Raw genomic sequence first — 458,662 nt, 5'->3', positions numbered from 1 at the left:
TGGTCGCTGTGCCGCACCCAGACCGGGACGTGGTCGACGATCGGCTCGCTGGACATGATCACGCCGGCCGCGTGCACGCCCATCTGCCGCACCAGGCCCTCGACGCCCCGCGCGGTGTCGATGACCTTCTTCACGTCCGGCTCGTTCTCGTACAGCCCGCGGACCTCGCCCGCCTCCGAGTACCGGGGGTGGTCGGGGTCGGTGATGCCGGAGAGCGGGATGCCCTTGCCGAGCACGTCGGCGGGCATGGCCTTGGTGATGCGGTCGCCCATCGCATACGGATACCCGAGCACCCGCGCGGAGTCCTTGATCGCGTTCTTCGCCTTGATCGTCCCGTACGTGCCGATCATCGCGACCTTGTCGGCACCGTACTTCTCCGTGACGTAGCGGATCACCTCCGCCCGCCTGCGCTCGTCGAAGTCGATGTCCACATCCGGCATCGACACCCGCTCCGGATTCAGGAACCGCTCGAAGATCAGCCCGTGCTCGATCGGATCCAGGTCCGTGATCCCCATCGCGTACGACACGATCGAACCCGCCGCCGAGCCACGGCCGGGACCGACCGCGATCCCCGCGTTCTTCGCCCACATGATGAAGTCCGCGACCACCAGGAAGTACCCCGGGAACCCCATCTGGATGATGACGTCCATCTCGTACTCAGACTGCCGCTGGCGGTCCTCCGGGACGCCGCCCGGGTAGCGGCGGGCCATGCCGCGGCGGACCTCCTCCTGGAACCAGGTGACCTCGCTGTAGCCGTCGGGCACCTCGAACCGGGGCATCAGGTCGCGCTTCTCGAACCACCCCGCGGTATCGATCTGCTCCGCCACCAGCAGCGTGTTCGCACACCCCTCCTGCCAGGCATCCGAGGAATCGACCGCATACATCTCCTCGGTCGACTTCAGGTAATAACCCGTCCCGTCGAACCTGAACCGGTCCGGATCAGAAAGATTCTTCCCCGTCTGAATACACAACAACGCATCATGCGCCCCCGCCTCCTGCGCATACGTGTAATGCGAGTCATTCGTCACCAGCGGGGGAATCCCCAGCTTCCGCCCGATCTCCAGCAGCCCGTCCCGCACCCGCCGCTCGATCTCGATCCCGTGATCCATCAGCTCCAGGAAATACCGCTGCTTCCCGAACACCTCCTGATACCACGCCGCCGCCGCCAGCGCCTCGTCGAACTGCCCCAGCCGCAACCGCGTCTGCACCTCACCCGAAGGACACCCCGTAGAAGCGATCAACCCCTCCGCATGCTCGGCGATCACCTCCTTGTCCATCCGCGGCCACTTCTGCAGCCACCCCTCCTTGTACGCATCAGACGACAACCGGAACAAATTATGCAAACCCGTACGGGAAGACGCCCAGATCGTCTTGTGCGTATACCCACCGGAACCCGACACGTCATCACGCTTCTGATGCGGCTGCCCCCACTGCACCTTCCGCTTGTTCCGCCGCGACTCCGGCGCCACATACGCCTCGATACCGATGATCGGCGTCACCCCAGCCGCCGACGCCTGCGCAAAAAAGTCATACGCACCATGAAGATTCCCATGATCCGTCATCGCGATATGCGACATCCCCATCTCACGGCACGCCGCGAACATATCCTTCAACCGCGCCGCCCCATCCAGCAGCGAATACTGCGTGTGCACATGCAGATGCGTAAAAGGCGGCTTGGCCACGACGGAGGACCTCCAGCAGACGGTGGGCGCGAGGGCTCGGGCAGGACGCTGGGAAGTCTAGGACGCGGCACTGACACCGCGGTCCCCCGGCCGTACTGAAGCCGGGCCTCCCCTTTAGCACCGGTTTACGGTCCGCCGTGGCAGAATCACGCACGATGGAACACGCAGCCGTAACGATCAGGGTGATGCGCGCGGCGGTCTTCACCGCGCTGTGCATCAGCCTGTCCGCGGGCGCCCACGTGCTGCTGTCCGCCAACCCTCTGCCCCTCGGCATGCTGGCCGCGCTCTCCGCCGGCGTCTTCGTCGTCGCCTTTCTGCTCGCCGGCCGCCGCGAGCGCGGCTACTGGAGCATCGCGGCCCTGCTCGTGCCGCTGGAGCTGGCGGCGGACACCGTCTTCACCACCGGCCAGCACACCTGCTACGGCCAGTCCGGCGGCCCCGTCGCGGGCTCCATGCGCTCCCTGGGGCTCGACCTCCTCTGCTCCGGCGAGTTCGGCACCCCGCTGGCCCGGATGACCGCCCGCGGCGAGGCCCTGGCCGGCACCGCCGCCAGCCCCTGGCTGCTGCTCGCCGCCCACGTCGGCGTCGGCCTGGTCGCCGCCGCCTGGCTGCGCCGCGGCGAGGCGGCCCTCGCCGGGCTGCTGCGCGCCGCCGCGGCCGTCGCCTTCCGGCCGCTGCTGCTGGCCGTCGCGATCGTCACCGTCGCCCCGGTGCGGAGCACCGGCCGCCCCGGCTGCAGGTCGGACCGTACCCGCGCCGTCCGCCCGCAGCCGCACCTGCTCCACTCGGTCCTGCGGCGTGGCCCGCCGTGCCCGGCCGCTGCCTGATCGGGCAGCCGGGCCGAAGAAGCACGGACACAGCCACACCGACCACCTAGGGACCTCCCACCATGAGCAAGCGAAACAGCCAGGAAGCCAAGCGGGCCGCGCGCGAGCGGCTGCGCATCGAGCGCGAGAAGCAGGCCAAGAAGGAGAAGGTGCGCCGGCAGCTCTTCGTCGGCGGTGCCGTCGTCGGTCTGCTGGCCGTCGTCGGCGGCGTCGCCTTCGCGGTGACCACGCTCGGCGGCGACGACGGCAGCGACAAGGACTGGGGCGCGGCGAAGAACGCCAAGCTCGTCCAGCCGGCGAACGCCGAGGGCGACAAGGGCACCGCCGTCGTGCTCGGCGGCAAGGACGCCGAGAAGACCGTCGACGTCTACGAGGACCTGCGCTGCCCCGCGTGCGCGCAGTTCGAGCAGCAGTTGGGCGAGCGGATCAAGAAGGGCGCCGAGGGCGACAAGTACCAGCTCCGCGTCCACCTCGGCGCGATCATCGACGGCAACTTCGGCGGCAACGGCTCCAAGAACGCCGCCAGCGCCCTGGGCGCCGCGCTGGACGTCAGCACCGAGGCGTTCAAGGAGTACCACGGCCTGCTCTACTCCGCGGACCACCACCCGGCGGAGAGCGAGGACAAGTTCGCCGACAACGAGTACCTGCTGGACGTCGCCAAGAACGTCGACGAGCTCAAGGGCAACAAGCAGTTCCAGAAGAACGTCGAAAAGGGCACGTTCGACAAGTGGGCCCTGGAGATGATCGACAGCTTCAACGACGCCGGCATCGAGGGCACGCCGACCATCAAGATCGACGGCAAGAAGGTCGAGAGCAACGCGCTCCCGGCCGAACTGGACAAGCTCGGCGCGTAGGACCCCGCGTCACGTGGCGGAGCGTACGTCCAGCTCCGCCACGAACGCGTCCGCCACCGGCCAGGCGGACTGCGCCGCCTCCGCGTCGTAGTCCGCCAGGCCCGGGTCGGTGAACAGGTGCCCCGCACCCGGGTACCGGAAGACCTCCACGTCGGCGCCGGCCCGGCCCATCCGCAGATACCAGGCCGTCAGCCAGTCGTGCGTCTCGTACGGGTCGGGGTCGGCCACGTGCAGTTGCACCGGCAGCTCGCCGGAGGCCGCCGTGGCCCCGTCCGCGATGTCGGACGTCCCGTGCATCAGCAGCAGCCCGCGCGCGTGCCGGTCGGCGAGCGCCAGGTTCTGCGCCAGCGCGCCGCCGAGCGAGAAGCCCGCGTACAGCACCCCGCCCGCCGAGTGCGGCGCCGCGGCCTTCACGGCCCGCGCCAGCAGCTCGTCCGTGCCGATCTCGTCCCTGACCTCCAGCCCCTCCTCCTCCGTCGCCGGCGTACGCCCCTCGTAGAGGTCGGGCACGATCACCTCGTGCCCGGCGGCGCGCCAGCGCTCCGCGGTCTCGTGCACGGCCGGACGCACTCCGTACATGGAGTGGAAGAGCAGAATCGTCATGCGCCCATCGTGGCAGATACGGTCGGGAAGGTCCGCGTACGAAGGAGGCTCACGTGTCCACCGAGGATGTGCTCCGGCCCGTCCTGGTCATCGGCGGCGCCGTGGCGGTCACCGCGATCGCCGGGGTCGTGGTCGACCTGCTGCTGCGCCGTGCCGACGCCCGGCACCCCGAGACCCCGATATGGGGCCTGCTGCGTAGCTGCCGGGCGCCGCTGCTGTCCGCCCTGCTGACGTCGATCCTGCTGGGCACGTACAAGCGCGCGGACCTGGCGCACAGCGACGACAGCCGGGCGATCGTCACCCGCGTGCTGACGCTGCTCCTGATCGCGTCCCTGGCGTGGCTGCTGACGAAGGTGCTCGCGGTCGCCGTGGAGCTGACGTACCACCGCTACAAGGCCAAGGCCCGCGACTCCGCCCGCCGCAGGCGGGTGCGCACGCAACTCACGCTGATCCAGCGCGTGGTGGTGTTCGTCATCTGCACCGTCGCGGTGGCCTCCATGCTGCTGACGTTCCCCCAGATGCGGGCGGTGGGCACCTCGATGCTCGCCTCCGCCGGCGTCATCGGCATCATCGCGGGCATCGCCGCACAGTCGACGCTGGGCAACCTCTTCGCGGGGCTGCAGATTGCCTTCGGCGACCTGGTGCGCATCGGCGACACGGTCGTCGTGGAGGGCGAGTGGGGGACGGTCGAGGAGATCACGCTGACGTTCCTGACGGTGAAGACCTGGGACGAGCGCCGCATCACCATCCCCGTCTCGTACTTCACCAGCCAGCCCTTCGAGAACTGGTCGCGCGGCGGCCCCGAGCTGACCGGCACGGTCTTCTTCCACCTGGACCACACCACGCCCGTACGCGCGCTGCGCGAGCGGCTGCACGAGGTGCTGCTGGGCTGCGCGCACTGGGACGGCCGCGGCTGGAGCCTGGTGGTCACGGACACCACGCCGACCACGATGCAGGTACGGGCGCTGGCCACCGCGCGGGACGCGGACGCGCTGTGGGACCTGCGGTGCATGGTGCGCGAGGAACTGATCACCTGGCTGCGGGAGAAGCACCCGTACGCGCTGCCGAAGGTGATGACGGCACAGGCCCCGCTAGACGGCGCCGCGGAGCGTCCGGACGTCGAGGTGCCGTAGGACGCGGTCGACGATCTCGGGGTCGTAGCCCTCGCTGCGGGCGGCGAGCAGCTCGTGCCGGGCCGCGGACAGCAGCTCCCCGGTGATCTTCCGGCCGGTGCGCAGCCGCTCCAGACGCTGGGCGTGCGCCTCGCGGCGGTCCTCGTCCACGAGGTCCGGGTAGAGCCGGGTGGCGATGCCGTACGCGGCCCGCTGCAACTGCTCCGCCATCTCCTCCGGCAGCTCCTGCACCTGCTCGATCTCCGCCAGCCGCGCCCGCGCCGCCTTCGCGGCGCGCAGCGCCAGTTGGCGCTCCAACTGCCGCTCGGCCTCGGTGTCGGCGGCCACGTCGAGCCGCCGGACCAGCCAGGGCAGCGTCAGACCCTGGCAGACCAGGGTGGCGAGGACCACGGCGAAGGCGATGAACAGCAGGTCGCTGCGGTGCGGGAACGGGCCGCCGCCCTCCACGGTGACCGGGATGGCGAGCACCAGCGCCACCGAGGCCACGCCCCGCATTCCCGACCACCACATGACGACGGTCTCCCGCCAGGTCGTGGGGATCTCCTCGTCCTCGTCCGGGTGCCCGCCGCGCTGGTGCAGCCGCTGCGCCAGCGCGGCGGCGGGCAGCAGCCACAGCAGCCGTACGGCCACGACCACGCCGACGACGGCGGCGGCCGCGCCCATCAGCGCGCCGTTGAAGTCGCCGGAGGCGACGACGGTGTGCAGTTCGAGCCCGATCAGGCCGAAGGCGATGCCGGTGACGAGGGTGTCCACGACGTCCCAGAAGCTGCGCTCCGCGAGCCGGCCGAGGACGTCGTCGGGGTCCGTGGCGTACTCCGACAGGTACAGCGCGGTGACGAGCACCGCCAGCACCCCCGAGCCCCTGAGCTCGTCCGCCAGCACGTACGCGGCGAACGGCACCAGCAGCGTGCAGCCGATCTTCAGGGTGGGGTCGTCGAGCAGCCGCATCAGCCGCTCCGCCGCCCAGCCGAGGCCGAAGCCCACGGCGAGCGCGACGACGGTGGACAGCGCCAGCAGCCCCGCGGCGCCGGCCACCGAGAAGCTGCCGGAGACGGTCGCGGCGATCGCCACGTGGTACAGCACGATCGCCGTGACGTCGTTGAACAGCCCCTCGCCCTCCAGGATCGACACCAGCCGCCGCGGCAGCCCCAGCGACCCGGCGATGGACGTGGCGGCGATCGGGTCGGGCGGCGCCACCAGCGCGCCCAGCACCACCGCGGCGGCCAGCGGCAGCCCCGGGAGGACGGCGTGCACGGTGGCCGCGACGGCGGCGGTGGTGACGAAGACCAGCGCGACGGCGAGCAGCAGGATGGGCCGTACGTTGTGCGCGAACTGCCGCCAGGAGGTGCGCTGCACGGCCGCGTAGAGCAGCGGGGGCAGCACCAGGGGCAGGATGAACTGGGGCGGGATCTCGACGTTCGGCACGAAGGGCAGCAGCGCCAGCACCCCGCCGAGCAGCGTCATCAGCACCGGCGCCGGCAGCCCGAGCCACTGGGCGACGGGGATGGTGACCAGGGCGCCGAGTACCAGGGTCAGCAGCAGCGTGAGCTGGTCCATGGGCGTCGCGCCGCCGGGGTCGTCAGGCGCTGTCCGCGCGTACGGTGTCCAGGGCCTGCCGCAGATCCTCGGGGTAGTCCGACTCGAACTCCACCCACCGGCCGTCCTCGGGGTGTTCGAAGCCGAGCCGTACGGCGTGCAGCCACTGCCGGTCCAGCCCGAACCGCTTGGCGAGCACGGGATCGGCGCCGTAGGTCAGGTCGCCGACGCACGGGTGCCGGTGGGCGGACATGTGCACGCGGATCTGGTGGGTGCGGCCCGTCTCCAGCTTGATGTCGAGCAGGCTGGCGGCTCGGAACGCCTCCACCAGGTCGTAGTGCGTGACGCTGGGCTTGCCGTCGGCGACGACGGCCCACTTGTAGTCGTGCACGGGGTGGCGGCCCACGGGGGCGTCGATGGTGCCGCTGAGCGGGTCGGGGTGGCCCTGGACCAGCGCGTGGTAGCGCTTGTCGACCGTACGCTCCCGGAACTGCTGCTTCAGCAGCGTGTACGCCCGCTCCGACTTGGCCACCGCCATCAGCCCCGAGGTGCCGACGTCCAGCCGGTGCACCACGCCCTGCCGCTCGGCGGCGCCGGAGGTGGAGATGGCGTACCCCGCGGCGGCAAGGCCGCCGACGACGGTGGGGCCGCTCCAGCCGGGGCTGGGGTGGGCGGCGACGCCGACGGGCTTGTCCACGACGACCACGTGGTCGTCGTCGTAGACGACGGCCATCCCGGGCACCGGCTCGGCGACGACCCGCACCGGCGCCGGCGGCGCCGGCATCTCGACCTCCAGCCAGGCGCCCGCCGTCACCCGGTCCGACTTCCCGGCCTCCCGGCCGTCGACGAGGACCTTGCCGGCGCCGGCCAGCTCGGCGGCCTTGGTCCTGGAGAACCCGAACATCCGGGCGAGCGCGGCATCGAGCCGCTCGCCTTCGAGGCCGTCGGGTACGGGCAGGGTGCGGATCTCGGGCATGGTACTCACCCGGGAAGTATCGCAGGCGCGTACGGGCGTCCCGGTCAGCCGCGGTGGATCGTGCCGTCGGGGTCGAGGCCGCGGAAGGACAGGATCACGATGAGGATGCCGCCGCAGACGATCGCGGAGTCGGCGAGGTTGAAGACCGCGAAGTGCTCGGGGGCGATGAAGTCCACCACGTGGCCCTCGAAGAAGCCCGGGGAGCGGAAGAGCCGGTCGGTGAGGTTGCCGAGCGGGCCGCCGAGCAGCAGGCCGAGCGCGATGGCCCAGGGCAGGCTGTAGAGCTTGCGCGCCAGCCGGGCGATGACGCCGATGACGATGACCGCGATCAGCGTGAAGATCACGGTCATCGACTCGCCGATGCCGAACGCCGCGCCGGCGTTGCGGACGACCTGGAAGCGCAGCAGGTCGCCGACGACCTCGACGGAGCGGTTGTCCGGCTCCAGTTGGGCCACCACGATCAGCTTCGTGACGAGGTCGAGGGCGTAGACGAGGGCGGCGACGCCGAGCAGCACGCCGATGCGGCGGGGCCCGCGGGCCGCCTCCTCCGACGCGCCGTCCCCGGCCTCCGCGGCCTTGTCGCCCGCGGAAGCCCTGCCGGCCGGGTCGGCGGTGTCGGCGTCGGCCACGGCCTTCCCGTCCGCCGCGGGGGCTGCCTCGTCCTCCCCGCGGGGCTCCGTGGCGTCCCCGCTGATCCGCTCCGCCTCTGTCACGTGTGTGCCCTCCGGTGCGCTGACTGGGTCGAGCGTACGACACCCTCGTACGAGCCGTCGCACCACAGCCCGTAACCACCGCCGACCGGCCCCGTCAGCGCCTCCGGCGATCCCTCAGCGGCGCTCCTGCCGCTGCTTGCACTCCACGCACAGGGTGGCCCGCGGGAACGCCTGCATCCGCGCCTTGCCGATCGGCTTGCCGCAGGACTCGCAGCGTCCGTACGTGCCGTCCTCCAGCCGGACGAGGGCGCGCTCGGTCTGCACCAGCCGCTCCCTGGCGCCGGCGGCGAGCGCCATCTCGTGCTCGCGCGAGATGTTCTTCGTCCCCGTGTCGGCCTGGTCGTCCCCGGCGCCGCCGCCGGAGTCGCGCATCAGCCCGCTGACGGCCTCCTCGGAGGCGCGGATCTCCGAGCGCAGGCTCGCGACCTCGTCCAGCAGGCCCTGGCGGGCCTCCTCGATCTCCTCGGGAGTCCAGGGGTCCTCCCCCGGACGCACGGCCAGCTCCCCCGGCTCGGCCGGGGCTGCCGTCCCGCCCGCCGCCTCGGCGACCGGGGCCTCCACCACCTGCGTCTTCTTTGCGACCACCGTCTTGGCTCCCGTCTTCTTCCCCGGAGACGTCCTGGCGGACGTCTTCTTGGCCGCCGCCTTCTTCGCCGGCTTACGCGCCGGGGCGGCGGCCCGTGCCGCGGTTCTCCTCGCGGGCTCGGTCCCTGCGGCCGGCGCCTTCCTGGCCGCGGCCTTCTTCGCGGGCGGCGACTCCTGCGCGGGGGCGGCCGCGCCGGCCGCCTCCGCGGTCGCCGCCGTCTTCTTCCCCGCTGTCTTCTTCGTGACTTTCTTCGTGACCTTCTTCGCGGCCTGCTTCTTCGCCGCCCGCTTCCCCGGGGCCGTGGCCCGGCCCGCGGCGGCCTGCTGCGCCGGCGCCTTCTTTGCCGCCTGCTTCGCCGTGGTCTTCTTCGCTGTGGACTTCTTCGCCGCCGGCGCGGTCTTCTTCGCAACCATGGCCGGGACCCCTTCACATATTGTGATCTTGTTCGCGAACGGTGCCGGAACGATAAATCGACACTGGGTCCGCGGCAACAGGGCACGCCATGGCTGACCGGTCTCAAAACGTTGTGCCCAGCCCCGCGCCGGGTAATCCCGGGCTTCCGCTCGCACGTGCGGTTTGCCGGCACTGGGCCGAACGGCCCAGCGTCCCCGCCGCGGAAACCCGGTCGGCGGCGCGTACCCCGGGGCCGTACACTGTCGGCAGCGACAGGCGTGGATGGGGACGAGTAGCTCCGTACGCAGCCGAGGAGCGACCCGGGGACGGTGCGAGCCCGGGCGGCGTGCACGGAGCGAAGATCACCCCGGAGCCGCCGGAGGAAAGCCCCCGGGCGAGTAGAACCGGCAGCCGCTGCCCCAATGAGGGGGCGGTGGGCGCGCCGCGCGCGCTCCGCCGCCAAGGAGGGTGGTACCGCGGGAGCCCCGGCTCTCGTCCCTCCGGTTCGGCCGTAAGCACGCCAGCCGGAGGAAGAGTCCCCGATGACCAACCCCCTGTACCGCCCGGTACCCGCCCAGGTCGACCTGCCCGCCCTCGAACACGCCGTGCTCGACTTCTGGCGCGAGCAGAAGGTCTTCGCCCGCTCCCTGGAGCAGTCGGAGGGCCGGCCCGAGTGGGTCTTCTACGAGGGTCCGCCCACCGCCAACGGCATGCCGGGCGCCCACCACATCGAGGCCCGCGTCTTCAAGGACGTCTTCCCGCGCTTCCGCACGATGCGCGGCTACCACGTGGCACGCAAGGCCGGCTGGGACTGCCACGGGCTGCCGGTGGAGCTGGCCGTGGAGAAGGAGCTGGGCTTCAACGGCAAGCAGGACATCGAGGCGTACGGCATCGCCGAGTTCAACGACAAGTGCCGCGCCTCGGTCCAGCGGCACACGGACGCCTTCGCCGAGCTGACCGAGCGGATGGGCTACTGGGTCGACCTGGACGACGCGTACTGGACGATGGACTCCGAGTACGTGGAGTCCGTCTGGTGGTCGCTGAAGCAGATCTTCGACAAGGGCCTGCTCGTCCAGGACTACCGGGTCTCCCCCTGGTGCCCGCGCTGCGGCACCGGCCTGTCCGACCACGAGCTGGCGCAGGGGTACGAGACCGTCGTCGACCCCTCGGTCTACGTCCGCTTCCCCCTCACCTCAGGACCGCTGGCCGGCGAGGCGGCGCTGGTCATCTGGACCACCACGCCGTTCTCGCTCACCGCCAACTTCGCGGTCGCGGCCCACCCGGAGGTCACCTACGTCGTCGCCACCGACGGCAACGAGAAGGTGGTCGTCGCCGAGCAGTTGGTCGGCAAGGCGCTGGGCGAGGGGTGGGAGACGACGGGGCAGTCGTTCACCGGTGCCGAGATGGAGCGCTGGACGTACCGGCCCCCCTTCGACCTGGTGGCCCTCCGGGACGCGCACTACGTGGTCAACGCCGACTACGTCACCACCGAGGACGGCACCGGCCTGGTCCACCAGGCCCCGTTCGGTGAGGACGACTTCAAGGTCTCCCGCCAGTACGGCATCGAGGTCGTCGTCCCCGTGCGCGCGGACGGTACCTTCGGAGAGGAGCTACCGCTCGTCGGCGGGCAGTTCTTCAAGAAGGCCGACGAGACGCTCGTCGGCGACCTCGACGCCCGCGGCCTGCTCTTCCGCCACGAGCCGTACGAGCACAGCTACCCGCACTGCTGGCGCTGCCACACGCCCCTGCTCTACTACCCGCAGCCCTCCTGGTACATCCGCACCACCCGCGTCAAGGACGCCCTGCTGCGCGAGAACGAGCGGACGAACTGGCACCCGGACTCCGTCAAGCACGGCCGCTACGGCGACTGGCTCGACAACAACGTCGACTGGGCCCTGTCCCGCAACCGCTACTGGGGCACCCCGCTGCCCATCTGGCGCTGCGCCGAGGACCACCTCACCTGCGTCGGCTCCCTGGCCGAGCTCACCGAGCTGACCGGCACCGACCAGTCGTCCCTGGACCCCCACCGCCCGTACATCGACGAGATCGGCTTCACCTGCCCCGCCGACGGCTGCACGCTGCGCGCGGAGCGGGTGCCCGAGGTCATCGACGCCTGGTACGACTCGGGCTCGATGCCCTTCGCGCAGTGGGGCTACCCGTACAAGAACCGGGACGTCTTCGAGGCCCGCTACCCCGCGCAGTTCATCTGCGAGGCCATCGACCAGACCCGCGGCTGGTTCTACACGCTGATGGCCATCGGCACGCTCGTCTTCGACAAGTCCTCGTACGAGAACGTGGTCTGCCTCGGCCACATCCTCGCCGAGGACGGCCGCAAGATGTCCAAGCACCTGGGCAACATCCTGGAGCCCATCCCGCTCATGGACCGGCACGGCGCCGACGCCGTGCGGTGGTTCATGGCCGCCGGCGGCTCGCCCTGGGCGGCCCGCCGGGTCGGCCACGGCACGATCCAGGAGGTCGTGCGCAAGACCCTGCTGACGTACTGGAACACGGTGTCCTTCCAGGCGCTCTACGCCCGCACGGCCGGCTGGGCGCCGTCGGCCGCCGACCCGGCGCCCGCGGACCGGATGCTGCTGGACCGCTGGCTGCTCGGCGAGCTGGACGCGCTGACGGCCCGGGTGACCGACGCCCTCGACGCCTACGACACCCAGCGCGCCGGCAAGCTGCTGTCCGCCTTCGTCGACGACCTGTCCAACTGGTACGTGCGCCGCTCCCGGCGGCGCTTCTGGCAGGGCGACCCGGCGGCGCTGCGCACGCTCCACGACGTACTGGAGACCGTGACCCGCCTGCTGGCCCCGGTGGTGCCGTTCATCACCGAGCGGGTCTGGCAGGACCTGGTGGTGCCGGTGGTGCCGGACGCCCCCGGCTCGGTGCACCTGGCGACGTGGCCGGAGCCGGCCGGCTCGGGCGCCACGGCGTACGACCCGGAGTTGTCGCGGCAGATGCAGCTCGTCCGGCGCCTGGTGGAGCTGGGCCGGGCGTCGCGGGCGGAGTCCGGGGTGAAGACCCGCCAGCCGCTGTCGCGGGCGCTGGTGGCCGCCGCGGGCTTCGCGGCGCTGCCCGAGGAGCTGCGCGCGCAGATCACCGAGGAGCTGAACGTCACCGCGCTCGCGACGCTGTCCGACGCCACCGGCGGCGCGGCCGGCGGCTCGCTGGTGGACACCACCGCGAAGGCCAACTTCCGCGCGCTGGGCAAGCGGTTCGGCAAGCGGGTGCAGGACGTGGCGAAGGCCGTCGCGGCGGCGGACGCGGCGGCGCTGTCGGCCGCGCTGCGCGACGGCGGCGGCGCGACGGTGGAGGTCGACGGCGAGACGGTGACGCTCTCCGCGGAGGAGGTCATCATCACGGAGACCCCGCGGGAGGGCTGGTCGGTGGCCTCCGACTCGGGCGCGACGGTGGCGCTGGACCTGGAGATCACTCCGGAGCTGCGCCGCGCGGGCCTGGCCCGCGACGTGATCCGGCTGATCCAGGAGGCGCGGAAGAACTCCGGCCTGGACGTCGCGGACCGGATCCGGCTGCGCTGGTCGACGACGGACGCCGAGGTCCGCCAGGCGCTGACGGACCACGCCGGGCTGATCGCGGAGGAGGTCCTGGCGACGGACTTCGCCGCGGGCGAGGCGGCGGAAGCCGAGGGCTACGGCGAGCCGTTCACCGACGAGCCGCTGTCCCTGATCTTCCGGCTCGTACGGGCCTGACCCGGAACCGCACCGGCGGCGCCCCGTTCCCGTGCACGCACGGGGGCGGGGCGCCGTCCGCGTCGGCGGTCCGCCCCGCGCCCGTCACCGATCCGCTCCGCCCGCCTTCGCCGCTCCGGCCCCGTATACGGGCACGCAAAGGGCCGGGCCCCGCGGCGAGCGTTCCGCGGGACCCGGCCCTTTGCGATATGCCGACGGCCGTCAGGCCGTGCTCAGTTGTCGTCCTCGTCGATGAGGAAGCCGCGCATCGGCGACGGCGGCTGCTGCATCGGACCGCCCTGGGGGCGCACCGGCGCCATGGGCTGCGTCATGGCCGGGGACATCTGCTGCTGGCTGCCGTACGACGGGGCGCCGGCCGGCGGCTGCCGGGTCGGCATGCCCTGCTGGCCGCCCATCGAACCGCCGCCCATCGAACCGCCGCCCATGCTCGGGGGGCCGCTCATGGCACCGGCGCCGGCCGGGGCCATCGAAGGCGTCGGCGCGGGCGCCGCCGCCGCGGGCAGCGAGGCCGCCGCGGGCGTACGGGGCGGGGCCAGGGAGTCGTCCGCCTGGTTCTCCAACTGGCGGAGCTGGGACTCCAGGTACGACTTCAGCCGGGTGCGGTACTCGCGCTCGAAGCCGCGCAGGTCCTCGACCTTGCGCTCCAGCGTGGCGCGCGCGGACTCCAGGGAGCCCATCGCCACGCGGTGCTTCTCCTGCGCGTCCCGCTCCAGGGCGTCGGCCTTGGCACGCGCGTCGCGCTCCAGACCCTCGGCGCGGCTGCGGGCCTCGCCGACGATCTTGTTGGCCTCGGCGCGGGCCTCGGCGATCGCCTGGTCGGCGGTCTGCTGGGCCAGCGAGAGCACCCGGGCGGCGCTGTCACCGCCGACGGGACCGCCCTGCTGCGGGCCGGGCGGCCCGACGTGCTGCTGCGGCGGCGGGCCGCCGACGTGCTGCTGCGGGGGGCCGCCGTGCGGGGCGTGCACCGGACCGCCGGGGCCGCCGGGACCGCCCGGGCCACCCGGACCGCCGGGGCCCATCGGGCCGGGGCCGTGCGGACCGTGACCGGGAGGGCCGCCGTGGCCACCGGGCCCACCCGGGCCCATGCCGCCGGGACCTGCGGGCAGCTGGGGTGCGCCGGAAGGCAACTGAGGCGGGCCGCCCTGCGGCGGGCCCATCTGCTGCGGCGGCACCGGCTGCGGGCCCGATATGGCGGCGGGCACCGGCCCGCCGTGTCCGGGGGGTCCCGGCCGGTCCTGCGGCTCGGGGCCCTTGCGCATCCCCTGGTTCTGCGCCGCGGCCCGGGTCGCCGCGGCCAGCTTGGCCCGCAGGTCCTCGTTCTCGCGGAGCAGCCGGGTCAGTTCGGCCTCGACCTCGTCGAGGAACGCGTCGACTTCGTCCTCGTCGTAGCCCTCTCGGAGTCGGACGGTCGTGAACTGCTTGTTCCGCACGTCCTCGGGGGTCAGCGGCATTTCTTCACCTCAACGTAGTCATCGGCGACATCGGCATATCGACACTCTCCGTTCCGCTTCATCATCACCTCGCCCCGCCCACCACGGTGAGCAGGATGTAGACGATGATCATCAGGACGAAGAAGGACAGGTCCAGCGCCACGCCCCCTAGACGCAGTGGCGGAATGAACCGCCGCAGGAGCTTGAGTGGTGGATCCGTGACCGTGTAGGCGCCCTCAAGCAACACCACCATGACTTTGCCCGGCTCCCATGAGCGGGCGAACATGAACACGTAGTCCATGATCAACCGGAAGATCAGCACGATCAGGAAAACGAACAGCGCGATGTAGATCACTTGAAGCGCGACGTCCATCTCGCTGTGGTCCTCTCCCCTTCGCGTTCCGGCCCCACGGCCGCTCGCACAGTGTTGCTTGGCTCAGCTTTGGTTGAAGAACCCGCCCTCTGCGATGCGGGCCTTGTCCTCCGCTGTTACGTCGACGTTAGCAGGCGACAACAGGAACACCTTCTGGGTCACGCGCTCGATGCTGCCGTGCAGGCCGAAGACGAGTCCAGCCGCAAAGTCGACAAGTCGCTTCGCGTCCGTGTCGTCCATCTCGGTCAAGTTCATGATCACAGGCGTGCCCTCGCGGAAGTGTTCCCCGATGGTACGTGCCTCGTTGTACGTACGCGGGTGGAGCGTCGTGATCCGGTAAGGCTCCCGTTCGGACACGACCTTGGGCATGATCACCGGCGCACTCTTCTCCAGGCTGGGACGGTCAGGTGTGATGGAAGACACGGGAGCGATTCGCCCCGAACGCCCCGATTCGGGCAGCAGTCCAGGTGAACGCCCCGCCGGCTCCCGGTCCGTGGGCCGCTCCCGCTGCGCCGGCGGCGAAGCGATCGCCCTCGGCGGCTCCTCCTGCTGCGGCGGCTGCGGGGCCTGGTGGCGGTGACGCCGCTCGGGCTCGGGCTCCGGCTCGAACTCGTCGTCGGGGTCGTACCCCGGGCCGTCGTACCCATCGTCCTCCACGAGGCCGAGGTAGACCGCCATCTTGCGCATTGCGCCGGCCATGCTCTACGCCCTCCGCTCTGCGGTGGATCGACCTTCGCCAGTGACGTGATCCACGCTGCCCTGCCTGAATTGACCGGGAATGAAGCTTATTTTCTACTGTCGTCCGACTCGTTTGGCGACGTTACCGGAGCTGAGGCCGGACTCCGAGTACCGCGGTGCCGACGCGTACGTGTGTCGCTCCTGCGGCAATTGCCTCCTCCAGGTCCCCGCTCATCCCCGCCGAGACCATGGTTGCACCGGGATGCGCGACGCGCAGGCGGGATGAGATTTCCATCAGCCGCCCGAACGCCGCCCGTTGCCGCCCCGCGTACGCCCCCGCCAGCGGCGCGACCGTCATCAGCCCGCAGAGCCGCAGCCCTTGGGCCGCCGCCACCGCGTCCGCGAGCGCCGGTACGTCGCCGGGCGCGAGGCCGCCGCGGTCCGCCGTCGCACCGCCGCCCGAATCCTCGCCGGGCGCCGTGTCCTTGTCGAGCGCCACCTGGAGCAGAACTCCCAGCTCGCGGCCCTCGCGCTCCGCGGCGGCGGCGAGCGCGGTGACCAGCCGGGGGCGGTCGACGGAGTGCACGTAGTCCGCGTAGCGGGCCACGGAGCGCGCCTTGTTGGTCTGCAACTGGCCCACGAAGTGCCACGTGAGCGGTGCGTCCGCGCCCCACTGCGCACACCAGGCGGCCTTGCCCGCGGCCTCCTGGTCGCGGTTCTCGGCCACGTGCCGTACGCCCAGGTCCGCCAGCAGCAGCACGTCGCTCGCCGGATAGGTCTTGGTCACGACGACGAGCGTGACCTCCTCGCGCGTGCGGCCCGCCGCGGCGCACGCGCCGGCGATACGTTCCTCCACCGCCGCCAGGTTCGCCGCCAACTCGCCCCGGCGCTCCGGGTCCGCTTCCTCCCGCACCCCGCTGTCCCCCGTGAAGTCGGCCATCATTCCCCGTCCAGCCAGACGTACCCCGCGTGTCTGCCCGTGGCGCCCTCGCGCCGGTACGAGAAGTGGTCCGCGGACTCCAGCGTGCACACGTCCGACACTGTGATCATTCCCACACCCAGCGCTTCCAACTGCGCGACCACACCCGCACGGATGTCCAGTGCCGGCGTCCCCCAACTCGTTGTCGCCCGCGCCGCCGGCACCTGCCCGGCGGCCTCCTCGCGCAGCGCCTCGGGGACCTCGTAGCAGCGCCCGCAGACGGCCGGTCCGAGGTGGGCGACGATCCGCGCCGGCTCGGCGCCCAGCCCCGCCATCGCCTCGACCGCGGCCCCGGCCACCCCGGCGACCATGCCGGGCCGGCCGGCGTGCGCGGCACCCGCCACCCCCGCGCCGGGGTCGGCGAGGAGCAGCGGTACGCAGTCGGCGCCGCGGGCGGCGAGCGGCACGCCCCGGGCGCGGGTGACGACGGCGTCCACGGCGGGCGGGGGCGCCTCGCCCCAGGGCCCGTCGACGACGGCGACGTCCCGCCCGTGCACCTGGTGCATCCACACGACCCGCGCGGGCTCCACCCCGAGCGAGCGGGCGGCCCGCTCGCGGTTGGCCGCGACGGCCGCCGCACTGTCGGAGGCGGCACCGGCGCCGACGGCGCCGCCGAGGTTCAGCTCCGCGTACGGAGCGGCGCTCACGCCGCCCCACCGGTCGGTGAAGGCGAAGTGAGCGCCGCCTGTCGAGTATGTCTGCCCTATCACGGGTCGTACGTTACGTGATCAACCCGCCGGTTACTTGAGGAAGTCCGGCACGTCCAGCTCCTCGGCCTCGCTGTCCTGGTACGGCCGGGCCGCAGGCACCTGCGGCGTGGCGGCCGGCGGGACGGGCGCCGGGGCGCTGTCCGCGGTGCTGTCGCCGGACAGGGAGCCGAGGCCGCTGAACGCGGGGCGCTCCGGCTCCGCGGACCGGGCCGGCCCGGTGTCCGCGACCGACTCGGCCGGGGACTCGTCGCGGCCGCCGTACGAGCCGAGGGCCTTGTCCCGGTTCTTCGACGGCAGTTGGCCGCCGTCGAAACCGGCGGCGATGACCGTGACGCGCACCTCGTCGCCGAGGGCGTCGTCGATCACGGCGCCGAAGATGATGTTCGCCTCCGGGTGGGCCGCCTCGCTGACGAGCTGGGCCGCCTCGTTGATCTCGAAGAGCCCGAGGTCCGAGCCGCCGGAGATGGACAGCAGCACGCCGCGGGCGCCGTCGATGGACGCCTCCAGCAGCGGCGAGGAAATCGCCATCTCGGCCGCGGCCACCGCGCGGTCGTCGCCGCGCGCCGAGCCGATGCCCATGAGCGCGGAACCGGCCTCCGACATCACGGACTTGACGTCCGCGAAGTCCAGGTTGATCAGGCCCGGGGTGGTGATCAGGTCGGTGATGCCCTGGACACCGGAGAGCAGGACCTGGTCCGCGGAGCGGAAGGCGTCGAGGACGCTCACCTGGCGGTCGGAGATCGACAGCAGCCGGTCGTTGGGGATCACGATGAGGGTGTCGACCTCGTCGCGCAGCGAGGCGATGCCGTCCTCGGCCTGGTTCGCGCGGCGCCGGCCCTCGAAGGTGAACGGGCGGGTCACGACGCCGATGGTGAGCGCGCCCAGCGAGCGGGCGATGTTCGCCACGACGGGCGCGCCGCCGGTGCCGGTGCCGCCGCCCTCGCCTGCCGTGACGAAGACCATGTCGGCGCCCTTGAGCACCTCCTCGATCTCCTCCCGGTGGTCCTCGGCGGCTTTGCGGCCGACATCCGGGTTGGCGCCCGCGCCGAGTCCGCGGGTCAGCTCGCGACCGACGTCGAGCTTGACGTCCGCGTCGCTCATCAGCAGTGCCTGCGCGTCGGTGTTGATCGCGATGAACTCGACGCCCTTGAGACCGACCTCGATCATCCTGTTGATGGCGTTGACGCCACCGCCGCCGATACCGACGACCTTGATGACCGCGAGGTAGTTCTGTGGTGCTGCCACGTCGAAGGCCTCTCGCCTCGAGTTACGTCTGCCGTTTGTGGGGGTCCCCGAACGCCGGTCGAACCCTAAGCGTGAAGTTTAGGGTTACCGCAGCATCCCGTACCTGGACTCTTGGAACGAGACACTAAGTCGACAAGGCTTCCGCGTTCAACGAACACGCCGAACCTCCCGTTTTTCTTTTCACCCTATGTGATCAGGCGTTGCGACCCCTCACGGGGGTCTGAACTGCGCATATGTGCGTCAACTCGACGACGCCGCCGGGGCGCTGGGAACGCTGACGTCGAAGTACCGCGCATCGCGCTCCGCATTCATGACCGCCGCGAGCGCCTTCGACTTCGCCGCGCCGCGCTCCGCGCTGCCCCACAGCACGGTGCGGCCTCCGGACAGCTCGAGCGTGACGGAGTCATATGAACGCACAAGGATAGTACGGGTGTCACGGCGCACGCTCTCGGAGAGCGCACCCGCGACCCGTACCGCGCTCTCGCGCAGCCGCTGCCTGCCGAAGCGGTCGAGGCTCGGTGAGTCCGCCACCTGCATCTCCACTATCGGCACGTTCTCGGGCGCCGTACGCACAGTGGCGAACCGCACACCCTCGTCGTCGACTTCCACGAAAGACTCCTCCTTGCGCAACAGCACCGCCGGCTGCCGCTCGGTGACCTTCACCGCGACCCGGTGCGGCCAGACGCGGTCGACGTCCACGGCACCGATACGCGGCAACTCCGCCGCCAGCCGGGCCTCGACCGCGTCCGTGTCGACGGTGGCCATCGGCACGTCCTCGGAGATCCGGGCCGCGTCCAGCACCTCGTCGGCGCTGAGCACGTCGGTGCCGGAGACCGTGACCTGCTCCACCCGCAGCCAGTTCGAGCCGTACAGGACCCAGCCGGCGAACCCGCCGAGCACGATCACCGCCAACAGCAGGGCGATCAGCACCCGACGGCCCGGCAGCCGCAGCCGCCGGCCGCGGCGGCCGGCCGGCCGCCGGGCGGCGGGCGGGCCGCTCGACCCGGCACCGCCGCCGCGTTCCTCGCGGCCGGCCACCGCCTTCTCGCGGACCGCTCCGGCCATCCCCGTACCCCCTTGACTGGTGTGGTGAGATCGCCGCGCCCTATGATCCCCGCCGGCCGTCCACAGCCTGGTACACCATGCCGACGAGGAGTTCGTCGGCATCCCTCCGGCCGAACTCCGCGGCGGCCCAGGACATCTCGTGCAGCCGCTGGCGGTTGGTGAGTACGGGCAGCACCTCCTGGCGCACCCAATCCGCCGTCAGCTCCGCGTCGTCGACCAGCAGTCCGCCGCCGGCCTTGACCACCGGCTGCGCGTTGAGCCGCTGCTCGCCGTTGCCGATGGGCAGCGGGACGTACGCGGCCGGGAGCCCGACCGCGGACAGCTCGGCGACCGTCATCGCGCCGGCGCGGCAGAGCATCATGTCGGCGGCGGCGTAGGCGAGATCCATCCGGTCCACGTAGGGCACGGGAATGTACGGCGGCATGCCGGGCATATTGTCGACCTGCGGCAGCTCGTTCTTCGGCCCGACGACGTGCAGGATCTGCACGCCGGAGCGCTGGAGGTACGGCGCCACCGATTCGACGACCTCGTTCAGCCGCCGGGCGCCCTGCGAGCCGCCGGAGACCAGCAGCGTCGGCAGGTTGGGGTTGAGCCCGAACGCGGCGCAGCCCTCGGCGCGCCTCGCGCCGCGGTCCAGGGTGGCGATGGAGCGGCGCAGCGGGATGCCGATGTAGTTCGCGTGCCGCAGTTTGCTGTCGGGTGTGGAGACCGCGACGAGCTTCGTGTAGCGCGAGCCGATCTTGTTGGCAAGCCCGGGGCGGGCGTTGGCCTCGTGCACCACGATCGGCACGCCGCGGCGCTTGGCCGCCAGATAGCCGGGCAGGGCGACATAGCCGCCGAAGCCGACGACGCAGTCGGCCTTCGTGCGCTCCAGCACCTCCTCGGCGGCCCTGATGGTCCCGCGCAGCCGTCCGGGGACGGTGATCAGCTCCGGCGTGGGCTTGCGCGGCAGGGGGACCGCGGGGATCAGCGCCAGTTCGTAGCCGCGCTCAGGGACCAGCCTGGTCTCGAGCCCGCGCTCGGTACCGAGCGCCGTGATGCCCACCGTCGGGTCCCGCCTGCGCAGGGCGTCGGCGAGGGCGAGCGCGGGCTCGATGTGGCCGGCGGTCCCCCCACCGGCGAGTACGACATGCACCGAATTTCACCGCTCTCCGCGACGGCCGCCCGCCGGCGGTCCGTCACCTTGTATTCCTGGCTCTCCTGGCCGTGCTCTCCGGCCTTTTTCCGGCGAGCACTCTTCTAGCAGACTGCAGCACCCCCGCGGGCCGCATGGCCAGCGCCGCCCGTGCCGCCGGTTCCTCGCGCGCGAACGCGATCAGCAACCCCACGGCGAACATCGCCGGCAGCAGGGCGGAGCCTCCGTAGGAGAACAGCGGGAGCGGGACGCCGGCGATCGGCAGCAACCCCAGGACCGCACCGATGTTGATCACGACCTGCGCCATGATCCAGGCGGTCACGCCCCCCGCGGCATACCTTACGAAGGCGTCCTCCGTACGTCCGGCCACGCGGATACCCGCATAGCCTAGGGCCGCGAAGAGTGCCAGCACCGACAGCGTCCCCGCCAGGCCGAGTTCCTCCCCGGTCACGGCGAAGATGAAGTCGGTGTGCGGTTCCGGGAGTTCGCCCCATTTTTCCATACTCGCGCCGAGTCCCGAGCCGAACCAGCCGCCGGACGCCAGGGCATAGATGCCGTGCAGGCCCTGCCAGCAGACGTCTCCGGGGCCCGGCTCGGTGGCGCCGATGCAGCGCAGCCGGTCCATCCGGTGCGGGCTGGAGGTGAACAGCACGACGGTCAGCGTCGCGCCGACCGCGATGACGGTGCCGAACAGCCGGGTCGGGGCGCCGGCCACCCACAGCAGGCCCAGCAGGATCGCGCCCAGGATCATCGCGGTGCCCATGTCGCCGCCGAGCATGATGAGGCCGAGCAGCAGCAGCGCGACGGGCACCAGCGGCACCAGCATGTGCTTCCACTGGGTGAGCAGCTTCTTGTCCTGTTTACGCGCCAGCAGGTCGGCGCCCCACATCACCAGCGCCAGCTTGCCGAACTCGCTGGGCTGGAGCTGGAACGGGCCGCCGAAGTTCAGCCAGTTGGTGTTGCCGTTGACCGACTGCCCTATCCCCGGCACCTGCACCAGGGCCATGAGGAACAGCGACATCGCCAGGATCGGGTACGCCAGCGCGCGGTGCAGCCGGATCGGGATGCGGGCCGCGACGAGCAGCAGGATGGTGCCGAGGGCGGCGGCGACGAGCTGCTTGCGGAAGTAGTACGTGGACGCGAGGCCGCTGTTGAGCGCCTCGATCTGGGAGGCGGAGAAGACCATCACCAGGCCCAGCACGGTGATCAGCAGACTGCCGCCGAGCAGCAGGTAGTACGCGGTGAGCGGCCGGTCCCAGGCCCGGCGTACGCGGCGCGCGAGCCGGCGCAGGCCATCGGGCCCCGCGCCCCCACGGCGGGCCGGGCGGGCGGCGGGGACGGAACGCGTCCCGCCGCGGGCGGGCCGGGGCGGGGTCTTCGACGCCGCGCCGCGCGCGGCAGCGGGCCGCCGCGCGCGCCGCTCCTGGTCCGCTCTGCTCATCCGCCGTCTCCTCGCTGGCACCGCACTCCGCCCATGGGCAACGAGGTTGCCACGCCGACGCCCCGCCCGGGGCCACGACGCGACGGTGCGCGGTTCCCTTCGGGGCGTCCGGGCCCCGGAATCTGTCGTCGATCTCACGTCCGCGGCCGGGGTACGGCCGCGCGCGGCGCGCCGTCCTCCGGTCGAAAGCAGGTGCGCCGGACGCGGGATCGCGCACGCGCGCGGCGCGCAGTCGCGGAGTCCGGCATGCACGCCCGCCGCGCGGCCGGGGCCCCTAGGCCCCGCCGGCGGCGAGTTCGTGCACGGCGGCGGTGTAGACCTCGCCGCGCACGTTGTAGTTCGTGAACATGTCCATCGACGCGCAGGCAGGCGCCAGCAGCACCGTGTCGCCCTCGCGGGCCAGCCGCGCCGCCTCGGCGACGGCCGCCGCCATCGCGCCGGAGTCCGTCCGCGCGATGTCCACCACCGGCACGTCCGGCGCCTGCCGGGCCAGCGCCTCGGCGATCAGCGCCCGGTCCCGGCCCAGCAGCACGGCCCCGCGCAGCCGCTTCGCCGCGCCCGCGACGAGGTCGTCGAAGGTGGCGCCCTTGGCCAGCCCGCCGGCGATCCAGACGATGCCGTCGTACGCGGCCAGCGAGGCTTCGGTGGCGTGGGTGTTGGTGGCCTTGGAGTCGTCCACGTACGTCACGCCGCCGATCTCGGCGACGCGCTCGATGCGGTGCGGCTCGGGGCGGAAGGCGCGCAGCCCCTCGCGTACGGCCGCGGGCTCGACGCCGTACGCGCGCGCGAGGGCCGCAGCGGCAAGGGCGTTGGCGACGTTGTGCGGGGCGGGCGGCTGGACGTCGGCGACGGCGGCCAGCTCCTGCGCGGTGCGCTGCGGGTCCGGCACGAACGCCCGGTCCACCAGCAGCCCGTCGACCACGCCGAGCTGCCCGGGGGCGGGCGCGCCGAGGGTGAACCCGACCGCGCGGCAGCCCTCCTCGACGTCGGCCTTGCGCACCAGTTCCTCGGTGACCGGGTCGGCGGCGTTGTAGACGCACGCCACCCTGTTGCCCTCGTAGATGCGGCCCTTGTCGGCGGCGTACGCCTCCATGGAGCCGTGCCAGTCGAGGTGGTCGGGCGCGAGGTTGAGGACGGCGGCGGAGTGGGCACGTACGGACGTGGCCCAGTGGAGCTGGTAGCTGGACAGCTCGACGGCGAGCACGTCGAGGTCCGCGTACGGGCCGTGGCCGGTGACGACGTCGACGAGCGGGACGCCGATGTTGCCGACGGCGGCGGTGCGCAGCCCGGCGGCGGCGAGCATGGCGGCGAGCATCTTCACCGCGGTGGTCTTGCCGTTGGTGCCGGTGATGGCCAGCCAGTCGGCGGGCGGCCGGCCCCCGGGCGAGGTGCCGCGCAGCCGCCAGGCCAGCTCCACGTCGCCCCAGACCGGCACCCCGGCCGCCTCGGCGGCGGCGAACAGCGGGGCGGAGGGCTTCCATCCGGGCGTGGTGACGACCAGTTCCGTGCCCTCGGGCAGGGTGTCGCCGTCGCCAAGGCGTACGGTCACGCCGAGCGGCGCCAGCTCCGCGGCCTGCGCCCGGGCCCGGTCGTGGTCCGCGCCGTCGACGACGGTGACCTCCGCGCCGAGCCGGTGCAGCGCGCGGGCGGCGGGGCCGCCGCTGACCCCGAGCCCCGCGACGGTCACGCGCCGGCCCTCGAACTCGAACTCGCTCATGCCGGCTCCCCGTCCGGGCCCAGGACGCTCACCTTCTGGCCGCCCAGCCGGCGTAGAAGATGCCCAGGCCGACGATCACGCACATGCCCTGGATGATCCAGAATCTGACCACCACGAGCACTTCGCTCCAGCCTTTCAGCTCGAAGTGATGCTGTAGTGGCGCCATTCTGAACACGCGTTTCCCGGTCATCCGGAACGACCCGACCTGGATCACCACGGAGAGCGTGATGAGGACGAACAGGCCGCCGAGGATGGCGAGGAGCAGTTCGGTGCGGGAGGCGATGGCCAGGCCCGCGAGCGCGCCGCCGAGGGCCAGCGAGCCGGTGTCGCCCATGAAGATCTTCGCGGGCGAGGTGTTCCACCACAGGAAGCCGAAGCAGGCGCCCATCAGCGCGGCGGCGACGACGGCGAGGTCCAGCGGGTCGCGTACGTCGTAACAGGCGGCCGGGTTGGTCAGGGTGTCGGCGTTGATGCACGACTCCTGGTACTGCCACACGCCGATGAAGACGTACGCGCCGAAGACCATCACCGAGGCGCCGGTGGCCAGCCCGTCCAGGCCGTCGGTGAGGTTCACGCCGTTGGACATCGCCAGGATCATGAACAGCGCCCAGATGACGAACAGCACCGGGCCGATCGACCAGCCGAAGTCCTGGGTGAAGGAGAGCTTCGTGGACGCCGGGGTCAGCTCGCGGGCGTCCTCGAAGTTCAGCGACAGCACCGCGAAGGCGATGCCGACGATGAACTGGCCGAGCATCTTCGCCTTCGCCCGCAGGCCCAGGCTGCGCTGCTTGATGATCTTGATGTAGTCGTCGAGGAAGCCGACCAGGCCCAGGCCGGCCATCAGGAAGAGCACCAGCAGCCCGGAGTACGTCGGCGAACTGCCGGTGACGACCTTGGTGATCGCGTACGCGATGATCGTGGCCAGGATGAACGCGATGCCGCCCATGCTGGGCGTGCCGCGCTTGCTGTGGTGCGCCTGCGGCCCGTCGTCCCGGATGTACTGCCCGTAGCCCCGCCGGGCCAGGAGCTTGATCAGCAGCGGAGTGCCGAGGAGGGAGAGAAAGAGCCCGAGGGCCCCGGAGAAGAGGATCTGCCTCATCGGGCGGCACCCTCCTCGAGCAGCGCTTCCGCCACGCGCCACAGTGCCTCGGATCTGGATGCCTTGACGAGCACGACATCTCCCGGCCGCAGCTCGCCGCGCATCAGGTCGACCGCCGCGTCGACGTCGGACACGTGCACCGACTCCTCACCCCACGAACCCTCGTTCTTCGCGCCCATGTCCAGCCAGGCGGCCTCCTGCCGGCCCACTGCCACGAGCTTGCTGATGCCCAGGCGGACGGCCAGCCGGCCCACGCCGTCGTGCTCGACCATGGCGTGGTCGCCCAGCTCCGCCATCGCGCCCAGCACGGCGAACGTCCGGCCCCCCGGCACCGTGCTGCCCCGGCCCATGGCCGCGAGCGCGCGCAGCGCGGCCCGCGTGGACTCGGGGTTGGCGTTGTACGCGTCGTTGACGACCGTCACGCCGTCCGGCCGCCGCCTGACCTCCATGCGCCGGCCGGACAGGGCCTCGGCGGCGGAGAGCGCCTCGGCGATCCGCGCCGGGGCCATGCCCAGCTCGTACGCGACGGCGGCGGCGGCAAGCGCGTTCGACACGTGGTGCTCACCGTACAGCCGCATGATCACACCGGCGCTGCCGGCAGGCGTGTGCAGGGTGAATTCCGGCCGCCCGTCATCGGTGAGCCGGACGTCCGCGGCCCGTACGTCCGCCTCGGGCGCTTCGCCGTAGTAGATGATGCGCGCCCGGGTACGGGACGCCATCGCGCGCACGAGCGGGTCGTCTGCGTTGAGCACCGCGACCCCGCCGTCCGCCCCCGGCGGCAGCGACTCCACCAGCTCGCCCTTGGCCGCGGCGATCTGCTCCCGGCCGCCGAACTCGCCGATGTGCGCGGTGCCGACGTTGAGCACGAGCCCGATGCGCGGCGGCGTCACGTCCGCAAGATCGCGGATGTGGCCGAGGCCGCGCGCGCCCATCTCCAGCAGCAGGTACCGGGTGTCGGGGGCGGCCTGGAGGGCCGTGACGGGATGGCCGATCTCGTTGTTGAAAGAACCGTGGGTGTAGACCGTCGGGCCGAGGCGCTGCAGCAGTTGGGCGAGGAGGTCCTTGGTGGACGTCTTGCCCGAGGAGCCGGTGAGCGCGATCAGCGCGGTGAGGGTCTCGTCGAGGCGGGCGACGACGTGCTTGGCCAGCGCGCTGAGCGCCGGGGGCACGGAGCGGACCACGACGGTCGGCACGCCCTCGACGGGGCGGGTGCCCAGGACGCCGGTGGCGCCGGCGGCGACGGCGAGGGCGGCGAAGTCGTGCCCGTCGACGTGCTCGCCGGTGAACGCGGCGAAGAGGCTGCCGGGTTCTGCCTGCCGCGAGTCGATGACCACGGGGCGGGTGACCAGCGCCTGCGGGTCGGACACGCCGTGCAGCTCACCGCCGGTCAGCTCGGCGACCTCGGCGAGGCTGAGCGGAATCACCGTACGCCTCCGGCGGGTTCGGCGGAATCTGGGCGCCCGGGGTCCGCCGGGCCGGGATCCGCGGAGCCGGCACCCGGCCGTTCGCGGATCGCCCGGCGCAGCTCGTCGCGGTCGTCGAACGGCCGTACGACACCGGCCGTGTCCTGGCCCTGCTCGTGGCCCTTGCCGGCGATCAGCACGGTGTCGCCGGCGCCCGCGCGGGCCACCGCGATGGCGATGGCGCCCGCCCGGTCGGCCTCGACCAGCACGTCGCCGCGCTCGTAGACCGGCACTTCCGCGGCGCCCGCGAGCATCGCGGCGAGGATCGCGAGGGGGTCCTCGGAGCGGGGGTTGTCGGAGGTGAGCACCGCGGTGTCGGCGAGCCGGGCGGCGGCGGCGCCCATGGGGCCGCGCTTGTGCGGGTCGCGGTCGCCACCGCAGCCGACGACGACGTGCAGCTTGTTCTCGGTGACCTTGCGCAGCGCCCAGAGCACGGACTCCAGCGCGTCGGGCTTGTGCGCGTAGTCGACGACGGCGAGGTAGCCCTGGCCCGCGTCGACCCGCTCCAGCCGGCCCGGCACGCCCGGCACGGCGGCCACGCCGCCCGCGGCGGTGGCCGGGTCGACGCCGGCGGTGACGAGCGCGGCGATGGCGGCGAGGGTGTTGGAGACGTTGAACGTGCCGGGCAGCGGGGCCTCGGCGGGGACCGCGATGCCGCCGGGGCCGACCGCGGTGAAGGTGGAGCCGAGCACGCCGATCTCCACGTCCTCGGCGCGCCAGTCGGCGTCCGGGTGGCCCTCGGCGGAGTACGTGGTCACGGGGTAGCTGCCGCCGGCCTCCGGGGCCGCGGCCTCCTCGGCGAGGCGCACCCCGTACTCGTCGTCGAGGTTGACGACGCCCGCCCGGGACCTGGCCGGGGTGAAGAGCTGCGCCTTCGCCCGGTAGTAGTCCTCCATGTCGGTGTGGAAGTCCAGGTGCTCGGGGCTGAGGTTGGTGAAGACGGCGACGTCGAAGAGGACGCCGTCGACCCGGCCGAGCACCAGCGCGTGGCTGGAGACCTCCATCGCCACCGACGCGACGCCGCGCTGCCGCATGACGGCGAACAGCGCCTGGAGGTCGGTCGCCTCCGGCGTGGTCCGCTCCGACTTCAGCCGCTCGTCGCCGATGCGCGTCTCGACGGTGCCGATGAGGCCCGTGAGCCCGGCGCCGTCCTTCTCGGCCGCCGCCCGCAGCCCGCCCTCGACGAGGTACGCGGTCGTGGTCTTGCCCGACGTGCCGGTGACCCCGAGCTGGAGCAGGTCCCGGCCGGGCTCGCCGTAGACCGCCGCGGCCAGCTCCCCCATCCGGCCCCGCGGGTCGCCGACGACCAGCACCGGCAGCCCGGTGCCGGCGGCCCGCTCCATGCCGGCCGGGTCGGTGAGCACCGCGGCGGCGCCGAGGTCGGCGGCCTGGGCGGCGAAGTCGGCGCCGTGCAGCCGGGCGCCGGGCAGCGCGGCGTAGATGTCGCCGGGGCGTACGGCGCGGGAGTCGTGGGTGATGCCGGTGACGGTGACGCCCCCGGCCTCGCCGGTGACTCCGGTGCCCAGCCGGTCGGCCAGATCCGTGAGCGGTACGGGGTCGACCTCGGCGGGGCGGGGCGCCCCCGGATGCTTCGCCGGGGCGCCCGACGCTTCCTGGTGGGACTGATCGGGGTGGGGCACGGCGGGCAGCGTACCGGGCCCGCCTGCCGCACTGCCAAGCCAGGGGGGGCGCGGTTCGCGGTTCCCCGGATCGTCCGTGATTGTGCTCACTGCGCAGGTCCGATCTTTCAGTTCTTATCCGCCGTCGGCCACGCCGCCGGCGTCCGTACCCTCGCCGCCGTCCCCGCCCGTGCCGTCGGTGCCGGCGCCGAACGTGACCGGCATCGGCGGCGCCTCGACCCCCGTGGGCGGCACCTGGAGCGTCTTGAGCGCGAACTCCATGACCTTCTTGTACACCGGGCCGCAGATCTGGCCGCCGAAGTAGCTGCCCTCGGTGGGGTTCTGGATCGCGCAGTACACGGTCACGCGCGGCGCGTCCGCGGGCGCGAAGCCCGCGAACGAGGCCGTGTAGCCGCTGTAGCGGCCGGTCTGCGGGTCCACCCTGTTGGAGGTGCCGGTCTTGCCGGCCGCGCGGTAGCCCGGGATGCGGGCCTTCACGCCGGTGCCCTCCTCGTCGTCCACGACGGACTCCAGCATCCGGGAGAGTGTCCCGGCCGTCTTCTCGCTGACCACGCGGTTCTTCTCCGGATCGGGCGCCGGGTCGAAGCGGCCGTCGGGGCCGCGGCTGCCGCGGACGAGGGTGGGCTCGATCCGTACGCCGCCGTTGGCGACGGTGGAGTACACGGAGGCGGCCTGCATGGCGTTCACGGACAGGCCCTGGCCGAACGGGATCGTGTACTGCTGCGCCGCGTCCCACTCGGCCGGGGGCTTCAGCAGTCCCGGGGTCTCGCCCGCGACGCCGAGGCCGCTGCGCCGGCCGAGGCCGAAGTCGCTGAGGTAGGAGTGGAGGACCTTGTTGGCCTGCCGCTGGTTCTTCCCCAACTGCTCGACGGCGAGGATGGTGCCGATGTTGCTGGACTTGGCGAGCACGCCGTTGAGCGTCAGGTACCAGGTCGGGTGCTCGACGTCGTCGTGGAAGGCGTGGCCGCCGCGCGGCAGCACGTTCGGCACCGTGACCCGGGTGTCCGGGGTCGCGGCCTCCTCCTCCAGCACGGCGGCCATGGAGATGACCTTGTTGACGCTGCCGGGCTCGTACGCGTCCTCAAGCGCCGGGTTGCCGAGGGTGCCGGGGGTGGCGCCGGACAGGTCGTTGGGGTCGAAGCCGGGTGCGTTGGCCATGGCCAGGATCTCGCCGGTGCGGGTGTCCTGCACGATGACGTAGCCGCGGTCGGCCTCGGAGGCGTCGACCTGCTTCTCGATGGCGGTCTGGGCGGCCCACTGGATGTCGCGGTCGATGGTCAGCTCGACGTCGGAGCCGGGCTCCGCGGGGTTCTCCTCGGCGTCCGCGGTGGGGATGCGGCGGCCGGCGGACTGGGCGTAGACGAGCCTGCCGTCCTTGCCGGCGAGCAGCTTGTCGTGCTGCCGCTCGACGCCCCCGCTCCCCTCGCCCTCGGCGTTGACGAAGCCCAGTATCCCGGCGGCCAGATCGCCGTTCGGATAGACGCGCTTGTTCTGCTCCTCCGCGAACACCCCGCCGAGCACGTCCTGCCTGCCGCCCGCCGCCTCGCGCTCGGCGGACTCGGACTTCAGCTTCTTGATCTCGTCCCAGACCTGCGGCGTCTGCTTCGACGCGAGCTTCACGTAGCGCGAGCCGGGCGCGGCGAGCTTGGCCTCCAGGTCCTTCGCGTCCGCCTTCAGCACGGGCGCGAGCGCCTCGGCGGCCCGCCGGGGCGCGTCCTTGACGCCGGCCTGCTTGCGCGTGAAGAGGAACGGGTCGGCCGTGATGTCGTACGCGTCGACCGTGGTGGCCAGCTCGACGCCGTTGCGGTCGGTGATGACGCCGCGCTCGGCGCTGAGCGTCATCGGCACGTACCGGTTGACCTGGGCCTTCTCCGCGTACTCGCCGGCGTCCACGGCCTGGACCTGGAGCAGCCTGGCGGTGAAGACCAGCAGCAGGAGGGTCAGGCCGACGCTGACGAGGCGCAGCCGGGGGCGCGGCGAGGCGAGGCGGATGCGGGGCCCCGCGGCGGCGGGGCGGGAGGACGCGCGGGTACGGGGCCGGGCGCCGGCGCCGCCCGCGGGGCGGGGGACGCGGCGGCGGGTGCGGTCGCCGTCGCCTGGGCTGCTGCCGGAGCCGCGGGTCGTCACGGTGCCTCCTCGGCGGCGGGCGGCGGGGCGGAGGGAGAGGCGGACGTGCCGGGGGCGGGCGGCGCGGGGGTCCCGCCCGCGGCGGCTTCCGCCGGCGTCTCCGCGTCCCCGGCCTTCTCCCCCGCGGGCGCCTCGTCCGCCTCGCCTTCCTTGTCCGCCTCGTCCTTCTTCTTCGCTTCTGCCGCCGCCGCTGCCTCCTTGTCCGGCTCCGGCTTGGGCTTCGCGGCGTCCGCCGGGCTCGGCGCGGGCGGCGGCGGGCCCGTCGCCGTCCACGGGTCGCCCCTGACCCCGCCCACCGGCGAGAGGAAGACCGGCGGCCCGCCCGGCACCATGCCCAGCTCCCGTGCCCGTTCCTCCAGCGCGTCGGGCGCCGACTGCTCCTCCACCTCCTGGCGCAGCCGCTGCTCCTCGTCCGTCAGCCGCGTCGTCTCCTTCTTCAGGTTGCCGACGCGGAACGAGCCCTGGTTGACCGCCGCGTTGAGCAGCAGCAGCGCGAGCAGACCGGCGCCCAGCAGGAGCACCACGAGCAGCACGAAGGGTGTGCGCGCCGCCGAGCTGCCGCCCAGCAGCCGGGCGCCGCCCTCGCGCGGGAACGCGATCCTCGGCCGTTTCACGGCGCACCCGCTCCGCTCCGGCTCACACGTCCTCCCGGATCCGCTCCGCCGCCCGCAGCCGCGCGGGGGCGGCCCTGCGGTTCTCCGCGATCTCCTCCTCCGCCGGCAGCTCCGCGCCGCGGGTGAGGAGCCGCAGCCGCGGCTGGTGGTGCTCCGGGACCACCGGCAGCCCGGGCGGCGCGGTACTCGCGGCACCGGCCGCCAGCACCCGTTTGACGAGCCGGTCCTCCAGCGACTGGTACGCGAGGACGGCGATCCGGCCGCCGACGGCCAGCGCCGCGACGGCCGCGGGCACGGCCCGTTCGAGCACCGCAAGCTCGCCGTTGACCTCGATGCGCAACGCCTGGAACGTACGCTTCGCGGGGTTGCCGCCGGTGCGCTTCACGGCCTGCGGCAGCGCCTCGCGGATCACCTCGACCAGCCGCGTGCTGCGCGCGAACGGCTCCTTCTCCCGCTCCCTGACCACGGCCTCGACGATGCGCCGCGCCTGCTTCTCCTCGCCGTACGCGCGCAGGATGCGCACCAGCTCGCCGGGCGGGTACGTGTTCAGCACCTCGGCCGCGCTCACGCCCCTGGTCTGGTCCATCCGCATGTCGAGTGGCGCGTCCTGCGCGTACGCGAAGCCGCGCCCGGCCTCGTCCAGTTGCATGGACGACACGCCCAGGTCGAAGAGGATCCCCTGCACATGGCCCACGGCCAGCTTGTCGAGCACGGCGGGCAGTTCGTCGTAGACCGCGTGCACCAGCGTCACCCGGCCGGTGTACGGGGCCAGCCGCCGGCCCGCGAGCTCCAGCGCGGCGGGGTCGCGGTCCAGCGCGACGAGCCGCAGCCCGGGGTGGGCGGCGAGCAGGGCCTCGCTGTGGCCGCCGAGGCCCAGCGTGCAGTCGACGGCCACCGCGCCGGGCGCGGACAGCGCCGGGGCGAGCAGATCCGTGGTGCGGCGGAGCATGACGGGGACGTGGACAGCGGCGCGTGCGTCGTTCACGGTGCCGCCTCCTGTCCCGCCCGATCGCCGAAGGGGAGCGGCCGCAGCCGTCTGCGCGGCGGCGCCGGCCTGGCCCGGAGCGGGCCGCCGGCCGCACGGGCGACGGGCGAACCGCATGAAAGAGGGCGCCACGGCTCCCACTTCGCGTCACTTTAGCCCACTGCACCCCCCGGTCAATCAAGCACCGGAGGCGCGCCCCGTCCCGGCGGCGCGCGCGTGCCGCCGGAATTGCTCCCTGTGGGCTACCTCACGCGGGCCGGGCAGCGGCGCCCCGGCCCGGATACCGTCGTCTGCATGACGCCCGCTGAGAGCACGTCGTCCGGTAAGAACGCCGTCGCCGCCCCCACCGTCACCGACCGGCTCGTCGCCGCCAACCGCGGGTACGCGGGCGGCTTCGAGGACCCCGGCATGGACGCCAAGCCCGTCCTGAAGGTCGCCGTGGTGGCCTGCATGGACGCCCGGCTCGACCTGCACGCCGCGCTGGGCCTGGAGCTGGGCGACTGCCACACGATCCGCAACGCCGGCGGCGTGGTCACCGACGACACCATCCGCTCGCTGACCATCAGCCAGCGCGCCCTGGGCACCCGCAGCGTGGTCCTGATCCACCACACCGACTGCGGCCTGCTCCGCATCACCGAGGAGTTCCGGTTCGAGCTGGAGGCCGAGGTCGGGCAGCGGCCGGCCTGGTCGGTGGAGTCGTTCCGCGACCTGGACCAGGACGTGCGCCAGTCGATCCGCCGGGTGGAGACCTCCCCGTTCCTGCTGCACGCCGACGACGTGCGAGGCTTCGTGTTCGACGTACGCACGGGGCTGCTCCGCGAGGTGTCCGCGGAGCAAATCACGGCGGGCGACTGACGAAACCGGCATTCGGCAGCAAGAATGCGGGTGTGGTGGCTCCGTTACGCCCCGGCCGGGCCGGCGGTGCACGGGCACCACGGTATCGGGGAGGGCCGGACCGCGACCGCGGCGCACGGCCCGTGCGACGGGCCGAGGAGGGCCGGTGACGACGTATGACGAGCGAGCGAGCCTCAGCGATCTGACCAGTACCGCGGACGATGTCCGGCGGTCGGTGGAGAGCGTGATCGAGGGCAAGCCCGAGGCGGTCAGGCTGTCGCTGACCGTCCTGCTCGCCGAAGGCCACCTGTTGATCGAGGACGTGCCGGGCGTCGGGAAGACCATGCTCGCCAAGGCGCTGGCGAAGTCCATCGACTGCTCCGTGCGCCGCATCCAGTTCACACCCGACCTGCTGCCCTCCGACATCACCGGCGTGAGCGTCTACGACCAGCAGAGCCGGGACTTCGAGTTCAAGCCCGGCGCGATCTTCGCCCAGATCGTCATCGGCGACGAGATCAACCGGGCCTCCCCCAAGACCCAGTCGGCGCTGCTGGAGTCGATGGAGGAGCGGCAGGTCACCATCGACACGCAGACGTACGAGCTGCCCAGCCCGTTCATGGTGGTCGCCACCCAGAACCCCATCGAGATGGAGGGCACGTACCCGCTGCCCGAGGCCCAGCGCGACCGCTTCATGGCCCGGCTGTCCATCGGCTACCCCAGCCCGGACGCGGAGCTGGAGATGCTCGACGTGCACGGCGGGGTCTCGCCGCTGGGCGACCTCCAGCCCGTCGCGCACGCGCACGACATCGTCAAGCTGATCGACGCGGTGCGTACGGTGCACGTCGCGGACTCCGTCCGGCGGTACGCGGTGGACCTCGTGACCTCCACCCGGCAGCACCCCGAGCTGCGGCTCGGCGCCTCGCCGCGGGCCACGCTGCATCTGCTGCGGGCGGCGAAGGCCGCCGCCGCGCTGGCGGGGCGGGAGTTCACGCTGCCCGACGACGTGCAGGCGCTGGCCGTGCACGTGCTCGCGCACCGGCTGCTGCCCACGGCGCAGGCCCAGCTCAACCGGCGTACGGCCGAGCAGATCGTCGTCGAGATCCTGCAGCAGGTGCCGGTGCCCGCCGCCGACATGCAGCGGCCGCCGCAGATGCCACCCGCGTACGGCGGCGGCGCGCACAGCCCGGACGGCCGGCGGTTCTGATGTCCGGCCAGCCCCCGCCCGCCCCCGCCGCGCCGCCCGCGGGCCAGGACGCCCAGGCGGGCGGGCTGCGTACGGCCCTGGCCGGCACCACCACGCGCGGCCGCTCGTTCCTCGCCGCCGGGCTCGCGGCCGGGGCGTGCAGCTACATACTGGGCCAGCCCGACCTGCTGCGGGTGGGGCTGCTGCTGGCCGCGCTGCCGCTGGTGTGCGCGGCCGTGCTGCACCGCACCCGCTACCGCGTCGGCGGCAGCCGCAAGCTGTCGCCCGCCCGGGTGCCCGCGGGCTCCGAGGCCCGGGTGCACCTGCGGCTGGAGAACGTCTCCCGGCTGCCCACCGGGCTGCTGATGCTCCAGGACCGGCTGCCGTACGTGCTGGGCCCCCGGCCCCGCTTCGTGCTGGACCGGGTGGAGCCGGGCGGCAAGCGCGAGGTGACCTACCGGGTCCGCTCCGACCTGCGCGGGCGCTATCCGCTGGGCCCGCTGCAACTGCGGCTCTCCGACCCGTTCGGCATGTGCGAGATGACCCGCTCCTTCAGCGCGTACGACACCCTGACCGTCGTCCCGCGCACCGAGGCGCTGGCTCCCGTCCGGCTGGCCGGCGAGGCCACGGGATACGGCGACGGCCGGCACCGCACCCTCGCCCTGGCCGGCGAGGACGATGTCATCCCCCGCGGCTACCGGCACGGCGACGACCTGCGGCGGGTGCACTGGCGCTCCACCGCGAAGTACGGCGAGCTGATGGTCCGCCGCGAGGAGCAGCCGCAGCGCGCGGGCTGCACGGTGCTGCTGGACACCCGGCGCGACGCCTACACCGGCGCGGGACCCGACTCGGCCTTCGAGTGGGCCGTCTCCGGCGCCGCCTCGGTCGCGCTGCACATGCTGGAGCGCGGCTACACCGTGCGGCTGATCACCGACGGCGGCGAGCTGGGGGCCGGCGTCGACGGGGCGCTGAACTCCCGCGGCCGCGAGTCGGCCGACGCGGCGGGGATACTCCTGGACACCCTCGCCGTCATCGACCACTCCGAGCGGGACACCGTCTCGGCCGCGTACGACGTGCTGCGCGGCGGGCACGAGGGGCTGCTCGTGGCGTTCTTCGGCGAGCTGGACGAGGAACAGGCCGCGCTCGCCGCGCGGATGCGGCAGCGTACGGCCGCGGGCGTGGCGTTCGTGACGGACGCCGCGGCCTGGGAGTCGCGTGCGGGCGCGCCCGGCGGCCCGAACGGCGCGGCGCCGGCGGGCGCCGAGCGGGTGCGGCAGCTCCGCGAGGCGGGCTGGACTGTGCTGTCCGTACGGCCCGGAATGACGATGGGCGACCTGTGGCGGGAGGCCGGCAACCAGGCCGGCCAGCTCGCCGCGGCGGCACGCGGAGGCGAGAGCTGAGATGAGCGGACGGGCCCGGCTCACGATCTGCGCGGCGGCGGCATCCCTGCTGACCGCCACCGCGCTGCTGCCGCTGACCGACAGGATGACCTGGTTCTTCAAGGCGATCTTCGTGGTCGTCGTGATCGGCGGCGTCGGCATGATCGCCCGCCGCATCCCGCTGGCGCGCCCACTGACGGTGCTGGCGCAGACCGCGGTCACGGTGCTGCTGCTGACGATGCTCTTCACCGCCGACCAGGCGACCGGCGGGGTGATCCCCAACCCCGCGGCGATAGAGGAGTTCCGCCAGCTCTTCCAGGAGGGCAGCGACGACGTCTCGCGCTACTCCATCCCGGCGCCGGTCACCGACGGCATAGAGCTGATGCTGCTCTCCGGCATCGCCGGGGTGGCGCTGCTGGTGGACGCGGTGGCGGTGACGTTCCGCAGCGCCGCGCCCGCGGGGCTGCCGCTGCTCGCGCTGTACTCCGTCGCCGCGGGGCTCAACCAGGGCGGGAGCTGGCTGACGTTCCTGCTCGCCGGCGCCGGCTATCTGCTGCTGCTGCTCGCCGAAGGGCGGGACCGGCTGGCGCAGTGGGGGCGGATGTTCGGCGGCGGGCAGTCCACGGGCGCGCCGGGCGCCGCGGAGCCCGGGGGCGGGCGGCCGATGGCCCCGGTGCGTACGGGCCGGCGGATCGGCGCCGTGGCGCTGGGCTTCGCGCTCGTCGTACCCGCGGCGCTGCCGTCGCTGGACGGCGGGCTGCTGGACGGCAAGACCACCGGTCCCGGGCAGGGGCCCGGCGGCGGTACGGTCACCGCGATCAACCCCGTGGTGCGGCTGCAGCAGAGCCTGAACCAGCCGGAGAACCGCGAGGTGTTCCGCTACCGCGCCGAGGACGGCGCCCAGAACTCGGCGCTGTACATGCGCTTCGTCGCCCTCGACCGGTTCGACGGCACCTCCTGGCAGCCCTCGCGCCGCAGCATCGAGGACATCCCCGACCCGCTGCCCACCCCGCAGGGCTACTCCAACAGCCAGATCAGGTCCGCGCCCCTCACGCTGAACGTACGGGCCGACGACGACTTCCGGCAGCAGTGGCTGCCGATGCCGTACCCCGCGTACCAGGTGCGCATAGGGGGCGACTGGCGCTACGAGCCGGAGGGCCGGTCCGTCGTCGGCGACGGCGGCACCACCACGGGCGGCGCCGAGTACCAGGTCACCAGCCTGCTCATGGCGCCCACCGCGCGCCAGTTGGCCACCGCTCCCCCGCCGGACCCGGCGCTGAGCGAGGAGTACACGCAGGTGCCCGACTCGCTGCCGGACGAAGTCCGCCGGCAGGCGCAGGAGATCACCCGCGGCTCGGCGAACAACTACGAGCGGGCGCTGGCGCTGCAGGACTACTTCACCACCAACTTCGTCTACGACACGGAGACCAACCTCGACGCCTCCGACCCCGAGGCGATCCTGCGGTTCCTGGAGGACAAGCAGGGCTTCTGCGTCCACTTCTCGTTCACGATGGCCGCGATGGCCCGGACCCTCGGCATCCCCGCCCGGGTCGCGGTCGGCTTCGTGCCGGGCACCGCGCAGAGCGACGGGTCGATGTCGGTGGGGCTGCAGGACGCGCACGCCTGGCCCGAGCTGTACTTCGAGGGCGCCGGCTGGACCCGCTTCGAGCCGACCCCGACCCGCGGCACGCTGCCCGACTACACGATGGAGAACCAGCCGAACGGCGGCGGCGACCCCGCGAACGAACTGCCGGACCCCGGCAGCTCGGCGGCCCCGACCCCGACCCCCTCGGCGTCGGAGGACGAGTGCCCGGCGTCGCTGCGGCGGGTGGACGGCTGCCCGGACGACGAGGCGGCGGGCGGCGGGGCCGCGGGCCCGACGGACGGCGGACCGCCGGCGGCGGGCATCGCGGCGGGCGCGGCCGGGGTGCTGCTGCTCCTGCTCCTGCCGTCGCTGCCGGCCCTCTGGCGCGTACGGGAACGGGGCCGACGACTCCGCCCGGGCGCGGGACCGCTGCCGGCCTGGCGCGAACTGATCGACTCCGCCTGGGACTTCGGGCTGCCGCCCGACGAGTCGCAGACGCCGCGGACGACGGCGGCGGCGCTCATCAGGTTCGGCAGCCTGGACGGCGCGGCGGCGCAGTCGGCGCTGCGGGTGGCGGGGGCGGTGGAGCAGACGCTCTACGCGCCGCGCCCGCGGCAGGTCGACGGGCTGGCGGAAGACGTGCGGAGAGCGCGGGCGGCCATGGGCCGCGACGCGGGCGCGGCCGCGCGGCTGCGCGCGGCGGTGGCGCCGCGCTCGTCGGTGCGGCTGCTGTGGGCGGTGTCGGCGCGCTGGGCGTCGGTGACGGGGCGCTGGCGCGGGGCGCTGCGGCGCGCGGGCGCGGCGCTGCGGCCGTCGCGGCAGCGGGCGTAGCGCGTAGGGCGCCAGGACGAAGTGGACCGGAACGGCCCCGTCGCGCGGTTGCGCGGCGGGGCCGTTCGGGTGGCGCGGGGGGCTGCGGCGGGTACGGACACGGTTCGCGCGGGCTTGGTACGGACACGTATCGCGCGGACTTCTGAGGGGGCACGTCTCGCGCGGAGTTCGTACGGACGGTCGGGCGCGGGCTTCGTCCGCGGAGGGCGTAACGGGAATGGCACACTCCGCGAGGAGCGGTCGCCGGGGAGCCGGTCATACCCGGCCTACGGGCACCCGGCAGGACCGAAGGGGGTACCGCGTGCTGAGAGCTCCCGCGGGCCGGGCCCGGGGAGCTCTGCACGGGGAGGGACCTGGTGGCCTAGCGTCCCTCGTCGCGGCGGCGCTGCCACCGCTCTTCGATCCTGTTCATCATGGAACGGCGCTGCCGGGTCCTGCGACGCTGCTGACCGCCCTGAGGGGCCGCGGCATCGCCCGGCTGCTGCTGTTGCTGTTCGGCCGGGTTCGCAGTCCTGCGCCAACCGGTGACGGCGAGCACCGCACATCCCAGCATGACGAGGAAGCCCACCACGCTGACCCAGATCTGCTGCGCGACCATTCCGGCCATCAGGAGCGCGATACCCACCAGGAAACCGGCTACCGCTTGGTACACCCGACGGCGGGTGTACGTGCGCAGCCTGCTTCCCTCAAGCGCTGTCGCAAACTTGGGATCTTCTGCGTACAGCGCTCGCTCCATCTGCTCGAGCATGCGCTGCTCGTGCTCCGAGAGCGGCACGGAGTCCTCCTACTCGTCGGTCGCTTGGGGACGACCGGGACGCGGCACCTCCAGGATAGGCAGGTATGCGCCCCCGTGAAACCCGCCCCTCTGCGCCAAATCCGCCGATCCGCGGCGCGGATCTGGGCCTGCCCGCCGCAGCAGGCCCTGACTCAGATCATACGGCGCGCCGGGGCCGAACGGGTGGCCTGTGGCCTACTGCACCTTTGCCCGCGGGCGGACCGGTTATCACTTCCGGCCGCCCAGAACATGAAGCTGCGCCGCCACCGGCTGGAACGCCGGCGACTCCGCCGCCGCCCGCTCCAGCTCCAGCAGCGCGTCGAGCGCGCCCGGCTCGGACTCGGCAAGGCCGTCCGGCACCAGGTCGGAGAAGGTGCGTACGCCCTGTACGGCCCGCACCTCCACGCCGGCGGCGGCGACCAGCCGGGTCAGCTCCTCCGGGGTGAACCGGCGCGGCACCGGGTCCGCCTCGCCCCAGCGGCCGTCTCCGCCCGTGAGCGCGCGGCGGGCGGAGGAGAAGTGCCCGGCGAGCGCGCGGGCCAGCACGGCGCCGCCGAGACCCGCCGCCAGCACGCTGAGGAGGCCGCCGGGCCGCAGCGCGGCGACGGCGTTGGCGAGGCCCGCGGCGGGGTCGTCGACGTACTCCAGGACGCCGTGGCAGAGCACCGCGTCGTACGCGCCGGGCTCGGCGACGTCGAACAGGGCGTGGATATCGCCCTGCACGCCGCGCACCCGGTCGGCGACGCCGGCCTCCGCGGCGCGGCGCTGCAGCCCGAAGAGCGCGTTCGGGCTGGGGTCGACGACCGTCACCCGGTGCCCGAGCAGGGCGGCGGGCACGGCGAAGCCGCCGGTGCCGCCCCCGGTGTCCAGTACGTCGAGCGCCTGGCCGCCGGCCGCGGCCTCCGCGCCGCCCTGCCCGGCGGCTCCGTGCCGGGCCAGGGCGTCCTCCAGCGCCTCCCAGACGACGGCGGCACGCAGCGACGCGCGCGGCAGGTGGTCGTGCGGTGTCGTACGGGGCATGGAGCGCTCCTCGAAGATCGGGCGTGGCCCAGCTTAGAGGCTGCGCATCCGCGTCCCGTGCCCCGCCGGGCCCGCCCGCAGGGGCCCCTCCGGCGGCCCCCGGCACCCCGGCACCACCGGGGATCGCCGGAGGGCCGCCGGGGACTCCTGACAAGTCCTTGCCAGCCGGGTCGCCGCACGCCGCGTCAGCGCGTCTCCGGGCCCGGTTGGGGACGTATCAGCGGCTGGACGACGAGCATCCGCTCGACTATGCGCGTGAACATGCCTGCCGCGCGCAGGAGATCGGCCGCCTCCTCCGCGTCGACCGCATCCCTGATGCCCGCCTCCGCGCGGGCCCGCAGCCGGGCGCCGGCCGCGAACATCGCGCTCCACTCGGCGAGTTCCGGCGCGACCTCCGGCAGCACCTCCCACGCGCTGCGGATGCGCTGCCGGCGCCGCGGGGTCGGCTCCGGCCGCCCGCGGACCGCGAGGACCGCCGCGGCAGTGCGCAGCGCGGCGAGGTGGGCCAGTGAGTAGCGCTCGTTCGCCGTCTCCATCTCCGCCGCCTCCGCCAGACCGGCGTGGGCTTGCGCGAGGAGCTCCAGCGCCGCCTTGGGCGCACTGCCCGGGCGCAGGACGGGGTGGACATCACTCGGTGGGGCGTAAGCCGGCTCGGCTGCCATGGCTTGCCTCCTGTCAGCGTCAGTCCTTCAGTCGTTCGTTCGTATGTGCCCATCGTGGCGCACCCCACTGACAATCGGCCTGAACTGCCCCGCTACCTGCGACGATGCCCCCGACCACACCCTCCGCGGCAATTGCGTCGACCAGTGCCGCCCCGGGGTGGAACGGCGCCCCGGCCGGGGCGGGCACCCGTGGAAACGGGCGCTGCCCCGGCGCGAAGCGATCCCCCGTCGCTCCACCACCGGGGCAGCTTCCCCCATTTCCCCCGTTCCCCCCTCGTGGGCCGGCACCGAGGTCCCGTTCCGCCACCCCGTGTCGGCGGTCCGTGGCCCCGTACTGCGTCCGTCCCACGTCCTCAACTTTGCCGTTTGTGCAGGTCGGGGCCCATCCGCTCGGATACTCAAGCAGGTATCTGAGTACGCATACTTACGACTGAGTACGCACCCCCAGCTCCACCGCTCCCGCCCGCGGGCCTGCCCGGGGCCCGGGATAAAGTCCGGGCCATGGCAGAGATCGCGGTAGTCGGTGCGGGCATGGGCGCCATGGCCGCCTCCGCGCGGCTGGCCCTCGCGGGCCACCGGGTGACGGTCCACGAGCGCTCCGGCACCCACGGCGGCGGCGTACGGCGGCTGGAGCGCGACGGCTTCGGCTTCGACACCGGACCCGGGGTGCTGTACCTCCCCGCCGTCTACCGCGACCTGTTCCTCAAGACGGGCCGGCGCAAGCTGGAGAAGTGCGTGGACCTCGTGCCGGTGGACCCGGCCGAGCGGCACGTCTTCCCCGACGGCACCGCCGCCACCCTGCCCAACGCCTCCCGCGCGGGCGTCGTACGGGCCCTCGACGCCGCCGCGGGTCCCGGCGCGGGCGAGGCGTGGACCGCCCTGCTCGACCGGGGCCGCCGGGTCTGGGAGGCCGCCCGCCGCCCGCTCGTCGAGGAGCCCCTGCCCGCGGACCCCGGCGCACTGGCCGCCGACCTGTACCCCGCGCCCCCGCCGCCCGCAGGACGCGGGCTGCTGCGCCGCCTGCGCGGCCCCCGCCCGGCCGCCCCGCCCGCCACCGTGGCCGGCGTCGGCGCGGGCGAGCTGGGCGCGTACCCCGCGCTGGGGACGATGCTCGCGCAGCACGCGCTGGCCTACGGCTTCGACCCGCGGCACGCCCCGGCGGGCGCGGCGATGCTGCCGTACGTGCAGGAGACCTTCGGCGGCTGGTACGTGCGGGGAGGCATGCGGGCGCTGGCGGACGCGCTGTACGAGCGCTGCCTGGAGCGGAAGATCGAGTTCGCGTTCGGCGCGGAAGTGGTCGCCGTCCGGGTCGGCGGGGACGGCCGGGCCGCGGGCGTCGAACTGGCCGGCGGCGGGCGGGCGGACGCCGGCGCGGTGATCGCCGGGGTGCCGCGGGCCCGGCTGGCGGAGCTGGCGCCCGGCGCGTACGCGGACGGCGGGATCCCGGCGGCGGCGCGGGCCGTACCCGCGCGGATGACCGTGTGCCTGGCGCTGCGCGGCGCGCGGGACGGCGACGCCGTGCACCGTACCGTCGTGCACTCCCCTGATCCCGCGCGCGAACTGGCATGGATCTTCGACGGCGAGCAGCCCGGGACCGATCCGGCGCCCACCGTCACCGTGCTGCGGCCCGACGACCCCGCGCAGCGCCCGGACGCGGAGCACGAGGCCGTGACGGTGACCGCCGTCGTCCCGGCCGGGGCGTGGGCGGCCGAGGGCGGCGAGAAGGCCGCGGAGGCGTTCGCGGACCGGATGGTGGCGGCGGCCGGGCGGGCGGTGCCGGGGCTGGCGGAGCGGGTGCTGTGGCGCGAGGTGCGTACACCCGCGGACACCGCGGCGGAGACGGGCGCCCCGGGCGGCGCGGTGCCGGGGCCCGCGCTGGCGGGGGCGGGGGGCGCGTATCTGCCGCTGCCGAACGCCACGGCGGTGCCGGGGCTCTACGCGGTGGGCGGCTGGGCGCACCCGGGCGGCGGTCTCGCGCACGCGGGGATGTCGGGGGCCCTGGTCGCCGGGCTGATCATGGAGGGCGCGGACTTCCGCGGCTCCCGCTGAGGGCGCGCGCGGGCGGCGCGTGGGCCGGCAGTCGGGGCGGGTGACCGCCGGGGGTCAGTAGCGGTACTGCTGCTGCTCGTAGCCGGGGTAGCCCTGCTGCTGTGCGTACGGGTCCTCGGTACCCAGCGGGTCGGCGTCGCGCTGCTGCGGCATCCAGACGCTGTCGCCCGCCGTCCCGTATGCCTCCTGGCCGTACGCCGGCTGCTGGCCGGTGTCGTAGCCCTCGGAGTACTGCTGGCCGTACTGCTGCTGCTCGTAGCCGGGGTAGCCGGCGCCGCCCGTGTCGTACTGCTGCCCGCCGCCCTGCGTGGAGTCGTAGTACTGCGGCGGGGCCGGGGCGGCGTACTCCGTGCCGCTGTAGGGGTCCGCGTAGCCGGCGCCGGGGGCGGGCGCGGGCGCGTCGTACCCGGCGTACTGGTGCTCCGTGCCGTAGCCGCCGGTGTCCGGGTATATCTGCTGGTCCTGCCCGTAGCCGCCCGTGCCGGCGCCGTTGGTGGCGTAGCCCCCGGGCTCGTAGCCGGAGGTGGTCCCGTGGCTGCCGGTGTCGTAGGCGGAGGTCGTGGCGTGGCTGCCGGTGTCGTACGCCGACGTGGTGGCGTAGCTGCCGGAGTCGTAGGCGGAGGTGGTCGCGTAGCTGCCGGAGTCGTAGCCGGCGCCGTTGCTTCCGTTGCCGTACGCGTCGTAGCCGCCCGCATACGTCTGCTGCCCGGGGGCGGCGCCCGCGAGGGCCTGGTCGTCGCCGAAGGGCGAGAACTGCGAGGTCTGTTCCTGCGCCGCGGGCGGCACGCTCTCCGGCTCGTACGCCGGGTAGGCGGCCGGGCGCTCCGGGGGCGGCGGCGCCTGGCGGCCGTCGTACGCGCCCTGGTCGTACCCCTGCGCGTCGTACCCCTGCGCCTCGTACCCCTGCGCCTCGTACCCCTGCGCCTCGTATCCGCCGCCGTAGTCCTCGTCCTCCCCGCGCCTGTTCATCGCCCAGCCGCCGGAGTAGCCGCTGCGGTAGGAGAGCGTGACCTTGACCTGGCCGAGCGCGAACACCACCACGCCGAGACCGATCACGACCACCGAGGGCATGAGCACGCCGAGCACCACGCAGAGGAAGCCGACGAAGGCCAGCGCGCGCCAGCGCAGCGGGGCCTTGTACTGCATCAGCACTTCCCAGAGCAGCCACAGCGCGACAAGCCCGAACATGGCATAGAGGGCCAACCAGGCCAAGTCGCCCATCACGTGCCTCTCTTCCGCCCCCGCTTGGTGGTGCCTGCCCTCAGGACGGCCGGTGCAGTCCGAGGTTCTGGTAGATCTCCAGCGTTGCCGTGGAGTGGTTCAGCGTAATGAAGTGCAGTCCGGGGATTCCCTCGGACTGCAACCGCTCGCACATGTCCGTGGCGTACTCGATGCCAATGGAGCGTACCGCGGCCCGGTCGTCCTCGACCGCGAGAACGCGATCCGCCAGCTCCGGCGGGAATCTGGCCCCGCTCAGCTCGGCGAACCGCTGGATCTGGCGGGCGTTGGTGACCGGCATGATCTCCGGGATGATCGGCGTCTCGCAGCCGGCGGCGGCCACCCGGTCGCGCAGCCGCAGGTAGTCGTCGACGTGGAAGAACATCTGGGTGATCGCGTAGTCCGCGCCCGCGCGGCACTTGTCGACGAAGTGCCGGATGTCGGTGTCCCAGTCCGTGGACCGCGGGTGCCGCTCGGGGAAGGCGGCGACGCCGACGCAGAAGTCGCCCGACTCCTTGATCAGCCGGACCAGGTCAGCGGCGTACGACACCCCCTGGGGGTGCGCGACCCACTCCCCCATCGGGTCGCCCGGCGGGTCGCCGCGGACCGCGAGCATGTTGCGGATGCCGGCGTCCGCGTACTGGCCGATGACGTTGCGCAGTTCGGCGACGGAGTGGTCGACCGCGGTGAGATGCGCCACGGGCGTGAGCGTGGTGTCGGTGGCGATGCGCTCGGTGGCGCGGACGGTGCCCTCGCGGGACGAGCCGCCGGCGCCGTACGTCACGGAGACGAAGGTCGGTTGTACGGCCTCGATGCGCCGTACGGCGTTCCAGAGGGTCCGCTCGCCCTTCTCGGTTTTCGGGGCGGCGAACTCGAACGAAAACGACTGCTTGCCGGATGCGAGCAGTTCACGAACAGTGACTGCGCGATCATTCCTGGTCGAAGCGATGCCGGTGGCCATACGCGGCAGGTTAACCGCCGGTCACCTCCGGACCCAAGACGGCCAGCTCAATTGCCCGGCCGGGACCCGGCGCCCCGGGCCGCCCGGACGACTACCGGACGTCACCGTTCCGTGCGGCGCGCAGCCGCCGTACGAACTCGCCCGCCGCAGCTCCGGGGTCCTCCGCGGCCGTGAGGGCGCGCACGACGACGACCCGGCGGGCGCCGGCCGCCAGGACCTCGTCGAGGTTTCCGAGGTCGATTCCGCCGATGGCGAACCAGGGGCGGTCGGTGCCGAGCCCCGCCGCGTACCGGACGAGGCCGAGGCCGGCCGCGGGGCGCCCGGCCTTGGTGGGGGTGGGCCAGCACGGGCCGGTGCAGAAGTAGTCGACGCCGGGCTCCCGGGCCGCGGCGCGGGTCTCCGCCTCGGCGTGGGTGGAACGGCCGATCAGCACATCCTCGGGCGCGGCGCCCAGGATGGCGCGGGCGGCGGGCACGGGCAGGTCGCCCTGGCCCAGGTGCAGCACGTCGGCGCCGGCGGCGTGCGCCACGTCGGCGCGGTCGTTGACGGCGAGCAGCCGGCCGTGCCGGCGGCAGGCATCGGCGAACACCTCCAGGTGCGCCAGCTCCTCGCGGGCCTCCATGCCCTTCTCGCGCAGTTGGACGATGTCCACGCCCGCGGCCAGCACGGCGTCGAGGAACTCGGGCAGGTCACCCTGGCGCGTACGGGCGTCGGTGCACAGATAGAGCTGCGCGGCGCCGAGCCGCGCGCGGGCGTCGGCGGTGGCGCGGGCGGCGGTTCCGGCCGTCATGCGGCACTCCCCCCTCGTACGGTCCCGTACGGTCGCGGGGCCGGACCCGCGGCTGCGCGCCCGGCCCCGCGAGGTTACACAGCCAGTGCCTGCGCCCTGCGCTTGACCTCCGTCCCGCGGTTCTCGCGCAGCGCCTGCGCGGGAGTCCCCGGAAGCGAGGGGTCGGGGGTGAACAGCCACTCCAGCGCCTCCGCGTCGCTGAAGCCGTCGTCCTTGAGCAGCGTCAGGGTCCCGGTGAGGCCCTTGACGACCTTCCCCTCGCCGATGAACTCGGCGGGCACGTGCAGCGCGTTGTTCTCACCCCGCCGCACCGCGATCAACTGGCCTTCCTTGACCAACTGCCGCACGCGGGTCACCTCGACGCCGAGGTTCTCCGCGATGTCGGGGAGGGTGAGCCAGGAGGGGACGAGAGCATCGATCTTCGCATCAATCTCGGTCACACCCCCCAGCCTGCCATCTCGGACCGCCTCCCGGTACAGGGCAGCGCCAAAGGGAGGCATATCACCGCGAAGCATCCCCGGATGCGGGGATGCCGGCGCTGCCCGCGGCGCGCCGCGTGCGGTCACAGCGCGGCCGATTTCAGCGGTACGGCCGCGTCGGCGGCCCGCTCGCGGTCCAGCGCGGCGCCGGCGTGGATCAGCTTGCGCCCCTGGGTGAGGTCCCGCGGCCGGCCCACGGCCAGCAGCGCGATCAGCCGGCCGGCGCGCAGCCAGCACACCGACCACGAGGAGCCGTGCGGGTCGCCGCGCCGGAGCAGTTCGTCGCCGTCCGTGTGGTGGCCGACGTACTGCACGAAGCGGCCGAACTGCTCGGACCAGAAGTACGGCACCGGGTCGTACACCCCGCCCGGCGCGCCCGCGATGTCCGCCGCGACCGTCGTCGGGCCCTGCAGCGCGTTGTCCCAGTGGTGGATCAGCAGCCGCTCGCCGTAGCGCGCGGAGGGGAACGACGCGCAGTCGCCGACGGCCCAGACGCCGGGCACGTTCGTACGCAGCCGCTCGTCGGCCCGCACCGCCCCGTCGCCGCCCAGCTCGACGCCGGAGCCGGCGAGCCAGGCCGTGGTGGGATGGGCGCCGATGCCGACGACGACGGCGTCGGTGGTCAGCTCCGTACCGTCGTCGAGGACCACCGCGACCGGGCCGCCCCCGCCGGCGCTCTCGACGCGCTCGACCCGGCGCCCCGTCAGCAGCCGGGCACCGCTCTCCTCGTACCACGCGGCCATCGGCGCCGCGACCGCCGCGGGCAGCGCCGCCGCCAGCGGATGCCCGGCGGCCTCCACGACCGTCACCTCGCAGCCCTGCTCGCGCGCCGCGGTGGTCAGCTCCGCGCCGATCCAGCCGGCGCCGACAACCAGGATCCGGCTGCGCCGCACCAGCACCGCGCGCAGCCGCGCCGCGTCGTCGAGGGTGCGCAGCAGGTGCACGCCGGGCGTGGCGCCAGCCGGGACGCCGGGCAGCGGGACGGGGGCCGCGCCGGTGGCGAGCACCAGGTTCCCGTACGGGACGGGCCCGGCGTCGGTCTCCAGCACCTGCCCCGCGGTGTCCAACCGGTCGGCGTGCAGCCCCAGCCGGAGCCCGATGCCGTACTCCGCGAAGTCCACCTCGAACGCCGAGCCCTCCGCCTTGCCGAGCAGCACCGCCTTCGACAGCGGCGGCCGGTCGTACGGGTCGTGCGGCTCCGCGCCGACAAGAGTGACGGCGCCGGTGTATCCCTGCTCGCGCAGCGCCACGGCGGTCTGCACGCCGGCCATCCCCGCGCCGACGACGACGGTGCCCGCGGCGGGGTCCGCGGCACGGCTGGGGCGGCTGGCGGCCCGGTCGGCGGGGCCGCGGTCGGCTTCGGCGTCGGTCACACCGATCACTGTATGCCGCACCCGTCGGCCCACGCGCGCACCGGCCCCGCTCGCGAGGCTCCCTTACAGCAGCCGGGCGTACGGAGTTAGGGTGGCCGGGAAGACTCGCGGGAGCCCGGCGCACCGGGCTGAGAGGGGGGCTGGCGGCCCCCGACCGTACGAACCTGATCCGGGTCATGCCGGCGAAGGGAGGGGCGAACGCGCCCATGCAGCCACGCGACACACCCCCGACGGAACCCACCACGACACCCCAGGCGCCGCCCGCGGCGGGCCCAACCGGCGCGCCGCGCACGGCGGATGCCGCGTACGACGTCCTCGTCGTCGGCGGCGGCGTCATCGGCCTGGTCACCGCCTGGCAGGCGGCGCGCCGCGGGCTGGCCACCGCCGTCGCCGACCCGGCCCCCGGCGGCGGCGCCGCGCAGGTCGCGGCCGGAATGCTCGCCGCCGTGACCGAACTCCACTACGGCGAGGAAGCGCTGCTGGCGCTCAACCTGGCCGCCGCGGAACGCTATCCGGCCTTCGCCGCCGAGCTGGCGGAGGCGTCCGGCCGGGACATCGGCTACCGCCGCTGCGGCGCGCTGTCCGTCGCGCTCGACGCGGACGACCGTGCCCAACTGCGCGAACTGCACGGCTTCCAGCAGCGGCTGGGGCTCTCCGCGCAGTGGCTCAGCGGCAGCGAGTGCCGCCGGCTGGAGCCGATGCTCGCGCCCGGAGTACGCGGCGGGCTGCGCGTCGACGGCGACCACCAGACCGACCCGCGGCTGCTGACGGCGGCGCTCGTCACCGCCTGCGAGCGGGCCGGGGTCGCCTTCCACCGCAGCCTCGCGGTACGGCTGCGGATCGCCGGCGCGGGCGCGGACGAGCGGGCGGCGGGCGCGGAGCTGGCGGACGGCACGCGGGTCGATGCCGGGCAGACGGTGCTCGCCGCGGGCAGCCGGAGCGGCAGCCTGGCGGGGGTGCCGGAGGCGGTACGGCCGCCGGTGCGGCCGGTGAAGGGGCAGGTGCTGCGGCTGCGGATGCCCGACACCGGAACGCCTTTCCTGTCCCGTACGGTACGGGCCGTGGTGCGCGGCAGCAGCGTGTACCTGGTGCCGCGGGAGAGCGGCGAGCTGGTCGTCGGCGCCACCAGCGAGGAGCTGGGCTGGGACACCACCGTCACCGCGGGCGGCGTGTACGAGCTGCTGCGCGACGCGCACGAGCTGCTGCCCGGGCTGACGGAGCTGCCGCTCGTGGAGACCGGCGCCGGGCTGCGCCCCGGCTCCCCCGACAACGCGCCGCTGCTGGGCCCCACCGCGCTGGCGGGGCTGCACCTGGCCACCGGCCACTACCGCAACGGGGTGCTCCTCACCCCCGTCACCGGCGACGCGCTCGCCGCCGTCCTCACCGGCGGCGAACTCCCCGACGTGGCCCGCCCGTTCGCGGCCACCCGGTTCGGCCGTACGCACCAGCAGCACGAAGGGCGGCAGCACGCATGACCGAGGACGCCACGCAGACCCGTACCGAAGCCCGAACCGACGCCCCCGCCGACGCGCCGACCATCACCGTCAACGGCGCACCCCGCGCGATCGCCGCGGGCCTCACCCTCGGCGCCCTCGTCGCCACCCTCACCGCCGCGCACCGCGGCGTCGCCGCCGCCGTCAACGAGGACGTCGTGCCGCGCGGCGACTGGCCCACCACCACCCTCGGCGACGGCGACCGCGTCGAGATCCTGACCGCGGTCCAGGGAGGCTGACCACCGTGACCAGCACCGCCCCCGCCCCCGTCCCCGCAGACCTCACCGGCGCGGACCCGCTCACCATCGCCGGCGTCCGCTTCTCCTCCCGCCTCATCATGGGCACCGGCGGCGCGAGCAGCCTCGACGTCATGGAGCGCGCCCTCCTCGCCTCCGGCACCGAGCTGACCACCGTCGCGATGCGCCGCGTCGACCCCGGCGTGCACGGCTCCGTGCTCGACGTGCTGCGCCGCCACGGCATCCGCGTGCTGCCGAACACCGCCGGCTGCTACACCGCGGGCGAGGCCGTGCTCACCGCCCGGCTGGCCCGCGAGGCCCTCGGCACGGACTGGGTGAAGCTGGAGGTCATCGCTGACGAGCGGACCCTGCTGCCCGACCCGGTCGAGCTGCTGGCCGCCGCCGAGACGCTCGTCGACGACGGCTTCACCGTGCTCCCGTACACGAACGACGACCCCGTGCTCGCCCGCAAGCTGGAGGACGCCGGCTGCGCCGCCGTGATGCCGCTGGGCTCCCCCATCGGCTCCGGACTCGGCATCCGCAACCCGCACAACTTCCAGCTCATCGCCGAGGCCGCCGGGGTGCCCGTCATCCTCGACGCCGGCGCCGGCACCGCCTCGGACGCCGCCCTGGCGATGGAGCTGGGCTGCGACGCGGTGATGCTGGCGTCCGCCGTGACGCGGGCGCAGGAGCCGGTGCTGATGGCGGAGGCGATGCGGTACGCGATCGCCGCGGGCCGGCTCGCCGCGCGCGCCGGGCGCATCCCGCGCCGGCACTTCGCGCGCGCCTCCTCCCCGGGGGCGGGCGTCGCGGAGCTGAGCCCCGGGGGCAGCCGGGACGAGGGCCCGGGGCCGGATCCGGAGCGGCCCGCGTTCGCGTGAACTGCCCGGCCCCGTACCGGCACGCCATCGGGAACGTACTGCAGCACAACGGTGACGGGAACGCGTCCCTCACCTCGTAGACTGCGGTTCGTGGACACGACTCTGGACCCGTCCCCCCATCCGCCGGGAGGGTGGGGAGACCCCATGGTCGGGCAGATGCTCGACGGGCGCTACCGCGTCGACGCGCGCATCGCCGCCGGCGGCATGGCCACGGTCTACCGCGCGCTGGACACCCGGCTCGACCGGGTGCTCGCCGTCAAGGTCATGCACCCGTCGCTCGCCGCCGACGCCTCCTTCGTCCAGCGGTTCATCCTGGAGGCCAAGTCGGTCGCCGGTCTCGCCCACCCGAACGTCGTGGGCGTCTACGACCAGGGCACCGACGGCCCGCACGTCTTCCTGGCCATGGAGTACGTCCCGGGCTGCACCCTGCGTGACGTGCTGCACGACCGCGGCGCGCTCCAGCCGCGGGCCGCGCTGGACATCCTGGAGCCCGTGCTCGCCGCGCTCGGCGCCGCGCACCGGGCCGGCTTCGTGCACCGCGACATGAAGCCGGAGAACGTCCTCATCGGCGACGACGGCCGGGTCAAGGTCGCCGACTTCGGGCTCGTCCGCGCCGTGAACACCAACACCACCGCCTCCACCGGCGCCGTGCTCGGCAGCGTGTCGTATCTGGCGCCCGAGCAGATCGAGCGCGGCGCCGCCGACCCCCGGGTCGACGTGTACGCCTGCGGCGTGATGCTCTACGAGATGCTCACCGGCGCCAAGCCGCACGCCGGCGAGCATGCCGCGCACGTGCTCTACCAGCACCTGCACGAGGACGTCGAGCCGCCGTCCGCCGCCGTGCCCGGGCTGCCCGCGCAGTTGGACGACCTGGTCGCCACCGCCGCCGCCCGCCGCAGCGAGGCGCGCCCCGCGGACGCCGTGGAGCTGCTGTCGGCCGTACGGAGCGCCCGCGCGCAGCTCACCGACGAGGAGCTGGACGCGGTGCCGCCACAGGCCGTCGCCGAGGAGCGGATCGGCTCCGAGGACCGTACGGCCGTGGTGCCGAGCCCGGCGGCCACGCCGGCGCAGGAACGGCTGAACGTCACCAGCGTGCTGGAGACGCCCGCCGCGGCACCGGCGGGCACCGCCGGCCGCCCGCCGGGCCCGCCGGCGCCTGGCGACCGGGCCCGGCCGGGCCGCCCCAAGCCGCGCCTCGGGCTGCTGGCGCTGCTGGCGGCGGTGCTCGTACTCGGCGTCGGCACGGGCGTCTGGTACATAAACTCCGGGCAGTTCACCAAGGTCCCCTTCGTGCTCGGCAAGACCGAGGCCGAGGCGCGGAGCATGCTCTCCGGCGAAGACCTGGACGCGGACGTCAAGGAGGACTTCAGCGACACGGTGAAGGCCGGCCTCGTCATCCGTACCGACCCCGAGGGCGGCCACCGCATCCGCCAGGGCGACTCCGTGACGCTCGTGCTCTCCAAGGGCCCGGAGATGGTCGAGATCCCCGAGCTGTACGCGGTCCCGCTCGACGAGGCCAAGGACAAGCTGAGCGACGCCGGGCTGAAGCCGGGCGTGACGCGGGAGGCGTTCAGCGAGGAGCTGCCCGCCGGGCGCGTGATCAGCACGGACCCCGAGGACGGCGAGAAGATCAAGGCAGGCCGGGCGGTGGCGATGGTCGTCAGCCGCGGCGCCCCGATCGAGGTGCCGGACGTCGTCGGCGACGACCAGAGCGACGCCGCTGAGGAGCTGCGCGAGGAGGGCCTGACGGTCGAGGTCGCCACGGAGACGGTGTACTCGGAGGAGGACGCCGGCACCGTCGCGGAGACCTCGCCCGAGCCGGGCACCGAGCTGGGCGGGGGCGACAAGGTCACGCTGACGATCTCCAAGGGCCCCGAGCTGCTGGAGGTCCCGGACGTGGTCGACATGAGCGTGGACGACGCCGAGCAGACGCTGGAGGACGCCGGCTTCCGCGCCGACGTGAACCAGATCTTCTTCGGCGACACCGTCTGGCGGCAGTCCCCGGGCGACGGGGAAGAGGCGCCGCGTGGCAGCGAGATCACCCTCTGGGTCAGGTGACGTGTCCTCCCGTACGCCCCCTGAACGAGGCTCCGACCGGCCCGCCGCCCGCGCCCGCAACCCCGTCGGCAGCCATGTGCCCGTCGCCGGCGGGCTGGCCGCGAAGGGCCTGGCGCACGCGCGCAAGATCGGCGCGGAGGCCGTCCAGGTCTTCGTCGCCAACGCCCGCGGCTGGGCCACGCCGCCCGGCGATCCGGCGCAGGACGAGGAGTTCCGCAACCGGTGCGCCGAGGACGGCATCCCGGTGTACGTGCACGCCCCGTACCTGATCAACCTCGGCTCGCACACCCCGGCGACCGCGGCGAACTCCGTCACCTCGCTGCGGCACTCGCTGCGCCGCGGCCGGGCGATCGGCGCCCGCGGCGTCGTGGTGCACACCGGCTCGGCGACCGGCGGACGGCCCCGCGAGACCGCGCTCGCGCAGGTACGGGAGCTGACCCTGCCGCTCCTCGACGAGCTGGGCGACGACCCCGACGCGCCCGAGCTGCTGCTGGAGCCGACCGCGGGGCAGGGCTTCTCGCTCTGCTCCCGGCTGCCGGAGCTGGGCGCCTATCTGGACCTGCTGGACCGGCACCCGCGGCTCGGCGTCTGCCTCGACACCTGCCACGTCTTCGCCGCCGGCCACGACCTGGCGGCGAGCGGCGGCGCGAAGCAGGTGCTGGACGAGCTGGTGGAGGTGGCCGGCCCGGGGCGGCTGCGGTTGCTGCACGCGAACGACTCCAAGGCCGCGGTGGGATCGTGCCTGGACCGGCACGAGAACATCGGGGCCGGGCAGATCGGCGCCGAGGCGTTCCGCGAGCTGATCCGGCATCCGGCGATGGCCGGCGTACCGCTGATCATCGAGACCCCCGGCGGCGGCCCGGAGGGGCCGAAGGCGGCGGCGGACATCGCGCTGCTGAAGGAGCTGCGGGAGCCGGCGGGGCCGTAGCGGGGGCCTGCGGGGCGGGGCTGGGGGCTGTCGTCGATCTCGCGTCGTTCGCCCGCAGGGCGGGCGGCGCAGGGGGTACCGCCCACGCCCCCAGGGCGTAGGGGGAGGCCGGTGCGTGCGATCGCAAGGCGGAGGGCCGACCGCACAGTGGGCCTGTCCGGTCGATCCGACAACGCAGCAAGCGTGCGTGCCAGGCTCCCCCACAGCGCGCTGCGCGCACGTGGGCGGTACCCCCAGCCGCAGACGGGAGATCGACGACAGACCCTAGAGGTCCGGGCCGTCGCCCGGTTCCTCCTGGTACGAGTAGCGCTGCTCGCGCCACGGGTCGCCGACGTTGTGGTAGCCGCGCTCCTCCCAGAAGCCGCGGCGGTCGGCCGTCATGTACTCCACGCCCCGCACCCACTTGGGGCCCTTCCACGCGTACAGGTGCGGCACCACGAGCCGGACCGGGAAGCCGTGCTCCGCGGTCAGCGGCTCGCCGTCCTTGTGCGTGGCGAAGATCGTCCGCTCGTCGGCGAAGTCGGCAAGACGCAGGTTGGAGCTGAAGCCGTACTCCGCCCAGACCATCACGTGCGTGACCTCGGGCGCGGGCGGCGCGAGCGCCAGGAGCGTACGGGCCAGCACCCCGCCCCACTCGGCGCCGAGCATGCTGAACTTCGTCACGCAGTGCAGATCGCCGACCACGGTCGCGTACGGCAGGGCCGTGAACTCGTCGTGCGTGAGGGAGCGCTTCGCGCCGTTCGCCGTGGCCCCGAAGATCTGGAGCTCCCAGCGGTCGGGCTTGAACCGCGGCACCGGGCCGTAGTGCGTCACGGGCCAGCCGCGCTGCAGCCGCTGGCCAGGAGGCAGGTCCCCCTCGTGGCGCTCCGACTGACCCATGACCCCATGGTGGCAGACGCTTGCGCATGGTCATGACCGGGGGCGGGCAGGGCCGGACGACGGCAACCCGGATAAGCCTGCACTTACTGGATCGTCCGGGCCCCGGGTGCGAGGATGCGCCCTGACCTGCCCGACCCACGCGGAGAGGAGTCCCGGCTATGCAGGGCGACCCCGAGGTGCTGGAATTCCTGAACGAGCAGCTCACGGCCGAGCTGACGGCGATCAATCAGTACTTCCTGCACGCGAAGATGCAGGAGAACTTCGGCTGGACGAAGCTGGCGAAGTACACCCGGTCCGAGTCGTTCGACGAGATGAAGCACGCGGAGATCCTGACGGACCGCATTCTGCTGTTGGAGGGGCTGCCGAACTACCAGCGGCTCTTCCACGTCCGGGTCGGGCAGACGGTCACCGAGATGTTCCAGGCCGACCGGCAGATCGAGGTGGAGGCGATCGACCGGCTCCGCCGCGGGATCGAGCTGATGCGCGCCAAGAGCGACATCACCTCCGCGAACATCTTCGAGGCGATCCTGGAGGACGAGGAGCACCACATCGACTACCTCGACACCCAGCTCGACCTGATCGAGAAGCTCGGCGAGGCGCTCTACATCGCGCAGCAGATCGAGCAGCCGGACTGAGCCCTCCGGGTACGTGCCGGGGTCAGGCGGCCTCGGGCACCAGCGCGGCGCCGGCGGCGGCCTCCACGGGGGCTTCGAGGGCGATCGCGGCATCGACGGTGACCTCGGCGTCGACAGTGGCCGGGGCGTCGGCCGTGACCGCGTTCTCCGAGGCCGCCCGGCTCCCGGCGATCGCCTGGCTCCCGGCCGCCACCGGTGCCGCGCCCTCGCCGGCCGGCTGCCTGCCCTCCAGCAGCTCCCGGCGGGCGCAGCCGGCACCGCGGCCGAGCAGCGCCTGGATCCGGCGCACGCACGAGCCGCAGTCCGTGCCCGCCTTGCACTCCGAGGCGATCTGGCGCGGCGTGCAGTGCCCGGCCGAGGCGTGCGCGCGCACCTGCTCCTCGGTGATGCCGAAGCACGAGCACACGAACACGCGGAACCCCCGGGCCGAGACGATTAGGTAACCCTAACCTTACCCGGCACGAGGGTCCCGTGAAAGAGCCGCCCTGGCGTGACGTGCGTTACGCCGCGGCGGGACCGCTCACTGGTCCCGGTACATCTCGGCGACCAGGAATGCCAGGTCGAGCGACTGGCTGCGGTTGAGCCGCGGGTCGCACGCCGTCTCGTAGCGCTGGTGCAGGTCGTCCACGAAGATCTCGTCCCCGCCGCCCACGCACTCGGTCACGTCGTCGCCGGTCAGCTCCACGTGGATGCCGCCGGGGTGGGTGCCGAGCGACTTGTGGACCTCGAAGAAGCCCTTGACCTCGTCCAGCACGTCGTCGAAGCGGCGCGTCTTGTGGCCGGAGGCGGCCTCGAAGGTGTTGCCGTGCATCGGGTCGGAGACCCACGCCACCTGGGCGCCGGACGCCGTGACCTTCTCCACCAGCGCGGGCAGCCGGTCGCGTACCTTGTCGGCGCCCATCCGGGTGACGAACGTCAGCCGGCCCGGGATCCGCTCGGGGTCGAGGCGGTCGATCAGCGCGAGCGCCTCCTCCGGGGTGGTCGTCGGGCCCAGCTTGACCCCGATGGGGTTGCTGATCCGCGAGGCGAACTCGATGTGCGCGTGGTCGAGCTGCCGGGTGCGCTCGCCGATCCAGACCATGTGCCCCGAGACGTCGTACAGCTCGCCGGTGCGCGAGTCGGTGCGGGTCAGCGCCGACTCGTAGTCGAGGATCAGGGCCTCGTGCGACGAGAAGAACTCGACGGTCTTGAACTCCTCCGGGTCCACGCCGCAGGCGTGCATGAAGCTCATCGCCCGGTCGATCTCGCGCGCCAGCGCCTCGTACCGCTGGCCGGAGGGCGACGAGCGGACGAAGTCCTGGTTCCAGGCGTGCACCTGGCGCAGGTGGGCGTAGCCGCCGGTGGTGAAGGCGCGCACCAGGTTCAGCGTGGCCGCCGAGGCGTGGTACATCCGCTTCAGCCGCTGCGGGTCCGGCGTGCGGGACTCGGGGGTGAACTCGAAGCCGTTGACGGAGTCGCCCCGGTAGACGGGCAGGGTGATGCCGTCGCGGGTCTCGGTGGGCTTGGAGCGGGGCTTGGAGTACTGCCCGGCGATCCGGCCGACCTTGACGACCGGGACGGACGCGGCGTACGTGAGCACGGCGCTCATCTGGAGCAGCGTCTTCAGCTTGTTCCTGATGTGCTCGGCCGAGACCGCGTCGAACGCCTCCGCGCAGTCACCGCCCTGGAGCAGGAAAGCCTCGCCCCGGGCGACGGCGCCCAGTTGGTCACGCAGTTGGTCACACTCGCCGGCGAAGACCAGCGGCGGATACGACTGCAGCTCGGCGGTCACGTCGCGCAGAGCCGCGGGGTCCGGCCAGTCGGGCTGCTGCGCCGCGGGCAGGTCGCGCCAGGTCTGGGGGATACCGGCGGCGCTCGTGGCGGGTTCGGCGTTGACAGTCACGGATCCAAGATTACGGGTTCGCCCGCACTGTCCCGGCCGGTGACCGACAGATGAGACGGAGCAGACAGTGAACGGTCGGACGCGCCGGGGTGGGCTAGGGTTTCCGCCATGTACGCGCTCGATGCCCGCACCTGGTGGTGGCCCGTCCGACCGGCGGCCACCTGAATCGCGCGTACCCACGAAGACTCCGCGAAGGCCGCCCGAGGGGCGGCCTTCGGTGTTTCCGCGGGTCGGTCCCTCTGTCGCAGGAAGGAACGACCCGTGCAGCATTCCCCCAGGTCACGCCCGCAGGACCGGCCGGAGGACGGGGACGGCGAGCCCCGATCCGCCGCCCAGGACCCGGCTCCGGACGCCGCCCCGGATACCGCCGCCCTGGTCCGCCGGCTGCTGGCCGACGGCGCGCCGCCGTTCGCCGTCCTCCGCCGCGGCACCCCGGGCCGCCCCGACGCGCCCGTCGAGGTCCTCCTCGGCGCCGTCCACGAAGTGGACCGGCTCGCGGACATCCCCGACAGCCCGGCGCCCGGCGCCGTCGGCGCGCTCGCGCTCGTGCCGTACCGGCAGATCCGCGAGCGCGGCTTCGACGTCCGCGACGACGGCACGCCGCTGGCCGTGCTCGTCCCCGACGAGGTCCACGAGCTGCCCGCCGCCGCGCTGCTCGACGCCCTGCCCGCGCACGGCGTCCGCGTCGACGGCGGCGGCTTCGACGTGCCGGACGAGGAGTACGCGGGCATCGTCGGCCGCGTACTCGCCGACGAGATCGGCACCGGCGAGGGCGCCAACTTCGTCATCCGGCGCACCTACGAGGGCCGCGTCGACGGCTTCGGCGCCGCCGACGCCCTCGCCCTCTTCCGCCGGCTGCTGGCCGGCGAGCAGGGCGCGTACTGGACCTTCGTCGTGCACCGCCCGGGCGTGCGCACCCTCGTCGGCGCCAGCCCCGAGGTGCACGTGCGGATGACCGGCGGCACCGTCGTGATGAACCCCATCAGCGGCACGTACCGCTACCCGCCCGGCGGCCCCGGCAGAAGCGGACTGCTCGCGTTCCTGCACGACGCCAAGGAGATCGAGGAGCTCTCCATGGTCGTCGACGAGGAGCTGAAGATGATGTGCACGGTCGCGCGGGAGGGCGGCGTGGTCGTCGGGCCGCGGCTGAAGGAGATGGCGCACCTGGCGCACACCGAGTACGAACTGCGCGGGCGCACCGCGCTCGACGCGCGCGACGTGCTGCGCGAGACGATGTTCGCCGCGACGGTGACCGGCTCGCCCGTGCAGAACGCCTGCCGCGTCATCGAGCGCTACGAGGCGGGCGGCCGCGGCTACTACGCCGGCGCCCTCGCCCTCCTCGGCCGCGACGCCGGCGGCGCGCAGACCCTGGACTCCCCCATCCTCATCCGCACCGCCGACATCGCCGCGGACGGCCTGCTGCGGGTGCCCGTCGGCGCCACGCTGGTCCGCGGCTCCCGGCCGGCCGACGAGGTCGCCGAGACTCACGCCAAGGCCGCCGGGGTGCTCGCCGCGCTCGGCGTACGGCCCGCGCCCCCGCGGCCCGCGGACGGGGCCGGGCCGCGCTTCGCGGCGGACCCGGAGGTGCAGGCGGCGCTGGCGGCCCGCAGGACGCACCTGTCGCCGTTCTGGCTGCGCATGCAGCGGGTGCAGGATCCTTCGGCGGCGGGAGCCGTGCCCGGACGGGTGCTGGTGGTCGACGGCGAGGACACGTTCACCGCGATGCTCGCGCACGTCCTGCGCGCGTCCGGCGCGGAGGTGGACGTACGCCGCTTCGACGCGCCCGGCGTACGGGACGCAGCGCTGGCGCACGAGGGGCCCGTCGTGCTCGGGCCGGGCCCCGGCGACCCCGCGGACACCGCGGACCCGAAGATGCGCTTCCTGCGCGGGCTGGCCGGCGAGCTGCTGGCGGGACACCGGCACGGCCTGCTCGGCGTCTGCCTGGGCCACGAACTCCTCGCCGCCGAGCTGGGGTTGCCCCTGGTCCGCAAGGACGTGCCGTACCAGGGGGCGCAGGAGGAGATCGACTTCTTCGGCCGGCCGGAGACGGCCGGCTTCTACAGCACGTACACCGCGCGCTGCGACGACGCCGCCGCGGCCGCGCTGGCGGCGCGCGGCGTCGAGCTGAGCCGCGACCCGCGCAGCGGCGACGTGCACGCGCTGCGCGGGCCCGGCTTCGCCGGGGTGCAGTTCCATCCGGAGTCGGTGCTGACGCTGGACGGCGACCGGCTGGTGCGGCAGTTGCTGGCGGCGGTGCTGGTACGGGGCTGAGGGTGCGGGCCGGCGGCGGGCGCGGTGCGGGCCGCCGCCGGCCCGCACCGCGGCTCAGCCGAAGAAGACGCCGACCTCCTCGTACAGCTTCGGGTCCACGGTCTTGATCCGCGCCGTGGCGGCGGCGAGCGGCACCCGCACCACGTCCGTGCCCTGGAGGGCGACCATCTTGCCCCAGTCCTCGTCGTGCACGGCCTCGATCGCGTGCAGCCCGAAACGGCTGGCGAGCCAGCGGTCGTACGCGCTGGGCGTACCGCCGCGCTGCACGTGCCCCAGGACCGTCGTGCGGGCCTCCTTGCCGGTGCGCCGCTCGATCTCCTTGGCAAGCCACTCGCCGACGCCCGACAGCCGGACGTGGCCGAAGGCGTCCAGGGACTCGTCCTTGAGCACCATGTCGCCGTCCTTGGGCATCGCGCCCTCCGCCACGCACACGATGGGTGCGTAGCTGGCCTTGAAGCGGGAGGTCACCCAGCCGCAGACCTTCTCGACGTCGAAGCGCTGCTCGGGGATGAGGATCACGTTCGCGCCGCCGGCGAGCCCGGAGTGCAGGGCGATCCAGCCGGCGTGCCGTCCCATCACCTCGACGACGAGGACGCGCATGTGGGACTCGGCCGTGGTGTGCAGCCGGTCGATGGCCTCGGTCGCGATGTTGACCGCGGTGTCGAAGCCGAAGGTGTAGTCGGTGGCGGAGAGGTCGTTGTCGATGGTCTTCGGGACGCCGATGACCTTGATGCCGTACTCGTCTGCGAGCCGCTGGGCGACGCCGAGGGTGTCCTCGCCGCCGATGGCGATGAGGGAGTCCACCTCCAGCTTCGCCATGTTCTCCTTGATGCGCTTGATGCCCCCCTCGACCTTCAGGGGGTTGGTGCGCGACGACCCGAGGATCGTTCCGCCGCGCGGCAGGATGCCGCGGACGGCGGGGATGTCCAGGGTGACGGTGTCGGCCTCCAGCGGTCCGCGCCAGCCGTCCCGGAAGCCGGTGAACTCGTACCCGTACTCCTGGACGCCCTTGCGGACGACGGCCCGGATGACCGCGTTGAGCCCGGGGCAGTCACCGCCACCGGTCAGTACTCCTACCCGCATCACAGGTTCCCTTCTGACGGTCGTGACCCCGCTGCAGCAACGCTAACGGTGATCCACCTCACACGACACGGAGCGAGCGGGATTCACGCACCAACCTGTCAATTAGGGGGCGGACTTCACCCGGAGGGGGGACCGGGAGGGTATGAGGGAGACGGGCTCAGTCGTCGTCGAGGCCGCGCTCGATGGCGTAGCGGACGAGCTCGACGCGGTTGTGGAGCTGGAGCTTGCCGAGGGTGTTCTGCACGTGGTTCTGGACCGTGCGGTGGGAGATGACCAGGCGTTCGGCGATCTGCTTGTACGAGAGCCCCTTGGCGACGAGGCGCAGCACCTCGGTCTCGCGGTCGGTGAGCTTGGGCACCTCGGGCTCGTCGGCGTTCTCGGCGACGGGCTCGCCGGCGAGCCGGCGGTACTCGCCGAGCACGAGGCCGGCGAGGCCGGGGGTGAACACCGGGTCGCCCTGGGCGGTCCGGTGGACGGCGTCGGTCAACTCCTCGGTGCTGGCGGACTTCACGAGGTAGCCGGTGGCGCCGCACTTGACGGCTTCGAGGACGTCGGCGTGCTCGCCGCTGGCGGAGAGCACGAGCACCCGCACGCCGGGCTGGGCGCCGACGACCTCCTTGCAGACCTGCACGCCGGGCAGCCCGGGCAGGTTGAGATCCAGCACGAGCACGTCCGGCGCGGCGGCGCGCGCCCGCCGCACGGCCTGCGGCCCGTCGCCGGCGGTGGCCACCACGTCGAACCCGGCGGCCGCCAGGTCCCGGGCCACGGCATCACGCCACATGGGGTGGTCGTCGACGACCATCACCCGGACCCCACCGCTGCCTTCTCCGCCCACCTCGACTCCCTCCCTGCCACTACCGGACGGACACCGTCCGGGAACCATGGTGGCGCATGTATCCCGCCTCGGCACGTATCGCCTCCCGCGGGGACGTACGGACGACGGCGCTCCGGAGCAGGTGAGAGCGTGCGGGCGGACGCGGGAATGGACATGTAACGCCTCCGGCGGGGGCGTGCGGACGAGAGGGCGGCGGAGCGGCGGGCACGACCGGCGCGGCACCGCCTTCGGCGGGAGGCGCCCGCCGGGGGTGTACCCGGAAGGGGGAACCGTCGGGTCTCGCCGCCTTCGGCCGCGGGGGTCATCTGGGGAGGGGGGCGGTCTGTGGGGGGAGGCTGAGTTCTACTTCCGTGCCCTGGCCCGGGGTCGAGACCCACTCCGCCGTGCCGCCCAGGTCCCGCAGGCGGCCGCGGATGGACTGGGCCACCCCCAGGCGGCCCTCCGCCTCCGCCGCCGCCAGGCGGCCCCGGGGGATACCGGGGCCCTCGTCCCGTACGGTCACCACCACCGTGCCGTCCGGCTCCTCCTCCAGCAGCACCCACGCCCGCGCCTCCGCGCCCACGTGCGCCCGTACGTTGTCCAGCGCCGCCGCCACCGCCGCCGCCAACTCCCGGGCCGCGTGCGCCGGCAGTGCCACCGGCGTGCCCGGCTCCGCGACCGAGACACCCGGGCCGCCCAGCGACAGCAGGAGCAGCCTGAGGGACAGCTCCTCCGCCTCCCCCTCCGGGCCTGCGGGTTCAGGGACCCCGCCCGCCGGACCGGCGGAGCGTTCCGCCGGCGGCGCCGTCCGCTGTCCCGGCAGCGTCGCGCCCATCACCAGCGTCCGCAGCGCCGCCTCCTGCTCCCCCGCCAGCCGGCCCAGTTCCTTCGCCTCACCGCCGATCGCCGCCCCGCGGCGCTGTACCAGCGCCAGCACCTGCAACACGCTGTCGTGGATGTCGCGCGCCAGCCGCTCCCGCTCCCGCGTGGCCGCCTCGATCTGCAGCGCCCGGGCCAGCGTCCGCTCACTGGTCCGCGCGACCTCCACGATGTAGCCGATCGCCGTCGACGCGACCATCAGCAGCACGATGTTGTGGAAGTTGTCCTGCACGACCTCGCCGCGCTGCACGATGTTCGACAGCCCCACCGCCGCCGACGACGCCGCGCCCCAGCGCCAGCCGCCCTTGACCGCGAAGCCCAGCACCGAGCCCGCCGCCCAGATCGACGGCAGCGTGCTCGCGCCGTCGTCGATGCGCGCCGGCGTCTCCACCGGGATCGTCAGCAGGATGCCGGTCAGCGTGAGCGTGATGTCCGCCGCGAGGAAGGGGTACGTGCAGCGCTCCGCCGACGAGACCCGGCGGAAGGTGACCAGCGTCCACAGCGTGAGGACCGCGAAGTACGCCCAGCCCAGCGCCGGCCGCGCGACATCGTCGTGGCGGGGTACGAACTGCGCCACCGCGTACGCGAGCGTCAGCACCCGGAAGTACGTCAGCGCCTGCCACAGCGGCTGCTCCACCGACATCCGCCGCTTGCTCTGCCCGGCCATCGCCCCGACTCTCCCTCCCGCACGCGGACCGCCGCGCTAGGCGGCGTCGCGCCGCCCGCCGGCACCGGAGCCGCCGTCGGCCTTCTCGGCCGCCTTCTCCTCCGCCTTGCGCCGCTTGGCGTCGTCCGCCATCCGCCGCTTGGCCGCCGTCGCGTACTCGTCCACGTACTCCTGGCCGGAGAGCTTCATGATCTCGTACATGACCTCGTCGGTCACCGAACGCAGGATGAACCTGTCGTGCTCCATGCCCTGGTAGCGCGTGAAGTCCAGCGGCTTGCCGATCCGGATGCCCGGCCGCATGACCTTGGGCACCACCTGCCCCGGCGGCTGGATCTTCTCCGTGTCGATCATCGCCACCGGCAGCACCGGCGCCCCGCTGAGCAGGGCCAGCCGGCCGAGGCCGCCGGGCTTGCCGCGGTAGAGGCGGCCGTCGGGTGAGCGCGTGCCCTCGGGGTAGATGCCGAACAGCTCGCCGCGCTCCAGTACCTCAAGGCCGCTCTTGATCGCCGCCTCGCCGGCGCCCCGGCTGCCGGAGCGGTCGACGGGCAACTGCCCGACGCCCTTGAAGAAGGCCGCCGTCAGCCGGCCCTTCACGCCCGGGGTGGTGAAGTACTCCGCCTTCGCGATGAAGGTGACCTTCCGGTGCAGCATCGAGGGCAGGAAGAACGAGTCGGAGAAGGACAGATGGTTGCTCGCGAGGATCGCGGCACCGGTCTCCGGCACGTTCTCCATGCCTTCCACCCAGGGACGGAAGACGAGCCTCAGGCTGTTGCCGAGAGACATCTTCATCGCGCTGTAGAACAACCGGGGCCTCCTGCGATCCGCTCGTGTGACCATAGCGCTCCTGGTAGGAGAGCGGTATCCGGGGGCGCGGGCGCCGCCCGCGGGCGGCACGGGGCGCCCGCCGGGTCCGCGGGGGGCCGTCCGTCCGTACGGGGCAGTACGCTCAAGGACAGCGCCAGGCACGTATCCGCCGCCCGCCTGACACGATCGGAGTCCCGCCATGCCGGTCCTTCCCGGAGCCGAGCCGTTCCGCCAGCCGGGTGGCGAGACCGGGGTGCTGGTCTGCCACGGCTTCACCGGCTCACCCCAGTCCGTACGGCCATGGGCCGAGCATCTCGCCGCCCGCGGCCTGACGGTCTCCATGCCGCTGCTCCCCGGGCACGGCACGCGCTGGCAGGACCTCCAGGTGACCCGCTGGCAGGACTGGTACGCGACCGTGGACCGGGAGCTGCGCGAGCTGTCCGACCAGTGCGCGCGGGTCTTCCTGTGCGGGCTGTCCATGGGCGGCACGCTGATGCTGCGGCTCGCCGCCCTGCACGGGGACGCGGTCGCCGGCGTGGTCGTGGTCAACCCGCTGAACAAGCTGCACGGGGTGCTGCCGAAGGCCCTGCCCGCGGCCCGTTTCCTGGTACGGAGCTCGCCCGGCGTCATCGACGACATCGCCAAGGAGGGCAGGACCGAGACCGGCTACGACCGCGTGCCCCTGCACGCCGCGCACTCGCTGCGGCAGTTCCTCGCCCGCGTCGACGGCGAGCTGCCCCAGGTGACGCAGCCGCTGCTGGTGCTGCACAGCCGGGTCGACCACGTCGTCTCGCCGGTGGACTCGGCCCGCATCCTCGGCCGCGTCTCGTCCCGGGACGTCACGGAGACCGTGCTGGAGGACAGCTACCACGTCGCCACGCTCGACCACGACGCGGAACGGATCTTCACGGCCACCGACGACTTCATCGGCCGGCTCACCCCGCCGGCCGACGGCAGCGAGCAGCGGAAGGAGGCCCGGGCTCGTGGCGGAGCGTAACCCGGACCGGGAGGACCCGCAGCAGGGCGACGGGCCAGCGGAGACGGAGCCGGCGGGCGCGGAGCCGACGGGGTCCAGCGGCGCGCCGCTGGACGAGGAGGCCGCCTGGGCGGAGATCGTCGCGGCGTTCGACGAGGACTCCGTGGAGCCGCCGCACGAGCGGGCGGCGCGCGCGGCGGCCGAGGACGAGGGCCCGGCGGGCGGCGCGGAGGGCGGCCCGGCGGACGCGGGCTCCGGCGGTGTCGCCACCGCGGAGGGCCCGGCGGACCCGGACGAGGACGACGGCCCCAAGGACGGCGGCGCGAAGAGCGGCGGCCCCGGGGGCGGTGACGGCGCGAGCTTCATCGTCTTCTCCGCCGGTACGGGACCGCGCGACTGGGAGGCCGCCGAGGCGTCGGACGACGACCTCGACGAGACCGACGAGGGCCACTTCGTACCGCCGGAGCCGCCGCCGCTGCCGAAGGCCGACACGACGACCAAGTTCGCCTGGCTCGCGGTCCTCGGCGGCCCGCTGCTCCTGCTGGGGATGCTCATCTTCCAGCAGCCGATGACCTGGTGGTCGTCGGTGCTCGGCATCGGCGGCTTCCTCGGCGGCTTCGCCACGCTCGTCGCGCGGATGCGCCCCGGGGGCGACGATGACGACGAGCCGCCGGGCGGCGGCGCGGTGGTCTAGCCGGCCCCGGGGACACCCCCGTCCCCGTGACGGAACCCGTTCGGTCGCCCGGGCGAAGTAGTGGTGCAAGGCCCGGTTGCGGGCGGAGTCCACCACGTTCTGGAGGCGCTCGATGGGGGGCATGACGGGCGTTTACACGGAGCCGGAGGGCGACGCGTCGATCGTCGCCAGGTCCCGTACGGAGCCGGAGGCGTTCGCCGCGGTCTTCGACCGGTACGCCACCGACGTCCACCGCTACGCGGCCCGGCGGCTCGGCGACGAGGCGGCCGACGACATCATGGCGGAGACGTTCACGACCGCCTTCCGGCTGCGCGACCGGTTCGACCCGGAGCGCGGCGACGTGCGCCCGTGGCTGTTCGGCATCGCGACCCACCTGGTGAGCCGGCACCGGCGCGCGGAGGCCCGCCGGTTCCGGGCGCTCTCCCGGCTGCCGGCCCCGGCCGAGACCGACGAGCCGCTCGCGGACCGCGTCGCCGCCCGCGCGACGGCCGACGGCGTGCGCCGCGAACTGGCCACCGCGCTGGCCCGGTTGTCGCCCGCGCTGCGCGACGTCCTGCTGCTGGTGGCGTGGGCGGACCTGGCGTACGAGGAGGTGGCCCAGGCGCTCGACGTGCCCGTGGGCACGGTGCGCTCCCGGCTGCACCGGGCCCGCGGCCGGTTACGCAAGGAACTGGGCGCCAGCGGCGGCGTGCGCGCCGCCGCCGGCACCGAGACCGGCCATGCGGACGAGGGGCGGAAGGAGCGCGGACATGGATGAGCTGAAGCTGCTGCGGGACTGGGACGCGGGTACGCGGCCGCCGCGCGAGACGGCCCGACTGGCGGCCCGCGAGAGGCTGCTGGCGGCGGCCCGCGCCGAGCCGTCCCGGGCGGAGCGGGTGAGCGCGCCCGGCCCCGTACCCCTGCGGCCCCGGGCGCGGCCCGCGCCGGTCCCGCTCCGCGGGCCCGGTGCGGGCGGGCCATCCCGCCGTACCGTCGTACGGAGCCTCGTCGCCGCCGGTGCCACGGCGGCGGCCGTCGGCGGGCCGTTCGCACTGCTGGCCGGGGACGGCGCCGCCGGCCCCGCCGCGGACGGCGCCGACGTGCTGCGCCGGGCCGCACGGCTGGAGCGGGAGAAGGAGCGCATGCGGGCCCCGGTCGAGCCGCGCCGCGGCCAGTACGTCTACACCCGGGTGTTCGTCCGGGAGACCGCGGACGACACCGGGAAGTCCGTGACGTTCACGCCGGAGTGCTGGATCGCGGCGGACTCGTCGCGCCGGTCGTGGCTCAGCGTCGGCCGCAGCGGCCGTTGGGCGAAGGCGGAAGAGCTGGTCGGGCTGTGGCCGCCGACGGACTGGCGCACGATCGCCGGGATCCCCACCGACCCCGGGGCACTGCTGAAGTTCCTCAGCTCTCCCTTCGAGGGCGGCGAGCGACGTCGGGTCCCGGCCGGTGACTTCGGCGGCTACGAATGGCAGCAGTCGTTCTTCTTCGTCAGCGGCCTGCTCACCTGGGTACCCGTGCTGCCGGACGGACTGCTGCCCGCGGTGTTCGAGGCGGTGGCGGAGTCCCCGGGCCTGCTCGTGGCGGACGGGGCGGAGGACGCCCACGGCAGGGGCGCGCTCACGATCACCTACCGGGATCCGCAAGGCTCGCCCGAGTACCTGCTTTTCGCCTCGGACAGCTACGAGTACCTGGGGATGCGTTCGCGGCGCTTCTCCGGCCCGAACGAGGCCAGGACGTTCACGCAGCTTTCCTACCTCGAAACCTACGGCGTCGTGGACGAGGTCAAGAAGCGGCCGTAGCCGGGCCGGAGGCCGGGACGCGGAGCGCGGCCAGCACGGGGAGGTGGTCGGTGGCGACGCGGAGGTCGGCCGGGGAGAGACCCGGCAGGCCCTCGGGGACGCCGCAGCCCAGCACCTCGACCGCATCGGTCGCGAGCACGGCGTCGATGCGCTTGCGCGGGTTGAGCGCGGTGGAGGTGCGCTTCCCGCCCCAGGGGCTGACGACCCAGCCGTCCTGCAACTCCGCGGCCAGCCGGCGGAACGCCGGGCCCTTGGGGCGCTCGTTGAGGTCCCCGGCGACCGCGACGTGCGGCTCGCCGAGCGCGCGAACGTGCGCGAGCACCAGCCCGGCCTGCTCGTAGCGCTCGGCCTTGGCGAGGCTCAGGTGCGTGCTGACGACGGCCAGCCGGGCATCGCCGAACCGCAGCACCGCCGTCGCCAGACCGCGCTGGTGCAGGCCGCGGGTGCGGGGCAGCAGGGTCTCGTCGGTGCGCTCCACATGCGCGCGCAGACCGGCGAGGAGCATGGGCCCGGCGCTGGTGGCGCCGCCGGTGACGTACAGCAGGCCGGTGGCGCGGGCGAGCCGGGCGGCCTTCTTGCGCCAGCGGAAGAAGCGGGGCGCTTCCTGGATGCAGACGACGTCGGGGGCGCAGGCGCGGATCACCCGGGCGAGGGCGGCGTTGTCGTCGCGCATGGAGCGGATGTTGTAGCTGAGCAGCCTGACGACGGCGGAGCCGTCCGGCTCGGTGCGCGAGGCGGGGAGATCGGGCAGCAGCACGGGGGTGAGACTACCGGGGTACGGCGGTGAGGGGCGGCCGCCGCGGGCCGGGGCGTCGCGGAAGCCGGGGACCGTTCCGTACCGGAGGCCGTGGGCCCTCGTGCCTTCGGGTGCTCGCACCGTCCGGCACGCGGGCCGTCACCTCATCCGCGCCGGCCCGGCCTCAGCCCTGGCGGGCCAGGTCGGCGGCGCCGACGAGGCCGGCACGGCCGCCGAGTTGGGCGGCGAGCACCTGCGCGTGCGGGCGCCACTGGCTGCCGACGAGCCAGCGCCGGAACGACTTGCGGATCGGGTCGAGGACGAGGTCGCCCTCGTCCGAGACGCCGCCGCCGACGATGAACGCCGACGGGTCGAAGAGCGACGCCAGGTCCGCGAGCCCCGCGCCCGCCCAACGGGCCAGCTCCCGGAACGAGTCGACCGCCACCGGGTCGCCCCGCCGGGCCGCCTCGCTGACGTGCCGCCCCTGGACGCCCTCGGGCGTGCCGTCGCCGAGGCCGAGCAGTATCTCGGCGGACTCGGGGGTGGCGGCGGCCCGCTGGTGCGCGTACCGCACGAGGGCGCGGCCGGAGGCGTACTGCTCCCAGCAGCCCTGGCTGCCGCAGCCGCACAGCAACCCGTCGGGCACGACGCGGATATGACCGAACTCCGCGGCCACGCCGAAGCGGCCGCGGTGCAGCCGGCCGCCGATGATCACGCCGCCGCCGAGGCCGGTGCCCAGGGTGATGCAGACGACGTCGTCGTGGCCCTGTCCTGCGCCGAAGCGATACTCGCCCCAGGCGGCGGCGTTGGCGTCGTTCTCGACCACGACGGGCAGGCCGATGCGCTGCTCGACCTTGTCCTTGAGCGCCTCATGGCGCCAGTTGACGTTCGGGGCGAAGAGCACGGTGGCGCGCTTGTCGTCCACGTACCCGGCGGCGCCGATGCCGACGGCCTCTGCGGGAGCGACGGACGTGACCTCCTGGACCACCGCGCAGATAGCGTCCACGACGCCTTCGGGTGTTTCGGGGGTCGGTACCGTGCTCGTCCGGATGATCGAGCCCTCTTCGTCGACCACACCGGCCGCAATCTTGGTGCCGCCGATGTCGACGCCGATGGTGAGTCCCATGTCTCCCTCGGTTATTCGGTTCGAACCCCGCTGCGCCTCCTCACATTACCGGAGGCGGCGCGGGGCCCGGCCGTCAGTCGAGGTCGATCTGCTTGGGGCTGCTGGGGGGTTCGTCGTCCCGCGACCAGTCGGCTTCCTGCCGCTGAACTGCGGCGCGGTAGGCGGCGGCGATCTCCGTGCCGGCGGTGGCGAGGTGGTCGAAGATCTGCGGATTGCGCTCCACGACAGGCTCGACGACGGTCTTCACGGAGGCGAGGAACTGCTTCGCGAACTGCTGCGCGGCGGTCTGCGCGACGGCGGCGGTACCGCCGGTCGCGCCGGGGGCGCGGAGTTCGGAGACCTTGTCGGAGAGGGAGTCGAAGAAGCGGCGCAGCTCTTCGGCGGCGCTGACGGGCTCGGGCCCGTAGACCGCGCGCCGCCGGGCCTGCTCGGCAGCGAAGTCCTCGGCACACGCCTGGGCCCACGCGTCCGGGTCCGGGACGGTGGACGCCGCACCGGGTTCAGGGCGCTCGATGGCATCACTCATACATCGACGGTACCCGACCGCGGACTTCACGTTCACTGCCGCGCAGAGGGTTGTGTGCCCGGGGAGGAGGGAGGCGGGGGTGGCGGGGGTTGTGCCGCGGTGTGGAGGTGGACGGGACGGAGGAGGCGGACCGGCGGTGCGGTGGGGACGAGTCCGGTGGGGCGGAGCGGGTGGGTGCAGCGGACGGTGCAGCGGGGGTCGGCAGGCGGCGGCGGTGCCGATCGGCCTGGTGCCGGGGTGACCGTCCGCCGGGCGGTGTGCGGAGGCGCGGCGGGGCGGGGTGAGGCTCACGCCCGGCCCGGCGCCTGCGCGGGCGGCGGGGTCGCCCCGCGGGCGGGGCCGGGGAGGCGGGGGCAGGAGCCCGGCAGGGCGCCCCGCAGCGGTGGCGGAGCCGCGTACGCACCCCGCCGGCCGGGGAGCCGGCTCGGCGGAGCGACCAAGCGCACGAGCCGGGCGCGGGGCGCCTGCGCCGCGGGGTCCGGTACGCATGCGCGGGGCCGGGAGGCCGTCCGGCGCGGGGGCGCGGCACGGAGTCCGGTCGTCCGCCGGGCGGAGCTGTCCGGGCCGGGGCGGCTCGTCTCGTCAGCCGGGGTGGGGCCAGACCGACGGATCCGGGGTGAAGCGGATGTGGAGTTCGGCTTCGTGGAGGCCGGCGCGGGTGATGGTGCAGCGGCGGAGTGCGGCCGGCAGCGGCAGGGCGCGGCGGTGGCCGGCCGCCGTGACCAGGAGTTCGTCGCCGCGGCGTACGAGGGTGAGGTCCCCCCGTTCGACTCCCGGCAGCGGCAGGCGGTACAGCAGCACGCCCTCGTCGGCCAGCAGGTCGTCCACCACCGCGGGGTCCCCGGGGTCGATCGCCGCGGGCCGTGCGGCCGGCGGCGCCACCGCCTCCGCCAGCGCCGCCAGGGCCACCGCGCCCTTCGGCTCCGGGCCCAGGTGGGGCAGCACGCAGAACCTGGCGCCCGCCTCCCTCAGCTCCGCGGCCAGCTCCTTGGCCACGCGGTGCTGCTCGTCCGCCAGCGTCGCGTACCAGGCGTCGTCCGAGCCTCCCGGCAGCACCCGGTTCGCCACCACGGCCTCGACCGCGCAGCCCTGCAGCGCGTACGCCGCGCGCGTGCGCCGCAGCTCGCGCGCCCCGCGCGGAGTGGCTTCGAGTACGAGCCGCACCCGCGTCCCCGCGGCCTCGGCCGCCTCCCGTACGGCCTCCAGCCGGTGCTCCCAGCGGGCCGCCGCCTCGTACACCCGCCCCGCCGGCACCGGCGCCCCGAGCAGCCGCCCCAGCAGCGGCCGCAGGCCCCGCGCCGCCTGCCGCTCCGCGGGCAGCAGCCGCCGCAGGTAGCGCACCAACTGCTCCGGCAGTGCCAGCGCCCGCAGCGTCTCCCACGCGGCGGGCATGTCCACGACGGCCAGATCCCACGCCCCGGACGCGGCGGATTCCCCGGCCGGGGGTACGCCGCCGTCCGCCGCCCCGGTCTCGTACAGCGCCACCAGCGCCCGCAGCACCGCGAACTCGCGCGAGCCCGGCAGCGGCGTCAGCTCCTCCGCCGCCAGCGGCGTCGCGCCGAGCAGCTCCAGGGTGTCCTCGTGCTGCTCCTGCCAGACCGCCAGCGACTCCGTCGCCGACTCCGCCCCGCGCAGCCGCGCCGCCCACAGCCCCGTCTCGACCCGGACCGGCTCCGTCCACGGCGGTGCCTCGCCCGACCGCTCTGCCGCCGGCTCCGCGCCCTGCCGCTGCCCCGGGATCTGCGCCTCCGGCGCGCCCGTCAGCAGCCCGCCCGCCTCCCGGTCGGCCGTCAGTAGCAGCACCCGGGCCCCGTCGCGCGCGGCCCGCAGCGCCGTCGCCGCCGCGACCGTCGTACGGCCCGCGCCGGCCGCGCCGGTGACGAGGAGAGTACGCACGCGACCCGTCAGTCCGTACCCGAACCGGAACCGGAGCCGGCGGAAGCGCCCGGCACGCTCTCGACGCGCTGCTTCAGCCCGTCCAGCGCCCGCTCGATGATGATCTTCTCCATCTTGCGCTTCATCATCCCGAGCATCGGGATCTTGACGTCGACGGTCAGCTCGTACGTCACCTCGGTGCGCTCGCCGCCCGCCAGCGGGCGCAGCAGATACGCCCCGTCCAGCGCGCGCAGCATCTGCGACTTCTCCAGCGTCCACCGCACCTCGTGCGGTCCCGCCCAGGTGTACGCCAGCGTCTGTTCGTCCCGGATCGTCTTCGCGTCCAGCACCAGCAGCACGCGCACCGCGCGCCCCTGTTCGTCCGCTTCGAGCACCTCGGTCCGCCGCACCTCGCCGGTCCACTCCGGGTAGCGGTCGAAGTCCGCGATCACCGTCATCACCGCGTCCGGCGCGGCGTCGATGGTGATGCTCGACCTGGTGTGCTCTGCCATGCCTTGGCTCCTCCGTCAACCGTCCGCGCTGAAGGTTACCGCGCCCGGGTCACCACTCCAGAACCCACGGCTTCCCACGGGACGCGAAGTGCCCGACGTTCACGCACTCCGTCGCCCCGATCCGCATCCGCCGCGCCAGCGGCTGGTGGACGTGGCCGAAGAGCGCGTACCGCGGCCGCACCTTGTGCACCGCCTCCAGCAGCGCCTCGCTGCCGCGCTCGAAGCGGCGCGCCACCGTGTCGTAGCAGAGGTCGGGGACGAGCGGCGGGATGTGCGAGCAGAGCACGTCGACGTCGCCGAGGGCGGCGACCTTCGCGGCGTACGTCTCGTCGTCGATCTCGTACGGCGTGCGCATCGGCGTCTGCAGGCCGCCGCCGACGAAGCCGAAGACCAGCCCGCCGATCTCGACCCGCTGGCCGTCGAGGACGGTGGTGCCCTCGCGGGCGAACTCGGGCCACAGCCGCGGGATGTCGACGTTGCCGTAGGTGGCGTACGTCGGCGTGGGGAAGGCCGCGAACAGCTCCGCGTACTGCTTGCGCACCGCCTTCTCGATCTCTCCGCGCTTGTCCATCCCGGCCCACAGCGAGCGCACGAACTCCCGGTGCTCGTCGAATCTGCGGGCGGTGCGCAGCTCCACGCTGCGGGTGGTGTTCGCGATGCCGAAGAGGTCGGGGAAGATGCCGCGCGAGTGGTCGGCGTAGTCGATGAAGAGGATGAGGTCGCCGAGGCAGACCAGCGCGTCCGCACCGTCGCCCGCGCGGGCCAGATCTGCGCTGTTGCCGTGCACGTCGCTGACCACGTGGACCCTCATGCGATCACCCTACTTCCGGCGCGCACGCCGCCCGGACGGCGCCCGTGCGGCACCCGCACGGCGGTGAGCGGCGCCACTGCCGCAAGGCGCCCCCGTGGGGATAGGGTCGCAGGTGGCCCACCGGAACGTCGAGGAGCAGCGTCTTGCGAGAGTTCGCCCTTCCCGCCCTGTACGAGGTCCCGGCGGACGCCAACCTTTCGGACCTCGTCCGCACCAACGCCGCCCGCACCCCCGGCCTGGCGGTCGTCGCCCGCAAGACCGCGGCGGGCGACTGGCAGGACGTGTCCGCCGCGGACTTCCTCGCGGAGGTGGAGGCGGCGGCCAGGGGCCTGATCGCGGCCGGGCTGCGGCCGGGGGACCGGATCGGGCTGATGTCCCGTACGCGGTACGAGTGGACGCTGCTGGACTTCGCGATCTGGACCGCGGGCGGCGTGACCGTCCCGGTGTACGAGACCAGTTCGGCCGAGCAGATCCACTGGATCCTCGGCGACTCGGGCGCGGTGGCGTGCGTGGTGGAGACCGCGGAGCACGCCGCGGCGGTCGAGTCGGTCCGCGGCCGGGTGCCGCTGCTGCGCCAGGTCTGGCGGATCGACGGCGGCTCCGGCCCCGAAGGGGACGGCCGGGGCGCGGTCGCCGAGCTGACCGCCGCCGGGGCCGAAGTGTCCGACGCCACGCTGGAGGAGCACCGCTCCGCGGCCGGCGCCGACTCCCCCGCGACGCTCGTCTACACCTCCGGCACCACCGGCCGCCCCAAGGGCTGCGTCCTCACCCACGGCCACTTCCTCGCCGAGTGCGGCAACGCGGTGGAGCAACTGCGCCCGCTCTTCCGCTCCGGCGACAGCTCCATCCTCCTCTTCCTGCCGCTCGCCCACGTCTTCGGCCGGCTGGTGGAGATCGCCGCGATGGTCGCCCCGATGAAGCTCGGGCACGTGTCGGACGTCAAGAACCTCACCGGCGACCTCGCCGCCTTCAAGCCGACGCTGCTGCTCGGCGTCCCCCGCGTCTTCGAGAAGGTCTACAACTCCGCCCGCGCCAAGGCCGGGGCCGACGGCAAGGGGAAGATCTTCGACAAGGCGGCCCACACCGCCATCGCGTACAGCCGCGCCCTGGACACCGGCGGCCCCGCCTTCGGGCTGCGGCTGCGGCACGGGCTCTTCGACAAGCTCGTCTACGCCAAGCTGCGCGCCGTCCTCGGCGGCCGCGCCACCCACGCGATCTCCGGCGGCGCCCCGCTCGGCGAGCGGCTCGGGCACTTCTACCGCGGCATCGGCTTCACCGTCCTGGAGGGCTACGGGCTGACCGAGACGGCCGCCGCGATCACCGTCAACCCGGTGCAGCGTCCGAAGATCGGCACCGTGGGACAGCCGCTGCCCGGCTGCACCATCCGCATCGCCGACGACGGCGAGGTGCTGGTGCGCGGCGGCAACGTCTTCGAGGAGTACTGGGGCAACGAGGACGCGACGGCCGCGGCGCTGGACGGCGAGTGGCTGCGCACCGGCGACCTCGGGAGCCTGGACGAGGACGGGTATCTGTCCATCACCGGGCGGAAGAAGGAGATCCTCGTCACGGCGGCGGGCAAGAACGTCGCCCCGGCGGTGATGGAGGACCGCATCCGGGCGCACGCGCTGGTGGCGGAGTGCATGGTCGTCGGCGACGCGCGCCCGTTCGTCGCGGCGCTGATCACGCTGGACGAGGAGTTCCTCGCCCGGTGGGCGGAGGAGCACGGCAAGCAGGGCCGGACGGCGGCGGAGCTGGCGGACGACTCGGAGCTGCGGGCGGCGGTGCAGTTGGCCGTGGACGACGGGAACGCGCAGGTGTCGCGGGCGGAGTCGGTGCGCAAGTTCCGCATCCTGCCGGGGCAGTTCACGGAGGAGTCGGGGCATCTGACGCCGTCGCTGAAGCTGAAGCGGGGCGCGGTGGCGAAGGACTTCGCGGAGGAGATCGAGGCGCTGTACGAGCGGTAGGGCGCGCAGGCGTACGGGTCGCGCGCGGGCCGGTGCCGAACGCCGGTCGCGTACGGGCCCGGTGGGGCCGGTGCGTACGACCACGGCCAGGCCCGTACCGTACGCGCCGCTCCGCGGCCTCACAGCAGCGACGTCAGCCGCTCCGCCAGCAGGTCCCAGCGCCAGCGCTCCGCCACCCACGCCCGCCCGCGCGCGCCCATCCGCGCGCGCAGGTCCGCGTCGCCGAGCAGCCTCACGATGTGCTCCGCCGCCTGCGCCGCCTGGCGCTCCGCGCCGCCGCGCACCACCCACCCGGTCTCGCCGTCGAGCACCGCGTCCGGGGCCCCGCCCGAGTCGCCCGCGACGACGGGCAGACCGGTCGCGGACGCCTCCAGGTACACGATGCCCAGACCCTCCACGTCGAGCCCGCCGCGGCGCGTGCGGCACGGCATGGCGAACACGTCGCCCGCGCCGAAGTGCGCCGGCAGTTCCTCCCACGGCACCGCGCCCGTGAAGCGCACCGAGCCGGCGACGCCCGTGGCCGCCGCGAGCTTCTCCAGGTCACCGCGGTACGGACCGCCGCCGACGATCAGCAGCACCGCCTCCGGCAAGGACTCCCTGATCCGGGGCAGCGCGCGGATCAGGGTGTCCTGGCCCTTGCGGGGGACGAGCCGGGAGACGCAGACGACGACCGGCCGGTCCGCGAGCCCGAGGCGGGCGCGTACGGCGTCGCCGCCAGAGCCCGGGTGGAAGGCGGTCTCGTCGACGCCCGGCGGCAACTGCGCCATCCGCGCGGCGGCCTCGGGGGTGAGCGCACGGGCGATCCGGGCGCGGGTGTACTCGCCGAGGTACGTGAGCGTGTCCGCCGACTCGCCGATGCGCCGCAGCAGTTGACGGGCCACCGGCAACTGCGCCCAGCCGGCCTCGTGCCCGTGCGTGGTGGCCACGATCCGCTCGGCGCCCGCGCGCCGCAGCGCCGGCGCCATCAGCCCCAGCGGCGCGGCCGCGCCGAACCACACCGAGCGGCAGCCGTGCGCGCGCAGCAGCCCGGCCGCGCGGCGGGTGACGCGCGGGGTGGGCAGCAGCACCGTGGTGCGGTCGCGGATCACCTCGAAGGGCTGGCGGGCGTCGAAGTCCCGGGTGGCGGCGCGGCCTTCGGCGTCGCGCTTCCAGGTGGAGGCGTAGACGACGACCTGCTCGGGGTCCAGCCGCAGGCACATGCTGTGCAGGAAGTTCTGGATGCCGCCGGGGCGGGGCGGGAAGTCGTTGGTGACGACGAGGGTCTTGCGCGGCGGCCGGTGGGTCGGCGGCTTGCGGGTCGGTGGCTTGTGCATCGCGGCCGACAGTACCGGGGCCCGCGGTGCCGGGGACCTGCGGCCGGGCGGAGCCGTGCCGTAGTGTCGTCGGATTCGCAGTGTCGTCGGACGCGCACGGGGGGCGGGGCGGAGGTCGAGCCATGGCACGGGTCGCGGCGCCGGTGGCGGCGTGGGCGCTGACCCGCGCGGGCCTGCTGCTGCTCGTGCTGGGTGTGGTGACGCTGCCCGGGCCCGACGTCACCAGCGACGTCGAGGTGATCTACCGCGGCTGGTACGAGGTGCTGCGCACCGGCACGTTCCCGGCCGACGACGTGAGCTGGCAGTACCCGCCGGGCGCGGCGCTCCCGGTGCTCTCCCCCGGGCTGCTGCCGTTCCTCGGCTACGCGCACGCGTTCTTCGCGCTGGCCTGCGCGGCGGACGCGGCGGTGCTGGCGCTGCTGCTGCGGGCCGGGGGCGGCGCCGGGCGGTCGCGGGCGGGGGCGTGGTTCTGGGTGGCGGGGGTGCCGCTGCTGGGACCGACCGCGTACGCGCGCTACGACGTGATGGTCACCGCCGTCGCCGTCGCGGCGCTGCTCGCCGCGGCCCGGCGGCCGGCTGTGGCGGGGGCGCTGGCGGGGTTCGGCGCGATGCTGAAGGTGTGGCCGGTGCTGGTGCTGCTGGGCGCGGCGCGCGGGCGGGCGACGCGGCTGTCGTGGGGCGCGGCGGCGGGTACGGCGGCGGGGGTGGCGCTGCTGGCGGCCGTGGCGATGCCGGGGGCGTTCGACTTCGTCACCGCGCAGCGCGACCGCGGTACGGAGGTGGAGTCGCTGGGGGCGTTGGTCTTCCACGTCGGCAGGCACCACGGCTGGGAGGGGACGGTGGAACTGCACTACGGCTCCATGGAGTTCCTCGGTCCCGGCGTCGGCGTGGTCAGCGACCTGGCGCTGGGGCTCTCGGTGCTGGCGATGGGCTGGCTGGTGCTGTGGCGGCTGCGGGCGCGGGAGTTCACGGCGACGACGGGGTGCGAGGCGGCGTTCGCGGGGGCGCTGCTGTTCACGACCACGAGCCGGGTGATCAGCCCGCAGTACCTGCTCTGGCTCGTCGGCCTGGCGGCGGTGTGCCTGACGGTGCGGGCGGCGCGGATGGCGCTGCCCGCCGGGCTGGTGCTGGCGGCGACGGGGGTGACGCTGGCGGAGTTCCCGGTGTGGTTCGGGGAGGTCGTGGGGAGCACCGGGTTCGGGATCGCGCTGCTGGCGCTGCGGAACGGGCTGCTGGTCGCGGCGACGGTGGTGGCGTGCCGGCGGCTGTGGCGGTCGACGGCGGGGCCGTCGGCCGGGCCGGGGGACGGGGAGGCTCCGGTGCCGCGGCAGCGTGCGGCGCGGGAGAACGGCCTGCTGACGTGGTGAGGTCCGCGTACCCGGGTATCCCCTTCGCGTTCTATGCGCCGCCGCCCGCCTTGAAGAGGAGCAGCAGGAACGCGGCGAAGAGGTGGCCGACGAAGATGTAGACGATGAGGCGGATCACCAGGCCGCGGGGGAATCTCTCTTCAATCCGCTTGGACACGGCGGTCTCCTTGGGGTCAGTGCCGGGTGCCGTCGCCGAGGCACAGCCCGGCGACGGCGCTCTGCAGCAGCGTGTGGACGAAGAGCAGCGCGAGCCCGCCGGGCTCGGCGGCGGCGATGCGGTGCGGGGTGAGGGAGTCGAACTGGGCGCTGTCCCCGGGGTCCAGCAGGTGCTCCCGGTCGCCGAGCACGAGCCGCATCCGCCCGTCGAGCACGTAAAGCCACTCCTCGCCGGGATGGACCCGGACGAGATCGCGGTGCTCGGCGTCGTACGGCACGGACACCCGCAGCGCCTGCATCCCCCGGTCCGTCCCCCCGGCCTGCCGGTACGACCACCCCCCGGCCTCCCGCACCGGCACCTCGGCCCCCCGCACGACGGAGGTCTGCGCCGAGGACACCTCGCCGAGCAGTTCGGAAACCGTCGTACCGTAGACCCGGGCCAACTTGAGCAGCACCGGCAGCGAGGGCTGCCGCTGCCCGGTCTCCAGCCGGGAGAGATGAGCCGGCGAAAGCTCGACCCTGGCGGCCGCGGCCTCCAGCGTCAGCCCGGCCCGCCGGCGCAGCTCGCGCAGGTGGGGGGCCTGAGGGTGGTCGGTGCTCATACCGGCCATTGAGCCACCGCGCGTGCCCCAGAGTCAAACACCTTGCCTCTCAGGCAAAAACTCGCGCGTGGCGCTCAGCCCAACTCGTGGTCCAGATACGTCCGCCACCGTGCCGTGAACTCCCCGAGACTCACGCCCAGCTCCGCCCGCAGCGCCGGGCCGACGGCCTTCTCACGGGACTCCGCCCCGCCCACGGCGCGGTAGAGCGCCACGAGGCGGTCCGGGGTCCACTCGTCGGCGACCATCCGGGCCGCCAGCCACGCTTCGCCGTACGCCACGGCGACCCGGTCTCCGCCGCCTGTGGTGAAGTCGGCGGCGGCGGGGAGGTCCTGTGGCAGCCGGCCCGCGGTCACCGCGCGGGCGAGTTCGGGTGCGCCCAGGCGGGGGTCGCGGTCGGCGCTGCGGAAGGCGACCCAGTCCGCGAAGCCCTCGGAGAGCCAGAGGGGCGTGGCCGGGGAGGTGTCGGCGCGGGTGGCGACGTGGACGGTCTCGTGGGTGAGGACGATACGGCGGCCCAGGGTGCCGAGCGTGTCGTACGCCTCGGGGTTGACCACGACGCGGTCGGCGGGCGTGCGGTCCCGGTGCCGGCCGGTGGTGACGGCGGCGACGCCCGCGTAGGCCGTGGGCCCCGCGCCGAGCAGTTCCCCCATCGCCGCCTGCGACGCGGGCACCAGCACCACGACGCGGCGCGCCCACGCGCCGCCCCACGCGGCGGAGACGTCGGGCACCGCGCGGTCGGCGACGGCGGCGATGTCGCGCAGTCGGGCCTCGGGGTGGCCGGCGCCGAGCACGAGGCTGCGGGTACCGCGTACGACGGCCAACGGGCCCTGGTCCCACGGCTGCGGGCGGCTGCCGGGCGCGGGTCCCGCGACGTACCAGCGGCTGTCGCGGCGTACGAACTCCAGCCGCTGGCCGGCGGTCGCGTCGCCGGTGTCGTAGCCGCGGAGGCGGTAGGTCAGGCGGACGTCGGCGGTGGTGCGGTCGGCGGTGGCGGGCACGGTGTCGCGCGCGGGGTCGTCGAGGCGCTGGGTCCAGGCGGCGAGCGGGAGGGCGTCGAGGTTGCGGAAGGCGGTGCGCTGCTGCTGCCGGTACGGGCCGGACCGCGGGTCGACGGTGCCGAGGTACGCGGCCTCGTCGCCGTCGCGGACGGCGGCGGAACGCTGCCGTAGCAGGTCGGCGATGGCGCGGGTGGCGTCGCCGGGCTCACCGCCGTCGCCGCAACCGCCGAGCAGCACGGCGACCAGCCCGGCACAGAGCACCAGCACCACGGTCCGTACGCCTGCCACACCGACGAGCGTACGACGCTCCGGCGGGCGGGGGCGCGGCGCGGGTGACCGGGGCCGCGTTGTCAGAGGGGCGGCCTACCCTGGGGCGGGAGTGCGGGGGACGTAAGGGGGACGTAGCGGATGCATGGGGGTGCGGCGGATGCGTGGGGGCGCGGCGGCAAACCGCGCCCCCGTCCGCCGCCTACGGCCGGGTCACCGAGGCGACCGGCATCATTCCCACCGGGTCGTAGCGCACCGACGCGCCCGGGTACGGGGCGTGGACGACCTGGCCACCGCCCACGTACATCGCCACGTGGCTCGCGTCCGCCCGGTACGTCACCAGGTCCCCCGGCTTCGCCTGGCCCAGCGGCACCTGGCGGCCCGCGTAGCGCTGCGCCTGCGACGTGCGCGGGATCGACACCCCGGCCTTGCCGTAGGCCCACTGCGTCAGCCCCGAGCAGTCGAACCCGCCGGGGGCCGCGCCGCCCCACACGTACGGGGTGCCGATCGCGCCCCGCGCCGCCGCCACCGCGAGCGCGCCGCGGCCGGAGGCCGGTGCCGGGGCCGGTGCCGGTGCGAGGTCGGGCGCCGGGGCGGAGCGGGAGGCGCGGTCACCGCCGGTGTCCGGGCGCTCCTCCTTCGGCAGCGAGTTGAGGAGCCGCCGCGCCTCCGCGAGCCGGTCGGTGACCTCGCGCTTGTGCCCGGCCAGCGCGTCGCGTTCGCGCTCCAGGTCCGCGAGGGTGTCCCTGGCCCGTACCCGCTGCTGCTCCAGCCCGCGCTGAAGGCTGACGAGTTGGCGCAGCCGGCCGCTCTGCCGGTTGCCGATGCGCTCCAGGGTGGCGGCCTTCTCCAGATAGCCCTCGGGGCTCTCCGAGAGGATCAGGGTCAGGTTCGGGTCGATGCCGCCGGAACGGTACTGGGCACCGGCGAGCGAACCGAGTTCGGTGCGCATCCGGTTGATCCGGGCGAGGTCGCGGGCGGCGCGGTCCTGGAGGAGTTCCGCCTTGCGGCGCAGCTCCTCGGTGCGCTCCTTGGCCGCGTTGTACTTCTCGGTGGCCCGCTCTGCCCGGGCGTAGAGGTCGTGTACGCGCTCCCTGGCCTCGGCGTGGTCGTCGGGGGCGGCCAGGGCCGCGTCGGAGAGACCGGAGAAGACGGCGGGCGAGCCGGACAGCGCCGCCGCCGCGGCGGCGGCGAGGACGCCGGTACGCAGCCGGCCGGCACCGCCGGGCCGGGTGGATCGTCGATGTGCTGACACGCGGCAGACAGTAACCACGCGACTACGCGCGGACCAAGAACCGCCCCCGGGCGCGATGTCGGCGCCCGGGTGCCGACGCAGGTCACCCGCGGGGCGTTCGAAACGCGCGGTGTCGGCAATTCGCCCGAACGGGCGGCACGGCGGCCGCAACGAACCGCGGCGCACGCAACAGGCGCCGCGGCCGGCGTCAGACGCGCGCGCCCCACATGAACGGCATGTTTCCGACGGCCTCGTAGCGCACGACCGCGCCCGGCTTCGGAGCGTGGATGATCTGGCCGTTGCCCGCGTAGATGCCCACGTGGTGCAGGTCGCTGTAGAAGAACACGAGGTCCCCGGGCTGGAGCTGGCTGACCGAGGATATCCGGGTGCCGACGTTGGCCTGGTCCTGCGAGATGCGCGGTAGCGCGACGCCGGCCTGCGAGAAGGCCCAGCCGGTGAGGCCCGAGCAGTCGAAGGAGCTGGGGCCGGTGGCGCCGTAGACGTACGGGGCGCCCAGCTTGCTCTGCGCCGCGGACAGGGCGGCCGCGCCGTGGGAGGAGCCGGGGGCGACGTCGCCGAGGTCGACGCGGTCCTCCGCCTCGCGGCTGGCGCGCTGCTCCTCTTCCGCGAGCGCGGCCTGCTCCTCCTCGGTCAGCTCGTTGAGCAGCGCGCGGGCGTCGCTCAGCTTGTCCTGGACCTTCTTCTTCTGGGAGCCCAGCTCCTTGCGGGTCTCCTCCAGGTCCTTGAGCTTCTCGCCCGCCTCCTGGCGCTGCTGCGCGAGGCTGCGCTGCTTGTCGGCGATGCGTTCCAGCGACTCGGCCTGCTTGCCGCTGACCCGGTCCATCGTGGACGCCTTGTCCAGGTAGGTGTCCGGGTCGGAGGAGAGGAAGAGCTGCACGGAGGGGTCGATGCTGCCGCTGCGGTACTGGGCGGTGGCCAGCGAACCGAGGCCGTCGCGGAGGTCGTTGAGCTCCTGCTGGCCGCGGGCGGCCTTGTCCTGGAGCTCCTTGACGTCCTCTTCGAGCTCGTCCTGCCGCTCCTTGGCGCCGTTGTACTTCTCCGTGGCGCGCTCGGCGTCCTCGTACAGGTTGTCGACCTGCCGCTTGACGTCGTCCTTGTCGGGGGCTGCTTGCGCGCTCTGGGTGGAGAGGGCGACGGCCGCGGCGGCGGTCGCGGTGAAGACGGTGACCCTGGCCCGGTTCGGCTGCTTCGGTCGACGGTGGGACGCCACGAAGGCGAGCTCCTCTTCCTCCAGCCGCCCGACCGTGGCTTTGGGGATGCCCCGGTACCGGCGGGACCTTCGTCGTCGCCCCGGTTGAGCGATCGACAGCACGAAGGTTCGGGCCAGACACTAACGAGGCACGGGTGATCCGTTCAAATCCCTCAGGCAAAAAAGTCCCCCCGAAGCGCGTTTCTTTACTCACATCACACGGCCAGTAGTCACTGTTCGACAACGAGTTGGACTCGGAGCGGCGAACTGTCCGCACCCGCGAGGGACGGCAGGGTTGTCCGAACTCGCCCGTGTTTCCCCGGGTTGTCAGCTCCGCGCAAGCCGCTTGAGGAGCAGCGCGGACGATACGGGCCTGGCGCCCGCGGCGGCGACGCCGTCGGCGACCTCGCGGTCGGCGGAGACCACCACGACGGGTCTGCCGGTGGGTTCGGCCCGGACGAGCCGGCGGATCAGCTCGTCCGCGGTCTCGCCCGGCTTGCTGAACAGCACCCGCACCCCGCGCGGCGGCGCGAGCAGCACCGGCGCGGCCAGCTCCGCGCCGTCGAACACGCACGTCACCTCCGCGCCCGTCTGCGCGGCGAGGCCGGCGAGGCCGCCGAGCAGGCGCAGGCGCTGCTTCTCCAACGGGAGGGTCGGATAGCCGGTCTTGGTGACGTTGTAGCCGTCGACGACCATGTGCGCCTGCGGCAGCGCGAGCAGTTGGTCGAGGAGCGCCGGGTCGGTGGCGGACAGGGCGCGGGCGGCCACGTCCTTCGGCGACATCGTGCCGGGCTCGACCGCGCCCACGGTGTCCGCCGGGGTCATCCGGGCGGGCGGCAGGGCGAGTTCGCGGCGGAGCCCCTGGGCGGCGTCGAGTACGGTGTCGAGGAGGAGCCGTACGCGCATGTCCTCCACGCTGCGCCCCTCGCGGGCGGCCCGGCGGCTGGCCTCCAGGCCGGACTCGGCCTCGCCGAGGCGGGCGCGGAGCCGGCGGGCCTCGCTCTCGGCGGCGGCCAGGTGGGCGGCGGCCTCCTCGCGTCCCGCGGCGGTCTCCTGCTGGAGTTTGCGGACGGCGGCCTCGCCGCGCTTGACGTCGCTGAGCGCGCTGCGCAGCCGCCGGTGCAGGCCCTCGTTCTCGCGCCGCAGCGCCTCCAGTTCGTGCCGGGTGCGCTCCGACTCGCCGCGGGCGGCGGCGCGGGCCTCGGACAGTTCCGTACGCAGCCGGGCCAGCTCGCGGGCCGCTTCCTCGCCGGCCCGCTCGGCGCCGGCGCGCTGCTCCTCCTCGCCGGCGGCGGCGATGAGCTTGACCCAGCCGGGGGGCCGCAGCAGGTACGCGAGGGCCGCGACGTCGACGGGCTCGGCGGCGGCCGGCGGGCTGCCGCCGCGCAGCGCGGCGGCCAGCTCGGGCTGGAGCTCCGCGGCCCGCTCGGCGATCCGGTCGCGGAAGGCGGCGTCGGCCTCCAGCGCGGCGGCGATGGCGTTGCCGGCGAGCTTGACACGGCGGGACGGGGTGAAGCGGGCGTACTGCCGCAACTGCGGCGGCAGCTCCGCGACGGTCAGGCCGCCGAAGGACTCGTCGGCCAGGGTGACGATCCGGCGGCGCACCCCTTCGGGCAGCGGGCCGTCGAGCACCTCGGCCGCGTCCTCCTCGGAGGATTCGCCCGAGCCTTCCCTCGGCTCCACCACCGGTCACCCTTCCGCTTCAGCGATCCCCGCGGCTTCGGCCGGTCCTTCCGGCGCCGGCGCCGGCCCGGCGCACCGACCGTCGTCGCAGGCCGTGCCCCCACCCTACGACCTGGAGCGAGGTCTTAGGCAGACAGATAGAGTGAGCGCCGCACGCGGGTCCGAGAGGGAGAGCGAACACATGATCACTGCGATCGTTCTGATCAACACCGACGTGGACCGCATTCCCGAGATCGCGGAGTCGATCGCCGCGATCGACGGGGTCAGCGAGGTGTACTCGGTCACGGGGGCGCACGATCTGATCGCCATCGTCCGGGTGGCGCGCCACGACGATCTGGCCGACGTGATCCCGGGCCGGATCAGCAAGGTCCCGGGCGTGGCGGGGACCGAGACGCACATCTCCTTCCGTACGTACTCGCAGCACGACCTCGAAGCGGCGTTCGCCATCGGCCTGGAGGAATAGCGCGGTGTGCGCTCGGGGCCGTAGATGAAGAATCTCTCATCCGTCCTTCACGCTGTGCGGCACCCGCCGGCCGCAGCCTCGGACGCATGGCTTTCTCGAAGCGCATGGCCGCACTGACCGCCGTGGTGGCGATCCCGCTGGGCGTCGCCGCGACCAGCTACGCCCTGACCGACGACCCGGAGGACCCCAGTCCGCCCGCGCGGGTGGAGATGGAGGGCGGCTCGTCCTCCCCGCCGGAGTCCACCTCGCCGTCGACCGGCACGTCGCCGGGCGAGGAGACGGGCAGGGAGACGGGCAAGCAGACCGTCTCGCCGCCGCCGGTGCGCGACGGCCCCTCGACCGATCCGTCGGGCAGCGCGAGCGGTGACGACGACGCGGACGACACCGGGGACGACTCCGGCGGCGGCAACGACGACGATGAGCTCGACGACTGATCGATGATCTCCGCGCGTGCCCGCATTCTGCTGCTGCTGCTGGTGGTGATGACGGCAGCCCTGGCCGCCGTCGCCGGCACCACCCGCTCCATCCTGCTGCGCGACCTGGAGCACCGGGTCGACCGGCTGCTGGCACAGGAGACGCGGGAGTTCGCCAGCCTCTACGAGCGGGGCGTCGACCCCGAGACGAGCCGCCCCTTCACCGACCCGGAACGGCTGCTGACCGTTTTCCTGGAGCGGCAGTACGCCGACCCGGACGAGGAGTTGCTGGGCCTGGTGCGCCAGCGCGACGGGCCGAAGCAGCTCGTCCAGCCGCGGGATCTGACGATGTCCCAGCCGCTGGAGAACGACAAGGCGGGCCGCAGGGCGATCTTCGAGTCCGGCGACCGCACGGGCTCCCTCGACCGGCCCTCGGGCGAGGTGCGCTGGGCCAAGGTCGGCATCGGCGCGAAGGAGGAGCCGGACGCGGCGGCGTTCGTCGTCGCCATCCACACCGAACGCGAACGCGAGCAGGTGAGCGATGTGTTCGTCATCATGCTGATGATCTCGGCCATGGCGCTGGTGGTCGTCAGCGCCATCGGCTGGGCGGTGGCGGGCCGCATCCTGGCGCCCGTACGGCTGGTGGGACAGACCGCCGCGCAGTTGACGGAGCAGGACCTGACCCGGCGGATCCCGGTGCGCGGACGGGCCGACCGGGACGAGACGGCAGCGCTCGCGGCGACGTTCAACGCCATGCTGGACCGGCTGGAGCGGGCGTTCGCCGCCCAGCGGGAGTTCGTCGATGACGCCGGGCACGAGCTGCGTACGCCCATCACCATCGTGCGCGGGCACCTGGAGCTGATGGGCGATGACCCGGCGGAGCGCGAGGAGACGCTGCGGCTGGTCACCGACGAACTGGACCGGATGACGCGGATCGTGGAGGACCTGCTGCTGCTCGCCAAGGCCGAGCGGCCGGACTTCGTCGAGCCGGAGCCGGTGCAGTTGGCGGAGCTGACCGCGGACGTGTTCGTCAAGGCCAGGACCCTGGGCGAGCGGGACTGGGAGCTGAGCGAGGTCGCCGAGGGCGAGATGCGCCTCGACCCGCAGCGCGTCACGCAGGCCATGGTGCAGCTCGCCCAGAACGCGGTGCAGCACACCGCGCCCGGCGGGCGGATCCGGATCGGCTCGCGGACCGCGGAAGGGCACGTCGAGCTGTACGTCGCCGACAGCGGCCCCGGCATCCCGCCGCAGGACGCCGACCTCATCTTCGAGCGCTTCCGCCGCGGCACCGCCCGCCGCGGCTCCCGCGGCGGCGGCGCGGGCCTGGGTCTGGCCATCGTCAAGGCCATCGCGGAGGGCCACCGCGGGCACGTCGAACTCAGCCCCACCGAAGGCGGCGGGGCCACCTTTACCCTGATCCTTCAGGAGGGTCTGTGATGAACCGGATTCTCATCGCCGAGGACGAGGAACGCATCGCCTCCTTCGTGGAGAAGGGGCTGCGCGCCAACGGCTTCACCACCACCGTCGCCGCGGACGGCGACACCGCGTTCGAGTTCGCCCTCACGGGCGGCTTCGACCTGGTCGTCCTCGACATCGGGCTGCCCGGCCGGGACGGCTTCACCGTGCTGCGCCAACTGCGCGAGGCGCGCTCGACGGTGCCGGTGATCGTGCTCACCGCGCGGGCGTCGGTCACCGACACCGTCGCGGGCCTCGAAGGCGGCGCCGACGACTACATGACCAAGCCGTTCCGGTTCGAGGAGCTGCTCGCCCGGGTGCGGCTGCGGCTGCGTACCGCCGCGCGGGCGCCCGAGGTGACGGTGCTGCGCAGCGGCGACCTCTCGCTCGACCTGCGCACGCGCCGGGCGCAGGCCGGCGGGCGCATGGTGGACCTGACGGCCCGGGAGTTCGTGCTCCTCGAACTCTTCCTGCGCCACCCCGGGCAGGTGCTCTCGCGCGAGCAGATCCTCTCCCACGTGTGGGGCTACGACTTCGACCCCGGCTCCAACATCGTGGACGTGTACGTGCGCGCGCTGCGCAAGAAGATGGGCGCCGAGCGGGTGGAGACCGTACGCGGCATGGGTTACCGGCTGCCGGCCCGCCGGCCGGATGAACCCGGGCTGTCGCGCTGACACTCGTTCGGATGACGCCCGGGTAAAAGGTGAAATCTCCTTAATCTTCGGCTCATCAGAGGCTCACGGCCGCCGCGGAGGCTCTTTCCCGTGAGCCTCTCCCTGCGCCAGACCGCGACGTTGTGCGTGGCCCTCAGCATCTGCGCCCTGCTGGCCGTCCCGGGCAACGCCCCGGGGCTGACGGCCGACGGGCGCCTGACCCTCGCCGTGTTCGCGCTGGCGACCTGCGCCTGGATCGGCACGCCCATCGACGACACGTTCATCGCGCTGGGCGCGGGCCTCGCGCTCGTCGTCACCGGGGTGCTGGACAGCGAGACGCTGTTCGGCACCCTGGGCGACGAGACGGTGTGGCTGCTGATCTGCGCGTTCGTGCTCGCCGCCGCGGTGGCGGGTACGGGCCTCGCGGGCCGGGCGGCGGTGTTCCTGGTCACCGGGGCGCACTCCGTACGGCAGTTGGTGCACCTGACGACGGCGGCGCTCGTCGTCACCGCCTTCGCCGTGCCGGCCACCTCCGGCCGGGCGGCGCTCGCGCTGCCGGTGTTCCTCGCCCTGGCCAGGGCGCTGGGCGAGCGGAAGCGGCTGGTGGTGATGCTGGCGCTGCTCTTCCCCACCGTCATCCTGCTCTCCGCGGTGGCGACCCTCATCGGCGCCGGGGCGCACCTGATCACGGTGTCGGTGCTGTGGGAGGCGACCGGGGAGCAGATCGGCTTCACCGAGTGGCTGCTGCTCGGGCTGCCGCTGGCGATCGCCAGCGCCCATCTCGCCGCCGAGGTGGTGCTGCTGACGATGACGAGGCGCGCGGACCGCAAGGGCCCGGTGCACCTGACCGCCGAGCAGATCCAGGAGCACACGGAACAGCCGGTCACCGGGCCGCTGTCGCAGGCCGAGGCGCGCTGCGCGCTGCTGCTGGGCACGGTGGTGGTGCTGTGGTGCAGCGAGCCGCTGCACCGGGTGCCGCCGGCGGTGGTGGCGCTGATCGGCGCGGTGGTCGCGGCGTCGCCGGCGATAGGGACCGTACGGCTGAAGGACGCGCTGCGCACGGTGCCGTGGTCGCTGCTGCTGTTCATGGCGGCGACGATGGCGATGGGCATCGCGCTGTCGGAGTCGGAGGCCGCCGCGTGGCTGGTCTCCGGGCTCCCCGGCGGCTCTTCCGTGCCCGCGTGGGCGTTCCTCGCCGGGGTGGTCGCCGTGAGCACCGCGGCGCATCTCGTGCTGCAGTCCCGCTCCGCGCGCTCCAGCGTGCTCGTCCCGCTGGTCATCGCCGCGGCGCTGGCCGCCGGGGTCAACCCGGTGGCCGCCGCGCTGGCGTCCACCGCGGCGGCGGGCTTCTGCCAGACGCTGCCGGCGTCCGCCAAGCCCGTCGCGCTCTTCTCCGGCATACCGGGTGTGGCGACGTACACGCCGCGGGACCTGCTGCGTACGGCCGCGGTGCTGGCGCCGCTGACGGCGGCGCTGGTGCTGCTCTTCGCCCTCGCGGCCTGGCCGCTGCTCGGCGTGCCCGTCCTCGACGACTGAACCGCCGCCCGCCGGCCGCGGACTCCCGTACACCGCTCCGACCCTCAGGAGACCTCATGCTCGACCGCCTCGTCGTCGCCCCCAGCGGCTTCAAGGAGTCCCTGTCCGCCGAGGCCGCCGCCGAGGCCATCGCCGAAGGCGTCGGCCGGGTGCTGCCGGACGCCGCCGTCGACCTGATCCCGCTCGTCGACGGCGGCGAGGGTACGGCGCAGGCGCTGGCCGCCGCGACCCGCGGGCGGCTCGTCCCGTACGCCGCCACCGGACCGCTCGGCGACCGGCTGGAGAGCCACTTCGCCCTCCTCGGCGACTCCACCACGGCCGTGGTGGAGATGGCGGCCGTCGCGGGTCTCGCGCTCGTGCCGCGCCCGCGGCGCGACCCGGGCGGCACCACGACGTACGGGGTCGGCGAGCTGATCCGCGCCGCGCTCGACCGGGGCGTACGCCGCATCATCGTCGGCTGCGGCGACTCCGGCACCTCCGACGGCGGCGCCGGGGCCCTGACGGCCCTGGGCGCCCGGCTCCTCGACGCAGAAGGCCGCGACCTCGCCCCCGGCGGCGCCGCCCTCGCCCGCCTCGCGCGCATCGACTCCGCGGGCCTCGACCCCCGGCTCGCCGGGACGGAGCTGCTGGTGGCCTGCAACCCGTACAACGTGCTCTGCGGCCCCCGCGGCGTCGCCCGCGTCTTCGGCCCGCAGAAGGGCGCCTCCCCGCAGCAGGTCGAGGAGCTGGCCGCCGCCCTCGACCGCTGGGCCGACGTCCTCACCCGCGACCTCCCGGTCCCCGGCACGGACCTGCGCCTGGGTGCCGGCACCGGCGCGTCCGGCGGCCTCGGCGCGGGCCTCGCGGCGGTCGGCGCCCGCCTCCTGCCGCGGTTCGAGGTGCTCCTCGGCCACCTCGACCTCGACGCCCGGCTGGCCGCCGCCGACCTCGTCATCACCGCGGAGGGCGCCCTCGACCACCAGACCCCGCGCGGCAAGGTGCCCGCGGAGGTGGCGCGCCGCGCCAAGCTCCACGGCCGCCCGGTCCTGGCCCTCGCCGGGACGATCGGCGAGGGCGCGGAGGAGGTCCACGGCACGGGCGTCGACGCCTACGGGACCATCATCCCCGGCCCGATGGCGCTGCCGGAAGCCCTGCTGCGCGCCCGGGAGTTCCTGGCGGACGCGGCCGAACGGACGCTGCGCATGGTGCTGATCGGCAGCGCGCTGGCCGGGCGGCCTGCCGGGACCGGCAACCCGAGGTAGCCGCGGGCCCCTGCCGGGCTCAGGCCACCGCGGGTGCCGCGGCGGAGGCGGGGACGCAGCGGCCGTCCACCGTGCGGTACGACCACCGCGCCCCGTCGCGCACCAGCGACCCCAGCGCCGCCAGGAACCGGTCCACGTGCTCGTCCGGCGTGCCCGCCCCGAAGCTCACCCGCACCGCGTTCAGCGGCCGCTCACCGTCCGCCGCGCCGCCCCCGCACTCCGCCGACTCCCCCGCCTCGCCGAGCAGCGCCCGCACCAGCGGGTGCGCGCAGAACAGCCCGTCGCGCACGCCGATCCCGTGCTCCGCCGACAGCGCCGCCGCCAGATGCGAGCTGCTCCATCCTTCGACCACGAACGAGATCACCCCGACCCGCGCCGCGTCCGCGCCGAACAGCGACAGCACCCGCACCCCCGGCAGCGCCGCGAGCCCGTCGAGCACCCGCGCCACCAGCGCCCGCTCCCGGGCGACCAGTTCGCCGAACCCGGCCTCCGTCAGCGCCTTGCACGCCGACGCGATCGCGTACGCGCCGATGACGTTCGGCGACCCCGCCTCGTGCCGCGCCGCCGTCGTCTGCCACTCGACGTCCACTCCCCCGTCCACCGCGCGCAGCACCCGCCGGCTGGCGCCGCCGCCCGCGAGGTACGGCGGCGCGGCCTGGAGCCAGTCCGCCCGCCCGGCGAGGACGCCGGCGCCGAAGGGCGCGTACAGCTTGTGCCCGGAGAAGGCCACCCAGTCCACGCCCAGCTCGGCCACGTCCACCGGGTGGTGCGGCGCCAACTGCGCCGCGTCCAGGACCAGCCGCGCCCCGTGCCGGTGCGCCGCCGCGGTCAGCTCCCGTACGGGCCACAGCTCGCCGGTGACGTTCGAGGCGCCCGTCACGCACACCAGCGCGGGGCCGTCGCCGACCCGCGCGGCGAGCGCCGAGTCCAGCGCCGCCACGGCCTGCTCGGGGCTGCCGGGCGCGGCGAGCACGGTGACCCGGCCGGCCGCGGACCCGTCGTGCTGCCAGGGCAGCAGGGCGGCGTGGTGCTCGGTCTCGAAGACGTAGACCTCGGTGCCCGGCGGCAGCGCGGTCGCCAGCAGGTTGAGCGAGTCGGTGGTGGAGCGGGTGAAGACGACCTGGTCGTCGGGGCGGCAGCCGAGGAACCCGGCGACCGTCGCACGGCTGGACTCGAAGAGTTCGGTGGAGAGTTGGGAGAGGTACCCGGCGCCGCGGTGCACGCTGCCGTAGTACGGCGCGTAGGCGGCGACGTCGTCCCAGACGCGCTGGAGCGCCGGGGCGCTGGCGGCGTAGTCCAGGGCGGCGTACTCGGCGTCGCTGCCGGTGACGAGCGGGGCGCGGACATCCCGGCCGAGGACGGGCAGACAGGCGGGGGTGAGCGTGGACGCGGACATGCGGAACTCCCGTGAGCAGGCGTCGAGATGTGCGGGGTGACGGGCCCGTACGGCCCGGAAAGGACGCGCGCGACGCTCGGCGGAGACCCTGCGGATAGACGCGCGCGGCGGCGAGGGGCTGAAGGCCCCTAGCGCATTCGCTTGCTCACGGCGGTACTCCCTCGGCCGACCAGGACCCCTGGATTCGCGAGGGGTCCGCGCTTGCCGCAGACCTCGCTGCCTGCGGCCCGGTCATCACCCGGGGCACCCCGCCACGGACGGAGGGTTGCCGGACAGCGGGCCGGGGCCTTGATCGCTGTCGCTCGTGACCTGGTCAGGAGTATGCGCACCGGAGAGCCGCGGCGCAACCCGGTTGCCCGGACTGTCCGCAACCCTCCGGATTTCGGCAGGGGCCGCCCGTACCGGGAAACCCCCGCCCCGCCTCAGCGGTTGCTGGCCGCGACCCAGCGCTCCAGCGCCCGCAGCGCGGAGCCCGAGTCGATCGACTCCGCGGCCCGTACGATGCCCGCCGCGATCCGGTCGGGCAGCGGGCCGTCCGCGTCGGTGTCCAGGGCGGTGAGCGCCGCCGCCGCGTTCAGCAGCACCGCGTCGCGCACCGGGCCGGTCTCGCCGGCCAGCAGCCGGCGGGCGACATCGGCGTTGTACGAGGCGTCCGCGCCCCGCAGCGCCTCCACCGGCACCAGCTCGATGCCGACGTCCCGGGGGTCGAAGCGCTCCTGCCGCACCGCGCCGCCGCGCACGGTCCACACCTGGGAGGTGGCCGTCGTCGTCAGCTCGTCCAGCCCGTCGTCGCCGCGGAAGACGAGCGCCGAGGTGCCGCGCTCGGCCAGCACCCCGGCCATGATCGGCGCCATCCGGGCGTCCGCGACGCCGGTGGCCTGCGCGCCGACCCTGGCCGGGTTGGTGAGCGGGCCGAGGAAGTTGAACGGGGTGCTGACCCCCAGCTCCTTGCGGGTCTGCGCGACATGCCGCATCGCGGGGTGGAACTTGACCGCGAAGCAGAACGTGATGCCCGCCTCCTCCGCGACCTCGGCGACCCGCTCGGGCGCCAGGTCGAGGTTGACCCCCAGCTTCTCCAGCACGTCGGAGGCGCCGGAGGCGGAGGACGCGGCCCGGTTGCCGTGCTTGACGACCTTGGCGCCGGTCCCGGCGACGACCATCGCGGACATGGTGGAGATGTTGACCGTACGGGCCCGGTCGCCGCCGGTGCCGACGACGTCCACGGTCGGCCCCGGGACGGCGATGGTGTTGGCGTGCGCGTACATCGTGCGCACGAGCCCGGAGATCTCCGCGACCGTCTCGCCCTTGGCGCGCAGGGCGACCGCGAACCCGGCGATCTGCGCGTTGCTCGCGGTGCCCGACATGATCTGGTCCATGGCCCAGGCGGTGTCCTCGGCGCCCAGGTCCTGCCCGGCGATCAGCGCGCTGATGACATCCGGCCAGGAACGCGCCGCCGTGCTGTCGCCTCCTGCTGCCGTCTGCACGCTCATGGCACACCGTCCCGGGGTCGTCTCAGTTGTCGGGCGTCAGCCTATCGACCGCAGAGTACGCCGAAGGGCCCCCGTCCAACTGCTGGACGGGGGCCCCGGCGGTGATCGCCCGGCGGCGGACAGGCCCTAGTGGTGCCCGTGACCGCTGGTGATCTCCTCGTACTCGCGCCTGGTCGGCTTCGCGATCTGACCGGACTCGCCGTAGTAGCCCTGCGACAGCCTGGCCCGCAGCTTCTCCACCGGGCCCTGCTTGCGCACCACGCCGTTGTCGTCGACCGTCGGGCCGAGCTCCAGCGGCGCGTGCTGGTCGTGCGCGGTGAGTTTGTGCATCTCGTCCTGCGACAGCGACTCGTGCACCTCGATGAACTCGCCGTGCGGCAGCCGCTTGATGATGCCCGTCTCCCGGCCGTGCAGAACCTTCTCGCGGTCCCGCCGCTGCAGCCCGAGGCAGATGCGCCGGGTGATCCAGAAGGCCAGCACCGGGGCGGCGAAGAAGGAGACCCGCACGAACCACGTGATCGACTCGATCGAGAGGTGGAAGTGCGTCGCCCACAGGTCGTTGCCACCGGCCATCAGCAGCACGAAGACCCAGGTCAGCCAGGCCACCCCGAAGGCGGTGCGGGTCGGCACGTTGCGCGGGCGGTCCAGGGTGTGGTGCTCGCGGTGGTCGCCGGTGACCCAGGTCTCGAAGAACGGGTAGGCGACCATCGCGATCGGGACGAGGCCCACGATCATCAGCGGGATGAACACCCCGAAGTTGATCGTGTAGCCGCCGGGGATGTTCCATTCCCAGCCGGGCATGAACCGGATCAGACCCTCGGTCCAGCCCATATACCAGTCCGGTTGGGCTCCGGTGGAGACCAGATCAGGTCTGTACGGTCCCAGATCCCAGACCGGGTTGATGGTGAACATCCCCGCGATCACCGCGACCACGCCGAAGACGAGGAAGAAGAACCCGCCCGCCTTCGCGACGTAGATCGGCATGAAGGGCGCGCCCACGACGTTGTCGTTGGTCTTCCCGGAGCCCGCGAACTGGGTGTGCTTGTGGTAGAAGACCAGGATCAGGTGGAGCACGAAGAGCCCCAGCATGATGCCCGGCACCAGGAGCACATGGATGGCGAAGAATCTCGGGATGATGTCCGTCCCTGGGAACTCACCGCCCCACAGGAAGAACGCCAGGTAGGTGCCGATCACCGGGGTGGCCAGCGTCGCGCCCTCCATGAAGCGGACGCCGGTGCCGGAGAGCAGGTCGTCGGGCAGCGAGTAGCCGGTGAAGCCGGCGATGCAGCCGAGGACCAGCAGCGTGAAGCCGAAGAGCCAGTTGACCTCGCGCGGCTTGCGGAACGCGCCGGTGAAGAAGACGCGCATCATGTGCGTCGCCATGGCGGCGATGAAGATCAGCGCGGACCAGTGGTGGATCTGCCGCATGAGCAGCCCGCCGCGGACGTCGAAGCTGATGTCCAGCGTGGAGGCGTACGCCTCGGTCATGTGCACGCCGTTCATCGGCGCGTACGAGCCGTGGTAGGTGATCTCCGCCATGCTGGGCTTGAAGAACAGCGTCAGGTACACACCGGTCAGCAGCACGATCAGGAAGGTGTACATGGCCACTTCCCCGAGCAGGAAGGACCAGTGGTCGGGGAACACCTTGCGGATGTTCTTGCGGCCGGCCGCATGCAGGCCCAGGCGGGCGTCAGCCCAGTCCGCGACCCGCTCGCCTCTGCCGGGTGGTTTGCGGCGTGTATCTGTCGTGGTGGTGCTCATCCGCGCTCCCAGAAGCTGGGGCCTACCGGCTCGTCGAAGTCGCCGAGCGCGTACAGGTAGCCCTCGTCATTGACCGTGATCCTAAGCTGCGGCAGGGGGTGACCCGCCGGGCCGAAGAGCACGCGCGCGCCGTCGGACAGGTCGAACGTGGACTGGTGGCACGGGCACAGCACGTGGTGCGTCTGCTGCTCGTACAGGCTGACGGGACAGCCGACGTGCGTGCAGATCTTGGAGTAGGCCAGGATGCCCTCGTGGCCCCAGTCCGCCGACTTCGGGTCCTTGATGTCGCCCGGGTGGATCCGGACGAGCATCAGGGCCGCCTTGGCGATCTCGGTGTTGAAGTTGTGGTCGCCTTCCTTCAGCCCCTCGGGCTTGGCGAAGGAGAGCGAACCGACGGTGATGTCCTCCGGGCGCAGCGGCTCGTCGGTGTTCATGTTGATGAGCAGCTTGCCCTTGCCCCACAGGGTGTGGCGCAGCTTGGTGCCCGGCAGCGGGCCGAGGTCGCGCAGCAGCACGACGCCGGCGAGCGGCACCAGCGTGAGCGCGCCGAGCATGGTGCGGCGGATGATCTTGCGGCTGCCGATCGCCGATTCCTCGGTGCCCTGGCGCCACTGGGCCTTGGTGATGGCCTTGGTCTCTTCCGAGGACGCGATCTGGTGCCGCTCCTGGATGACCTCCACGTCCGACATCAGCGTGCGGGACCAGTGGATGGCGCCGGCGCCGATGCAGAACAGCGCGAGGCCCAGGGTGACGCCGAGCGCGAAGTTCAGCGCGCTGATGTGGCCGAGCGGGAAGATGTAGACGATCTTGTCGACGTCGATCGCGACGAACGAGGCGATGAAGCCGACGGTCGCCAGCATCGACACCGTGAACAGCAGCGAGACGGTGCGCTCGGAGCGCTTGGCGGCCCGCTCGTCGATGTCCTGCTTGCGCGGCTCGTGCGGCGGCAGGCCGGGGTTGGCGAACGGGTCGCGCTCCTCGACCGCGACGCCCCCGCTCTCCTCGCCCTCCCGGACGGTCGGCAGGTGCTCGCCGTTGTTCTCGTTCTCGGAGCCAGCCTGGCTACTCATGACTTCTTGGCCTTTGCAGAGCGGGCGGTGATCCAGATCGTCAGGATGACGAGGGAGCCGAGCCCGAAGACCCAGGCGAAGAGACCCTCGCTCACGGGGCCGAGGCCGCCGAGGCTGAAGCCACCGGGCGACTCGGCCTCGTCGCCGCCGACCTCGTCGAGGTAGGCGATGATGTCCTGCTTGTCCGAGGTGGTCAGCAGCCTGTCGGGGAAGGACGGCATGTTCTGCGGCCCCGTCTGCATCGCCTCGTACATGTGCTTCGGATCGACGCCGTCGATGTTCGGCGCGTACTTGCCGTCCGTCAGGGCGCCGCCCTTGCCGGTGAAGTTGTGGCACTGCGCGCAGTTGGTACGGAACAGGTCACCGCCGCGGGCGACGTCGCCGCCCGCCGGGTCGTACTGGCTCTCCTCGGGGACCGCAGGGCCCGGGCCCAGGGAGGCGACGTACGCGGCGAGCTGGTCGATCTCCTTCTGGGTGTAGATGCTCGGCTTCTTCGGCGCCTGGGCGCCCTGCTGCTGCAGGGGCATCCGGCCCGTGGAGACCTGGAAGTCCACCGCAGCCGCGCCGACGCCCACGAGGCTGGGGCCGTCGCTGGAGCCCTGCCCGCCGGTGCCGTGGCAGCTCGCGCAGCCGACCCGGTAGAGCTTCTGTCCCTCTTCGACGGCGAGGGACTGTGCGCTGGTCTCGTCGGCCTGCGCCTTACCGGTGGGCGCGAATGTGGCGTACAGCCCCCCGGTGGCCGCCAGCGCGATGAGTAGGACGACGAGCGCCGCCAGCGGATGGCGCCGTCGTGCGGAGAGCTTTTTCACGGATTACCCCGGTATCAGGATCTTCAGCGTCGGTGTGCTTCTCGGTGCCGGCTCCCCGGCCGGTTACTTGATCAAGTAGATCGTGGCGAAGAGGCCGATCCAGACCACGTCGACGAAGTGCCAGTAGTAGGACACCACGATCGCGGCGGTCGCCTGCTGGTGCGTGAACCGTCTGGCCGCGTAGGTGCGTCCCAGGACCAGCAGGAAGGCGATCAGGCCGCCCGTCACGTGCAGGCCGTGGAAGCCGGTTGTCAGATAGAACACGGAGCCGTACGGGCCGGAGGAGAGCGAGATGCCCTCGTGCTTCACCAGCTCCACGTACTCGGTGACCTGCCCGGCGATGAAGACGGAACCCATGATGAAGGTCACCGTGAACCACATGCGCAGCTTCTTCACGTCACCGCGCTCGGCGGCGAACACGCCGAGCTGGCAGGTGAGGGAGGAGAGCACCAGGATCGTGGTGTTGCCGAGCGCGAACGGAACGTTCAGGGCCTCGGACTGTTCCTTCCAGTAGTCCGCTCCCATCACCGAACGCAGGGTGAAGTACATCGCGAAGAGGGCCGCGAAGAACATCAGCTCGGAACTCAGCCAGATGATGGTTCCGACGCTGGTGAGGTTCGGCCGGTTGACCGACGGGTGCGCGTGCCCGGTCTCTACTGCTGCTGTTGCTGTCGCCACGTCCGACATTATGTCGGTCCCTTATCTCCGCCTCACTCCGGGGGGTGCCGTTCGGAGTGTCAAGGCACCGCAGAGGGGCCCTGGACTGCACCGCCGCACCCCGGGCGGAGTAGCATCCGCGGTGAGAGCGGTGCCCGAGAACCACCGGAGGAAGCATGGAGTCGACGGCCGCAGGACCGGTCAGCGTACTGGTCTACAGCGACGACGCGAACACGCGCGAGCAGGTCCGGCTCGCCGCCGGCCGCCGCCCCGCGGCGGACTTGCCGCCGGTGGAGTACGTCGAGTGCGCCACGCTTCCCGCGGTGCTGGCGGAGCTGGAGCGGGGTGGCATCGACGCCTGCGTGCTCGACGGCGAGGCGGTGCCCGCCGGCGGCATGGGCGTGTGCCGGCAGATCAAGGACGAGATCTTCCAGTGCCCGCCCGTCCTGCTGATCATCGGCCGCCCGCAGGACGCCTGGCTGGCGACCTGGAGCCGGGCGGAGGCCACCGTGGCGCACCCGGTCGACCCGGCGGCGCTCGCGGACGGTCTGGCGGAAGTGCTGCGGCTGCGGCCGGCCGTACGCGCCTGAGGGCGGCCGGCGCCGGCGGACCCGGCGCTCCCCCGCCGGGCCGTAGGGCTCGGCGGGCCGCTCAGACCCCGGGCCGCAGCCGGCTCGCCTCGGAGGGGCCGCCGCCGTCGCGTACGCCGGGCGTCAGGGCGCTGCCCTCCTGCCACTTGGTCCAGGAGAGGTTCCAGTCCCCGAAGCCGTTGCCGAACGGGGCCATGTCCTCGCCGTAGCTGTTGACGACCTCCACGATGTCGCCCGGCCGTACGGTCTTGAAGAACCAGGCGGCGTCGTCTGTGCTCATCCCGGTGCAGCCGTGGCTGACGTTGGCGGCGCCCTGCGAGCCCACGGACCACGGGGCGGCGTGCACGTACTCGCCGCTCCAGGTGACGCGGGTCGCCCAGGACACCTGGAGGTCGTAGTCCTCCCCGGTGCCGCCGACGCCGATGCTGGCGCCGGTCATCCGGACGCTCGACTGCTTCTCCAGCACCACCTTCTTGCCGTTGCGGGTCTCGAAGCCCGCCTTGCCGGTGGTGACCGGGATGGTGTTGATCTCTTCTCCGTTGCGGTACACGGTCATCTCGTGCGAGGAGGCGTCGGTGACCGCCTCAAGGCGGTCGCCGATCTTCAGTTCGAGGGGTTTCGCGGCGCTCGCGTAGACGCCCTCGCGCACCTTGACGCCCTCCAGCCGGCTCTCCAGCCGGACCCGGGCGCCCGCGGGCCAGTACTCCTTGGGGCGGTAGTGGAGTTCCTTGTTGCCGACCCAGTACCAGGCGCCCTCGGCCACGGGCGTCGAGCTGACCTTCAGCCCGCGCTCGACGACGGCCCGCTCGGCCTGGGTCTTCACGGCCCGGTTCAGCTTGACCGTCAGCGGCTGGCCGACGCCGTACGTGCCCTTCTCGGGGCCCAGCGCGACCTTCATCGGCCTCTTCGTCTTGACCTTCGAGGTGCGGTACGTCAGCCGCTTGCGGCCGGGTGCGCCGTCGTCGTTCTCGGTACTCACCTCGACGCTGTACCGGGACCTGGCGGCCAGCGGCACGGTGCTGCGCCAGGTGTGGCCGTCGGCGGACAGCCGGCCGCGTACGTAGCGGCCGCTCTCGTCCACGGCCGTGACGTCCGTGATGCGGGCCTGCCCCTGGGCGGTGACCTCCAGGTCCTCCGAGGGGTCGGCGAGACCGCTGTCGTCGGCGAGGCCGGCGAGTGTGATCCGGCCGGCGGGCTCTCCCGGTTCGCGGGCTAGCGGGTGGCCGCCCGCGCCGCAGGCGGCGAGGCCGGGGGCGAGGGCGGCGAGCAGCAGGGAACAACTGACTGCCGTGCGGCGATGGGGCGTTTGACTCATGATCACACGCTAGGCAGATGCTCAACGCGACGCGCGGTGTGTGGGCCATATGAGGGGGCCGCGGCACCCGTTCGGCGTGCCGCGGCCCCCTCGGTGGAGCAGTGCTGTAGTGCGCTACTGGTTCTGGTCCGCCCCGCGGTAGTACTCGAAGACCCAGCCGTAGAGGCCGACCAGGATCACGGGGATGGAGAAGTACAGCAGCCACCAGTTGAGGACGATGCCGAGGAAGGCGAGCGCACCGCCGATGGCCAGCGACAGCGGCTGCCAACTGTGCGGGCTGAAGAAGCCCAGCTCGCCGGCGTCGTCGGCGACCTCCGCCTCCTTGTTGTCCTGCGCCCCGGTGTCGACCCGGCGGGCCGTGAAGACCAGGTAGTACCCGATCATCGCGGTCAGGCCGAAGGCCAGGAACAGCGCGGTGGTGCCGACCGGCTCCTTCGACCAGTAGCCGTAGATGATCGCCGCGACGAGGACGAAGGCGGCGAGCCAGCCGAACATGTGGCCCTGGATCTTCACTTCGCTTCCCCTTCGCTGCCGCCGCCGACGAGCGTCTTGTCACCGGCGCCGTGGCCGTGCCCGACCTGGGCCGCCGCGATCTCGGGATGGTGCAGGTCGAAGGCCGGTGATTCGGACCGGATGCGCGGCAGCGAGGTGAAGTTGTGCCGCGGCGGCGGGCAGGACGTGGCCCACTCCAGCGAGCGGCCGTACCCCCACGGGTCGTCGACCTCGATCTTCTTGCCGTACTTGGCGGTCTTCCACACGTTGTAGAAGAACGGCAGCATCGACATGCCGAGCAGGAACGAGCTGATCGTCGAGAAGGTGTTCAGGGCGGTGAAGCCGTCGGCCGCGAGGTAGTCCGCGTACCGCCGGGGCATGCCCTCGGCGCCCAGCCAGTGCTGCACCAGGAACGTGCCGTGGAAGCCGATGAACAGCGTCCAGAAGGTGATCTTCCCGAGCGTCTCGTCGAGCATCTTGCCGGTGAACTTGGGCCACCAGAAGTGGAAGCCCGCGAACATCGCGAAGACGACAGTGCCGAAGACCACGTAGTGGAAGTGGGCCACCACGAAGTACGAGTCGGAAACGTGGAAGTCCAGTGGCGGCGAGGCCAGGATGACACCGGTCAGACCGCCGAAGGCGAACGTCACGAGGAAGCCGATGGACCAGAGCATCGGTGTTTCGAAACTCAGTGATCCCTTCCACATCGTGCCGATCCAGTTGAAGAACTTCACTCCTGTTGGCACCGCGATCAGCATTGTCATGAATGCGAAGAACGGTAGGAGTACGCCTCCTGTCACGTACATGTGGTGCGCCCACACGGTCACGGACAGGCCGGCGATGGAGATCGTGGCGGCCACCAGGCCGATGTAGCCGAACATCGGCTTGCGGCTGAAGACCGGGATGACCTCGGAGATGATGCCGAAGAACGGCAGCGCGATGATGTACACCTCTGGATGGCCGAAGAACCAGAAGAGGTGCTGCCAGAGCAGCGCACCGCCGTTCGCCGGGTCGAAGATGTGCGCCCCGAACTTGCGGTCCGCCTCCAGCGCGAGCAGCGCGGCGGCCAGCACCGGGAAGGCGAGCAGCACCAGCACACCGGTGAGCAGCACGTTCCAGGTGAAGATCGGCATGCGGAACATCGTCAGGCCGGGCGCCCGCATGCAGATGATGGTCGTGATGAAGTTGACCGAGCCGAGGATGGTGCCGAAGCCGGAGAGCGCCAGACCCATGATCCACATGTCGGCGCCGACGCCCGGCGAACGCACCGCGTCGGAGAGTGGCGTGTACGCGAACCAGCCGAAGTCGGCCGCGCCCTGCGGGGTGATGAAGCCGGCGACGGCGATCAGCGACCCGAAGAGGTACAGCCAGTACGCGAACATGTTCAGCCGCGGGAACGCCACGTCGGGCGCGCCGATCTGCAGCGGCATGATCCAGTTCGCGAAGCCCGCGAAGAGCGGCGTCGCGAACATCAGCAGCATGATCGTGCCGTGCATCGTGAACGCCTGGTTGAACTGCTCGTTGCTCATCACCTGCGTGCCCGGCCGGGCCAGCTCGGCGCGCATGAACAGCGCCAGGACGCCGCCGATGATGAAGAAGAAGAACGACGTCGCCAGGTACAGCGTGCCGATCGTCTTGTGGTCGGTGGTCGTCAGCCACTTGACCACGACGTTGCCGGGCTGACGGCGGCGCGCGGGCACCTCGTCCTCGTATGCGTCTTCGCCCGCGCCCGCGGCCGCCGCACCCTGGGGTTCGTTGAGGATGCTCATTGGTAGTTGGTCTCCGCATTCCTAGCGGCGTCGGTCTGGGGGATGCCCGCCGGGATGTACCCGGTCTGACCCTTGTCGGCCAGCTTCTGCAGGTGCTCCTGGTACTTCTCCGGGGAGACCACCTTCACGTTGAAGAGCATCCGGGAGTGGTCCGTGCCGCACAGCTCGGCGCACTTGCCCAGGAAGGTGCCCTCCTTGTTGGGGGTCACCTCGAAGACGTTGGTGTGGCCGGGGATGACGTCCTGCTTCATGAGGAACGGCACCACCCAGAAGGAGTGGATGACGTCCCGGGAGGTCAGCACGAACTGGACCGTCTCACCCTTGGGGAGGACCAGCGTGGGGCCCGGGTTGCCGGTCTGCTCGTTCTCGCTGGCGGGCACGCCGTAGTCGTAGACGCCCTCGGCGCCCTTCGGCACGGCCTTGAAGTCCCGGTCGGGGATGGCGTCGAGCTCCTTGGGCCGCTTCGCCGGCGTGGCGGCGTCGCCGTCCAGGTTCTCCAGGTAGTTGAAGCCCCAGCTCCACTGGTAGCCCACCACGTTGATCACGTGGTCCGGCTTCTCCGAGGTCTCCAGCAGCTTGCTCTCGTCGCGCGCGGTGAAGTAGAAGAACACCGCCACGACGATCAGCGGGACGACCGTGTACAGCGCCTCGATGGGCAGGTTGTACCGGACCTGGGCCGGGACCTCGATCTTGGTCCTGGAGCGGCGGTGGAAGATGACGCTCCACAGGATCAGGCCCCACACGAGGACCCCGACGGCCAGGGCGGCCGCCCAGGATCCCTGCCACAGGGAGAGGATCCGCGGCGCCTCCTCGGTGGCCGGCGTCGGCATGCCCAGGCGGGGGAAGTCCTTATAGGTGCAGCCGGAGAGGGTGACCAGGACCAGGCCCGCGGCCAGCGCCTGCGGCAGCCTTCGCCGCATCGTGCGCCGCGGCGAGCGGGTACCTCCCGCGGCCGCCGTGCGGCCGCGGGGGAGGTCGGAGCCGTTGTGACTCACGTAGCGCCTTCCCGAGAGTCTCGCCCACGGTCCCTTCGGGCGCGCGGGCAGCAGGTTTGGATGTTTACGCGGACCAAACCCTACTGGACGCCATTTGGGGTCGCTCGGGGAGGGTGCCCTGGCGCGCCGGGGGCACTCCGATGGGGTGGCGGCGGCCGTCAACTCGGTCCGGCGGGTCCCCCGTCGGGGCCCGTTCCGGGCCCAGGCGTCGCGGGCCCGGCCGCGCGGACCAGGGGTTAGCGTGGTCGCGTGCCGTACTTCGACGCCGCGTCGTCCGCGCCCCTTCACCCGATCGCCCGGCAGGCCCTGCTCGCCGCGCTCGACGAGGGCTGGGCCGATCCGGCCCGGCTGTACCGGGAGGGCCGCCGGGCGCGGCGGCTGCTGGACGCCGCGCGCGAGACCACCGCGGACCTCGTCGGCTGCCGCCCGGACGAGCTGGTGTTCACGTCCTCGGGTACGCGCGCGGTGCACGACGGCATCGCCGGGGCCCTGGCGGGCCGCCGCCGCACCGGGCGGCACCTCGTCGTCTCGTCGGTCGAGCACTCCGCGGTCCTGCACGCGGCGGAGGGCCACCAGGCGGCGGGCGGGGACGTGACGTACGTGCCGGTGGACCGCGGCGGGCGGGTGGCGCCCGGGGCGTACGCCGAGGTGCTGCGCGCCGATACCGCGCTGGCCTGTCTGCAGTCGGCCAACCACGAGGTGGGCACCGAGCAGCCGGTCGCCGAGGCGGCCGAGGAGTGCCGGGCCGCCGGGGTGCCGCTGCTGGTGGACGCGGCGCAGTCGCTGGGCTGGGGACGTACCGCCGGGCCGTGGTCGCTGCTGGCGGCCAGCGCGCACAAGTGGGGCGGCCCGCCCGGCGTGGGGCTGCTCGCGGTGCGCAAGGGGACGCGCTTCGCGCCCGCGGGCCCGGCGGACGAGCGGGAGTCGGGCCGCGTGCCCGGCTTCGAGAACATCCCGGCGATCGTCGCGACCGCCGCGTCGCTGCGCGCCGTACGCGGGGAGGCGGAGGCCGAGGACGCGAGGCTGCGGGCGCTGGTGGACCGGATCCGCGCGCGGGTGCCGGAGACGGTCGCGGACGTGGAGGTGGTCGGCGATCCGGAGCGCCGACTGCCGCATCTGGTGACCTTCTCCTGTCTGTACGTGGACGGGGAGGCGCTGCTGCACGCGCTGGACCGGGCGGGGTTCTCGGTCTCGTCCGGGTCTTCGTGCACGTCGAGCACGCTGACGCCGAGCCATGTGCTCAGGGCGATGGGCGTGTTGTCGGAGGGCAACGTACGCGTGTCGCTGCCGCAGGGAACGTCGGTGGAGGACGTGGAGGGCTTCCTGCGGGCACTGCAGGACGCGGTCGCCGGAGTGCGGGCGGAGCTGGGCGCGCCCGTGAGCGGTGCGGCGGAGGAGACGCCGGGCGGGGAGCTGGTGGTCGACGCCCGCGGGCGGCGCTGCCCCATCCCCGTCATAGAGCTGGCGAAGGTCTTCGACCGAGTGCCGGTGGGCGGCACGGTGCTGGTGCTGTCGGACGACGAGGCGGCGCGGCTGGACATCCCGGCGTGGTGCGAGATGCGCGGGCAGGAGTACGCCGGCGAGGAGCCGGCGGCGGGCGGGGGCACGGGCTACCGGGTGCGGCGCAGGAGCTGAGCGGCGGCCGGTCCGTACGGCAGACGCACGGCGGGCGCCCGGCTGGTCCTTCCCGCCGGGCGCCCGCGCGCACTGCTGGTCCTGCTGGTTCTGCTACGTCAGTCCTGCACCGACTCCGGCAGGTGCTCCTGCACCTCGGCGGCGGCATCCTGCCCGTACGCCTTGGTGAAGCGGGCGACGAAGTTGCTGCGCCGCAGCTCGTACTCCTGCGGGCCGACGGTCTCGATGACCAGCGTCGCCAGCATGCAGCCGAGCTGCGCCGCCCGCTCCGTGCTCACGCCCCAGCTCAGCCCGGACAGGAAGCCGGCCCGGAAGGCGTCGCCGACGCCCGTGGGGTCCGCCTTGCGCTCCTCCTCCGGGCAGCCGACGAGGACCGGCTCCTCGCCGGCGCGGTCGATGCGCACGCCGCGGGCGCCGAGGGTGGTCACCCGGGTGGCGACGTGGGTCAGCATCTCCTCGTCGCCCCAGCCGGTCTTGGTCTCGATCAGCCCCTTCTCGTACTCGTTCGAGAAGAGGAACGCGGCGCCCTCGGTGAGGGTGCGGATGCCGTCGCCCTCCATGCGGGCGATCTGCTGCGAGAAGTCGGCGGCGAAGGGGATGCCGCGGGTGCGGCACTCCTCGGTGTGGCGCAGCATCGCCTCGGGATCGTCGGCGCCGATGGAGACGAGGTCGAGGCCGCCGAAGCGGTCGGCGACGGTCTTCAGCTCGATCAGCCGGGCCTCGCTCATGGCGCCGGTGTAGAAGGAGCCGATCTGGTTGTGGTCGGCGTCGGTGGTGACGACGAACCGCGCGGTGTGCAGCACTTCCGAGATGCGTACGGAGCCGGTGTCGACCCCGTGCCGCTCCAGCCAGTCGCGGTACTCGCCGAAGTCGGCGCCGGCCGCGCCGACGAGGATCGGGCGGGCGCCGAGCTGACCCATGCCGAAGCAGATGTTGGGTCCGACTCCGCCGCGGCGCACGTCCAGTTTGTCGACGAGGAACGACAGCGAGACGGTGTGCAGTTGGTCGGCGACCAACTGATCGGAGAACCGACCGGGGAAGGTCATGAGATGGTCGGTCGCGATGGAGCCGGAAACGGCAATATGCACGGCGTACGCTCCTGTAGGCGGGGCAGGTAACGCGGGTAGTGCTCACGCTACCGGCTGAACACCGGCCTCCGGACGGGTTCGACCCGGCCAAAACTACCTGATAGTAGGTCTTACCCCTCCTCGCCGCGGGTGCGTACGGTCGAGATATGCAGAAGGACTCGCGGGCCTCCGCCACCCCCCTCCCGTCGTCGGCCTTCCCGAGCGCAGCGCCCCTGGAGCTGGACGGCGGCCTCGCCGAGCTGCGCACCGACTGCGCCCGGATGGCGCCGCACTGGTCGGGCCACCCGCACAGCCCCGCGGGGCACGTGCCGGACACCCGGATCACCGGTCTGGCGCGGATCATGGTGCCGCCGGCCTCCGCGGACCTGCTCCGCGGCATGTCCGAGTACGGCGACTGACCCCGCCGCCCGGTCGGCTCCCCCCGGAGGGAACCGGATCCGCGTGACCGGCGTCCCATCGGCATCCCCGACGAAGGAGCCGAACGGTGAGCACCGAGCACACCCCAGGTCCCGTGCCTGAGCCCGAGCCCGCGCACGCCCGTGCGTCCGGGCCGGACGGCCGGGACGCCGAAGACCCGGGCGGCGCCGGCGAGCCCGGCCGTCCGGACGGCGGCAGGCGCCGCCCCGGCGTGCTGGTGGCCGCGGCCGTCGCCGCCGCGGTGATGCTGACCGGCGGCGGGGTCGCGTATCTGGTGGACCGTACGGACGACGGCGGCGGTGCCGGCTCCGACGGCGGCGAGCCGCCGCCGCTGCGGCTCGACGGGCTTTCCATGGAGGCCGCGGCGACGGGCGGGAGCGCGCCGCTGCGGCTCGTCGGCGAGTTGCCGGAAGGGCCGGACGAGGCGCCGGTGTTCGAGCCCGCGGGCCGGGTCGGGGCCGCCGATGTGGCGCGGCTCGCGGCGGCGCTGGGGATGGACGGCAAGCCCCGCGAGGAGGGCGGCGGCTGGCGCGTCGGCGTCTCACGCGACGGGCAGGGGCCGCTGCTCCAGGTCCAGGCGGAGGCGCCGGGCGCCTGGACGTACCAGCAGTACGGCGGCACCGCCTGCGACCTGCCGCTGCCGGCGGAGCAGGACGGCGGCGACCCGGACGCGGCGGTGACGTCCGCGTGCGCGGCCCCCGTCACCCCGCGCGACGCGCAGGGCGACCCGGTGCCGGCGGCCGCGGCGAAGAAGGCCGCGGAACCGGTGCTCGCGGCGGTGGGCCAGGAGGACGCCGAGGTGGCGGCGGCCCAGCCGTTCGGTGCCGTGCGTACGGTGACGGCGGAGCCGGTCGTCGGCGGGCTGCCGACGGCGGGCTGGCAGACGTCGCTGCAGATAGGCGGGGACGGGCAGGTGACCGGCGGCAACGGCTACCTGGCCGACCCCGCGGAGGCGGACACGTACCCGGTGATCACGGCGGACGCGGCTTTCGAGGAGCTGAACAAGCCCTCGGGCGGCAGCGGTGAGGCGCCGGCGGTCGCCCCGGCGTGCGCCTCGGCGGTGCCGTACGAGGAGGGCACGGGGCCCGGCAAGCCGCTGGTCGGCAAGGTCGACCCGTGCACGGGCAAGATGGCGCCGACCAAGGTGCGCGGCGCCGAGTTCGGGCTCTCCGCGCAGTCGGTGGAGGGGCGGCCGGTGCTGGTGCCGTCCTGGCTGTTCCAGGTGACGAGCGACTCGCCCACCCCGTTCCACGGCGGCAAGCCGGGCACGGTCGTCTGGCCGCAACTGGCCGTCGCGCCGGAGTACGTCACCGCCGCGGAGCCGAGCACGCCGGCGGTCCCCGAGCCGGCCCCGCCGACGTCCGCCCCGGGCGCCGAGCCCACCGCGGGCGGCGGCACCGCCGGCCGGCCCGGCAGCCCCGCGCCGTCGGAGAGCAGCGACTCCGGGCCGGATTCACCCGGTCAGGTGGAGCCCGCCGAGCCCGCACAGCCGCCGTCGTCCGTGCCCGCCGAGGAGCCGGAGAGCCGCGGCGGTGCGGTGGGGAGCCCCGTGGGCATCGAGTCGTACTCGGTGACCGGGCGCACCCTGAAGCTGCACTTCTGGGGCGGCGTGTGCACCGAGTACGCGGCGACCGCCGACGAGTCGGACGGTGCGGTGACGGTGCGGCTCACCGGCGAGGACGAGCCGGGCGAGGTCTGCATCCAGATCGCGAAGCGCTTCACGGAGACGGTGGAGCTGTCCGCACCGCTCGACGGCCGCAAGGTCCTGGACGCGCGAACGGGAGAGCGGGTGGCCGCCAAGTAGGTAGTAAGAACTTGCCACGCCGGGCGGCAACGCCCACACAAGCGGAAGGCGGCGGAACCGTGGGGGTTTCCGCCGCCTTCCTCCATGCCGGTGCGGGCCGGCGGCCCGTATCGCGCTCCGGGCGGGTTCTAGCTGAAGGAGTCGCCGCAGGCGCAGGAGCCGGTGGCGTTCGGGTTGTCGATCGTGAAGCCCTGCTTCTCGATCGAGTCGACGAAGTCGATGGACGCGCCGGTCAGATACGGGGCGCTCATCCGGTCGGTCACGACCGAGACGCCACCGAAGTCCTTGACGACGTCACCGTCGAGGTCGCGGTCGTCGAAGAAGAGCTGGTAGCGCAGGCCGGAGCAGCCACCGGGCTGAACGGCGACGCGGAGCTTGAGATCCGGCTGGCCTTCCTGCTCCAGCAGGCTCTTGACCTTCGCCGCAGCGGCGTCGGACAGAATGATGCCGTCGACTGCGGTGGTCTCGCCCTGAACGGTCATTCGCATGTCTCCCGGGTTGTGGACTGCTTGCCGATCGAGTCCAACCGGCCGCGCTCCCGATTCATTCCGGCCGGGCGCGCGCTTTCTTGCTCCTTTCATGCTCGCATACGCCACCACTTCGGGTCATCCGCCCAAGGTCGGAGGAGGGCATACGGACCGGGCTGGGACCCGGGCGCGGCATTCGTCACATTGACGCGAGCACCATCGTCAACCTGACGCGAAGGGGATATGATTAATAACGTCAATGTGACGAAAATGGATGCGCCGGCAGCCCGCCGAGAGCCGAAGAGAAAGGGTGGAGTGCGCTGTGACCACCGCCCAGGACCTTGATGTGACCCCCACGCCCCTCGCCCTGCTGCTGCTCGGGCGGGAGGCTGACCCCTCCAGCGAGCGCGGCGTCGACTGCCCCGGCGACCTGCCCGCCCCCTCGGACCCCGGGCTGGTCGAGCGCGCCCGCGCCGCCAAGGAGCGGCTGGGCGGGAAGGTCTTCGTCCTCGGCCACCACTACCAGCGCGACGAGGTCATCCAGTTCGCCGACGTAACCGGCGACTCGTTCAAGCTCGCGCAGCAGGCCGCCGCCCGCCCCGACGCGGAGTACATCGTCTTCTGCGGCGTGCACTTCATGGCCGAGTCCGCGGACATCCTTACCTCCGACGCCCAGGCGGTCGTCCTGCCCGACCTGGCGGCCGGCTGCTCCATGGCCGACATGGCCACCGCCGAGCAGGTCGCCGAGTGCTGGGACGTGCTCACCGAGGCCGGTGTGGCAGACGTCACCATCCCGGTCTCGTACATGAACTCCTCCGCGGACATCAAGGCGTTCACCGGCCGGCACGGCGGCACCATCTGCACCTCCTCCAACGCCGAGCGGGCCCTGAACTGGGCGTTCGACCAGCGCCCCGCCGGCGAGGGCAAGGTGCTGTTCCTGCCCGACCAGCACCTCGGCCGCAACACCGCGATACGCGACCTGGGCCTCTCCCCCGACGACTGCGTCGTCTACAACCCGCACCGGCCGGACGGCGGCCTGACCGCCGAGCAGTTGCGCGCCGCGAAGATGATCCTGTGGCGCGGGCACTGCTCCGTGCACGGCCGCTTCTCACTCGACTCGGTCGAGGAGGTGCGCGAGCGCATCCCCGGCGTGAACGTGCTGGTCCACCCCGAGTGCAAGCACGAGGTGGTCGCCGCCGCCGACCACGTCGGCTCCACCGAGCACATCATCAAGGCCCTCGACGCGGCCCCGGCCGGTTCGAAGTGGGCCATCGGCACAGAGCTGAACCTCGTCCGCCGGCTGGCGAAGCAGCACCCCGACAAGGAGATCGTCTTCCTCGACCGCACCGTCTGCTTCTGCTCCACGATGAACCGCATCGACCTGCCCCACCTGGTCTGGGCGCTGGAGTCGCTGGCCGACGGCAAGCTCGTCAACCGCATCGAGGTCGACAAGGAGACCGAGGACTACGCCAAGCGCGCGCTGGAGCGGATGCTGGCGCTGCCCTGACGGCCGGATGCGGGGGGTGACGCGGGCCCGGCGCAGGGCAGAGGATTGACCTCATGATCCTGCGCCAGGTCCGCGACTCGAAGGACGACGCCGAGGCCGTACGCGCCACCGCCTACGCCGCGTTCGCCGCCTCGCACGCCGCCAAGGGCGACCCGCCCGAGGAGCCGGACGAGAACGGCGCGATCCTCCTGCGCAGCGTCGTACGGCACCTGGCGCGCACCGACCCCAGCGGCTGCTGGCTGGCCATGGACGACTCCGGCCGGCCGCTGGGCGCGGCGCTGTCCACCAGGCGCGAGGGCACCTGGGGGCTCTCGCTGCTGGTCGTCGCGCCGGAGGCGCAGGGCAAGGGGCTGGGCAAGGCGCTGCTGGCGCGCACGCTCGCGTACGGGCGCGGCTGCCTGCGCGGCCTCATCTGCGGCTCCCGCCACCCGCACGCCGCCCGCGCCTACCGCGCCGCGGGCTTCACCCTGCACCCCGCCATGCGGCTGCGCGGCACCGTCGACCACGCCGGCCTCGAACCGCCCACGGGCGCCGTCGTCGAGGGCGGCCCCGGCCAGCGCGACCTCATGGACTCCGTCGACCGCAGGCTCCGCGGCGGTGCCCACGGGCCCGACCACACGGAGCTGCTGCGGCACTACCAGTGCATCGTCTCCGACGACCTCGCGGGCAGCGGGTACGCGTACCTGCGCGACGGCGGCATCGAGCTGCTGGCGGCGACGTCGCGCCGGATCGCGGCGCGGCTGCTGACGGCGGCGCTGCTGAGCCTGGCCCCGGGGGCGGTGGCGCGGGTCGCGGATCTGACGGCGGACCAGGAGTGGGCGGTGGACGTGGGGCTGGCGGCGGGGCTGGAGCTGACGACGGCGGGTTACGTGTGCGTACGGGGCATGCGACCGCCGGCGCCGTACATCCCGTCGGGGACGTTCCTGTAGCGGGGCGGTGCGAGGCTAGCTGCCGGGGCGGACGAGGCCCGACTCGTAGGCCAGGACCACCAGTTGGGCCCGGTCGCGGGCGCCCAGTTTGGCCATCGTGCGGTTGACGTGCGTCTTCACCGTCAGCGGGCTGACCTCCAACTGGCCGGCGATCTCGTCGTTGGCCAGGCCGCGGGCGACGAGCCCCAGCACCTCGCGCTCCCGGCTCGTCAGCGCGGCCAGGCGGTCCGTCGCCTCCGCGCCCCCGGTGGCGTCGGCCGGGCCGCCCGGCGGGGTGTCGCCGCCCGCCAGGAAGCGGGCGATCAGCCCCTTCGTCGCCGTGGGCGACAGCAGCGCGTCGCCGTCCGCGGCGACCCGGATCGCGGCCAGCAGCTCGCCGGGCTCCGCGCCCTTGCCGAGGAAGCCGGACGCGCCTGCGCGCAGCGCCTCGATGACGTACTCGTCGACCTCGAAGGTCGTGAGGATGACCACGCGCACGTGGCTGAGGCCATCGTCCTCGGAGATCGTGCGGGTGGCGGTCAGGCCGTCGGTGCCGGGCATCCGGATGTCCATGAGCACCAGGTCCGCGTCCGTCTCGCGGACGATCCGCACCGCCTCCGCGCCGTCGCCCGCCTCGCCGACGACCTCCATGTCCGGCTCGGAGTCGACCAGGACGCGGAACGCGCTGCGCATCAGCGCGTGGTCGTCCGCCAGCACCACCCGGATCGGCCGCGTCCGCGGCGGCGGGACCTCGCTCACCCCTGCTCCTTGATCGCCTCACCGGGCGCGCGGCGCAGACAGCCGGACGCCCGCGTCCCGTTCGCCTCCCGCTCCCGCGGCGGCCGGGCCGTGCCCGGGCCGCCGGCGGCGGGGGTGCCGCCCGTGTCCGCGTCCGCGGCCACCCGCAGCGGCAACCGTACCCGTACCTCGAAGCCCGTCCGGCCGTCCGTACGCTCCCCCGCCGTGCACCTGCCGCCCAGCGCGGCGGCGCGCTCGCGCATGCCGACGAGCCCGAGCCCGCCGGCGCGCTCGCCGTCCTCGTCCACCTCGGCGCCGCCCTTCACGCCGCCGTCCTTCCCCCCACCGTCCTTCCCGCTGCTGTCCCTGCCGCCGCCGTCCCGCCGGGCGTCGTCCCGCCCGTCGTCCGGTCCGGTGCCGGCCGCGCCGGGGCCGTCGTCGCGAACCGCGATCTCCAGCTCGTCCGCCTCCCGCGACAGACTCACCACCGCTTGCGCCTCCGCCCCCGCGTGCTTGCGCACGTTCGTCAGCGCCTCCTGGAGCACCCGGTACGCGGCCAGGTCCACCGCCGCCGGCAGCCCGCCGACCACCTCGGCCGCCCGCTCCACCCGCGTCGTCACCGCCGTCCTGCGCGGGCCCAGCTCCGAGGCGACCTCCACCGACACCGGCGTGCCCGCGCGGACGAACCCCTCCACCAGCTCCGTCAGCATCGCCAGCCCCGGCGCCGGCTCGGTGGGCGCGTGCGGGTCGCCGGACTGGCGCAGCAGCCCCACCGTGGTACGCAGCTCCTCCAGCGCCGTGCGGCCGGCGTCGCGTACGTGCGCCAGCGCCTCCTTGGCCTGGTCAGGACGGCTCTCCATCACGTGCGAGGCCACCCCCGCCTGGACGTTGACCAGCGCGATGTGGTGCGCGACGACGTCGTGCAGCTCGCGCGCGATCCGTACCCGCTCCTCCGCGACCCGCCGCCGCGCCTCCTCCTCGCGGGTCCGCTCGGCCCGCTCGGCGCGCTCGCGGATGGCGTCGACCACGGCCCGGCGGCTGCGCACGGCGTCACCGACGCCCGCGGCCATCCCGGTCCAGGCGAAGACCCCGAGGTTCTCGTCCGCGTACCAGGGGCGGTCGCCGAAGAGCATCATCGCGAACGTAAGCACCCCGATGGTGAGCAGCGCGATGCGCCAGGTGGTGTGCCGGTCGGTGCGGGCGGCGACGGTGTAGAGGGAGACCACGACGCTCAGCGCGATCGGCGAGCGCGGGTCGCCCGCAGAGGCGATGACGTGCGCGATGGTCAGCGTCATCGTGGCGGCGAGCACGGCCCACGGCAGCCGCCGGCGCAGCACGAGGACGGCACAGGCCGCGGTCGCGAGCACGACCTCGGCGGGGCCCAGGTCGGCGGGCGGCGGCGCGTTCGCCCCGCGGTCGGGGTACACGGAGCTGATGAGGATGGCGGCGAGCGCGACCGCCGCCAGCAGGGCGTCGGCCGCGAGGGGATGCGCCCGCAGCCAGCGGGGCAGAGCGGCGAGTGGGGTCACGGCAGCATGGGGTGCAGAGGAGGGCCGGCCCCGGTCCTGACGACCGGGGCGGGGAGCGGCCGAGGCGTACGTGGTGCTGGGCCGGATGTCAGCCGGGGATCAGCCGGGGATGAGGCCGTCGTCGCTGAGCATCTCCCGGACCTCCTCCAGGGAGGCGTCGGGCCCCGGGAGGATCAGCTCGGAGGGCTCCAGCGCGTCGGCCGGGAGCGGGGTGCCGAGCGAGCGCACGGCATCCAGCAAGGCGCCGAGGGTCCGCCGGAAGCCGGCCTCGTCGCCGCCCTCCATCTCGGCGAGCAGCTCGTCGTCCAGCTTGTCGAGCTCGGCGAAGTGGCTGTCGTCCAGCTTCACCTGACCCTCCCCCATGATCCGTACGATCACGGCCTTCTCCCGTTCTTCCGAGCCCGTCGCGGGGCGGTCACTGCTTGTCGAACCGCGGGGCGTCCTGCGGCGGAGCCTGCTGCTGCGGCGGCGTCTGGGCGCCCTGCTGGCCGCCCTCGATCGCCTGCTGCTGCTCGGCGGGGCCGCCCGCCAGCTCGGCCTTCATGCGCTGCAGCTCCAGCTCGACGTCGGCGCCGCCGGAGAGCCGGTCCAGCTCGGCGGAGATGTCGTCCTTCGCCATCCCCGTCGGGTCGTCCAGCGCACCGGAGGCCAGCAGCTCGTCGATCGCGCCGGCGCGGGCCTGCATCTGCGCCGTACGGTCCTCGGCGCGCTGCACGGCCAGGCCGACGTCGCCCATCTCCTCGGAGATGCCGGAGAACGCTTCGCCGATCCGGGTCTGCGCCTGCGCCGCGGTGTAGGTGGCCTTGATGGTCTCCTTCTTCGTCCGGAAGGCGTCCACCTTGGCCTGCAGCCGCTGGGCGGCGAGGGTGAGCTTCTCCTCCTCGGTCTGGAGCGTCTGGTGCTGCGTCTCCAGGTCGGTGACCTGCTGGTGCAGCGCCGCCTTGCGGGACAGCGCCTCGCGCGCCAGGTCCTCGCGGCCGAGGGCGAGGGCCTTGCGGCCCTGGTCCTCCAGCTTGGCGGACTGGTTCTGCAACTGGCCGAGCTGCAGTTCCAGGCGCTTGCGCGACGTCGCCACGTCGGCGACGCCCCGGCGCACCTTCTGGAGCAGCTCAAGCTGCTTCTGGTACGAGTAGTCGAGGGTCTCGCGCGGGTCCTCGGCCCGGTCCAGGGCCTTGTTGGCCTTCGCGCGGAAGATCATCCCCATCCGCTTCATGACACCGCTCATGGGCCTCGCGCGCCCCCTTCTGACGGACTTCAGCCTCGGCACATACTCTGCAGAACCCACAGTACGGGCCCTGCTTCTATTACCGCACTGCCTGGGCGCCAATGCGCTCCTCCTGTGGGACGAACCGCCGGGGGTCCGTCCTCCCGCCCAGGGAGTAGACGACCGTAGGGGCTCCCGGTTCGCGCGCCCCCACAGGTAGTGACACGCACGCCGTTGCCGGATCGTTCCCCCTCGCTCTGGGTCGTACACCCGGGAGCCCCTATTCTTGGGCTTGTGTTCGGAAGCCGTTCCAAGGATGACCAGTCCACTGAGCCCGAGGTGAGCGCGGTGGAGTCGAAGCATGTGCGTCCGGCCGAGGCGCCCAAGGGCAGGCCCACGCCCAAGCGCAGCGATTCGCAGGCGCAGCGCCGCGCCATGGCCAAGACGCCGGTGACACGCAAGGAGGCGTCGAAGCGCGCGCGGGAGACGCGCAGGGCCGACATGGCCCGCCAGCGCGAGGCCCTGGCCTCGGGCAACGAGAAGTACCTGCCCGCGCGCGACAAGGGCCCGGTGCGCAAGTTCGTGCGGGACTACGTGGACTCGCGGTGGTGTGTGGCGGAGTTCTTCCTGCCGCTGGCCATCGTCATCCTCCTGCTCAGCATCACGCCGTCGGCGGGGCTGAAGAACATCTCGCTGCTGCTGTGGCTGTTCGTGATCGTGCTGATCGTCTTCGACTCGATCGCGATCTCGGTGCAGGTGAAGAAGCAGCTCAAGGCGCGCTTCCCGGACGAGAGCCACCGGGGCGCCAAGGCGTACGCGCTGATGCGCACGCTGCAGCTTCGCCGGATGCGGCTGCCGAAGCCGCAGGTGAAGCGGGGCGAGCGGCCCTGACGCCGGCGGGCGTACGGGGCGGAGACCGCCGCGTACGCCCGTACGAGCCGGACGCCGCCGCCCGGATGCCGGGCCGGGTGCTACGCGCCCTCGGCCGCCGCCAGGCTCATCGGGCCGTACACCTCGGCCCCGTCCTCCAGCAGCCGTACCTGCTCGACGCCGCCCGCCAGCAGTTCCTTCCAGACCTCGCCGAGCCACGACTCGGCGTCACCCTGAGTCGTGAAGTCCTCCGGCTCCACCGCCGGGGTCGTCTCCGTGCCGTCGGCCTTCTCGAACCGCCAGGTCCACGCTGCCATGACTGCCTCCGTCCCACGCCGGATAGTGCGCTGGCAGCGTAACCGAGAGCGCTGAAGCGCCGCCCCGCCCGGGCGCGGGACCGCCCCTCGCGAGACGATCGGGGCGTGGACATCACCCTCCTCGGCACCGGTGCGCCCGCCGGGCTGCCGCGCCCCGGCTGCCCCTGCGCGGCGTGCGCCGCCGCCGTCGGGCCCGGGGCGCGGGCGGCGACGTCCGTCCTGGTGGACGGCATCGTGCTGCTCGACCTCACGCCCGGCGCCGCGCTCGCCGCGGCGCGCGCCGGGCGGACGCTGTCCGGCGTCATGCAGGTGCTGCTCAGCCACCCGCACGACGGCCCGGCCCTGGCGCCCCCCGCGGGCGTGCCGGCGCCGTCGCGGGCGCCGGAGGGGCAGGAGGTGACGCTGATCAGCGGGCACCGGGTGCGGGCCGTCGCGGTCGACCACCCCGGCACCGGGTACGAGATCACCGGGCCCGGCGGGCGGCGGCTGCTGTATCTGCCGCCGGGGGCCGCGCCGGCCGGCCTTGAGGGCTCGGTGGAGCCGTACGACCTGGTGCTGCTCGACGTCTGCGGGCGCCCCGACGCGCTCGCCCGGCTGCGCGCCCACGGCGCCGTCGCCGCCGCCACCGACGTCGTCGCCGTCCACCTCGGCGGCCATTCCGGCGACGCCTCCGGGCCGACGCCGCCGCCGGGGCCCGAGCTGCACCGCCGGCTCGCCGCCGCGGGCGCCAGGGCCGTACCGGACGGGGTGAGCCTCGTCGTGGGACACGGCCCGGACAGCCCCGTCGTGCCGCGGCGCACGCTGGTCCTGGGCGGCGCCAGGTCGGGCAAGTCGGTGGAGGCGGAGCGGCGGCTGGCGGCGTTCCCCGAGGTCGAGTACGCGGCCACCGGCGGCACCCGCGACGGGGACGCCGAGTGGGCGGCGCGGGTCGCCCTCCACCGCGAGCGCCGGCCGGCGAGCTGGCGTACCACCGAGACCTGCGAGCTGCTGCCGCTGCTCACCGCGCAGGGCGCGCCGCCGCTGCTGATCGACTGCCTGTCGCTGTGGCTCACGGACGCCATGGACCGGGCGGGGGCGTGGGAGGGCGGCGACGTGCGGCCGCGGGTCGACGAGCTGGTCGCGGCGGTGCGCGCCAGCCGCCGCACGGTCGTCGCCGTCAGCAACGAGGTCGGCTCGGGCGTCGTCCCGGCCACCCCCGCGGGCCGGCTCTTCCGCGATGAACTGGGCCGGCTGAACGCGGGGGTGGCGGCGGAGTGCGAGCAGGTGCTGCTGGTGGTGGCGGGGCAGGTGCAGGTCCTCCGGGGGTAATCGGTTCTGCGGGCGGGCACGGACCGCCGGTGGATCACCACCGCGTACGCCGCACCGCTGCCCGTTCCCATACCGGACCGGATGCGGACCAACCGGCCGGGCACCGGCCCCGCGGGCACGGCGGAGATCCGCCGGAGCGGCGCCGCCCGCGCCCGTTCCCCGGCGGCCAACCTCGGGGGCAGCGGAGTCGGCGGCGCGCCCGGCGGGTAATCTGCGCCCGTGAGCGGCCTGAATCTGGACGACTTCATCAACGACATCGACCGCCCCGACTCGGCCATCCGCCGGGATGCCGAGGAGTGGCGGGCGACCCACGGCCCGCGCCCCGGCGCCCTCGGCCGCCTGGACGACCTCGGCGAGTGGCTGACCGCGGCGCAGGGCGGCGTGCCGGCCAAGCCGGTCGCGGCGGCGCGCCTGGTGCTCTTCGCCGGCGACCACGGCGTCGCCGAGCTGGACGTCTCGGGCCGCGCCGCGGGCACGGCCGACGCGCTGGCCCGCGCCGCACTCGACGGCCGGAGCGCCTCGGCGATCCTCGCCCGCCGCTTCGGCGCCGGGCTGCGGGTCGTCGACATGGCGCTCGACTGCGACCCGGAGTCGCTGCCGAAGGAGGTCACCCGCCATCGCGTACGCCGCGGGTCCGGCCGTATCGACGTCGAGGACGCGCTGACGGCGGAGGAGGCCGAGGAGGCGTTCCGGGCCGGGATGGCGGTCGCGGACGAGGAGGCCGACTCCGGTACGGACCTGCTGCTCCTCGGCGACCTCAGCGTCGGCGGCACCACGGCGGCGGGCGCGATCGTCGCGGCCCTCTGCGGCACCGACGCCTCCGTGGTCACCGGCCGCGGCGGCGCGGGCATCGACGACCTGGCCTGGATGCGCAAGTGCGCCGCGATCCGCGACGCGCTGCGCCGCGCCCGGCCGGTGCTGGGCGACCAGTTGCAGTTGCTCGCCACGGTCGGCGGCGCGGACCTCACCGCGATGACGGGCTTCCTGCTGCAGGCGGCGGTACGCCGCACGCCGGTGGTGCTCGACGGGGTGGTCTCGGCGGCGGCCGCGCTGGTCGCGCAGCGGGTGGCGTTCCGGGCGCCGGACTGGTGGCTGGCCGGCCAGGCGAGCGGTGAGCCGGCGCAGGAGAAGGCGCTGGACCGCATCGCGATCGACCCGCTGCTCGACCACGGGGTGACGACGGGCGAGGGCGCGGGCGCCCTGCTGGCCCTGCCGTTCCTCCAGGCGGCGGCGGAACTGTGGGCGGACCTGCCGGAGAACACCGCGGGCCAGGACACCGCGGCCGAGGAAGCGGTTGACGACATCACCTGAGGCGCCCCCTCCGGAGGACCGGAACACGGCCCGGGCGGCGGAGCCGCACGAGCACGCCGCGGCGGGCCGGCCCGGACACCCGGACGCACCCAAGTCCGGTTCTCCGGACGAGGCGGACACCGCCGGGCCTCCGGTCACGCCCGGCCCGGCGGAGCGCGCGGAGCGCCGCGACGCCACCGGGCCGCCCGAAGCCTCCCGCCCGCCGGAACCGGCCCCGCCACCCCACGCAGCCGCGCACGACCGGTCGGACGCCGACGCACCCAGCCGTTCCGGGAGCCGCACCGCCGCGGATGCGCCTGGCTCATCTCCCCTCGACGGGCTGCGGTTTGCCTTCGGGACCCTCACCGCTCTGCCCGTGCGCGTGCACCGCTGGGACCGTGCCGCCGCGCGCGGCGGCATGGTCGCCGCGCCCCTCGTCGGGCTCGTGCTCGGTGCACTGGCCGCCGGGGCCGGTTGGCTGCTGCTGCTCGCGGGGGCCGGGGCGGCCGTCGCCGCCGTGGTCACCGTCGCCGTGCCGGCCGTGCTGACGCGCGGGCTGCATCTCGACGGGCTCGCCGACACCGCCGACGGGCTGGGCAGCGGACGGCCCGCGGCCGGGGCACTGGCGGTCATGCGGCGCTCCGACATCGGCCCGTTCGGCGTGATCACGCTGCTGCTGGTGCTGCTCGGGCAGGTCGCCGCGGTGGCCGAGTTGTACGGCGACGGCTCCAGGATCCGCGCCGCGGTCGCCGTCACCGCCGCCGCCGTCGCCGCCCGCGCGGCCCTCACCCTCGCCGCCCGCACCGGTGTGCCGCCCGCCCGTCCCGAGGGGCTGGGCGCCGCGGTGGCGGGGGTGCTGTCCGTTCGTACGGCCGTCGCCTGCACGGCGGTTGCCGCCGCCGTCCTCGCCGCGGCGGCCGGGCTCCTCTCCGGCCCGTACGCGGCGCTGCACACCGCGCTCGCAGTCGCCGCGGGACTGGCCGCCGCCGAACTGCTGCGGCACCACTGCGTACGGCGCCTCGGCGGGGTCACCGGCGACGTCTTCGGCGCGCTCGCCGAGACCGCCGCGACCGCCGCCCTGATCGCCGCCGTCCTGGGCCCCGCCTAGGGTCTGTCGTCGATCTCGCGTCGTTCGCCCGCAGGGCGGGTGGCGCAGGGGGTACCGCCCACGCCCCCAGGGCGTAGGGGGAGGCCGGTGCGTGTGATCGCAAGGCGGAGGGCCGACCGCGCAGTGGGCCTGTGCGGTCGATCCCGACAACGCGGCGTGCGTGCCGGGCTCCCCCACAGCGCGCTGCGCGCACGTGGGCGGTACCCCCAGCCGCAGACGAGAGATCGACGACAGACCCCGGAACCGCCCGCGGCGCCAGGCGACCCGTCCCCGGCCACCCGCCGCGCTCCCAAGACCGCCGCGCCCACCCCCTGTTCACCGCCGTCCCGGCCCCGCCGGCCCCCGGCGTCAACCTGCCGCCATCCGCACTTCGGGCGAACGGCGCGGGTCCGGCGCGGGATCCGCGCGGGAATCGGCGCGCGGCCCGCAGGCGCCCGCAGCAGCGCCGCGACGCCCCGCGGCGGGTCCCCGCCACCTGCCCGTACGCGGGGAAACCCGCCGTCAACCCGCCGCCCTCCGCGGGCGCCGTACCGCATACGATGCCGCGTACACCCCCCGGAAACCCGCACCGAGAATGGATCACCACCACCGTGACTGCTCTGACTCTCAGTTCCTCGTCCGCCACCGGCCTGCGTGCGGACGCCGTCGTCGTGGGCGTGGCCAAGGGCCCGAAGGGGCCCGTGCCGGCCCCCGGCGCCGAGGCCGTCGACGAGGCGTACGGCGGGAAGCTGGGCGCCGTGCTGGAAGCCCTCGGGGCATCCGGCGGCGAGGGCGAGATCACGAAGCTGCCCGCCCCCGACGGCCTCAAGGCGCCCGTCGTCGTCGCCGTCGGCCTCGGCGCCGTGCCCGAGAAGGGTGTCGGCTACGACACGGAGACCCTGCGCCGCGCCGCGGGCAGCGCCGCCCGCGCGCTGGCCGGCGCGAAGAAGGCCGCGTTCGCGCTGCCGCTGGACGTCGCCGACGACACCGCCGCCGTGGCGGAGGGCGCGCTGCTGGGCGCGTACGCCTTCAACGCCTACCGCGACGGCGGCGCGGCCGCCGACGACAAGGACGACAAGGGTGCCAAGGGCACCAAGGGCGGCAAGGCCGCGAAGGGCAAGGCGAACGGCGGCGCCAAGGCCGCGCTCGCCGAGATCGCCCTCCTCGGCGGCAAGCGCGACAAGGCCCACCGCGCCGCCGTCGAGCGCGCCGCCGTGCTCGCCGACGAGGTCAACCGGGCCCGCGACCTGATCAACATCCCGTCCAACGACCTGGACCCCACCGGCTTCGCCGCCGCCGCCCAGCAGGCCGGCAAGGAGCACGGCTTCAAGGTCACGGTGACCGACGAGAAGGCGCTCGCCAAGGGCGGCTACGGCGGCCTGCTCGGTGTCGGCCAGGGCTCGCAGACCCCGCCCCGGCTGGTCCGCCTGGAGCACCGGCACCCGAAGGCCGAGCAGACGATCGCGCTGGTCGGCAAGGGCATCACGTACGACTCGGGCGGCATCTCGCTCAAGCCCGCGGGCCACAACGAGACGATGAAGTGCGACATGAGCGGCGCCGCGGCCGTGCTCGCCGCCGTCTCCGCCGCCGCCCGGCTGGAGCTGCCGGTGAACGTCACCGGCTGGCTGGCGCTCGCCGAGAACATGCCCTCCGGCTCCGCCACCCGCCCGGGCGACGTGCTGCGGATGTACAGCGGCAAGACCGTCGAGGTGCTGAACACCGACGCCGAGGGCCGGCTGGTCCTCGCGGACGCGCTGACGAAGGCGTCGGAGGAGAAGCCCGACTACATGATCGACGTGGCGACCCTCACCGGCGCCATGGTGCTGGCGCTGGGCAACCGCACCTTCGGGATCATGGCCAACGACGACGCCTTCAGGACCCGGATCCACGTCCTCGCCGAGGCGGCGGGCGAGCAGTCCTGGCCGATGCCGATGCCGCCGGAGCTGAAGAAGGGCATGGAGTCCCCGATCGCCGACATCGCCAACATGGGCGAGCGGATGGGCGGCGGGCTGGTGGCAGGGCTCTTCCTGGAGGAGTTCGTCGGCGAGGGCATCACCTGGGCGCACCTGGACATCGCGGGCCCGGCCTTCAACACCTCGGGGCCTTTCGGCTACACCCCGAAGGGCGGCACCGGATCCGCGGTCCGCACGCTGGTCGCGATCGCCGAGGAGGCGGCGCACGGCGACCTGGTCTGACGTGCACCGCAGCCCGCCGGTGACCGGTCTCCGGGCCGGCGGGGTGCGGCCCGCGTCTCCGTCTTCCGTCGACAAGTGCGAAGATGGCTGGTGGCAGGACAGGGCCTCAGTAGTAGAGCGGCCGATAAGGAGCCGCCGCCCGGCCGCAGCACGGCCGGCCACCGGCGCACATGCATGGAGGACGTGACGTGGCGAACGACGCCAGCACCGTTTTCGACCTGGTGATCCTCGGAGGCGGCAGCGGTGGCTATGCCGCCGCCCTGCGAGGCGCTCAGCTTGGTCTTGACGTCGCCCTGATCGAGAAGGACAAGGTGGGCGGCACCTGCCTGCACCGAGGATGCATCCCGACGAAGGCGCTGCTGCACGCCGGGGAGCTCGCCGACCAGGCGCGCGAAGGCGCATCCTTCGGAGTGAACACCTCGCTCGACGGCATCGACATGGCCGGCGTGCACAAGTACAAGGACGGCGTGGTCGCCGGCCTCTACAAGGGGCTGCAGGGACTCATCGCCTCCCGCAAGGTCACCGTCGTGGAGGGCGAGGGCCGGCTGTCCTCGCCGACCTCGGTGGACGTGAACGGCCAGCGGTACACCGGGCGGCACGTGCTGCTCGCCACCGGTTCGTACTCGAAGTCCCTGCCGGGCCTGGAGATCGACGGCAACCGCATCATCGCCTCGGAGCACGCGCTGACCCTGGACCGGGTCCCGAAGTCGGCGATCGTGCTGGGCGGCGGCGTCATCGGCGTGGAGTTCGCCTCCGCGTGGAAGTCCTTCGGCGCCGACGTGACGATCATCGAGGGCCTCAAGCACCTGGTCCCGGCCGAGGACGAGAACAGCTCCAAGCTGCTGGAGCGGGCCTTCCGCAAGCGCGGCATCAAGTTCAACCTGGGCACCTTCTTCGAGAAGGCGGAGTACACCCAGGACGGCGTCAAGGTCACCCTCGTCGACAGCAAGGAGTTCGAGGCCGAGCTGCTGCTGGTCGCGGTCGGCCGCGGCCCGGTATCGCAGGGCCTGGGCTACGAGGAGCAGGGCGTGGCCATGGACCGCGGCTTCGTCCTGACGGACCCGTACAAGCGCACCAACGTGCCCACGATCTCCGCCGTCGGCGACCTGACCCCGGTCCTCCAGCTCGCGCACGTCGGCTTCGGCGAGGGCATCCTCATCGCGGAGCGGCTGGCCGGGCTCGACGTGGTGCCGATCGACTACGACGGCGTGCCGCGGGTGACGTACTGCCACCCGGAGGTCGCGTCCGTCGGCATCACGGAGGAGAAGGCGAAGGAGAAGTACGGTGCCGACAAGGTCGTGGCGCTGAAGTACAACCTGGGGGGCAACGGCAAGAGCAAGATCCTCAAGACCTCGGGCGAGATCAAGCTCGTCCAGGTCAAGGACGGCCCCGTGGTCGGCGTGCACATGGTCGGCGACCGCATGGGCGAGCAGGTCGGTGAGGCGCAGCTCATCTACAACTGGGAGGCGCTGCCGGCCGAGGTGGCCCAGCTCGTCCACGCGCACCCGACGCAGAACGAAGCGCTCGGCGAGGCCCATCTGGCGCTGGCCGGCAAGCCGCTCCACGCTCACGACTGAGCCACGGACACACGCCCACCATCCCCCAAAGATCGTTAGGAGCAACCGAAACCATGGCGGTTTCCGTAACCCTGCCGGCGCTCGGTGAGAGCGTCACCGAGGGCACCGTCACGCGCTGGCTCAAGGCCGAGGGCGAGAGCGTCGAGGCCGACGAGCCGTTGCTCGAGGTCTCCACCGACAAGGTCGACACCGAGATCCCCTCCCCCGCTGCCGGAGTGCTGTCCTCCATCAAGGTGGCCGAGGACGAGACCGTCGAGATCGGCGCAGAACTGGCCGTGATCGACGACGGTACGGGCGGCGCCGCGGCGGCGCCCGCGCCGGCCGCAGCGCAGGCCGCGGCCCCCGCGGCCGCGCCCGCCGCCGCACCGGCTCCGGAGCCCGCCCAGGCCCCGGCTCCGCCGCAGGCCCAGGCTCCGGCGCCGGCCGAGGCCGCACCCGCGCCCGCGCCCGCGGCGCCCCCGCAGCCCGCGCAGGCCGCGGGCGGCGCTCAGGGCACCGACGTCACGCTGCCCGAGCTGGGCGAGTCGGTCACCGAAGGCACCGTGACCCGCTGGCTGAAGCAGGTCGGCGAGCAGGTCGAGGCCGACGAGCCGCTGCTGGAGATCTCCACCGACAAGGTCGACACCGAGATCCCCTCACCGGCGTCCGGCACGCTGCTGGAGATCGTGGTCCAGGAGGACGAGACGGCGGAGGTCGGCGCGAAGCTGGCGGTCATCGGCAGCGGCGCGGCCGCTCCGGCGGCTGCCGCACCCGCCGCTCCGGCAGCTCCGGCTCCCGCTCCGGCGGCGCCCGCACCTGCCGCCGCGGCACCCGCCCCGGCCGCGGCTCCGGCTCCCGCTCCGGCGCCCGCACCGGCACAGCCGGCCCCGCCCCCGCCGCCGCCGGCCCAGCCCGCCCCGGCGCCCACCCCGGCACCGGCCGCTCCGGCTCCCGCCGCCGCGGCTCCGGCGCCCGTACCCGCCGCCGAGGGCGCGTACGTCACCCCCCTGGTGCGCAAGCTCGCCGCCGAGTCCGGCGTCGACCTGGCCGCCGTCAAGGGCTCCGGCGTCGGCGGCCGGATCCGCAAGCAGGACGTCGTCGCCGCCGCCGAGCAGGCCGCCCGCGCCGCCGCCTCCGCCCCGGCCGCCGCCACCGCGGCGCCGTCGGCGGGCCGGCCCGCGGCGCCCGTGCTGGAGGCGTCGCCGCTGCGCGGCCAGACCGTGAAGATGCCGCGCATCCGCAAGCTCATCGGCGACAACATGATGCGCGCCCTGCACGAGCAGGCCCAGTTGTCCACCGTGGTCGAGGTGGACGTCACCCGCATCATGCGGATGCGGGCCCGGGCCAAGGACGCGTTCGCCCAGCGCGAGGGCGTGAAGCTCTCGCCGATGCCGTTCTTCGTCAAGGCCGCCGTCCAGGCGCTGAAGGCCCACCCGGTCGTCAACGCCCGTATCAACGAGGACGAGGGCACGATCAGCTACTTCGACACCGAGAACGTCGGTATCGCGGTGGACACGGAGAAGGGCCTGATGACCCCGGTCATCAAGGGCGCGGGCGACCTCAACATCGCCGGCATCGCCAGGAAGACGGCGGAGCTGGCGGACAAGGTCCGCAACAACAAGATCACCCCGGACGAGGTGTCCGGCGCGACCTTCACCATCAGCAACACCGGTTCGCGCGGCGCGCTGTTCGACACGATCATCGTGCCGCCGAACCAGGTCGCCATCCTGGGCCTCGGCGCCACCGTCAAGCGTCCGACGGTCGTCGACCACCCGGAGCTGGGCGAGACGATCGCCGTGCGGCACATGACGTATCTGACGCTCTCCTACGACCACCGCCTGGTGGACGGCGCCGACGCCGCCCGCTACCTGGGGGCGGTCAAGGGCCTGCTGGAGGCGGGCGAGTTCGAGAGCGAGATCGGCCTGTGAGGCGAGCGGTCCGGTAGCTCCGTACGCACCGGCCGCGCCCCCGCTCCGAGCAGCAGCCCGGGCGGGGGCGCGGTCGTGTTCCCGGTGGGTGAGCGGGGGGGCCGGGTCTGATCAGCAGGTGTCCCGGTACGGCGTCCCCGGCAGGTACGCCTCCCAGTCGGCCCGCGACAGACCACCGCCCGCGCGGGCGCACACCGCCTGCCGCGCCCGCTCCGGATCCGCCGGGTAGGCGCGCGGCGCGGTGTGCCGCCCGACCGCGTAGATCTCGCTGCCGTCGGGGCTGAAGGAGACCGCCAGCAGTTCGTCGCCCGCGGTCGGCAGATTGCCGCCCAGCGACTGGTTCGACGCGGTGTCCCACAGCCGCAGCGTCCCCGAGTGCCCCGCGACCGCCAGCGTGCGCCCGTCCGGCGAGAACGCCAGCGCCGTCGCCGGCTCCGCGGCGCCCGTCTGCATCCCCCGGTACGTACCGGGCAGCACCCCGAGGCGGCGCCGGCCCTCGCCGTCCCACAGCGTGATGCGGCCGGAGTCGTCGCCCGCGGCGAGGAAGCGGCCGTCCGGGCTGAACTCCACGGAGCGCACCCCGTCCTGCGCCAGCGGCCGCGGCGTCACCCGGCCCCCGCGCAGCGCGACGAGCTGGTCGTCGCCCGTGGCCAGCAACTTGCCACCGGGGTGCAGGGCCAGCGGATCGCCGCCGGTGTCGCGCAGCCGCCGCACGCGCTCGCCGCGCGAGACGTCCCACACCTCCAGGGACTCCCGGTCGGGTATCCGGGAGAGGATCAGCTTGCCGCCCGCGCCGTACGCCAGGCTGTTCAGCGGGTTGGCCCGCGCCGGATCCGGGGTGACGACCAGCGTCCGTACGATCCGGCCCTTCGCCGTGTCCCACACGTGCACCCGCTCCGGCTCGTCGCCCAGCACGCTCGGCAGCGCGTACGCCAGCCGCCGGCCGTCCGGGCTGAACGCCATCAGCGGAATGCAGAAGTCCTCGACCGGATCCAGCCCCTCCGGCACCCGGCAGGGCAGCGGGGGCGGCGTCTGCGGCGTCCGGCCGCCGCGCATGTCGCGCACCTCGAAGACGCCGCGCGCCCCCGAGCGGCGGGCGGTGACCAGCTTGCCGCCGTCCGGGCTGAACGCCGCGCCTTCCAGCCGCCGTTCGTGCCAGCCGGCGCCCGCGATGCCGTCCAGCCGCACGGTACGCACCACGTGCCCGGACAGGCCGCTGAGATACCGCAGCTCCCTGTTGCCCGGCGTCACCCGCAGCTCCGTCGCGTACTCGCTGACCAGCGGATGGCGCAGCACCGGCGCCGAGGCGTCGGCCGTGCGCCACACGATCAGCTCGTCCGGGCCCACGGCGGCGACCAGCGAGCCGTCCCGGCTGAACTCGATCTCCGACAGCCCCTCGCGCTCCACCTCCAGCCGCTTCCGCCCCGTCGCCACGTCCAGCACGCGGAAGCCGGAGTCGTTCATCACGACGATCCCGCGGCTGTCGGGCGTGAACTCCAGCGCCGCCGTGTCGGCGCCGCAGGCGTCGCGGGCGGCGGGGTACGCGCGCAGCATGCGCTGCCGCGCGCCCGTGTGCCACACCTCGGGCACGCCGCTGTCCGGGCACACGACGACGAGCCGGTCGTCGGGGCTGACATGGCTGAACCAGCCGGGGTCGCCGCTGCCCGTCTCGTAGGAGAAGAGCTTCTTGCGGCTGCGTACGTCGTAGAGCGCGAGATGCGTCCGCTCGCCGTCGAAGGACCAGGTGTTCGACACGTATGTCCGGCCGCTGGGGCCGAACCAGCCCGTCGAGCCGGGGATTTCACCGCGGCGGCCGGGGCGCAGCCGCAGGCCGCCGTCGTCGTCGGCGACGGCCAGGGTGCGGCCGTCGGGTGAGACGTCGAAGTCGGATTCGTCGACGGGGTGGCCGAGGCCGGGCCCCGAGTCGAGCCGGCGGTGGGTGGCGACGTCCCAGCGCTCGGTGCGGTCCTTGCCGACGCTGGTGACGGTGCGGCCGTCGGCGCTGAGGAAGCGCTGCGCGCGCGGCTCGCCGTCCTGGGGCAGCGCGAACGAGTCGGACTCGCGCTGGTGCAGCGCGCCGAGCAGGGCGCCGCGGGTCTCCGGGGTGTCGGCGAGCCGCCAGGCGGCGACGCTGAGCTGCATGGCCCGTACGGGATCGGTGAACCGCAGGCTCCCGGCGACGGCGGCGACGCGGCGGGCCTCGGCGCGGCGGTGCTCGGCGTCGGCGGCGCGGTCCTGCTGCCACGCGAACGAGCCGGCGACCAGGGCGAGGACGACCAGCGCGACCAGCGTGGTGAGCAGGCCGCGGAACCGCCGCCGCTCCCGGCCGCGGGCGGCCCGGCTGGCGGCGAGGAAGGCGGCCTCGCCGCCGGTCAGCTCCTGCGGCCGGTCCGCGAACAACTCCTCGGCCTGCGCGAGCCGGCTCCCCCGGTACAGCGCCCCGGGATCGCGGTCCAGCTCCTCCCAGCCGTGGGCGGCCTCGGTGAGCTGCCGCAGGGCGCGCATGCGCTCGCGGTCCTCCTCGATCCAGCCGCGCAGGCGGGGCCAGGCGGTGAGGAGGGCTTCGTGGGCGAGGTCGACGATGTCGTCGTCGAGGGTCAGCAGCCGGGCCTCGACGAGCCGTTCGAGCACGTACCCGACATCGGCGGCGGCATCGTCCCGGAGGTGGTCGGGGTCGTCACCGGGGCGCGCCGCCGGTCCCCCGCTCCCGCCTGCGGCACCGGCATGCGCGGCGATCTCCGCCAGCTCCGCCCGCGGTGCCGGGCGGCGGGTGTCCTGGGAGCCCTCGCCGGGCGAGACCAGGCGGAGCAGTGCGCGGCGGGCGACCTGCTGCTGCGGCGGCGTCAGCTCGCCGTAGACCCGCTCCGCCGTCCGCGCGATGGCACCGCGGACGCCTCCCGCCGCCTCGTACGCCTCCTCCGTCAGCGACCGGCCGCGCCGCCGGTGCCACGTCTCCAGCAGCACGTGCGACATCAGCGGCAGCGCGCCCGGTTCGCCGTCGACGTCCTTGAGGATGCGCGCCGTCAGGGCCCGTTCGACGATCAGGCCCTCCGCCGCCGCGGGCTTGACCACCGCCTCGCGCAGCTCCGCGGGCGACATCGGGCCGACGAGCAACTGCGCGTCGCGCAGCGCCTCGGTCAGCGGGCGGTGCTCGGCGCAGCGGCCGTAGAAGTCCGCCCGTACGGCGATGACCACCCGCAGGCGGCGCGCCGGGTCGCGGGCGGCGAGGAGGCGGTCGAGGAAGGCGGCGCGCTCCCCGGGGTCCTGGCAGAGGGTGAAGACCTCCTCGAACTGGTCGACGAGGAGGTACGTGTCCCCCTCGCCGGGCGCCGCGTCGAGCACGTCGGCGTGCGTACGCGCCGGATGCTCGCCGGGCGTGAGGATCCGCAGCGCGGCGGGCGGCGGGCAGACCGGCTCCCCGCCGCCCCCGCCCGGCTCCCCCGGCGCCTGCTCCCCGCGCTCTCCGCGCTCGGTCCGCTCCGCCCCCTCCGCACCCTCGCCGTCCCGTCCCCGTACGCCCCCCGACTGCAGCGCCGGTACGAGCCCCGCGCGCAGCAGCGACGACTTCCCGCTCCCCGACGGGCCGAAGACCGCCGCGAAGCGGCGGGCGCGGACCAGCTCCACGAGGTCCGCGGTGAGCCGGTCGCGGCCGAAGAACCGGTCGCGGTCGCCCGGTTCGAAGCGCGCCAGGCCCCGGTACGGCGGCGCGGCGTCGCCGTACTGCAGCGGCTGCTCCGCGTCCTCCGCGGCCGCCTGCCGCCAGCGCCACTCCCACTCGCCCCGGTCGCCGCCGCAGGCTTCCGCGTACGCCAGCGCCACCGGCAGCGACGGCAGCCGGTCGCCGGCGGCGGCCTGCGACAGCGCCGTCACCGAGTACGGCCCGCGCGCGGCGAGCTGCCGGTAGGTCGGTCCCCCTGCTTCGGCCCGCAACTTGCGCAGCTCGTACGCGAAGCGCTGGACCGGGCCCGCGGACGGATCCACGGGCTTCTCGCGCCGCCCCATGGGCGGACCCCCCTCGCTGCCCTGCTCCCCTGCCTGCTCCCCCGGGTCGCTCCCCACGATAAACCGCGCCGCGGACGCCGTACGACGGCCCTCGGGGATTGTTCAGAAGGGCCGAAACGGGGTGCTGAACAACGGTCCTGCCGATCTAATCGGTCCAGACCGAACAAAATGAAGGGACTTCCCATGAGCACATCGGGGGGAGGCCGCCGCCGCATACGACAGCGCATCGTATGGGGGGCGTTGACGGCCGTCGCGGGCACCGCGGCCGCCGTCGTCGTGGCCGTGCCGCTCGGCGCGGCGGGCGACGACCAACAGGACGGGGATCCGGGGGTGGCCGCATCGTCCCCGGCGCCCGGCGCGCTGGGGACGCCGGGCACCGGGGGACCGGGCACGGCCCCGCTGCCGAGCGAGAAGACCGGCACGGGCAGCGACCCGCTGACGCCGGACGAGGAGCAGCGCGCCGAGGAGCTGGCGCTCGCCGGGGACCGGCCGCTGCGTACGGAGAGCGAGGGGGTCAGGGGCCGCGAGGGCATACCGCAGCTCGTCAACACCGACCTCGCCGACTCCTCGGCGAGCGCCGGCGACGACCGGATCGCCGAGGTGTACTTCTACGACTACGCGCGGGACACGCTCGTCCAGAAGAGCGTCAACCTCGGCAGCAACGAGGTCGTGGACACCGTCGAGTCCACCGGCGCGCAGCCCCCGCCGGCCGCGCCGGAGGCGGAGGCCGCCGCCGACCTGCTGGTGGACAGCCCCGTCGGGGCCGGACTGCGGCAGGACTACAAGGCGGCGACCGGCAAGGAGCTGACCGGCGCCGGGCAGTTGCAGGTCCAGGGGATGACGTACGAGGCGCGGCCGGGCGACTCCGGCGGCCTGGAAAAGTGCGGCGAGCACCGCTGCGTGCGGCTCTTCACCCGGGTCAAGGACGGCCCGTGGATCGACACCCGCGACTTCGTCATCGACCTGAGCGAGCGGAAGGTGCACCATGCGTAACCCCACGACCCACGGGCCGGACGCGCCGGACGCCGGCTCCGGCGTATCCGCCGGCCGGCGCGGGGGCGCGTTCTGGCGCCGCCCCGCGACCTGGCGCGGGGGCGCCGTCGCCGCCCTGGTCCTGCTGCTCCCGGCCGCCGGACCCGCGGCGCTGCCCACGGCCGGCGCCGCGACGCCGAAGGCGCCGCAGGCGGCCGCGCCGGACTGCAGCGAGGAGTACCGGATCACTCACAAGCTGCCCAACGGCACCGAGTGGCAGATGTGTTACCGGAACAACGACTACGCGGGCCTGGTCCTGGAGGACATCTCGTACAAGCCGAAGGGCGCCCGCAGCGCCGTCCCGGTGCTCAACAGCGCCCGGCTGGGCCAGATACACGTGCCGTACGACGACGGCGGCGTCGAGTACTACGACGTCACCGACATCTCGCTCGGCACGTCGCCCGTGTCGCTGAAGGAGAAGGACTGCCCCGGCGGCACCCGCCGCCCGGTGAAGGTCGGCGGCGAGGCGTACGACGCGGTGTGCGTCACCCAGCAGCCGCGCGGCTTCGCGCACTTCGGCAACAGTTGGGACGTCGGCGAGGAGAACGGCCGCAACGACAGCGCGCAGGGCGACGACCTCGTCGTCTACACCATCCACTCGGCGGGGTACTACTACTACATCACCCAGTGGAACTTCTCCGACGACGGCACCATCACCGCCAAGGAGGGCGCCACCGGCAACCTCTCCCCCGGTGACTTCGACGCCTCGGACAAGCAGGGCTGGCCGATCGGCAAGGAGTCGCGCGACCGCGCGACCAGCCACCAGCACAACATCTTCTGGCGGCTGGACTTCCAGACGGACAGCGCCCGCCCGGCCAAGATCCAGCAGTACGACACGAACCGCAGCGGCACCGGCGAGGGGGGCTACCCGGCGCAGGAGACGACCCGCAAGAACGTCACCAAGGAGACGTCGGGCAACTCCGGCCAGCACCGCTGGTGGCGCGTGAGCGGCACGGCGGGCAAGAACGGCGACGGGCACACCCGGTCCTGGGAGCTGGTCCACAGCAACAGCGCGCGCTACACGGGGCGCAAGTTCACCAGCAAGGACGTGTACTTCACGCAGTACAAGAAGTGCGAGAAGTTCCCGAACCACAACCGGCGGTGGGACTCCAACTGCTCGAAGGACATCGTCGCCGCCACCAACGGCGAGCAGCTCAAGCACCCGATCGTCTGGGTGAACGTCGGCTTCCACCACATCGCCCGCGACGAGGACCAGTCGCCGATGCCGGTGCACTGGCAGGGCTTCCAGCTCTCGCCGCGCGACGTGACGGACATGAGCCCGCTCACGCCCGACCGGCTGCGCAAGCCGCAGTACAACGGTGATCCCTTCGACTGAGCGAGGGCACCACGCGCGCTGACGCATGCTGACGCGCACCTCCGCGGCGTCCCCGTCCGGCTCCGGTCCGGGCGGGGGCGCCGTATTCTCGTCTGCACCCCCTGCACGTCTGTGTGAGCACCCCGAGGAGATGCCGATGCCCCCTACCGTCGTCCATCCGTCGCTGCGCGAGCAGATCCGCGAGCACATCGTGGAGGGCGTCGTCAGCGGCCGGTGGAAGCCGGGCGAGCGGATCGTGGAGCGGCGGATCGCGGTCGAGCTGGAGGTCAGCCAGACGCCGGTGCGCGAGGCGCTGCGCGAGCTGGAGAGCATGCGGCTGATCGAGTCGGCGCCGAACAAGGGCGTACGGGTCCGCGACCTGACGGCGGCGGATCTGGAGGAGATCTATCCGGTACGGGCCGGCCTGGAGCAGATCGCGGCGGAGCTGGCGGCACCGCGGCTGGCGACGGACGTCTCGGCGCTGGAGCCGCACGTGGCGGCGCTGCGGGAGGCGGACGCGAAGGGGGACGGCGGGGCGCAGGTCAGGCACACGGTGGCGTTCCACCGGGAGCTGGTGCGCGCGTCGGGCAACAGCGTGCTGCTGCACACGTGGGAGTCGCTGGGGATCGAGATCTACACGTCGCTGGCGATCCGCTGGCTGGGCACGCGCCAGCAGTCGTACGCGGAGGAGCACGCGGAGATCGTGGAAGCCTTCCGCCGCCGCGACCCGGCCATCGCAGAACTGGTCAAATCCCACGTCCTGGGCTGCGCCCCCGCGTAACCGGGCCCCCTGGGGACCCCGCCCCACCGCCCCGCGGGGCTACGCCCCGCCCTCCAGGCGCTGTGCACCGAACGCGACGAGGGCTCCGCCCCCGGCCCGGGGATCGCCTCAGGCCCCGTACGCGCCCCGGCTCGGAGCTGCGCCCCTGCCCTCGCAGGGCTGCGCCGGCCCCTCTCGCGGCACGACGCGCCCCGGACTCGGCCGGAAGCTCCGCCCCACGACCCCGCGGGGCTCGTCCCGAGCCGGGACCGGACCCGGCCGGACGCTCTGCCGTGGGGCCTCCGTGCCCATGGGGCTGGGCCCCCTGTCCTCCTACGGGCCTCGCGCCCCGTCCCCGCGGAGTTCCGCCCCCGGCCTCTACCGGGGCTCTCATCCCGCCGCAGGCTCCCCCGCGCATGGGCTCGCCGGGCACCTTCGGGCCCCGCGCGGACACCCCTGCGGCGCACCGGGCCGGGTCCGGGGCCGCTCCCCGACCGCACTGCCCGTGCCGCCCGTACCGCGTACCGCCGCCTTCCAGGGCTTCGGTCCCGCACCCCGCTGCCGCAGGCGACGCCCGTAGGCGGGTCCCACCGCGTACGGCCCGCGACCCGGGCCGGGGCTACCCCGCCGTGCCGGCCGCAGGCACCGCGTGCACGAGGAGATGGCACGGCATGCCTACTTTCTGGTTTCGGAAGTATTTTGTCGTCCAACCTTTGATCGATCATCGATCGGAGACTTACAGTCGGTCGAGGAGGTAGTTGCCATGCAGAGTCAGCTCGACCAGCTCCCCGACCGCGACCCGCAGGAGACCGCCGAGTGGCGGGAGTCCCTGGACGCGGTGGTGCGGCACGCCGGGCCCGACCGGGCCGCGCAGGTGCTGCGCCGTACCGTCGCGCACGCCGGGGACGCCGGTCTGGACGTGCCGTCATTGCTGGAGACGCCGTACGTCAACACCATCCCCACCGCCGCCGAGCCCGAGCTGCCCGGCGATCCCGGGCTGGAGCGGCGGGTCGCCGCGTGGAACCGGTGGAACGCCGCCGCCATGGTGACCCGCGGGTCCCGGTTCGGGCTCGGGGGGCACATCGCCACCTTCGCCTCCGCGGCCTGGCTCTACGAGACCGGCTTCAACCACTTCTTCCGCGGCAAGGACGACCCCCGCGCCCCCGGCTCCGGCGACCAGCTCTACATCCAGGGCCACGCCTCCCCCGGCATCTACGCCCGCGCCTTCCTCGACGGCCGGCTCACCGAGGCCCACCTCGACCGGTTCCGCCAGGAGGCCGCGCCCGGCGCCGTCGAGGGGCTGCCCTCGTACCCGCACCCGCGGCGGCTGCCGTGGCTGTGGGAGTTCCCGACCGTCTCCATGGGCCTCGGCCCGATCTCCGCGATCTACCAGGCGCGGTTCAACCGCTACCTCGCCAACCGCGGCATCAAGGACACCTCCGCCAGCCACGTGTGGGCCTTCCTCGGCGACGGCGAGATGGACGAGCCCGAGTCGACCGCCGCGCTCGCCCTCGCCGCCCGCGAGCAGCTCGACAACCTCACCTTCGTCATCAACTGCAACCTCCAGCGCCTCGACGGCCCCGTACGCGCCAACTTCAAGGTCGTACAGGAGCTGGAGGCCCAGTTCCGCGGCGCCGGCTGGAACGTCGTCAAGTCGCTCTGGGGCTCCGCCTGGGACGAGCTGCTCGCGCTCGACACCACCGGCGCGCTCGCCCGCCGACTGCGGGCCGTGCCGGACGCGCAGTTCCAGACCTACGCCACCCGCGACGCCGCGTACATCCGCGAGCACTTCTTCGGCGCCGAGCCCGCGCTCGCCGAACTGGCGAAGCTGCTCAGCGACGACAAGATCCTCGACTGCTTCCACCTCTCCCGCGGTGGTCACGAGCCGCGGAAGGTCTACGCCGCGTACCGTGCCGCCGTCGCGCACGAGGGCGCGCCGACCGTGATCCTGGCGCAGACCGTCAAGGGCCACACGCTCGGCAAGGGCTTCGAGTCGCGCAACGCCAACCACCAGATGAAGAAGCTGACCGGCGCCGAGTTCCGCGACATGCGTGACCTGCTGGAGCTGCCCATCCCGGACAGCGCGCTCGACGGCGACCTCGTGCCGTACGCGCACCCCGGCCCCGACTCCCCCGAGGTGCGCTACCTCCAGGAGCGCCGCGCCGCCCTCGGCGGCCCCGCGCCGGCCCGCCGGGTGCACCCGGCGGCGCTGCCGGAGCCGGCGGCGAAGCCGTTCGACGCGCTCAAGAAGGGCTCCGGCAGCCAGGAGATCGCGACGACGATGGCGTTCGTCCGCCTGGTCAAGGACCTCATGCGGGACAAGGAGACCGGTCGCCGCTGGGTGCCGGTGGTGCCGGACGAGGCCCGTACCTTCGGCATGGAGTCGCTCTTCCCGAGCGCCGGGATCTACTCCCCGCGCGGGCAGAACTACGACCCAGTCGACCGCGACCAGCTCCTGTACTACAAGGAGGCGGCGAACGGGCAGATCCTCAACGAGGGCATCACGGAGGCCGGTTCGCTGGCGTCCTTCACGGCCGCGGCCACGTCGTACGCGACGCACGGCGAGCCGATGATCCCCTTCTACATCTTCTACGCGATGTTCGGCTTCCAGCGCACCGGCGACCAGTTCTGGGCGCTCGCCGACCAGTTGGGCCGCGGCTTCGTCGTCGGCGCCACCGCGGGCCGCACCACCATGACCGGCGAGGGCCTGCAGCACGCCGACGGCCACTCCCCGCTGCTCGCCTCCACCAACCCCGCGGCGCTGATCTACGACCCGGCGTTCGCGTACGAGGTGGCGGTCATCGTCAAGGACGGGCTGCGCCGCATGTACGGCGAGGCCGCCCCCGGCGAGGACCCGGACGTCTTCTACTACCTCACCGTCTACAACGAGCCGAAGGTCCAGCCCCCGATGCCCGCGGGCGTCGAGGAGGGCATCGTCCGCGGCCTCTACCGCTACCGGACCGCCGACTCCCCCGCCGGCTCCACTGCCGGGGCCGCCGCCGAGGACGCCCCGCGCGCCCAGGTGCTCGCCTCCGGCACCGCCATCCACTGGGCGCTCGACGCCCAGCGACTGCTCGCCGAGGACTGGGGTGTCGCGGCCGACGTCTGGTCCGCCACCTCCTGGAGCGAGCTGCGCCGTGACGCCCTGTCCTGTGACGCGGCGCAGCTTCGCGGCGAGGACCGGGTCCCCTACGTCACCCGTGCTCTGGAAGACGCACCGGGCCCGGTTCTCGCCGTCAGCGACTGGATGCGGCAGGTGCCCGACCAGATCGCGCAGTGGGTCCCGCAGGAGTACACCTCGCTGGGCACGGACGGCTTCGGCCTCTCCGACACCCGCGAGGCGGCCCGCCGGCACTTCGGGGTCGACCCGGAGTCGATCGTGGTGGCGGTGCTGGACCGGCTGGCGCGGCGAGGCGAGGTGAAGAAGGAGACGGTCGCGGCGGCGGCGGCGAAGTACGGGCTGGCCTGAGGCCGGACCCGAGCCCGAGCGCTGCGGCGTACGACGTACGGGCCCGGCCTGCGGGGATGCAGGCCGGGCCCGTACCGGCCGCGGGGTCGTACCCCGATACGGCCGCCCGGTTCCCGTCCGGGCGCCCGCCCGGGGCTAGTCCGGCTCGTCCGGGAAGCTGCGCAGCTTCAGCAGCGCCGCGACCAGGCCGCCCCAGACGATCACGATCGCGACGACCAGCATGACGATGGCGCTCGCCGACATCAGTTGCCCTCCTTCGCCGGTTCCAGGTCCTCCACGGGCCGTGCCTCCGGCGCCCGGCCGCCGATGTCGCCGTGGTGCCGCCAGGGGACCAGCGCGGCCAGCACGCCGACGAGCAGCGCACCGGCGGCGACGCCCCAGCCGGCCCAGCCGAGGAACGAGCCGGGGTAGCCGCCGTAGTTCTCGTCCAGCTCGGTGCGCAGACTGTCGACCATCATCCAGCCGAGCACCAGCGGGGTGACGAGCCCCAGGCACACCAGCCACACCCGCCCCATCCGCACCGCGGACGTGGCGTTGGCGTCCCGCTGGAGCAGCGGCAGCCGGCGCAGCACCCAGGCCACGACGACGACCGACACGAGCCCGGCGAGCACGATGCCGTACTGGTTGATGAAGTGGTCGGCGGCGTCGAGCAGCGTGAGCCCGCCGTCGTTGGCGAACGCCAGCACCGACACCGCGGTGAGCACGCCGCCGACGATCGCGACGGCCGCCCTGCGGGACAGACCCGTACGGTCCTCGACCGCGGCGACCTGCACCTGCACGATGCTCACCAGCGAGGTCAGGCCGGCGATCACCAGCGACAGGAAGAACATCACGCCGAAGAACGCACCCCCCGGCATGCTGGAGATGATCGCCGGGAACGCCACGAACGCCAGCCCGACGCCCGAGGTCGCCAGCTCGTTGACGCCCACGCCCTGCTGCGCGGCCATGAAGCCGAGCACCGAGAACACGCCGATGCCGGCCAGGATCTCGAACGAGCTGTTGGCGAAGCCGGCGACGAGCGCCGAGCCGGACAGGTCCGACTTGCGGCCCAGGTACGAGGCGTACGTGATCATGATGCCGAAGCCGATGGACAGCGAGAAGAAGATCTGCCCGTACGCGGCGACCCACACGCTGCCCTCGCCCAGCGCCCCCCAGTCCGGCTTGAAGAGGGCGTCCAGGCCCTCCCCCGCGCCGTCCAGGGTGACCGCGCGGACCACGAGGATGCCGAAGAACACCAGCAGCGCCGGGATGAAGACGCGGTTCGCCCACTCGATGCCGCGGCGCACGCCGAGCCAGAGGATGACGAGTGTGACCAGCCACACCCCCAGCAGTGGCCACATCACGCCGGGTACGAAGGTGGAGACGGTGCCGGGTTCGCCGGACTTGAGGAAGTCCTCGGAGAAGAAGGCGTTGGGGTCGTCGCCCCACGACTCGTCGATCGAGAAGCCGACATAGCGGACGGCCCAGGCCAGGATCACCGCGTAGTACGCGGAGATCACGAAGCAGATCGCCACCTGCCACCAGCCGATGGCCTCGGCGGGGCGGGAGAGCTGCCGGTAGGCGCCGGGCGGGGAGGAGCGGTAGCGGCGGCCGATGACGTATTCCATGATCAGAAGCGGGAGTCCCGCCGTCAGCAGCGCCACGAGATACGGCAGAAGGAAGGCGCCGCCGCCGTTGTCGTAGGCGACATAGGGAAAGCGCCAGATGTTGCCGAGACCGACCGCGGATCCGATCGCGGCGAAGAGGAAGCCTGCCCGGTTTCCCCAACGCTCACGAGGCTCGTTGGACATATAAAACTCTCATGTTCTTTGGTGCAGTACCGAAGGACGGTATCAGGACGCTGCAAGATGGCTGGCATGCGCGCCGCCCGCCTCATCCACCTCGTTCTGCTCCTCCAGTCCCGTCCCTCCATGACCGCCGCCGAGCTGGCGGAGCGTCTGGAGGTCTCCGAGCGGACCGTCGCCCGGGACGTGCAGGCGCTCGGGGAGGCGGGGGTGCCGGTCTACGCCGACCGCGGGCGGACCGGCGGCTACCGGCTCGTCGGCGGCTACCGCACCCGGCTCACCGGCCTGGGGCGGACCGAGGCGGAGGCGCTGTTCCTGTCCGGAGTGCCGGGCGCGCTGCGGGACATGGGGCTGGCGGACGCGGCGTCCGCGGCGCGGCTGAAGGTGTCGGCGGCGCTGCTGCCGGAGCTGCGCGGCGCCCCGGAGAGCGCGGCGCAGCGGTTCCACCTCGACGCGCCGGGGTGGTGGCGGGAGCCGGACGTGCCGGAGCTGCTGCCGGCGGTGGCGGAGGCGGTGTGGGCGGACCGGACGCTGGCGGTGACGTACCGGCGGCGGCCGGCGGCGGAGGCGGTGGAGCGGGAGGTCGAGCCGTACGGGCTGGTGCTGAAGGCGGGCGTCTGGTACCTGGTCGCGCGGGTGCCGGGGGCGGGAGGCGCGTACCGGGTCTACCGCGTGGAGCGCTTCGAGCGGGCCGCGGCCGTCGGCGGCGGGGCGGGCTTCGAGCGGGACGAGGAGTTCGACCTGCCGGGCTTCTGGGCGGAGCGGGCCGCGGCGTTCGCGCGGTCGATCCTGCGGGACGAGGTGACGCTGCGGCTCTCCCCCGACGGCCTGCGGCGGCTGCCGCACGTCACGGACCGGCTCGCCGCCGAGGACGCCGTGGCGGGGGCCGGCGAGCCCGACGAGCGGGGCTGGACGGCCGTCCGGCTGCGGGTGGAGTCCGTGGACGTGGCGTACACCCAGCTCCTCGCCCTGGGTCCGGACGCGGAGGTGCTGGGGCCGCCGGAGCTGCGCGCGCGGTGCGCGGCGGCGGCGGCCGCCAGCGCCGCGCGCTACGGCCGGAGCCGGTAGCTCTCCGGGTCGCCGGGGTCCTCGCCGGCCATGGCCTTACGGAAGTACGGCCAGCTGTCCGGCACGGTGCCGTCGGTGTCCGTGAACCCGTACTCCTTGGCGACCTGCCCGCTGTAGAGCGACTGCCCGTTCCACCGCGCCTTGTCCGGGTCCGCCGCCAGCGCCGCCACCGCGCGGCCGACGAGGGCGGGGGTCTCGGAGAGCGCGAAGTGCTTGTCCTTGGCGATCGCGTCGCGCCAGTTCTCCTCGGCCACACCGAAGTGGTCGAGCATCTGCTCGGAGCGCAGGAAGCCGGGGGTGAGGGAGAGGGCGGTGGCGCCGGCGTCCTTCAGCTCGTGGCTGAGGCCGAAGGCCATCCGGATCGGGGCGTTCTTGGTCAGGTCGTAGAAGAACATCTCGCGGTACGGCTTGTTGGCCTCCGCGGTGCCGTCGGTGATCTCGACCACCAGCCCGCCGCCGGTGCGCAGCAGCAGCGGCAGCGCGCAGTGGCTGGTGATGATGTGGGTCTTGACCCCGAGTTCCATCATCCTGAGGCCGCGGTCGAGGTCGACCTCCCACATCTTCTTGCCGAACTCGACGAGGTGCTCCCCGCCCCAGACGTCGTTCACCAGCACGTCGAGCCGGCCGTGGTCGCGCTCGATGCGGGCGACCAGGTCCCGTACCTGATCGGCTTCGAGGTGGTCGACGCGGACCGCGACGCCCTCGCCGCCGGCCGCGGTGGCCAGCTCGGCGGTCCCCTCGATGGTCTCGGTGGTGCGGCCGACCTCGCTGACGTGCTGCCGGGTCGTACGGCCGGTGGCGTACACGGTGGCGCCCAGCGCGCCCAGGCCCACGGCGATGGCCCGGCCCGCGCCCCGCGTGGCGCCCGCGACCAGGGCGACCTTCCCGCGCAGGGGCTTGTCCGCGGTGTGGGGTACGGGCTTGTCTCGGTTCTGCTCTTCGCTCATGGGGACCACCGTGACAGCGAATCCGGACATCTTCTGTCTGGTTTTCCGGGTCACTGCTGCGGGTCGGTCCTCCGGGTCGGTCCCGCCGGTCAGTCCTCCCGGTACAGCGCCCACAGCTTCGGGTACCGCCGCGCCAGCACCCCGGCGTCCTCGAAGTCGATCGCCTCTCCCACCGGCTCCGCCGGCCCCTCGGGCAGCCCCAGCTCCGGCAGCTTCAGCCCGGTCAGCCGCTCGTACGCCTCGTCCGCCACGTACGCCAGGTCCTCCCCCTCCCCGTCCGTCTCCTCGTCGAAGTCCTCCAGCAGGTCCGCGAGGTCGTCCGGCTCGTGCAGCGCCCCCTCGAAGACCGTCCGGCCCTGGCCGACGAGCCAGCCGCGGAAGGAGTCGAAGGCGTCGTCGCTGACCCCGTCGAGCAGCACCCACGCGGCGCCCCACAGGTCCATGCGGTACGCGCGGTTCATCCGCGACTCGAAGTGGCAGGCGAAGTCGGTCACGGCGTCCGGTTCGAGGCCGGTCAGCCGGTCCACGAGCAGGTCGGCCTGCTCCGCGGGGTCGCCCTCGGCGGTCTCGCGGGCGGCGTCGATCAGCTCCCAGAACTCCGACTCCTCCATCACGGATCCAGCATCTGCCCTCCGGCGCGCGCACGCACGCGGAGCGGCGGAATCGGGAGGTCCCGGAGGGGCCGGCGCCGGGGGTGGGGCTCGTACCGGATCGTGCTGGGGGCGCGCGGGTCAGAGGAGCGTGCGCCCCATAAGGACGTCGTCCGCGTACGTGCCGTCCAGCAGGAACTCCTCCGGCAGCACCCCCTCCACCGCGAAACCCTCCGACTCGTACAGCCGCCGCGCGGGTGCGTTGTGCCCCAGCACGCGCAGCGTCAGCCGCCGCGCACCGGCCGCGCGGGCGTGCTCCGCGCCCGCCCGCAGCAGGGCCCGCGCGACGCCGGCGCCGCGGACCTCGGGGGCGACGACGAGGCCCTGGATCTGGCGTACGTGCCCGTTAACCGCCAGGGACGTCGGGGGGACGACGCAGATGTAGCCGACGACGCGGGCGGGGGCGGGGGCGGCGGGGTTCGCGCCGGGCAGTTCGGCGACGAGGTAGTCGTCGGGGTTGTGGCGCTCGTCGAAGAACGGTGCGCCGGTGTCGGGCGGCGCGGTCACCGCGTGCAGGTGCGACCAGGTCCGGGTGTCCAGCTCGCGGAGCAGATCCCCGTCGGCGGCCATCGCGGGACGTATCCGCAGCTCGCCGCCACCGACCGCCCCGCCGCCGTGCACGTCAGTCATGCGCTCACTGTGGCACGAGCTGCCGGAGCACGGCACATGAGGGCAGGATGGGCCCATGCGCATCGCGGTCTCCGGCTCTTCCGGACTCATCGGCTCCGCCCTCGTCGGCTCGCTGCGGACCGACCGGCACGACGTCCTGCGGCTGGTGCGGCGGGAGGCGAGCGCGCCGGACGAGGTGCGGTGGGATCCCGGGAAGGGGTACGTCGACGCCGGCCGGCTCGACGGCTGCGACGCCGTCGTGCACCTCGCCGGCGCCGGCATCGCCGACCGGCGCTGGACCGAGAGCTACAAGCGGGTGCTGCGCGACAGCCGGGTGCTGGGCACCGCTGCCGTCGCCGACGCCGTCGCCTCCCTCGACCGGCCGCCGTCCGTCTTCGTCTGCGGCACCGCGATCGGCTACTACGGCGACACCGGCGACCGCCGCGTCGACGAGACCGCACCGCCGGGGCGGGGCTTCCTCGCCGACCTGTGCCAGGAGTGGGAGGCGGCGACGAACGCGGCGGAGGAGGCGGGGATCCGTACCGTCCACGCCCGTACGGGCCTGGTGGTCTCCCGCAAGGGCGGGGCGTGGGGGCGGCTGTTCCCGATCTTCCGTGCGGGTCTCGGCGGGCGGCTCGGCAACGGGCGGCAGTACTGGAGCTTCATCTCCCTGCACGACCACATCGCGGCGCTGCACCACCTCATCGACACGGAGTCCCTTGCCGGGCCGGTGAACCTCACGGGCCCGGAGCCGCTGACCAACCGCGAGGTGACGGCGGCGATGGGGCGGGTGCTGCACCGGCCGACACCGTTCCCGGTGCCGGCGGCCGCGCTGCGGGCGGCGCTGGGCGGGTTCGCGGAGGACGTGATCGGCAGCCAGCGGGTGGTGCCGCGGAAGCTGCTCGACTCGGGGTTCGCGTTCGCGTTCCCGGGGATCGAGGAGGCGCTGCGGGCGGCGCTGCGGGGCTGAGGGGACGGGGGCTCGGCGGGGATCCGACAGGACTCGGCGGGGGCTTTCCTGAGGCTCGGGCGAGGGCTCTGCGGGGGCTCTGCGGGGGCGGTGTCGCGGCTGGTTGCGCCGGGTGTGCGTCAGTGCCCTTGTGGTGCGCACCTGGCCGGCGCCACCATCCGACCTATCGTCATCGGAACGCGTCCACGGGGGAACGCGGATACGACCATGCCCAGTTGGGCATCAAACAGGCGTCCGGCGGCATGAGAGAGCGCTCGGCCGCGGACGCACAACCCCGGGAGGCACCCGTGCCCCATGCCGCAGGAAGCACGGACCCCGTCGACGTCGTCGTCGTAGGCGCAGGACTCGCCGGTCTCTCCGCGGCCCAGCACCTGGTCGGAGCGGGCCTCGACGTGACCGTGCTGGAGGCGGACGAGCAGGTCGGCGGGCGGATGACCACCGACCACGTCGACGGATTCCGGCTGGACCGCTCGCTGCAGTTGCTCAACACCTCGTACCCGGAACTGCGTCGCCTGCCGGGGCTCGCGGAGGTGCCGCTGTGCCCGCTCGACGGGGACGTGGTGGTCTGCGCGGGCGGGCGGCGGCAGCGTATCGGCGGATCGAGGAGCACGGGGGGCGCGTTCACGAGGGCGAGCGCGTTCGCCAGCGCCGCGCGTGCGCCCCGGGGCGCCGTCATCGACCAGGCGTGGCTCTCCACGGCGCTGGCCCGGCTGGCGAGCGTACCCACGGGGCGGCTGCTGGCCCGGCCGGAGCGGCGGGCCGCGGACGCGCTGGCGGCGCGCGGGCTGCCGCCGCGGATGGCGGCGGGATTCCTGCGGCCGCTGCTGGTGGCGCTGCTCAACGACCCGGCGCTGACCACGTCGAGCCGCTCGGCGGACCTGGCGCTGCGGGCGTTCGCGCGGGGGCGGCTCTGCCTGCCTGCCGGCGGGGCGGGGACGGTGCCGCGGAAGCTGGCGGCTGCGCTGCCACGCGGGACGGTGCGGACGGGGGTGCGGGCGGTGTCGGTGTCGACGACCGCGGTGCGGACGGAGGGGCACGGGGTGCTGCGGTGCCGGTCGGTGCTGGTCGCCACGGGCGCGCGGGCGGCGGCGGGGCTGCTGCCGGGGCTGCGGCTGCCGGGGTTCCACCCGGTGACGGTGCTGCACCACAGCGCCCCGGTGGAGTCGGTGCCGGGCGGGGACGGGCCGGCGGTGGGCGAGGACGGGGCGGACGGTGTGCCGGCGGGTGCCGGCGAGGCGCGTCAAACCGGGGTACGGGGGCCGGTCCCGGGCGGCGGGCGGCAGGCGGCGCTGCTGGTGGACGCGGAGGGGGCGCGGGGTCCTGTGTCGCACACGGCGGTGGTCAGCGGCGCGGACACGTCGCGGGCGCCGCGGGGGCGGGCGCTGGTCAGTTCCGTGGTGCTGGGCGAGGACGCGGGCCGGCCGGCGCGGGTGCTGGACAAGTCGGCGCGGCGGCAGTTGAGCGAGCTGTACGGGACGTCGGCGTTCGACTGGGAGCTGGTGGGAGCGCACCACGACCCGGAGGCGATACCGGCGATGCCGGCGCCGCACGACCTGCGCCGGCCGGTACGGGTGCTGTGCGGCCTCTACGTCTGCGGCGACCACCGCGACACGAGCAGCCCCCAGGGCGCCCTGCGCTCGGGCCGCCGCGCCGCCCGAGCCCTCCTCCGCGACTTCGGCCTCACCCCGGCCACGACCACGACGGCCATCCCGGCAGTCGCCTAGCAGGAACGGTTCTCCACCCCCGGAGCGATGCTCGCCACCGAGAGCACCGCTCCGGGGCGGGAACACCGCTCTGCGGTGAGAGCACTGCCCCGCGACGGAAGCACCGCTCCGGTGCAGAAGCAGCGCTCCGGTTTCGGAGCACTGCTCCGGTCCCGGAGCAGTGCTCCGAAACGAGACCACCGCGCCGGGAGAGCGGCACCCCGAACCGGGAGCACCGCCCGCCGCGCGCCACTCCCAACCGCGAGCACCGCTCCGGGACGAGCGCACCCGGTCCGCGCCGGCAACGCGCCGCGCGAGAGCAGTGCTCCGAAGCGAGAGCACCGGCAGCAAGAGCACCGCTCCCGAAACGCGCGCACCCACCGCCCCGCTACCGCCCCGCACCCCGCGGTCGCGGGGCAGGCCCGCCTCACACCGCCAGGGCCGCGACCCGCTCCCGGTACGCCCGCACCGGAGGTGCGTCGCGGTACGGCTCCAGGCGGCGTTCGAAGTCGCGGACGTACTCCGCCGCCCGGGCCGACCGCATCTCCGCCGCCTGCTGCGCCGCCTCCGCGCCCAGCACGCACGCCTGCTCCACCTCGCCGAGCCCCAGCCGCGCCGTCGCCAGCACCAGCCGGCAGAAGACCCGGCTGCGCGCGAATCCCGCCGCCCGAAGCTGCAGCGAGCGCTCCGCGTGCTGCGCCGCCGCCCGGTACTGCTGGAGGTCCCGGTGGCAGTGCCCGAACTCGTCCGCGAGCTGCGCCTCGTCGAAGAAGCGCGCCCAGTGCGGCGCCTCCTCCCCCGGCCGCGCCGACTCCAGCGCCCGCTCCGCCCGCGCCAGCGACGTCGTGCAGGCCCGCACCTCGCCCAGCAGCCCGTGCCCGCGCGCCTCCGCGGCGTGCAGCAGCGCCTGCACCACCGGCGGCGCGCCCCCGCCGACGCCCTGCTGCGCGACCCGGGTCAACTGCACCGCCTCCCGGCCGTGCCCCAGGTAGACCGCCTGGCGGCTCATCGTCACCAGCACGTAGCTGCCGTACGCCCGGTCCCCCGACGCCTGCGCCAGCCGCAGCGCCTGGACGAAGTACCGCTGGGCCAGCCCGTGGGCCGCGATGTCGTACGACGTCCAGCCCGCCAGCCGCGTCAGGTCCGCGGCCGCGGAGAACAGCCGCCGCCCCGTCGCCTCGTTGTACGTGCCGCGCAGCATCGGCTCGACCTCGTGCTCCAGGTACCGCACGAGGGCCTGCCGGGCGTGCCCGCCGCCGTAGGCGTTGTCCAGCGCCCGGAACATCTCGGCGACCGACCGCATCGCCCCGATGTCCCCCTGGGTCACCCGCTGGCCAGGCGCCCGCGCTCCCGGGCCGCCCCAGCCGGGCCCCGGGTCGCCGCGCCCGGCGGCCACGCCGGCACCGCCGACGCCTCCGGGACCGCCCGCACCCGCCATGCCCCCGGGCCCGCCCGAAGCACCCGGCCCCGCGCCGACACCGGCACCGACGGCGACACCGCCGAGGCCCACCCCGGGACCGCGCCCCTGCGCCGGCACCCGCACCGCGCCGGGCGCCCCCGGCAACACCGCAGAACCGGGCGCACCGCGCTGCTGCTGCAGCTCCCGCGCCACCTTCTCGTCCGGCCTGCCGATGAGCCAATCCCGGCTCGGCACAACTAGACCCGCAGGAGTGAACGCGATCTTCCGCAGTTCCGCCTGACTGCCCGTGTCCTTGCGCCACAGCCCGCTCACGATGTCGATCGCCTCGGTGGGCGTCGCGGCGAACTCAAGTCCGGCGTACACGGGTGCGCACGCGTCGAGCCCGAGGTCCTGCGCGGTCAGCCGGCGGCCCAGCCGCCGGGTGAACACCTCGGCGATCAGGGCCGGTGTCGTGCCGCGCGGCTGCTGGCCGCGTAGCCACCGGGTCACCGATGTCTTGTCGTACCGCAAGTCGAGGCCGTGTTCGAGCCCTAGCTGATCGACTCTGCGGGCGAGCCCCGCGTTGGAGAACCCGGCCTCGGAGATGAGGGCCGCGAGCTGGCGGTTGGGGGGCCGCTGTGAAGGTCGTTCCGTCGTCACCTGTGGGGTCTCCTGCCTGGCCTCCGGGAACGGCGCGAATGTAGCGGCGAAACAAGCCTCACTCGCCGCTTTCGTCCCAGCTTCATTCGATCGTGTGAGGAGACCTGGGTGCAGGGCGGGAACGTATACCGCCGTACAGTGGCAGAGGGTCGGCTGGAATACCGCTGGCCGCATATGCCGGGCGGAGGCACACACGCCGCCCGGCGCGAACTGCGCGAACAGCGCGAGGAGGGCACCGTGGGCGAGCTGCGCTTCGTTCACCTGGGGTTCGGCGAGAACGCCGTGGAGTACCTGGAGGCTTGGCAGGAGCAACGGCGCGTGCACGCCGCCCGCTTCGCCGAGGAGATCCCCGACACCTGTCTGCTGCTGGAGCACCCGCCGGTCTACACCGCGGGCCGCCGCACGGCCGAGGACGAGCGCCCGCTCGACGGCACCCCCGTGGTGGACGTCGACCGCGGCGGGAAGATCACCTGGCACGGTCCGGGACAGCTCGTCGGCTACCCGATCCTGAAGCTGCCGCGCCCCGTGGACGTCGTCGCGCACGTACGCCGGCTGGAGGAGGCCCTGATCCGCGCCTGCGCCGACTTCGGCCTGGCGACCACCCGGGTCGAGGGCCGCAGCGGCGTCTGGGTGCTGGGCGACCCCGTCGAGCAGCGCGCGGAGCTGGGCGGGCTGGCGCTTGACTTCGACCCCCGCCTCTCGGACGAGGAGTACGACCCGCGCCTTGCCGGTCCCGAGTACGCGCCGTCCAACGCCGGCCAGCGCCGCGAGGACCGCAAGCTGGCCGCGATCGGCATCCGCGTCGCCAAGGGCGTGACCATGCACGGCTTCTCGCTGAACTGCAACCCGGACAACACCTGGTTCGACCGGATCGTGCCGTGCGGCATCCGCGACGCGGGTGTGGCCTCGCTCTCCGGGGAGCTGGGAAGAGACGTACCGGTGTCGGAGGTTCTCCCTGTCGTGGAGAAGCATCTGCGCGAGATCCTGGAGACGGCAGAGCCGCTCCCCCGCGCGGTCTGACTCCCCATTTCAGAGGCGTACGCTGGAGAACGCCGAGGAATCGAAAGCTAGGAGCCCGGACGTGTCCGCTGTCGCACCCGACGGTCGCAAGCTGCTCCGCCTGGAAGTCCGCAACAGCCAGACCCCCATCGAGCGCAAGCCCGAGTGGATCAAGACCCGCGCGAAGATGGGGCCCGAGTACAACGCGCTGCAGAAGCTCGTCAAGGACGAGGGCCTGCACACGGTCTGCCAGGAAGCCGGCTGTCCCAACATCTTCGAGTGCTGGGAGGACCGCGAGGCGACGTTCCTGATCGGCGGCGGGCAGTGCACCCGGCGCTGCGACTTCTGCCAGATCGACACCGGCCGCCCCGACGAGCTGGACCGCGACGAGCCGCGCCGGGTCGCCGAGTCCGTCCAGCGCATGGAGCTGCGGTACGCGACGATCACCGGCGTCGCCCGCGACGACCTGGAGGACGGCGGCGCCTGGCTGTACGCGGAGACGGTGCGCCAGATCCACGCCGTCGCCCCCGGTACGGGCGTGGAGCTGCTGATCCCCGACTTCAACGCCGAGCCGGAGCAGCTCGCGGAGGTCTTCTCCTCCCGCCCCGAGGTGCTCGCGCACAACGTCGAGACCGTCCCGCGGATCTTCAAGCGCATCCGCCCCGGCTTCCGCTACGAGCGGTCGCTGGAGGTCATCACACGGGCCCGCGAGGCCGGCCTGGTGACGAAGTCGAACCTCATCCTGGGCATGGGCGAGGAGCGCGCGGAGGTCAGCCAGGCGCTGCGGGACCTGCACGAGGCGGGCTGCGAGCTGATCACCATCACGCAGTACCTGCGGCCGTCGCCGCGGCACCACCCGGTGGAGCGGTGGGTGAAGCCGCACGAGTTCGTGGAGCTGCAGCAGGAGGCCGAGGAGATCGGCTACGCGGGCGTCATGTCCGGGCCGCTGGTGCGGTCCTCGTACCGGGCGGGACGGCTGTACAAGCAGGCCATGGAGAGGCGCGCGCAGCCCGCGGCGTAAGCCCGCGAACCGGGCCGGCAGCGCCGCCGGCCCGGAGCGCCCGGCGGTCTTCACCCCGCTTTGACCGCCGGGCCACGCGCTGGTAACACCACGGGGTGAGCATGGATCCCAGCTTTGACTTCCCGACCGCCGAGGGGGGCCGTCGTGCCGTCGTCACCGTCGTCGTTACCATCCTGGCCGCCGCACCGGCCCACCGTCGCCGGGTTGCTGCGCACGATCGAGGGAGTGCTGCTCCGCGGCGAGCAGCGCACCGCACGGCGTAACGCCTGGGACGCCGTTCTGGAGGACCGCCGCCGGGCCAGCGCCCGCCGGGAGTCGGAGTCGGCGGTGTCGCAGGCGGACCCGCCCGCGGGCGGTACGTCCGCTCTGCCCCGATAGCCACCCCGCCCCGGCGCCGCCGGCACCCCGCCCGCGTCCCGGCGCCGCCCCGATCCGGCCATCCGGTGCCGGGCCCGGTCTGACCTCGGGCCCGGCTGGCCGTAGAATTCGCGGCATGGCCAGCAGTGAACCCACACCCGAGAACACCGGGCGTCTGAAGCAGATCGCCCTCACGTACAAGATGACCAGGCGGGCCGACCCCAAGGTCGGTCTGATCGTCGCGGGCGTGGGCATCCTGGTCCTCGGCGCCGCCCTGGGCATCGGCTTCCTCATCGGGCACCCGATCTACCTGGGCATCGTCGGTTTCCTGCTCGCGCTGCTCGGCATGGCGATCGTCTTCGGCCGGCGCGCGGAGGCGGCGGCGTTCGGGCAGATGGAGGGCCAGCCGGGCGCGGCCGCGGCGGTGCTGGACAACATGAAGCGGGGCTGGACCGTCACCCCCGCGGTGTCGATGACGCGGCAGCAGGACGTCGTGCACCGGGCCGTGGGCAAGGCGGGCATCGTCCTGGTCGGCGAGGGCAACCCGAACCGGCTGAAGGGCCTGCTGGCGGCCGAGAAGAAGAAGATGAACCGGGTGGTCGCGGACGTGCCGGTCCACGACATCGTCGTCGGCAACGACGAGGGCCAGGTGCCGCTGAAGAAGCTGCGGGCCACGCTGGTGAAGCTGCCGCGGGTGCTGCAGGGCCCCCAGGTCACGCAGGTCAACGACCGGCTGAAGGCGCTGGGCGACCTGATGAGCAACATGCCGATCCCGAAGGGGCCGATGCCGAAGGGCATGCGGATGCCGAAGGGCGGCGGCAAGCTGCGCTGAGCGCGGCGGATCGCGTACGGGTACGGGGAGGGCCCCGGGAGGGGCATTGAGACCGGGCGCGGAAGGCCCGGCTCAGGAAACCCGGACGCGGAGGTCCCGGCTCAGAAGGACCGACGGGACGCGGAAAGCCCGGAGCCAGATGGGCCCGGGCTCAGTACCGGACCTCGCTCGGACCTCGGGGACATCCCTCAGCCCTCGCTCAGAACCCGCTCAGAACCGCACCTCGACGGCGCGGGCGACCCGGTCGTGCAGCCCGCGGGTGTCGCGGTCGAAGACGACGGCGGGGATCAGCAGGCAGAGCAGCACGGAGCGCACGATGGTGCCGACGAAGCCGAGCCGGGCGCCGCTCTCGGCGACGACGCGGATGCGCATGATCCGCTTGCCCGGCGTGAAGCCGAGGGTGCCGACCAGCAGTACGGTCATCACGAAGAAGACGACCATGGTCCACAGCCCGAGCGACCGGCTGTCGCCGCCGGCGAACAGTCCGTAGGCGATGAGCTGGCACAGCAGCCAGTCGACGACCAGCGCCGCGATCCGCCGGCCGACCGGCGCGACCGAGCCGGGCCCGGTCTCGGGCATCCCGAGACGCTGGCCCCGGTAGCCGAAGTCGACGCCCATGTCCTCGGCCGCCGAGCGGGGGCCGGAGAGCCACGAACCTATTGCTTGCCGCTTCTCCGCGTCATCCACGCATCCACGGTACTGCCCGGCACGCGCGGCCCCTCCTCGCCCCCTGCCGACGGCCCCGGACCGCATACGATTCCGGCCACCCGGGGGGCTGCCGGGGCCGGGTTCCCGGGCCTGGCCGGGGGCCGTGGTTAACATCGGCGAAACAAACGGGTCATGCCCGAGAAATCCCGGGTGCCTAGGCTCGGGCGAGCATGCCGGCACGCCGGCAGGCGCACCTCGCACAGGCTCTGCAGGCTTACCCGTCCCCTCGCGGCGGGACATAGGAGGAGTGGGATGTTCCAGAACGCCGACGAGGTCCAGCAGTACATCGCGGACAACGACGTGAAGTTCGTCGACGTGCGTTTCTGCGATCTGCCGGGCGTCATGCAGCACTTCACGGTGCCCGTGGACGTCTTCGAGCCCGACGGCCAGCTCATGTTCGACGGCTCGTCGATCCGTGGCTTCCAGGCCATCCACGAATCCGACATGGCGCTCGTGCCGGACCTCACCACGTCCCGCCTCGACCCGTTCCGCAAGGACAAGACGCTCAACATCAACTTCTTCATCCACGACCCGATCACCGGCGAGCAGTACAGCCGCGACCCGCGGAACGTGGCCAAAAAGGCCGAGGCGTACCTCGCCTCGTCCGGCATCGCGGACACCGCGTACTTCGGGCCGGAGGCGGAGTTCTACGTCTTCGACGACGTCCGCTTCGAGACGAAGGCGAACGCCGGGTACTACCACATCGACTCCGAGGCGGGCGCCTGGAACACCGGCGCCGTGGAGGACGGCGGCAACCGCGGCTACAAGGTCCGCTACAAGGGCGGCTACTTCCCCGCCCCGCCGGTCGACCACTTCGCCGACCTGCGCGCGGAGATCTCCCTCGAACTCGCCGCGTCGGGCCTCAAGGTCGAGCGCCAGCACCACGAGGTGGGCACCGCGGGCCAGGCGGAGATCAACTACAAGTTCAACACGCTGCTGGCCGCGGCGGACGACCTGATGCTCTTCAAGTACATCGTGAAGAACGTCGCCTGGCGCAACGGCAAGACCGCGACCTTCATGCCCAAGCCCATCTTCGGCGACAACGGCTCCGGCATGCACTGCCACCAGTCGCTCTGGACCGGCGGCGAGCCGCTCTTCTACGACGAGCAGGGCTACGCGGGCCTGTCGGACACCGCCCGCTACTACATCGGCGGCATCCTCCGCCACGCCCCGGCGCTGCTGGCCTTCACGAACCCGACGGTGAACTCGTACCACCGCCTGGTCCCCGGCTTCGAGGCCCCGGTCAACCTGGTCTACTCGCAGCGCAACCGCTCGGCGGCGATCCGCATCCCGATCACGGGCGCCAGCGCGAAGGCCAAGCGCATCGAGTTCCGCGCCCCGGACTCCTCGGGCAACCCGTACCTGGCCTTCTCCGCGATGCTGCTGGCGGGCCTGGACGGCATCAAGAACAAGATCGAGCCCGCCGAGCCGGTCGACAAGGACCTCTACGAACTGGCCCCCGAGGAGCACGCCGCGGTCCCCCAGGTCCCGACGAACCTCCCGGCCGTTCTGGAAGCCCTGGAAGCCGACCACGAGTTCCTCCTCCAGGGCGGCGTCTTCACGTCCGACCTGATCGAAACGTGGGTCGACTTCAAGCGCACCCAGGAGATCGAGCCGATCCAGCTCCGCCCGCACCCGCACGAGTTCGAGCTGTACTTCGACATCTAAACGGGTGACCTGGGCGGAAGCCCCGGAAAGCGGCTGTGACCTGGGAAACTCTGCTCTTTGGCTCCCACTGTCACCCCTGGCTTCCCACCCTCTTGTGCACCGGGTGTGCACCGCCCAGTCGATTCTCTGACGTGACCTCAGCAACGCTACGAGGGCCGCTACCCCACGGTCGGGGTAGCGGCCCTCATCGGCTTACGAAGACGGGTCGAGCGGGAAGCCGGGGTACAGAGGCGCCTCTCTGACCTGGGATTCTCGGCAAGGTCGATGTTCACATGACCTCGGCCACGTGGCCAGTTATTCCGCGGTCTTCCCTGTCTGCCCCTGGCGAACTACTCAGGTGCCCACGCCGTCGCTGCTGGAGGTTCGTTCATTGAGCCGGGGCACGCTCGGGGGCTTCTCCGGAAAACTCCGCGGAGGTGAACTTGCGGCGCCAGGCGAGGGAGACGTACACGAGCGCGACGAGCACGGGCACCTCGATGAGGGGGCCGACGACGCCGGAGAGGGCCTGGCCGGAGGTGACGCCGAAGGTGGCGATGGCTACGGCGATGGCGAGTTCGAAGTTGTTGCCGGCAGCGGTGAAGGCGAGAGTGGCGGTGCGGTCGTAGGCCAGGCCGATCGCCTTGCCGAGGGCGAAGGTGCCGAACCACATCAGCGCGAAGTACACCAGCAGCGGCAGCGCGATCCGCACGACGTCCAGGGGCTGCGAGGTGATGGTCTCGCCCTGGAGGGCGAAGAGGAGCACGATCGTGAACAGCAGCCCGTACAGCGCCCAGGGGCCGATGCGGGGCAGGAACCGCTGCTCGTAGTCCGCGCGGCCGAGGCGGCGTTCGCCGATGCGGCGGGTGAGGAAACCGGCGAGCAGGGGGACGCCGAGGAAGACGGCGACGTTGGCGGCGATCTTCCAGACTGAGATGTCCAGGTGCTCGCCGTCGCCCAGGCCGAGCCAGCCGGGGAGGATGTCGAGGTAGAACCAGCCGAGCAGGCCGAAGGCCAGTACCTGGAAGACGGAGTTGAGCGTCACCAGGACGGCGGCGGCTTCGCGGTCGCCGCAGGCCAGGTCGTTCCAGATGATGACCATCGCGATGCAGCGGGCGAGCCCGACGATGATCAGGCCGGTGCGGTACTCGGGCAGGTCCGGCAGGAAGATCCAGGCGAGGGCGAACATCACCGCCGGACCGACGAGCCAGTTGACCACCAGGGAGGCGGCCATCAGCTTCCGGTCGCCGGTGACCGCGTCGAGACGGTCGTAGCGGACCTTGGCCAGCACCGGGTACATCATGACCAGCAGGCCCAGGGCGATGGGCAACGAGATGCCGCCGATCTCCACCTTCGCCAGCGCGTCGTCCAGCCCGGGGACGAGGCCGCCCAGGCCGAGACCGGCGGCCATGGCCAGCAGGATCCATGCGGCGAGGAACCGGTCGAGCGTCGACAGCTTCCCGACCACGGACGCCTCTGTCCCGGCCCCGGGGCTGGTGGCGGGGGTCGAGGCCATGTCAGCAGGCCCGCTTGCGGTCGGTCTCGACGGTGGTACGGGCGGCTGCGGCCAGTTCGGTGAACGAGCCTGCCAGCGCCTCCAGCACCGCGGGGCACAGCTTGTAGTACGTGAAGCGACCGCACGGCTCGGTCTCCACCACCCCGGCCTCGCGCAGCACCCGCAGATGGTTGGACAGGTTCGTCTGCCGGGCACCTGTCTCCTCCACCAGGTGCGTGGTACACAGCGTCTCCACGGCCAGAAGCTCCACGATCCGGAGCCGGAGTGGATCCGCCAGCGCACGGATCACTTCAGTGTCGACTGATGTCAGCATGGGCTGATACTGTCACATCAGGCGAAGCTGATGCCACCCCGCCCATCGCCGCAAGACAAGAGAGACCGCGATGCCCGACAAGCCCTCCGTCCTGTTCGTCTGCGTCCACAACGCCGGCCGCTCCCAGATGGCCGCCGCCTGGCTGACCCACCTCGCCGGCGACCGTGTCGAGGTCCGCTCCGCCGGCTCGGTCCCGGCCGACACCGTCAACCCCGCGGTCGTCGAGGCGATGCGGGAGGCCGGCATCGACATCGCGCACGAGCAGCCCAAGGTCCTCACCGTCGACGCCGTGCAGGCATCCGATGTCGTCATCACCATGGGATGCGGTGACGCCTGCCCCATCTTCCCGGGCAAGACCTACCTCGACTGGGATCTCGACGACCCCACCGGGCAGGGTGTCGAGGCGGTACGCCCCATCCGCGACGAGATCCGTTCGCGTATCGAGGCCCTCATCGCCGGCATTGCCCCGGCAGCCGGCCCGTAGGGAGTCCCCACCAGCCCGCGATCTGCCCTGACAAGGCGTCGCCACCCCCTCTCCGGGCTGCTTTCCTCGCCGGGGTGCCGTGCGATGAGTGGTCCCCGCCGCGATTGCACTGATCACGGCGAGGGCGCCGACGAGGGTGGTGGCTGCCCGGCGAAGCGGCCATGGCCAAGGCGGGGAGCGCACGGGGAACGTGGCGGTGCGGGCCGCCCGGCTCCAGCCGGTGGCGGCGGTGATCTCGGGGTGGTACGCGATGCCCCGGTTCGTGATCCGGGTCAGGCGCAGGGCGGGCAGAGCCGCGCGGGCACGCGGCCGCGGAACGGCTGCGGTTGCGTCCCCGCGCGTACGGACATGCTTACCCGTTGATCAGCAGCAACCGGCAGCCGCAGGCTGTCGCTCGGCCGGAGCGGCGTCTGCCGGAGTGCAGCAGTTGCCGCTCTCCCCCTTCGCCGGGGAGTCGGCGTCGGCCTTGACGACGTACACCTCCCACGGCTCCTGGCCGGGACCGTGCACCCAGACCTTGTCCTGCAGGGCGTAGCAGCAGGTGGTGTCGTTCTCCTCGGCGGTGGGCAGCCCGGCCAGATCCAGTCGGTCCGTGGCCTGCCGGACATCCTCCGTGGATGCCACCTCCACCCCCAGGTGGTCGATGCGGGTGTCCTCTCCCGCCGCTCCCTCGATGAGGACCAGCTTGAGGGGAGGTTCCGCGATGGCGAAGTTGGCGTAGCCGTCGCGGAGCTTGGCCGGCCCGGCACCGAACAGCTTGCTGTAGAAGTCGATCGATGCCTGCAGGTCGGGGACGCGAAGGGCGAGTTGTATCCGAGACATGGACCATTCCTTCTGTTTCGACATTCTTCGATGTTGCGCTCAGCATGCACTCGGGATCGACGTTCGTCAACATAGAGATTCATCGAATCCACCCCTACGGGCCGCCCGCCTCAATGCGCACCCCTTGGCAGGTGATTCGACAGGTGTCAACATAGAGGTATGTCTAAGTTGGCTCCGGGGCCCACCACGCTCGCCACCATCACGCCCTTGGGGTGCTGTCAGCCACTGGGACGCGAAGAGCTCTCCGCAGAAGACGCGGAGCCCATCGCCGCCATGTTCAAGGCGCTGTCCGACCCCGTTCGCCTGAGGCTCTTCTCGAAGATCGCCGTTCGCCCGGGCGGGGAAGCCTGCGTCTGCGAGATCCAGGACGTCGGCGTCTCCCAGCCCACGGTCAGCCACCACCTGCGCAAGCTGCGGGAAGCCGGGCTGCTGTTGTCGGAGCGCCGCGCGAGTTGGGTGTACTACCGGGTCGCGCCCGGGGCGCTGTCGGTCATGGCCGGCCTGCTGTCGCAGGCCGACTGAGTCGGCGGCTGAGGAGACGACGTGTGCCACAAGGACGCCGCTGCGTGCGACGGAACGTGCCTGACGCTCAGCGCAGCCGACATGGCCTGGTGGTCCAGGGTGTTCAAGACCTTGGGAGATCCCGTCCGTCTCCAACTCCTGATGCTCCTGGCGGAACGGGAGGGTGCCGAGGCGGCGGTGCACGAACTGGCGGACGTCGGGGTGTCCCTCGCGACGGTCAGCCACCACTTGAAGCGCCTGCGCAGCATCGGTCTGATCGAAAGCAGACGTGAGGGACGGCTCGTCTACTACCGCCTGGGTGCGGAAGTGCGTACGGCGCTGATGCACATCCTGCATCAGCGCGGCCAGGTCGGTGTCTCGTAGGGCCGGTTGGCGCGGCGCTTCGGTTCCGTACCGCGGTTCGGAACCGAAGCGCCGCGGCGTACCGAGCGCCGGGGGGTGTCCGCTTCGGCGGAAGCGATCAGGGGACCGCGGCCGCGACGGGCAGATCCAGGAGGACGGTTGTGTCGCACAGGCGCTCCACCTGCGCCGGGTCGTGGGAGACGAGGAGTACCGTCCGGCGCCCGCGCAGCGCCGCGATGGACTGCTCGACCGTGTCCCTGCTCTGTTCGTCGAGCGCACTGGTGGGTTCGTCGAGAAGCAGCCCGGCCGGCTCCAGGGCCAGCGCGCGGGCCAGGCAGAGTCGCTGCCGTTGTCCCGCGGACAGGGTCTGGGCGGGGGCGTCGAGTCTGTCGGCGACTTCTTTCCACAGTCCGGCCTCGGTGAGAGCCTGTTCAGCTCGGTCGCGCAGCGCCTCCCGGGACGCGCGCAGGACGTGGCGGACGCCGAACAGGGCGTTGTCGAGGACGCTGCCTCCGAAGACGACCGGGGTCTGGGGTACGAGGACGACCTTGGCTCTGAGGTCCGCGTCTCCCTTGCCGGGTGCGATGGTGCGGTCGAGGATCTTCAGGTCCCCCTCTCTGACGAGCCCGTCGGGGAGCAAGTCGACCAACGCGCGCAGGACGGTGGATTTTCCAGCGCCCGAAGGGCCGCACAGTCCGGTGGTGGAGCCGCGTTCGAGGGTGAAGGAGACCGGGCCGACCAGGGTCTTGCCGCGGGTGCGTACGCGTAGCCGGTGCACGGTGATTACGTCGTCCATCGTTCTCCTTCGAAGCGGTTGCGCAGCGCGATCGCCGCGCTGAGGAGTACCGCGGTGATCAGGACCAGCACCATGGCGCTTCCCCACGCCTGGTCGACGGCCTGCGGGTCACCCGAGTCCTGGGAGAGGGTGAAGATGTGGGTCGGCAGTGCCTGCACCGGGGACTCCACGATCCCGTTCGGCACCGTGGGAGCGCCGAAGAAGACGGTGGCGGTGAAGAGCAGAGGAGCGGTCTCGCCGGCTGCGCGCGCCAGGCCGAGCAGCAGGCCGGTGACGGTGGCGGGCCAGGTGTAGGGAACGACGACCGACCGGATGTACTGGGCACGTGTCAGCCCCAGCGACAGCGCGCTTTCGGTGAGTTCGGGTGGCAGGCTCCGGATGCGTGCCGCGGTGGTCAGAGCAACGACGGGTGCCACGACCGGGACGAGCACGATGGCTCCGGCCAGCCAGGACCTCCCCCATCCCATGGTGGTGGACAGGATGACGAATCCGGCGAGCCCCAGCAGGATCGTCGGCACGCCGCCCAGGACGAGCGTCAGCGTCTGCAGGGCTCGTGCCGTCCGCGCGGAGGCGTGGGTGCCTATCAGGATGCCCGCGCCGAAGCCCAGCGGCAGGGCGAGCAGCCCCGTGGTGACGACGAGCAGGAGGGTGCCGGTTATCTGGTCGCGTACGCCTCCACCGGCCGCTCCGGTCGCCGCGCTGAACCAGAAGCTCGGGTTGAACGCCGACGTGCCCCGGGTGACGAGGAGGCCGAGTATCCCGATCAGCAGTGCGCTGGGCAGCAGCAGGGCTCCCAGCCGCCATACCGTCAGCACCTGGTCCCGCTGCTGCCGCAGCCGCGGTGCCGGCAGGTGCCCGGCCTTCCGAGTGCTCTGGCGTCGTTCCCGTGTGCCCCAGATCGTCGCTCCGGCCACCAGCGCCAGGAGGAGGAGACCCAGGCCGCACAGGGCGGCGAAGTGCGGTCCTGAGGTGCCGGCGAGTACGGGCTCGGGGCCGGCGAGTTTCGTGGTGAGCGTCTGGCCGGGGTGGCTCAGAGAGTCGAGGAACTCGCCGAAGCTGTGGGGCATCCGCCCGTCGGCCCTGCCCACGACCAGGAACACCGCGATGGCTTCGCCGAGCGCCCGGGCCAGGCCGAGCAGGACGGCGGCACGCATACCCGGCCGCGCCAGCGGCAGGACCGCCGAGCGGATCACTTCCCCGCGGGTGAGGCCGAGGGAGTAGGCGGCCTCGCGGTAGCGGTCGGGTACGGCGGAAAGGGCGTCGACGCTGACGGCCACGACCGTGGGCACGATCATGACGGCCAGGACGATGCCGGCTGCCGCGAGGCTGTCTCCGCCCGGCACGTCGGCGATCGACGCGATGACGGGGCGGATGACGGCGATGCCGATGAGGCCGTAGACGATCGACGGCACGGCGGCGAGCAACTCCACGCACGTGCGCATCGGCCGGGCGATGCGCGGCGGGAGGTACTCCGACAGCGCGATGGCCGCCGCCCATCCGATGGGTACGGCGAGGACGAGGGCGAGGATGCTGACCACGGCGGTGCCGTAGATCATCGCCAGGCCGCCGAAGGCCGCGTTGGGCGGGCTCCACGCGGACTCGGTGACCAGGTTCAGCCAGTCGACGGTGCCGCTGCCGATACCGCTGCCGAGATACCCGGCAACGGCCAGGAGCAGGCCCGCGACGGCGAGTGCTCCGGCGTAGACCCAACTCCACACCCACGTGGACGGCCGGGGGCGTTTTCCCTCGGCGGAGGTGATGGATGGTCGCGCCGGTGTCTTGGTCGTAGCCATCGGCTACTTCCCGATTTCCTTGAGCTTGAGGTAGCCGTGCTTGGTCATCAGCTCCTGCCCCTTCGGGGACAGGACGTAGTTGATGAACTTCTTCGACGTGCCCTCCGGCTCGCCGTCGGTGATGAGGTACAGCGGCCGGGACATCGGGTACGTGCCGGAGGCGATGTTCTCGGGGCTGGGCGCGATGCCGTCGAGCGTCACGACCGCCAGGTCGTCGTGCCCTTCGACGAAGCTGGTGGACAGCGGTGCCACGGCGCCGGGGGTCGACTTCAGCTTGTTACGCGTTTCGAGGTTGCCGCCGACGATGGCGAAGTTGCCCGACTCCGGCGGCGGCGGGGCCTTCTTGTCGCCGTAGATGTACTTGTCGAGGACTTCGCGGGTGCCGCGGCCGGGTTCCTTGTCGTAGACGAAGACCTCAAGGTCCGGGCCGCCGACCTCGGACCAGTTGGTGATCTTCCCTTCGAACAGGTCACGTACCTGCGCCGCGGTGAGGTTCTCCACGCCGGCTTCGGCGACTTCGTCGGTGACGATGACGCCGACTGCGTCCGCGCCGACCTGGGTGGGTTGGAAGTCCGTGTCGGGATGGGCGGACTCGTCCTCCGGCGCTATGGGCTTCGAACTCATCGCGATGCCGATCTGGCCCGCCGCGAGCTGGGAGATGCCGCCGGCGGAACCGCCCTGGGTGGCCACGATGATGTCGAGGCCCTTCGCCTTGAGCGCCTCGGCCGCGTCCGCGGCCACAGGAGCCACGGTGGTGGAGCCGCTGACCTGCAGCGCACCTCCTGATCCGGCGTCGTCGCCGGCGCAGCCGGCCACGGATATGAACAGCACGGCGGTCGAGGTGAGATAGGCGGCGCGGCGCTTGTGAGTGATCACTATGGGGACTCTTCTCTCTGCATGCGTGCACAGGTGTGCGCTGTGAGGTGCGGTACGGGGACGGGCTCAGCCTCTTCGGGTGGTCACCGACGTGCTGGTGGGCGACGGTCGGGCGAGGTGGTCGGGACGTCCCGCTCGATCTCCCTGGGGGAGAGAGGGGCGGTGCACGCATGACCGCAGAAAGCCACGGGGGAATGCCGCGAGTCGCCGACGGCGACTCGTGGAGCCCCGACGACTGTTCCCACCGCGCCGGTGGCGCCGGCGGAAACGGGCATGGCAAAGCGAACGGGCTTGTGCATTGTCAGATCCTTCGGGTTGGCGGTGCCCTGAGGAAAACGCGGGACATGGGTGCCCGGAAGGGCTGCCCCGCGCAGGCTGCGGTGGATCTGGCGCAGGTTGCCGACAGCGGGTCGCTGGCGGCCTGTTGAAAGAGCCGGGCTCAGGAAGCCCGGATGGTGAGGTCTCCTTTCCTCAGGAGGTGGCGGTCAGCCAGACGTGGCCTGCTGCCTCCAGGTGGACGTCCATCCCGTCGATGGCGGGACTGGTGCGCATGGAGCCGCTGATGAAGCGCCAGGCGCTGTTGGCGTGTTCGGGCAGCAGGGCGTTGAGGCTGATACGGGCTTCGGTCGTGGACGAGTTGTAGAGGCCCAGCACGACGCAGGAGCGGTCGGCCGGCTCGCGTACGACGATGCCGGTCCCCTCGGTGTCCATCCGGCGCACGACGGCGTCGTCGGCGAATGCGGCCGCGAGGTGCGGCGTGTCCAGGCACCGGGTCATTTCCGGTACCTGAGTCCAGTCGGTCTGGGTGGGAGCAGCGAGGTGGGGGGTCACAGCAGTGTCCTTCCGGTCATGGCGGATCCCGGTTTTCGGCCCAGCAGGTGCAGGACCGTGGGCGCGACGTCGGCGAGCGTCGCCGTTCCGGGCAGCATGGGCTGCGCGGTCCCGGCCCCGCGGGGGACGATCACCAGAGGGACCGGGTTGGTGGTGTGTCCACCGTACGGTCGGGTGGTGCCGTCCGCCGCCTCCTTGGTCATCTTCTCGGCGTTGCCGTGGTCGCCCACGGCGAGCACCCAACGCCCGCCCGCGCGAGCCGCATCGAGGATCCGCCCTACCGCGGCGTCCGTGGCCTCGCACGCGGTGACGGTCGCGGCCAGGTTGCCGGTGTGCCCTACGACGTCGATGTTGGCCAGGTTGGCGACGACGAGTTCGACGTCCGTGCGGCCGGCGGCCTCGGTGACGGCCGTGGTGACGCGGTCGAGGTTCATCTGCGGCCGGGCGATGTAGTCGGGCTTGTCGTCGCCCGTGATCCGCACGTGCTCCTCGGCGCTGCGCGCCGTGGCGTCGCGGCCGTTGATGTAGTACGTCACGTGCTCGAACTTCTCCGCCTCCGCGATGCGGACGCTTCGCACCCCGGCCTCGGAGAGTTCGCCGGCCAGGCCACCGGAGGCGTCCGCCCGCTCCACCAGCGGGGGGATCGCGGCGCGGGTGTCGTACTGGGCCAGGCTCAGCATCTGCGTCGAGCGCCCGGTGGCCGTGAGGTGCTCGACGAGGCGGTCGGCGAACTGCTGGATGCGGTCGCTGCGGAAGTTGAACCACAGCACCGCATCGCCGTCGGCGATGGCTACGTCTCCAGCAGCCGTGAGCACGCTTGCGGGCACCCATTCGTCGCCGCGCTCGGAAGCGCTCAGTGCCTGCTGCACGCTGCCGGCGGAGGCGCCCCGGCCGTCGGCGACCAAGGCGACGGCCTGCTCGGTGAGGTCGAGGTTGCCGGCCTTGTCCATGGCGTAGCCGCGGCCGACGACGGTGGCGAGCCGGCCCGTCCCGGCGCGGCCGGTCATCTCGCCGACCTGTGCCAGGAAGGTGCGGGCGGTGCCGTCGGCGACGTCCCTTCCGTCGGTGATCGCGTGGATGTACACGCGGCTCACCCCGTGGGCCGCTGCCGCCGCCAGCAGGTCGGCCAGATGCCCGACGTTCGAGTGGATCTGCCCGTCCGAGCACAGGCCGATCAGGTGCAGGGCGCTGCCCGCGGCAGCCGTGCCGTCCAGGACGGAACCCAGCCGGGGGTGCGCACGCAGGGTGCCGGCGGCGATCGCCTGCTGGACCAGCAGACTGTCGTACGGTACGGGCCGTCCGGCGCCGATGACCATGTGGCCGATCTCGGAGTTGCCGACCGTACCGGCGGTCAGTCCGACGGCTTCGCCGGAGGCGTCGGCGAGCGTGTTCGGGAACCGCGTGACGAGGTCGTCCAGGACCGGAGTGCGGGCCAGGGCCAGGGCGTTGTCGTCGGCCGCCGGGGCGTGGCCCCAGCCGTCGAGCACCAGCAGGATGCCCGGGCCGGTGAACGAGTCGTCGGGCGCGCTCATACGGTGCTCGCGAGGGTGGGGTGCAGGGTGTCGAGGGTCTGCCAGAAGGTGGGGAAGGACTTGGCGACGCAGCCGGGGTCCTTGATGACCACTCCCTCGGTGCGCAGACCGGCGATCGCGAAGGTCATGGCGATGCGGTGGTCGTCGTAGGTGTCGATGTCCGCACCGACCGGGGTGCCGCCGGTGATGTACATGGCGTCGGCGTGCTCTTCGACCTCGATGCCCATCTTGCGCAGCTCGGTGGTGACGGCGGCGATGCGGTCGCACTCCTTGACGCGCAGGGAGGCGATGTTGGTGATGCGCGTGGTGCCCTCGGCGTGGGCGGCGGCGATCGCGAGGGACGGCACGACGTCGGGCATGGCCTCCATGTTGATGTCGATGCCGTGCAGCGGACCGCCGGTCAGGGTGGTGGTGCCGGCCGTGACTTCGGCGCGACAGCCCATGCGTTCCAGGGCCTCGACCAGGTGGGCGTCGCCCTGGTGGGATCCGCTGCCGATGCCTGGGATGACGACCCGGGACTGGAGGATGGCCGCGGCGATCAGGAAGTAGGACATGCCGGAGGCGTCCGGCTCCACGGTGACCGTGCCGCCGCGGGCCTGCTGCCCGGCGGCGACGGTGAAACGCCGGTGGCCGTCGCAGTCGACGCTCACCCCCATTTCCTTCAGTGCGGCGAGCGTCATCTCCACGTACGGCTTGGAGATCAGCTCGTCGCTGATGGTGATCTCGGTGGTGGTCCGGGCGCGCAGCGCGTTGATGATGAGGCTGGAGGTGAACTGGCTGGAGACGGCGCCGCTGATGGACGTGGCGCCTCCCTTGAAGGAGCCGCCGACCACGCGGATGGGCGGGCTGCCGTTGCCGCGTACGGCGGCGGCGTCCACGCCGAGCGCGGGAAGGGCCTTGAGGAGGTCGCCCATGGGGCGCTCCTGCATGCGGGCGTTGCCGTTGATGATCGTGGTGCCCTCGGCGTGCCCGGCCATGGAGATCAGGAACCGCAGCGGGGTACCGGCGCCGCCGACGAAGATCTCCTCACCCGGTGCGCGCATCGGCTTGCCGGTGGGGGTGACGCGGATGCCGGCGGCCTGCTGGTCGATGTCGCAGGTGACGTGTCCGAACTTCTCGATGGCACGGGCGAGGTAGACGGTGTCGTCGGAGAGCAGCGCGTTGTCGATGACCGTCTCCTGCCCGGACAGGGAGGCGATGGCCAGGTAGCGGTTGGTGTAGCTCTTGGAGCCCAGGACCTGGACGGTCTCGTCGAAGCCGGCCAGCGGCCGGACGGTGACGGACTCGGCCTCAAGACGCGGGTCGGACGTGGCGGTCATGCACTGCCTCCAGCGGTCGGGGACGAACGGTGCGGCGTCGCGTGGCGGGTCAGGCTCGGACGACCCGGCAGGCGAAGCACTTGAATGCCTGCTGGCCGGAGAGGTTGTCGTAGTAGCGGTCGTCCGGGAGGGTGTTGGCCGCCTCGTAGCGGGGGTCGTCGAAGAGGTCGCCTGTCTTCTGGGCGGGACCAAAGGTGTTGGGTACGAACACGGTGTCCGTCCTGATCCCCTCCCACAGCAGTGCCGTGCCCGTCACCGAGCCGCGGGGGCTTTCGACGCGGACGTCGTCGCCGTCCCGGATACCGGCGCGGCGGGCGGTGTCGGGATGGATCTGGATGAAACGGATGCCGTTGAGCTGCTTGCCCGTCGGAGTCCAGTGCGTGATCTCGGCGAAGTGCACGACGCTGGGCCGGCCGGTCATCCCCATCAGCGGGAAGTCCCGGTGCACGGCGTCGTCTCCGGGAACGCCCAGGCGCACCGGGTGCGTGACCGCCTGGGGATTGAGGGGGTTGGTGACGAAGGCACGGCCGTAGGCCAGGGTCGGGTTCTTTCCGGTGACCTCGGGGTGCGTGTAGAAGACCGGCAGGGCGCCATGCCCGGTCGCGGCCAGTTTCTTCTCCAGCTCCGGGGTGGTGATCTCGACCTTGCCGCTGGGGGTGAGGAAGCGTTTGCCGCGATTGCCGGGATCCAGCGACTCCGCGGCTTCGTACCAGCTCGGGTGATCCAGGTACAGGGTGCTGACCCCGGGGTGCTCGGGGGTGGGACACGGCCAGCGCAGCGGCTCCGTGCGCCGGCTCATCCGGGTACGGGTCATCCCGCCGGTGCCGGGGGTGTGGGCGATGAAGTTGTCCCACAGGTGCTTGTAGTCCGTCCACCGCTCCGGGAACGCCTCACGCCACTCCGCGCCGGGGCGGTCGTTGTCCAGCTCGGCCAGCGCCTGCGCGAGGCCGATCCAGATCTCCCAGTCGGGCCGGGACTCGCCGAGCCGGTCGACGACCTGCTCCTGCCAGCGGATGGCCCGGTCGTCGCGGCGCATGTAGACGCCTTCCATCTCCAGCCCGCTGCAGACGGGCAGGATGATGTCGGCGTAGTAGGCCGCTTCCTCCATGAACAGGCCGGTGTAGACGAAGAAGTCGAGCTGTTCGAAAGCCTTCTTGACCTTGGTCGTGTTGGCGGAGGACACCAGCGGGTTTCCCTGCGTGATCACCGCGCGCAGCCGGTACGGGACGCCCGTCAGGATCGACTCGGCGAAGTAGTCCGGGCCCACGGGCAGCGCCTCCCGCCGCTGGGGCACGTCGACCGTGAGCGGCGGCAGGTGCAGGTCGCCGGGCCAGGTGTTGTGCATGAAGTTGCAGCCGCCGCCCGGTACGCCGATGTTGCCGGTCACCGCGGCCAGGAACGTCGCCACCCGGTAGGTGTCGAAGGCGCCGAGCTGGTGGGAGATACCGGCGTTGCAGAAGATCGCGGCCGGTTTCGCCTTCGCGTACTCCTCGGCCATCTCCCTGATGGTGGCGGCCTTGACTCCGGTGACCTTCGCCGCCCACGCGGGGGTGTACTGGTGCTCGTCAAGGTGGGCGCGCAGCTCGTCGAAGCCGACGACCCACCGCTTGACGAACGCCTTGTCGTACAGCCCTTGATCGATGACGTGGTGGAGCATGGCGAGCAGCAGCGCGAAGTCGGTGTGCGGCTTGGGCGCCACCCACCGGTCGGCTTCGGCGCCAGTCGGGGTCAGGCGAGGGTCGACCACCGTCAGGGTGGCCTTGGTCCTGCTGCGGCCGCGCAGCAGGTAGTCGAAGGTGACCGGGTGGGTTTCCGCCTGGTTGGTGCCCAGGAACAGGTAGTGGCGGGCCGAGCCGAGATCGTTCTTGCCGGTGGCGCCGTCGGTGCCGTAGCCGTTGGTGAAGTTCCCCAGGCCGAACGTGGTGGCCAGGGCGTTGCCGCCGGCGTCGTTGCAGACGGGGCCGACGTCCGTGTTGTTGGGGCTGCCGAGCATCGCGAACACGCGGGCCACGAGGGAGCCCGTGCCGCGGGGCAGGCGGCCGGTGGTGCGGTTGGCGATGGTGTGCGCCTGTCCTGCGTCCCGCAGCTCCAGCAGCTTGGCGGCGATGGTGTGCAGGGCCTCGTCCCACGTGACGGGCTCGAACGTCGAGTCCGGCGAGCCTTTCGCACCGGCCACTCGGCGTAGGGGACGGGTCAGCCGGTCGGCGTTGTAGACCAGTTGCGGCATGAGTTCGGCTTTGACGCACACCTGGCCCTGCTGTACGGGATCGTCGTCCTCTCCCCGAACGGCGAGGATGCGATCGGCCTTGAGGTCGACGTTGAGCCGGCAGTTGGAGTTGCAGAACTGGCAGGCCGTGGCGACGGTCTTGTCCGGGGTCAGGGCGGCCGACTGATCGGTGAACGCCGCCCCCGCGAGGCTGCTGTCGGCGGTGCCCGCGCCTGCGGCGGCGGTGCCGTCGGTGGCGGCGTGTGCCGAGATCACCGGCAGCAGGGCGGGGGTGCCCAGTCCGGCTCCGCCGACGACGCTGCCGCGCACGAAGCCGCGCCGGGACAGGCCGTTCTGTTCGGATTTCATCAGGGTCAAGGCTCCTTCCGCCCGGTGCGGGGGACGAACGGGCATGACGGTGTCCTCGGCCGGGCGCACGACGCACGGCCTCGTCGGATGCTGGAGTTGTGCCGTGGTCAGGCCGTCGGCGTCGCCGTCACACCCGCCCCGGTGCGCACCGCCGCAAGGAACGCCTTGAGGATCTTGTGCTCGGCGCCTGGCGCGGACGACAGCTCGGGCTGGAAGAGGCTGCCCATGAAGAAGGGGTGGCCGGTTATCTCCAGGGCGCGTGCAGCGCCGTCGCCGTCCCACGCGCTGAACTGCAAGTCGCCCTGGTTGGCCGCGTTCATGAAGGAGTCGGCCAGCCCGTAGTCGCAGTGGAAGATCTCCTCCACTTCGGTCGTCCCGTAGATGCCGGCAAGGTGGGAGCCCTCTTTGACCTTCAGCGGAGCCTTCTCCCCGCGGAAGGAACACGTCAGCGGCGTGACCAGGGGCATCAGCTTTTCCGGGTCTTCATCCACGCCCTGTGCCTCCGGCAGGTGCAGGACGTTCTGCGCGTGCTCGACGAGGGCACTGAAGAAGCCGCCGCAGGTGCCCAGGAACGGCAGCCGGTTCTCACGCGCATACCGGACGGCGATGTGCACGCCCTTCTGGTTGAAGTACGGAGCACCGGGCACCACCCAGACGCCGTCCCAGCCCTCCAGCGCGGAAGCGTCGTGGATGTCGGTGGTGGGGATCCACTCCGTGGTCAGGTCCCACCGCTCACGCATCGCGTCGATCTTGGGGTGGGACGGCTCGTCGTGATTGCCGCGATCGCCCACCAGGGCAAGGCGTGGCTGAGCAGAGACTGACATCGTTTCCCCCTTTGTATTTCGACAGGCTCCGGAACCAGCCGCCGCCAGTGGATGGTTCCAGCCTCGTGTGCAGAGCCGGGCGTGTGCCGAACGCGTCCGACTACGCGGTTGTCATCGGGTTCGAGGTGACGTCAGGACCGTGCCGCCATGCACGGACCTCATGGAAGACGAAGGTGTGTGGGCGCTACCGCGGTGCCGTCGGCGGTGCGGCTGCGAGCATCTGCCTGCCGGATGTACGCATCTGTTCCATCCCCCTGGCACCTCGTGCGTGACCTTCTGCACGGAACTCCGTGCTGCTTCTCGCTCAATTTATCGATGACGGTCGAAGTATTCGAGGGTCTGGTTTGCGGTGGGGAAAGATTTGCGCCAACTCTGGGGTGACGCGGGCGACTTCGTGTAGTGGTGGCCCCGAGCCGCACAGTCGACCCCCGGCAGCCCTGCCAGCGCGGCGCAAGCGCCTCTGGCGGGATCCGGGAGCACACCGGTGCCACGGCAGCGGAAGCCGCCTTCATCGCCTCCTTTGCGCACATCAGCAGGGCATCGGACAGATCGGCGCGGGGAACCGTGAGGTCACGGGGCAGATGGCTGGAACTCGCACTCAACACGCACCCCTATCAACAGCAGTTGCTGTTGATAGGGGTGAACGCTGTTTAGATACAGCGGGTCGGCCCCGCCCTCCCGTGGGGACCTCGCCCTGTTGCGTCTGAGGAGAGCGTGAGTGAACAGCTCCACCGGCCATCCACGCCGATGGCAGATCCTGAACGTCCTGTGCCTGAGTCTGGTACTGATCGGCCTGGACACCCTGATCCTGAATCTGGCCCTGCCCAGTATCCAGAAGGATCTGGATGCCACCAGCAGTCAACTGCAGTGGATGGTCGATTCGTACGCCCTGGCCTTCGGCGGGCTGCTGCTCATGGCCGGCGGCCTGTCCGACCGGTTCGGCCGCAAACGGCTGCTGTCCCTCGGTCTGGCCGCCTTCGCGCTGACCAGTCTGGGTGCCGCGTTCGCCTCCAGCGCCGAGATGCTGATCACCTTCCGTGCCCTGATGGGCATCTCGGCGGCGCTGATGATGCCCGCCACTCTGGCCATCATCAAGGACGTCTTCCCGCGCGAGGAGCAGGGCAAGGCCATCGGCATCTGGTCCGGTGCCGCCGCCGTCGGCGTCCCGCTCGGCCCGCTGGTCAGCGGCCTGCTGCTGGAGCACTTCTGGTGGGGCTCGATGTTCCTCATCAACGTCCCCCTGGCCGCCATCGCCCTGATCGGCGCCGCCAAGCTGATCCCGGAGTCCAAGGCGGAGGACCACCCCGGGCTGGATCTGGTCGGTGCGCTGCTCTCGGTGGGCGGCCTGGTGGCCATCGTCTACGGGCTGGTCGAGGCGCCGCACAACGGGTGGGGTGACATCGTCACGCTCGGCTCGCTGTTCGTGGGCGCCGCCCTGATGGTCGCCTTCGTGCTGTGGGAGCGGCACACCGCTCACCCCATGCTCGACGTCGGCCTGTTCCTCAACGCCCGCTACGGCGGCGGCGCACTGGCGATCGCCTGCACCTCCTTCGGCCTGTACAGCGGCCTGTATCTGCTCACCCAGTACCTGCAGTCGGTGCTGGAGCTGGACCCCCTGGGTGCCGGGCTGCGGATGCTCGCCATCGGCACCATGATGATCGGTGCCCCGCTCTCGGCGAAGCTGGTGGAACGGGCCGGCCTGAAGGCCACGGTGGTGTTCGGACTGCTGCTGTGCGCCGTCGGCATGGGCATCCTGGCCGGCCTGTCCGTCGACGACGAGAACCAGGCCCTCCTCGGGCTCGCCGTGTTCGGCCTGGGCATGGGTATCGCCCTGCCGGCCGCGGTCGACGCGATCCTGGTCGTCTCCGCCGCCCGCCAGGCGGGCGCCGGCTCGGCGGTCGCGGATGTGGGCATGCAGGTCGGCGGCGCGCTCGGCATCGCCATCAGCGGCAGTGTGGTCACCACCCTCTACCGCGACGATCTCCCCCAGGCGGCTCAACTGCCCGGTGAGGCGGGAGCGGCGGTGCGCGAGTCCCTGGCGGGTGCCTCCGCCACCGCGCAGCAACTCGGCGGGGCGGCGGGCCAGCGGGTGCTGGATGCCGCGCAGCACTCCTTCGTCGGCGGCTTCGCCACCACCTTGATGATCGCCGTCGGCGTCGCCGTCGCCGGCGCGCTCACCACGGCCGTCGTCCTGCCCCGCGCCCGCGTGGCCGAAGACGACGGCACCGCGCAGGCCGAAGTCGCCGCCCAGGGCGGCAAGGCGGACTCCCCGGCTTCCTCCTAGGTTCGAGGGAGATCGAAGGTGCGTAGGATTGAACCCGCGGTCCCCACCGGCTCACCCCGCGTGGCGGGGCCATGGCTGGACGGCACGTACCGGGGTGAGAGGAAGGTGGCGATGGCCCGTCCTGCGAAGCTGAGGGTCGCGGTCAGTGATCCCGCCCAGTGGCTCAGCGAACGTGAGCGGGCCCAGATGCTGGCGCCCAAGCTGCGGGCGCTGGCTGACGAGACCCGGCTGATGCTGATCCTGCTGATTGCGCAGCGTCCGCGTACGGTCAAGGAGTTGCAGGAGGCCACCGGCCTGAGCCAGACGCTGGTCAGTCACCATCTGGCGCCCTTGCGCGAGCAGGGTCTCGTCGAGGCGATACCCAAGGGCCGCAGCAACCAGTACGTGATGTGCTGTCAGACCCTGGCCGAGCCCCTGCGCATGTTCGCCAGCCTGGCGGCCATGGACCCCGAGACGGTGGCGGCCTGCCTGCAACCGGAGGCCGACCAGCCCGGCGCCGTCCAGAACGCCTGACCCGCTCGGCACGAGCATCACTGGCCGGTGCCCCCTCTCTTCCACGAGGGGGCACCGGCCAGTGCACAGGTGTCCTCTACTGCCGAAGGCTGTGCCGGAAGCGGTCCCGGATGTCCAGCGGGCTGAGGGCGTTGGTCGCCCGCGGCGGGATTGCGCCGGTGCGCGGCAGCGTCGTCACGCTGATCAGATGCGGGCCGGAGCCCGCACGAGCGCTCAGCATCGCGGACTGCAGGGAGTCCCGGGTGTCGCAGGCGACCGCGCTTGCGTAGCCGGCCGCGATCGCCATCGGCGGGAACGAGGTCGTCGCCGACGTGGTCGCCTGCCCGCCCGTCGACTCGTGCACGCGGTTGTCGAGCACGACGTGGATCAGGTTGCCGGGCGCCGCGTGGCCGATCATCGACAGCGCGCCCAGGTGCATCAGCAGCGCACCGTCCCCGTCCAGGACCACCACCGTCCGCTCCGGATGCGTCAGCGCCACCCCCAGGCCGAGCGAGGAGGCGTGGCCCATGGAACCCTGCATGTAGAAGTTGCCCGGTGCGTCGGCGACGGCGAACGTGTCACGGCCGGTGTAACCGGTGGTGGCGACGACGGCCGCCTCCGGCGCGGCGGCCGTGACGATGCGGATGGCCTCCGCGGCCTCAAGTCCCTCGGCCGGGGCGGCCCCGGTGGCCGCGGCCTTGCCGATCGCGCCGCGCTCCACCAGGACGAACGGGGCCCGCTGCGCGGCCAGGTCCTTCGCCGCCTGCTCCAGGATCGCCGAGAACTCCTCCGCGCCGTCCTTGGCGTACAGCGTGTAGTGCGGGGTGCCGACGCTGTCGAGCAGGCCGGGGGTCGCCGGTCCCATCACCGCGTGCTGGGGTTCGTCGGTGGCCGGGTCGGGCCAGCCGCGCAGGCTCGTGAAGGTCAGGATCGGCAGCCGATAGGTCATCACCAGCGAGGTGAGCGGATTGATGAGGTTGCCCAGGCCGGAGTTCTGCAGCATTACGTAGGCGCGCCGGCCGCCGAGCGCGGCGCCCGCGGCCACCGCCAGGGCGCTGCCTTCGTTCGGGGCCGGGACGTACGCACCGGGCTGGTTGCTCAGGTGGGCGATCGGCCCGCCGAAGTGGGAACAGGGCACGCCGCTGGCCAGGGAGAACCCGCGGGCGGCGAGCAGGTCGCAGAAGTCTGGTGCGGAGATCATGGACGGGGAAGCTCCGTTTCCGGTGCGGCGGTCTCGGTGGTGCCCGTCTGGGAGTTCGCGGCCTTGGCGCTGCGGGCGCGGCGGCGCATGCGTATGCCTTCGACGATGATCGGGATGCCGGAGACGAGGACGATCCCGATGACGATGACCTCGATGTTCTCGCGGACGAAGTCCACCTGGCCCAGGTAGTAGCCGATCGTGGTGAGGCTGACCGACCACAGGACGGCGCCGAGCACGTTGAAGAGGAAGAAGGTGCGGTACGCCATCCTCCCCACCCCGGCGGTGATGGGGATGAAGGTGCGGAAGACGGGGACGAAGCGGGCCATGACCAGCGCCTTGGGCCCGTGCTTCTCCATGAAGGCGTGGGCGCGTTCGGCGTTCTCCTGCTTGAAGAAGCGGGAGTTGGGCCTGCGGAACAGCGCGCCGCCCACCTTGCGGCCGAAGGCGTAGCCGAACTGGTCGCCCAGGACGGCGGCGACTGCGATGGCGAGCATGACCAGCCACAGCGGCTGGTGGAGGAACTGGTCGTTGGCCACGAGCAGCCCGGACGTGAACAGCAGCGAGTCGCCGGGCAGGAAGAAGCAGACGATAAGCCCGGATTCGGCGAAGACGGTGGCCATGATGCCCAGCAGCCCGAAGGTGGAGATCAGGGCTTCGGCGTCGAGCAAGGGTGATGCGGCGAGTTGTGCCACGGATACCCCCCGGGGTCGGTGGTGGAAGGAGCGGACAGGCCGCCCGCCGGCCCCGTTCCGGAGCCGGCGGGCGGGTGGTAGTCAGCCGGCGGCCCAGACGGGGCGCCGGTCGATGCGCACGACGGCGCAGGTGATGGAGGTCCCGCCGCCGTGGGCCACGATCAGGACGTGATCTCCGGGGCCCACCTGCCCGGTCTCCACCAGGTGGGTCAGGCCCACGATCTGGTCGTTGACCGTCAGGTGGCCGAGGTTGCGGCCGAAGTCGAGCAGCCCCTGCTCGGGGGACAGGCCCATGGGGTCGAGGATGACCTTCAGGTAGCTCTCCTGGCCGGTGAAGACGTGGCAGACCCGGGTGACGTCGCCCGGCTCCAGACCCGCCTCGGCCAGGGTGCGCAGCGCGATCTCGGTGCGCAGTTCACCCTGGCGGCGTACGACTTCGGCGACGGTCTCCTCCAGCCCGCCGGCGGCGGCCAGGCGCTCCTTGAAGTCCATGCCGCGGCCGACCGTCGCCGACGGCGGGAAGAGCGGTTCGTTGCCCCGGTACTGCTCCTCCACCTCGGCGGTGGAACCGGTGTTGATCGACAGCAGGCTCGCGAAGCCGTCGGTCTTCGACAGCAGCACCGCGCTGCCCGCGTCGCCCAGCACTCCGTTCTGGATGCCGAACGCCCAGCGGTTGAAGTTCGGGGTGCCGACGTTGTCGGCGCCCGTCACGAGGGCGGCGGTGCGCTCGGGTACGGCCTTCAGGTAGCAGGCGGCCAGCTCCAGGGAGCCGATCAGGCCGCTGCACGCCTGCCAGATACGGAAGGAAGGCACGTCGCGGTCCGTGAGGTGACGCAGTATGTAGTGCTGCGGTGACCAGCCTTCGGGACCTTGTTCGTGTCCGCATGCGTGGATGTGCATGTCGATGTCGTGCGGGTGCAGTTCGGAGCGTTCCATCGCCTGGCGCGCGGCGGCGACCGCCATGTCGGGGGCGGGCATGTCGTCGGCGACCGCGGCGCCCGTCCAGCCGTAGAACTCGCAGTCCTCGGCGTCGTACAGGCCCAGCGCCACGGCCTTGTGCGCGTCGACGATCTCCGGGATGTAGGTGCCGAGCCCGGCGATGCGGATGTCGGTGGTCTTCATGGGCAGTCGGTTCCTCGTCAGTCGCTCGGTCAGGCCGGGGCGTTCGCGGAGTCGAGTTCGTCGGCCAGGGCCTGGGCGACGGTGGTGATCGTGCCGTCCTTGAGGAGCTTCACCATGGGCAGCCTGATCCGGTAGCGGCGCTCGATGCGGTTGCGCAGCTCGACGGCCATCAGCGAATCCATGCCGAGCCGGTTCAGCGGCCGGCTGGCGTTCACGCGCTCAGGACGCAGCCCCATGACGGTGGCGACCTCCTGCTTCAGGAAATCCAGCACCTCGGCATCCGGTGCGGCTTGAGCCGCTGCGGTCGGCGGCGCCACGGTGGCCGGTTCGGGCTCGGCGGCCGGGGTGGGAGCGGGCAGGGCCGTCTGCTCGTACGGCACCTGCACCGCTGCCCCTTCGGCCGGCCGGGCACCGCCGGTCAGGTGCTTCAGCAACGGCGCTTCCGCAGCCGCCGGGTAGGCCCGCGCCCAGGCGGGCCAGTCGGCCGGGAGCACCGCGGTGTGCACCAGCCCTTCGGCGAGGATCTTCCCGAGCAGCGCCAGTCCGTCGTCGGGGCTGAAGGACGACATCCCCTGCGGCAGCAGGGTGCGCTGCTCCTGTTCCTCCTGCCGGGCGACCATGCCGACGCTGTCCCAGAAGCCCCAGTTGACGACGGTGGCGGGCAGCCGGTCCGCCTGCCGGTGGTGGGCCAGGGCGTCCAGGAAGGCGTTGCCGGCCGCGTACCCGCCGAGCATGGGCGAGCTGAGCAGGGCGGAGCCGGAGGAGAACAGCACGAACGCCTCCACCGGCTCGTCGCGCAGGAGCCGGTGCAGATTCCACGCGCCGGAGACCTTCGCGGCCAGCACCCGGTCCAGCTCGGTGCCGCTCATCTCGCTCAGCGGGGTGTAGTCGATGACCCCCGCGGCGTGGAAGACGCCGCGCACGGGGGGCAGGCCCGTACGGCGCCTGGCCGCGAGCAGTGCGTGCATGGCGGGTGGGTCGGCGACGTCGACGGCCTCGTACGTCACGTTCACGCCGCGCTCTCGCAGCTCGTTCATCAGGGCTGCGGAGGCAGCCTGCGGGTGGTCCGCGGCCAGAGGCGTGCCAGGCTCGGGCAGGGGCCTGCGCCCGGTCAGCAGCAGGTGTCCGGCGCCCTGGTCGGCCAGCCACAGTGCCAGCCGGCCGCCGATGCCTCCCGCACCGCCGGTGATGAGGTACGTGCCGTCGGCGTGGATGGCGACGGGCCGGCCTCGTGGCGCGGTCGCCGGCCCGGACGTCGCCTCGCCGAAGGAGAGCACGATCTTGCCCGTGTGGCGGGACTGGGCCATGAGCCGGAAGGCGTCCGCGGCCTGCCCTGCCGGGTAGACCGTGTGCGGCAGCGGCTGCAGGGTGCCCTGGGCGACCAGGGCGGCGGCTGCGCGCAGCACGCGGCCGGCCCGCTGGGGTGCGTGCTGGATCATGTGGACGACGTCGACGGCGTGGAAGGACAGGTTGCGGGCGAACGCCCCCAGCGGCAGGGGGTTGTTGTCGAGGATGTCGCGCTTGCTGAGTTCCAGGTAGTGACCGTACGGGGCCATCAGCGACAGGTTCGCCGCGACCGCTTCGCCGGGCAGGGTGTTGTAGACGGCGTCGAAGCCCGCCTCGCCGACGGCCGCTTTGAACGTGTCGGCGAACGTGAGGCTCCGGGAGTCGGCGACCTGCTCGACGCCGAGCTCGGTCAGCAACTCGCGCTTGGCGTCGCTCCCGGCGGTCGCGTAAATGTGGGCGCCCTTCCAGCGGGCGATGTTCAGGGCGGCCCGGCCGGTGCCGCCGGTGGCGGAGTGGATGAGGACCTTCTGTCCGCGCTCCAGCCCGGCCAGGTCGACCAGGCTGTGGTAGGCGGTGAGGTACGCGGCCGGCAGCGTGGCGGCCTCGGCCGCGGTCAGCCGCGCCGGCTTGGGCGCGGTCAGGCAGGTCCGGGTGACGACCTCGGAAGCCAGCGCGCCTTCGGCGAAGGCGATCACCTCGTCGCCCACGGCCACGTCGGTGACCGTCTCCCCGATCTCGGTGACCGTGCCGGCGCACTCCCACCCCATCACCGGCGGCCGGTCGTCCTGCCCCGGGTACATGCCCAGGGAGAGCAGTACGTCGCGGTAGTTGACGCCGGCGTGGCTGACCCGGATGCGTACCTCGTCCGCGCCGAGCGCGCGCGGTATCCGTTCGGTCAGTCGCAGGTCGTCGATCACACCGGGTGCGGGCAGCGAGAGCGCCTGCGGCACGCCCGAGCCCGTGGGAGACGGAGCCGCCGGTACGAGCCGGGCGGCGAAGCGGCGTCCGTCGCGCAGGGCGATCTGGTCTTCGTCGTCCGGGTGCTGGAGCAGGTCGGCCAGGGCCGGCACGCCGGCGGCGGACCGGTCGAGGTCGACCAGGCGGGGGGCGAGCGCGGGTGCCTCGCCGGCCAGGGTGCGTATCAGACCCCAGGAGACGGCCTGGAAGGGGTGGCGTACCGTCTCGCCGACGGCGGTGGCCTGGGCGAGCTGGGTGATCAGCCACAGCGGCGGGTTGCCGAGGGGGTGCCGCTCCAGCGCCCGGGTCAGGTGCAGGACGCTGTGGGCGGCCAGGAGCTGGGCGCGGGCGACCTCGGTGGGGGTTGCGTCCAGACCGGCCTGGGCGTCCAGGGACCACAGGTGGAGGATGCCGCGGCAGGCGCCGTCGCGGGCGATGTCGCCGAGGACTTCGCGGTAGTGGTCCTCGTTGGACGGGTCGATGCGGTAGCGGTCGCCGCCTCCGGCGAAGCGGCCGGCGCCCGCGGTGACGGCCACCACGCGCTGCCCGCGGCCCGTCAGCTCCCGTACCAGGGAACGGCCTGCGGAACCGCTGTCGGTCAGGACGAGCCAGAAGCCGTCCGGTTCGCTGCCCGTCCCTTGACCGGCCGGGACGGGAGCCGGCTCCCAGGTCAGGGTGTGCAGCCAGGATCCGTGGTCGCTGTCCCCGGCCGGAGGGGACGAGGGCTCGGACGTGTCGGCTGCGGTCACGGTGTCCTCGGGGAGCGGGTGGAGAAGTGCGGGGGCGTGTCCGGCCAGGTACTGCAGGCGCAGACCGCGCATCTGCGCGACGAGGCGGCCGTCGTCGGCGCGGATGTCGATGTCGGCGGTGAAGGAGTCCTCACGGGCGGAATCCCGGAGCCTGGCGTGGCTGAACAGGGACGCGGACGGCTGCTGGTGGAAGCGGACTTCGTCGATACCGCCCAGGACGAAGACACCTTCCTCGCCGGGGGCGGTCAGCGGCCGGGCTGCGGCCATGGCGTGTCCGCTCGCGTCCAGCAGCGCGGGGTGGAAGTGGTGCCGTACGAGATCATGGGCGAGCGCCCGGGGACAGGCCAGTTGAGCGAGGACTTCGCCCTCCGTGCGCCACAGCTCGGTGATGCCCTGGAAAGTGCCGTTCCACTGGTTGCCGCGTGCGGCGTTCCACGGGTAGAACTCGGCGGCGCTCTGGTGCTGCGGCAGCCGGGCCCGGATGGCCTGGAGTGGTTCGGACGGCTCGGGAGGGGTCGGTGGCAGGGCGCGGGCGGTGCCTTCGGTGTGGAGGGTCCACTCGCTGCCCTCGTCGTCCCGGCTGTGGATACGGCAGTGCAGCGAGGTGTCCGGCTGGGGGGTGACGGTCACCCGGACCTCGGGTGCGGGGCCGTCCTCGTCCAGGAACAGGGCGCGGTGATACTGCACGTCGAAGACGGACAGCGCGTCGGCGTCCAGGACGGTGCGGGCGGCTGCGGAGATGAGTTCGAGGTGGGCGGTGCCCGGCAGGATGATCGTGTCCTGGATACGGTGATCGCTCAGATAGGCGTTGTCCGCGAGGGTCAGTGGGCCCTGCCACGTGCGGGTGGCGCCGTCGGCGGGCAGCGGCCGGCCCAGCAGGGGGTGCGTGTGCTCCGCCGGGTCCTGCGAGGTCGGGGCCGTGACAGTTTCCGAGTGCGCGGGGGGCGCCGGGAGGCTGGTGGGGCTGATCCAGTGGTGGGTGCGCTGCCAGGGATACGACGGGAGCGGCACGTAGCGTCCACCGTCCGTCAGCGTACGGAAGCCGAGGCGGGCGCCGGCGGTGTGCAGGGAGGCGGCGGAAGTGAGCAGGCTGGTCCGCTCGTCGGTGTGGCGACGCAGGCTGCCGACCACGGTGGTGTCCCCATCGGCGTGCAGACGGCCGATTTCGCGGATGTTCGCCACGAGCAGCGGGTGCGGGCTGACCTCGATGAACGCTGTGTCGCCGCAGGTGAGTTGGCTGCGTACAGCACCTGCGAAGTCGACGGGCCGGCGGATGTTGCGTACCCAGTAGTCGGCGTCCATGCCGGAGCCGTCGATCACGTCGTTCAGCAGGGTCGAGTGCAGCGGGATACGGCCCGCGCGCGGGGTGAGGTGAGCCAGTTCGGCGAGGAGGTCGTCGCGCAGGGCGTCCATCTGCGGGCAGTGGGAGGCGAAGTCGACGTTGACGCGCCGGTTGTCGATGCCGCGGACGTCGAGGGCGTCGAGCACCTGGGTCAGTGCGTTGCCGTCGCCGGACAGCAGGGTGGACGTCGGGCTGTTGATGGCGGCTACGGCGACCTTGTCCTCGACTCCGGCCAGCGCTGCCGCGGCCTCGTCGGCAGGGAGCGCCACCCAGGCCATGGTGCCGCGGCCCGAGAGGCGCTTGGCGAGCCGGCTGCGGCGGCAGATGACGGCGGCCGCGTCCTGGAGCGAGAGGGCGCCGGAGATGTAGGCCGCCGCCGATTCGCCCATGCTGTGGCCGATGACCACGTCGGGCTCCACGCCCCAGGACCGCCACAGCTCGGCCAAAGCGATCTCCATCGCCCACAAGGTCGGCTGGATGACGTCGAGTTGCTTGAGGCGTTCTTCGTCCGCGGAGCGCAGCAGCTCGATGACCGACCAGCCGTTCTCGGTCTTGATGGCGTCGTCGCAAGCCCTCATCGTCTGGGCGAACACCGGCTCGGTGTCGAGCAGTTCGCGGCCCATCCCGGGCCACTGCGATCCCTGCCCGGGGAAGACGAACGCGACCCTGGGGCGGGCGTCGGGGTCGGTGAAGTCGCTGGAGGCCAGGCCGGGTTCGTCCTCGCCGGCGGCGAACCCGCGCAGGGCGGCGGCCGCCTCGCCGTGGCTGTCGGCGCAGAGCGCGAGCCGGGCGTCATGGGTCGTACGGCGCAGGGCCGCTGAGTGGCAGATGTCGCGCAGGGAGTGCTGTGCGCCGTCACCGTCGAGGTAGTCGGCCATGCGGTTTGCGCCTTCGGCCAGGGCCTCGGGGCTGAAGGCGGACAGCACCAGCAGTTCGCTGCGCTCGGCGGGCCGGCGGCCGACTTGTTCGGCGGCCGGCGGCTGGGGGGCGGCTTCGAGGACCAGGTGGGCGTTGGTGCCGGAGAAGCCGAAGCTGCTGACCCCGGCGACTGCCGGGCGGCCTTTGTCGGGCAGCGGTGTCGCCCGGGTGGGGACGGTCAGCGGCAGGTTCTCCCAGTCGACCGCGGGGTTGGGGTTCTTCAGATGCAGGCTGGGCGGGACGGTCTTGTGCTCCAGGCACAGCACGGCCTTGATGAGCCCGGCGATGCCGGCGGCCGCCTCTGCGTGACCGATGTTGGTCTTCACCGAGCCGACCAGGCAGCGCCGCTCCCGGGCGCGGTCGCCGAGGATGGACGCCAGCGCCTCCAGTTCGACCGGGTCGCCGACGCTGGTGCCGGTGCCGTGGGCCTCGACGTAGTCGACATCGGCCGGATCGACGCCGGCGTTGGCGTACGCGCGGCGCAGCACGCCGCGCTGTCCTTCGACGGCGGGGGTGACCAAGTAGCCGCTGGACTGGCCGTCGTTGCCGACGGCGGAGCCGCGGATGACGGCGCGTATGCGGTCGCCGTCGGCCCGGGCGACGGACAGGGGCTTGAGGATGACCGCGCCGATGCCGTCGCTGCGGACGAATCCGTCGCCGGAGGCGTCGGCGAACTTGCAGCGGCCGTCGGCGGCGAGCATGCCGGCCCCGGAGTACACGACGCCTTCCTCCGGCAGCAGCACCGCGTTGACGCCGCCGGCGATCGCCATCGGGCACTCGCCCAGCCGCAGGGCCTGAACGGCGTTGTGGACCGCGACGAGTGCGGAGGAGCAGGCGGTGTCGACCGTGAAGCTGGGGCCGCGCAGGTCGAACGCGTACGACAGGCGGCCCGAGGTGATGGCGCGGGAAGCGGCGCCGGTCATGGCGTAGAGGTCGAGTTGGTCGCGGTCGGCGTACTGCAGGTGCCAGTAGTCACCGCCGAGTTGGCCGATGAACACTCCCGCGTCCGTGCCGGCGATGGCGGCGAGGGGCTGGCCGGCGTCTTCGAGGGCTTCGTAGGCGACTTCCAGCAGCAGCCGCTGCTGCGGGTCCATCCGGTCGGCCTCGCGGGGAGAGATGCCGAACAACTCCGCGTCGAACGCGTCGATGTCGCGCAGCAGCCCGCCCCAGCGGCTGACGGTACGGCCGGGCGTACGGGGCGCTGGGTCGTAGACGGCGTCGATGTCGTAGCGCTCGGGCGGGATCTCCGTGATGGCGTCGCGGCCTTGGAGCAGCATGTCCCAGAGTTCTTCGGGACTGGTGGCGTCGGCGAACCGTCCGGCCATACCGACGATGGCGATCGGTTCCCCGGCAGCCTCGGCCGCACGGCTCAGATCGTGGTGCATGGATGTCCTTCCGGGAAGGGCGAAGCCGTTCGCTGTGTGAAGCAGCACGGAAGGAACCGCGGTCTGTGCGCGGCAAGCCGGCAGCGGGGCCGGCCCGGTGGCGGGCGCACACACCGAGAAAGGGCAGGAGTAGGAGAGGGCCGGGAAAGTGCCGGTCCCGTCGGATGAACGGCCGCGTGCGTGGCGAGCGCTCTGGCCGTTCACGGGCCGGGCGGGCCGTCGGCACGGCCGCCGTTCCCCCGGTGTCTCAAGGCGTCGGGCAAGGGCCCGTGCCGTCTACTCCCGCTGTTTCGATATGTATCGAGATTGGCCCGCCGCGCGGCACTCGCGCAACGCGATACAGAGTGACGCTCGTCACATCCGCCCAGGGCCGGGGGCGTGGTTGACATTCATCGGACCAGGCGGAATCCTGGAGTCTTGATTCGTTGTTCATCTATATAGGCGGTCGTGATGAGCCTGTTCCCACGCCGCGATCAGGGCTGCCGCGACAGGAGCCGTACCCGATGAGCGACCCCGCCGCTGACACCGGTGCTTCCGGGCCCACCAGTCCCTGCTGCGCCGCCATGGCCGAGATGCAGCGCCGGGCCCGGCAGCGTAAGGAACAGCACGACCAGGCGGAGAACGACGTGGCCTCCGGCACCCCGTCGCCTGAACCGAAGCGCGTCCGATCCGCGCCCGAGCCTTCCTGAGAGGACACCGCATCGTGGTTGACCCCCACCCCGACCACCTCCCCGTCGCCGTGATCGGCGCCGGACCCGTCGGCCTGGCCGCAGCGGCACACCTGGCCGAACGCGACGTTCCCTTCGTCGTCGTGGAAGCCGGCGACGCCCCGGCAACGGCGGTGCGCGCCTGGTCCCACATCCAGCTCTTCAGCCCCTGGGAGTACAACGCCGACCCGGCCGCCCGCCGCCTGCTCACGGCCGCGGGCTGGGAGCAGCCCGACGCCTCCGCCCTGCCCACCGGCGGCGATCTCGTCAAGCAGTACCTCCAGCCGCTGGCCGAACTGCCCGCGCTGGCCCCCCACATCCGCTACGGCGCCGCCGTCACCGCCATCAGCCGCCAGGGCATCGACCGCGTACGCACCACCGGCCGCGAGACGGCTCCGTTCGTGCTGCGCCTGGCCGGCGGCGAGGAGGTGCTCGCCCGCGCCGTCATCGACGCCTCCGGCACCTGGCGCCAGCCCAACCACGTCGGCGCCAACGGCCTGCCCGCCCACGGGGAGCCGGACGCCGCCGCCTGGATCAGCCACGGCCTGCCCGACGTCTTCGGCACGGACCGCGCCCAGCACGCCGGCCGCCACACCGTCGTCGTCGGCGCCGGCCACTCGGCCGCCAACACCCTCCTCGCCCTCGCCGAACTCGCCGACGCCGAGCCCGGCACCACCATCACCTGGGCCATCCGCGCCGCCGACCCGGCTGCGTCCTTCGGCGGGGGCAGCGACGACGAACTGCCCGCCCGCGGCGCCATCGGCTCCGGTCTGAAGATGCTCGTGGACACCGGCCGCGTCACCCTCGCCCCCGGCTTCCGCACCCACACCATCCGCCGCCTGGGCGACGACCCCGCACAGGACCAGGTCGAACTCGTCTCCCGCGACGCGGACGGCAACGAGCAGAACCTTCCCGCCGACCGCATCGTCGCGGCCACCGGCTTCCGCCCCGACCACCGCATCACCGACGAGCTGCGCCTGGACCTGGACCCGATCATGTCCGCGCCCCGCGCACTGGCTCCGCTGATCGACCCGAACCAGCACTCCTGCGGCACCGTCACCCCGCACGGCTACCGCGAACTGACCCACCCCGAACCGGGCTACTACGCCGTCGGCATGAAGAGCTACGGCCGCGCCCCGACGTTCCTCATGCTCACCGGCTACGAGCAGGTCCGCTCGATCGCCGCCGCGCTCGCAGGCGACCTGGAAGCGGCGAAGTCGGTCGAACTCCAACTGCCCGAGACCGGCGTCTGCTCCGTGACCGCCGGCGGCGAGGCCCTTGCACTGCGCCTGGGGCTGACCAAGGACCAGCACGAACAACTCCTCCAGGTCACCGCCAAGCACCTCGGGTCCTCCCCCACCGCCTCGGATGCCGTACTCACCGCGGCCACGGAACTCGGCGTCGACCACACCACCGCGCTTCAACTGGCGGCGTACGCCGCCGACATGTTCGACGTCCCCGACGCGCCGGGCTGCTGAACGACGACGGCGTGGCTGTTCTGCGCACCGCACAGAACAGCCACGCCGAGGCACAACGGGCTCTAGGGGACGCGATGCACCTTGTGCTGGGCGGCCTGCGCCCGGGGGCGTACGACCATGAGATCGACGTTCACGTGCGAGGGACGGGTCACCGCCCACGCCACCGCGTCCGCCACGTCCTCGGCGACCAGCGGGCCGGGGACTCCGGCGTAGACCGCGTCGGCCTTCGTGGTGTCGCCGCGGTAGCGGTTGAGTGAGAACTCGTCGGTCTGCACCATGCCGGGCGCGATCTCGATCACCCGCAGCGGCTGCCCGCACGACTCAAGCCGCAACGTCTCCGCGAGCACATGCGCCCCGTGCTTGGCCGCGCTGTACCCGCCCCCGCCTTCGTAGCAGGTGAAGGACGCCGTCGACGTCAGCACCACCACGGTGCCGTCACCGCTCGCCAGCAACTTCGGCAGCAGCGCCTGCGTCATCTTGAGCGCGCCCAGCACGTTGACCTCGTACATGCGCCCCCAGTCGCCTGGATCGGCCTCCGCCACCTCCTCCACCCCGTAGGCACCGCCGGCGACGTTCACCAGCACATCGCAGACCTCGACCTGCTCGGCGAACGCGGCGACAGCCTCCCGATCCGTCACATCCAGCGGATACGCACGCACCGTGCCGCCCTCGGCCCGGATCTCCTCGGCAACCGCCTTGAGTCGGTCGGCCCGACGCGCGGCAAGGACCACAGTGAAACCGGCTCGCGCCAACTCGCGTGCGGTGGCCGCACCGATACCGCTGCTCCCTCCGGTGACCACCGCGGTACGCGACTGCGGGGCGTGGACGGGTGATGCCATGAGTGCTTCCCCCAGCTCTTGATTAGACGGGTGTCTAATAATATGACCTTGGCATCGGGGGAAACTAGTGACAACATAGACGTATGTCGAAGCTTCAGGAGATGGTGGCCGCGCTTCCGGCCGAGCCGTGCTGCCCTGCCCTGACCGAGCGCGAGCTGACCGTCGAGGAAGCCGAACTCACCGCCGCGATGTTCAAGGCCCTCGGCGACCCGGTCAGACTCCGCCTTTTCTCCAAGGTGGCCTCCCACCCGGACAGCGAAGCCTGCGTGTGCGACATCGCCGACGTCGGCGTCTCCCAGCCCACCGTGTCCCACCACCTGAAGAAGCTCAAGGAAGCCGGCCTCCTGGCATCCGAACGCCGCGGAACGTGGGTCTACTACCGCGTCGAGCCCGCGGTCCTGGCAGCCATGGGCCGCCTCCTCACCCCCGCCCCCGCGAAGGCGGCCTGACCGAGGCGAAGCCCCGAGGGCCGCTCCACCTGCCCGCTCAGCATGGCGCCGTGCCCGTCCCGGAAGGTGTCTTGGCTGGTGGCGAGTTCTTGCCTGGCTGGGGGTCCGGGTTCTCCTTCGCCGGTAGCTAAGTGATGTGCCCTGGGGCTGTCTGCTCTGTCAGGGTGGGTGCATGTCCGTGGGGTTCAGTGGTGACGTCGCCGAGTACTACGCGCAATACCGCCGTGGGTATCCGTCCGAAGTTCTCGACGTCCTGCAGGCGGCCTTCGCGATGTCTGACGAGGATGCCGTTCTCGATCTCGGGTGCGGCACCGGCCAGTTGGCCGTTCCGCTCGCGTCCCGCGTCGGTTCGGTCATCGGCATGGATCCGGAGCCGGACATGCTCCGGCTCGCCAGGCGGACCGCGGCAAGACAAGGGCTGCGGAACGTGACGTGGGTGCTGGGTGCCGACTCCGATGTCCCCGCACTGGCCGGGCTGATGGGACGGCGGCCTCTGGGGATGGCCGTGATCGGACAGGCACTGCACTGGATGCGGCACGAGGAGCTGTTCCAGGCGTTGTTTCCGCTGTGCCGCCGGGGCGGGGGCATCGCGGTGGTGGCCAACGGCGCGCCCTTGTGGCTGCAGGACAGCGACTGGTCGCGCGTGCTGCGATCGTGTCTGGAGGACTACTTCGGCACCCGGCTGGAGGCCACGTGCGGGACCGGCGCGGACGACCGGCGCCGGTATGCGCAGGCGCTGGCGGACGCCGGGTTCGCCGACGTACGGGAAGACGTCCTGGACTACCGCGTCGAGCTGGCCTTCGATGAGGTCATCGGCTCGGTCTGCTCCGCGATCCCCGCCGACCGGCTTCCCGGCCCACAGGAGCGGCCGGCCTTCGCCGAACGGATCCGCCAGGCGCTGCCATCGGCCCCCTACCGTGAGGACGTCCGGGTAACCATGCTGATCGCGCGGTTGACGTGATCAGTGGTGTGTCGGGTTGGACGACAGCACCAGAGGTGCATGTCGCCGACGGGCTGAACTGCGGACCCACATCCGCTGTGGATCTTCATCGCCGGAAATCCTCGCGCCGCATATCCCGCGAGGCCGGAAGAACGGCGGTGGAGCGCTGCGATCTCTGACATGACGCCAGAGACGCTACGAGGGCCGCGACCCCACCCACGGTGGGGGTTGCGGCCCTCGTCGTCTTCGCCCTCGGCCTGCCCCGTTCCGCGCCGCCGCGTCAGCGGAGCGGCAGCCCGTGCAGGGCGTCGGTCACGGGGGCGGGATCGGCCGGGCCGAGGTGGCCGGCGTCCGGGAAGTCGTGGACCGTGAAGCGGTTATGCGGGGTGAGTGCGTCGGCCTCCGCGATCATGCGGTCCTGGAGCCCGGTGGCCACGGTCCTGTCCTTGCCGAACCGCAGATATGTGCGCGGAATCCGCCCCCACGTGTGCGCACGCCCCACCGCCCGGCCGGCGTACGCCGTCAGCGACTCGTCCGTCTGCATGCCCTCCAGCACCCGCAGGAACGCGGCGTCCGAGTAGTTCGCGCAGATCATCTCCCTGAACACCGCGAGGTCACGGGGGTTCGCGCTGCGCCAGTTCAGCCGCAGTGCGCCCAGCCTCTCCGGGTCGCCGATGACCTGTTCCACCGGGCTGACGGCCTCCTGCCCCTCGGGGGAGGTGGCGCAGGCGTCCAGGGACGGCATGGTGCGGCTCGGGCAGAAGGCGGCCATGTAGCAGATGTGGTCGAGGAGTTCGGGTACGGCGTTCCCCACGCGGCTCACCGACAGGCCGCCCATGCTGTGCCCGACCAGCACCACGGGCCCGCCGAGGCGCGCGGCCCGGCGTACGGCGTCGGTGACGCGCACCTCGAAGTCGTCCAGGCTCAGCGCGGCGACCGGCGAGGGCTCCGTCGCGAGAGCCGCCAGATCCTGCGTCTGGTACGCCTTCGGCACGAACCGCTCGGTGCCGTGCAGCGGCTGGTCCACGGCGACGACGCGGTGCCCGCGCAGCGCCAGTTCCCGCCCGATCTCCGTCCAGAACGCGCCGGCGCTGTGCGTGCCGTGGACGAGGACGTACGTGCGCACGCCCGGGTGCCGCCGCCGGGCACCGGCCGCCCGCGCGGTCCCCGTACCGACGCCTGCGGCGAGCACCGCGCCGCCCGCCGAGGCCGCGAGCCCCCGCAGGGCGAGCCGCCGCGAGGTACTCCGACGGCCGGACGTGTCCGTACCGCCTGCGGGACTGGCGCCGCGCTGTTGTCCGTTGTCAACCATGTCTTCCATGCCGACAACGCTAGGAACGGCCGGGACGCCCCACCATGGCCCTGCGCGCCCGGCCGACGGTGTACCTGACGACACCACCGCCGCCTGGCGCTGTTCCTCCGTCAGTCCGCGGTACGCCCCTGTCCGCTGCGGGTCGTCGATGTTTCGGGCGGAGGCGACGCCGCGGAGCCCGTGTCGGGGTGCTCACGCCTGATGGCGGCGTCGACCGCGGCGCCGATGCGGCTCAGTGTCGCCAGCTCTTGAGGCTCAAGCTCATCGATCAGGTATTCGCGGACCGCGGCGACGTGTCCCGGCGCCGCCGCCGCCACCACCTCGTAGCCGGCCTCGGTCAGCGTCGCGTTGGTGCGTCTCCCGGAACCGGGGATCCGGGTCCGTGTGAGCAGTCCGCGCTTCTCCAGCCGTCCGACGACATGCGACAGCCGCGACAGCGACGCAGCCGTGCGCGCGGCCAGGGCGCTCATCTGCAGCGTGCGAGCCTGCTGTTCGGAGAGGACCGAGAGCACCATGTACTCGAAGAAGGTCAGCCCCGCCTCGCGCTGCATCCGTGCGTCCAGCGCGGCCGCAGGCTGATCATGATCGCGGAGTTCGCCAGCCAAGAAGCGGAGCGTTACGTCATGTCAAGCAGCGTGATTCGCGTCGGCATCATCGGTGCAGACACCAAGGCGAGCTGGGCCGGGGCATCGCACATCCCCGCGCTGGCGGCACAGCCGGACTTCCACCTGGCGGGCGTGGCGACGCGGCACGAGGAGAGTGCCCGCGCCGCAGCCGAAGCGTTCGGCGCCGAGCGGTGGTTCGCCGATCCGTTCGAGCTCATCCGCGATCCGTCGGTCGACCTCGTCACCGTGGCCGTCAAGGTCCCGGCGCACCGCGAACTCGTCCTGGCGGCCCTCGCGGCGAACAGGGCCGTGTACGCGGAGTCTCCGCTGGGCGCGACCGTTGCGCAGACGGAAGAGATGGCTGACGCGGCCGGCTCGCTCCACACGGCGATCGGTCTGCAGGGCCGGCTCAATCCCTCGGTGCGCCGCGCGGCGGAGATCATCGCGCAGGGCCGGCTCGGGCGGCTGCTCTCGGCACGAGTCGCCGCGACGACGTTCGGCAACGGCCCGGAGTCGGTGAGCGCGTACGGGTACTTCGACAAGGCGGCGGCGGGAGCGAGCTTCCTGACCATCGCGGCGGGCCACGTTCTGGACGTCATCGAAACCGTTCTCGGTGACATCACCGAAGTCGACGCGCGGCACGGAACTCCTCTGGCCGCAGGTGAAGCTGGTGGACACCGGCGCGATCTCCGTCCGGGAAGTCCCGGACCACCTCGACGCCATCGTCAAGACCTCGTCGGGAGCGCCGGTCGGGGTGCAGATCCTGGCGGGCGTGCCCGCGTCCGACGCCCGCTTCAGCCTGGAAGTACGCGGGTCGGACGGCTGGCTGAAGCTGACCGGCGACCACCCCGCGGGCGTTCAGGTCGGCGACCTCGCACTCTCGTCGAGCGTGGACTTCACCGCACCCGACAGCCCCGTCGCCACCGGCACCGGCCCGACCGCCGCCGAGATCTGGAGGGGCGCCGCCATCAACGTGGGCGAGGTGTATGCCAGCCTGGCGCGCGACATCACGAACGGAACCCACCACACCCCGGGATTCGACCACGCCGTCCGCAACAGCCGCCTGATCGCCCGAGTCGAAGCAGCCTCACGCACCGGTCTCCGGCAGTGAACGCGTCACACCACGCCCTGCCCGTCACCTCGCACCACCGGCGGTGACGTACGGACAGCCGACGGCCGAACCCCGCCCGGTCAGGCCCGGTGTCCGCGATCGAGGTCGCGGCCACCGGGCCCGGCCTCTACCGGCGCTGCCGGAACGTGCTCAGGGGCGGGGGCCTGTGTAGCGGAGGATCCATAGGCCCTGGTTCTTGTCGGTGACGTAGACGTAGCCGCGGCGGTCCACCACCACGTCCTCCGTCTGCAGGACGAGTTCGCCTTCCGGCATCGGGCCGTATCGGCGGGTCGGTTCCGGGGGCATGAAGTGGCCGGTCTCGTGCGGGAGGCGGGGGTTGGAGACGTCGTAGATGCGGAGGCCCGCGTTGAAGTGGGCTACGTAGAGCAGGCCGTCGTGGCATTGGACGTCGGGGTGGTGCTGGTGGTGGTTGATGTTGTGCGGGCCGCTCCAGCCGCCGCGGGTGGAGAAGTCGGGGTAGTCGGCCCCCCGCGGGGGCGTCGGCACCGGTAGCAGGGAGAGCAGGAAGGGCTCCCTCGGGTCGGAGATGTCGACTAGCGAGGCATGGTGCGCCGGGCCCGTGCCGTACGAGACATCCTCGGAGTTGGCGAAGGCGATCTTCCGGCCGGGGACCGGCAGGACGCCGTGTACGCCGAAGCGGCTGTGGAACGGCGGGCTGAACGGCAGGCGCCCCACCTGCCGGGGCCGCGCCGGGGCCGCGATGTCGAGCACCACCAGGCCCGCGCCGCCGTACGGCAGGTACACCAGGTTCCCCACCGGATACGGCGGTCCGTGCAGGGATACGTCGTGGCCGGCCGAGCAGCAGAAGCCGGCCGGGGCAGCCTGTTCTTCACCCCCGCCCGGCCCGGCGCCCGCCGGGGTCCGTTCGTCGTGCCGCTGGCCCGGTACCCACCAGCGGCCGGCCTCCCGGGGGCGGGAGCGGTCGGAGATGTCGAGGATGACGTAGATGTTGCCGCTGAAGCCCGGTGCGCCGGCGGCCAGATGGACGTAGCGGCCACCCGGGTAGAGGTTGCGGTGCGTGCCGGTGCCGCCGGTGCGGTGGTGGCCCAGCCGGCGCGGGCGTACGGGATCGGCGATGTCCCAGATCAGCACGCCCTCCTCGAAGGGCGCCGCCGGGTCGCCGCCGAAGTTGGGGAAGACCTGCTCCAGTGCCGTGACCATGGTGTCGCCGTGCAGGTCGACCTGGAGGGTCCAGGTGTTCTCCGGCCCCGGTACGTACGCGACGACCTCCGGCCGCGCCGGGTCGGTCACGTCCACGACGCTCCAGCCGGAGTCCCAGAAGTGCCCGGTGTAGAGGTACCACCGGCCGCGCTTCTGCCGTACGGCCATCTTGAACGCCGGCCGGTGGTCCAAGTCGCTGTACCCGACCGCCTCGACGTTGCGTGCCCGGCCGGCGGTCCCCGCACCCCCGGCGGCCGCCGCCGTCCCCGGCGCCGCGACGCCCGCCGCCGCGCCCGCGAGTGACGCCCGCAGCGCCCCCCGCCGCGATATCCCCTGCCTGTCCGCCATCGGCCCCTCCGCATCCTCGGTGACGTGGTGTGCACCAGCGTCCGGGCCGGAACCGGGCGGGGTCCAATACCCGTTTCACGGGCTCTGAGACAGAACGGATATGACACGTGGTCGACCTCAGACAGATGCGGTACTTCATCGCCGTCGCCGAGGAGTTGCACTTCGGCCGCGCCGCCGCCCGGCTGCACATGGCGCAGCCGCCGCTCAGCCGGCAGATCCGTCTGCTGGAGGGGGCCGTAGGCGCCCGGCTGCTGGACCGCAGCCGCCGCAGCGTCGCGCTGACCGCCGCCGGGCGGGTGTTCCTGGCGGAGGCGCGGGCGACCGTCCGGCAGGCGGACCGCGCGGTCGAGCTGACCCTGCGGGCCGCCCGCGGTGAGACGGGGCAACTGGCCGTGGCGTTCATCGACGCGGCCATCTACAGCGTGATCCCGCCCGTGGTGCGCCGGTTCTCGCAGGTCCGCCCCGGTGTCGAGTTGAGCGTGACGGAGCTGCGCATCCCCGACCAGATCCGCGAGGTGGCGGAGGGCCGGCTGCACGCGGGGTTCGTACACCCGCCGGTGTCCGATCCGCGGCTGGCGGTGGAGACCGTGTTCACGGAGGAGCTGGCGGTCGCGCTGCCCGCGGGGCACCCGCTGGCCGCGCGGGCCCGGGTCGACCTCGCCGAGCTGGCGGGGACGCCGCTCCTCCAGTTCCCTCGGGCGATCAACCCGCCGCTCTTCGACGACATCGTCGCCCTCTGCCGGGCCGCCGGTTACACCCCGCCCTCCCTGCGCGAAGCCTCGCCGAAGCAGACCGTCATCGGCCTGGTGGCCGCCGGACTCGGGGCGTCCCTGCTGCCCGCCTCGCTGGAGAACCTGCGCCGCGACGGCGTCGTCTACCGGCCCCTCGCCGGACCGGGCCTGACCGTCGATACCTCGGTGATCTGGCGGCGTACGGACCGTGATCCCGTGCTCCACGCCTTCCTGCGCGTCGTACGGGACGTGTGCCGCGCCGAGGACGCCGGGCCGGCGGAACCCGTCCCCGCCCCGGAGCGCTGACCTCCTCACCCGGTCGCAGACCGACACGGCCGGCCCGGCGCGGAGATTCCGCGCCGGGCCGGCGTGTGTGCGTCCCCTCGGGGGGTGGGGGACGTCGGTGGCCGGCCCGTCCCCGCCGGTCGGGCCGGCCGGGGACGGGGGTCAGCCGGTCAACTGGGCGTGGATGATGCCCGCGTACGCCTCCTCGCCCCGGGCGTTGGGGTGCAGCGGTGCGGCCGGGGCGGTGGGGACGTAGCCCTCGACCCACTTCTTGTCCGGCGACTGGCAGGAGTCGTGGCCGCGGCTCGGGGTGAAGACGTCGACGTACTCGGCACCGTGGGCCGCCGCGCGGTCGGCGATGACGCGGTTCATGTGGTTGACGCTGCCCTGGAGCCAGTCGGCGTCGGGGGCGAGCACCGGCTGGTACGGCCAGCAGCCGCCCGGCTTGATGTAGTCGCCGTAGCCGGTGACCAGGACACGGGCCTGCGGGGCGCGGGCGTGGATGCCGTCGAGTACGGCGCTCAGCTTGGGGCCCATGGCCTCGATGCGCTGGGCGACGGTGTCGACGCCGCCCTCCATGAAGCCGTCCTTGCACAGGTCGCCGAGCGGGTTGAGCTGCATGCAGTCCTGCGCGACGCCGACGAGCCCGGCGTCGTTGCCGCCGATCGTCAGCGTGACCAGGGTGGTGTCCGCACTCAGCGCGTCGAACTGCGGCGGCGCCTCGCCCATGTCGACGTCGAGCAGGGAGAGCGACTGCGGCTGCGTCATGTGGTCGGTCTTGGCGCCGCTGCACGTGACGTCGCGCAGTTCGGCGACGTCGAGCCGGTCGGCAAGTTCGTGCGCGTAGTTCTCGGTGGAGCGCCCGCAGGCGAGCGGTCCGGTGGGCAGCGGGATGAGCGGGCCCGAGGCCATCGAGTCGCCGAGGGCGACGTAGACCTCGCCGGCGGCTTCTGCGCCGGCGGCGGAGTCCGCGGCGGCGGGGGCGGCCGTGCCGGCGACGACGAGGCCGGTCGCCGCGGCGGCGCCCAGCGCGCCTTGGAGGAGTTTCGGCACCACGTTCATCGGCGGCTCCCGGCAGTGTGGGTGGGTGGGGCGGAAAGTTGTGTCGTGCACATGATGCAGACGGGCCGGGCTGCGCTTAACTGGTCAGTAACGCAGACTTCTCCGGGAGCCGTTGTGACGCGTGACAACACACCGCTGTGTATCGGCGGCAGCCCGGTCGACGCGCGGCTGCGGGCCCGGGTGCCCGCACTCACCCACCGCGTCGTCGACCGGCTGCTGACCGAACTGCCCGTGTACGCCACCCTGCCGCCCGAGGAGGTCGCGGGCGACATCGCCGACATCGTGCAGCGCAGCCTGCGGCTCTTCGCCGACGTGCTGCAGCGCCGCGGCCCGGCGCGGGACGACGAGCTGGTACGGCAGCGGGAGTCGGCCGCGCAGCGCGCCGAGGAGGGCGTGCCGCTGGACGCCATCCTCAGCGCGTACCAGATCGGCACGGCGATGGGCTGGGAGGAGATCTCGGCGGCGGCCCGGCCCGCGGACTTCGCGGACGCGCAGGAGGTGCTGCGGCATCTCTTCGTGCTCCAGCGGCAGTTGGTGGCGGCGGTCAGCGCCGCGTATCTGGAGGCCAGGCAGGTGCTCGATGTCCAGGAGCACGCGCCGCGGCACGCGCTGCTGGCCGCGCTGCTCGCCGGGGAGCCGCTGGAGGGCATCGCCCGCCGCACGGGGCTGCGGCCGGCGCCGCGGTACGTCGCGATGACGCTGTACGTCGCCGCGCACCCCGACGAGCACTCCCCCGGGCCGCGGTCCCGCATCGCGGCGCGGCGCAAGATCCGCCGGCTGCAGACGGCGCTCAACGGCTTCGCCGGCGAACCGGCGCTCACCGCGCTCGACGCGGGCGGCGGCACCGCGCTGCTGCCGGTGGCGGACGAGCCGCCGTGGGCGGCGCTGTGCGGGCTGATCGACCGTACGGAGACGGCGGTCGGGGCGCCGGTGACGGCGGCGGCCGCCGGGGCGGCGCCGGACGGGCTGCCGGCGGCGGTGGCGCAGACGGCGGACATCGTGGAGCTGGTACGGCGTACGGACCGGCCGCCGGGCCTGTACCGGCTGGCAGACGTGCTGCTCGACTACCAGCTCAGCCGCCCGAGCGAGGCGCTGACCGGGCTCGCGGAACTGCTGCAACCGCTGGCCGGCCGCCCTGAGTTGCTGCACACCCTGGAGACGTACCTGGCCCGCGACCTCGACCGCCGCGGCACGGCCGCCGCGCTGCACGTGCACCCCAACACGGTCGACTACCGCATCCGCCGCATCGCCCTCCTCACGGGCCTGACCCCCACCACCCCGGCGGACGCCCGCCGCCTGAGCGCGGCGCTGGTGGCCCGCCGCACGTTACGGGCCTGACGGCCCGGTGGCGGGGGAAGCCCGGGGCCCGGTGGCCCTGGGGGCAATCTGTGGCGGCACGCGGCACGCGGCACGCGGCACGCGGCTGCATCGGCCGGGGCTTTAACCCCCGCCCCCTCATGCTGCGTTGTGCGCCGTCACCAGCCACGCCGGGGCCCGGAGCAGGACTCCCTCCGGGGTCAGGTACGGGGTCAGGGCCTCGCGCACGGACTCGGTCGCCTTCGCCTTCGTCGTCCCGTCGAGGTCCGCCATCGCCCCCTGCACATGCGGCCGGTTGAGGACGAAGTCCACTGCCTCCTCGACGCCCGCCCCCAGGTCCATCGGCTCGTTCTCCGCCTCCAGTCGTACGTCGACGAAGCCCGCCCCGCCCAGCACCTCCCGTACCCGGTCGGGGTCGGCCAGCGAGTTCGGGCCCGGCTCGTTCACGCGGCTGGACGCCGGCACCGTCACGTACGGGCGGAGGGCCGCGCGCGGCACGGCCGAGTACTCGCTCTCCTCCGGTGCCCGCCAGCACACGAACGCCAGCCGCCCCGCCGGCCGCAGCGCGCGCCGTACGTTGGCGAACGCCGCCAGCGGGTCCGCGAAGAACATCACGCCGTGCCGGCTGATCGCCACGTCGTACGCACCCCCGTCGAAGTCGTGCACCTGCGCGTCCGCCTGCTCGAAGCGCACGTTCCCGACGCCCTCCTCGGCCGCCCGGGCGCGCGCCTGCGCGAGCATCGCCGCCGACAGGTCGACGCCCAGCGCCGAGCCCTCGGCGGCGAGCGCCGCGGCCACCCGGGTCGTCTGGCCGCAGCCGCAGCCGATGTCGAGGACCCGGTCGTCCGGGTGCACGTCCGCGCCCGCGAACAGCCGCTCGCTGTAGCGCAGCATCGCCGCGTTGTACTTCTCCTCGTACGCGACCCAGTGGTCGCCGTTGGCCCCGTTCCAGTCCAGGGTCCGCGTGCTCTCCGCCACGTCCGCCGTCTCCCGCCGTTTCGCCGTTCCGCCCGTGCTGCCCGCTTCCGACGGTCACCGTACGCCCGTACGGAGCCCGCCGAGGCCGTCACCTCACACGGAACACCGGCCCCCGCGCGACGAACGGCAGCGACGCCCCCGCCGGGATCAGATAGGCGTGCTCCCTGCGCACCCGCAGCACGTCGCACATGCCGTCGGTGATCACCAGCACGGGTGCCGCGGGCGGGAAGTCGTCCGCCCGTTCCAGCAGGTCGAGCCCCGGCTGGAGCACGGTCCCGCCGCGCCCCTTGACCCGCACCCGGCCGGCGATCTCCGTCGGCGGCAGATAGCCCGCGTCGTACGGCGTGGCGTCGCAGAACACGACGCGCGCCCCGGGCACGTCACGCGCCTCCGCGTACGACGCGATGGCCCCCAGCGCCTTGCCGAGCAGCGTGCGGCTCATGGAGCCGGAGGTGTCGAGGACGACGCCGAAGGTGCAGCGGGCGACTTCCTCGGGCGGGAAGTAGCGGCCCGCGCGCGGGATGTCGGGGGTGGCGGCCTGCCGGCGGGCGGGGCGCGCGAAGGTGCGCACCGGCTCGGCCCGGGGCACGAACTCGTCGAACCAGCGGGCCAGCAGCGCGTCCCACGGCAGCGGCGGCTGCGCGAGCGCGCGGATCTCCTCGATCAGCCCGGCCGGCAGCAGCCCGCGGCCCCGGTCGCGCTCGTGCAGGTCGAGGCCGCGCTGCAGCCCGCGGCGGTAGAACTCGTCGAGGTCGACGTAGGCGGCCGAGGGATCCCGCGGCACCAGCGGCTCGCCGAGTACGTCGCCGAGACCCCGGCCGCGCGGCGTCACGAGCCGGCGGCGCTGGATCCTGAGGTCGGCGGCGAGGCGGTCGTAGACCTCCTCGGTGGACAGACCCGCGAGCCGCGGGTCGTGCAGCAGCCCGGACGGCATCTCGCCGACGCGCATCTCCAGCAGCCAGCCGTTGACGACGAAGTCGGCGGCGATGTTGAAGAGATACGGATCCCGCGCCCCCCGGCGCTCGCCGTGGCGCAGCGCGGCGTGCAGCATCTCGTGGCCGAGGATGAAGCGCCACTCCTCGTCGGAGTGGTCCTTCAGCGGGTTGATGTAGATCTCGCCCGCGGCGGCGTCGACGGCGGCGACGGAGATGTCGTGCGCGCGGGCGAGTTCGGCGTCGGCGACGACGGTCATGCCCGCGGCGACCCCGCCGAGCAGCGGGTAGGAGGAGACGAACCACTCCAGCGCCCGCTCCCACGGCCGCCGCGGCGCCCGCACGCCGGTGAGCGAGTCGCGCCGGCCGCCGGCGACCTCCATCGCGGCGGACACCGTACGGGCGAGGGCGTGCGCGAAGTCCTGCTGCCAGTCCGGCGGCGTGGTGCCGGGCCAGCCCGCCCACGGCAGCAGCAGCACGTCGGGCTCGTCGCCGGCGGCGCCGCAGCGCTCGTACTCCGGCGGGATGCCGTCGCGCCGCCAGCGGGCGGCGAGTTCCTCCTCGCCGCCGCCGGGGTAGTGCGCGGGCAGGTCGGCGGGCGGGCGGCCGGTGCCGAAGGAGACGAGGAAGCGGTTGACGACGGTGCAGCGGGCGGCCTGCTCGTACCGGTCGGGCTGAGTGCGCTCGCCGCGGGCGGCGGGGGCGTGGCCGAAGCCGAGGTGCAGCAGGCAGTGGGCCAGCGCCCAGGTCCACTCGGCGGGCTCGGCGCGGCGGGTGGGGTGGGCGTGGACGGTGCCGTCGGAGTCGACGCGGGCGAGGCCGTGGGCGGGGCCGGTCCCGGCGCCCCAGACGACCGTGCCCGGGACGGCTCCCGCGCCCGCCCCGCCTGCCGTGCCCGGCGCGCCCGTCGTGCCCGGCGCGCCCGTCGTGCCCTTACGGACGACCTGCGCGCCCAGGGCGCGCAGGGCCGGGTTCTGCATGGCCTTCGCGAGCCCGGCGGAGAAGGCGCGGGTGGCCGGGTCGTCGCGCTGCTGCGCCTTGGCCTTGCCGCGCCGGCCCGCCGCCCGGTTCGTCCGGCTCATCTGCGGGCTTCCACCAGGCGCGGCATGTCCCGGGCCGCCTCGACGAGGAACCACGCGGGCAGCACCGGCTGCCCGTCCGCGTCCTCGGCGATGACGGTCTGCGCCACCTCCACCGATATCTCGGCCAGTTGGACGAGGAGCGACTTCGCCCGGTACGCGGTCTCGCGCACGGCCGGCGAGGCGTGCTCCTTGCTCGCGGGCAGCTCCTTGACGAGCCGGCCGCGGAACGCCTCGGCGAGGTAGTAGAGCAGGTCGCGGTCCTCGGTGCGGCGGGGCCAGGAGGCGTCGCCCTTGAGGATGGCCTCGACGCCGTACCGGTGCCGGACGATCTTGACGTACCCGCAGAAGGAGACGGCGTGCGCGGGCGTGAGGGTCCCGTGCGCGACGGTCTTGAGGGTGGCGTCGTCGAGGGCCGGGCCGAAGGAGTGCAGCGCGTCGGAGAGCATGTGCCACGAGCGCGGGGTGGAGAACGGCTCCTCGGTCTTCGGCGGCTTGGCCCACAGGTGGTCGGGGCGGTCGGTCAGGTAGTCGGTCACCCAGGGGTGGATGCCGTGCTCGCCGGCCCAGACGAGCCAGTCGGTCGCGGACGCCTCCAGGTGCACGTGGGCGAGGCGGTTGACGAGGGCGGAGGCCATGGGGCGGGCGAGCGCGTTGTCGGTCGCGCGGTTGCCGGCGCCGATGACGATGCTGCCCTCGGGCAGCTCGTAGTTGCCGATGCGGCGGTCGAGGATGAGGGAGTAGAACGCCTTCTGCACGTCGGGGGTGGCGGCGTTCAGCTCGTCGAGGAAGAGGCAGTACGCCTCGTCGCGGGCGATGGCCTCCGGCGGGCAGAAGACGCTGCGCCCGTCGCGGATCTGCGGCACGCCGATGAGGTCCTCGGGGGCGAGCTGGGTGCCGATGAGGCTGACGCAGTCGAGGCCGAGGGAGGCGGCGAACTTCCGTACCAGCGACGACTTTCCGATGCCGGGGGCGCCCCAGAGGAAGACCGGGCGCACGGTGGCGAGCCCGAGCAGCAGCTCCGGGATCCGGGCGGGGGTGACGGTGACGGCTGCCTGCACGCGGCGGGCTCCTGATTCTGGTCGGGTGCGGCGCGCGCAGGGTGTGTGCGCCGTGTCGGAACTCCAGTGTGGGCGGTGGAGGGGACGCGGCGCAGCCGATTTTCCGGTGGCCGGGGACGCGGGGCCGGGGACGCGTGTGCGCGGGCGCGGGGCGAACGGCCTGCAGGCTGGCTCGCCTACGGGCCGTGCCCCGCGCCCGATACGCGGTCGGGGCCGGGTCAGCGCGAAGTCAGCGCGGAACCAGCCGGAGTCGGCGCGGAGTCAGGACGGGTCGGTGCACGGTCAGATGAGCGGGAGCAGGCTGCGCACCAGCCGGCAGGTCGTCAGCGAGGGCGGGTGGACGCCGATGCGCTCGGCGGTGTGGCGTATCACCTCGTTGCGGGCGCGCTGCGGGGTGTAGACCCCGGTATCGAGCAGGGCGATGGCGATGCGCATGGCCTTCAGCATGCGGTTGTGCGCGACATACCACTCACGCGGCATACCTGCCGGAAGCGGCTTCTTGGGCAGGGGTGTCGGGGCGTACGCCACTGGCATGGGCGACCTCCTCGGCCTCGTCTTGGCCCGTCTTCACTCCCTCTATTCTACCGCCTCCGACTGACAAACTCCCCTGGTCAAAGGTCATTTCGGGATACCAGTTCGAATGCACAGAGGTGCACTGGGGCCCCGTTCGGCACCGGCCGCCGCCGTGCGGCATGCTGGCACCGATGACCACCACAGAACCCCCTCTCCCCGCCGTCACCGCCCCCCGCACCCGTACCGTCGCCGAACTGGACGGGCGGCTGTGCGAGTGCCGCGCCTGCCCGCGGCTCGTCGCCTGGCGGGAGGAGGTCGCGGCGACCAAGCGCAAGGCGTTCGCCGACTGGGACTACTGGGGCCGCCCCGTGCCCGGCTTCGGCCCCGCGGACGCCGCGATGCTGATCATCGGCCTCGCGCCGGCCGCCCACGGCGCCAACCGCACCGGGCGGATGTTCACCGGCGACCGCTCCGGCGACGTCCTGTACGCCGCCCTGCACGCCACCGGCCTCGCCAGCCAGCCCACCGCCACCCACCGCGGCGACGGCCTGACCCTGCGCGGCGTCCGCATCACGGCCCCCGTCCACTGCGCCCCGCCCGAGAACAAGCCGACGCCCACCGAGCGCGACACCTGCCGCCCCTGGCTGGTCCGCGAGATCGAGCTGCTGCGGCCGACGCTGCGCTCGGCGGTGGTGCTCGGGTCGTTCGGCTGGCAGGCGGCGCTGCCGGCGCTGGCGACGGCGGGCTGGGAAGTGCCGCGGCCGCGGCCGGTGTTCGGCCACGGGGCGCACACGACGCTACGGCGGCCGGACGGAGGCGCGCCGCTGGAGCTGTACGGGTGCTACCACGTCAGCCAGCAGAACACCTTCACCGGGCGGCTGACGCCGGCGATGCTGCGGGAGGTGCTGGCGGCGGCGGGGGCGGCGGCGGGGCTGTAGCCGGGGGCGGGTCGTAGGCAGGCACCGCGCGCCGTGCGGTGTCAGTGGGGGCTCCCATACTGGGCGCATGACACCTGACCAGCTTCGCGCCGCCTGCCTGGAGCCGAACGGGGCCGTCGAGGAGTGGCCCTTCGACCGGCATCAGGCGATCTCCGTCTTCAAGGTCGGCGGCAAGATGTTCGCGCTCAGCGAGCTGGCCGCCGCGCCGCTGTCGGTGAGCCTGAAGTGCGAGCCGGACCTGGCGGTACAACTCCGCGCCACGCACCCGGAGATCGTCGGCGGGTACCACCTGAACAAGCGCCACTGGAACACCGTCCGCCTCGACGGCGCCGTGCCCGAGGAGCTGGTGCTGGAGATGATCGAGGACTCGTACGACCTGGTGGTGGCCAAACTCCCCCGCGCCCACCGCCTCACCCTGGACTGGCCGGGCGAACGCCACCGCCCGCCCCCGGGCGTGTAGCCGGGGGCGGGCCTGGCGGCAGCGGGCGGCCCGGCTACCGGGCGATCACCTCGCCGAAGCCCGGGAAGTCGCCGCCGAACCCGGCGCGGGCGGCGGTGACGTTGAAGGAACCGGTCGTCGTGATGCCGCCGGCCGTGCCCCGGGCGTGCCAGACGAAGCCCCCGGCGGGCTTCCACGGAGCGCCCACGGTCAGGTCGGCCCTGCCGTCGCGGTTGCGGTCGCCGAGCGCGACCGCGGCGCCGAACCCGTCGTCCTTCGCGGCAGCCCCCGGCACCCCCGCGGTGTTCCGGTGGAGCAGCCGGGCCCCGGCGCCGGTCAGCCCGTCCGCGGTGCCCCGCAGCAGCGTGACGGTCCCGGCGAACGACTCCCCGGCGAAGTCCTCGCCGGGTGTGCCGACGGCCACCTCGGCGCGGCCGTCGGCATCCGTGTCCGCGACGCCGACCGACGCGCCGAACCGGTCGTCCGGCTCGCCGCCGCCCGGGACGCCCGCGGTGCCCTGGTGGATCCGCTGCGGCCGCTGCGTTTCGTCGATGCCGTCCGGGCCGCCGTACCAGACCTCGACCGTGCCGCCGACGGGCCACGGCCGCCCGCTGTTCCGCGTCTCGTCCGGGTATCCCGTCACCAGATCGCCGTAGCCGTCGCCGTCGACGTCCCCGACCTCGCCGGTCAGGCCGCCCGCGCCGGTGAGGAGGGTGCGGGTGTAGCCGGCGCCGGTCCAGTCGTCGACGTAGACGGTGCCGCCGGGGCGGCCGTCGATCAGACCGACGAACACGATGCGCTCGGCCTGCGGGTCGGCGTCCACGTTCCCGTAGGCGCCGCCGCGGGTGGTGCCGAACAGGGGGTCGCGCTGCTGGCTCTGCGGCCGTCCTTCGCGGGTGAAGGGGCCCCGGAGGTGGAAGGCCGCGCAGCGGGCGGCCACGCTCACCTCGGGCGCGCCGTCGCCGTCGAAGTCGCCGGCGTACAGGCCCTCGGCGAGGGCGCAGCCGGTGTCCGGGAGGTTCGCCACCTTCACCGCGGCGGCGCCGCTCAGCCCCCGGGGCCCGCCCCAGAGCAGGGTCAGGGTGCCGCGGTCGACGTCCCCGCTCACGTTCTCGCGCGACGCGCCGACGAGCAGGTCGGCATAGCCGTCGCGGTCGAAGTCGTCGACGGCCACGGTCTCGCCGAAGTAGTCGTCCTCCTCCGGCGAGCCGGGGACGCCGGCGGTGCCCTGGTGGTACACCGCGTGCCGGCTCCCGTCCGGGCCCGCCGCGGAGCCGTAGAGCACGGCCACGGCCCCGGCGTAGGACTTGCCGGACACGGTGGCCGCGGGGTTTCCGATCACCACGTCGCGGTAGCCGTCGCCGTCGAAGTCGCCCTTGAGCCCGCTCGGGGCCGCCGCGGCGGGTGGCGCGGCCACCGCCGTCAGGCCGCCGCCGGCAAGGGCGACGGAGGTGGCGAGCGCCACGAGGGCGCGGCGGCGGGGCTGATGGGTCACCTGGGGCCTCCCGGTCGGTGGCGGACGGTGTCCGCGGGTGTGAGGAAGACCTGTGTGGCGGGGTGAAGGTTGTACGGCTGTACGGCAGTTGGGGCGCGCGCGGGCGTGCCCGGCTACGGGCGGGGAGAGCGGGCCTGCCAGCGGCCCGCGTGGTGGTGGACCTCGATGGGACGGCCGAAGCAGTGCGTCAGGTGCGCGCCCCTGAGCACCTCCGCCGCCCGGCCCGCCGCCGCCACGCGGCCGTCGCGCAGCAGCAGCGCGTGGCTCGTCGTGGGCGGCAGCTCCTCCAGGTGGTGGGTGACCATGACGGTGGCCAGCCCGTGGCGGGTCTCGGCCAGGCGTTGCAGGGCGTCGACCAGATCCTCGCGGGAGGGCAGGTCGAGCGCGTTGAACGGCTCGTCGAGCAGCAGCAGCCCCGGGTCCGCCATCAGCGCGCGGGCGATGAGCAGCCGGGCGCGCTGGCCGCCGGAGCAGACGCCGTACGGGCGGTCGGCCAGCTCCTTGCAGTCCAGCTCCGCCAGCAGTTCGTACGCGCGCTCGCGGACGGCCGCGTCGTACGTGCGCCACAGCGGCTGCACGGTGCCGCTGTGGCCGGTGAGGACCACGGTGTGCCCGGGGGCGTCCTGCGGCACCTTCTGCGCCGCCGAGACCAGGCCGATCACGGCGCGCAGCTCCCGCATGTCGACCCGCCCGATGCGGTGGCCGAGGACGTCCACGGTGCCGGTCGTCGGGTGCGTCAGTGCGCCGAGCAGCCGCAGCACGTGGTCTTGCCCGCGCCGTTGGGGCCGAGCAGCGCCCAGTGGTCCCCGGCCCGTACGGTCCAGTCGACGTCGTCGAGGATGACCTGCCCGGTGGTGTGGCGGCGGACGCCGACGGCATCGAGCGCGGCGACGACGCGCGGGGCGCCGCCGTGGTCGTGATCAGCCATGCGGGCCAGCATCGCAGCCGCCGGACCCGCGGCGCGTCCCCTTTTGCCCGGTGCCGCGGCGGTACGTCGCCGGGTGTCCGGCGGTCCGCGCCGCGGGTGCGGAGGTACGGGGCCGCCCGTAGCGTGTGCTCCATGGGAGCGAAATACCACATATCCCCCGCCGGCCGCCGACGTTCCGCGTCCCGCCGCGCCGCCCTCGTCGTCGCGGTCCTGCCGGTCGCCGGTGCCCTCGCGCTGACCGCCGCGAGTCCGGCCGGCGCCCCCGCGAAGCGACCCGCCGCCGACGGCGACGGGTCGCTCGGTTCGTACTACGACCAGTCCGTGGACTGGACCGACTGCGGCCGCAAGGTCGCGGAGGCGGCGAAGGAGACCGGCCGCAAGCCCCCCGGCTACCTCAAACGGCTCCAGTGCAGCCGCGTGCGGGTCCCCCGCGACTACGCGGCCACCGACCGCGGCAACCTGCACCTCGCCGTCGCCCGCCTGCCCGCGACCGGCGCCAAGAGCGACCGGATCGGCTCCCTCGTGCTCAACTTCGGCGGCCCCGGCGAGTCGGGCGTCGAGGGCCTCGGCGGCCTCGGCGCGAAGTTCACGAAGCTCAACGAGCGCTACGACATCGTCGCCCCCGACCCGCGCGGCGTCGGCGACAGCACCCCTCCCGTACAGTGCGCGAGCCCGTCCGCGCGGCAGGCCAAGAGCCTGGACCGCTCCCCCGACGACCGCGCGGAGATCGACAAGCTCGCCTCGTTCCGCGAACTCCAGGGCAAGCTGTGCGAGGAGGACTCCGGGAAGCTCCTGCCATGGGTCGGCACCGCCGACTCCGCCCGCGACCTCGACGTGCTGCGGGGGGTGCTGGGCGAGGACAAGCTCACGTACTTGGGCTTCTCCTACGGCACCAAGCTGGGCGCGAACTACCTGCACCTCTTCCCGCGCAGGACGGGCCGGGTCGTCCTCGACGGCGTCGAGAACCCGATGAAGAACAGCGAGCAGACCTACCTCGCCAACGCGCACGCCTTCCAGCGCGCGCTGGACGACTTCACGAAGGACTGCACGAAGCGCGGGGCGTCGGAGTGCCCGCTGGGCGACGACACGGCGAAGGCGAAGAAGGAGACGCGGCAGTTGTTCAGCCTGCTCGACAAGCGGGAGATCGACACCGCGGCGGGGGAGCTGGACCAGTCGACGTTCGTCGACGCGCTGAAGAACGCAATGTACTCGGAGAAGCTGTGGCCGGACCTGCGGCACGCACTGAGCGCGCTCGGGGACGGCAACGGGGCGCCGATGGTCCGGCTTGCGGGCGGGAGCGGCGGCGCGGCGGCGCGGGGTGCGGGGGTGCCGGGTGCGGGGCTCCTCGCGACTGCCGCCGAGGGCAACGCGGACGCCGCCTTCACCGCCGTCACCTGCCGTGACACGAGCGACCGCTACACCGCGGCGGACGTCGAGCAGGCCAAGGGCGAGTTCACCAAGGCGTCCCCGGTCTTCGGCACGTTCATGGCCGGCCAGATGCTGACCTGCACGGGCTGGCCCGTACCGGGTGACAACGAATCACGCCAGGTACGCGCCACGAAGGCCCCCGCCGCGCTGCTGGTCGCCACCACCGGCGACCCCGCGACCCCGTACCGGGGCGGGGCGGACATGGCGAAGGAACTCGACAACGACTCCGTGGTGCTGACCTTCGAGAGCGTCGGGCACACCGGCTACATCACCGGGGACTCGTGCGTCGACGGGAACGTCAACGACTTCCTGCTCGACGGCAAGCGCCCGAAGAAGGGCACGCGCTGCGACTGACGGCCGCCGCCCCGGGGGGCAAGGCCGGGGCTCGGTGTGCTCAGCGTGTCTCGGAGTTGAGGCGCCGTACGGCACCGACGGCGTCGCCGAGGGTCATGTGGTTCACGGCGATGATGGTGGGCATCCGGCCGCGCAGCAGGGCGCACGTCCTGGCGCGGTGGACGATGGCGTCGGCGTCGTTGACGGCGGCGGCCTCGGCGCGGGGAGCGCCCATGCCGTGGGTGACGAAGTGGTTGAGGAGGAAGAGCCGCTTGCGGGGGTCGTTGCCGCCGCGGTGGGGCGCGCAGCTCATGTCGCCGGGTTCGCGGGCGCGGTACGGGGTCTCGACGGCGTACTCGTAGAAGTTGCGGTACCAGGGCGCGGGCCCGTCGGCCTCCTCGGCGAAGACCACGAGCCGCCGCCCGGAGTCGGCCATCTCGCCGAGCGTCGGCCAGGGCGCGGCGGGATCGGGGTCGGGGCGGTGCAGATACGGCCCGAGGCCGGCGGCGCGGAAGGCACGGGCGGTGTCGCGGGGGGTGATGGCGTCCTGGAGGATCAGGGTCACCACGTCCCGGGGGTGCTCCTCCAGCCAGTCGCGCAGCTCGCGCAGTTGCGCGGTGAGGGGCGTGGCGCCCATCCGGCACGGGCCGTGGCAGAGCCAGGTGCCGGGTCGCGGGCGGACGACGGAGTCGACGGCCCGTACGAGGGTCGCCCGGGCGGCGGCATCGAGCCCCCCGGTGCCGGCGGGCGGCACGAGCCGCTCGGCGGTCTCCCAGTAGTGGGTGTCGAGGAGGAGCGCGCGGGCACCGCGGTCGAGCTGCCCGGTGAGGGAGACGTCCTGGTGCGCGCCGAGGAACCCGTCGGGCACGGTGGCCATGGCGTTGTGCGCCCCGACCTGCACGACCTGGTCGTACGGCCGCCCGCAGAGGGCGACGTCACCGTTGCAGGCAAGCGAATCCCCGGCCGGTACCCCGACGAGCATCCACACCTGGGCAAGCGCAACGAACCCGGCGACCCCAAGCCCGAGCTGCCGCGCCCAGCGGGGACGGGGGGTGGCGGGCGAGGAGGCGCGGAGGGCCGGGGGCGAGGCGGGGGCGGAGGGCGGCGGGGTGGCGTCGGCGGGGAGGGGCGCGGGGGTAGCGGCGCTTCGCGGGCGGCGGAACCAACGAGGGCCAGTAGGCGCGGGCGGGGCGGAGCCGGAGAGCGGCGCGGAGGTGGCGGGGCTGCCCGGGCGGCGGGAGCGGGTGGGAGCGGGCGAAGTGGGGGCGGAGGGCGGAGGGGTGGCGGCGGCGCTGGGGTGGTGGGGCGTCCCTGGTGCGGCGGTGGCGGTACGGCTCGGTGGGGGCGGTGTCGTGGAGTGTTGCGAGTCGGTGGTCGTCTCGGAGTCGGCTCCGGTTGGCACGGGGGTGTCGGGGGCGCGGTGCGGGTTCGCCCGTACGGCCCCGAAGGCGGGCGCAGTCGCAGCCGCCGTAGGGCCCGCGGTGCGGGTGAGGGTGCGGTAGAGGGTTTTGCGGGCCGTCTCGGAGGTGGTGAGGGCCGTGGCGGTGAGGGTCAGGGCGAGCAGGGCCCCGGCCCAGGCCAGGGCCGCCTCGCGGTAGAGGCCCGCCACCACGTCCGCGAGCAGCGCCGCCACACTCGGCGGCAGGCCGTCCGGCACCAGCCCCGCGGACGCCGGCAGCGCCGCCCACACCGCCGCCCCCGCGGCGGCGGTCAGCACCGCGGCGCCCGCGCACGCCGCCGCCGCGGTACGCGCCCGGAAGCGCCCGCCGCGGGCCGCCGCGCGCAGCGCCAGCACCCCGGCACCGGCCGCCCCGGCGGCCACCCCCGCGACGGCCCACCACGACGCGGACGCGGCCAGCACGGTCCGTACCACCGCCCCCCGCTCAGGACCCCACCCCGGCAGTTTCGACGACGCCGCGGACGCCGGATCCGTACCGCCCCCGGCCCGGTCCTCCACCACCAACGGCACCCGCTGCTCCCCCACCGCCGGGACTCCCCCACCCGTACCGACGACCGCTCCCCGCCCGTCCCCCGCGGCACTGCCCGACGCCACGAGCGGCGGACGCCCCACGGCGACGTACGGCCCACGCCCCTCCGTCCCCGGCCCCACCGAAGCCTCAGAACCCGGCGCCCCGACCAACGGCGGGCGCAGCTCCGCCCCCTGCCCACCCACTGTCAACGGCCCGCGCGGCTCCCTTCCGCCCGCCGCCGCCTCGCCGCCCGCCGCACCACTTCCCCGCCCCACCGTCCACAAGCCCGGCCGCCCCACCTCATCGCCCCGACCCACCAACGGAGGGCGCACCTCCCCCACCGAACTCCGATCCGCGGCTCCTGCACCGGCCGTCGGCGTGTGGGGTTCCGCTTCCGCTCCCGGCAGGACCTCGTCCAGCGCCGTCATGATGCGGCGTGCCGTGCTCGGCGGCCACGTGTCGTGGACGAACGTCGCCACCGCTTCCCGCAGCGCCGACGTCGGGGTCGGCGACTGGTCTCCGGGGGTGACGTACTCGCGGAGGCGGGTGATGAGGTGGGTGAGGCCGCGGGCCGCGGCCGGGTCCGCGTCCTCGCGCAGCGCGCGCAGTTGGTCGCTGCCCGCTTCCGTCGCGCTCTCCGTGACCGGCCCGCGCCAGTCGTTGCCTGCCGCCGCCCTGCCGGTGCCGGTCAGCGCCGCGACCAGGGCCCGCGCCTGCCGGTCCGCCGCCTGCTCCAGCGCCGGGCGCGGGACCAGCAGCGGCAGGTTGTCGACCACCGCGTCGCTCCGCAGCGGGATGCCCAGCGCGCCCGTCCGCAGCGCCCGGCGGACGGCGGGGTCCGGCAGCACTTCGTCGTAGACGCGCTGGTAGCCGTCGGCCTCGCGCACCGCGCCCGTGTAGTACGCCGGGTCGGCCACCGTGTACCGGCACAGCAGCAGCACCGTCAGCGCGCTCAGCAGGGCGGCGGCGACCGCCGTCCAGACCCGCCGCGCCCCTGACATGCATTCAGCCTCGGCATCTCCCCGGCCCCAGGCCAGCGCGACGCGGCCGATAGGGCGAGCGAAAAAGCCGGTTGCACCAACCCGCGGAGCGGCACGGGTGGTGTCCGGTCACGTTCCCGTAGGACCCGCAAACCCCGCGGCCCCGGCAGCCCCCGGACTTCAGTGCCGCCGTCGCCGTCCGCGGTACCCGGACCCCCGCCGCGCACCGAGCGGCCGGCGCCAGCGGGGACCCCGGCAGTGCGAACCCCGCCACGGCCACGCGCTCCGAGCGCAGCGGCTGCGCCCCCCGCGCCGGCCGCCGTGCCCCGGTCCGCACACCCTGAACGCCGAGAACCCGGCCCCGTACGACCCCGAGGCCCGGGCTCAGTCCAGGCCCGCCTTCTCCAGGGCCGCGCAGCACGTGTCCACCATCAGCCGCGTCACCACGTACGGGTCCACGTTCGCGTTCGGCCGCCGGTCCTCGATGTACCCCTTGCCGTCCTTCTCCACCTGCCACGGGATCCGCACCGACGCCCCGCGGTCCGACACCCCGTACGAGTACTCGTCCCACGGCGCCGTCTCGTGCGCCCCCGTCAGCCGGGTCTCCACGCCCGCACCGTACGCGCGCACGTGCGTCAGCGGCTTGTCGCCCTCGCCCAGCGCCTCGCAGGCGGCGACGATCGCCTCGTAGTCCTCGCGCATCCGCCGGGTGGAGAAGTTGGTGTGCGCGCCCGCGCCGTTCCAGTCGCCCTTCGCGGGCTTGGGGTCGAGGGTGGCGGAGACGCCGAAGTCCTCGGCCGTGCGGTAGAGGAGCCAGCGCGCGACCCAGAGCTGGTCCGCAACCTCCAGCGGGCCGAGCGGGCCGACCTGGAACTCCCACTGGCCCGGCATGACCTCGGCGTTGATGCCGGACAGGCCGAGGCCCGCCTTGAGGCAGTTGCCGAGGTGGGCCTCGACGACCTCGCGGCCGAAGATCTCGTCGGCGCCGACGCCGCAGTAGTAGCCGCCCTGCGGGGCCGGGAAGCCGTTCTCGGGGAAGCCGAGGGGGCGGGAGCCGCGGAAGAAGGTGTACTCCTGCTCGATGCCGAGGACCGGCTCCTGGCCGGCGAAGCGCTCGGCGACCTCACGCAGCTCGGCGCGGGTGTTGGAGGCGTGCGGGCTGAGGTCGGTGTCGAGGACCTCGCAGAGTACGAGCACGTCGGCGCCGCCGCGCAGCGGGTCGGGGCAGGTGAAGACGGGCTTGAGGACGCAGTCGGAGGAGCTGCCCTCGGCCTGGTTGGTGCTGGAGCCGTCGAAGCCCCAGAGGGGCGGCTCGGCGCCGGTCTCGACGATCTTGGTCTTCGAGCGCAGCTTGGCGGTGGGCAGGGTGCCGTCGATCCAGATGTACTCGGCCTTGTAGCTCACGGTCGCCGTCCTTCGTTCGTACAGGTGCGGTGCGGTGCAGGGCGGCGCGCAGCACGCGCGCCCGCCGCGGGCAGCGTCGCAAGCCGCGGTTTCCCGTCCGTTGCCCGGATGTAAACCCGGTGTGTCCCTTCGTCCCGTACGGCGTGGTGGTGCTAGCTACACCCCGGCCCGGGGGTACGGACCCGTGCCCCCGTCCGGGCCGCGCGGCAGACTGTGACATGCGGCCGGAGAAGCGGGCCGCGCGAGCCGGGACCCGCGCAGGAACGGGCGCGGGACCGGCAGGGAGCAGCGGAAACAGAGGGGAACACGGAGATGATCTTCCGGAACTGGGCGCTCACCGGGGTGCGGGCGCTGGCACTGACGGTGCTGTGCACCGCGGTCTCGATCACGCTCTTCGTGCTGACCCTCGTCTCCGTCGCCCTCATCCCCGTGCTCGGCATCGGCCTGATGACGACGCCCTGGGTGCTGGAGGGCGTGCGGATGCAGGCCAACCTGCGCCGGCTGCTCGCCGCCCAGTGGGCGGACGTGCGCATCCCCGCCACGTACCGCCCCTGGCCGCCGAACCTGCAAGGCGGGCTCATCGGCCAGGCGCAGCGCACCCGCCACATGCTCACCGACCCGGCGACCTGGCGCGATCTGCGCTGGCTGTTCACCGACATGCTCGCGGGCACGGTCCTCGCCGTCGTCACGGTCGCGCTGACCTTCTATCCGCTGGAGGGGTACGTGATCGCCGCCGGCGTCTGGGACCCCATCACCGGCGGCGGCGACAACACCTACTGGTACGGCTTCGTGCCGGTGTCCTCGCAGGCCACCGCGCTCATGGCCGCCGGGCTCGGCACCGCCCTGCTGGCCGTCGGCCTCTTCACCAGCCACCGCCTGCTCGGCCTGCACTTCCAGATGACCAAGGGCGTGCTGGCGCCGCGCGAGGTCGAGCTGGCCGAGCGGGTCGCGCGGCTGACCGAGACCCGCTCGGACGCCGTCGACAACTCCGCCGCCGAACTGCGCCGCATCGAGCGCGACCTGCACGACGGGGCGCAGGCCCGGCTGGTCGCCATGGGCATGAGCCTGGGCACCATCGAGGCGCTCATCGAGAAGGACCCGGCCAAGGCGAAGGAGCTGGTGTCGCGGGCGCGCGGCGAGTCCGCCGAGGCGCTGACGGAGCTGCGCGACCTGGTACGGGGCATCCACCCGCCGGTGCTGGCGGAGCGGGGCCTCGCGGACGCGGTGCGGGCACTGGCGCTGCGCATGCCGGTCCCGGTCGAGGTGGACATCGACCTGGGTACGCCGCCGGGGCGGGCGGCGGAGCCGGTGGAGTCGGCGGCGTACTTCGCGGTGAGCGAGGTGCTGACGAACGCGATCAAGCACGCGGAGGCGCAGCGCGTGTGGCTGGACATGGGGCACCGCGACGGCATGCTGCGGATCGCCATCACGGACGACGGCCGCGGCGGCGCGTCGCTGGACAAGGGGTCCGGGCTGGCCGGGGTGGAGCGCAGGCTCGGTACATTCGACGGCGTACTGGCCGTCAACAGCCCGGTCGGCGGCCCCACGATGGTGACCCTGGAGATTCCGTGCGCGCTGTCATCGCCGAAGACCTCTTCCTTCTGAGGGACGGTCTCGTCCGCATGCTCGAAGCGTATGACTTCGAGATCCTGGCCGCGGTGGACAACGGCCCGGAGCTGGCGCGGGCGCTGGACGAGCTGGAGCCGGACGTCGCGGTGGTCGACGTCCGGCTGCCGCCGTCGTTCTCGGACGAGGGCCTGCAGTGCGCGCTGCAGGCGCGGGCGAAGCGGCCGGGGCTGCCGGTGCTGGTGCTCTCGCAGCACGTGGAGCAGTTGTACGCGCGCGAGCTGCTGGCGGACGAGCGCGGCGGGGTGGGGTACCTGCTCAAGGACCGGGTGTTCGACGCCGACCAGTTCATCGACGCGGTACGGCGCGTGGCGGGCGGCGGTACGGCCATGGACCCGCAGGTCATCTCGCAGTTGCTGAGCCGGCGGGCGGCGCAGGACCAGCCGGTGAACACGCTGACGCCGCGGGAGCGCGAGGTGATGGAGCTGATGGCGCAGGGGCGGTCCAACGCTGCCATCGCGGAGCGGCTGGTGGTCACGGAGCGGGCGGTGGCCAAGCACACGTCGAACATCTTCAGCAAGCTGGGGCTGCCGCCGTCGGACGACGACAACCGCCGGGTGCTGGCGGTGCTGGCGTACCTGGACCGCGGCTGACGGAGCCGGGCCGGGCCCGCGGCGCGGGTCTGCGGGCTCCCGGGTCTGCGGGCTCCCGTACCGGCCCGGAAGACAGCGCTTGCGGCGCCGGGCTGTACGCGGTCACTTTTCGCCCGTTTCCCTCCGTTGCCCCCTCGCCCCGCGCGTGGCTACGGTCCGCTGATGACGGACATGACGCGACGCACGATCCTGGGCACGGCCGGCGCACTCGGCGCCGGCGCGGCACTCGTCGGCGGGCAGGCGCAGGCCCGTAGCGTGACGGCCGGAGGCGGCACGGCGGCGGCCGCGGGCAGGGGGTTCGGCGTGACAGCGGCCCGGGAGGCGCTGGAGCGGCTGCTGCCCGACCACGCCGGGCAGTTCGCGCTCACCGCGCTCGACGGCGAGGAGCGGTTCACCGTACGCGGCCGGGCCGGCCGGATCGAGGTCGGCGGCACCAGCCCCGCGGTACTCCTCACCGGCGTGCACTGGTACCTGAAGTACACCTGCCGCGCCGTCGTCTCCTGGTCCGGCAGCCAGACCCGGCTCCCCCGCCGCCTCCCCGCGCCCGCCGCCCCCGTGGAGCGCCGCGCCACCGTCCCGGCCCGGTTCGCGCTCAACGACACGCACGACGGCTACACCGGCCCGTACCACGACTGGGCGCGCTGGGAGCGGTTCGTCGACGTGCTCGCCCTGCACGGCTGCAACCAGGTGCTCGTCACCCCCGGCACCGAGGCCGTCTACCACCGGCTGCTCCAGGACTTCGGCTACTCCGACGCCGAGGCCCGCGCCTGGCTGCCGGCCCCCAGCCACCAGCCGTGGTGGCTGCTGCAGAACATGAGCGACTACGGCGGCCCCGTCTCCCCCGCGCTGCTCGCCGAGCGCACCGAACTCGGCCGCCGCATCACCGCCCGCATGCGCGAGCTGGGCATCTCCCCCGTCCTGCCCGGCTACTTCGGCACCGTCCCCGGCGGCTTCGCCGACCGCAACCCCGGCGCCCGCACCGTCCCCCAGGGCACCTGGGCGGGCCTGCCCCGCCCGGACTGGCTGGACCCGCGCACCGACGTCTTCCGCGACGTCGCCGCCGCGTTCTACCGCCACCAGGAAGACCTCTTCGGGGCCGTAGGCCACCTGAAGATGGACCTGCTGCACGAGGGCGGCGACCCGGGCGACGTCCCGGTGCCGGAGGCCGCGCGCGCCGTCGAGACCGCGCTGCAGACCGCCCGCCCCGGCGCGACGTGGGTCATCCTCGGCTGGCAGGAGAACCCGCGGCGCGAACTCCTCGAAGGACTCGCCCACCCCGGCCGGATGCTCGTCGTCGACGGCCTGTCCGACCTGGAGCGCGTCACCGACCGCGAGACGGACTGGGGCGGCGTGCCGTACGCCTTCGGCACCATCCCCAACTTCGGCGGCCGCACCACGATCGGCGCCAAGACCCACATGTGGGCGGAGCGGTTCGCCGCCTGGCGGGACAAGCCGGGCAGCGCGTGCGTCGGCACCGCGTACATGCCGGAGGCGGCCGAGCGCGACCCGGCGGCGCTGGAGCTGTTCAGCGAGCTGGCGTGGCGGGCCGAGCCGGTGGACCGGAAGGAGTGGTTCGACGAGTACGCGGCCGTGCGCTACGGCGGCGCGGACCCGGCGGCGCGCGCGGCGTTCGCGGCGCTGCGCGAGACGGCGTACGCGATCTCCAGCGCCGACGGCCGCCCGCACGACTCGATCTTCGCCGCCCGCCCGTCGCTGGACGCCCGCTCCGGCGCGTACTACGCGACCAAGACGCCGGCCTTCGACCTCGCCGAGTTCGACAAGGCGTTCGGGGCGCTGCTGGGCGTCGCCCCGGCGCTGCGCGCCTCCGACGCGTACCGGCACGACCTCGTCGACCTCGCCCGGCAGGCGCTCGCGAGCCGGTCCCGCGTGCTGCTGCCGCAGCTCAAGGCGGCGTACGAACGGGAGGACGCGGCCACCTTCCGCACGCTGTCCGACCTGTGGCTGAAGCTGATGGCGCTCAGCGACGAGACCACCGGCGCGCACCGCGCGTTCCTCCTCGGCCCGTGGCTCGCCGACGCCCGCCGGATGGCCGCGGACGACGCGGAGGCCGCGCTGCTGGAGCGCACCGCCCGAGTCCTCGTCACCACCTGGGCCGACCGCCCCACCGCCGACGGCGGGCACCTCGCGGACTACGCGAACCGCGACTGGTCCGGGCTGATCCGCGACGTCCACGCGCCGCGCTGGCGCGCCTACCTGGAGGAGCTCCAGGACGCGCTGGCGGCGGGGCGGGATCCTGAGCCCTTCGACTGGTACGCGGTCGAGGACCCCTGGACGCGGCAGCGCAACCGCTACCCCGAGCGTCCCTCCGGCAACGCGCACACCCTCGCGCGCCGCGTCCACGACGTGCTGGCCACGGCCCCGTACCAGGGCGTCGTGACGGCCGTGGCGGATCCGCCCGCGCTCGCGCCGGGCGGGAAGGGGCGGCTGACCGCCGGGTTCCGCAACATGTGCGGGCTGGCCGCCACGGGCGCCGTGGAGCTGGAGCTGACGGGCCTCGACGCCGCGCCGCCGGGTGCGGTCTCCCTGCCGGCGGTGCCGGCGGCGGGTGGGGCGGAGCACGCGTGGGAGGTACGGGCGCCCGCCGGGCCGCCCGCGAAGCCGCTGACGCCGCTGGCGTACGAGGTGCGCACGGCGTACGGGATGGCGGGGCAGGAGCCGGTGGCGGTGCACACCCCGGGCACGCTGTTCGTCGCGGGACCGCTGGCCGACGGCCTCGCCACGGTCACCACCAACGCCGCCGTCTTCGGGCAGCTCGGCGACCGCTGGGCGGTCGACGGGGGCGGGGCGGACATGTGGAAGGCGACGGCGGAGTTCGGCGCGGTCTTCCGGCCGGGGTCGCTGGCCTCCGGCGGCACGGTGACGCTGACGGTCGACGCGCAGGCGCCGACGGGTCCGTGGGCGCGGGCGGGCATCGTCGCCCGCAACGACCTGCGGACGGCGGGCGCGGCCGGGTTCCTCAACCTGGCGGTGACGCCGGCGAACGGCGTGGTGCTGTCGTACGACTCGAACGGCGACGGCACGCTGGACACGTACCGCCGGATCACGGGCGTCACGGCACCGGTCACGCTGCGGCTGACGCGGGCGGGGGACACGTTCACGGGCGCGTGCTCGACGGACTCCGGGGCGACGTGGCGGACCGTCGCGACGGTCACGGTGCCGGGGACGGCGGCGACCCAGGACGCGGGGCTGTTCATGTCGGCGGCGGCGGGTGTGCGGGGGACGGTGGAGTTCGGCGGGTGGACGAGCGGGTGAGGCCGGGCGGCGGGCACGGGCGGCCGGGCCGGGCGCCGCGGCGGAGTGACCATCTGAGGATTCACTCGTTCAACCCAGCGTGGATCAGCAGGCCGTCACCGCCCGGGGCGCCGCGAAGCCGCCACCGCCCGCGGACACCGTCCCCCCGCCCGTCGACGTCGAGCAGGCCGAGGCCGCCGTCGTCGAGCACTATGCGCATCTGACGCGGCTGGCGTATCTGCTGCTGCCGGCGGAGGAGGACCGCGGCAGGCGGGTGCTGGCGGCACACGGCCTGGTGCAGCGCTCGCTGCCGCGGGGGCGTACGGCACCGGGGGCACCGGGTTGCGGGGCGCAGGACCGGATGCCGGGCGACGACGTGCGTGACGGGGTGCCGCCGGGCGCCGTGCCGGGCCAGCGGGCGGACGGGAGCGCCGGGGGCGGCGGCGCGGCCAGGGGCGCCGGTTCCGCGGGCGGTGCGGACGGGGCCGAGGTGCGGTTCGGCCCCGGTGCGCCCTGGCGGAACGACGGGGACGCCGGGGCCGGGTACGCCTACGTGCGGCTCCGGATCGTACGGGCCGCGCTCGACGCCGGGCGGCCCCGCGGTCGGCTCCGGCTGCCGCGGACCGGCGGGCTGCCGAGCCCGCTGCCCCGGCTCTGGGGGCTGCGGCTCCACCCGCGCCCGGGCGGCTCCGACGAACTGGCCCTCGACCGGGCCCTCGCGGCGCTCCCCGCGCCCGCCCGCGCCGCGTACGTGCTGCGCGGCCTCGAAGCGCTGCCCGACCCCGCCGTGCGCCGGCTGCTCGCGGCGGCCGGTGCCGAGGACCCCGGGGCCGCGCTCGCCGCCGCCGACCGCGTCGCCGAGCCGCCCGGCAGCGCGGAGCGGCGGCTGCTGCTCTCCCCCGAGTTCGACCCCTGTGCGCTCCAGGCCCGCCCCACCGACCTGCTCCGGCGCCGCCAGCACACCCGCGCCGCGCTCGCCGCCGCCGCGGCCCTCGTCGCCGTCGTCGCCCTGCTCGGCGTCCCCGGCGCCGGGGGCGGCGCGGACGATGCGGCGGCGGCCCCGTACGCCCGCAACGCCTTCGCGGAACAGGCCCTCGACCCGGCGCAGCTCGCCGTCGCGGGCCGCGACGACTGGCAGCGCGCCGGCCGCGCCGACTTCGCCGCCTGGCCGGCCCGCGGCGCCCGTACCCGCGACGCCGCGCTGCTGCGCCGGGCGCTGGCCGTCTGGGCCCGGCCCGGCGAGCCCGTACGGGTCTCGGCCACGCCCGGCACCGCCGCGGGGCCGCCCGCGGGCCCGCCGCGGCTGCTGTACGCGGGGGACGTCGACCGGGCGACCGTCGTCCTCTTCCACGACGGCCTGCGACTGGTGCGGTACGCGGAGGTGCGGGACGAACCGGGCGCCGCGGTGCTGGACTTCGCCCGCGCCGACGCGGCGGACGCGGCGAGCGCGCTGGCCGTCGTCGTCGGCCGCACGGACGGCAACGTCCGCTATCTGACCGCGCCGTGGGTCTCCGGGGTCTCGCTGCGCGAGCTGCTGGACCCGGCGGCGGAGGCGCGGCGGGTCGACCGCGACACGGACGGCGTAACCGCCCCCGTCCCCAGCACCCCGCTCCCCACCACCGCGCCCGCGGAACCCGGCACCGCACCGACCGGCACGGGGGCACCCGGCGGGAAGGCGGCGGACGGGACGGCTGACGACACGGGGACGACCGACGCACCGGCCGCGGAAAGCCCGGCCGACGGCACCCCGGACGCCGACTCCCCCGACGACTCGACGGCCACCGCCGAGCAGCACTGCACCACCTGGCCCGCCCTGGAGCTGCGCACCCGCCCGTCCGCGGGCGCCGGCGCACCCGCCCAGCTCACGACCGACCTCGGCGAGCTGGTGCCGGCCAGGCTGACGTACGGCCCGCCGGCCGCCGCCACGGACGTCGCCGGCGCCGCGGCCCGCGACCGCTGGGCCCGTACCGCATGCCACCTCGCCGCGCTGCGCGCCCACGGCGTACGGTCCGTGAACTCCTGGACCTTCGCCGGCCAGCCGCTGCCCGAGGCGGGCGGCACCGCCGCCTGGGTGTGCACCCGCGCCGACACCTGGCGCGGCACCGGCGGGGTGGCCCTGGCGCAGTTCCAGCCGCCGGCGGCCGGCGCGCGGCAGCAGGGCGCGGTGGCGGCCCGCGCGCGGGACACGACGGCGTGCGGCGTACGGGCGCCGCACGCGCTGGCGGGCGTGCTGTGGAAGGCGCGCTCCGGCAGGTGGTACGTGCTGGCGGCGGGCAGCCGCGACGTCACCTCGGTCACCGCCTCGGGCGGCGTGAGCGGCGCGGCGGCGGGCCGGTTCCTGGCCACGGCCGCGGACCGCGGCGCCCGCGCCAAACTGACCGCAACCCTCCCGGACGGCACCACCCTCCGCCCCCCGTCCTGACCCCGGCCCCTCCCTGCAGCCGCCCCTCGTCCGCCGCCCCCGCCCCGGGGGTGCGAAACGCGGGGGAAACTCCCTACCGTGACACCGACGGCCCGCACCCGCACCACCGATCACCCGCCACCCCCGCCCACCCCTTCCGCACCCCCCACCCCGCCCCGCCCGCCGCAGGCGCACCCGCGGGGTGCGAAACGCGGTGGAAACTCCCTACCGTGATACTGAGGGCTCGCGCCCGCGCCACCGAGTCACCTGCGAGGATGTGGACCATGGAGAAGCAGCAGGAGTTCGTGCTCCGGACTTTGGAGGAGCGCGACATCCGGTTCGTGCGGCTGTGGTTCACCGACGTGCTGGGCTTCCTGAAGTCCGTCGCCGTCGCACCCGCCGAGCTTGAGCAGGCGTTCGACGAGGGCATCGGCTTCGACGGCTCCGCCATCGAGGGCTTCGCCCGGGTGCACGAGTCGGACATGCTCGCCAAGCCCGACCCCGGCACCTTCCAGGTGCTGCCCTGGCGCGCGGAGACGCCCGGCACGGCGCGGATGTTCTGCGACATCCTCATGCCCGGCGGCTCGCCGTCCTTCGCCGACCCGCGGTACGTGCTGAAGCGGATCCTCGCCAAGACCTCCGACCTGGGCTTCACCTTCTACACCCACCCCGAGATCGAGTTCTTCCTGCTCAAGGAGAAGCCGGTCGACGGCAGCCGCCCGGTGCCCGCGGACAACTCGGGGTACTTCGACCACACCCCGCAGAACGTCGGCATGGACTTCCGCCGGCAGGCGATCACGATGCTGGAGTCGATGGGCATCTCGGTGGAGTTCTCGCACCACGAGGGCGCGCCGGGCCAGCAGGAGATCGACCTGCGCTACGCGGACGCGCTGGCCACCGCCGACAACATCATGACGTTCCGGCTGATCATGAAGCAGGTGGCGCTGGAGCAGGGCGTGCAGGCGACGTTCATGCCGAAGCCGTTCTCCGAGTACCCGGGCTCCGGGATGCACACGCACCTGTCGCTCTTCGAGGGCGACCGCAACGCCTTCCACGAGTCGGGCTCGGAGTTCCAGCTCTCGAAGGTCGGCCGCTCCTTCATCGCCGGACTGCTGCGGCACGCCGCGGAGGTGTCCGCGGTGACGAACCAGTGGGTGAACTCGTACAAGCGCATCTGGGGCGGCTCCCAGCGCACCGCGGGCGCCGGCGGCGAGGCCCCGTCGTACATCTGCTGGGGCCACAACAACCGCTCCGCCCTCGTCCGCGTCCCCCTCTACAAGCCCGGCAAGACCGGCTCCACCCGCATCGAGGTCCGCTCCATCGACTCCGGCTGCAACCCCTACCTCGCGTACGCGATGCTCCTGGCCGCCGGTCTGAAGGGCATCGAGGAGGGCTACGAGCTGCCGCCGGGCGCCGAGGACGACGTGTGGGCTCTGACGGACGCCGAGCGGCGCGCGATGGGCATCGAGCCGCTGCCGCAGAACCTCGGCGAGGCGATCGGGCTGATGGAGCGCAGCGAGATCTGCGCGGAGACGCTCGGCGAGCACGTCTTCGACTTCTTCCTGCGCAACAAGAAGCAGGAGTGGGAGGAGTACCGCTCGGAGGTCACGGCCTTCGAGCTGCGCAAGAGCCTCCCGGTGCTGTAGGGGCGGGGCGCGCGATGGCGGTTCCGCAGGGGCGCAGGAGCAGTGCGTTCACCCGGCTGCTGCGGTACGGGTTCGGGGAGCCGGCCGACGCCGGGCGGCTGCTGGAGTCCGCGGTGCTCGACGGCGTACGCGACGATCCCGTGCTGCTCGACGCGCTGGGCGGCACCGCGGATCCGGACCGGGCACTGCTCGGTCTGGTGCGGCTCGCGGAGGCGCTGGGTCCCGAGCGGCGGCAGGTGCTGCTCGACACGCTGGTGACGGCCAAGCCGCTGCGCGACCGGCTGCTGGGGGTGCTCGGCGCGTCGGAGGCGCTGGGGGACCATCTGGCGCGGCACCCGGACGACTGGGAGTCGCTGGTCACGTACGAGGCGGCCGATCTGCACCCGACGACCGCGGAGTTCGAGCAGGCGCTCGCGGAGGGCGTCTGGGGGCCGCGGGGCGCGAAGCTGCCGCGGGCCGACGCGCTGCGCGTCGCGTACCGGCGGGCGCTGCTGGGGATCGCCGCCCGGGACGTGTGCGGGACGACGGACGTGGTGCAGGCCGCGGCGGAGCTGGCGGACCTGGCGACGGCGACGCTGCGGGCGGCGGTGGAGATCGCCGCCGAGGAGCAGCCGGAGGACGCCGCGCTGTGCCGGCTCGCGGTGATCGGGATGGGCAAGTGCGGCGGCCGGGAGCTGAACTACGTCTCGGACGTCGACGTCATCTTCGTCGCCGAGCCGCGCGAGGACGCCCCGGGCGGCGGCCAGGGGGCGGAACCCGCGGACGAGCGCGCCGCGATGCAGGCCGCGACGCGGCTCGCCGCCCGCCTCATGCGCGTCTGCTCCGACACCACCGCCGAGGGCACCATCTGGCCCGTCGACGCCAACCTCCGCCCCGAAGGCCGCAACGGCCCGCTCGTGCGCACCCTCTCCTCCCACCTCGCGTACTACCAGCGCTGGGCCAAGACCTGGGAGTTCCAGGCCCTGTTGAAGGCCCGCCCGGTCGCGGGCGACCCGGCGCTCGGCGCGGCGTACGCGGAGGCCATCGCGCCGATGGTGTGGCATGCGGCGGAGCGCGAGAACTTCGTCCCCGACGTGCAGCAGATGCGCCGCCGGGTGGTGGCGAACATCCCGGCGGCGCAGCTCGACCGGGAGCTGAAGCTGGGCCCCGGCGGGCTGCGGGACGTGGAGTTCGCGGTGCAGTTGCTGCAGCTCGTGCACGGCCGCGCCGACGCCTCGCTGCGCAGTGGTACGACCCTGGACGCGCTGGAGGCGCTCGCCGCCGGCGGGTACGTGGGCCGTGCCGACGCCGCCGCGCTGGACGACGCGTACCGCTTCCTGCGCTCCCTCGAACACCGCATCCAGCTCCAGAAGCTCCGCCGCACGCACCTGGTGCCCGAGAGCGAGCACGAGCTGCGCGCGCTCGGCCGCTCGCTGGCGCGGCTGCTGCCCGACGAGGGCCGCGGCGACCCGGTGTCGCAGTTGCGCAAGGTGTGGCGGCGGCACTCCTTCGAGGTGCGGCGGCTGCACGAGAAGCTGTTCTACCGCCCGCTGCTCGACGCCGTCGCCAGGCTCGCGCCCGGGGAGGTGCGGCTGACGCCGGACGCCGCCCGGGAGCGGCTGGTGGCCCTCGGGTACGAGGATCCGGCGGCGGCGCTGCGCCATCTGGAGGCGCTGACGTCGGGGATGAGCCGGAAGGCGGCGATCCAGCGGACGCTGCTGCCGGTGCTGCTGGGCTGGTTCGGCGACTCGGCCGACCCGGACGCGGGGCTGCTGAACTTCCGCAAGGTCTCGGACGCGCTGGGCAGCACGCCCTGGTATCTGCGGCTGCTGCGCGACGAGGGCGCGGCGGCGGAGAACCTGGCGCGGGTGCTGTCCTCGGGCCGACTGGCACCCGACCTGCTGCTGCGGGCGCCGGAGGCGGTGGCGCTGCTCGGCGACGAGCAGGGGCTGCGGCCGCGCGGGCGGGCGCACCTGGAGCAGGAGATCCTGGCGGCCGTCGGCCGGCACACGGACCCGGAGGCGGCGGTGGCGGCGGCCCGCGGCGTACGGCGGCGGGAGCTGTTCCGTACCGCGGCGGCGGACCTCATCACGGCGTACGGGGCGCACACGGCACCCGGTGAGGAGGACGAGGAGGACGCCGAGGGCGGGCGGGAGCACGACGGGGACGAGCACGCCCGGATCGCCGCCGCCGTCGACCGTACGGGCGACGCGCTCAGCGACCTCAACGCCGCCACCATCGCCGGCGCCCTGCGCGCCGCGACCGCCGCCCGCTGGGGCGACACCCTGCCGACGCGGTTCGCGGTGATCGGCATGGGCCGCTTCGGCGGCCAGGAGCTGGGCTACGGCTCGGACGCCGACGTGATGTTCGTGCACGAGCCGCGCGAAGGCGTCTCCGACGAGGAGGCTGGCGCGGCGGCGTTCGCCGTCGCCAACGAGCTGCGCCGGCTGCTGCAACTGCCCAGCGCCGACCCGCCGCTGCTGGTCGACGCCGACCTGCGGCCCGAGGGCAAGTCGGGGCCGCTGGTGCGCACCCTCGCCTCGTACGCGGCGTACTACCGGCGCTGGTCGCTGACCTGGGAGAGCCACGCGCTGCTGCGCGCCGAGCCGGTCGCGGGCGACGCGGGCCTCGGCGCGCGGTTCACGGAGCTGATCGACCCGCTGCGCTACCCGGCGGGCGGGCTCGGCGAGGACGCCGTACGCGAGATCCGGCGGCTGAAGGCGCGGATGGAGGCGGAGCGGCTGCCGCGCGGCGCGGACCCGGCGCTGCACGCGAAGCTGGGGCGCGGCGGGCTCGCGGACGTGGAGTGGACGGTGCAGTTGCTGCAGTTGCAGCACGCGCGCGAGGTGCCCGCGCTGCGTACGACCCGCACCCGCGCGGCGCTGGCCGCGGCCTCGGAGACGGGGCTGCTGGACGCGGAGGACGCGCGGATACTGGACGACGCCTGGCTGCTGGCGACGCGCCTGCGCAACGCGGTGATGCTGGTCCGCGGCCGGCCGGGCGACACCTTCCCCGCCGCGGAACGCGAACTCGGCGCGGTGGCTCGCTACTTCGGCTACGGGCCGGGGCAGGCCGGCGAGCTGCCGGAGGAGTACCGGCGGACGACGCGGCGGGCGCGCGCGGTCGTGGAGCGGCTCTTCTACGGGGCTGAACCGGCCTGACCCGCCGGCAGATCCGCCGCCGGGCCGGTTCGCCCGGACGAGGGACGGTTCGGCGGGCCGTTCGTAGCATGGCGCGTCGTTCGTGCGATTTGCCCTTTTTCTTTTCGTGGCCCGCTGGTAGACCGGCCGGGCACGGATAGGGCGGCACCGACAGCGAGGTGGCACGGAATGCGTACGGCGATCGCTTCCGCGGCGATGGTCGCCGGGCTGCTGGCGTCCCTCGCCCCCGCCCCGCCGCTCTCCCCCGACGCGCCCCCGGCCGAGCTGCCGACGTCGCCGATCCGGCTCGCGCTGGAGCGCCGGGCCGCGCCGGACGGCGGCACGACGTACGCGATCACGGTGCACAACACCTCGGGGGCGAACGCGCCGAACGGCCGGGTGACCCAACTCCTCCCCGAATCCCTGGACTACGTCTCCGCGACCCCCCGGGCCGAGACGACCGGGCAGCAGGTGACGTGGCAGATCATGCTGCCGGCGGGCACGACCCGGGTGCTGAAGGTGACCGCCGCCCCCGACCGCACCGAGCGCGACAGCCGGGACCTCCGGGCCGCCAACGCCGCCGACGACGTACGGGCCCCGCGGGACGCCGGCGCCGCGGACCGCGCGCCCGCGGCCGCCACGACGGTCTGCTTCCAGGGCGGGACCCGTGGCGAATGGCTCACCTGCACCAGCGCGGACGACGAGTGGTCACCGGAGCCCTGGGTCTCCTCGAACAAGGTCTACGCCGTCGGCAGCGCCGCCGCCGCGCTCCTCGTCGGCACCGCGGGCATCGTCATCCTGCGCCGCCGCCGCTCCCGCGACGCGGAGGACGACCGCCGGCAGTGACGCGCAGGCGCTGGATGACCGCCGTCCACGATGCGGTGTCGGGCGGCACTGGTCTCAGGTGGCCCTCGCCGGGAACGGCAGCGGGCGGCTGTGCACCACGTCGAGGCGGGAGACGGCGCGGGTCAGCACGACGTACAGGCGGCGCAGGCCGGTCCGCCCGTCCTCGGCGTCGGTGATCGCCGCCGGTTCGACCGCGACGACATGGTCGTATTCGAGGCCCTTGGCGGCGGTCGCGGGCAGGACGGTGACGCGGGCGGCCAGGTCGTCGGGGCCCGCCGTCGCGATGCCTGCTTCTTCCAGAACCGAGCGCACCCGGTCGACGTCGGTAGCGGCGGCGACCACCCCGATCGAGCCCTCGCTGTCGAGAGCCTGCCGTACCGCGTCCCGGGTCGTGGTGAGGACATCCGGGGTGGGCAGCATCCGGAGCGCGCCGTCCCGGCGCAGGGAGCGGGCGGCGGGGACGTCGACGTCGAGGTGGCCGAGCAGGCGGTTGGCGAGGTCGACCACGGCGGCCGGCACCCGGAAACCGGTGGTGAGCGCCGCGATCTCGGCATGCGGCCGGCCCAGGTGGGCGAGGAGTGAGGGCCAGTCGCGGGCGGCCCACGGCGTGGTGCCCTGCGCCAGATCGCCGAGCACCGTCAGCGAGCCGAACTCCGCGCGCCGCGCGATCACCCGTGCCTCCATGGGGGAGAGGTCCTGCGCCTCGTCGACGACGATGTGACCGTAACCCTCGGGGCGGTCCAGGAGCCCGGACAGCTCGTCGAGGAGTACGTGGTCGGCGGCGCTCCACTTCGCCGACTTGAAGGACCGCGGCGGTCTCGCCCAGAGCAGCGCCCGCTGTTCGCCGGCGTCCAGGACGCCCTGGGCGGCGCGGGCCAGTTCCCCGGCGTCGCTGAACAGCGCGGTGAGCACCTCGGCGGGCTTCACCTGGGGCCACGCGGCGTCCAGGAAGGCGCCGATCGGCCGGGCCCGGCCGACCCGCTGCGTCCAGGCGGCCGTGACGGTCACGGCCCGGCGTTCGGCCTGCCGCTGGATACGGTCCACGATCCGGCTGCGCACCCGCTCGCGGCCGATCGCGTACGGCGGCCGCTCGTCGCGTACGCCCGCGACGATCTCCGCGAGTTCCGCGGGCGGCACCCGGCACCACGCGGAGCCGTCGCGGATCGCCACCCCTTCGGTGATCCCGTCCGCCGACACCCGTGCGTACAGCGCCCGCCGCAGCACCTCGGCCATCCGCACGTCGTGCTTCAGTACGGCGGCCGCCGCGCCGTCCTCCGCACGCACCTGCTGCTCCCCGGCGGCCAGTTCCCCGACCGTCGACTGCCGCACCCCGGTCTCGCCGAGCGCCGGCAGTACGGCCGAGATGTACGACAGGAACGTGCGGTTCGGGCCGACGACGAGCAGACCGCTGCGCCGGATCTGCCGCGCGTAGGTGTAGAGCAGATACGCGGCGCGGTGCAGCCCGACGGCGGTCTTGCCGGTGCCCGGGGCGCCCTGCACACAGACGGAGACGGCGAGTTCGCGGCGTACCAGGTCGTCCTGGTCGGGCTGGATGGTGGCGGCGATGTCGCGCATCGGGCCGGTGCGCGGGCGCTCGATCTCGCCGGTCAGGATGCGGCCGCCACGGGTCGCCTCCGCCGCGGGCCGTTCGTCCTCCATGCTGGTCAGGTCGTCGGAGCCGCCGGTGCTGCCGGGCGCCCAGCCGAACCGGCGGCGGGTCTCGACGCCCTGCGGGTCCTTCGGTCCTGCCTGGTAGAAGGCGCGCGAGACCGGTGCGCGCCAGTCGATGACGAGGGGCGGTGCGGACGGGTGCTCGGTGATGCGCATCCGGCCGATGTGGTAGCGCTGTCCGGCGTGGTCGCCCGCCTGCCCGGCGTCGTCGGCGAAGTCGAGGCGGCCGAAGAACAGTGGCCCTGGCGGCAGTTCGTGCAGTTCCTTGGCCTGGCTGCGCAGCTCGTGGCCGAGTACCTCGGCGTCGGCGCCGGACGCGGACGCCTGCTCGCCGAGGACCACCTGCCGGTCGGCACCCGCGGCCATCGCGCCGAGGGCGGCTCGGCAGGTCTCGTGATAGCGGCGTTCGTCGGCGAGGGAGGTCTCGGCGAGGGTGTGTGCGGTGCCCATCCACCCAACATAACGCAACTCGGTTACATTTTTTACACGGTCACGCTATGAGGCGCGGTTCCGTCCCGGTTCGATCCCTTTCGCCAACTGCCCGAACGCCAGCTCAGCCGCCTCCCTCGCATCCGATGCCACCGCGTCCGCACTCTCGCCGTCCGCGATCCGCCGCGCGTTCTCCTCCGCGAGAATCCGCTGCACCGCCGCGATCTGCCCCGCCGCGAGCCGGGCCGGCACCGCGGGCCCGCCCAGCGCGTCGGCGAGCGCCCGCTCCGAGCGCTCCTGCCAGCCGGCGAGCCGCGCGACCAGGGAGGGCGTCCCGTAGAGGAGCCGCTGGTACGCGATCACCGCCGGGTGGTCGCAGAGGCCGGTCACCGGGTCGCGTCGCTCAAGCCCGTCCAGGAAGTTCCGGCGCAGCGCCGCGAGCGGCGACTCGCCCTCCCCTCGGGCCGTCACGACCCGGGCCGCTTCGTCCTGGTGATCGGCGAACCGGTGCAGAACCAGGTCCTCCTTGGACGGGAAGTACCGGAAGAGCGTCGGTTTCGACACTTCCGCCGCGGCCGCGACCTCCGCCACGGACACCGCGTCGTACCCCCGCTCCAGGAAGAGCCGGACCGCGGTCTCGGAGAGCAACTGCCGCGTGCGCTGCTTCTTGCGTTCGCGCAGACCGGGGACGGGGGTATCGGGGCGGGTCATGGGGTCGAGGATAGGAGGCGGCCACCGGCTGCCGTACCTCGCAACCGTCCCGCGGAACGTCTCGAAGCTAGGTGGACGCCACCCTCTGTGGCAGCCGGTAGGCGATCGTGCCGTACCAGGCGTACGAGACAGCGAAGCCGAAGCTGAGGCAGATGATCCCGCCCACCGCGTCCATCCAGAAGTGGTTCGCCGTCGCCATGATGACCAGCAGCGTCAGCGTCGGATAGAGCACCCCGAACAGCTTGACCCACAGCGGCTTCGCCAGTACGGCGATGGTGATGCCCGCCCACACCGACCAGCCCACGTGCATCGAGGGCATGGCGGCGAACTGGTTGGAGACGTTGGCGAGGTTGCCCGAGGACATCGAGCCCCAGGTCTCGTGGGCCCGCACGGTGTCGACGAAGTCCATGCCCTCCATCAGCCGCGGTGGCGCCAGCGGAAAGCTGTAGTAGCCGACGAGGGCGAAGCAGGTGGTGATGGCGAGTGCGAGGCGCACGGCGGCGTAGCGGCCCGGCTGCCAGCGGTAGAGCCAGACGAGCACGCCGAGGGTGACGACGTAATGGAGCGTGCCGTAGTAGTAGTTCATCGACACGACGAGCCAGGTGACGCCGTCGACCGCGTGGTTGAGCGAGCGCTCGAAGGCCAGTCCCAGGCTCTCCTGGAAGCTCCAGATGCGGTCCGCGTTCTTCAGCGCCTGCGCCTCCTGCTCGGGCACGGCGTTGCGGATGAGGGAGTACGTCCAGTAGACGAGCGCGACGAGCATGATCTCGAACCACAGCCGCGGCGGGCGCGGCGAGCGCATCCGGTCGAAGAGGGCGCGCAGGCGCTGCCGGGAGGGTGTCGGGTCTCTTCGGCTCTCGTCGGCGTCCGTATCGGTCGAGGAGACGGGTGTCCGCCGGTCCTGAAGAGTCCTCGCAATCTTCGGTGGCCGGGGTGCAAGGTCCCGGGAATACGACGCGCCCATGGGGAGACAGTTTGCCAGACGGAGCGGGGTCGTCAGATCATCCCCCGGTGCCGCATGAGGGCAGGTAGCTCCTCCCGGGGCGGCAGGCCGCGGTGCCGCGGCACGGTTCGCCGCGGCCCGCGGCGTGGTTCGCCGCGGTCCCGGGCGGGCCGCGGCGGGCCCCGCGCCGGATGGGGAGGAGCGGCGCGGGACCCGGTTCCGGGAGCGGTGCGGTCAGGCGACGGGCTCCAGCCAGCCGCTCAGCCGCACCGTGTTCTCGCCGTACGTACGGTCCAGTTCGCGCCGCAGTTCAGGGGTGGCGGCGACGACTTCGAGGGTGACGGCGTTGCGCACCGGGTCGACGGCGGAGCTGAGCATGCCCTCGACGTCCTCGTCGAGCTGCCGCTGGACGCGGGTCAGTTCCGCTTCCGAGTGCTCGGCGCCGACGACGCACAGCGGGCCGTCCCACACGCCGCGCAGCTCACGCTCGGCGGCCTCGGTGCCGCCGCCGTCACCGGTGCCGGCGAACCTGATGTTGACGATGCCGCCGTCGAGCCAGGAGCCGGCGTAGCCGGGCATCTTCCCGGCCTTGTCCAGCACCCGCTGCCGGTCGGCGCCGCCGGCGCCGGCCGTGTCCTTCCCGCCCTTCGGGTCCTTTTCGTCCTTGAGGTCCGCGCAGGGCGTGTCGAAGTCCGCGGCGGCCTCCGGCGCGCCCGGTTCCGTGGCCGCGCCGGCGGGCCGGGGCTTCTCGGCCAGGGTGAAGCGCTCGCCGTCCCAGGTGCCGACGAGGTCCAGCGGATCGGTGTACGTGGTGTCCCTCGCGCGGTGCGCGCGTACGTCGTCCCACTCCCAGCCGACGATGTCCGGGCCGCCGCACTGCGGCGGCATCGACTCGGCGAGGGTGCGGCAGAGCTGCGGGCCGTGCTCGCCGTTCGCCAGGACCGTGGCCTGGACGCGGTAGAGCCCGGCGTTGGGATCGACGTCCCCGCGGCTGCCGTCGCCGGCGGACCCGGAGGCATCCTCCGAGCCGCAGCCGGCGGCCAGCACGGCGGTGGCGAGGGCGGCGGCGGTGGCCGCCGAGGTGCGTAGGGGGGTCGTTCGGTTCATGTCTCTCGGACGGCGCCGCTCCGGATCGGGTTCCCTCGGGGCCCGCGGCGCCCGGCGGTTCAGCCGTCGAGCGCCGCGCGGATCAGCCGGGCCGTCTCGACGGCGTGCTCCTCGTCCCGGTAGCGCGTACGGGGCCAGAAGAAGCCCCGCAGCCCGTCCTTGCGGTTGCGCGGTACGACGTGGACGTGCAGGTGCGGCACGGACTGGCTGACCCGGTTGTTCATCGCGACGAACGACCCGGCCGCCGCCGTGGCCCGCTCCACGGCGCCGGTCAGCCGCCTGACCCGTACGAAGAACGGGCCGACCTCGGGCTCCGGCAGATCGGTGAGGGTCTCCACGTGGTGGCGCGGGATCACCAGGACGTGTCCCGGGAAGAGCGGCCGGGCGTCGAGGAAGCCGACCGCCACCTCGTCCGCGAACACCCGGTGACTCGGGAGCTCACCGCTCGCGATGGCGCAGAAGGTGCAGTTCACCCCTCCAGTCAACACCGGTCCCGCGGGATCGCAGGGCGCACGGCGGGCAGATGCAGCGCACGCGGCCGCAGCTCGGACAGACGGGTACAAGCGCGTTCATGACTCCCAATGTCCCCTTCCGGTCTGAGGATTGGGTGAGAACCACGTGCGTAATCGCTGAAGCCCCGGCCATTGACAGCACCCGCGGCCCTGACTAAGTACCTCGGTTAACTGTTCGGTAACCACCCGTTGGAGGCCCCGGTGCGCGCTCGGCTCACGGTCCTGACCACCGTCGCGGCGCTCGCGCTGGGCCTGCTCGCCCCCACCGCGCTCGCCGAGCAGGCCGCCGGGTCCCCGCGGTCCGTACGGACCGAGCAGCCCCGCGGCGGCGACCGCGCCGGGTGCGACCCCATCGGCCCCGCGGAGTGCCTGCTGCCGTTCCCCAACGACTGGTACACCGAGCAGGACCGCCGTACGGACACCGGCCGCCGGATCGCGTTCGAGCCCTCCGCCATGCCCGCCAACGCCGCCGGCACCCGCATCGACCCCGCCGAGTGGAACCGCAGCGACGGCTTCTCGCCCGGCTCGATGATCCTCGCCCACGTGCCCGGCGTCGACCTCGGCGAGACCCGCGCCGCGCCGCTCACCGGCATCGGCGCCTCCCTCGACCGCGACGCGCCGATCGTGCTCCTCGACGCCGACACGGGCAAGCGCCACCCGTACTGGGCGGAGCTGGACGCCAACGCCACGGACCCCGCCCGCCGGGCCCTCGTCGTCCGCCCCGCGCGCAACCTCGCGGAGGGCCACCGCTACGTCGTCGCCCTGCGCCGGCTCAAGGACGCCGACGGCCGCACCCTCCCCGCGCCCGACGCCTTCCGCCGCGTCGACGGACCCGCGCTGCGCAAGGGCGACCCGCTCTACGAGCGCCAGCGCGACCACCGCCAGGTCCGGCGCGACCTCGACCGCGCCGGCGTCACCTCCCGCGGGCTCTACCTGGCCTGGGACTTCACCGTCGCCAGCGAACGCAGCCTGAGCGAGCGGATGCTGCACATCCGCGACGACGCCTTCGCCGGCCTCGGCAAGGGCGTACCGGAGCATCTGGTGTACGAGGTGAAGGACCACCCCGCCGACGACCCGATCGCCCGCACGGTCCGCGGCGTCTACAACGTCCCCAGCTACCTCGACGCCCCCGGCGGCCCGCCGGGATCCGGCTTCCACCGCGCCGGCGGCAGCAAGGACGCGCTGCCCGCCCGGCCGCCGGGCAACAACCAGGTGGTGCCGTTCCAGTGCGAGATACCGCGCGCCGCCCTCGGCGGCCCCGGCGAGCGCGGCGAGGCGGCATGGCCCGTCCTCTACGGCCACGGGCTCCTCGGCAACGAGACGCAGGTCGGCTCCCGTACGCAGCGCGAGCTGGCGGCCCGCGGCAACTTCGTCATGTGCGCCACGAAGTGGCAGGGCATGGCGGACGAGGACATCCCCTTCGTCGCCAGCACGCTCCAGGACCTCAGCCGCTTCCCCGCGGTCGCCGACCGGCTGCAGCAGGGCGTGCTCAACACCCTCTGGCTCGGCCGCCTCATGCGGCACGCGGACGGGCTCGCCGCGGACGACGCCTTCCGCGGCGCAGGGGGCGCGAGCGCGATCGACGTCCGCGCCCGGCTCGGCTACGCCGGCCACAGCCAGGGCGGCATCATGGGCGGCATCTACACCGCCGTGGCGCAGGACAGCACGCGCTCCGTGCTGGGCGTGCCGGGGATGAACTACAGCACGCTCCTCAACCGCAGCGTCGACTTCGCGCCGTTCCAGCAGATCCTGGACCGGGCGTACCCCGACAAGCTGCGGCAGCAACTCGGCTTCGCGCTCATGCAGATGGTCTGGGACCGCGGCGAGGCCAACGGCTACGCGCAGCACATGACGTCGGACCCGCTGCCGCGCACCCCGCGCCACCAGGTGCTGATGCACGTCGCGTACGGCGACCACCAGGTCTCCCCCACCGCCGCGGAGGTGCAGGCCCGTACGGTCGGCGCCCGGATCCACGCTCCCACCGTGGCCGACGGGCGCAGCCCCGACGAGGAGCCGTACTGGGGGCTGCGGCAACTGCGTTACCCGTACGCCGGTTCCGGGATGCTCGTCTGGGACAGCGGCAGCCCGTACCAGCCACTGACGAACACCCCGCCCAGCGAGGGCAGGGACCCGCACAGCGACCCGCGCGACGAGCCCGCGGCGCAGCGGCAGATGGCCGAGTTCCTGAACACCGGCAGGATCGTGGACGTCTGCGGCGACGCGCCCTGCACGGCCTCGCCCGCGGGGTGAGCCGCTGCCGGTGCGCGGGTGATCACCGTACGATCGGCGCATGACTTCGAGTGAGCAGAACACCCCGCCCGCCCGTAAGGACCCGTGGGCGCTGCCCGACGTCTCCGGTCTGGTCGTCGGCGTGCTGGGCGGCACCGGCGACCAGGGCCGCGGGCTGGCCTACCGGCTGGCGCGGGCCGGGCAGCGGGTCGTCATCGGCTCCCGGAAGGCGGAGCGGGCCGAGGCGGCGGCGGCCGGGCTGGGCAACGGCGTCGAGGGCGCGGAGAACGCGGAGTGCGCGCGGCGCAGCGACGTGGTGATCGTCGCGGTGCCGTGGGAGGGACACGAGGCGACGGTGACGGCGCTGCGCGCGGAACTGGCGGGCAAGCTCGTCGTGGACTGCGTGAACCCGCTGGGGTTCGACAAGAAGGGCGCGTACCCGATCCGGCCCGCCGAGGGCAGCGCGGCCGAGCAGGCGGCGGCGCTGCTGCCGGAGTCGCGGGTGGCGGCGGCGTTCCACCACCTGTCGGCGGTGCTGCTCCAGGACCCGGAGGTGGAGCGGATCGAGACGGACGTGATGGTGCTGGGCGAGGCCCGGGAGGACACGGACACCGTGCAGGCCCTGGCCGGGCTGATCCCGGGGATGCGCGGCGTGTACGCGGGCCGGCTGCGCAACGCGCACCAGGTCGAGGCGATGGTGGCCAACCTGATCTCGGTCAACCGCCGCTACCGCGCGCACGCCGGGGTGCGGCTGACCGACGTCTGACGGGCGGCCGGGAGGCATCGCGAGGGCCGGCCGGCGGGCGTCCTGACGGCCAGTCGGCAGGCGTCCCGAGCGACGTCCGGGGGCGGTGCGGGGCGGGTAGGGCGTGGGGGCACAATGGACCCGCACGCCATACCCCGAGGAGCCCGCCCCCATGCCGTCCGAGCCCCACAAGACCCCCTCGTTGCTCGCGCAGGCCGACCGGCTCGCCGTCTTCACCGCCGTCGTGTGCGTGCTGTCGGTGGCCGCGGCCGTGGTGTCGTTCGCGAAGGGCTACTGGATCGGGGCGGTCTGGGTGCTGCTGGCCGGGCTCTCATCGAACATGACGTGGTTCTACGTACGCCGCGCGCGGCTGGCCCGCGCCCAGGACCCCGCCCAGGACCGCGGCCAGGACCGCGGCCAGGACCGGAACGAGGGCCCGGCGAGCTAGCCGGGCGGCGCCCGGGTCAGGCCGTACGGCGGCGGCCCCAGCCGAAGAAGTACACGGCCGCGCCGAGCGAGACGGCGAAGACGCCGCTTGCGGTGATCGCGGGCCAGGCGTCGTCGCCACGGACGGCCGGGGCGCCCGGGGAGCCCATCGCGGGCGCGCGGCCGGGGTTCTTGCCGTCGCCGGTGGTGTGCGGCGCGTCTTCCTGTACGGGGACGGAGGCGGCGGCCCGCGGCGCGGCGGGCAGCGCCACCGCCTCGGCGGGGGCGGTGACGGCCGCCCAGAGCAGCGGCGCAGCGAGGCCGGTGAGCAGCAGGCGGCGGCCGGATTGTCCGGGGGGCATGCGGGGTTCCTCTCCACGGGGCCGGCGGGGGCCGACAGGGGCCGCCGACGGGGGTGTCTTTCCGCCAGCGTCCGCGCGGCCCCGCCCGGTGCCGTGTCGGCACGACGGCGGGCACTCGCATGCAGTTAATAAGATCACCGCATCGGCGCATCCTCCGCGCCGGGAGTGCCCGCCGCCCCCGCGGGCTCAGTGGAAGGTGTGCTCCTCGGCCGGGAACGCCGCCGCGCCGACGTCCTCGGCGAAGGCCCTGGCCGCGTCGCCGAGGCTCTGCCGCAGTTGCGCGTACTGCTTGACGAAGCGCGGCATCCTGCCGCCGGTCAGCCCCGCCATGTCGGTCCAGACGAGCACCTGCGCGTCGGTGTCGGGGCCCGCGCCGATGCCGATCGTCGGGATCTCCAGCGAGCGCGTCACCTCGGCGGCCAGTTCCGCCGGCACCAGCTCCAGCACCACCGCGAACGCGCCCGCCTCCTGCGCCGCCTTCGCGTCGCGCACCAGCCGGTGCGCGTCCTCGTCGGAGCGGCCCTGGACGCGGTAGCCCATGGCGTTGACGGACTGCGGGGTGAGCCCGAGGTGGGACATCACGGGGATGCCGGACTCCACCAGCAACTCGGTCTGGCGCAGCGACCGCTCGCCGCCCTCCAGCTTCACCGCGCCCACGCCGGCGTCCTTGACCAGCCGCGTCGCCGAGCGGAGCGCCTGGACCGGGCCTTCCTGGTACGAGCCGAAGGGCAGGTCGCCGACGACCAGGGCGCGCCGGGTGCCGCGTACCACCGCGGCGGAGAGCATCGTCATCTCGTCCAGGGTCACCGGCACGGTCGTGTCGTAGCCGAGGTGGACGTTGCCCATGGAGTCGCCGACCAGCAGCACCGGGATACCGGCCTCGTCGAAGATGCCGGCGGTGGTCGAGTCGTACGCGGTCAGCATGGGCCACTTCTCGCCGCGCCGCTTGGCGCCGGCCAGGTCCCGGACCGTCACCCGGCGGCCGCTGTTGCCCCCGTCCCCGCCGTACAGCGCCGGGGCGGAATCGGCCCCGCCGGGCGTCTTGCGGGCATGCGAAACGTGCGTCATCGCAAACGCTCCTTCGTCATCTCGAGGCGCCCTTACGGCGTCCCCGGACCACTTCCATGCTGGCACGCCGCGACGGCGAAGGACACCCCGGCCCCGCCACCTGTGCGCAAGGTCGCACGCCCCCGCGTGTCGGGCCTTTGACCTGCGCTTACCCTCTTGACCGCGCCTTTGCGGGGGCTTTGTGTTACGGAACGGCGCCGTCTCGGAATGCAGGCTAGCGTGGATTTCATGGACACCGCGCACCAGATCCCCCCGGCCGTCCACCGGCGCCGCTGGCCCATCCTCGGCGTCCTCGTCTTCAGCCTGCTCGTCGTCGTCCTCGACAACTCCATCCTCAACGTCGCGATGAAGACGATCGCCACCCCCGCCCCCACCGGCCTCGGCGCCAGCCAGAGCGAGCTGGAGTGGGCGATCGACGCGTACACCCTGGCCTTCGCGGGCCTGCTCTTCACCGCGGGCGTCCTGGGCGACCGGCTGGGGCGCAAGCGGGTGCTGCTGGGGGGCATGGTCGTCTTCGGGGTGGGCTCGGTGCTCGCCGCGTTCTCCAGCAGCCCGGCGGAGCTGATCGCCTTCCGCACCCTGATGGGGATGGGCGGCGCGTTCGTGCTGCCCGCCACGCTGGCGATCATCGTGAACGTCTTCGAGCGCGACGAGCAGCCCCGGGCCATCGGCATCTGGGCCGGCTCCGTGGGCCTGGCCATCGCCATCGGGCCGATCACCGGCGGGCTGCTCCTTGAGCACTTCTGGTGGGGCTCGGTCTTCCTGGTCAACGTGCCGATCATCAGCGTCGCGCTGATCGGCATGGTGCTGCTGGTCCCCGACTCCAAGGACCCGAACCCCGGCCGGCTCGACCCCACCGGGGTACTGCTGTCCATCGCCGGCCTGGTGCTGATCGTCTACGGCGTGGTCCGGGGCGGCCAGCGCGCCGACTTCAGCGCCCCGGAGGTCTGGGGCGCGATCCTCGTCGGCGCGGTCGTCATCGGGCTCTTCGTCTGGTACGAGCGCCGCAGCCGGCACCCGGCGCTCGACATCCGGTGGTTCCGCAACCCGCGCTTCTCGGCCTCGGTCGCCGTCATCGGCCTGGTGTTCTTCGCGCTCATGGGCGTGACGTTCTTCATGGTCTTCTACATCCAGAGCGTGCGCGGCCTGTCGCCGCTGGACTCCGGGCTGCTCCTGCTGCCGCTGGCCGTCGCGCAGTTGATCTTCGCGCCGCGGTCCCGGCTGGTCGTCGACCGGTTCGGCGCCCGGGCGGTGTGCACGGTGGCCATGCTCGGCATCGCGGCCGCCTTCGCCGGCTTCCTGCTGCTGGACGAGACGTCGCCGCTGTGGATCCTGGAGGTGCTGTTCTTCGTCATGGGCACCGCGATGGCGCACGTCATGCCGCCGGCCACCACCGCGATCATGCAGTCGCTGCCGCGCGAGAAGGCCGGCGCGGGGTCCTCGGTCAACAACACCTTCCGGCAGGTCGGCGGTGCCCTCGGGGTCGCCGTGCTCGGCTCGCTGCTGTCGTCGGTCTACCGCGGCAAGGTGACCCTGCCGGCGGGGGCGCCGAGCGCGGCGGGCGAGTCCATCGAGGCCACCCGCGCCTTCGCGCAGAAGGCGGGCGCCGCCGGGAAGAAGCTGATCCCGGAGGCCAACCGCGCGTTCATCGACGCGATGCACGCGACGTCGCTGGCGGCGGCGGGGACGGCGGTGCTGGGCGCGGTGGTGGCCGCCGTGTTCATGCCCGCCAAGGACCGGGCCGGGCAGGAGCCGGCGCACGACAGGGAGAATGAACCTTCCACGCGGAAGAAGTAGCGGCGGACGAAGGGCAGGCGGACGGCACGGTGGCTCTCAGGGAGCGGCACGGGGAAGGCGACGGGCGGCGGCAGGACGCGCCGTACGGGGACCGCACGCGTACCGGCGTACGGGACGAGGCGTCCGCCTCCGTCGAGCCGCCCGCCCCGGCCGCCCCCGGCGAGGCCGGCAGGCCGCCGGGACCGCCGCGGCCGCGGCGCGGCCGGCCGCGCCGCCAGGCCGTCGAACGCGCCATCGCCGACGCCGTGCTCCGCCTGGTCGACGGGGGCGTCTCGGCCGCCGAACTGTCCGTCGAGCGCATCGCCCGTACCGCGGGCGTCGGCAAGGCCACGATCTACCGCCGCTGGCCCGGCAAGGACGAACTGCTGGCCGACGTGCTCGCCACGGTGGCGGGTCCGCCGCCGAGCCCGCGCGGCGGGTCCGTACGCGACGACCTCGTCGCGCTCGTGGACTTCCTCCGCACCCACGCCCTCGACCGGCGCTCCGCCGCCCTGCTGCACCTCGCCCTCACCGAGGCCGGCGCCCACCCCGCGCTCGCCCGCCGCTACCGCGAGACGGTCCTCGCGCCCCGCAGGGCCGCGGTACGCGACGTGCTGCGCCGCGGCGTCGCGAGCGGCGAACTCCGCGCCGACCTCGACCCGGAGTTGCTGACCGACCTGTTCACCGGACCCGTGCTGGCCCGCGCCGTGCTCTACCCGGGGCAGCCGCCGCCCGCGGGGCCCGCCGCGCGGATCGTCGACGCCGTGCTCGACGGGGTGCGTTCATCTGACCGATGAAATGTCCCGGTTTCGCTACGGTGACCTTCCGGCACGCCCCGTCCGCAACTCGCGGCGCCGTCCCGTTCGTCGGGTAAGGGGTAACGGGGGCAGACCGGTGAGTGCAGTGACGTGAGGAACAGCGCATGACGCACGTGGACATGGCGGAGACCGGGCGCGGCACGGGGAACACGCACGCGGCCGCCCCCGCGGAGTCACGCTCGGTGTACTGGCGCCGCCGGCTCCGCGAGGGCCTGGGCCCCGGCACCTGGCGCCGCGGCCTGGCGGTCGCCGCGCTCGCGCTGCTCGTCGGCATCGTGATGATGGGCCACGCGGCTATCCCCAACCGGGTCGGCAGCCTGGGCAGTCTGGTCGAGACTTTCCTGCCGTGGTTCGGCCTTGCCATCCCCGTGCTGCTGGTGTGCGCGCTGTGGCGGCGGTCGCTGACCGCGATCTGCGCGCTGGTGCTGCCGGTGTTCGTCTGGTTCAACCTCTTCGGCGGGCTGCTCACCGACAAGTCCGGGGGCGGCGGCGACCTCACCGTCGTCAGCCACAACGTCGCCGAGGAGAACGCCGACGCCGCGGGCACCGCGCGCAAACTGGTCGAGTCCGGGGCCGACGTGCTCGCCCTCCAGGAGGTCACGCAGGACAACAGGCCCGCGTACGAGGACGGCCTCGCGGAGGCGTACCCGTACCACGAGGTGGCGGGCACGGTCGGGGTGTGGAGCAAGTACCCGCTGTCGGACACCCGGCCCGTGGACATCCACATGGGCTGGACCCGCGCCCTGCGCACCACCGTCACCACCGACGGCGGGCGGCTCGCGCTCTACACCGCCCACCTGCCGTCCGTGCGGGTGAAGCTCGACGCCGGGTTCACCGCCAACCAGCGCGACGCGAGCGCCAACGCGCTCGGCGAGGCCATCAAGAACGAGCCGATCGACCGCGTGCTGCTCCTCGGCGACCTCAACGGCACGATGAACGACCGCGCGCTGGCGAACGTCACCTCGCAGTTGCGCTCCGCGCAGGGCGCGGCGGGCAGCGGCTTCGGCTTCAGTTGGCCGGCGGACTTCCCGATGGCGCGGATCGACCAGATCCTGCTGCGCGGCGTGCAGCCGGTCAGCTCCGACGTGCTCGGCGAGACGGGCAGCGACCACCGCCCGGTACGGGCCTCGGTGGACCTGTGACGCCGCGCCGGCGCACCCGTCGCGCCGCCGGATCGGGAAGCCCGCCGAGCCCGTGGACGTGACCCGCAGGCTCCTGAGCAGGCCAGGTTCCAGCTGCTCGGACTGCGGGGGGCCGTTCAGTCGGTGCGATGGTGTTCGGCATTGATGCGCTGGGCTTCTTCGAGTTGGTCTTCCAGGATCACGATGCGGCAGGCAGCCTCGATGGGGGTGCCCTCGTCGACGAGTTCGCGGGCACGGGCGGCGATGCGCAGTTGGTAGCGGGAGTAGCGGCGGTGGCCGCCTTTGGACCGCAGAGGGGTGATCAGGCGGTGCTCGCCGAGGGCTCGGAGGAAGCCTGGGGTGGTGCCGAGCATCTCGGCGGCCCGCCCCATGGTGTAGGCGGGGTAGTCGTCGTCGTCGAGTCGGCCGAACGAATCATCTGCTGTCATCGCACCTCTTGGTGACATACATGGAATGCGTCGAGGGGCCCTGGTGCCATCTGGCACCAGGGCCCCGAAGGAACTGCTACACCATCTGCCGGCCCTGACACGGCGCCGGCGTTCTCTTTCCGCGGACCCGGGCAGAACGCTGCCGGGGGCGCGGGGATCGCGGTTGCTTGACCGGAGACCACCTCACTATCGATGTCCTGCGGTACCCGGGCCCAGACATGTGCCCGGGCGATCCTGATGGTGTCTGGCTCCTCCGTTTCTTTCCCTCTGGAATCAATCACTTACTTACTGCTGGTGATGCCAACTTCACTTCTGTACTGCGGTACTACTCACGGCGACCCTTGATCATTGCGGGCCACCCGGTCCGGCCGTCAGTCCCGTCGCCTTCCTGCCACAAACCTGGCTTCGGAACTCCACCACCGCACCGTCCTGCCGGCCGGCAGTTCATCTCTGCCCGGCCTCTTTGATCTCTGGCTACAAGAGAAACCATACACACACCGACACCCAATGTCTACTCCAGCGAGTGGAGGTTTTCGCACCCTGGCCGGCCAGATAACCGACCTCCGACGGTGAGTCCTTTCGCTCCTCGGTCTGAGCTGGCCAGATGCAGGCTGAGGAAAGCCGGACGAATCCCGTGATCCGGGTGGTCGAGCAGCGGAGCTTTCGCAGGAGTCGCCAGGACTACGCCTTCATCGACGCCGTCCGGGCTGCCTCGGCGAGCGTCGGGGCGAGGCTGCCCGGCGGGTCGACGGCTTCGTTGATGGAGCGGCACGCGGTGGTCGTGCCGACGCCGCCTGGTTCTGATGAGTCCCGAAGAGCACCGAGCGTCAGAACCGTCATCGCCGCCGCGGCACCCGCCGCCATGCCGAAACCGCCTTGTGCACCGCCCGCGTCGACCACCCGCCCTGGCGCTACGCTCCGCTCTGCGACCTCCGTGCCTGCATCCGGCCGCACGACGGGACCGTAGGGCAACAGGTCACGAGGCACAGGTCAGCTGCCGTCAAGACATCCCCGGCCGGTAGCCGGGGCCCGCCCGCACGGCAGTGCCGACCGCTGACGTGGACGGGGCGGACTGGCGTCACGCGGTCGCCCGGAGGACCGGCTACGCCCGCTCCCGCCAGCGGTTGGTGATCGGCAGCCGGCGGTCCTTGCCGAAACCCTTCGGGGAGATCTTCGTGCCCGGCGGGTACTGCCGGCGCTTGTACTCCGCCGTGTCGACCATCCGCAACACCCGCTCCACCAGCTCCGGGTCGTACCCGCGGGCGACGATCTGCGCGCTGCCGTGGTCGCGGTCGACGTACAGCTCCAGGATCCCGTCGAGTACGTCGTAGTCCGGGAGCGAGTCGGTGTCGAGCTGGTCGGGGCGGAGTTCGGCGCTGGGCGGCTTGGAGATGGAGTTCTCCGGGATCGGCGGGATCTCGTTGCGCTCGGCGGCCGCCGCGTTGCGCCACTTCGCGAGGCGGAAGACGACCGACTTGTAGACGTCCTTGATCGGGCCGTACGCGCCGACCGAGTCGCCGTAGAGCGTCGAGTAGCCCACGGCCAGCTCGCTCTTGTTGCCGGGGGCCAGGACGAGCGGGCCCTCCTGGTTGGAGACGGCCATCAGCAGCGTGCCGCGCAGCCGGGACTGCAGGTTCTCCTCGGCGAGCCCGCTCAGCCCCAGGGACTCCATGTAGGCGTCGAACATCGGGCCGATGGGGACGCTGCGCAGGTGCAGCCCGGTGCGGCGGGCGAGTTCCGCGGCGTCGTCGCGGGAGTGCTGGGAGGAGTAGTGCGACGGCATGGAGATCCCGTACACCTGGTCCGCGCCGAGCGCGTCGCAGGCGACGGCGGCGACGAGGGACGAGTCGATGCCGCCGGAGAGGCCGACGAGGACGGAGCCGAAGCCGTTCTTCTCGACGTACGCGCGCAGCCCCGTGACCAGCGCCGTGTACATCTCCTCCTCGTCGGTGAGGCGGTCGGCGACGACCCCCGCGTACCGGCGGGGGTACGGCGCGACGGGCTCCGCCGACAGCGTCACGTGCTCGATGCGCAGCCCGTCGTCGGCGATCCCGGCGGGCGGCTGCGCCGCGGCGGCGGGCAGGTCGAGGTCGACGAGCAGGCACTCCTCGGTGAACTGCGCGGCACGCGCGACGACCTCGCCGCGCGCGTCGACGACGATCGAGTCGCCGTCGTAGACCAGCTCGTCCTGGCCGCCGGTCATCGCGACGTACGCCGTCGTGCAGCCCGCCTCCTGGGCCCGCTTGCGGACCAGGTCCAGGCGGGTGTCGTCCTTGTTCAGCTCGTACGGCGAGGCGTTGACGGTGACGAGGAGGCCGGCGCCGGCGATCCGCGCGGAGGGCACCCGGCCGCCGTCCTGCCACAGGTCCTCGCAGATGGCCAGCGCGACGTCTACGCCGGCGACGCGCACGACGGGCATGGTGTCGCCGGGGACGAAGTAGCGGAACTCGTCGAAGACGCCGTAGTTGGGCAGGTGGTGCTTGGCGAAGGTGAGGACGACCTCGCCGCGGTGCAGCACGGCCGCCGCGTCCTTGGGCGAGCCCGCGGGCTGCCCGTAGCGGTGGCGCTCGTCGCTGCGGTCGAGGTAGCCGACGAGCACGGGCGTCTCGCCCAGGCCCTCGGCGGCCAGCCGCCCGGCGAGCGCGCGCAGCGCGGCGCAGGACGCCTCGACGAAGGAGGAGCGCAGGGCCAGGTCCTCGACGGGATAGCCGGTGAGCACCATCTCGGGGAAGGCCACGAAGTGCGCGCCGCGGTCGGCCGCGTGCCGGGTCCAGCGGACGACGGCGTCGGAGTTGCCGGCGAGGTCGCCGACGGTGGCGTCGATCTGATTCAGCGCGAGGCGAAGTTGAGGCACGGACCCATTTTATCGTCTGTCTGACGCAATGCCGCGCCGGGAACCGGGCGGCCTGCGTCACAGAATGTTCGCCCAGATTTGTGATCCGGACCAGTTCACCGCTCCCGGCCGGGTGGGCATCGTGACGCGGGCACCCCTTCGCCCGTACGCGCCACCCACCCCGGACCGGGAGGACCCCCCATGGAGCGCCGCTCGTTTCTCCGCGCAGTGACCGCAGGCACCGGCGCCGTCGCCGTCACCGGCGGACTCTGGCACGCCGCCGCGACCCCGGCGGCGGCCGCGGCGGCGGACAGCCCGTACGGCCCGCTGCTGGCGCCCGACGCCAACGGACTGGCGCTGCCGCAGGGCTTCACGGGCCGCGTCGTCGCCCGCTCCACCCGCTCGGTCGGCGGCATCACGTGGCACGGCGCGCCGGACGGCGGCGCGTGCTTCGCCGACGGGGACGGCTGGATCTACGTCTCCAACTCCGAACTCCCGCTGATCGGCGGCGTCTCCGCACTCCGCTTCGGCCCGGACGGCACGGTGACGGCGGCGCGCCGCATCCTGGACGGCACGAACCTCAACTGCGCGGGCGGGGCGACGCCGTGGAACACGTGGCTGTCGTGCGAGGAGACGTACCGCGGCAAGGTGTACGAGACGGACCCGTACGGCAACCGCTCGGCGTCCTCGTACGGCGCGATGGGGCGCTTCAAGCACGAGGCGGCGGCGTGCGACACGGACCGCCGGGTCGTCTACCTCACGGAGGACGAGGACGACGGCTGCTTCTACCGCTTCACGCCGGCGTCCTGGGGAGCGTGGGGCACGCTGTCGTCGGGCCGCCTCGACGTCCTGTGCGACGCGGGCGGCGGGGCGGTGGAGTGGCGCGAGGTCCCGGACCCGGACGCGCCGTGGCCCTGGGAGCAGACCCGGGCGCAGGTCGACGAGTCGCTGCACTTCGACGGCGGCGAGGGCTGCTACTACTCGCCGCAGGCGGGCGTCTGCTACTTCACCACGAAGGGCGACAACCGCGTCTGGGCCTACGACGCGGGCGCGAACGCCCTCGCGGTGGTCTACGACGCGGACGAGCCGCTGGGCACGGTCGACAACATCACGGGCCGCGCGGGCGGCGACCTGTACGTCGCGGAGGACGGCGGCAACATGGAGATCAACATCATCACCCCCACGGGCACGGTGGCCCCGGTGGTCCGCATCGACGGCCACCCGGAGTCGGAGATCACGGGCCCGGCGTTCTCCCCGGACGGGTCGCGGCTGTACTTCTCGTCCCAGCGGGGCGAAAGCGGCTTCGTGGCAGGCACGGACGGCGTGACGTACGAGGTCAGGGGACCCTTCCGCGCGTAACCCCTGCGGGGGGCGCCGGGAGGGCGGTTGCGGGGGCGGGGGACGGAGGGGCTCTTCCAGGGCCTGTCTCTCCGGTCACGAGGGCCGGACCGGGCTGGGGCTACCCGGCTCCAGCCCAGCCGTGCTCGACCGAGCGGCGACATCGGTCGGGTTCGTCTCCCGCGCTGGTGAACAGTGCGGTCAGCACGGGCACACCGTGAGCAAGTGCCTGGTGCGGCAGGGGGCCGGTGGCGACAAGTGAGGCGAGTCCGTGGCCGATGGTCCAGCTCTGTGTTGCCAGTTCCAGCGGGTCGACCTCGCCGCGGAAGCGGTTGTTCGCTTTGGCCCGGTCGATGGCGCGGACGAGGCAGTTCAGGGTTTCGTCCGCGGCGTTGCGGCGCTGGGGGAACCGGACCTCCTGGTCGAAGTCGAAGCCACCGCGGTCATCGCATAGCCGTATCGCTGCAAGCAGGGAGCCGGGCACCGGGGCGCAGCGGCGGAAGCCGCCCGAACGCCCCCGGGGACCGGGGGCGAAGCTCCGAGCCCCGGCCGGGGCGGCCGAACACCGGCGCCGCTCCAGCCACGGGGCGACGGAGCGCCCTGGACGCGGCACCTGCGCGAACGCCGCCGCGCCTGACGCCGGGGCATCCCAGGGCCTGGGGGCGCAGCCCTCGGAGGGTCTGGGGGCGCAGCCCCCGGCCCCCCGCCGCTCCGGGGCGGGCGTCGGACCCGAAACGGTGACGTGCCCGGGTTTCGCTGCGGGGCCACGGCCGCTGCGGCAGCATCCGGGCATGGATGCCGTGCGTGTCGCGCTCTTGCGGGAAGTGCTGGCCGGGACCGAGTGGCCCGGGGCCGCGCGGCGGTTTGCCGGGGTGCTGCGGGGTGCCGTCGAGGCGCAGGGCGGTGGGTTGCTGCTCGTGGGGACCGCCGCGTACGAGCCGTGGCACCTCGCCGCCCACCTCGACGACGAAGCCGCCTGGTCCGGACTCCCCGCCCTCTCCCCCACCCTCGTACGCCACCGGGTGCCCGCCTCCGGCCCCGCCCACCTCGGCGTCGGACTCGGCCGGCTGGAGGCCGCCGGCCGCGGCGAGACCCTGCTCGTCGTCGCCCCCGACGAGCCCGGCGACGCGCTGCTGGAGCGCGTCGGTGACGCCCGCCGCGCCGGCGCCGCCGTACTCGCGCTCGACGGCGGCTCCGCCGAACTGCCCGGCCTCGCCCACGAACTGCTCACCGTCCCCGGCGACAGCGGCGACATCGACCTCGAAACCGTCCAGCACCTCGTCAGCGCCGCCGCCGGCGAGAACGGCGCCCCGCCCGCCGCCTCCGCCCGCTCCGGCTTCCGCGACCGCCTCGCCCGCCTCGCCGAAGTGCTCTCCTCCCCGCCCCCGCCCCGCTGGTAGCCCGGCCGGCGCCGCCGTAATTCCCTTGCGGCCCACCCGCCGTCCACCCGACCATGGCCCCTCGTGGCCGACGAATCCCGCGCCTACCGCGACCTCCTCCCCGACCTCGCCCCCTGGCACGCCTCGCGCGACTTCCGCCTCATGTGGGTCGCGGGCCTGATCACCGCCTTCGGCAGCTTCCTCACCTTCGTCGCCCTCCCGGTGCAGGTGAAGGAGCTGACCGGCTCCGCCCTCGCCGTCGGCGCCATCGGCACCGTCGAGCTGGTCCCGCTCATCGTCTTCGGCCTCTACGGCGGCGCCCTCGCCGACGCCATGGACAAGCGGAAGCTGATCATCTACAGCGAGGCGGGACTCGGCCTCGTCTCCGCCGTCCTGCTCGTCAACAGCCTGCTGCCCGAGCCGATGCTCTGGCCCCTGTACGTCGTCGCCGCGCTCACCAGCGCGCTGACCGGGATCCAGCGCCCGGCCCTGGACTCGATCGTCCCGCGCATCGTGCCCCACGAGCACCTGCCCGCCGCCGCCGCGCTCAACTCCCTGCGCTGGCAGCTCGGCGGCATCGCCGGCCCCGCCCTCGCCGGATTCATCGTCGCGTACGCCGGACTGCCCTGGGCGTACGCGCTGGACGCCGGGACGTTCGCCGTCTCCGTCGGGCTCGCGCTGATGCTCGCCCCCTCCCCCGCCGCCCGCGAGGCGGTGGCGCCGAGCCTGCACGCCATCGCGGAGGGCGCGCGCTACGCCTGGAACCGCAAGGAACTGCTCGGCACGTACGCCATCGACCTCGCGGCGATGTTCTTCGCCTTCCCGCTCGCGCTGTTCCCGTTCCTCGCCGACGACCTGGACGCGCCGTGGGCGCTGGGGCTGATATACGCGGCGCTGCCCGCGGGTTCGCTGCTGGTGAGCCTGACCAGCGGGTGGACCCGGCGGGTGCACCGGCACGGCCGCGCGGTGATGCTGTCCGCGGCCGGCTGGGGGCTGGCGATCACGGCGGCGGGGCTGATGCCCAACGCCTGGGCGGTGCTGTTGCTGCTCACGGTGGCGGGCGCGTTCGACATGGTCAGCGGCGTCTTCCGGGCGGCGATGTGGAACCAGACCATCCCCGACGAGCTACGCGGCCGGCTCGCCGGCATCGAGCTGCTGTCGTACTCGGTCGGCCCGGTGGCCGGGCAGTTCCGCTCCGGCGGGGTGGCCGCGCTGACGAGCGTGCGGACGTCGATCTGGTCGGGCGGGGTGATGTGCGCGGGGGCGGTGGTGCTGCTGGCGGCGTGCCTGCCGAAGCTGATGACGTACGACGCCCGCACGAACGCGCACGCGGTACGGGAACGGGACCGCCGCGCCGCCGCGGCGGCGGAGAAGACAGGGAAGACGGAGAAGACGGGGAAGGGCGGCCCGGACGGCGTACCGGCCCCGGACCCGGCGACGTAAGGCGGAGAACCGACGAGGACCCCGGCGACGGGCAACCGCCGCCGCGCCCGGCCGGACCCTCTCCGACGGCATCACCGTGCCGATCGACCGCGGGGTCGGTCGCCCCGACGGGACTCAACCGCCCGCCGCCGCGCAGCCGCCGCCCCCCTGCCCCCTCAGCGGCCCGCCCCGCCCTCGCGGTCACCCTCGTCGTTCCACCGGCTGTCCTCGTCCCACTCCTCGTTGCGCGCCTCCGCCGTCTCGATCGCCCGCGCCGCCTCCTCCGGCGTCGCGTACGGCCCGAGCCGGTTCAGGGCCCGGCACTGCGGGCCCTCCTCGACCTTCTTGTGCTCCAGGCAGTAGTACCACTCGCCCGGTTTGCCCGCCGTCTTCTTCTTGAACAGCGCCATCTCGCTCCTCACCTGGGCCGTGTCTGCGCGGTCCGCCGCCGCCCATCGTGCCCGATTCCCCGCCGATAGACTCGGATCCATGTCTGGCCAGTCGTCGCTGCTCGCGCCCGGTACTCTCTCCCCGCCGCGCGCCGTTCCCCCCGCCATCCCCCGCCCCGAGTACGTCGGGAAGAAGGGACCCGCGCCCTACACGGGGCCCGAGGTCCAGGACGCGGAGACCGTCGAGCGGATGCGTACCGCCGGGCGGATCGCCGCGCGGGCGATGGCCGCCGCCGCGGAGCACATCGCGCCCGGGGTGACGACGGATGAGCTGGACCGGGTGGTGCACGAGTACCTCTGCGACCACGGCGCGTACCCCTCCACCCTCGGCTACCGGGGCTTTCCCAAGTCGCTGTGCACCTCGGTCAACGAGGTGATCTGCCACGGCATTCCGGACTCCACCGTGCTGCACGACGGCGACATCGTGAACCTCGACGTCACCGCGTTCGTCGGCGGCGTGCACGGCGACAACAACGCCACGTACCTCGTCGGCGACGTCGACGAGACCTCCCGGCTGCTGGTCGAGCGCACCCGCGAATCGCTGAACCGCGCCATCAAGGCGGTCCGCCCGGGCCGGCAGGTCAACGTCGTCGGCCGGGTCATCGAGTCGTACGCCAAGCGCTTCGGCTACGGCGTCGTGCGCGACTTCACGGGCCACGGCGTCAACACCGCCTTCCACTCCGGCCTGATCATCCCGCACTTCGACGACCCGCGCGCCACCACGGTGATGCGGCCGGGGATGACGTTCACGATCGAGCCGATGCTGACCCTCGGGACGCACGAGTACGACATGTGGGACGACGGCTGGACGGTGGTGACCAAGGACCGCAGGCGCACGGCGCAGTTCGAGCACACGCTGGTGGTGACGGAGTCGGGTGCGGAGGTGCTGACCCTGCCGTGAGCATGCCCGGAGGGCTCCCGGGTGATACCGACACGGCGTCGGGAACCTATTGACTTAGGCAAGCCTAACCAAAGAGAATCGTCCCGCCCACCGCCCCGCCGTGCCCCGGAGGCCCGCCTTGGACGCGACGCCGTTCTCCACCCTGCTGCGCACCGAATCCCACGACCAGCACACCGAGGCCGAGCAGTCGGCCTTCATGAGCGAACTGCTGGGCGGCGCGCTGGGCATCGGGGCCTATCGCCGTTACACCGAGCAGCTCTGGTTCGTCTACCGCGCGCTGGAGCGCCACTGGGGCGCGCTCGCCGCCGACCCGGTCGCAGGCCCCTTCGTCCAGCCCGAACTGGCCCGGGTGCCCGAGCTGGAGCGCGACCTCGACTTCCTCCACGGCGGTCCCGGCTGGCGCCCCGCCGCCGCACCGCTGGCGGCGACGGAGGCGTACGCGGCCCGGATCGAGGAGTGCGCCCGCGACTGGCCCGCGGGCTACGTCGCCCACCACTACACCCGCTACCTCGGCGACCTCTCCGGCGGCCAGATCATCCGCGGCACCGCGGAGAAGATATGGGGCTTCGAGCGCAAGGGCGACGGCGTGCGCTTCTACGTCTTCGAGGGCGTGCCCAACCCGGCCGCGTACAAGCGCGGTTACCGCCGGCTGCTGGACGAGCTGCCGGTGGACGACCTGGAGAAGCAGCGGGTGGTCGAGGAGTGCCGCCGCGCGTTCACCCTCAACACGGACCTCTTCCGCGCCCTGGAGCCGGCGGGCCCGCTGACCGCCTGACCCGGCCGGGGGCACCCCCGGCCGCAGGCCCCCTTGCGCTGGAGTGCACTGGAGGGTGCATGGTCGTGACCATGGACAAGCGCACTCTGGGACGTACGGGTATCGAGGTCAGCGCGCTCGGCTTCGGCTGCTGGGCGATCGGCGGCGAGTGGTGGGACGCCGGGGGCGACCCGCTGGGCTGGGGCAAGGTGGACGACGACGAGTCGGTACGGGCCGTGCACCGCGCGCTCGACGGCGGCGTCACCTTCTTCGACACCGCCGACGTCTACGGCACGGGACACAGCGAGACCGTGCTCGGCCGCGCGCTCGCGGGCCGCCGCGACGACGTGGTCATCGCCACGAAGTGGGGCAATGTCTTCGACGCCGACCGGCGGACGCTGCTCTCCCGCGACCTGTCCCCCGGCTACGCGCGCCGGGCGCTGACCGACTCGCTGCGCCGGCTGGGCACCGACCGGGTCGACCTGTATCAACTGCACATCGGCGACGCCGGCTTCGCGGCGGCGGCGGAGCTGCGCGAGGCGTGCGAGGGCTTCGTCCGTGAGGGGCTGATCCGCGCGTACGCCTGGAGCACCGACGACCCCGCGCGCGCCGCGGCCTTCGCCGAGGGCCCGCACTGCGCGGCGGTGCAGCACCGGCTCAACGTGCTGGAGGACGCCCCGGAGATGCTGGCGCTGTGCGCGGAGCGCGACCTGGCCAGCATCAACCGCAGCCCGCTGGCGATGGGGCTGCTCTCCGGCGCGTACGACGCGGGCTCGCGGGTCGGCGCCGGCGACATCCGGGCGACGCCGCCGGCGTGGCTGACGTACTTCGGCGCGGACGGGCGGGTGGCGCCGGGGTGGCTGCCGCGGATCGAGGCGATCCGCGACATCCTCACCTCGGGCGGGCGCACCGTCGCGCAGGGCGCGCTGGCCTGGATCTGGGCCCGCAGCCCGCACACGGTCCCGATCCCCGGCTTCCGCACGGTGGCGCAGGCGGCGCAGAACGCGGGCGCCCTGGCCGCGGGCCCGCTGACCGCGGGGCAACTGGCGGAGATCGACGGCCTGCTGACGTAGCGGACCGGAGCCCCGCCGATTCCGCTACGGACCGTCCTGCGGCAGGGCGCTGGACTCGCGCAGCGCCAGCTCGTAGGGCGCCAGCAGCGTCGTCGGCGGGGCCTCCGCCGGGCCCTCGATCCGCGCCAGCAGCGCCTTCACCGCCAGCCTGGCCACCTCCTGCTTGTCGGGCGCCACGCTGGTCAGCGACGGCACCATGTACCGCGCCTCCTGGATGTCGTCGAAGCCGACCACCGCGAGGTCGGCCGGGATCGCCAGGCCCTCGTCGTGCGCGACGCGCATCGCGCCCGACGCCATCATGTCGGTGAAGCAGAACACCGCGTCCGGCGGCTGCCGCAGCGCCAGCAGCTTCCGCATCGCCGCCGCCCCGCCCGCGCGGGTGTACGACCCCACGGCGGGCGCCAGCGCCTGGTCGTACGCGAGGCCCGCCTCGGCCAGCGCCTCGCGATGGCCCTGCATGCGCTGGAGGGCGGTGGCCGTCGTGCGCTCACCGTGCTGCCAGCCGATGACGCCGATGCGGCGGCGGCCGAGGCCGACGAGGTGCCGGGTGGCGTCGTGGGCGGCGGCCACATTGTCGATGAGCACGTGATCGGCGGGGACTTCGTAGTCGCGCTCGCCCAGCAGCACGAGCGGGACGCGGCGCTCGCGGGCGGCCAGCGCCGTCTGGTCCAGGCCGAGGGGGCTGAGGAGCACGCCGTCGATGAGCGGGTCGCCGAGGCCGCAGGCCAGCCGCAGCTCCTCCGCCGGGTCGCCGCCGGTGACCTCGATGAGGACGGTCTGCCCGCTCTCCTTGGCGGCGGCGATGACGCAGGTGGCCAGCTCGGCGAAGTAGGGCGCGACGAGCTCCGGTACGGCCAGCGCGATGACACCGCTGCGGCCGGTGCGCAGGTGGCGGGCGGAGGCGTGCGGGCGGTAGCCGAGTTCGTCGATGGCGCGCAGGACGCGCTCGCGGGTCGGCTCGGCGACGCGCGCGGCGCCGCGGACCACGTTCGAGACGGTCTTGATCGAGACACCGGCGCGCTCTGCGACGTCCTTGAGGCGGGCCCCGGGCACGGCTTCCTCCCGATTCCTCCGAGGTTCTGGTGCGCACACCTTACGCCTTCTGCGCGGGCTGTTGACGTGGTGCGCACGGCGATATAGAACGTTCCACCAAGAGCGCATTACAACGTTGTACAAGTTCGCCGCGGAAAGGGACATCCGCCATGCTCCGACGCCTCGACTCCCCCGGCCGCTCGGCCCCCGACCCCGCCCGCGGCACACCGGCAGCCCCGTACGCACCCTCCCGCCGCGCCCTGCTGCGCGGCGGCGCGGGCCTCGCCGCCGGCGCCGCCGCCACCGCGGCGCTCACCGGCTGCGGCACGACCATCGCCCAGGGCTTCACCGGCGGCGAACCCCCCGCGGACCGGCTGAACTTCTGGAACCCCTTCACCGGCGGCGACGGCGAACGCATGGTCGCCATGCAGGAGCTGTACGAGAAGGACCACCCCGACAGCACCCTGCGGGCCACCACCTTCGTCTGGGGCAACCCGTACTACACCAAGCTCAGCCTCGCCACCATCGGCAAGCGCCCCCCGCACGTCGCCATCGCGCACCTGTCGAAGCTGCCGGTGCTCGCCCAGGCCGGGCTGCTCAGCGAGCTGCCCGCCGACGCACTCGCCAAGCAGGGCATGACGCCGGAGAAGTTCGACGCCAAGCCCTGGCGCAAGTCCCACGTCGACGACCGCCTCTACGGCATCCCGATCGACACCCACCCCTTCGCGCTGTACTTCCGCACCGACGTCGCCGAGAAGGCCGGCCTGCTCGACGGCGGCGAACTGGTCGACATCGACGGCCCGGACAAATTCGCCGACGCGCTGCGCGCCGCGAAGGAGGTGACCGGTGTCTGGGGCGGGTCGGTCGCCTCGATCAAGGACACCGCCACCCAGTTCCGCATGTTCCTCTCCTTCTACAGCCAGCTCGGCGGCCGGCCGCTGGTCGGCGACGGCGGCGCCACCGTGACGGCCGACCTCGACGCCGCCGAGGAGGCGCTCGCGTACATCCAGCGCCTGGGCAAGGAGAAGCTGATACCCACCGGCGCCAACGGGCAGGCCGCCATCACCCTCCTCACCACCGGCGAGGCCGGGTTCCTGATGGACGGCGTGTGGCAGATCGTCGCCGTCCTCGACTCGGGCGCGAAGTTCGACATGCGGCCGCTGCCGCGGATCTTCGACGACGCTCCGTACGCCTGCTTCGCCGACAGCCACGCCCTGGTGCTGCCCCGGCAGCCGAAGCAGGACGACGACCGCCTCGACCTGTCGCTGGAGTTCACCGCCTCGCTGCTGGAGAACAGCGAGCTGTGGGCCGAGGGCGGGCACGTCCCCGCGTGGCTGCCGACGCAGCGCTCGGCCGCGTACCAGGAGCTGACGCCCCAGTCCCACTACACCGCCGCCGCCGAGGGCGCCGTCTACGACCCCGTCGCCTGGTACGGCGGCGCCGGCAGCAACCTGCAGAACCGGGTGGGCGACGCGGTCAGCGCCGCGCTCGCCGGCCGGTCGACCCCGCGTGCCGCCGCGGACCGGGTCCGTGCCGTGCTGCACAAGCTCGCGGACGTCGAGTCCCCGATCTGACTCCCGCCGCCCCCACCCCCTCGAACGAAAGGCATCCCCGTGGCGAGCACAGTCGGCACCGGCGCCCTCACCCCCGACAGGTCACGCGCCCGCGAGGCCCGCGGCCGGCTCGCGGGCCCCGCCCTGGTCGCGCCGTTCGCGCTCTTTTACATCGTTTTCCTTCTCGGCCCGCTCATCTACACCTTCGTGGCGGGCTTCTTCAACGGCAGCTTGCTGCGCGACGGCTTCGGCAGTTGGGTCGGCTTCTCCAACTACGCCGACGTCCTCAACGACTCCGAGTTCTGGCGCACGCTGAAGCACACCCTGTGGTTCACCGTGCTCACCACCATCCCGCTGGTGCTGCTGGCGCTGGGGCTGGCGATCCTCGCCGACCGGTTCGTACGCGGCCGGTGGTTCATCCGCTTCGCGTTCTTCGCGCCGTACGTCATCCCCTCCGCGTCCGTCTCCCTGATCTTCATGTGGGGCGTGCTCGCCGACCAGACCGGCCTGGCCCAGGACTGGCTGAAGGCCCTCGGCGTCAACTCGCCGCCGTCCTGGCTCGGTGATCCGAACTGGGCGATGTGGTCGCTCGCCGGTGTCACCGTCTGGTGGACCATCGGCTTCAACTTCGTGCTCTACCTCGCCGGTCTGCAGGAGATCCCCCGCGACGTGCACGAGGCCGCCGCCATGGACGGCGCCGGGCCCTGGCAGCGGATCCGGCACGTGGTCATCCCGATGCTGGGGCGGACGACGACGCTCGTCACCGTGCTCCAGATCGTCGCCTCGCTGAAGGTCTTCGACCAGATCTACATGATGACCGCCGGCGGCCCCGACGGCTCCACCCGGCCCACGCTGCAGTACATCGTCGACACCGGCTTCACCGACGGCCGCACCGGCTACGCCTCGGTCGTCTCCCTCTTCCTCTTCCTCGTCATCCTGCTGATCTCCCTGGTCTGGTTCTTCCTCGTCCGCCGGGCAGAGAAGGAGAGCTGAGCCATGGCCCACACCAAAGAAGGCCCCGCCGCCACCGCCGCGCCCGCCCGCACGGAAGCAGCCGCCCCCGCGACCCGCCGTGGCTACGACGCCGAGAAGCTCTTCAACCGCGTCGCGCTCGGCGTCCTCGTCGCCTTCGCGCTGCTGTGGCTGGTGCCGCTGCTGTTCGCGACCGCGATATCCATCCGTCCTGCGGACGAGATAGCCGTCGACCCGGCGTCCTGGTTCACCTCGAACCCCACCTTCGCGGCGTACGAGGACCTCTTCGACAAGGGCAAGCTGCCCTACTGGTACGCCAACAGCTTCATCGTCTCGCTGCTGACCACGGTGCTCACCGTCGTCACCGCCTCGCTCGCCGCCTTCGGCCTCTCCCAGGTGCGCTTCCGCTTCCGCCGCGGGGTGTTCCTGCTGCTGCTCGCCGGGATCATGATCCCGATGCAGGTGCTGATGATCCCGCAGTTCCTGGCGCTCCAGGAGGTGGGCCTGCTCAACACGTACTGGGGCGTGGTGCTGCCGCAGGTGCCGAACGTCGTCGCCGTCTTCGTCTTCAAGCAGTTCTTCGACGGCATCCCCAGAGAGCTGATCGAGGCCGCGCGCGCCGACGGCGCCGGCTGGCTGCGCACGTACTGGCAGATCGTGATGCCCGTCTCCCGGCCCGCCGTGTCGGCCGTGACGATCTTCGTCTTCGTGGCCGTGTGGAACAACTTCCTGTGGCCCCTGCTGGTCGTCACCGACCCGGAGATGATGACGCTGCCGGTCGGGCTCAACTCCGTACAGGACGCCTTCGGCATCCCGTACGCGCAGCTCATGGCCTCCGCCGTGCTGGGCGCCATCCCGCTGCTCGTCGTCTTCGCGCTCTTCCAGCGCCGCATCGTCGAGGGCATCGCCGGTACGGGCCTGAAGTAGGCCCGTACGCCATCGGGAACCACCGTCAACGCCCCCGGAGAAAGGCACCGCATGCCGCACACCGCCAGGTTCACCGTCGACCCCGAGTTCGTCATCGGCGAGGTGGACCCGCGCCTGTACGGAACGTTCGTCGAGCACATGGGCCGCTGCGTCTACACCGGGATCTACGAGCCCGGCCACCCCACCGCCGACGCCGCCGGCTTCCGCGGCGACGTCGCCGCCCTGGTCCGCGAGCTGGGCACCGGCCTGGTCCGCTATCCCGGCGGCAACTTCGTCTCCGGCTACCACTGGGAGGACGGCGTCGGCCCGGTCGCCGAGCGGCCGCGCCGGCTCGACCTCGCCTGGCGGTCCGTGGAGACCAACGAGGTCGGCACGAACGAGTTCCTGACCTGGGCCAAGGGGCTCGGCCTGGAGCCGATGATGGCCGTCAACCTCGGCACCCGGGGCATCGACGCCGCCCGCGCGCTCGTCGAGTACTGCAACCACCCCGGCGGCACCGCCTGGTCCGACCTGCGGATCAAGCACGGCGTCACCGAGCCGCACGGCGTGCGGCTGTGGTGCCTGGGCAACGAGATGGACGGCCCGTGGCAGACGGGGCACAAGTCGGCGCGCGAGTACGGCCGGCTGGCAGCCGAGGCCGGCAAGGCCATGCACCAGGTCGACCCGTCGATCGAACTGGTCGCCTGCGGCAGCTCCAACGCCCGGATGGCGACCTTCGGCACCTGGGAGCGCGAGGTGCTGGAGGAGACCTACGACGAGGTCGACTATCTGTCGCTGCACGCGTACTACGAGGAGTTGGACGGCGACCGCGCGAGTTTCCTCGCCTCCGGCGCGCACATGGACCAGTACATCTCCGACGTGGTGTCCACCGCCGACCACGTCCGTGCCGTACGCCGGGCGGACAAGCGGATCCGGCTCTCCTTCGACGAGTGGAACGTCTGGTACGCGGCCCGCTTCCCCGGCGAGCGGAACCTGGCCACCGCCGAGACGCCGCGGCTCATCGAGGACACGTACTCCGTGACCGACGCAGCCGTCGTGGGCTCCCTGCTCATCACCCTGCTCCGGCACGCCGACCGGGTCGCCGTGGCCTGCCTGGCGCAGCTCGTCAACGTCATCGCGCCGATCCGCAGCGAGCCCGGCGGTCCCGCCTGGCGGCAGACCGTCTTCCATCCGTTCGCGCAGGCCGCGCGGTTCGCCCGGGGCTCGGTGCTGCGCACCGAGGCGGACCGTACGGGCTCGCGGATCGAGACCCCGCGGCACGGCGACGTCCCCGCGCTCGACCACGTGGTGACGTACGACGAGGAGAGCGGCGACCTGACGATCCTGGCCGTCAACCGGGCCCAGGACGAGCCGCTGCGGCTGTCCGTCGCGCTGCGCGGGTTCGGCGCGGCGGGCGGTGCGGACGGGTACACGGTCCTCGAACACCTGGTCCTGGCCGACGACGACCCGGACGCGGCGAACACCGAGACGGATCCGGGGCGGGTGCTGCCGCGGTCCGTCGGCACCGCCCGGATCAGCGCAGACGGCGAGCTTGAGGCCGAACTGCCGTGCGTATCCTGGAACGTGCTCCGGCTGCGGAAGCGGAGCGGGTGACCGGATGCCGTAGGCAATCGAAACTGCCGTAAAACTCCGTACATCCCTCGGCCCCTCTCGGGAGTCGTACGTCGTGAGCCGCACGGTGCAAGCCGCGGCACGGCGCCGACCTGGTGTGAAGCTCGCTACATCTAGGCCGTTTTTGCACGAACCATGGGCGTTCTTCGCAAATCTGGCTTAAAGTTCGGGAGCGAAAGGTGCGCGTCGACCAGGGGAGGATCGCGTGCGCCTCATCAGTCGCGATGTGCCAGGGGGGAACATGCGGCGTATCGGAATGGCCGATACCGAGATCATGACGGCGGAGCCGAGACGCGGGACCCGCGTCCGCTCCGCCGCAGCAAAGCCGGCGTGGTATTTGCCGGCCGCCCTCGTCACCGACGCGGCGGGGATCGCGATCCCCGTCGTGCTCGTCTTCCTCACCACCCGGCAGCCCTATCCGGCGCTCTGCGCCGCGCTGGCCGCCGGGGGCTGGCTCGCCGTACGGGCCGCGCGGCACCGCTACTCCGCGCGGCAGCTCGGCGAGTCGGGCGCGGTGGTGCCGCTGCTGCAGGACTGGCTCCTGCTGTTCGGCGTGCTCGCCGTCGTCCGCGCGTTCACCGCCGACAGCGCCGCGGAACCGCAGCCCGCGCTGCTCGCGCTGCTGCCGGCGCTGGTGCTGACCGTCGTCACCGCCAAGCTGCTGCACCACCACCTCGTCGCGTCCCGGCGGGAGGGCCAGGCGGTGCGGCGCGTGCTGGTGGTCGCCGAGCCGGCCACCGCGGACCATGTCGTCGGCCAGTTGGCGGCGCGTACGGACCACGAGTACGTGGTCGTCGGCGTCGTCCCGGTCGGCGAGGCGCCGCTGTCCTGCGGCGCTCCGGAGGCCGCCCGGCTGGGCCCGGTCCCCTCGGACCGGGCGGGCTGGGACGCCCAGGCGGTGCTGGCCGCCGCCCGGGAACACGGCGCCGACGTGGTCCTCGCCGCCCCAGGACCGCTGCTGCCGGCGGCCAGGCTGCGGCAGTTGGCCTGGGCGCTGCACGACGCGGGGCTGCCGCTGGCCGTGCTGCCGGGCATAGCGGAGGTCGCCGAGCGGCGGCTGCGGCTGTCGGTGGTCGCGGGCCTGACCCTGCTGCACATCGCGCCGCCGCTGCGGCGGGGTGCGCAGTCGACGCTGAAGGCGGCGAGCGACCGGGCGGCCGCGGCGATCGGCATCGCGCTGCTGGCGCCGGTGTTCGCGGTGATCGCGGCGGCGGTGAAGTTCACCTCGCCGGGGCCGGTGTTCCACAAGCAGACCCGCCTCGGGCGGGGCGGGGCGCCGTTCACGATGTGGAAGTTCCGCAGCATGGTCGAGGACGCGGAGCAGCAGAAGGCGGCGCTGACGGTGGTCAACGACCACGACGGCAGCCCGATCTTCAAGATCCGCCGCGACCCGCGGGTCACGCGGGTCGGCGAGGTCTTGCGCCGCAGCTCGCTGGACGAACTGCCGCAGTTGTTCAACGTGCTGCGCGGCGAGATGTCCCTGGTCGGCCCGCGCCCGCCGCTGCCGGAGGAGGTCGCCCGCTACAGCGACACCGAGCTGCGCCGGCTGGGGGTGAAGCCGGGGATGACGGGCCTGTGGCAGGTCAGCGGCCGCTCGGACCTCACCTGGGACGAGACGGTCGCGCTCGACCTGCACTACGTGGAGAACTGGTCCTTCGCCCACGACATGGACGTGATGGCCCGCACCCTGCGCGCGGTCGTCGACGGCCGGGGGGCGTATTGAGGCGCGGGACACCACTCTGCGTGCGTCGCACGTCCGTTGAGGCGGCGCGGCCGGCCGTCCGGGTCGCGGTGGCACCGCGACCCGGACGGCCGCCGCACGCCACACCGCGCGCCTGCGCCGCGGTGCTGGGTTCGTCAGGCGTCCGCCGGCGCCGTGTTGCGCCAGTCCGCATACACCGCCGCGATGCCCTCCCGCAGTCCGATCTCCGGGCGCCAGCCCAGCTCCGTGATGCGGGAGACGTCCAGCAGCTTGCGCGGCGTGCCGTCCGGGCGGCTCGTGTCGAAGGCGATACGGCCCGGGTAGCCCACCACGTCCCGTACCGTCTCCGCCAGGTCGCGGATCGTCAGGTCCTCGCCGCAGCCGACGTTCACGGGCCCGTCCGCGTCGTAGCCGCGCAGCAGCGTGAGGCACGCCGCCGCCAGGTCGTCCACGTGCAGGAACTCCCTCCGGGGCGTTCCCGTGCCCCAGAGCACGACCTCCCCCGCGCCCGTCTCCCGCGCCTCGTGGAAGCGGCGGATGAGGGCCGGCAGGACGTGGCTCGTCTCCAGGTCGAAGTTGTCGCCGGGGCCGTACAGGTTCGTCGGCATCGCCGAGATGTACGCCGCGCCGTACTGCCTGCGGTACGCCTGCACCTGCTCGATCCCGGCGATCTTCGCCAGCGCGTACGCCTGGTTCGTCGGCTCCAGCGGCCCGGTCAGCAGCGAGTCCTCGCGGATCGGCTGGTCGGCGAGCTTGGGGTAGATGCACGACGAGCCGAGGAACAGCAGCCGCCGTACGGAAGCCGCGTGGCTGCCCGCGATGACGCTCAACTGGATGCGCAGGTTGTCCTCCAGGAACTGCACCGGGAAGCGGCTGTTCGCCATGATCCCGCCGACCCTGGCCGCCGCCAGCACCACCGCGTCCGGCCGGACGGCCGCCAGCCAGGCCGCCGTCCGCTCCGCGTCGCGCAGGTCCAGCTCGGCGCGGGTGCGGGTGACCACGTCGTAGCCGTCGGCGGTCAGCCGGCGGGCGACGGCCGAGCCGACCAGACCGCGGTGGCCCGCGACGAAGACGCGCGCGCCGGGCGGGAGGAGTTCGGCGCCTGCGGGCGGGGACAGTTCGTTCGATGGCGTCATAAGTACGAATTCTGCCATCCGGCGGAATGATCAGGGGGAAGGATCCCATGGGCAAGACGGCCCTCATCACCGGCGTCACCGGCCAGGACGGCTCGTACCTCGCCGAACTGCTGCTCGCCAAGGGCTACACGGTGCACGGCCTCGTGCGGCGCTCGTCGTCGTTCAACACCGAGCGCATCGACCACATCTACGAGGAGCCGCAGGAGCCGGGCCGCCGCCTGGTGCTGCACCACGCGGACCTCTCCGACGGCGTCGCGCTGGTGAACCTGCTGCGCGACCTCGCGCCCGACGAGGTCTACAACCTCGGCGCCCAGTCGCACGTCCGGGTCTCCTTCGACGCCCCGCTCTACACCGCGGACGTCACCGGCCTCGGCTCCATGCGGCTGCTGGAGGCGGTGCGCGCCGCGGGCATCGACACCCGGCTCTACCAGGCGTCGTCCTCGGAGATGTTCGGCTCCGCCCCGCCGCCGCAGAACGAGCGGACCCCCTTCCACCCGCGCAGCCCGTACGGCTGCGCCAAGGTCTTCGGCTACTGGTCGACGGTGAACTACCGGGAGGCGTACGGCCTCTTCGCGGTCAACGGCATCCTCTTCAACCACGAGTCACCGCGCCGCGGTGAGACCTTCGTCACCCGGAAGATCACCCGCGCCGTGGCGCGGATCAGGGCGGGCCTCCAGGACCGCCTCTACATGGGCAACCTCGACGCGATACGCGACTGGGGCTACGCCCCGGAGTACGTCGAGGCGATGTGGCTGATGCTCCAGCGCGACGTGCCGGACGACTACGTGGTCGCCACCGGCGAGGCCGGCAGCGTCCGCCAGTTCCTGGAGGCCGCGTTCCGTACCGCGGACCTCGACTGGACGGAGTACGTGCGCTTCGACCCCAAGTACGAGCGCCCCAGCGAGGTCGACGCGCTCATCGGAGACGCCTCGAAGGCAGGCGACCTGCTCGGCTGGAAGCCGCAGGTCAAGTGGCCGGAGCTGGCACGGATCATGGTGGAGGCGGACATCGAGGCGCTCGACGCCGAACTCGCCGGCGCCACCGTCAGGATCGACAGGTAAAACGGATATTCTCTCCCCGGACTCGCGACGCGCGGCCGCAGGAGACGACGGCCCAGGGGGGCACATGCACAAGCACAGAAGGACGCGGAAGTGGGGGGCGCTCGGCGTCGCCCTCGCGGTGGTGACGGGCACGCTCGTGACGGTCGGCGTCACGTACTCCTCGCCGGAGGCCGAGGCGGTGACGCCGCCGGTGGCGATGACCGCGGACGACCTGTCGACCTGGCAGACCAACGGCGTGGTGTGGTCCATGGCCGAGTCGAACGGCGTGGTCTTCGCCGGCGGTACGTTCTCCGCCATCCGCCCGCCCGGCGCGGCGGCCGGCACCAGCGAGACGAAGGTCGCGAACTTCGCCGCCTTCAACGCGGCGACCGGTGAGCCGACGAACTGCAAGCTGAACTTCACCATCGGCTCCGGCACCGCCACCGTACGCGCGCTGACCGTCTCCCCCGACGGCAAGACGCTCTACGCAGGCGGCGAGTTCGGCACCGTCAACGGCGTCTCGCGCAGCCGCGTCGCCGCCATCGACATCGCCTCGTGCACCGTGAAGACCGGCTTCAACGCCGGCGCCGTCTCCGCCCGGGTCTACGGTCTCGACGCCGCGGCGAGCGGCCGGCTGTACATGGCGGGCGACTTCAAGACCGTCCGCGGCGAGAGCCGGGTGAAGTTCGCCGCCGTCAACGCCACCACCGGCGCGCTGAACTCCTGGAAGGCCAACGCGGGCCCGGACCGGGCTGGACGCGTCATCGAGGAGACCCCGAACGGGCAGCACGTGGTGGTCGGCGGCGACTTCAACGGGCTCAACGGGGACGCCAGCGTGCACGGCCTGGCCGTCGTCCGCGCCGACACCGGCGCGACCGTACGGGCCTTCAAGGGCGTCAGCAACAACCAGAACAACCCGTACGAGCTGCACTGGAACTCCCTCGTCAAGGGCATCTACATCGACGAGTCCGGCATCTACACCGCGCACGAGGGCCACGGCGGCGGCGTCTTCGACGGCCGGCTCGCGATGAACCTCAACAGCAGCTTCACCCAGCGCTGGCGCGACACCTGCCTGGGCGCCACCCAGGACGTCACCGTCTACAAGGACGTGCTGTACAGCGTCTCGCACGCGCACAACTGCAGCAGCATGGGCCAGTTCCCGGAGCTGAACGAGCGGCAGCACCTGCTCGCCGAGTCCGTGGACAACCCCAAGCCGCTGCTGTCCTGGTTCCCCGACACCGACGACGGCCCGTCCGGCACCGAGCAGATCGGCCCGCGCGTGATGGTCACCTCGTCCAGCGGCGGCAAGGACTACATGTGGGTCGGCGGCGAGTTCACCCGGATCCAGTCCAACGGCAACAAGCTCCAGCAGGGCCTGGTCCGCTTCGCCAACACCCCTGACTCGCGCAAGCCGGTCGCCGGCGCCACCGGCGTGACGGCGGCGAACGTCTCGGGCGGCGTGCGGCTGCGCTGGACGGCCGGCTGGGACCGGGACGACAGCAAGCTGACGTACACGATCTACCGCAACGGCGAGGCGCTGGCGACCAAGCCGACGCTGGACTCCAACTTCTGGACGCTGCCGCAGGGCACCTTCACCGACAGCACGGTCAAGCCCGGCACGACGTACAGCTACCAGATCACCGCGAGCGACGCCGTCGGCAACACCACCGCCAAGTCGGCCGCGGTGAACGTGACCACTCCGGGCACGCCGGCGGAGACCACGGTGGAGCGCACCGCGACCGCCGACGCGTACGTCAACGGCTCGGCGGCCAGCACCAACTACGGCGCGCACAACCAGCTCCTGGTCAGGAAGACCTCCCCGTACCTCAGCTACCTGCGGTTCTCGCTGCCCCAGGCGCCGAGCGGGATGACGCTGAAGTCAGCGAAGCTGACGCTGCGCACCACCACCGACGCCAGCGCCGGCACCCCGGACACCGTCAGCGTGCAGCCGGTCACCGGCGCCTGGTCGGAGTCGGAGGTGACGTACGGGAGCCGGCCCGAGCTGTCGTCGACGGTGCTGGGCAAGTTCACCGGCGCGACGGAGCTGGACACCGACTACACCGCGTCGCTCTCCGCCGCGCAGCTCAGCGGTTCGCTGGGCGACACCCTGGACGTGGCGCTGACCAGCGACGGCACCGACGCCTGGTGGGTGCGGGCGCGCGAGACCTCGTACGCGCCGAAGCTGACGCTGACGTTCGGAGCGGGCTGATGTCCGCCCGTACGACACGGAGGTCCCGGGCGGCGCTCGCGACGGTGGCCGCCGCGGCGGCCGCCGTCCTGGCCCTGGCCGGCTGCAGCGGCGGCGACGACGAGGACGACGGCGCCGCCGCCAGCCCCTCGGCGTCCCAGCAGGAGGGCGACCGCGCCCCGAAGGACCCGGGCCCCTCGGAGGAGGAGAAGGCCGACGACACCGAGAAGGTGCCGGAAGCCGAGCTGGAGCCCGCCGACGGCGAGTTCTCCAAGAAGGAGAAGACGTACCTGAAGGACCGGGTGCCCGAGGGTGTGGACCCGGCGGCGATCCTGGAGGCGGGCGAGGAGGCCTGCGCCAAGATCGAGAGCGCGGCGGCGACGGACGACGAGCTGGCCCGGGAGGCCATCCGCTCCGGCGACATCGCCAACGCGGAGGACGCGGTCCGCACCCTCTGCCCCCAGTACGAAGACCTGCTGTAGGAGTTCGGCTTGAAGAGACTGCCCATCGTCGTCGCGATACCGACCAAGAACGAGGCCGAGAACATCGCGACGACGGTGCGGTCCGTCATCGACCACTTCGAGGCCGTGGTGGTGGTCGACTCGGACAGCACGGACGACACCCGCGCCCTCGCGGCGGACCAGGGCGCCGAGATCGTCCCGTACACCTGGGACGGCACGTACCCGAAGAAGAAGCAGTGGTGCCTGGACCACATCCATCCCGAGCTGGACTGGATGCTGTTCGTCGACGGCGACGAGACCCCGAGCCCGGAGCTGATCGCCGAACTCCACCGCATCTTCGACCCGGCGGCCGACGGCTCGCTCAAGGTGGCCCCGGCGGCGTTCGACATCCCGCTGGGCTACTGGTTCGCGGGCAAGCGCCTGCGCCACGGCTACACCATCGTCAAACGCGCCCTGATGGACCGCACCCGCGTCCGCTTCCCGGAACTGGGCGACCTGGAAGCCCCGGGCATGGGCGAACAGGAGGGCCACTACCAGCCGCTCGCCGACGGCCCGGTGGTCCGCTTGAGCGCCACGATCGAGCACGAGGACCTGGACCCGGTACGCACGTGGTTCGAGCGGCACAACCGCTACTCGGACTGGGAGGCGTGGCTGGAACTCCACCCGGAGGTCCGCGAGGAGATCCGCCAGGCCAAGACCCGCCAGGGCCAGCTCTTCCACAAGGCCCCGCTGAAGCCCCTGGTGTCGTTCGCGTACGCCTACGTCTACAAACGCGGCTTCCTCGACGGCCGCGCGGGCCTGGACTACGCCCTGGCGATGAGCTTCTACCGCTGGCAGATCGGCCTCAAGACCCGCGAGGAGAGCCCGTAACCGCAGGCTCTGCGTCAGGAAGGGGCGGCCGGCACCGGCCGCCCCTTTCGCGTGCGTCTCAGCGGCGGACCTCTTCGTAGACGTCGAGGAGGGTGTCGACCACGCCGTCGATGGCGAAGCGGTCGTTGATGAGGTTCCAGGCCGCCTTCGAGGCTTCCTCGTTGGCCGCCGGGTCCAGGAGTTCCAGGATCGCCTGGCCCACCAGGGGGCCGTTGTCCGTGTCGGCGCGGCTGTCGAGGACGCGGCCTGCGCCGGCCTCCGCGACGTCGGGGCCGAGGCCGCAGGTGCGGGTGATCACGACGGGGGCGCCGACCGACATGGCCTCCAGGACCGAGACCGGGAACGGCTCGACGACCGACGGGAGGACGTAGACGTCGGACGTGCGGTGCTGGGCCAGGACCTCGTCCGGGGTCAGGGAGCCGGCGTACGACACCGAGTCCGCCACGCCCAGTTCCGCCGCCAGCCGCATCATCGGCCCGGCCAGCGCGCCCGTGTCGGGACCCGCGAGGACGAAGCGGGCGTCCGGGTGCTTCGCCAGCACCACCGGGATCGCCCGGATGAAGTCCTCCGGCCGCTTGCGCTCCTGCACCCGCGCCACGTACGCCACCGTCGGCGGCCCCGGCGTCCGCGCGGGCCTGCGCTCCTGCGGGAGTACGCCGTTGACGAGGCGGCGCGGCCGGTTCAGCGGCGTGTCCGGGATGACCGCCTGGATCTCGCCGTGCTCGAACTCCGTGAGGTACAGCGTCGCGTCCGCCTTGCGCAGCGCCCGGCGCAGCCCGAGCACGTCGACGGCGCGGGCCACCGGCTTCTCGGTGGGGTCGATCATGCCGTGCGTCTGCAGCACCACCGGCACCCCCGCCTGCTGCGCGATGAGCGCGAACGGCAGCGTGATGAGGTCCCGCATGAGGTGGACGTGCACGACGTCCGCGGAGCGGACGAGGCGGCGGGCGCGGGCCAGCAGCGCCGGCGAGGTGATGCCGCTCACCTCGAACCGCGGCAGCACGTGCTTGGCCTGGTACATGAACGTGGGCACGCCGTCGATGTCGCGGGGCAGCGGGCCCTCGAAGCCGTCGCCGAGGGTCGCGATACGCGAGTCGACACCCCGGGCCCGCAGCCCCTTGGACAGGTTGAGCGCGACGCGCGTGGGCCCGCCGAAGTCGTTCGTGGGCGTGTGCAGCGTGACGACATGCAGAACTCTCAAGACGGTCCCCTCCCCGGCACCCCCCGGTACCGTACGTATGTTCCCGGAGCCTACCCGCCGCACAACCCCGAGCCTATTTAGACTGTCTTCGGTTGCGGGACGGCTATACGGGGCGATACGGGGCGGGGGCAGTTCGGGCGATGGCAGACCAAACGGGCGGGCCGTGGTCCGGCGGCGACGAGGGCGGTGCCGGCGAGGGCCGGGTGCCGCTCGACGAGACCGTGCAGATCCGGATGGCGCCGCTCGCCGCCAAGGCCGCCCGCCGCGCCCGCGCCGCGACCCCGGACCCGAGCCCCGCGACCACCGCGGGGCCCACCACCGCCACCCGCACCCGGCGCCCGTTCACCCCCTTCGTCATCCCCAAGAGCCCCGCCCCCCGCGCAGTCCTCTCCCGCGCGCTCGCCGTCCCGCTCGTCGTCGCCCTCGTCTTCGTCCTGCCCCTGGCCGTCGCCGGCCGCTCCCAGCCCGACGTACGCGACGCGGTGTTCTGGCTCCAGCTCGCCACCACCTGCTACGCGGGCGCCCGCCTCTCCGCGATGGTCCTCACCACCCGGCGGCGGCTCATCCAGGGCACCGTCTGGCTCTTCTGCTACGTCGCCATGGGTGTCGCCCCGCTCGCGCAGATCGTGCTGGCGCAGACCCCGACCCCCGTCGTCGGCACCCGGGGCGACTTCACGATGGCCGTGGCGCTGGTCCTCGCCGGTTTCGTCGCCTTCGACGTCGGCGCGCTGCTGTCGCGGCACGCCTCCGAGGCCCGGCTGAGCCGCCCGCGCCCGGTGGCCTCGGTCAACAAGCGCCGCCTGTATCTGCTGGTGATCTTCGCGTACGCGGGCAGCGCCCTGCTCATCGCGTCCTTCGGCGGCCCCGCACCGTTCTTCGGCAGCCGCCAGGCGATCAGCGACGAGCTGACCGCGGGCGGCACGTCCGACTCGCAGGTCGGCTCGGCGTTCCTGCGCGGCTTCGGTACGGTGCCCGCGCTGCTGGCACTGCTGATGATGACGCGCTGGCTGGTGGTGTCCCGGCGGGCCCGGCGGCAGCCGGCCGTGGTGCTGCCGTGGGCGGGGCTCGTCCTGATCAACGCGATCGTCAACAACCCGGTCTCCAACCCGCGGTACTGGTTCCTCACCGTCGCCTTCGCGCTGCTGTTCACCGCCTTCCCGCGCAGCCCCGTCGTGTACCGGGCGGCGCTCGCGGGGGGCGTGGCGATGGCGGTGCTGCTGTTCCCGTTCGCGGACAAGTTCCGCTACGACGAGGCCGGGCGGAAGCAGACGCAGTCGGGCTCGGTGCTGGAGCCGCTGGTGATGAAGGACTACGACCAGACGGTGATGTTCGCGAACACCATCTCGTACGTGGACTCCGGCACGGGCCACACGTACGGCAAGCAACTGGCGTCGTCGGCGTTCTTCTTCGTGCCCCGGTCCGTCTGGGAGGACAAGCAGCTCGACTCCGGCGTCAAGGTCGGCACGTGGATGGGGATGACGAACGTCAACCTGTCCTCGCCGCTGTGGACCGAGCTGTGGCTCGACTTCGGCCCGCTGGGCATGGCGGGCGGGCTGCTGCTGGTGGGGTACGCGGCGGCGCGTACGGACCGGAGGTTCGCCGAGTCGGGGCACATGTCGCGGGACCCGGGGAACGTGATGGCGACGGTGGTCCCGCTGATCGCGGGGTACTCGTTCATCCTGCTGCGCGGGCCGCTGCTCCAGGCCACCGGGCGGATCGGGATCGCGGTGCTGTGCCTGGCGCTGGTGACCACGTTCCGGCCGGAGGAGCACAAGCGGCTGCGCTGAGGCGCGGTACGCGCACCGCGTTCCGGCGCCCGCGCGCGAACGGCCGGGTGCGGCGGCCCGTGCGCGCCGGCCGTCGGCTCGGCCCGTAGGCTCGGGGCGTGGATGTCGAGGATGATCTTCGGGGCGCGCTCGGACGGCAGTTGGAGGGCGTCGGCACCCGGCGGGCGGCGTCGGCCGTGGAACGGCTCATCGCCGGCTACCGGGGCGGCGGCCCCGCCCCGGCGCTGCGCGACCGTGACGACGTGGCGGCGTACGCCGCGTACCGGATGCCCGCCACCTTCCAGGCCGTACGGGCCGCGCTCAGCGCGCTGGCCGAGGCCGCGCCCGGCTGGGCGCCGCACAGCCACCTCGACGTCGGCGGCGGGACCGGCGCCGCCGTCTGGGCGGCCGCGGCGGTCTGGCCAGACGGGCCGCGCCCGACCGTCGTCCTCGACCAGGCGGAGCCGGCGCTGGCGCTCGGCAGCGAACTGGCCGCGGGAGCCGCCGACCCCGCGGTGCGCGCCGCCGAGTGGCGCCGCCGGGCGCTCGGCGCCGCCCCGGCGGGCTCCGCCTGGGCTCCGGCCGGGCTCGTCACCGTGTCGTACCTCCTCGGCGAACTGCCCGAGAACGTGCGGCGCGAGGTCGTCGCCTCCGCCGCACAGGCCGCGGAGGGGGCCGTCGTCGTCGTGGAGCCGGGGACTCCGGAGGGCTACCTGCGGGTGCTCGCGGCCCGGCAGCAGCTCGTCGACGCCGGCTACGAGGTGCTGGCGCCGTGCCCGCACAGCGCGCGGTGCCCCATGGAGGGGACCGCCGACTGGTGCCACTTCGCCGCCCGCGTGCAGCGCTCCGCGCTGCACCGCCGGGTCAAGGGCGGCGAGCTGGGGCACGAGGACGAGAAGTTCTCGTACGTGGCGGCGGTACGGATCCCCGCCGGGGCGCCGGCTCCCGCGCGCGTCGTACGGCATCCGCAGCTCCGCAAGGGTCTGGTGCTGCTGGAGCTGTGCACGGCCGGCGAAGGGCTGGCCCGTACCCCCGTGTCCAAGCGGCAGGGCCCCCGCTACCGCGCCGCCCGGGACGTGCGGTGGGGCGACGCGTGGCCGCCGCCGGAGGACGACGGCCACGACGGGGCGTAGCGGCTCAGTCGCGGAGCTCCAGCGTGCAGCACTTCACGCTGCCGCCGCCCTTGAGCAGTTCCGTCAGATCCATCGGGATCGGCTCGAAGCCGCGCGCCCGCAGCGGCGCGACCAGCCCGGCCGCCGCCTGCGGCAGCAGCACGTGGCGGCCGTCGCTGACGGCGTTGAGGCCGAGCGCGAGCGCGTCCTCCTCCCCCGCCAGCACGGCGTCGGGGAAGAGCCGGGCGAGGACGTCGCGGCTGCCCGGGGAGAACGCGGCCGGGTAGTACATGACGTCGGTGTCGGTGGAGTCGTCCAGGACGCACAGCGCGGTGTCGAGGTGGTAGAAGCGCGGGTCGACCAGGTCGAGGCCGACGACCGGGCGGCCCAGGTACTCCTGCGCCTCGGCGTGCGACTCCGGACTGCTGCGGAAGCCGCGGCCGGCAAGGATCCAGGAGCGGGTGACGGCGAAGTCGCCCTCGCCCTCGTTGACGTGCTCCGGCAGGTGGTAGTCGGCGAAGCCGTGCGCGCGGAACCAGCGGCGCTGGGCGGCGGCCTCGCCGCTGCGCTGCGGGTACGCGAAGCGCGCGCCCAGCACGCGGCCGTCGACGACGAGCGCACCGTTGGCGGCGAAGACCATGTCCGGCAGGGCGGGGTCGGGCTCCAGCAGCTCGACGGTGTGGCCGAGGGAGCGCTGACGGGCGACCAGGTCCTCCCACTGCGCGAGCGCGAGCTGGAGGTCGACGGGTTTGGCGGGATCCATCCACGGGTTGATGGAGTACGTGACGGCGAAGTGTGCCGGTGGGCACATCAGGTACCGGCGCGCCGAGGCTGTGCGCAACAACGAGGGCTCCTCACTGCTGACGTCCAAGCGCCGGCCCGCGGATCGCGCGCGCCGACGCACGTAACCGAATGGTGCCTGGTGAACGGCCGCGCGCGCAGTAGTGCGGCACGGGTGGCCGGGGTCGCGCCGCGGGGCGCGGAAGCGCGGCCGAGGCGCGCGGCCCGCCAAAGGCGCATTTAGCGCGATACGCACGGGTGAGCGGTGGTCACGTTTTCATCGCGTACGGCGCCGGGCGGGCGGCGGCCGCGCAGCCCGGGATGGGCCGCATCCGCGCAGGTCCGGGCGTACGGGCCGGGCCACGGAGGGCCGCCGGGGCGGCACCCGGGCCCTCGGTACCGGAGGGCGGCACCCGGACGGGATGGCATACCGTGGCACAGTATCGGCCTACGGGCACCCGCTGCGGTGGCAGCATGAGGATCGGGTCCCCAGGGACGACCGGCCGAGGTGAGGGGACGTATGGCACGGGTACGCAGGCTTCCGCAGTGGCTTCCCGGCACCCGCCGCGGCCGGACGCGCGGCAGTGCCGCCGCGGCGGAGCGCCTGCAGGCGGCCGCCGCGGAGCGCAGGGAACTGCTGCTCGCCGCCGCCGACGCGGGCCTGCCGCTGGCGCCCGCCGCGTACCCGGAGGGCTACGGCTGCTCCTGCGACCGCATCGGCTGTCCCTCCCCCGGCCGCCATCCCGTCTCCTTCGCCTGGCAGACGCAGGCCAGCGCCGACGCGCAGCGCGTCGAGCGGTGGCTCGCCGCCCAGCCGGAGGCCAACTTCATCACCGCCACGGGCCGCAGCCACGACGTGCTCGACGTGCCGCAGGAGGCGGGCACGCGGGCGCTGGCGCGGTTGGAGGGGGAGGGCGTCGCGGTCGGTCCGGTGGCGGTCAGCCCGGAGCCGCCGGGGCCGGGGCGGTTGCTGTTCTTCACCTCCACCCGCGGCACGCCGGAGGACGAGGACGAGTGGTGGCCCTGCGAGCTGGACTGCCGCCCGGAGACCATGGACGAGCATCCGGGGCTGCGCTGGCACTGCCGCGGCAGCTACGTACTGGTGCCGCCGGCGCGGCTGCCGGGAGACGAGGGCGTGACGTGGCTGCGCGGTCCCGAGCATCCGCTGCCGGACCCGCTGACGCTGCTGGAGGCGCTGACGGATGCGTGCGCGGCGTACGCGGGCGCGGAGCGGGAGCGCGAGGCGGCCTGGCCGCTGAGCTGAGGGCATGCGCGGCGCCGCTGACGGCACGCGCACCGGGCCGGCGGCTCGTACGCGTACGCGGCAATCCGCCCCGCCTCCGCCCGGCTCAGCTCCCCGCGGCGCCCACCAGCCCTTCCAGGCGGTTGTAGAAAACGATTCCGTCGCCCTTGTCCTCGCGCGGCGGCACCACCGCCACCTGCTGCGAGACCCGCTCCATCGTCAGCGACTTCTTCGGCGTCCCCTGCCCCTTCATCAGCAGCTCGGCCGCCGCCGGCACCTCGACCTCGCGGCCCTCGGCCACCGTCTGCTTGACGAAGTGCCGGGTGCTGAACAGCACCAGCGCACCGCCGTCGGCCAGCCGCAGCGCGACCGGCGGGTACTCGGGGGTGGCCTCGTCGACGTACTGCGTGACGTACTCCGGCGTGCGCCGGTACTGATCGCGCGCGCCCACCCGCTCGGAGGTGTGCTGCCCCGGCGCGAAGGCGTCGCCCGCGCCGTCCTTCAGATACGCCGCGTACGTCTTGCCCAACTGCCCCGGCGCGACGGCCAGCCCGGCGGAGGCGCCCAGCGGGACCCGGCGGGCGTGGCCGTCCTCGTCCTCGGCGAACTTGCCGATCGCGGCCAGCTCGATCTCGTCCAGCAGCGACAGGTGGGTCGCGTGCCAGCGCGCCTCCGGCCCCTCCTTGACGAAGACCAGGAGCCAGCGCAGCTCGTTGCGGTTGGTGAGGGTGTCGGCGACGAACCACCGGGGCCAGCCGCGCTGCTGGGGTATCAGATACCGGGTGTCGCTGAACTCCAGCGGCTCGTAGTCGGGGTTGCCCTCCGGGTAGTCCGCCTTGCGCACCGTCAGGCCCGCCTGGTCGATCTCGCGGAGCCCGCCGGCCTCGATACGGGAGTTGACCTGGAGGTCGTAGTCCTCGTTGGCCTTGTTGTTGAGCTTCCCGAACCGGTCGAGGACGCGGCCCGCCTCGCCCTTGGTCACGGCGGGCTGGAGCACCTCCTCGCCGTGGACCGTGACGCAGCCCGTGAGCGTCAGCAGCGCGGCCAGCAACGGCACCGCGGCGACGGCCACCCGGAAGCGGCGTATCGGCATGATCTTTTTCTCCGACTCCTGCGCGGGGCCTGGGAACGGCGTCACCTTACCGGTTCCGCGGCCGGTCATCGGATCGGGACCGGATCTGCCGGGGCGGGCGTCCCGGCGGGCAGTGATTCGGCTCTCATTCGCCTCCGGAGGGCCAAAACCCTTCCCTGGGACGGGTTCGAGCGATCATCATGCTGCGCATGACATTCGGGGCAGCACTGAGCGAGTTGCGCAAAGCTCAGAAAACGTCGAAGGGCGTCTCGCTCTACTCGCGCTACGTCAACCGGCCGCTGGGGCGGGTGTTCGCGGCGGGCGCGTACGTCCTCGGGCTGCGCCCGAACCATGTGACGCTGCTCAGCGCGGCGTTCACCGGCGGCGGGATCGCCGCCGTCGCGCTGGTGCGCCCCGGCTGGGGCCTGGCCTTCGCGGTGTACGCACTGCTCGTCGTCGGCTTCGCCCTCGACTCGGCCGACGGCCAGTTGGCGCGGCTGCGCCGGGAGTCGAGCGCGGCCGGCGAGTGGCTCGACCACGTCGTGGACTGCGCGAAGGTCACCGCCGTGCACGCCGCCGTCCTCGTCTCGTTCTACCGGTTCTTCGACCTCTCGTCGGACGCCTGGCTGCTGCTGCCGCTCGGCTTCCAGCTCGCGGCCGTGCTGATCTTCTGCGGCGGGCTGCTGGCCGACAAGCTCAAGCCGAAGCCCGCCCCGGACGCCGGCTCCGCGCCCGCCCCGCCGCCCTCGCGGCTGCGCGCGGTGGCGCTGCTGCCGGTGGACTACGGCGTTTTCTGCGTGGTGTTCCTGCTGCTGGGCAGCGAGAGCGCTTTTCTCGCCGGTTATACGGCGCTGGCCGCGGCGGCGGCGCTGTTCCTGATCGCGTTCATGGCGAAATGGTTCCGGGAACTGTCTGCGCCGGGCTGACCGGGGCCTCGCCGCGCGGGCCGCGGTCCGAGAGCGCGTCGAGCGCGCGGCGCAGTTGGGTGCTCGACGTGTGCACGGTGTACGGGAAATAGACCACTTCCACGCCCACCGTCCTGAAGTCGGCCTCCAGCTTGTCCCCCTTGGGCGTGCCCCGCCAGTCGTCGCCCTTGAAGATCACGTCGAACCGGACCTGCTGCCAGGTCTCCAGCTTGTCGGGCACGGTCTCGACGAACGCGGCGTCCACGTGCCGGATGCTGCGTACGATCTCCAGCCGCTCGACCAGCGGCACGACCGGGGCACGGCCCTTCGCCAACTGCGCCATCTCGTCGGAGACCACGCCCGCGACGAGATAGTCGCAGCGGCTGCGGGCGTGCCTGAGGATGTTCAGGTGTCCGACGTGAAAGAGGTCGTAGACCCCCGGTGCATAGCCGACCGTGTGCGCCACGGCACCCCCCAGGTATTCCCCCTGATATGCGCGCAACCCCCAGCGCGCCAGGAGTGTCAACCATAACGGGCAGGTGCGGATAAGGTGCAACCCGGGCTTCGGGAAGGCAAACGAGGGGTGGCATGGTGAGGCGGGTACTGCTGGTTTCGACCAACTATGCGCCGGAACAGGCAGGAATCGGGCCATATGCGACACAGATCGCGGAGCACTGGGTCGAGACCGGTCACGCCGAGGTGCATGTGCTGGCCGGCATGCCGCACTACCCGAACTGGCGCGTCGCCGAGGACTACATCGGGGTCTGGCGCAAGGAGGAGGAGCGGGCCGGCGTCCGCCTGCACCGCCGCCGGCACTCCGTACCCGCGCGGCAGACCGCCGTACGACGCGCGCTGTACGAGGCGTCGATCCTCGCCCACGGCGTCGTCGCCCCGCCCCGCATGCCCGCGCCCGACGCGGTCGTCGCGCAGTTGCCGAGCCTGGCCGGAGGCGCGCTCGGCGCCCGCCTCGCCCGCCGCCACGGGGTGCCGTACATACCCGTCGTGCAGGACCTGATGGGCGCCGCGGCGGCGCAGAGCGGCATCCGCGGCGGGGGCCGCGCGGCCGCGGCGGCGCGCGCGGTGGAGTCCCGGGTGCTGCGGCGGGCGTCGCTGGTCGGGGTGATCCACGAGACGTTCGTCCCGCGGGTGGCCGCGATGGGCGTCGACGAGAAGCGGATACGGGTCGTCCCCAACTGGTCCCACGTGACCGGACCCACCCGGCCGCGCGCCGAGATGCGCGCCCTGCTGGGGTGGCGCGAGGGCCAGACGGTGCTGCTGCACTCCGGGAACATGGGGCTGAAGCAGGGCCTGGAAGTGCTCGTGGAAGCGGCCCGTACGGACCCCTCGCTGCGGGTCGTGCTGATGGGCGACGGCAACCAGCGCGCGCACCTGGCCGCGCTGGGCGCGGGGCTGCCGAACCTGGACTTCCTGCCGCCCGCGGACTCCGCGGAGTTCACCGACGTGCTGGCCGCGGCGGACGTGCTGGCGGTCACGCAGCGCTCGTCGGTGCTGGACATGAGCGTGCCGTCGAAGCTCACTTCGTACTTCGCCGCAGGACGGCCCGTGGTCGCCTCGGTCGCCGACGGCGGGGGCACGGCGGAGGAGATGCGGCGCGCGGGCGCGGGGGTCGTGGTGCCGCCGGAGGACCCGGCGGCGCTGCTGGAGGCGGTGCGTACGCTGGCCGCGGACCCGGAGGCGGCCGACGCGCTGGGAGCCGAGGGGCCGGTGTACGTACGGGAGCACCTGAGCAGCGAGGCGGGCCTGGGCCGGATCACGGCGCTGCTGGACGAGGCGCTGGACCTGGCGGCGGACGGGGCGGCGGACGGGGCTGGAGCCGGGGCGGCGGACGAGGCTGGAGGGCCGGTTGTCCACAACCGGCCGGTTATCCACAGGCGGAAGGCGGCCGGGGAGCCGGCCGGGGGGTCCGTCACGCATACTGACAAGACCGGTTGAGGGGGGCCGAGACCATGTCACAGCACGTTCCCGGCGACAGCCACGCCATGCAGCCGCAGGACGAGCCTGACCTGCTGCGCGACCAGTTCCGGCAACTGCTGCGCTACCGCGGGATGATCGTCCTGGGTGTCATCCTCGGGCTGCTCGGCGGCGGGTGGATCGCCCTCGCCTCCGGCGACGAGTACATCGCGTCGAGCGAGGTCACGCTCCGCCAGGTCAGCCTCGACCCCTTCTCCTCCGGCAGCGACGCGACGGCCATCAAGGAGAACATCGGCACGGAGCGGCAGACCGCCGCGAGCAACGCGGTGGCCAAGATCGTCGCCGACGAGGTGGGCCACCCCGAGGACGGCGAGAAGCTCCAGCACGGGCTCCAGGTCACCAACCCGCCGAACACGCTGGTGCTCCGCTTCGACTACAGCGCAGACGACCCCGAGACCGCGGCCGAGCGCTCCAACGCCTTCGCCGCCGCCTACCTCGCGTACCGCGAGGACAAGAGCAAGCGGACGATCGACAACATGGTCGAGGCGTACGACGACCAGGTCAAACCGCTGATCTCGGAGCGGGACACGCTCGACGACGAGATCGAGTCGCTCGGCGAGGGCCGGGCGCTGGAGTCGGCGCTGTCCGCGCGCTCCTCGCTCAGCCAGAGCATCGGCCAGATCACCGCCGACCGCGCCAAGCTCCAGGCCCTGGACACCACCCCGGGGCACGTCGTGCGGGACGCCACGCCGCCCGCCGAGCCGGCGGGGCCGGGGATCTTCATGCTGCTGGGCCTCGGCGCCGCGTTCGGCGTGGGCCTCGGGCTGCTCGTCGCCTGGGTGCGGCTGATCTTCGACCCCACGGCGCGCTCGGAGAGCGATGTCGTACGGGCGCTGCACGCCCCGGTGCTGGGCACCCTGCCGCGCACCCGCAGACCCGGCGGACTGCTGGCCACCGGCCGGGTCGCCGAGGAGTACCGCTCGATGGCCTTCCGGCTGGCGTACGACCAGCGCTTCGCCGACCGGCGGCGGCTGCTGGTGGTCGCGCCGCGGGGCAGCATAGACATCCCCGCCGCGGTCTCGGTCAACCTGGCCGCGTCGTTCGTGGAGATGGGGCACGAGGTGCTGCTCGTCGAGGCGGACCTGCGCACGCCGAGCCTGTCGGCACGGCTCAGCGCCGCCGACGGGGTGCGGCCCGGCTGGGCCCGTACGCCGGCGCGCGGTGACGGCGGCTGGCCGACGGGCCTGCAGATACCGATCGACGCGGGCGAGTCCGGCGCCTTCGACCTCATCCCCGGCACCCGGGTGCGCAACGCCGCGCGGGCCCTGACGTCCGCCCCGGCCACGCAGTTGATCTCGGAGGCGGACGCCCCGGGCTCCGTCGTGGTGGTGCTGGCGCCCGCCGTGCTGTCGTACGCGGACGCGCTGGCGCTCGCCGACCGGGTCGACGGCGTGCTCGTCGTCTGCGACCCGCGGCAGGTGCACCGCGAGGACCTGGCACGCATCCGCGAGCTGATATCGGGTGCGGGCGGCACGGTGCTCGGCGCGGTGCTGCACTCGCACGGCAGCGGCGAGCCCGACGCGGGCGGGCGCGGCCGGTCCGGCAGGGGCGCGGGCCGCGGCGGCGCCCGGGGCGACGGGCGCGGCGGCGAGGCCGGTGCGGGCACGGGGGTGCCGGCGCCGCCGGCCGAGGCCACGGGGGCGGACTACCCGGCCGACAGCCGGGCCGTGCGCTCCTCGCGGCGGTAGATGCGCGCCCGCTGGGCGATCGCCTCCTCCGTCGCCGACCAGGGCGTGGCGGCGCTGACGAACATCGCGGTGCTGGTGGTCGCGGCGCGGGAGTCGTCGGCGGAGGGGTTCGCGGTCTTCTCCCTCGTCTACATGACGTTCACCGTCGTGCTGGGCGTGCAGAGCAGCTTCGTGGGCCAGGCGCTGGTGCTGGAGCGCGAGGGCGGCAAGAACGGCAAGGCGGGCGCGGGCGGTTCCGGCGCGGGGCCCGACGGGGCCGACGCCACCGCGGAGGGGCCGGTCATCCCGTCCTGGGCGGAGCCCGACCCCGACGCGCCGCGCCGGCCGCCCACCGGCGTGGCGTCCGCGTGCCGTTCGGCGGTGACGTTCTCGGCGCTGTCGTCCGCCGCGGTCGGCGGCACGGCGGCGCTGCTGCTCGCGCTGGTGCCCGGTGAGCTGGCGCACGGTCTCGCCATGCTCGGCGTGGTGCTGCCGGTCGTGCTCCTGCACGACGTGCTGCGCTACTGCTTCGCCGCGCTCCGGCTGCCGCACCACGCGCTCCTCGCCGACCTGCTGCGGCTCGTCGTCGCCGTCCCGGCGCTCGTGCTGCAGCCGGACGGCTCGTCCCCGGCGCGGCTCATCGCCGTGTGGGGTGCGTCCGCGCTGCCCGCGCTGCTGCTCTGCCTGGCGCTTGCCGGGTACCGGCTCCGCGGCGCCCGCGGCGACTGGCGGCGCTATCTGCGCCGGGGGCACCTGGGCCGCCGGTTCGTGGTGGAGTTCGCGGTGGGCAACGGCGCGACGCAGTTGTCGGTCATCGGCCTCGGGCTCGTCGCCAGCCAGCTCGCGGTCGGCGCGCTGCGCGGCGCGACGACGCTGTACGGGCCGATGAACGTCCTCTACAACTCGGCGACTTCCTTCGGCCCGCCGGTGATGAACCGGATCCCGAACCTGCGCAGCAAGCTCCGCTCCGCCACCTCCCTCGCCGTCCTGCTCGCCGGCACCGCCGCCGCATGGACGACGGTGCTCGTCCTGCTGCCCGACTCCGCAGGACGCGAACTCCTCGGCGACACCTGGGCGTCTACGTCCTCGCTGCTGCCCGCGACGGGCAGCCAGTACGCGGGCATAGCGCTGGGCACCAGCGCGCTCCTCACGCTGCGCGTGCTGCGCCCGGAGAGCACGCTGCCGATCCAGGTCGTCTTCTCCCTGCTCTCGGTCGGCTGCATGCTCACCGGCTACGCCGCCGGGGGCGTGCTCGGGGCCGCCTGGGGCCTGTGCGCCGGTTCGGCGCTGAAGGCCGCGGCCCTGTGGCTCAGGGTCGCGGCCGTCAGCCGCTCGCTCGCCGCCACCGGCCCGGGCAGTTCAGGCGGTTCGGACGGCCCGGGCGGCACCGCCGGGTCGGGCGGCGGTGCCGGGTCGGGCGGCGGTGCCGGGTCGGGCGGCGGTGCCGGGTCGGCGCCCGCGGGCGCCGCGCCCGCCGGCGGGACCGTCACACCCGGTGCAGTCCCGGCCGCCCGGCCTCGATCGCATAGGAAGCCGCGGTCGCGACCGGGGCGCCTTCGGTGGTGATGTACGGCACGACGCGGAAGTCCGCGCGGCACTGCTCGCGGTCCAGCGCGACGGTCACGTAGCCGCGGCGGCCGTCGTAGAACCGCAGGTGCGGGTTGGCCTTCGTGAGCCGGTCGTAACTCGCGGGCCGCTCGGCGCCGTTGCCGCCGCTGCTGATGGAGGTGGCGACGATCTCGCTGGCGACGGCGGGCGCGCCCGGGTCGGCGTAGTCGCGCTTGACGTCCATCGCGTAGTGCACGTGCACGTCGCCCGTGAGGACGACGAGGTTCTCCACCCCCGCCGCCTCGGCCGCGTCCAGGAACCGGGTGCGGGCGGCGGTGTAGCCGTCCCAGGCGTCCATGCTCACGGTGTACGCCTCGGTCGGCTCGCTGCGCCGCTCGGCCAGCACGACCTGCTGCGGCACGATGTTCCACCGCGCCCGCGAGTCGCGCCAGCCGTCCGCGAGCCAGTGCTCCTGCCGCTCGCCGAGCATCGCGCGCGCCGGGTCGTCCGCGTCGCCCCCCGGCCGCGCCCAGGCGCCGCCGAACGCCTGGTCGCTGCGGTACTGCCGGCCGTCGAGGACGTCGAACTGCGCCAGCGTGCCGTAGTGCAGCCGCCGGTACAGCCGCAGGTCGGCGCCGCGCGGGCGCTGGGGCCTGCGGAGCGGCTGGTTCTCCCAGTACGCCCGGTAGGCGGCGGCCCGGCGGACGAGGAACTCGTCGGGCGGCAGGTTGTCCTGGGAGATGGCGCCCGCGTAGTTGTTCTCGACCTCGTGGTCGTCCCAGGTGAGGATCCAGGGGTGGGCGGCCTGGGCGGCGCGCAGGTCGGCGTCGCTGCGGTAGAGCGCGTAGCGCAGCCGGTAGTCCTCCAGCGTGACCGTCTCGTGGTTGAAGACGGCGGGGAGGGTACCGGCGGGGTAGGCGCGGCTGCCGCCGGTGGCGGAGACGGCGCCCTCGTAGATCCAGTCGCCGAGGTGGAAGACGGCGTCGAGGTCCTCGTTCGCGAGGTGCTTGAAGGCGGTGTAATAGCCGCCGGGGTAGTTCTGGCAGGCGACCACGCCGAACCGCATGGCCGAGTTGCGCGCGTGCTGCGGGGGCGCGGTGCTCGTACGGCCGACGGGGCTGATCCAGGGGCCGAGCCGGAAGCGGTAGTAGTACGGGCGGCCCGGCGCGAGCCCGTCGACCTCGACGTGCACGGTGTGGTGGAACTCGGGGTGGGCCAACTCCCGGCCGCGCCGGACGACGCGGTGGAAGCCCTCGTCGTGGGCGACCTCCCAGTCGACCAGGAACGGGGCCGGCGGCATCCCGCCGTCGGGCTCGAACGCCGCGGGCGCGAGCCGGGTCCACAGCACCACGCCGTCGGGGGCCGGGTCGCCGGAGGCGACGCCGAGGGTGAAGGGCTCCTGGCGTACCGTCCCCGGGTCCGCCGGCTCGTCCGCGTGGGCCTGCGGCAGGCCCACGGAGAAGGCGAGCGCGGCGGCGGCACCGGTGACGGTGAAGAAGCGGCGGCGGCTCACGTGTGCCGCGGCGGCACGCAGGGCGTCCTGCGGGTTGGGAGGCGTCATGCGCGGTATTGCAATTGCTGGGGGCAACCGCTGTCCATACCTTGTGCGTCGGCCAGGTGACAGAGCGTTGACGTCTAGAGCGGATTCCAGGCGAACTGACGTTCATGTGATCGCGCCATAGACTCACGGCATGGCCGAGGTGATCGCGAAGGACGGTAGCTGGGAGTTCGACGGCGAGACCATACGGATCGTCCCGGGCCGCGATCGGGGGGTGCACAAGCTGCGGCAGTTGCTCGGCGAAGTCGCCGTGCCGCTGCCGGCGGTGGCGGGGATCGCGTACGAACCGGGGCGCAAGGGCGGGGTGTTGCGGCTGCGGCTGCGCGACGGCGCGTGCCCGCTGCTGCGGGCCGCGGGCGGCCGGCTGCCGGAGGCGGCGAGCCCGTACCTGCTGCGGCCGGAGCGCGACCGCGGCGGGGTGGCGGAGTACTTCGCCGAAGAGGTGCGCAGGGCGCTGCTGCTGGACCAGATACCGGACGGCCCCGTCGACCGCTATCTGCTGCCGGGCCCCGCGGTGCCGCTGACCGTGTCCGGCATGGACGGCAACGCGACGTTCGACGGCGAGCAGATCCGGGTGGAGTGGAAGGGTCTGGTCGAGGACGTCAAGAAGGCCACGGGGAACAGGACGGTCCGGCTCGCCGACCTGGCGGCCGCGGAGTGGATGCCGGCCGCGGGCATGGCGATGGGCGGCCTGCGGTTCCGGCCGCACGGGACGGCGGTCTTCCTCGCCGTGGACAAGGACCCGCACACGCTGGCGCTGTGGGGGACGAAGAGGGAGCTGGGTGAGGCGGTGCTGCTGGCGGCGGCGGTGACCGTACGGCTGCCGCACCCCCACGCGCCGGAGGACGCGGCGGTCGGCGGGCCGGGGCAGGCCACCGCGGCGCTGCCGCCGGCCGGCGAGGAGGCTGCGGACGCGGTACCGCCGGAGTTCCGCAAGGAGCCGCCCGCGCCAGCCGCGGAGGCATCGGCGGCGCCGGAGGCGTCCGCGGCTTCGGCGGCGGCGGTTGCCGCGGTTCCGGGCGACGACCACGACGCGGTGCTGCGCCGGCTGCGCGAGCTGGGCGAGTTGCACGCCGCCGGGGTGCTGACGGACGAGGAGTTCGCGGCCGCAAAGCGGGCAATCCTGCAGCGCATGGGCGGTAACGGCTGACGACGCACGCCACCCGGTCCGCAGTTGGCGAAAACTTGGGCCGGAATTAAACGTTCTACGCTCTTCACTCCAGCCCCACGGGCCCCAATAATCGGGCCTCATGACTATTTACGACTCGATCGGCGGGGAGACGGCGGTCTCGACCGCCGTGGACAACTTCTACGACCGAGTGCTCGACGACCCGGAGCTGAAGCCGTTCTTCGACGGCATCGACGTCCAGCGCCTCAAGCGCCACCAGCGCGCGTTCATCGGCGCCGCCCTCGGCGGCCCCGGCGGCTACAACGGCCGCGGCATGCGGAAGGCCCACGAGGGCCTCGGCATCACGCCGGCCCACTTCGAGCGGGTCGTCGACCATCTGACGGCCACGCTCGTCGGCCTCGGCGTGCCGGACGAGACCGTGAAGACCATCGGCGCCACCCTGGAGCCGCTGCGCGCGGACATCGCCCAGGAGGCGTAGCGCAGGCCCGGAACTTACTCTGCCCGCATGACCGACCTCGGCGGGCTGCCGCACGTCCCGCCCATGCTGGCGGTCTCCGGCAGCCTGCCGACGGCCGCCGCGGACCCCTCGTGGGCGTACGAGCTGAAGTGGGACGGCATCCGCGCCGTCGCGTACGCCCCGGGCGACGGCTCGCTGACGCTGCTCACCCGCAACGACAACGACGTCACCGCCCGCTACCCCGAGCTGGCCCCGCTCGGCGAGGCCCTCGCCGCCGCCGGGCACGCCTGTGTGCTCGACGGCGAGATCGTCGCACTGGGCGCCGACGGCCGCCCCTCCTTCGGCGCGCTCCAGCGCCGCATGAATCTCACCCGCGGCGCCGTGATCGCCCGCCTCGCCACCGAGGTGCCGGTCGACTACATGGTGTTCGACGTGCCGTACCTCGACGGCGAGTCCACCCTGCGCCTCCCGTACCGCGAGCGCCGCGCGCTGCTCACGGACCTGCGCCTCGAAGGACCGCACTGGCGCACGCCCCCGCACTGGGAGGGCCACGGCGCCGAGGCGTGGGAGATGACCAGGCGGTACGGGCTGGAGGGGCTGCTCGCGAAGCGGCTGGCGTCGCCGTATCTGCCGGGGCGGCGCAGCGACCTCTGGCTGAAGATCAAGAACGTCCGCACCCAGGAGGTCGTCGTCGGCGGCTGGACGGAGGGTGCGGGCAGCAGGTCGGACGCGGTGGGCGGGCTGCTGATGGGCGTGTGGACGGAGGACGGCGGGCTGGCCTACGCGGGCACGGTGGGCAGCGGCTGCTCCCGGCACGCGCTGGAGGTGCTGCGGGAGCGGCTGGCGGGCCTGGCCCGGGACACGAGCCCGTTCGCGGGCCCGGTGGCGGACCGGCACGTACGGGCTGGCGGCGCGGTGCACTGGGTGGAGCCGGAGCTGGTGGGGGAGGTCGCATACGGGGAGTGGACGGCTACGGGGGTGCTGCGGCACCCGGTGTGGCGGGGGCTGCGGCCGGACAAGAGCCCGGAGGAAGCACGGCGGGAGGCGTAGAAAAGCGCCCGCAGGGGACGGCCTCCGTACGCGTACGGGCCGAACACCCCCGCACCCCCGAGCACCCCTCTCCCCCTCCCGCCGCGTGCCCGGCGCCCCGAGCACGCCGGGCACGCGGCCGGGGCGCGGCCGCGGCCGCCGAGGAGACGGCGGTGCGGCACGCGCCCGCGACCGGCGGCAGGGATCGTTCGCTATCCGCGGTTACGGCGCGCACCGCGCCGCTCGACCTGCGGAGTCATCCTGCTCCGCTGCGACTTGGCGTCGTTGTGCGCCGCCGCCGAGGACTGCCGCCGGGCTTCCTCGGCACGCTCGTTCCGGGCGTTCAGCGCCTCCTGGAACGCGGCCTTCCCGCCATGCCGGCGTCCGGTGGAGTCGTGCTTGTGGTGCTTGGCCATGACCGACGCCTCCTCGTGACCCTGTCGAACGTGTCGGTCAATCTCCACTGTCCCACGAATGGACTAATCAGTCATATCCGGCAGGTCGTAGTGATCGCCGAGCAGCGGCGCCAGCAGGTCGCCGTGCGCGGCGATACGCTCCGTCACGTCACCGGGGAGGAAGACCAGCTCGTCGGGATCCGCGCACGCCTCCACTTCGTCCCAGGTCAGCGGGGTGGACACGGTCGGCCGGGCCTTGGCGCGCAGCACGTACGGGGCGACGGTGGTCTTCGCCCGCGAGTTCTGGCTCCAGTCGACGAAGACCTTCCGCGGGCGCAGCTTCCGCGCCATCCGGTGCAGGATCAGCTCCGGGTGCTCCTGCTCCAGCCGCCGGGCCAGGGACTTCGCGTACGCGCTGGTGGCCTCGGCGGAGGCGGGGGCGAGGGGCACGTACAGGTGCAGGCCCTTGGAGCCGGAGGTCTTCGGCCAGGCGTCGAGCCCGTCGGCACGCAGCGCCTCGCGCACGAGCAGCGCCGCACGGCAGCACTCGACGACGGTGGCGGGCGCGCCCGGGTCGAGGTCGAAGACGATCCGGTCGGCGAGCCGTTCGTCCGCCCTGACCGGCCCCGCCGGCTCCGCGCCGGGATCCACCGCCTTCCACTGCGGCACGTGCAGTTCCAGCGCGGCGAGGTTCGCCGCCCAGAGCAGCGTCGGCAGGTCCTGGACGAGCACGTGATGCAGGGTGCTCCGGGTCAGCTCCACGTCCGCGACGCTCACCCATTCAGGCGTGCCCGCGGGGGCGTTCTTGGCGAAGAAGCGCTCCCCGTCCACGCCGTCCGGGAAGCGCAGGAAGGAGGCGGCCCGGTCGCGCACGTGCGGCAGGAGGACGTCGGCGACTTGGGCGTAGTAGTGCAGCGCCTCGCCCTTGGTGAAGCCGTACTCGGGCCACAGCACCTTGTCGAGGTTGCTGAGCTTCAGGCGGCGTCCTTCGACCTCGGTGACCGGCATATGCTGAACCTCCGGGAGAGAGGACATATGGATGAAATCTATATGGAAGGGTGCGATCTCCTTCGGGTTGGTCAGCATTCCGGTCCAGCTCTACTCCGCCACCGAGGAGCACGGCGTGTCCTTCCGGCAGGTGCACGCGGCGGACGGCGGCCGGATCCGCTACCGGCGGTTCTGCGAGCTGGAGGACCGCGAGGTGCAGTACGCGGAGATCACCAGGGCGTACGAGACGGAGGACGGCGAGCTCGTCGTGCTCACCCCCGAGGACCTCGCCGAGCTGCCGCTGCCCAGCAAGAAGATCATCGACGTGGTGGGCTTCGAGGAGGTCGGCTTCTTCGACCCCATCCAGTTCTCCCGCGCCTACTACGTCAAGGCCGCCGACGCCGCGGCCGCCAAGCCGTACGTCCTGCTCCGCGAGGCGCTGAAGCGCTCGGGGCGGGTGGCGGTGGTCAAGGTGGCGCTCCGCAACCGGGAGGCGCCCGCTCTCGTACGGGTGCTGGAGGAGGAGGACGTACTCGTCCTGCACACGATGCTCTGGCCCGACGAGGTGCGCTCGGCGCAGGCGGTGGCGCCGGACGAGAAGGTGACCGTGCGCCGGCAGGAGCTGGACATGGTCGACTCGCTGATGGACGCGCTGGGCGGCTACGACCCGGAGGAGTTCACGGACGAGTACCGCGAGGCGGTCGAGGCGCTGGTGGCGAGCAAGGAGGGGATCGCACCGCTGCCGAAGGAGGCGGCGGCAGGCGAGGAGCGGGGGCAGGTGATCGACCTGATGTCGGCGCTGGAGGCGAGCGTCCAGGCGGCGAGGGACAAGCGCGGCGGGACGGCGGCGCCGCGAAAGAAGGCGGCGGCGAAGAAGACGACCGCGAAGAAGACGGCGGGGACGAAGACGACGGGAACGAAGACGGCCGGGACGAAGAAGACGGCGGCGAAGAAGACCGGGACGGCGGGAAAGAAGACGGCGGCGAAGACGGCGGGGAAGAAGACGGCCAAGAAGACGACGAGGAAGCCGGGCAAGGCAGCCTGAGGGAGACGGGGCCCGAGGGGACGCCCGAAGCACGGAAGGGCTCCTGGGAGCCGAAGTGCGGGGGTCCGCACGTGGGCGGACCCCCGCACCGGAGGCATGACGCGAACGCGGTCGCGGTCAGAACCAGCGACCGCGCCCCTTGCCCTCCCCGATGTCCTCGGCGGCGCCGGGGGTGTCGGCGGTCTCGGGCGCGGCGGCGTGACCGGAAGTGCTCTTGCGCTCCTCCTGCTGCTGACGGCGGGCGCCTTCGCGCAGGTCGTAGCCTTCCTGCACCTCGCGGACGCTCATCGACGAGCCCGAGCCGGCCGGCACGTTCTCGACGATCTCCTCGGTCTTGAGGACGGTCTCGAAGGTCTGGGTGTCCTCGATCCGCCGGGTGCCGATGTCGGCGACGGCATAGGGCTCGGACACCTTGTGGACGACGACCTCGGCGTCTTCGCCGTAGAGCGGTACCTTCACGCTGCGCTCCACGAACTCGTGGTGGTCGCCGGCGATCAGGTTGCCGTCCTTGCCGTCGACGTCGCTGCGCCGTACGACGCACTCGTCGTGGCCGCGCGTGACCTCGAACCGCTGCGGGGTCTCCCGCACCCGGATCGTGACCTCGGCCTCGCCCACGGGCTGCCGCTGGTCGACGGGCTCGACCTGCAGCCGCTCGCGGTACGCGACGACCCGCTGGTCCTCCGCCGCGCCGCCACGCCGTGCGTTCTCGGGCTGCTGACCGCGCCGGCTCTGCTCGCCCTGGCCGCCGCCGCCCGCCGCAGCGGCGGCGTCGGTCTCACGCCCTACCCCCGCGGCTTCCGCGGCCTTGCCACTGCCGCCACTGGCTGTGTTCCTGTCGGTCTGCACAGTTCCTCCCGCTGGTGGTGCGTGCAGGGATAGCAGCGGTCCGCCGACATGATTTCGGCGAAACCGGCATATCACCCATGTAACGCCTCCGCCGTTCAGGTGTCGACCGGAGGGAGTAATCAGCAGCTCGCACGCGACTCAGCGCCGCGCGCCACCGCCCTGCTCACCCCGGGCCGCCCGATCGGCCCGCTTCCGCAACCGGGCCCGCCCGATCTCACGGAGTTGCGGATCGGCGTCGATGGCCTGGTCCCGCTCGTCGTCGTACGCGTCGCGCGCCGGCTGCCCCTCGCCCCGGCCGCCGTCCTCACGACCGGAACCACTGGTCGGACGCTTGTCGGTATGCACGGGTCGCCTCCCGCCGGAGGTAGGGGATGATCGCGACTTCCCCGGGGGGTACGAACCGGGGGAAGCCCGGCGATTCCATGAAAACGCGAGGGGATGGGCGTGTCGAACGGAGGGGGCGGAGGCCGGGGGCGTGGCGGCTGCGGGCCGTACGAGGGCCGGGGGATGCAGGGGCGACGAGAACCAGCGGGCGTCCCCCGGGGGCGGGGCGGCACGACGGCGGCGTGGCGGGTGGCCGGTAGCGGGGGTGGGGCATCGGGGGCGCCCTGGGCTGCGGCGGACCGGGAGCGGGGGGCGGTGTCGGGGCGGCCCGTGGTGGGGACGCCCGGTCGCCGGCCGGGGAGTCGGCGCCGGAGGGCCGGAGCCGGCGTCGGGGTGATCCCGGGCGGGGATGCGCCAGCCGCCGGGCGGGGAAGGCGGCGCCGGAGGCCCGGGACGTAGGGTCACCCGCCGGCCGGGGAAGGCGGCGCCGGAGGCCCGGGACGTAGGGTCACCCGCCGGGCGGGGTGCAGCCCGGCGACGGGCTGGAGCGGGCGGCAGGTACCCCCGCACCACCGAGGGCGTCGGGCATAGGTACTCGCGGGCGAACCCGCCTCCGTGGGGATTGGAGCATCGGGCCCCCTCGCCTGCGGCGACGTCCGTAGGCAACCCGGCCTCCGCCGCCGACGACCGACCGCAAGACGAAACTCCCCGCACCGCCCCCGGCCGTCGAACTCGCCCCCCAAGGGCGACTCCTCCCACGCGAAGCACACTCCCCCGCCCACGGAGCACCGCCGCCCGGCCCGTGGCATCCCGAGCGGAGAAATCCGGCCGTAACTCGCGGTAACACCGCCGATCCGCCCCAAATCGGCCCCGGGGCACCGGCTTTCGCCCCCTCAGACGCACGCACCCGACGGCGGCCCGACAACACCGCCAAGGGCTGCCCGAGCGCACGCCGCCGGCACAAATTCAGGGAGACCGACCGGGGTAACCATAGTAAATCCCTCACAGAGCCCGAATTTCGCCACGAAAGGCACATGACCACCCCGAGGGGCCAGAGGCCGCAAGACAGGCGACATGGGCGCACGCCGAGGATACAAGCCCCCGGCACCACCCCACCAAAACCGACTCAAATCACCCACGCGAGCCGACTTTTGCGCACCGGGACGCACTGCCCCCGGGTCCGACCGCCAAGGGCGCACCAAAACCAGCCCCGGGGACCCGACCGCCCCCGGGTCCGCGCGTCGGCTATGCCGCCCGGAGTTCGCCCCACCGTCCCGGGGCGCCGGATGCAGACGGCGGCCCGGCTCCGTTCTCCTCCTCCGGAACCGGGGCCGTCCGTGTGCAGTTGGGCCCGGCTCCGGTGGGTCGGCCCCCGTCGCGGGATGACCGATCCGTACGCCGCTTCAAGGGACGCCGCTCCCTCCGGGCCACCCATAGCCGCCGGTCCGTCACGGGCCGGAGTCCGCAGTCAGGGGTGGGGCGAAGCCCCATCGCGCAGCGACGTTCCCGCAGCGAAGCGGAGGGAACGCCCTTGACGGCGGACGCAGGCCCGCACACTCAGGAGACGGGTGGCCCGGTGGGAGCCCCAACGACACCGCCCACCCCGGCACGGCTCCCCCGTACACCGGCCCACCCACACACCACCGCCACCCCGACTCCGCTCCGAAACACCGGGGTCCGCGATCCCGCAGCAGAGCCCCGGCGCCCTCCGGGTAGAACCGCGAACGGGCCTGCACGACGCCGCCCCCGCGCCGACCCCGTTCCGGGGTGGGGAGGGGGTGCCCCGATCCCGCCCCTTCCCGGAACTCAGGGGCTCCGCCTCCGAGACCCCGCCCGGGGGCTCCGCCCCAACCCCCCTCGGGACCACACCCTGCCCGCCGGCTGATCCACCCTCGGCTCCCTGCCGGGCACTCCGCCCCCGCACCCCGGCACCGCACCCCAGAAATCCCCCGGGCTACGCCCCGACCACGCCGGTGCTCCGCCCCGGAACCCATCCGCAGCCCACCCCCGTCCGCGCCGCAGTCCACAGCCCGCCCCCGTCGCGCCCGCCGCCCCCCAAAACCCGCCGCCCCTCACCCCCGCATCCGGCGTACCGCCCTGCGGGCGACCACCCGGACCAAGTCCTTCACCGGCACATTCCGCACCGGCCGATCCTCCAGCGCCCCCCGCGCCTCCGGCACCTCCGGGGCCGGTGCCGGTGCCGGGGCCGGCGGGGACGCCTTCGCCGCCAGGGCCGCGGACGCCAGTATTCCGCCCAGCACCGCCTCCGTCGCCGCCTCCGTGGGGATCTCCCTCGGCGTCACCGGCTCCACCGGCGTGCTGGGCCGCCGGGACAGCGCCTCCAGGTCCCCCACCACCCGGACCCCCGACGCCGCGATGCCCGCCGCCACCCGTTCGGCCACCTCCGCCACCGCCGTCTCCGCCCACTCCGGCGTCGTGATGCGGGGTTCGTTCGGCGCCGGTTCGTACGACTGGAGGCGCGGGACCACGCCCTCGCGGATCACCTTGCCCTGCCGCCACGTGCTCCAATTACGCTCCCGCAGCTTGCGGTTGAGCTGCAGCAGCAGCTCCGCCTCGCTCTGCGTCAGCGACGAGTTCCCCCCGCTCTCCTGCGGCTGCAGCACCTCCTCCGGCAGGTCCAGCAACTGCTCGAAGACCCGGAACTGCCACAGCGGCCGCGCCTCGTCCACGACCACCGCCGTCACGTTCTCGGGACCCGCGGCCGCCGCCCAGCGCTCGATCAGCTCGTCGTGCCGCTGCAGGTGCCAGAAGTCCGGCGTCGGCTCCTCGTACGGGGGCTTGCGCAGCATGGCGTCGAGCCAGGTCTCGTACGACTCGCAGAGCCCGTGCTTGACGTACTGCTGCCAGTGCGACGGCATGATCTTCCGCAGCGGCCGCAGCGTCACCACCACGTGCACGCCACCCTCGCCACCCGCGCCGCCCTCGCCCGCCAGCTCCTGCACCGCCGTCCGCGCCGCGTCCGCGGAAGCCGTCGCGAAGAACTCGCTGCTCGCGAAGAACCGCAGGTCACCCGCCTCCGCCGCCTCCCGGCAGAACGCCTCCCAGGGCTCGCGCTCCGCCGCCGTCGGGTCCTTCCTGGCGATCGCGACCGCCGGGTCCTTCGCCTGGCGACCCGGCCCGGCATAGACGACGCCGTGCTCCCTGAGGGTGTCGCGCGCCTCGTGGAACGCGGCCTGGAGGGCGGTGGTGCCCGTCTTGTGGGGGCCGATGTGCAGCAGTCTCGTGCCCGGTGGGGTGGGCGCGGTGAATCGCTCTCCCTGCATGGAAGGGCCTTTCGTGTTCCGGAGGAGGGCCTCGATTCTGCAACGGCGTGACCACCGGTCGGTGAGGTCGAGCCGAACAACGGGCAAACAAACGGCCCCGGGCGCATCCACGCAACTTTCCCTCCCGGTGGTCGTTTCCCCGGTCGTGAACCTTACGAAGCCACGCCTTCGCCTCGCCGCCCTCGCGCTCGCCGCGGCCCTCGCCGGCGCCGCCGCGGCCACCGCCCCCGCCGCCCTCGCGGAGGGCGACCCCACCCCACCGGTCGCCCTGTCCCAGGCCGCGGACCTGGAGCCGTACGTGCAGACGCATCTGATGTTCGGCACGGTACGGCCCGACGGCGGCCCGGACGTCACCGACCGGCAGTTCCGCGCGTTCGTGGACGAGGTCGTCACCCCGCGTTTCCCCGCAGGGCTCACCGTGGACCAGGTACGGGGCCAGTACCGCGACCGGCACGGCACCATCGAGCGGGAGCGCTCGTACGAGGTCTACCTGCTCTACCCGCTCACCGAGGCGCAGGAGCAGGACGGCCGGATCGAGGAGATCCGCGACGCCTACACGGCCCAGTTCGCGCAGGAGTCGGTGGCCCGGGTGGACGAGCCCGCCCGCGCCGGCTTCTGATCGGGGGCCCTCTCAGGTCCGTGCCCACCACCCCAAGCCCCCCGATACCCCCCTCAGCCCGACTCCCGCACCACGAGCCGCGGCGTCGTCACCACCGGCTCCTGCTCCTCCTGCCCGCCCCCCAGGCTGCGCAGCAGCAGCCGGGCCATCACCCCGCCCATCCCCTCGACGTCCTGGTGCACCGTCGTCAGCGGCGGCTCCGTCCAGGTCGCGGGGTCCAGGTCGTCGTAGCCGACGACGGCGACGTCCGCGGGGACGCGGCGGCCGTGGGCGCGCAGGGTGCGCAGGGCGCCGGTGGCCATCAGGTCGGACCCGGCGAACACGGCGTCGAGGTCCGGGGCGCGGGCCAGCAGCTCCGCCATCGCGCGTTCGCCGCCGGCCGGCGTGAAGTCGCCCTCCGCGACCAGCTCGCGGCCGCCCGGGGCGTCTCCGCCCACCCCCAGCGCCGCCCGGTACCCCGCCAGCCGGTCCACCGCCGACGTCTGGTCCAGCGGCCCCGCGATGTGCCCGATCCGCCGCCGGCCCCGCCCCAGCAGATGCCGTACGGCCAGCTCCGCGCCCGCCCGGTTGTCCGTGTCGACATACAGCAGGCCCCGCTCCCCCGCCGCCCCCGGCCAGCCAGGACGGCCGCCGTAGACGACGGGCAGCCCCGCCGCCGCGGCCAGGCCCGGCAGCGGGTCGTCGCGGTGCAGCGAGAACATCAGCGCGCCGTCCACGTGCCCGCCGGCCAGGAACCGGCCGATCCGCGGGTAGTCCGCCCGGTCCGCGACGTAGAGCAGCACCAACTGCGTGTCCGCCGCCGCCAGCGCCCCGCTGATCCCCCGCAACTGCCGGGCGAAGAACGGGTCGGCGAAGACCCGGCTCTCGGGCTCGGCGATGACGACGGCGACCGCGCCGGTGCGCCGGGTGACGAGCGTGCGCGCGGCCTGGTTCGGTACGTAGCCCAGCTCGGCCACGGCGCGGTGCACCCGCTCGCGCAGCGGCTCGCGCACCCCCGCGCCGCCGTTGACCACGCGCGACACCGTGGCCCGCGACACTCCGGCGCGGGCGGCCACGGCCTCCAGCGTGGGGCGGTTCCCGGACACCTCAACTCCTCTTCACTCGGTGGGCCTTGACAGTAGCCCGCCCACTCGGCAGTGTGCCTCAACACAACCTGAGAGCGCTCTCAAACAGGCGCATCCCCAGGGGAGAACCTCCTCATCCCCCCACACCCCCGAGGAGCAGCCAGACATGCACGCAACACGCATACGGTGGCGCAGGAGCCTGCTCGGCGCGGTCGCGGCGATGGCCGCGGTCAGCGCGCTGACCCTGCCCTCCGCGACAGCCGGCGAGGACAACGGAGGCGCGGCAAGCGACCCCGCACCCCTCGCCGAGGTGTTCCGCGACGACTTCGACGGCGCCGCCGGCTCCCCGCCCGACGCCGCGAACTGGATCGTCGACACCGGCACGTCCTACCCCGGCGGTCCCGCCAACTGGGGCACCGGCGAGATCCAGACGTACACCGACAGCCCGGAGAACCTCCAGAAGGACGGCAAGGGCAACCTCACCATCACCCCCCGCCGCAACGCCTCCGGCGGCTGGGCCTCCGCCCGCATCGAGACCCAGCGCACCGACTTCGAGGCCCCGGCCGGCGGTGTGATGCGCATCGAGGCCCGGATCCAGATGCCGAACGTCACCGGTGCCGAAGCCCTCGGCTACTGGCCCGCGTTCTGGACGCTGGGCGACGCCTACCGCGGCAACTACTGGAACTGGCCGGGCATCGGCGAGTTCGACATCATGGAGAACGTCAACGGCGTCGACAGCGTCTGGGGCGTGCTCCACTGCGGCACCGCACCCGGCGGCCCGTGCAACGAGAACAACGGCCTCGGCGCCTCCCGCGCCTGCCCGGGCGGCAGTTGCCAGTCCGGCTTCCACGAGTACGCCCTGGAGCTGGACCGCAGCGGCCCCGTCGAGGAGCTGCGCTGGTACGTGGACGGCCAGCAGTACCACTCCGTCAACGCCGAGCAGGTAGGGGCCGAGACCTGGGCGAACCTCGCCCACCACGGCCACTTCCTGCTCCTCAACGTAGCCATGGGCGGCGCCTTCCCCGACGGCGTGGCCGGCCACGCCACCCCCACCGACGCCACCCGGCCCGGCGTGCCCATGACCGTCGACTACGTGTCCGTCGAGCAGTCCGGAGGTACCGCCGAATGATCTCGCGACGCAGGCTGCTGGGTGGTCTGGCCGTCGCGTCCGCCGCCGCGGGGACACCTCTGGTGCTCTCCGCGGCGCGGGCGGGCGGCGCCGCCGCGGCCCTCGACGTGACCGTCGTCAACAAGACCGGCGCGTACGAGAACTCCTCGATCAGCATCTACGTCGTCGGCAACGAGGGCGGCCGGCAGGTCCGCCTCACGCCCGACGGGTCGCTCGCGCCCATCGAGGTCGGCGACAACGGCCCCGACGGCTACACCGACTACGCCATCCCCTTCGCCGGCAGCGGCGACACGGGCCTGACGCTGCCGAACATGTCCGGCCGCCTCTACGTGGCCCTCGGCGGCAAGCTGAAGATGAAGGCGGTCACGGACGGCGCCGGCAACGCGGCGCTCGCGTACCCCGCCGGCTGGGTCTCCACCGACCCCAACTACCCCGTGCTGCACGACTGCATGGAGTTCACGCTCAACGACGCCGGCATGTTCTGCAACACCACCATGGTCGACATGTTCAGCGTGCCGATGTCCATCCATCTGACGGGCGCCAAAGACCAGACGACCGGGACGCTCAAGGACGGCGCCAGGCAGAAGGTGTTCGACACCCTGGCGGGCACCGAGGGCTTCGGCCGGCTGGTGGACGGGGACGGGCTGCGGGTCATCGCCCCCGGGCACGGCCTGGACGCCGGGCTGTTCGACGGCGCGTATCTCGACGGGTACGTGGACGAGGTCTGGTCGGCGTACGCGGGCAAGGACCTGAAGGTCACCACGAACGCCGGTACCTTCACCGGCCGCGTCGCCGGCGACCGGCTGTCCTTCGCCGGCCCCGCCGACGTCGCCTTCGACCGGCCGCCCACCCGCGACGTGCTGTTCTGCGACGGCAAGCTCGCCGCCCCGAACGACGGCACCACGGGCCCCGTCGCCGCCATCCTCGGTGCCGCGCTCAACCGCACCACCCTGCGCGACCACGCCGACCAGCCGGTCACCGACGCGTCCGCCTTCTACGGCACCGGTATCTCCAACCACTACGCACGGGTGATGCACGAAGTGTCGGAGGACGGGCGGGCGTACGGGTTCGCCTTCGACGACGTGTCCGGCTTCGCGTCGTACATCGAGGACGGGGCGCCGCAGCAGCTCACGCTGACGCTGACGCCCTTCTGACACCCACGGGAGCCGGCGGGGGGCAGCGGGAGCCCGCCGGCTCCCGCGGGGCCGCGGGGGCCGCGGCAGGCCGGGGGCTGTCCGGTGGTCAGGGCCGGGCAGCCCGCGGCCGGCGGCGCGCGTTTGCCCTCCGCCGCGGCAGGCTCAGAAGCGGGACGTCACGCGCTGCTCATCGACAGTTTGGCCGCGAAGCCCAGGAACGCCGTCCCCGCCGCCGCCGACATCCCCGCCGTCAGCCGCCGCCTGCGGCGGAAGAGGGCCGCGAGGTGCGTACCGCTGAATATCAGGGCCGTCAGGTACGTGATGCTGAACAACTGCGCCCACGCCGCCAGCACGACGAACGTCAGCTCCGGGTGCGCGTACGCCGGGTCGATGAACTGCACGAAGAAGGAGACGAAGAACAGGATCGCCTTCGGGTTCAGCAGGCTGACGACGAACGCCCGGCGGTACGGGCGCTCCATCTCCTCCCGCTCCGCCTCCGCCCGCACGGCTTCCCCCTCCGCCCGTGCGACGGCCCGCGCCTCGCGCTCGCGCCACATCCGCCACGCCCCGCGCAGCATCCCGACCGCCAGCCACGTCAGATACCCGGCGCCCGCGAACTTGACGACGGCGAACGCCGTCGGGCTCGCCTGCAGCAACGAGGCCACGCCGCCCGCGGAGAGCACCATGAGCACCATGTCGCCGCACATCACGCCGCCGGCCGCCCGGTAGCCGGCCCGGGCGCCGCGGCGGGCGGCGACGGAGACGACGTAGAGGGAGTTGGGGCCCGGGAGCAGGATGATCAGGGCGAGCCCGGCAAGGTACGTCGACAGATCCGTGACTCCAAGCATGCGGGCCAGGCTGCCATGCACCCGCCTGTCAGACGAATCGATTATCGGGCAATCCCGCATGCCGGACAGGGTCGGTCCCGTGCACCGGCCGGTTAGGCTCGTCAGCGGATCACCGGTCACGGCGGAGGGGGCCCGTACGGCATGAACGGCACGGTCACAGCGGTCTGCAGCAGCGGCGAGTACACCTTCCACAAGCCGGCCCGCGAGTCGATCACCCTGCTCGCCGGCCTCGGCGTCGAAGGCGACGCGCACGCCGGCGTCACGGTCAAGCACCGCTCCCGGGTCGCCCGCGACCCGTCCCAGCCGAACCTGCGGCAGGTGCACCTGATGCACGAGGAGCTGTTCGCCGAGGTCGCCGAGGCGGGCTTCGCGGTACGCCCCGGGGAGCTGGGCGAGAACGTCACCACCCGGGGCGTCGACCTGCTCGGCCTGCCCACCGGCACGCTGCTGCACCTCGGTGCCGAGGCCGTCGTGGAGGTCACCGGGCTGCGCAACCCCTGCCACCAGATCGACGACTTCCAGAGCGGGCTGCTCAAGCAGGTCGTCGGCCGGGACGCGGCGGGGAACGTGGTGCGCAAGGCGGGCGTGATGAGCGTGGTGCTGACGGGCGGCGTGGTACGTCCGGGAGACCCGGTCGTCGTGGTGCTGCCGGACGCCCCGCACCGCCCGCTGGAGAAGGTCTGAGCGCCCCTCCGTACGCCCTCAGCCCGCGCCGGTCTCCGTGACCGCGGAGGCGCCGATCACCTCGCCGTCCACGTCCAGCGCCTCCGCCTGCACGTAGGCCGCGTCCGCCGCGTCCGCCGGCAGGGCGACGTCCGTGTCGAGCCCGTCCCACGGCTCGCTTGCGACGGGCCGCAGGCCGTCCCGCGCGTCGCCGGCCAGCACCCGCCAGCCGGCGACCTCCGTGGCGCCGTTCCACACGGCGTGCGCGTCGCCGGACGCGCCGTCGATCCGTACCTCCGGCGCGGTCTCGGGCTCGCCCTCCCACTCGTCGCGGTAGGCGCGGTACGAGCTGTACTCCTCCGGGAAGGCGGCGTCGAACACGAGCCGCCCGGCCGCGTCGAACTCCGAGATCCGGCCCGCGGAACCCCAGCCGACCAGGGTGTTGCCGTTGGGCAGGCCCTGGCTGCCGCCGGTGACGGCGGTGGAGACGCGGTCCGGGTGCACGAGCTGGCGCTCCAGCTCGGCGGTGCCGCGGCGCGGGTCGATGCGCAGCCATACGACCCGGGTCTCGTAGCCGTCGGAGTGCATGTTCTGGTTGTCGAACATGCGGTACGTGCCGTCGCCGACCGCCACGACATCGTGCTGGGCGATGGTGCGGGCGCCCGCGCCGAGCCGGAAGTCGCTGTTCTTGCCGCCGAGCCGCCAGACGATCTCGCCGGTCTCCCGGTCGAGCTTGTAGACGGTGCTGGTGCCGACGGCGGAGACGAGGAGGTCGCCGTCGGTGTCGAGGGAGACGGAATTGGTGTGCAGGTAGTCGAAGGGGCGGGTGCCGGCGCGTCCCGAGGGCCGCTCGTCGGACTCCTGCAGCGGTACGTGGTCGAGGCTGCGCCACTCCAGCAGCGGCTCGCCGGTGGCGAGGTCCAGCTCCCACACGACGCTCTCCAGCACGTCGCCGTCCGCGGGGCCGCCGACCGGGGTGAGGTCGCAGGGCCGCTGCTGGTAGCTGACGACGAGGGCGGTGCCCTGCGGGGTGAGCCGGAACTCGTGCAGGTCGATGCTCTGTTCCGGGTCGGGGGAGCGGACGGTGGCGATGATGTCGTAGTTCTCGTCGGCGACGTAGCCGACGCCCTCGCCGAGTCCCGCGTTGTCGCTCTTGCCCTGCCACCAGGTGAGGACCTTCTGACCGCGGTACTCCTGCACGCGGAAGTCGGCGACGTACTCGTTCTGCGGGATGCGGTGGTACCAGACGGGGCGGCCCCGGTCGTCGACGATCTGGGGTCCGCGGCCCGCCTCGGGCGGCGGTTCCTCGCCGGGCGGCCCGACCCGGCCGGGGTTCTTCTGCGGGCCGACGAACAGCAGTCCTTCGCCCGTGCCGGGGCGGCGCTCCAGCACGTCGAGGGGCGCGGGCGGCTCCTCGGCCGGCTCCTCGGCGGCGGGTGCGGCCGCACCGCGCGCGGCGGCCGGTTCCGCGGCCGGTTCTCCGGCCTGTTCCGCGGCAGCCGCGGGCGGGAGGGCGGCGACGAGACCGCCGAGGATGATCGCGGTGCACGTACGCGCCAGCCGACGGGACACGTGACGGGATGCATGAGGGGTGGGCATGTCTCTCCCGGAGGTGGGGGCCTCCACGTCTACCAACCGCGCGGTGACAGAGCGGTCACTCCTGGGGCGCGCGGGGCGGCTCCGGCCGCGGTGGCGCGCCGGGGGCGCCCGTCCGAATTAGGCTGATATGCGTGCCCCAACGCATCCTGCACGCCGCCGACGCCGAGGACGCCCCGCTCCGCGCCGCCCTGCGCCGGCTGCGCGCCGCAGAGGACGTGCCCGCGGCGTTCCCGCCCGAGGTGCTCGCCGAGGCCGACCGCGCCGCGAAAGCCCCCCGGCTGCCCGAGCGGGACGCGACCGACATCCCGTTCTACACGGTCGACCCGCCCGGCGCCCGCGATCTGGACCAGGCCCTCCACGTCGCCCGCCGGGGCGGCGGCGGCTTCCGTATCCACTACGCCATCGCCGACGTCGCCGCCTTCGTGCCCCCCGGCGGAGCCGTCGACGCCGAGGCCCACCAGCGCGTGACGACGCTCTACTTCCCCGACACCCGCGTGCCCCTGCACCCCGAGCAGCTCTCCGAGGGCGCCGCCAGCCTGCTGCCCGACCAGACGACCCCCGCGCTGCTCTGGGAGATCGACCTGGACTCCAGCGGCCAGGTCGCGGAGGCCACGGTCGCCCGCGCGCTGGTACGCAGCCGCGCGCGGCTCGACTACGGCGGCGTACAGCAGACGATCGACGAGGGCACCGCGGAGGAGCCGGTGGCGCTGCTGCGCGACGTCGGACTGCTGCGCGAGGAGGTGGAGCGCGAACGCGGCGGGATCTCGCTGGGCGTACCGGAGCAGGAGGTGGTGCGCCGCGACGGCCGCTACACCCTGGAGTACAGCGCCCCGCTGCCCGCGCACAGTTGGAACGCGCAGGTGTCCCTGCTCACCGGCATGGCCGCCGCGGACCTGATGCTCGCCTCCGGCACCGGCATCCTGCGTACGCTGCCGCCCGCGCGGCGCGGCGCCCTGACGTATCTGCACCGGGTCGCCCGCGCGCTGGACATCGACTGGCCCGAGGGCCTCGACTACCCCGAACTCCTCCGCTCCCTCAACCCGCAGATGGCCAACCACGCGGCGTTCCTCCAGGACTGCACCGCGCTGCTGCGCGGCGCCGGGTACACCGTCTTCGACGGCGAGCCGCCGGCGCGGCAGGACGCGGCGCACGCCGCGGTGGCCGACGAGTACGTGCACTGCACGGCGCCGCTGCGGCGGCTGGCCGACCGGTACGCCCTGGAGCTGTGCGTGGCGGCGGCGGCCGGCGAGCCGCCGCCGGAGTGGGTGCGCGAGGCGCTGGGCGGCCTCCCGGAGCTGATGGTGCGGGGCGCGCAGCGGGCGGGGCGGCTGGAGCGGGAGTGCGTGGACCTGGTGGAGGCGGCGCTCATGAGCGGGCGGATCGGGGAGGTCTTCGACGGGTACGTGGTGGAGGTGGACGAGCGCCGCCCGACGCGGGGGACGGTGCAGCTCTACGAGCCGGCGGTCATCGGCCGCGTGGATGCGGAGGAGTCGGCCGAGGCACCGGTGCCGTCGGGGAGCGGGGAGCCCGCGGAAGGCGGGGAACCGGCCGAGGGCGCGGAAGGGGCGGAACCCGCGGGCGGTGCGCCACCCGCCGACTCCGCGGAACCCGCCGACTCCACCGAGCCCCCGGAGCCCCCGGAACCCGCAGAGCCCGCCGGCGCCGCCGGGCCCCCCGTCCGTGCCTGGCCCGCCCCCGGCGAGCCGTTGCCGCTCGGCCACCGCGTACGGGTACGGCTCACGGCGGCGGAGCCCGGGGTGTCGCCCGTACGCTTCGCGCCCGCGCCCTGACCGGGCAGCGGCGCTCCACCGGGCTCCCCCTCCCCCGCCTCCGCGCGCGCCGCCCGCGCCGCGCGCAGGGCGTCGACCACCGGCTGCGGGTCGTCCGCGTAGAACTTCAGCACCCGCGCCTCCGCCGGCTTCCCCAGCGGCCGTACGAACGCCACCGGCTCCGTCAGTTCGACGGTCACCGACGTCTGCCCCCCGACCGCGAGGTGCGCCGTGCCGTCGTCGTCCAGCCGCAGCAGCCCGCCCCCGTCGGGGAAGCGGCGGTCCACCCGGGCGTTCGCGATCAGCTCGGCCGGTACGGGGATGTCCAGCAGGACCCCGTACCGTACGCGCAGCGAGCCGTCCGCGCCGACGACGTGCGGCCGGACCACGCACGCCGCCTGGAGCGCGAGGATGAAGTAGATGCCCCAGATGTCGAGGACCAGCACGACGGCGTGCACCACCGGCCAGGGGATGACGAGGGCGAGCGCCACGGTCTCGATGACCGAGACGAAGAGGAAGCCGTAGAACGTGAACGCCTGCCCGGAGGCGTACGGGACGGCGGTGTCACCGGGGCCGATCCCGTGCTTCGGGCGGCGGGCGAGCCAGCGCAGGGTGGCGGTGAAGAGCTTCACCTCGTGCACGGTCAGCTTGCGCACGGCGGCGGGGACGCTGTCCCGTACGGCCTCCAGACCCGCCGCGCGGGCCGCGAGGCCGGCGCCGCGGTGGCGGCGGTAGTCGGCGGCGAGCAGCGTGACCAGGGCCGCGGTGACCAGCAGGACGGCCACCTCGACGGCGAGCATCACCGGCTCCGGGATGCGGACGCCCGAGGCGAGGCAGAGCACGAGCACCAGCTCGCCGGGTACGAGCGAGGCCAGGGCCCAGCGGACCGTACGGCGCAGCGCGTTCACGACGCACGCTCCCCGCGCCGCCGCTCCGCGCGCCCGGCCCCGCCCGCCTCGCCGGCCCCGCTCGTCCGCTCTCCGAACAGGACCATCGCCCGGCGCAAAACCTCGGCCTGCGCCGGGGGGAAGTCCGCGAAGAACATCTCCGCGAAGGCTTCCCGGCCTTCGTCGCCGTCCTCGCCCGCGCGGGTACCGGCCTCGTCGGGCCCCGCGGCCATCAGCGCCAGCGCCTCGTCCGGCAGGGCCGCGAGGACGTCCCGCGCCAGCTCCTCGACGCGCGGGTCCGTGGCCTCGGCGTCGGCCAGCTCGTCGAGCCGGGCGTAGATGTCGTACGCGCGCGTCATCGCCTCCGGGTCGGCGCTGAGCGCGTGCAGGAGCGCGTCGAGCCAGCCCCGGTGGGCGTCGTCCGCGGTGGTGTCCAGGAGCGCGAGCAGCTCCCGCTCCTTCGCGGCGCTGGCCGGCTCCGGGACGCCGAGCCGGGCGGAGGTGCGGGACATGTCCGCGAACACCGCGGCCAGCTCCGGCGACACCGGGCCCTCGGCGGTCAGCCCGCCGCCCTCCGCGTACCGCAGCAGCTCGGCGAGGCGGGCGCGGCGCTGCCGGATGGCGGCCTCCTGCCGGGCGAGGTCGGCGTCCAGCTCCGCGAGGATCTCGTGCAGCTCCTTGCCGATGTCGTCGGCGAGCGCGTCGCGGACCTCGTCCAGGCTGAGGCCCAGCTCGGTCAGGCGGCGGACGCGGGCCAGCTCGACGGCGTCGCGCAGGGTGTAGACGCGGTAGCCGTTGGCCCGGCGGGCGGGCTCGGGCAGCAGCCCGATGCGGTGGTAATGCCGCACGGTACGGGTGGTGACCCCGGCGAGCGCGGCGAGCTCTCCGATTCGCATGACCTCAGTAGAAACGTTGACGTCGCGGCAAGGTCAAGCGACGGGCCGGGGCCACCGGGCCACTCAGGCGGTGCCGCCGGCCTCCCCCGCGTCCGCCGTGGTCACCGCGTCCGGCCCGGTCACCGCGTCCGCCGCAGCGCACAGGTCGTCCCACAGCGCCCGTACGTGCCGCTCCTCGGTCTCCAGCCCGCCGACCGCGACCCGCAGCAGATAGCGGCCGTCGACCACCGTGTGGGTGACGTACGACCGCCCGCCCGCGTTGATCCGCTCCAGCACCGCCTTCGTCGCGGCGTTGTCGGCGTCGGTGCCGCGGCCGGTGACGGCGTACAGGCAGACCAGCGCCAGGCTCCGCGGCACCCCCAGCGCGAAGCGCGGGTCGGCCGCCGCCCACGACTCCAGCTCCGCGGCCAGCCCGACGTGCCGGCGCACGTGGTCCCGGATGCCGGCGAGGCCGAAGCGGCGCAGCACCGTCCACAGCTTCAGCGCGCGGAAGCGGCGGCCGAGGGGCAGGTGCCAGTCGCGGTAGTCGACGACGGCGCCGGACTCGCTGGCCGCGTTGCGCAGGTACTCCGGCAGCACGGTCAGGGCGCCGACGAGGGTGGCGGTGTCGCGGGTCCAGAAGAGATTGCAGTCGAAGGCGGTGAGCAGCCACTTGTGCCCGTCGGTGCTGTACGAATCGGCCAGCCCGGCGCCGTCGAAGAGCCCGCGGTGCTCGGGGCAGAAGGCGGCGGCGCCGGCCCACGCGGCGTCGACATGCAGCCAGATGCCGTACTCGGCGCAGACCGCGGCGATCTCGCGCACCGGGTCGACGGCGCCGGTGCCGGTGGTGCCGATCGTGGCGCACACCATCACCGGGCGGCGGCCGGCCGCCAGGTCCTCGCGCACGGCGGCGGCCAGCGCGTCGGGCGCCATCGTCTGGCCGCCGTCGCCGCCGGGCGGCACGATCCGTACGGCATCCGCGCCCAGGCCCGCGGCGATCGCGGCCTTCTCCAGCGAGGAGTGGGTGTGCGCCGAGACGTACAGCACCTCGCGCCCGTCCCGGCCCGCCGTCCGCCAGGCGCCGCCGGAGCTGCGGTGCAGTGCGGCGAGCAGCGCGACCAGCGAGGACGAGGACGCCGAGTCCTGGATGACGCCGCCGCCACCGCCGGCGAAGGTGAACTCGGCGGGCAGTCCGGTGGCGTCGGCGAGCTGGTCGAGCAGGTGCTGCTCCAGCTCCGTACAGGCCGGGGACGTCGACCAGAGCATGCCCTGGGTGCCGAGGCCGGTGGAGAGCATGTCGCCGAGGAGGGAGGCGAGGGAGGCGTTCGCGGGGAAGTACGCGAAGAAGCCGGGGTGCTGCCAGTGCGTGGAGCCGGGCACCACGACGCGGTCCATGTCCGCCAGCACCTCGGTCAGCGGCTCGCCCTCCTCCGACAGCTTCGCCGGCAGTTGCCGGCGCACCCAGCCGGGCTCGACGCCGGGGAGCACCGGCAGGTCGCCGACCCGGGCGCGGTAGTCGGCGATCCAGTCGACGTAGGCGTGGCCGAGCTCGCGGAACTCTTCTGGGGACAGATCTCGCTGCGACATCCGCGCATCGTAGGCAGCCGCGGAATCCCGCTGGCAAGGGGCGTACGGCATCGCGCACAATGCGACGCATGAGGGGCGAGGGGGGCGGGCGGAGCGCCGAGGAGTACGCGCGCTGGACGCGGACGCCGCTCGGCGCGGGCCAGTCCCTGTACCTGATGACGGCGTGCTTCACCGCCCACCGGTACGCGCCGCACGCCCACCACGAGTTCGCCGTCGGGGTGTGCACGGACGGCGCCGAGGTCATCGACTACCGCGGCGAGCGGATCAGGGCCAGGCCCGGCAGCATCGTCGTCCTCGGCCCGGGCGAGGCCCACACCGGCGGCCCGGCGGACGACGAGGGGTACGCGTACCGCGCGTTCTACCCCTCCATGGCGCTGCTGACCGACGGCGCGTGCACCGAGGCGCACTTCGCCGAGCCGGTGATCGACGACCCGGCCCTGGCCGCCGCGCTGCGCGCCGCGCACGTCGCGGTCGACCGCGGCGCGGAGCCGCTGGAGGCGGAGTCGCGGCTGCCGTGGCTGCTCGCGGCGCTGGCCCGCCGGCACGGCCGCGCCCGCCCGGCGGCCACGGCGCCGCTGGGGAGCGGCGTGGCCCGTGCGGTACGGGACCGGCTGGCGGACGAGCTGACGGACCCGCCGTCGCTGGCGGCGATCGGCTGCGACCTGGGGCTGTCCCGGTACCAGGTGCTGCGGGCGTTCCGGGACACCATGGGCATGCCCCCGTACGCCTGGCTGGCGCAGTACCGGGTGGAGCGGGCGCGCGGCCTTCTGGAGGCGGGGCACCGGCCGGCGGAGGTGGCGGGTCTGGTGGGGTTCGCGGACCAGGCGCATCTGACGCGGTGGTTCCGGCGGGTGCTGGGGGCGACGCCGGCGGCGTACAGCAGGAGCGTACGGACGTAGGGCCGTCCCGCAACGGCATTCAAGACAGCGGTGCTTCCGCCCCGGAGGCTGGACGGCATGACTGCACGCGGCTGGGCCCTGTTCCTCCTCATGGGCGTGATCTGGGGAGTCCCGTATCTGATGATCAAGGTGGCGGTGGACGCGGTGTCGCCGTCGGGGGTCGTCTTCGTACGGTGCGCGCTGGGCGCGCTCGTCCTGCTGCCGCTCGCGCTGCGCGGCGGGGGGCTGGTCCGTACCGTACGGACGCACTGGGCGCCGATGCTGGCGTTCGCCTGCATCGAGATCATCGGCCCGTGGTGGACCCTGACCGACGCCGAACGCCAACTGTCCAGCGCCATGGCCGGCCTGCTGATCGCCGCGGTGCCGACGATCGGCGTGATCCTGGCCCGGCTCCTCGGCGACGAGGAGCGCCTGGGCCGCCGCCGCTGGCTGGGCCTCGGTCTCGGCCTGGCGGGCGTCGCGGTGCTGGCGGCGCCGGAGTTGAGCGGCGGCTCGGCGTGGGCGATCACGGAGGTCATGCTCACCGCCCTCGGCTACGCCACCGCCCCGCTGATCATCGCCCGCCGGCTGAAGGACGTACCGACGCTGCAGCTCATCGCGCCCTGCCTGCTGCTGGCCGCGATCGTCTACGCCCCCGCGGGCATCGCCACCTGGCCGGACACGACGCCGTCGGGCAAGGTGCTGGCGTCGCTCGTGGGCCTGGGGGTGCTGTGCACGGCGCTGGCGTTCGTGGTCTTCCTGGAGCTGATCCGCGAGGTGGGCCCGACGCGCGCGGTGGTCTTCACGTACGTCAACCCGGCGGTGGCGGTCGCGGCGGGCGTCGCGTTCCTGGACGAACCGCTGACGGGCTCCATCGCCGCGGCCTTCGTCCTGATCCTGGCGGGTTCCTTCCTGGCCACCGCGGCGGGCGGGGGCGGACGCTCTGCCCCGGGCGCGGACCCGGGCGGCGGCGAGGAGACCGTAGCTGCGACTAACATGGGCCTTACGGCGGACGAGCCGGCCGGGCGGTCGCGTCGGTCCCACCCAGGGATCGCCGAGGAACGTCCGGGCTCCACAGGGCAGGGTGGTGGGTAACGCCCACCCGGGGTGACCCGCGGGACAGTGCCACAGAAAACAGACCGCCGGGGGCGTACAGCTCCCGGTAAGGGTGAAACGGCGGTGTAAGAGACCACCAGCGCCCGGGGTGACCCGGGCGGCTAGGTAAACCCCACCCGGAGCAAGGTCAAGAGGGGCCGCGGAAGCGACCCTGCGCGGACGACCGAGGGCGGCCCGCCCGAGTCCGCGGGTAGACCGCACGAGGCCGGTGGCAACACCGGCCCTAGATGGATGACCGCCTCCCCGGCGGCCGCAAGGCCCCCGGGAGACAGAACCCGGCGTACAGGCCGACTCGTCCGCCCTCACGGCCCTGACCTGGGTGTTTACCTGGGTCAGGGCCGTTTTCCACGCCACGATGCGTCCCGTCTCCACCTGCGGTTTCCCGGGAGTTCCCGCGCGTTGGTGTAATGGATGTGTAACGCGATCTTGGTGTCGGGGCAGAGGTGGAACGAGCGGGGCAGCGTGCGCGAACCCGACCTCCGAACTATTGCCGCAGCCACGGACCTCGTGGTGAAGTCCCCCTTCAACGCCTCATACCCGCTACGTTTACGGCGTTTACAGCCCGGTCGGCGCCCGGCTGAGGGACCTGGCCCGGGCGGCCGGGGCCTGGTGGCAGGTCGCGGCACGGGCGCCGAGCCCGCCGTCATGCCGTGTGGCGGCATCCGGTGAGGAGCAGGTCGACCATGCGCTTGGCGTCGGCCTGATCGTAGTCGGGGCCGGTGATGCAGAGGTTTCCGACGGCGCGCATGAGCGTGTAGGCGGTGACACCGGGGCGAAGTCCGCCGCCGTCGGCGCAGGCGTCCAGCAGCGTCGCGCAGGCCGGGACCAGGGTGTCGAGCATGAGGGCGTGGAGGTTCTCCAGCCCCGGGTCTCCGGACCCCAGCGCCGCCCCGAGGCCGTGCTTGGTCACGAGGAACTCCACGAAGGCGTCCGTCCACAGGGTCAGCGCGGTGAACGGCGAGGCGGATTCCTCAAGGAGCCGGGGCGCGAGAGCGGCGCAGGCGTCGATCTGGTGCCGATAGACGGCGGTGACGAGGTCCGCGCGGCTCGGGAAGTTCCGGTAGACCGTGCCGACACCGACACCGGCGCGTTCGGCGATGTCGCGGACGGGCGCCTGGACGCCCTGCTCGACGAAGACCGCCGCGGCAGCCTCCAGCACGCCGCCGCGGGTGCGCCGTGCCTGTGCTTGGCGGATCCCGACCGACTCCGGCACGGATGGCTCCCTTTGCTCGCGGAACAATGTTCCGCTAAATTGGCGGAACGTCGCTCCGTCAAAGTATGGCAGAGCCGCTCCGCAGAGAAAGCACAGGTCTCCCATGTCTTCCCGCCCTCTCGGCCACCAGATCGTCTCGGTCAAGCCCATCCCCGTTCCCGCACTTGGCCGCGGCATCGACCTGCAGGTGAAGGTCACCGCCCCCCGGTCGGGGCAGAACCTGCCCGTGATCGTCTTCTCCCACGGCAACGCGTGGTCCCTGGACGGGTACGGGCCCCTCGTCGACCGGTGGGCCGCCGCCGGATTCGTCGTGGTGCAGCCCACCCACCTGGACTCCCGCCGCAACGCCATCGGCTGGGACGACCCGCGCTTCGGCACCATCTGGCGCGTGCGGATAGCCGATCTCCACGCGATCCTCGACGACCTTGGGAACATCCTGGCCCAGGCCGGCCTGGAGACCCGCGTCGACCGTGAGCGCATCGCCGTGGTCGGCCACTCCTGGGGCGCCCAGACCGCGGGCGCCATCCTCGGTGCCCGCGTACTCGACGCCGACGGCGTTCCCGGCGAGGACTTCTCCCACTCCGCGGTGTCGGCCGGCGCGCTGATCGCCGCGACCGGAACCGGCGACACCCTCACCCCGTTCGCCGCCGAGAACCTCCCGTTCATGAAGCCGGACTTCTCCACCATGGCCACCCCGGCCCTGGTCGTCGCGGGCGGAAAGGACCAGTCGCAGCTCTCCACCCGGGGGCCGGAGTGGTTCACCGACGCCTACCACCTCAGCCCGGCCCCCAAGAGCCTGCTCACCGTCGCCGAGGCCGAGCACACCATGGGCGGCATCGCCGGCGAAAGGGTCGCCGAGACCACCGACGAGGACCCCGCCCGCGTCGCCCTCCTCGCCGACGCGGTCTCCGCCTACCTTCGCGCGGCACTCGGCCTCGACGACGCCGAGTGGACCGCCCTCGGCAGCACCGCCGAGGACGGCGACGGTACGTGGAGCATCGCCGGCAAGTAAGCCCGGCCCTACAGTCGGAGGACACCCGGCGCCGACTGGTCGGGTAGCAGAACGCCCCGGACCGGCCGGCGAGGGGGCGGCGGTCCTCGGAGCCGACCCCTCGCCTCTGAACGCCCCGCCGTCACCGAAGGCGAGGTGGGCGAAGCGTCCGCCGATGTACTGGTGGGTCGGCCGCCCGGGTCCGACCGGATTGCACACGGGGCCTCGTTCAGCGTGGAGCGATCCCGGTGTCCGTGGCACGGAGAGCCTCGTCGAGGAGGCCCGCGCCGGGGCCTGCGAGCCAGCGGTCGAAGCGCAGCAGGAAGGGGAACTCCGCGCGCAGCGCGTCGAGGTTCGCGTTTCCGGCCAGCCTGCCGTCGTCTACGAGTGCCGCCAGTTTGCCGAGGACCTCGTCCTGGGCCAGTAGCGTCGCCGGCAGGCGTGCGTAGCTGATCGTCTGGCCGGCGGCCCGGGTGAGATCCTCGGCCAGGGCATTGCCGGTGAGAGCGTCACCGGCGATCTCCATGGTGCGACCGGCGTAGCGATCGGGTGCGCCGAAGACCTCGGCGACGACGCGGCCGATGTCGCGTACGGCGATGAACTGCATGGCGTGGTCCGGACGCATCAGGAAGGACAGGTGTCCCCGGTCGAGGCCCGTGTCGGGGGTCACCAGGAGTTCCATGAACGTGGCCGGCCGAATGATGGTGCTGGCGGTGTTCAGATTCCGGACATGGGCCTCGATGCGGCTCTTGGTGTCGAGATGGTCCACGCCCGTGGCCGAACCCGCGGTGAGCGCCGAACTGTAGACGAGGTGGGCAACGCCGCAGCGCTCGGCGGTCTCGGCCACCGTCGCGCCGAAGCGGACCTCGTCCTCGTTGGTCACGTCGGCGCCGGCCTGGCCGGAGTTCGGCTGGACGCTGAAGACGCCGTGGGCGCCGGAGAAGGCGGCACGGAGCGACTCCGGATCGCCGAGGTCACCGCGTACGGTTTCCACGCCGGCGGCGGAGAGGGACCGGGCCCGGTCGCCGGACGGGTCCCTCACGACCGCGCGCACCCCCCAGCCGCCGGCCCGCAGCGCCGCGGCGACCGATCCTCCCTGCTGCCCCGTGGCACCCAGGACGACGACGGTTTTGCCACTGCGGGTCATGCCGCACACGCCGCGCGCTCGTCGATCACGACCGTGTTCCTGATGGACATCGCTGATTCTCCCTGAGGTCTGGCGACGCGGGTCGGAGGCGTGCTGGTCACAGGCGTGCTCCGGAGCTCGGATGGGCTGGTTCGTACCGCTGCGGGCTACGCTAGAACCTGACTCCGATGTCAGGTGCAAGCGGGACGTGGAGCCGGGTCGGGAGGTCGGGATGCGGATCGGAGAGGTCGCCGCGAAGGCGGGCGTAAGCGTCAGGGCGCTGCGCTACTACGAGCAGCAGGACCTGCTCCACTCCTCCCGGAGCCCAGGTGGCCAGCGCCGGTATCCGGCCGGTGCCGTCGAACGGGTCAGGCTGATCCAGCAGTTCTACGCCATGGGGTTGCCCAGCAGAACCATTCGCGAGGTGCTGCCGTTCGCCGACTCCGGTGGGGCGTCACCGGAACTGCTGGAGTTGCTCACGGGCGAACGCGACCGCCTCGACCGGCAGATGACGGACCTGCGGGACGTGCGCAGGCGGCTGCACGACTGCATCACCGAGGCGCGCGATCACGGGGGACCCGGAAGTCCCTCCTGAAGCAGGGGGGCGGCGGTCCGGGCCGGCAACTGATACGTCGCAGGCACCGAGGGCGTGTCCGCGAAGTGACCGCTTCCCCTGCCGGCTCAGGAGAAGCGGTCAACGGCCGTGAGAGAGCTCCGGTCGACGACTCCCCACAGCCGCGAACGCCGGTCGCCGGGGTCGCCCGCCGGGACCGTGGCCACACGGCTTCGCCGGTTTGGACGCCTACAGGTGGTTGACGTAGAAGTCGGTGAGCCGTTCGACGGCAGCGTCGACGTAAGCGGGCTCGTCGTACATCTCGTAGTGGCCGGCACCCTCGATCACCATGAGGTCGACCGGATTGGGGGCCGTCTTCCACAACTGCATCCCCGCCTCGTAGGAGCCGGTGTTGCCGACGCGTCCGGCGAGGATGACCTGCAGTGGCTGGGTCATGAGCTGGTCGACCAGGTGGAACGCGTCGTAGCCCAGCAGGAGGGAGTCGCCGCGCGACAGGCGGCGGTTCGTGGAGTGCTCGTTACCGCCCCGCTCGGTGCGGTAGTAGGTGATGGCCTGGGTGGTGTCGATGTCGGTCAGGCCGGATGCCGCGGCGTCCTCCAGAGTGTCGGGCAGCCAGTTCACCCGGGCCGTCTCGCCGGAGCGGGCCTCTTCGATGCGCGCGTCGGCGAGGGCGTCGAGTGCGGCGGCCGGGCCGTGGGACTGGAAGCTGCGGAACGACGTGCCCATGTTGCCGGGGACCACCGTGCCGACCGCTTTGATGCGGTGGTCCGTGCGGGCGGTGTGCACGGCGTAGCCGCCGCCGGCGCAGATGCCGAGGACGCCGATGCGCTGTGGGTCGACACCGGGGATCGTGGTGAGCGCGTCGATGGCGTAGGAGATGTCCTCACCGCGGCGGTAGGGGTCTTCGAGGTCGCGGGGCTCGCCTCCGCTCTGCCCCTGGTGAGCGGGATCGAAGACAAGAGCCGCGATGCCGCGGGCGGCGAGGCGGGACGCGTAGTTCGCACCGATCTGCTCCTTCACGCTGCTGCCGGGCGTGGAGACCACCACGGCGCGCGGGGACACGGCGCTGTCGGGCAGGTGAAGGCCGGCCGCGAGCTCGATCGGTCCACGGGGGATCGTGAGGTGCTGAAGCATGGTGAGCGCCCTTCGTGAGATCATTGTTCCACGGTTGCACCAGTACAAAAACTACACTGATACGACTTGGAACTAATACAGAACGGTACCACTCATGGAGGGAGCCGCATGGCGGTCGACGGTGCGAAGCTGTGGACGCTGAATCAGCGGCTGCTGAGTGCCGTGATGGATGCCTGCACGGAGGAGCTGGCCGATCTCGGGCTGGAGACGAAGGAGTTCTTCGTCCTGGCGGAGGTGGCCGCGTCACCGTACCCGGCAGAGATCGCGGCGGCACTGCTGCTGCCCAAGGCGAGCGTGACTGTCTATGTCCGCAACCTCGTCGCCAAGGGGTTCATCCGGCGCGAGATCGACGACGCGGACCTGCGGCGTCACCGTCTCGTACCGACCTCCGCGGGCACAAGGGCGCGAGACCGAGCACTCGCAGCTCTGGCGGCGGAGTACGACCGGAGGCTGGCGAGGATCACCCCGCAGGACCGCACCGAGCTGCAGCGCATCCTCCAGGAGATGCTCTCGACAGGGTGATGCGGCAAGGCGGTCCAAAGTGCCCCTCGACTGGATCGACCTACGAGGCGAGGCGCCGGGAGCAAGCACGACGCGGCCTTGCGGTTGTTCGCCCGGCGGTTCGATGTTCCGGGCTTCTGGCCCTGAGTCAGTGGCCACGGCCACGGAGATGTCGACGGTGTGGAAGGTGTGACTGTCCCCGGCGTACAGGCCGACTCGTCCGCCTCCTGTACCGCCGACCTGCGATCACTCTCCGAAAACAAAGATCAAAAGGCCCCGGGGGGACAATCTGGGGACTTTCGGCCTTGGGTCCCGGTGGCCGCCCTCGCCGTCGGAAACTCCGGTGATGAGTGCCGACGTGCTCGACTACTCTCGGCCCGGGCCCGTCACGGGACTGGAGCTGGGGGGCGGTATGGAGTCGTGGGAATTGCGTCGCGCGATCGAGGCAGGACGGGCGACCGCCGTGGCGCTGGGTCTTCACGCTGACGATGCCGTCGTCATCAACAACTCGGACCGCGTGGTGCTGCGCCTGGCCCCGTGCGATGTGCTGGCCCGGGTCGCGCCCTCGGAGCACCTGGCTGATTCCCGGTTCGAAGTAGAGGTCGCCTGCCGTCTCGCGGACGTCGACGCTCCGGTGGCGGAAGTCGAGCCTCGGGTCGACCCGCGGGTGTATGTGCATGGCGACTTCGCGGTCTCGCTCTGGAGCTACTACGAACCGGTGGAAGCAGAGATCGCACCGGCCGATTACGCAGACGCGCTCATGCGACACCATGTCGCCCTGCGCCAGATCGATCTGGACGCACCGCATGTCACCGATCGAGTCGCCGGGGCGCTGCGAGAGGTGAACGACCAGGAGCGCTCCCCCGAACTGCCCGATGCCGACCGGGAGTTTCTCAGCCGCACACTCAGTAGCCTGAGCGCCGCGATCAGCGCCGAGAGTTCCGGCGACCGGCTCCTGCACGGCGAGCCGCACCCGGGCAACCTCCTCAACACGAAGAGGGGCCCGCTTTTCGTCGACCTCGCCACGTGCTGCCGCGGACCGGTCGAGTTCGACCTTGCCCACGCGCCGGAAGCCGTGGGAATGCACTACGCGGGAGCCGATCCCGCCCTGATCCACCAGTGCCGCGCCCTGGGCTGGGCGATGTTCTCAGCCTGGCGATGGCGCCAAGCCGACCACATGCCCGACCGGGCCCACTGGCGGGCGGAAGGTCTCAACCGGGTTCGTACCGCACTCGATCGCCACGGGCCCGGCTGAAACCAGGTACGGATGACTCAGCGAAAGCCGGACGCCGCTCCCCGAGGACCGCACCCCCGTAGACACGGGTGAGCAGACCGTCCTTCTCCAGCTTGACGAGATCGCGGCGGACGGTCGCTACGCTCGCGCCAGTTGCCCCGAGAGGTCAGCCAGGGTGGCGTACCCGCCGGACTCCAGCACCCGCAGGATGCGTTGATGTCGTTGGCCGGCCAGCACGCAGAGAGATGCTACCGGTCCATCCGGCACACAGCCTCACGCCCGGCAAGGAACCGGCGTGCCTGCGGGACGCGTACGGCGACTTCCGCAGCAGCGCGCCCATCGGCGAGCCGACCGCTTCCCTCAAGGCGGCGGGACTCCAACTCACCGAGGTGGCGAGCTATTCCGACAAGGAATTCAGCCGGCTCACCTCACCGAGCGGGCGGGTCGCGGTGTACGTCCCCACCGATCCGCAGCCCGATTCGGACCACCGCATCCCCCGGGGAGGGATCTGGTCGATCACGGTGGCGCCCGCGGAGGCACGAGCGGTCGTCGGCGGTGAATAGTGACAAGTCGACCCGGACAGAAGCCATTGGTCTACACCTTGTCTTGGTGTAGACCAAGGTGATTGACTGCGCCCCGTCAAGCTCCAACGCCGGCGTTCGCGCCGGTGACCCCCCACCAGGAGAGTGATGAGGTGCTGAGGAAACTCGGAACGAAGGTCAAAGCCCTGCTCGCGATCGGGACGCTGGCCGCGGCGCTCGCCGTCGTGGTGCCCGTGACCGCGTCGGCCGGCGAAGGCGGCGCGGCAGGCAACGGAGGCGCGGACAAGGCGGTGGCTGCGGAGTTCATTGTCAGCGAGGCGCAGTTCGAGCAGATGTTCCCGGGGCGGAACGCCTTCTATACGTACCAGGGGCTGACCGACGCGCTCAGCGCGTACCCCGCGTTCGCCAACACCGGCGACGAGACCACCAAGAAGCGGGAGGCCGCCGCCTTCCTTGCGAACGTCAGCCACGAGACCGGCGGGCTCGTGCACGTCGTCGAGCAGAACCAGGACAACTACCCGCACTACTGCGACGCGTCGCAGCCCTACGGGTGTCCCGCCGGGCAGGCCGCGTACTACGGGCGCGGGCCCATCCAGCTCAGTTGGAACTTCAACTACAAGGCCGCCGGCGACGCCCTCGGCATCGACCTGCTGAACGACCCCTGGCAGGTGGAGCGGAACGCCGCCGTCGCGTGGAAGACCGGCATCTGGTACTGGATGACGCAGTCCGGGCCCGGGTCGATGCCCGCGCACGACGCGATCGTCGGCGGGCACGGGTTCGGCGAGACCATCCGGGCCATCAACGGGTCGCTGGAGTGCAACGGCGGCAACCCCGGGCAGGTGCAGAGCCGGATCGACAAGTACACGCAGTTCGTGCAGATCCTCGGCACGACCCCCGGCGACAACCTGAGCTGCTGATCCGGCCAGGCCGGACCGGCCCGGTCTGATTGATCCCGGCCGGGTGCGCGGCCCGGTCCCGCCCTTCCCGGGTGGGTCGCGCGCCCGGCCGTTCCCCCCACGTAACCACCCCCCACCCGGAGGCAGTTGTGGCACGCGCACGTACACACAAGTTCCGGAAGACACGCAAACGCCTCGTCGGCACCCTCGCCGCCGCGTCGCTCACCGCCGGCGCACTCGCCGCCGCGGTCGTCACCGAGGCCGCCGCCGACCCCGAGCCGGTCACCCACGGCGCCGCCGCGGTGCCCGCGCACGCCGTCACCGGCTACTGGCAGAACTTCGACAACGGCGCCACCGTGCAGACCCTCGCCGACGTCCCCGAGGCGTACGACATCATCGCCGTCGCCTTCGCCGACGCGACCGGCTCGCCGGGCCAGGTCGACTTCACCGTCGATCCCGCGCTCGACTACACCGAGGACGCCTTCAAGGCGGACATCGCCGCGAAGCAGAAGAGCGGTAAGTCGGTCGTGATCTCCGTCGGCGGCGAGCGCGGCGCGGTCTCGGTCAACGACCCGGCTTCCGCCGGGGCGTTCGCCACGAGCATCCTCGGGCTCATGGAGGAGTACGGCTTCGACGGCGTCGACATCGACCTGGAGAACGGGCTCAACTCCACGTACATGACGCAGGCCCTGGAGGCGATCCACGCGGGCGCCGGCGACAGCCTGGTGGTGACGATGGCGCCGCAGACCATCGACATGCAGTCGCCGGACAACGAGTACTTCAAGACGGCGCTGAACATCAAGGACTTCCTCACCGTCGTCAACATGCAGTACTACAACAGCGGTTCCATGCTGGGCTGCGACGGAAAGGTCTACTCCCAGGGCACGGTCGACTTCCTCACCGGCCTGGCCTGCATCCAGCTCGAGAACGGCCTCGCCCCCTCGCAGGTCGGCCTCGGCCTTCCCGCCTCGCCGCGGGCGGCGGGCGGCGGGTACGTGGATCCGGGCGTGGTGACCGACGCGCTCGACTGCCTGACTCAGGGCACCGGCTGCGGCTCCTTCAAGCCGGAGAAGACGTACCCCGGGCTGCGCGGCGCGATGACCTGGTCCACCAACTGGGACGCCAGCAACGGCAACGCCTGGTCGGACAAGGTCGGGCCGCACGTCGACCAACTGCCGTAGCTGTACGGACAGCAGACAGCGGGGCCGGCCGGGACTTCCCGTCCCGGCCGGCCCCGCCCCCGTATTGCCGGCCGTCGGCCCTTCCCGCTCCGGGCCGCCGGCCGTTCCCCGTGACGGGCGGCCCTCAGTCCTTTCCGCTACGGGCCGGTGTGCCGTTCTCCGCCCCCGGCCAGCCGTTGATCACGAACTGCGACCCCGGCTCGATGACCACGTCGCCGTCCGCAGAGCCGGTGATGGTGACGTTCGTGAGGTTCGCGCTGCCGCGGGCGCCGCCCATCGCGAGGATGCCGGCGCCGTTGTTGGACTTCTCGATCGACACGTTCGAGATGTTCACGTTCGGCATCTCGCCGCCGCCCGTCTTGAACTGGATCCCGTCGTACGTCGAGTCGTGGATGTCCGTGTCCTTGATCGTCACGCCCGGGATCGGCTGGCCCGCGGGGAAGAGCGTGATCGCGCCGAACTCCTGCGCCTCGCCCCAGAACGCGCCGCCGCAGCGGTACAGCGAGTTGCCCGAGATCACCGTCTCGCCGGTGAACGGCACCGGGTCGTGGTCGGTGGCGAGCATGATGCCCGGGTAGTTCGCCGTGTCGGTGATCAGGTTGTTCTCGACGGTGTTGCCGTAGCCGCCGTAGATCGCGACCCCGTTCGCGCGCCAGGGCAACTGGATGGTGTTGTTGCGGAAGTGGTTGTCGTGGCCGATGTCGACGGCCTGGTCCTTCACGTACTTGCTGGCCCAGACCGCGAGCGAGTCGTCACCCGTGGTGCGGAACGACGAGTTGACGACCTCGGAGTTGCGGGTGCCGTTGGTGAAGTTGATGCCGTCGGCGTACGTGTTGCGTATCCGCATCCCGCTGAACTTCAGCCCGTCGGCGGGGCCCCACAGCTCCGGCTTGTTGGAGTAGTCGCGGCCGACCCAGACCCCGACGTTGGCATGCTCGATCCACACGTTGGAGATCTCCGTGCCGACGCCGAACCGGCCGTTGAGGCCCACGCCGCCCTCGTGGCCGCCGTCGCCGCCGCGGATGGTGCCGGAGCCGAAGATGGCGAGGTCGGTGATCTTGGTGTTCTTGTCGATGTCGAACCCGAAGTTGCCCTCGTGCGGGTGGTTGATGCCGCCGGCCTCGTGCGGCGGGGTCAGCGTAGAGAACTGCGAGTGCCACATGCCGGCGCCGCGGATGTCGACGTTGCTGATGCCGACCTGGTTGTACTGGCCGCCCTCGGGGTCGTCGGTCAGGATCTTCTGCTCCTGCCGCCACTGGCCCGGCGGGATCCAGACGCACTCGATCTCGCCGTTCTGGTCGGCGGTGACGGCCGCCTGCAGCGCCTGGGTGTCGTCGTTGCCGTCGTCGGGCACGGCGCCGTACTCGGTGATCGACGTGCACGCGGCCGGCTTTTCCTTCGGCGGCGCGACCTGCTCCAGGTCGATCAGGTCGATGACGTAGAACGCGGCGTCGTCACCGGCGTCGCGCTGGAGGCGGAAGGTGGTGCCGGCCGGGTAGCTGTCGTCGAGCAGGGCGTGGGACTCGTCGAAGAGCCGGCGGGCGTCGGTCTGCGGGTTGTTGGTCAGGCCCTCGGGGTCGTCGGTGTTGCCGTACAGCCAACTGTGCTTGGACGACAGGTCCAGCTTCTGCACGAACTCGCCGTCGGCGTACAGGCCGATGGTCGCCTCCGCGCCACCGCCGCCCGGGGCGTCGGGGATGGAGTTGCGGACGACGATGGAGTTGGTCGGGGAGGTCGAGGTGAACTCGACGTACTGACCGGTGTTCTCCAGCCGCACCGACCGGCGGCCCGAGGACTCGGACGCGAAGTTCGTGTGCCCGAAGGTGCGCTTCGCGTCGGCCTCCAGCAGGGTGCCGTCGTACGTGCCGGCCTCGGCCTCGTACTCGACGTAGGGCAGCTCCGCGCCGGCCGCGGCCGCTTTGCCGGGGGCGGCGCTGCCTGCGGCGGCGGTGCCGTCACCCTCGGGGGCGACGCCGGCCATGGCCTGGCCGGAGAGGGGCAGGACCCCGATCGCGACGAGGCCGAGCGCCGGTATCCCGACGGCCACGCGCCGTCTGAGGTGCTTCCACTTCATGGTGTCCTCTGTTCTGTGGGGGGCTGACAGAGTGCGCATGCCGTTCTCTTGCAAGAAATCAACGCAAGTTTGCGTAACAGAGTCGATGTCTTGCTGATTGGCAGTCAGAGTTTTGAGGCACCCCGCGGGTTTGTCAATGGTCCGCGCACGGCGCCTTGTCCGGGCCGCCCGCGCCGCGCGGGTAGGCTGCCGGAGGGCGGAGGGGGAACCGGAAACGTCACCGCGGGAGGATTCGTGCTCGTACTGCTGCCACCGTCCGAGGGCAAGGCCGAGGGCAGGCGCGGAGCCCCGCTGAAGCTCGACTCGCTCTCCCTGCCCGGCCTCACCGCCGCCCGCGAGGCCGTCCTCGACGAGCTGGTCGGACTCTGCGCCGCCGACGAGGAGAAGGCCGCCGACGTGCTGGGCCTCACCGAAGGGCTGCGCGGCGAGGTGGCGCGCAACGCCCGGCTGCGGACCGCGCCCACCCGCCCCGCCGGGCAGATCTACACCGGCGTGCTCTACGACGCGCTCGGCCTCGCCACGCTCGACGCCGCGGCGAAGCGGCGCGCGTCGGCGTCGCTGCTGGTCTTCTCCGGCCTGTGGGGCGCGGTGCGGATCGGCGACCGCATCCCGGCGTACCGCTGCTCCATGGGCGTACGGCTGCCGGCCGCGGGCGCGCTCGGCGCGTACTGGCGCGGGCCGCTGGACGCCGCCCTGCCGGCGGCGGCGGGCCGCGGGCTCGTCCTCGACCTGCGCTCGTCGGCGTACGCGACGGCCTGGCGGCCCCGCGGCGAACTGGCCGCGCGCACGGCGGCGGTGCGGGTGCTGCACGCGACGGTGGTGGACGGGGTGGAGAAGCGGTCGGTGGTCAGCCACTTCAACAAGGCGACGAAGGGCCGGCTGCTCCGCGACCTCCTGACCTCGGGCGCGAACCCCCGCACCCCGGCGGCGCTGCTGACGGCGCTGCGCGAGCTGGGGTACCGGGTGGAGGGTGAGCCGCCGCGGCGGGCGGGGCAGCCGTGGGAGCTGGACGTGGTGGTGACGGAGCTGTAGGACGTCATGCCCTCTCCCGCACTCCCACCCAGGGTAGGCCGGCCCTCTGACAGAGAGGGGCGGCGACCACCGGGCAGAGCACCCATGTTGCACGGTACGCAACGAGCGTTGCACCTGCGTGGTCGCGGAGGCACGATGACGGCGTGACCACTGACTCCGCCTCCGCGTCCGCGTCCGTCCCGTCCTCCGTGCTGGGCCTCGCGCCCGTCATCCCGGTCGTCGTCCTCGACGACGCCGCCGACGCCGTGCCGCTGGCGCGGGCGCTGGTGGCCGGAGGGCTGCCCGCGGTCGAGGTGACGCTGCGCACGCCGGCGGCGCTCGACGCGATCCGGGCCATCGCCGCCGAGGTGCCGGACGCGGTGGTCGGCGCCGGCACGGTACTGGACGCGGCGGCGGTGGACGCCTCCGCCGCCGCGGGTGCCCGGTTCCTCGTCAGCCCCGGCTCGACGGACGGGCTGCTGTCGGCGATGGCCGCGTCGGGCCTGGCGTACCTGCCGGGGGTGTCGACGGTGTCGGAGGCGATGGGCCTGCTGGAGCGGGGGGTGACGGAGATGAAGTTCTTCCCGGCAGAGGCGTCGGGCGGCATCGCGTACCTGAAGTCCCTCGCCTCCCCGCTGCCCCGCGCCCGGTTCTGCCCGACGGGCGGCGTCACGGCGGAGTCGGCGCCGCGGTATCTGACGCTGCCTAACGTCGGCTGCGTGGGCGGCACATGGATGCTGCCGAAGGCGGCCCTGGCGGCGAAGGACTGGGCGACGGTGGAGAAGCTGGCAGCGGAGGCCGCGGCGCTCGGCAGGGGTTGAGCAGCTCTTCACACAGCGGGGTGCAGTGGGGGTCCGAATCCGCCGGGTGCCCGTCGGGGATCGGCGCCGGCTCGATACCGGTGGCAGCGCGGCCGGACCATCCCGGCGCGCCATGCCAGGCGGGGTGTCGGCGATACTGTGGGCGTGGAGTACGTGTCCAGAGTGCCGCGACCGCCGCTGGACGGGCTGATCGATGACCTTTACCACCTGGAGGGTGTGCCGCCGTACGCCCGGCTGACGCTGCCGCCGATGCCGGCGGCGTTGCTCATCGTCAACCTCGGGGCGCCGTTCCGCACGGCGCGCATCTGGTCGGTGTCGCTGAAGTAGTCGTAGAGGAGCCGGGCCAGGGCCTCGGGCTCGCGCGGCTCGCCGGCCGAGACGCGGCGGGCGGAGGCGACGAACTCCTCGACATGTACATCCGTACTAGTAGGCGGGCAGCGCGGAGCACGGTCGGTGACCACCGCCCGTGGGATCAGCGAAAAGGATGTCTCAGCGCAGGTGCGACGTGTCGTTCAGCAGACGTACGCTCGCGTGCCCGTCCGCGTAGTACGCGACCTCGGACACCCCCGCCGGCGACAGCTCCATCCGGTACAGCGACTCCGGGGGCGCCCCCAGCGCCAGCCGGACCAGCGTCTTGATCGGCGTCACGTGCGTCACGAGCAGCACCGTGCGGCCCGCGTACCGCGCGAGGAGCTTGTCGCGCGCGACCGCGACGCGGCGGCTGACCTCGGCGAAGGACTCCCCGCCGCCGCTCGGCGCGGCCTTCGTGGAGCGCAGCCACTCGGCGAGGTCTTCGGGGTGGCGCTCCCGCACCTCCGCGAACGTCAGCCCCTCCCAGGCGCCGAAGTCCGTCTCCCGCAGCCCGTCCTCGACCCGGATGTCCAGCCCGAGCCGCCCGGCCGCCGCCGCCGCGGTCTCGCGGCAGCGGCGCAGCGGAGAGCTGACCACGGCCTGGACGGTGCCGCGGGCGGCGAGGAGCCCGGCGGCGGCCGCGGCCTGGCCGCGGCCGGTGGCGGAGAGTTCGGGGTCGCTGCCGCCGGTGCCGGAGAACCGTTTCTGGGGGGTGAGGGCGGTCTCGCCGTGGCGGAGCAGGAGGAACGTGGTGGGTGCCCCGAGATCGGTGCCCCAACCCACCGCCGGGGTCGCGGACTTGCCGGTCCCCTCGGCCCGTACGCCGCCCTCGGCCCGGACAGCACCTTCGCCCCGTACGCCGCCCTCGCGCCGCGCGCCGGAGCCCTCCCGCGTCCCGGCACCGCCGGTCCCCGCGGCCGGCTCCGCCCGCGACGCCTCCGCGCGCCACTGCTCGCCGCGCCTGCCCGCGTCCATCGCCTCGTTCGCGAGCCGGTCGGCGTACTTGTTCTTCTCCCGCGGAATCCACTCGTACGACACCCGCCCCGGCGGGAAGACCTCCCGCGCCTCGGCGGCCAGTTCACGCATCCCGGGGTGCTTGATCTTCCAGCGCCCCGACATCTGCTCGACGACGAGCTTGGAGTCCATCCGCACCCGGACCTCCGCGTCCGGGTCGAGCCCGCGCACCGCCCGCAGCCCGGCGATCAGCCCGCGGTACTCGGCGACGTTGTTGCTCGCCACCCCGACGTACGCCGCGTCCTCCGCCAGCACCGCGCCGTCCGCGTCGCGCACCACGGCGCCGTACCCCGCGGGCCCCGGGTTCCCCCGCGAGCCGCCGTCCGCCTCGACGGTGAACGCGCGCCGGGCCGGGCCGGGCATCAGAGGCCGGATTCGGGTGTACGGACCAGGATCCGGCGGCAGTTCTCGCACCGTGCGACGGTGTCGGGGGCCGCGGCCCGTACCTCGTTGATCTCCGTGATGTTCAACTCCAGCCGGCAGCCCTCGCAGCGCCGCTGGTACAGCCGGGCCGCGCCGACGCCGCCCTGCTGCTCGCGCAGCTTGTCGTACAGCTTCAGCAGGTCCGCGGGGATCTCGCCGGCGGCGGCCGCGCGCTCCTTGGTGACCGTGCCGGCCTCGGCGTCGATCTCGCCGAGCGCCGCTTCGCGCCGCGCCGTGGCGTCCGTGATCTTGGCGTGAACCGACTCGACCCGGCCGGTCAGCTCCGCCACCCGCTCCTGCACGGTCTCGCGGCGCTCCATGACCTCCAGGACGACGTCCTCCAGGTCGCTCTGCCGGCGGGCCAGCGAGGCGATCTCGCGCTGCAGGTTCTCCAGGTCCTTGGGCGAGGTCACCGCGCCGGAGTCCAGCCGCTGCTGGTCGCGCGCGGCGCGCTGGCGCACCTGGTCGACGTCCTTCTCGGCCTTGGCCTGCTCCCGCTCGGTGTCGCTTTCCTCGGTCTGCGCGGCGACGAGGAGGTCGCGGTGCTGCGCGAGGTCGGCCTCCAGGCCGGCGACCTCCTCGTGTTCCGGGAGGGTACGGCGGCGGTGCTGGAGCTGGGTGAGGCGGACGTCGAGGGCCTGGACGTCCAGCAGGCGGATCTGGTCGGCGGGCGCGGCGTTCAAGCTGGCAGCTCCGGGCTCGTAGGGGCAAGGCTGGCGTGGGGCGCGGGGGATCCCGCGGTGCCCGCGGACGGGGCGGCCGATGCGGCCGGTGCGGGCGCGTGCGTGGTCCAGGGGTCGGTCACGATACGCGACACCCGCGTACGCAGACCCCATGCGTTCCGGTCCGAGATCGCGTCCAACTGCGCGGCGGCCTGCTCGCACCAGGGCCACTCGCTGGCCCAGTGGCCCGCGTCGATCAGGTACGGGCGGCCGCCGGCGGCGAGCGCGGCGTGCTGCTGCGCCTCGGAGACCGGGTGGTGGCGCAGGTCGGCGGTGACGTAGACGTCGACGCCCGCGGCACGCACCGCGTCGAAGAGCCCGTCACCCGAGCCGCCGCAGACGGCGGCCGTACGGACCTCGCCGTCCGGGTCGCCGGCGACGCGCAGTCCGGTGGCGGTACGGGGCAGGGCCGCGGCGGCGCGGTCGGCGAACTCCCGCAGCGGCACCGGGGCGTCCAGCTCGCCGAGGCGGCCGAGGCCGCGGCGGCCCGCGGGGTCGTCGGCGTCGGGCACGAGGGGCCCGGTGACGCGCAGGCCGAGGGCGCCGGCGAGGGCGTCGGAGACGCCGGGGTCGGCGCGGTCGGCGTTGGTGTGGGCGACGTGCAGCGCGACGTCGTTCTTGATGAGCGTGTGCACGACGCGGCCCTTGAACGTGCCGGCCGAGACGGTCGACGTACCGCGCAGGTAGAGGGGGTGGTGCGTGACGAGCAGGTCGGCGCTCCACTCGACGGCCTCGTCGACGACCTCGCGCACCGGGTCGACGGCGAACAGCACGCGCTCCACGCGGGCGTCCGGGTCGCCGCACACCGTACCGACCGCGTCCCACGGCTCGGCGCGGCCGGCGGGCCAGAGGGCTTCGAGCGCGGCGACGACGTCGGCAAGTGCAGGCACGGGGCAAGGCTACCTCCGCCGGCCGGGCCCCAGTGCGGCGCCCACCGGCAAGCACAGGGGGCGGCGCGGCGAAGCGGAACGGCGGATCCGCCACCCTTATGTGTGAAGTGACCGGCGCCGCGCCGATTGCCGTGACGTGCGAAAACTACCTTCGCGTGCGGAGGTGAGGGAACCGGATGAGGCCCATTGCAGAATCGATTCCTTCAGGGACGACGGGGACGGCGGGCGTGCCCGCCCCGGCGACCGCGGCGGCGGATGCGGCGGCGGACGCGGCGCGGGCGCCGGATGCGGTACCGGGTCCGGACGCGGCGCCCGCGGGTACGGAGACGGGGGCGCCGGCCGCCGAGGCACCGGCGGACCCGGGACCACCGACGCCTGCGGGAGCACCAACTCCTGTGGCAGCGTCCGCCGTTGGGGGGGAACCCGGAGCCGCGGGCCCGGCACCCCGGCCCGGGACGGGGCCCGCCGCGGACGCCGGGGTCGCCGCCCCGGGCGGGACGGGAAAGGCCGCCGCCGCGATGGTCGCGGTCACCGCGACGACGCCCCCGGGCCCCCCGGGACGCCACGCCGCCCCGCCCACCGCCGCTTCCCCGGCCGCCGCCCCCGGCCGTCCCGTCGGCCGGGCCGGATTCACCCTCACCGCTGACGGCACGTACGGCGCCTGCCTCGCCACCGACGCCGACGGCAACTGGTTCCCCGAACGGTGGACCCTGCACGGCCCCGAGGCGTACACCGTCCCCCTCCCGTGCGCGCAGCCGGAGGAGCCGGGGACCACGGTCCTGCCGCTGGCCGACGGCCGCGTGCTGATCCGCCGGCTCGTCGGCGGCACCGACCACACCTTCTCCCTGCTGCACCCCTCCGGGCCCGACACCACCGAGCAGACCCTCGGCTCGGTGACCGCGCCCCGGCTCGCGCTCGTGCCGCCCGCACCGGAGAGCGCCGAGGTGTACGCGCTGGCGCCCCCGGAGCCCGGCGGCGAGACCACCGCCGTGTGGCGGGTGTACGGGGGCGGGTTCGCCGGCGCCGGCACGGCGCACCCGGAGCGGGTCGGCGAACTACCGGGCCGGTGCGCGGGCCGCGGCTGGCTGGACCGTACGGGCCGGGCGCTGGCCGTCGACCAGGAACTGGACGGCCGGACGAAGGCCGTGACCGTCGGGCTGCACGACGGCGTGGAGGTCAGCCCGCTGCTGCAGCTCACCGCGGAGAGCAACGACCGGCTGCTGCTCGCCGACCCCGACAGCGGGCTGCTGCTCCTGTGCTCCGACGCCCCCGGCCGCGACCGGCTGGGGTGGGGGGTGCTGGGCAGCGGGCGCCCGGTGCGGTTCCCGGACGCGCTGTGCCCGCGGGACACGGCGGTGACGCCGTTCGCGATGCAACCGGGGCAGGTGCTGACGCCGGAGCAGTGCGGGGTGGCGCTGCGGCTGGAAGGACCGGGCGGCTGCCGGCTCGGGGTGTGGCGGCCGGCGGCGCGGCGGCTGGTCCAACTGCCGCCGCTGCCGGGGTGGATCACCGGCAGCGGGCTGTGGACGCAGTGGGGCGAGCTGCGGCTGCCGTACGCGACCCCGGCCCACCCCTGCGGGCTGGCCCGTCTGGCGGTCCCCGACCCGTCGGCGGCCGAGTTGCTGAACGCACCGCCCTTGAGCGACCCGCCCCCCGACTCCGTACCGGACGAGACCGCCGAGCCGCCCCCCGAGGAGGACACCCCCACCCGCCCCGTCCCCCTCCGCCACGCCAAGCTCTGAAGTCCCTGCCCCGCCCCGGCGGCGCACCGCCGGGGCGGGGGCCGGTCAGTCGTGCTCGATGAGTGCGTCCGCGAGTACGGGGGACTCGTCCCGCTCCACGGCGCTCGCGGTCAGCCGGATCCGGCCGCCGCCCTCCGGCCACAGCCGGATCCGCAGCGTCTCCCCCGGGTACACCACCCCCGCGAAGCGCGTCGCGTATGACCGCACCCGCCCGGGGTCGCCGGCCAGGACCGTGTCCACCGCCGCCTTCAGCGCCATGCCGTACGAGCACAGCCCGTGCAGGATCGGCCGGTCGAAGCCGGCGAGGGCGGCGAACTCCGGGTCGGCGTGCAGCGGGTTCCAGTCGCCGGACAGGCGGTAGAGCAGCGCCTGGTCCTCGCGGATGCCGCGGTCGACGACGTGCGCCGGCGGGCCCTCGGGGTCGGGCAGGCGCGGCGACGGGCCGCGGTCGCCGCCGAAGCCGCCTTCGCCGCGGACGTAGAGCTGGGTGTCGGAGGTCCACAGCGGGCCGTCCGCGTCGGCCGCCTCGGTGCGCAGCACCAGCACGGCGGCCTTGCCCTTGTCGTACACGGCGGCGATGCGCGAGGTGCGGGTCGCCTCGCCTGCGGGCGGCAGCGGGCGGTGCAGTCCGATGCGCTGGGCACCGTGGAGTACGGCGGTGAGGTCGACGTCGATGCCGGGGGCGTCGAGCCCCGCGCCCTCGCCGGCCACGCCGCCGTCGCCGGCGACGGTGACGAAGCCGGGCAGCACGCGCAGCCGGTCCTCCAGGACGTAGCGCAGCTCGGCCGGGTCGGTGGCGGGTCGTCCCGCGCCGATGCCGAGGTGGTAGAGGAGAACGTCCTTGCGGGTCCAGGCGATCCTGGTCTCGCGGGGTGCGCCGGCGAGGGCCCGGGCGGCGTCGATGGGCATGGTGGCGCTGGCTCCTTGGCCGACCGCGGGCGCGCCCGCGGCCCGAGGTGTCGAAGTCGAAAGGGGCCGCGGGCCCGGCGCAGCCGTGGGGACGGGGGTGCGTGGTACGTGGACACTGCGGCCGAGAGCACGGGAAGACCCCGGCGTGCCGTCCGCACCAGTCGGCACGCCGGGGTCGCTCTCGGGGCGCGGCCGGAACGTGCAACAAGAACACGTTCTCGCCGCCGGATATATGTATAACGCAGTCCCCCGCGGTTGGGAAGACCGTAAAGCCCCTTTACTCATACTCCGTCAGCATTCGAGCACGCGGGCAGTCGGCGACGCATACGCGCGATCCCGGGCCGCCGTTCAGGGGACAGCCCCGGCAAGGCTTCTTGTATGCCTTATCCCGCTCCTGTGCATTCGACACATGCGCGGATATAAAACGACTAGTACTACCGCTACGACGCTGGTGGTCAGCGCCGCCCTGCTCGCCGCCGCCACCGCCTGTGCCCACGGGCCCGCCGGCACCACGTCCGACGACGGCAAGGCCCCCGGCAAGGAGGCGCGGGCGCCCTTCACCCTCGTCGCCACGGGCGACATCCTCCCGCACGACTCGGTGATCCAGCAGGCGAACCGCGACGCGGGCGGCAAAGGCCACGACTTCCGCCCGATGCTCGACGGCGTGAAGCCCGTCATCTCCGCCGCCGACCTGGCGATCTGCCACATGGAGACCGTCTACGGACCGGCCGGCGGCCCGTACACCGGCTACCCCGTCTTCGTCTCCCCGCCGCAACTCGCCGCCGCGGCCAGGGACACCGGCTACGACTCCTGCTCCACCGCCTCCAACCACACCCTCGACGCCGGCTCCCAGGGCATCGGCCGCACCCTCGACGCCCTCGACGCCGCCGGCGTCGCCCACACCGGCTCCGCCCGCACCCCCGCCGAGGCGCAGCGGCCCGCGCTGCTGGAGGCGGGGGGCGCGACGGTGGCCCAACTCGCCTACACGTACGGCACGAACGGCACCGAGCCGCCGCAGGACCAGCCGTGGGCGGTCAACGTCACCGACCCCGAGCGGATCGTCTCGGACGCGCGCCGGGCCCGCCGGGCGGGCGCCGACATCGTCGTGGTCAGCCTGCACTGGGGCACCGAGTGGCAGGACGCGCCGGACGCCACGCAGCGGCAGCTCGCCCGCGAGCTGACCGGCTCGCGCTCGGCCGGGGCGCCGGACGTCGATCTGATCCTCGGCACGCACGCGCACGTGCCGCAGGCGTACGAGAAGGTCAACGGCACCTGGGTGGTCTACGGCATGGGCGACCAGATCGCCGGCCGCATGATCAACAACGCCGGCGCCCGCGACCCGCGCGGCAACCAGGGCACCATCGCCCGCTTCACCTTCTCCCCGCCCGCGCCGGACAGCGCGCGCTGGCGGGTGACCAAGGCGGAGTACCTGCCGCAGTTCATGGACCACGACCGCGCGGGCCCGCCGCGGGTCGTCGACCTCGACGCCGAACTCGCCGACGGCGACGCCCCGGAGCGCTACCAGCGCGTACGCGACCGCATCAGCGACGTCGTCCTCAGCCGCGGCGCGGGCGCGGACGGGCTGACCACACCCCGCTGACCCCCTGGCAGCTCACCCGGAGCCGCACCCGGCGGCACGCCCCGTATCAGCAGCCGGCAACCCCGCCCGGCAGCGCCACCCGCACACCCCCCGCCCCGCTCACGCCTTCGCCGGCCCCGGCACGGCGGCCGGGCGGGGCAGGGCTATGAGCATCAGCGCCGCGCAGCCCAGCAGGATCCCGACCCCCGTCTGGAACGCCAGCGAGTACCCAGAAGCCAGCGCATCGGGCCCGGACCCGCCGCCGATGCGCGTGGCGGCCACCGTCGACAGCACCGCGAGACCCAGCGAACCGCCCATCGTCCGCGACGTGTTCATCACCCCCGACACCACGCCCGCGTCGCCCGCGGGCGCCCCCGAGGTCGCCAGGTGGGCCAGCGGCGTGGCCATGAAGCCCACCCCGGCCATCATCAGGATCCCGGGCCCGGCGATGTCCGTGACGTACGTGCCGCCCGCGTCCGCCGTGCTCTGCCACAGATAGCCGCCGGCCGCCATCAGCACGCCCGCGATCGCCAGCGCCTTCGCGCCCGTACGGGCCAGCACCCGCGGCGCCAGCTTCGACGCGGCCACGATCGTCAGCGAGTGCGGCACGAAGGCGAAGCCGGCCTCGAGCGGCGTGTAGCCGAGGACGTTCTGCATGTAGAGCGACAGGAAGTACCAGGACGAGAACATCGCCGCGCCGGTCACGAACATCGCCGTGTTGGCCGCCGACACCGACCGCAGCCGGAACAGCCCCAGCGGCATCAGCGGCGCCCGCGTCCTGGCCTCCACCAGCAGGAACGTCCCGACCAGCGCCAGCCCGCCGCAGAGCGGCAGCAGCACCGCGGCCGCCGTCCACCCGTGGCTCTCGGTCTGCACGATCCCGTACGACACGGCGCCGATCCCGGCGGTGACCAGGACCGCGCCCGGGATGTCGAGCCGCCGCCGCGGCCCGCCGCGGCTCTCCGCCAGCCACAGGGCCGCGCAGGTGAGGACCGCGGCGCCGACCGGCACGTTGATCAGCAGCACCCAGCGCCACGACAGCGCGTCCGTCAGCACCCCGCCGACGAGCGAGCCGGCCGCCCCGCCGCCCGCGCCGGCCGCCGTCCACGTCCCGATCGCGCGCACCCGCACCGGGCCCTCGGGCACGGACGAGGTGAGCAGCGTGAGCGTCGAGGGCGCCAGCACCGCGGCGCCGACGCCCTGCACGGCCCGCGCGACGAGCAGTTGCCACGGCTCCTGCGCGAGGCCCCCGGCGAGGCTGGCGGCGGTGAAGACCGCGAGGCCGACGAGGAAGACGCGCTTGCGGCCGAAGATGTCCCCGGCCCGGCCGCCGAGCAGCATGAGACCGGCGAAGGCCAGCGTGTACAGGTTCACCACCCACTGGAGCCCCGACGCGCTCATCCCGAGGTCCTCGCGCATGGACGGCAGCGCGACATTGACGACGGAGACGTCGAGCACGACGAGGAACTGGCCCGCGCACGCCGTGAGCACGACGGCCCACAGCGGTGCGGCGGCACGGCGCCCGGCGGCCTCGGGCAGCCGGGTACCGGGTGGTGACTGGCGCATCCCGCCATATTCGCACCAGCCTCCGACACCGCGCACGGGCATATCGGTGTACGGACCATGCGACCGGGGTCCTACGCCCATGCGGCAGGATTCGGGCGGGTACGCGGCACCGGTGGCGCCGCGCAGGACACGTCGCCCACCGACCGAGGAAAGGCACCGCCGATGGAGCTGCCCCCGCCCGCCCCCGCTCTGCAGTCCCCGCCCGCCCCCGCCCTGCTGGCCGCGTTCGAGGCCGCCCCCGGCTTCATGCCCCGTGACGAGGGCCTGGTGCTCCACGCCGCCGCCGCCGAGGCCGCCGGCCTCGGGCTCCCCCTGCTGGAGGTCGGCACATACTGCGGCCGCTCCACGATCCTGCTCGCCGACGCCGCCCGCGGGGCCGCCCGCCCCGGCGTCGTCGCCGTCACCGTCGACCACCACCGCGGCAGCGAGGAGCAGCAGCCCGGCTGGGAGTACCACGACCCCGCGCTCGTCGACACCGCGACGGGTCTGACGGACACGCTGCCGACGTTCCGCCGCACGCTGTACGCAGCCGGCCTCGAAGACCACGTCGTCGCGGTCGTCGGCCGGTCGCCGCGGGTCGCCGCGCTCTGGAACCGGCCGCTGGGGCTGGTCTTCGTCGACGGCGGCCACACCGACGAGCACGCCACCGCCGACTACGAGGGCTGGGCCCCGCACATCGCGCCGGGCGGGCTGCTGGCCGTGCACGACGTGTTCGCCGACCCGGCCGAGGGCGGCCAGGCACCGTACCGTATCTACCGGCGCGCGCTGGACTCCGGGGCGTTCACGGAGACCGCCGCCCACCGGAGCCTCAGGGTCCTGCGCCGTACCGGCACCGGAATTTGACCGTCGGATTCTTCTGCTACGGTCGCACGGATGTCCAGCCAGAACCGGCGACCCATCCGCGCCTATCTTCTGCTTGCACCCGTGGCACCGCTGGCCTTCGCCGGCGTACTGGTGTGGCAGTCGGTGGACGGCGACGGTTCCGCTGCGAACGGGCGGGAACCCGGCGGGGCTCCGTCGGCGTCCTCCTCCCCGACCCGGCCCACCGCCGAGGATCCCGAGGATTCGAACAACTCGAAGAATGCGAAGGATGCGAAGGACCCGGAGGTGGGCGAGAAGCCGCTGGCCGGAAAGGTGATCGTGCTGGACCCCGGGCACAACCCGAACAACCGCGAGCACGCTGCCGAAATCAACCGCCAAGTCGACATAGGCGCCGTGCGCAAGGAGTGCGACACCACCGGCACCGCCACCAACGGCGGTTATGCCGAGGCCGACTTCACCCTGGACGTGGCCAGGCGCGCCCGCACCCTGCTGCGCGCGCAAGGCGCGGAGGTGCGGCTCACGCAGGACGGCAAGCGGGAGTTCGGGCCGTGCATCGACGAGCGCGCCGAGGCCGGCAACAAGGCCGGGGCCGACGCGGTCGTCTCGATCCACGCCGACGGCGGCGGGCCGGGTTCGCGCGGGTTCCACGTGATCCTGCCGGGCGAGGTGCACGAGGGAAAGGCGGACACCACCGCCATCGTGAAGCCCTCGCGGAAGCTGGGCAAAGAGTTGAAGTCACACTTCGCGGAGGAAACCGGAAGTAAGCCCTCCAATTACGTGGGCAACGACACAGGTTTCACGGTACGCACCGATCTGGGCGGACTGAACCTCTCGACTGTGCCCAAAGTCTTCATCGAATGCGGCAACATGCGGGACGCTAAGGACGCCGACCGGCTGACGGACGCCGCATGGCGGCAGCGGGCGGCGCACGGAATCACGAACGGCATCGGGGCTTTCCTGGCAGGGTAGGCGCAAGCCGTCGACAGACCAGGAAATGCACACCGGGGGAACAAGGGGGACTCGTGGCCAGGGGGCCCGATGTGGCCAAACTGCGGACCCGTACGATGGGGCCTCATTTCACGCTCCGCAGCGTGGGGATCTGCACCAGCAACAGCGACAACGACCAATACGTAAGGGACATTTCGTGAACATCCGCTCACTCACTCGGGGCGACGGCGTAGTGATCGGAGCAGCGCTGCTGCTGATTATCGCCTCGTTCCTCGACAGCATCTCGGTGGACTGCCCCACGGGCGCCGACTGCGGGAGCCTGGAGGTGCCCAACGGCTGGGACTCCGACCAGTTCCCGCTGCTGCCCGCGGTCTTCCTGACCGGCATCATCGCCGCGGCGCTCATCGCCGTCGGCCGGATGCGCGGCGACGACAAGCAGCTCGCCGGGCTCACGCTGAACCAGTGGGGCACCGCGCTGGCGGCCGCCGCCCTCTTCAGCTCGCTGTTCACCCTCTTCGGCGGCGCGCGCAGCATGGCCAACGACGCCACCGGTGAAGACGTGTTCGGCATGGGCATCGGCCTGATCCTCGCGCTCATCGCGAACCTCGCGCTGACCGCGGGCGCGGTCCTCAGCCACACCCTCCCGGCGTTCAAGGCGAACCTGCTCAGCAGCCCGGGCGCCCCGGCGCCCGCCGCCCCGTACGGCGGCGGCCAGCCGCAGCCCGGTTACGGCTACCCCGGCGGCGGCCAGCCCGGCCCCGGTGGCCCGCAGCCCGGCGGCCCGCAGGGCGGCGCCCCGTTCGGCGGCGGTCAGCAGGCTCCGTTCGGCGGCGGTCCCGGCGCGGGTGGCCCGCAGCCGGGCGGCCCGCAGGCCGGTGCCCCGGCCGGTGCCCGGCCGCCGCAGGCGCAGGCCGCGCCGCAGCCGGCGGCCGGCGGCTCGTTCGCGCCGTTCTGGTTCGCGGTGCCGGCGGCCCGGCCGCTGTTCGCCGAGGACGGCTCGTCGGCGCAGATCGCCGAGCTGACCCCGGGCATCTGGTACCTGGCGGTGGACCAGCGCGGTGCCGCGCTGGTCGCGCAGACCCAGGACGGCCGCCGCGGCGTGCTGCAGGACACCACGGGTATCCAGCGCGGCGCCTGACGCCCGCGCCTGGCACCTCATCCGACGGCCCCCGCCCGACACTTCGGGCGGGGGCCGTCGCATGCGCGCGTACGCCCCGGCCCGTACGGTACGTCCCGGCCCGTACGGGTGCGCCCCCGCGCTCACCCCCAGGCCGTCGCCGCCAGCCACGTGTCCAGCACCCCCGCCTCGCCCAGCACCTCCACCCGGCCGCTGTCCGGCGGCAGCCGCCGGTAGAACACCCGCAGCACGTCCGCCAGCGGCCCGCGCAGCGCCACCGCCGCCTTCGCGTGCTCCCGGCGCCAGCGGAACCCGTCGGGCCCCAGCTCGACGAGCCACTCCGCGGCTGCCTCCGGGGGCGTGTCGGTGGCGTGCAAGTGAATGCCGGAGCCCGCGAGTTCCGGGGCGTACAGCGGCTCCAGGTCCGGGTCGCCGCCGCGCTGCGCGAACTCCAGGATCTCCAGCCACTCGTCGATCGCGTCGGCCGCCACGTCCGCGTCGACCGCGAACCCCACCCCCGCCGCCCCGTCCGCGTCCGCCCGGTGCACCACCGTCTCGTGCGCCATCCGCCGCGCCCAGAATGCGGCGCGCTGTTCCTCCGCCCAGCTCCACACCCCGGCGTCCGCACCCGCCGCGCGCAGCTCCGCGGCGAGCAGGTCCGCGCCCTCGGCCAGCCAGCCGTCGAGCGCGGCGGCGGTGCGCGGCTCGGGTCCCGTGTAGCCGGGCACCGTCTCCTCGGCCAGTTCTTCCGTGGCGCGGGTCCTGACGAGTTCGGCCGCCCAGCGGTGCGAGCCGCCGACGTGCACGGCGAGTTCGCCCAGGTCCCAGTCGGGGCAGGTGGGTACGCGGGTGGCGAGGTCGGCGCCGCGGACGGTGCGGCGCAGCAGGTCGGTCTGCACACCGACTTCGGCGCAGTAGCGCTCGTACGGAAGTCTCATACCAGCGCACTCTACGGGCGCGCCCAGGCCGGACCCGCGCCCCGCCACCTGCGCCTCCGTGGACATCGGCCGCGCCTCTACGGGCGCCGGCCGTGCCCCCGCACGTACGAGCCGTCTAGCCGCGCTGCCGCGGGCCGTCGCCCTGCGCGTCGACCAGCCGGCAGACCGTCTCGATGTCGGTCCGCACCTGCGCGCTCGACGCGCGCCCCGACAGCCAGGTGATGAGCGCCGCGTGCCACGTGTGCTCGATCACCCGCGCCACCGACAACTGCTCCGGCGAGGGACGGCCCTCGGCGCCCATCGCGTCCAGGATGATCGCCGACGTCAGCCGGGAGGCGACCTCGACCTCCGGGCTCACCGACCGGTCGGCGAAGATCAGCGCGCGCACCATCGCGTCCGCGAGCTGCGGCTCGCGCTGGAGCGCGCGGAAGGCGCGCAGCAGCGTCTGCGCCACCCGGGCGCCGGGCTCGGCGGCGGTCGGCGGGCGCTTGCGCAGCGTCTCGTGCAACTGCCGCAACTGGTCCTGGAGGGTGGCGACGAGCAGGTGGACCTTGGACGGGAAGTACCGGTACAGCGTGCCGAGCGCGACGCCCGCCTGCTCCGCGACCTCGCGCATCTGCACCGCGTCGAACCCGCCGCGGCCGGCCAGCTCCGCGGTGGCCTGGAGGATGCGGCGGCGGCGCGCCTCCTGCCGCTCGGTGAGCTGCGCCGTGCCCGCCCTCGATGTTGTCGTCATGTGTCCCGATCTGTGCCGTGCTCCCCCGACGGCAGATCCGGCGGGCAGGTCTCGCTACCAACCGGTAGATTCGATGCCGCCGAACGTCTGCCTGAAACTTGTTCTAGATTAGCGCGAGCGGTTACGCTCCGGCGAAACTGCAGTGAGAAGGGGGCCGTACGTGACCGCCGAGGTGCCACTGCGCATCGCCCTGCTCAGCTACAAGGGCAACCCCTACTGCGGCGGACAGGGCGTCTACGTCCGCCACCTCTCCCGCGAGCTGGCCCGCCTCGGCCACCGGGTCGAGGTGATCGGCGCCCAGCCCTACCCCGTGCTCGACCCCGGCGTCACCCTGACGGAGCTGCCCAGCCTCGACCTCTACCGGCAGCCCGACCCGTTCCGTACCCCCGCGCGCGGCGAGTACCGCGACTGGATCGACCTGCTCGAAGTCGGCACGATGTGGACCGGCGGCTTCCCCGAGCCGCTGACCTTCAGCCTCCGCGCCCGCCGCCATCTGGCCGCCCGCCGCGGCGACTTCGACGTCGTCCACGACAACCAGACCCTCGGCTACGGCCTCCTCGGCGGCACCCGCGCCCTCGGCGCCCCGCTCGTGACCACCGTGCACCACCCGATCACCGTCGACCGGGACCTGGAGCTGGCCGCCGCGCCCGACTGGCGGCGGCGCTACTCGGTGCGCCGCTGGTACGGGTTCACGCGGATGCAGCGCCGCGTCGCCCGCCGGCTGCCCGCGGTGCTGACGGTCTCCGGCTCGTCGCGTACGCAGATCACCGCCCAGCTCGGGGTGCGCCCCGAGCGGGTGCACGTGGTGCCGATCGGCGCGGACACCGAGCTGTTCACGCCCGACCCTGCGGTGCCGCGGGTGCCGGGCCGGATCGTCACGACGGCGAGCGCGGACGTGCCGCTGAAGGGTCTCGTGCACCTCGTCGAGGCGCTGGCGAAGGTCCGTACGGAGCAGCCGGACGCGCACGTGGTCGTGGTCGGCAAGCGGGCGGAGGACGGGCCGGTCGCGCAGGCCGTCGAGCGCTTCGGGCTCGGCGGGGCGATCAGGTTCGTCACCGGCATCAGCGACGAGGAGCTGGTCGGCCTGCTGCGCAGCGCGCAGGTCGCGTGCGTGCCTTCGCTGTACGAGGGCTTCTCGCTGCCGGCCGCCGAGGCGATGGCGACGGGCACGCCCCTGGTCGCCACGACGGGCGGGGCGATCCCGGAGGTGGCGGGCCCGGACAACGGGACGAGCCTGGCGGTTCCCCCGGGAGACGCCGGCGCCCTGGCCACCGCCCTCACCCGCCTGCTCGCAGACGCCCCGCTGCGGGCCCGCCTGGGCACGGCGGGCCGCGAACGGGTGCTGGCCCGCTTCACGTGGACCCAGGCGGCGAAGCAGACCGCGGAACGCTACCGGGAAACGATCGCGGCGTACCCGGCGACGGCCGCCCGCGCCATCGCGCATTCCTCTCCCCCGCCCCACCCCGCCCCCGTACGCCTCCCGCCCACCCCTCCGGAGGAGATTTGCTGACCGTCGACTTCACCCGCTTTCCTCTCGCCCCCGGCGACCGCGTGCTCGACCTCGGCTGCGGCGCCGGGCGGCACGCCTTCGAGTGCTACCGGCGCGGCGCCCGCGTCGTCGCCCTCGACCGCGACGGCGCCGAGATCCGCGAAGTCGCCCGCTGGTTCGCGGCGATGAAGGAGGCGGGCGAGGCCCCGGCGGGTGCCACCGCCACCGCCGTCGAGGGCGACGCCCTCGCGCTGCCGTTCCCCGACGACAGCTTCGACGTCGTCATCGTCTCCGAGGTGATGGAGCACATCCACGACGACAAGGGCGTGCTCGCCGAGATGGTGCGCGTGCTGCGCCCCGGCGGCCGGATCGCGGTCACGGTCCCGCGCTACGGGCCGGAGAAGGTCTGCTGGGCGCTCTCGGACGCGTACCACGAGGTCGAGGGCGGCCACATCCGCATCTACAAGGCGGACGAACTGGTCGGCAGGATCCGCGAGTCGGGCCTCAAGCCCTACGGCCTGCACCACGCGCACGCGCTGCACTCGCCGTACTGGTGGATCAAGTGCGCCGTCGGCGTCGACAACGACAAGTCGCCCGCCGTCCGCGCGTACCACAAGCTGCTGGTCTGGGACATCATGAAGAAGCCGCTCGCGACCCGCCTCGCCGAGCGGCTGCTCGATCCGGTCATGGGCAAGAGCGTCGTCGTCTACGCGACCAAGCCCCACGAGGGCGGCCGGTGACCGGTTCCGAGCGCACCGAGCACCTGGTCCTGCCCGGCGTGCTGGACGCCGCCGAGGTGGCGCAGACCGTCGCCGGGATCGCCGCGGTGCAGCGGGACGACGGGGCGATCCCGTGGTTCCGCGGGCACCACCTCGACCCGTGGGACCACACCGAGGCGGCGATGGCCCTGGACGCCGCGGGCGAGCACGCGCGCGCGGAGGCGGCGTACGAGTGGCTGCGCGGGCACCAGCTCGCGGACGGCTCCTGGTACGCGGCCTACGCGGACGGGGACGCGGCCCGGCCGACCGACCGCGGCCGGGAGACCAACTTCTGCGCGTACCCCGCGGTCGGCGTCTGGCACCACTATCTGGCCACCGGGGACGAGGCGTTCCTGCGCCGGATGTGGCCGGTGGTGCAGGGGGCGGTGGGGTTCGTGCTGGGGCTCCAGCAGCCGGGCGGCCAGGTGGGCTGGAAGCGGGCGCCGGCGGACGGCGAGGTGCTCACCGACGCCCTGCTGACCGGCTCCTCCTCCGTGCACCACGCGCTGCGCTGCGCGCTGGCCGCCGCCGAGCGGCTCGGCGAGCAGCAGCCCGGCTGGGAGCTGGCACTCGGCCGGCTCGGGCACGCGATCCGGCGGCACCCGGAGCGGTTCCTCGACAAGGACCGCTTCTCGATGGACTGGTACTACCCGGTGCTCGGCGGCGCGGTCACCGGCCCCGCGGCCGCCGCGCGCATCGAGCGCGAGTGGGACCGCTTCGTCGTCCCCGGGCTCGGCGTGCGCTGCGTCAGCGACCGGCCGTGGGTGACCGGCGGCGAGAGCGCGGAGCTGGTGCTCGCGCTGTGGGCGGCGGGCGACGGCGACCGCGCGCTGGAGGTGCTGCGCTGGCTGAAGCACCTGCGGGCGGAGGACGGCATGTACTGGACGGGGTACGTCTTCGAGGACGACGCGATCTGGCCCGCGGAGCGCACGTCGTGGACGGCGGGGGCGCTGCTGCTCGCGCTGGCGGCGGTCGGCGGCGAGGAGGCGACGGGCGCGGTGTTCGGCGGGTCGGGCCTGCCGCGGGGGCTGGATCCGGACTGCTGCTGAAGGGTACGGGCGGCGCGGTCCGGGCCCGAACTCCGGTCCGTACGAGCCCCGAAGGCCCCCGTCCGTACGGGACCCCCACCGCAACCGCCCTCGTCAGCCGCCCCCGGCCGGGACCGGCGCTGACCTCCGCGGGTACGGGGCGGTAAGGTGAGCGGCGACAACTTCAACCGTGCCCCGCAGGGGAAGCCGGTGCGAACCCGGCGCTGACCCGCAACCGTGAGTGCGGCCGCCATGGCCGTGCGAGCCGGAGCACCCGCGGGGCGCGGCAGGCTCAAAGGGGCCCCGCCCGGTACCGATGCCGGCCCGGGCCCCGTCCGTCGCGGTATGCGGAGCTGAGCCCGGCACCCCCGGCGCGCGCCGAGCGCGGACGGGCGGCCGCGGCCGGCTGTGCCGGCCGCCCCGTCCCGAAAGGCCCCCGCCCCGCATGGCTCCGATAGGCCGGACCGCCACCGCCCGCGGCACGCGCGCCGCACTCGCCGCCGCAGTGCTGCTGCCCCTGACCGTCGCCGGCCCGGCGACGGCGGCCTCGGCCGCCACCGCGCCGCAGGCGGCACCGCAGGTCGCCGCGCAGGGCATACCCGCGCAGGCCGTACCCGCACAGAAGAAGCTGCCCGAGGGCCTCTACGGCACCGCGGACCCCGAGTTCGACGGCGTCTGGCGGCAGTCCCTGGCCCTCCTCGCCCAGCGCTCGCAGCAGTTGCGCCCGGCGCCGGCCGCGGTCGCCTTCCTCACCGGGCAGCAGTGCGCGGACGGCGGCTTCGCCGCGTACCGCGCGGATGTCGCCAAGCCCTGCGACGAGGCGGCCGAGGACACCAACGCCACGGCCGCCGCGGTGCAGGCGCTGAGCGCGCTGGGCAAGGAGCGCAAGGCCGTGGACAGGGGCGTGGCCTGGCTGAAGGAGATCCAGAACGAGGACGGCGGCTGGGGCTTCAACCCCGGCGGCCCGACGGACGCCAACTCGACCGCGGTCGTGGTCGGCGCGCTCGCCGCGGTCGGCGAGGAGCCGGAGAAGACGACGGCGGGCGGCGGCAGCCCGTACGACGCGCTGGCGGCGCTGCAGCTCGGCTGCGACGCGAAGAAGACGGAGCGGGGAGCGTACGCGTACCAGCCGGAGGACGACGGCGCGCTGTTCCCCAACGACTACGCGACCGCGTCTGCCGTGCTCGCGGGCACCGGCAACGGCCTCGGTGCCGGCATGGCGCAGGGGGACGCCGGCGGCGGCAAGGACGAGCCGGCCGAGGCGGGCGCCTGCGCGGAGGACCCGTCCCCCGCGGAGGCGGCGGACGCGGGTGCCGCGTACCTGGCGCAGAAGCTCGCGGCCGGCGACGGGCACCTCCCGATGACGACCGGCGAGGGCCCCGACCACAACGCGACCGCCGTCGCCGCGCTGGCGCTGGCCGCGGGCGGCCACCGCAGCGCGGCGCGCGAGCCGTACGGCTGGCTGGAGCGCGACAAGAGCACCCTGGCCTGGTCGAAGGAGAACCCGGCGGCCCTGGCCACCCTCATCCTCGCCGCGGACGCGGTGGACGCCGACCCGAGCGCCTTCGCGGACGGTACGGACCTCGTGGCGAACCTCAACGCCACCGGCCCGCAGCCGACGGCCGAGAAGCCGGCGACGGACCCGGCGGCATCGGAGGAGTCGTCGGACGACGACGGCGGCCCGGGCGTGGTGGTCTGGTCGCTGCTGGCGGTGGGCCTGGCGGCGGGTGCGGGCATCGGCCTGCTGGCGAGCGCCCGCAGAAAGAAGCGCGCATGACCGGCGGCGGGCAACCGCGCCGCGGGCGGCGGGCGATACCTCGGGCGGTACGGCGGGCGCTCGTCGCCGCGGCGGGAGGTGCCCTGCTGGTGCTCGGGGCGGGTGCGCCCGGGGCGCAGGCCGCGGAGGGGTACCGGTACTGGTCCTTCTGGGACCGGGACGGGGACTCCTGGGTCTACGCCACCAAGGGCCCCGGCATCGAGCGGCCCGCGGACGGGGACGTGCACGGCGTGCGGTTCGCCGTCAGCGAGGAGTCCGGCGGTGGCCCGCGCCCCCGCGGGGCCGCCGGCTTCGACGCCGTCTGCGGCGACACCCCGCCGGATGACGGCCGCAAACGCGTCGCCCTCGTCCTGGACTTCGGCACCGCCGCGCACGCCCCCGGCGGCCGGACCCCGCCCCCGGCCCGTACGGAGTGCGCCTCGGTCGCCGAGGACGCCACCCTCGGCGACGCGCTGGCCGCCGTCGCGGAGCCGCTGCGCTACGACTCCAACGGCCTGCTCTGCGCCATCGACGGCTACCCGCGCAGCGGCTGCGCCGAGCCGGCGTCGGCCGGCGAGGGCGTCGGCGAGGCACGCGACAGGGTCGACGTCTCCGCCGTCCCGGCGGACGAGGCCGGCGACGGCGACTCCGGCCCGTCCACCGGCACGGTCGGCGGCCTCGTCATGGTCGCGGTCCTCGCCGGCCTCACGGTCTGGCAGTTGCGCCGCCGCCGCACATGACACCCGAGGCCCCCCACCGCCCCGGCTCCCCGCGCACCGCCGCGGGGCGGCGTGCGCCCGCGAAGGCCGCGCGCGGGGGCGGCGTCCTCCGGCCGCCCCTCGCCGACCGTGCCAACGCCCTGCACGCCGGGGCCTGGTGGCTCTGGGCGCTCGGGCTCGCCACCGCCGCCTCCCGCACCACCAACCCCCTCCTCCTCGCCCTCCTCGTCGCCGTCGCCGGCTACGTCGTCGCCGCCCGCCGCACCGACGCGCCGTGGGCCCGCTCCTACGCCCTCTTCCTCAAGCTCGGCCTCCTCGTCATCGCCGTCCGGCTCCTCTTCGCCACCTTCCTCGGCTCGCCGATCCCCGGCACCCGCACCCTCTTCACCCTCCCCGAAGTCCCCCTCCCCGAGTGGGCGCAGGGGGTGCGCCTCGGCGGCCGGGTCACCGCCGAGCAACTGACGTTCGCCTTCTACGACGGCATGAAGCTGGCCACCCTCCTCATCTGCGTCGGCGCCGCCAACGCCCTCGCCAACCCCGCCCGCCTGCTGAAGTCCCTGCCCGCCGCGCTGTACGAACTCGGCGTCGCCGTCGTCGTCGCGATGACCTTCGCCCCGCACTTCGTCGCCGACGTCGCCCGGCTGCGCCGGGCCCGCCGGCTGCGCGGCCGCGACGACCGCGGGCTGCGGGCCCTCGTCCAGGTCGGACTGCCGGTGCTGGAGGGTGCGTTGGAGCGTTCGGTGGCGCTGGCCGCGGCGATGGACGCCCGCGGATACGGCCGTACGGCCCGGCTCCCCCGCGCGGTGAGGATCACCACCGCCGCACTCACCCTCGGCGGGCTCCTCGGCGTCTGCGCCGGCACCTACGGGCTGCTCGCCGCCTCCGGCGCCGGCTACGGCCTGCCCGTACTGGCGCTCGGCGCCGCCGCCGCGGCCTGCGGGCTGTGGCTCGGCGGGCGCCGCGCGGTGCGCAGCCGCTACCGGCCCGACCGCTTCGGCCCGCGCGCCTGGCTGGTCGCCGCCTCCGGCGCGGCCGTCGGCGGCCTGATGATCTACGCCAACTCCTACGCCCCCGACGCCCTGCACCCCACCGTCGTACCCCTGACCGCGCCCGAACTGCCGCTGTGGCCGGCCGCGAGCTGTCTGCTCGGCCTGCTGCCGGCGCTCGTCGCGCCCGTACCGCCGCGGCCGCACGAACCACGCGCCCCGAGAACCACCGAGGAGACCGCCCAGTGATCCGTTTCGAGGACGTGTCCGTCGTCTACGACGGCGCCGCGAAGCCCGCGATCCGGGGCGTGGACCTCACCGTCCCCGAGGGCGAACTCGCCCTGCTCGTCGGCCCCTCCGGAGTCGGCAAGTCGACGCTGCTGAACGCCGTCTGCGGGCTCGTGCCGCACTTCACCGGCGGCACCCTGCGCGGCCGCGTCACCGTCGACGGCCGCGACACCCGTACGCACCCGCCGCGCGAACTGGCCGACGTCGTCGGCACGGTGGGCCAGGACCCGCTGGCGCACTTCGTCACGGACACGGTCGAGGACGAACTCGCCTACGGCATGGAGTCCCTGGGCCTGCCGCGCGACACGATGCGGCGGCGGGTGGAGGAGACGCTCGACCTGCTGGGCCTCACCGAACTGCGGGACCGCCCGATCGCCTCGCTCTCCGGCGGCCAGCAGCAGCGGGTGGCGATCGGCTCGGTGCTGACGCCGCACCCGCGGGTGCTGGTCCTGGACGAGCCGACGTCGGCGCTTGATCCGGCGGCGGCGGAGGAGGTGCTGGCGGTGCTCCAGCGGCTGGTGCACGACCTGGGGACCACGGTGCTGCTGGCGGAGCACCGGCTGGAGCGGGTGGTGCAGTACGCGGACCAGGTCATCGTCCTGCCGTCCCCGGGCGCGGCACCGGAGGCGGGCGCGCCGGCGGAGATGATGGCCGTCTCGCCGGTACGGCCGCCGGTGGTCGCGCTGGGTCGGCTGGCGGGCTGGTCGCCGCTGCCGCTGACGGTACGGGACGCGCGCCGGCGCGCGGCGCCGCTGCGGGAGCGGCTGGCGGGGCTGACGCCGGGCGGCGCCGAGACCGGACCGGGCGAACGGGCCGCCGGGCGGGGCGCCGTGCCCGCGGCCGGGCCCGCCGCCGTCGCCGAGCGGCTCAGCGTGCGCCGCGGGCGGACGGAGGTGCTGCGGGGGGTGTCGCTGTCCGTCGCCGCGGGCGAGACCGTCGCCGTCATGGGGCGCAACGGCGCGGGGAAGTCCACGCTGCTGGCCGGTTTCGTCGGCATGCACCGGCCGGCCGCCGGCTCCGTACGGCTCGGGGACCTCGTCCCGCACCGCACCCGCCCCGCCGAACTCCTGCGGCACGCCGGGCTCGTACCGCAGGATCCGCGGGATCTGCTGTACGCGGACACCGTCGCGGCGGAGTGCGCCGCCGCCGACGGCGACGCGGGGGCCGCGGCCGGCACCTGCCGGGCCCTGGTCGCCGAACTGCTGCCCGGCGTACCCGACGAGGCGCACCCCCGCGACCTGTCGGAGGGCCAGCGGCTCGCGCTCGCCCTGGCCGTGATCCTCACCGCCCGCCCCCGGCTGCTGCTGCTCGACGAGCCGACCCGCGGGCTGGACTACGCCGCGAAGGCCCGGCTCGTCGGCGTGCTGCGCGGACTCGCCGCGGCGGGCCACGCGATCGTGCTGGCGACGCACGACGTGGAGCTGGCCGCGGAACTGGCGCACCGGGTGGTGATCCTGGCGGACGGCGAGGTGGTCGCGGACGGGCCGACGGCGGAGGTCGTCGTCGCCTCGCCGTCGTTCGCACCGCAGGTGGCGAAGATCCTGAGCCCCGCGGGCAGCGACACGGCGGCGGGGACGACGTGGCTGACGGTCACCCAGGTCCGGCACGCCCTGGAGGCGGCGGCATGACCGCGGACGACCCCGGAACCGCACCCGGGACACCGGGCGGCGATGCGTACGTGAAGCGCCCGGACACCCCGGACGCGCCCGACTCCGCCGGAAGCCCCCCGGCCGCCGTCCCCGCCCGCACCCCCCGCCTCCGCGTCGTCCGCCTCGGTCCCGTCTCCGCCGCCGCCCTGCTGCTCGTCTCCGTCATCGGCGTCGCCGCCTTCGGCTGGCCGCTGCTCGCCGGACCCGACTCCGGCCTCGCCCACTCCGGCGACGCACCCTGGCTCTTCGCCGCCCTTCTGCCGCTCCTCGTCGCCGTGGTCGGCGCGACCATCGCCGACTCCGGGCTCGACGCCAAGGCCGTGGCGATGCTCGGCGTCCTCGCCGCGGTGGGCGCCGCGCTGCGACCCCTCGGGGCCGGGACGGCGGGGATCGAGCCGATGTTCTTCCTCATGGTGCTCTCCGGGCGGGTGCTGGGCCCGGGCTTCGGGTTCGTGCTCGGGGCCGTGACGATGTTCGCGTCCGCCCTGCTCACGGGCGGGGTCGGGCCCTGGATGCCGTTCCAGATGCTCGCCATGGGCTGGGTCGCGATGGGCGCCGGGCTGCTGCCGGGGGCGGAGCGGCTGCGGGGGCGCGCGGAGTTGTGGCTGCTTGCCTCGTATGGAGCAATCGCTTCAATTCTTTACGGCACAGTCATGAACCTCCAGGGGTGGCCGTATCTGAGCGGTATGTCTACGGGCGTGTCGTTCGTCGCGGGCGATCCGCTGCCGGAGAACCTGGCCCGTTTCGCCGCGTACTGCCACGCCACATCGCTGGGTTGGGATCTGCCGCGCGCGGTGGTGACGGCGGTGTGCACGCTGACCCTCGGCCGGGTCGTGCTCGCCGCGCTGCGCCGCGCCACCCGAAAGGCCGCATTCGGCACTCCGGTGACATTCGAGACGCGAACCCCCTGAATGCGCGGGCATCTCATATGTGAGATAGCGTCCAAGTCATGGCAGATGACTACCTCGTGCGCATCGGCAGGCTCATCCGTGACGCCCGGCAGCACCGCGGATGGTCGCAGAGTCAGCTCGCCGCCGCGCTGGGCACCAGTCAGAGCGCCGTCAACCGGATCGAGCGCGGCAACCAGAACATCAGCCTGGAGATGATCGCCCGCATCGGCGAGGCACTGGACAGCGAGATCGTCGCCCTGGGCACCGCGGGCCCGATGCATCTGCGGGTCAGCGGCGGCCGCCGGCTGTCCGGCGCGATCGACGTGAAGACCAGCAAGAACGCCTGCGTCGCGCTGCTCTGCGCCACGCTGCTGAACTCCGGGCGCACGGTGCTGCGCCGGGTGGCGCGGATCGAGGAGGTCTTCCGCATCCTGGAGGTGCTGAACAGCATCGGGGTGCGGACCCGCTGGATCAACGACGGCGCCGACCTGGAGGTCGTACCGCCCGCCGAACTCGACCTGGACTCCATGGACAACGCGGCGGCGCGCCGCACCCGCAGCGTGATCATGTTCCTCGGCCCGCTGCTGCACCGGGTGGAGCGCTTCAAACTCCCGTACGCGGGCGGCTGCGACCTCGGCACCAGGACCGTACAGCCGCACATGGCCGTGCTGCGCCGCTTCGGCCTGGACGTGACGGCCACCGAGGGCGTCTACCACTGCGAGGTCGTCTCGGACGTCGGGCCCGACCGGGCGATCGTGCTGACCGAGCGCGGCGACACCGTGACCGAGAACGCGCTGCTGGCCGCCGCCCGGCACGACGGCGTGACCGAGATCCGCAACGCCAGCTCCAACTACATGGTCCAGGACCTGTGCTTCTTCCTGGAGCACCTGGGCGTGCGCGTGGACGGCGTGGGCTCGACCACGCTGCGCGTGCACGGCGTGCCGTACATCGACCGGGACGTCGACTTCTCCCCGTCCGAGGACCCGGTGGAGGCGATGAGCCTGCTGGCGGCGGCGGTCGTCACGTCGTCGGAGCTGACGGTGCGGCGGGCGCCGGTGGAGTTCCTGGAGATCGAGCTGTCGGTGCTGGAGGAGATGGGCCTCGACCTCGACCGCACCCCGGAGTACGCCGCCGACAACGGCCGTACGCGGCTGGTGGATCTGACCGTACGCCCGTCGAAGCTCCAGGCGCCGATCGACAAGATCCACCCGATGCCGTTCCCCGGCGTCAACATCGACAACGTGCCGTTCTTCGCGGCCATCGCCGCCTCCGCGCAGGGCTCGACCCTCATCCACGACTGGGTCTACGACAACCGCGCCATCTACCTCACGGAACTGACCCGCCTGGGCGCCGGCGTCAAACTCCTCGACCCGCACCGCGTGCTGGTCGAGGGCCCCACGCGGTGGCGCGAGACGGAGATGATGTGCCCGCCGGCGCTGCGCCCCGCGGTGGTGGTGCTGCTGGGCATGATGGCGGCGGAGGGCACGTCGGTGCTCCGCAACGTCTATGTCATCAACCGGGGTTACGAGTCCCTGGCCGACCGCCTCAACTCGGTGGGCGCCCGCATCGAAACCTTCCGCGACATCTGACGCCCCTCCCCCGGGCGCGCTACCGCCGTACGGCGTGGGTGAATTCGCCCGGGGTGATGCCGTAGGTGCGGACGAACCAGCGGTGCAGGTGGCTCTGGTCCGCGAAGCCCGACGCCGCCGCGGCCCCGGCCGCGCTCTCCCCCGCCGTCAGCCGGTGGCGGGCGTCGCGCAGGCGGAGGAGGCGCTGGAGGTCGCTGGGGGGCATGCCGTATTCCGTCTGGAACGCCCGGTACAGCGCGTAGCGGCTGCAGCCCGCCGCCGCGGCCAGCTCCGCCGCCGGGATCTCCTCCGCGAACCGTTCCCGCAGCACCGCCCGCGCCCGCCTGGCGGCGGCGGACTGCGGGCCGCCGGGGCGCAGCGGGCGGGCGCGCGGCGGGGCCGTAGAGGCGCGGTTGACCATCGCCGTCACGGCGGCGGTGAGCCGTTCGTCGCGTACCAGCGGGCCCGCGTCCTCCGTGAGCGCCGCGTGCAGCCGCAGCAGCGCGCGCCACAGCGGCGGGTCGCGGTGCACGGGGTCGGCGAAGAGCGGGAGGGCGACGGCGCCGTCAGGAGCGCCGGCGTCGGCGAGGACGTCCCGTACGACGTCGGGGCCGATGTGCACCATCCGGTACGTGAACCCCAGCTCGGCCGCCGACTCGCCGTCGTGCGGGTCGTCAGGGTTGAAGGCCATGACGAGGCCCGCGGCGGAGGTGTGCGAGCCGCCGCGGCAGACGAAGCGCTGGGCGCCGGTCTCGGTGAGGCCGAAGGAGTAGGCGTCGTGGCTGTGGCGGTGGAAGACGTGCTCCTCGAAGTGGGCGCGCATGGCCTCCACCGGCCGCTGCGCGTCCCGCCAGTAGGAGACCCAGTCGCTCACGCCTTCCATGGTGCCGCACCGCGGTGCCGCACCAGCGTTCAAGACCGCCGCCGCCCGCGGGGGCAGGCTGGCGGCATGCGCTTCGAGACCAAGATCACCGTGGTCGTACGGCACGACCTGGCCGCCTGGCAGCGGCTGAACGTCACCGCCTTCCTGTGCAGCGGCGTCGCCCACGCCGCCGACGGCGTCATGGGCAAGCCGTACGAGGACGGCTCCGGCAACCGGTACCTGCCGATGTTCCGCGAGCCCGTCCTCGTCTTCGCCTCCGACGCCGCGGGCCTGACCCGTACCCACACCCGGGCCCTGTCCCGCGGTCTTGCCACCGCCGTCTACACCGACGAGCTGTTCGCCACCGGCAACGACGACGACAACCGCGCCGCCGTCCGCGACGTCGCCGCCGCCGACCTGACCCTCGCCGGCCTCGCGGTCTACGGGCCGAGGAACGCCGTCGACCGTACGGTCAAGGGCCTGTCACTCCACACCTGAGCCGCGCCTGCCCACCGCGCCCCAGCCGCCCGCCGGCGCCTGCCCCACCTCCAGGCCACGCAGCGCCCGCAGCGTCCGCGGGTCCTGTGCGTCGAGCCAGTCGGCGAGCTGCCGGAAGGACACGCACCGCACGTCCTCGCGGGGGCAGACCTCCCTGATGGTCTCCTCGACCGCGCGCATGTACGCGCCCTCGTGCCAGGTCTCGAAGTGGTTGCCGACGATGAGCGGCGCGCGGTTGCCCGTGTACGCGCGCTGGAAGCCGGCGAGCAGCCCGTCGCGCATCTGCGACTGGGCGTTGGCGGGGGTGGTGAGGGGGTTGACCTTGAAGTTGTAGTCCATGGTCAGCTCTTCGCGGTCGCTGCCGGGGTACGGCACGAGCTGCATCGACAGGTCCCACAGGCCGTCCTTCTTCGCCGGCCACACCTGCTCGGTCACCCCGCTCGTGTCGTACCGCCAGCCCAGTTCGCGGGCGGCGGCGCGGAGGTTGTCGGCCCCTTCGAGGCAGGGGGTGCGGGCGCCGGTCAGCTCCTTGTCGTAGTCGAAGGGCAGCGGCGCGGCGTCGCGCAGGCCGGTGTTCGTCTTCCACCGCTGCACGAACTGCTTGGCCTGCGCGATCTCGCTCTTCCACTCCTCCTTCGACCAGCTCGCGACGCCGGTGGGGCCGCAGAAGTGGCCGTTGAAGTGGGTGCCGATCTCGCTGCCGTCGAGCCAGGCGCCGCGGACCTGGTCGACGGTCTCCTCGATGTGCGCGTCGCTGAGCAGCCCGATGTCGGAGGCGCCGGGGGCGTGGCCGGGGGCCTCGTACTGGGAGCGCTTGGACTCGGGCAGGAGGTAGATGCCGGAGAGGAAGTACGTCATGGCGGCGTCGTACTTCCGCCCGACCTCCCGGAAGTGCTTGAAGAGGCCGTCGCCGATCTCGCCGGCGCCGTCCCAGGAGAAGACGACGAACTGCGGCGGCTTCTCGCCGGGGGCGAGCTTGCGCACCCGCGGCTGTGCGGGCTGCGCGCCGGTCCAGGCGGTGGAGCCGTCGCCGATGAGGCGTGCGCTCGGGCTCTTCTGCGTGACGCCGCCGGCGTCCGTACGCTCGCCGCCCTTCTCGCCCGCCTTGCCGCCGCCGTCTCCCGGCCCCGCCGTGCACCCGGCCGCCGCCACCGGCACCAGCACCGCCGCCGCGCACGCGCCGACCACCGCACGTCTCGCCCTGCCCATGGGTCACCTCTCTCCCGCGCCGATTCGCTGGAGTGATAACCCGAAAAACATACAAATACCGGATGCTCACCCGGATGCCCGAGCACGTACACCGCCCGGACGACGGCCCTGGGCCTGATGCGCTACGCGACCGGGGGGCGGCGGCGCGTCAGAGCCGGCCCCAGCCGGCGCGGGCGCCCGCGCCGCGGTCCGTGATCGCGAAGTCGTGTCCCGCGGCCCACTGCTCGGCCGCGTGCCCGAGCCGCGGGGAACCGCTGTTGAGGTAGTCCTCGGCGATCCCGCGGTCACCGCGGCGCCCCAGCTCCTCCTCCAGCACGGCGAGGAAGTCCGCGCGGCCGAGCCGGATGGCGGTCAGGAGCACGGCGCGCACCGGCTCGCCGTCCTCGGTCCTGGCGAGGACGTTGATCAGCGCCGCGGGGTAGACGGGGGCGCGGTGGTACGGGCGCAGCTCTTCGGCCAGGTCCGCGGCCCGGGCGGTCGCTTCGCCGCCATGCCGGCGGAAGAGGTCGACGAGTTCCTCGATGCGCAGCTCCGCCTCGGCCACCTCGGCGAGTTGGTGCGGCAGCAGCCCGTCGCGGTTGTACGCCTCCTGGTGGGCGCCGAGGGCGAGGAGCATCTGGACGAGTTCGTGGTCGCCCGCGTAGTAGGCGTAGTGCAGCGCCGTGTCCCCGCGGGCGTCGGAGATGCCGAGGCCGTAACCCCGGTCGACCAGGGCGCGCACCTCGGCGGGATCACCGCGCAGGACGGCACCGAGGAAGGCGGTGCGGCGGCGGCGCCGGCGGCGCCGGGAGACGGCGAGGACGAGACACGTCACGAGTGCGATCAGCAGACCCAGCACGGGGTCCTCCACTTCTCCGCGGTCGGGAGTGGAGGCAGTGTCGCGCGGGGGATCCGGGACCGCTCCCGGGGCCGGGGCGGTGCCGGCGGGCGAACCGCGGTGCGCGGCGCGGAAGTTCCGCGCCGCGCCCGCGTGCCGTAGGGCTGCCGCCTGCGGGGCTGCCAGGCCCGCGGAAGCTGGGCACCCCGGCCCCTCAGCCCGTTGGACCCTCCGCCCCTCAGGCCGTCAGCAGCCGGAGAGAACGGACTCCAGCTTCGCCTTCTCGGCGTCGTCGGCGGTCAGGCCGTACGTGTGCTTGACCCACACCCACATGCTCGCGTAGGTGCAGTGGTAGTCGGTCGACGGCGGCATCCACTCCGCCGGGTCCTTGTCGCTCTTGGACTGGTTGACGTTGTCGGTCACCGCGAGCAGTTGCGCGATGTCGAGATCGTTGGCGAACTGCTCGCGCTCGCTGGTGCTCCACGCGCTGGCGCCGGAGCGCCAGGCTTCGGCGAGCGGCACCATGTGGTCGATGTCGACGTCGGACGCCTGGGTCCAGGTCGCGCCGTCGTACGGCGAATACCACGAACCGCTGACCGCGGCGCAGCTCGCGTCCTGCTCGACGTTCTCGCCGTCCCGTTCGAGGACGACCTCCCGGGTGTTGCAGGCCCCGGACTGGGTGCTCCAGTGCGGGAAGAGGTCGCGGTCGTAGCCGTCGGAGGAGCCCTCGGGCGCGGTGGTGATCTCCGCGAGGTAGCCGAGGGCGGTGTCGGGGCTGGGCGGGGCGGGCGGTTCGGCCTGGGCGTTGGGCGCCGCGGTCAGCAGCAGCAGCGCCGCCGCCGCGAGCGGCGCGGCGAGGTGACGCGCGTAGACCTTCAGCCGCGTGAGCGGCCGCTGAGAAATGCCGGACATACGAACTCCCGGATCTATGGGGGGTGTTGTGCACGTGCACGTGGATGCTGGCGCTGCGAAGTGTCGTTTCTGCAGGCACCAGGTAACACCTTGAGGACATGGCCATGTCATCCGCAAGACCACGTACCGGTTTGCCCTCGCTGCGCCCCCGGCGCCGCCGCCCCCGGACCGGACTACGCTCGGCTGGTGTTGCCCGTCAACGTCACCCTCGCGGCCGTGCTCACCGCCCTGCTGGCCGCCGCCGTCACCGTCGCCGCGGTGGCCCGTCTCGGCGAGGGAAACGAGCAGCGGCAGAGCGGAAAAGGCGGCGCAGGCGGCGGGAAACGAGGGGGCGGGAAGAGCCGAATACCCCTCGGGGGCTCACCACACGCGCGCGCCATCGCCACCGCGGGGCTGCGCGCCGCCGCCCAACTCGCCGCCGTCTCGCTCGTCATCGGCTACGTCGTACGCGCCGTGCCGCTGCTCCTCGCCTTCGTGGCCCTGATGTTCGCCGTCGCCACCTGGACCGCGGGCCGCCGCATCACCCACAACCGCACCTGGCGCTGGGCCGCCGTCCCCATCGCCACCGGCGTCACCCCGGTCGTCGCCACGCTGCTGCTCACCGGCCTCGTCGGGGTCGACGACATCGCCCTCATCCCCGTCAGCGGCATCCTCATCGGCGGCGCGCTGACCGGCACCGTACTCGGCGGCCGCCGCGCGCTGGACGAGCTGACGACCCGGCACGGCGAGGTGGAGGCGGCGCTCGCGCTCGGCTTCCTGGAGCACGAGGCGCGCCTGGAGATAGCCCGCCCGGCCGCCTCCGACGCCCTGATCCCGGGCCTCGACCAGACCCGCACCGTGGGCCTCGTCACACTCCCCGGCGCGTACGTCGGCATGCTGCTGGGCGGCGCGTCCCCTGTCGAGGCCGGTGCGGTGCAGCTCTTCGTGCTGGTCGCGCTGATGGCGGTGCAGGCGGTGGCGGTCGCGGTGACGCTGGAGCTGGTCGCCCGCGGCAGGGTGCATCGCCTACACTCGGGGACGTCTGAAGGGGAGTAGCCCTCAGCCGGTGTCGTCGACATACTGCCCAGCCCGCTGGGCCGGCGCCCGGAGCGCGGAACCGTACGGCCGGAAGGCGGCGGGACCTCCGCGCCGGCGAGACCTTCGGCCGCAGTGTCCTTTGACGCTGCCGTGCCGAGGTCTGCCATGCGCTTACGCTCTCGGTACGGCGCCTGACCGAGAGTAGGAACCTTGCTCAGCCTCAGCACCGTCGCGATCGTCTTCGGCGTCGTCTTCCTCGCCGAACTCCCCGACAAGACCGCGCTCGCCGGCCTCATGCTCGGCACCCGCTACCGCGCCTCCTACGTCTTCATCGGCGTCGCCGCCGCCTTCGTCGTCCACGTCAGCCTCGCGATCGCCGCCGGCAGCCTGCTCGCGCAGCTACCGCAGCGGCCGGTGCAGGCGATCGTCGGCGCGCTGTTCCTGGCCGGCGCGCTGGTCCTGCTGCTGAAGAAGGACGACGACGACGAGGAGATCAAGACCCCCGCCGACCAGAGCTTCCTGAAGGTGGCGGGGGCGGGCTTCATGCTGATCCTGGTCGCCGAGTTCGGCGACCTGACGCAGATCATGACCGCGAACCTGGCCGCGCGCTACGACGACTGGCTGTCGGTCGGCATCGGCGCGGTGCTGGCGCTGTGGGCGGTGGCGGCGATCGGGATCCTGGGCGGCCGGACGCTGATGCGGTACGTACCGCTGAAGCTGATCACGAAGGTGGCGGCGGGCGTGATGCTGGTCCTGGCGGGCTTCAGCATCTACGAGGCCGTCAGGGGCTGAGCGGCACCCGGGGGGAGCCGCGCGGCGCGCACGCCGCCGAGACAAACTCGCGGTAACCCACCCCCAAAATCAGGCCAAACCACCCACCGAGCCCGACTTTCGCCACCTGAGCGCGCCAGCAACCACCCAGGCCACCGGAGGGAACGCCACCGGCACAACTCGCGGCAACACCCCCAGGGAAACTGGGACAAACCACCCCCGCGGCCCGACTTTCGCCCATCGACACGCACGCGGCCGATTCGGAGGCCGGTGGCCGGTGTTCGTGGCGCCTGGGCGAAGGAAAGTGGTCGTAACTCGCGGTAACACCCCGGAATCAGGGCCGAATCGGACCCCGGAGCCGGACTTTCGCCCGGCGGCACGCACGCGCCCGGGACCTGGGCCCCACCCCGCGGGGGCGTCCGCGACCGGTTCAACCCCGGCACCCCCTGGGCCCCGACCGGTGCAGCCCCGGCACCGGCCTGGGCCCCACGTCTGCCGGAGGTGTCGGCGAGGGGGGTGAGCCCGGAACTGCTGGTACGACCCTGGGCGGCGGGGGTATCCGCGATCGGGCCCGACCCGTCTCCGGGCTTCGCCCCCGCCCGCCGGCGGCATCGGCGACCGGCTGGCCCGGACCGTGGGGGCACCCCCAATCCACCCGGGGGAGCCGCGATCGGGTGCAGCCCGTCTCCGGTCTCCTCCCACGACGGCCGGGGGCAACGGTGATCGGAGCAAGCCCGCCACCCAGGGGGCCCGGCTTCCGTCCGCCGGGTCCATCGGCGATCGGGGGCCCCGGAGCCCGGTCGCCCGCCCAACGTCCGCCGGGAACCTCGGCGATCGGGGCAGACCCGGCGCCCGGTAGCCCGGCCACCCCGTCGGCAGGGCACGGCATCCGTAGCGCAGTGTTAGGGTGCCCGCTCCCTCCGGGCCACCCATAGCCGCCGGTCTTTTACGGGCCGGAGTCCGGTGTCAAGGGTGGGGCGAAGCCCCATCGCGAAGCGACGTCCCTGGAGCGAAGCGGAAGGGACGCCCTTGACACCGGACGCAGGCCCGCACACTCACAAGCGGGGTGGCCCGGGGGGAGCCTTTACGACACGGCCACTCCCCTCACCGACACCCCCGCACACCGGCCCACCCCACGCACCACCGCCACCCCGACGCCGTACCCCCGCACCCGGTCCCACCCCCACGACGTACCAGCTCAACGCCCCACTACCCCCGCGCTGTCAGAGCAGCCGCATACCCTTGGGCGGGCGTGAGGGGACGTACGGGAGCGAACACACCAGACCCGGCACACACCTCGGGCGGGCGCAAGGGCACGCACGGGAGCGAACACACCAAGACCCAGCGCCTACGCGAGGGCGCGTACCGGAGCGAACCATCAGACCCGGCGCATACCCCTGGACGGGTGTAAGGGGACGTACGGGAGCGAACACACCACACCCGGCACACACCTCGGGCGGGCACGAGGGCACGCACGGGAGCGAACCATCAGACCCAGCGCATTACTTGGGCGCGCGCGAAGGCGCCTCCGGGCGTGAGCGCACGCATCCGACCAGGCGCCTACCCCAGGGCGGACATGAGCGAAGACGCCCCCGGGCGAACCACAGCCACTGCGGCCGCGCCCGCTCCCCCCTACCCCACCGTCAACCGCAACGCGCCGCCGCCCAGCGGGCGGATCCGGACGCCCGTCAGCGACTCCACGTGGATGTCCGTCCCCTCCGTCGCCGCCCGCGGGCCGACCCCCACGACCCGCATCCCGGCCGCCCGCGCCGCCGCGATGCCCGCCGCCGCGTCCTCGAACACCACGCACTCCGAAGGCGCGAACCCCAGGTCCGCCGCCCCCTTCAGGAACCCCTCCGGGTCCGGCTTGCTCGCGCTCACGCACTCCGCCGTGATGGAGATCGCCGGCACCGGCAGCCCCGCCGCCGCCATCCGCGCCTGCGACAGTGCCCGGTCCGCGGACGTGACCAGCGCGTGCGGCAGCCCGGCAAGACCCGCCATGAACTCCGGCGCACCCGGCACCGGCACGATGCCGTCGGTGTCGGCGGTCTCCCAGGCGAGCATGCGCGCGTTGTCCGCGAGGTTCTGCTCGACGGGCCGCTCGGGGAAGAGGTGCGCCATGGTGGCGTGCGCCTGCCGCCCGTGGGCGTGGCGCAGGATCTCCTCGGGGTCCTTGCCGTTCTCGGCGGCCCAGCGGCGCCAGATGCGCTCCACGACGGCGTCGGAGTTGAGAAGCGTTCCGTCCATGTCGAGGAGCAGTGCCTTGAAGACACCTATGTCCGTGGGCCTGCCCATACGTAACCCCCAGGGGTGGAGAACCGCGTTTGTTTCCCCACGATACAAAACGCCGCACCCCACGCCAAGAGCCGTATGAGCCGTATGAGCCGCATGAGCCGCATGAGCCGGCTCACCCCCAGAGGCCGGCCAGGTGCGCGTGGAGGACGTCGTGCGCCTCGTCCGGGGTGAGATGGCCGACGAGGACGTGGACCGTGAGGCCGTCGGCGAGGGCGAGGAGCGTACGGGCCTCGCGCTCCGGATCGAGGGACACCCCCCGCCCGGCGCTCTCGCCGGCCTCCGCGAGGAGCCGGACGAACGCCTCGTGCAGGCCCGCGTAGTTCGTCCGCAGCGTCCCGGCGAGCGCTTCGCTGACGGCCGCCTGGGCGACGAAGGCGAGCCATACCCTGGCCTCGGCGCGGTGCTCGTCCCCGAGCAGTGACACCTCGGCGGCGGCGTGCCCCAGCGCCGTAGCCGCCGACTGGGCCGGACTCCGGACGAGGCGGGCCCGTACGCGCTCGCCGATCCGCTCGCCCACGTACCCGAGCGCGAACACCAACATCTCTTCCTTGGTGCGGAAGCACCGCTGCACGGCCCCCATGGACACCTCCGCGCGGGCGGCGACGTCGCGCAGGGTCACGCCCTCCAGGCCGCGTTCGCCGGCGAGACGGCAGACGGCCTCGGCGATGGTGCGGCGCCGGCTGTCGTGATCCACCTGTCTGGGCATGCTTCCGGCCGCCTCCTTATTCGATGCGCTCGTATCGGATCCAGGGTACGGTGACCGTTCCGATGCAGGTGCATCGCAGCGTGTAAGAGGAGGAAGAAGGGCCATGCCGGACGACCTTTGGAAGTTGCCGGCCGCCGAACAGGCGGAAGCCGTACGCGGCGCGCATGTCTCGGCCGTCGAACTGGTCGACAGCCACCTCGACCGCATCGCCGAGATCAACCCGCAGGTGAACGCGGTCACCCAGCTCCTCGCGGAGCGCGCACGCGAGGCCGCGGCCCGGACCGACCGCCTGCGGTCCGCCGGTGTGGCGCTGGGACCGCTGGCGGGCGTGCCTTTCACGGTGAAGGAGAGCACCCCCGTCGAGGGGGTGCCGACCACGTTCGGGGTGAAGCGCTTCCGCGATCTCGTGGCGGCGGCCGACGCGCCTCCGGTGGCGCGGCTGCGCGCCGCCGGGGCCATCCCGATCGGCCACGGCAACATCCCCACCCTGATCCTGGCGGGGATGCACACGCGCAGCGAACTGTTCGGCGACACCGTCAACCCCTGGGACAGCAGCCGCACCCCGGGCGGGTCCAGCGGCGGCGACGCCGTCGCCGTGGCCACGGGCATGGCGGCGCTGGGGCTCGGCAACGACTCCGGCGGCTCGGTGCGGATACCGGCCCAGTTCTGCGGGGTGGCCGGGCTGAAGCCCTCCACGGGCAGGTTCCCGGCCGACCACCGCGTGCTCGGCCCGGACGACCCGGGTCCGGCGTCCCAGATGCTGGTCACGGAAGGACCGCTGGCCCGGACGGTGGCCGACCTGCGGCTGGCGTACGAGGCGCTGGCCGGAACCGATCCGCGCGACCCCAGGGCCGTACCGGTGCCGCCGTACGGCGAAGCGCTCCCCGGACCGCTGACGGTCGCGGTCGTGGCGGACCCGGGCGGCCACGGCGTCCACCCCGCGATCCGCGCGGCCGTCGAGACCGCGGCCGGCGCGCTCCGCGACGCGGGGTACGCCGTGCGCGAGGTGGCGGACGTGCCGCGGCTGGACGAGGTGCTGGAGGCGTACGGGCAGCTGACCGTCACCGAGTTCGCGCCGGCCTGGCCGGCGGTGCGGACGCTGCTCGGCGAGGGCGGGGACCGCTACATCGCGATGGCCATGGAACAGACCCCGCCCGCGACCGCGGACGAGCTGGTGAAGCTGATGGGCACGTGGATGTCCCTCCGCCGCTCGTGGGCCGAATTCCTCGACGCCTACCCGCTGTTGCTGGGCCCGTCGTTCACCGAGCCCCCCGTCGAGCCGGGGCTGGAGTCCCGCGACCGGGCGGGCCGGGACCGGGTCGCCTCGGCGATGCGGCTGTGCAGCGTGACGAGCTTCGTCGGGGTGCCGGGCGTGGCCGTACCGACCGGTGTCGTGGACGGCCTGCCCGTGGGAGTGCAGATCGTCGGGCGGGCGTTCCGGGAGGACCTGTGCCTGGAGGCGGCGCAGGCGGTCGAGGACCGGCTCGGGGTGCTGACGCCGATCGACCCGGAGGCCGGACGGGGCGGGGGAAAACGACTTTCGAGCCGGCCCGCGGACGCGGTACGTGTACGGGACGACACCGGCACCACACCTGGATGGAACGCTCCATGAACGCCGCCTCCGCCGAGGACCACCCGCCCTCCTGCCGCGACCTCGTCGGCCTCCTCGCCCAGGCCGACCGCCGCGCCGTCTACGCCGCCCTCGCCCTCGGCGCCACCTCCCTGACCGACGTCGCCGCCCGCGCCGGGCTCCGCCCCCCGGCCGCCGCCGCGGCGCTCCAGAAGCTCACCGCCGGCCGGATCGCCGCCTTCGACGCCGCCACCCGCACGTACACCCTGCGCGACGACACCTTCCGGCTCGCGGTCCAGGCCGAGGTCCGGCTCACCGGCCGGGGCGGCGGCGACGGCGCGGGCGGCTACTTCCGCCGCGGCCGGCTGACGTCGATCCCGGGCAATGCGGAGGTACGGGGCCGGGTACTCGCGGTGGTGACGGACTCGTTCGAGCCCGGCACCACGTACTCCGAGGCGAAGGTCAACGCGATCTGCGCCGAATGGCTCGACGACTGGGTGAGCCTGCGCCGCGCCCTGGTCGACGAGGGCCTGCTGCGGCGGAACGGGTCCGGCACCGCGTACGAGCGCGTCTGACGGGCCCGCCCCTCGCCGCCCGGGCCGCGGCCGTCACCCCTCGGCGGCCGCCTCCCGGATCACCGGCTCGAACTCCCGCCGCACATACGCGTCGATGGGCTCCGTCAGCGCCCCGTCGACCACGCGCCGCACCCCGTGCTCCGCCGCGAACTCCTTGATCGCCACCCGGGACTCCGGCTCCACACCCCCGCCGATGATCAGCACCCCGAACCCGTCGCCCGCCAGCAGCGCCAAAGCCTGCTCGTCGGTGCTCACGCCCTCCGCGTCGAAGCCGTCCGCGCGCAGCGTGGCCAGCACCTCCGTCACCCTGGCGGGCGACCTTCCCAGCACCAGCGTCCTCATGGCCGTTCCTCCCGGTACGTCGACATCGGCGCACCCGAACCTAGAGCCTCAACCAGACTTCAGGTCAACGGGACCCGGCCAGCGGCGTGAGCACGACGACCGGGATCTCGCGGGCGGCCTTCTGCGCGTACTCCGCGTAGAGCGGGAAGATGCCCACCATCTGCTCCCAGAGCGCAGGCCGCTCGGCCGCGGACGCGACCCGCGCCCGCGCGGTGAACCGCCGGGTGCCGACCTGCACCCCGACGCTGGGCTCCGCCACGAGGTTCCGCAGCCACGCCGGGTCCTCGTCGGCGCCGCCCTTGGAGGCGACGACCACGAAGTCGTCGCCCAAGGTCCCGTAGATCAGCGCGGTGCGGCGCGGCGTCCCGGTCCGCCGCCCGGTGGTGGCGAGCACGAGCGTGTACGTACCGTCGCGCTCGTGCCCCTCGGTACCGCCGGAGGCGAGATACGTGCGGGTGTGCTCGGCGACCCAGTCCCACTGCGAGTCGGTGGCGCGGTCGAGGTCTTCTGCGGTGGCCATGGCGGCGGTCCTTCCGGTACGGGCGGCTGCGGGCCCAGGTTGGCCGCACCCACCCCGGGGACGAAGCAGCCACGCCGCCTTCGACGTTCCCGGCGGCATCTTTCGCACGGCCGGCGCCCCACCGCCGGACGCCCGCCGGCGGAGGGGCGCTTGCGGTCGTACGGTCCCGTTACCGGCGGTACTCCCCGCCGCACACGGCGGCGACGAAGGCTCGCCAGGCGTCGGGGGCGAACGTCAGCACCGGTCCTGAGGGGTCCTTGCTGTCACGCGTGGCGACGACGCCGTCGGCGACCGCCACCTCGATGCATTCGGCCTGTCCGTTGCTGTAGCTCGACTTGTACCAGTGCACACCTGCGAGATCAGTCCTGTCCATGACTCCCTGCCGTGTCTGCGATCAGGCGCCGAGACGCCTCTTCACCGAGCGATGACTCCCAAATGTCGCCGAACGCCGTCTCGTAGCTCTGCACCTCGTTCGGCTTGTCCAGGTACAGGCTGCCTGTGTAACCATCCACGTAGACGGTCGGGGGCTCCGTCTCCGCGCCGTCGCCGTTCGTCGGGAAGCGCAGCACGATGAACGACCCCGACAGCATGCCCAGATGGAGCCCGGCGGCGAAAGACGCTACGCGGATCTCGATGTTGGGACGTTCGGCCACCTCGACGAGGTGGGCCAACTGCCCCGCCATGACATCCTTTCCACCCACGGGCCGCCGCAGCACCGCCTCGTTGAGAACCAGCCGGAGAGACGAGGGATCGGACACGCGCGTGAGGAGTGTCTGCCGTTCCACGCGCAGTCGCACGCGCCGCTCGACGTCTTCCTCGGTCTCGTCCGGGTTGTGGCGACGAAAGACGGCTCGTGCGTAGCCTTCCGTCTGCAGCAGGCCCGGCACCAGATCATTCTGGTACGAGGCAAGGCTCGACGCCGCCTCCTCCAGGCCGATGTACACGTCGAAGCCTTCCGGAATGACGTCGCCGTAAGCGTGCCACCACCCCTTCGCCTTCGTCTCCTTCGCGAGGCCCATGAGCGCCTCGGTGATATCGGCCGGCGCCCCGTACACCTTGCACATGGTCTCCACGTCGAAGCTGCGCAGCGACGACTGCCCCGTCTCGATGCGCCACATCTTCGCTTCCGACCACTCCAGTTGGTGCGCCGCCGAGCGCACGGTGAGCCGTGCCTGATTCCGCAGGTCACGTAAGTACCGGCCGAGTTGCCTCCGCGGCACCGTCGATCCCGTCGCGCGTTCCGCCATGCGTTTCCCCTTCCCTATGTCATTCAAAGTGAAGGACTTCCGACGCTCGAAATGAAAGCACCGAGGTCCCCGAATTCACAATGAACTTCACTCGTTCGAGTGCCCGGCCAAGATGCACGGAATCCAGTCTTGCAGAATTCAAAAGGCGGCGGCACTCTAGTCTTCCGACAGCTCAGCGTGTCAAGCCCGCCGCGTAGAACGCAACTTGACCAAACCCTTTGTACGCCGACGGCCACGCGCGGAAGACGAGGAGACGTGCCCATGGCCGCAGAAGAACCGGTTATCCCCAAGTGCCACCACAAAATGAACGGTTCGCCGAATCCATGGCCCGCCGACGCCCACGCGGCGCTGCCGCACCGAATCCGGGGCGCCAACGTCCGCTATCGCGCCTGCCGCACCAGCCGGTGCCCAGGCGTCCCCGGCACCCCCGGCGGCGGGCACCACCGCGCCCGTACCGCCGCGCGAGCGCAGCCCGCCTTCCGGGCGCGGCGGCCGATCCCGCTGGAGCCCGTGCACAAGCGGCAGTTCGCCCGCGACCCCGCCGAGGTCGGCCGCGCACGCGACTTCGTCGCGGCGGCGCTCGGCGGCATCGCGGACGCCGAACTGCTCGCCGACATCCGGCTCTGCACCTCGGAACTCGCCACCAACGCCGTCCGGTACGGGCCGCCGGACCGGGATTTCCTCGTCCGCGTCGTCACCCTGCACGACACGGTGCGGGTCGAGGTGCACGACACCGGCGACGGGTGCCCGCGTACCCGCGCGCCCCGTCACGACGACGCCCACGGGCGCGGGCTCCTCGTCGTCGCCGCGCTCGCCGACGAGTGGGGCGTGGCCGAGCGGTCGGGGCCCGGGAAAGCCGTCTGGGCCGAGTTCGCCCTGCGATGAGGCGGAGGCGTCAGCCCGCGCGGTCGCGTACCCGCCCGGCACGCGCGCGGTCGGCGAGGATCAGCGGGACCGCGCACGCGGCGAGCGCTGCGCCGATCAGGCAGACCGCGGTGAGGTCCGCTCCCCGGTTCAGCACGGCTGCCGCGAGGACCGGCGTGCCGCTGATGCCCAGTTGGAAGGCCGAGACCGTGGTCGCCCCGGCGAGGGTCGGCGCGTCCGCCGCGATCGCGAAGACGCGGGCGTAGACGGCGGGATTGAGGACGAACGCCGCGACGCCGAGGGCGAACACGACGGGGGTCACCGCCCAGGCGTGCCGCACCGCGCCGGTCATCGCCAGCGACAGCACCGCGATCGCCGCGGCGCCGGTGAGCAGCGCCCGGTGGGGCCGCCGGTCGGAGATGCGGCCGCCGATCGAGAGGCCGGTGAAGGCGCCGGCGCCGAAGAGGGCGAGGACGGCGGGGATCCAGACCTCCGGCAGGGCGGTGATCCCGGTGAGCATGGCCGCGAGGTAGTTGAACGTGATCATGTACGCGGCGGTGGTCAGGATCGTGATCGCGTAGATGCCCCACAGATGCGGGTTGCGGATCGTGGCCAACTCCCGTGCCACGCCCGGCCGGACGCCCGCCGCCCCCGGGCCGGGCCGCGGGGCGGCGGGGATGCCGGCGAAGCAGCCGGCCATCCCCGCCAGCGTGAGGGCGACGACGACCCAGAAGCCGCCCCGCCACGCGATGAAGTGGCTGAGCAGCGTCCCGGCCGGGCCGCCGGCGACCATCGCCACGCTGAGCCCGCTGACGACGACGCCCGAGGCGCGGGCGTTGCGGTCCGGGGTGACGAGGCCGATCGCGGTCACCGACGCCACGGCGAAGAAGCCCGCGTACGCGACGCCGGAGACCACCCGGGTCAGCAGCAGGAGCTCGTAGCCGCCCAGCAGCCCGACGCCGATGCCCGCGGCGAAGACGCCCTGGGTCGCCAGCAGCGCGGTACGCCGCGGCCAGCGCAGGCTGAGCACCGCGAACGGCGGCCCGCCGAGGACGACGCCAAGGGCGAACGCGGTGATCAGAAACCCCGCCGAGGAGAGCGTGACGTCCAGGTCCGCGGCGACCGCGGGCAGCACGCCCGCGAGCAGGAACTCCGCGGTCCCCATGGCGAACAGGCTGAAGGCGAGCAGATACACCCCGGCGGGCAGCCGGTCCCGCCGCCCGCTCCGGGCGGCCTCCGTGCCCGTACGTCCCGGCCCCCGGCCGCCCCGCGCCTTCCCGGGACCGCCGGCCCCGGTGAATCCGTCGTCCTGCGCCGTCCGCATGCCGACCACCTCCGCGGGCAGCGTCCGGGCGGCCGTGCCGAAACGACAACTTCCGTTGCCGATTCCGGGACGCGTGGGTTGACTGCGCCCCATGGACGACCAGCCCAGCGTCGGCGCCGTCATCGACCAGATCGCCCCCCGGCTGCGCCGCGCCCGCGAGGGCAGGGGCGTCAGCCTCGCCGCCCTCGCGCGCACCACCGGCATCTCGACCAGCACGCTGTCCCGGCTGGAGTCGGGCCGGCGCAAGCCGAGCCTCGAACTGCTGCTGCCGGTCACCGCGGCCCTCGGCATCCCGCTCGACGAGATCGTCGCCGCGCCCCGCATCGTCGACCCGCGGGTGCCCCAGCAGCCGACCACGCGGGACGGCCGGGTGCTGATCCCGCTGTCCCGGCAGCAGGGCGAGCCACGCGCGTACAAGATGACCATCCCGGCCCACGACAAGGAGCCCCATCTGCGGACCCACGCCGGCCACGAATGGCTGTACGTGCTGCGCGGGCGCCTGCGCGTACGGCTCGCCGAGCGCGACTTCGTCATGACCGCGGGCGAGGCCGCCGAGTTCGACTGCCGGATCCCGCACTGGTTCGGCGCCGCGGGCCGCGGCCCCGTCGACGTGCTGAGCCTCTTCGGCAGGTCCGGCGAGCGCATCCACCTCCGCACCGCCGGGGGCAGCGGGGGCCGGAGGACCTAGGCCGAAGGTCTCGTTCCGCTGCCCCGCCCTCCTGTGATGGTGTCGGCGTACCTGATCACAGCAGGGCGTTACGGACACTCCAGGGGCGGCGGGCGATCACATGGGCTTCGAACGGCAACGCGTCGTCATCACCGGCGCGTCCCGCGACTTCGGCCGGACTCTCGCCATCCGTTTCGCCCGGGAGGGCGCCGAGGTCTTCGTGTCCTCCCGCAGCCTGGCGGCGTCGCGACGGGTGGCGGACGAGATCCGCGACCTCGGCCACCCACAGGTGCACGCCCTCGCCTGCGACCTGGCGGACCCCGCTTCCATCCGGCAGTTCGCCGCCGACGTGGCGCAGCGGACCGACCGGGTGGACGTGCTGGTCAACAACGGCGCGCGCTGGCTGGGCGGGCCGGATCTCCTCTCCGCCACCGACGAGGACGTGATCGACACCGTCGCCGCGGGAGCGACCGGCACGATCCTCGTCGTCAAGCGCCTGCTGCCGCTGCTGCTCGCGTCCGACAGGCCGGACATCGTCAACCTGATCTCCGCCGCCGGGCTCCCGGCCCACCGGCGCTCCGACGCGCACGACGCCTTCTACGCCGCCAAGAGCGCACAGGCCGGCTTCGCCGGCATCCTCTCCACGCGGCTACGGTCCCGGGGGGTGCGGGTCATCTCGCTCTACCCGCCGGACTTCAGCAACCCGGACCCGCTGTCCCCGGAGTGGGAGAGCACCCCGCGCGGCCCCGGCGACATGCTGACGGCGCAATCGGTGGCGGAGTGCGTGTTCTTCGCCCTTGGCCAGCCCCGGGACTGCTTCATCAAGGCGTTCCACTTCGAACAGGTATCCGACTGACGGACCGTCCGATTTCCCGCCCGCGTCCGGGCCGGGCCGTCACGCTCCTACGAAGGTCACCGTCTCCGCCAGGTCCGCCCGGTCCGTACGCAGCGGTGGCACGCCCGCCTTCGCGTGGCCGACCGCGACACCGCACAGCAGCACCAGCCCGTCACCGGCCCCGACCGCCTCGGCGACGGTCCGCCGGTACATCGTCCACATCACCTGGGGGCAACTGTGCAACCCCTCCGCCCGCAGCAGCAGCATGACCGTCTGCAGATACATCCCCGCGTCCGCCCACTGCCCCGGCCCCATCGCGCGATCGAGATAGCAGAACAGGACGACCGGGGCCCCGAACGCACCCGCGTTCAGGGCGGCGATCTTCTGCGGCCTCCCGGGGTCGTCACGCTCGATGCCCAGCGCCTCATACCGCTGGGCCGCCGCGGCGGTGAACCGGTCCCGGTACGGCGGGCCGCCCATGCCGGCCGGGTACATCGGGTACTCCCGCTCGTCGCCCGGATCCCCGGCCAGCGCCCTGGCCGTCGCGCGCTTCTTCAGTCCGGCCAGCGGGTCGCCGGTGACCACGTACAGGTGCCACGGCTGAAGGTTCCCGCTCGACGGGGCGCGGGCCGCCGCGGCCAGCACCCGTTCGAGCACCTCCACGGGTACGGGCTCGTCGCTGAACGCCCGCACGGCCCGGCGGCTGTCCACGGCCTCGTATACGTCCATGGTCAGGGTTCCTTCGTCATGGACTCCAGCGCACGGCGCGTCTCCAGGCCGTAGACGCCGCGTTCGTCGCCGTCGATGCCGTTGGCGTCCTGGAAGCGCTCGACCCCCCGGCGCGTGAAGGGGCCGTAGTCGCCGTCGATGCGCGTCAGGAAGGGGGCATGACCGGACTCGATGAGCCGCTTCTGCAACTCGACGACCTCCGGGCCCGAATCGCCCTCCCGCAGCGTGGGCGGGGGCGGGTCCGGGTCCTCGGAGGTCGTGCCGGGGTCGGGGTCAGCCGGCGTGCTGGGGTCGGAGCCGGAGTCAGGTGGGGCGGCGGTGACGTTGCCGGCTTCGGTGCGGTCGGCGGGTGTCCCGTCCGGGTCGGCCGATGCGGTGCCGGTGCGGTCGGATTCGGCGGCGCTGGGCTCCGCCGGGTCGTCGCCGTCCGCGGGGGCGCTGGGGGCGCCGCTGTGCGAGGCGTCGGGGCCGGGCTTCGTGCCGCCGCCGGTGGGGACGGCGGTGACGGTGTCCGGCTTCGGTACGGCGCGGTCGTCCTCCCCGTCGTCCGAGAACAGCCCGGAGCCCAGCAGTCCGACGCTGAGCGCGGCCACGACGCCGCCGACCGTGAGGACCAGCGTCAGCCGGCGGCGCCGGCGGGCGGCGAGGCGGTCGCCGCGGCGGCGCGGGTCGTACGGGTCACGGGTGTCGTCCGCGTCGTACGGATCCCCGGCGGCGCGCGGCGCGGCCGGGTCGTCGGCGAAGAGGCCGAGGTCGGCGTCCGCGGGCCCCTCGGGCGCGGCGCCGATGGGGCCGTAGGGGACGGCGAGGGTGCTGCCGGGAGGCGGCGCCCCCGGGGCATAACCCTCCGGCGCGCCGCTGCCGGGAGGCGGCGCCTCCGGGCCGTAGCCCTCCTGGCCGCCGCCGGCCTCGTCGCCGTCGCCGTCCCATCCCCCGACCGGACCCGGCGCCTTCATGACGTACGGCCGCAGCAGCGGCCTCTCCCGCTCCGGCGGACCCCCCGCGCTCGCCTCGACGCCGTCCTCCGCACCGCTCTCCGCGCCGCAGGCGCAGCCTCGCCCGCCGTCCTCCCGGGGCGGCCCGCCGCAGGTGCGGCATGCGCGAGGTATCACCGTGCTCCCCCTCCTGTGGGCTGGAGGCGATTATGCAGACCCCGCGGAACCCTGCGCACCGCACCCCGGCCGCAACCCGGCCCGAGCGGACCGCCCCGGCGGGCCGTATCGACGCTTCCGGGCGACTATGAGGCAAACGACCCACACATCACCGGCACCACGAGTCTCAAAAGCACCACCCGCCGCACGGTCACACCACCCGAGGGGAGCCGCGCATGTCCCAGACCGCCGGCGCCCCGCCCGCCCCCGAGGTCCCCGGGCAGGGCCTCCCCCGGCGCGCCGTGCTGGTGTCCATGGGCGCCCTGCTGTCCGGGATGCTCCTCGCCGCACTCGACCAGACCATCGTCGCCACCGCCCTGCCCACCATCGTCAGCGACCTCGGCGGCCTGGAGCACCTGTCCTGGGTGGTCACCGCCTATCTCCTGGCCGCCACCGCGGGCACTCCGCTCTGGGGCAAGCTGGGCGACCAGTACGGCCGGAAGAAGCTCTTCCAGACCGCCATCGTCATCTTCCTCGTCGGCTCCGCGCTCTGCGGCATCGCGCAGAACATGGGCCAGCTCATCGGCTTCCGCGCCCTCCAGGGCATCGGCGGCGGCGGGCTCATGTCGCTGGCCATGGCGATCGTCGGCGACATCGTGCCGCCGCGCGAACGCGGCCGCTACCAGGGCCTGTTCGGCGCCGTCTTCGGCACCACCAGCGTCCTCGGCCCGCTCCTCGGCGGCATCTTCACCCAGCACCTGAGCTGGCGCTGGGTGTTCTACATCAACCTCCCCATCGGCCTCGCCGCCCTCGTCGTCATCGCCGTCGTCCTGCACATCCCGCGCCGCGCCACCAAGCACCGCATCGACTACCTCGGCACCGCCCTCATCGCCTCCTTCGCCATCTGCCTCGTCGGCGTCACCTCCCTCGGCGGCACGACCTGGGCGTGGGGCTCCTGGGAGGTCGTCGTGGCCGGGCTGCTGGCGATCGCGCTGCTCACCGCGTTCATCCGGGTCGAGCGCCGGGCGGCGGAGCCGGTCATCCCGCTGAAGCTCTTCGCCATCCGCACGTTCACGCTCTGCTCGGTCATCGGGTTCGTCGTCGGCTTCGCGATGTTCGGCGCCATGACGTACCTGCCGACCTTCCTCCAAGTGGTCCGCGGCGTCTCGCCGACCACCTCCGGCGTCCACATGCTCCCCATGGTCGCGGGCATGCTCATCGCCTCCACCGGCTCGGGGCAGCTCATCAGCCGCACCGGCCGCTGGAAGGTCTTCCCCGTCCTCGGCACCGCCGTCACCACCGTCGGCCTCCTGCTGCTCCACCGGCTGCACCAGAGCAGCAACAACTGGGAGCTGAGCGGCTACTTCTTCGTCTTCGGCTTCGGCCTCGGCCTCGTCATGCAGGTCCTGGTGCTCGCCGTGCAGAACGCCGTCTCCTACGGCGACCTCGGCGTCGCCACCTCCGGCGCCACCTTCTTCCGCTCCATCGGCGCGTCCTTCGGCGTCGCCGTCTTCGGCACGGTCTTCACCAGCCGGCTGCGCCACAAGCTCGAAGCGGAGCTGAGCGGCGTGTCCCTGCCCGGCGGGCTCAGCATGAAGTCGCTGGAGTCCGACCCCCGCTCGATCGCCCGGCTCCCCGCCTCCCTGCGGCAGGAAGTGGTGAACGCCTACTCCACCTCCATCACCGACGTCTTCCTCTACGCCGCCCCCGTCGCCGCCCTCGCCTTCCTCATCTCCCTCTTCCTGCGCGAGGACCCGCTGCGCGGCACCGTCACCGTCCCCGACGGCAGCGAAACCGTCGCCACCAATCCCGTCGAGCGCTCCCCCCACGACGAGGTGTGCCGCGCGCTCAGCGCGCTCAGCACCCGGGAGGGGCGGCGGGAGTTGTACGAGGACATCACCCGCCGCGCCGGCCTCGACCTGCGACCCGCGTCGAGCTGGCTGCTGCTGCGCGTCCAGCGGTACGAGTCCACCGAGCCGGTGGCGCTCGCCGAGCGCACCGGGCTCCCGCTCGAAGTGGTCCTCGGCGCGGCGCAGGAGTTGGAGGAGCAGGGCCTGACACGCCGGGAGGGGCTGCCGGTGCTCTGTACGGAGGAAGGCACCCGGGCCGCGCAGCGGCTTTCCGGGGCGCGGCAGGCGGCGCTGGCCGAGCTGCTCGGCGACTGGTGGACGCCCGACCGGCCCACGGACCTCACCGAACTGGTGGAGCAGTTGTCCGCCGAGCTGTGCGGCTCCGACCACGAGGCGCCGTCGGGCGAGACGGTGGAGAAGTGGCGGCCGGACCCGGACTCCCCGCCGAAACCCCCTGCTTGACCGGCACCGCGCACCGCCCGCGCCGTACGACGGCCCACACCGCCGCCGTACGACGGCCACACCACCGCCGTACGCCCCGGCGTACGACCGCCGTACGGACAGCGCCCGGCACTCCGTGCCGTACGGCATGCGAGTGACAGCAGGTGAGCGGGTCCTCAGGAGTGATGCAGGTTACATCTGGTCCCCCCGTGCGAATTCCGGCGACGCGCCAGGCGTACGCTGTGACCCGCCCGGCGCTCTCGTCCGTGGCAGAAAAAATCACCGGATGACCGCCGGGATACGGGGAGCAGGGGAACAGTGGAGTTTGTGGGGTCACTGAGCGGTACCCCGTGGATGTACGCCATCGTCGCCACCTCCGTCCTCCTCGACGTCTTCCTGCCGCTGCTGCCCAGCGGCGCGCTGGTCATAATGGCGGCCACCGCCGCCGCCGGCACCACCACCGCGGCCGACGCCGTACGCAACGGCGCCACCCTCCCCGCCGCCGACCACCTCATCGAGCTGCTGGCCCTCCTGCTCTGCGCCGCCACCGCCTCCGTACTCGGCGACATGCTCGCCTTCCGGCTCGCCAGCAGAGGCCGGGAGAAGTTCGCCAACTCCCGCCTGCTGGTCCGCGCGCAGGAGCGCCTCGGCCACCACCTCAGCGGCCGGCGGGGCGGCGGGATCGTCGTCCTGGCCCGGTTCGCACCCGCGGGGCGCAGCGTGGTGATGCTCGGCGCGGGCGCGATGCACCGGCAGGTACGGGAGTTCCTGCCGTGGTCCGCGCTCGCCGGGCTGCTGTGGGCCGCGTACGGCGTGACGCTCGGGTACTTCGGCAGCCGCTGGCTGGGCGCGGGCTGGCTGGCGACGGGGGTGTCGGTGCTGGCGCTCTTCGTCGCCGGGCTCGGCGCCGCGTACCTGGTGCGCAGGCCGCGCCCGCAGCCGACCGCCACCGACTGACCGCCTGCCCGCCCGCTCGCGTCCGGGGCGCGTCGGGGGCGTCAGCCGCGCAGGTAGGCGTCGACCTCGTCCGCCACCGCCCGCGAGTAGCGCTCCAGACCAGGGGACTTGGCCGGGCACGGCTGTCCGCCCTCCGGGGTCGGCGCGAGGCAGAAGTGCAACGGGTCGTCGTCGCGGTGCAGTCGGGCGGTGCCGCCGGGGCCGGTGCAGTAGCCTGCGGTGCTCTGCTCGTAGTCATTGCACGGCAGGTACTGCGTCCACTTCCTGTCGTCGTCGCGCAGTTCGCGGCCGCCGTCGGCCAGCAGGTCGCCGGATGCGGCGGCCTGCCGGTCGTACAGGGCGTTGACCTGCTCGATGCGGTCGGGGTGCAGCGCGTCGGGCGGCTGCTGCACCCAGACGATCCGGGGCCGGGGCACGTTCGCTTCACGCGCGGCGTCGGTGATCTGCCCGGTGAGGGCGCGCAGGTCGGCTGCGTAGCGCTCGTAGTACGCGGCCGTCCCCCACTCGACGCCCTCCATGCAGGGCGTGTAGCCCCAGGTGTTGCCCCAGAACTGCAGCACGACCACGCCGGGTTCGCGCTTCTCGACCAGGGCGGCGGCCTTGTCCTCGCGCGGGACGAGGGAGCGTCCCGGGCGGCCCTGGAGGTAGTCGCAGACGGTGACGCCGGCGACGGGCTCGCTGCTGTACGAGCTGACGCGGGTGGAGCGTTCGAGCCGGCTGCCGAGGACGTCCTGGGCCTCCATGGCGAGGGAGTCGCCGAGGTAGAGCACGTCCTGCGGGGCGCGCGGGGGCGCGCCGGGATCGGCCGAGGCGGCGCCGGAAGCGCCGGGGGCGGGCTTGGACGCCTCGGGTCCCGGGGTGGCGGGGTCGGGGGACGTGAGACGGGAACGGTCGGGCGCCTGGCTGCGTACCGCGCTGTCCACCGCCTCGCCGTCGTCGGAGCGCGACACCGCGCCCCAGCCGACGGCCACGGCCACCAACGCCACGGCGAGCACGGGCCCGGCCCAGCGCTTCGTCTCCATCAGATCCTCCGGCACCCGGTGACAACTGGCCAGTAGGGTAGGGAGTCGACCGCCCCCGGGTCGAGGCCCTTCGGCCCTTTCAGGCAACGGGCGTCAGGCTGGGGTGGCGTACCGCCCGGCCACCGCGTCGTACGCCTCCTTCCTCTCCCACCGCTCCGTCTCGCCCTCCGGGAACCGGACCACGCCGAAGCCGGCCGTGTCCAGGTCGTGCCGCGGGTCGTCCGGGGTGTGCGGGAAGTCCCGCATGGCACCCGCCCGGCGAGGGCGATCGACGCCCCTTCGAGCACGCCCGCGTAACCGGGCGCGACGGCCCGGCCGCCTCGCGGTCAGCGGTCCAGTGGGGCGGAAGTGGCCGCGGACCGGGGCGGGGGCGGGCCCGTAGCGTACGGAGACGTGGTCGGCGTACGACGTATTGCCGCAGGTCGCGGCGGGTCTGCCGCCGTCCCGCGGGCGTCACCCGCCGCCCGCCGCCAAGCTCGCCGTACGCCCAGGAGGCCCCCGTGCACCCCGCCCTCGCCGCCGACCTCGACCGCTTCGACCAGCTCCTCGACGCCGCCCGCGCCCGCGCCGTCGCCGCCCTCCGCGGCCTCGCGGACCGCCCGGTCGCCGCCCCCGCGCCGGGCGCCCCCGGCCCGTACGAGCCGCTGCCCGAGCGCGGCGCCGGGGGTGCGGCGGCGCTCGCGCGCTTCGGGGAACGCTGGGAGCCAGGCCTTTCGGGCAGCGCGGGGCCGCGCTACCTCGGGTTCGTGACCGGCGGGGCGACGCCGGCGGCCGTGGCGGGCGACTGGCTGGTGGGTGCGTACGACCAGAACGTGGTCGCCGCAGGCGACTCCGCGGCGACGGACCTGGAGCGCGAGACGGTGGGCTGGCTGCGCGAGTTGTTCGGGCTGGGCGAGGCGCACGCGGGCGCGTTCGTGTCCGGGGCGACGATGTCGAACGCCGTCGGGCTCGCCGTGGCCCGGGAGTGGCTGGGGGAACGGCTCGGGGTCTCGGTCGCGGACGCCGGGGCGGGGGCGCTGGGCGAGGTCGCGGTGCTGTCGGGCGCGGCGCACTCCAGCGTCCCCAAGGCGCTGTCGCTCCTCGGGCTCGGCCGCGACGCGCTGCGCGAGGTGCCGCTGCTGCCCGGGCGGGAGGCCGTGGACGTGGCCGAACTGGCGGCCGCGCTGGCCGCGCTGGACGGCCGGCCGGCGATCGTGGTGGCGAACAGCGGCACGGTCAACACCGTCGACTTCGACGACCTGCGCGCGATCGCGGCGCTGCGGGAGCGGTATCCGTTCTGGCTGCACGTGGACGCGGCGTTCGGCGCCTTCGCGGCGCTGTCGCCGGAGCACGCACACCTGGTGGCGGGGCTGGACACGGCGGATTCCGTCTGCGTGGACCTGCACAAGTGGCTGAACGTCCCGTACGACGCGGCGGTGCAGTTCACCCGCCGCCGGGACCTCCAGGTCCGCGTCTTCCGCAACGCCGCCGCATACATGGCGCAGCCGGGCGACGACCCCGACTTCGTCCACCTCACCCCGGAGAACTCCCGCCGCCTGCGCGCCCTGCCGGCGTGGCTGACGCTGGCGGCGTACGGGCGCGAGGGCCACCGGGAGGTGGTGGAGCGCAACGCGGCGCTGGCGCGGCGGTTCGGCTCGGGGGTGGCGGACGGTCCCGGGAGCGGGCTGCGGCTGCTGGCGCCGGTGCGGCTGAACGTCGTGTGCTTCACGCTCGCGGCGGAGCCGACGCGGGAGCGGGTGGCGGCGCTGGCGGCGGCGGTGGCGGCCAGCGGGGAGGCGGTGGTCACGCCGACGGTGTACGGGGGGACGCACGGGCTGAGGGCGGCGTTCAGCAACTGGCGTACGGGGCCGGAGGATGTGGACCGGGCGGTGGCAGCGCTGGTGAACGCGGCCCGGAGGGTGTAGCGGAGGCCCGGGAGCGACGGCGCGGCCGGCGGGACCGCCCCCACCCGACCGACCCGGCTCCCTCAGTCCGCCCCGAGTTCCACGACCGTCCCCGGCCGCGCGACCCCCACGTCCCCGCCGAACCCCCGACGCGCCGCGGCGATCGCCGCGGCCTCGTCCCCGCCCGGCCACAGGTGCGTGAGCAGCAGCCGTTCCGCGCCCGCGCGGGTCGCGTGTTCGCCGGCCTGGCGGGCGCTCGACAGGTACGGCGCGTCCTCCTCCGGCACCTCCTCCGGGTAGGTGGCCTCCGCGAGGAACAGGTCCGCCGCGTCAGCGAGTTCCGCGAGCGCCGGGGTCGGGCCGGTGTCACCGGTGTACGCGAGGACCCGGCCCGCCGCCGTCAGCCGCAGCCCGGCGTTGGGGACGTGGTGCGGCAGCGCGCGGGTCCCGACGCGGAACGGGCCGGAGGTGAACTCCGGCTCCGTCGCCGGGTCGAACGCGCGCAGCTCGTACGACCCGTGCAGCATCCCCGGCCGGTCCAGCGCCAGCACCGCGTCGAGCGCACCGGCCGGGGCGTACACCGGCAGCGCGGGCGCCGGCCTGTCGGCGAGCGCGCGGGCGCGGAGGAGGGGGTTGAGGTCGGCGCAGTGGTCGGGGTGCCCGTGGGTGACGACGACGGCGTCGACGTCCTCGGGCCGCAGGTGCCGGAGGAGCTGCGGCATCACCGCGTACCCGGGGTCGAGCAGCAGCCGGTGCCCGTCGTGCTCGACGAGGTAGCCGCTGCAGGCGGCGTCCGCGGTCGGCCAGGCGCCGCGGCCGCCGAGCACGGTGAGCTTCATGCCGTTCCTCCCGTACGCGCGCGGAGGCGGATCCGCCCCCGCGGGCCACGGTAACGGCGGCCGCCATCCGCGTCCGCGCGGGTCCCGTCACCAGGCGATGTGCACCAGGAACCAGCCCGCGAAGCCCACCCAGGCCGCGACGAAGACCGCCTTGCCCACCGGCGTACGCACCCGGAACCACGCCCGGGTGCGCTCCGAGAGGGTGTCGCCCTTCTGCGGCGTGCGCAGGGCGATGACCTCCACCACCGCACCGAGGGCGAGCAGTCCGCCCCAGATCCAGTCGGCGCCGCTCACGCCGGCCGCCCCTCGGCGTCGGGCGGCGGTACGGCGGCCACCGGCGCCGCGGGCTGCCGCGCCGCGGACGTCCGCGCCGGGTACTCCGGCGGTCGCGCCCAGCCCAGCAGCACGCCCGCGACGACCCGCAGCGGCTTCCAGTCCCGCTTCGCCGCCCACTCCTCCAGCGCCCGGAAAACCGCGTAGTACACGGCGGTGACCAGCGCGGTGACCCCGGCGGTCACCGTCGTGGAGTCGGCGTCGACGCCGAAGGCACCGGCCGCGGTCACGACCCAGCCGACGAGCAGCGGCACCAGGGTACGTAACACAGAGATGTAGAGATTCATGGTCAGATCCCCCGATCTACGGCCACCACGGGTAAAGCGGCCTTCTCACACGGGAGATGCCCGCACAGCGGCCCCCTGAACCACAACCTGAACGTCCTCTTCCGCATCGAACTCCCCCGGCACGGCCGCCCCTTGGGGCGCACTCGGCGAACGCGTGATTCGACGGCGGCGCTTGCGCGGCGCCCGCAACGGGGATGAGGGGAGAAACGCAAGAGACGGCAAGGACAGCAAAGGACAGCGAAGGACAGCGCGAGGGATTCGGCCACCGTCCCGTCCCGACCCCCACTCGAAAGGGACGAGTGATGACCATCAAGGGCATCGACGTCAGTTCGCACCAGTCAGGCAACTACTCCACGCGAGGCATGGACTTCGTCTTCGTCAAGGCGTCGGAAGGCCGCAGCTACGTCAACCCCAAGCAGGGCGACCAGGCCACGCACGGCCGCGAGGCGGGTCTGGTGCTGGGCTTCTACCACTTCCTCTGGCCGGGCAACATCAAGGCGCAGGCCCAGTACTTCGTCGACAAGGCGAAGGAGAAGCCGGGCGACATGCTCGCCTGCGACTGGGAGCACACCAGCGAGGGCACCGCGGCGAGCAACAAGGAGAAGGACGCCTTCATCAAGGAGGTGAAGCGGCTGCGCCCGCGCCACAAGGTGCTCCTCTACTGCAACCGCGACTTCTGGCTCAACCGCGACACCACCAGCTACGCCGGCGACGGCCTCTGGATCGCCCAGTACAACGGCAAGCCCGGCAAGCCGGACATCCAGGCGTCGTGGCGCTTCCACCAGTACACGTCGTCGCCGATCGACACGAACGTGGGCCGCTTCACCTCGCGTTCCGCGCTGCGCTCGTGGGCGCGGGAGCGGTTCGACGCGAAGCTCACGGCGGAGGCGACGGACGCCGGGACGGAGACCGGACAGCCGGCCGGGACCGCGGCCGGAGGCGGAGCCGAGGATACGGAATGAGGGTGCGGCGGACCTAGCGGCGGGCCGCGGCAAGGCCCTCCGCAGGCTCCGCCGGATCTCCCCGGCATAGCGCCGGGAAAGAGCGTCGCTTCCGGTCCGCAGGCCCCGCAGTTCCGCGACCGGAAGCACACGCGTCTCCGCCCCCTCCGACGAGCAGCCCCGGACCATGCGCGGGGCTTTACGCATCCGTACGACCCTCGCCCCGATACGACCAGCACGTACCGGTCGTACGCCTTCCCGCCCTCTCCCCCGCGGCCAACCGGCCGCCGGAATCGGCCCCTCCCGCGTCTCCGCGTGCCGACAGGGCCTGTGAGCAGCGGCTTTAGTCCCGTCCATGGACTGCTTTGGATACTCGCCGGGCGCGGGCACGTCATCCGGGACCACCTGTTCCAGATCCGGCTCCGGCTCCGGCTGCCCTTCCCGCGCGCACCCGGGTTGAGCACTCCCGGGAGCCGGGCGCAGCAGTCCGTCCGTACGTCTGGAAGGGAAGAGCGTGACAGGTGCGACGACACCGGCCCAGGCCGGCACCCCCCGGGTGCCCTGCTGCTCCCAGGCGACGGCCCCCCAACCGCCATGGACCTTCTCCGCGTTCAGCCGCCCGTTCCGCGGCCCGGTCCTGATATCCACCACCGGCCGCAGGCCACTGACTGCCTGACGGCCTGGAAGCAGAGGTATCTCATGAGCGAGACCCTGCAAGAAGGACGGGCGGCGCCGCCCGGGAAGAGGCTGAGCGCCTTCGTCAGCCTGGCGAAGCTGTCGTTCTTCGACTACTACCTGTCCGCGTTCGTGGTGTGGACGATGCTGCCACCCGGGACGCGGGACGACCCGGTCACCGTGTGGACGCTGGCCGTGCTCACGCTCGGCTGGGTGGGCGTCTGTGCCGCGACCGTCGCGTTCGACGACGTCACGGGCTTCCGGGACGGCAGCGACCAGTTCAACTACGACCCCGAGCAGAAGCAGTTGCGCAGCCGCAAGCGCAAGCCGCTCCTCGACGGGCGGCTGACCGAGCGGGAGGCCGTACGGTTCGGCTACGCCGCCCTGCTCACCGGCCTCGTCTGGCTGGGGCTCGCGGTGCTGACCTCGCCGCACCGGCCGGTCTGGGTCCTGCTGCTGACCGTCTTCCTCGTCTTCATCAGCGTGCAGTACTCGTACGGCCTGCGGCTGAGCTACCGGGGCGGGCAGGAGCTGGTGCTGCTGCTGAGCACCGGTCTGGTGGTGCTGATCCCCTACGGCCTGACCCACGGGGAGCTGACCGGCATCGTGGCCCTGGAGGCGTACCTCTTCGGCCTGTGGAGCCTGCTGGTCTCGGTCTACTCCAACATCAACGACGTCGACGGCGACCGGGCCGCGGGCCGCAGGAACCTCGCGATCATGCTCCCCGCCCCGGTGTACCGCGGGGTCATCGCGGTGCTGAGCCTGTCCGAGACCGCCGTCATCGTGCTCGCCTGCGCTCTCGGCGCCGTGCCGTGGTGGTTCGGGTTCTTCCTCGCCCCGCTGGTCGCGGTGCGCGTCGTCCAGATGGCGACCGGCCTGGTCCGGCACGACCCTCTGAAAGCCCGGAAGCTCGGCGGTCAGGCGCATCGGCTCGGTGTGGTCCTGATCATCGTCGCCAACCTGTTCGCCGTCTGACCCACTTCGGGGAAAGCAAGGTGGATCATGAAGAAAGCACCACGTCCGAAGAACCTCGGCGGCCTGCTCGAGTCCTACGCCGGCGCGGAGACGCCGCAGTGGAGCCTCGACCGTCCCTTCGACATCGCGCCCGACGGCGGCCGGGAGTACGACGTCTCGGGGCTGGCGCGGCTGGTGGCCGACATGTCCGGGCGGCTCCGCGAGGCGGGCCTGCGGCGGGGTGACCGGCTGGCCATCGTCAAGGAGAACCACCACGACGTCGTGCTGCTGGCGGCCGCGGCCGCCCGTATCGGCGCGCTCCCGGCGATGATCTCCACGTCCGTCGCGCCCGCGACGCTCGCCACCATGATGGAGCGCTTCGACCCCCGCGTCTTCATCGCCTCGGACTCGGTGCTCGCCGCCGGGGCGGCCGCGGGTGTGACGATGACCGGCGAGAAGACCCAGGTGGTCGCGATCGAGGGCGACACCTCGCTCTCGCCGGGATCGCTCGCCCTCGCGGACCTCGCCGGGGCCGACGTACCGCCGATGGATCTGCGCGCCGACGACGAGCCCATGATCTGCACGCACACCTCGGGCACCACCGGCGTGCCCAAGCTGGTCGCGCACTCGGCCAACACCCTGATCGGCGTCCTGACCAAGCTGGAGACGCTGCCCATACCGGGCCTCGCGGTGGGCAAGGACGACGTGTTCGCCTCGTGCATCGCCTTCGTCCACGGGCGGGCCATCACCTGGACGTACGCCCAGCTCGCCCGGCCGCCCAAGAAGGTGGTCGTCCTCGGCGGCTCGGAACCGGAGCTCGTCGCCGAGACGCTGAAGAAGCACCGGCCCACGGTCCTGGAGACCTGCCCCAACCTCTACCAGCGCTGGGAGCCGCTCACCGAGAGCGACCCGGAGGCGTTCAGCCAGATCCGGGCGTACCTCAACACCTTCGACGCCATCCACCCCTCCACGGTGCGCAAGTTCATGGAGGCCAGCCGCCGGAGCCGGCCCGTGTGGGGTCAGGTGTGGGGCCAGAGCGAGACGGGCCCGGTGGCGATGGCGCTCTACTCGCGGAACAAGATCCGCAAGAACGCGGGCGCGCTGAACCCGGTGACCAGCAACGTGGGCAGGCCCGTTCCGTTCGTCACCCGGATCCGGCTGGCCGACCCGGAGACCCGCAAGCCGGTGGCCCGCGGGAAGCAGGGGCTCGTCCTGGTGCGCACCAAGGGCCTGTGCCTCACCTACCTCGGCGAGGACGAGCGGCACCAGGAGAAGAAGTGGGACGGGTGGTGGAACACCGGCGACATCGGCGTGCGGTCCCGCACCGGGCTGCTGCGGATCCTCGACCGCGAGGTGGACGTCATCCCGGGGACGAGCGGCATCGAGCTGGAGAGCATCCTGCTGGAGCGGCTGCAGCGGTCCACCGAGGTGATCGTGCTCGGCAACCCCGGCGGCCTGCCGGTCCCGGTGATCAGCCTGTCCGGCGGCACGCTCGGCAAGGAGGAGTGGAGCGAGGCCACGGAGGGACTTCCCGAGCTCGCCGAGCCGAAGATCATCGACTGGGACGAGTTCCCCCGCACCGGCACCTGGAAGGTCCGGCGGTTCGACCTGCGCCAGCAAGTGCTCGGCTCCCAGGCCACGTACGGCTCCGGCCGCTGGACCTGAGCGGACCGTCACCTCAACCGCCACCAGAGAACGGACCAGGCGATGAAGAAGATCGTCATCATGGGCCAGGGCTACGTCGGTCTCCCGCTCGCCATGCTGGCTGCAGAAGCGGGCAACACGGTCGTCGGTTTCGACGTCAGTGAGGAGCGGGTCAAGAGGCTGTGCGCCGGCGAGTCCTTCGTCGAGGACATCGCACCGGAACGGCTCGCGAGTGCGCTGGCGTCGGGCAACTACCGGCCCACCACCGACGAGAAGCAGATCGACGGGTTCGACGTCGCGGTCATCAGCGTCCCCACCCCGCTGCGGGAGGGGGCGCCCGACCTCCGGCACATCGAGTCGGCGACGGGCATGGTGGGACGCTTCCTGCGCCGGGGCGCCACCGTCGTGCTGGAGTCCACCACGTACCCCGGGACCACCGAGGAACTGGTCGCCCCCATCCTCGAAGAGAGTTCGGGGCTGACCGCGGGCGAGGACTTCCAGCTCGGCTACAGCCCGGAACGGATCGACCCGGGCAACCGCACCTGGACCCTGGACCGTACGCCCAAGGTCGTCTCCGGAGTGAACGAGAAGTCGCTGGCGGCCGTCGACGACTTCTACGGCGGGCTCATCGAGAACACCGTCCCGGTCGGCTCCACCCGGGTCGCCGAGCTGACCAAGCTGGTGGAGAACACCTTTCGCCACGTCAACATCGCCCTGGTGAACGAGCTGGCGATCTTCGCCCGCGAACTCGGGATCGATGTGTGGGAGGCCATCGACACGGCCTCGACCAAGCCGTTCGGCTTCATGCGGTTCACCCCGGGTCCCGGAGTCGGCGGCCACTGCCTGCCGGTGGACCCGGTCTATCTGTCCTGGCGCGTCAACAGGGCCCTGGGGCAGCGCTTCCGCTTCGTGGAGCTGGCCAACGACGTCAACGACCACATGCCCGGCTACGTCGTCCAGCGGCTGATCTCCGCGCTCAACGAGCGGCGGATGTCGGTCAACGGCGCCCGGGTCCTGGTGCTGGGACTCGCGTACAAGCCGGACACGGGCGACGCCCGGGAGTCACCTGCGGTGCGGGTCATCGAGGCCATGCTGCGGATGGGCGCGAAGGTGCGTGCGGTGGATCCGCACGTGGTCGAGCCGATCGCCATCGACGACCGGGTGATGCGGGCCGAGCTGGTCCCCGAGGAGATCGAGCAGGCCGACGCCGTGCTGCTGATCACCGATCACTCCTCGTTCGACTACGAACTGGTCGTCGAGCACGCCCCCTACGTCCTGGACTGCCGTCGCCGGCTGCCCGCGGGCCCGACGGTGGAGTACCTGTGAGCGGGCCGCCGCAGCGCGTCCTGGTCACCGGCGCGACCGGCTTCATCGGCGGCGCGGTGACCCGGGCGCTGCTCGCCGCGGGCCGCGAGGTGACGGCGCTGGTACGCGACACGTCCAGGGCCGGGGACCTCGCCGAGGCCGGCGCCCGGCTGCACACCGGCGACATGCTGCGCCCGGAGACGTACGTGCCGCTCGTGGACGACGTGGACGCCGTGGTGCACGCGGCCCAGATCCGCTTCAGCGGCAGGATGTCCAAGACCACGCTCGCCGTGATGCGCGAGGCGGACCGGGTGATGTCCGACGCCCTGGCCCATGCCTGCCTGAAGGCCGGCAACCGGCTGCTGTACGCCGCCGGAACGTTTGTGTACGGCGACCACGGCGCCGAGTGGATCGACGAGTCCACCCCGCACACCCCCGCGCCGCTGGGCGCCGGCCACGCGGACGGCGCCGCCCGACTGCGCGCCCTGACGGCGCAGGGCCTCGATTCCGTGGTGCTCTACGCCGGCTTCGTCTACGGCCCCGGCGGCAATTTCAAGGCCGCGTTCTACGACCAGGGGCGCGCCGGCCGGCTGCGCCGCCCCGGCGACGGCCGGAACTACTGGAGTTGCGTCCACCTGTCCGACCTGGCCGCCGGCTACCTGGCCGCGCTGGACCGGGCGCCGGCCGGCAGCGGCTACAACCTGGTCGACGACGAACCGCTGCCGCTCGCCGAGTTCACCCGCACCATCGCCCGCGAGATGGGCGTCTCACGGGTGTCGGGGGTGCCGGGATTCGCCGCCTCCCTGGCACTGGGCCGCCCGGTGGCCGCCTCGCTCATGACGTCGTACCGCGTGTCCAACCGCCGCGCACGCGCGGACCTCGGCTGGGCCCCGGCCCACCCCACCGTGGCCGACGGCCTGCCCGGAACCCTGGAGGCCCTCGCGGCCGCACTACCACGACACGGCTCCTCCACGAAGCAGCGCGGAAGGTGAGGCAGATGAGTAGGAACCTGAGCGGCACGTGGGACGGTGCCGGCCACGCCATCGTGATCGGCTCCAGCCTCGCCGGGCTCACCGCCGCCGCCGTACTGGCCCGTCACATGGAGCGGGTCACCGTCATCGAGCGGGACCGGCTGCCGAGCGACGCGCAGTGGCGTCCGGGAGTCGCGCAGTCGCGGCACGCGCACAACCTCATGGCCGCCGGGCACCAGGGCCTGGGCACACTGTTTCCCGGGATCCAGCAGGAGCTTCTCGACGCGCAGATGGTGTCGGTCCGGGTGCCCGAGGACATGCTCATGCTCGCCCCGGGCGGCTGGATACCCCGGTTCGAGACCGGCATGACGATGATGACGGGCACCCGCGACATCGTCGACGCGGTCGTCCGCGACCGGCTGCGGGCGGAGCCGAAGGTCACCTTCCTCCAGGAGCACGAGGTGGTCGGCCTGCAGGGCGGCCCCGGCGACTCGGTCAGCGGCGTCCGCGTACGCGCCAAGGACAAGGACGCCAAGGGCGGCTGGGGCGAACCGGAGCCGATGGCCGCGGAGTTCGTCGTCGACGCGGCCGGACGCAAGTCCCGCGCACCGCAGTGGCTCGGCGAACTGGGCTACGACAAGCCCGCCGAGAGCGTCGTGGACGCCAAGACCGCCTACGGCACCACCGTCTACGAGCCTCCCGTCGGCCACGCGGCCGACTGGAAGTGCATCCTGCTGCTCGCCACCCCCGAGAACCCCAGGCAGGGCATCCTCAATCCCATCGAGGACGGGCGCTGGATGGTCTCGGTCTCCGCCAGCGGCGGCAACCGCCCGCCCACGGACCACGAAGGGATGCTGGAAGGCGCCAAGTCACTCCGCCACCCCGTGGTGTACGAGGCCATCAAGGACGCGACCCCGGTCGGCCCGGTGTACGGCTCGGGCCGCACCGAGAACCGGTGGCGCCACTTCGAGAAGCTGCGCCGCTGGCCCGACCGCTTCCTGGTGATCGGCGACGCGCTGGCGGCCTTCAACCCCTCGTACGGACAGGGGATGTCCGTCGCGGTGCAGAGCGCGCTGCTCCTCGACAGGATGCTGGAGAGCCGCGGGACGGCCGGCGGCACCCAGCGGCTCCGCCGCGCCCTGTCCAAGCAGGTCGCCGTCGCGTGGCAGTTGGCCACGGCCATCGACCTGCACTACCCCTGGGCCGCCGAGGCGAGCCCGCCCGATCTGCCGACCCGGCTCGGCATGCGCTACGTCGACCGCGTCGGCGCCGCCGCGCCGACGGACCACGACGCGGCCCGGGTGGTGCTGGAGCTCGCCCAGCTCCTGGCCGCACCGACCGCGGTGTTCCGCCCGCGCGTGCTCAGGTCCGCGGTGCGCGGGCCGCGCGGACACGTATCCGCCGACCCCCCGCGCGCCCCGCACCGGGCCGAGACCGCTCCTGGAGCGGACGACCGGGCGATCTCTTCGCCCTCCAACCGGAAAACAAGGAGTAGCTGATGTCGACTCAATCCACAGACAAAGCGCCGGATACGACGTCGGGTGAGGCACCGGAAACCGGCCACATTACCGAGGACCTGACCTTCCGTATCCGGACGAGTGCCGACCCCGAGAACGAATGGGTACTGAGCGCTCAGCTCGTCATACCCGAGGGCGGCGCCGACACCGTCCAGGTGCTGCTGCCCGGTCTCACCTACGACAGGCGCTACTGGCAGGTGCCGGGCGAGTACGACTACTGTGACCATATGCTCCGAGCCGGATACGCGGTGTTGCTGCTTGACCGGGTGGGAACGGGAGCGAGCAGCAGGCCCCCGGCGCCACAACTCCACGCGGACAGCCACGTCGAGACCATCCATCACGTGGTGCAGCAGCTCCGTTCCGGCACCCCCGCCGGGCACTCCTTCAGCAAGATCGTCTCGGTCGGCCACTCCTACGGCGCGGGCATCGCCATCATGGAGGCCGCCGCGCACGCCGACATCGACGCGCTCGTGGTCACCGGCATGCTGCACACGACCTCGCCGCTCTACGACGAGGTGATCAACTTCTTCCACCCGGGCTCCCAGGACCCCGTCCTGAACGACGCCTCCCTTCCGCAGTGGTACATGACCCAACGCCCGGGTCTGCGCGCCCGGATGCTGGAGCACGCGGACGGCATGGACCCGGAGCTCTCCGCCCATAACGAAAAGATCAAGTCCACCGCCACCATCGGCGAGGGTGAGAGCCTGCCACAGACCTATCTGCCCGAACATTCCCGTGCGGTCAAGGTCCCGGTCTTGTTGGTGGTGGGAGAGCATGACGCCTTGTTCAGTAGTGCGGACGTGGATTTCGCGGCAACAGGCGAAGCCGTACTCGCCTTTGAGGCGGACTTCTACGCGGCGGAGTCGGAGCTGGAGGCACACGTCATCCCGGGCGCGGGTCATTCATTGAACGTTCACCGAAATGCCACCGACAGCTACGCCATCGTCCGGGACTGGGTGGACCGGAAGCTCTCCGGGTAGTTCCCGTGGCGGAGTTGATGATGCGAAAGGTAAGTGATGTTTGATCGACTGACGCGCATGGCGCTCACGTCACCGAAGAAGGTGGTGGGACTGACCTTACTGGTCGTCTTCCTCTTCGGTGGCGCTTCGGCGGGGCTGCAGGACCGGCTGACCATGGGCGGATACGAGTCCACCGGCACCGAGTCGTACAAGGCGGCCCAGGAACTGGAGAAGACGTTCGAGCAGGGGGAGCCCAACCTCGCGCTCGTCGTCGAGGACGCCCGCGGCGTGGACGACCCGGAGGTGGCGGCGGCCGGCGGCCGGCTCACCGAGAAGCTGGCGGACGAAGCGGACGTCACCAACGTGGTGTCCTACTGGTCTTCCGAGCAGGCCCCCGCGCTGCGCGGGGAGTCGGGCGAACAGGCCCTCGTCCTCGGTCGGATCACCGGTGACTTCGACGACGTCATCGACCGGGTGGAGAAGCTGGACGAGGACTACACCGGCAAGGTGGACGGCCTTGAGGTGACCACCGGCGGCTCCGCCATGATGTGGCTGGAGAACACCACCAAGGCCGCCGAGGACGCGACCAAGGCCGAATTCATGGTCTTCCCGCTCGTGCTTCTCGTTCTCATCATCATCTTCGGCGGCGTCGTGGCCGCTCTGCTGCCGCTCTCCGTGGCGATATGCGCGATGCTGACGTCGATGGGCGTGCTGTTCGGCATCACGTTCCTCACCGACACCTCCAACGTGGTGGTCAACACGACCACGTTCCTGGGCATCGGCCTCGGCATCGACTACAGCCTGCTCTTCGTCACCCGGTACCGCGAGGAACTGCGCCGGGGCAAGGAGATCCCGGAGGCGATCAGCACCACCCTGCACACCGCGGGACGGACGGTGCTGTTCTCGGCGTTCACCGTCGCCGCCGCCTTCCTGGGGCTGCTCGCGCTGCCGTTCACCATGATGAGGTCGCTGGCCATCGGCTGCATCGTCACCTCGCTGCTGGCCGCGTTCCTCACGGTGATCCTCCTGCCGGGGCTGCTGAAGTGGCTCGGCCCGCGGATCGAGAAGTGGCGTCTGATCCGGCGCAAGTCCGACCCGTCCGAGGACGGCGGCGGTTCCTGGCACAAGCTGGCGACCGGCGTGATGCGCCGCCCCATCGCGGTGACCGTGCTGGTCCTCGCCATCGTCGTCCCCCTCGGCCTGCCCGCACTCAACATGAACCTGCGGCTCCCGGACGAGAGCGTGCTCGCCACGGACGCCCAGTCCGCCGAGGTCGCCACGGTGCTGCGCGAGGACTTCGACTCGCGCGAGCAGCAGCCGGTCCAGATCGTCGCCACGAACACCGGCGCACCGGACCAGCAGACCGGCGAGATCGACGACTACGCCAAGCGGCTGTCCCAACTGCCCGGCGCCACCCGGGTGGACACCCTCACCGGCACGTACGAGGACGGGCAGCTCGCCGCCGAACCCGGCCCGGCGTCCGCCCGGTTCGCCGTGGACGACGGCGTGTACTTCTCGATGATCCCCGCCGCGGACCCGTACTCGGACGCCGGCACCGACCTGGTCGAGGACGTCCGGGCGGAGAAGGCGCCGTTCGACGTACAGGTCGGCGGGCAGGCGGCCGTGAGCACGGACACGTTCGACACGCTCGTGGACCGGCTGCCGATCGCCGGCGCCATCCTCTTCGTGATCATGTTCATCCTGCTGTTCCTGCTGACCGGGAGCATCCTGCTGCCGCTCAAGGCGATGGTGCTCACCGCGCTCAGCCTCACCGCCACCTTCGGCGCGCTGGTGTTCATCTTCCAGGACGGCAACCTGATGTGGCTGGTCGGCGACTTCGTCGAAACCGGCGGCATCACCTGGACGGCGCCGATCATGATCTTCGCCATGGCCTTCGCCTTGTCCATGGACTACGAAGTCTTCATGATCTCCCGCATCAAGGAGGAGTACGACCGCACCGGTGACAACGAGCTGGCGGTCGCCTCCGGCCTGGAGCGGGTCGGCAAGGTGGTGACCTACGCCGCGCTGCTGCTCTCGCTGGTCTTCCTGGTCCTGCTCACCTCGGGCATCAGCTACATGAAGGCCATCGGCATCGGCATGGCACTGGCGATCGTCATGGACGCCACGCTCATCCGGGGCGGCCTGCTGCCCGCGTTCATGAAGCTCATGGGCAGCGCCAACTGGTGGGCACCCAAGCCCCTCAAGGCGCTGCACACCCGCTTCGGCATCAGGGAGGGGGAGGACCTGGCCCCGGCGCCGGCCGCCACCGGCACCGACACCGACGCCTCCTTGGCTGCGCAGAAGCAGTAGCACCACCTCGTACGGCCGCTCACCGCGCCGCCCGGCTCCCTGGGGAACCGCGGTGCCCGGCGGCGCGGGTGGGGCGCCGTACGCCCCACCCGCGCCGCCGCCCCGGCACCACGTGCCGGCCCAAGCCCACGTTTCCTCTACGAAGCGGGATTCCGCGATGCCAAAGAACCCACGTCCCAAGAACATCGGGCTGCTTTTCGAGCACTACGCCGGCGCTCCGGCGCCGGAGTGGCACCTGGACATACCGTTCTCCATCGCGCCGGACACCAGGACCCACGACGCCACGTCGCTGGCGAATCTGGTGGCCGACATGTCGGGACGGCTGAAGGCGGCCGGGCTGCGTCGCGGTGACCGGGTCGCCCTGGTCAAGAACAACCACCTCGACACCATCGTGCTGGCCGCCGCGGTGGCCAGGATCGGCGCCCTGCCGGCCATGATCACCTCGACGTTCGACTCGGAGACGCTGGCCCGGATGATGCCGCGGCTCGAACCGAAGCTGCTGGTCGCCTCCGGTGACGTGCTCGGCGCCGCGGACCGCGCGGGCATCAAGCTGGTGGACAAATCCACCCGGGTGGTCTGCGTCGACGGCGCGCCGGACAGTCCGTCCGGAGTGACGCCGCTGGCCGAGTTCGCCGGTGCGGACGTCCCGCAGCCGGACATCGTGGACAACAGCGAGCCGATGCTGTGCACGCACACCTCCGGGACCACCGGCGTGCCCAAGTTCGTCGCGCACTCCGCGAACACGCTCCTCGGGGTGCTCTCCAAGCTGGAGACCCTGCGGATCCCCTTCCTCTCCACGCGCCCCGACGACACCATCGCCTCGTGCATCGCCTTCGTGCACTCGCGCGCGGTCACCTGGACCTTCGCCCAGTTCGCGCTGCCGCCGGCCAAGGCCGTGGTGCTGAGCCAGGCGGACCCCTCGACGGTCGTGGAGACGCTGAGCAAGCACCATCCGACGACGCTGGAAGCCTGCCCCAACATCTACCAGTTGTGGGAGCACCTGATCCGGACGAACCCGGAGCTGTTCACGAACATCCGGGCCTACCTCAGCACCTTCGACGCCATCCACCCCAGCACCGTCCGCGCCTTCATGGCGGCCACCAAGCGCCGCGGCGCGGTGTGGGGGCAGAGCTGGGGCCAGAGTGAGATCGGGCCGGCGACCCTGGCCGTCTACCCGAAGCGCAAGGTGATGCGCTCCGAGGGCAGCCGCGGCGGGCCGATCACCAACAACGTCGGCCGCCCCATCCCCTTCGTCACCCGTATCCGGGTCGTCGACCCCGAGACGCGCAAGCCCAAGCGGCGCGGCCAGCGGGGGCTCGTGCTCATCCGCACCAAGGGCCGCTGCCTCACCTATCTCGGCGAGCCCGAGCGGCACCGCGAGAAGGACTGGGACGGCTGGTGGAACACCGGGGACATCGGCGTCCACACCCGCTCAGGCAGCCTGGAGATCCTCGACCGCGAGGTCGACAGCATCCCCGGGATGAGCAGCCTCGAACTGGAGAGCCTGCTGATCGAGCGCCTCGACGCGGTCACCGAGGCCATCGTCCTGGGCAACCCGAACGGGCTGCCCCTCCCCGTGATCAGCACCTACGACGGCTCCCCCCTCGACCCGCAGGAGTGGCGGCGGGCCACCGCGGACCTGCCCGAGCTCGACAAGCCACGGGTCATCCCGTGGGAGGACTTCCCGCGGACCGGGACCTGGAAGGTCCGCCGGCCCCAACTGCGCAACCGGATGCTCAACAGCGAGGAGACCTTCGGCACCGGCCGCTGGACCTGAGACGACGGCCCGGAGCCGAGGGAGACAGGCCGTCTTTCCGTCATGAGGCGTGCCCACAGGTCGGCAGAAACCTGAACTCGGAACGCAGGGGAGAGAATCGGATGACTGACATATCCACCGGAGCGAGGGGCGGGCGCGCCATCGTCATCGGCGGAGGGCTGACCGGCATGCTCGCCGCGTGGGCCCTTTCCGAGGTGATGGACGAAGTCACCGTGCTGGAACGGGACCGGGAGCCCACCGGTCCCGACTTCCGGCCCGGCGTGCCCCAGGGCCGGCACGCGCACGCGTTCATGGAGGGCGGCCAGCGGGCCCTCGAAGAGCTGCTTCCCGGCATCATCGACGAACTCGTCGAGGCCGGTGCGACCCGTACGAAGCTGCCCGCCGAACTGCTCTGGCTGGACTACGCCGGCTGGAACGACCGCGGCACCGCCATCCGCGGCAGCGCGGGCTCCTTCCTCACCTGCACGCGGCCGATGCTCGACTGGATCGTGCGCGCCCGGGTCCTCAAGAGCCCGCGCATCAGCATCCGCCACGGCATCACGGTCTCCGCGCTGCTCTGCTCCCAGGACGCGGTGCGCGGCGTCGTCGCGCAGGAGAAGGGCGGCGAGCCGGAGGAGCTGACAGCTCCCCTGGTGGTCGACGCGAGCGGGCGCGGTTCCAACGCACCGCGCTGGCTCCGGGAGCTGGGGTATCCGGAGCCGAAGGAGGAGCTGATCGACTCCGGGATGGCGTACGCCTCGCGGCTGCTGCACCGTACGCCGGAGTCGGAGAAGGAGTCGTTCAATGTCGTGATGATCCAGCCGGTGCTCTCCACCCCGCGCTTCGGGCTCCTCATACCCGTGGAGGACAACCGCTGGCTGGTCGCCCTCGGCGGGCTGCGCGGCTACGAGCCGCCGACGGAGTCCGACGAGTGGACGCAGTTCGCGAAGGAACTGCGCAGCCCCATGATCCACAAGATGATCGAGAACGCGGAGCCCGCCACCAACGTGTTCGGCTTCCGCAACACGCAGAACCGGCGGCGCTACTACGAGAAGCTCAGCCGGCGCCCCGACGGCTTCCTGGTGCTCGGCGACGCCGCGTGCACCTTCAACCCGGTCTACGGGCAGGGCATGTCGGTGGCCTGCTTCGAGGGGCTCGCCCTGCGCAAGCTGCTGGCCAGGCACGGTGCGGGGAAGGGGATGACCCGCAAGGCGCAGAAGATGGTCGCGCGTACGATCCGCAACCCCTGGACCATGGCCACGAGCGAGGACCGCCGCTACCCGACGACGGTCGGCGGCGGCCGCCCCAACGCCCTGGAGCGGATGCTGGACTGGTACGTCAAGCGCGTCAGCGCGGAGGCGCTGGTGAACCCCGTGGCGGGCAAGGCGTTCTTCAGCGTGGTGATGCTGCTCGAACCGCCGACCCACCTCTTCCGCCCGGGGGTCGTGCTGGCGGCCCTCCGGCGCCGCGGCGCCTCGGTCACGGTGCCGGAACCCGTACTCGCCGGAGCGCAGACCGACGACGACTCCCCGGGCATCGCCAGCGGCAACCGCTGAGCCCGGCGGGCACGGCGCCGGGCCGCCGGCGCCGTGCACCCGCCGCGCGCGGGGATGCCAGCATCCCGTAGCCAAACGGCAGATCCTTGCCATACCTGGATCGCTGCTGCCCGAGAAAGCCGAACTCTAGACTCGGCCCATGACTGAGCAACAGGTTGCGGTGGCGGAGCCGTCCCCCGGTGCGCGGCAGGACTTCTTGCGGGCAGTGGTGAAACTGTGCCGGGAGCGGGTGTACGAGGACATACAACCGGCCGACGTCGCCAAGCTGGCCGGCCACGACGAGGAGCAACTGCGGGCGATCTGGCCCACGAAGAGCCTGATGGTCGTCGAGGCGCTGTTCGGCATGGTCGCCCCCCGGCTGGTGTTCCCGGACACCGGCGACTTCGAGGCCGATCTGCGGTCCCAGTTGACGTCCATCGCGGAGGCGTTCGGAGACCCCGGTGTGGGTCCCCACATCGCGGCGCTCGCCGCCGAGGCCAACACCGACCGGATGCTGGCGAGGGTCTTCCTCGACCGGGTCTTCACCCCCAACCGCGCGGCCGCCTCGAAGCGCTTCCGCTCGGCCCAGGAGGCGGGTCAGGTCCGGCGGGACCTCGACCTGGACGCCGCGATCGACATGGTGTTCGGCCCGATCTGGTTCCGTCTGCTCCTCGGCACCGGAACGCTCACCGCCGAACTCGGCGCCTCCCTGGCCGACCACGCCGTGGGCGGCCTGGCGTCGCGCCCGGACCGTACCGAGTAAGGGGCAAGGAGATCAGTGGAGTTCAGAATACTGGGCCCGCTGGAAATACACGCGCGGCGGGCCGGCGGGGGCGACCTGACCCCCCGGGCCGCCAAGCTCCGTGTCGTACTCGCGACGCTGCTCGTCCGGGCGAACAAGGTCGTCTCGATCGACAGGCTGATCGACGAGCTGTGGGGTGACGAGCCGCCGCGTACCGCGATGACCACCCTGCAGGTGTACGTCTCCCAGCTCCGCAAGGTCCTCCAGGAGGCCGACGCCGAAGGCGGCCGGAAGGCCCTGGTGACCCGCGCGCCCGGATACATGCTGCTGCTGAACGACGCGCAACTGGACCTGGTGAGGTTCGAGGAGCTGTACGCGCAGGGCCGCAAGGCCATGGACCGCGGGGACTACGACCTCGCCGCGGAGCTGCAGCGCACCGCGCTGGAACTGTGGCGGGGCCCGCTGCTCTCCGACATCCCCCACGGCACCCTGCTCAACAGCACGGCCGTCCGCCTGGGCGAGGCCCGTATCTCCGCCCTGGAACAGCGCATCAGCGCCGCGCTGCACCTGAACAGGCACCACGAGGTGGTCGGCGACCTGCAGACCCTGGTCACCGAACTGCCCATGCACGAGCAGTTCCACGCCCATCTGATGGTCGCCCTGTACCGGATGGGCCGCCAGGCCGACGCGCTGAGCACCTTCGCCAGGCTGCGCGCGACGCTGGTGAAGGAGCTGGCCATCGAACCCGGCATCCAGATGCAGCAGTTGCACCGCCGGGTCCTGAACGGCGATCTGCTGCTCCTGCACCCGTCGGCATGGCGAGCCGAACACCCCGAGGGCGCCGGCTCGCTCCCGCACGGGGCCGCACGAGCGGGCTAGACCCGGCCGGGCCGTCCGCCCGCGGACCGACTCGCACGCCCGGGACGGCCGCCCATCACCGGCGTCCGCCCGGGCCGCAGCCGCCTCCGGCCCCGCGGGGGCCCGCCCCGGGGACCTGCGGTGATCAAGTGGGCGCGGACGGGTGCGAACCGCCGGCATCCGCCTCGGAAAGATCGCTCGCGGGCGCGGGCAGGTGCTGGTGCGGGGGCGATCCGGTGGTCAGCTTCCCTGGTAGATCGTCGTGCACAGCAGGATGGCACCGTCGTCCACCAGCCAGGACCAGTACCGCGTCTGGTCGCCCGCCACCCGACGGCAGTTGTCCGCGGTGGCGCCCGCCGGAGCACGGTACACACCGGTGATGTGCATGATCTGGTTGTACGCGGCCGGCACCGGCTCTCGCCGGCAGGGCACGGCGGTCATCACCCCGAGGGATATCGAATCGCCGGACTGCCGCCCCAGCAAGCAGTAGTCGGCGTGGAAGATACGGGAGAGACACAGCCTCGTCGTGTTGTCGCTGACCCCGGACCGATAGCTCCAGAACGACTTCCCGTAGCTGGTGGGGCAGTCCGTGTTGGTACCGGTCACCTGGACCACCGCCTGCTTGCTGGCGCACGACACGGGATCCGGCGGCACCTCGGCGCTCCATTCGATCGTGCCGTCCCCGCGGCCCGTGTCGAACACCGCCAAGCAGTCGCCGACCGAAACAGCCTGGAACGCCTCCTCGGAGGGATCCGGAGCAGGCGTCGATGGATCGGGCTCGGGCTCGGGATCGTCAACGCCCGCTGCACCGCTGCCGGGGATATCCACTGCCGGGGGCGGGCTGGAAGGCGGGTCGTCCAGCAGCTCCTTCAGCTCCTCCGGGTTGCTCACACCCAGCCACGCCAGGATCGAGAGCACGGATGCGATGGCCCCGAGCAGTCCCCACACCTTGGCCGCGGAATGACCATCGGATGCACCTGTCACCATGCCCTCCCCACCGAGGCCCAGACGATATTAGATTTCTGTCGGCATCGAGGGTCGAACTCGCCTTATCCCGTTCTGCGCCTGGCGCACCGACCGCCACAACCGGCCTCAGCCTGATTCAAGGCTCCGCCAGTATTCGAGGTTGGCGCGGAGGACGCCGATGTCCACGTCATCGAAGTCCATGACGTGCAGGTCGTGCTCCAGCAGACCGTCGTAGGCGGCAGCGGTCCCGGACGCGTCTCCGGCTTTTGCCCGAAGTGTGGCGAGGAACCACCGGGTGGTGAGGGTGTCGGGGTGCCCATGGCCGAGACTGCGCTCCAGGTAGGCGAGCCTGGCCTCGTAGGCGGGAAGCGTGTCGGGGTGGTCGGGGCTGAAGACGGGAGGGTGGGCGATCAGCGGCCCGCCGGGGACGGCCGTGGCCTCTTGCGGCGGGTTCGCCGTCTCCCGCCGCCACTGGGCGAGGCTGCCGCGGGTCAGTTCGGTCAGGACGTGGTCATGGCCCAGCAGACGCTCCTGGTCCGCGAGCAGTGAGGTGAAGGCGGCGACGGCTCCGGCCGCGTCGCCCCCTTCCCCTCGCAGATGGGCAAGCTCGTAGCGGGTGTCCAGGACCTCCGGGTGGTCGGGGCCGAGCACTCGTGATTCTTCGAGGAGCAGGGCGGCGAAGGCGGCGGTGGCTCCCATCCGGTCCCCCGACTTTCTCCGCACCTGCGCCAGGTTGTGGCGGGCGGCGAAGGTGGAGGGGTCACCGCCCCCCAGGGCCCGCGTCATGTCCGCGATCACGACCTGCAGTTCGGCCATCGCCGCGGAGGCGTCGCCACCGGCCGCGAACCGCACCATGACGACGGAAGCCCTGGTGGCCAGGGTGTTCTGGTGGCCGGACCCCAGCTCGCGCCGCATGGTCGCGAGCTGTTCCTCCAGCACCGGGAGGGCTGCGGCGGCGCCGGCCGGGTCCTGCCACGTCTCAGCCGGGGTCAGGTAGCGGTCGGCCAGGCCGGGGAGGTGGGTGGGCCGGTGGCGGCTCGTCTCGGGGAGGAGATTCTCCATCAGGTGCAGGCGCCAACTGTGGTATGCCTTGCGGTGGGCGACATCACGTTCGGTCCACATGAACGGCCCGTATCCGGGCACCAGAGCGTTCTGCCGTACTTCCTGTACTACCGCTTGGACGTAGGGCAATCGCATACCCGTTGTCTGGAGACGACGTGCCGTGTCCTCGTCACCGCCGCGCAGCGTCAGGTGCGCGAGGAGAAGGACCGCGGAGTAGTACGCCTCGCACATCTCGGTCGCTCGGATCGCGCTCTTCCAGGCCATGAGATGCCGATGCCGCTCATCCGTCTGGCGCTTCCGGGACTGCCCGGTGCCCTCGCGGAATTCCTCGGACCATAACCAGGTGGTGAGCAGGTAGTTGAAGCATGCGGTGAAGGTCGAGGCATCCGCGGCGAGTTCCTCGTTCTCCTGGTCGGAGATCCCCATGGGGGAGGCGAAGCGCTGGTCGATGAGCAGCGAACCCGCGCTCTGCCCCTCCCCGGACGGCAGGTGGCCCGCCCGGAGGTGGGCCAGTTCGTGGGCGAGGGCGAAGATCATGGCCGCGTCGTGGAAGCTCCGCGGGTTGTTCAAGGACAGAGAGGATTCAGCGGGATCGATCCCCTCATGTGCGGTGGTGAGCATGGTGCTTGGTACCGGCGTCTCGCCGGGCCTCTCCAGCATGCGCACGAACTGGAAGATGTTGAGCGCAAAGGATTCCTGCGCATGCATCGTGGCCGACTCCCACCCCGCGGGAAGCGCTTCCGGCACATAGGGGTGCGCCATGTGCAGACCGTAGGCGATCTCGGCGCTCAACTGGATGACGAGAGGCGAGATGCCGATGAGGTGTCCGGCGGCAGGCCCGGGGCTTTCGAAGACCCGCGACTCCACGGCGCCCGAGGGCAGGCAGAATGCCTCCACCTCACCGGCGAGCTGGACCGCCCCCGCACGGTCCTCCGGCGGGACCGACGCGAGCAGCCCGTCGAGAACCGCCCTGACCTGCGGTTGAGTACGGGCGAAGTAGCCTTCCCAGGCGCGCTCCGGATCACTCTCGCCCGTGACCCACCGGAGGTAGGCGGAGTCGGCGAAAGCCCCGCTCATCTCCCGTGCTTCGGCGGCGAGTGCATGATTCTGCTGCCGCGCGAACAGGCTGCTGCGCCCCGCCTCAGGCATTGTCCGGGCCTCCGGCGTTCGCGCTGTCATTGCCGCCCGAGGGCAGCGCCCTGGCGATGACGTCTGTCAGCCCGACCCCGTCACGAACGGTCACCTCACCTGATGTGGAGCGCACCACGACAAGACCGCGCGGCAGCGCCGGGTCCTGCCGAATCGTGAGTTGTCGACCGATCCCGTCGATCACGACGCCCTTGCTCCACGCCTTGCGCAAGGTGTTGATCAGGTAGGCGAGAGCGGACGTCGCGACCGAACCGATCAGCAGGGCGTCCCCGAGGGGTACGGTCCCGCGGGCGTCGACGCTCTTGCCGACGCTCGCGACAGCCGCGAAAGCCTCCTGCGCCCCGGCGACGAGATCCGGATCCGCGGGCACGAACACGTTCACCCTGACCTGATCGGATTCCACACCGTCCACCCGAACCCCCTGACGCACCCTGGACACCGGTAAAAAGACCGTAGAGCAAGGTGTGTGGCGGCGTCAGCCGGAGAAGCGGTCTCGGCCGATTCGCGCACCGCCCATCCAACGGCTCGGACAGTGAGCTGAGTTGGCGGCGGGTGAACAGGCAGCAAGCGAGTTCGAGGAACGCTTCGTGGATGTCGGCACGGCGTTCCCGGCGGATCCGCAGGCGCCGGAAGTCGTGCGGCCACGCGAAGATTCCTTCGGTCTGCCGGTGGGTGGCCGGAGAAAACGTCACGGCCGGCGGCTCCGGGCCGGCGTCGAATCCTTTCGTGATCCCCGTTGATGCCGAAAGAGCCCCGCACCTGTCTCGGTGCGGGGCTCCATCGCTGGTCAGTCTGGTGGGCGCGGACGGGTTCGAACCGCCGACATCTGCCTTGTAAGGGCAGCGCTCTACCGCTGAGCTACGCGCCCGGACGCGGGGACAGCGTATCGTGCCCCGCCGGCGGCGATCGACCTGCGGGGGCGGCGGGGATCGTCGTGGGCCGTGTGTTCGTTCAGCCCTGGTGGGAGAATGAGTCTCCAGGGGAGCGCACGGCACGGAAAGGGGTCTCGTGGCATTCGGCGGAGGCGGAGGCGGCACCCGGCGGTGGGGCTGGGGAGACCGGGGTGACGGGGCTCGGGCCGAGGCACAGGCGGCCAAGGACGCCGCCGCGACCGCGTTCTACGAGCTGGATACTGCGCAGCGCGACCTGCGCATCTCCGTGGAGACGATCGCCGCCGTCGACGACTCGCCGGCCGCCCGCAAGGCGACCTCGGACTTCGCCGACCTGGGCCGGCGCATCGACGAGGTCAGCCACACGTACATCAGTGCCGTCGACTCCTACGACCTCGACCGCGACGACCTGGACCACGGCACCGCCTCCCGCGCCCGGCACGAATTGCAGCAGGCCACCAACGGGCTGGAGAAGGTCCGCGCCGACCTCAACCACTTCGCGCACGGCCTCGGCCCCCTGCTCGACCAGGCCGAGAGCCAGCTCGCCCGGCTCGCGCCCGCCGTGGAGCGGGCCCGGCAGGCGCTGCTGGCGGCGACGACGGCGCTGGACGGGGTGCGCGGCAAGGGCTTCCAGGCCGACGATCTGGCCGCCCGCCTCGCCGGGCTCGGGCCGGAGCTGACGAAGCTCAACGAGGGCGCCGGGCGGCACGGCGTGCAGGAGACCATCCACCGCGCCGTGGGCGTGCAGCGCGACGCGGAGGCGCTGCGCAGCGAGGCCGAGCAGTTGCCGCAGCGCGCCGAGGAGATCGACCGCCGCCTGGTCAGCCTCCGCACCCGCGCGCAGGCGCTTGCCACCCGCGCCGAGAAGGTCAAGCCGGTGCTCAGCGAGCTGCGCCGGCGCTTCGCGCTGGCCTGCTGGCGCGATCTGCAGGAGGTGCCGGACCGCGCCGCGCAGGCCGTCACCGAGGCGGAGGAGAAGATCGCCGACGCCTCCCGGGCCCGCCGCGAGCAGCGATGGCCGGACGCGATCGCGCTGCTGGCGAGCGTACGGGCGCTGCTGAACCAGACCGACGAGGCCGTGGACGCCACCCGCGACCGGCTCCACCGCCTCGACGCGGTGGAGAAGGACCGCACCTCGGAGGTGAACCGCACCCGCTTCGCCATCCGCGACGCGCAGCGCCTCGCGATGGCCGGCCGCGACCGCCCCGACCCCCGGCACGCGGGGCCGCTGGACGCGGCGGTCGAGCGCGTGGACCGGGCGGAGGCGGCCCTCACGGGGCGGCACCCCGACTACTGGAGCTTCCTGGAGGAGCTGGAGGCGGTCCGCGAGACGGTCGCCGAGGTGGTCCAGGCGATACGGACCGCGCGCGGCGCCGGCACCGCCCGCTGACCCCGGCCGTCGTCGGCCGCCGCCGCGCGGGCCCGCCCCCGGCTGACCCCGGCCGCAGCCCTCGCCGCCCCGCGCGCCCTACGCCACGTCCCGTACCAGCGATAGGCTGTCCGCCATGCCGCGATACGAGTACCGCTGCCGGTCCTGCGGGACGACCTTCGAGGTCAGCCGGCCCATGGCCGAGTCCTCCGCTCCCGCGGACTGCCCGCAGGGCCACGACGACACCGTCAAGCTGCTCTCCACCGTCGCCGTCGGCGGCGCCGCCACCGGCGCCGGAGCCGCGCCGCAGGCGGGCGGGGGCGGGGGCGGGTGCTGCGGCGGCGGTTGCTGCGCGTAGCCGCCCGGCGCCGTAGCGTACGGCGCCTGACGTGGGCGACTTGCCCCGGTATGCGGACCGGGCGGATCCTGGATTACGGCACTGCAGTACGACCGCCGTAAGGAGGTCCCGCCATGGCGGAACAGCAGCACGTCATGGAGTCCCTGCCGCACCCCCTGGCCGAACCGCCCCATGGCGAGGTGGTCGGCAGCCGCGAAGCCCTCAAGGACCGCGTCAACATCGGCCATCCCGCGCACCAGCACACCAAGCTCGACGAGCATCTGCCCGTCGACCACCACCTCAGCAACGTCTACCGCGCCGGCGCCGGCATCGCCGGCCTCTTCCTGCTGGTGTTCGGCATCCTCGGCCTCGTCGACACCATCGGGTTCTTCGACACCGGCGGCCACCAGACCCTCGGCCTGAACAGCAACGGCTCGCTGAGCGTCCTGTCCATCGTCGCCGGCGTGGTGCTGCTCTACGGCATGGTCCGCGGCGGCAACTTCGCCTCGACGCTCAACATGGTCCTCGGCGGGCTCTTCATCCTCAGCGGCTTCGTCAACCTCGCCGTCCTGGACACCAGTTGGAACTTCTTCGCGTTCAGGATGCAGAACGTGTTCTTCAGCTTCATCCTGGGCGTGGTCCTGGCGATGTTCGGGATGTACGGGCGCGTCAGCGGCCGGCTCCCCCACGACAACCCGTACTGGCGCACCCGTAACGAGGAGGAGGCGGCAGCGGAGGCCGACGAGGAGGCCCGGGCCGCTACCGGCGCCGCGCGACGGTGAGGCCGTCCGCGACCGTCAGCAGCACCGAGTCCATCCGGGCGTCCGCCACCACGTGGTCGTTGAACGCCCGGATCGCCGCCGCCCCGCCGGTGGCGTCAGGGTCCACGACCCGGCCGTGGAAGAGCACATTGTCCGCGACGATCAGCCCGCCGGGCCGCATCCGCGGCACCAGCTCCTCCCAGTACCCGACGTAGCCGCCCTTGTCCGCGTCCAGGTACGCCAGGTCGATGTGCGGCTCCGCGGGCATCGCCCGCAGCGAGTCCGCCGCGGGCCCCAGCCGCAGTTCCACCCGGTCCGCGACGCCGCCCTTCTCCCACGCCTCGCGCGCGTACGCCGTCCACTCCTCGGAGACGTCGAGCGCCACCAGCTTCCCGTCGGCCGGCAGCGCCTGCGCCATGGACAGCGACGAGAACCCGGTGAACGTGCCCACCTCCACGACGTGCCGGGCACCGACGAGACGTACCAGGAACGCCAGCAGCGGACCCTGCTCCTGCGCGGACTGCATGCTCGCCGAGTCGGGGAAGCGGCTGTGCGTCAGCTCCACCAGATCGCGCTGCACGGTGTCCAGCGGCGGGTTGTGGTCCAGCACGTACCGGTACAGCTCAGGCGTCTGGTCAGGTCGCTTGTCCCGGCCCGCGGGAGAGGGAGAGGTCATGGGAGGCATCCTGCCATCTGCCGCAGAATCTCCTCGCCCGCTGCCACACCGCGCTCGTCGAGCGCCGTGACGTGCGGCGCGGTCCAGCCGCGGGCGGCCAGCTCGCCGTGCCCCGGCCGCCAGGCGCGGTCGGCGGCGAGGAGGAGGTCGGTGTCGAGCAGGGAGTCCCCGGCGGCCAGCACCGGCGCGGGCGCGAGGTCCGGGGAGGACCCGGCCGCCGCGCCGTCCGCCGCCGGCTCACCCACGCGCCGTACGACCTCCGCCACCGCGGCGCTCTTCGTCAGCGGCCGCGGCACCGCGTAGACCTTCCGCCCCTGCGCGGAGACGGACCACCCCCGGTCCTCCGCCCACTCCCCCAGCTCCTTCAGCCACTCCTCAGGCACCGCCGCCCGCTCCACCACCAGGTACGCGAACAGGTCCTCCGCCGTCCGCAGCTTCCGCAGCCACGCCGGGTCCGCGGCCCGCTCCAGGTGCGCGCGGACCTCCGCCAGCGGCGCGCTCCCCGCCGCCAGCTCCCGGCCCACCCGCGCCCGCCAGCCGGCGTCGGCCTCGCCGTCGACCAGCAGGTGGCCGCCGTTGGCGCAGATCGCGTACCGCGGCGGCGGCCCGGGCAGCCGGACGCGGCCGTACTGCTCGCGGGTGCGCGTCGTCACCGGTACGAAGTGGGCCCGCCCCGCGAGGTCCGCGAGCAGCGCGGCGGCGGTCTCGGTCAGGAACGACAGCGGCCTGCCCTCGTAGACCTCGACGCACAGCAGCCGCGGCGCGGCGGCGTCGGGCATGCCGAGGGCGAGGGCGGTCGGGGAGTAGATGAGGGTGCGGTCGAGGTCGCTGGCGATGATGGTCACAGGGCAGGCGCTCCAGGGGCGTCGGGGAGGGGGGTGCCCGGGGTCTTCGCGGCCGCGGTGCCGTCCGCGCCGGTCGCCCCGCGGGTGTACCGCGGGTGGATCAACCCCACGCAGGTGTACGGCAGATCGTCCGTCTCCTCCACCGGCACCCCCCGCTGCTCCGCGAGCAGCCGTACGTGGTCCAGGTCGGCCCCCGCGCCGCGCCGCGCCAGCACGCGCCACGGCACCCGGCGCAGCATCACGCGCGTCGTCTCGCCGACACCGGGCTTGACGAGGTTCACGTCGCCGATGCCGTACGCCTCGCTGATCCGCTCGACCGCGGCCCAGCCCGCCCAGGTCGGCTCGCGCTCGGCGGCCGCGGGCATGGGGCGGACGGCGGCGGGGGCGGGGAAGCGGGCGGTGACGGCGTCGAGGAAGTGTCCTGAGAGGTCGTCGCCGGCCAGCTCGCGGTAGAACTTCGCGCCGTGGTAGTCGGCGGGGCCGATGAGGTCGGCGCGCAGCACGGTGCGGGATATGAGGCCGGAGACCGTGGAGTTGAGGCAGGCGGAGGGGATGAGGAAGTCCTCGCGGGTGCCGTACGTGTCCACGCAGCGGCCCGGGTCGGCGAGGACGGCGAGCCGCGGGTCGAAGCCGGGGAAGTCGCGGAGGGCGGCGGCGAGTTCGCGGGCGATGGCGCCCTTGCCGGTCCAGCCGTCGACGAACACGACGTCGGCGGGGTCGTGGTCGGCGGCGAGCCGGCGCAGCGCGGTGGTGTCGATGCCGCGGCCGCGGACGATGGAGACGGCGTAGTGCGGCAGGTCGAGCCCGTGGGCGTGCCGGGCCCAGCGGCGCATCAGGATCCCGACGGGGGTGCCGGCGCGGGCGAGGGAGACGAGCACGGGTGCGGGCGACCGCTCGGCGAGCACGGTCTCGGTGACGGTGGCGACGGCCTCGGCGATGCGGCCCGCGGTGGCGTCGAGGGCGCTGTGGAAGAGGCGTACGTAGTCGGGGCTGGGCTGGTACTCGACGGGCAGCGACTCGGCGTAGTGGGCGCCGCCGCGCTGGATGGCCTCCTCGCGCTCCTCCGTGGGGGCTTCGAGGGCGACGTCGGAGAGGTCCTTGAGGAGCCAGCCGACGTCGTCGGCGGCGTAGGAGGAGAACGCGGGCCCGCGCAGGGGCTCGGCCAGGGCCGCGGGCTCGGTCTCGGCGGCGGGGGGCACGTAGGAGGGGATCACGGCGAGGAGCACCCGGTCGGTGTGCGGGGCGAGCATGTCGAGGAGCCCGCGGGGGGCGTGCAGGGCGGGGGTGTCGGCGGCGGAGTCGGTGACGACGAGGACGGCGTCGTAGGCGTCCTCGCCGGTGACGTTGTACGCGTAGCGGGTGCCGCCGGGGGTGTCGTGGGCGGGGAAGGTGAGCCGGCTGCGGATGGCGTAGCCGGGGTGGTCGACGGGCAGCACGGGCGAGCGGGTGGTCGAGGAGAACCGCACGTCGGCGCCGGGGAGAAGGTCTGCGAGGGCGGTGGCGAGCCGGAGGGGCGCGTACATCAGCTCCTCCGTCCCGAGCACGAGCAGGCGTACGGGCCGGGTGGGGCCGGCGGGCAGCCCGAGCGCGCCGACGACCCTTCCCGCCATACCGGGCAGGGCGTCATCGAGCCGCGCACGATGGCCGGCCCCGAACCCGTGCCGCCCCCCGTCGGGCAGCCCGGCGGGCCACCCCAGCGCAACGCGGCGCACGGCGGCGGCAGTTGTTCCCCGGCCCCGCCCCTTCCCGATACTCGGGGGCTCCGCTCCCGAGCCCCCCGGGCGCTCCGGCAGCCCGCCGCCGGAGGCGCCGGGCGCCGGCCCGCCCGCCGCCGGCCCCGTGGCGTCGGCGGGGTCCGGCGGCGCAACTTCCACCGGCCATCTCGCCGCAGGCGCCTCGTGCTCCCCACCACCGGCGTCAGCCGGCCCGGTCACCGGGCCGCGTCCAACCTCCGACTCCGCCACGGTCGCACCGCCCGACGAACCCCCCGGAGCATCCCCCGCCGCATCCATCCCCTCGCGACCACCCGGCGAAGCCGCCCCCTTCAGTCCGCGGCCAGCCCCCGTCGCATCCGGCCCGCACGCCGTCGACCCCGCCGTGCCCGCAGCCGGCGCCTCGTGCTCCGTCACCAGTTCCGCGCCGCGGCTCAGCACGTCCGGCGGCAGGCGTACCGTTCCCGACGTCAGCGACACGACGTCCACCCGTGTGCCCAGGTCCGCCGCCGACTTCTCCAGGGCCCTGCGGTCCTCCGCCGAGCGCATGTCCGTCAGGGCCGCCACCACGTACCGGGCCCGGGGTCGAGCCGCGTGGAGGGCCGTGATCGTGTTGCGCAGGGTGCGGCCCGTCGACAGCTCGTCGTCCACCAGCACCAGCGGACCCTCCCCCGTCAGCAGCCCCGGGTCCGCCGGGAGCAGCAGGTGCTCCGTGGCGTGGCTGTGCTCCTCCTCGAAGCCTCCCGCGCGCCGTACTCCCGGGACCGCCCGGCGGGTGGAGTGCAGGTACGCGCTCGCCCCCAGGCCGTCCGCCACGCAGTGGCCCAGGCCCGTCGCCGTCTCGGCGTAGCCGAGGACCACCGCTTGGGCCGCGGCCCCGGGGCCCAGCAGGTCCCGGGCGAGGCCGCCGAGGCGCAGGCCCGCACCGTGGATGCGGCCCGGGCGCTGCGGGACGTGCTTGCCCAGCACCGTGGAGACCAGCAGGTGCGCCCGGCGCGGGTTGCGGCGCAGCGCCAGGCCCACCAGGTCCCGTAGCTCCGCCGGGCCCGACAGCTCCACCCCGAGCCGGCTCTCCACCCACTCCCCCGGCCACACCCCGGAACCGGAACCGGTACCCGCGCCCGTGTCCCCGGCCATCAGCTCTCTCCCCGTCCCGCCGCCGCCAGCAGTTCCACGAACGTCGTGTCCTCCCGCGCCACCCCGAACACCCGCGCCCGGCGCAGCGTCCGCTCCGCCCATGCCCGGTGCGGCTTCGCCTCGTTCATCTTGTTCGTGTACGCCGACCGCATCACCCCGCCGCCCGCACCGGACTTGCGCACGATGTCCGTCGCGTCCACGTACTCCTCGTGGCTCACCACCGACAGCGCGTGCACCGGCGCCACATGGCTCGGGTGGATGCACGTCTTGCCCTGCAGCCCGTTCGCGCGGTCCAGCGAGATCTCCCGCAGCAGGCCGTCCATATCGTGCTCGATGAGCGCCGCCCGCAGCTCCTCCGCCCGCCCCGCCGCGAACGGGCTGCTCCGCAACTGCGGCTTGAACAATCGTTCCTGCTGGCGGAAGTACTCCCAAACGGGACCCGTGACCGTGAAGCCGCTGCCGTCCGCCCGCCCGAAGACGTTCACCACGTCCCCGATCGCCGCCGCCACCAACTGCACGTCGTACGCCGTCATGTCCGGCGACCGCCGCAGCCCGTACGCGGCGCAGAAGTCCGTGACCCCGAGCCGTACCGCGAGCACCCGCTCCCGGTACTGCTCCAGCACCCGCGCGATCCCCCGCAGCGCCGCCGCCCGCGACTCCAGGTGCAGCACCTCGGGCGACTCCACCACCGGCATCGCGTAGAGCCGCCGCCCGCCCGGCGCCAGCACCTGCTCCGCCTTGATGACCGCCTCCAGGAACGCCACCCCCTGCACCGCCGTGAACTTCGGCAGCACGAACCCCGACAGCAGCCGCGCCGCGGGTCCCAGCCGGGCCACCAGATCGGGGATCTGGCCCGCCTCCCGGGTCCGGACGAACAGCAGCGGCAGGGCACCCCCGGCGCCCTGCCGCTCCAGCTCCCTGAGCTGCCGTACGACGTTGGCCTCCGCCTCCGGCACCTCGTCGTCCGCTATGGAGTCCTCCAGGCACAGCACCATCGACACCACTCCCCGCGCCGCCTGGGAGCGGATGTCGCGCGCGAGCTGCGGGCGGGTGGCGGGGCTGTAGAGGGTCGCGCCGAGGGCCATGGCCAGCTCGTCCGGCGGCGCGTCGGCGGTGAACTCGGCCGGCTCGCGGTGGAACAGCCCGGCACGCACGTCCGGGGAGACGTGCCCGAAGTGGCGCATGCGGTGCTCCCAAGTGTCGACGCGGCCGGGGCGGGGCCGGCGTGGGTGGGGGAAGGCGGGTAAAGGAAGGTCGAGGGAAGGCGATGATTCGGTAAAAGGGACGTCCGGGAGCCCTCCACCGTTCCCCGATCGCCCCGCATTGTGGCCGCCGCGGGCGACAGGGCAGGATAGCCCGCATGACGCACGCCATGGCGCAGGGATCCGACATGTCCGTATCCGTCCCTGCGGTACGGGCCGTGCTGCGCTGGACCCCGGGCGCCGGCGTCCCGGACGTCGACGCCTGCGTCATCCTCCTCGACGAGGGCGGCCGGGTGCGCTCCGACGCCGACTTCGTCTTCTACAACCAGCCCCGGCACCCCTCCGGGCTCGCCCGCAAGCTGCCGAAGAAGCGGCAGGGCGAGGGCCTGACCGACTCCGTCGAGGCGCAGCTCACCCGGCAGGACCCGTCGGTCGACCGGATGGTGCTGATCGCCTCGGCCGACGGCGGCACCCTCGCGGGGGTGCGGAACCTGCGGGTCGAGCTGCACGACGCCGGGAGCGGCGACACGGCGGGCGGGGAGCCTTTCGCGTACGCGGACATCCAGCCCGACGGCGGCGCGTCGTCGGCGCTGATCTGCGGCGAGCTGCGGCGGGCCGGCGGCGGCTGGCAGTTCCGCGCGGTGACGAAGGGGTACGCCACGGGCCTGGTCGGCGTCGCCGGCGAGTTCGGCATCTCGGTGGACGAGACGGACACCGGGCACCACCCGACGCCCGACTCCGGGAACGACCCGGCCTCAGGCGGCCGGCCCGCACCGGGCGCCGCGCAGGCCGCACAAGCCCAGCAGGCGGCACAGGCCCAGCAGGCCGCGCACAGCCCCCGGCCTGCCGCCGCCCAGCCGCAGCCCGCGCCCCCCATCGCGTACGGCTACCCTCCGGCGTTCACCCTCCCGCCCCAGGGCCCGCAGTTCATCGGCCGCTGACCGCCGCCCGGGCGCTCACGTCTTCGTCTTGTACCCGCGCCCCCACACCAGCCCCCAGCCGTACAGCCGGTCCAGCTCCGACTGGAACCCGTACACGTAGCGCACCTCGCGCCGCACCGTGAGCTCGCCCTTCTTGTTCTCGATCAGCAGCACCGCGCACGACCGCGCCTCCGGCGCCCGCTCGTCGAGCGCGATCTCCACCCGCGGCCCGCTGGACGGGTACAGCGTGACGACGGCCTGCGTACGGTCGAACGCGGGGGTGCCGTCGTAGATGTAGACGAACACCAGCAGCCGCCGGAACGCCTCCTTGTGGTCGAGGTTGACGTACACCGTCTCGCCCGAGCCCGAGCCGAACCTGTCGTCGCCGCTGAGCTTGATGTACGGCGGGTCGTTGATGTCGCCGAGGAGGTTGCCCAGCGGCTGCACCACGCCCTTGGTGCCGTCCTCCAGCTCGTACATGCACGCCAGGTCGAGGTCGACGTTGACGACGGCAGGACCCTGCGCCTGCACGATCTCCGGCCGGAACAGCTTCGCCGGGTGCAGCAGCGTCCCGCCGCCCATGCGGGTGCGGCCGCCGAGGTCGGAGGTGCGCATCCGCCAGGACAGGTTGATGCGCAGGTTCCCGGTGTCGGATCCCTGCCGGCTCAGTGAGAGCAGCGGCTTGCGCTTGGTGAGCTGCACCGAGTACGACGCACCGGCGCTGTCGAACTGCGGCACCCCCTCCCGCCGCCAGTTGCCCCAGAACGACACCTCGCACCCCCAGACGTGGGAAACCCCTCGGGCCCGGTCGGTCGACCGGCCCCGAGGGGAATCCTTCCGCATCTCGGACCGCGCGGAACCTACACGCGGGAGGGAAGCTCCTTTTCGGCCGGTTCGTCGTCTCCGCCGCCGCCCTCTGCCTCGATGCGCCGGTTGCGGCGGATGGAGGAGTACAGGGACAGACCGATGAAGGCGACGCCGATGACGCCGGTGATCACCTCGTGGATGTGCCACTTGATGGTGATCAGCAGGATGGTCGCCAGCGCGCCGATCGCGTAGTGCGCACCGTGCTCCAGGTACACGTAGTCGTCCAGCGTGCCCTGGCGGACCAGGTAGACCGTCAGCGACCGGACGTACATCGCGCCGATGCCCAGACCCAGCGCCATCCAGAAGATGTGGTTGGTGATGGCGAAGGCGCCGATGACGCCGTCGAAGGAGAACGAGGCGTCCAGGACCTCCAGGTAGAGGAACATGAAGAACGCGGCCTTGCCCGCGAGCCCGACGGCGGACGGCTGCTGGCCGGAGCGCTTCGCCGCCTCCTCGGCCTCGTGCTCGCGTTCCTCCTCCTCTTCGAGCTTGTCCTCGAAGTGCCCGGAGAGACCGCCGACGATGAGATACGTGATGAGGCCGGCGATGCCTGCGGCCATCACCGTCCCCGATTTGTCCACATGTCCGCCGCCGTGCTGAATTGCGCTGGTGGCGATCGTCATCGCGGTGGTCAGCAGCACGATCAGGGCGATGCACACGGAGATCGCGTCGATCCGGCCGACCTTCGAGAGCGGCTTCTCGATGAACGGGATCCACTTGTGCTCCCGCTCGTCGAAGAGGAACTCCAGGAAGATCATCAGCAGGAACATCCCGCCGAACGCGGCGATGGACGGATGCGCGTCGGTGACGAGCTGCTCGTATTGATCAGGGTCGTCCATGGCCAGTTGGACGGCTTCGATCGGCCCGACCTTGGCGGTGATGGCGACGATGACCACGGGGAAGACCAGGCGCATGCCGAAGACGGCGATGAGGATGCCGACCGTGAGGAAGATCTTCTGCCAGAAGGCGTTCATCTTCTTCAGCACGCCGGCGTTGACGACCGCGTTGTCGAAGGAGAGCGAGATCTCCAGGATGGACAGGATCGCCACCAGGACGAACGCCTCCCACCCCCAGAAGATCGCGGCACAGGCGAGGCCCGCGGCGGTCACCGCGAAAGACCAGCCGAAGGTTTTCAGCACCACTGGCAGTCGTCCATTCTCATCGTGTGTCCGTCCGTCTCCGCGGCGCTGCACGCCACCGGGCTTTCGTCACCGTACCCGCACGGCTCCCCCGCACCCGGCACGTACGTCGTGACCCCATCTTCCCCGGCGGTGTCAAGTCCCCACACTTCCCGGGTCCGGAAGCGTCAAGAGCCGCGCCACTGCCGGATAGTGCAGGATTCCGGCCACACACGTCCACCCTGCCGAACACCCGAACGAACGCGGGCCCGCCCTCCCGCGGGACGTCAGGCGGGGGCGATCGCCTTCAGCGCCGCCACGTACTCGTCGAGGTCCCGGGCGTCCGGCAGGTCGTTGACGACCGTCCAGCGCACCGTGCCCGCGGTGTCGATGATGAAGGTGCCGCGGACCGCGCAGCCCTTCTCCTCGTCGAAGACGCCGTACGCCCGCGCCGTGGCGCCGTGCGGCCAGAAATCGCTCAGCAGCGGGTAGCCGAAGTCCTCCCGGTCGGCGAAGACGCGCAGGGCGAACGGCGTGTCACAGGAGACGGCGAGAAGCTGGACCTCGTCGTTGACGAAGGCGGGCAGCCGGTCGCGCAGCGCGCACAGTTCTCCCGTGCAGACGCCGGTGAAGGCATACGGGAAGAAGAGCAGGACGACCGCCTTCTCGCCGCGGTAGTCCGAGAGCCGCACGGTCTCGCCGTGCTCGTTGCGCAGCGCGAAGTGCGGCGCCTCGGCGCCGGGCGCCAGCGCCTCGATCCCGTCCAGTGCCATCTCCGTGACCTCCGGTGTGCCGGTCCAGCGAACCTCTGCCGGGTCACGAGCGTACGGGCGGGGCGGGCGCCGCCCCGCGCCGGGATCCCGTCGCGCCGGCCGGGAGCCGGCCGCGCAGCACCGCGGGGCTGCCCGCGCGAAAACTGCGGGACCGCACGGGCAGCCCCGGTGAAAAGACGTCTCAGCGCTTGGTCGAGCGGGCCCCCTTCGGGGTGACCAAGCGGCTGCCGCTCCAGTCCGTACCCGCGTTGATGCTCTTGGTCTGGGCCAGACCGGCGGTCTGCGCCGCCTCGCCGATGTCGCTGGGCTCGACGTAGCCGTCACGGCCGGTCTTGGGCGTCATGAGCCAGACCGGGGCGCCTTCGTCGATCATGGTGGTGGCGTCCACCAGCGCATCCGTCAGATCGCCGTCGTCGTCGCGGAACCAGAGCACGACGGCGTCCGCGACGTCGTCGTAGTCCTCGTCCACGAGGTTCTGCCCGGTGATCGATTCGATGGCCTCGCGAAGCTCCTGATCGGTGTCGTCGTCGTAACCGATCTCCTGGACCACCTCTCCGGCCTGGAAACCCAGCCTGGTGGCGGGGTTGGTCCGCTCCTCCGCGTGGTCCGCGGTCGCGCTCACGGATTGCCTCCTGCTCGTATGCCTGTGTCTTCCGATGTCATCCGAAATCAGCATCACACCCGCGCGCACGCGAGGCGATGGGCGTAGTCCACACGTGCCGGGCGAATCGCGCAAGTACCCGGCGGCCGATCCCGCCCTATGGAGGGCACCCCTGGACCAGGGGGCGCAGTCGCCCGGGTTGCCTGCGGGTACGCTGGCGATCAGTCCGTACGGCCCCTCCACGGCCGTGTCGGTGGAGCCCCGGTCGAACGAATACAGGGTTACCAAACAGTAGAGATGACGTGGCCGCAACCGCGGTAGACGATGGGAATCAGCGCCAGACCTCTCATCTGTGAGCAGTCCGAATACCGATACGTACAGCGAAGGAACAGCGTGGCTTCCGGATCCGATCGCAACCCGATCATCATTGGCGGCCTTCCCAGCCAGGTCCCGGATTTCGATCCCGAGGAGACCCAGGAGTGGCTCGACTCGCTCGACGCGGCCGTCGACGAGCGGGGCCGGGAACGAGCCCGCTATCTCATGCTCCGCCTCATCGAACGCGCCCGCGAGAAGCGCGTGGCAGTGCCCGAGATGCGCAGCACGGACTACGTCAACACCATCGCGACCAAGGACGAGCCGTTCTTCCCCGGCAACGAGGAGATCGAGCGCAAGGTCCTGAACGCGACCCGCTGGAACGCGGCCGTGATGGTCTCCCGGGCCCAGCGCCCCGGTATCGGCGTCGGCGGCCACATCGCCACCTTCGCCTCGTCCGCGTCGCTCTACGACGTGGGCTTCAACCACTTCTTCCGCGGCAAGGACCGCGGCGACGGCGGTGACCAGGTCTTCTTCCAGGGCCACGCCTCGCCCGGCATCTACGCCCGCGCCTTCCTGCTCGACCGCCTCAGCGAAGCGCAGCTCGACGGCTTCCGGCAGGAGCACTCCAAGGCCCCCAACGGCCTGTCCAGCTACCCGCACCCGCGGAACATGCCGGACTTCTGGGAGTTCCCCACGGTCTCCATGGGCCTCGGCCCGCTGGGTGCCATCCACCAGGCCCGGATGAACCGCTACATGCAGGCCCGCGGCATCGCCGACACCTCGCGCTCGCACGTGTGGGCGTTCCTCGGCGACGGCGAGATGGACGAGCCGGAGTCGCTGGGCCAGTTGTCCCTGCCCGCCCGCGAAGGGCTGGACAACCTCACCTTCGTCGTGAACTGCAACCTCCAGCGGCTCGACGGCCCCGTCCGCGGCAACGGGAAGATCATCCAGGAGCTGGAGTCGTACTTCCGCGGCGCCGGCTGGAACGTGATCAAGCTGGTCTGGGACCGCTCCTGGGACCCGCTGCTCGCACAGGACCGCGACGGCGCCCTGGTCAACAAGCTGAACACGACGCCCGACGGCCAGTTCCAGACGTACGCCACCGAGTCCGGCGCGTACATCCGCGAGCACTTCTTCGGCGACGACCTGCGGCTGCGCCGCATGGTCGAGGACATGACCGACGGCCAGCTCCTCCACCTCGGCCGCGGCGGCCACGACCACCGCAAGGTCTACGCCGCCTTCGAGGCCGCCGTCGCGCACAAGGGCCAGCCGACCGTCATCCTCGCCCAGACCATCAAGGGCTGGACCCTCGGCCCGAACTTCGAGGGCCGCAACGCCACGCACCAGATGAAGAAGCTCACGGTCGAGGACCTCAAGCGGTTCCGCGACCGGCTGCACCTCCCCATCCCGGACAAGGACCTGGAAGACGGCCTCCCGCCGTACTACCACCCCGGCCGGGACTCCGAGGAGATCCAGTACATGCACGACCGCCGGCAGGCCCTCGGCGGCTACGTACCGACGCGCGTGGTGCGCTCCCAGCCGCTGAAGCTGCCGGACGACAAGACCTACGCGGCCGTCAAGAAGGGCTCCGGCACCCAGGCGATCGCCACCACGATGGCGTTCGTGCGGCTGCTGAAGGACCTGATGCGGGACAAGGAGATCGGCAAGCGCTTCGTGCCGATCGCGCCGGACGAGTACCGCACGTTCGGCATGGACTCCTTCTTCCCGAGCGCCAAGATCTACAACCCGCTCGGCCAGACCTACGAGTCCGTGGACCGCGATCTGCTCCTCGCCTACAAGGAGTCGCCCACCGGGCAGCTCCTGCACGACGGCATCTCCGAGGCCGGCTGTACGGCCGCGCTGACCGCCGCCGGCACCGCGTACGCCACCCACGGCGAGCCGCTGATCCCGGTCTACGTCTTCTACTCGATGTTCGGGTTCCAGCGCACCGGCGACCAGTTCTGGGCCATGGCCGACCAGCTCGGCCGCGGCTTCGTCATCGGCGCCACCGCCGGCCGCACCACGCTCACCGGCGAGGGCCTGCAGCACGCCGACGGCCACTCCCAGCTCCTGGCGTCGACGAACCCGGCGGCCGTGGCGTACGACCCGGCGTTCGGCTTCGAGATCGCGCACATCATGCAGGACGGCCTGCGGCGGATGTACGGCTCGTCGCCCGAGCACCCGCACGGCGAGGACGTCTTCTACTACCTGACCGTGTACAACGAGCCGATCGTCCACCCGGCCGAGCCGGAGAACGTCGACGTCGAGGGCATCGTCAAGGGCATCCACAAGCTGTCGCCTGCGGCGGCGGGCCGGATCCCGGCGCAGGTCATGGCGTCCGGCGTGGCCGTGCCGTGGGCGCTGGAGGCGCAGCGGATCCTGGCCGAGGAGTGGGACGTACGCGCCGACGTATGGTCCGCCACCTCGTGGAACGAGCTGCGCCGGGAGGCCGTCGAGACGGAGCGGCACAACCTGCTGCACCCGGAGGAGGAGCAGCGGGTGCCGTGGGTGACGCGGAAGCTCGCCGGGGCCGAGGGGCCGTTCGTGGCGGTGTCGGACTGGATGCGGTCCGTACCCGACCAGATCTCGCGGTGGGTGCCGGGCACGTACCAGTCGCTGGGCGCGGACGGCTTCGGCTTCGCCGACACCCGCGGCGGGGCGCGGCGCTTCTTCCACATCGACGCGCAGTCGATCGTGGTGGGAGTGCTGACGGAGCTGGCCAAGGAGGGGAAGGTGGACCGGTCCGTGCTGAAGCAGGCGATCGACCGGTACCAGCTTCTCGACGTGGCGGCGGCCGACCCGGGGGCGGCGGGCGGCGACGCCTGACGGAACGCGTATCGGCCGGTCCCGTACGAGGTATGGGACCGGCCGGCGTCGTCTCAGCCCTACTCCCTGCCCGCCGACGTGAAGCCGACGTCCGCGTACCGCGGCCCCGCGACCTGTCCGGCCAGCGGCTCCAGCAGCGCCCGCTCCGCCTCCGTCAGCTCGATCACCGTCGCCGCGGCGTTCTCCTCCACCCGCGACGGCTTCCGCGTCCCCGGGATCGGCACCACCGTCATCCCGCGCAGCGCCGCCTGCCCGTGCACCCACGCGAGCGCGATCTGCGCCGGCGTCGCCCCGTGCGCCTCGGCGACCTGCCGCAGCGGCGCGAGCAGTTCGGCGTTCTTCGCGCCGTTGCCGCCGGTGAAGCGCGGCATCGTCCGGCGGAAGTCGTCGGCGGTCAGGTCCTCCTCGGCGTTGACGAAGGACCCGGTGAGGAAGCCCCGGCCGAGCGGCGAGTACGGCACGAAGGCGACGCCCAGCTCCCGCGCCGCGGGCACCGCCGTCCGCTCCACGTCCCGGCTGAAGACCGACCACTCCGACTGCACCGCCGCGATCGGGTGCACCGCGTGCGCGGCGCGCAGCTCCGCGCCGGTGACCTCGCTCAGCCCGAGGTGCCGCACCTTGCCCTCCTGGACCAGCTCGGCCATGAAGCCGACCGTGTCCTCGATCGGGACGCGCAGGTCGCGGCGGTGCATGTAGTACAGGTCGATGGTCTCCACGCCGAGCCGGCGCAGGCTGCCCTCGATGCAGGAGCGCAGATAGGGCCGGTCGTTGCGGATCACGCGCTTCTGCGGATCCTCGGGGTCGGTGGAGAGCGAGAACTTGGAGGCCAGGGTGACGGCGTCCCGGTTGGCGCGGATGAAGGGGGCGATGAACTTCTCGTTCTCGCCGTCGGCGTACATGTCGGCGGTGTCGTACAGGGTGATGCCGAGTTCGAGGGCGCGGTCGAGGGTGGCTCGGGCGGCGTCCGCGTCGGTGGGCCCGTACGCGAAGCTCATGCCCATGCAGCCGAGGCCCTGGACCCCGACCCGGGGCCCGTCGGTGCCGAGGGGGACGGTGGCGACGGGGGTGTTCATGGAGTGCATCCGGAGGCTACTCCCTCGTAGAATTCGATCTTGAAGTCGAGGACGGCGAGCGTCGTCTGCAGATCCGCGATCTGCTGTTTGACCACCTCGCGGTGCTCGCGGAAGAGCTGGGTGCGCTCGGTCATCGTCTGGTCGCCGGCCCGGACGAGCTCGGCGTAGCGCACCATGTCGGCGACCGGCATCCCGGTGAGCCGCAGCTTGCGGACGAAGTCGAGCCAGTCGAGGTCGTCGTTGGTGTAGAGGCGCTGCCCGGTGTGCGAGCGGTGGACGTCGTTGAGCAGCCCGATGCGCTCGTACCAGCGCAGGGTGTGCGCGCTCAGCCCCGTGAAGGAGACGACCTCGCTGATGGAGAAGTGCTCCTGGCCCTCGGGGCGTACCCGGGCCGCTGTGGTCAGGCTCATTGCAGGCTCCCCACTCTCGACGCGTCGACGCTACTGACTTGGAGTGCACTCCAAGCAACACGATATGCGCGGGTTAGGCTCGGCGCATGGACAGCCTGCTTGTGATCGAGTCGTGGCCCGTCGGTACCGCGGCGGCCGCGGCGGTACGCGCCGACGGCTCGATCGCCGGGGCCCACGGCCCGGCGGACCACCGCTTCTACCTGGCGTCGGTGACGAAGCCCCTGGTGGCGTACGCGGTGCTGGTGGCCGTCGAGGAGGGCGCGATCGAGCTGGACGAGCCGGCGGGGCCCGAGGGCTCGACCGTACGCCACCTGCTGGCGCACACGTCCGGGCTCGGTTTCGACGAGCACCGCGTGATGGCGGCGCCCGGCACCCGCAGGCTGTACTCGAACGCCGGCTTCGAGGTCCTGGGCGACCACCTCGCGAAGGCGACGGACATACCGCTGGCGGAGTACGTCCGGGACGCGGTGTTCGTGCCGCTGGGCATGACGGCGACGACGCTGGACGGCTCTCCGGCGAAGGACGCCACCTCGACGGTCGCGGACCTGGCCAGGTTCGCGGGCGAGCTGCTGGTGCCGCGGCTGGTCTCGGACGAGACGCACGCGGAGGCGACGTCGGTCTGCTTCCCCGGTCTGAAGGGCGTGCTGCCGGGCTACGGCCACATGAACCCGAACGACTGGGGTCTGGGCTTCGAGATCCGCAACGGGAAGTCGCCGCACTGGACGGGGGCGTCGTCCTCCCCGGGGACGTACGGGCACTTCGGCCAGTCCGGCACGTTCCTGTGGGTCGACCCGGAGGCGCCGACGGCGGCGGGGCACGGGGCGGCCTGCGTGGCGCTGGCGGACAAGGGCTTCGGGGACTGGGCGACGGAGGCGTGGCCGCCGTTCACGGACGGGGTGCTGGCGGAGCTGGCCGCGGGCAAGTGACCTCTGTCACTGGTCGGCGCTAGGCTGGTGGCCGGTGAGGGGGAGGTTCGCATGCTTTTCGGATTCGGCAGCGCGTTGGAGAAGTTGGTCACGGTCGCGGGGGTGGTGGTCGCGGCGGTGGCGGTGGTGAAGCTGGCGGAGGAGACGGAGCCGGCGGACGCGGCGGCGGACGGCCCGGCTGCGGACGGCGGTCCCGAGGACGCCCGGCCCGCGGAGGCGTGAGCGGCGTACGGGGAGGTCCTGGGCGGCTGTCCCGTGAACCCGCCGGTGCGGTCTGGGCTCGCGGGGTGCAGTGGCATCAGCCGGTGCCGGTCGGGTTCGGGCTGCGGACGGCCACCGCGCGCTGAGGCGGTGGCCGGCCGGGGCGGTCGGGGCGTGCAGGTGCGGCCGGTCGCCGGGAGGGGGCCGCCGGCGAGGTAGGCGTTGACGGCGTTGTCGGCGCAGGTGATGGGCTCGTTGCCGCTGACGGAGTTGGCGTAGACGCCGTGGCTGCGGATGTCGGCGGTCAGGAGGCGGGAGCCGCCGAGTGCGCGGTGGAGGGCGACGCCGCCCGCGTACGGGGTGTTGTTGTCGCGGGTGGCGTGGAGGACGAGGACGGGTACGTCGTTGTCGATGACGGTGCCGGTGTCGCCGGGTTCGACCGGCCAGTAGGTGCAGGCGGAGACGGCGTTGGCCTTGGGGCCGAAGACCGGCTCGGTTGCGCGGCTCTTCTGGGTGGCGCGCCAGTAGGCGTTCGTGCCGGCGGGCCAGCCGCCCGCGGGCCAGCCGCCGTCCGCGCACATGGTGAACGACGGGACGGCGAACAGCGCGTCTGCGTCGGGTGAGTTGAGCAGCGTCAGCCACTGCGCGAGTACCGGGTCGGGCTCGACCGGGTGCCCGTCGAGGGCGTCGCGGAGGTTGCGTACGATGCGCGCCAGCTCCGGGTCGCTCTCCTCGTACTGCACCAACTGGTGCATGATCAGCCGCAGCCGGCCGGCGTCCGCGACGTGGCCGCCGACGCTGATCGGCTGCCGCTCCGCCCGCGTGACCAGCCTTTCCACGGTGGCGCGGACGCGCGGGGCAGTGCGGCCCAGGCGGTACGTGTCGTGGCGCGCGGCCGTCCACGCCGCCCACTCGTCGAGGCCCGCTTCGGCGGCGGGGCCGGTGACCTGGAAGAGCTCGTACTGCGTGAGCGAGGGGTCGGTGCCGCTGTCCAGGACGATGCGGTCGGCGCGGCGGGGGAAGAGCTGGGTGTAGACGGCGCCGAGGTCGGCGCCGTAGGAGACGCCGAAGTAGGACAGCGCGGGCTCGCGGAGGGCGGCGCGGATGGCGTCCATGTCGCGGGCGACGTTGCGGCTGGTGGCGTGGGGCAGCAGCGCGGTGTTGCCCGGGGGCCGGCCGCAGCGCTGCCCCATGTCGCGGGCGGACGCGACCGTGGCGTCGAAGAGCTGCCGGTGGTTGCCGGCGGCCGGGGCGGGCGGCCCGGCGGGGGGCGTACAGGCGAGGGGGGTGCTGTCGCCGAGGAAGCGGGGGTCGAAGCCGATGAGGTCGTAGCGGTCGGCGACCTCGCCCAGTACGGGGCTGAGGGCGAGGGGGTAGTCGAGTCCGGGCCCGCCGGGTCCGCCGGGGTTGGCGAGGAGGATGCCGCGGCGCTGGGAGGGCTCGGCGGTGGCGCGGATGCGCGAGACGGCGATGTCGATGGTGCGGCCCCGGGGGGCGGCGTAGTCGAGGGGCACGGTGAGCTGCCCGCACTCGGCTCCGGCTTTCACCAGGTCGGGGTGCTGCTGGGCGGAGCAGGGGCCCCAGTCGATGGTCTGGCCGCCGCCGGTCGAGGGGGTGGTTGCGGCGGAGGCGGGTGCGGCGGCGGACAGGGTGGCGGTGAGGGTGGTGGCGGCGAGCAGGGCGAGGGAGGTGAGGGAGGGTCTGCGCATCGTGCTCCTCGGGGGGTGCCTCGGGTGCCGGGTGGCGGCCCGGGGACCTGAAGCTACGGCGGGGGCGTGACCTGCGGCCATCGGGCCAACTCCCGTACGCCGCAGGGGGGTAACCCCCGGCGGGCGGACCCCGTGCGCGCCATGATGGGGTGGGTGGAGACGACACCCGACCTCTGGCACCACTACGGCCGCGTCCGCGCGGAACGGGACCGCGCGGTCCCGGACACCTTCCGCTGGACGTGGTCCGGGGACGGCGGGCCGGGCGCGGAGATCCTGGGGGAGGTCACCGGCCTGCGGGCGGGCGATCTGGGGGCCGGGCCGGCGCGGCAGGCCGCGTACCTGGCGTCGCGTCATCGCCCCGCCCGGGTGGACGCGATCGACGCCTCCCCGGCCCAACACGCCCTGGCCTCCAGCCTGTACGCGTACCTTGCCCCCCGGCTCCGGCTCGTCCACGCCGATGCGGCCACACACCTGCGCAGGACACCGGACACGTACGACGTGCTCTACAGCGTCTTCGGCGCCGTCGACTTCACCGACCCCCGCGCCCTGCTCCCGGCAGCGGCCACCGCCCTGCGCCCCGGCGGCCGGCTCGTGTTCTCCACCCTCGCCCGCTACGCGAACGGCGCCGCCGCGCAGGCGGATGTCGTACGCGCCGATATCCCGGCGAGAACACCGGCGGGCGAGGCAACGACGATGCACCGCTGGGTGCTTCAGCCCTGCGTCTGGACCGACCTGCTCACCCGGGCGGGCTTCGCCCACACCACGACGCGTCAGGAAGCCCGGACTTTGCTGATGACCGGCATGCTGTCAGCCGGCGTTTCTTGACGAAGGGTCGGCACCCCCGGCCGTCCGGGCCGCGGGCATGAGAGCCGCGGCTCCGGCCGCCGTCGACGACTCCGCCTTCGAGGCTTACCGGGCCGCGTACGTGAGTGCCGCCGGAATCGTGCAGGCGGCGGAGTACGCCCGGGAGGCCGTGCTGGACGCATTCGAGGCCACGTTCCAGACCGTTTTCCGCCCCATCGGACCGGCCGCTGAACGCGCCCGGGTGGCCCGCGCCGCGGGCCACCCGGTCACGGAACAGGACGCCGCAGCCTGGGGACAGGCGAACGCGGCGGGCGAATTGGCCGCCGCGGCGGCGGACCGGTACGCCCCATGGCAAGCCGACCGCCTGCTCCACCACCTGTCCCGAAGCCCCACCGCCGACGACGAACGACACTGGGAATCCGGCCCGTTCTCGCCTGGACGTGGTCAGGTCACTCCTCGTGCGGGGTGACGATCTCCACGAGGGGGTCGACGCCGTCCCAGCGCTTGTCACCGGTCAGCACCGCGAACGCGCCGGTCGCCGTCGCCGTGGCGATCACCAGCGCGTCCGGCAGCCGGAGTGCCTTCTGCTGGGCCCTGAGCGCCGCCGCGACGCGCGCGATACGGCGGTCGAGGGGGAGCACATCGACCGCGATGCGGTCGATGGCCTTCTCCACGTCGGCAGCCGTATCGCTTCCTCCCTGCCTGTGAGCACGTACCAGGCACTCGCTCAGCACCGATGCGGGAACGGCGAGTTCGTGTCCGTCGTGCCGCATGGACGACACGGCCTGCCGCGCCGACGCGTGCAGCGCGTCACCGGGGTCGAGCAGCGCGAGGAGGACGCTGGAGTCGAGGATCACGCGTCCCATGCGTCGCGCTCCGCCTCCAGGTCTGCGCTGTCGGAGAGCCCCGGGAAGACCGCGACCGTATCCAGGGGGTCCTGCTCGGGCACCAGGGTCAGCCTGCCCTGATCATCGACCTCGACGCGCAGTATGTCGCCGGGGTGGATGTGGGCGGCGCGCAGCGCGGCGACAGGGAGAGTGATCTGGTTCTTGCTGGACACCTTCGCGGTGCAGCGGCGCACTTTCCTTACTTTCTCTGTCACAAAGTAAAGGATACCAAGTGACCCCGGCCTGCGCCGCCGGTCAGTTCTGCGGGCTCAGGCCCGTGACCGCCAGGTGGAAGAGGCGGTTCGCCTCGGTGGCGGGGTCCGGGTGGTGTTCCGTGGCCAGGGTGATGCCGACGATCAGGGTGATCAGGTCGGTGACCGCGGCGTCCGGGGTCACCTCGCCGTCCTGGACCGCCCGGTGCAGCAGCGGGGCCGCCGCTCCTGCCAGCGCCGCCGCGCAGGTGTTGCCGTGTACGGGGTCCGCCCCGGCGGTGTCGTAGGAGAGCGCGGCGGCCAGGCCGCGGGCGGCGACGCAGTAGGCCACCACCTCGTCCAGCCATTCCAGGAGCGCGCCGCGGCTGTCCGCCCTTCCGGTCAGGGCGTGCGCACGGAGGCCCAGGGCCTCGATCCGCTCCCTGGAGACCGCCTCCAGGAGCGCGCGGCGCGTGGGGAAGTGCCTTCGTACGGTCGCCGACCCGACTCCCGCGGTGCGGGCGATCTGTTCCAGGGAGGCGTCGGCGCCGTGCGCGGCGACCTCTTCCGAGGCCACGGCGAGGATGCGCGCGTAGTTGCGCCGCGCGTCTGCGCGCTGGCCGGTGCCGGGCATGGTGTCGCCTCCGGGTTTGCTAAGTGGCGGGGCCCGCCGTATCGTACCCGGAACCTAAACGGCGGGCCCCGCCGTTTAGGTTCCGGCGAGCACCCGAGGAGCGCCATGTCCGCAGATTCCGCGCCCGTCCTGGTCACCGGCGCCACCGGCAGGCAGGGCGGCGCCACCGCGCGCGCCCTGCGGGCGGCGGGTGTGCCCGTCCGCGCGCTGGTACGGGACCCGGGCGGTGACCGGGCCCGGACCGTCGCGGCTCTCGGCGCCGAGGTGGTGGCCGGCGATCTCCACGACCGCGACTCCGTCATCCGGGCCGCGACCGGGGCCCGGGCGGTGTTCTCCGTACAGATGCCCGCCATGACCGCGGACGGCTTCGACTTCGACGGGGAGGTGGCCCAGGGCGTCAACCTCATCGAGGGCGCGCGGACCGCAGGGGTCCGGCAGTTCGTGCACACCTCCGTCACCGGCGCCGGGCAGCACACCGAGACCCCCGGCTGGGCCGAGGGGCGCTGGGCGGTGGAGGCCGGCCTGACCGCCAAGGCTGCCGTCCAGGACCACCTCCGCGCGGCCGGCTTCCCGCGCTGGACGCTCCTCAAGCCAGGCACGTTCATGGAGAACTTCCTCCCATCCATGGGGTTTCTCCTCCCGCGCGGCATCGAGGGCGGCCTGGTGAGCGTCCTGAACCCCGGGACCCGGCTGTCCCTGGTCGCGGTGGCCGACATCGGGCACGCGGCGGCCGCGGCGATCGCCGAGCCGGAGCGGTTCGACCGCGTCGAACTGGAGTTGGCGAGCGACTACCTGTCGATGACGGAGATCGCCGACGTCCTCTCCCGCGTCCTCGGTACGCACCTGCCCGCCCCGGACATGACCGCCGAGGAGGCCCTCGCCGCCGGCATGCCGCCGATGGGCGTCGCGCACGAGTGGCTCAACACCGCCGGCCAGCCCGGCCGCCCCCGGTACGCCACGGCCCTCGGCATCCCGCTCACCACCTTCGAGCAGTGGGCCCGGGACCACCTGCCGGCCCCGCTCTGACCCCCGCCGGCCGCCCCGGCCGTCGTCGTGCGCCGGCTCACCCCCCGGCGCCGTCCCGGGCCCGCAAGTCGACCACTGTATGGGTGAAGAGGAAATGGATCCTCAAGTCGATGACAGCCGCCATGGCTCCTATGCCGGACATCATGCCCCTGAGAATCCACCCGGGGCCGTCGCAGCCGACGAATTTCAGCTCCGTGATCTCTCCGTCCGTCGGACGGGGCATGCGTGCCATGACCTCGGGGCCGAGAGCGTGAGTTGCCTCTTCCGCCTCGCCTCCCTTGGCCATGACGTTCGCGATGATGCCCCGCCGGGAGGAATCCCACGTCTTGCCGGTCGACCCGGCCTCGAACGCCTGCAGCAAGAACCTCACGCCGACGAGCTTCGCGGTTGCGCCGAGAATGCCGTCGGCGGTCCGGTAGGGCAGGATGTCGACTCCCGGTATGCGCGGCACCCGCAAGGATGCGACGGCGATCCGCTCGGTCTCCGGGCTCCAGGATTCCGAGACGTCCCACGGCCCGTACTCGCCGTCGCGCACCCGGGGCTCGGTCAGGAGGCCGGTCCCGAGCATGTGACGGCACGCTGCTTCCGCCCGTTCCAGCAGGTCGTCGAGGTCCGCCGAGGACATCCGGCGGACAGCCACCAGCCCGCCGAGGAGGCGGAAGCACCCGCCCCAGGTCAGTCCATCCGGTCCGTCCGGGCGGCTTGAGCGCACCACGTCCGCGCGCAGCAGTGCCGCCAGGTCGCCGACATCGAAACGCTCCAGCCCCCGCGTGTGCGCGACGGCTTCGGCCAACAGCCGTTCCACACCGCCGTCGTCAGGAAGTCCCCCCAGTTCGTCCACGACGGCCGTATGAATGGCGAGGAGTGCGAGCAGCCCGGGTGTGACACGATCCCATGTCCACTCGCACTCACCCCGAAAGGAAGCCCGGGAAAGATCGCCTTCGGCTTCGAGATGCCGCAGAATTTCCCTGACCTGCGCCGCCGATTCCGACACGGGAACTCCTCACAGGCTGCGCCGCGTTGACCGCGGGCGGTGTCGGTCCCGCCCGGCGGGTCCGCACGTTCCGCCTCAAGGGTCCGTGGCCGGAACAATACCGTTGCCCGCCGGGCCCGTTCGGGCTCCCCATGGGGGCGTGAGTAACTCCGCTTCCTTACCGCCCGTCGCCGCCGGGCAGGCGCCGCTCATGCGGCTCGCCTCCGACCGGCACTTCGACGCCAACGTCAACCTGTCCACCTGGGCCATCGCCCGCCGGCTGCCCCGGACCCTCGCGGAGGCCGGGCGGCTCGGGTGGCGGACGGACCGGCGGGCCGTCGTGGCGCTGCTCGGGTGCCAGGTCGGGGCCGCCGTGCTGACCGCCGTGGCGCTGGCGGCGACCGCGCGGGTGCTCGCCGGGGTCTTCGGCGGGGACGACGTCGCCGACGGGTTGCGGGACAGTACGGGGGCCGTGGTGGCGCTCGTGCTCGCCGCATGCGGGCGGTACGTGCTGGACGCCGGGGCGCGGGCGGCCGCCGCGCGGCTGGCACCGAAGGTGGTGCGGGAGGCGGACCTCGCGGTGATCACCGCGGCGACCGACGCCGAGCTGGTGGCATACGAGGACCCCGGGTTCGAGGACGCGCACGAGGCGGCGTCGGACGGGGCCGAGATGACCGGGGAGCTGATCCTCGACGCGCAGGTGCTGACGTCCGCCGCCGCGCAGTTGGCCGCCGCGGCGACGGTCGTCACCGTGCTGCACCCGGTGATGCTGCCGCTGCTGGTCGCCTCCGTCGTGCCGTGTGCCTGGGGTGCCGTACGGGGTGCGCGCATCGAGCACGCCGCGCACCACCGCAATCTCAGCGACACCCGGCTGCGCAGCGTCTTCCGCTCGTACACCACCGACCGCAGGCACGCCGACGAGGTGCGGGCGGGCACCATGGCCGCCTTCCTCGTCCGGCAGTACCGCGTGATCTCCGGCCGGCTGGAGGCCGAGCAGCTTGCGGCCACCCGGCAGGCGCTCCTCGTCCAGGGCGTCGGCGACGCGCTCACCGCCCTCGGCACCGCCGCGACGTGGGGCGTGCTCGTGTTCCTCGTGGCCGCCGGGCGCATGGAGCCGGCCGCGGCGGGCACCGCGGCGCTCGCCGTGCGGGCCTCGGGGGCGGCGCTCGACACCACGGTACGGGCCGGGGCGCGGCTGTTCCGCACGTCGCTTTCGCTGGACGACTGGGCGCGCTTCCTGGCCCTCGCCGAGCCATGGGCGAACCGCCGCGGCACGGCAGAAGTGGCCGCGGACGGGCCGCAGTTGATCACCGCACGGAACGTCTCCTTCACCTACCCCGGCGCCGACCGCCCCGCGCTGGACGGCGTGAGCCTCGACCTCAGGCGCGGCGAGGTCCTCGCCCTCGTCGGCGAGAACGGCGCCGGCAAGAGCACCCTGGCCCGCCTGCTCACCGGGCTGTACGTGGCCACCGAGGGCTCCGTGCGCTGGGACGGGACGGACCTGGCGGACGCCGATCCGGCCACCGTGCTGTCCCGTATCGCGCACGTACCTCAGGACTACACCCGCTGGCCGCTGGCCGCCCGCGAGAACATCACCCTCGGCCAGCCCCGCCCCGAGGGCGACGCCGCCGTGCACGCCGCCGCCGCGGCGGCCGGCGCCGACGGCGTACTCGACGCCCTGCCCCGCGGGCTCGACACCTCGCTGGCCCGCTCCTGGTGGGGCGGCCACGACCTGTCCGGCGGCCAGTGGCAGCGCATCGCCGTCGCCCGCGCCTTCCACCGCGACGCCCCCGTGCTCGTGCTGGACGAGCCGACCGCCGCGCTCGACGCCCGCGGCGAACACCGCATCTACACCCGGCTGAAGACGCTCGCCGCCGGCCGGGCCACCGTGTTCATCACCCACCGCCTGGTCAACACCCGCATCGCCGACCGCATCGTCGTCCTCGACCGCGGCCGCGTCGCGGAGACCGGCACCTTCGACGAACTCGTCGCCCGGGGCAGGGACTCGGTCTTCGCCGAGCTGCTCAGGCTCCAGGAGGACCGGTGAGCCACGCAGGACCGCGGGCCTCAGCCCGCCCCGTCCGCCGTCTGCATCTCCCACACCAGCGCCGCCGCCTGGCCCTCCGCCGTCAGGTCCAGGCCCTCGCAGCCGGCGATACGGGCCGCGTCCCCCGGCCCCGCCGCGGGGGACTCGCCGCCGATGCGGACCGCGCCGCGGACCACGTGCACATACACCCACGGCGCGTCCGGCAGCGCCGTCCGCTCCCCCGCGCGCAGCCGGCGCACGTACAGCACCGCCGCCGCCCGCTCCACCGCCAGCGGCGTGCCGTCGGCGATGCCGCGGACCACCTCGTACGAGGGCTCGCCGCCCGGGGCCGCCGGCATCAGCCACATCTGCAGGAACGCCAGCGGAGCCGGGCCCGCGTTGCGCTCCACGTGCCGGATACCCGTACCCGCGGACAGCCGCGCGACGTCCCCGGGACGGACGGTCTCGGCGCGGCCGGCGGAGTCCTCGTGGGTCAGCTCGCCGTCGAGGACCCAGGTGACGATCTCCATGTCGCGGTGCGGGTGTTCGGCGAAGCCCGCGCCGGGCCGCAGTCGCTCCTCGTTGCAGGCGACGAGCGCGCCGAAGCGGACGTTGTCCGGGTCGTAGAAGCCGCCGAAGGAGAACGCGTGCAGCGTCTCGATTCCGGCGCCCGCGTCCCCGCCGCGGTAGCGCCCCCGCCCCCGCCGTAGCTGAATCACCCCGCCACCGTACGCCGCCGGAAGCCGCCCGAAACCCCCCGAAGCGGCCGGAGTCACCGCGGGAAGACGCCGCTTTCGTCCGACGCGACCCGGATAGGGCAGGCTAGACCCGTGCCTGAACCGACCGAGACACCCGAGCCGCCCGACCGTGACGCCGCTCGGTTGCAGCATCCGCACACCGCGACCCTGCGCCGCCTGGAGAAGTCGTCCGGGGAACTCGCCGCCGCCGCCATCGCCCGGATGGATGAGCAGTTGCCCTGGTACCGGGCCATGCCCCCGGAGCACCGCTCGTGGATCGGGCTGGTCGCGCAGGCGGGCATCGCGGCGTTCACGGAGTGGTTCCGGCACCCCGAGACGCCGCAGGCCATCTCCACCGACGTGTTCGGCACGGCGCCGCGGGAGCTGACCCGGGCGATCACGCTGCGGCAGACGGTGGAGATGGTGCGTACGACGATCGAGGTGATGGAGTCCGCGATCGAGGACGTCGCCGCGCCCGGCGACGAGTCCACGCTGCGCGAGGCGCTGCTCGTCTACGCCCGCGAGATCGCCTTCGCCACCGCCCAGGTCTACGCGCAGGCCGCGGAGGCCCGCGGCGCGTGGGACGCCCGGCTGGAGTCGCTGGTGGTCAACGCGGTGCTGTCCGGCGAGGCCGACGAGGGCGCCGTGTCCCGCGCGGCGGCGCTCGGCTGGAGTTCGCCGGAGCACGTGTGCGTGGTGCTGGGCACCGCGCCCGACGGCGACAGCGAGCTGACCGTGGAGGCGATCCGGCGGGCGGCGCGGCACGCGAAGCTCCAGGTGCTGACGGGGGTGCTGGGCACCCGGCTCGTGGTCATCGCGGGCGGCAGCGCGGAGCCGCTGAAGGCGGCGAAGGCGCTGATCGGCCCGTTCGCGCAGGGTCCCGTGGTGGCCGGCCCGGTCGTCGGCGACCTGCTGGCCGCGACGCGCTCCGCGCAGGCCGCGGCGGCGGGGCTCAAGGCGTGCTCGGCCTGGGAGGACGCACCGCGGCCCGTGCTGGCGGACGACTTGCTGCCGGAGCGGGCGATCGCAGGCGATCCGGCGGCGCGTGAACAACTGGTGGAGGAGATCTACAGTCCTCTCGCGGAGGCCGGCTCCGCGCTGCTGGAGACGCTGAGCGTCTACCTGGAGCAGGCGTCGAGCCTCGAAGGTGCCGCGCGGATGTTGTTCGTTCACCCCAACACCGTTCGCTACCGGCTGCGACGTGTGACCGATGTCACGGGTTGGTCCCCGTCCGATGTCCGGTCGGCGTTTACTCTGCGTATCGCACTGATCCTCGGCCGGCTGACGGAGGCGGAACCCCAGCCCTAGTCATTTGTTCGGACTCAACAAATCCCTCCGGTGTTCTTCGTCCCCGTCCCCACGGGCGGCAGACACCCCCGACAAGAGAAGGTTGAAGGGTGCTCGTACTCGTAGCTCCCGGCCAGGGCGCCCAGACGCCCGGCTTCCTCACCCCCTGGCTCGACCTCCCCGGCGTCGCCGAGCGGCTGTCGGCCTGGTCGGACGTCGCCGGGCTCGACCTGGTCCGCGCCGGCACCGAGGCGGACGAGGACGAGATCCGCGACACCGCGGTGGCGCAGCCGCTGCTGGTCGCCGCCGGCCTCGTCAGCGCGTACGCGCTCTTCGAAGGCCCCGGCCCGCTGCGCGCGCAGGTCGGCATGGTCGCCGGCCACAGCGTCGGCGAGCTGACCGCCGCCGCGCTCGCCGGGGTGATCACCGACGAGGAGGCCATCGCGCTGGTACGGGCCAGGGGCCTGGCCATGGCCGAGGCCGCCGCCGTCACCGAGACCGGCATGTCCGCCGTGCTCGGCGGCGAGCAGGACACCGTGCTGGCGCACCTGGACCGCCTCGGCCTCACCCCCGCCAACGTCAACGGCGCCGGGCAGATCGTCGCCGCCGGCACCGCCGCGCAGCTCGCGGAGCTGGCCGAGGACAAGCCGGAGGGCGCGCGCCGCGTCGTACCGCTGAAGGTCGCCGGCGCCTTCCACACCGAGCACATGAAGTCCGCCGTGGCCGCGCTGGCGGCGAAGACCGGGCAGCTCACCCCCGCGGACCCGCGGATCCCGTACGTGTCCAACGGCGACGGCCGGGTCGTGGCGTCGGGCGCGGAGGTCGTCGAGCGGCTGGTCGCGCAGGTCGCCAGCCCGGTGCGCTGGGACGCCTGCATGGAGACCTTCGCGGCGCACGGCGCGACCGCACTGGTGGAAGCCGCCCCGGGCGGCACGCTCACGGGACTCGCCAAGCGCGCCCTGAAGGGCGTGGCGGCGGTGCCGCTGAAGACTCCCGAGGACATCGAGAAGGCCCGCGCCGCCGTCGCCGAGACGGCCGCCACCGCGGAGGAGAACGCATGACCGCGAAGATCCGCCCCACCAAGGGTGCTCCGTACGCCCGCATCATGGGCGTCGGCGGCTACCGCCCGACCCGCGTCGTGCCCAACGAGGAGATCCTGCAGTACATCGACTCCTCCGACGAGTGGATCCGCAGCCGCTCCGGCATCTCCACCCGGCACTGGGCGGGGCCCGACGAGACCGTCGCGCAGATGTCCGTCGAGGCCGCGGGCAAGGCGCTCGCGGCGGCGGGCGTGACGGCGGAGCAGATCGACGCCGTGATCATCTCGACCGTCTCGCACTTCATGCAGACGCCGTCGGTGGCCACCGAGATCGCGCATCTGCTGGGCGCGGGCAAGCCGGCCGCGTTCGACATCTCCGCCGCCTGCGCCGGCTTCGGGTACGGGCTGACGCTGGCCAAGGGCCTGATCGTGGAGGGCAGCGCGGAGCACGTGCTCGTCGTCGGCGTCGAGCGGCTCTCGGACCTCACCGACAAGTCCGACCGGACCACCGCCTTCCTCTTCGGCGACGGCGCCGGCGCGGTCGTCGTCGGCCCCGCCGACGAGCCGGGCATCGGCCCCTCGGTGTGGGGCTCGGAGGGCGACAAGCACGAGACCATCAAGCAGACCGTGCCGTGGGACCGCTTCCGCGTCGGCGACCTGGGGCAACTGCCCGTGGACGAGAACGGCGACGTGAAGTTCCCGGCGCTCACCCAGGAGGGCCAGACGGTCTTCCGCTGGGCCGTCTACGAGATGGCCAAGGTCGCCCAGGAGGCCCTGGACGCCGCCGGCATCACGCCGGACGAGCTGGACGTCTTCATCCCGCACCAGGCCAACATGCGGATCATCGACTCGATGGTGAAGACCCTCAAGCTGCCGGAGCATGTCGCGGTCGCCCGCGACATCGAGACCACCGGCAACACCTCGGCCGCCTCCATCCCGCTGGCCATGGAGCGGATGCTGGCGACCGGGCAGGCGAAGAGCGGGGACACCGCCCTCGTCATCGGGTTCGGGGCCGGACTGGTCTACGCCGCCACGGTCGTGACCCTCCCCTGACCCGCGGCCGGGCCCGCTCCGGCCGCCGCGCAGCTCACTCCCATGAGAACCCTCAAGGAACGGAAAGAAGGAGTCCCCAAGATGGCCGCCACTCAGGAAGAGATCGTCGCCGGTCTCGCGGAGATCGTGAACGAGATCGCCGGCATCCCGGTCGAGGACGTCCAGTTGGACAAGTCGTTCACCGACGACCTGGACGTCGACTCGCTGTCCATGGTCGAGGTCGTCGTCGCCGCCGAGGAGCGCTTCGACGTCAAGATCCCGGACGACGACGTCAAGGCGCTCAGGACCGTCGGCGACGCCACGGACTACATCCTCAAGCACCAGAGCTGACCGACCGGCTCTCCCGCTGTCGCCACCCCCTCCCCCGCGCCCCCGGGCGCGGGCGGCGGTCCGCGGTGGCGCCGTAGAAACACCTCAACCTTCGGAGTGAGCATCGACGTGAACGCGACCGATCGCACCGTGGTCGTCACCGGAATCGGCGCCACCACACCGCTGGGTGGCGACAGCGCATCCACCTGGGACGGCCTGGTGGCCGGCCGTTCCGGCATCGCCGACCTGGACCACGCCTGGGCCGCGGACCTGCCCGTGCACTTCGCGGGCGAGGTCGCGGTGGAGCCCACCGAGATCATCCCGCGGCCGCAGGCCCGCAAGCTGGACCGGGCGGCGCAGTTCGCGCTCGTCGCCACCCGGGAGGCGTGGGCCGACGCCGGGTTCACCGCGAAGGCGGGCGAGGACGCGGCGGTCGACCCCGACCGGCTGGGCACGGTCGTCGCCTCCGGCATCGGCGGCGTGACGACGCTGCTGGAGCAGTACGACAACCTCCGGGACAAGGGCGCCCGGCGGGTCTCCCCGCACACCGTGCCGATGCTCATGCCCAACAGCCCGGCGGCCAACGTCGGCCTGCAGATCAACGCCAGGGCCGGCGTGCACACGCCGGTCAGCGCCTGCGCCTCCGGCGGCGAGGCGATCGGGTACGCGGTGGAGATGATCCGCACCGGCCGCGCCGACGTCGTCGTGGCCGGCGGCACCGAGGCGGCGATCCACCCGCTGCCCATCGCGGCGTTCGCCAACATGATGGCGATGTCGAAGAACAACGACGACCCGCAGGGCGCCTCCCGCCCGTACGACAAGGCGCGCGACGGCTTCGTCCTCGGCGAGGGCGCGGGCGTGCTGGTGCTGGAGTCCGCGGAGCACGCGAAGCGGCGCGGGGCGAAGGTCTACTGCGAGGCGGTCGGCCAGGGGCTGTCGGCGGACTCGCACCACATCGCGCAGCCGGAGCCGAGCGGCCGCGGCATCGCGGCGGCGCTGGAGAACCTCTTCGCGCACAACGACGTGACACCCGCCGAGGTCGTCCACGTCAACGCGCACGCGACGTCGACGCCGCAGGGCGACGTGGCGGAGATCAAGGCCATGGAGAAGGTCTTCGGCGACGAGCTGGGGCACGTCCTGGTCTCCGGTACGAAGTCGATGACCGGCCATCTGCTGGGCGGCGCCGGCGGCATCGAGTCGGTGGCGGCGGTGCTGACGGTCAAGCACCGCGTCGCACCGCCGACGATCAACGTCGACGACCTGGACGACGAGGTGGACCCGGCGCTGATCGCCGTGCAGGCGACGCCGCTGCCGGCCGAAGGACCGATCGTGGCGCTGAACAACTCGTTCGGCTTCGGCGGCCACAACGTGGTGCTGGCGTTCCGCTCGGTCTGACGCGGCGGTCCCACTGTCTCCACCGTGACCCGGTGGGCCCGACGGCCCGCCGGGTCACACCACTTGGTGCAGCCAGCGGACGGGTGCGCCCTCGCCCGCGTGCCGGAAGGGTTCCAGCTCGTCGTCCCACGGCTTGCCCAGCAGCTTGGCGATCTCCGCCTCCAACTGCGTCTCGCGGCGCTCCGCGCGGGCCAGCGCCGCGCGCAGCCGGTCCTCGGGGATGAGGATGTCGCCGTGCACGCCGGTGACGGCGTGGAAGATGCCGAGGTCGGGGGTGGAGCTGTAGCGCTCGCCTTCCGCGGTGGCGTACGGCTCGGCGGTGACCTCGAAGCGCAGCAGGTGCCAGCCGCGCAGCGCGGAGGCCAGCAGGGAGGCGGTGTCGGGCTCGCCCTGCCAGGAGAACTCCGCACGCCAGGTGCCCGGCGAGACGGGCTGGGGGATCCAGTCGAGGCTGATCCGGCCGCCGAGGACGCCGGCGACGGCCCACTCGATGTGCGGGCAGAGCGCCCGCGGGGCAGAGTGGACGAACAGAACTCCACGTGTCGTCACCGGGGGCCTCCATCCGCGGGCTCGAAGTTGCCTAGAGTAAACACCACGGGTCGCCTTTCCGGGTAAACAGGACACTCCGTCACCGGGTGCTATCCCGCCGCGATACGGCCCGTTGAGCATCAGCCAAGCTACCGTGCCGTCGCACCCCGCGCGTGCCGTACGGTCGGTCCTGGGCATGCTGACCTACGTTCGGAGGAGGACCTCGGGGGCGGGAGGGAGCGCAGGGATGCGCAAAGGGGCGGCACTCGTCTTCACGGGGGCGGTCGCGATGTCACTGGTCCTCGCCGGCTGCACCGGCGAGGGCGCGACACAGGGGAAGGACAAGGGATCTGCCGCGCCGTCAGGCGGCGCGGAGAACGCGGGCGCGCCGTCGCCGGAGGCCCGGGCTGCGCCCCGGCCGCCGAAGTCGGTGGCCGCCCTCGGCGACTCCATCACCCGCGGGTTCCACGCCTGCGAGCCGCTGACCGACTGCCCGGAGAAGTCCTGGTCGACGGGGGACTCGGAGGACGTGGACAGCCTCGCGCAGCGGTTACTGGACAAGCCGTCGGGGCACACGTGGAATTTCGCCCGATCGGGCGCGCAAGTGGCGGATCTGCCGGTCCAGACGGGCGAGGCCATCGCCCGCAGGCCCGATCTCGTGACGATACTCATGGGTGCCAACGACGCCTGCACGGAGAGCGCGGAGGAGATGACTCCGGTGGCGGACTACCGCACGGCGGTGGCGGACTCGCTGGACCGGCTGGAGTCCGACCTGCCGCGGACGCAGGTGTACGTGTCGAGCGTGCCGAGCCTCATGCGGCTGTGGGAGGTGGGCCGGGGCAGCATGGTGACCCGGCAGATCTGGTCGCTGGGCATCTGCCAGTCGATGCTCGCGGACCCCTCGGACCTCGGCGCCTCGGCCAGCGGCCGGCGCGAGGAGGTGCAGGACCGGGTGGTGGAGTACAACGCGGTGCTGGCGGAGGAGTGCGGGAAGCATCCGCTGTGCGTGTACGACGACGGGGCGGCTTTCCGGTACGCCTTCACGGGTGACCACCTGAGCCGCTGGGACTCCTTCCACCCGGACGAGGACGGTCAGAACGTCCTGGCGGAGATCGCGTACAAGAAGCTCCGGGAGGCGCGGGAGGGATAGGCGGGGCGGACCGCGGGCCGCGGTCGGCAGCCGGTGGGCGGCGGCCTGCGGGGTGGTCCGGCGGGGCGCATAGGGTTTTGTCATGGCCGAGACTCCCCTGCCCCCGCCCGACGCCGTGCCGGCGCCCTCCGTGACCGCCGAGCCGTTCGGGAAGCTCGCCGACGGCACGCCCGTCGAGCGGTGGACGCTGGTCGCGGGCGGCACCCGGGTGCGGGTGCTGTCGTACGGCGGGATCGTGCAGTCCGTGGAGGTGCCGGACCGCTCCTGCCGGTACGCGAACGTGGTGCTGGGGCTGGCGACCGTGGACGAGTACGTGGAGCACCCGGACCCGTACTTCGGCGCGCTCATCGGGCGGTACGCGAACCGCATAGCCGGCGCCTCCCTCCCCCTCGGCGACCGCACCTACCCGCTGCCCGCCAACGACGGCCCCAACTGCCTGCACGGCGGCACCCGCGGCTTCGACAAGCGGGTGTGGGCTGCAGCCGCGGCGCCGGCCGCGCCCGGCGCCGCCGCGCTGCTGCTGTCGCGGACGAGCCCGGACGGCGAGGAGGGCTTCCCCGGCACGCTCGACGTGCGGGCCACGTACACCGTGACCGCGGAGGGCGCGCTGCGCTTCGACTACGAGGCGACCACCGACGCGCCGACCGTCGTGAGCCTGACGAACCACTCGTACGTCAACCTCGACGGCGAGGGCAGCGGCAGCGTCGAGGACCACCGGCTGCGCATCGCCGCGAGCCGGTTCACCGTCAACTCCCCCACCTCGGCGCCGACCGGCGAGATCGCGGACGTGGCGGGCACGCCGTTCGACTTCCGCACCGCGCGCCCCGTGGGCGCGGAACTGCGCTCCGGGCACCCCCAGTTGCTGATCGGCCTCGGGTACGACCAGAACTTCGTGCTCGACAAGGGCGTCACCGCCGCGCCCGAGCCGGTCGCCGAGGTCTCCTCGCCCGCCTCGGGGCGGGCGCTGCGGGTACTGACCACCGAGCCAGGACTGCAGCTCTACACCGCGAACTTCGTCTGCCCCTCGTTCACCGGGCCGTCCGGGCGGGCGTACCGTCCCGGCGACGGACTCGCCCTGGAGACCCAGCACTTCGCCGACTCCCCGCACCACCCGCACTTCCCCTCCACCGTGTTGCGGCCCGGCGAGCATTACCGTTCGGCCACGGTCTACGAGTTCACCGTGCGCTGACCGTTGACACCTGGCGCCCGCCTCCTTACCGTCTCGCCTGGATTTCGAACGCCTGACGATATCTCGAACGAGGATGGGGAGGGCTTCGATGGGCGTGACCCACCGTGCGGTCGTGCTGCGCGGACCGGGGCGGGCGCGGGTCGGGAGCGTGGCGTCGCCGCCGCCGGGGCCCGGCGAGGTGCGGGTGCGGGTGTACGCGGCCGGGGTGTGCGGCAGCGACCGCGAGGTGTACGACGGCACCCGGCCGGCCGGCTACGTCACCTACCCGCTGACGCCGGGCCACGAGTGGTCGGGGACGGTCGAGGCCGTCGGGCCCGGCGCCGACGCGGCGCTGGCCGGGCGGCGGGTGGTCGCGGAGGGGTTCCGCTGCTGCCGGGTGTGCGCGCGCTGCCGGGCCGGCGAGACGAACCTGTGCGCCGGGCCGTACGACGAGACGGGGTTCACCCGCGCCGGGGCGTTCGCGGAGGCGGTCACGGTGCCGGCGCGGCTGCTGCACGTCCTGGACGACGCCGCCGACCTGCGCGCCGCCGCGCTGCTGGAGCCGGCGGCCGTCGCCACGGCGGCGGTGCTGCGCGGGGGGCCGCTGCCGGGTGAGCGGGTGGCCGTCGTGGGGGGCGGGACGCTGGGGCTGCTGGCGGTGCAGTTGCTCGCGGGGTACTCGCCGGCGGAGCTGCTGGTGGTGGAGCCGCGGGGGGAACGGGCCGAGGTGGCACGGGGGTTGGGCGCGCGGGCGGTGGGACCCGGCGCTGCCGGGGGCCTGGCGGGGGCGTACGACATGGTCGTGGAGACGGCGGGGGCGGAGCGCTCGGCGGTGGCGGCGGTGGGGCTGGTACGGCGCGGGGGGCGGGTCGTCGTCGCGGGCATCCCGCCGGGCGGGGCGGCGGGGGTCGACCCGGTGGCGCTGGCGATGCGGCAGATCGCGGTGTACGGGGTCTTCGGCGCCTCGTCGGCGGCCTGGTCGTACGCCGTGCGGGCGTTCGGCACGGGGCAGTTGGACCCGGCGGCGCTGATCACGCACGAACTGCCGCTGGACGCGTACGAGAAGGCCGTCGGCCTGGTCGGCGGCGGGGATCCGGCGGTGGGCAAGGTGCTGCTGCGGCCGTAGGTGCGCGACGTGGCCGCCGCGGCCTTCCCATCGGCACGAAACCGAACGACGTCCGATATGACGAACGAAGGAGTACCGTGCCTCACGCCCCCGGTGAACCGGCCCTCGGCCGCCTCGGCTTCGCGGCCCCGCCGCCCGACCCCGCCGACACCTCGCCGCACGCCTTCCCCGACGGCGGCCGCTGGCGCACCGAGATCCCGTCCGTCGAGGGCCCGGAGGCGCTGGCCGCGGTGCTGGCGGAGAGCACCCGCCTCGGGGTGCCCGTGCACCGGATCAGCCAGGGCAGCGGCGTGTGGATGCTCACCGACGCCGAGATCGCCGACATGGTCGCTGCCTGCGCGGCGCGGGGCATCGAGCTGACGCTGTTCACCGGCCCGCGCGGCACCTGGGACACCGGCGCCGCCACCCGCAGCCCCTCCGGCGGCGCGGGGCTGCGGGCCCGCGGGCACGACCAGCTCGCCGGCTGCGTCGAGGACGCGCTGCGCGCCGCCCGGCTGGGGGTGAGGTGCCTGCTCGTCGCGGACGAGGGGGTGCTGTGGCTGCTGCACGGGCTGCGCGAGATCGGCGAGTTGCCCGCGGACACCACGTTCAAGGTCTCCGCGCTGGTCGGCCCGGTGAACCCGGCCGCTTACGCGGTGTGGGAACGGCTCGGCGCCGACTCGCTCAACATCCCCTCGGACCTCTCGCTCCAGCAGCTCACCGAGATCCGCCGGGCCAGCGCGGCGCCGATGGACCTGTACGTGGAGGCGCCCGACGACCTCGGCGGCTTCGTGCGCATGTACGACGCCGCCGAGCTGATCCGCCGCGGGGCGCCGCTCTACCTGAAGTTCGGCCTGTCCAAGGCCCCCGGGATCTACCCGTACGGCGCCCACATGCGCGAGACGGTGCTCGCCGCCGCGCGCGAGCGGGTGCGCCGGGGGCGGCTGGTCCTGGACCTCCTCGACCGGCTCGGCGCGGGCGGGGCGATGTCGCCGCCGGGGTCCCGGCTGCCGGGGGTGCTGCGCCGGTTCCCGGGGGCCGGGCCGGGCGCCGCTCCCGCTCCCGTACCCGGGTCCGACTCCGGCTCTGCTCCCGAACCCGCCGGCCCTCCCGAGTCCGGCCCCACTCCCGAGTCCGGCCCCACTCCCGAGTCCTCCTCCGAGTCCTCCTCCGCCTCCGTACCCGAAGGGAACTGACCGCCATGCGCACCCCCCGCACCCCCCGCACCCCCCGAGCCGCCCGACTGCGCACCGCCGCCGCCGTGTCCGCGCTCGCCCTCGCCCTCGCCGCCTGCGGCCAGGACAGCGAGGGCGGCAGCGAGGAGAAGAAAGGCGACGCCGGGGGCGGCACGATCGGCATCGCGATGCCCACCAAGTCGTCGGAGCGCTGGATAGCCGACGGCGAGAACATGGTGAAGCAGTTCGAGGCCGCCGGCTACGAGACCGACCTGCAGTACGGCGAGGACAAGGTCGAGAACCAGGTCTCGCAGATCGACAACATGATCACCAAGGGCGTGGACGCGCTCGTCGTCGCGGCGATCGACAACACCTCGCTGACGGAGGTGCTGGCCGACGCCAAGGAGGCGGACATCCCCGTCATCGCGTACGACCGGCTGATCCTGGAGACGGAGAACGTCGACTACTACGCCTCGTTCGACAACGAGCGGGTCGGCAGGCTCCAGGGCCAGTACATCGTGGACGCGCTGAAGCTCGACGACGACAAGGGCGCCGACTTCAACATCGAGCTGTTCGCGGGCTCCCCCGACGACAACAACACCCGCTACTTCTTCGACGGCGCCATGGCCGTGCTCCAGCCGTACCTGGACTCCGGGCAGCTCACCGTCCGCTCCGGCCAGACCGGGCTCAACCAGGTCACCACCCTGCGCTGGGACGGCGGCACCGCGCAGAAGCGCATGGACGACCTGCTCAGCGGCAACTACGGCACGGAGGACGTCGACGCGGTGCTGTCGCCGTACGACGGCATCTCCATCGGCGTGCTCTCCTCGCTCAAGGGCGCGGGCTACGGCAGCGGCGGGAAGGCACTGCCCGTGGTCACGGGCCAGGACGCGGAGCTGGCGTCGGTGAAGTCCATCATCGCCGGGGAGCAGACCCAGACCGTCTACAAGGACACCCGCAAGCTCGCCAAGCAGGCCGTGCAGATGACCGACGCCGTGCTCACCGGCGGCGAGCCGGAGGTCAACGACACCGACACGTACGACAACGGCGTCAAGGTCGTCCCCGCGTTCCTGCTGGACCCCGTCAGCATCGACAAGACCAGCACCGACCTGCTGGTCGATGAGGGCTACTACAAGGCCGGGGACCTCACGTGACCGCTCCGGTCCTCGACATGCGCGCCATCACCAAGACCTTCCCCGGCGTCACGGCCCTCGACGGCGTGAACCTCACGGTCGCGCCCGGCGAGATCCATGCCGTCTGCGGCGAGAACGGCGCCGGCAAGTCGACGCTGATGAAGGTCCTCAGCGGCGTCCACCCGTACGGCAGCTACACGGGCGAGATCCTCTTCGAGGGCCGGCCGTGCGCGTTCCGCGACATCAGGGCCAGCGAGGAGCGCGGCATCGTCATCATCCACCAGGAGCTGGCGCTGGTGCCGTACCTGTCGATCGCCGAGAACATCTTCCTCGGCAACGAGCAGGCCGGCCGGCGGCTGCGGGTCATCTCCTGGAACGAGACGCTGCGCGCCGCCGCCCGCCTGCTCGCGCGCGTCGGGCTGGGCGCGGAGAAGCCGCAGACGCGGGTCGCGGACATCGGCGTGGGCAAGCAGCAGTTGGTGGAGATCGCCAAGGCGCTGGCGAAGGAGGTGAAACTCCTCATCCTCGACGAGCCCACCGCGGCCCTCAACGACGAGGACAGCCGCAAACTGCTGGACCTCATCCGGGAGTTCCGGGACCAGGGCATCGCGTGCATCCTCATCTCGCACAAGCTGAACGAGATCCGGCAGGTCGCGGACAGGGTGACGATCCTGCGCGACGGCCGGACGATCGAGACGCTGGCGGTACGGGCCGAGAGCGGGGCCGGGTCCGAGGACGAGCGGAGGGACGGGGGCGGCGGCCTCTCCGAGGACCGCATCATCCGCGCGATGGTCGGCCGCGACCTCGACCACCGCTTCCCCGCCCGGTCCCGCTACCGCGGCCCCGGCGCCGGCACGGTCGCCCTCGCCGTCGAGGGCTGGACCGTACGCCACCCGATCGACCATGAGCGCAAGGTCGTCGACGACGTCTCCATCGAGGTCCGCCGCGGCGAGATCGTCGGCATCGCGGGCCTGATGGGCGCGGGCCGCACCGAACTGGCGATGAGCGTCTTCGGCCGCTCCTACGGCCGGTACGAGGCGGGCGTGCTCCGCGTCGACGGCCGGGAGGCCGACGTACGCACCGTCCCGGACGCGGTGCGGCACGGCATCGCGTACGTCACCGAGGACCGCAAGACGTACGGCCTCAACCTCATCGACAACGTCATGCGCAACATCACCCTCCCCTCCCTGCACAAGCTCAGCCGCCGCGGCGCCGTCGACGAACACGAGGAACGCCGGGTCGCCGAGGGCTACCGCACGTCGCTGAACATCAAGACCCCGACGGTCTTCGAGACCGCGGGCCGCCTCAGCGGCGGCAACCAGCAAAAGGTCGTCCTCGGCAAGTGGATCCACGCCGACCCCGAGGTGCTGCTCCTGGACGAGCCCACCCGCGGCATCGACGTCGGCGCCAAGTACGAGGTCTACACCGTCATCGGCCAACTGGCCGCGCGCGGCAAGGCGGTGGTCTTCATCTCCTCCGAACTGCCCGAGCTGCTGGGGATGTGCGACCGGATCTACACGATGGCCGCGGGGCGCCTCACCGGCGAGGTACCGCGGGCCGAGGCCACCCAGGAAGTACTGATGCGCCACATGACCGCGCACGTGAGGGGCGAGGGATGAGCCCGTCGACGAAGGACAGGCGGATGCCGCCGGCCACTCCGCTGGCCACGGCGCTGCTGACCGCGATACGCACCAACATGCGGCAGTACGGCATGCTCGTCGCGCTCGGCCTGATCGTGGTGCTGTTCCAGATATGGAGCGACGGCACCCTGCTGCTGCCGCGCAACGTCTCCAACATCGTCCAGCAGAACAGCTACATCCTGATCCTGGCCATGGGCATGATGATCGTCATCATCGCGGGCCACATCGACCTGTCGGTCGGCTCCCTGGTCGCGTTCGTCAGCGCCATGGCGGCCGTGATGATGGTCAACCACGACTTCCCGTGGCCGCTGGCCCTGGTCTGCTCGCTGCTGATCGGCGCGGCGGCGGGGGCGTGGCAGGGCTTCTGGATCGCGTACGTCGGCATCCCGTCGTTCATCGTGACGCTGGCGGGGATGCTGGTCTTCCGCGGCCTCACCCAGATCGTGCTCGAAGGCCAGTCGCTGTCCCCCTTCCCCAGGGGCTTCCAGAACATCGCCCAGGGCTTCCTCCCGGAGACCGGCCCGGACACCAACTACCACAACCTGACCCTGCTGCTGGGGCTGTGCGTCGGCCTGTTCCTGCTCTGGCAGGAGTGGCGCGACCGCCGCCGTCAGTTGTCGTACGAGCTGGACGTGCTGCCGTACCCCCTGTGGCTCGGCAAGTGCGCGTTCATCGTCGCCGCGGTCGTCGCCGGCACCCTGATCCTCGCCAGCTACCGCGGGGTCCCGGTGGTCCTGCTGATCATGGCGGGTCTGCTGGTCTCGCTCGGCTACGTGATGCGCAACGTCGTCGTGGGCCGCCACGTCTACGCCCTCGGCGGCAACCGGGCGGCGGCGACGCTGTCGGGCGTCAAGGACAAGCGCGTCACCTTCCTGGTCTTCGTCAACATGGGCGTCCTCGCCGCCCTCGCCGGCTGCGTCTACGCGGCCCGCCTGAACGCGGGCGTCCCGAAGGCCGGCGAGATGTTCGAACTGGAGGCGATCGCGGCGGCCTTCATCGGCGGCGCGTCGATGAGCGGCGGCATCGGCACGGTGTTCGGCGCGGTCATCGGCGGCCTGGTGCTGGGCGTGCTGAACAACGGCATGTCGCTGGTCGGCCTGGGCACGGACTACCAGCAGGTCATCAAGGGCCTGGTGCTGCTGGCGGCGGTGGGCTTCGACATCTGGAACAAACGCCGGGCGGGGTCGTAGCAACGGGGACCGGCCGGGTACGTTCCGGCAGGACGTACCCGGCCGGCGTCCTCGTCTCCGCGCGCGCGGACGAACTGCGCGCGGACCCGAACTTGTGAACGGCCCACGTCCCGGGGGTCAGTCGGACGTGAGGATCATGTTGCGGTCGACGCCGATCTGGTTCCGGTAGACCTCCGACGCGAGTATTCCGGGAGACGTCTCCATATAGGTGTTCACCGGGGACTGTGCGAACAGCCCCCGGGCCTCCGCGTCGAGGTCGCCCTCCTGGAACCGCGAGTGCGCCGCCCCCTCCCCCCGTTGCGCGTTCCGCCCCAGCCATCGGTACCAGCGGGCGTCGACGCGGTCCGCCCGGCCGGGACTCCACGCGCAGGTGTCGTTCATCCCCCACGCATAGGTCTTGTACGCGGTCGGGCGGCCGCCGTAGTACACCTGGAAGACATAGCTGTTCGAGGTGGCGCCCGAGACGTAGATCCAGGACTCGACACCCGAATCCAGGGCGATCACCCCGGACATGGCGGTGGTGTTGAGCCGCAGCCGGGACTCGTCGCTGCCTCCTTCGCCGAAGGTGAACTCGGGGCGGAAGGAGGTGCTGCACGACGTCACCGAGTACGCGACCACGTTGTCCCGCGCGTCCGTCACCGCGCCGACCCAGTAGTCCCGGCCCTCGAAGACATTGTCGGTGAACCTCGTTCCGGGCATCGGCGACCGGAAGTGCGGCGTCCCCAGCTCCTCTTCGAACGTCTCCAGGCTGTACCCGGCGCGCAGCGCCCTCAGCTTCCCGTACTCCTTCTCCCGCCAGTCGTACCTGGCGTCGTACCAGCCCTTGAGGTCGGCGCCGACGGTGAAGAGGGTGGCCGCGGACGACGCGACCAACGCGGCGAAGAGCAGCAGCACGACGAGGATGTTGCGCTTGGTCCAGCTCTCGAACCGATGGCCGAGGTGGTGGCCGCCGCCGGGATCGTCCGGCGGGCTCTCCTGTCCGGTCGGCTCCGGCTCTGACGCCATGGGGTGACTCACGCCTTGCGGGGATCGAAGTCGGGTCCGGCCCCCGTACGGCGGGAGGCCCCGCGGAAGACCCTGCGCGCCTCCCCCGCCGCTCATGCCGCCCCGCGCCGCCGTTCATCCGAAAGTGTGGCGTCGACAGGTGGGTAACGAGTCCGCCGTCACGCCGGCCGCCGCGGAGGCCGCCGTGGGTGCGAGAACCGCAGACCTCTACGTCCGCAAGGACAACCTCCTCGTCCGGGTCTGGTATCCGGCGGCCCGCCCGGAGGGCGCAAGGCGCGCCGCCCTCGAATCCGTCGCCCGCACCGTCCTCGTCCAGTACGGGTGCCCCCCGGACCCCCGCCCCGCAGGTACCTGACGGCCCCGCGGGGCGGAGTTGCGGAGGCGGGTCAGTCGCGCAGGGTGTGGGCCTCGTACGACTCCGCCGACCACGGCGGGGCGTCCGCCGCCGGGGTCAGCGTCACCGTGATCTCGCGTTTGCCCGCCGTCGCGCTCGCCGGGATCTGATACGTGTCGTCCAGCCAGCGGCGCTCCGCGTTGCCCAGCGGCTGGAGCCAGTCCGGCAGTTGCTTCCCGTCGACCCGCACCGCCGCGCGCTGGTACGGCGCCGCCTGGTCGCTGGTCCGGCGCAGTTCCACGCCCGCGCTGCCGCGGTCGACGCGCAGGGTGAAGCTGACCGGCGCCTTCGTGGCGCGGGTGTCGGCGGTGAGCCGCCGCGGCTGCTCTGCGTCGCCCTCGAAGACGGAGTCCAGCTCGGTGACGTCACCGGGCGCGTCCGACGCGTACCCGTGGGCCTTCTCGCTGCGCGGGTCGCCCACGTCCAGGGTGTCGGTCTTCGTGCCGGTCGTCTTCTTCTCGCCGTACCAGTACGCGGTCGTCGAGTAGTCCGCCTGCTTGTCGTTGACGAAGCCGTGCTCGATGTCGAAGTCGATGGCCTGCGTGAACGGCACCGCGTCGTGGATCATCAACCGGTACGTGCCCGTGCAGTCCCGGTCCACCGCGCAGCCGGTGGGCGGGCCGAGGTGGGTGGGGTTGCCGTTGAAGGGCTGGGTGTAGGTGCCGCGGTTGAAGTACCAGCCGCTCTGGTAGAAGTCCTCGGTACCGGTGCCGTGGAGCTGCGGGGTGCGGGCGCCGTCGACGTACACGCGCTCGTCGCCCTCCAGGTAGTTGCGGTTCAGCTCGCCGGTCATGGTGTGGGTGACGCCGGTGAACTTGCCGGTCCCGGCCGTCGCGAGGAAGTCCCAGCTCTCCCCCGGCACCGTCGGCCCCGCGTGGGACGTGGCGCGGAAGCGGCCCGCGTCCCCGGAGGCGACGGCCTGGGCATGGGCGCGGGACGGGGCGGCGGTGACCTCGGCGGTGCCGGACGTGATCGCCCTATCCGAGCCGTTGTACAGCTCGACCTTCGCGTTCTGCGCGAACGGCATGGGCCACCAGGAGCTGAGGACGGGCCCGCCCGCGGCCTCGGCGTCGATGCCGTACATCAGGGCCCGTACGGGGGCGGTCGCGTGTCCTGAGCCGAAGAACTCGCCGAGCGGGGCGTCGACCGTGCGCTCGCCGTCGAAGGTGGCGCGCAGCCGCAGGCCCTGAAGCACGTCCTGGGCCGCGGCGAGTTCTGCGCGCTCGCCGTCGCCGAGGGGGTAGTCGTACGTGCGCACGCCCTGCCAGTTCGGCGCGGTGATGGCGTAGCCGTGGGCGGTCTCGCTCGCCCCGTCGCCGACGTCCATGGTGTCGGTGCGGCGCGTCTCGCCGCCGACGCGGCTGTCGGCCCAGTACGTGAACTCGTTGACGTCGAGGTCGGAGGAGACGAAGGCGTTGCGTACGGTGATCTCCGACTTCCCGGCGGTCAGTTCGGCGGGCAGCTCCACGCTGTCCTCGCCCCACAGCCCGCCGCCGGCCTGCGGCGTCGGGCCCCAGGTGCCGGCTTCGCGGCCGTCGACGTACACGGTCGCGACCTGGTTCGCGATGATCGGGTCGTAGCGGCGGGTGAGCCGCACGCCCTCGTTGCCGGGGTCGATCGCGACGGTGAACTCGCTGCCGCCGCCCGCGCCGTACGCCCTGCCGTCGTCGGTCTCGCTGCGCGGCTGGACGTACGGGGCCTGCGGGAGCTTCAGGCGCAGTTCGGTGAGGAGCCCGGGCCGGTCGGCGCGGGCGAGGGTCTGGGACGCGCCGGGCGCGAGGGCGAGGCCGGTGCGCTGCGTGCGGGCGCCGGGCACGGCCGGCTTGGGGTCGGCGGTGCCGGCGGCGCGCAGAGTGGCGACGACGTCGTTGGCGGGGTCGTCCGGGTCGAAGGTGGTGACGCCTTCGGCGTCGGCGAAGGTGCGGTACGAGACGTGGTGGAACAGCGGGTTGTGCTCGGTGGTGATCCGCATCGACTCGCGGTACGGCATCGGCACCTCGACCACGACGCCGCCGGACGTCTGGTCGGCGTTGGCGACCAGGGGGCTGACGAAGGGGGCGCCGAGCTTGCCGTCGACCAGGTCCTGGAGCGGTGCGTCGACGACCTTCTCGCCGTCGAGTTCGATGGTGATGCGGCCCGTCCTGCTGACGTTGCCCTCGTCGCGGGTGAACCAGATGGCGCCGATCTCGCCGGCCCCGGCCTGCTCGGCGATGACGCAGCCGGCGGCGGTCGTCCGCAGGCAGGAGTACTTGCCGTCGAAGCCGTCGTGCGCGTTGCCGCCGGTGCGGTCGAAGCTGGAGAACTGCTTGGTGTGCACCCCGGCCGGCAGGTCGGAGAGCCGGTCGAGCTGCCGGTACGTGTCCCATCCGACGGGCCCCTTGGCGCTGCCCCCGTCAGGACCGCCGCGCGGCTCGGGCGCCTCGGGCGCGGCCGCCGCCAGGCCCCCGGTCGCCAGCGCCGTCACCACGGCGAGGAGGGCGGCGATGCCGCCGCGAATCCGGCCATGTCTCTGCACGGTGCCTCCCAGTCTTCTCGAAATCGATTTCACGAGAAGCTAGGCGCGGTCCCGGGGTCGGTCAAGGGGTGTGTACAGAACGGGAGTTGAACGATGGGGTGTCAAGCCCCCCGGCACGCAATCGATTTCAGAAATCGGGGCCGCGGCCCCGCGGGCTCACGACGACAGCCCGTCCAGTTGCTCCAGATGTGCCGGCTCCAGCCGCACGTCCGCCGCCGCGACGTTCTCCTCCAGATGCCCGAGCTTCGCCGTCCCCGGGATCGGCAGCACCACCGGCGAGTGCGCCAGCAGCCAGGCCAGCGCGACCTGCACCGGCGTCGCGCCGAGTTCGCGGGCCACCGCCCCGATCACCCGGTACGGAGCCTCCGGGCCTCCGGCATCCGGAGCGTCCGCGGCGTCCGCCGGCGGCACCGCGCCCAGCACCGGGCGCCACGGCAGGAACGCGATCCCCGCCGCCGCGCAGGCGTCGAGCACCGCCTCGTGCTCCCGGTCGCCCACGCTGTAGCGGTTCTGCACGCTCGCGACGTCCACCAGCTCCCGCGCCCGCGCCAGCTCCGCGGCCGTCACCTCCGACAGGCCCAGCCGCGCGACCTTCCCCGCCTGCTGCAACTCCCGCAGCGCGCCCAACTGCTCGGCGAGGTCCACCTCCGGGTCGATCCGGTGCAGTTGCAGCAGCTCGATCCGCTCCACCCGCAGCCGCCGCAGGGCGTGGTCCACCTGCTCGCGCAGTACCTCGGGCCGGCCGTCGAGCCCCCACTCCCCCGTCTCGGCGGAGCGGGCGACGCCGACCTTCGTGGTGATCAACAGCCCCTCGGGGTACGGGTACAGCGCCTCGGCGAGCAGCTCCTCGTTGGCCCCGCCGCCGTACAGGTGCGCCGTGTCGATCAGCGTGACGCCCAGCTCGACCGCCCGCCGCGCCACCGCAACCGACGCCGCCCGCGCGTCCGCCGGCCCGGTCGGCAACTGCATCGCGCCGAACCCGAGCCGGCCGACCTCCAGGTCACCGCCGATACGGAACGTCCCCGCCGTCGTCGCCGCAGTCATCCGCGCCTCACCCCTCGAACGGCGCCTGCGGCAGCCCGCGGCCCGCATCCGGCAATACCAGGACGGAACCCGCCAGCGGGTGGGGGTCCGCCATGGACGAGGAGGTCACGTACAGGTCGGTCAGCTCCGGGCCGCCGAACGCACAGGAAGTGGGGCGGCGTACGGGCACCTCCACCGTACGGTCCAGGGTGCCGTCCGGAGCGTACCGGCGCACGGCGGCGCCGTCCCACAGCGCCACCCACACGTATCCCTCGGCGTCCACGCACAGCCCGTCGGGCGAGCCCGGGGTGTCCTCGACGGCGGCGAACAGGCGCCGGCCGGCGACCCCGGCGCCGTCGGTGTCGAAGACGTCGATGCGGCCCGTGGGGGTGTCGGCGTAGTACATGAGCCGGCCGTCCGGGCTCCAGCCGGTGCCGTTGCTGACCGTGACGTCGTCCAGGACGACGGTCTGCGCGCCGTCGCCGGTGACGCGGGCCAGGGTGCCGCCGCCGGGGGCGGAGTCGTAGCGCATGGTGCCGGCCCACAGGGCGCCGTCCGGGGCGACCATCGCCTCGTTGCCGCGGCGGCCGGCGACCGGCTCGTGGACGAGCCAGCGGAACGCGCCGTCCGCGTCGTAGAGCCCGACGCCGTCGCGCAGGTTGACGACGTAACCGGCGCCGCCGGCGCGCGGCTTGGCCGACCCGACGTGCTGCTCGGTGGTCTGCACGGTGCGCCTGCCGGTGGCCGGGTCGTAGGCGTGGATGCGGGCGCCCAGGATGTCGACCCAGATCAGCAGGCCGGCCGCGGGATCCCACGTGGGTCCCTCGCCCAGCTCGGCGCGCGTGCGTACGGCCACGTCCAGCATCGTCACCTGGCTCCTTCCCGGGTGCGCCCCGGCTCTCGTCTCCGGGTGCGTCCCCGGCTCACATCCCGCGTACGCCCCGGGCCCGCATCCCGGTTACGCCCGGGACCGCCGTCCCGGCCACGCCCACGGCTCACCCGGCCCCGCCGCCCCGGTGGCCCAGGCGCTCCGACAGCCGGCCCGCGCCCTTCGCGGCCAGCCCCGCCAGTTCGTCCCTGCGCTCCCCGCTCCACCGGATCATCGGCACCGAGATGCTGAGCGCGGCGACCACCCGGCCCGCGGAGTCGTGCACCGGCGCCGCCACGCAGCTCACGTCCGGGTTGGACTCGCGCTCCTCGACGGCGATGCCGCGCTCGCGCACCCCGGCGAGGTGGCGGCGCAGGTCGCGTACGGAGGTGAGGCTGCGGTCCGTCATCGCGACCAGCGGCCGGCTCTCCGGCAGCCGTGCGTCGAGGGCCTGTTCGGGCAGTGAGGCGAGGAGCATCTTGCCGACGGCGGTGCAGTGGGCGGGCAGCCTGCGTCCGGTGGCGGAGACCATCCGGACCGCGCGGGTGCTGTCGACCTTCGCGATGTAGATGACGTCGGTGTCTTCCAGGATCGCGATGTGCACGGTCTCGTCGCAGGTCTCGGCGACCTCGCGGGCTACCTCCCGGCCCTCGGCGGCGAGGTCGAGCTGCTCGCCGAAGGTGCTGCCGAGCTGGTACGTGCGCACCCCCAGCCGGTAGCGCCCGGGCTGGCCGGGGACGGCGCTGAGGTAGGCGCGGGCGGCCAGGGTGGTGACCAGCTCGTGCACGGTGGTCCTGGGCAGGCCCAGCCTGCGGGTGATCTCGGGAGCGGAGAGCGTCGTGTCCCGGTCGAGGAAGAGCTCTAGGATGTCGAGAGCGCGCGTCACGGCCGGTACGAGTCGCCCCATGCGCGCTCACCCACCCCTCGAAGGTCCGAAATCTCGACCAGTTATCGAAATGACGAACGCAGCGTAACGCCCGCCTCCACGGCGGGCAATGGGGACCGGAGTCAGAGATCGACGTGCATGCAGTGCAGGCCGACCAGGCCCTCACTGGGGTGGCGGAAGGCGCGGGGCTGGGTGCCGGTGATGCGGAAGCCGAGGGACTCGTAGAGCTTCACCGCGTACACGTTCGTCTCCACCACGGCGTTGAACTCCATGGAGAGGAAGCCGCGGGCGCGGGCCCAGCGCAGGGAGTCCTCGCACAGCGCGCGGCCGACGCCGCGCGCGTGCCGGTCCGGGTCGACCATGTAGCTCGCGCTGGCGACATGGTCGCCGTTGCCCTGCCGGTTGGCGTTCATCTTCGCCGAGCCCACGATCAGGCCCTGGTCGTCGATGGCGACGGTCGTACGGTCCGGGGGCGGCGGGAGCCACACCTCGCGGCCCTGCTCGGCGCCCATGTCCAGGGGGTACGGGTAGGTCTCGCCGGCGGCGACGATCCGGTGGAAGAACGGCCAGATGGCGGGCCAGTCGTCGGCGGTGGCGTCCCTGATCAGCATGGGGTCAGCATGCCGGGGCGGCGGGCGGCGGCGCCACCGCTTTGTTCGGCGGGCGGCTCCGCGGGGCGTAGAATGGCCAATCACTCGAATATCCGTACAAAAAGTGCGAAAGTAACGGCATGAGCGAGCGGGGAGGCACGGCGGCGCCGGCCCCGGAGGCAGGGGACTGGCCCGCGCCCGCGGTGGTCAGCATGGAGCTGAACCGCATGGGCAGCTTCGACTGGGACCTCGACGGCGGGCAGATGCACCTGGACGACGGGGCGCTGCGGGTGTTCGACCTGCGGGCGGAGGAGTACGACGGCGACCCGCAGTCGCTCGGCTCGCGCATCACCAAGGAGGAGGGCGCGCGACTCGACGCGCTGATCTCCCGGGCCATCGCCCAGGGCCGCCCCGCCTACAGCGCGTACCTGCGCGTTCAGCTACGCGACGGCACGTCCCGGCTGACGCACACCCAGGGCGCGATCCTGCGCGACGACGGCGGCCGCGCGCACCGCGTGGTGGGCATGGTCCGCGACGCGACGCTGGAGCTGAACCACTCCGCGCAGCAGTTCGCGCTCGACCAGGAGCGCCGCCGGCAGACGGGCGTCGTGCAGCAGACCACCGCGGCGCTGGCGAACGCGACCACCGTGCACGACGTGATCGGCGTGCTCGGCGGCGAGGAGGGGCTGGCCAGGCTCGGCGCGGTGAACATGGTGCTGGGGTTGGTCGACGCCGGGCGGATCCAGATCATCACCATGGGTGAAGGTACGGAGGTGCAGCTCGCGGACTTCACCCGGGTCGACGAGCCGGGGCTGCCGCTGAGCGAGGTGGTGCGCACGGGCCGGCCGCGGCTGGTGCTCTCCCGGGCGGAGTTCGCCGCCGCGTACCCGCGGCTCTACCCGTACGCGGAGTCCCTGGGCATCGACTGCGCCGCGTATCTGCCGCTGATCGCCGAGGGGCGCGTCATCGGCGTGCTCGGTCTCTCCTACCGCGACAAGGGCGCCTTCTCGCCGGAGGAGCGCAACCTGCTGGTCTCGCTGAGCAGCGGCATCGGGCAGAGCCTCCAGCGCGCCAAGCTGCACGACCGCGAGCACGGGCTGGCCGAGGACCTCCAGCAGGCCATGCTGCCGCGCAGCATCCCCGAGGTGCCGGGCGCGGAGGTCGCCGTGCGCTACCGGGCGGCGCACGAGGGGCAGGGCATCGGCGGCGACTGGTACGACGTGATCGCGCTGCCCGGCGGCCGGGTCGGCGTCGTCATCGGCGACGTCCAGGGCCACGACACCCAGGCCGCCGCGGTGATGGGCCAACTGCGCATCGTGCTGCGGGCGTACGCGGGCGAGGGGCACGCGCCGGCCACCGTGATGGCCCGGGCCTCGGAGTTCCTGCGCGAGCTGGAGACGGAGCGCTTCGCCACGTGCACGTACGCGGAGATCGACCTGTCGACCGGCGCCCTGCAACTGGTCCGGGCCGGCCACATCGACCCGCTGGTGCGGCACGCGGACGGCGGCTGCCGCGTGCTGCCGGTCCCGGGCGGGCTGCCGCTCGGGCTCTCCGCGACGTTCGGCCCGCTGGACTACCCCGTGACGACCATGGTGCTCGACCCGGGCGACGCGCTGCTGATGTACACCGACGGCCTGGTGGAGGTCCCCGGCACCGATCTGGACCAGGGCATGGCACAGCTCACCGAGCTGGTACGCACCGGGCCGCGGGACATCGACGAGCTGTCCGACCGGCTGTGCGACGTGGTGGACGAGCGGCAGGTCGAGGACGACATGGCGCTGGTGATGCTGCGCCGCACCGCGGGCGACACCGCCCAGCCCGGCAGCCGGCTGCGCCAGTACATCCCGCCGTCCGACCCCGACGCGCTCTCCGCCGCCCGGCACATGATCCGCAGCGCGGTGCGCTCCTGGGGCGCGGGCGAGCGGGCGGACGAGATCGAGCTGGTCTCCGACGAGCTGATCACCAACGCGCTGCTGCACACCGACGGTCCGGCGATCGTGACGATCCGCCCGCTGAGCACGCCGGAGCGCAGGTTGCGCGTCGAGGTCGAGGATCGCTCCAGTGCGCTGCCCCACCGCCGCGAACCGGGCGAAGCGGGCGTATCGGGCCGCGGGCTGCTGCTGGTGGACCGGCTGGCGGACGTGTGGGGCGTGGAGCCGCGCGGCAACGACAAGTGCGTCTGGGCCGAGTTCGGCTGAAGCCCGCGGCGCGGGCGCGGGACGCGGCGCGTACCGCGTACCGCCGCCGCAACACCGGTGCGTCGCGCCACCGGACGGTGACTACTTGTCACCTGGTCGACAAATTTTGGACATCGATACGACACCGTGTCCTCGGCGTGTCGCCACCTGCGCGACACCCGCCGCCCGGGCGTGGCAAAGCCCCCGCCGCGGCCTCCGCGGCGGGGACGAATACCAGGTCAGCGACCGTCGAAGCTGATGAGCGGGACGTTGGGCTGCTCCGGCGTGGCGTTCAGCGCGGCCACCAGGCCGAGGGCGGCGCCCACGGCGAGAGCGGCGGCGGCGACGCTGGTCACCACGGCGGCTACCAGTCGGTTCTGCATGGACGCTGAGTGTGGGAGCAGCATTGACACCCTGTCAAGCACAGCCTTACGTTACCGACCCGTAGAACTTGCACCGCGGTGACAAAACCAGCGTCGTAAACCAGCCCCTGCCGGGAGTGCAGCATGAGCCGCCGTACCGCGTCACCCCTGCCCCTCATCCTGCTGGGGTTGGGCGTCTTCCTGCTCGTGCTCGCCCCCATGCTCGCGTTCTACGTCGAGCCGCGGGCCAAGCTGAACCCCGTCGACATCGACTCGACGACGCGCTACGAGGGCACCGGCACCTTCTACGACACCGAAAACCAGAAGGAACGGGACAACCAGGAGCTGACGATCGTCCGGCGGGTGCTGGGCGACGTGGCGGCGGGCGACGACGACACCGCCGTCTGGGACGCCGCCACCACCATCGACACCCCGCTGACGCGGGAGATCGACGACCCGCGCCGCGCGTTCCAGTACACCACCGAGCGGTGGGTCATGAACCGCGAGACGAACGCGCCGGAGCACTGCTGCGACGAGTTCACCGGCGTGGACGGCAACCGGTTCGGCGGGGACGCGTACCTGAAGTTCCCCTTCGACGTCGAGGAGCGCACGTACCGCTGGTGGGACAGCACCGCCCAGGACACCGTGGCGCTGAAGTACGACGGCAGGCGGGAGATCCAGGGCTACACCGGGCTCGCCTTCACCGGCGAGATCGAGCCCGTCAAGACCGGCACCCGGCAGGTGCCGGGCGTGATGGTCGGACTGCCCGACAAGGAGCAGGTGTTCGCCGACGAGTGGTACGCCAACGAGAAGATCGAGCTGGTCGCCGACGAGCGCACCGGCCGCATCATCTACGCCTCCATCGCGCCGAAGAAGACGCTGCGCCAGCCCGGCGGCGGCACCGACGAGGTCACGCTGCTGCAGAGCGACGGCATCGCGTTCACCGAGGAGACCCAGAAGGAGCAGGTCGAACTCGCCGACGAGGACAGCAGCAGGCTGAAGCTGGTCGGCGAGACCCTGCCGGTCGTCGCGCTGGTGGCCGGTTTCGTACTCGCGGGCGCCGGTGCCGTGCTGCTGGCCCGCGGCGGCCGGCGGGACGAGCCGGACCGCGACCGGGAGCCGGACGGCGTCCCGCCCCAGCCGGTCGCGGCCTGATGCCCCTCACCCCCCACCCCCGTGACGGGGACGCCGGTCCCCCCGGCCGGCGTCCCCGTCGCTCCCGTCCACCCGACCGCCATGCCGCACCCCACGAACGGCCCTGAACCACCCGCCCGCACCCTGAGACGAGTTGGAGCACCGATGCCCCAGCACGTACCCCCGTCCCTGGACGCGGACGCGCTCCGGCGTACGCACCCGCACCCGGCCGGGACCGCCCGTGTGCCCGCGAGCCGGGGCACGGAAGGCCACACCGCCCAGCGCCCCGGCACCCGCGGCCCCGAGGACCGCGGCGCCCGTGCCGCCGGCACCCGCGGGGCCGACGGCCGCGGCGGCGACGGCCACGGCAGCGATCACGCCGCCCGGCGGATCACCTTCCTCGCCCGGCGCGACCTCGGCAACCCCGCCGCAGGCGGCTCGGAACTGCTCGTGGACCGCTTGGCCGGCGGGCTGACCGACCACGGCCACCAGGTGACCCTCGTCTGCGGCGGCCCGGCCGCGTACCGCGACTACCGCGTCGTCTCCGCGGGCGGTACCACCTTCGAGCTGGCCCACTTCCTGCGCGCGCGCCGCGCGCTCTCCCGCCACGTCGGCGGCACCGACCTGCTGGTCGAGGTCTGCAACGGCATGCCCTACCTGGCGCCGCTGTGGCACAGCGGCCCGTCGCTGTGCCTCGTCAACCACGTGCACACCGAGCTGTGGGCGATGCGCTACCCCGGCCCCCTCGCCCGCCTCGGCCGCCGGCTGGAGCACTGGGCGCTCGCCGGCGCGCACCGCGGCAACCTCCTGGTCGCCGTCTCCTCCTCCACCGCCACCGCGCTGCGCAACATAGGCGTCGACCCCAAGCGGATACGGGTCGTCCACAACGGCGTCGAGGACCCGGGCCCGCTGCCGCAGAAGTCGCCCGAGCCGCTGTTCCTGGCGATGGGCCGGCTGGTGGAGTACAAGCGCATCGACCTGCTGCTGCGGCTGTGGGAGCGGGTGCGCCCGGTCACCGGCGGCCAACTGGTCATCGTCGGCACCGGGCCCGAGCGCGGCCGGCTCGAAGCGATGGCGGGACCCGGCGTGACGTTCGCCGGCCATGTCTCCGAGGGCGAGAAGCACCGCCTCCTCGCCTCTTCCTGGCTGCTGCTGCACCCCTCCCTCGTCGAGGGCTGGGGCCTGGTGGTGACCGAGGCGGCGGTACGCGGCACGCCCGCGATCGGCTTCGACATCCCCGGCCTGCGCGACTCCATCCGCGACGGCGACACCGGCATGCTGGCCCGCGGCGAGAGCGCGTTCGCCGCCCACTGGTGCGCGCTGGCGCTCAGCGAGGAGCGGCGCGCCGCCCTCGGCGCCGCGGCCCGGCAGCGCGCCACCCGGCTGAGCTGGGAGGCGACGGTACGCGACTTCCGCGCCGTCGCCGACGAGGCGCTCGCCCGCGCCGGGCAGCACGACAAGCGGGGAGGGTGACAGCAGTGCGGGACCCCTCCATCCGGCGGTCGGCCACCCTCTTCCGCGCCTTCATGAAGGAGCAGGAAGACCCCGCCCGCGCGTACAGCCTGCTGGCGCGGGACGCGGCGGACCAGGTCGAGCGGATCACGCCGCTCAAGGACCGGTTGGTCGTCGACGTCGGCGGCGGCGGGGGCTGGTTCACGGAGGAGTTCCGCAGCCGGGGCGCGGAGGCGTACCTCTTCGACTGCGACGCGGGCGAGATGGCGGCCGGCTCCGACGTGACCACCGGTGCGGTGGTCGCCGACGGCTATCTGCTGCCGCTCGCCGACGGCGTCGCCGACGTCGCGTTCTCCTCCAACGTGCTGGAGCACGTCGCCGACCCCGAGACCTTCCTCAGCGAGCTGATCCGGGTCACCAAGCCCGGCGGCCTGCTGTACGTGGCGTTCACCAACTGGCTCTCCCCCTGGGGCGGCCACGAGCAGGCGCCCTGGCACTACCTGGGCGCGGACCGGGCGCGCCGCCGCTACACGCGGCGCACCGGACGCGATCCGAAGCACACCCTGGGCGAGAACCTCTTCGCCATCCACATAGGCCCCACGCTCAAGGCGGTACGGGCCCGGGACGACGTCGAGGTCGTCGCGGCCCGGTCCCGTTACTGGCCCTTCCTCGCCGAGGCCGTCGTCCGTGTCCCCGGCGTACGCGAGTTCGCCACCTGGAACCTTCTTCTCATACTCCGGCGGTGCCCATGACCTCCACGCTCCCCGCGCAGCCGGCCACGCCCGGCCGGCCCTACTCACCACCGCCCCCCTCGGGGCCGGCAGGGGCGCGGCCGCCCGAGAGCCGGCGCAGTTGGCGCTGGCCGCTCGGCTTCTGGGCGTTCGCGTTCGTCGCCTGGCTCATCCCCTCGGCGGGGAAGACGACGTTCGAGACGAAGCTCGGCGTGGTGGTCGACCCGATGAAGTTCGCCGGCGACCTGGGCGAGCTGTGGCACGACCAGAACGGCTTCGGCGGCATCCACGACCAGTACTTCGGCTACGCCTTTCCGATGCTGCCGTACTACCTGCTCACCGACGTGGCACAGGTACCGACGTGGCTGGCCGAGCGGCTGTGGCTGTCGCTCGTGGTCACCGCCGCGTTCTGGGGCGCGCTGAAGCTGGCCGACCGGCTGGGCTTCGGCACCCCGGGGACCCGGGTGCTGGGCGCCGTCGCGTACGCGCTGTGGCCCGTGTTCACCATCATCGTCGGCTCCACCTCCGCCGGCGCGCTGCCCGGCGCGATCCTGCCGTGGGTGCTGCTGCCGCTGCTCGACGAGCGGCTGACGCCGCGGGTCGCGGCCGCCCGCTCGGCGCTGATCATCCCGTTCATGGGCGGCGTCAACGCGGCCTCCACGCTGGCCGCGCTGCTGCCCGCGCTGCTGTACGTGTGCACCCGCACCGGCTCGCGCCGCACCAAGCTGCTGGCGTGGTGGCTGCCCGGGGTGCTGCTGGCGTGCCTGTGGTGGATCGTGCCGCTGCTGCTCCTCGGCGTCTACGGCGAGAACTTCCTGCCGTTCATCGAGACCGCGCACAACACCACGACCACCATGTCGGCGACCGAGGTGCTGCGCGGCACCGGCAACTGGGTCGCGTACCTGAACTTCGGCGAGGCGTGGCTGCCCGGCGGCTGGACCGTGGCCACCGGCTGGCTGCCGATCCTGTCCTCCGTGCTCGCCGCCGGCCTGGGCCTGGCGGGCCTGGCCCGGCGTGACCTGCCCGAGCGGCGCTGGCTGGTGCTGACCGTGATGGTCGTCGTGCTGGTCACCCTGGCCGGCTACGGCGGCGCGCTGGGCGCCCCGTTCTCCGGCAGCGTGCAGGACGCGCTGGACAGTTGGCTGAGCCCGTTCCGCAACATCTACAAGTTCCAGCCGGGCCTGGCCCTCGCGCTCGCCCTGGGCCTCGCGCACTTCGTCGCGGTCGCCGCCGAGCGCCGCGGCACCCGCGCCAACCCGCGGCGCAGTGCGTGGGTGCCCGCGATCGCGTCCCTCGTCGTGCTGCCGGGGCTGCTGCTGCCGTACGCCAACGGCGACGTGCTGCAGCCGGGCGCGTTCGACAAGCTGCCCAAGCACTGGGAGCAGACGGCGGACTGGCTGGAGGAGTACTCCCCCGACAGCCGGGCCCTGGTGGTGCCGGCGACCGCGCACGGCACGTACGAGTGGGGCAAGCCGATCGACCAGCCGCTGGACGTGCTCGCCGAGTCCCGCTGGGCGCAGCGCGACTACGTGCCGTTCGGCACGGCGGGTTCGCGGCGCGCGATGGACGCCGTCGACCAGGCGCTGATGACCGGCGGCGAAGTGCCGGGCCTCCAGGCGTTCCTGGCCCGCGCGGGCCTGCACTACGTCGTCGTACGCAACGACCTCGACCCCGACCAGGTCGGCTACGTCCCGCCGACCACCGTGAAGCAGACGCTCACGTCCTCCGGCTACGAGAAGGTCGCCGAGTTCGGTCCCGAGCTGACCGGCGGCCGCATCCCCGAGGGCACGCCGCTGCAGATCGAGGGGCTGTTCTCGCGCCAGCGGGCGGTGGAGATCTACCAGCCGGCCGACGGCGAGGACCTGCGCCCGGGCCCGGCCGGCGCGCTCAACGCCGCCGACACCGCCGTCCTCAGCGGCGGCCCGGAGTCGCTGCTGCAGCTCTCCGCCGACCCCGACTGGCAGGGCCGGCCCGCGGTGCTCGCGGGCGACGACCACCCGGGCGTCGAGAAGCCTGCGGTCAAGGTGCAGGCCGATGGGCTGCGCCGGGCGGACACCCGGTTCGGCGTGGTCAACAACAACACCTCGTACACCTACACCGAGGACGAGAAGAACCCGGAGGAGAGCCTCCAGGACCCCGGGGACGAGCCGCGGATGATCGTGCCGGAGAAGGGCGCGGAGCACCAGACGACCGCCGTCCTCGACGGCGCCGCCTCGGTGACCGCGTCGACCAGCGGCAACTGGATGTTCCACCTGCCGCAGTTCGACCCCGTCAACGCCTTCGACGGCGTGCCGCAGACCGGCTGGGCCGAGGGCAACCCGGACACGTCCAAGGGCGAGTGGCTGCAGATCGACTTCACCGAGCCCACGAACCTGGAGGGCACGCTGGACCTGACGCCGCTGCCCGGCGCCGGCATCCGGCCCGAGCCCGTCGAGGTCGAGGTGGAGACCCCGCGGGGCAGCGAGGTCAGCACGCTGCAGGCCGGTGGCCGGACGCAGACCGTCAAGTCCCCCGAGGGGCAGGCGGACTGGCTGCGGATCACCATCCGCAAGACCGAGGGCGCCCGCACCGGCTTCGCCGGCGCCGGCTTCGCCGAGGTCGAGATCCCCGGCGTCTCGCCGGTCAGCAGGCAGCTCCGGCTGCCCGCGGACGCCAGGCAGGTGACGGCGGACGCGGAGCAGATCTCCCTGCACCGCGGCAGCGACCTCGGCGGCCTCAACCCGGCCGCGGCCGAGACGGGTCTGCAGCGGCGCTTCGAGTCCGGGGAGGGCGAGTACACCGTCACCGGGAAGGCGCTGCCCGTACAGGGGCCGGAACTCGACGCGCTGCTCGACGACCTGAGCGCGCTGCCGGAGGAGCGGATCAGCGTCACCGCGGGCTCCACGATGCCGCTGAGTCCGCAGTTGAGCCCGCGCAACCTGGTCGACAAGGACCTGACCACGGCCTGGATCGCCGGGACGGACGAGTCGCTGACACTGACCTGGCCGGAGGCCACCGAGATCAGCGAGTTCGTGCTCGCGCCCGCCGGCGGCCTGTCGGCGCGGCCGACCGAGGTCGAGGTGAGCACCCCGACCGGGGCGCAGACCGTGGGCGTGGACGCCAACGGCTGGGTGCGGATCCCGCCGGTGACGACCAACAGGCTCGACATCAAGGTCACCGAGACCGAGTCGCTTTCCGTGCACAACCCGTTCGCGGACCGCGACGTGCAACTGCCCGTGGGCCTCACCGAGGTCTACGTGCCGGCGCTCGGCGAGGACGCGACGGAGGACCTGCGCACCAAGCCGGTGAAGAAGGACAAGCCGTTCGAGCTGGAGTGCGGCAGCGGCCCGGTGGTGTCCGTGGACGGGCAGTTGCTCAACACCCGCGCCGAGGGCACGCTGGGCGACCTGGTCGACCGCAGGCCCGTCGACATCGAGCTGTGCCCGGACGAGGGCGAGACCGCGGGTCCCGTGCAGTTGGCCGCCGGCCGGCACGCGGTCGCCGCGGGCGACGGCGAGGCGCTGGCGGTCACCGACCTGACGCTCACCCGCGGCGAGCCCGCCGCGGCGGCCGCGGGGCGCGACGTGGAGGCCACCGACTGGGCGGGCGACGAGCGCGCCGTGACGGTCGGCGAGGGCCAGGACGCGTACCTCACGACGTACGAGAACTACAACGACGGCTGGAAGGCCACGCTCGACGGCGAGGAACTGGAGTCGGTGCGGCTCGACGGCTGGCAGCAGGGCTTCCTGGTGCCCGCCGACAAGAGCGGCGAGGTGAAGCTGGAGTACAAGCCGGCGGCCTGGTACGACGCCGGGATCTTCGCCGGTGTCGCCGCGATCCTGGCGCTCATCGGGCTGGCGTTCGTCCGCGCCGGGCGGCGCGAGGTGGTCGTCGCCGAGCCGGCGCCGCCGGCGCCGGGCTGGGTGCTGGGCGCGCTGGTGCTCACCGCCGTGGTCGCCGTGGTGGCCGGTCCCTACGCGCTGATCGTGCCGGCGCTGGCGCTGCTGGCGCGGACCCGGGCCGGGCTGCTCGCGCCGCTGGCGCTCGTGGCCATGGCCGGCGCGGGTGTTGCGGCGCTGACCGGAGCGGGCGAGGCTGTCCGCATGGACGAGGGGGCCTTCAGCGGCGTCGCGCAGGCGCTCGCCGTGCTGGCGCTGGCCGCGGCGCTGGTCACCGCGGAGCGGCCGGAGCCGGCCGGGCCGGAGAGCGGGTACGGCCCGGACGTCGACCCGGAGGCGGAGACGGCCGCGTTCCCCGCGTACGGCGCGGGTGCGCCCGCAGGCGGTCCGCCGCCCGGGCCCGGCGGGCCGCCCGGACGTACGGCCGTCGCGACGGACCCCGCCCCCGCACCGCAGGCGGAACCGGACCGGCCGACGCAGCGATTCTGGCGCCGCAGGTCGGCGGCCGCCGCCGAGCAGACGCCGGCGCTCGGCACCGAGCGGGCCGCGGCGGACGACTCGGCGACCCCGCCGCTGGGCACCGCCCAGGACGAGCCGCGCGACGCCTTCGTGCCCAAGCCGCCGATCCCGCTCAGCGGCACGGCGGACCCGTCGGAGTCGTCGGATCCGGCCGACCAGGCGGATGACGTACAGGACACCCCGCCCGCGGACGCACCCCCCGCGGACACCCCGCCGGACGACGGCACGCCCGCCGGCCGGCGGGAGGAGAACGGCAAGTGAACACCGGTGGGCGCCCCGCACCCGGGGCGCCCACCGCGAAGGAGAGGCGTAGATGACGGTGACGCAGCCCGCCCGGCCCGCCCCTGCGGCGCCGGGACGGGTCCCGTTCCCCACGGTGGACGAGGTCTCGCTGCACTGCACGGATCCGGTGGAGCCGGAGACCGTGCACATCGAGCTCCACTTCCCCGGGCGGTTCGAGCCCGAGCGGCTGCGCACCGCGCTCGCCGAAGCCGCGCGCCGGCACCCCAGGTTCCAGCAGCGCAAGGCCGCCAGCCGCTGGTGGCACCGCCGTTACCAGTGGCAGGTGACCCCGGAGGCCGACGTCGACCCGGTGGCGTTCCTGCCCGCGGGGCCCAGCGTGCTGGAGGCGGCGCGCGAGCGCACCATGACCGACTGCCCGCCGCTGGACGCCGCGCCACCGGTGCGCATCGAGGCCGTCGAGACCGGGGACGGCGGCACGGTCCTGATGACCACCGTCAACCACACCGCCATGGACGGCCCTTCGTGCCTGCGGGTGCTGGCGACGGCGGCGGAGGTGTACGCGGGCGGCGAACCCCAGGCCGCGGCTTCCGCCGGCGGCAAGTCCCCGGCCCGTACGGGACCGAAGGCGGCCGCCGCACCGCCCGCGCCCCCGCCCGCCGACGCCGGCCGCCCGGGACCCGCCCGCCCGGCCCGCATCGCCGGCGACACGTCGTCTTCCGGGTCTCCCGGCACCGGCAACGGCCTGCTCCTCCTCGACCTGCCCGCCCCCCGCCGCACCTCCTACGGCGCCACCGTCAACGACCAGCTCCTCGTCGCCACGTGCCTCACCGCCGCCCGCTGGAACCGTGCGCACGGCGCCCGCACCGCCCCGGTGCGCATCACCATGCCCGTCGACAACCGCGCGCGGGAGTCCGCCGAGATGCTGATAGGCAACGGCACCCGGCTGACCGAGGTCGGCTTCGGGCCGGAGGAGCGGGCCGACGCGGAGGCGCTGACCGGCGGCGAGGCGCCGGACCGGGCGGCGGTCGAGCGGCTGCTGCGCGCCACCATGGCCCGTACGCACACGCTCAAGTCCGAGCCGAGCCACCCGCTGGGCCTCTACGGCGTGCTGCTCACCGCGCCGGTGCTGCCCGTCGGCGTCCGCGGCGTGCTGGCCCGTACGCTGCGCAGCGCCGCCGCGCCGCTGATGTCGACCACCCTGTTGTCCAACCTCGGCCGCATCGTCTACCCGCTGGACTTCGGCGCCGCCGGCCGCCCGACCGCCGTGTGGGTCTCCGCCCCGTCCCGGATGCCGCGCGGCCTCGCGATCACCGCCGCGTCCACCGCGGGCCGGCTGCACCTGGCCGTCCGCTACTCCCGCGCCCTCCTCGACCACGCCGCGGCCGTCCGCATCGGCGAGCTGATGCAGCAGGGTCTCGCGGCCTGCGCGGAGGACCCGGGGGATCCGGCGTGAGCCGGGCCGAAGCCCCCGCCTCGCTGCGGGAGTTCTACGAGGACCCGGCGGTGCCCGTCGCCTCCGGCGACGCCCGCAGCCGGCGGCAGGCGCGGATGCTGGCGGACGCCCTGGGCCCGTTCCGTACCGGCGCGGCGCCCGCGGTCGTCGTGGACGTCGGCTGCGGCGACGGCTCGGCCGCCGCCGTGGCCGCGGGGGTGCTCGACGCGCGCCGCCCCGGCGGGCAGCGCATCGTCGCCGTCGACTGGTCGCACGACGCGCTGCGCCGCGCCAGGACCCGTACCCGCGACGCCGCCCCCGGCACGCCGGTCCACGTCGTCCGCGGCGGGCTGCCGGACGGCGCGGCGCAGCCCGCCGGGCTGCCGCTGGCCGCGGGCAGCGCGGACGCCGTGCTGTTCAGCGAGGTCGTGGAGCACCTGGTCGACCCCGACGCCGCGCTCGACGAACTGCGCCGCGTGCTGCGGCCCGGCGGCCATCTGCTGCTCTCCACCCCCAACCTCGCCGCCTGGTACAACCGCGCGCTGCTGCTGGCCGGCGTACAGCCGGTGTTCTCCGAGGTCAGCCTGCGCGGCATCCACGGCCGCCCCGGCAGCCAGGTCGTCGGCCACCTCCGGCTCTACACGGCCCGCGCACTCCGGGGTTTTCTGGCGGCCTCCGGCTTTACCGTGGAGAAGGTGGCCGGCGCGCCGTACCACGACGTACCCAGGCCGCTGCGGCCGTTCGACCGCGCGCTGTGCCGGGCGCCGTCGCTGGCCTCGATCCTGCTCGTCCACGCCAGGCGGGAGTAGTCGATGTGGTGGGGGGTTGCCGCGGCGCTGCTGGCGAACGTCTTCATAAGCTGCGGCTTCGTACTGGAGAAGCAGGCCCTGTCGGCGCTGCCCGAGCTGAGCGTGAAGCAGCCGGCCCGCATGGTGCGGGTGCTGGTGTCCAGCCCGCTGTGGCTGGCGGGCTGCCTCAGCCTGGGGCTGGGCTTCGCCGCCCAGTTGCTCTGCTACCGCACGCTCCCGCTGGCCGCCGCGCAGGGCATCCTCGTCTCCGGTCTGGTGCTGCTGGTCCTGCTGTCGTCGCGGTTCCTCGGCGAGCGGCTGAGCACGCGCGAACTGGCCGGGGTGGCCGCGATCCTGCTCTCGCTGGGGATGATCGTGCTCTCCCTGGACCAGGACGCCGACACGGTCAGCACCTCGGCGCCGGCCGGGCGGTTCCTGCTGGTCGCGCTGCCGTCGCTGGCCGCGGGCCTGTGGCTGTACCTGGCGGCGGAGCTGCGCGCCAAGCGGCGGCACCGGATCCCGACGACGGGCATCGCGTACGGGGTCGGGGTGGGCTTCCTGTACGGGGTCAGCTCGCTGACGATCAAGGGCGTCTCGGGTCTGGTGTCGGGCTCCGACGTGCTGGGCACCGCCGGTGACCTGCTGGCGTCGCCGTACCCGTACACGCTGGCGTTCACCGCGGTGGCGGGGCTGGTGATGTCGCAGGCGGCGCTGCAGCGCTGCCGGGCGTCGCTGATCGTGCCGGTGTGCACGACGGCCAACTGCCTGCACGCCGTCGCCGCGGGCACGTTCGTCTTCGGCGAGCCGCTGCCGCACGACGCGCCGCGGCTGCTGCTGCGGCTGGGCGGGATCGCGCTGGCGGTGTCGGTACTGCTGGCGCTCCCGCGCCACGACGAGCCGGCCCCGGAGGAGCCGGCCGGCGAAGTGCAGGGCCCCGGGCCCGTACGCGACGGGGAGCCGGAGGCCGTACGCGACGAGGAGCCGGAGGCGGCAGGCGGCGAGGAGCCTGAGTCCGTACGCGGCGAAGTGCCGGGCCCCGCACCCGAGACCGGTGCCGCACCCGAGCCCGAGCCGCCCGAGCGGCGGCGTCCCGCCGCGCTGCCGCCCGCCCCCGTACCGACCCCCCACCGTGGAGGACCCGTCCCGTGAATCCCGACGACCCGCTGCTGAGGATCCTCGTCTGCCCGCTCGACAAGGGCCCGCTGACCCTGCTGGACACCGGCGACGCGCTCTACAACCCGCGGCTGCGGCGCCGCTATCCGGTGCGCGACGGCATACCGCAGTTGCTCCCGTCCTCCGGCGAGACGGTGTCGGACGAGGAACACGAGCGGATCACCGGCGGCCTCCAGCCCCGGGCCTGAGCCCTACTCCGCCGCCGGCTCGCGCAGCCGTACGCCCTTGCCCCGCAGCCACGGCTCCGGGTCGATCCCCGAGCCGAACTGCGGTGTCACCCGGACCTCGAAGTGCAGGTGCGGGCCCGTGGAGTTGCCGGTGGTGCCGGCGAGGCCGAGGGGCTGGCCGGGGAAGACCCGCTCGCCCGGCCTGGTGCGGACCTCGGAGAGATGGGCGTAGAAGGTGAAGTAGCCGTCGTCGTGCCGGACGGTGACGGAGTTGCCGAAGGCGTCGTCGCAGCCGATCTCGTACACGACGCCGTAGCCGACGCTGCCCACCGGCTTGCCCTCGGCCACGGCGAAGTCCAGGCCGGTGTGCCGGGAGGACCACATGCCGCCGGCCTGGTCGAAGCGCGAGGAGAGGGTGTAACGGCCCACCGGCGCCGTCCACTTGCGGCCGGCCAGCGCCTTGCCGTCCGCGCTGAGCGTCACGGCCCGGGGGCGCGCGGTGCGCGGGCAGTCGGAGCTGCGCGAGCGGGCGGCCTGCGCGCTCTGCAGGCCGTCCAGCCGGCCCTGCGCCCGCTCCAGCTTGCGCTCGATGAACCGCTTCACCCGCGCCTGCGTGTGCAGTTCCGCGCGCAGGTCGGCGAGCGCGACGGCCTGGCGCTCCCGCTCGTCCGCGAGCCGCCGCTCGGCCTGCTCGGCGCGGTGGTAGAGGCCGGCCGCGGCCTGCTCGCCCTTGTCGAGCAGGAAGACCCTGTCGAGCAGGTCCTCGGGGGTGCGCGCGGACATCAGCGCGGCGGTGGGGCCGAGGCCGCCGGACTGGTACTGGCGGGCGGCGAGCTGCCCGATCCGGCCGCGCAGCACGACGAGCCTGCGGTGCTTGGCGCGTACGGCCCGCTGGAGCTTGGCGATCTTCACGCGCTGCGCGGCGGACGCCCGGCGGGCGGCCTCGTAGCGCTCGGTGGCCGCGGCGGCGTCCCGGAACAGCCGGTCGACGGTGCCGCGCACCGCCCGCACCCCGGCCTTGCCGTCGGTGCCCGGGTCGGGGCGGGCGGCGGCGTGCGGAACGCCGGCGGGCGCGGCCAGGGCGACGCACAGGGCCGCGGTCGCTCCTGTTTGTGTGATAATTCGTCGCATCGGTCGAAATTACTGAGTTTTCGCGGGCTGTCGCGAAGGAAACGCGGGAGCGTCGGTGTATATCGCCCGTCCGGCGCAGTCGCCCGCGCCCCCGCGCTCCCCCGGCCGTGGTACGCCGCACCCCGCCGGCCGGCGTCGCCGGCGGGCGGGGTGCGGGTCAGCGTGGTGCCGTGCCGCGACCTACTTCACGGATCCGGCTGTGAGTCCGGAGACGACGTGTCGTTCGATGAAGGCGAAGAGGACGATGACGGGGATGATGGCGACGACGGAGGCGGCGAAGAGGTAGTTCCATTCGACGGTGTAGTTGCCGATGAAGTTGTTGATGCCGACGGTGAGCGGTTGTTTCTCTGGTTCGGTCATCAGGGTCAGGCCCATGACGAACTCGTTCCAGGTGGAGATGAACGTGAAGATGAGGGCGGTGACCACGCCGGGCATGGCCAGTGGCAGCGTTACCCGGAACAGTGCGCCGAAGCGTCCGGTGCCGTCGACCATCGCGGCTTCCTCCAGTTCGGCGGGGATGGAGGAGATGTAGGCGGTGAGGATCCAGATGGCGAAGGCGAGGTTGAAGGCGCCGTTGGCCAGGATGAGTGTCCAGGTGGAGTTGAGCATGTCGAGCTGGTGGAACTCGCGGTAGAGGCCGATGAGCAGCGCGGTGGGCTGGAACATCTGGGTGACGAGGACGAGCAGCAGGAATGCTTTGCGGCCGCGGTAGCGGACCCGGGCGGTGTAGTACGCGGCCGGCAGTGAGACGAGCAGTACGAGGAGGGTGGCGCCGCCTGCGATGAGGAGGGTGACCTGGAGGTTGTCGCCGAGGGTGGATTCCTTCCAGACGTCGACGAGGTTGTGCCACTCGAAGGAGGTGGGCAGGTAGGTGCGGTCGCGGAGTTCGTCCGCGGGCCGCAGCGCGGTGATGATCATCTCCAGGTAGGGGGCGATGAAGATGACGGCCAGCATCCAGGCGCTTGCGGCGATGACCAGGGTGCGCGGGCCGTACTTCCGGCGCTTGACGGCCCCCTTGCCGCCCTTGCCGCTGGTGCTGGTGCTGGTGTTTTTGCCGCGGGTCTGCTGGGGGATGGGGCCGTTTCCGGGTGTGTGTGAGGGCGCGGAGAGGGTCATGCGTCCTCCTTGTTCCAGCGGCTGACCTTGAGGAAGATCAGGACGAGTACGACGACCATGGCGAAGTTGACGACGGACATCGCGGCGGACTCGCCGATGTCGGTGTCTTTCAACTGGTACATGAACACCGTGGTCGTGGCGGTGTCGCTGCCGGGTCCGCCTTTGGTCATGGCCCAGATGACGGGGAAGGAGTTGAAGACGTTGATGAGGTTGATGACGAAGCCGACGAGGAACGCGGGCCGCAGCAGGGGTACGGTCACCCGCCAGTAGGTCTGGCGGGAGTTGGCGCCGTCGATGCGGGCGGCCTCGTACACCTCGTGGGGGATGGTCTGCAGCCCGGCGAGGAGGGTGTAGGTGGTGAACGGCAGTGAGACGAACACGGCGACGAACATCATCCACGGCCAGGCGGTCGCGGGATCGCCCAGCCAGTCCTTGGGGCCGTCTGTCAGGCCGATGTCGGTCATCAGGGTGTTCAGGACGCCGGCGGTCTGGTCGAGCATCCAGCGGAAGCCGATCGCGGTCATCAGCACGGAGGCGGCCCACGGGGCGATGAGCGCCCAGCGGGTGACGGTGCGGCCGGGGAAGGGCTTGTTGAACAACTGGGCCAGGCCCAGGGAGAGGAGCATGGTCACGCCGACGACGGCGATCGTCCATACCACTGTCATGGTCAGCACGCTGCCGAAGCCGGACTCGTCGAAGAGCTGGCGGTACTTCTCGGTGCCGGCCGAGCCGCGGACGAAACCGCTGATGCTGACGTTGAGGAACGAGGTGCGGATCAGTTCGTAGATGGGCCACAGCACCACCACGACGATCAGCAGGACGGCGGGGGCAATCCAGGGCAGCGGACCGAGCCGGGCCAGACCGCCGCCGCGACGGCGGCGGCGCTGCGGCCCGGTCTTCCGCCCGCCGGGCCCGGGACCGGCAGCGGCCGCGGGCTCCTTGACCGTGACGGGCACGGGGAAACTCCTTGCGAGTACGGCGGCTGAGGGGACCGCACGGGGGCTACGGGAGGGGCGCGGCTGCACGTTCGTGTACGGGCCGCGCGAGAGCACGGGACTGCCTGGGCGACAACACCCCCCGGGGTGGGCCGCCGCGCGGCTTACTGCGCGGCGGCCCGGCCCCGGAAACGGTCACCCAGAGCGCATCACCTGTGCGGGGTCACTCGCCCATGTCGGCGGCGGTGTCCTCGGCCTTCTGCTGCAACTCGCCCAGTACCTTGCCCGGGTCGTCGGAGACGGCCTTGCCGCCCGACTTCTTGATCTCCGCGGACACCACGTCCCAGCTCGTGCTGCCCAGCGGGTAGAACTGCGCGGCCGGCAGCACCTCGAAGAACGGCTCCAGGTCCTTGTGCTTCCCGTTCGACTGCATCTCCTCAAGGGTGTCCGTGGTCACCGGCATGAGGTTGTACATCTCGTCGAACTTCAGCGTGTTCTCCATGGAGTACGCAAAGTCCAGGAACTTCCTGATCTCCTCCTGCTTCCCGCCGTCCTTGAACGCCATCATCCAGTCCGCCACACCCAGGGTGGAATCCAGCGGGCCGTCCTTGCCGGGGATCGGCGCCACCTCGTAGTCGACACCGCCGTCCTTCGCCATCTGGATCAGCGTCGGGTGCCCGTTGAGCATCCCCACCTTCCCCGCCGCGAAGTCGGCGAACGCCGTCTTCCGGTCCGTGGTGGCCGGGTTCTCATACGTCAGACCCGGGTCGACCAGGTTCTCCTTCAGCCACTCGAACGTCTCCACGTTCTGCGCACTGTCGATGGAGTAGTTGCCCTCGGCATCGGTGTAACCGCCACCGTTGCCGATCTCCCAGATCATCGACTCACCCTGGGTCTCCTCCGGACCCAGCGGCAGCGCATACGGGATCTCCGCGGCCTTCTCCGCCTTGATCTTCTCCGCCGCCGCCGCGACATCGTCCCAGCTCTGCGGAACCTCCACACCGGCCTTGCCCAGGACTTCCTTGTTGTAGAACATCAACCGCGCCGAGGACACGAACGGGATGCCGTACTGCGTACCATCGACCTCGCCCGCCTTCGCGAACGACTCGATCAGATTCGACTTCGTCTTCGGCGAGAGCACCTCATCCGCCTCATACAGCAGATCATCAGCGACCTTGTCCGCATACCCACCGGTCTGCAGAATGTCCGGAACGTTCCCGCCCTGGATCATCGTCTTGACCTTGGTGTCGATGTCATTCCAGTTGATCACCTGAACATCGACCTTGATGTCCTCGTTCTTCGCCTCGAAACGCTTGACGACATCGTCCCAGTACACCTTGGACGCATTCGACGCCTTATCCCCGTAATCGGCAGCCACCAGCTTGATGGTGGTCGCCCCGTCCGAGCTGCCCCCGTCGTCACCACATGCCGTAAGCCCCAGTACCAGCGCAGAGGCCGCTGCGCCGGCACTGATCAACCGTACTGTCCTCACTGTTGAACCCCTTTGTCCTCGGCGCTGGTTTACGACCAGATGAAGATCATCCAGCGTGCGCTGGGCGTCAGCCTACCGACGGGCGCGTCTCGCGAACAGGTCTAGGCCACTGCCGTGACCTGGCTGCAATCAGGGGCTTCCGAGTGCTTCCGTTTCGTTCTCGGCGGCAACGCGCGGTAGTCGTCCGGGCGATCCTCCCGACCGCGTTCGCGCAGCGGTCGGGGCACTGCCGCCATCCGTCCACCACCGCCGCGGGGCGCGGGAGAACCGTGGTGGCTTCGGCGGGAATCGAAGTCCCGGCACGGCTTCGCGGGTACGTGGGAAGCGCCGGCCCGCCCGCGGAAGGATCCGGCCCGCCCTACGTACGGTGACCAAAACGGGCGGCGAAGCGGGCGTCGTCGCCTGCCGCGACAAGTGGAGCCACGACGAGGTGGTCCACTTCACGCGCGGTGTGAACAGGCCGCGGCCGAGGGCGCGGAGTGGCAGAAGGCGGTGGTGGGCAAGACCACCGGCGACACGGTCGCCCCCGCCGGCTCGCGCGGCCGTGGCGGGCCCGAGCCGGGCAGGAGAAACGGCGGGCCGGGCCAGGGGATGAACCGGCCCGCCGAGTTCGGAGGGCTGAGCAGTCGAACGGCGAAGCCCCGGGGGCTGAGGGCGCAGCCCCGGGGAGCTTGGGGGCGCAGCCCCCAGAAACTAGCTCTTCATCCCCGGCCCCCCGCGGAGCGGTCCAGCGGGGCGCCCACGTCGTACAGGTGGTGGAGCACGTCGTGCACGAAGTACCGCGCGAACGTGTCGACCGTGAACTCCGCGCCGTCGCTCCGGAACCCCGTCCGCTGCCACTCCCCCTCGCCGACCTCGTCCAGGTGCTCCGCCAGCGTCTCCCCCCACGCCGACAGCTCCGCCGCCACCCGCAGCGGGTCCTGCTCCCCGTACCGCTCCGCGACGGCCGTCTCGTCCTGATCCCAGTTGGCGAGCCGCGGGCCGTCCTCGGTCAGCATCCGGCGCACCCTCTCGTCGCCGAGCCGGAACACGTCGCGCACATGGCACGCGTACTCCAGCGCCGACCACACGTCGGGCCGCGGCCGCGCCCGCAGCCGCTCCGGCTCGTCGGCCAGGACCTGCACCCAGCGCACGGCGCACTTCCGCATCAGCGCGGAGACGTCCTGCGGGCGGGTCTCCGCCGCCGCGAAGCCGCACTCGGGGCAGGGGCGGTCCAGGACCCAGGTCCAGTCCTTGGTGTCCGGTGTGATCATGCCGTCCAGTCTCCCCGCAGCGGACTGTGCAGCACCAGCGAGAATCCGTTCAAGGGATCGGTAAGCGACGCTTAATCGACGGCCCACCGCTGCAACAGCCCCCAGGCGAACTCCGCCGTGCAGGCGCGCGGTTCGCCGGCGGCGTCCGGCGCGGTGAAGGCGAGCGCGAAGCGGTGGGTGGCGGACGGCTCGCGGGGCACCGCGGGCGGGAAGGCCCGCGCCACCTCGTCGACGGTGCAGCCCCAGGGCGCCAGATCGGCGAGCGTGCGCAGCGCGGGGCCCGCCGCGTCCGGCGCCCGTACGAGCCACGCGTTGAGCGCGACGCCACCCACGCCGCAGGTCGCCTCGAACCGCAGGTCGGGCCAGAGCGGTACCGGCCAGACGTGCACGTCCAGCGCCATGTCGCCGTGCGCGCGCCGCGTCACCGACGCCGGCGGCCCGAGCAGCGCGGCGAAGTCCCGGGCGCGCGCGGCGCCGGCGGCCCGGCCGCCGCGGGCGCGGAGCCGGCCCTGCCAGCGGCGGTTGGCCTCGCGCATCGCGGTAGGGGGCACGCCGAGGGTACGCAGCGCGCCGGCGACCAGGTCCGGCTGGAAGTCCTGCATGCGGCGCAGCAGGACGAGCTGGAACTGCACGGGGCCGGGCGGCGGGACGGAGTCGTCGTACAGGAGGGAGGACACGCGCCCATGATTCCCCGCCGATGAGTTCCGGCGCCGCGGGCAGTCCACAAACACGACGGCAGCGACGACTTGCGGACAGGATCTGTCCGCAAGGCTCGATACCGTCCGGGGACGGGTTCGACCACCGGAGGGGACATGAACGGCATGAACGGCCTCGCGGCAGCACTGGTGCTGGCCATCGCGTCCGCCGCCGCGTACGCGGGGGCCGCCGTGCTCCAGGAGCGGGTCGCGGGGGCGGGCCGGGAGGCGGACGCGGGGGTGTGGGCGGCGCTGAGGCGCGGCTCGTGGTGGCTGTCGGTCGGGCTGAACGTCGCGGGCGCGGCGCTGCACGTCCTCGCGCTGCGGTACGGGCCGCTGACCCTGATACAGCCGCTGGGCGCCCTCACGCTGGTCCTCGCGCTGCCGCTGCAGGCGGCGGTCACCGGTCGGGCGGTCGGCGCGGTGCGGTGGCGGGGCGCGGCGCTGACGCTGACGGGTCTTGCGGGGGTGCTGCTGCTGGTGCGCGGCGGCGGGCGCATCGAGGTGCTCACCCCGGCGCAGGTCCTCGGCACGGTCGCGGCCACGGCGGCGGCGCTGGCGGCGCTGGTCGCGGCGGCCCGCCGGGCGGGCCCGCGGGCCGCCGGGATCGCGTACGCGACGGCCGCGGGCATCGCCTTCGGCGCGGGCTCGGTGCTGACCCAGACGGTCGCGGTACGCCCCGGCCCGGACGCCTTCACCGTGCTGACAGGTCTCGCGGTCGCGGCACTGGCCCCCGCGGGCCTGATGCTCTCGCAGGCGGCCTACCGCGACGGCCTCGGCGCCCCCCTGGCGACGGTGACCCTGGTCAACCCGGCGGTCTGCGCGGCGGTGGGCCTGACCCTGCTGGGCGAGCAACTGACCGGCGGCACCCTGGGGTTGGCGGCAGCCCTGACGGCAACGGCCCTGGCCACCCACGGCGTCCTCCTGCTCTCCCGCCCCGACGAGGCGGCGGAGCGGACTCCGGTGGTGGCGGAGCCCTGCGCCCCGGCGGCGCTGCCGCGTCCGGCCGCCAAGGCGACGGACCAGGCCCAGGGTTGGGCACGGCACAACGCACCCCGCCCGGCCGAAACCTTCAGCCTGGCCCGCTGACCGCCGGGCGAATCCCGCCCCTCAGTCCGCCACCAGGACGATCTTCCCCCGCAAGTGGCCCGCCTCGCTTGCCCGGTGGGCGTCCGGGGCCTCCGTCAGGGGCAGGGCGCGCCACACCGGCAGGTGGAGGCGGCCGTCGCGGTACAGGGCCAGGGCGCGTTCGATCCCCGGCACGTGCTGGTCCTCGCCGTCCGACTGGCGCGAGAACCGTACGCCCAGCGGCTGCGCGCCCGTCGCGTCCGCGATCGTCAGGACCCGGTCCTGGCCGCCGGCCAGGTCCACCGACTCCGGCAGTACGCCGCGGCCCGCGGCGTCCAGGACCGCGTCGACGTCCGGGGCCAGTTCCCGTACCCGGGCGCCCACGCCCTCCCCGTACGCGACCGGTTCCGCGCCCAGCGAGCGCAGGTAGTCGTGGTTCGCGGGGCTCGCGGTGCCGATGACCCGTACCCCCGCCGAGACCGCGAACTGCACCGCCAGGCTGCCCACCCCGCCCGCCGCGCCGTGCACGAGGAGCGTGTCGTCCTTCGCCACCCGCAGCGCCGTCAGCGTGCGGTACGCGGTCTCCGCCGCCACCGGCAGCCCGCCCGCCAGCTCCCACGGCAGCCCCGGCGGCTTGGCGACCAGCCGGTCCGCGCGGGCCAGCGTCTGCACCGCGTACCCCGCGGCCACCGGCCCCAGCACCTCGTCGCCCACCCGCCACGGCCCCGCGTCCTCGCCCACGGACTCGACGACGCCCGCGGCTTCCAGCCCCGGGACGTACGGGAACGCCGGCGTCCTGACCGCCGCCATCCGCCCGCCGCGCAGCTTCCAGTCCAGCGGGTTGACCCCCGCGCAGCGGACGCGGACGCGCACCTCGCCGGCGGCCGGCGCCGGCACCTCGACGTCGAGGGGGCGCAGCACCTCCGGGCCGCCGTACTCGGAGAATCCCATGGCGAACACCACGGGCCATCACCTTCCTTCGGGACCGTGGACACCGAACGGACCGACTATCCCACCGAGGTACGCGCACCGGTGCGCTTTCGATCCCGTGGCGAACAGGCGTTTCGGCCCCGGTGCCCGTTGGTACACCCCCCGGAACGCCTGATGGGGGGCGGTGTGTGCCACCGCCCCCCACCGGGACTCGATCCGGGTCAGCCGACCGAATACGTCACAGCGGCTTGATCCGGATGTCGCGGTACGAGACCACGTCCGTCGTGCCGTGCACCTGGAGGCCGATGTAGCCCTTCGCGTGCTGGCGGCCGTCCGTGCCCGGGTCGTCGCCGCGCGGCGGCGAGAAGAGCTGCCCCGGGGAGTTCTCGAACTCGTTGAGGAGCACGCCGTTGCGGTAGATCGAGTACTTCTGACCCACCACCCGGATCTCGTAGTCGTTCCACGTGCCCTTCGGCGTCACCCCGGCCGAGCCGTGGTCGACCCGGTCGAAGCCGTAGATCGAGCCGGTCTTGTACTGGTCGCCGGCCTCCGAGTCGAAGACCTGCACCTCGTGCCCGTACTTGATCGCCACCCACTCGGGCCGCGACTCGTCCGGGTGGTCGCGCACGTCCGGGAAGCGGACGAAGACGCCCGAGTTGGTGCGCCCGCTGCCCGGGGCGTCGTCGCGCCACTGCAGCTTGAGCGAGAAGTCACCGTACTGGGCCTGCGGGTACCAGAGCATGCCCATGCCGCCCACGGTCGTCCCGCTCGTCATCGAGCCGTCCCCGTTGAGGTTGAAGCTGCCGCCGCCGACCTGCTGCCACTGGGAGAAGGAGTTCTCCGTGCCGGTGAAGATCGGGGTGTAGCCCTCGTTCTGGCCCGGCTTGCCGATCCCCGACTCCCTCGCCGTGTCGCGGATCATCTGGCGCTCCTCGCCGTTGATGACGGCGTCCGCGTACAGCTCGTCGGTGACGTCCCGGATGTGGTCCAGGAACGCCTTCTGCTTCGGCCACGCCTTCTCGTCCTCGATCACCTCGTTGATCGTGCAGCCGTTCGCGGTGACGCGGTTGGGCACGTGGGTGTCGTACTGGCCGATGAAGACGATCGGACGCGAGTCCAGCTCCGGGCAGTCCGGGTCGGGGTTGGGGTACCTCTCGACGATCTTGAAAGTGACCGTCCCGACCTCGGAGGAGTTCCCCGCCTTGTCGGTGGCCCGGTAGCTGACCGTGTGCTCGCCGACGGTCATGACGTGCAGCATCTCGGTATACCTCTGGAAGGCGCTGCCACCCACCGAGTACTCGACCCTGTCCAGGCCGGAGCCGCCGGTGTCGGCCCCCTTCAGCGTGACCATGGCCATGTCCAGGTACGCGCCGTCGTCATTCTGCTCACCGCTGACCGAAGCGGTGACCGTGGGCGGCGTCGTGTCGTTCGCCTCGGTGACTGTGAAGGTCACCGACTTCTCCCCGGCGGTGTTGCCCGCCTTGTCGGTGGCCCGGAATCTGACGGTGTGCTCGCCCGGGGTGTTGACCACGACGGGCGCTTCGTACGCGGTCCAGCCCGTGGCCCCGTCCAGGGCGTAGTCGATGCGGTCGACCCCCGACATGTCGTCGGTGGCGGACAGCTCGACCGTCGCGCTGCCCAGGTACGCGCCGTTCGCGTCCTGCTCGCCCTTGACCTCGGCGGCCGTCTCGGGCGCCGTGGTGTCCTCGCCGCCGCCGTCCGTGACGATCAGCTCGCCGACCATCGAACCGTGGCCGGGAATCGCGCAGAAGTAGCGGTACTTGCCCGGCGAGAGGTTGACCGTCGCCTGCCACTTGCCGTTGTTCTGGTCGTTCGGGGACGCCTGGAGGTTGAGGCTGACGTCCTTGTTGTAGCCGTCGCTGAACGTGTCGAACGTCAGCGTGTGCACCATGCCGGTGGTGTTGCCGGTGGCGGCGCTGTTCTCGAAGACGATGGTCGTCTCCCCCGCCACCGCCGTCGTGGGCGCGGACGTGTACTCGGTGATGCTGTCACCCGCGGTCCAGGTCAGCGTCTGCGCCGCCGCCCCGGCCTCGGCGGGCGCCGCGGCGCCCGCGGTGGGCAGGCCGCCCGGCGCGAGCAGCGCCAGGCAGACCGCCACCAGTGTGATCAGCGCCCGCCGCAGTACGCCCGCGGTCAGAGCTCCGGATCTCATTGAGTTCCCTTCGCGATCAGGTCCCCGGGCAGCGGCGTCGCCGGCCCGCCCTTGTACGTCACCCGCCACAGGGCGGACGCCGAGTCGGCGTTGAAGAAGCCGCGGCCGTAGTCGAGCACGTAGAGCGCGCCGTCGGGGCCGAACTTCCAGTCCATCAGGTTGCGGATGCCGCCGTTGCCGACCGGGATGATCTTGTCGAGCGACTCGGCGTGCACCGGCAGTCCGCCGTCACCGGCGTTGTCCGGGTCCATGACCACGGCGTGCCGCGGCTGGTCCCCGTCGTAGAAGTCGCCGACGAACCACTTCTCGTTCCAGTACTCCGGCCACTTCACGTCGCTGTCGGAGGAGGCGTCGTAGCGGTAGACGGGGCCCGTCATGGCCGCCTGGCCGCCGCCCTTGAGCCAGGGCAGCCGGTACTGCGCCTCGTTGACGTTGTAGCTGGGCACCCCGTCCGCGTTGCGCGGGTAGTCGGGGCCGCCGCCCTGGGGCGAGTACCAGATGTTGTTGTCGCGGACCGGCGGAAGGTCCGTGAGCCCGTCGTTGTTGGGCGAGGTGTTCTTGATGTTGTCGCAGTCGTACCAGTCGAGCGGCTGCGACGGGTCGGGCAGGTTGCGGTCGCGGTACGGCTGCGAGTTGCCCATGCAGTACGGCCAGCCCTGGTTGCCCGCGCTGGTGATGACGGCGAACGTGTCGTACTTGGCCGGGCCCCAGGTGGTGCTTGGCGCGCCGGCGTCCGGGCCGACCCAGCCCGCGTAGAGCCGGTCGTTCGCGTCGATCTCGATGCGGGACGGGTTGCGGACGCCCATCACGTAGATCTCGGGCCTGGCCTGGTCGCCGTCGCCCTCGTCGCCGGTGAAGAGGTTGCCCTGGGGGACGGTGTACGTGCCGTCGTCCTCGGGGTGGATCCGCAGGATCTTCCCGTTGAGGTTGTTGGTGTTGCCCGCGGTGCGGCGGGCGTCGGCGAAGGACACGCCGCCGAAGTTGGGCTCCGGGTTGTTGCCCGAGTAGCCGTCGCTGAACCGCGAGGAGTTGGTGTCACCGGTGGCGATGTACAGGTTGCCCTTGGAGTCCCACTCCATGTCGCCGCCCGCGTGGCAGCAACTGTGCACCTGGACGGGCCAGGACAGCACGACCTTCTCGGAGGCGGTGTCGAGCTTCTGCGTCTCCTGGTCGATGGTGAAGCGGGAGACCCGCCGCTCGGCCATGTGCGCGGCACGGTCGACGCCGGAGTGCGGCGTGTAGTGCAGGTACACGTAGCCGTTGTCGGCGAAGTCCTGGTCGAGGGCGATGCCGAGCAGGCCCTCCTCGACCTTGACCAGCTCGTCGCCGCCGCCCTTGTTGCCGAAGACGTCGAGCGTGCCGACCGCGGTGACCTTCTGGGTCTCCGGGTCCCACATGTGGATCGTGCCGGGGCCCTTGCCCATCTGCGGGCTGTTCCAGTCGACGTCGACGGGGGCGCCGGACCAGCGGCCGCCGCGGCCGATGTAGTAGACCTTGCCGTCGTCGGCGATGTCGATGCCGTGCGGCTCGCCGATCTGGTCGAGCTGGTTCGCCTGGTTCGGCTGGGTCAGCCGGGTCGCCTCGTAGTTGGCGGTGATGCTCGCCTGGCAGTCCGCGCGCGCCTGGCGCGTGGTCCACAGCAGGGCGCCGCGCAGGTGCGACCGGAAGTTCTCCTCGGCGAAGCCGGCGGCGGTGCCGCCCATGCCGGTGTAGAACGAGCGGCCGCCCTCGTAGTCGCGGCACCAGGAGATCGGGTGGTCCCAGCCGTTGGCCGTCGTGCCCGGCTGGTACGTGTTCTCCCGGACCCTGGCGACGGTGTGGACGCTGCCGGACGGGTTCTTCTCCCAGTTGGTCCACACATCACTGCGCTTCCACTCCAGCGGGAGCGCCTTGGTGGCCGGGTTCAGCCGGTCGCCGACCTCGACGACGGCCTCCTGCGCGCCGCCGGAGGTGCCGGCGGGGCGGCTGCCGATCAGGCCCGTGAACCAGTCGGACTCCGGTTCCGAGCGGGCCGCGTCATGGATGCCGAGGAACCCGCCGCCCGCCTTGATGTAGCGCTGGAACGACTGCTCCTGCATGGTGTTGAGCCGGTCGCTGCCCGGTGACAGGAAGACGACGGCGTTGTACTTGGCCAGGTTCTTGTCGGTGAACGCCGTGACCTCGTCGGTCGCGGTCACCGTGAACGTCTCGGGCCCCTGGGCACCGATCGCCTCGATGGCCTCGATGCCCGCCCGGGTCACGGCGTGCTGTTCGCCGTCGACCCTGATGAACACGAGTACCGAAGCTGCCGCCTTGCCCGGCGGATTGCCGGCCGCAAGCGGTCCTGCGTCCGACGGTCCTGCCACGGCCTGCGCTCCTGCCAGGAGCGTTGCCGCCATGGCCACCGCCGATGCGCCGGCCGCCCAGCGTAGGGCGTTTCCCCTGCGTCGCATGGTCCTCCCACCTCGTCCCGGGATGCTGCGGGATAGCTGCGCCGCCGTAGGAAGTTAGACCCCTTTTCGCGAACTGCCAATGCCTACAGCCGGATTCGGTTCGAACTTTGTCCTGAGGATGGGCAAAGCCTCCGCAAGCCCTTACCATGAGCGGCTGTCAGGGACGAGTCACAAACGCGCGAGAAGGCGGGGGCCACCATGCCGCGCAACGTTTTTTCCAGAAGGTCCTTCACCAGCGGTGCGGCCGCGGCCGCACTGGCGACCCCGGTCGCCCTGTCCACCTCGGGAGCGACGGTCACGGCGTCCGACGACAAACCCCAACCCCAGCCTCTCGGCGAGATCAAGCGGATCACCATGTACGCCGAGGCCATGCCGGACGGCCAGCTCGGCTACGGCCTCGAACCGGGCAAGCCCTCCATCCCCGGCCCGCTGCTGGAGATGTACGAGGGCGACAGCATGATGATCAAGCTGGTCAACAACCTCGACGTCGAGGCCAGCCTGCACGTCCACGGCGTCGACTACGACATCGACAACGACGGCACGCCGATGACGAACAGCGCGGTCCCGCCGGGCGGTTCGCGCAACTACGTCTGGCACTCGCACACCGCGGGCACCCGCCGCGACGGCACCATCCAGCCGGGCAGCGCGGGCTACTGGCACTACCACGACCACGCGGTCGGCACCCCGCACGGCTCCGGCGGCGTCAAGCGCGGGCTGTACGGCGGCCTGATCGTCCGCCGGCGCGGCGACAAGCTGCCCGACAAGCAGTTCGTGATCGTCTTCAACGACAACACGATCAACAACGTCACCGGGCACGGGCCCGACTTCACCGCCACGCTCGGCGAGCGGTGCGAGATCATCATGATCACGCACGGCGAGTTCTACCACACGTTCCATGTCCACGGCCATCGCTGGGCGGACAACCGTACGGGCATGCTGACCAGCGTGGACGACCAGACACCGATCATCGACAACAAGATCTGCGGACCGGGCGACTCGTTCGGCTTCCAGTTCATCGCGGGCGAACTGGTCGGCTCGGGGCGGTGGATGTACCACTGCCACGTCCAGAGCCACGCGGACATGGGCATGGCGGGCCTGCTGGTGGTGACGAACCCCAACGGCACGGTGGCCGGGACGCACAACGCGGATGCGATGAAGGCCACCCGCGACGCCCCCGCCCACGGCAGCCACGACACGAACTGAGCACGGCGCACACCGCGCGCCCCTGGCCTCGGCACACGCCGCACGACGGGGCGCGCTGAGCTGCGGCGCGAACTGAGCCACGGCACGCGCCGAGCCGCGAGACCGGCCGGCGGCCCCGCTGGGTGGGGCCGCCGGCTTTCGCATGCCCGCACCCCCCGGCGGCGGACGCCCGCACACACTCCTGCTATCGTCATGAAAATGATTGTCATTACGAAAACCAGGAAGACGCTCGCCGCCGGCGTCGCGGCGATAGCCCTCGTGCTGGCCGGCGGCTGTGCGGAGAGCGACGACGACCCGGGCGGCGGAAAGCCCGGCGCCGGCCGCGCGTCGGACGCGGCCGGCGGCGAGCAGGGCGGCGCCGACCGCTCCGGCTGGCCCGCGGAGAAGACCGCCCACGGCGCCCCCGAGCTGCGCGCCGTCGTCACCGAGCAGGGCTCCGGCGCCGTCCGCGTCATCGGCCTCGCCGACGGCGGCACGGTGCGTACCCTGCGCGTCGAGGGCCAGTCCAGGCCCGTACGGACCGAGGACGACACCCACGTCCTGCTCCCCCAGGGCGAGCAGGGCGTCACCCACCTCCTGGACGCCGGCATCCGCTGGGAGGACCACGGCGGCCACCAGGACGCGCATCACGAACGCCCCCGGCTCCTGGGCGGCCTGAAGGGCGAGTACCCGTCGCACGCCGTGCCGCACGGCGAGCACGTCACCGTCTTCGACGACGGCACGGGCACGGCCCAGGTGCTGCACGTCGGCGCGGAGGACGCGAGCACGGAGCCGGAGCGCGAGCTGAAGGCGGAGGGCCCGCACCACGGCGTCGCGGTGACCCTGGAGAACGGCGAGATGGCCGTCACCATCCCCGGCAAGACGGAGGAGGACCTGCCCGTCGGCGTACGGGTCCACGACGCGCACAACCGCGAACTCGCCGCCTTCCGCAACTGCCCCGAACTGCACGGCGAACACGCCGTCGGCGACGATCTGCTGCTCTTCGGCTGCCTGGACGGCGTGCTGGTGCTGGAGCGCGGCGACGGCGGCAAGTGGGCCGCCGACAAGATCCCCAACCCGGCCGGCAGCGGCGAGGAGGAGCGCGTCAGCTCCTTCGCCGGGCACAGCGGCGACGCCGTCCTCGGCACCTTCGGCGACGAGGCGATGGCCGCGCTGGACCTCGGCGAGCGCACCATGCGCCGCGTCGGACTGCCTGCCGCGCGCGCCGCGTTCACCTGGGACCCGTACTGGGACCGGGGCCTCGCGCTCACCGCGGACGGCGAACTGCACGGGGTCGACCCGAAGGGCGCGGAGGTCGTCGCCTCCTCCAAGGTGACCGAGCCGTTCGAGGTCTCGGCGGACTGGACGAAGAACCAGGCCGCGCTGGCGCCGGGCGAGGAGTCGGTGTACGTGACGGATCCGTTCACCGGTTCCCTGATCGAGGCGGAGGTGGCCCGGGAGCGGTTCGAGGTGACGCGGACGATGGAGCTGGGCTTCACGCCGTACTCGCTGACGGTGCTCGGCATGGCGGGCTGAGGACCGGCCGGGACGGAGGTCCCCCGAGCGCGGCGGCGGGGCATCGCGGACGGCGCGGTGTTCCGTCGCCGTGTCCCGCTGTTCGCCGCGGGATTACCTCGCCGCCACGTACGGGCAGGATGGCCTCGCCATCATCGGGCGCCGGCCGGCGGCCGCCGCGGGGAGCACCCCGCCGTCCTGGCCGGCCCGCGAGGGAGAGGATCGATGCACATGAGGTACGCCAGAACGCTCGGCGTCACTGCCCTGGCCGCGGCCCTGCTCGGCACCGTCGCCGCCTCCGCCGCCCCCGCCGCCCGGCCCGGCGGCGACCACCGGCCCGAGCGCGACGCCCCCGTCGTCGGGGCCGTCGCGAAGCTGGACCGCAACAGCAAGTGGGAACTGGTCGAGAAGCTGCCGCTGGACTTCGAGACGTACCACCCGCAGGGCATGACCCGCGTCGGCGACAGGCTGTTCCTCTCCAGCGTCGAGGTCATCGAGCCGCCGGTGCGCTACCCGGAGCCCGTCGACGGCTACGACCGCAGCCCAGGACGCGGCGTCGGCCACCTCTTCGTCCTCGACCTCAAGGGCCGGCTCATGGAGGACATCACGCTGGGCGAGGGCGACATGTACCACCCCGGCGGCATCGACACCGACGGCCGCTCGGTCTGGGTCCCGGTCGCGGAGTACCGGCCCGACAGCGCCGCCGTCGTCTACCGCGTCGACGTCGGCACGCTGAAGGTGACCGAGGAGTTCCGGGTCGACGACCACGTCGGCGGCGTGGTGCCCGAGCCGCGCACCGGCAAGGTGCACGGCGTCTCGTGGGGCTCGCGGACCCTCTACACCTGGGACCGGCACGGCCGCCAGATGCAGCGGCGGACGAACCAGAGCCACTTCGTCGACTACCAGGACTGCGCGTACGCCGACTCCCGCAAGATGCTCTGCACCGGCATCACCGGCTTCAAGAACGCCTCCGGCGCCGACTTCGAGCTGGGCGGCATCGCGACCATCGACCTGCGCACGTTCGACATCGAGCACGAGGTGCCGGTGCAGCTCTGGTCGACGGGCGGCCACGTCGCGACCCGCAACCCCGTGCTGCTGGAGGCGCTGCGCGGCGAAGGACTGCGCATGTGGGCGGCGCCCGACGACGGCACCTCCCCCGCGGGCACGGAGCTGCTGGTCTACGAGACCAGGCCCGCGAGCTGACGCCGGAATGCCGAGCACCGTGCCCCATCCCGTAAGATCCCGGACGACCGAGGGGGGCCTGCGCGGCCGGGGAGCCGCGCCGGCGGACGACGGAACGGTGGGGCGCGGTGCACGGTGAGGGCGCGATACGCGACGGCATAGCCGTACGCGGAAGCGGAACGGGACGCGGGGGCGGGCCCGTACGCATACGGACGACTCACCCCGCGCAGGCGGGCCGCACCGCGGGGGTGACCCCCGGTGCCTAGCCGCCCGGCGTTCCTGCGGCCCGTACGCCGCACCCGCGCCGGCGACGTCGCCGGCTACACGGCCGCCGTGATCGCCCTCGTCGCCGGCGGCGCGATCTTCACCCGGGGCATCCTCACCTGGACCCGCGGCCCGGTGGTCGCGATCGCGGCGATCCTCCTGACCGGCTGGGCCGTCGACAAGGTACGCGCCCGGCGGCACCCCGGGGACGACGGCCGGGACGGCAGCCCGCACGACGGCCCGGACGGCGACGGGGCCGGCGACGGCGGCGAGGGGGAAGACCGGTGAGCTGGGCGGCACATGAGCTGGAGAGCTACATCCTCCACAAGCACACCAAGGTCAAGGTCTCGTACCTGGCGATCCTCCTCGGCTGCTTCCTGCCCGACATGGGCACGAAGGGCACCGTCTACGGCTTCGAGATAGGCAGCTTCTCCTTCAAGCCGGAGAACGCCTGGGACTACCACCGCGGCTGGCCGGGCGTCGGCTTCACCCACACGCTGGCGTGGGGCGTAGTGCTCGCGCTGGCCGTGCTGCTGATCTTCAAGAGCCGCGAGTGGGCGCTCGGCCTGCTGATCGGCCAGTGGGCGCACGTGCTGACCGACTGCTTCGACAGCGTCGGCGTGATGCTCTTCTTCCCCTTCACCGACCAGCACTACTCGACGGGCATGTGGGCGTACGCGGCGCAGGAGGGCCGCTACGGGGACGCCGCCGCGTACTACGGCAGTCTGGGCCTGGCCTGGGACCTGTTCTGGCTGGCGATGCTCGCGTACAACTACCGCTCCCTGACCGCCAAGTACTTCAAACAGCACGTCTATCCGGCGGACCCCGCCTGGGGCTGGCTGCGCCACCGCGTCGGCCTGTCAGACCGCTTCCTGCTGGCGCTCTACCACGCCTACTTCCTGTACGGCGCGTGCCGGATATTCGCCTGGACCATCTGGGCGCAGACGTCCGAGGACGCCCCGATGGACTGGAAGTGGGGCGGCCCGTACTGGGTCGACAAGGCGACGGTGGAGCACCCGCCGGTGACGGAGTTCCTGGCGAACACCCTGGTGGGGCTGACGGGCCTGGTGGCGTTCTGCTGGGTGGTGTGGCTCGCGGTGGGGCGGCGGCTGTGGCTGCGTACGCCGCCGTACGCGGAGGTGGAGTTCGTCCGCACGTCGGTGCCGCGGCCGCGTCACTCCGAGGAGAACGACGAGGACGGTGAGCGCGCGGACGACGGGGAGCGCGACGACGCGGCTTCCGCGGAGGCGGAGCCCGGGCGGCAGAGCCCCGACCGCGCGTAGAGGGAGACGCGGGCGCCCCGGACGCTCCGGGTCCCGCACTCCCTGAAGTGCTCGCGCAGCACGGCGCGTTTGGCCGCCTCGCCGGGCTCGGCGTCGAGCGGCTGCCCGGGTGGGTCGCGCAGCACGACGATCCGGTCGGCGGCCAGCAGCCGGGCGCGGATGTGCGCCGCGGGCAGCTCCGCGCCGTACAGGGTGCGGGACTCGGCGGCGGGCGCGGCGAGCGCGAGGTCGACGAGCCCGTCGTACGTCCCGGGCGCACCGTGCAGCCACACGCGCCGCCGGGCGGGCAGGAACAACAGCCCGTCGCCGGGCCTGCTCTGCGCCTGGACGGCGCGGGCGACGGCGGAGACGTCGTCCAGCCGGCTGGCGGGCGTACGCAGGTGGAACGTCGCCGGGAGCGGCGCGACGAGGACGGCGACCACGGCCACCGCCGTCACGCGCCGCCGGGTGCGCGGTCCGGCGGCCCCGGCCGGGGCGGCAGTGCCGGCGGCGGGGTGGTGGTCCCAGGTCGGGTCGTGCACCCCGGCGCGTAACGCCGCGTCGAGCGCCGCCCCGGCGAGGAGGGCGAGGCCGGTGGCGTAGCAGAGGACGTAGCGGTCGACGTAGAGCGGGCGCAGCGGCGTGGCGAGGAGGAGCAGGGCGCCGGGGAGGACCGCGAGCGGCAG

392 protein-coding genes, 1 tRNA gene, 1 other RNA gene, 8 pseudogenes and 2 riboswitches (2 of these 404 running past the window's edge) are annotated in these 458,662 nt (G+C 73.2%); of the genes and pseudogenes, 200 read left to right on the top strand and 202 right to left on the bottom strand.

The annotated features are described in order from the left end of the window. On the bottom strand, positions 1–1,682 hold the 5' portion of the coding sequence (gene dnaE / locus CXR04_RS28160; RefSeq protein ID WP_101425039.1) for a DNA polymerase III subunit alpha. Its footprint begins 1,861 nt before the window's first position; the window shows 1,682 of its 3,543 coding nt (coding positions 1–1,682); the start codon lies at positions 1,680–1,682; its stop codon lies beyond the left edge, outside the window. Between the two features lie 185 nt (positions 1,683–1,867). Here dnaE and CXR04_RS28155 point away from each other — a divergent pair, with 185 nt between their 5' ends. Both CXR04_RS28155 and CXR04_RS28150 read left to right on the top strand, forming a co-directional pair. After that, positions 1,868–2,509 carry a hypothetical protein gene (locus CXR04_RS28155; RefSeq protein WP_101425038.1) on the top strand — a complete coding sequence of 214 codons (642 nt, stop codon included), beginning with the start codon at positions 1,868–1,870 and terminating at the stop codon, positions 2,507–2,509. A 62-nt stretch (positions 2,510–2,571) separates the two neighbouring features. Continuing rightward, entirely contained in the window at positions 2,572–3,363 is a 792-nt protein-coding gene (locus CXR04_RS28150) for a thioredoxin domain-containing protein (protein ID WP_101425037.1), read from the top strand. A gap of 9 nt (positions 3,364–3,372) precedes the next feature. Here the strand turns inward: CXR04_RS28150 and CXR04_RS28145 are convergent, their stop codons facing one another. Beyond that, positions 3,373–3,966, bottom strand: a complete 594-nt coding sequence (locus tag CXR04_RS28145; protein WP_101425036.1) for a dienelactone hydrolase family protein — start codon at positions 3,964–3,966, stop codon at positions 3,373–3,375. A gap of 53 nt (positions 3,967–4,019) precedes the next feature. Between CXR04_RS28145 and CXR04_RS28140 the strand changes: the two genes are divergently transcribed. Then, on the top strand, positions 4,020–5,099 hold the full coding sequence (locus tag CXR04_RS28140) for a mechanosensitive ion channel family protein (RefSeq protein WP_101425035.1): 1,080 nt from the start codon (positions 4,020–4,022) through the stop codon (positions 5,097–5,099). Here CXR04_RS28140 and CXR04_RS28135 read toward each other — a convergent pair. From CXR04_RS28135 to CXR04_RS28120, 4 genes are all read right to left on the bottom strand, one after another. After that, positions 5,058–6,656 (bottom strand): Na+/H+ antiporter, encoded by a 1,599-nt coding sequence (locus CXR04_RS28135; protein WP_101425034.1) that lies wholly within the window; start codon positions 6,654–6,656, stop codon positions 5,058–5,060. The genes CXR04_RS28140 and CXR04_RS28135 overlap by 42 nt on opposite strands. A 22-nt stretch (positions 6,657–6,678) precedes the next feature. Continuing rightward, entirely contained in the window at positions 6,679–7,620 is a 942-nt protein-coding gene (locus CXR04_RS28130) for an RluA family pseudouridine synthase (RefSeq protein WP_101425033.1), read from the bottom strand. A 35-nt stretch (positions 7,621–7,655) separates the two neighbouring features. After that, positions 7,656–8,324 (bottom strand): signal peptidase II, encoded by a 669-nt coding sequence (lspA, locus tag CXR04_RS28125; protein WP_101425032.1) that lies wholly within the window; start codon positions 8,322–8,324, stop codon positions 7,656–7,658. Positions 8,325–8,438: 114 nt separating this feature from the next. Continuing rightward, entirely contained in the window at positions 8,439–9,323 is an 885-nt protein-coding gene (locus CXR04_RS28120; RefSeq protein ID WP_101425031.1) for a TraR/DksA family transcriptional regulator, read from the bottom strand. Positions 9,324–9,845: 522 nt separating this feature from the next. Between CXR04_RS28120 and ileS the strand changes: the two genes are divergently transcribed. Then, positions 9,846–13,016: an isoleucine--tRNA ligase gene (gene ileS / locus CXR04_RS28115; protein WP_101425030.1), complete on the top strand. Its 3,171-nt coding sequence runs from the start codon at positions 9,846–9,848 to the stop codon at positions 13,014–13,016. Positions 13,017–13,228: 212 nt separating this feature from the next. Here ileS and CXR04_RS28110 read toward each other — a convergent pair whose 3' ends face one another. The 16 genes from CXR04_RS28110 to rsmH form a co-directional block, all read right to left on the bottom strand. Continuing rightward, positions 13,229–14,467 (bottom strand): DivIVA domain-containing protein, encoded by a 1,239-nt coding sequence (locus CXR04_RS28110; protein WP_101425029.1) that lies wholly within the window; start codon positions 14,465–14,467, stop codon positions 13,229–13,231. 64 nt (positions 14,468–14,531) lie between these two features. Beyond that, entirely contained in the window at positions 14,532–14,819 is a 288-nt protein-coding gene (locus CXR04_RS28105) for a YggT family protein (protein ID WP_101425028.1), read from the bottom strand. A 63-nt stretch (positions 14,820–14,882) separates the two neighbouring features. Next, complete coding sequence (locus CXR04_RS28100) at positions 14,883–15,518, bottom strand: cell division protein SepF (protein ID WP_101425027.1); 636 nt, start codon at positions 15,516–15,518, stop codon at positions 14,883–14,885. Between the two features lie 121 nt (positions 15,519–15,639). Beyond that, entirely contained in the window at positions 15,640–16,437 is a 798-nt protein-coding gene (locus CXR04_RS28095; protein WP_101425026.1) for a YggS family pyridoxal phosphate-dependent enzyme, read from the bottom strand. Further along, positions 16,437–17,186: a peptidoglycan editing factor PgeF gene (pgeF, locus tag CXR04_RS28090; protein ID WP_199850546.1), complete on the bottom strand. Its 750-nt coding sequence runs from the start codon at positions 17,184–17,186 to the stop codon at positions 16,437–16,439. The genes CXR04_RS28095 and pgeF overlap by 1 nt, the downstream gene beginning before the upstream one ends. A gap of 30 nt (positions 17,187–17,216) precedes the next feature. Continuing rightward, a complete protein-coding gene (gene ftsZ / locus CXR04_RS28085; protein WP_101425025.1) occupies positions 17,217–18,431 on the bottom strand; it encodes a cell division protein FtsZ in 1,215 nt (404 codons plus the stop codon). Positions 18,432–18,671: 240 nt separating this feature from the next. After that, complete coding sequence (locus CXR04_RS28080; RefSeq protein WP_101425024.1) at positions 18,672–19,496, bottom strand: cell division protein FtsQ/DivIB; 825 nt, start codon at positions 19,494–19,496, stop codon at positions 18,672–18,674. A 40-nt stretch (positions 19,497–19,536) separates the two neighbouring features. After that, the gene (murG, locus tag CXR04_RS28075) at positions 19,537–20,631 is read right to left on the bottom strand and encodes an undecaprenyldiphospho-muramoylpentapeptide beta-N-acetylglucosaminyltransferase (protein WP_101425023.1); all 1,095 of its coding nucleotides are present in this window, start codon (positions 20,629–20,631) and stop codon (positions 19,537–19,539) included. Between the two features lie 43 nt (positions 20,632–20,674). After that, positions 20,675–22,072, bottom strand: a complete 1,398-nt coding sequence (gene ftsW, locus CXR04_RS28070) for a putative lipid II flippase FtsW (RefSeq protein ID WP_234380536.1) — start codon at positions 22,070–22,072, stop codon at positions 20,675–20,677. Positions 22,073–22,346: 274 nt separating this feature from the next. Beyond that, positions 22,347–23,789: a UDP-N-acetylmuramoyl-L-alanine--D-glutamate ligase gene (gene murD / locus CXR04_RS28065; RefSeq protein ID WP_101425022.1), complete on the bottom strand. Its 1,443-nt coding sequence runs from the start codon at positions 23,787–23,789 to the stop codon at positions 22,347–22,349. 28 nt (positions 23,790–23,817) lie between these two features. Further along, positions 23,818–24,888 (bottom strand): phospho-N-acetylmuramoyl-pentapeptide-transferase, encoded by a 1,071-nt coding sequence (gene mraY / locus CXR04_RS28060; RefSeq protein ID WP_101425021.1) that lies wholly within the window; start codon positions 24,886–24,888, stop codon positions 23,818–23,820. Beyond that, positions 24,885–26,312, bottom strand: coding sequence for a UDP-N-acetylmuramoyl-tripeptide--D-alanyl-D-alanine ligase (locus CXR04_RS28055; RefSeq protein WP_101425020.1), 1,428 nt, complete (start codon positions 26,310–26,312; stop codon positions 24,885–24,887). Before CXR04_RS28055 ends, mraY begins: the two co-directional genes overlap by 4 nt. Beyond that, the gene (locus CXR04_RS28050) at positions 26,309–28,081 is read right to left on the bottom strand and encodes a UDP-N-acetylmuramoyl-L-alanyl-D-glutamate--2,6-diaminopimelate ligase (protein ID WP_442802411.1); all 1,773 of its coding nucleotides are present in this window, start codon (positions 28,079–28,081) and stop codon (positions 26,309–26,311) included. The genes CXR04_RS28055 and CXR04_RS28050 overlap by 4 nt, the downstream gene beginning before the upstream one ends. 24 nt (positions 28,082–28,105) lie before the next feature. Then, on the bottom strand, positions 28,106–30,118 hold the full coding sequence (locus tag CXR04_RS28045) for a peptidoglycan D,D-transpeptidase FtsI family protein (RefSeq protein ID WP_101425018.1): 2,013 nt from the start codon (positions 30,116–30,118) through the stop codon (positions 28,106–28,108). Next, positions 30,115–30,732 carry an FtsB family cell division protein gene (locus tag CXR04_RS28040; RefSeq protein WP_101425017.1) on the bottom strand — a complete coding sequence of 206 codons (618 nt, stop codon included), beginning with the start codon at positions 30,730–30,732 and terminating at the stop codon, positions 30,115–30,117. Before CXR04_RS28040 ends, CXR04_RS28045 begins: the two co-directional genes overlap by 4 nt. A gap of 22 nt (positions 30,733–30,754) precedes the next feature. After that, positions 30,755–31,717, bottom strand: coding sequence for a 16S rRNA (cytosine(1402)-N(4))-methyltransferase RsmH (rsmH, locus tag CXR04_RS28035; protein WP_101425016.1), 963 nt, complete (start codon positions 31,715–31,717; stop codon positions 30,755–30,757). A gap of 294 nt (positions 31,718–32,011) precedes the next feature. Between rsmH and CXR04_RS28030 the strand changes: the two genes are divergently transcribed. The 4 genes from CXR04_RS28030 to CXR04_RS28015 all read left to right on the top strand — a co-directional run bounded on the left by CXR04_RS28030 (position 32,012) and on the right by CXR04_RS28015 (position 37,529). Next, the gene (locus tag CXR04_RS28030) at positions 32,012–32,572 is read left to right on the top strand and encodes a beta-class carbonic anhydrase (RefSeq protein ID WP_101426646.1); all 561 of its coding nucleotides are present in this window, start codon (positions 32,012–32,014) and stop codon (positions 32,570–32,572) included. A 145-nt stretch (positions 32,573–32,717) separates the two neighbouring features. Next, entirely contained in the window at positions 32,718–33,755 is a 1,038-nt protein-coding gene (locus CXR04_RS28025; protein WP_101425015.1) for an AAA family ATPase, read from the top strand. Next, positions 33,755–35,134 carry a DUF58 domain-containing protein gene (locus CXR04_RS28020; protein WP_101425014.1) on the top strand — a complete coding sequence of 460 codons (1,380 nt, stop codon included), beginning with the start codon at positions 33,755–33,757 and terminating at the stop codon, positions 35,132–35,134. The genes CXR04_RS28025 and CXR04_RS28020 overlap by 1 nt, the downstream gene beginning before the upstream one ends. 1 nt (position 35,135) lies before the next feature. Then, complete coding sequence (locus tag CXR04_RS28015; RefSeq protein WP_101425013.1) at positions 35,136–37,529, top strand: transglutaminase TgpA family protein; 2,394 nt, start codon at positions 35,136–35,138, stop codon at positions 37,527–37,529. A gap of 361 nt (positions 37,530–37,890) precedes the next feature. Here the strand turns inward: CXR04_RS28015 and CXR04_RS28010 are convergent, their stop codons facing one another. From CXR04_RS28010 to CXR04_RS28000, 3 genes are all read right to left on the bottom strand, one after another. Continuing rightward, a complete protein-coding gene (locus CXR04_RS28010; RefSeq protein ID WP_101425012.1) occupies positions 37,891–38,304 on the bottom strand; it encodes a DUF3040 domain-containing protein in 414 nt (137 codons plus the stop codon). Between the two features lie 228 nt (positions 38,305–38,532). After that, positions 38,533–39,324 (bottom strand): methyltransferase, encoded by a 792-nt coding sequence (locus tag CXR04_RS28005; protein ID WP_101425011.1) that lies wholly within the window; start codon positions 39,322–39,324, stop codon positions 38,533–38,535. Between the two features lie 185 nt (positions 39,325–39,509). After that, the gene (locus CXR04_RS28000; protein WP_234380535.1) at positions 39,510–39,986 is read right to left on the bottom strand and encodes an SAV_6107 family HEPN domain-containing protein; all 477 of its coding nucleotides are present in this window, start codon (positions 39,984–39,986) and stop codon (positions 39,510–39,512) included. 501 nt (positions 39,987–40,487) lie between these two features. Here CXR04_RS28000 and CXR04_RS27995 point away from each other — a divergent pair. Further along, the gene (locus tag CXR04_RS27995) at positions 40,488–42,035 is read left to right on the top strand and encodes a phytoene desaturase family protein (protein WP_199850545.1); all 1,548 of its coding nucleotides are present in this window, start codon (positions 40,488–40,490) and stop codon (positions 42,033–42,035) included. 54 nt (positions 42,036–42,089) lie between these two features. On the opposite strand, the gene CXR04_RS27990 is transcribed toward CXR04_RS27995, so the two are convergent. The 5 genes from CXR04_RS27990 to CXR04_RS27970 all read right to left on the bottom strand — a co-directional run bounded on the left by CXR04_RS27990 (position 42,090) and on the right by CXR04_RS27970 (position 46,865). Continuing rightward, the gene (locus CXR04_RS27990) at positions 42,090–43,256 is read right to left on the bottom strand and encodes a hypothetical protein (RefSeq protein ID WP_101425010.1); all 1,167 of its coding nucleotides are present in this window, start codon (positions 43,254–43,256) and stop codon (positions 42,090–42,092) included. A gap of 40 nt (positions 43,257–43,296) precedes the next feature. Continuing rightward, positions 43,297–44,214: a methylenetetrahydrofolate reductase [NAD(P)H] gene (gene metF, locus CXR04_RS27985; protein ID WP_101425009.1), complete on the bottom strand. Its 918-nt coding sequence runs from the start codon at positions 44,212–44,214 to the stop codon at positions 43,297–43,299. Between the two features lie 91 nt (positions 44,215–44,305). Continuing rightward, positions 44,306–45,004 carry a thiamine phosphate synthase gene (gene thiE, locus CXR04_RS27980; protein WP_101425008.1) on the bottom strand — a complete coding sequence of 233 codons (699 nt, stop codon included), beginning with the start codon at positions 45,002–45,004 and terminating at the stop codon, positions 44,306–44,308. Positions 45,005–45,078: 74 nt separating this feature from the next. Further along, on the bottom strand, positions 45,079–45,444 hold the full coding sequence (locus CXR04_RS27975; RefSeq protein ID WP_101425007.1) for an Rv2175c family DNA-binding protein: 366 nt from the start codon (positions 45,442–45,444) through the stop codon (positions 45,079–45,081). 122 nt (positions 45,445–45,566) lie between these two features. Continuing rightward, positions 45,567–46,865 carry an NAD(P)/FAD-dependent oxidoreductase gene (locus CXR04_RS27970; protein ID WP_101425006.1) on the bottom strand — a complete coding sequence of 433 codons (1,299 nt, stop codon included), beginning with the start codon at positions 46,863–46,865 and terminating at the stop codon, positions 45,567–45,569. A gap of 88 nt (positions 46,866–46,953) precedes the next feature. Further along, a riboswitch (TPP riboswitch) is annotated at positions 46,954–47,064 on the top strand. Here CXR04_RS27970 and thiO point away from each other — a divergent pair. From thiO to CXR04_RS27945, 5 genes are all read left to right on the top strand, one after another. Then, on the top strand, positions 47,063–48,331 hold the full coding sequence (thiO, locus tag CXR04_RS27965) for a glycine oxidase ThiO (RefSeq protein WP_101425005.1): 1,269 nt from the start codon (positions 47,063–47,065) through the stop codon (positions 48,329–48,331). Its footprint overlaps the riboswitch before it by 2 nt. Further along, positions 48,328–48,588: a sulfur carrier protein ThiS gene (thiS, locus tag CXR04_RS27960; protein ID WP_101425004.1), complete on the top strand. Its 261-nt coding sequence runs from the start codon at positions 48,328–48,330 to the stop codon at positions 48,586–48,588. The genes thiO and thiS overlap by 4 nt, the downstream gene beginning before the upstream one ends. A gap of 5 nt (positions 48,589–48,593) precedes the next feature. After that, positions 48,594–49,466, top strand: a complete 873-nt coding sequence (locus CXR04_RS27955) for a thiazole synthase (protein ID WP_101425003.1) — start codon at positions 48,594–48,596, stop codon at positions 49,464–49,466. Between the two features lie 144 nt (positions 49,467–49,610). Next, positions 49,611–51,524 (top strand): Stk1 family PASTA domain-containing Ser/Thr kinase, encoded by a 1,914-nt coding sequence (gene pknB / locus CXR04_RS27950; protein ID WP_101425002.1) that lies wholly within the window; start codon positions 49,611–49,613, stop codon positions 51,522–51,524. A 1-nt stretch (position 51,525) separates the two neighbouring features. Then, entirely contained in the window at positions 51,526–52,452 is a 927-nt protein-coding gene (locus CXR04_RS27945) for a deoxyribonuclease IV (protein WP_101425001.1), read from the top strand. 264 nt (positions 52,453–52,716) lie between these two features. Here the strand turns inward: CXR04_RS27945 and CXR04_RS27940 are convergent, their stop codons facing one another. Next, positions 52,717–53,331 carry a sulfite oxidase-like oxidoreductase gene (locus tag CXR04_RS27940; RefSeq protein ID WP_101425000.1) on the bottom strand — a complete coding sequence of 205 codons (615 nt, stop codon included), beginning with the start codon at positions 53,329–53,331 and terminating at the stop codon, positions 52,717–52,719. Between the two features lie 158 nt (positions 53,332–53,489). Here CXR04_RS27940 and bfr point away from each other — a divergent pair, with 158 nt between their 5' ends. After that, positions 53,490–53,966, top strand: coding sequence for a bacterioferritin (gene bfr, locus CXR04_RS27935; RefSeq protein ID WP_101424999.1), 477 nt, complete (start codon positions 53,490–53,492; stop codon positions 53,964–53,966). 124 nt (positions 53,967–54,090) lie between these two features. Here the strand turns inward: bfr and CXR04_RS27930 are convergent. Next, positions 54,091–54,378 (bottom strand): annotated as a pseudogene (locus CXR04_RS27930) ((2Fe-2S)-binding protein); the annotation flags it as partial. 108 nt (positions 54,379–54,486) lie between these two features. Beyond that, positions 54,487–55,848 carry a class II 3-deoxy-7-phosphoheptulonate synthase gene (locus CXR04_RS27925; protein WP_101424997.1) on the bottom strand — a complete coding sequence of 454 codons (1,362 nt, stop codon included), beginning with the start codon at positions 55,846–55,848 and terminating at the stop codon, positions 54,487–54,489. A gap of 372 nt (positions 55,849–56,220) precedes the next feature. Here CXR04_RS27925 and CXR04_RS27915 point away from each other — a divergent pair, with 372 nt between their 5' ends. Beyond that, a complete protein-coding gene (locus CXR04_RS27915; RefSeq protein WP_234380825.1) occupies positions 56,221–58,119 on the top strand; it encodes an anthranilate synthase family protein in 1,899 nt (632 codons plus the stop codon). A 54-nt stretch (positions 58,120–58,173) separates the two neighbouring features. Here the strand turns inward: CXR04_RS27915 and CXR04_RS27910 are convergent, their stop codons facing one another. The 4 genes from CXR04_RS27910 to CXR04_RS27895 form a co-directional block, all read right to left on the bottom strand. Further along, on the bottom strand, positions 58,174–59,202 hold the full coding sequence (locus CXR04_RS27910; RefSeq protein ID WP_101424996.1) for a 6-phosphofructokinase: 1,029 nt from the start codon (positions 59,200–59,202) through the stop codon (positions 58,174–58,176). A gap of 157 nt (positions 59,203–59,359) precedes the next feature. Next, positions 59,360–60,004, bottom strand: coding sequence for a response regulator (locus CXR04_RS27905; RefSeq protein ID WP_101424995.1), 645 nt, complete (start codon positions 60,002–60,004; stop codon positions 59,360–59,362). Between the two features lie 334 nt (positions 60,005–60,338). After that, positions 60,339–61,562, bottom strand: coding sequence for a MacS family sensor histidine kinase (gene macS, locus CXR04_RS27900; RefSeq protein ID WP_101424994.1), 1,224 nt, complete (start codon positions 61,560–61,562; stop codon positions 60,339–60,341). A 36-nt stretch (positions 61,563–61,598) separates the two neighbouring features. After that, the gene (locus CXR04_RS27895) at positions 61,599–62,366 is read right to left on the bottom strand and encodes a lysophospholipid acyltransferase family protein (protein ID WP_101424993.1); all 768 of its coding nucleotides are present in this window, start codon (positions 62,364–62,366) and stop codon (positions 61,599–61,601) included. Between the two features lie 199 nt (positions 62,367–62,565). On the opposite strand from CXR04_RS27895, the gene CXR04_RS27890 reads away from it, so the two are divergent. From CXR04_RS27890 to CXR04_RS27875, 4 genes are all read left to right on the top strand, one after another. After that, on the top strand, positions 62,566–63,363 hold the full coding sequence (locus CXR04_RS27890; RefSeq protein WP_101424992.1) for an alpha/beta hydrolase: 798 nt from the start codon (positions 62,566–62,568) through the stop codon (positions 63,361–63,363). Then, a complete protein-coding gene (locus CXR04_RS27885; protein ID WP_101424991.1) occupies positions 63,350–64,036 on the top strand; it encodes a hypothetical protein in 687 nt (228 codons plus the stop codon). Before CXR04_RS27890 ends, CXR04_RS27885 begins: the two co-directional genes overlap by 14 nt. A 112-nt stretch (positions 64,037–64,148) precedes the next feature. After that, positions 64,149–64,793, top strand: coding sequence for an RNA polymerase sigma factor (locus CXR04_RS27880; RefSeq protein ID WP_234380534.1), 645 nt, complete (start codon positions 64,149–64,151; stop codon positions 64,791–64,793). Beyond that, positions 64,786–65,817 (top strand): CU044_5270 family protein, encoded by a 1,032-nt coding sequence (locus CXR04_RS27875; protein ID WP_101424990.1) that lies wholly within the window; start codon positions 64,786–64,788, stop codon positions 65,815–65,817. The genes CXR04_RS27880 and CXR04_RS27875 overlap by 8 nt, the downstream gene beginning before the upstream one ends. Here CXR04_RS27875 and CXR04_RS27870 read toward each other — a convergent pair. The 6 genes from CXR04_RS27870 to CXR04_RS27845 form a co-directional block, all read right to left on the bottom strand. Beyond that, positions 65,801–66,574 carry an endonuclease/exonuclease/phosphatase family protein gene (locus CXR04_RS27870; protein ID WP_101424989.1) on the bottom strand — a complete coding sequence of 258 codons (774 nt, stop codon included), beginning with the start codon at positions 66,572–66,574 and terminating at the stop codon, positions 65,801–65,803. The two genes, CXR04_RS27875 and CXR04_RS27870, sit on opposite strands and share 17 nt — an antisense overlap. Positions 66,575–66,737: 163 nt before the next feature. Then, positions 66,738–67,679, bottom strand: a complete 942-nt coding sequence (locus tag CXR04_RS27865; RefSeq protein WP_101424988.1) for an ROK family glucokinase — start codon at positions 67,677–67,679, stop codon at positions 66,738–66,740. A 73-nt stretch (positions 67,680–67,752) separates the two neighbouring features. Then, on the bottom strand, positions 67,753–68,205 hold the full coding sequence (locus tag CXR04_RS27860; protein ID WP_101424987.1) for a DUF5304 family protein: 453 nt from the start codon (positions 68,203–68,205) through the stop codon (positions 67,753–67,755). A gap of 582 nt (positions 68,206–68,787) precedes the next feature. Next, positions 68,788–70,101: an ArsA family ATPase gene (locus CXR04_RS27855; protein ID WP_101424986.1), complete on the bottom strand. Its 1,314-nt coding sequence runs from the start codon at positions 70,099–70,101 to the stop codon at positions 68,788–68,790. Between the two features lie 8 nt (positions 70,102–70,109). After that, on the bottom strand, positions 70,110–70,592 hold the full coding sequence (locus CXR04_RS27850; protein WP_101424985.1) for an SRPBCC family protein: 483 nt from the start codon (positions 70,590–70,592) through the stop codon (positions 70,110–70,112). Between the two features lie 49 nt (positions 70,593–70,641). After that, the gene (locus tag CXR04_RS27845; RefSeq protein WP_101424984.1) at positions 70,642–71,403 is read right to left on the bottom strand and encodes a metallophosphoesterase family protein; all 762 of its coding nucleotides are present in this window, start codon (positions 71,401–71,403) and stop codon (positions 70,642–70,644) included. Between the two features lie 143 nt (positions 71,404–71,546). Between CXR04_RS27845 and CXR04_RS27840 the strand changes: the two genes are divergently transcribed. Beyond that, positions 71,547–73,367, top strand: a complete 1,821-nt coding sequence (locus CXR04_RS27840) for an AMP-dependent synthetase/ligase (RefSeq protein ID WP_101424983.1) — start codon at positions 71,547–71,549, stop codon at positions 73,365–73,367. 119 nt (positions 73,368–73,486) lie between these two features. On the opposite strand, the gene CXR04_RS27835 is transcribed toward CXR04_RS27840, so the two are convergent. After that, positions 73,487–74,680, bottom strand: coding sequence for a glycosyltransferase family 4 protein (locus tag CXR04_RS27835; RefSeq protein WP_101424982.1), 1,194 nt, complete (start codon positions 74,678–74,680; stop codon positions 73,487–73,489). A gap of 122 nt (positions 74,681–74,802) precedes the next feature. On the opposite strand from CXR04_RS27835, the gene CXR04_RS27830 reads away from it, so the two are divergent. Beyond that, entirely contained in the window at positions 74,803–76,047 is a 1,245-nt protein-coding gene (locus tag CXR04_RS27830) for a glycosyltransferase 87 family protein (RefSeq protein ID WP_101424981.1), read from the top strand. A 31-nt stretch (positions 76,048–76,078) separates the two neighbouring features. Here the strand turns inward: CXR04_RS27830 and CXR04_RS36175 are convergent, their stop codons facing one another. The 6 genes from CXR04_RS36175 to CXR04_RS27805 form a co-directional block, all read right to left on the bottom strand. After that, positions 76,079–76,204, bottom strand: coding sequence for a DUF6126 family protein (locus tag CXR04_RS36175; RefSeq protein ID WP_222439496.1), 126 nt, complete (start codon positions 76,202–76,204; stop codon positions 76,079–76,081). Between the two features lie 16 nt (positions 76,205–76,220). Then, positions 76,221–76,814 (bottom strand): helix-turn-helix domain-containing protein, encoded by a 594-nt coding sequence (locus tag CXR04_RS27825; RefSeq protein ID WP_101424980.1) that lies wholly within the window; start codon positions 76,812–76,814, stop codon positions 76,221–76,223. A gap of 65 nt (positions 76,815–76,879) precedes the next feature. Then, the gene (locus CXR04_RS27820) at positions 76,880–78,091 is read right to left on the bottom strand and encodes a hypothetical protein (RefSeq protein ID WP_101424979.1); all 1,212 of its coding nucleotides are present in this window, start codon (positions 78,089–78,091) and stop codon (positions 76,880–76,882) included. A gap of 181 nt (positions 78,092–78,272) precedes the next feature. Further along, on the bottom strand, positions 78,273–79,325 hold the full coding sequence (locus CXR04_RS27815; RefSeq protein WP_101424978.1) for a C40 family peptidase: 1,053 nt from the start codon (positions 79,323–79,325) through the stop codon (positions 78,273–78,275). A gap of 187 nt (positions 79,326–79,512) precedes the next feature. Beyond that, entirely contained in the window at positions 79,513–80,535 is a 1,023-nt protein-coding gene (locus CXR04_RS27810) for a C40 family peptidase (RefSeq protein ID WP_101424977.1), read from the bottom strand. Positions 80,536–80,841: 306 nt separating this feature from the next. After that, positions 80,842–82,200, bottom strand: a complete 1,359-nt coding sequence (locus tag CXR04_RS27805) for an NYN domain-containing protein (RefSeq protein ID WP_101424976.1) — start codon at positions 82,198–82,200, stop codon at positions 80,842–80,844. A gap of 178 nt (positions 82,201–82,378) precedes the next feature. Between CXR04_RS27805 and CXR04_RS27800 the strand changes: the two genes are divergently transcribed. The 6 genes from CXR04_RS27800 to CXR04_RS27775 all read left to right on the top strand — a co-directional run bounded on the left by CXR04_RS27800 (position 82,379) and on the right by CXR04_RS27775 (position 87,958). Next, on the top strand, positions 82,379–82,660 hold the full coding sequence (locus CXR04_RS27800) for an Lrp/AsnC family transcriptional regulator (protein ID WP_047015320.1): 282 nt from the start codon (positions 82,379–82,381) through the stop codon (positions 82,658–82,660). 86 nt (positions 82,661–82,746) lie between these two features. Next, positions 82,747–83,094 carry a hypothetical protein gene (locus CXR04_RS27795; protein ID WP_234380533.1) on the top strand — a complete coding sequence of 116 codons (348 nt, stop codon included), beginning with the start codon at positions 82,747–82,749 and terminating at the stop codon, positions 83,092–83,094. A 3-nt stretch (positions 83,095–83,097) separates the two neighbouring features. Continuing rightward, positions 83,098–84,510: a sensor histidine kinase gene (locus tag CXR04_RS27790; RefSeq protein WP_101424974.1), complete on the top strand. Its 1,413-nt coding sequence runs from the start codon at positions 83,098–83,100 to the stop codon at positions 84,508–84,510. Continuing rightward, positions 84,510–85,202: a response regulator transcription factor gene (locus tag CXR04_RS27785; protein WP_101424973.1), complete on the top strand. Its 693-nt coding sequence runs from the start codon at positions 84,510–84,512 to the stop codon at positions 85,200–85,202. Before CXR04_RS27790 ends, CXR04_RS27785 begins: the two co-directional genes overlap by 1 nt. Before the next feature lie 90 nt (positions 85,203–85,292). Further along, the gene (locus CXR04_RS27780; protein ID WP_101424972.1) at positions 85,293–86,717 is read left to right on the top strand and encodes an SLC13 family permease; all 1,425 of its coding nucleotides are present in this window, start codon (positions 85,293–85,295) and stop codon (positions 86,715–86,717) included. Positions 86,718–86,773: 56 nt separating this feature from the next. Next, positions 86,774–87,958, top strand: a complete 1,185-nt coding sequence (locus CXR04_RS27775; RefSeq protein ID WP_101424971.1) for a glycerate kinase family protein — start codon at positions 86,774–86,776, stop codon at positions 87,956–87,958. A 19-nt stretch (positions 87,959–87,977) separates the two neighbouring features. Here the strand turns inward: CXR04_RS27775 and CXR04_RS27770 are convergent, their stop codons facing one another. From CXR04_RS27770 to ctaE, 6 genes are all read right to left on the bottom strand, one after another. Then, positions 87,978–89,354 (bottom strand): aminotransferase class V-fold PLP-dependent enzyme, encoded by a 1,377-nt coding sequence (locus CXR04_RS27770; RefSeq protein WP_101424970.1) that lies wholly within the window; start codon positions 89,352–89,354, stop codon positions 87,978–87,980. A 192-nt stretch (positions 89,355–89,546) separates the two neighbouring features. Continuing rightward, positions 89,547–89,664, bottom strand: a riboswitch (SAM riboswitch). Between the two features lie 112 nt (positions 89,665–89,776). Continuing rightward, positions 89,777–90,844, bottom strand: coding sequence for an anthranilate phosphoribosyltransferase (gene trpD / locus CXR04_RS27765; protein ID WP_101424969.1), 1,068 nt, complete (start codon positions 90,842–90,844; stop codon positions 89,777–89,779). 126 nt (positions 90,845–90,970) lie between these two features. Further along, positions 90,971–92,605, bottom strand: a complete 1,635-nt coding sequence (gene qcrB / locus CXR04_RS27760) for a cytochrome bc1 complex cytochrome b subunit (RefSeq protein WP_101424968.1) — start codon at positions 92,603–92,605, stop codon at positions 90,971–90,973. Further along, complete coding sequence (qcrA, locus tag CXR04_RS27755; protein WP_101424967.1) at positions 92,602–93,675, bottom strand: cytochrome bc1 complex Rieske iron-sulfur subunit; 1,074 nt, start codon at positions 93,673–93,675, stop codon at positions 92,602–92,604. Before qcrA ends, qcrB begins: the two co-directional genes overlap by 4 nt. Then, a complete protein-coding gene (gene qcrC, locus CXR04_RS27750; protein ID WP_101424966.1) occupies positions 93,672–94,484 on the bottom strand; it encodes a cytochrome bc1 complex diheme cytochrome c subunit in 813 nt (270 codons plus the stop codon). The genes qcrA and qcrC overlap by 4 nt, the downstream gene beginning before the upstream one ends. A gap of 63 nt (positions 94,485–94,547) precedes the next feature. Beyond that, positions 94,548–95,171: an aa3-type cytochrome oxidase subunit III gene (gene ctaE, locus CXR04_RS27745; protein ID WP_101424965.1), complete on the bottom strand. Its 624-nt coding sequence runs from the start codon at positions 95,169–95,171 to the stop codon at positions 94,548–94,550. 146 nt (positions 95,172–95,317) lie between these two features. Between ctaE and CXR04_RS27740 the strand changes: the two genes are divergently transcribed. Beyond that, positions 95,318–95,731, top strand: a complete 414-nt coding sequence (locus CXR04_RS27740) for a hypothetical protein (RefSeq protein WP_101424964.1) — start codon at positions 95,318–95,320, stop codon at positions 95,729–95,731. A 61-nt stretch (positions 95,732–95,792) separates the two neighbouring features. On the opposite strand, the gene CXR04_RS27735 is transcribed toward CXR04_RS27740, so the two are convergent. From CXR04_RS27735 to ctaC, 4 genes are all read right to left on the bottom strand, one after another. After that, complete coding sequence (locus CXR04_RS27735; protein WP_101426641.1) at positions 95,793–97,046, bottom strand: L,D-transpeptidase; 1,254 nt, start codon at positions 97,044–97,046, stop codon at positions 95,793–95,795. A 114-nt stretch (positions 97,047–97,160) separates the two neighbouring features. Then, entirely contained in the window at positions 97,161–97,559 is a 399-nt protein-coding gene (locus CXR04_RS27730; RefSeq protein WP_101424963.1) for a cytochrome c oxidase subunit 4, read from the bottom strand. After that, positions 97,556–99,307, bottom strand: a complete 1,752-nt coding sequence (ctaD, locus tag CXR04_RS27725) for an aa3-type cytochrome oxidase subunit I (RefSeq protein WP_101424962.1) — start codon at positions 99,305–99,307, stop codon at positions 97,556–97,558. Before ctaD ends, CXR04_RS27730 begins: the two co-directional genes overlap by 4 nt. Next, positions 99,304–100,302 (bottom strand): aa3-type cytochrome oxidase subunit II, encoded by a 999-nt coding sequence (gene ctaC / locus CXR04_RS27720; protein WP_101424961.1) that lies wholly within the window; start codon positions 100,300–100,302, stop codon positions 99,304–99,306. Before ctaC ends, ctaD begins: the two co-directional genes overlap by 4 nt. 249 nt (positions 100,303–100,551) lie before the next feature. Here ctaC and CXR04_RS27715 point away from each other — a divergent pair, with 249 nt between their 5' ends. After that, positions 100,552–101,937 carry a cysteine desulfurase/sulfurtransferase TusA family protein gene (locus CXR04_RS27715; protein ID WP_101424960.1) on the top strand — a complete coding sequence of 462 codons (1,386 nt, stop codon included), beginning with the start codon at positions 100,552–100,554 and terminating at the stop codon, positions 101,935–101,937. Between the two features lie 98 nt (positions 101,938–102,035). Here the strand turns inward: CXR04_RS27715 and CXR04_RS27710 are convergent, their stop codons facing one another. Then, a complete protein-coding gene (locus CXR04_RS27710; protein ID WP_101424959.1) occupies positions 102,036–103,025 on the bottom strand; it encodes a carbohydrate kinase family protein in 990 nt (329 codons plus the stop codon). A 146-nt stretch (positions 103,026–103,171) separates the two neighbouring features. Here CXR04_RS27710 and CXR04_RS27705 point away from each other — a divergent pair, with 146 nt between their 5' ends. Both CXR04_RS27705 and CXR04_RS27700 read left to right on the top strand, forming a co-directional pair. Then, positions 103,172–103,423 (top strand): hypothetical protein, encoded by a 252-nt coding sequence (locus tag CXR04_RS27705; protein WP_101424958.1) that lies wholly within the window; start codon positions 103,172–103,174, stop codon positions 103,421–103,423. An 86-nt stretch (positions 103,424–103,509) separates the two neighbouring features. After that, positions 103,510–105,246 (top strand): hypothetical protein, encoded by a 1,737-nt coding sequence (locus tag CXR04_RS27700; RefSeq protein WP_101424957.1) that lies wholly within the window; start codon positions 103,510–103,512, stop codon positions 105,244–105,246. A gap of 128 nt (positions 105,247–105,374) precedes the next feature. On the opposite strand, the gene erpA is transcribed toward CXR04_RS27700, so the two are convergent. After that, positions 105,375–105,728, bottom strand: coding sequence for an iron-sulfur cluster insertion protein ErpA (erpA, locus tag CXR04_RS27695; protein ID WP_101424956.1), 354 nt, complete (start codon positions 105,726–105,728; stop codon positions 105,375–105,377). A 307-nt stretch (positions 105,729–106,035) separates the two neighbouring features. On the opposite strand from erpA, the gene nadA reads away from it, so the two are divergent. After that, the gene (gene nadA / locus CXR04_RS27690) at positions 106,036–107,220 is read left to right on the top strand and encodes a quinolinate synthase NadA (protein ID WP_101424955.1); all 1,185 of its coding nucleotides are present in this window, start codon (positions 106,036–106,038) and stop codon (positions 107,218–107,220) included. A gap of 53 nt (positions 107,221–107,273) precedes the next feature. Continuing rightward, positions 107,274–108,149, top strand: coding sequence for a GNAT family N-acetyltransferase (locus CXR04_RS27685; protein ID WP_101424954.1), 876 nt, complete (start codon positions 107,274–107,276; stop codon positions 108,147–108,149). Between the two features lie 15 nt (positions 108,150–108,164). Here the strand turns inward: CXR04_RS27685 and CXR04_RS27680 are convergent, their stop codons facing one another. From CXR04_RS27680 to CXR04_RS27665, 4 genes are all read right to left on the bottom strand, one after another. Next, a complete protein-coding gene (locus tag CXR04_RS27680) occupies positions 108,165–108,887 on the bottom strand; it encodes a response regulator (protein WP_101424953.1) in 723 nt (240 codons plus the stop codon). Continuing rightward, complete coding sequence (locus CXR04_RS27675; RefSeq protein ID WP_101424952.1) at positions 108,884–110,395, bottom strand: sensor histidine kinase; 1,512 nt, start codon at positions 110,393–110,395, stop codon at positions 108,884–108,886. Before CXR04_RS27675 ends, CXR04_RS27680 begins: the two co-directional genes overlap by 4 nt. A gap of 99 nt (positions 110,396–110,494) precedes the next feature. Then, entirely contained in the window at positions 110,495–110,773 is a 279-nt protein-coding gene (gene pspAA / locus CXR04_RS27670; RefSeq protein WP_101424951.1) for a PspA-associated protein PspAA, read from the bottom strand. A gap of 37 nt (positions 110,774–110,810) precedes the next feature. Continuing rightward, positions 110,811–111,620, bottom strand: a complete 810-nt coding sequence (locus CXR04_RS27665) for a PspA/IM30 family protein (RefSeq protein WP_101424950.1) — start codon at positions 111,618–111,620, stop codon at positions 110,811–110,813. 318 nt (positions 111,621–111,938) lie between these two features. Between CXR04_RS27665 and CXR04_RS27660 the strand changes: the two genes are divergently transcribed. Beyond that, the gene (locus CXR04_RS27660; RefSeq protein WP_101424949.1) at positions 111,939–112,490 is read left to right on the top strand and encodes a DUF3043 domain-containing protein; all 552 of its coding nucleotides are present in this window, start codon (positions 111,939–111,941) and stop codon (positions 112,488–112,490) included. Between the two features lie 80 nt (positions 112,491–112,570). Here the strand turns inward: CXR04_RS27660 and CXR04_RS27655 are convergent, their stop codons facing one another. Next, positions 112,571–112,786, bottom strand: a complete 216-nt coding sequence (locus CXR04_RS27655) for a hypothetical protein (RefSeq protein WP_101424948.1) — start codon at positions 112,784–112,786, stop codon at positions 112,571–112,573. A 105-nt stretch (positions 112,787–112,891) separates the two neighbouring features. On the opposite strand from CXR04_RS27655, the gene CXR04_RS27650 reads away from it, so the two are divergent. The 6 genes from CXR04_RS27650 to sucB all read left to right on the top strand — a co-directional run bounded on the left by CXR04_RS27650 (position 112,892) and on the right by sucB (position 122,150). Next, on the top strand, positions 112,892–114,094 hold the full coding sequence (locus CXR04_RS27650; protein WP_199850543.1) for a bifunctional adenosylcobinamide kinase/adenosylcobinamide-phosphate guanylyltransferase: 1,203 nt from the start codon (positions 112,892–112,894) through the stop codon (positions 114,092–114,094). Positions 114,095–114,313: 219 nt separating this feature from the next. Further along, positions 114,314–115,405: a nicotinate-nucleotide--dimethylbenzimidazole phosphoribosyltransferase gene (locus CXR04_RS27645; RefSeq protein WP_101424947.1), complete on the top strand. Its 1,092-nt coding sequence runs from the start codon at positions 114,314–114,316 to the stop codon at positions 115,403–115,405. 319 nt (positions 115,406–115,724) lie between these two features. Next, a complete protein-coding gene (locus CXR04_RS27640) occupies positions 115,725–116,492 on the top strand; it encodes an adenosylcobinamide-GDP ribazoletransferase (RefSeq protein ID WP_101426639.1) in 768 nt (255 codons plus the stop codon). Positions 116,493–117,082: 590 nt separating this feature from the next. After that, positions 117,083–118,666: a leucyl aminopeptidase gene (locus CXR04_RS27635; protein ID WP_101424946.1), complete on the top strand. Its 1,584-nt coding sequence runs from the start codon at positions 117,083–117,085 to the stop codon at positions 118,664–118,666. 188 nt (positions 118,667–118,854) lie between these two features. Further along, entirely contained in the window at positions 118,855–120,243 is a 1,389-nt protein-coding gene (gene lpdA / locus CXR04_RS27630) for a dihydrolipoyl dehydrogenase (RefSeq protein ID WP_199850542.1), read from the top strand. A 53-nt stretch (positions 120,244–120,296) separates the two neighbouring features. Further along, positions 120,297–122,150: a 2-oxoglutarate dehydrogenase, E2 component, dihydrolipoamide succinyltransferase gene (gene sucB, locus CXR04_RS27625; RefSeq protein WP_101424944.1), complete on the top strand. Its 1,854-nt coding sequence runs from the start codon at positions 120,297–120,299 to the stop codon at positions 122,148–122,150. Positions 122,151–122,261: 111 nt separating this feature from the next. On the opposite strand, the gene CXR04_RS27620 is transcribed toward sucB, so the two are convergent. Continuing rightward, positions 122,262–126,152 (bottom strand): nSTAND1 domain-containing NTPase, encoded by a 3,891-nt coding sequence (locus CXR04_RS27620; RefSeq protein WP_101424943.1) that lies wholly within the window; start codon positions 126,150–126,152, stop codon positions 122,262–122,264. Between the two features lie 240 nt (positions 126,153–126,392). On the opposite strand from CXR04_RS27620, the gene CXR04_RS27615 reads away from it, so the two are divergent. The 4 genes from CXR04_RS27615 (at position 126,393) to aceE (CXR04_RS27600) (ending at position 132,728) form a co-directional block, all read left to right on the top strand. Next, complete coding sequence (locus CXR04_RS27615; RefSeq protein WP_101424942.1) at positions 126,393–127,145, top strand: hypothetical protein; 753 nt, start codon at positions 126,393–126,395, stop codon at positions 127,143–127,145. After that, on the top strand, positions 127,138–128,520 hold the full coding sequence (locus CXR04_RS27610; RefSeq protein WP_101424941.1) for a copper amine oxidase: 1,383 nt from the start codon (positions 127,138–127,140) through the stop codon (positions 128,518–128,520). Before CXR04_RS27615 ends, CXR04_RS27610 begins: the two co-directional genes overlap by 8 nt. A 136-nt stretch (positions 128,521–128,656) precedes the next feature. Then, the gene (locus tag CXR04_RS27605; protein WP_101424940.1) at positions 128,657–129,280 is read left to right on the top strand and encodes a GntR family transcriptional regulator; all 624 of its coding nucleotides are present in this window, start codon (positions 128,657–128,659) and stop codon (positions 129,278–129,280) included. A gap of 742 nt (positions 129,281–130,022) precedes the next feature. Continuing rightward, positions 130,023–132,728 carry a pyruvate dehydrogenase (acetyl-transferring), homodimeric type gene (gene aceE, locus CXR04_RS27600; protein WP_101424939.1) on the top strand — a complete coding sequence of 902 codons (2,706 nt, stop codon included), beginning with the start codon at positions 130,023–130,025 and terminating at the stop codon, positions 132,726–132,728. A 135-nt stretch (positions 132,729–132,863) separates the two neighbouring features. Here the strand turns inward: aceE (CXR04_RS27600) and CXR04_RS27595 are convergent, their stop codons facing one another. Together CXR04_RS27595 and CXR04_RS27590 are read right to left on the bottom strand one after the other, a co-directional pair. After that, complete coding sequence (locus CXR04_RS27595) at positions 132,864–132,971, bottom strand: methionine/alanine import family NSS transporter small subunit (protein WP_101424938.1); 108 nt, start codon at positions 132,969–132,971, stop codon at positions 132,864–132,866. Beyond that, positions 132,971–134,518: a sodium-dependent transporter gene (locus CXR04_RS27590; RefSeq protein ID WP_101424937.1), complete on the bottom strand. Its 1,548-nt coding sequence runs from the start codon at positions 134,516–134,518 to the stop codon at positions 132,971–132,973. Before CXR04_RS27590 ends, CXR04_RS27595 begins: the two co-directional genes overlap by 1 nt. 66 nt (positions 134,519–134,584) lie before the next feature. Between CXR04_RS27590 and CXR04_RS27585 the strand changes: the two genes are divergently transcribed. Next, positions 134,585–135,580, top strand: a complete 996-nt coding sequence (locus CXR04_RS27585) for a helix-turn-helix transcriptional regulator (protein WP_101424936.1) — start codon at positions 134,585–134,587, stop codon at positions 135,578–135,580. On the opposite strand, the gene CXR04_RS27580 is transcribed toward CXR04_RS27585, so the two are convergent. From CXR04_RS27580 to CXR04_RS27570, 3 genes are all read right to left on the bottom strand, one after another. Further along, positions 135,562–136,527, bottom strand: a complete 966-nt coding sequence (locus CXR04_RS27580; RefSeq protein ID WP_101424935.1) for an SDR family oxidoreductase — start codon at positions 136,525–136,527, stop codon at positions 135,562–135,564. The genes CXR04_RS27585 and CXR04_RS27580 overlap by 19 nt on opposite strands. A gap of 89 nt (positions 136,528–136,616) precedes the next feature. Next, entirely contained in the window at positions 136,617–137,138 is a 522-nt protein-coding gene (locus CXR04_RS27575; RefSeq protein ID WP_101424934.1) for a DUF4240 domain-containing protein, read from the bottom strand. Between the two features lie 120 nt (positions 137,139–137,258). Further along, positions 137,259–137,807 (bottom strand): GNAT family N-acetyltransferase, encoded by a 549-nt coding sequence (locus CXR04_RS27570; protein WP_101424933.1) that lies wholly within the window; start codon positions 137,805–137,807, stop codon positions 137,259–137,261. Positions 137,808–137,862: 55 nt separating this feature from the next. Here CXR04_RS27570 and CXR04_RS27565 point away from each other — a divergent pair, with 55 nt between their 5' ends. Next, entirely contained in the window at positions 137,863–138,756 is an 894-nt protein-coding gene (locus CXR04_RS27565; protein ID WP_101424932.1) for a TIGR01777 family oxidoreductase, read from the top strand. 287 nt (positions 138,757–139,043) lie between these two features. Continuing rightward, a complete protein-coding gene (locus CXR04_RS27560) occupies positions 139,044–140,480 on the top strand; it encodes an NAD(P)/FAD-dependent oxidoreductase (RefSeq protein WP_101424931.1) in 1,437 nt (478 codons plus the stop codon). Positions 140,481–140,886: 406 nt separating this feature from the next. Here CXR04_RS27560 and CXR04_RS27555 read toward each other — a convergent pair whose 3' ends face one another. Further along, on the bottom strand, positions 140,887–142,518 hold the full coding sequence (locus CXR04_RS27555) for a regulator (protein WP_101424930.1): 1,632 nt from the start codon (positions 142,516–142,518) through the stop codon (positions 140,887–140,889). 237 nt (positions 142,519–142,755) lie between these two features. Here CXR04_RS27555 and lipB point away from each other — a divergent pair, with 237 nt between their 5' ends. The 4 genes from lipB (at position 142,756) to CXR04_RS27535 (ending at position 145,727) form a co-directional block, all read left to right on the top strand. Further along, the gene (gene lipB / locus CXR04_RS27550; protein ID WP_101426638.1) at positions 142,756–143,538 is read left to right on the top strand and encodes a lipoyl(octanoyl) transferase LipB; all 783 of its coding nucleotides are present in this window, start codon (positions 142,756–142,758) and stop codon (positions 143,536–143,538) included. 61 nt (positions 143,539–143,599) lie between these two features. Beyond that, positions 143,600–144,538, top strand: a complete 939-nt coding sequence (gene lipA / locus CXR04_RS27545) for a lipoyl synthase (protein WP_101424929.1) — start codon at positions 143,600–143,602, stop codon at positions 144,536–144,538. 204 nt (positions 144,539–144,742) lie between these two features. After that, entirely contained in the window at positions 144,743–144,916 is a 174-nt protein-coding gene (locus tag CXR04_RS35345) for a hypothetical protein (RefSeq protein ID WP_199850541.1), read from the top strand. A gap of 115 nt (positions 144,917–145,031) precedes the next feature. Beyond that, positions 145,032–145,727, top strand: coding sequence for a DUF4191 domain-containing protein (locus CXR04_RS27535; RefSeq protein WP_018837591.1), 696 nt, complete (start codon positions 145,032–145,034; stop codon positions 145,725–145,727). Positions 145,728–145,937: 210 nt separating this feature from the next. Here the strand turns inward: CXR04_RS27535 and CXR04_RS27530 are convergent, their stop codons facing one another. Further along, positions 145,938–146,414: an RDD family protein gene (locus tag CXR04_RS27530; protein ID WP_101424928.1), complete on the bottom strand. Its 477-nt coding sequence runs from the start codon at positions 146,412–146,414 to the stop codon at positions 145,938–145,940. 273 nt (positions 146,415–146,687) lie between these two features. On the opposite strand from CXR04_RS27530, the gene glnA reads away from it, so the two are divergent. After that, positions 146,688–148,103, top strand: coding sequence for a type I glutamate--ammonia ligase (gene glnA / locus CXR04_RS27525; protein WP_101424927.1), 1,416 nt, complete (start codon positions 146,688–146,690; stop codon positions 148,101–148,103). 367 nt (positions 148,104–148,470) lie between these two features. On the opposite strand, the gene arsB is transcribed toward glnA, so the two are convergent. Both arsB and CXR04_RS27515 read right to left on the bottom strand, forming a co-directional pair. Beyond that, the gene (gene arsB / locus CXR04_RS27520) at positions 148,471–149,595 is read right to left on the bottom strand and encodes an ACR3 family arsenite efflux transporter (protein ID WP_101424926.1); all 1,125 of its coding nucleotides are present in this window, start codon (positions 149,593–149,595) and stop codon (positions 148,471–148,473) included. Position 149,596: 1 nt separating this feature from the next. Continuing rightward, complete coding sequence (locus tag CXR04_RS27515; RefSeq protein ID WP_101424925.1) at positions 149,597–149,908, bottom strand: ArsR/SmtB family transcription factor; 312 nt, start codon at positions 149,906–149,908, stop codon at positions 149,597–149,599. A 70-nt stretch (positions 149,909–149,978) separates the two neighbouring features. Here CXR04_RS27515 and CXR04_RS27510 point away from each other — a divergent pair, with 70 nt between their 5' ends. Further along, complete coding sequence (locus tag CXR04_RS27510) at positions 149,979–150,392, top strand: arsenate reductase ArsC (RefSeq protein WP_101424924.1); 414 nt, start codon at positions 149,979–149,981, stop codon at positions 150,390–150,392. Between the two features lie 363 nt (positions 150,393–150,755). Here the strand turns inward: CXR04_RS27510 and CXR04_RS27500 are convergent, their stop codons facing one another. Continuing rightward, entirely contained in the window at positions 150,756–151,214 is a 459-nt protein-coding gene (locus tag CXR04_RS27500; protein WP_101424923.1) for an ArsI/CadI family heavy metal resistance metalloenzyme, read from the bottom strand. Positions 151,215–151,373: 159 nt separating this feature from the next. Between CXR04_RS27500 and CXR04_RS27495 the strand changes: the two genes are divergently transcribed. Beyond that, positions 151,374–151,736: an ArsR/SmtB family transcription factor gene (locus CXR04_RS27495; RefSeq protein ID WP_101424922.1), complete on the top strand. Its 363-nt coding sequence runs from the start codon at positions 151,374–151,376 to the stop codon at positions 151,734–151,736. A gap of 21 nt (positions 151,737–151,757) precedes the next feature. Continuing rightward, a complete protein-coding gene (locus tag CXR04_RS27490) occupies positions 151,758–152,099 on the top strand; it encodes an ArsR/SmtB family transcription factor (protein ID WP_101424921.1) in 342 nt (113 codons plus the stop codon). Between the two features lie 97 nt (positions 152,100–152,196). Here the strand turns inward: CXR04_RS27490 and CXR04_RS27485 are convergent, their stop codons facing one another. From CXR04_RS27485 to CXR04_RS27450, 8 genes are all read right to left on the bottom strand, one after another. Then, complete coding sequence (locus CXR04_RS27485; RefSeq protein WP_199850539.1) at positions 152,197–152,874, bottom strand: phosphate ABC transporter ATP-binding protein; 678 nt, start codon at positions 152,872–152,874, stop codon at positions 152,197–152,199. Beyond that, on the bottom strand, positions 152,862–154,667 hold the full coding sequence (gene pstC / locus CXR04_RS27480) for a phosphate ABC transporter permease subunit PstC (RefSeq protein ID WP_101424920.1): 1,806 nt from the start codon (positions 154,665–154,667) through the stop codon (positions 152,862–152,864). Before pstC ends, CXR04_RS27485 begins: the two co-directional genes overlap by 13 nt. 3 nt (positions 154,668–154,670) lie before the next feature. Then, positions 154,671–155,543: a phosphate ABC transporter substrate-binding protein gene (locus tag CXR04_RS27475; protein ID WP_101424919.1), complete on the bottom strand. Its 873-nt coding sequence runs from the start codon at positions 155,541–155,543 to the stop codon at positions 154,671–154,673. Between the two features lie 471 nt (positions 155,544–156,014). After that, complete coding sequence (locus tag CXR04_RS27470) at positions 156,015–156,374, bottom strand: hypothetical protein (RefSeq protein ID WP_101424918.1); 360 nt, start codon at positions 156,372–156,374, stop codon at positions 156,015–156,017. Next, positions 156,371–157,906, bottom strand: coding sequence for a 2,3-bisphosphoglycerate-independent phosphoglycerate mutase (gpmI, locus tag CXR04_RS27465; protein ID WP_101424917.1), 1,536 nt, complete (start codon positions 157,904–157,906; stop codon positions 156,371–156,373). Before gpmI ends, CXR04_RS27470 begins: the two co-directional genes overlap by 4 nt. Continuing rightward, positions 157,903–159,225: a 3-phosphoshikimate 1-carboxyvinyltransferase gene (aroA, locus tag CXR04_RS27460; protein ID WP_101424916.1), complete on the bottom strand. Its 1,323-nt coding sequence runs from the start codon at positions 159,223–159,225 to the stop codon at positions 157,903–157,905. Before aroA ends, gpmI begins: the two co-directional genes overlap by 4 nt. Before the next feature lie 49 nt (positions 159,226–159,274). Continuing rightward, positions 159,275–161,800: a molybdopterin-containing oxidoreductase family protein gene (locus tag CXR04_RS27455; RefSeq protein WP_199850538.1), complete on the bottom strand. Its 2,526-nt coding sequence runs from the start codon at positions 161,798–161,800 to the stop codon at positions 159,275–159,277. Positions 161,801–161,907: 107 nt separating this feature from the next. Further along, positions 161,908–162,624, bottom strand: a complete 717-nt coding sequence (locus CXR04_RS27450) for a glutamine amidotransferase-related protein (RefSeq protein WP_101424915.1) — start codon at positions 162,622–162,624, stop codon at positions 161,908–161,910. Positions 162,625–163,342: 718 nt separating this feature from the next. On the opposite strand from CXR04_RS27450, the gene CXR04_RS27445 reads away from it, so the two are divergent. Both CXR04_RS27445 and CXR04_RS27440 read left to right on the top strand, forming a co-directional pair. After that, positions 163,343–164,908, top strand: a complete 1,566-nt coding sequence (locus tag CXR04_RS27445) for an MFS transporter (RefSeq protein WP_101424914.1) — start codon at positions 163,343–163,345, stop codon at positions 164,906–164,908. Between the two features lie 111 nt (positions 164,909–165,019). Continuing rightward, positions 165,020–165,421 carry an ArsR/SmtB family transcription factor gene (locus tag CXR04_RS27440; protein ID WP_101424913.1) on the top strand — a complete coding sequence of 134 codons (402 nt, stop codon included), beginning with the start codon at positions 165,020–165,022 and terminating at the stop codon, positions 165,419–165,421. Positions 165,422–165,497: 76 nt separating this feature from the next. Here CXR04_RS27440 and aepY read toward each other — a convergent pair whose 3' ends face one another. The 4 genes from aepY to CXR04_RS27420 all read right to left on the bottom strand — a co-directional run bounded on the left by aepY (position 165,498) and on the right by CXR04_RS27420 (position 175,053). After that, on the bottom strand, positions 165,498–166,601 hold the full coding sequence (gene aepY, locus CXR04_RS27435; RefSeq protein ID WP_101424912.1) for a phosphonopyruvate decarboxylase: 1,104 nt from the start codon (positions 166,599–166,601) through the stop codon (positions 165,498–165,500). Beyond that, positions 166,598–167,293, bottom strand: coding sequence for a DedA family protein (locus CXR04_RS27430; RefSeq protein WP_101424911.1), 696 nt, complete (start codon positions 167,291–167,293; stop codon positions 166,598–166,600). The genes aepY and CXR04_RS27430 overlap by 4 nt, the downstream gene beginning before the upstream one ends. An 81-nt stretch (positions 167,294–167,374) precedes the next feature. After that, positions 167,375–168,415, bottom strand: a complete 1,041-nt coding sequence (locus CXR04_RS27425) for a ketoacyl-ACP synthase III family protein (RefSeq protein ID WP_101424910.1) — start codon at positions 168,413–168,415, stop codon at positions 167,375–167,377. 29 nt (positions 168,416–168,444) lie between these two features. Continuing rightward, positions 168,445–175,053, bottom strand: coding sequence for a type I polyketide synthase (locus CXR04_RS27420; protein WP_101424909.1), 6,609 nt, complete (start codon positions 175,051–175,053; stop codon positions 168,445–168,447). Positions 175,054–175,756: 703 nt separating this feature from the next. Here CXR04_RS27420 and CXR04_RS27410 point away from each other — a divergent pair. Further along, positions 175,757–177,238 (top strand): NAD(P)-binding domain-containing protein, encoded by a 1,482-nt coding sequence (locus tag CXR04_RS27410; protein ID WP_101424907.1) that lies wholly within the window; start codon positions 175,757–175,759, stop codon positions 177,236–177,238. A 62-nt stretch (positions 177,239–177,300) separates the two neighbouring features. Here the strand turns inward: CXR04_RS27410 and CXR04_RS27405 are convergent, their stop codons facing one another. Then, positions 177,301–178,077: an SDR family oxidoreductase gene (locus CXR04_RS27405; RefSeq protein WP_101424906.1), complete on the bottom strand. Its 777-nt coding sequence runs from the start codon at positions 178,075–178,077 to the stop codon at positions 177,301–177,303. An 83-nt stretch (positions 178,078–178,160) separates the two neighbouring features. Between CXR04_RS27405 and CXR04_RS27400 the strand changes: the two genes are divergently transcribed. Both CXR04_RS27400 and CXR04_RS27395 read left to right on the top strand, forming a co-directional pair. Next, entirely contained in the window at positions 178,161–178,526 is a 366-nt protein-coding gene (locus CXR04_RS27400; RefSeq protein WP_101424905.1) for an ArsR/SmtB family transcription factor, read from the top strand. A gap of 172 nt (positions 178,527–178,698) precedes the next feature. Next, positions 178,699–179,487 (top strand): class I SAM-dependent methyltransferase, encoded by a 789-nt coding sequence (locus CXR04_RS27395; RefSeq protein ID WP_101424904.1) that lies wholly within the window; start codon positions 178,699–178,701, stop codon positions 179,485–179,487. A gap of 259 nt (positions 179,488–179,746) precedes the next feature. Here CXR04_RS27395 and CXR04_RS27390 read toward each other — a convergent pair whose 3' ends face one another. Next, positions 179,747–180,787 carry an alpha/beta hydrolase gene (locus CXR04_RS27390; protein ID WP_234380529.1) on the bottom strand — a complete coding sequence of 347 codons (1,041 nt, stop codon included), beginning with the start codon at positions 180,785–180,787 and terminating at the stop codon, positions 179,747–179,749. A gap of 101 nt (positions 180,788–180,888) precedes the next feature. After that, positions 180,889–181,383: a MarR family winged helix-turn-helix transcriptional regulator gene (locus CXR04_RS27385; RefSeq protein ID WP_234380528.1), complete on the bottom strand. Its 495-nt coding sequence runs from the start codon at positions 181,381–181,383 to the stop codon at positions 180,889–180,891. On the opposite strand from CXR04_RS27385, the pseudogene CXR04_RS36950 reads away from it, so the two are divergent. Together CXR04_RS36950 and CXR04_RS36165 are read left to right on the top strand one after the other, a co-directional pair. Further along, positions 181,360–181,974 (top strand): annotated as a pseudogene (locus CXR04_RS36950) (Gfo/Idh/MocA family protein); the annotation flags it as partial. The gene CXR04_RS27385 and the pseudogene CXR04_RS36950 sit on opposite strands and share 24 nt — an antisense overlap. A gap of 22 nt (positions 181,975–181,996) precedes the next feature. Beyond that, positions 181,997–182,494, top strand: coding sequence for a hypothetical protein (locus CXR04_RS36165; protein WP_234380859.1), 498 nt, complete (start codon positions 181,997–181,999; stop codon positions 182,492–182,494). 150 nt (positions 182,495–182,644) lie between these two features. Here CXR04_RS36165 and CXR04_RS27375 read toward each other — a convergent pair whose 3' ends face one another. Beyond that, on the bottom strand, positions 182,645–184,024 hold the full coding sequence (locus CXR04_RS27375; RefSeq protein ID WP_101424902.1) for an LVIVD repeat-containing protein: 1,380 nt from the start codon (positions 184,022–184,024) through the stop codon (positions 182,645–182,647). Between the two features lie 107 nt (positions 184,025–184,131). Here CXR04_RS27375 and CXR04_RS27370 point away from each other — a divergent pair, with 107 nt between their 5' ends. Beyond that, a complete protein-coding gene (locus CXR04_RS27370; protein WP_101424901.1) occupies positions 184,132–185,061 on the top strand; it encodes a LysR family transcriptional regulator in 930 nt (309 codons plus the stop codon). Between the two features lie 141 nt (positions 185,062–185,202). On the opposite strand, the gene CXR04_RS27365 is transcribed toward CXR04_RS27370, so the two are convergent. Then, positions 185,203–186,102, bottom strand: coding sequence for an SGNH/GDSL hydrolase family protein (locus CXR04_RS27365; protein WP_101424900.1), 900 nt, complete (start codon positions 186,100–186,102; stop codon positions 185,203–185,205). Between the two features lie 114 nt (positions 186,103–186,216). Between CXR04_RS27365 and CXR04_RS27360 the strand changes: the two genes are divergently transcribed. Then, the gene (locus CXR04_RS27360; protein ID WP_101424899.1) at positions 186,217–187,440 is read left to right on the top strand and encodes a helix-turn-helix domain-containing protein; all 1,224 of its coding nucleotides are present in this window, start codon (positions 186,217–186,219) and stop codon (positions 187,438–187,440) included. A 117-nt stretch (positions 187,441–187,557) separates the two neighbouring features. Here the strand turns inward: CXR04_RS27360 and CXR04_RS27355 are convergent, their stop codons facing one another. The 4 genes from CXR04_RS27355 to CXR04_RS27340 all read right to left on the bottom strand — a co-directional run bounded on the left by CXR04_RS27355 (position 187,558) and on the right by CXR04_RS27340 (position 192,003). Further along, positions 187,558–188,397, bottom strand: coding sequence for a class I SAM-dependent methyltransferase (locus tag CXR04_RS27355; RefSeq protein WP_101424898.1), 840 nt, complete (start codon positions 188,395–188,397; stop codon positions 187,558–187,560). Positions 188,398–188,485: 88 nt separating this feature from the next. Beyond that, positions 188,486–190,411 (bottom strand): vWA domain-containing protein, encoded by a 1,926-nt coding sequence (locus CXR04_RS27350; protein WP_101424897.1) that lies wholly within the window; start codon positions 190,409–190,411, stop codon positions 188,486–188,488. Then, positions 190,408–191,469, bottom strand: coding sequence for an ATP-binding protein (locus tag CXR04_RS27345; RefSeq protein ID WP_101424896.1), 1,062 nt, complete (start codon positions 191,467–191,469; stop codon positions 190,408–190,410). Before CXR04_RS27345 ends, CXR04_RS27350 begins: the two co-directional genes overlap by 4 nt. Before the next feature lie 282 nt (positions 191,470–191,751). After that, entirely contained in the window at positions 191,752–192,003 is a 252-nt protein-coding gene (locus tag CXR04_RS27340) for a hypothetical protein (protein ID WP_047015375.1), read from the bottom strand. Positions 192,004–192,173: 170 nt separating this feature from the next. On the opposite strand from CXR04_RS27340, the gene CXR04_RS27335 reads away from it, so the two are divergent. Together CXR04_RS27335 and CXR04_RS27330 are read left to right on the top strand one after the other, a co-directional pair. Continuing rightward, entirely contained in the window at positions 192,174–192,920 is a 747-nt protein-coding gene (locus CXR04_RS27335; protein WP_101426635.1) for a uracil-DNA glycosylase, read from the top strand. Between the two features lie 67 nt (positions 192,921–192,987). Next, a complete protein-coding gene (locus tag CXR04_RS27330) occupies positions 192,988–193,380 on the top strand; it encodes an MmcQ/YjbR family DNA-binding protein (RefSeq protein ID WP_101424895.1) in 393 nt (130 codons plus the stop codon). Between the two features lie 34 nt (positions 193,381–193,414). Here the strand turns inward: CXR04_RS27330 and CXR04_RS27325 are convergent, their stop codons facing one another. Together CXR04_RS27325 and CXR04_RS27320 are read right to left on the bottom strand one after the other, a co-directional pair. After that, positions 193,415–194,854, bottom strand: a complete 1,440-nt coding sequence (locus tag CXR04_RS27325) for an FG-GAP-like repeat-containing protein (protein ID WP_159072402.1) — start codon at positions 194,852–194,854, stop codon at positions 193,415–193,417. Between the two features lie 113 nt (positions 194,855–194,967). Beyond that, positions 194,968–195,794: pseudogene (locus CXR04_RS27320) on the bottom strand (ABC transporter ATP-binding protein). Positions 195,795–195,914: 120 nt separating this feature from the next. On the opposite strand from CXR04_RS27320, the gene CXR04_RS27315 reads away from it, so the two are divergent. After that, entirely contained in the window at positions 195,915–197,564 is a 1,650-nt protein-coding gene (locus tag CXR04_RS27315; RefSeq protein WP_101424893.1) for an alpha/beta hydrolase, read from the top strand. 40 nt (positions 197,565–197,604) lie between these two features. On the opposite strand, the gene CXR04_RS27310 is transcribed toward CXR04_RS27315, so the two are convergent. Both CXR04_RS27310 and glnII read right to left on the bottom strand, forming a co-directional pair. Next, positions 197,605–200,514: a hypothetical protein gene (locus tag CXR04_RS27310; RefSeq protein ID WP_101424892.1), complete on the bottom strand. Its 2,910-nt coding sequence runs from the start codon at positions 200,512–200,514 to the stop codon at positions 197,605–197,607. A 363-nt stretch (positions 200,515–200,877) separates the two neighbouring features. Continuing rightward, entirely contained in the window at positions 200,878–201,897 is a 1,020-nt protein-coding gene (gene glnII, locus CXR04_RS27305; protein WP_101424891.1) for a glutamine synthetase, read from the bottom strand. A gap of 312 nt (positions 201,898–202,209) precedes the next feature. Here glnII and CXR04_RS27300 point away from each other — a divergent pair, with 312 nt between their 5' ends. From CXR04_RS27300 to CXR04_RS27270, 7 genes are all read left to right on the top strand, one after another. Further along, on the top strand, positions 202,210–203,502 hold the full coding sequence (locus CXR04_RS27300) for a sensor histidine kinase (protein WP_101424890.1): 1,293 nt from the start codon (positions 202,210–202,212) through the stop codon (positions 203,500–203,502). Continuing rightward, positions 203,466–204,116 (top strand): LuxR C-terminal-related transcriptional regulator, encoded by a 651-nt coding sequence (locus CXR04_RS27295; RefSeq protein ID WP_047015382.1) that lies wholly within the window; start codon positions 203,466–203,468, stop codon positions 204,114–204,116. Before CXR04_RS27300 ends, CXR04_RS27295 begins: the two co-directional genes overlap by 37 nt. A 162-nt stretch (positions 204,117–204,278) precedes the next feature. After that, positions 204,279–207,389, top strand: coding sequence for an alpha-N-acetylglucosaminidase (locus tag CXR04_RS27290; protein ID WP_101424889.1), 3,111 nt, complete (start codon positions 204,279–204,281; stop codon positions 207,387–207,389). A 79-nt stretch (positions 207,390–207,468) separates the two neighbouring features. Continuing rightward, the gene (locus tag CXR04_RS27285) at positions 207,469–209,790 is read left to right on the top strand and encodes a hypothetical protein (protein ID WP_101424888.1); all 2,322 of its coding nucleotides are present in this window, start codon (positions 207,469–207,471) and stop codon (positions 209,788–209,790) included. Between the two features lie 263 nt (positions 209,791–210,053). Beyond that, positions 210,054–211,415, top strand: coding sequence for a glutamine synthetase family protein (locus CXR04_RS27280; protein WP_101424887.1), 1,362 nt, complete (start codon positions 210,054–210,056; stop codon positions 211,413–211,415). 14 nt (positions 211,416–211,429) lie between these two features. Next, positions 211,430–214,555, top strand: a complete 3,126-nt coding sequence (locus tag CXR04_RS27275; RefSeq protein ID WP_101424886.1) for a bifunctional [glutamine synthetase] adenylyltransferase/[glutamine synthetase]-adenylyl-L-tyrosine phosphorylase — start codon at positions 211,430–211,432, stop codon at positions 214,553–214,555. A 168-nt stretch (positions 214,556–214,723) separates the two neighbouring features. After that, positions 214,724–215,380 (top strand): DUF11 domain-containing protein, encoded by a 657-nt coding sequence (locus CXR04_RS27270; protein ID WP_101424885.1) that lies wholly within the window; start codon positions 214,724–214,726, stop codon positions 215,378–215,380. 54 nt (positions 215,381–215,434) lie between these two features. Here the strand turns inward: CXR04_RS27270 and CXR04_RS27265 are convergent, their stop codons facing one another. The 5 genes from CXR04_RS27265 to CXR04_RS27245 all read right to left on the bottom strand — a co-directional run bounded on the left by CXR04_RS27265 (position 215,435) and on the right by CXR04_RS27245 (position 220,714). After that, positions 215,435–217,501, bottom strand: coding sequence for a HelD family protein (locus CXR04_RS27265; protein ID WP_101424884.1), 2,067 nt, complete (start codon positions 217,499–217,501; stop codon positions 215,435–215,437). A 45-nt stretch (positions 217,502–217,546) separates the two neighbouring features. Beyond that, complete coding sequence (locus tag CXR04_RS27260; RefSeq protein ID WP_101424883.1) at positions 217,547–218,191, bottom strand: TetR/AcrR family transcriptional regulator; 645 nt, start codon at positions 218,189–218,191, stop codon at positions 217,547–217,549. 67 nt (positions 218,192–218,258) lie between these two features. Continuing rightward, positions 218,259–218,993 (bottom strand): phosphatase PAP2 family protein, encoded by a 735-nt coding sequence (locus CXR04_RS27255; protein ID WP_101424882.1) that lies wholly within the window; start codon positions 218,991–218,993, stop codon positions 218,259–218,261. Between the two features lie 375 nt (positions 218,994–219,368). After that, positions 219,369–220,241, bottom strand: a complete 873-nt coding sequence (locus CXR04_RS27250) for a hypothetical protein (RefSeq protein WP_101424881.1) — start codon at positions 220,239–220,241, stop codon at positions 219,369–219,371. A 59-nt stretch (positions 220,242–220,300) separates the two neighbouring features. Then, on the bottom strand, positions 220,301–220,714 hold the full coding sequence (locus CXR04_RS27245) for an HIT family protein (protein WP_101424880.1): 414 nt from the start codon (positions 220,712–220,714) through the stop codon (positions 220,301–220,303). Positions 220,715–220,954: 240 nt separating this feature from the next. Here CXR04_RS27245 and CXR04_RS27240 point away from each other — a divergent pair, with 240 nt between their 5' ends. The 3 genes from CXR04_RS27240 (at position 220,955) to CXR04_RS27230 (ending at position 224,175) form a co-directional block, all read left to right on the top strand. Further along, positions 220,955–223,003 carry a hypothetical protein gene (locus tag CXR04_RS27240; protein WP_101424879.1) on the top strand — a complete coding sequence of 683 codons (2,049 nt, stop codon included), beginning with the start codon at positions 220,955–220,957 and terminating at the stop codon, positions 223,001–223,003. Between the two features lie 40 nt (positions 223,004–223,043). After that, positions 223,044–223,748 carry an NADPH-dependent F420 reductase gene (gene npdG / locus CXR04_RS27235; protein ID WP_101424878.1) on the top strand — a complete coding sequence of 235 codons (705 nt, stop codon included), beginning with the start codon at positions 223,044–223,046 and terminating at the stop codon, positions 223,746–223,748. Positions 223,749–223,899: 151 nt separating this feature from the next. Next, positions 223,900–224,175 carry a hypothetical protein gene (locus tag CXR04_RS27230; RefSeq protein WP_101424877.1) on the top strand — a complete coding sequence of 92 codons (276 nt, stop codon included), beginning with the start codon at positions 223,900–223,902 and terminating at the stop codon, positions 224,173–224,175. Between the two features lie 16 nt (positions 224,176–224,191). Here CXR04_RS27230 and CXR04_RS27225 read toward each other — a convergent pair whose 3' ends face one another. Continuing rightward, positions 224,192–224,515, bottom strand: coding sequence for a hypothetical protein (locus CXR04_RS27225; protein WP_101424876.1), 324 nt, complete (start codon positions 224,513–224,515; stop codon positions 224,192–224,194). Positions 224,516–224,701: 186 nt separating this feature from the next. Beyond that, positions 224,702–225,583 carry a 3-methyl-2-oxobutanoate hydroxymethyltransferase gene (panB, locus tag CXR04_RS27220; protein WP_101424875.1) on the bottom strand — a complete coding sequence of 294 codons (882 nt, stop codon included), beginning with the start codon at positions 225,581–225,583 and terminating at the stop codon, positions 224,702–224,704. A 228-nt stretch (positions 225,584–225,811) separates the two neighbouring features. Between panB and CXR04_RS27215 the strand changes: the two genes are divergently transcribed. The 3 genes from CXR04_RS27215 (at position 225,812) to CXR04_RS27205 (ending at position 229,319) form a co-directional block, all read left to right on the top strand. After that, positions 225,812–227,380, top strand: a complete 1,569-nt coding sequence (locus CXR04_RS27215; protein WP_101424874.1) for an MFS transporter — start codon at positions 225,812–225,814, stop codon at positions 227,378–227,380. A gap of 29 nt (positions 227,381–227,409) precedes the next feature. Then, positions 227,410–228,156, top strand: coding sequence for a TetR/AcrR family transcriptional regulator (locus tag CXR04_RS27210; protein WP_101424873.1), 747 nt, complete (start codon positions 227,410–227,412; stop codon positions 228,154–228,156). A 125-nt stretch (positions 228,157–228,281) separates the two neighbouring features. Continuing rightward, positions 228,282–229,319: an endonuclease/exonuclease/phosphatase family protein gene (locus CXR04_RS27205; RefSeq protein WP_101424872.1), complete on the top strand. Its 1,038-nt coding sequence runs from the start codon at positions 228,282–228,284 to the stop codon at positions 229,317–229,319. A 116-nt stretch (positions 229,320–229,435) separates the two neighbouring features. On the opposite strand, the gene CXR04_RS27200 is transcribed toward CXR04_RS27205, so the two are convergent. The 4 genes and pseudogenes from CXR04_RS27200 to CXR04_RS27185 form a co-directional block, all read right to left on the bottom strand. After that, positions 229,436–229,747 (bottom strand): helix-turn-helix domain-containing protein, encoded by a 312-nt coding sequence (locus CXR04_RS27200; protein WP_101424871.1) that lies wholly within the window; start codon positions 229,745–229,747, stop codon positions 229,436–229,438. A 589-nt stretch (positions 229,748–230,336) separates the two neighbouring features. Then, positions 230,337–230,428: pseudogene (locus tag CXR04_RS35340) on the bottom strand (IS5/IS1182 family transposase); the annotation flags it as partial. Further along, on the bottom strand, positions 230,429–230,611 hold the full coding sequence (locus CXR04_RS36530) for a hypothetical protein (protein ID WP_199850700.1): 183 nt from the start codon (positions 230,609–230,611) through the stop codon (positions 230,429–230,431). Positions 230,612–230,849: 238 nt separating this feature from the next. After that, positions 230,850–232,601 (bottom strand): NAD+ synthase, encoded by a 1,752-nt coding sequence (locus CXR04_RS27185; RefSeq protein WP_101424869.1) that lies wholly within the window; start codon positions 232,599–232,601, stop codon positions 230,850–230,852. 180 nt (positions 232,602–232,781) lie between these two features. Here CXR04_RS27185 and CXR04_RS27180 point away from each other — a divergent pair, with 180 nt between their 5' ends. Next, positions 232,782–233,939 (top strand): alkaline phosphatase PhoX, encoded by a 1,158-nt coding sequence (locus tag CXR04_RS27180; protein WP_199850537.1) that lies wholly within the window; start codon positions 232,782–232,784, stop codon positions 233,937–233,939. Positions 233,940–234,039: 100 nt separating this feature from the next. Here the strand turns inward: CXR04_RS27180 and CXR04_RS27175 are convergent, their stop codons facing one another. Further along, the gene (locus CXR04_RS27175; RefSeq protein WP_234380527.1) at positions 234,040–234,402 is read right to left on the bottom strand and encodes a WHG domain-containing protein; all 363 of its coding nucleotides are present in this window, start codon (positions 234,400–234,402) and stop codon (positions 234,040–234,042) included. 307 nt (positions 234,403–234,709) lie between these two features. Between CXR04_RS27175 and CXR04_RS27165 the strand changes: the two genes are divergently transcribed. Together CXR04_RS27165 and CXR04_RS27160 are read left to right on the top strand one after the other, a co-directional pair. Next, complete coding sequence (locus CXR04_RS27165) at positions 234,710–235,318, top strand: hypothetical protein (RefSeq protein ID WP_101424867.1); 609 nt, start codon at positions 234,710–234,712, stop codon at positions 235,316–235,318. 63 nt (positions 235,319–235,381) lie between these two features. Next, entirely contained in the window at positions 235,382–236,740 is a 1,359-nt protein-coding gene (locus CXR04_RS27160; RefSeq protein WP_101424866.1) for an MFS transporter, read from the top strand. A gap of 155 nt (positions 236,741–236,895) precedes the next feature. Here CXR04_RS27160 and CXR04_RS27155 read toward each other — a convergent pair whose 3' ends face one another. Next, complete coding sequence (locus tag CXR04_RS27155; RefSeq protein WP_101424865.1) at positions 236,896–237,129, bottom strand: hypothetical protein; 234 nt, start codon at positions 237,127–237,129, stop codon at positions 236,896–236,898. A 79-nt stretch (positions 237,130–237,208) separates the two neighbouring features. Between CXR04_RS27155 and map the strand changes: the two genes are divergently transcribed. The 3 genes from map (at position 237,209) to CXR04_RS27140 (ending at position 239,896) form a co-directional block, all read left to right on the top strand. After that, a complete protein-coding gene (gene map, locus CXR04_RS27150; protein ID WP_101424864.1) occupies positions 237,209–238,069 on the top strand; it encodes a type I methionyl aminopeptidase in 861 nt (286 codons plus the stop codon). 118 nt (positions 238,070–238,187) lie between these two features. Continuing rightward, positions 238,188–238,844 carry a biliverdin-producing heme oxygenase gene (locus CXR04_RS27145; protein ID WP_101424863.1) on the top strand — a complete coding sequence of 219 codons (657 nt, stop codon included), beginning with the start codon at positions 238,188–238,190 and terminating at the stop codon, positions 238,842–238,844. Positions 238,845–238,903: 59 nt separating this feature from the next. Beyond that, positions 238,904–239,896 carry an aldo/keto reductase gene (locus CXR04_RS27140; protein ID WP_101424862.1) on the top strand — a complete coding sequence of 331 codons (993 nt, stop codon included), beginning with the start codon at positions 238,904–238,906 and terminating at the stop codon, positions 239,894–239,896. 24 nt (positions 239,897–239,920) lie between these two features. Here the strand turns inward: CXR04_RS27140 and CXR04_RS27135 are convergent, their stop codons facing one another. Continuing rightward, positions 239,921–240,949: a LacI family DNA-binding transcriptional regulator gene (locus tag CXR04_RS27135; protein WP_101424861.1), complete on the bottom strand. Its 1,029-nt coding sequence runs from the start codon at positions 240,947–240,949 to the stop codon at positions 239,921–239,923. Between the two features lie 149 nt (positions 240,950–241,098). Here CXR04_RS27135 and CXR04_RS27130 point away from each other — a divergent pair, with 149 nt between their 5' ends. The 5 genes from CXR04_RS27130 to CXR04_RS27110 all read left to right on the top strand — a co-directional run bounded on the left by CXR04_RS27130 (position 241,099) and on the right by CXR04_RS27110 (position 247,714). Further along, positions 241,099–242,502: an extracellular solute-binding protein gene (locus CXR04_RS27130; protein ID WP_101424860.1), complete on the top strand. Its 1,404-nt coding sequence runs from the start codon at positions 241,099–241,101 to the stop codon at positions 242,500–242,502. A gap of 39 nt (positions 242,503–242,541) precedes the next feature. Continuing rightward, positions 242,542–243,474 (top strand): carbohydrate ABC transporter permease, encoded by a 933-nt coding sequence (locus CXR04_RS27125; RefSeq protein ID WP_101424859.1) that lies wholly within the window; start codon positions 242,542–242,544, stop codon positions 243,472–243,474. A 3-nt stretch (positions 243,475–243,477) separates the two neighbouring features. Continuing rightward, a complete protein-coding gene (locus CXR04_RS27120) occupies positions 243,478–244,380 on the top strand; it encodes a carbohydrate ABC transporter permease (protein WP_101424858.1) in 903 nt (300 codons plus the stop codon). Positions 244,381–244,431: 51 nt separating this feature from the next. Then, positions 244,432–245,973 (top strand): arabinosylfuranosidase ArfA, encoded by a 1,542-nt coding sequence (gene arfA / locus CXR04_RS27115; protein WP_101424857.1) that lies wholly within the window; start codon positions 244,432–244,434, stop codon positions 245,971–245,973. Positions 245,974–246,247: 274 nt separating this feature from the next. Continuing rightward, on the top strand, positions 246,248–247,714 hold the full coding sequence (locus CXR04_RS27110; protein ID WP_101424856.1) for a sugar transferase: 1,467 nt from the start codon (positions 246,248–246,250) through the stop codon (positions 247,712–247,714). 134 nt (positions 247,715–247,848) lie between these two features. On the opposite strand, the gene CXR04_RS27105 is transcribed toward CXR04_RS27110, so the two are convergent. Next, a complete protein-coding gene (locus CXR04_RS27105) occupies positions 247,849–248,829 on the bottom strand; it encodes a GDP-L-fucose synthase family protein (protein ID WP_101424855.1) in 981 nt (326 codons plus the stop codon). Between the two features lie 47 nt (positions 248,830–248,876). On the opposite strand from CXR04_RS27105, the gene gmd reads away from it, so the two are divergent. From gmd to CXR04_RS27085, 4 genes are all read left to right on the top strand, one after another. Further along, on the top strand, positions 248,877–249,890 hold the full coding sequence (gene gmd / locus CXR04_RS27100) for a GDP-mannose 4,6-dehydratase (protein ID WP_101424854.1): 1,014 nt from the start codon (positions 248,877–248,879) through the stop codon (positions 249,888–249,890). 64 nt (positions 249,891–249,954) lie between these two features. Continuing rightward, on the top strand, positions 249,955–252,078 hold the full coding sequence (locus CXR04_RS27095) for a CBM96 family carbohydrate-binding protein (protein WP_101424853.1): 2,124 nt from the start codon (positions 249,955–249,957) through the stop codon (positions 252,076–252,078). Further along, positions 252,078–252,539, top strand: coding sequence for a hypothetical protein (locus CXR04_RS27090; protein WP_101424852.1), 462 nt, complete (start codon positions 252,078–252,080; stop codon positions 252,537–252,539). The genes CXR04_RS27095 and CXR04_RS27090 overlap by 1 nt, the downstream gene beginning before the upstream one ends. A gap of 9 nt (positions 252,540–252,548) precedes the next feature. Next, the gene (locus CXR04_RS27085; protein ID WP_101424851.1) at positions 252,549–253,388 is read left to right on the top strand and encodes a glycosyltransferase family 2 protein; all 840 of its coding nucleotides are present in this window, start codon (positions 252,549–252,551) and stop codon (positions 253,386–253,388) included. 58 nt (positions 253,389–253,446) lie between these two features. Here the strand turns inward: CXR04_RS27085 and CXR04_RS27080 are convergent, their stop codons facing one another. Next, positions 253,447–254,589: a glycosyltransferase gene (locus CXR04_RS27080; protein ID WP_101424850.1), complete on the bottom strand. Its 1,143-nt coding sequence runs from the start codon at positions 254,587–254,589 to the stop codon at positions 253,447–253,449. A 140-nt stretch (positions 254,590–254,729) separates the two neighbouring features. Between CXR04_RS27080 and CXR04_RS27075 the strand changes: the two genes are divergently transcribed. Both CXR04_RS27075 and CXR04_RS27070 read left to right on the top strand, forming a co-directional pair. Then, entirely contained in the window at positions 254,730–256,376 is a 1,647-nt protein-coding gene (locus CXR04_RS27075; RefSeq protein WP_101424849.1) for a hypothetical protein, read from the top strand. Positions 256,377–256,516: 140 nt separating this feature from the next. Beyond that, positions 256,517–257,488 (top strand): small ribosomal subunit Rsm22 family protein, encoded by a 972-nt coding sequence (locus CXR04_RS27070; protein ID WP_199850674.1) that lies wholly within the window; start codon positions 256,517–256,519, stop codon positions 257,486–257,488. Between the two features lie 4 nt (positions 257,489–257,492). On the opposite strand, the gene ddaH is transcribed toward CXR04_RS27070, so the two are convergent. Then, positions 257,493–258,308 carry a dimethylargininase gene (gene ddaH / locus CXR04_RS27065; protein WP_101424848.1) on the bottom strand — a complete coding sequence of 272 codons (816 nt, stop codon included), beginning with the start codon at positions 258,306–258,308 and terminating at the stop codon, positions 257,493–257,495. Positions 258,309–258,767: 459 nt separating this feature from the next. On the opposite strand from ddaH, the gene CXR04_RS27060 reads away from it, so the two are divergent. After that, positions 258,768–259,511, top strand: a complete 744-nt coding sequence (locus CXR04_RS27060) for a bifunctional DNA primase/polymerase (RefSeq protein WP_101424847.1) — start codon at positions 258,768–258,770, stop codon at positions 259,509–259,511. 85 nt (positions 259,512–259,596) lie between these two features. On the opposite strand, the gene CXR04_RS27055 is transcribed toward CXR04_RS27060, so the two are convergent. Then, positions 259,597–260,628 (bottom strand): hypothetical protein, encoded by a 1,032-nt coding sequence (locus tag CXR04_RS27055; RefSeq protein ID WP_234380526.1) that lies wholly within the window; start codon positions 260,626–260,628, stop codon positions 259,597–259,599. A 143-nt stretch (positions 260,629–260,771) separates the two neighbouring features. Here CXR04_RS27055 and CXR04_RS27050 point away from each other — a divergent pair, with 143 nt between their 5' ends. Next, complete coding sequence (locus tag CXR04_RS27050; protein WP_442802410.1) at positions 260,772–261,488, top strand: CDP-alcohol phosphatidyltransferase family protein; 717 nt, start codon at positions 260,772–260,774, stop codon at positions 261,486–261,488. Here CXR04_RS27050 and CXR04_RS27045 read toward each other — a convergent pair. Then, positions 261,448–261,933: an adenylyltransferase/cytidyltransferase family protein gene (locus tag CXR04_RS27045; RefSeq protein WP_101424844.1), complete on the bottom strand. Its 486-nt coding sequence runs from the start codon at positions 261,931–261,933 to the stop codon at positions 261,448–261,450. The genes CXR04_RS27050 and CXR04_RS27045 overlap by 41 nt on opposite strands. Before the next feature lie 122 nt (positions 261,934–262,055). On the opposite strand from CXR04_RS27045, the gene CXR04_RS27040 reads away from it, so the two are divergent. Genes CXR04_RS27040 through CXR04_RS27030 form a run of 3 tightly spaced genes read left to right on the top strand, consistent with a single transcriptional unit; the run spans position 262,056 to position 266,692 of the window. Further along, positions 262,056–263,420, top strand: a complete 1,365-nt coding sequence (locus CXR04_RS27040; RefSeq protein WP_101424843.1) for a glycosyltransferase family 4 protein — start codon at positions 262,056–262,058, stop codon at positions 263,418–263,420. A 47-nt stretch (positions 263,421–263,467) separates the two neighbouring features. Continuing rightward, positions 263,468–265,147 (top strand): lipopolysaccharide biosynthesis protein, encoded by a 1,680-nt coding sequence (locus tag CXR04_RS27035; protein WP_101426633.1) that lies wholly within the window; start codon positions 263,468–263,470, stop codon positions 265,145–265,147. Then, positions 265,148–266,692: a hypothetical protein gene (locus CXR04_RS27030; protein ID WP_101424842.1), complete on the top strand. Its 1,545-nt coding sequence runs from the start codon at positions 265,148–265,150 to the stop codon at positions 266,690–266,692. Here the strand turns inward: CXR04_RS27030 and CXR04_RS27025 are convergent. Next, on the bottom strand, positions 266,613–268,235 hold the full coding sequence (locus tag CXR04_RS27025; RefSeq protein ID WP_101424841.1) for an alkaline phosphatase D family protein: 1,623 nt from the start codon (positions 268,233–268,235) through the stop codon (positions 266,613–266,615). The two genes, CXR04_RS27030 and CXR04_RS27025, sit on opposite strands and share 80 nt — an antisense overlap. 130 nt (positions 268,236–268,365) lie before the next feature. Here CXR04_RS27025 and CXR04_RS27020 point away from each other — a divergent pair, with 130 nt between their 5' ends. From CXR04_RS27020 to ligD (CXR04_RS27010), 3 genes are all read left to right on the top strand, one after another. Further along, the gene (locus CXR04_RS27020) at positions 268,366–269,382 is read left to right on the top strand and encodes a DUF4429 domain-containing protein (protein WP_101424840.1); all 1,017 of its coding nucleotides are present in this window, start codon (positions 268,366–268,368) and stop codon (positions 269,380–269,382) included. Positions 269,383–269,482: 100 nt separating this feature from the next. Then, positions 269,483–269,839: a group I truncated hemoglobin gene (locus CXR04_RS27015; RefSeq protein WP_101424839.1), complete on the top strand. Its 357-nt coding sequence runs from the start codon at positions 269,483–269,485 to the stop codon at positions 269,837–269,839. 27 nt (positions 269,840–269,866) lie between these two features. Then, positions 269,867–270,868: a non-homologous end-joining DNA ligase gene (gene ligD, locus CXR04_RS27010; RefSeq protein WP_101424838.1), complete on the top strand. Its 1,002-nt coding sequence runs from the start codon at positions 269,867–269,869 to the stop codon at positions 270,866–270,868. Positions 270,869–271,059: 191 nt separating this feature from the next. Here ligD (CXR04_RS27010) and CXR04_RS27005 read toward each other — a convergent pair whose 3' ends face one another. Next, the gene (locus CXR04_RS27005) at positions 271,060–271,263 is read right to left on the bottom strand and encodes a hypothetical protein (RefSeq protein ID WP_101424837.1); all 204 of its coding nucleotides are present in this window, start codon (positions 271,261–271,263) and stop codon (positions 271,060–271,062) included. 63 nt (positions 271,264–271,326) lie between these two features. Further along, on the bottom strand, positions 271,327–272,250 hold the full coding sequence (gene ligD / locus CXR04_RS27000; RefSeq protein ID WP_101424836.1) for a non-homologous end-joining DNA ligase: 924 nt from the start codon (positions 272,248–272,250) through the stop codon (positions 271,327–271,329). Between the two features lie 31 nt (positions 272,251–272,281). Between ligD (CXR04_RS27000) and ku the strand changes: the two genes are divergently transcribed. After that, complete coding sequence (gene ku / locus CXR04_RS26995; RefSeq protein WP_101424835.1) at positions 272,282–273,274, top strand: non-homologous end joining protein Ku; 993 nt, start codon at positions 272,282–272,284, stop codon at positions 273,272–273,274. 117 nt (positions 273,275–273,391) lie between these two features. Here ku and CXR04_RS26990 read toward each other — a convergent pair whose 3' ends face one another. The 3 genes from CXR04_RS26990 to CXR04_RS26980 all read right to left on the bottom strand — a co-directional run bounded on the left by CXR04_RS26990 (position 273,392) and on the right by CXR04_RS26980 (position 277,728). Continuing rightward, positions 273,392–274,120: a DUF2382 domain-containing protein gene (locus tag CXR04_RS26990; RefSeq protein WP_101424834.1), complete on the bottom strand. Its 729-nt coding sequence runs from the start codon at positions 274,118–274,120 to the stop codon at positions 273,392–273,394. Between the two features lie 138 nt (positions 274,121–274,258). Then, positions 274,259–274,465 carry a hypothetical protein gene (locus CXR04_RS26985; protein WP_101424833.1) on the bottom strand — a complete coding sequence of 69 codons (207 nt, stop codon included), beginning with the start codon at positions 274,463–274,465 and terminating at the stop codon, positions 274,259–274,261. 2,051 nt (positions 274,466–276,516) lie between these two features. Continuing rightward, on the bottom strand, positions 276,517–277,728 hold the full coding sequence (locus CXR04_RS26980) for a hypothetical protein (protein WP_101424832.1): 1,212 nt from the start codon (positions 277,726–277,728) through the stop codon (positions 276,517–276,519). Between the two features lie 145 nt (positions 277,729–277,873). Between CXR04_RS26980 and CXR04_RS26975 the strand changes: the two genes are divergently transcribed. Then, complete coding sequence (locus tag CXR04_RS26975; protein ID WP_101424831.1) at positions 277,874–278,347, top strand: DUF3574 domain-containing protein; 474 nt, start codon at positions 277,874–277,876, stop codon at positions 278,345–278,347. Between the two features lie 53 nt (positions 278,348–278,400). On the opposite strand, the gene CXR04_RS26970 is transcribed toward CXR04_RS26975, so the two are convergent. Continuing rightward, positions 278,401–279,432 (bottom strand): LacI family DNA-binding transcriptional regulator, encoded by a 1,032-nt coding sequence (locus CXR04_RS26970; protein ID WP_101424830.1) that lies wholly within the window; start codon positions 279,430–279,432, stop codon positions 278,401–278,403. Positions 279,433–279,577: 145 nt separating this feature from the next. Here CXR04_RS26970 and CXR04_RS26965 point away from each other — a divergent pair, with 145 nt between their 5' ends. Then, entirely contained in the window at positions 279,578–280,540 is a 963-nt protein-coding gene (locus CXR04_RS26965) for a glycoside hydrolase family 16 protein (RefSeq protein ID WP_101424829.1), read from the top strand. After that, on the top strand, positions 280,537–281,694 hold the full coding sequence (locus tag CXR04_RS26960) for a beta-1,3-glucanase family protein (protein WP_101424828.1): 1,158 nt from the start codon (positions 280,537–280,539) through the stop codon (positions 281,692–281,694). The genes CXR04_RS26965 and CXR04_RS26960 overlap by 4 nt, the downstream gene beginning before the upstream one ends. Positions 281,695–281,852: 158 nt before the next feature. Here the strand turns inward: CXR04_RS26960 and leuE are convergent, their stop codons facing one another. Then, positions 281,853–282,524, bottom strand: coding sequence for a leucine efflux protein LeuE (gene leuE, locus CXR04_RS26955; protein ID WP_101424827.1), 672 nt, complete (start codon positions 282,522–282,524; stop codon positions 281,853–281,855). A 141-nt stretch (positions 282,525–282,665) separates the two neighbouring features. Between leuE and CXR04_RS26950 the strand changes: the two genes are divergently transcribed. Then, positions 282,666–283,208, top strand: a complete 543-nt coding sequence (locus CXR04_RS26950; protein ID WP_101424826.1) for an MOSC domain-containing protein — start codon at positions 282,666–282,668, stop codon at positions 283,206–283,208. Positions 283,209–283,226: 18 nt separating this feature from the next. On the opposite strand, the gene CXR04_RS26945 is transcribed toward CXR04_RS26950, so the two are convergent. Then, positions 283,227–284,759, bottom strand: coding sequence for an arylsulfotransferase family protein (locus CXR04_RS26945; protein ID WP_234380523.1), 1,533 nt, complete (start codon positions 284,757–284,759; stop codon positions 283,227–283,229). A 158-nt stretch (positions 284,760–284,917) separates the two neighbouring features. Here CXR04_RS26945 and CXR04_RS26940 point away from each other — a divergent pair, with 158 nt between their 5' ends. Beyond that, the gene (locus tag CXR04_RS26940) at positions 284,918–286,576 is read left to right on the top strand and encodes a ribonuclease catalytic domain-containing protein (RefSeq protein WP_101424825.1); all 1,659 of its coding nucleotides are present in this window, start codon (positions 284,918–284,920) and stop codon (positions 286,574–286,576) included. Between the two features lie 883 nt (positions 286,577–287,459). On the opposite strand, the gene CXR04_RS26930 is transcribed toward CXR04_RS26940, so the two are convergent. Both CXR04_RS26930 and CXR04_RS26925 read right to left on the bottom strand, forming a co-directional pair. After that, positions 287,460–288,338, bottom strand: coding sequence for a MerR family transcriptional regulator (locus CXR04_RS26930; RefSeq protein ID WP_101424824.1), 879 nt, complete (start codon positions 288,336–288,338; stop codon positions 287,460–287,462). A gap of 63 nt (positions 288,339–288,401) precedes the next feature. Beyond that, on the bottom strand, positions 288,402–289,904 hold the full coding sequence (locus CXR04_RS26925) for an aminotransferase class V-fold PLP-dependent enzyme (RefSeq protein ID WP_101424823.1): 1,503 nt from the start codon (positions 289,902–289,904) through the stop codon (positions 288,402–288,404). Positions 289,905–289,972: 68 nt separating this feature from the next. Between CXR04_RS26925 and CXR04_RS26920 the strand changes: the two genes are divergently transcribed. The 3 genes and pseudogenes from CXR04_RS26920 (at position 289,973) to rnpB (ending at position 292,197) form a co-directional block, all read left to right on the top strand. Further along, complete coding sequence (locus CXR04_RS26920) at positions 289,973–290,803, top strand: helix-turn-helix domain-containing protein (protein WP_101426631.1); 831 nt, start codon at positions 289,973–289,975, stop codon at positions 290,801–290,803. A gap of 57 nt (positions 290,804–290,860) precedes the next feature. Further along, positions 290,861–291,640 (top strand): annotated as a pseudogene (locus CXR04_RS26915) (DMT family transporter); the annotation flags it as partial. Between the two features lie 155 nt (positions 291,641–291,795). Continuing rightward, an RNA gene (gene rnpB, locus CXR04_RS26910) (RNase P RNA component class A) lies at positions 291,796–292,197 on the top strand. 344 nt (positions 292,198–292,541) lie between these two features. On the opposite strand, the gene CXR04_RS26905 is transcribed toward rnpB, so the two are convergent. Continuing rightward, positions 292,542–293,111 (bottom strand): TetR/AcrR family transcriptional regulator, encoded by a 570-nt coding sequence (locus tag CXR04_RS26905; RefSeq protein WP_101424822.1) that lies wholly within the window; start codon positions 293,109–293,111, stop codon positions 292,542–292,544. Positions 293,112–293,214: 103 nt separating this feature from the next. On the opposite strand from CXR04_RS26905, the gene CXR04_RS26900 reads away from it, so the two are divergent. Beyond that, a complete protein-coding gene (locus tag CXR04_RS26900; protein ID WP_101424821.1) occupies positions 293,215–294,123 on the top strand; it encodes an alpha/beta hydrolase family protein in 909 nt (302 codons plus the stop codon). Positions 294,124–294,331: 208 nt separating this feature from the next. On the opposite strand, the gene CXR04_RS26895 is transcribed toward CXR04_RS26900, so the two are convergent. Further along, positions 294,332–295,249, bottom strand: coding sequence for an NmrA/HSCARG family protein (locus CXR04_RS26895; RefSeq protein ID WP_101426630.1), 918 nt, complete (start codon positions 295,247–295,249; stop codon positions 294,332–294,334). Between the two features lie 211 nt (positions 295,250–295,460). Here CXR04_RS26895 and CXR04_RS26890 point away from each other — a divergent pair, with 211 nt between their 5' ends. Then, positions 295,461–295,823 carry a MerR family transcriptional regulator gene (locus CXR04_RS26890; RefSeq protein WP_101426629.1) on the top strand — a complete coding sequence of 121 codons (363 nt, stop codon included), beginning with the start codon at positions 295,461–295,463 and terminating at the stop codon, positions 295,821–295,823. Between the two features lie 207 nt (positions 295,824–296,030). Here CXR04_RS26890 and CXR04_RS26885 read toward each other — a convergent pair whose 3' ends face one another. After that, entirely contained in the window at positions 296,031–296,936 is a 906-nt protein-coding gene (locus tag CXR04_RS26885; protein ID WP_101424820.1) for an alpha/beta hydrolase, read from the bottom strand. 108 nt (positions 296,937–297,044) lie between these two features. On the opposite strand from CXR04_RS26885, the gene CXR04_RS26880 reads away from it, so the two are divergent. Together CXR04_RS26880 and CXR04_RS26875 are read left to right on the top strand one after the other, a co-directional pair. Beyond that, the gene (locus CXR04_RS26880; RefSeq protein ID WP_101424819.1) at positions 297,045–297,458 is read left to right on the top strand and encodes a MarR family winged helix-turn-helix transcriptional regulator; all 414 of its coding nucleotides are present in this window, start codon (positions 297,045–297,047) and stop codon (positions 297,456–297,458) included. 391 nt (positions 297,459–297,849) lie between these two features. Further along, positions 297,850–298,692 (top strand): phosphotransferase, encoded by an 843-nt coding sequence (locus tag CXR04_RS26875; protein ID WP_101426628.1) that lies wholly within the window; start codon positions 297,850–297,852, stop codon positions 298,690–298,692. A 16-nt stretch (positions 298,693–298,708) separates the two neighbouring features. Here CXR04_RS26875 and CXR04_RS26870 read toward each other — a convergent pair. Then, positions 298,709–298,908: pseudogene (locus tag CXR04_RS26870) on the bottom strand (DeoR family transcriptional regulator); the annotation flags it as partial. An 8-nt stretch (positions 298,909–298,916) separates the two neighbouring features. Between CXR04_RS26870 and CXR04_RS26865 the strand changes: the two are divergent. The 3 genes from CXR04_RS26865 to CXR04_RS26855 all read left to right on the top strand — a co-directional run bounded on the left by CXR04_RS26865 (position 298,917) and on the right by CXR04_RS26855 (position 301,290). Next, positions 298,917–299,234, top strand: coding sequence for a hypothetical protein (locus CXR04_RS26865; RefSeq protein WP_101424818.1), 318 nt, complete (start codon positions 298,917–298,919; stop codon positions 299,232–299,234). Between the two features lie 131 nt (positions 299,235–299,365). Continuing rightward, positions 299,366–300,130 (top strand): chitinase, encoded by a 765-nt coding sequence (locus CXR04_RS26860; RefSeq protein ID WP_101424817.1) that lies wholly within the window; start codon positions 299,366–299,368, stop codon positions 300,128–300,130. Positions 300,131–300,258: 128 nt separating this feature from the next. Then, positions 300,259–301,290 (top strand): chitinase, encoded by a 1,032-nt coding sequence (locus CXR04_RS26855; protein WP_101424816.1) that lies wholly within the window; start codon positions 300,259–300,261, stop codon positions 301,288–301,290. Positions 301,291–301,414: 124 nt separating this feature from the next. Here CXR04_RS26855 and CXR04_RS26850 read toward each other — a convergent pair whose 3' ends face one another. Beyond that, positions 301,415–303,364 (bottom strand): right-handed parallel beta-helix repeat-containing protein, encoded by a 1,950-nt coding sequence (locus CXR04_RS26850; RefSeq protein ID WP_101424815.1) that lies wholly within the window; start codon positions 303,362–303,364, stop codon positions 301,415–301,417. A gap of 234 nt (positions 303,365–303,598) precedes the next feature. On the opposite strand from CXR04_RS26850, the gene yaaA reads away from it, so the two are divergent. From yaaA to CXR04_RS26835, 3 genes are all read left to right on the top strand, one after another. After that, entirely contained in the window at positions 303,599–304,396 is a 798-nt protein-coding gene (yaaA, locus tag CXR04_RS26845; protein ID WP_101424814.1) for a peroxide stress protein YaaA, read from the top strand. A 143-nt stretch (positions 304,397–304,539) separates the two neighbouring features. Continuing rightward, on the top strand, positions 304,540–305,196 hold the full coding sequence (gene eda, locus CXR04_RS26840) for a bifunctional 4-hydroxy-2-oxoglutarate aldolase/2-dehydro-3-deoxy-phosphogluconate aldolase (RefSeq protein ID WP_101424813.1): 657 nt from the start codon (positions 304,540–304,542) through the stop codon (positions 305,194–305,196). Positions 305,197–305,340: 144 nt separating this feature from the next. Beyond that, on the top strand, positions 305,341–305,523 hold the full coding sequence (locus CXR04_RS26835; RefSeq protein WP_199850535.1) for a hypothetical protein: 183 nt from the start codon (positions 305,341–305,343) through the stop codon (positions 305,521–305,523). Between the two features lie 162 nt (positions 305,524–305,685). Here CXR04_RS26835 and CXR04_RS26825 read toward each other — a convergent pair whose 3' ends face one another. The 3 genes from CXR04_RS26825 to CXR04_RS26815 are packed head-to-tail and all read right to left on the bottom strand — an operon-like array spanning position 305,686 to position 308,596. After that, complete coding sequence (locus tag CXR04_RS26825) at positions 305,686–306,924, bottom strand: bifunctional RNase H/acid phosphatase (protein WP_101424812.1); 1,239 nt, start codon at positions 306,922–306,924, stop codon at positions 305,686–305,688. Beyond that, positions 306,924–307,667, bottom strand: a complete 744-nt coding sequence (locus CXR04_RS26820) for a zinc ribbon domain-containing protein (protein ID WP_101424811.1) — start codon at positions 307,665–307,667, stop codon at positions 306,924–306,926. Before CXR04_RS26820 ends, CXR04_RS26825 begins: the two co-directional genes overlap by 1 nt. Beyond that, positions 307,664–308,596: a Nif3-like dinuclear metal center hexameric protein gene (locus CXR04_RS26815; RefSeq protein WP_101424810.1), complete on the bottom strand. Its 933-nt coding sequence runs from the start codon at positions 308,594–308,596 to the stop codon at positions 307,664–307,666. The genes CXR04_RS26820 and CXR04_RS26815 overlap by 4 nt, the downstream gene beginning before the upstream one ends. Before the next feature lie 518 nt (positions 308,597–309,114). On the opposite strand from CXR04_RS26815, the gene CXR04_RS26810 reads away from it, so the two are divergent. Then, on the top strand, positions 309,115–310,338 hold the full coding sequence (locus CXR04_RS26810; protein ID WP_234380521.1) for a hypothetical protein: 1,224 nt from the start codon (positions 309,115–309,117) through the stop codon (positions 310,336–310,338). 45 nt (positions 310,339–310,383) lie between these two features. On the opposite strand, the gene CXR04_RS26805 is transcribed toward CXR04_RS26810, so the two are convergent. Next, positions 310,384–311,247 (bottom strand): MaoC/PaaZ C-terminal domain-containing protein, encoded by an 864-nt coding sequence (locus CXR04_RS26805; protein WP_101424809.1) that lies wholly within the window; start codon positions 311,245–311,247, stop codon positions 310,384–310,386. Between the two features lie 409 nt (positions 311,248–311,656). Here CXR04_RS26805 and CXR04_RS26800 point away from each other — a divergent pair, with 409 nt between their 5' ends. Next, positions 311,657–312,847: a CapA family protein gene (locus CXR04_RS26800; RefSeq protein WP_101424808.1), complete on the top strand. Its 1,191-nt coding sequence runs from the start codon at positions 311,657–311,659 to the stop codon at positions 312,845–312,847. 99 nt (positions 312,848–312,946) lie between these two features. Here CXR04_RS26800 and CXR04_RS26795 read toward each other — a convergent pair whose 3' ends face one another. Next, entirely contained in the window at positions 312,947–314,392 is a 1,446-nt protein-coding gene (locus tag CXR04_RS26795; RefSeq protein ID WP_101424807.1) for an MFS transporter, read from the bottom strand. 162 nt (positions 314,393–314,554) lie between these two features. Between CXR04_RS26795 and CXR04_RS26790 the strand changes: the two genes are divergently transcribed. The 3 genes from CXR04_RS26790 (at position 314,555) to CXR04_RS26780 (ending at position 317,300) form a co-directional block, all read left to right on the top strand. Beyond that, positions 314,555–315,235 carry a class I SAM-dependent methyltransferase gene (locus CXR04_RS26790; RefSeq protein WP_101424806.1) on the top strand — a complete coding sequence of 227 codons (681 nt, stop codon included), beginning with the start codon at positions 314,555–314,557 and terminating at the stop codon, positions 315,233–315,235. 30 nt (positions 315,236–315,265) lie between these two features. Continuing rightward, positions 315,266–316,183, top strand: coding sequence for an N-acetylmuramoyl-L-alanine amidase (locus CXR04_RS26785; protein ID WP_101424805.1), 918 nt, complete (start codon positions 315,266–315,268; stop codon positions 316,181–316,183). A gap of 175 nt (positions 316,184–316,358) precedes the next feature. Continuing rightward, on the top strand, positions 316,359–317,300 hold the full coding sequence (locus CXR04_RS26780) for a hypothetical protein (protein ID WP_234380520.1): 942 nt from the start codon (positions 316,359–316,361) through the stop codon (positions 317,298–317,300). 122 nt (positions 317,301–317,422) lie between these two features. Here the strand turns inward: CXR04_RS26780 and CXR04_RS26775 are convergent, their stop codons facing one another. Together CXR04_RS26775 and CXR04_RS26770 are read right to left on the bottom strand one after the other, a co-directional pair. Then, positions 317,423–318,217, bottom strand: a complete 795-nt coding sequence (locus CXR04_RS26775) for a maleylpyruvate isomerase N-terminal domain-containing protein (protein WP_101424803.1) — start codon at positions 318,215–318,217, stop codon at positions 317,423–317,425. A gap of 115 nt (positions 318,218–318,332) precedes the next feature. Continuing rightward, positions 318,333–318,953, bottom strand: a complete 621-nt coding sequence (locus CXR04_RS26770) for a TetR family transcriptional regulator (protein WP_101424802.1) — start codon at positions 318,951–318,953, stop codon at positions 318,333–318,335. A gap of 160 nt (positions 318,954–319,113) precedes the next feature. On the opposite strand from CXR04_RS26770, the gene CXR04_RS26765 reads away from it, so the two are divergent. From CXR04_RS26765 to CXR04_RS26725, 9 genes are all read left to right on the top strand, one after another. Then, on the top strand, positions 319,114–320,463 hold the full coding sequence (locus CXR04_RS26765; RefSeq protein WP_101424801.1) for a glycosyltransferase family 4 protein: 1,350 nt from the start codon (positions 319,114–319,116) through the stop codon (positions 320,461–320,463). Then, positions 320,457–321,182 carry a class I SAM-dependent methyltransferase gene (locus CXR04_RS26760; RefSeq protein WP_101424800.1) on the top strand — a complete coding sequence of 242 codons (726 nt, stop codon included), beginning with the start codon at positions 320,457–320,459 and terminating at the stop codon, positions 321,180–321,182. Before CXR04_RS26765 ends, CXR04_RS26760 begins: the two co-directional genes overlap by 7 nt. Then, positions 321,179–322,249 carry a prenyltransferase gene (locus tag CXR04_RS26755; RefSeq protein ID WP_101424799.1) on the top strand — a complete coding sequence of 357 codons (1,071 nt, stop codon included), beginning with the start codon at positions 321,179–321,181 and terminating at the stop codon, positions 322,247–322,249. The genes CXR04_RS26760 and CXR04_RS26755 overlap by 4 nt, the downstream gene beginning before the upstream one ends. A 424-nt stretch (positions 322,250–322,673) precedes the next feature. Beyond that, positions 322,674–324,005 carry a prenyltransferase/squalene oxidase repeat-containing protein gene (locus CXR04_RS26750; RefSeq protein WP_101424798.1) on the top strand — a complete coding sequence of 444 codons (1,332 nt, stop codon included), beginning with the start codon at positions 322,674–322,676 and terminating at the stop codon, positions 324,003–324,005. Next, positions 324,002–324,724, top strand: coding sequence for an SCO2322 family protein (locus tag CXR04_RS26745; RefSeq protein ID WP_101424797.1), 723 nt, complete (start codon positions 324,002–324,004; stop codon positions 324,722–324,724). The genes CXR04_RS26750 and CXR04_RS26745 overlap by 4 nt, the downstream gene beginning before the upstream one ends. Beyond that, positions 324,721–325,938 carry a CbiQ family ECF transporter T component gene (locus CXR04_RS26740; protein WP_101424796.1) on the top strand — a complete coding sequence of 406 codons (1,218 nt, stop codon included), beginning with the start codon at positions 324,721–324,723 and terminating at the stop codon, positions 325,936–325,938. Before CXR04_RS26745 ends, CXR04_RS26740 begins: the two co-directional genes overlap by 4 nt. Beyond that, positions 325,935–327,605 (top strand): ABC transporter ATP-binding protein, encoded by a 1,671-nt coding sequence (locus tag CXR04_RS26735; RefSeq protein ID WP_101424795.1) that lies wholly within the window; start codon positions 325,935–325,937, stop codon positions 327,603–327,605. The genes CXR04_RS26740 and CXR04_RS26735 overlap by 4 nt, the downstream gene beginning before the upstream one ends. Then, a complete protein-coding gene (locus CXR04_RS26730) occupies positions 327,602–328,537 on the top strand; it encodes an ECF transporter S component (RefSeq protein ID WP_234380519.1) in 936 nt (311 codons plus the stop codon). The genes CXR04_RS26735 and CXR04_RS26730 overlap by 4 nt, the downstream gene beginning before the upstream one ends. Before the next feature lie 38 nt (positions 328,538–328,575). Beyond that, positions 328,576–330,105, top strand: coding sequence for a UDP-N-acetylglucosamine 1-carboxyvinyltransferase (locus CXR04_RS26725; RefSeq protein ID WP_101424794.1), 1,530 nt, complete (start codon positions 328,576–328,578; stop codon positions 330,103–330,105). Positions 330,106–330,124: 19 nt separating this feature from the next. Here the strand turns inward: CXR04_RS26725 and CXR04_RS26720 are convergent, their stop codons facing one another. Next, positions 330,125–330,967, bottom strand: a complete 843-nt coding sequence (locus CXR04_RS26720) for an AraC family transcriptional regulator (RefSeq protein WP_101424793.1) — start codon at positions 330,965–330,967, stop codon at positions 330,125–330,127. Between the two features lie 66 nt (positions 330,968–331,033). Here CXR04_RS26720 and CXR04_RS26715 point away from each other — a divergent pair, with 66 nt between their 5' ends. Next, a complete protein-coding gene (locus CXR04_RS26715) occupies positions 331,034–331,444 on the top strand; it encodes a DUF2000 domain-containing protein (protein ID WP_101424792.1) in 411 nt (136 codons plus the stop codon). On the opposite strand, the gene CXR04_RS26710 is transcribed toward CXR04_RS26715, so the two are convergent. The 3 genes from CXR04_RS26710 to CXR04_RS26700 all read right to left on the bottom strand — a co-directional run bounded on the left by CXR04_RS26710 (position 331,430) and on the right by CXR04_RS26700 (position 334,382). After that, positions 331,430–332,653 carry a hypothetical protein gene (locus tag CXR04_RS26710; RefSeq protein WP_442802409.1) on the bottom strand — a complete coding sequence of 408 codons (1,224 nt, stop codon included), beginning with the start codon at positions 332,651–332,653 and terminating at the stop codon, positions 331,430–331,432. The two genes, CXR04_RS26715 and CXR04_RS26710, sit on opposite strands and share 15 nt — an antisense overlap. Before the next feature lie 148 nt (positions 332,654–332,801). Then, positions 332,802–333,491 carry an ankyrin repeat domain-containing protein gene (locus CXR04_RS26705; protein WP_101426626.1) on the bottom strand — a complete coding sequence of 230 codons (690 nt, stop codon included), beginning with the start codon at positions 333,489–333,491 and terminating at the stop codon, positions 332,802–332,804. Between the two features lie 225 nt (positions 333,492–333,716). Then, on the bottom strand, positions 333,717–334,382 hold the full coding sequence (locus CXR04_RS26700) for an HNH endonuclease family protein (protein WP_101424790.1): 666 nt from the start codon (positions 334,380–334,382) through the stop codon (positions 333,717–333,719). Positions 334,383–334,565: 183 nt separating this feature from the next. Here CXR04_RS26700 and CXR04_RS26695 point away from each other — a divergent pair, with 183 nt between their 5' ends. Beyond that, complete coding sequence (locus tag CXR04_RS26695) at positions 334,566–335,417, top strand: ABC transporter permease (RefSeq protein ID WP_442802472.1); 852 nt, start codon at positions 334,566–334,568, stop codon at positions 335,415–335,417. Positions 335,418–335,609: 192 nt separating this feature from the next. Further along, positions 335,610–336,191, top strand: a complete 582-nt coding sequence (locus tag CXR04_RS26690; RefSeq protein ID WP_101424789.1) for a TMEM165/GDT1 family protein — start codon at positions 335,610–335,612, stop codon at positions 336,189–336,191. Between the two features lie 1,611 nt (positions 336,192–337,802). Here the strand turns inward: CXR04_RS26690 and CXR04_RS26685 are convergent. Next, the gene (locus tag CXR04_RS26685) at positions 337,803–338,465 is read right to left on the bottom strand and encodes an HAD-IA family hydrolase (protein WP_101424788.1); all 663 of its coding nucleotides are present in this window, start codon (positions 338,463–338,465) and stop codon (positions 337,803–337,805) included. Positions 338,466–338,577: 112 nt separating this feature from the next. After that, positions 338,578–339,171 (bottom strand): TetR/AcrR family transcriptional regulator, encoded by a 594-nt coding sequence (locus CXR04_RS26680; protein ID WP_101424787.1) that lies wholly within the window; start codon positions 339,169–339,171, stop codon positions 338,578–338,580. Positions 339,172–339,274: 103 nt separating this feature from the next. Here CXR04_RS26680 and CXR04_RS26675 point away from each other — a divergent pair, with 103 nt between their 5' ends. Together CXR04_RS26675 and CXR04_RS26670 are read left to right on the top strand one after the other, a co-directional pair. Next, entirely contained in the window at positions 339,275–340,783 is a 1,509-nt protein-coding gene (locus tag CXR04_RS26675; RefSeq protein WP_234380517.1) for an amidase, read from the top strand. Then, the gene (locus tag CXR04_RS26670; protein ID WP_101424786.1) at positions 340,780–341,316 is read left to right on the top strand and encodes a DUF2087 domain-containing protein; all 537 of its coding nucleotides are present in this window, start codon (positions 340,780–340,782) and stop codon (positions 341,314–341,316) included. The genes CXR04_RS26675 and CXR04_RS26670 overlap by 4 nt, the downstream gene beginning before the upstream one ends. Before the next feature lie 33 nt (positions 341,317–341,349). On the opposite strand, the gene CXR04_RS26665 is transcribed toward CXR04_RS26670, so the two are convergent. The 4 genes from CXR04_RS26665 to CXR04_RS26650 form a co-directional block, all read right to left on the bottom strand. Further along, on the bottom strand, positions 341,350–341,658 hold the full coding sequence (locus CXR04_RS26665; protein WP_101424785.1) for a hypothetical protein: 309 nt from the start codon (positions 341,656–341,658) through the stop codon (positions 341,350–341,352). A gap of 64 nt (positions 341,659–341,722) precedes the next feature. After that, the gene (locus CXR04_RS26660; RefSeq protein ID WP_101424784.1) at positions 341,723–342,178 is read right to left on the bottom strand and encodes a nitroreductase family deazaflavin-dependent oxidoreductase; all 456 of its coding nucleotides are present in this window, start codon (positions 342,176–342,178) and stop codon (positions 341,723–341,725) included. A 169-nt stretch (positions 342,179–342,347) separates the two neighbouring features. Then, a complete protein-coding gene (locus tag CXR04_RS26655; RefSeq protein ID WP_101424783.1) occupies positions 342,348–342,551 on the bottom strand; it encodes a DUF397 domain-containing protein in 204 nt (67 codons plus the stop codon). Continuing rightward, entirely contained in the window at positions 342,538–343,425 is an 888-nt protein-coding gene (locus tag CXR04_RS26650; protein WP_101424782.1) for a helix-turn-helix domain-containing protein, read from the bottom strand. The genes CXR04_RS26655 and CXR04_RS26650 overlap by 14 nt, the downstream gene beginning before the upstream one ends. A 261-nt stretch (positions 343,426–343,686) precedes the next feature. Between CXR04_RS26650 and CXR04_RS36525 the strand changes: the two genes are divergently transcribed. Further along, complete coding sequence (locus tag CXR04_RS36525) at positions 343,687–344,310, top strand: ATP-binding protein (RefSeq protein ID WP_324842931.1); 624 nt, start codon at positions 343,687–343,689, stop codon at positions 344,308–344,310. 10 nt (positions 344,311–344,320) lie between these two features. Here the strand turns inward: CXR04_RS36525 and CXR04_RS26640 are convergent, their stop codons facing one another. After that, the gene (locus CXR04_RS26640; RefSeq protein WP_101424780.1) at positions 344,321–345,613 is read right to left on the bottom strand and encodes an MFS transporter; all 1,293 of its coding nucleotides are present in this window, start codon (positions 345,611–345,613) and stop codon (positions 344,321–344,323) included. A gap of 91 nt (positions 345,614–345,704) precedes the next feature. Here CXR04_RS26640 and CXR04_RS26635 point away from each other — a divergent pair, with 91 nt between their 5' ends. Together CXR04_RS26635 and CXR04_RS26630 are read left to right on the top strand one after the other, a co-directional pair. Then, positions 345,705–346,301, top strand: coding sequence for a helix-turn-helix domain-containing protein (locus CXR04_RS26635; protein WP_101424779.1), 597 nt, complete (start codon positions 345,705–345,707; stop codon positions 346,299–346,301). A gap of 100 nt (positions 346,302–346,401) precedes the next feature. Next, a complete protein-coding gene (locus tag CXR04_RS26630; RefSeq protein ID WP_101424778.1) occupies positions 346,402–347,136 on the top strand; it encodes an SDR family oxidoreductase in 735 nt (244 codons plus the stop codon). Positions 347,137–347,175: 39 nt separating this feature from the next. On the opposite strand, the gene CXR04_RS26625 is transcribed toward CXR04_RS26630, so the two are convergent. Further along, positions 347,176–347,844: a nitroreductase gene (locus CXR04_RS26625; protein WP_101424777.1), complete on the bottom strand. Its 669-nt coding sequence runs from the start codon at positions 347,842–347,844 to the stop codon at positions 347,176–347,178. Positions 347,845–347,846: 2 nt separating this feature from the next. Further along, positions 347,847–348,956 carry a peptidoglycan-binding domain-containing protein gene (locus tag CXR04_RS26620; protein ID WP_101424776.1) on the bottom strand — a complete coding sequence of 370 codons (1,110 nt, stop codon included), beginning with the start codon at positions 348,954–348,956 and terminating at the stop codon, positions 347,847–347,849. A 215-nt stretch (positions 348,957–349,171) separates the two neighbouring features. Here CXR04_RS26620 and CXR04_RS26615 point away from each other — a divergent pair, with 215 nt between their 5' ends. Both CXR04_RS26615 and CXR04_RS26610 read left to right on the top strand, forming a co-directional pair. Next, entirely contained in the window at positions 349,172–351,247 is a 2,076-nt protein-coding gene (locus CXR04_RS26615) for an MDR family MFS transporter (RefSeq protein ID WP_101424775.1), read from the top strand. Positions 351,248–351,580: 333 nt separating this feature from the next. Further along, on the top strand, positions 351,581–352,183 hold the full coding sequence (locus tag CXR04_RS26610) for a DedA family protein (RefSeq protein WP_101424774.1): 603 nt from the start codon (positions 351,581–351,583) through the stop codon (positions 352,181–352,183). A gap of 41 nt (positions 352,184–352,224) precedes the next feature. Here the strand turns inward: CXR04_RS26610 and CXR04_RS26605 are convergent, their stop codons facing one another. Continuing rightward, on the bottom strand, positions 352,225–353,205 hold the full coding sequence (locus CXR04_RS26605) for a hypothetical protein (RefSeq protein WP_101424773.1): 981 nt from the start codon (positions 353,203–353,205) through the stop codon (positions 352,225–352,227). 93 nt (positions 353,206–353,298) lie between these two features. Then, complete coding sequence (locus tag CXR04_RS34985; RefSeq protein WP_159072401.1) at positions 353,299–353,451, bottom strand: hypothetical protein; 153 nt, start codon at positions 353,449–353,451, stop codon at positions 353,299–353,301. Between the two features lie 254 nt (positions 353,452–353,705). On the opposite strand from CXR04_RS34985, the gene CXR04_RS26600 reads away from it, so the two are divergent. Then, positions 353,706–355,109, top strand: coding sequence for a pyridoxal phosphate-dependent decarboxylase family protein (locus CXR04_RS26600; RefSeq protein ID WP_101424772.1), 1,404 nt, complete (start codon positions 353,706–353,708; stop codon positions 355,107–355,109). 62 nt (positions 355,110–355,171) lie between these two features. Here CXR04_RS26600 and CXR04_RS26595 read toward each other — a convergent pair whose 3' ends face one another. From CXR04_RS26595 to CXR04_RS26585, 3 genes are all read right to left on the bottom strand, one after another. Continuing rightward, positions 355,172–355,927: an MBL fold metallo-hydrolase gene (locus tag CXR04_RS26595; protein ID WP_101424771.1), complete on the bottom strand. Its 756-nt coding sequence runs from the start codon at positions 355,925–355,927 to the stop codon at positions 355,172–355,174. Between the two features lie 87 nt (positions 355,928–356,014). Beyond that, positions 356,015–356,221 carry a hypothetical protein gene (locus tag CXR04_RS26590; RefSeq protein ID WP_101424770.1) on the bottom strand — a complete coding sequence of 69 codons (207 nt, stop codon included), beginning with the start codon at positions 356,219–356,221 and terminating at the stop codon, positions 356,015–356,017. Next, complete coding sequence (locus tag CXR04_RS26585) at positions 356,218–356,547, bottom strand: hypothetical protein (RefSeq protein WP_234380516.1); 330 nt, start codon at positions 356,545–356,547, stop codon at positions 356,218–356,220. Before CXR04_RS26585 ends, CXR04_RS26590 begins: the two co-directional genes overlap by 4 nt. Before the next feature lie 302 nt (positions 356,548–356,849). Between CXR04_RS26585 and CXR04_RS26580 the strand changes: the two genes are divergently transcribed. The 12 genes from CXR04_RS26580 to CXR04_RS26525 all read left to right on the top strand — a co-directional run bounded on the left by CXR04_RS26580 (position 356,850) and on the right by CXR04_RS26525 (position 372,735). Further along, complete coding sequence (locus CXR04_RS26580) at positions 356,850–357,509, top strand: glycoside hydrolase family 25 protein (RefSeq protein ID WP_234380515.1); 660 nt, start codon at positions 356,850–356,852, stop codon at positions 357,507–357,509. A gap of 678 nt (positions 357,510–358,187) precedes the next feature. After that, positions 358,188–359,138, top strand: a complete 951-nt coding sequence (locus tag CXR04_RS26575; protein ID WP_101424769.1) for a UbiA family prenyltransferase — start codon at positions 358,188–358,190, stop codon at positions 359,136–359,138. 27 nt (positions 359,139–359,165) lie between these two features. Then, positions 359,166–360,782, top strand: a complete 1,617-nt coding sequence (locus CXR04_RS26570; protein ID WP_101424768.1) for a class I adenylate-forming enzyme family protein — start codon at positions 359,166–359,168, stop codon at positions 360,780–360,782. 42 nt (positions 360,783–360,824) lie between these two features. Further along, on the top strand, positions 360,825–362,087 hold the full coding sequence (locus tag CXR04_RS26565) for a nucleotide sugar dehydrogenase (RefSeq protein WP_101424767.1): 1,263 nt from the start codon (positions 360,825–360,827) through the stop codon (positions 362,085–362,087). Next, complete coding sequence (locus tag CXR04_RS26560) at positions 362,084–363,058, top strand: NAD-dependent epimerase/dehydratase family protein (protein ID WP_159072400.1); 975 nt, start codon at positions 362,084–362,086, stop codon at positions 363,056–363,058. The genes CXR04_RS26565 and CXR04_RS26560 overlap by 4 nt, the downstream gene beginning before the upstream one ends. A 5-nt stretch (positions 363,059–363,063) precedes the next feature. After that, complete coding sequence (locus CXR04_RS26555) at positions 363,064–364,536, top strand: NAD(P)/FAD-dependent oxidoreductase (protein ID WP_101424766.1); 1,473 nt, start codon at positions 363,064–363,066, stop codon at positions 364,534–364,536. After that, positions 364,536–365,534, top strand: a complete 999-nt coding sequence (locus CXR04_RS26550; protein WP_101424765.1) for an alpha/beta hydrolase — start codon at positions 364,536–364,538, stop codon at positions 365,532–365,534. Before CXR04_RS26555 ends, CXR04_RS26550 begins: the two co-directional genes overlap by 1 nt. A gap of 57 nt (positions 365,535–365,591) precedes the next feature. Next, complete coding sequence (locus CXR04_RS26545) at positions 365,592–367,823, top strand: MMPL family transporter (RefSeq protein ID WP_159072399.1); 2,232 nt, start codon at positions 365,592–365,594, stop codon at positions 367,821–367,823. A gap of 157 nt (positions 367,824–367,980) precedes the next feature. Then, a complete protein-coding gene (locus tag CXR04_RS26540) occupies positions 367,981–369,600 on the top strand; it encodes a class I adenylate-forming enzyme family protein (protein ID WP_101424763.1) in 1,620 nt (539 codons plus the stop codon). Positions 369,601–369,701: 101 nt separating this feature from the next. Then, positions 369,702–371,135: an FAD-dependent oxidoreductase gene (locus tag CXR04_RS26535; RefSeq protein WP_101424762.1), complete on the top strand. Its 1,434-nt coding sequence runs from the start codon at positions 369,702–369,704 to the stop codon at positions 371,133–371,135. Positions 371,136–371,274: 139 nt separating this feature from the next. Beyond that, positions 371,275–371,877 (top strand): TetR-like C-terminal domain-containing protein, encoded by a 603-nt coding sequence (locus CXR04_RS26530; RefSeq protein WP_101424761.1) that lies wholly within the window; start codon positions 371,275–371,277, stop codon positions 371,875–371,877. Between the two features lie 15 nt (positions 371,878–371,892). After that, positions 371,893–372,735 (top strand): AfsR/SARP family transcriptional regulator, encoded by an 843-nt coding sequence (locus tag CXR04_RS26525; protein ID WP_101424760.1) that lies wholly within the window; start codon positions 371,893–371,895, stop codon positions 372,733–372,735. 219 nt (positions 372,736–372,954) lie between these two features. Here CXR04_RS26525 and CXR04_RS26520 read toward each other — a convergent pair whose 3' ends face one another. The 5 genes and pseudogenes from CXR04_RS26520 to CXR04_RS26505 all read right to left on the bottom strand — a co-directional run bounded on the left by CXR04_RS26520 (position 372,955) and on the right by CXR04_RS26505 (position 376,759). Then, entirely contained in the window at positions 372,955–373,698 is a 744-nt protein-coding gene (locus CXR04_RS26520) for a hypothetical protein (RefSeq protein WP_159072398.1), read from the bottom strand. Positions 373,699–373,806: 108 nt separating this feature from the next. Next, positions 373,807–375,819 carry a GTP-binding protein gene (locus CXR04_RS26515; protein WP_234380513.1) on the bottom strand — a complete coding sequence of 671 codons (2,013 nt, stop codon included), beginning with the start codon at positions 375,817–375,819 and terminating at the stop codon, positions 373,807–373,809. A 64-nt stretch (positions 375,820–375,883) separates the two neighbouring features. Next, entirely contained in the window at positions 375,884–376,294 is a 411-nt protein-coding gene (locus CXR04_RS35330) for a hypothetical protein (protein WP_199850699.1), read from the bottom strand. Positions 376,295–376,448: 154 nt separating this feature from the next. Continuing rightward, a pseudogene (locus CXR04_RS26510) lies at positions 376,449–376,550 on the bottom strand (IS5/IS1182 family transposase); the annotation flags it as partial. Positions 376,551–376,684: 134 nt separating this feature from the next. Continuing rightward, positions 376,685–376,759, bottom strand: a tRNA-Val gene (locus CXR04_RS26505). A gap of 140 nt (positions 376,760–376,899) precedes the next feature. On the opposite strand from CXR04_RS26505, the gene CXR04_RS26500 reads away from it, so the two are divergent. The 3 genes from CXR04_RS26500 (at position 376,900) to CXR04_RS26490 (ending at position 379,269) form a co-directional block, all read left to right on the top strand. Further along, entirely contained in the window at positions 376,900–378,171 is a 1,272-nt protein-coding gene (locus tag CXR04_RS26500; protein ID WP_101424758.1) for a hypothetical protein, read from the top strand. A gap of 115 nt (positions 378,172–378,286) precedes the next feature. Further along, positions 378,287–378,508 (top strand): FmdB family zinc ribbon protein, encoded by a 222-nt coding sequence (locus tag CXR04_RS26495; protein WP_101424757.1) that lies wholly within the window; start codon positions 378,287–378,289, stop codon positions 378,506–378,508. Between the two features lie 113 nt (positions 378,509–378,621). Continuing rightward, complete coding sequence (locus CXR04_RS26490) at positions 378,622–379,269, top strand: DUF4383 domain-containing protein (RefSeq protein ID WP_101424756.1); 648 nt, start codon at positions 378,622–378,624, stop codon at positions 379,267–379,269. Here CXR04_RS26490 and CXR04_RS26485 read toward each other — a convergent pair. From CXR04_RS26485 to CXR04_RS26470, 4 genes are read right to left on the bottom strand one after another with little or no spacing between them, the layout of a single operon-like run. Then, complete coding sequence (locus CXR04_RS26485; protein WP_101424755.1) at positions 379,247–379,924, bottom strand: O-methyltransferase; 678 nt, start codon at positions 379,922–379,924, stop codon at positions 379,247–379,249. The two genes, CXR04_RS26490 and CXR04_RS26485, sit on opposite strands and share 23 nt — an antisense overlap. Further along, positions 379,921–380,769 (bottom strand): HAD family hydrolase, encoded by an 849-nt coding sequence (locus CXR04_RS26480; protein WP_101424754.1) that lies wholly within the window; start codon positions 380,767–380,769, stop codon positions 379,921–379,923. The genes CXR04_RS26485 and CXR04_RS26480 overlap by 4 nt, the downstream gene beginning before the upstream one ends. Further along, complete coding sequence (locus CXR04_RS26475) at positions 380,766–383,618, bottom strand: phosphoribosyltransferase (protein WP_101424753.1); 2,853 nt, start codon at positions 383,616–383,618, stop codon at positions 380,766–380,768. Before CXR04_RS26475 ends, CXR04_RS26480 begins: the two co-directional genes overlap by 4 nt. Next, the gene (locus tag CXR04_RS26470) at positions 383,618–384,802 is read right to left on the bottom strand and encodes an HpcH/HpaI aldolase/citrate lyase family protein (RefSeq protein WP_101424752.1); all 1,185 of its coding nucleotides are present in this window, start codon (positions 384,800–384,802) and stop codon (positions 383,618–383,620) included. The genes CXR04_RS26475 and CXR04_RS26470 overlap by 1 nt, the downstream gene beginning before the upstream one ends. A 176-nt stretch (positions 384,803–384,978) precedes the next feature. On the opposite strand from CXR04_RS26470, the gene CXR04_RS26465 reads away from it, so the two are divergent. After that, positions 384,979–385,761 (top strand): TerD family protein, encoded by a 783-nt coding sequence (locus CXR04_RS26465; RefSeq protein WP_101424751.1) that lies wholly within the window; start codon positions 384,979–384,981, stop codon positions 385,759–385,761. Between the two features lie 15 nt (positions 385,762–385,776). Here the strand turns inward: CXR04_RS26465 and CXR04_RS26460 are convergent, their stop codons facing one another. From CXR04_RS26460 to CXR04_RS26445, 4 genes are all read right to left on the bottom strand, one after another. Then, on the bottom strand, positions 385,777–386,511 hold the full coding sequence (locus tag CXR04_RS26460; protein WP_101424750.1) for a TerD family protein: 735 nt from the start codon (positions 386,509–386,511) through the stop codon (positions 385,777–385,779). An 89-nt stretch (positions 386,512–386,600) separates the two neighbouring features. Beyond that, positions 386,601–387,749, bottom strand: coding sequence for a DUF475 domain-containing protein (locus tag CXR04_RS26455; protein WP_101424749.1), 1,149 nt, complete (start codon positions 387,747–387,749; stop codon positions 386,601–386,603). 263 nt (positions 387,750–388,012) lie between these two features. Next, positions 388,013–388,498 (bottom strand): peroxiredoxin, encoded by a 486-nt coding sequence (locus CXR04_RS26450; RefSeq protein ID WP_101424748.1) that lies wholly within the window; start codon positions 388,496–388,498, stop codon positions 388,013–388,015. A gap of 181 nt (positions 388,499–388,679) precedes the next feature. Then, positions 388,680–389,120, bottom strand: a complete 441-nt coding sequence (locus tag CXR04_RS26445) for a DUF3052 domain-containing protein (RefSeq protein WP_101424747.1) — start codon at positions 389,118–389,120, stop codon at positions 388,680–388,682. A gap of 372 nt (positions 389,121–389,492) precedes the next feature. Here CXR04_RS26445 and aceE (CXR04_RS26440) point away from each other — a divergent pair, with 372 nt between their 5' ends. Beyond that, positions 389,493–392,240, top strand: coding sequence for a pyruvate dehydrogenase (acetyl-transferring), homodimeric type (gene aceE / locus CXR04_RS26440; protein WP_101424746.1), 2,748 nt, complete (start codon positions 389,493–389,495; stop codon positions 392,238–392,240). A 59-nt stretch (positions 392,241–392,299) separates the two neighbouring features. Here aceE (CXR04_RS26440) and CXR04_RS26435 read toward each other — a convergent pair whose 3' ends face one another. Both CXR04_RS26435 and CXR04_RS26430 read right to left on the bottom strand, forming a co-directional pair. Further along, a complete protein-coding gene (locus tag CXR04_RS26435) occupies positions 392,300–393,322 on the bottom strand; it encodes an aldo/keto reductase (RefSeq protein ID WP_101424745.1) in 1,023 nt (340 codons plus the stop codon). Further along, on the bottom strand, positions 393,310–393,723 hold the full coding sequence (locus CXR04_RS26430; RefSeq protein ID WP_101424744.1) for a MerR family transcriptional regulator: 414 nt from the start codon (positions 393,721–393,723) through the stop codon (positions 393,310–393,312). The genes CXR04_RS26435 and CXR04_RS26430 overlap by 13 nt, the downstream gene beginning before the upstream one ends. Positions 393,724–393,809: 86 nt before the next feature. Between CXR04_RS26430 and CXR04_RS26425 the strand changes: the two genes are divergently transcribed. Continuing rightward, positions 393,810–394,649 (top strand): serine hydrolase domain-containing protein, encoded by an 840-nt coding sequence (locus CXR04_RS26425; protein ID WP_101424743.1) that lies wholly within the window; start codon positions 393,810–393,812, stop codon positions 394,647–394,649. A 371-nt stretch (positions 394,650–395,020) separates the two neighbouring features. On the opposite strand, the pseudogene CXR04_RS26420 reads toward CXR04_RS26425, so the two are convergent. After that, positions 395,021–396,559 (bottom strand): annotated as a pseudogene (locus CXR04_RS26420) (alpha/beta hydrolase); the annotation flags it as partial. A 153-nt stretch (positions 396,560–396,712) separates the two neighbouring features. On the opposite strand from CXR04_RS26420, the gene CXR04_RS26415 reads away from it, so the two are divergent. Together CXR04_RS26415 and CXR04_RS26410 are read left to right on the top strand one after the other, a co-directional pair. After that, the gene (locus tag CXR04_RS26415) at positions 396,713–397,384 is read left to right on the top strand and encodes a class I SAM-dependent methyltransferase (RefSeq protein ID WP_101426622.1); all 672 of its coding nucleotides are present in this window, start codon (positions 396,713–396,715) and stop codon (positions 397,382–397,384) included. Positions 397,385–397,421: 37 nt separating this feature from the next. After that, the gene (locus CXR04_RS26410) at positions 397,422–397,832 is read left to right on the top strand and encodes a hypothetical protein (protein ID WP_101424742.1); all 411 of its coding nucleotides are present in this window, start codon (positions 397,422–397,424) and stop codon (positions 397,830–397,832) included. Here the strand turns inward: CXR04_RS26410 and CXR04_RS26405 are convergent. Genes CXR04_RS26405 through CXR04_RS26395 form a run of 3 tightly spaced genes read right to left on the bottom strand, consistent with a single transcriptional unit; the run spans position 397,813 to position 399,075 of the window. Further along, the gene (locus tag CXR04_RS26405; protein WP_101424741.1) at positions 397,813–398,229 is read right to left on the bottom strand and encodes a type II toxin-antitoxin system VapC family toxin; all 417 of its coding nucleotides are present in this window, start codon (positions 398,227–398,229) and stop codon (positions 397,813–397,815) included. The two genes, CXR04_RS26410 and CXR04_RS26405, sit on opposite strands and share 20 nt — an antisense overlap. Further along, on the bottom strand, positions 398,217–398,465 hold the full coding sequence (locus tag CXR04_RS26400; RefSeq protein ID WP_159072397.1) for an AbrB/MazE/SpoVT family DNA-binding domain-containing protein: 249 nt from the start codon (positions 398,463–398,465) through the stop codon (positions 398,217–398,219). The genes CXR04_RS26405 and CXR04_RS26400 overlap by 13 nt, the downstream gene beginning before the upstream one ends. A 40-nt stretch (positions 398,466–398,505) precedes the next feature. Beyond that, on the bottom strand, positions 398,506–399,075 hold the full coding sequence (locus tag CXR04_RS26395) for a TetR/AcrR family transcriptional regulator (RefSeq protein WP_101424739.1): 570 nt from the start codon (positions 399,073–399,075) through the stop codon (positions 398,506–398,508). 105 nt (positions 399,076–399,180) lie between these two features. Here CXR04_RS26395 and CXR04_RS26390 point away from each other — a divergent pair, with 105 nt between their 5' ends. Then, entirely contained in the window at positions 399,181–400,101 is a 921-nt protein-coding gene (locus CXR04_RS26390) for an NmrA family NAD(P)-binding protein (protein WP_101424738.1), read from the top strand. A gap of 37 nt (positions 400,102–400,138) precedes the next feature. Here CXR04_RS26390 and CXR04_RS26385 read toward each other — a convergent pair whose 3' ends face one another. After that, the gene (locus tag CXR04_RS26385; protein WP_101424737.1) at positions 400,139–401,095 is read right to left on the bottom strand and encodes a DUF3710 domain-containing protein; all 957 of its coding nucleotides are present in this window, start codon (positions 401,093–401,095) and stop codon (positions 400,139–400,141) included. A gap of 139 nt (positions 401,096–401,234) precedes the next feature. Here CXR04_RS26385 and CXR04_RS26380 point away from each other — a divergent pair, with 139 nt between their 5' ends. Further along, positions 401,235–403,121, top strand: coding sequence for an ATP-binding cassette domain-containing protein (locus CXR04_RS26380; RefSeq protein ID WP_234380511.1), 1,887 nt, complete (start codon positions 401,235–401,237; stop codon positions 403,119–403,121). A gap of 20 nt (positions 403,122–403,141) precedes the next feature. Here CXR04_RS26380 and CXR04_RS26375 read toward each other — a convergent pair whose 3' ends face one another. Then, complete coding sequence (locus tag CXR04_RS26375) at positions 403,142–403,819, bottom strand: pirin family protein (protein ID WP_101424736.1); 678 nt, start codon at positions 403,817–403,819, stop codon at positions 403,142–403,144. A gap of 111 nt (positions 403,820–403,930) precedes the next feature. On the opposite strand from CXR04_RS26375, the gene CXR04_RS26370 reads away from it, so the two are divergent. The 5 genes from CXR04_RS26370 to fabF all read left to right on the top strand — a co-directional run bounded on the left by CXR04_RS26370 (position 403,931) and on the right by fabF (position 408,920). After that, positions 403,931–405,145, top strand: coding sequence for a PucR family transcriptional regulator (locus CXR04_RS26370; protein WP_159072396.1), 1,215 nt, complete (start codon positions 403,931–403,933; stop codon positions 405,143–405,145). A gap of 89 nt (positions 405,146–405,234) precedes the next feature. Then, a complete protein-coding gene (locus CXR04_RS26365; RefSeq protein ID WP_101424734.1) occupies positions 405,235–406,185 on the top strand; it encodes an ACP S-malonyltransferase in 951 nt (316 codons plus the stop codon). Further along, the gene (locus tag CXR04_RS26360; RefSeq protein WP_101424733.1) at positions 406,182–407,216 is read left to right on the top strand and encodes a ketoacyl-ACP synthase III; all 1,035 of its coding nucleotides are present in this window, start codon (positions 406,182–406,184) and stop codon (positions 407,214–407,216) included. The genes CXR04_RS26365 and CXR04_RS26360 overlap by 4 nt, the downstream gene beginning before the upstream one ends. Positions 407,217–407,297: 81 nt before the next feature. After that, entirely contained in the window at positions 407,298–407,546 is a 249-nt protein-coding gene (locus CXR04_RS26355; RefSeq protein ID WP_101424732.1) for an acyl carrier protein, read from the top strand. Positions 407,547–407,654: 108 nt separating this feature from the next. Further along, a complete protein-coding gene (gene fabF / locus CXR04_RS26350) occupies positions 407,655–408,920 on the top strand; it encodes a beta-ketoacyl-ACP synthase II (protein ID WP_101426620.1) in 1,266 nt (421 codons plus the stop codon). Between the two features lie 54 nt (positions 408,921–408,974). On the opposite strand, the gene CXR04_RS26345 is transcribed toward fabF, so the two are convergent. After that, positions 408,975–409,469 (bottom strand): DUF3145 domain-containing protein, encoded by a 495-nt coding sequence (locus tag CXR04_RS26345; protein ID WP_101424731.1) that lies wholly within the window; start codon positions 409,467–409,469, stop codon positions 408,975–408,977. Between the two features lie 226 nt (positions 409,470–409,695). On the opposite strand from CXR04_RS26345, the gene CXR04_RS26340 reads away from it, so the two are divergent. From CXR04_RS26340 to mmsB, 7 genes are all read left to right on the top strand, one after another. Further along, complete coding sequence (locus CXR04_RS26340) at positions 409,696–410,598, top strand: SGNH/GDSL hydrolase family protein (protein ID WP_101424730.1); 903 nt, start codon at positions 409,696–409,698, stop codon at positions 410,596–410,598. An 82-nt stretch (positions 410,599–410,680) separates the two neighbouring features. Next, the gene (locus tag CXR04_RS26335; protein WP_101424729.1) at positions 410,681–411,787 is read left to right on the top strand and encodes an aldose epimerase family protein; all 1,107 of its coding nucleotides are present in this window, start codon (positions 410,681–410,683) and stop codon (positions 411,785–411,787) included. Positions 411,788–411,875: 88 nt separating this feature from the next. Then, positions 411,876–412,892 (top strand): zinc-dependent alcohol dehydrogenase, encoded by a 1,017-nt coding sequence (locus tag CXR04_RS26330; RefSeq protein WP_101424728.1) that lies wholly within the window; start codon positions 411,876–411,878, stop codon positions 412,890–412,892. A gap of 77 nt (positions 412,893–412,969) precedes the next feature. Beyond that, positions 412,970–414,067 carry a U32 family peptidase gene (locus CXR04_RS26325; RefSeq protein WP_234380510.1) on the top strand — a complete coding sequence of 366 codons (1,098 nt, stop codon included), beginning with the start codon at positions 412,970–412,972 and terminating at the stop codon, positions 414,065–414,067. A 5-nt stretch (positions 414,068–414,072) separates the two neighbouring features. Beyond that, a complete protein-coding gene (gene chvE, locus CXR04_RS26320) occupies positions 414,073–415,200 on the top strand; it encodes a multiple monosaccharide ABC transporter substrate-binding protein (RefSeq protein WP_101424727.1) in 1,128 nt (375 codons plus the stop codon). Beyond that, positions 415,197–416,798 carry a multiple monosaccharide ABC transporter ATP-binding protein gene (gene mmsA, locus CXR04_RS26315; protein ID WP_199850534.1) on the top strand — a complete coding sequence of 534 codons (1,602 nt, stop codon included), beginning with the start codon at positions 415,197–415,199 and terminating at the stop codon, positions 416,796–416,798. Before chvE ends, mmsA begins: the two co-directional genes overlap by 4 nt. Further along, entirely contained in the window at positions 416,795–418,009 is a 1,215-nt protein-coding gene (mmsB, locus tag CXR04_RS26310; protein WP_442802408.1) for a multiple monosaccharide ABC transporter permease, read from the top strand. Before mmsA ends, mmsB begins: the two co-directional genes overlap by 4 nt. A gap of 117 nt (positions 418,010–418,126) precedes the next feature. Here the strand turns inward: mmsB and CXR04_RS26305 are convergent, their stop codons facing one another. Further along, positions 418,127–419,014, bottom strand: coding sequence for an ETEC_3214 domain-containing protein (locus tag CXR04_RS26305; protein WP_101424726.1), 888 nt, complete (start codon positions 419,012–419,014; stop codon positions 418,127–418,129). Positions 419,015–419,153: 139 nt separating this feature from the next. Here CXR04_RS26305 and CXR04_RS26300 point away from each other — a divergent pair, with 139 nt between their 5' ends. Continuing rightward, complete coding sequence (locus CXR04_RS26300) at positions 419,154–419,369, top strand: hypothetical protein (RefSeq protein WP_101424725.1); 216 nt, start codon at positions 419,154–419,156, stop codon at positions 419,367–419,369. 31 nt (positions 419,370–419,400) lie between these two features. Here CXR04_RS26300 and CXR04_RS26295 read toward each other — a convergent pair whose 3' ends face one another. The 5 genes from CXR04_RS26295 to CXR04_RS26275 all read right to left on the bottom strand — a co-directional run bounded on the left by CXR04_RS26295 (position 419,401) and on the right by CXR04_RS26275 (position 425,311). Next, on the bottom strand, positions 419,401–421,923 hold the full coding sequence (locus CXR04_RS26295; RefSeq protein ID WP_101424724.1) for a glycoside hydrolase family 172 protein: 2,523 nt from the start codon (positions 421,921–421,923) through the stop codon (positions 419,401–419,403). Positions 421,924–422,079: 156 nt separating this feature from the next. After that, positions 422,080–422,967: an aldo/keto reductase gene (locus CXR04_RS26290; RefSeq protein WP_101424723.1), complete on the bottom strand. Its 888-nt coding sequence runs from the start codon at positions 422,965–422,967 to the stop codon at positions 422,080–422,082. A gap of 7 nt (positions 422,968–422,974) precedes the next feature. Then, positions 422,975–423,811 (bottom strand): SMP-30/gluconolactonase/LRE family protein, encoded by an 837-nt coding sequence (locus CXR04_RS26285; protein WP_101426617.1) that lies wholly within the window; start codon positions 423,809–423,811, stop codon positions 422,975–422,977. Between the two features lie 130 nt (positions 423,812–423,941). Beyond that, the gene (locus CXR04_RS26280; RefSeq protein WP_101424722.1) at positions 423,942–424,721 is read right to left on the bottom strand and encodes an IclR family transcriptional regulator; all 780 of its coding nucleotides are present in this window, start codon (positions 424,719–424,721) and stop codon (positions 423,942–423,944) included. A gap of 101 nt (positions 424,722–424,822) precedes the next feature. Beyond that, complete coding sequence (locus CXR04_RS26275; RefSeq protein ID WP_101424721.1) at positions 424,823–425,311, bottom strand: GNAT family N-acetyltransferase; 489 nt, start codon at positions 425,309–425,311, stop codon at positions 424,823–424,825. A gap of 119 nt (positions 425,312–425,430) precedes the next feature. Between CXR04_RS26275 and CXR04_RS26270 the strand changes: the two genes are divergently transcribed. After that, positions 425,431–427,488: a SpoIIE family protein phosphatase gene (locus tag CXR04_RS26270; protein ID WP_101424720.1), complete on the top strand. Its 2,058-nt coding sequence runs from the start codon at positions 425,431–425,433 to the stop codon at positions 427,486–427,488. Positions 427,489–427,706: 218 nt separating this feature from the next. Here CXR04_RS26270 and CXR04_RS35325 read toward each other — a convergent pair whose 3' ends face one another. Further along, positions 427,707–427,850, bottom strand: a complete 144-nt coding sequence (locus CXR04_RS35325) for a hypothetical protein (RefSeq protein WP_018840808.1) — start codon at positions 427,848–427,850, stop codon at positions 427,707–427,709. A 123-nt stretch (positions 427,851–427,973) separates the two neighbouring features. On the opposite strand from CXR04_RS35325, the gene CXR04_RS26265 reads away from it, so the two are divergent. From CXR04_RS26265 to CXR04_RS26230, 8 genes are all read left to right on the top strand, one after another. Continuing rightward, complete coding sequence (locus CXR04_RS26265; RefSeq protein WP_101424719.1) at positions 427,974–428,984, top strand: DUF3068 domain-containing protein; 1,011 nt, start codon at positions 427,974–427,976, stop codon at positions 428,982–428,984. 144 nt (positions 428,985–429,128) lie between these two features. After that, on the top strand, positions 429,129–430,436 hold the full coding sequence (locus CXR04_RS26260) for a glycosyltransferase family 4 protein (protein WP_101424718.1): 1,308 nt from the start codon (positions 429,129–429,131) through the stop codon (positions 430,434–430,436). Positions 430,437–430,441: 5 nt separating this feature from the next. Beyond that, positions 430,442–431,167 (top strand): class I SAM-dependent methyltransferase, encoded by a 726-nt coding sequence (locus tag CXR04_RS26255; protein WP_101424717.1) that lies wholly within the window; start codon positions 430,442–430,444, stop codon positions 431,165–431,167. Next, the gene (locus CXR04_RS26250; RefSeq protein WP_101424716.1) at positions 431,164–435,804 is read left to right on the top strand and encodes an alpha-(1->3)-arabinofuranosyltransferase domain-containing protein; all 4,641 of its coding nucleotides are present in this window, start codon (positions 431,164–431,166) and stop codon (positions 435,802–435,804) included. Before CXR04_RS26255 ends, CXR04_RS26250 begins: the two co-directional genes overlap by 4 nt. A gap of 52 nt (positions 435,805–435,856) precedes the next feature. Beyond that, positions 435,857–437,239, top strand: coding sequence for a condensation protein (locus tag CXR04_RS26245; RefSeq protein WP_101424715.1), 1,383 nt, complete (start codon positions 435,857–435,859; stop codon positions 437,237–437,239). Continuing rightward, positions 437,236–438,027, top strand: a complete 792-nt coding sequence (locus tag CXR04_RS26240; protein ID WP_101424714.1) for a class I SAM-dependent methyltransferase — start codon at positions 437,236–437,238, stop codon at positions 438,025–438,027. The genes CXR04_RS26245 and CXR04_RS26240 overlap by 4 nt, the downstream gene beginning before the upstream one ends. Before the next feature lie 3 nt (positions 438,028–438,030). Continuing rightward, positions 438,031–439,155 (top strand): DMT family transporter, encoded by a 1,125-nt coding sequence (locus CXR04_RS26235; protein ID WP_101424713.1) that lies wholly within the window; start codon positions 438,031–438,033, stop codon positions 439,153–439,155. Then, a complete protein-coding gene (locus tag CXR04_RS26230; RefSeq protein WP_101424712.1) occupies positions 439,152–439,367 on the top strand; it encodes a Trm112 family protein in 216 nt (71 codons plus the stop codon). Before CXR04_RS26235 ends, CXR04_RS26230 begins: the two co-directional genes overlap by 4 nt. Before the next feature lie 3 nt (positions 439,368–439,370). Here the strand turns inward: CXR04_RS26230 and CXR04_RS26225 are convergent, their stop codons facing one another. From CXR04_RS26225 to CXR04_RS26200, 6 genes are all read right to left on the bottom strand, one after another. Beyond that, positions 439,371–440,477 (bottom strand): murein hydrolase activator EnvC family protein, encoded by a 1,107-nt coding sequence (locus CXR04_RS26225; RefSeq protein ID WP_234380509.1) that lies wholly within the window; start codon positions 440,475–440,477, stop codon positions 439,371–439,373. 180 nt (positions 440,478–440,657) lie between these two features. After that, positions 440,658–441,593: a carbohydrate ABC transporter permease gene (locus CXR04_RS26220; protein WP_199850533.1), complete on the bottom strand. Its 936-nt coding sequence runs from the start codon at positions 441,591–441,593 to the stop codon at positions 440,658–440,660. Further along, positions 441,590–442,549 (bottom strand): carbohydrate ABC transporter permease, encoded by a 960-nt coding sequence (locus CXR04_RS26215; RefSeq protein ID WP_101424710.1) that lies wholly within the window; start codon positions 442,547–442,549, stop codon positions 441,590–441,592. The genes CXR04_RS26220 and CXR04_RS26215 overlap by 4 nt, the downstream gene beginning before the upstream one ends. Positions 442,550–442,751: 202 nt before the next feature. Continuing rightward, positions 442,752–443,906 (bottom strand): extracellular solute-binding protein, encoded by a 1,155-nt coding sequence (locus tag CXR04_RS26210; RefSeq protein ID WP_442802407.1) that lies wholly within the window; start codon positions 443,904–443,906, stop codon positions 442,752–442,754. Positions 443,907–444,721: 815 nt separating this feature from the next. Next, positions 444,722–445,273, bottom strand: coding sequence for a DinB family protein (locus CXR04_RS26205; RefSeq protein WP_101424709.1), 552 nt, complete (start codon positions 445,271–445,273; stop codon positions 444,722–444,724). Positions 445,274–445,344: 71 nt separating this feature from the next. Further along, entirely contained in the window at positions 445,345–445,950 is a 606-nt protein-coding gene (locus tag CXR04_RS26200; protein ID WP_101424708.1) for a hypothetical protein, read from the bottom strand. Positions 445,951–446,085: 135 nt separating this feature from the next. On the opposite strand from CXR04_RS26200, the gene CXR04_RS26195 reads away from it, so the two are divergent. Further along, a complete protein-coding gene (locus CXR04_RS26195) occupies positions 446,086–447,057 on the top strand; it encodes a DMT family transporter (RefSeq protein WP_101424707.1) in 972 nt (323 codons plus the stop codon). Positions 447,058–447,078: 21 nt separating this feature from the next. Here CXR04_RS26195 and CXR04_RS26190 read toward each other — a convergent pair whose 3' ends face one another. From CXR04_RS26190 to CXR04_RS26180, 3 genes are all read right to left on the bottom strand, one after another. After that, on the bottom strand, positions 447,079–447,996 hold the full coding sequence (locus CXR04_RS26190) for an NADP-dependent oxidoreductase (RefSeq protein WP_442802406.1): 918 nt from the start codon (positions 447,994–447,996) through the stop codon (positions 447,079–447,081). Between the two features lie 208 nt (positions 447,997–448,204). Further along, positions 448,205–450,139, bottom strand: a complete 1,935-nt coding sequence (locus CXR04_RS26185) for an OmpL47-type beta-barrel domain-containing protein (protein WP_101424705.1) — start codon at positions 450,137–450,139, stop codon at positions 448,205–448,207. After that, entirely contained in the window at positions 450,136–452,484 is a 2,349-nt protein-coding gene (locus CXR04_RS26180) for a ThuA domain-containing protein (RefSeq protein WP_101424704.1), read from the bottom strand. The genes CXR04_RS26185 and CXR04_RS26180 overlap by 4 nt, the downstream gene beginning before the upstream one ends. Positions 452,485–452,769: 285 nt before the next feature. On the opposite strand from CXR04_RS26180, the gene CXR04_RS26175 reads away from it, so the two are divergent. The 5 genes from CXR04_RS26175 to CXR04_RS26155 all read left to right on the top strand — a co-directional run bounded on the left by CXR04_RS26175 (position 452,770) and on the right by CXR04_RS26155 (position 457,997). After that, positions 452,770–453,774: a multicopper oxidase domain-containing protein gene (locus CXR04_RS26175; protein ID WP_101424703.1), complete on the top strand. Its 1,005-nt coding sequence runs from the start codon at positions 452,770–452,772 to the stop codon at positions 453,772–453,774. A 198-nt stretch (positions 453,775–453,972) separates the two neighbouring features. Further along, positions 453,973–455,289: a hypothetical protein gene (locus tag CXR04_RS26170; protein ID WP_101424702.1), complete on the top strand. Its 1,317-nt coding sequence runs from the start codon at positions 453,973–453,975 to the stop codon at positions 455,287–455,289. Positions 455,290–455,499: 210 nt separating this feature from the next. After that, on the top strand, positions 455,500–456,471 hold the full coding sequence (locus tag CXR04_RS26165; protein ID WP_101424701.1) for a DUF6454 family protein: 972 nt from the start codon (positions 455,500–455,502) through the stop codon (positions 456,469–456,471). 237 nt (positions 456,472–456,708) lie between these two features. Continuing rightward, complete coding sequence (locus CXR04_RS26160; protein WP_101424700.1) at positions 456,709–457,002, top strand: hypothetical protein; 294 nt, start codon at positions 456,709–456,711, stop codon at positions 457,000–457,002. Next, a complete protein-coding gene (locus CXR04_RS26155) occupies positions 456,999–457,997 on the top strand; it encodes a metal-dependent hydrolase (RefSeq protein ID WP_101424699.1) in 999 nt (332 codons plus the stop codon). Before CXR04_RS26160 ends, CXR04_RS26155 begins: the two co-directional genes overlap by 4 nt. On the opposite strand, the gene CXR04_RS26150 is transcribed toward CXR04_RS26155, so the two are convergent. Next, positions 457,889–458,662, bottom strand: partial view of a glycosyltransferase family 39 protein gene (locus CXR04_RS26150; protein WP_234380507.1) — the end only. 942 nt of this gene lie beyond the right edge of the window; the window shows 774 of its 1,716 coding nt (coding positions 943–1,716); its start codon lies beyond the right edge, outside the window; the stop codon is at positions 457,889–457,891. The two genes, CXR04_RS26155 and CXR04_RS26150, sit on opposite strands and share 109 nt — an antisense overlap.

The organism is Streptomyces sp. CMB-StM0423 (assembly GCF_002847285.1).
GTDB lineage: Bacteria > Actinomycetota > Actinomycetes > Streptomycetales > Streptomycetaceae > Streptomyces.
Note: the sequence above shows the minus strand (reverse complement) of the source record. Positions and strands in the feature narration are given on the sequence as shown.

What these genes read in the sequence shown, in the direction of transcription:
- macS (WP_101424994.1), bottom strand. Translation starts at nt 61,562, where the DNA reads ATGGCCGGGCAGAGCAAGCGGCGGATGTCGGTGGAGCAGCCGCTGTGG.
- CXR04_RS27590 (WP_101424937.1), bottom strand. Translation starts at nt 134,518, where the DNA reads ATGTCCAACGAGCCTCGTGAGCGTTGGGGAAACCGGGCAGGCTTCCTC.
- CXR04_RS26495 (WP_101424757.1), top strand. Translation starts at nt 378,287, where the DNA reads ATGCCGCGATACGAGTACCGCTGCCGGTCCTGCGGGACGACCTTCGAG.
- CXR04_RS27910 (WP_101424996.1), bottom strand. Translation starts at nt 59,202, where the DNA reads ATGCGGGTAGGAGTACTGACCGGTGGCGGTGACTGCCCCGGGCTCAAC.
- CXR04_RS26250 (WP_101424716.1), top strand. Translation starts at nt 431,164, where the DNA reads ATGACCTCCACGCTCCCCGCGCAGCCGGCCACGCCCGGCCGGCCCTAC.
- CXR04_RS26885 (WP_101424820.1), bottom strand. Translation starts at nt 296,936, where the DNA reads ATGCTTCAGCACCTCACGATCCCCCGTGGACCGATCGAGCTCGCGGCC.
- ku (WP_101424835.1), top strand. Translation starts at nt 272,282, where the DNA reads ATGAAATCTATATGGAAGGGTGCGATCTCCTTCGGGTTGGTCAGCATT.
- pknB (WP_101425002.1), top strand. Translation starts at nt 49,611, where the DNA reads ATGGTCGGGCAGATGCTCGACGGGCGCTACCGCGTCGACGCGCGCATC.
- CXR04_RS27395 (WP_101424904.1), top strand. Translation starts at nt 178,699, where the DNA reads ATGTCCGTGGGGTTCAGTGGTGACGTCGCCGAGTACTACGCGCAATAC.
- CXR04_RS27535 (WP_018837591.1), top strand. Translation starts at nt 145,032, where the DNA reads ATGGCCAGCAGTGAACCCACACCCGAGAACACCGGGCGTCTGAAGCAG.
- qcrA (WP_101424967.1), bottom strand. Translation starts at nt 93,675, where the DNA reads ATGAGTAGCCAGGCTGGCTCCGAGAACGAGAACAACGGCGAGCACCTG.
- CXR04_RS27105 (WP_101424855.1), bottom strand. Translation starts at nt 248,829, where the DNA reads ATGACGCCATCGAACGAACTGTCCCCGCCCGCAGGCGCCGAACTCCTC.
- CXR04_RS28135 (WP_101425034.1), bottom strand. Translation starts at nt 6,656, where the DNA reads ATGGACCAGCTCACGCTGCTGCTGACCCTGGTACTCGGCGCCCTGGTC.
- CXR04_RS26745 (WP_101424797.1), top strand. Translation starts at nt 324,002, where the DNA reads ATGACCGGCGGCGGGCAACCGCGCCGCGGGCGGCGGGCGATACCTCGG.
- thiS (WP_101425004.1), top strand. Translation starts at nt 48,328, where the DNA reads ATGACCGAGGACGCCACGCAGACCCGTACCGAAGCCCGAACCGACGCC.
- CXR04_RS26865 (WP_101424818.1), top strand. Translation starts at nt 298,917, where the DNA reads ATGCTACCGGTCCATCCGGCACACAGCCTCACGCCCGGCAAGGAACCG.
- CXR04_RS27275 (WP_101424886.1), top strand. Translation starts at nt 211,430, where the DNA reads ATGGCGGTTCCGCAGGGGCGCAGGAGCAGTGCGTTCACCCGGCTGCTG.
- CXR04_RS26950 (WP_101424826.1), top strand. Translation starts at nt 282,666, where the DNA reads ATGAACGGCACGGTCACAGCGGTCTGCAGCAGCGGCGAGTACACCTTC.
- CXR04_RS36525 (WP_324842931.1), top strand. Translation starts at nt 343,687, where the DNA reads ATGGCCGCAGAAGAACCGGTTATCCCCAAGTGCCACCACAAAATGAAC.
- CXR04_RS26585 (WP_234380516.1), bottom strand. Translation starts at nt 356,547, where the DNA reads ATGAATCTCTACATCTCTGTGTTACGTACCCTGGTGCCGCTGCTCGTC.
- CXR04_RS28015 (WP_101425013.1), top strand. Translation starts at nt 35,136, where the DNA reads ATGAGCGGACGGGCCCGGCTCACGATCTGCGCGGCGGCGGCATCCCTG.
- CXR04_RS27880 (WP_234380534.1), top strand. Translation starts at nt 64,149, where the DNA reads ATGGGGGGCATGACGGGCGTTTACACGGAGCCGGAGGGCGACGCGTCG.
- CXR04_RS27180 (WP_199850537.1), top strand. Translation starts at nt 232,782, where the DNA reads ATGGAGCGCCGCTCGTTTCTCCGCGCAGTGACCGCAGGCACCGGCGCC.
- ctaE (WP_101424965.1), bottom strand. Translation starts at nt 95,171, where the DNA reads ATGTCGGACGTGGCGACAGCAACAGCAGCAGTAGAGACCGGGCACGCG.
- CXR04_RS27230 (WP_101424877.1), top strand. Translation starts at nt 223,900, where the DNA reads ATGCCGTCCGAGCCCCACAAGACCCCCTCGTTGCTCGCGCAGGCCGAC.
- CXR04_RS26435 (WP_101424745.1), bottom strand. Translation starts at nt 393,322, where the DNA reads ATGCACTCCATGAACACCCCCGTCGCCACCGTCCCCCTCGGCACCGAC.
- CXR04_RS27620 (WP_101424943.1), bottom strand. Translation starts at nt 126,152, where the DNA reads ATGGGGCGGCGCGAGAAGCCCGTGGATCCGTCCGCGGGCCCGGTCCAG.
- CXR04_RS26605 (WP_101424773.1), bottom strand. Translation starts at nt 353,205, where the DNA reads ATGGAGACGAAGCGCTGGGCCGGGCCCGTGCTCGCCGTGGCGTTGGTG.
- CXR04_RS26185 (WP_101424705.1), bottom strand. Translation starts at nt 450,139, where the DNA reads ATGAGATCCGGAGCTCTGACCGCGGGCGTACTGCGGCGGGCGCTGATC.
- CXR04_RS26625 (WP_101424777.1), bottom strand. Translation starts at nt 347,844, where the DNA reads ATGGACGTATACGAGGCCGTGGACAGCCGCCGGGCCGTGCGGGCGTTC.
- CXR04_RS28145 (WP_101425036.1), bottom strand. Translation starts at nt 3,966, where the DNA reads ATGACGATTCTGCTCTTCCACTCCATGTACGGAGTGCGTCCGGCCGTG.
- CXR04_RS26925 (WP_101424823.1), bottom strand. Translation starts at nt 289,904, where the DNA reads ATGTCGCAGCGAGATCTGTCCCCAGAAGAGTTCCGCGAGCTCGGCCAC.
- CXR04_RS26740 (WP_101424796.1), top strand. Translation starts at nt 324,721, where the DNA reads ATGACACCCGAGGCCCCCCACCGCCCCGGCTCCCCGCGCACCGCCGCG.
- CXR04_RS26770 (WP_101424802.1), bottom strand. Translation starts at nt 318,953, where the DNA reads ATGACGACAACATCGAGGGCGGGCACGGCGCAGCTCACCGAGCGGCAG.
- CXR04_RS27375 (WP_101424902.1), bottom strand. Translation starts at nt 184,024, where the DNA reads ATGGCGGACAGGCAGGGGATATCGCGGCGGGGGGCGCTGCGGGCGTCA.
- map (WP_101424864.1), top strand. Translation starts at nt 237,209, where the DNA reads ATGTCTGGCCAGTCGTCGCTGCTCGCGCCCGGTACTCTCTCCCCGCCG.
- CXR04_RS27440 (WP_101424913.1), top strand. Translation starts at nt 165,020, where the DNA reads ATGGCCCGTCCTGCGAAGCTGAGGGTCGCGGTCAGTGATCCCGCCCAG.
- CXR04_RS27205 (WP_101424872.1), top strand. Translation starts at nt 228,282, where the DNA reads ATGACGCACGTGGACATGGCGGAGACCGGGCGCGGCACGGGGAACACG.
- CXR04_RS26340 (WP_101424730.1), top strand. Translation starts at nt 409,696, where the DNA reads ATGCGCAAAGGGGCGGCACTCGTCTTCACGGGGGCGGTCGCGATGTCA.
- CXR04_RS27685 (WP_101424954.1), top strand. Translation starts at nt 107,274, where the DNA reads ATGATCCTGCGCCAGGTCCGCGACTCGAAGGACGACGCCGAGGCCGTA.
- CXR04_RS26720 (WP_101424793.1), bottom strand. Translation starts at nt 330,967, where the DNA reads ATGGAAGGCGTGAGCGACTGGGTCTCCTACTGGCGGGACGCGCAGCGG.
- CXR04_RS27330 (WP_101424895.1), top strand. Translation starts at nt 192,988, where the DNA reads ATGACACCTGACCAGCTTCGCGCCGCCTGCCTGGAGCCGAACGGGGCC.
- glnA (WP_101424927.1), top strand. Translation starts at nt 146,688, where the DNA reads ATGTTCCAGAACGCCGACGAGGTCCAGCAGTACATCGCGGACAACGAC.
- CXR04_RS27050 (WP_442802410.1), top strand. Translation starts at nt 260,772, where the DNA reads ATGACATTCGGGGCAGCACTGAGCGAGTTGCGCAAAGCTCAGAAAACG.
- CXR04_RS27995 (WP_199850545.1), top strand. Translation starts at nt 40,488, where the DNA reads ATGGCAGAGATCGCGGTAGTCGGTGCGGGCATGGGCGCCATGGCCGCC.
- CXR04_RS27270 (WP_101424885.1), top strand. Translation starts at nt 214,724, where the DNA reads ATGCGTACGGCGATCGCTTCCGCGGCGATGGTCGCCGGGCTGCTGGCG.
- CXR04_RS26305 (WP_101424726.1), bottom strand. Translation starts at nt 419,014, where the DNA reads ATGGCGTCAGAGCCGGAGCCGACCGGACAGGAGAGCCCGCCGGACGAT.
- CXR04_RS26800 (WP_101424808.1), top strand. Translation starts at nt 311,657, where the DNA reads ATGCGCGGATATAAAACGACTAGTACTACCGCTACGACGCTGGTGGTC.
- CXR04_RS27040 (WP_101424843.1), top strand. Translation starts at nt 262,056, where the DNA reads ATGGTGAGGCGGGTACTGCTGGTTTCGACCAACTATGCGCCGGAACAG.
- CXR04_RS26930 (WP_101424824.1), bottom strand. Translation starts at nt 288,338, where the DNA reads ATGCGAATCGGAGAGCTCGCCGCGCTCGCCGGGGTCACCACCCGTACC.
- CXR04_RS27830 (WP_101424981.1), top strand. Translation starts at nt 74,803, where the DNA reads ATGGCACGGGTCGCGGCGCCGGTGGCGGCGTGGGCGCTGACCCGCGCG.
- aceE (WP_101424939.1), top strand. Translation starts at nt 130,023, where the DNA reads ATGCAGAGTCAGCTCGACCAGCTCCCCGACCGCGACCCGCAGGAGACC.
- CXR04_RS27030 (WP_101424842.1), top strand. Translation starts at nt 265,148, where the DNA reads ATGCGCGCCCGCTGGGCGATCGCCTCCTCCGTCGCCGACCAGGGCGTG.
- CXR04_RS28020 (WP_101425014.1), top strand. Translation starts at nt 33,755, where the DNA reads ATGTCCGGCCAGCCCCCGCCCGCCCCCGCCGCGCCGCCCGCGGGCCAG.
- CXR04_RS26805 (WP_101424809.1), bottom strand. Translation starts at nt 311,247, where the DNA reads ATGCCCATCGACGCCGCCCGGGCCCTCGCCGGCGCACCCCGCGAGACC.
- CXR04_RS27580 (WP_101424935.1), bottom strand. Translation starts at nt 136,527, where the DNA reads ATGAGCGAAGAGCAGAACCGAGACAAGCCCGTACCCCACACCGCGGAC.
- CXR04_RS26335 (WP_101424729.1), top strand. Translation starts at nt 410,681, where the DNA reads ATGGCCGAGACTCCCCTGCCCCCGCCCGACGCCGTGCCGGCGCCCTCC.
- CXR04_RS27140 (WP_101424862.1), top strand. Translation starts at nt 238,904, where the DNA reads ATGGTCGTGACCATGGACAAGCGCACTCTGGGACGTACGGGTATCGAG.
- CXR04_RS26195 (WP_101424707.1), top strand. Translation starts at nt 446,086, where the DNA reads ATGAACGGCATGAACGGCCTCGCGGCAGCACTGGTGCTGGCCATCGCG.
- CXR04_RS26900 (WP_101424821.1), top strand. Translation starts at nt 293,215, where the DNA reads ATGTCTTCCCGCCCTCTCGGCCACCAGATCGTCTCGGTCAAGCCCATC.
- CXR04_RS26675 (WP_234380517.1), top strand. Translation starts at nt 339,275, where the DNA reads ATGCCGGACGACCTTTGGAAGTTGCCGGCCGCCGAACAGGCGGAAGCC.
- CXR04_RS26395 (WP_101424739.1), bottom strand. Translation starts at nt 399,075, where the DNA reads ATGCCCGGCACCGGCCAGCGCGCAGACGCGCGGCGCAACTACGCGCGC.
- CXR04_RS26515 (WP_234380513.1), bottom strand. Translation starts at nt 375,819, where the DNA reads ATGAGCGGGGCTTTCGCCGACTCCGCCTACCTCCGGTGGGTCACGGGC.
- CXR04_RS27020 (WP_101424840.1), top strand. Translation starts at nt 268,366, where the DNA reads ATGGCCGAGGTGATCGCGAAGGACGGTAGCTGGGAGTTCGACGGCGAG.
- CXR04_RS27865 (WP_101424988.1), bottom strand. Translation starts at nt 67,679, where the DNA reads ATGGGACTCACCATCGGCGTCGACATCGGCGGCACCAAGATTGCGGCC.
- CXR04_RS26270 (WP_101424720.1), top strand. Translation starts at nt 425,431, where the DNA reads ATGAGCGAGCGGGGAGGCACGGCGGCGCCGGCCCCGGAGGCAGGGGAC.
- CXR04_RS28155 (WP_101425038.1), top strand. Translation starts at nt 1,868, where the DNA reads ATGCGCGCGGCGGTCTTCACCGCGCTGTGCATCAGCCTGTCCGCGGGC.
- CXR04_RS26660 (WP_101424784.1), bottom strand. Translation starts at nt 342,178, where the DNA reads ATGGCCACCGCAGAAGACCTCGACCGCGCCACCGACTCGCAGTGGGAC.
- CXR04_RS27110 (WP_101424856.1), top strand. Translation starts at nt 246,248, where the DNA reads ATGGCCGATACCGAGATCATGACGGCGGAGCCGAGACGCGGGACCCGC.
- CXR04_RS26450 (WP_101424748.1), bottom strand. Translation starts at nt 388,498, where the DNA reads ATGGCACTGGACGGGATCGAGGCGCTGGCGCCCGGCGCCGAGGCGCCG.
- CXR04_RS27035 (WP_101426633.1), top strand. Translation starts at nt 263,468, where the DNA reads ATGCAGCCGCAGGACGAGCCTGACCTGCTGCGCGACCAGTTCCGGCAA.
- CXR04_RS26700 (WP_101424790.1), bottom strand. Translation starts at nt 334,382, where the DNA reads ATGTCCGGCATTTCTCAGCGGCCGCTCACGCGGCTGAAGGTCTACGCG.
- CXR04_RS26875 (WP_101426628.1), top strand. Translation starts at nt 297,850, where the DNA reads ATGGAGTCGTGGGAATTGCGTCGCGCGATCGAGGCAGGACGGGCGACC.
- CXR04_RS27420 (WP_101424909.1), bottom strand. Translation starts at nt 175,053, where the DNA reads ATGCACCACGATCTGAGCCGTGCGGCCGAGGCTGCCGGGGAACCGATC.
- CXR04_RS27825 (WP_101424980.1), bottom strand. Translation starts at nt 76,814, where the DNA reads ATGGCCGGTATGAGCACCGACCACCCTCAGGCCCCCCACCTGCGCGAG.
- CXR04_RS34985 (WP_159072401.1), bottom strand. Translation starts at nt 353,451, where the DNA reads ATGCGGGACTTCCCGCACACCCCGGACGACCCGCGGCACGACCTGGAC.
- CXR04_RS27155 (WP_101424865.1), bottom strand. Translation starts at nt 237,129, where the DNA reads ATGGCGCTGTTCAAGAAGAAGACGGCGGGCAAACCGGGCGAGTGGTAC.
- gpmI (WP_101424917.1), bottom strand. Translation starts at nt 157,906, where the DNA reads ATGAGCGCGCCCGACGACTCGTTCACCGGCCCGGGCATCCTGCTGGTG.
- CXR04_RS27025 (WP_101424841.1), bottom strand. Translation starts at nt 268,235, where the DNA reads ATGACGCCTCCCAACCCGCAGGACGCCCTGCGTGCCGCCGCGGCACAC.
- leuE (WP_101424827.1), bottom strand. Translation starts at nt 282,524, where the DNA reads ATGCTTGGAGTCACGGATCTGTCGACGTACCTTGCCGGGCTCGCCCTG.
- CXR04_RS26895 (WP_101426630.1), bottom strand. Translation starts at nt 295,249, where the DNA reads ATGACCCGCAGTGGCAAAACCGTCGTCGTCCTGGGTGCCACGGGGCAG.
- CXR04_RS26655 (WP_101424783.1), bottom strand. Translation starts at nt 342,551, where the DNA reads ATGGACAGGACTGATCTCGCAGGTGTGCACTGGTACAAGTCGAGCTAC.
- CXR04_RS27300 (WP_101424890.1), top strand. Translation starts at nt 202,210, where the DNA reads ATGATCTTCCGGAACTGGGCGCTCACCGGGGTGCGGGCGCTGGCACTG.
- CXR04_RS27990 (WP_101425010.1), bottom strand. Translation starts at nt 43,256, where the DNA reads ATGGGCGACTTGGCCTGGTTGGCCCTCTATGCCATGTTCGGGCTTGTC.
- CXR04_RS27800 (WP_047015320.1), top strand. Translation starts at nt 82,379, where the DNA reads ATGATCACTGCGATCGTTCTGATCAACACCGACGTGGACCGCATTCCC.
- pstC (WP_101424920.1), bottom strand. Translation starts at nt 154,667, where the DNA reads ATGGCTACGACCAAGACACCGGCGCGACCATCCATCACCTCCGCCGAG.
- CXR04_RS26570 (WP_101424768.1), top strand. Translation starts at nt 359,166, where the DNA reads ATGAAGAAAGCACCACGTCCGAAGAACCTCGGCGGCCTGCTCGAGTCC.
- CXR04_RS26475 (WP_101424753.1), bottom strand. Translation starts at nt 383,618, where the DNA reads ATGGCCGGGGACACGGGCGCGGGTACCGGTTCCGGTTCCGGGGTGTGG.
- CXR04_RS27510 (WP_101424924.1), top strand. Translation starts at nt 149,979, where the DNA reads ATGCCCGACAAGCCCTCCGTCCTGTTCGTCTGCGTCCACAACGCCGGC.
- trpD (WP_101424969.1), bottom strand. Translation starts at nt 90,844, where the DNA reads ATGAGCGTGCAGACGGCAGCAGGAGGCGACAGCACGGCGGCGCGTTCC.
- CXR04_RS28110 (WP_101425029.1), bottom strand. Translation starts at nt 14,467, where the DNA reads ATGCCGCTGACCCCCGAGGACGTGCGGAACAAGCAGTTCACGACCGTC.
- CXR04_RS26260 (WP_101424718.1), top strand. Translation starts at nt 429,129, where the DNA reads ATGCCCCAGCACGTACCCCCGTCCCTGGACGCGGACGCGCTCCGGCGT.
- CXR04_RS27120 (WP_101424858.1), top strand. Translation starts at nt 243,478, where the DNA reads ATGGCCCACACCAAAGAAGGCCCCGCCGCCACCGCCGCGCCCGCCCGC.
- arfA (WP_101424857.1), top strand. Translation starts at nt 244,432, where the DNA reads ATGCCGCACACCGCCAGGTTCACCGTCGACCCCGAGTTCGTCATCGGC.
- CXR04_RS26710 (WP_442802409.1), bottom strand. Translation starts at nt 332,653, where the DNA reads ATGGGCAGGGCGAGACGTGCGGTGGTCGGCGCGTGCGCGGCGGCGGTG.
- CXR04_RS27400 (WP_101424905.1), top strand. Translation starts at nt 178,161, where the DNA reads ATGTCGAAGCTTCAGGAGATGGTGGCCGCGCTTCCGGCCGAGCCGTGC.
- ftsW (WP_234380536.1), bottom strand. Translation starts at nt 22,072, where the DNA reads ATGAGCAGAGCGGACCAGGAGCGGCGCGCGCGGCGGCCCGCTGCCGCG.
- CXR04_RS26530 (WP_101424761.1), top strand. Translation starts at nt 371,275, where the DNA reads ATGACTGAGCAACAGGTTGCGGTGGCGGAGCCGTCCCCCGGTGCGCGG.
- mmsB (WP_442802408.1), top strand. Translation starts at nt 416,795, where the DNA reads ATGAGCCCGTCGACGAAGGACAGGCGGATGCCGCCGGCCACTCCGCTG.
- chvE (WP_101424727.1), top strand. Translation starts at nt 414,073, where the DNA reads ATGCGCACCCCCCGCACCCCCCGCACCCCCCGAGCCGCCCGACTGCGC.
- CXR04_RS27455 (WP_199850538.1), bottom strand. Translation starts at nt 161,800, where the DNA reads ATGAAATCCGAACAGAACGGCCTGTCCCGGCGCGGCTTCGTGCGCGGC.
- CXR04_RS27665 (WP_101424950.1), bottom strand. Translation starts at nt 111,620, where the DNA reads ATGAGCGGTGTCATGAAGCGGATGGGGATGATCTTCCGCGCGAAGGCC.
- CXR04_RS35325 (WP_018840808.1), bottom strand. Translation starts at nt 427,850, where the DNA reads ATGCAGAACCGACTGGTAGCCGCCGTGGTGACCAGCGTCGCCGCCGCC.
- CXR04_RS27500 (WP_101424923.1), bottom strand. Translation starts at nt 151,214, where the DNA reads ATGTCTCGGATACAACTCGCCCTTCGCGTCCCCGACCTGCAGGCATCG.
- CXR04_RS28120 (WP_101425031.1), bottom strand. Translation starts at nt 9,323, where the DNA reads ATGGTTGCGAAGAAGACCGCGCCGGCGGCGAAGAAGTCCACAGCGAAG.
- CXR04_RS27075 (WP_101424849.1), top strand. Translation starts at nt 254,730, where the DNA reads ATGGCAGACCAAACGGGCGGGCCGTGGTCCGGCGGCGACGAGGGCGGT.
- CXR04_RS27875 (WP_101424990.1), top strand. Translation starts at nt 64,786, where the DNA reads ATGGATGAGCTGAAGCTGCTGCGGGACTGGGACGCGGGTACGCGGCCG.
- CXR04_RS27785 (WP_101424973.1), top strand. Translation starts at nt 84,510, where the DNA reads ATGAACCGGATTCTCATCGCCGAGGACGAGGAACGCATCGCCTCCTTC.
- CXR04_RS27740 (WP_101424964.1), top strand. Translation starts at nt 95,318, where the DNA reads ATGGAGTCGACGGCCGCAGGACCGGTCAGCGTACTGGTCTACAGCGAC.
- sucB (WP_101424944.1), top strand. Translation starts at nt 120,297, where the DNA reads ATGGCGGTTTCCGTAACCCTGCCGGCGCTCGGTGAGAGCGTCACCGAG.
- mraY (WP_101425021.1), bottom strand. Translation starts at nt 24,888, where the DNA reads ATGAGGCAGATCCTCTTCTCCGGGGCCCTCGGGCTCTTTCTCTCCCTC.
- CXR04_RS27165 (WP_101424867.1), top strand. Translation starts at nt 234,710, where the DNA reads ATGGATGCCGTGCGTGTCGCGCTCTTGCGGGAAGTGCTGGCCGGGACC.
- CXR04_RS26175 (WP_101424703.1), top strand. Translation starts at nt 452,770, where the DNA reads ATGCCGCGCAACGTTTTTTCCAGAAGGTCCTTCACCAGCGGTGCGGCC.
- CXR04_RS26810 (WP_234380521.1), top strand. Translation starts at nt 309,115, where the DNA reads ATGGTCGCGGTCACCGCGACGACGCCCCCGGGCCCCCCGGGACGCCAC.
- CXR04_RS28150 (WP_101425037.1), top strand. Translation starts at nt 2,572, where the DNA reads ATGAGCAAGCGAAACAGCCAGGAAGCCAAGCGGGCCGCGCGCGAGCGG.
- panB (WP_101424875.1), bottom strand. Translation starts at nt 225,583, where the DNA reads ATGACGCACGTTTCGCATGCCCGCAAGACGCCCGGCGGGGCCGATTCC.
- CXR04_RS27605 (WP_101424940.1), top strand. Translation starts at nt 128,657, where the DNA reads ATGCCCCCTACCGTCGTCCATCCGTCGCTGCGCGAGCAGATCCGCGAG.
- CXR04_RS26555 (WP_101424766.1), top strand. Translation starts at nt 363,064, where the DNA reads ATGAGTAGGAACCTGAGCGGCACGTGGGACGGTGCCGGCCACGCCATC.
- CXR04_RS27735 (WP_101426641.1), bottom strand. Translation starts at nt 97,046, where the DNA reads ATGAGTCAAACGCCCCATCGCCGCACGGCAGTCAGTTGTTCCCTGCTG.
- CXR04_RS26880 (WP_101424819.1), top strand. Translation starts at nt 297,045, where the DNA reads ATGGCGGTCGACGGTGCGAAGCTGTGGACGCTGAATCAGCGGCTGCTG.
- CXR04_RS26540 (WP_101424763.1), top strand. Translation starts at nt 367,981, where the DNA reads ATGCCAAAGAACCCACGTCCCAAGAACATCGGGCTGCTTTTCGAGCAC.
- metF (WP_101425009.1), bottom strand. Translation starts at nt 44,214, where the DNA reads ATGGCCACCGGCATCGCTTCGACCAGGAATGATCGCGCAGTCACTGTT.
- CXR04_RS26750 (WP_101424798.1), top strand. Translation starts at nt 322,674, where the DNA reads ATGGCTCCGATAGGCCGGACCGCCACCGCCCGCGGCACGCGCGCCGCA.
- CXR04_RS27515 (WP_101424925.1), bottom strand. Translation starts at nt 149,908, where the DNA reads ATGCTGACATCAGTCGACACTGAAGTGATCCGTGCGCTGGCGGATCCA.
- CXR04_RS26565 (WP_101424767.1), top strand. Translation starts at nt 360,825, where the DNA reads ATGAAGAAGATCGTCATCATGGGCCAGGGCTACGTCGGTCTCCCGCTC.
- CXR04_RS26205 (WP_101424709.1), bottom strand. Translation starts at nt 445,273, where the DNA reads ATGATCACACCGGACACCAAGGACTGGACCTGGGTCCTGGACCGCCCC.
- CXR04_RS27790 (WP_101424974.1), top strand. Translation starts at nt 83,098, where the DNA reads ATGATCTCCGCGCGTGCCCGCATTCTGCTGCTGCTGCTGGTGGTGATG.
- CXR04_RS26425 (WP_101424743.1), top strand. Translation starts at nt 393,810, where the DNA reads ATGGACAGCCTGCTTGTGATCGAGTCGTGGCCCGTCGGTACCGCGGCG.
- CXR04_RS26610 (WP_101424774.1), top strand. Translation starts at nt 351,581, where the DNA reads ATGTACGCCATCGTCGCCACCTCCGTCCTCCTCGACGTCTTCCTGCCG.
- CXR04_RS28080 (WP_101425024.1), bottom strand. Translation starts at nt 19,496, where the DNA reads ATGGCCGGAGCGGTCCGCGAGAAGGCGGTGGCCGGCCGCGAGGAACGC.
- CXR04_RS27060 (WP_101424847.1), top strand. Translation starts at nt 258,768, where the DNA reads ATGGCACGGGTACGCAGGCTTCCGCAGTGGCTTCCCGGCACCCGCCGC.
- CXR04_RS26575 (WP_101424769.1), top strand. Translation starts at nt 358,188, where the DNA reads ATGAGCGAGACCCTGCAAGAAGGACGGGCGGCGCCGCCCGGGAAGAGG.
- CXR04_RS26245 (WP_101424715.1), top strand. Translation starts at nt 435,857, where the DNA reads ATGACGGTGACGCAGCCCGCCCGGCCCGCCCCTGCGGCGCCGGGACGG.
- CXR04_RS27835 (WP_101424982.1), bottom strand. Translation starts at nt 74,680, where the DNA reads ATGCACAAGCCACCGACCCGCAAGCCGCCGACCCACCGGCCGCCGCGC.
- CXR04_RS26430 (WP_101424744.1), bottom strand. Translation starts at nt 393,723, where the DNA reads ATGAGCCTGACCACAGCGGCCCGGGTACGCCCCGAGGGCCAGGAGCAC.
- aroA (WP_101424916.1), bottom strand. Translation starts at nt 159,225, where the DNA reads ATGACCGCCACGTCCGACCCGCGTCTTGAGGCCGAGTCCGTCACCGTC.
- CXR04_RS28100 (WP_101425027.1), bottom strand. Translation starts at nt 15,518, where the DNA reads ATGGCCGGCGCAATGCGCAAGATGGCGGTCTACCTCGGCCTCGTGGAG.
- ctaD (WP_101424962.1), bottom strand. Translation starts at nt 99,307, where the DNA reads ATGAGCATCCTCAACGAACCCCAGGGTGCGGCGGCCGCGGGCGCGGGC.
- CXR04_RS36530 (WP_199850700.1), bottom strand. Translation starts at nt 230,611, where the DNA reads ATGGCGGCGGGTGCCGCGGCGGCGATGACGGTTCTGACGCTCGGTGCT.
- CXR04_RS27565 (WP_101424932.1), top strand. Translation starts at nt 137,863, where the DNA reads ATGCGCATCGCGGTCTCCGGCTCTTCCGGACTCATCGGCTCCGCCCTC.
- CXR04_RS26640 (WP_101424780.1), bottom strand. Translation starts at nt 345,613, where the DNA reads ATGCGGACGGCGCAGGACGACGGATTCACCGGGGCCGGCGGTCCCGGG.
- CXR04_RS26725 (WP_101424794.1), top strand. Translation starts at nt 328,576, where the DNA reads ATGGCAGATGACTACCTCGTGCGCATCGGCAGGCTCATCCGTGACGCC.
- CXR04_RS27130 (WP_101424860.1), top strand. Translation starts at nt 241,099, where the DNA reads ATGCTCCGACGCCTCGACTCCCCCGGCCGCTCGGCCCCCGACCCCGCC.
- CXR04_RS27795 (WP_234380533.1), top strand. Translation starts at nt 82,747, where the DNA reads ATGGCTTTCTCGAAGCGCATGGCCGCACTGACCGCCGTGGTGGCGATC.
- CXR04_RS27390 (WP_234380529.1), bottom strand. Translation starts at nt 180,787, where the DNA reads ATGGAAGACATGGTTGACAACGGACAACAGCGCGGCGCCAGTCCCGCA.
- CXR04_RS27485 (WP_199850539.1), bottom strand. Translation starts at nt 152,874, where the DNA reads ATGGACGACGTAATCACCGTGCACCGGCTACGCGTACGCACCCGCGGC.
- arsB (WP_101424926.1), bottom strand. Translation starts at nt 149,595, where the DNA reads ATGGCCTCGACCCCCGCCACCAGCCCCGGGGCCGGGACAGAGGCGTCC.
- CXR04_RS27340 (WP_047015375.1), bottom strand. Translation starts at nt 192,003, where the DNA reads ATGCCAGTGGCGTACGCCCCGACACCCCTGCCCAAGAAGCCGCTTCCG.
- CXR04_RS27310 (WP_101424892.1), bottom strand. Translation starts at nt 200,514, where the DNA reads ATGTCAGGGGCGCGGCGGGTCTGGACGGCGGTCGCCGCCGCCCTGCTG.
- CXR04_RS27265 (WP_101424884.1), bottom strand. Translation starts at nt 217,501, where the DNA reads ATGGGCACCGCACACACCCTCGCCGAGACCTCCCTCGCCGACGAACGC.
- CXR04_RS27775 (WP_101424971.1), top strand. Translation starts at nt 86,774, where the DNA reads ATGCTCGACCGCCTCGTCGTCGCCCCCAGCGGCTTCAAGGAGTCCCTG.
- CXR04_RS27215 (WP_101424874.1), top strand. Translation starts at nt 225,812, where the DNA reads ATGGACACCGCGCACCAGATCCCCCCGGCCGTCCACCGGCGCCGCTGG.
- CXR04_RS26965 (WP_101424829.1), top strand. Translation starts at nt 279,578, where the DNA reads ATGCACGCAACACGCATACGGTGGCGCAGGAGCCTGCTCGGCGCGGTC.
- CXR04_RS26360 (WP_101424733.1), top strand. Translation starts at nt 406,182, where the DNA reads ATGACCGCGAAGATCCGCCCCACCAAGGGTGCTCCGTACGCCCGCATC.
- CXR04_RS26545 (WP_159072399.1), top strand. Translation starts at nt 365,592, where the DNA reads ATGGCGCTCACGTCACCGAAGAAGGTGGTGGGACTGACCTTACTGGTC.
- CXR04_RS27255 (WP_101424882.1), bottom strand. Translation starts at nt 218,993, where the DNA reads ATGCGCTCGCCGCGCCCGCCGCGGCTGTGGTTCGAGATCATGCTCGTC.
- CXR04_RS27290 (WP_101424889.1), top strand. Translation starts at nt 204,279, where the DNA reads ATGACGGACATGACGCGACGCACGATCCTGGGCACGGCCGGCGCACTC.
- CXR04_RS27610 (WP_101424941.1), top strand. Translation starts at nt 127,138, where the DNA reads ATGCGTAACCCCACGACCCACGGGCCGGACGCGCCGGACGCCGGCTCC.
- CXR04_RS27280 (WP_101424887.1), top strand. Translation starts at nt 210,054, where the DNA reads ATGGAGAAGCAGCAGGAGTTCGTGCTCCGGACTTTGGAGGAGCGCGAC.
- CXR04_RS27095 (WP_101424853.1), top strand. Translation starts at nt 249,955, where the DNA reads ATGCACAAGCACAGAAGGACGCGGAAGTGGGGGGCGCTCGGCGTCGCC.
- CXR04_RS26890 (WP_101426629.1), top strand. Translation starts at nt 295,461, where the DNA reads ATGCGGATCGGAGAGGTCGCCGCGAAGGCGGGCGTAAGCGTCAGGGCG.
- CXR04_RS28105 (WP_101425028.1), bottom strand. Translation starts at nt 14,819, where the DNA reads ATGGACGTCGCGCTTCAAGTGATCTACATCGCGCTGTTCGTTTTCCTG.
- CXR04_RS26650 (WP_101424782.1), bottom strand. Translation starts at nt 343,425, where the DNA reads ATGGCGGAACGCGCGACGGGATCGACGGTGCCGCGGAGGCAACTCGGC.
- CXR04_RS27450 (WP_101424915.1), bottom strand. Translation starts at nt 162,624, where the DNA reads ATGTCAGTCTCTGCTCAGCCACGCCTTGCCCTGGTGGGCGATCGCGGC.
- CXR04_RS27250 (WP_101424881.1), bottom strand. Translation starts at nt 220,241, where the DNA reads ATGAACCGAACGACCCCCCTACGCACCTCGGCGGCCACCGCCGCCGCC.
- CXR04_RS26355 (WP_101424732.1), top strand. Translation starts at nt 407,298, where the DNA reads ATGGCCGCCACTCAGGAAGAGATCGTCGCCGGTCTCGCGGAGATCGTG.
- CXR04_RS26535 (WP_101424762.1), top strand. Translation starts at nt 369,702, where the DNA reads ATGACTGACATATCCACCGGAGCGAGGGGCGGGCGCGCCATCGTCATC.
- CXR04_RS26635 (WP_101424779.1), top strand. Translation starts at nt 345,705, where the DNA reads ATGGACGACCAGCCCAGCGTCGGCGCCGTCATCGACCAGATCGCCCCC.
- CXR04_RS27770 (WP_101424970.1), bottom strand. Translation starts at nt 89,354, where the DNA reads ATGTCCGCGTCCACGCTCACCCCCGCCTGTCTGCCCGTCCTCGGCCGG.
- CXR04_RS27860 (WP_101424987.1), bottom strand. Translation starts at nt 68,205, where the DNA reads ATGAGTGATGCCATCGAGCGCCCTGAACCCGGTGCGGCGTCCACCGTC.
- CXR04_RS27015 (WP_101424839.1), top strand. Translation starts at nt 269,483, where the DNA reads ATGACTATTTACGACTCGATCGGCGGGGAGACGGCGGTCTCGACCGCC.
- CXR04_RS26665 (WP_101424785.1), bottom strand. Translation starts at nt 341,658, where the DNA reads ATGAGGACGCTGGTGCTGGGAAGGTCGCCCGCCAGGGTGACGGAGGTG.
- erpA (WP_101424956.1), bottom strand. Translation starts at nt 105,728, where the DNA reads ATGACCGTTCAGGGCGAGACCACCGCAGTCGACGGCATCATTCTGTCC.
- CXR04_RS26485 (WP_101424755.1), bottom strand. Translation starts at nt 379,924, where the DNA reads ATGACCTCTCCCTCTCCCGCGGGCCGGGACAAGCGACCTGACCAGACG.
- CXR04_RS26235 (WP_101424713.1), top strand. Translation starts at nt 438,031, where the DNA reads ATGTGGTGGGGGGTTGCCGCGGCGCTGCTGGCGAACGTCTTCATAAGC.
- CXR04_RS26595 (WP_101424771.1), bottom strand. Translation starts at nt 355,927, where the DNA reads ATGAAGCTCACCGTGCTCGGCGGCCGCGGCGCCTGGCCGACCGCGGAC.
- CXR04_RS27260 (WP_101424883.1), bottom strand. Translation starts at nt 218,191, where the DNA reads ATGACCCGCCCCGATACCCCCGTCCCCGGTCTGCGCGAACGCAAGAAG.
- CXR04_RS27495 (WP_101424922.1), top strand. Translation starts at nt 151,374, where the DNA reads ATGTCTAAGTTGGCTCCGGGGCCCACCACGCTCGCCACCATCACGCCC.
- CXR04_RS26775 (WP_101424803.1), bottom strand. Translation starts at nt 318,217, where the DNA reads ATGAGACTTCCGTACGAGCGCTACTGCGCCGAAGTCGGTGTGCAGACC.
- CXR04_RS26920 (WP_101426631.1), top strand. Translation starts at nt 289,973, where the DNA reads ATGAGGGGCGAGGGGGGCGGGCGGAGCGCCGAGGAGTACGCGCGCTGG.
- CXR04_RS26265 (WP_101424719.1), top strand. Translation starts at nt 427,974, where the DNA reads ATGAGCCGCCGTACCGCGTCACCCCTGCCCCTCATCCTGCTGGGGTTG.
- CXR04_RS26670 (WP_101424786.1), top strand. Translation starts at nt 340,780, where the DNA reads ATGAACGCCGCCTCCGCCGAGGACCACCCGCCCTCCTGCCGCGACCTC.
- CXR04_RS26960 (WP_101424828.1), top strand. Translation starts at nt 280,537, where the DNA reads ATGATCTCGCGACGCAGGCTGCTGGGTGGTCTGGCCGTCGCGTCCGCC.
- CXR04_RS27705 (WP_101424958.1), top strand. Translation starts at nt 103,172, where the DNA reads ATGCAGAAGGACTCGCGGGCCTCCGCCACCCCCCTCCCGTCGTCGGCC.
- CXR04_RS27575 (WP_101424934.1), bottom strand. Translation starts at nt 137,138, where the DNA reads ATGGAGGAGTCGGAGTTCTGGGAGCTGATCGACGCCGCCCGCGAGACC.
- CXR04_RS26280 (WP_101424722.1), bottom strand. Translation starts at nt 424,721, where the DNA reads ATGGGGCGACTCGTACCGGCCGTGACGCGCGCTCTCGACATCCTAGAG.
- CXR04_RS26580 (WP_234380515.1), top strand. Translation starts at nt 356,850, where the DNA reads ATGACCATCAAGGGCATCGACGTCAGTTCGCACCAGTCAGGCAACTAC.
- CXR04_RS26470 (WP_101424752.1), bottom strand. Translation starts at nt 384,802, where the DNA reads ATGCGCCACTTCGGGCACGTCTCCCCGGACGTGCGTGCCGGGCTGTTC.
- bfr (WP_101424999.1), top strand. Translation starts at nt 53,490, where the DNA reads ATGCAGGGCGACCCCGAGGTGCTGGAATTCCTGAACGAGCAGCTCACG.
- CXR04_RS27365 (WP_101424900.1), bottom strand. Translation starts at nt 186,102, where the DNA reads ATGAACGTGGTGCCGAAACTCCTCCAAGGCGCGCTGGGCGCCGCCGCG.
- CXR04_RS26285 (WP_101426617.1), bottom strand. Translation starts at nt 423,811, where the DNA reads ATGCTGGACGTGGCCGTACGCACGCGCGCCGAGCTGGGCGAGGGACCC.
- CXR04_RS28000 (WP_234380535.1), bottom strand. Translation starts at nt 39,986, where the DNA reads ATGGCAGCCGAGCCGGCTTACGCCCCACCGAGTGATGTCCACCCCGTC.
- qcrB (WP_101424968.1), bottom strand. Translation starts at nt 92,605, where the DNA reads ATGAGCACCACCACGACAGATACACGCCGCAAACCACCCGGCAGAGGC.
- CXR04_RS28030 (WP_101426646.1), top strand. Translation starts at nt 32,012, where the DNA reads ATGACGCCCGCTGAGAGCACGTCGTCCGGTAAGAACGCCGTCGCCGCC.
- CXR04_RS27655 (WP_101424948.1), bottom strand. Translation starts at nt 112,786, where the DNA reads ATGGCAGCGTGGACCTGGCGGTTCGAGAAGGCCGACGGCACGGAGACG.
- CXR04_RS26330 (WP_101424728.1), top strand. Translation starts at nt 411,876, where the DNA reads ATGGGCGTGACCCACCGTGCGGTCGTGCTGCGCGGACCGGGGCGGGCG.
- CXR04_RS27090 (WP_101424852.1), top strand. Translation starts at nt 252,078, where the DNA reads ATGTCCGCCCGTACGACACGGAGGTCCCGGGCGGCGCTCGCGACGGTG.
- CXR04_RS26795 (WP_101424807.1), bottom strand. Translation starts at nt 314,392, where the DNA reads ATGCGCCAGTCACCACCCGGTACCCGGCTGCCCGAGGCCGCCGGGCGC.
- CXR04_RS26680 (WP_101424787.1), bottom strand. Translation starts at nt 339,171, where the DNA reads ATGCCCAGACAGGTGGATCACGACAGCCGGCGCCGCACCATCGCCGAG.
- aepY (WP_101424912.1), bottom strand. Translation starts at nt 166,601, where the DNA reads ATGATCTCCGCACCAGACTTCTGCGACCTGCTCGCCGCCCGCGGGTTC.
- CXR04_RS26410 (WP_101424742.1), top strand. Translation starts at nt 397,422, where the DNA reads ATGAGAGCCGCGGCTCCGGCCGCCGTCGACGACTCCGCCTTCGAGGCT.
- CXR04_RS26715 (WP_101424792.1), top strand. Translation starts at nt 331,034, where the DNA reads ATGCGCTTCGAGACCAAGATCACCGTGGTCGTACGGCACGACCTGGCC.
- CXR04_RS27315 (WP_101424893.1), top strand. Translation starts at nt 195,915, where the DNA reads ATGGGAGCGAAATACCACATATCCCCCGCCGGCCGCCGACGTTCCGCG.
- CXR04_RS26850 (WP_101424815.1), bottom strand. Translation starts at nt 303,364, where the DNA reads ATGAAGTGGAAGCACCTCAGACGGCGCGTGGCCGTCGGGATACCGGCG.
- CXR04_RS27905 (WP_101424995.1), bottom strand. Translation starts at nt 60,004, where the DNA reads ATGGTCGTCGACGACCACCCCATGTGGCGTGATGCCGTGGCCCGGGAC.
- npdG (WP_101424878.1), top strand. Translation starts at nt 223,044, where the DNA reads ATGACTTCGAGTGAGCAGAACACCCCGCCCGCCCGTAAGGACCCGTGG.
- CXR04_RS26275 (WP_101424721.1), bottom strand. Translation starts at nt 425,311, where the DNA reads ATGCTGATCAGGGACGCCACCGCCGACGACTGGCCCGCCATCTGGCCG.
- CXR04_RS27200 (WP_101424871.1), bottom strand. Translation starts at nt 229,747, where the DNA reads ATGACAGCAGATGATTCGTTCGGCCGACTCGACGACGACGACTACCCC.
- CXR04_RS26465 (WP_101424751.1), top strand. Translation starts at nt 384,979, where the DNA reads ATGACGCACGCCATGGCGCAGGGATCCGACATGTCCGTATCCGTCCCT.
- CXR04_RS26785 (WP_101424805.1), top strand. Translation starts at nt 315,266, where the DNA reads ATGTCCAGCCAGAACCGGCGACCCATCCGCGCCTATCTTCTGCTTGCA.
- CXR04_RS27225 (WP_101424876.1), bottom strand. Translation starts at nt 224,515, where the DNA reads ATGCCCCCCGGACAATCCGGCCGCCGCCTGCTGCTCACCGGCCTCGCT.
- CXR04_RS26615 (WP_101424775.1), top strand. Translation starts at nt 349,172, where the DNA reads ATGTCCCAGACCGCCGGCGCCCCGCCCGCCCCCGAGGTCCCCGGGCAG.
- thiE (WP_101425008.1), bottom strand. Translation starts at nt 45,004, where the DNA reads ATGACGGCCGGAACCGCCGCCCGCGCCACCGCCGACGCCCGCGCGCGG.
- CXR04_RS26390 (WP_101424738.1), top strand. Translation starts at nt 399,181, where the DNA reads ATGTCCGCAGATTCCGCGCCCGTCCTGGTCACCGGCGCCACCGGCAGG.
- ligD (WP_101424838.1), top strand. Translation starts at nt 269,867, where the DNA reads ATGACCGACCTCGGCGGGCTGCCGCACGTCCCGCCCATGCTGGCGGTC.
- ileS (WP_101425030.1), top strand. Translation starts at nt 9,846, where the DNA reads ATGACCAACCCCCTGTACCGCCCGGTACCCGCCCAGGTCGACCTGCCC.
- murD (WP_101425022.1), bottom strand. Translation starts at nt 23,789, where the DNA reads ATGAGCGAGTTCGAGTTCGAGGGCCGGCGCGTGACCGTCGCGGGGCTC.
- CXR04_RS26730 (WP_234380519.1), top strand. Translation starts at nt 327,602, where the DNA reads ATGACCGCGGACGACCCCGGAACCGCACCCGGGACACCGGGCGGCGAT.
- CXR04_RS27350 (WP_101424897.1), bottom strand. Translation starts at nt 190,411, where the DNA reads ATGAGCCGGACGAACCGGGCGGCGGGCCGGCGCGGCAAGGCCAAGGCG.
- CXR04_RS27570 (WP_101424933.1), bottom strand. Translation starts at nt 137,807, where the DNA reads ATGACTGACGTGCACGGCGGCGGGGCGGTCGGTGGCGGCGAGCTGCGG.
- CXR04_RS26550 (WP_101424765.1), top strand. Translation starts at nt 364,536, where the DNA reads ATGTCGACTCAATCCACAGACAAAGCGCCGGATACGACGTCGGGTGAG.
- CXR04_RS27335 (WP_101426635.1), top strand. Translation starts at nt 192,174, where the DNA reads ATGACCACCACAGAACCCCCTCTCCCCGCCGTCACCGCCCCCCGCACC.
- gmd (WP_101424854.1), top strand. Translation starts at nt 248,877, where the DNA reads ATGGGCAAGACGGCCCTCATCACCGGCGTCACCGGCCAGGACGGCTCG.
- CXR04_RS27595 (WP_101424938.1), bottom strand. Translation starts at nt 132,971, where the DNA reads ATGTCGGCGAGCGCCATCGTCATGCTGGTCGTCGCGATCGTGATCGTC.
- CXR04_RS26790 (WP_101424806.1), top strand. Translation starts at nt 314,555, where the DNA reads ATGGAGCTGCCCCCGCCCGCCCCCGCTCTGCAGTCCCCGCCCGCCCCC.
- ligD (WP_101424836.1), bottom strand. Translation starts at nt 272,250, where the DNA reads ATGCCGGTCACCGAGGTCGAAGGACGCCGCCTGAAGCTCAGCAACCTC.
- CXR04_RS26490 (WP_101424756.1), top strand. Translation starts at nt 378,622, where the DNA reads ATGGCGGAACAGCAGCACGTCATGGAGTCCCTGCCGCACCCCCTGGCC.
- CXR04_RS27405 (WP_101424906.1), bottom strand. Translation starts at nt 178,077, where the DNA reads ATGGCATCACCCGTCCACGCCCCGCAGTCGCGTACCGCGGTGGTCACC.
- CXR04_RS27005 (WP_101424837.1), bottom strand. Translation starts at nt 271,263, where the DNA reads ATGGCCAAGCACCACAAGCACGACTCCACCGGACGCCGGCATGGCGGG.
- CXR04_RS26685 (WP_101424788.1), bottom strand. Translation starts at nt 338,465, where the DNA reads ATGGGCAGGCCCACGGACATAGGTGTCTTCAAGGCACTGCTCCTCGAC.
- CXR04_RS26170 (WP_101424702.1), top strand. Translation starts at nt 453,973, where the DNA reads ATGATTGTCATTACGAAAACCAGGAAGACGCTCGCCGCCGGCGTCGCG.
- CXR04_RS27425 (WP_101424910.1), bottom strand. Translation starts at nt 168,415, where the DNA reads ATGAAGACCACCGACATCCGCATCGCCGGGCTCGGCACCTACATCCCG.
- CXR04_RS26220 (WP_199850533.1), bottom strand. Translation starts at nt 441,593, where the DNA reads ATGACCCTCTCCGCGCCCTCACACACACCCGGAAACGGCCCCATCCCC.
- CXR04_RS26165 (WP_101424701.1), top strand. Translation starts at nt 455,500, where the DNA reads ATGAGGTACGCCAGAACGCTCGGCGTCACTGCCCTGGCCGCGGCCCTG.
- CXR04_RS26825 (WP_101424812.1), bottom strand. Translation starts at nt 306,924, where the DNA reads ATGCCCGGCCCGGCCCGGCGCGCGTTCACCGTCGAGGCGGACGGCGGC.
- CXR04_RS26290 (WP_101424723.1), bottom strand. Translation starts at nt 422,967, where the DNA reads ATGACTGCGGCGACGACGGCGGGGACGTTCCGTATCGGCGGTGACCTG.
- CXR04_RS26405 (WP_101424741.1), bottom strand. Translation starts at nt 398,229, where the DNA reads ATGGGACGCGTGATCCTCGACTCCAGCGTCCTCCTCGCGCTGCTCGAC.
- CXR04_RS26225 (WP_234380509.1), bottom strand. Translation starts at nt 440,477, where the DNA reads ATGCGACGAATTATCACACAAACAGGAGCGACCGCGGCCCTGTGCGTC.
- CXR04_RS26630 (WP_101424778.1), top strand. Translation starts at nt 346,402, where the DNA reads ATGGGCTTCGAACGGCAACGCGTCGTCATCACCGGCGCGTCCCGCGAC.
- CXR04_RS27850 (WP_101424985.1), bottom strand. Translation starts at nt 70,592, where the DNA reads ATGGCAGAGCACACCAGGTCGAGCATCACCATCGACGCCGCGCCGGAC.
- CXR04_RS26980 (WP_101424832.1), bottom strand. Translation starts at nt 277,728, where the DNA reads ATGCAGGGAGAGCGATTCACCGCGCCCACCCCACCGGGCACGAGACTG.
- CXR04_RS27940 (WP_101425000.1), bottom strand. Translation starts at nt 53,331, where the DNA reads ATGGGTCAGTCGGAGCGCCACGAGGGGGACCTGCCTCCTGGCCAGCGG.
- CXR04_RS28005 (WP_101425011.1), bottom strand. Translation starts at nt 39,324, where the DNA reads ATGCCCCGTACGACACCGCACGACCACCTGCCGCGCGCGTCGCTGCGT.
- thiO (WP_101425005.1), top strand. Translation starts at nt 47,063, where the DNA reads ATGCAGCCACGCGACACACCCCCGACGGAACCCACCACGACACCCCAG.
- CXR04_RS27585 (WP_101424936.1), top strand. Translation starts at nt 134,585, where the DNA reads ATGCGCGCCGCCCGCCTCATCCACCTCGTTCTGCTCCTCCAGTCCCGT.
- CXR04_RS27890 (WP_101424992.1), top strand. Translation starts at nt 62,566, where the DNA reads ATGCCGGTCCTTCCCGGAGCCGAGCCGTTCCGCCAGCCGGGTGGCGAG.
- CXR04_RS28095 (WP_101425026.1), bottom strand. Translation starts at nt 16,437, where the DNA reads ATGGCCGACTTCACGGGGGACAGCGGGGTGCGGGAGGAAGCGGACCCG.
- CXR04_RS27845 (WP_101424984.1), bottom strand. Translation starts at nt 71,403, where the DNA reads ATGAGGGTCCACGTGGTCAGCGACGTGCACGGCAACAGCGCAGATCTG.